Below are 461373 nucleotides of genomic sequence, written 5' to 3'. Positions count from 1 at the left end.
GGGGACTGTAAATTCTTGAATCTCACCAGTTTTATTCAGACAACTAATTTTGTTTGCTTTATGTTGCGTAAACCATATCTTTCCATCTTGTGCTACACCTATCCCATACGGTCCGGAATCAGGTGTTGTTAAGTTAAATTCTTTTAAATCAATGTCCATTTAGACCCCTCCATCAATAACTTTTGAAACGCAAAACTCCAATGCTCAATTCCTGAGATAGAAGGTAGTGTAGTTCATAATATAGTCTTAAAACAGATTTGTCTCCAAAGCTGTTAAGACTTAGTAAAAGTACATTACAATAATCCGATCCCAGAAGGCAATCATCAATTTGGAATAGTCAACTATTTTTATTTAATATACGAACTATTTATAAGCTTCTTTCTTATTAATTTCTTCAATCAATTTAGAGATTAATAATTTTAATGAGGCGTTGACCTCACTTTTTACAAATCCCCCATCTGCGTTCAATTTACTATCTGCTCCTGAAATCAATAATAATCCACCTTTGAATACATTCGCATTTAGCATACTTAAATGAAGTTGCAATGCTTGGTGAGCATTCTCCCCATTACCTGAAGCTGTAATGACTGCTACTGGTTTTGTATAGAGCTCAGCAGATGATACCAACCACTCAAGTGCATTTTTCAAAACACCGGGAACCCCCTTTATATATTCAGGTGTACAAATAATGACCCCATCTGCTCTCGAAAGTAACTCTCTATACACCTGTACCTCTTCCGGCGGTTGGTCACCATCTAATTCAGGATTAAAATGCGGAAGGTTTTCAATAACATTGTATATTCCATAGTCAACATTTTCAGGTATAAAGTTTTTTAGGCTATAAAGCGCTTTTTGGGTTGATGATTGTTTCCGAATACTTCCCGATAATGCTACAAGATTAATCTTTTTTTCGATATGATCCTCTCCCATAATTAGTAATATTTTTGGTGTTAGTGTTATTAGTTGATTGTTCCTTTTATACGTTCAAGAAGTGTTATGATTCCACATAAAAAAACCATAGAATTCCTTCATTTCAGCAATGTAGGTAACAACCTTTGAAAATCCTTCTTGTTTCTATTGAGGGCATAACAACCCAATGAGATTAATTAGTGAATCCGAAACAGCTTTAGGTTCTACCAGCATATGAAAATGCCCTGCATCAAATTCATCGTATCTCCAACCATAACTTTGAGCTTTTTCAGCAGGCTCTGTGTAGGCTTGGCTAAATTTAATATATCCACAAGGCACATCAGGCCAATTAGGATAGTAAGGCATAGGTTCTTCGAAAAAAGGAAGTCCCATTGGTCGAGTCTCAGCGAGTACACCTTGACGAAATCCATCTGGGATGATTTCAGACAATTCCTTATCGGTCCATTCAGGATAAAATTTCCCTGCTTCCAAGTGATTTTTCAATGACGATGCTAGCGCAGATGAACTTGTTTTCATCTCTTCAAGCTGGCTCTTTCCCCCGTGCGGTAGACTTGCATCTACAAAGATATTAGCTGCTATCGGATGAGGACTGTATGCATTAATTGCAGGCAGTAAGGGACCGGCTCCGCTATGCCCAACTAATACGATTGGTTGATTATTTGAAATGGCCTCTAATCTCTTTGCTACTCCCTGAACGTGCTGAGTCCAAATAGGAGTTGACTTTTCAATTATGCTGGGGAGAGTTGGCACAATGGTTCTGATATCTCTCCGTCGTAGTTCTCGTGAGACCGGAGCCCAGGTGTTAGGTCCAACTATGGGGCTGTGTACAAGTACAACATTCAATTCCATTTAATATTACCTCCAATTATTGTTGTTTTAATAGAAACACATTGTTAATGGCTGGTTCTCAAAGATAGATTAAATTAATATTGAAATAAAAATAACTGCAATTAGCCTTTTGCCCCGCCTTCTTATTATTTTATATACTTTATTTCAGATTCTTATTTTCCAACATTCTCATCAATCTCTTCAATCGGAAGTGATTTCATTGTAACTGGAGAAGACTGAATAATCGTTGTGGTAGTAGAGCCATATAAGAGAAACTGATCTAAAATTCTATCGAGTTGATCTATTGCCGGTATATATACCTTGAGAATAAAACAATCTTCACCAGTTATTCGGTGACATTCTACTACTTCAGGAATAGATAACGCTAGTTCAGCAATTATTGAAAGTTTTCCTGAGTTAGGACGTATACGAATATAAACCCCTATTGGTAATCCAAGGGCAGCAGGATTCAGATCTAATGAATATCCTTTTATCACCTCACTTTCCTCCAATCTCCGAACACGTTCCGTGACAGAAGGAGAAGATAATCCTACTCTTCTTCCTAATTCGGTCATCGTTAATCGAGGCTCCAGTTGAAGTTCTTGAAGAATTTTGAAATTAATTTCGTCAATTTCACTTTTATTAAAATCATAGGAAAAGAGCTTTTTATTCATTAAATGTTTAGGCATTTTATATTTTCCTCCTTAATTAGGCCATGTAAAATAATTGATTATTATTTTACTATATAAATTGAGAAGTTAAGGAGGAGATAATGTGCCAAAAGAAAATGCGGTTTCAAAAAATGGAGTTCCCCCTCATATTTATTTTTTAATAAGTGCTATTTTTCATTACTTAGGTCCCTCTTTTGCTGTTCTTCTTTTTTCCAGTATCAGCGTACTTGGTGTCGCCTGGTTCCGAATAGCCACAGCCGCTGGTTTTTTTATGATCTGGCGGCGTCCATGGCACCGTTTCTTTCAGTTGACCTGGGACCAACAGCGTATTGTTATTGGACTCGGTATCGTTCTTGGACTTATGAATGCCAGTTTTTATATAGCTATTGCTCGAATTCCTCTAGGGACGGTTGCTGCAATTGAGTTTTTAGGCCCCATTATACTAGCTGCCCTGGGGGTGCGTAATCTACGGAATGTCGTTGCACTACTATTTGCTGCAATAGGAGTATGGCTCTTAACAGATGTCAGATTGGAAGGAGACCCACTCGGTTTTATTTTTGCTTTCGCTAACTGTATATTTTTCATAATCTATATTATGCTTGGACACCGAGTTGCCAGTGATGGTGGCTCTTCCGGCATTGATCGGCTGAGTATAGCAATGGTCGTGGCTCTTTTTACTGTTACACCTATTGGGATAAATGGAGCTTTGCCAGCGATAACATCTCCTATTTTACTTTTGGCTGCTTTAGGTGTTGGCGTTTGCTCTTCTGTCATTCCTTACGTATGTGATCAACTGGCTATGGCTAAATTATCTAGATCGACTTTCTCCATTTTACTTTCTATATTACCGGTTACAGCAACATTGATAGGGATATTAGTACTTCATCAGTTTCCAACCATTTTAGAAATTATTGGAATTTTTTTAGTTGCAAGCGGTGTGCTCTTGCACCAGACCAAGGAAACATAATCAAAATAAAATCAACGTTGAAAAATAATCTTATAACAAAAAAGGAAAACGTACTGATTGATATTACCATTGAACTTCGTAGAGAGAAAATACGTACCTACTTGATTGAATATTTTTTAGATTCATATAAAAGCCTAATTTCTTCAAAATTAGGCTTTTCTGTTGGTTCCATTATCAAAAACGTGCGTTTATTAATCCTTCACTCCATCTTTAGAAAAATCACTGTTGTTCGATACGAGTGAATCATTACTTTCCATTTATTGATCTAAAACCCGCTAATAAAGTAACAACCTTAATTCGAATTCCATTCTAGATCTATATTCAATTAGACATGGAGAATCTATATATTCGATGGAGCTTTTATTCCTTGGGCAATAACGAAACGATTCCAACTGTTAATTGCCACAATAGCCATGATAATTTCTCCAATTTGTTTATGATTGAAGTAATTTGTGAGTTCCTTATAGGCGTCATCAGATACTTTTTGATGAGGTAATGTTGTCAACTCTTCAGTTATTTGTAATGCAGCTCTTTCTTCATCCGTATAAAAAGTACTGTGTTTCCAGCCACTTAAGCCAAGCATTCTTTGATCTGTTTCTCCATTTTTACGAGCTTCTTTAGTATGCATATCTATACAGAATCCGCACCCATTCAACTGTGATGCCCTAATTAAAATCAGGTCAATAGTTATTCGAGGTACGCTCACTTTCTCTAAATACTTGTCAAACCCCATCATTGTTTCCATCGCTTGCGGGTCTTCCATCATTACATTTACTCTTTCCATAAATAATTCCCCTCTCAGAATGATTTTTCGCATACTATATACCAGAGGACCTAATTTGCGGTACTTTTCAATTACGTTTGATACATCACATGATGCATATTATATTAGTTGATGATCCTTCACTTCATCAACATCACCTCCAGAAATGATTTTTATGACCATACACTAAATAAAGAACTTTCTAAATGGTCCTATTTTGCTTCTCGTTAAAACCTGCAGGCTTATCTCCAACTAAACCCAACAAAAACATTTGAGAATAAGCAAAACCTTGATACGTTTTTGAAACAATTGATGGAACTGTCAGTTCAAGATCCAGATAAGTACTTAGTACTAATTGTGAGAATTGTTTTTGATCGGTCAAGGAATATTCCTGGAGTTGATTTGCAAACTCCTTACTAACATATTCTCTGCCTCCTAACACTTGTTGTAATTCGTATCCTGCCATATATAGCTCAGCAGCAACCTCTTCGTCAGGTTTTTGATGTTTAGCTACATAACTTGAAATCCAGTCACGTATTAATGTGGAGGTATCTTTGTTATTTTCCTTAGCAACTTGTTGAAAACGTTCTTTTAAATCTTTTGATATACGTACTTGCAAGCTTGTATTCATTTGGCTGTTAACTCCTTTAATATAGTTAAAATCATTATAAGTTATTAGCAATTACAATGTCAATACAATGTATTGACAAACAATCCACATTGGAATTTATCCATTCACCAATAAACGAACTTATTTTTTAGAGCTCTGGAATCTTTAAGCATAAAAGAACATGATTCTAACAATTAAAGAAGAAAGCTGTTTCCTTTTATAACTTCTTATCTATATAGAATATTCATTCACTACTTCTTTTAAGAAAAGCAACTATACCTTGCTCTTAGCGTTACTGATATCAATTTTATATTTTATAACCAAGATTTCCAGCTAATCTAGCCAACCCTCCAAGAAATATTTTCTGGATAAACCTAGGCGGACCCTTAAGGTAACCATCAATACATTCCCAAGCAACTCCAAGCCAGAGTGGATTACGCGGTATCCCATTTTTTGTTAGTTTTCCTTCACACTCTAATTTGTGCATTAGAACGAACATTTTCCAATGTTGCCCCGGTGGACGAATTTCGTGAATGACTTCTAGATTACCATCACTTACATTCCAAAACTGATGAACTTGATTGGGAAGAATGATTATTTCTTCTCCAGCCTCAAGCGTTATTTCTTGTCCATCCACTAAAAAGCGCATTCTTCCTTTTATAATTATAAATTTTTCTTTCAACAAAGGATGAGAGTGCGCCCCATTAACTGCTCCTTGTTGTGTCATTCGGTGTCCTAATGTTATATATTCCCCGTCTTCATCCTGGCCTGCCTGCAGAAAAGTAACAGTTCTTCCATCTGGATAGACAAGTTCCTTCCCAATTTCAACAGTGTCTCTAACTTTAAACTTTTCGGGCATTATTTTTTCCTCCCGCCTTTGATTATCAAAATCCAAAATGAGAAAAATATTACGAACATATACAGACGTTTGAATAGGAGCTTAATAATAAAGCTAATCATTAAAAACTACATCAACTTACTACAATTCATATTGTAATCGCATTCATTTTCTTCCACTATCATTTACTAAGGTATACCAGGTAAAACATATTCACTTTACTATTTAAATAGAAGCAGAACGATTTGGTAATCCATTACTAGAGTCGATTTGTAAATATACAAATAACTCCTAAACTAATCATCCTTCTAAAGGTTACATCCAAAAATATTTCTATAAATATGGAAACACAAAAGAATTTTGAGCATTCAAAGCATCAATAATCATTTTTCGATAAAAAATTTTTAATAACCTTGGTAAATTCATCTGGTCTTTCTTTTTGAGGCCAATGTTTGCACCCTTTCATTAGATAAATCTCCGAGCCTTGTATACTTTCATGTGCATGTTCTGCATATTCAACTGGTACACTAGTATCATCAGTCCCATGTACAATTAATGTTGGATTTTTTATTTCAGAAAATCTGCCCGCCAAATTCGTACGAAGTCCGTTTTTTGTTATTTCACTTCTTTGAAATGAAATAAAGGCCTTTCCCGCATCGGGAGCCTTTAAAACCTCCTGTACCTCATCCACGAGCTCTTCAGATAACTGATCAGGATCTCCAATCAAACTATTTAACAGTGTCCATTTCACAAATGCCCTGCTTTTACTGGACAATTTATAAGATAGTTCGTTGAAGAAAGTTTTGGTATACCAATAGGAAAGACGATGAGATGGCAACTTGTTGAAAATTCCCCACGCATCTACTAATATTAATTTTTCTACTAACATTGGATAATCCAACGCAAACTTGAGAGATATTCCTCCGCCAAGTGATAAACCAGTCAAACTAACTTGTTCTAGATTCAAGGCATCCATAAATTGTTTCAAAAATTCTGTATAAAATGATAGAGAATATTCTAAATCAGGTTTATCACTCATTCCATACCCAGGTAAATCGGGGGCAAATACACGATTTGTTTCAGACAAAGGTCCTATTATTTCACCCCAAGATATAGAGGCGGAATCCACTCCAGCACCATGCAAAAGAATAACAGGTGGACCTGTATCGCCAGCTGTAAAGCATTGAACTTTGATATCATTTATGATTAATTCCATCGTATTTATTGATGAATTACTTTGCATCTTCTTTGACTCCTTCCTATCCATGATTTATCCCGATAACCCGATCAATACAAAGTTCAATAAGTTCCTTTAACGATTTATCTTGTTTGTGTAGCCATAGCATGACTGCTCCTAAAATAGAAGCTTGCAACAAATAGGATGTTTCTTTTACATTTATTTCTGCAATCTCTCCTTTGTCTATACTAGCTTGAAGAATCCTTTGTACCTCATTATCAATTAGTAAATTCCTTTCTTGCGAAATAGCATGCAACTCTTGGTCCTGTACTCCTTCTAAATAGATAGCTATCATACTCATTAAGGAAGTAGCATCATCATTTTCAGCAGACCAGTAAGTCAAAAAATTCCGTAACGTATCAATATTGGTTTCCTTTAATTGATTCTCTTCAACAACTAATCTTGTTCGTTCCAATGCATATTGAAAATAGCTGAGTATCAACCCTTTTTTTGAACCAAATCGCTTTGACAAGATCGCTGTAGAAACATTCGCTTCTTTTGCGATTTTTTCTAATGACAATTTTGAATAACCATGCGTAGCAATTGCAGTATAAAATCCTAAAAAGATTTGTTCGTCACTATATTTAATTGGGCGCATATCATATCCTCCATTAGTAAGTGATTATTCATTTACTAATATATATATATCATCTTTAAAAGTCAATCATTTCATGATAATGTCAAATTTCACGGGTAGATGTATATCTTTTGAAATAAAATTAATTGTAATACTAATTTATCCACAGAGTAAAAAGGTTACTGCTGCACAAGAATAGATTATATTAATGGATTTTATTGAGATAATCATTCAAATGTTTATTAAATTCATCGGGCTGGCATAAATTACTTGGATCAAAAGAATCTTCTATATAAATCAGTTTTGAATCAGGTAAAAGCTCATGAATTTGTTCCATCCATGACGAAGGCATTTGTTTGCCGCTTAGAAGCAGGACCGGACAATGAATATTCGGTAAAAACGTTGTATAGTTAATACGATTAATATAAAGTCTTTGTTTAGTTACCTCATTTCTACGGATAGATCGCATTATTTGTTGCATTTTATTTGCCGCTTGTGGCCATTTTTTATAACTCCCCGCTGTCATAGCGGCTAACCACTTTCTGGGAAGATAATACATCGGAATAGCTGAATAAGCTGCTATAACCCGCATTACACCCATTGACTTCATTCTAGTGTCACAAAAACTATCTACAATCACAAGACCCTTAACCTTATTTGGAAATAACAAGGCAAACTTTTGACAAAACACTCCCCCATAAGATACACCAATGAATACTGCACTCTCGATATTAAGTTGGTTCATTAGTTCATAAATATCATGACATTGTACGTCCATCACCTGATTTGAAGAAACACCATTTAAACTTCCTGACCTTCCATTTCCTCTCAATTCCGGAATAATGACTTGATACGCCGTTTCGAAATATTGCTGCTGAGGTTCGTACATATTAATTCCTGCTCCAAGACCCGGAATAAAAAAGAGCGACGTTCCTTTTCCTGTGTATTGATAGTAAACCGTCGTTTCATTTACTTGAGTTTTTGGCATCAGTTGTTTTCTCTCCTCTCTTCATTAGCCTAAAAATAGTTGAGGTTATTATTCATCCATTTTCACTAGTTTTGGGATTGCCTTCAGTATCCATTAACTTAATTTGAATTTATCCAGTTTTAAGATTGTTATCTTCTTCTGAATTCACTCCTTTTTCTAAACTCGCATTTTTCTGAGGTACACAGTCCAATATTTCATAGTTGTTGAATCTTTAAGGGAGTCAAGTGTAACATTTTTCTATTTTCTTTCCAATTAACATCAAATGATACTTTAATTGTTAGCTAATATTTCGTTTTAGAAATCAAACTTTATTACTGTCCTACTCTGAAAAATAGATTCAGCATCATTGTGTGGAATTCATTAAGTTAAGAAAGGTTAAAACACAAAAGGTGTAAAAAACATTTGACAATCATTTTATCTTATTATACAATCCAAGTGTAAAAGATGTTTTACAATGATTGGGGTGGTATTTATATGCAAAACCGAATAAAAGCGTATCGAGAAAAGAAAAATATCTCACAAGGAAAATTAGCAGATTTATGTAATGTAAGCAGACAAACAATTAATGCGATTGAGAATAATAAATATGATCCCAGTTTAAAATTAGCCTTTGATATTGCGAAAATCCTAGCAGTTAAGGTTGATAATCTATTTTTGAGTGAGGGAGAGATAAAAAATGAGTAAGAGGGTTGAAATAAGTGTATTTAGTATTGTTACTCTAGTTGTATTAGCAAACATCATTTTTAAAATTACTACGGGGAAAAATATTGAATTTTTCGAAATAATGGCAATGAGTGTATTCTCTATGTTTTTATTGTATGCCCTGACATGGGGGAATAAGGAAGAGAAGAATGGTATTTTCCAAGATGAAGAACTGGGAAAAAGAATTACAGTGATTGCGTCGAAAATAAGTTACACCATTTTATATTTCGTTATAATGATAGCTGTGCTTGCTGACAAAATAGTAAACGGTACAAGTAATGTATTTTTATTAGCTGTATTCGTTTCAGCTATGATAATCTTTCCTTTGGTTCAATATTTAGTTTCCAAAAAGTATAAGTAATTAATTGATATTCAGGGTTTTTAATAATTAACATCAAGAATTGTAAGAAATTAAAAATGTAGTTTATATTTCTGGTTAGATATACTTTCCTACAATACAAAGAGGCTTTCATTAAATGAATGACATGCGTTTGGTGAAAGCTTCTTTTATCAATCTTCAAGGATGACCGTGAATTTATTATCTTCTTTATCCTATGAAGCGTGAATTCCTCATATTGAATTGTATATTTATCAACACTAAATAAGTTTCATAAATTACTCCAACTTTTTTTGTTATAATAGCTTCTGCGTCGTTTGTTATTCTAACCTACGCTTTAATGGTAATCATCGAAATAGTAGGCACCATTGATTATTTAAGTATTTTAACACCTTTCCAATATTTTAAAGGGCCTATACTTCGTAAGCGGGAAATAATAGACCGCATTCTATTATAACGGAACTACCTCTATACTTGGATTTAACAAGTAATAGGAGGTAGTGTTTTCATGAAGGAAAACCCGATTGTTCCCGTAACGATCCCAGCATCAACTTCCTCTACGCCTGTAAATCCAGTAGCGGAAGTTTCTTGTCATTCTCTACAGCTAACAATTTTTGAAGGTTGTCAGGAATCTTTGGCAGTTGCCTTGATAAAGGAGGTGTGCCACCATGCTGGTTGACTTCTCCCAGATGAAAAATTGTTATTTAGTCTGTGGCTATACAGATCTTCGCAAAGGCATTGATGGTCTGGCTTCCGTAATCACCAGTCAATTTCAATTAGATATTTTAGATGAATCTGTTTTCCTATTCTGCGGGAGAAGGACGGATCGATTTAAAGCTCTCTGGTTTGATGGAGAAGGTTTTTATTTACTTTATAAGCGATACGATCAGGGAAAGTTAACTTGGCCGCGTTCGCAAACCGACGTTGAAAAACTGACACCAAAACAAATCGAGTGGCTGTTTGACGGTTTTTCCATCTATCAAAAACAAAAAATTCAACCTGCCAAATTAGGTGTCCTCACTTAATCATGGGGGAGAGAAATTTTTTTAAAAATTTTTTCTTCCCTTTTTGATAAAGTGTGGTACGATAAAAGAAATTATTTGGACACAGGGGGTGAATACGTTGACAGAATTGGAAAAGAAGCTGATGAAACAAATCGAACATTTGACAATTCAAAATGAAAAACAAGCAAAACAAATTGAACAGCTGATTAACCAGCTGACCAATATGAATCGTCGACTATTTGGAACATCATCCGAAAAGAATCCTTAAGGTCAACTCTCCTTCTTCGAAGAAGACAATAATTCCCCTTTTAGCGAGGCAGAGCAACCTGCAGACAAAGCCGTTGAAATAGAGACCATCTCTTATCAGCGAAAAAAATATCAAGGGCAGCGGGCCGATATCACAAGAGACTTGCCTATCGTGGTGGAAGAACACACTCTTCCGTCCGATAGCCAGGTCTGTTCGTGCTGTGCCAGCCCATTAAAACATCTTGGGAAGCGAGAAGCTCGAACGGAGTTAGAGTTTATCCCAGCTCATTTAGTAAAACATGTACATTATGAACATGCTTATGAATGCTTAGCCTGTAAGAAAACCGGTCAAAATCACATTCTCCGACAAAAAGCACCGGAACAAGCCTTAGCTAAAAGTTTAGCTGGACCGAGCGTGTTAGCCTGTAATCTCTATCAAAAGCTGGAGATGAGTATTCCTTATCATCGTCAGGAAAAAGAATGGGCAAGATATGGATTGAAGGTTTCCCGGCGAACGTTGGCAAACTGGGCGATTCGAAGTTCCGAAGAATGGCTGGAGCCATTGTACCAACAAATGAGAGAAAAATTACTTCTAGAACCTGTGCTCTCCGCTGATGAAACGACCTATCAAATTTTACGCCGGGCAGACGAAAAGTCAGCTACAGCCGATGCGAGGATATGGTTATTTCGAACAGCGGAAGCCGCCGAACATCCCATTATTCTCTACCATTCTTCCGAGACGCGCCGGTTTGAAGTAGCAGAAACCTTTCTCAAAGGATTTCAAGGACTTCTTCATTGTGATGGATATTCCGTCTATCAAAAATTAGAAGATGTGCAGCTTCAAACGTGCTGGGCGCATGTTCGGAGAAAGTTTTTAGAGACCAATGATTCAAATGGACAAGGCGCTGTCGGCGTCCATTACTGTGACCAGCTTTTCAAGCTGGAAAGGCAATGGAAAGATTTATCTCCAGAGGAACGCCTGCAGCAACGCCAGCTGGAAAGCAAGCCGTTACTGAAGGAGTTTTGGGGATGGCTGGACGCTCTCGTTACAATGAAAGGTCCTTTACAAAAAGCTGTGGATTATACACAAAAGTTAAGGGATTCCCTTCAACGCTTTTTAACAGACGGACGCCTTTTCATTAGTAATAATCTCGCAGAACGTTCCATTCGGCCTGTCACCGTCGGACGTAAAAACTGGTATTTTTCAACCAGCGTAGCTGGAGCTCATGCGAATACCATTGGATACAGTGTTATCCAAACAGCTAAAGAAAATGGAATTGATCCGTTTGAATACTTAACCGTTTTATTTACGGAACTTCCCCAGCTTAATATTTTTCAAGACTCGGAACAATGGGAAAACTATTTTCCATGGAGTCCTTATATCCAAGCCAAGGTGAAGCCACTTTCAAAACATATAAAACGAGCATAATAGCCCTAATGGAGCTTCTTTACAAAAAGTTTACTCCTTTTAGGGCTATTTGTCATGGCGTCATATTATTTCCCGCTTACGACTCAATAAATACACGTTTTATTCGGGCCGTCAGTTTTTGTTTACGGTTGGCCCGATCGCTGACAGGACGATTTCTCCACTCATAATAGCCGCTCTTGGAAACACCTAATACTTGGCACATCTTCTCGACACGAAATTCGTGGCGGTGTTTATGGATAAATGCATAGATTACCTCTACTTTTTGGCGAAGATGCCCATTGCCTTTTTTAAGATAGCTACCTCCTCTTCCAAATCACGGATTCGCTTATCTTTTTCATATTCCACTTGATCTTTGGGGCTGCGGTTTCCGCTACCTACAAAACTATCCTCTTGTTCTTCCTTGTACCTGGCTACCCATTTGTGCAGCGTCTGGGGTACTAAGTCTAATTCTCTTGCTACTTCGGTTGCTTTTCTTCCATCTTCCACTACCAATTTTACTGCATATACTTTAAATTCTTTATCATATCGTTTTACCATCTTGGACACTCCTAAAGATTATTATATTTAGTATAAAAATCCCCATTTGGTATGTCCAATTATTAGACTAACATCAATATTAAGGATATTGTTACTTATTGCTTCAATGGCAAAGTTGAACAAACTATCGAAGAAATAAGAAATGACATATATAATGTTAAATATGATGGAGAAGATAGTAAAATAGCCTCCAGACGATTTAGTAATAGTGTTATTAAAGAATTAAATGATGAACAAATAGATAGACTTCAATTACTGTATCCTGAGGATAGAATTGAAGTGAAATATAAGGCTAATAATTCAAGCAGCTTTAAGTCAATTTCAAACGCATCTGCAGGACAAAAAACATCTGCTGTATTAACGTTTTTATTATCTTATGGAAATTCTCCCCTAATTTTGGATCAACCTGAAGATGATCTAGATAACCAATTAATATATGATTTAATTGTAAATAGATTAAAAAGTTCCAAGCAAAACCGTCAGATCATTACAATTACACATAATGCAAACATTCCAGTAAATGGTGATGCTGAGTGGGTAATTGCTTTAAATTCTCAAACGAAAGATATTGAAGTAATGTATGAAGGTTCTATTGAAAATGAAAGTGTTAAAAATGCTATATGCGACATTATGGAAGGTGGAGAAGATGCTTTCAGTTTAAGAGCGAAAAGGTACAACATAACTCACTAAATTAATTCAATCTCTATTCAGATTATCTCTTTGTTTTATCTAAAATTATTGATCTTATAATCTTTCAATATTGTCGAATTAAAATAATGCCACCGAATGACTTTTTATAGTGATATTTATCATAATAAAACCAAGTTATCCACAGAGAAATGTTCCCTACCAAAATCCAATAAAAAAACAAAATTCCCTACCAAAATTTTTTATTGGTAGGGATTTTGGTAGGGAACCATATTATTTTTAATGCATTTTCTACATATTTGAGTAAGATAAATGCCTTTAAATCGGTGTTCCCTCTTCAAATTAAGTTGTATTCTTATTCCCACTCAATCGTAGCCGGCGGCTTAGAAGTAACATCATACACCACTCGATTAATATTATCCACATCATTCACCAAACGCGTCGAAATCTTCTCAAGCACATCCCAAGGAATTCTTGCCCAATCCGAAGTCATACCATCAATAGAAGTTACCGCACGAATCCCAATTGTATGTGCATACGTACGAGCATCTCCCATGACACCAACACTCTTGATGTTCGGCAGGACAGTGAAGTATTGCCAGATATCGCGGTCAAGACCTGCTTTTGCAATTTCTTCACGAAGGATTGCATCGGATTCACGAACGATTTCTAAGTGTTCTTCCGTTACTTCACCCAGGATACGGATAGCAAGTCCCGGCCCTGGGAATGGCTGACGCCAAACGATACGGTCAGGAATTCCTAATTGCGAACCTAATTCACGCACTTCATCCTTGAATAATGTATTTAATGGCTCAATTAATTCAAATTGCATATCTTCCGGCAGACCGCCTACGTTATGATGTGATTTGATGGTTTGAGCTGTTTCTGTTCCACTTTCAATCACGTCAGTGTAGAGCGTTCCTTGCGCTAAGAAATCAATATCCTTTAATTTTGCTGCTTCATCGTCAAATACATAGATGAATTCATTTCCGATGATTTTACGTTTTTGCTCTGGATCGGAAACGCCTGCTAATTTAGATAAGAAGCGGTCCTTTGCATCTACTTTGATAATATTCATCTGGAAGTCTTCTGCAAATACTTCCATCACGTCGTCTGCTTCATTTTTACGAAGGAGACCGTGATCAACAAAGATACAAGTCAGCTGGTCGCCGATAGCTTTATGAATTAAAGCAGCAACAACAGAGGAGTCTACGCCGCCGCTTAATGCGCAAAGTACGTTGCGGTCGCCGACAGTTTCTTTGATCTTTTCTGTTTCCATTTCGATAAAGTTTGCAATCGTCCAGTCTCCTGTACATTTACAAACATCGAAGACAAAGCTGTTTAATAAATCATTTCCATACTCGGAATGACGTACTTCCGGATGGAATTGCACCCCATACATTTGCTTATCAATATCGCTGATAGCAGCAACTGGTGTAGATGGACTTGTTGCATCAACGATGAAAGAAGGTGGTGCAGCTGTAACTTTATCACCATGACTCATCCATACCGTCTGTTTTGTCGGTGTATCTTTAAATAGAGCCGGGCTTTCATTTAATTCGATTAATGCTTTTCCGTATTCGCGGTTTTTGGATGCTTCTACTTTACCGCCAAAATGCAGGGACATTAATTGCATGCCATAGCAAATACCGAGGACAGGAATTCCTAATTCAAAGATTTCCTCATCACAACGGAAGCTGTCTTCGCCATAAACACTGTGCGGTCCGCCGGAAAGAATGATTCCTTTTGGATTCATTTCTTTGATTTCTGCAGCGGTCAGTTTATGTGAATGAAGCTCACTATATACGCCAAATTCACGAATACGGCGTGTGATTAATTGGTTATATTGACTGCCAAAATCTAAAACCAGTACTAATTCATTGTTCTCCATAACTAGACTCCAATCTGTATCTTTTATAGAAAATAGCTTGTAAACTATACGTTCCTTTACCCTGTATTCGAAATACTTTGTCTCACCTATTAAAAAGCCCGGCTTCCACCTTTCTACTTCCTGCAGCTCACGCACACAAAAAATCATAGAAAGGCAGAATCCGGGCAGCATAAGCAAACCTTCTTCTGCCTTCATAGTCGAGTCATTTACGGTGACCCGGTAGAAACTTTCGAACCTTATTTTCGAGGATATACGAAAGGCATATGTCAAACGATAATTTTTCATTATGGGAAGAAATATTCTTACAACGTCTCCCACAGTATTTCCTTTTTCATTCTACTAATTGATACGCCCCGGGTCAAGCCATTATTTGATTGATTAAATTTTTCCATAATTGAATTATTTCCTCTTTTTCACCTGTGAGCCGTTTACTGTAAATCATCCGCTCGTAGATTCTTGTCAGCTTGCTCATTTCCACGGCAAAAAGATGTTCATCCACTCTTCGGGCAAACTCCCTTAAGGTTTCGTCACTTCCTCGTTTGAAGCCTTTTTTACCTGTAAGCTTTAACAGGTAGAGATAGGCTTCCTGGAATGCCGTCTCGTCAAAATGGTTTTCCAGCTTTCTTTGCAGGAAATAAATCCGTATCTCTCTTCGCTTTATATAAAGGGCAAGTAGAATCAGCAACAGAACAATCCCTATTCCAATAAGGATATAACCTGTTAATGCAGAAATCCCTGTCTCTTCATCGGAAGCAGCTGTATCTTCTTCCTGATCTTCCGCTTCATCTGTCTCTTCTTCGTCTTCTGCGCCTTCTTCCTGGTCTAATTCTGGTGCTTCGAGCGGTTCTTCTTCCTCTGGCAAAGGATAGTCATTTTCATCGACATCCGCTTCGAAGTCAGCCATATTGGTGAAGCCTTGTGTCGGTTCAAATGGCACCCAGCCTACCTCTGGAAAATAGACCTCTACCCAAGAGTGAGCATTGCTGTTGGCAACTTCATTCACATGCGTTTGTTCTTCTGCATTGGAATCGATTCGTTCTCCACTAGTGAACCCTTTCGCCCATCTAGCAGGAATCCCTTCTGACCGGAGCATCACAACCATGGCGGTAGAGAAGTTATCACAATAGCCAATCTGCGTCTCAAATAAAAATTGGTCGACATAGTCCTCTTCTTCTCTTGGCCTTGGAATATCTGTTGTCTGGTATTCAAAGCCATTTGCACTGAAATAACGCTCGATTGCGCGTGCTTTATCGTATCTTGTTTCATGATTTTCTGTTATTTCTGCGGCTAAATCTCCCACTCTTTCCGGAAGATCATCCGGCAGCTGTGTGTAACGGTCCCGGACTTCTTCAGGATCCTGTTCAGAGTTATTCTGCAGTGCTTCGATATCAAAGGATGGACTCTCATAGTTTATTTCATAAGCTTCCAGCGTACTGTCCTCTCCATCCCGTATCGTTTCGATCCCCTCCATACTTTCATCAAGGTGAAAATCAACCGGTTCCTCTGTTCTAATAGAGGAGACACCATAAGGATAGACGACCTTTGGCAGCCGGTTACTTCCCGTAAAAGCAATCTGTGTCTCTAACGTTTCTGTCTCGACACTGTCCTCGAAGGTAGATAGGGTAATCTGCCCGCCTGTCTGATGCAGAAGGTTTCGATCTTGCGAAGTCTCCCATCCCTTGCCTGTATAGACATCCTTTGTTTCAATCCGCCAATAATGATCCTCTTCTACGGTCGCTTCAAAAAGAACTGTATCATCCTGGACAAAGGAGCCGCCAAGCTGGGAATCATCTTCTCCATATCCAACCCGTCCAGTTCCGACGCCGCTATCTCCTATGTTATCGGCTGCCCCCTGCAAAAATGGCAGCGGGTCCGGCCATTGCGGTTCTGCTTTCGGTGCTTGATATCCAATAATACTTACGATTGCTACGACAAACACAAGCGGCAGCAGCCAATATTTTAATCGTTCGCCGACAGAAATAGGAATTCGTTTATTTTCAATCTCCTTACTCAAGCTGGACATTCCGAGTGCAATAAAGGAAATAATGAAAATACGGACGATTGCCGCAGCGCCTTCGTATACCGTAAATGTATCCAAAATGCCGATATAGACAAAGGTCAACAGAATAAATAAGATAATATTTTTCATTCTGACAAACCAGTAATAAAGCAGATAGCTCATCAGCCAAATGAGCACCAGGAATAATAGACTTCTGAAAAAGTTGGTAAGCATATACCAGTCGCCTGAAAACATCAACTCCATATTATACATGACTTCCTGGAGGACTTCTCCTGCCCAGTTCAGGTCTAAAAAGCTTGTCTCAAAGTAAAGCATATGGACGATAAAAAGCAATCCCAGTCCTTTTACAGGGATACTAATCAGCCAATGCAGCTGAAAATAAGAAATAAAAAAGCAGTACAGCGCGAATAATACAAAAACACCAATATTGGTTTCCGAAATATCCCCAAGCGGATAGAGCCATTCTAAGAAAAGGCAAAATCCTGCAATATATAATAGTAGTGTATGCAGCGTTTTTACTTGTTTTTGGGTCTTTATCATTTAAAAATCACCTCAACCGGATCCGCTGCAAGCTGTTCCATACTTAATTGCTGTACCGCTATCCCGGAAAATCGCAAAGGCTCAAGCAGATGCTTCTCCGTGTCCGGCAGGACTTTCTCTGGATAGATATAAATAATCGATAAATGCTTCATACGCTGTCTGGCTTCCTGGATAGCCTGCACAAATTGGGGATCTATGGATGTTACAATCAAAAAGATAATATCCGCTTGATGGAAATGAGCCATTTCTTCACGAAAACGGATGGAAAAAGAACCTTCCTGTTCCCCTCTCGCTGTCAGAAGATAATGCTTCATCCGCTCCATTTGTTGCTCACTTTGTCCCAGCTCAAATACATGCGGCCTCTCGCCAATAGAAAGAAAGCTTGTCTGATAATCTTTCTTTGCTATTTTTTCTATAAAAGATAAGCTCATTTCAATTGATGCTTCATAGATAAGTTCATTTTTATTCCCGTTCATAAAATTATCATGAACCAGCAAGATATCCATGCTTTTCTCCCGGTCAAATTCCTTGGTCATCATCGTTTGTTTTCTTGCTGTCTGTTTCCAGTCAATCCATGCAAATCGGTCCCCTGGAGCATATTCCCTGGCTCCGGAAGCAACGGTCGTATTCATATGCTGTAATTGGTTGGATAGCACTCCGCCCTGCTCGTAGCTTTCCATATCACTCACTAAACGAAGCTCATGCTCATAAGGATAGACAGCGAATGTATTTTCCACCTGAAAATCGCGGCTTTTCTTAATAAAACCAAATATATCACCTGTTTGGATCGTTACTTTATCCAGTACATGCTCTCCGCGCGGCAGGGATTGTATCGAATAACTGAATGTAAAATTTCTGCGGAATAGAGGAAATAACATACGTATCAGTCTGCGAGAAACTGTCATTTGTCCTGAAGCCTGAGAAGAAAGGTATTTCGCCTTCTTTGTATCTTCCTTCATTAAAGACTGGGGAAATTTTTCTTCAAATGTACAATATAATAAAGGAAAAGGCAGCTTCCGTTTTAAATGCACCTTCACAACGATTTCATCTCCCGCCTGACATACCGGATTCTCGATTTCCCGGTAAATCTGCCACGCACGCAGTGGATAGCTGGCAAAGAGGAGCTGGTAGATGCCGATTGGCAAGTAGCCATAAAATAAAAACCAGCTGACAAATCCTCCCTGGAACATGGCATAGCAGAAGAGAATAACAATGAGTGTCAAAACGCCAAGACTGCGAAGGATAATCCGGAGATTCTCCTTCATTCTCCAAAGCCTTTCTTAATCGGGATATGAGCAGACTGTATAATAGAATCAAGAATTTCCTCACTTGATTTGCCTTGATATCGCGCTTCTGCTTTCAGCATCACCCGATGAGATAACACAAATCCTGCCAGATACTTCACATCATCCGGGATAACATAATCTCTTCCTTCGATATACGCATACGCTTTGGAGGCTTCCATTAAAGCAAGTGACCCTCTCGGACTCACGCCTAAATAAATCGAAGGGTGTGATCTCGTGCGCGTAACGATATTTAAGATATATTGCTGGATCGTTTCGTCTATATAGACACTTTTGGCTTCTTCCTGCGCCAGCAATAATTCCTCCTGCGACATCACTGCCTGGATTTCTTCAATCGGATGATGGCTTTTATTTCTCGCAAGCATTTCTAACTCGTCCTCATAGGTTGGATAGCCCATGCGCAATTTTAATAGAAAGCGATCGAGCTGCGCTTCTGGCAACGGATAGGTTCCTTCATATTCAATCGGGTTTTGAGTCGCCATCACAAAGAAAGGACTATTCAACCGTCGTGTCTCTCCGTCTACAGTGACGCTCTTTTCTTCCATCGCTTCCAGCAAGGCGGATTGTGTCTTGGGAGACGTCCGGTTAATTTCATCTGCTAGAAGAATATTTCCAAAAATCGGTCCTTCCCGAAACTCAAATTCTAGTTCTTTGGGATTGTAAATAGACACCCCTGTCACATCCGACGGCAGCAGGTCTGGTGTGAATTGAATCCGGCTAAAATTACAATTGACTGATTTTGCTAATGTGCGGACCAGCATTGTTTTCCCTACTCCGGGCACGTCCTCCAATAAGACGTGACCTTCTGTTAATAAGGCTACTAAACTCAATTTGACAATTTCTTCTTTACCAAAAATAACGTCATTGATATTATTTAACACATCTTGAATCTGTATATTTTCTGCTAACTTTTCCTGTTCCATCATCACCCTCCTTATCTTCCTGAACCTTTCTGCCTTTCATGTTACTATATTAGGAAGCATATTGAAACGAAATGCATTCCAAAGATTTAGTTATCTCTTATTATGGTCAAATGATAGAATGAATATTCAACTTAGATGGTTTAATCCCATTCTATTTTTTATAAGAATCTTTCAGTTAAGAATGAGAGGTTCCCACTGAATGAAATTTCACTTAATACGTTCACCTTACATTTTGAACTATCCCCGCTTATCAACCTTATAGGTTGCTTGAAGCGAGAGATTCCTAAGAACACCAACCCATCGGTCAGTTATAGATTAGGCTATCCCCACAGTCCCTGCGGTTAATCGCAATGCTTCCTTACGAAGATTCCTGCTTGCGTTAACATCTCTTTGATGATGACATTGGCAGATGTCACACGTCCATGCACGCAAAGCGAGATTTTTAACGTCTTGGTTTTGATGTCCACAATGAGAACACAGCTGACTGGATGGATAGTTTTTAGCAACCTTAACAATCTGTTTTCCATACCAAGTCGCTTTATATTCCAACATGGCTTGGAACACTGACCAGGATACGTCGCTAATTAATTTCGCAAGATTACGATTTTTCAGCATCTTTTTCACGGACAAATCTTCTATTCCGATGATATCGTGGTTTTTGATTATCTCGGCGGAGATCTTATTTAACATGTCTTTTCTTTTATTAGCAATTTTTTCATGAATCCGGGCTACTTTTCGTTTTTGTTTCTGCCAATTTGCTGATCCTATTTGTCTTCTGGACAGAATCACCTGCGCTTTTGCTAGTTTCTCTTCTAATGTCCGGAAGAATCTTGGGTTTTCATACACTGTTCCATCGGAAAGGGTTGCAAAGTCTGTTAATCCGACATCAATGCCAACGGATGTACCAGTCTTTTCATGAGGATCAACTTCGGCTTCAACTAATATCGAAACAAAGTATTTACCGGCAGGGTTGCGTCGGACTGTTACATTCATAATGCGGCCTTCCACTTCACGACTTTTAGCCATACGAACAAGCCCTAGCTTGGGCAGTTTGATATGTTTATCGAATACGGCAATATTTCCATTGACATATTTCGTGGTATACGATTGAACAGGGTTCTTCTTAGATTTAAAACGAGGTGCCCTCTTCTGTTTCTTGTAATAACGGGTATAGGAATCGTTCACATTTTCCACGGCTTTTTGAAGAGCAATGCTATCTGCTTCTTTGAGGAAGGGATAGTTTTTCTTCAATTCTCGAACCGCTTTGATCGCCTTATTTTTATTGAAAAATTCGCCTTTCCAATTATTTTGAAGAAGCTGCCCATTTTGCACCATTTCATTCACTTTATACCAGTAAATATCTTTTTCTTTTTGTTTTCCTGTAAAATAGTTGTAGACAAAACGGGCACAGCCGATTGTCTTATGGATGAAAGTGATTTGGTTTTTGTTTGGATAGATACGAAAACGAAACGTTTTTTTTACTTTCATAGTCCTTTACCTCCTCCTGTCTATTATATCAGAAAAAAGATAGATTCGGAACGTTTGTTCGTTTTATTATTGGTCAATCAGGATGCCAAAAACTTCTTATCGGCAGGCGATCCATCTCCCCCTTATCGCTTTGATTATACCTTTCACGCGCTTGAAGAGAGAGTTTTCTCGCCTGTTTTGATAAATGTGAACTTTATGTCAACGAATTACGCTGTCATTTTCAACATGCAAAAAGAGCAGCCGGGGTTTCTTCCTCAGCTGCCCTTCCTTTTAATAAAATCAGATTTCCCGAAACCTTCCTACCATAAAGCAAGGCGCTGCTTCGAGGCTGGTTCAGGATACACTGTATCGATTTGCTTCAAATCCTGCTCTGTTAGTTCCATTTCCGCTGCTTTTATGTTATTCACAACATGATCCGGATTACTGGATTGCGGGATAGCAATCGTTCTTCCATTCCGTATCGACCAGGCTAATAGAATTTGGAATACGTCTGCCTCGTGTTTTTCTGCTAGATCCTTTAACACCTGCTGTTTCGTTAAATTCGCTCTGAAGCTGTCGCCGCGGTCAATTGGAGAATAAGCTATCACGGGCATGTTATGCTGAGCCATCATCGGCACTAAATCAAATTCGATACCTCTGTTTGCGACATTATAGCGTACTTGATTCGCTTTGCAGTTATCCCCGCCCGGTAAATGAATCACATGCTCCAAATCGTCCACGTCTAAATTAGAAACGCCCCATGCTTTGATTTTGCCTTGATTTCTTGCCTCCTCTAAAGCTTCTACTGTTTCTTTAAGTGGAACCTCTTCTTTCCAATGCAGTAAATATAAGTCGATATAATCGGTTTCTAATCTTTTTAAACTATTATCCAAGCTGACTGGCAAATCTTTTTTTGATGCATTCGACGGAAGAACTTTTGAAATAAGAAATAAATCTTCCCGGGCGTAAGGTTTTATAGCGCTTCCAACTAACTTCTCCGCATTCCCGCTGCCGTACATTTCAGCCGTATCAATCAATTGCACACCCTGATCAATCCCGGTACGGATGGCCTGTACTTCTTGATTAAATGTATCCGCCTTGTCTCCCATGTTCATGGTGCCTAAACCAATCGGCAACACTTCTCTGCCGGCAATTCTTACCTTTTTCATTGCGCTTCACTCCTTTTTTAGAATCTGCTTTCTATGTCTGTTCCACTCTGAGAGCAAAATGAAACGCAAAAGAGGCGGTATCGAGAAAATAACGAGTTTTACACCTTTCTTTTAAAACATTAAAGCGCCCCAACGACTGGATGAGGAATATACAAATCTTCCAGATAGTCCATAGGCAGAATGGTTGCATTCGAACCAATCCAGGTTTTCTCCTTCAATTCAATGGGTTTAAGGTACATCGTTCCCCGGTTTAACGGATCATAGTCATTATTGATAGTTGCGAACACAACATTATGCCCGATTAAGCTTCCATCACCGATAATGATTTGTCCCTGATCTTGAAAACGGCATCCCGAATTTATGAATACATTTTTCCCGATGCTTATGTTCTTTCCAAAATCGGAGGTAAACGGTAGAAACAAGGAAAAACTTTCATCTAATTCTTGGCCGGTAATCTAGGACATCTGCTGTCTGATTTCTTCATTGGTATACACGCCATTATTTAATATGGCACATAATCGCTTCGTTTCATCTGATACGGCCACCATTGCCTTATTGACTTCTGAACCGCCATGAATCACACCTTCTTCTGCCATTTGTGATAACAATTCCTCTAATTCCATGTGGATCGTTCCCTTCCAGCTGTATTTCTATTTCATTCACTATTTTAAGAAGGCACTGTCATAACCTTCATGCTCATCCAATCTTACTTCCATTTAAACATAGCGGCTAATGCTTTTCCATGATTTTATAGTGACTTCGTTCTACCATTTCCAGGGTGGATAAGTAAAATGGAACAGTTATTAAAATAATAAACAAATTAAAAAACCATGAAAAGCTGTCACACTCTTCATGGTTTTCAATTTATCCGTAATGAATCGGTCCGTTTGGTCCAAGCGGAATACCAAGCCACATCCAAACAACCAGCATGATTGTCCAGCCTATCAAGAAGAAGATAGAGTATGGAAGCATGGTTGATACGAGGGTTCCAATTCCCATTTTCTTATCATATTTCTGGGCAAAGGCAATAATTACTGCAAAGTATGTCATCAATGGCGAGATAATATTTGTTGCTGAATCAGCAATACGGTATGCCATCTGTGTAAATTCCGGTGCATAGCCAAGCTGCATCATAATCGGAACAAATACGGGAGCCATCATGGCCCATTTTGCAGATGCACTTCCAATAAAGATATTGATAAATGCAGCAATCAGAATAAACAACAGAATTAAGCCAATTCCGCTGAAGTTTACACTGTCTAAGAATTCTGCTCCATAAACACCAATTACCAGTCCCATATTGGTTTCATTAAAGTAAGCGACAAATTGACCTGCTGTAAAGGCAAGGACGATAAACATCCCCATTGATGCCATCGTATCGCTCATTTGTGCTGCAACATCTTTATCACTTTTAATTTCTTTGGTTATCAAACCGTAAACAAGTCCTGGGATTAAGAATAAAATAGCGATAATCGGTACAAGGGAATCCATAAATGGTGACATGATAATCCCGTCTAATCCAGGGTCTTCTCCACGCAGCGGCGCATTAGAAGGGATAACCAGCAATGCCGCGAGTACAAAAGAAACAACAAACGAAACTGCTGTCCAAATAAGTCCTTTTTTCTCTATTGCTGTAATTCCTTTTATGTCTTCCGTTGCTTCTCCTTTATACGTACCCAGCCGAGGCTCCACAATTTTTTCTGTTACCCAGCTGCCGATAAGGGTGAGTATTACCACTGATGCGGCAATAAAACCGTAGTTCATGGCAATATTCATTTGCTCTGCATAGGCAGGGTCAATAATAGCAGCTCCGGCAATGGTCATTTCTCCAAGCATCACATCTGTTCCGGATAAGAATAAGTTCGCACTGAAACCGCCAGATACGCCGGCAAATGCTGCCGCAAGACCTGCTAATGGATGGCGTCCAAGCGCCGCAAAAATTAATGCACCCAATGGAGGTAAAACAACATAGCCTGCATCAGAAGCCACACTGGACATTACCCCCGCAAAAACGATACCTAATGTAATAAAGCGGTTCGGGATTGCCAATACAAACCCGCGCAGCAACGCACTAATAAGGCCTGTCCGCTCTGCTACCCCGATTCCAAGCATCGTAACAAGTACTACACCAAGCGGCGCAAATCCGATAAAGTTATCGGTCATACTGCCAAAAATATATTCAATCCCCTCTGCATTCAGAAGATTCTTAATTTCCACCGCTTCTCCTGGATCGCCAGGGTTTTCAACACTTATATTAAATGGCTGTAATGCCGCAGAAAGGACTAAAACCAGTAAGGCCAAAATGGCAAATAATGTAGCCGGGTGCGGCAATTTATTTCCGACCACTTCCACAAAATCTAAAAATCGTTGAAATGGATTCTTTTTCTCTTTAGACATATTGTCGCTCCTCTCTTTTTGTAAATCGATAATATTCTGACTAATAAAAGGCCTAGAGAACGGTTCTCATTATACATAGATTAATCGATAATGAAAACCCTTTCCGCAAAAGTAATAAAAGTAACATTAGGTATAATTTTATGAATACTGTATTTATTATCAAGGAGGCCTTCTGTAGAACGGTCTTAACATTTCGTTTAATATGCTATCCTGCAGCATGAAAAACCGAATGTAAGGTACCCATTCGGTTTTCATATTTACTCTTATTGTTATGATTAAGAAAGCAGCTTATCTGATTTCGCTGCTTGCAGCGCCTGCTCAAAATCATGGATTATATCATCGGTAGCTTCAATACCGCAGGAAACACGGATAAGCCCTTCCGGTATACCAAGGGCTGCACGCTCCTCTGGTGTGCATTCCACATGGCTGGTTGTTCTTGCCGGTCCTACTGTTGTTTCCACTGCCCCTAAGTTCGCAGCACGATGGGCAAACTGCAGCTTTGGAAGTACTTTTCGAACTGTATCGATGCCTCCCTTTACAGAAAAGCTCAGCATGCCGCCAAAATCATCCATCTGCTTTTTAGCAATATCATGATTGGGATGGTCTGGCAAGCCGGGATAAAATACATCCTCTACGATATCCTGTTTTTGAAGGTATAATGCCAGCGCCATCGCATTTTTACATTGCTCACGAACACGAAGATGTAATGTTTTCATACCACGGAGGACTAAATAAGCAGCCATGGGGTCCATTGTAGCACCATTGATTTCCCGATAATGGAAAATAGGCTCAATCAGCGCTTTCCTGCCACAGACGACACCCCCTAAAGCATCGGCATGCCCTCCCAGAAACTTGGTCGCACTGTGGATAACAAGATCTGCTCCAAGAGCCAGCGGACGTTGATTCATCGGTGTTGCAAACGTATTATCCACAATCACTAATGCGCCCGCTTCCTTCCCTGCCTTAGCCATCCGTTCAATATCGGTTATTTTTACAGTTGGATTCGTAGGCGTTTCTAAATATAAAATTTCACAGCCTTTGTTTATCTCTTTCTCCATTTCTGCCATATTTCCTGTATCGCATAAATGAACTTCAATTTGCTGACGCGGAAGAAATTCGGAAAATATTTTATTCGTTCCGCCATAAGTGTCTTTAATAGAAACAATTCGATCTCCCGGAACTAAAAACGTAGCTAATGTGTTGCTGATTGCTGCCATTCCCGTTGAAAAACTGGTTACCGCTTCTGCCCCCTCCATTTCTTTGATTTTATCTTCAAAGGATTGGACGGTTGGATTCGTATTCCGGCCATAAATATGCCCTGCTTTTTTTCCTGTAGCTACGTCAAACCATTCATCTATATCATCATAATTATAGGCTACGCTCAACACAACAGGCACCTGCGTCGCCCCATGAACCAAATAATCCGCTTCTCCCGCCCAGACCGTTTTGGTCGCCAAGTCAATTTCTTTCTTGTGTGTCATTTTCTCAGCCTCCTATTTTGCCGCCTTCCCTTACCCGGCAGAATTTTCATTTTTGTCTTCCTCTATCTCTTTCATTGGCATGGATTCCTTGACATAAAGATTTCTTGGTACGTTTCCAAATGTTCTGCAGCCTGTTTCTGTCACATAGAAAGACTCGCTGACTTCAAAGCTTTCCCCCTCCGACCAGATGGCAGGAATGAGATGGAATGTCATATTAGGACGGATGATTGTTTTATCCCCTTTTCGAATACTTGCTGTATGCTCCCCCCAGTCTGGAGGATAATTTAATCCCATCGAATAGCCGAGACGTGACTCTTTGAAGACGCCATGTCTCTCTACCGTTTTCCGCCAAACTGCTTCTATTTCCTCACAGGTGACTCCCGGCTTAATAAAATCAAGACATACATGCAAGCCTTCTAAAACAATAGATGATAGTTTTTTCATCGATACAGACGGCTTCCCAATTTGAACGGTCCGCGCAATCGGGGCATGATAGCGCTGATAGCAGCCTGACAGCTCTAAAATAACGGTCTCATTCATCTGATAGGGCTGATCCGTCCATGTTAAATGAGGCGTGGAAGTCCGTTCGCCGGCTGGTAGCAATGGTATAATCGCTGGATAATCGCCGCCAAATTGCGGCGTTCCACGGAATTGTGCATAGCTGATTTGGGCAGCGACATCACATCCTCTAACCCCTTCATTCACCAATTCGATTCCTGCCTGCATCGCCTGTTCAGAAATCACTGCAGCACGCTCCATCATAGCTAGTTCCGCTGGAGACTTTTCGATACGCAGCCAGTTCACAAGTAACGTCGCATCTTTAAATATTGCATCCGGAAGCCCTTGAGTTAACGCAGCGTAACATTTTGCCGTAAAATAATAACTATCCATTTCCACACCAATATGGCGGCTGCTTAAACCGATTTCTGTTAAAATTGCTGCGATGAAATCCATAGGATGGGTTATCTGCGAATGTACATACGTGTCTGGATAAGCAATTATATTTTCTTCCCGAAGCCATGTGGTCACTTTTGCAGCATTGGCATCTGCTGTTCTCCCTATCCAGATTGGCTGCTCCTCCTCATCAATTACAACCAGCATCTGATGGACATAAAAGGACCAGCCGTCAAAACCGGTTAAATAATACATATTTGCCGGGTTGGTGATAAGCAATACTTCTATTTTCTGCTTTGCCATACTCTCCTTTGTCTTCGCTAAACGTTCCCGGTACTCCTCTCGAGCCACTTTCACAGCAAACAAGCCCCCTCCCTATCTTCCTATTTTCCAAAAATGCTCTTCTGCGATGAAAAGATATTTATTTCTGTTTGAATTTATTATATATTTAAACTATTCTTTAAATCATTCGACATTTTGTATGAAAAGAAAATTATTTTATTATACAGTTAGGGGGTGTCGTCCTAAATAAAAAAAGCATGATCATACGGACCATACTTTCTCTTCGTTTGATTCTTTTATACTTCCACTCGTTACTCCGCTCATGCTTTGTTTATTTCCCATGCTCTCATACTCAACTCCAACAGGAATAAATGATGAGAATCATGGAGCGACAGTCCCGTCAACGCTTCTATTTTTCGCAAGCGGTATAACAATGACTGTCGGTGAAGATGGAGTGATTGAGCTGTTTTACTGACATTTCCCCGATGCTGCTGGAAAGTGAGAAATGTTTCTATCAGATTAATCTTCCTTTCTTCTTGATACATTAACAGCGGCTCTAATACGTTCTCCCTGATGGTATCCATTTCTGAAATAGGATGGAGCTGCAACAAAATCCGCTCAAGCACTGTATCTTCATACCATGTACGCGGATTTCCTTTCTTTTCTCCAATTTGCATTGCCTGTTTTGCTTCGATAAATGATCTTTGAAAATCGGTAAATGATTCTACTTTTCCACTAACTCCCCAACGTAAAGTTACCTCAGGAAAAAAAAGTTTCAGTCGTCTGTCAACCAAATCCAAAAAATCCGTCGCAAGCTGATAATCCGTCTGATGCTTGATATGCAAATATACCAAAAATGCTTCCTCTGTTTGCGTCATCATCACTTCTTGTTTTAACGTCTGCGCAGCATATACCAGTTCTTCCTCTAAGTAGCCAAGCATCGTTTTCTCCCATAAAGTATAAGTGCCTGATGCATTTTTCCTCTGTTTATAAATCTCACGCAGTTTTTCCGGCTGAGCAAGAATGCATACATACGTATGATAAACAGAGTACCCTAACGGATTTGCACGTAAAGCCGCCTCTTCCACATTACGAAATTTTCCTTTTGCCAGTTCTTCGACAAAATCACTGCGCAGTTTATTCTCTGTTGCTTCCACGGCATTTCTTTTAGAGAGCCATAAGGCAATCGTTGTAGCCGCATGCTCCAGTATTTGACCGTATTTATTTAAAAAAGGCTCGTAAGCTGCCTGATTGGGAAGTTCTACAAATAAATAGCCTTTCGCTTCGCCGGTTACTTGCAAAATAGGAATTTGAATCAGCTCTTTATCCAGAAAAGCAACTAAATCAAATTTTTGCCTATATGGGTCACGCATGAATCTATCTTGTCGAAGAATGATTTTCTCTTCCATTTGAAAAACAAGCTGCCATTTTTCCTGTGCTCCTTTGGAATACTCCTCCAAATCATACAAACGAAAGTGATGATCCGTCAGGTATACATTTGCAGCGACCTGCATTTGGATAAATTCCAGCAGCTCGTGCAGACGTTTTTCTTCCAGAAGAAATTGCAGCAGCTCCTGCTGTACCTTCACATTCTGAAGGATTTCCGAACTTTTCCTCTGTGCCAGCTCCTCCATGACGAATTCCACAATCGTTGCAAAACGGATTTCCCAGGGAATGCGAATCATTGTTAAACAATGCGATTCTGCCAACGCTTTGATTTCAGACGGTATCTCATTAATATGTCTCCCTGTTGCAATGACTAATGCACTCGCTTCTGCACGGATAATATCTTCTACAAATTGCATGAAAGCATCCAAATCATCTTTACAGCCAAGCGCTGTAGTTAAAACAAGCTCATTTTTCCGGACAAAATTCTCCACAGGCATTTCAATGACAGATACCCATTGGATTTTCTTCTCAGAAAAGTTCGATTTCCCTGTCTCGACAACAGCCTGTGCAAATAACTCTTCCTGCAACATATCTTGAACTGTAATTTCCATTTGGTCCCTCCTCGACACTTCTTTTATTCTATTTAAACTACTTTTTCATTATTCTAACAGATATTAAAAGGAGTAAGGTTTATTATGAAAAATAAGGGTTGCCCTGCATGCCCTTCCATAAATCACTGTTCTCTGTTTCATAGGCAAGCTGCAAAAGACGATGCTCTCCGCCTTTTCCTGCCATAACCTGCACACCAATTGGCAATCCATTATCTGTGACATAAAGCGGCAAAGAAATAGCCGGCTGCCCTGTTAAGTTCGCAAGCTGCGTAAATGGGGTGTACGTTAAACTGGGCAAAAACATATCGTAAATGATGCTCTGCTTTTCCTTTTCAACAGCCATTCTTTCCTTAAATTCCTGTTCCTTTTGCGCTGTCATCGTCAGCTCCCCGACCTTTGGAGCATGAAAAGCGGCAGCCGGAGAAATATAGAAATCATAGGACTGGTGGAAAATAGACATAGTTTCTGCTGCACGGTCCCAGGACGCCAGACTGTCCGAATAATCTGCAGCTGATACAGATTTTCCAGCTTGATGAAGCAGCCATGACTCGATTTCCATATCCTCTGCTGTCAATGACGTTCCCATTGTCTTTTCAAGTCCGCGGATAACGCTATTCATTTCCCCGCTGTTCATCACATAGTAATCCCGCATCAGCTGAACCCCGTCAACGGGAGAAGTTTTTTCTTCCACAATATGTCCATTCTGTTCCAAATGGCGGACAAACTGCAGCACTGCTTTTTTCGCATCATCGGATACAGGGGTATTTGCCGGTGAGTCTGTAGTGAAAGCAATCCGCAGTTGGGGAAGCTTGGCAGACAGCGTATGCTGATATCCCGCTTCATATAACGGCGTCTGAAAGGCAGCATGAGGCTCTACCACCTGTAATTGGTCCAGCATAGCAGCAGCGTCCCGTACAGTTTTGGTTAATACAAAATTAATCGATGCTCCCTGCCACTGTCTGCCGACTCCCGGTCCTACAGGAGTTCGTCCGCGTGTCGGTTTTAATCCGACCAGCCCGCTAAAGGATGCAGGTATGCGGATTGAACCGCCGCCGTCGCTTGCTCCTGCCATTGGGACAACACCAGAGGCAATAGCTGCTGCAGCCCCTCCGCTTGACCCGCCAGGAGAGTAAGCCGGATTCCAAGGATTTCTTGTCGGCCCATACAGCGTTGGCTCGGTTATGTTTTTCAAGCCAAATTCAGGGCTGTTGGTATGCCCCATAAATAAAAAGCCCGCTTCCCGAAATTTTTTAACAAAATAATTATCATGCTTCTCTACATGATTCTGAAGCAGCCGCGAGCCTGAGGTTAATTTTTCTCCTTCAATGGCTTGTGAGATATTTTTCATCAATATGGGAACACCTGAAAAAGCAGCTTCTTGAACAAGAAATTGATTTGCTTCTTTTTTCACTGCTTCCTCCCGTTGATGGGTAGTGATATTTAACTCGGGATTCACTTGATGCAGCTGACTAAAGGCGGTTTCTACTAATTCAGAGGGCTGTACTTCTTTTCGCCGGATAAGCTCTGCCAGACCCGTTGCATCATAGTTTTTATATTCATGAAACGTCATCGAATCACTTCCTTATATTTCTTTTTTAATAGGGAAACAGCAGGTCCATCTCTGATTCGGATTGCTGCAATATATTTGGTACAGCGCCTGCCTGAATCTGCTTTAGCGGGAATGTCATCGTGTTTTCTTCAAATTGTTGTATCTCCTTCCCAATTTCCTTTTATTCTACCTTATTTTTACCATAAACGATACGGTTTCAAACTGCCCGGAACAAAGCCTCCTCCATCTAAATGCCCTTGATAAAATCTGCAGAGAATATTATAATGATATCGTTTTACAAATGGCGACTTTTCTCTACAATATTCTGCCCCAGCATTCGCATCGTCCGCTATCAGGAATAATTCCGCTTCCTAATAGCTAACGAAAAAAATAATACCGTCCTTTTCCGTTCCGAATGTTAAATAATTTCTGCTTTTTACTATACCGTTTGCAAGAGCGTTTCAGCCAGGAAACATGAGTCCCTTGTACTTTTGTTTGTAAACGGATATATAGGGAAGCATACAAAACAAGGCAGGCCCTTTTTAAACCATTGATTCAGACAGTTATCCATGACATCCTAAAAACATTCAACACAGATGAGGAGATGAATAAATGAATAAACGTTTAATAGACTGGCCTACTTTCATATTAGCGCTTGTTATTTTGTTTAGTGTCGTTATTCCATTGATTTTATTCCCGGAAGCCGGCGCATCCGTGATTAATCAGGCAAATGAATTTGTCACAGGAAATTTTGGTATTCTATACTTATTATTGGGACTCGGCGTCCTAATCTTTCTGCTTTATGTGTCATTCAGCAGAAACGGTAACATAAAACTCGGCGACAGAAATACAAAAAAAGAATTTGGAACATTTTCATGGGCTGCCATGCTCTTTTCCGCAGGTATCGGCTCCAGTATATTATATTGGGGAATGATTGAATGGGCTTACTATTATGAAGGGCCGCCATTCGGTATTACACCGGAATCGGAGGAGGCTATCAACTGGGCAGCAAGCTACGGCATGTTCCACTGGGGACCTGTTGCATGGGCACTATATACATTGCCCGCCCTGCCAATCGCTTACTTTTACTATGTCCGCAAAAAACCTGTACTTAAAATCAGCGAAGCTTCCCGACCGGTTATTGGCAAACACGCAGATGGACCGCTGGGGACAATAATTGATGTCTTGTTTATTTTCGGTCTGCTTGGTGGAGCCGGAACAACGCTGGCACTTGGAACGCCAATGATTGCAGAAGGCGTGAATCACGTTACTGGTATTCCTGTATCGCTGGGAATGCAGGCAGTCATTATGCTCATATGTACTGCTATATTTGCATTCAGCTCGTATTCCGGTATTAATAAAGGGATTAAATTGCTGAGTGACTTAAATATCTGGCTCGTGTTATTTATTCTAGCCTTCGTCTTTATTTTCGGTCCAACCTTATTTATCAGCGAAATGACGTTTACAAGTATCGGACGGATTGTCAATAATATCTTTTCCATGGCAACCTGGCTTGAGCCATTAGCTTCTGTTCCAGGATATGAAGCAACGAATTTCCCGGAAACCTGGACCGTTTTCTACTGGGCATGGTGGGTGGTTTATGCACCGTTTGTCGGGCTCTTTGTAGCTAGAATTTCACGAGGAAGAACAATCAAAGAGATGGTTCTTGGAACATTAATTTACGGAACACTGGGCTGTGTCCTGTTCTTTGGGATTTTAGGAAATTATGGCCTTTATCTGCAGCTGTCCCAATCTTTCGATGTGATTGGATTTATGAATGAATATGGAGCCCCGGCTGCCATTATTGCTATTTTGGATCAGCTGCCGATTTCCTGGTTTATTATTCCTGTCTTCACGATACTCGCTATTATTTTCTTAGCGACCACCTTTGATTCAGCCTCCTATATTTTGGCAGCTGTAGCCCAAAGAAAACTAATCGGCGGCGAGCCAATGCGCTGGCACCGGATTTTCTGGGCATTTATGCTAATGATTTTGCCGATGGCGTTAATGTTTATCGGCGGGTTGGAGACCTTGCAAACAGCCAGTATTGTTGCCGGATTCCCGGTTATTTTCATCATGATTCTGCTGGCATGGTCGTTTATGCGGGCTTCTACAGACGATTTAAAACTGCAGAGAGATGCTAGAAAGCCAAAATCGATTACGATTGAAAATATAAGCAGAAAGGATTAGCTTTTGTTTCCTGAAGGTTGCTCCCTTTCTGTAAAAAAATGATTGCTAATACACAAAACGCACTTGTGCTTCAGAGCCTTCCGCTCGCACAAGTGCGTTTCTTCTATCCAGTTATTCTTCAGCAATTATTTTATTTTTTCTAATGCGTGTTCTGCCTGCGTTTTTGGTTCTTTCCAAACCATTGCCACAGCAATACCTGCTAACAATACCATTGCTGCAAAATAATAAGGATAATTTAAATTTATATCAAATAATATCCCGCCAATAATTGGTCCAAATACATTTCCAATACTTGTAAACATCGAGTTCATTCCACCAACAAAGCCTTGTTCATTATTTCCAGCCGCTTTTGACAGATAAGAGGTCACAGCCGGTCTTAGTAAATCAAAGCCTATAAAGATAACAATCGTTACGAATAAAATCATCGCATAGCTTTCCACAACGGTCATTGCCGTAACAAGAATGGCAGAGAAAATGAGACAATAACGAATCAAACGGATTTCTCCCCATTTATTTGCCAATTTACCGAACAAGGCAACCTGTGCAATCGTGCCGACAATCGCTCCTCCGGTAATAATGATCGCAATATCCTTCGGTGTGAATGCAAATTTATGATCCACGAATAGAGAAAATAGCGATTCAAAGGAAGATAAACCAAATGCGGTAATAAATATAATAATAAACGCGATAAAGTACATTGGAACAAAGATTCTTCCTAAGCCGGGTTTTGGAGCTGCTGTTTCTCCTTGTTCCATTTGTTTTCTTTCTGGTTCACGTAATGTTATTGTGGATAAAACCGCTGTGAATAAGGCTAAACCTGCCGCTGCGAAAAACGGGACTCTCGGTCCTACTTCCGCCAGCAATCCACCGACACCAGGACCAATAATAAATCCGGTGTTGATCGCTGCAGACATATAGCCTAACGCTTTCGGTCTGGATTCAAGCGTTGTAATATCGGCAATAAATGCGGTAACTGCAGGCATTATAAAAGCAGCACTCACTCCACCTAAAATTCTTGAGATAAATAAAATTTCTACGGTCTTCCCGATACCGAATAAAAACTCACTAAAACTAAAAATCAATAATCCGATAACGATCATGCGTTTACGTCCAAACACATCGACCCATCTTCCAGAAAGTGGTGAAACAATAAGCTGCGCAACTGCAAAAGCTGCTACCAAGTACCCTACAACAGATCCAGACAAATTCAATTCATTCATAATAGTAGGTAAAACTGGAATAACTAACCCAATACCTAAAAATGCAATAAACAAATTCATCAGCAAGATAGACAGTGTCATATTTTGTTTTTCCATACTTCATTTCTCCTTAACTAAAATTTCATTTAAAACCTCCCTTAGGAATCTGATACATCATATCACAACTTTTTTATTTCAGATATACTTTTGCTCAAAATTTTTTTGCCTTTTTTTCGACTGCCATCGACTTCTTTTAACAACATGCATGTTTATAATCGAACAGCTATAAATCCTTTTTGCTGCAGCAATATTCCAGTCATTTCATCATGCATAAAAAAAGATTGCACCGGTTAATCATGCAATCTTTTTTACAAAATTATTTTTTAAAATGTTACCCTTACCCAGCCTCGTACACTATTAATCAGCCAGACCTCTTCAAAAGAAGAGATGTCTTTCTTCCATAGAATTTTTTCTTTTATTACTCCCCGCTCCAGCAGTTCTTCCCGGTAAGTACCAGCAAGGAGTCCCGAAGAAATAGGCGGCGTATAATAGGCCCCCTGTTGTTTTATTACCAGATTCCCAATCGTAAACTCCGTCAGTTGTTCTTCTTCATTCCATAGAAGGACATCAAAGGAAGCAGGGGCTTGCTCTCGAAAAGACGTGTACATTTGCCGATTCGTCGTTTTATAATAGTAAAAAATATCATTTTTATTGATTGGCGAGGAAGCTATCCCTGCTTTTTTTATTGCTTCCGACTCTTTCATAAGCGGCGTACAGGTTATGTTTATTTCCCCATCCTGGCCCAATAAAAGGCGTACTCTTTGTTCTCCATCATAATTCTTTACCTTTTCCTTCAGCTGTTGCCGGATATTATCCATGGAATAAGGATACTGGAATTGAAGCGCCGTTCGTTTTAGCCGGGCGAGATGCCTGTTCAGCCGAAGTATCTGTGTCCCATCATATTTCATTGTTTCTACAATTTGAAAGGACGGAGAAGCCGCTTTTAAAATGGCTGTTTTTGCTAAAGCTTCTTCATATTCCCCTTCCGTATCCGACTCCCAGGTAATTCCTCCTCCTGCTCCATAAAAAGGCGGTTTCCCATTCTTCATCCAAGCAGTCCGTATCGCAACATTAAATAGTGCATCTTGATTTGGTGTGATAAAACCGATACTTCCACAATAAATATCCCTCGGTGAATCCTCCAGCTCGTGAATGATTTCCATTGTACTTTGCTTTGGTGCACCGGTGATGGAACCGCAAGGAAATAACGCTTTAAATAGATCAAAATTGCTGAGGTTTTCTTTTAATTCTGCCCTAATGGTTGAGGTCATTTGATAAACTGTAGGATACTTCTCTATTTCAAAAAGCTTCGGTACATGAACAGAGCCCCTCACAGCAATTTTCGATAAATCATTTCGAAGTAAATCCACAATCATTACATTCTCTGCCCGGTCCTTTTCGGAATGAGTGAGCTTCCTTTTATTAGAGGAATCTTCCTCTGGAGTCCGCCCTCGTTTGATGGTTCCTTTCATTGGTTTCGTATGGATGAACTGCTGCCTTCGTTCAAAAAACAGCTCCGGAGAGGCAGATACAATTTGGTAATCCCCTATTTGCAGATGGGCACCATACCTTGCCTGCTGCGCGCCAGATAATTGTTCATACAGTAAATCTGCATCCACTGCTCTATCTGCTTCCATCCGAACAGTATAATTTACTTGATATGTATCTCCTCTCGCAATCGCAGCTTTTATCGATTCGATATTTTGCTGATACTGCTGCTTGTGGGTTGTCATCTCCCAATTCACCGGAGGATAGGCACGGTCAGCAGCCGGCCTTGTGTGCTCCAGCTGTACACTTTTAAAAACCCCCATCACCATAAGCGGCAGGTCGCTTTTTTTATGGGTCACCAGATTTTTATCAAATGCCGAGGCAGCTTCATAGGAAATATACCCAGCCAGATAATAGCCCTGCTGCTGGTATCCTTCCATTTGTGCAAAAACATTTTCTACTTCATCATCTGAATGAGCAATTAGAATGTCCATCGGCTTGTCAAAAATACGGCGCACACCTTCTTCTTCTTCAAAGGAAAAATCAAATAACATTTTCGTATTCTCTATCATTTTTGAAGTTCACCTGCCTTTTTATATTGCATTAGAAAATTCTTCAGCAATGTATAGCCATGCTCCGTGCTGATGGATTCCGGATGGAATTGCATCCCTTCGATGGGGTAGGCTTTATGACGTATCCCCATGATTGTTCCATCCTCTGTAGTCGCGCTGACTTCAAAGCATTCCGGAATGCTGTCCGAATCGATACTTAAAGAATGGTATCTTGTCACCGTAAAGCTTTTAGGAAGCTGTGAAAAAACGCCCTGCTGGTCAGTAAAAATAAGCGACTGCTTTCCATGAACAGGATTATTTTTTATCACGGCAGCTCCAAAGGCTTGGCCGATAGCCTGATGCCCGAGACAAATACCAAGAATAGGAATACTTCCTTTAAAATGCTCAATGACCTTTAATGTCATTCCTGCTTCTTCAGGCGTATGGGGTCCTGGCGATAAGACAATATACTCCGGCTGCTGCTGCTCGATTGCTTCGATAGTCAGCTGGTCATTATATTTAACGACAACCTTTTCACCTAAATTCTCCAGATAGTGGACGATATTATAAGCAAATGAATCATAGTTATCTATCATTAAAATCATTTCTTCACCTCCAGATCGTCAAAATAGTAAATCTCTATAACTCCCCTTCCTTTAACAGCTCCCATTGATTATCCATTCCTTGAATAGCCTGGAATAATGCATTTTTTCCTTTAATATCATAATGTTCTTCATGCCCGTTCATATCTATGTTTCCTTCTTCATTTACGGTCAACGCATAATTTTCTTTAGAGCCTTGAAACAGAAGCAGATAACCAGAGCTTACAAAGTCATTTGTTTCATTGAGTTCCATTGCTTCACCAGCTTTTAAAATCTTGGCAATATCTTCTTTTTCCGTTAGCGAAATGGCTTTGGGCTTTCCTGTCGGCTTCACTTCGTATATGGTAATTTCTTTAATCTCATGTGCTTCATTCATATTAGAGGGTAATGTTTGTGCAAATAGTTTACTATCTCCTCCCCATTTTCCAACGAGGAAAAATACTCCTGCTACAATGACACATGTAATAATAAGTATCTTTTTCATCATGCTGTCCACCTTTTTTGCTTTAAATGAATTGTCTGTTCTTATTATTGATATTGTGAACTGTTTTGTCCATCTGGAAAGTGTATGATTTTTTGTTTTTATTATATAAGGTAAAAAAGCAGGAGCAAATAGCTGCCCCTGCTCTCCTTACTTTTCAGTGATATTTTTATTTTTTATTTCATATACATGATCTGCTGTATTTTCGATAAAGGCTGCATCATGGGAAACAAAAATAATGGTGCCCGGATAGCCTTTAAAGAATGCTTCTAAAGCTTTCGTTGTCTGGATATCCAAAAAATTCGTCGGCTCATCCAGTAATAAAATATGGTAAGAGCCAAGAAATAATCTGCACAGCTGCAGCCGGATCGCTTCACCGCCGCTTAAGTGACACAGTTTTTTATAAATCGAATTTCCTTTAAAATACATGGCATGCAGAATGCTGCGTAAAAAGCCTTCCTCATAATCGGTTGTTTTCTTTAAACTGTCTAAAACCGTTTCGTCTGACTTCTCCTGATAAGCAAGCTGGTCAAAGAAACCAAATGCTACTTTCGGTGAAATCTCCAGTCCTTCCTGCCGCTCGTAAACCGCCTTCAGCAGCGTACTTTTTCCAGAACCATTCGCTCCGGTAATCGCAATTTTTTTACCCAAAGGAAATTGAAAACGGACTTCTTCTAAAAGCAGTTTTTCCCCAGCCTTTAGCGTCAGCTGATTTCCCATTACCGGAAAGGAATGATGCAGTTCTAACGCTTTGGAACGATGAAACTGAATGGGCCGTTCATGCTGAATAGCATCGACCTTTTCCAATTGGTCCATCCGTTTTTCCATGGCTTTGGCACTTTTTTGCATCGCCTTTTGCGAAACATCTTTAGGTTTTGACGCAAGCCGCCGGTCCGTTCCTTCTTTCTTTCGGGCATTTGCTTTTGCGCCCTTCGTCATTTTCGCAGCCTTTTGCATTTTATCCTGTGCTGCTGCTTCTAAACGGGCTTTTTCCTTCAAATATTGCTCATGCGCTTCCTGCTGCAGATATTCCTCCAAAGCCTTCTGTTCTTCATACTCCGTATAATTACCGGAGTAAACATGGATTTCTCCGTCACGAATTTCCCAAATCGTTGTAACGAGCTGGTCTAAAAGCTTCCGGTCGTGGCTGATTAACATTAGCGTCCCATAATAATTCTCCAGTTCTCTCCGTAAATAACGGATTCCCTGCTGATCAAGATGCGTAGTTGGTTCATCAATCAACAGTGCTTCGTTATACGCTGCCAAAAGCTGTGCTATTTTTATTTTCGTCTGCTCACCGCCGCTGATACCTTCCTCTATATTGGGAACCTGAAGCTTGCCCAATACCTTTGGATCTGCTTGTTCCTCACCCGGGAATTCCATTTGTTTTAAATAAGTAAAGCTTGCATGGCGGTGAATTTTCCCTTTTGTCGGCTCTATCTCTCCTGCCAGCAAACGGAGCAGACTTGTTTTTCCCGCCCCATTCGGACCGACAATACCAATCCGATCCATAAAATGAACCGCTAACCGTTCGATGGAAAAAATATCTTTATCTAAATACGTTAATTCGACGTCTTTTATTTCAAATTGAATGTTTTGCATATTTGCTACCTCCGAGATTTTTTAATTTCTCGTATCGATAGCCTGTAACTGGATCGATACGAGCTTGTATTTTCTGATAACAAGCCCGTATCCATTAAAAGAACAATAGCATCTGCATCGTCATCTCTCCCTATTTTTTATTAGAACGAACACCCTGCTTCCCCGCGCAAAAAGAAATAGAAATCCTTTTGTTGTACCTGTATTTCATCATTAAAAAAGAACAGCAAATCGTCTGCTGTCCTTTTTACATACTTCCTTCAGGAAAAAGATATACCTCATGTATACCTTCCTTATAATAGCTAAAAAAGACAGACGACTCCTATTTCTCTGCGAGCGTCAAAGCACAGGCAGAGCTTGAACATGTTATCAAATTAATTGTTCAAGTCTAGGAATCGAAATCTCATCTTAGCACATTTTCCCTTCCGTTCTGAATTTAATTTTATTATATATCGCTGGATAAGTAACGTCAATCATACATTTAAATTTGGAGCTGAATTAAAATTTTTCCAAATGAATGAATGTCTTCTTCTTTAGATACATCTGCCCGAACTGTAATTATTTGGCCAAAAGACTCAAGTTCCTTAAATAAACTCTCATAAAGGAAAACGCTTTTCTAAATGATTAAAATATTAATTTCCAAAATAAACCTATAAATTGGTATAATGATTAAGTCATAAGGTTTAAATTTTGAGAATTCCTTATAACGTTAAACAATCTCATGTGTGTCTACAATAAAGGTAGTAATTTCTTCAATAAATGTTTTTGCATGTTCCATTGCCTTCTTGCCTGCTTCTGAAGCAAAAGCAGCCTTCAAACTGTTTGTATCCTCAAACCAAAGTTCAACAACACCATCGATTGGTACATCTTCATATCCAGCTGGGGATCTGTTAATGTTACGGTCGATCACTAAATTTTGTGTATAACCTTTTACATCAGGCATAGCTTTTAAAAGTTCTGCATGTACTTCTGCCCACTCACTTTTAAAAACCTCTATATCCACATCTGGACGGCGCTTAAGCAGTGACATCCGTTTTAAAAGAGATTCATCATTAGAAACTGGAATTACTACATTTTGTTCTACAATAATTAATTGCATTTTTCCAATAAATTGCTCTTCATCTTTTGAAAGCACCTTAGTAATATCTGAATTAAAACTGTGTTTCATTGAAGCTAAGTCATCAAACCAGAGCTGAGAAAAACCATCTACCGCTTGCGATCCTCGTGTATAATCTATACCTAATTGTTCAGAACTAGTCACATGATTTTGATGATATTTACGTAGCCTCGGAATTTGGGAAGCAATTGGACCGTGTTTCTCTACCCAATAATTGTGAAATTCTTCAATCGTTATATTTTTCTTTTTTTGTAATATCCCCATTCTAACAACCATTAGCTTTTCACCTTCCTGTTTTCATTAAAATTATTCATCTTATTTCTCTATTGCGCAGTATAGCCTCCGTCAATTACTAATTCACTTCCTGTCACAAATTTAGATTCATCCGACGCTAGATAAAGAGCACCGTAAGCAATATCTTCTGGTTTGCCTAGTTCTGGCCAAGGAAATTTACTTTCAAGAGGATGCCCCTCGTTTGTTGCTATAGAACTTGACATTGGAGTTTCTATAACACCTGGATGAATCGAATTAACTCTAATATAGTCTTTGCTCAATTGTACAGCAGCTGATTTACTCATTAATCTTATTGCCCCTTTTGAAGCATGATAAGAAATAGATCCTCCACTACCTACGAGACCGTAAATTGAAGAAATATTTATAATTGACCCTCCGCCTGATTTTTTAATTAAGGGTGCAGCATGCTTCATACCTAGAAAGGTCCCTTGCGTGTTTATACTTTGAATATGATTAAAATCTTCAAGTGAGGTCGACTCTAACCCTTCTCTTGATAATATACCAGCATTATTTATAAGCACATTTAATTTTCCTAATCTTTCTTTTGTAATAGATACAACATTCTCCCATTCTTCTTCTGAAGAAATATTATGTTTGATAGAAACTACTTCTCCACCTTGATTTATTATAGCTTTTTCTGTTTCGTACAAACCTTCTTCATTTATATCCGTTATAACAACTTTCGCTCCTTGTTTAGAAAATAATAGAGCTTCTGCTCTTCCTTGACCGCTAGCGGCGCCTGTAATAATAGCTGTTTTGTCTTCTAGTCTCTTCACTTTAAATCCTCCATTAATCTTTAATCTTTTATAATTAACGCTGAATTAATGATTCTTTTCCTGGGTACCATTTTTCAGAAACTCTGTTAAGTCCTTTAGGCAATACCTCACTCCACGCTTTTTCATAGCTTTTCGGTCCTTCGATAGATTCTCCTAATTCGATTGCAGCTCTTAGCGGCCAATAAGGATCGCGTAATAATTCTCTTGCCAGAAATACTAAATCTGCTCTCTGGTTTTTTAATATTTCTTCAGCTTGACTGGCATAGGTAATTAACCCAACAGCTCCAGTGTCTATTTTAGCTAGTTCTTTAATTTTCTCTGCAAGAGGAACTTGATAACCTGGAAACACCTCGATTTTGGCTGGGACCACTGCTCCAGAACTACAATCTATTAAATCAACACCTTGTTCCTTCATTTGTTTGGCAAAATAAATGAAATCATCCATCTTGTTTCCTTCCGGATGATATTCAGATGCAGATATTCTTACAAATAAAGGGCCACTCCATACGGTTATTATTTCATCTAAAATCTCTCTTAAAAAACGATAACGATTCTCTCTAGTTCCTCCATATTCATCGGTTCTTTTATTAGATAACGGTGATAAAAACGCATTGATTAAATACCCATGTGCACCATGGAGTTCAATAACATCGAAACCTGCCTCTTTAGCCCTCTTTGCTCCTTCTTTAAATTCTTCTATAGTAGTCTTGATATCTGCATTACTCATTTCTTTAGGTGTTTTCATTGTATCTTTATACGGAATCGAAGAAGGAGCAAATATAGGACCTTCCACGTCGGCTTTTCTGCCAGCATGTGCAAGTTGAATTCCTATTTTAGAATTAAATTTGTGAACAGCATCCACGATTGTTGTAAGACCTGCTATATGATCATCCTTCCAGATTCCCAAATCTAATTCAGAAATTCTCCCTTGTGGATTGATAGCTGTTGATTCCAGAATAATCAATCCTGCCTGCCCCATAGCTCGGCTTATATAATGAAATCTATGAAATTCGTTTACTTTACCGTCTTTTTCTTTTGATGAATACATACACATTGGAGACATGACAATTCTGTTTTTTAAAGTAATTCCTTTCAACTTGTACGTTGAAAATAATTTACTCATTTTCATTCACAACCTTTCATTAATTACTAAAAATACTTGGTAACCACAAAACTAATTGCGGGAATACTAACGTTAGAATAAGAACAAAAATGATAATAAGAATAAATGGAACAACCCCTCGATAAATTTCTGCTGTTGTTATTTGTCCTTTTACAACTCCTTGCGTATAAAAAAGCGCATGCCCAAATGGAGGTGTAAGAAATGAAGTTTGTAAAAGTACTGCAATACAGGTGACTACCCAAATCATATTGAAATCATGCATTTGAATCAAAGGCATAAATATCGGAAAAATAATCATTATAATTCCAACCCAATCAAGAAACATACCTAAAATAAAGACAAGAACCATCATAAATATAAAGATTCCCCATTGATTCAGTCCTAACGTATCAACAAACCCTTGTATTACCCCCGCCCCATTCAAACTTAAGAACATGGATGCAAAAGCTGTAGCACCAATCATAATAATTAAAACCATTGCCGTTGTCTTAGCTGTTTCATACATTGCTTCCGTAAGCATCTTCAAACTATACTTCCGGTAAAATATTGTCATTAAAAATGCCACAAATGCACCTACACCAGAAGCCTCTGTTGGTGTGGCAACTCCTGTGTATATCGTACCCAACACAGCCAAAATTAAAATTAAAGGAGGAACCAAATTAACTAAACTTCCTGTAATTCGTTTTCTAATCGGCATAGCCGCTGCTTCTTCCTCTGTTAAAGCTGGTCCATAATCTGGGTTTTTCCAACATATAAAAAGAACATATACAGCATAGAAAAACGCCAAAAGCAGTCCAGGAACAATGGTTGATTTGAATAAGTCCCCTACAGATACTTGAGCCTGAGCTCCCATTACAATTAACATGATGCTTGGAGGTATTAGTATACCTAATGTTCCACCTGCAGCAACAACACCTGCTGATAAGCTTTTGTTGTATCCATACTTTAATAAAACTGGGATACCTAAAACACCCATTGTTAGAACGGACGCACCAACAACACCTGTTGTTGCTGCAAATACAGTCGATACAATAACGATAGCTAATGCTACTCCTCCACGTAGTCCGCCTAATAAGTACCGCAACGACTCAAATAACCCTTCTGCGATTTTGGATCCAGCCAGCAAATTTGCCATAAAAGTAAATAAAGGGATTGCAACTAAAGTATAGTTATTCATTATGTCATAGATACCATTGACAAAAATGCTTACGGATTGCGGACCCCATCCAATTAAACCAAATATGAGAGCAAGCCCTCCCAACACAAAAGCGATGGGATGTCCTGTCATAAGCCCTAGAATTAAACCTACAAACAGTAATATAGCCAGGATTTCCGCCATTAGTGACTTCCCTCCTTCGCTAATATAACGATTCTTTTTAATACTTCAGATATTCCTTGCAGCATCAATAGCCCAAATGCAACCGGGACTATAGTATAGGTTAAGTACACTGGTGCTCCAAATAAGGATGAGGAGGTCTCTTTTATAATCCACGAATCAACAGCATTTCCGAAACTTATATAGAAAACAAAGATAATAAATGGAAAAAACAAAATAAAGTAAGTAATTAAATCCATGATTGCCTGCTTTTTTTCTGATAGACGGCTATATAGCAAATCAACGGAAACTAAACTTTTGTAAAGTAGAGCGAAGGCTGCGACAATCATAAAATGAAAACCAAATACCATAGTAATTACTTCATAAGTCCATATGGTAGGAGAGTTAAAGACCCTTCGACTGATTACTTCAAATACAATAAGCAAGGTCAACACGAGAATAGACCAGGATCCTATTCTTCCTACCCATAAATTTATCGTGTCAATACCTTTGATAACTTTATGAACAACACGCATATTAACTTACTCCTTCCATTTTCTCAGGATATAATAACTTCACTGGAGTTTTAGAGGGCCGATTTATCAGCCCCCTACTATCTAAATTAGAGGAATTTGTTCTAAAATAACCAGAAAATTTTAATCTAATAATGTCTCTGCATTTGTTCCAAATCCCCAAGGTCCCATGATATCCCGATACCCAGAAAACGTTTTCATAAATTCTTTTTGACTTTCTAAGACCATTGCAAAATCCGAGTTTTCTTCTGCCAATTCATCTTGAATTTTAATTGTTGTTTCGATAATCGTTTCCACATCTTCTTCTGGAAACTCAGTAACTGTAACAGAACCTGATTCTATCATTTCACCTGTAACGAGCGCATCTTGATAAAGCTCATCAAATGTTGTTTCCAACATTGTTGTTTTTGCTGCCGTTTCAACGACAAGTTGTAAATCTTCAGGTAAAGACTCCCAAACATCTTGATTAATCATTACTCCTGTTACAGAAGCAGTTTGATGCCAAGAAGGTGTTGCAACATAGTTTGTAACTTCATCAAGATTCAGTGCTTTATCTCCCGATGGTCCACTAAATTCAACTGCATCAATTACTCCTCTTTGTATCGATTCATATAATTCTCCAGCTGGCAAATTGACAGGATTACCTCCAAATTCTTGCATTAACCTAGATTGTACAGTTCCTACAAAACGAATATTCAAACCATTTAAATCTTCGAGACTTTCAATCGGTTCAGTTGATCGAATACCTGATTCAGTAGCTGGAATATTGTACGGAAAGTAGACAAGATTTTGCTGACCATAAATTTCATTGTAGATTTCCATTCCTTCATCTGATTGAATCCACATAGCATAATCAAAAACACTCATTCCAGCTGCACTTGTGCCTAACAAGCTAAATGCTGAATTAAGCCCAGACCATGAACCAGGCCAATCCCCCCCTGCTTCAATTGTCCCGTTGCTAACCGTATCTAACAACTGATCACTGGCTGTTAATTCGCCCTCTTGGTGTAAGGTAATATCTAACCGTCCATTACTAAGCTCATTCACAAGTTCTGCAAATCTTTTATCTCGTTCAAATTGAATTGAGCCAGAAGGATACGTACTTGACATTCTCCAACTAAATGTTTCTCCGCTTGAATTTTCTGTTGAAGCAGAAGAATCTTCATTTAAACAACCAGACAAAATGAAGCTAAACATCATTAATACAACAGATAGAGACACTATTCTTTTACTCATTCTTTATCCCGCCCTTAGTTTTATTAAAAAGAAGAAGCTTTTTTTTGCATCAGTAAAATAATTACTCCTTCTGAAACAAGTTCTCCTCGCTGGTTGTAAACATAGACACTACGAGTTAGCACACCACTGTCTTTTTTTGAAGTTTCCTTCATTTCTTTTACAACAAATTTTGCATGAATTGTATCCCCTGGAACAACTCCTTTTTTAAATCGCCAATTAATTTCCAGCAAGCCAAGAGTAGAATCATTCACATGTCCCATCATAGCTTGTAACCCAGTAACAACGGAAACAGATAATAGCCCATGCGCTACTCTCGTCTTATATGGTGTCGTTTTAGCAAATTCTTCATCGATGTGCAATGCATTAAAGTCGCCTGACAGGCCTGTAAATTGTACAACATCGGACTCAGTAATTGTACGTCGAGGAGATATCATTTCATCTCCAATTGCAAAGTCATCAAAGTACATTGTCATTGAACTCACCCTTCTTATTATTCGTTATCGCCCTGTCCAAATCGGATCTCTCTTCTCTTTAAATGCTGACATTCCTTCGTTGTAATCTTCTGTTCTACTCAACACAACTACCTGATCTCTTAAATATGTTAAAGAGCTTTCATAATCCATATTTTGAATCATATACATGCTTTCTCTGCCTAGAGAAAGTGCTACAGGATTTTTTGCACTTAATTTCTCTGCCATCTCATATACCTTTTCTTCAAATTCTTCCCCTAAAAAAAACTCATTTATTAATCCTATTTCCTTGGCCTTTTCTGCATTTATACGATCACCGGTGTACATCAGCTCAAAAGCCTTTTTCTGTCCAACACTATTTACTAAGGGAGAACTGATCATCATCCCCCATAAACCTACGTTAATTTCTGGAGCGCCAAACTGAGCAGACTCTTTTGCATAAACTAGGTCACAAGAAACCGCCAATCCCAAACCACCAGCTAAAGCATACCCGTTTATGGCACCGATTATAGGTTTTTTCATTTTGCGTAAAGCTAATAAACAATCTCTATATTTAGTAACATGTTTTTTGAAATTGATTATATTGTTATCTTCACTCATTCCTCCAAGATCTGCTCCTGAACAAAATGACTTTTCACCTGCTCCCTTCAACACGACAACTTTTACTTCAGAATCGTTTGACAACTCTTCACAGGCTTGTTTAAACTTCTCCATCATTTCACCTGAAAGTGCATTATGAACGTTAGGACGATTTAATAATAAAGTAGCTACTCCTTTATGTTTTTCTACCACAATTTCTTGTTTATTCATTTCAATACCATCCTTTACACTGAACTGTTTTCATTGTGGAAATAAAGTTATTTCCACAATGAACTTAATGTTGCCACCTAAACTTTCGTTTGAAATAAATATTCTTTAATGAAATTGGTGGTCGTATTTCCATTTTTAAATTCAGGGTGAGTAACAATTTTTAATAATACGGGAATATTTGATTTGATACCTTCTATTTCATACTTTTCTAGAACGTTTACTAAGTTCTTAATTGCTTCATCACGACTATTTCCTTTTACAATCAATTTTCCAATCATTGGGTCGTAAAATGGTGTGACAGTTGTTCCTTCTTCAATTGCTAACTCATGACGAATATTCTCTCCAGTTAAAATATTAAATTTTGTGATTTTTCCAGGAGAAGGGAAAAATGTTTTAGGATCTTCTGCATAAATTCGAACTTCAATTGCATGACCATTTAATTGAATATCTGATTGCTCTAAAGTAAGTAAATTTCCATTAGCAATTTTGATTTGCTGCTCTACTAAATCTACCCCAGTAATTTCTTCAGTAATTGGATGTTCCACTTGTAATCTTGTATTCATTTCCAAAAAGTAATAGTTTTTATTTTCGTCCATAATAAACTCAACGGTTCCCGCATTTCTATATCCAATAGCTTTAGCAGCTTGAACTGCGTCTTCCCCCATTTTTCTTCTCGTTTTTTCATCTAAAAAAGGTGAAGGTGCCTCTTCCACTACTTTTTGATGACGCCTTTGGATAGAGCATTCTCTTTCTCCGAGGAAAATTGTATTCCCCTCATTATCTGCTAGAATTTGAATCTCAATATGTCTCGGTTTTTCAACCAGTTTTTCTAAAAACATAGCACCATTGCTAAAAAAGTCAGTTGCTCGTTTTTGATTTCCACTAAATGCTTTTTTCAATTCATCCTGATTATGAACCATTTGCATTCCAATTCCTCCACCACCGGCAGATGCTTTCAGCATAATTGGATATCCAATTTGTTTTGCTGCAATTTCAGCTTCTTCTACATTTAATAAAGGTGTACTATCACCCGGAACAATTGGAACACCGGCTGCTTCCATCGCTTTTCTGGCCTCAATTTTACTTCCCATTTTCTCAATTACTTCAGGAGTTGGTCCTATAAAAACAATCCCGTTATTATGACATGCTTTTGCAAATCCAGCATTTTCAGATAATAATCCATAGCCCGGATGAATTGCATCTACATTTGCTTCTAGCGCTATTTCAATAATTTTATCTACATTTAAGTAGCTTTCATTCACACGTGGTCCACCAACTAAATAAGCATTGTCCGCCACTCTAACATGCCGAGAATTTTCATCTGCTTCTGAGTAAATTGCTACTGCTTCGATTCCCATTGAGTGACAAGAACGAATTACTCGTGCTGCAATCTCTCCTCGATTAGCAATTAAAATTTTCTTGAACAAAATAATCACCTTTCTATATTAAAGATTATGGTAACCTATTGTTTTAACTTTAAAATCACATCTCCATCACTTACAAAGTCACCTTCACTAACAATAATTTCTTCTACTTCCCCTTCTGAATCTGCTGAAATAGGGATTTCCATTTTCATCGATTCCAAAATAACAACATCTTGTCCAGCACTAACTTTATCTCCTTCTGCCACTGTTATTTTCCATACATTTCCTGCCATGTTAGAAGTTATATTCATCACTTTCACCTCGTCAGATATTTTAATTTATAGTAAACGAACTCTTCTTTCAACACTTATAAATATGATATTTTCTTATACTTGGAACACTAGAAATTTGTACTGCATCGGAATCATATTTTAAAAATATTAGAAACGGGATTCTACTTTTTGTTGTTCACCAATAAACCATTCTTTTAACTCTCGTTTTAACACTTTTCCTACTGGTGTCATTGGAAGCTCATTTTTTTCAACAATTTTTATATATTTCGGAATTTTATATTTAGCTAGAGATTCAGAGGCATATATAAATATTTCATTTTCACTTAAAGACGCATTTTGTTCAAGCACAACCCAAGCCAATCCTACTTCACCCATCACTGAATCAGGAACACCGACTACATATGCCTGGTTAATTAATTCATGGCCAGTTAATACATCTTCGATCTCCTTAGGTGACACATTTTCTGCACCCATTCGATATATTTCTTTAATTCTTCCCGTTAAAGAAATATAACCATTTTCATCTATCACCGCTAAATCACCTGTTTTTAACCAGCCTTCCCGGTCAATAGCTTCAGCAGTTTCTTTTTCTTTGTTGTAATACCCATTTGTAACTAAAGGTCCTTTGCAAATCAACTCCCCAGATTGTCCATGAGAGAGGATATCTCCAGTTTCTAAATCCCTGACTTTGAATGAGATATTTTTTCCTTCTAATTCATCAAGCCCCACATGTCCGCCGGGGATGATGCGCCCAACATATTTAGAAAGATAGGTGATATCATCATTCGGATCGGTTTGTAACACTCCCGCTGCGCACTCGGTCATGCCATAACCTGTGTTTAATTCTTTAATTTTCAATTGATTCTTAATATCCTTCCACATTTGTTGAGACACTTCAGCACCTGCACAGTACATGGATTGTAATTTTGATAAATCACGATGCAGCTGTTGCTGAGCTTCCACTAGTTTTAAACCAATCGTCGGCACACATAAGATGTCTGTCGCTTCGTGCTGCTCCATTAAATCCAGTGCTTTCGATCCATTGAAATTGATTTGAAGTATTAAACTTCCCCCTACCATACTTCCTGCAATAATTCCTTCAATAAAACCAAAACAATGATAAAACGGAATTGGAATGAAAATTCTTCTTCCTTCTTGATAACCACGGTTTAAGCAGCTGCCTAATGCACTGCGCCAAATCATATCATGTGTAACTAACACGCCTTTTGGCATGGAAGTGGTTCCAGACGTATACATAATATCTGTTACCTCTGTTACCTGTGACTTTGGTATATTGCTAATTACCCTTCCCGCCCGATCTCTTTCCGAAGAAAAAATCAGTTCATAAAAATCGGTTGTACCTGAATATTTTTTTCCTTCTGGAGAGAAAACAATAATTTCTTTCAACTTTGGAAATCGTTCTGATTGCTCTTCTTTAAAGACTTCTGGACATAATTGTTTTAAAATTGAAACATAATTGATGTCATTCCATTCATCTACGGTAACGATAAATGAAGAATCAGATTGATTGATTAAATATGCGAATTCTTCTTTTTTTAATCTATAATTTATAGGTACCGTAATTCCTCCAGCTGCGGATGCTCCAAATTTTGTAAAGATAAATTCTGCATAGTTTGGAAAAATTAAAGCTACATGATCATATTTTTTCAATCCTAAATCGATTAACCCAGCACCAAATCGCTTACTGAAATCTTCCACATCTGAATAAGACCAGGATTTTTCTTCACAAATGATGAATTCACTATTTTTATATTGGTTGGCCATTTGAAAGAAAAGTTCATGAACAGGTTCAGGACTCCATTCTTTACTTTTTATTTCAAATGTTTTTCTTCGACTTTTAAGAGAGACCACTTTTAGCCTAAACCTCCTTTGAGCTATTAAAAATAATACTTAACCTCTTCTGACTACTGTTTTCTTATCAGCAATTCCCTCCAGAGTATCCCTGTTTTCTGAATATAATTCGAAGCGATTTATCAAATCATTTCGGAGCCTATCCCCAGGTACCACATCGTCTATAAACAATTGTGATGCTGGGCTCCATACATTTATATCTTTGTTATATTTTTCTCTTTGCTCAATAATATATTTTTGTCGCTCTTCCGGGTCTTCTATAGATTGAATTTTATTAAAATACATTGCGTTAACTGCTGCCTCAGGACCCATAACAGCAGGTTGTGCCTGTGGAAGCGCAATACACGCATCGGGTTGCATGGAGGCGCCTGACATTACCACATATCCAGCGCCATAGGCTTTTCTCACAATAACTGAAATCCTAGGCACCGTAGCATTTGCTACTGTAGATAACATTCTTGCTCCCCTGCGGATAATCGCTTCTTTTTCAACTTTACTTCCAACCATAAAGCCTGGTAAATCTACTAAAAATAGTAAAGGGACATTATATGCATCACATAAAGATACGAAATGCGCAGCTTTTTCAGCAGATTCAGGAAATAGTACTCCTCCTTTTACTTTGGATTGGTTTGCCACAATTCCAACTGCTCTTCCACCGATTCTACAAAATCCTGTAATCAACTCTTTCGCATATAGTTGTTTAAATTCGAAGAAAGAATCAGCATCCACAATTCGATCAATTACAGCATACATATCCATTGGAACACGTTGGTTAGCTGGTACAATCTCTTCAATGTTTTTTCCAGGTAATGGATCTATAGACTCTGAAAGCGGAACAGTCTCTTTCCAATTTTGTGGCATAAATTCCAAATAACGTTTAGTGGCATCTAATGCTTCCTGTTCAGTTTTTACTAACATATCTCCAAGGCCACTAATTTGATTATGCATTCGTGCTCCACCCATTTCTTCCATGGATACTTTTTCTCCAGTTGCCATTTCTGCCATTCGAGGCGAACCAAGATAAACACTAGCGTTTTTATCTACCATGACAACAAAGTCGCATAGAGCTGGAAGATAAGCACTTCCTGCTGGAGAAGCTCCAAAGACGAGTGAGATTTGTGGAACATTTCCTGATATACGAGCTGTATTATAAAAAATTTTTCCCGCATGACGGCGATCTATAAAGGTATCAAATTGTTCATTTAAACGTGCTCCAGCAGAGTCAATCATGTAAATTAATGGAATCATTCGTTTTTCAGCTAATTCTTGCATTCGCATTATTTTTTCAATCGTTTTAACTCCCCAAGTCCCAGCTTTTACAGTCAAATCGTTAGCGATAATCGCAACTTTTCGCCCATTAATTTTAGCAATAAGAGTAACAACAGCATCTCCAGGTAAAAACTGTTCATCGTTTTCACGTGCAAAAACGCCATCTTCAATTTCAATACTATCTTCATCAACCAAGTATTTAATTTTATCTCTAACAAATAGCTTTCCTTGATCTTTCAACTTTTGATAGTAGGGCCGATTCGATTTTGTCTTTATCTCATCCAATTTTTCATATACTTTTTGATCATGGCCGCTCTTTTTATTTAATATATCCTGTTGCATAACCTATCACTTCCTTCATTTATAATTAAACCGCTTACATAACTGCTGTTATGAAATGCTTTTACAATTAATTTGAAGCAATTCGTCGATAAGAATTTAAACTTCTTCCTTTAGATACTTTACTCGGAAGCTCTCTTCCAAGTATTCCTTCAATTTTCTCAGTTACTTTTAATAGCTTTTCAAGATCAATTCCAGTTGAAATGCCAAGTTCGTGACACATGTGAACTAAATCTTCTGTTGCAATATTTCCAGCAGCTCCTTTAGCCCCACTAAACGGACATCCTCCAAGTCCTCCCACAGAGGAATCATAGTGAGTAACCCCCATCTTCAATCCAACATAAGCGTTCGCCATGCCCATTCCACGAGTATCATGCAAATGCAAGATGATGTCTTTTTCAGGCCATCTATCCTGTACTTTCCCAACAAGCATCTCTGTGGAAATTGGGTTTGCCCAGCCAACTGTATCTCCCAACAGAATATGTTTAGGATTTTCACCAAACGAGTTTGCTTTTGCTATCGAACGTTCAATCAATTGGATCACAAGTTCCGGATTGGTGTCCCCCTCATACGTACATCCAAAAGCAGTCATAACTGCGATAGTGTGAACTGGTATATTAAATTCGTTCAGTGTACAAATTCGTTCGTCCATTTTTGTAAATGTCTCATCAATTGTTAAATTTGTATTCTTTACAGAAAAAGTTTCACTCGCTGTAATCTGAAGTACGCCTTCTAAATCAAATTTCCCAGTGGCTTGAGCTCTCTCAATTCCTTTTGCGTTAAGATAGACACATTGATATTCTGTTTCAGGATATCGTTTAAAACCCGCAGCGACCTTTTCCGCATCTGCCATTTTAGGGACCCATTTCGGACTTACAAAAGAGGTAACTTCAATAACTGGAAAATTACACTCTGAAATCATATCCACTATTCGAATTTTATTTTCCGTTGATACAGGTGCTTCTTCTATCTGCATTCCTTCCCTTGGTCCAACTTCACGTATTATTACCTTTTTAGGAAATGCCAACTTAGTCCCTCCTATAAAACCTTGTTCTTTGCTTCTGAATTATTCAACGAAACATTCAGTATACTAATAATGTAAATAAAATACTGCTGATTGTTTCTTTAGTTTCTTTCACTTATTATTTAATTTTTAATCTATGTTTACCACAACATTCTTAGGATTACGGGCAGTTAAAAATTCAATTGGCTCTGTTTTACTTGGATTACGTTCAATATGCGGTAAATAAGCTGGAACTCTAAGGAAATCTCCTTGGTTATATTTTTCATAATCTTCATACTCTTCACCGTATAGAAGTTCAGTGGTACCACTAATAATAAAGCCAGCTGTTTCTGCTTCTCCATGATGATGTGTTCCTGAATCCATCGCAGTTTCACCAGTAACGCGACCAACCCAAAGGTTAGGAGCTTGAACTGCTGTTTTTCTTGGCATATTTTTCGTTTGACTTGTTGAATCCATTAAATCAGAAGACTTCACAATTGAAATTTCTTCTTGACTATTGTCATTTCCTGAATTTATAATACTTTCATCTTTATTCAGATATTCTAACTGATAAGACGGAGCCATAGTGGTAATAATTTGAAGCGGGGTTGCATCTTTATTATTTTGATACATATATGGTTGATAAGATGGTATATAAATGAAATCGCCTTCATTTAGTTCTATAACTTTTTTATATCCTTTTCCGTAGAAAAACGATGCTTGTCCATTTAATACATAATGGACTGTATTTGATTGTGCATGATGTTGTACATTTGATTCAGCACTGGGAGCAACTGTCAAACTTCCCATCCAAATTTTTTCTCCAACTGCTCCAGATCTCCAAGTAATATTCTCTTGGCTAGTATCCAAAACTTGCAATTCATCCTTTTTGGTGATACCAAGTTTACTATTATCTATCTTATTCTCTAACATATTTTCACCTCATTAAAGTCTATATTTTGTATTATAATCTAGACATAATCAGCAACAACCTTATTTTTTATTTTGCCAATTTCAGCTATTTCAATTTCAACTACGTCTCCTTGTTTTAATAAAATCGGTGGATTACGTTTAGCCCCAATTCCAGGGGGTGTTCCTGTCAAAATAATATCTCCAGGAATAAGAGTCATCGCTTTTGAAATTTCAGAGATAATCTTATTCACTGAAAACATCATTAAACTTGTATTACTAGATTGGACAGTTTCTCCGTTAACTTTACAAGTTATATCTAAATTTTGAACATTTGATATCTCATCTTTTGTGACAATCCAAGGGCCTGTCGGGCAGGACTTGTCCATGCTTTTCCCCATAAACCATTGGCCTCCATGAGCTTGTTGTACATCTCTTGCAGATAAATCATTGGCGCACATATACCCAAAAACATAATCTTCCGCTTCTTCTTCAGAAATTAATTTCCCTTCACGTCCAATAACAACTGCCAGCTCTGCTTCATAATCAAATTTATTTGTAAAATGTTCTGGAATAGGGATCCCTTCATAAGGACCAGCAATAGTTCCGGTTGCTTTTGTAAATATTGTCGGCTTCGATGGCAAATCGATATCCTGTAGTGCTCTTTCGTTAAAATGTTCAAAGTAGTTCCATCCAACGCACATAATATTTCGCTTCAATTTAGGTATTGGAGACAATAGATGCTCGCTTTGAATTTCTCTACTTTCAACATTAGAATGAATAATTTGGTTAATTCTATTAAGTCCTTCACTTCCTGCTTTGATAATTGATAAAACGTCTTGAAACTCATTACTAATATCAATTATTGCATTATTGTCTTTAATTACCCCTACACTTATTTGATTCTCATTACTATAAGAAATAATTTTCATTGAATTTTAACTACCCTCCCAGTATATACTGCTTAAATTTATTTATTTTACTAAAATTTTATATATTTGTAATTTTTTGTGTTTCTGATAAACTAACTGAATCTAAATCTTTATAAAATTCTTGTTCTGTAAGTCTTAAAATTTCTTTTCCTGCCCGTGCTTTATGTTTCAACATATTTCTTTCAGCAGATACACTGTCGCCTTCTAGTAAAGCTAAATAAATTTCCTCATGTTCTTTAACGGAAAGTTTATTATGTTCATCATTTTTTTTAAATAGCGAAGGGTAGCGATTGGTGTTTTTCCACAAATCCTGTATTGTTTTAACCAGTAATTTGTTTTGACATTTGCTATATATTTTCATATGAAAATCAATATTTAGTTTCTCAAACAAGTCATAATCCTGTTTTTCTATTGCACTGTATGATTCCTTTACTATATGTCGAATTTCTTCAAAATCTTTTTCCTCTAAATTATTTGTTGCTAACCTAGTTGCGAATCCCTCCAATTCTATTCTTAATTCAAAAATATCTTTAATATCTTCTGATGATAACGTGCTAACAACTGCTCCTACATGTGGTTTGAATTCAATTAAATCTTCAGAATTCAATTTATTCATTGCTTCTCTTACTGGGCTTTCGCTACTATCAAACCTTTTTGCTATCTTACTAATTACCAATTTTTCTTCGAATTCATACTCACCTTCATATATTTCTTTTTTTAATGTTTCGTAAATTATATCTTTCTTGGTTTGGTATCCCCTCACGTCAACTACTCCTTTCATCATCCTATATCATCTAACCTACATCATATATGATATATTGTCAATGTAATTTTCTAATTATTTTAAATGATTTATAAATTCATAATCAAATTAGAATACAGCGATACAATTTATTTTAATTTGATTGCCAACTAATAAATTTGACTAAAGAGGTTTTAATAGTTAAGCATATAAAAATATAATATATTTTTTCCTAAGAAAATATAATTTGATAAGTTCTATTAATTTTTCACTAAATAAAGTAACCTCTCCCAAAATTTATCTTGGAGAGGTTACTTTATTTAAAATACAACAACAAAATAGATGAAATAGGTATAAATTTTAAAATCTAAAGCTCAATCATCGGCTCCTCCTTCTTCTCAGAGCTCCCCTCATCCGAACAAACACTATAAGGAACATCAAAATCCCGGGCAACAGCCTCATTATAGGCCACAAGATCATCCTTCGATAATTCCGATAATGCTTTTTTTCCCATCATCCGAATCCCTTCTTCCATTTCTTTTACCGAAGCATTAAAATAATTGACTAATGCCTTCGTCCCTTCCTGTCTGTTGAAGTCATCCTTGTATTTGCCATCGTACCAGACAACCTGTGTCGGCGGTTCAAAGGGCACAGCATTTAACACCTGCTTGTGAGAGACAGTAAATAAAACAGCCGATCCTAAATAAACAGCATCCGCCCCTAATGCCATTGCTTTTAAAAATTGTCCCGGTGTAAACATTCCGCCCGAAATAATCAGACTGACCTTATCTCTTGCCTTCTTTTTTTGCAAATGCTGATGCGCCCGGTGCAGACCGTGAATGGTAGGAATCCCAAAGTCCTCTGATAAGATTGGCGGTGCTCCGTGGGTTGCTGCCTGTGCGCCATCTACAGCAATATAATCTACGCCGATTTCTAATAAAGCATCAATGTCCGCTTCTATTTTTCCGCCGGCAGCAATTTTTGCTCCAATCGGCACGCCGTTAGTCAATTCTTTTAACTCCTGGACAAGGTTTTTAAAATCTTCTAAGGTTTGATCCTTAAAAAAATGATTATGAATAATGGCCTCTTCTCCATCATCCAGGTTTAAGACCTTTCGAATATCTCCTTGAAGTTCCTCTGCCGGAATCACAACACCGGAGCTCATCAAAGCACCTTGGCCAAATTTTATTTCAATCATCGATGCTTTCTTGATAAGCTGTTCTTCCTTGGACCAGCTTGTCTTGGAAAACTGTAGGATATACTTATCTGTTCCATCGATTTCTTCCTCCATCACTCCGCCTTCACCGGAATTAAGTGCAGTACCCAGCTGATTTACCGCATCAGACAGCGCCAGTCTCACTTCTTTGCTTAATGCAATTCCATACGCCATCCCGCTGATCATTAAGGGAATATCTAATTCCATTGGCTGCTTAGCCTGGGGACCTATCTTCACCTTGAAATCTACCTGCTCCGTATATTCTGTCGGAAACGTTGCTACTTGAGCCGGTATAAATGTCAGCATTTCAAAATCCGGCCACGTTTTGGAAGAACCAAGCGGACGGTGCAAGACATCGCCAGATTCCGCCCGTAAATTATTCTCAAAGGTTCGCTGGATCCCCATATGTTTAAAACCGGTTACCATTTCAAATAAATTCTCTTGATAGCGGTCTTCCATCAGGGTTTTCCCATATTTAGCAACCATCCTTTTTATCAAATGGCGTCTCATGATAAACAACAAAAAAAACATGATAATAAACAGACTAAGCAGAATAAGAATAATGATATCGAGCACCATCTGTACACACACTCCTTTTTCTCCAATTTACATCACAGGTTGCTTTGTCTTGCAGTTCTCGGTGTTGAGTATTTGGACGTTTCCGAAATAACAATTGATTAACTGCCCCTGCTTCGCTACCGTTATCTTTCGCAAAAACGGAACATAATCGGTTTATCTGCCAGCATCTGCAGGGGTTATGTTTTTTTGTTTTTATTTTCTTCATATCTGCTATGCTTCCATGGCGGGTCACCGTATTCGTGCAGCTTTTGATTCACTTTATAAATAACATACGGAACCAGGAAGGATAATAAAGTACACAGCAGAATTAAATAATTGGGTAATATGCCCGTCAGCTCATCCCACATAAATACGTCACTCCCTTCTTAATCCCTTGTCTGATCCACGGTGCCTGTTGCACGGACAGTGGCATCTACCGTTACATTTATGGATGCATTCTGAAAGATATTTTCGCCTTCGTCCCAGTTATCCTTTACTTTCAACCATTCTTTATAATGCCTTTCCTCCATCATTTTTCTGAATCCAAAAAAGTCCATCCCTATGTCTTCTTGTGCCTTTTTTATGATATTGGATGTTATTTTCTCCATCCTTTCGCTTATCAGTTTATCTAATTCATTGAAATATTCTTTACTTAACAAGGAATTATCACTAAACACCTCAGCGATATAACCCTCTGTATCAATTTCTATATCAATATTTAGTTTGCCCGTCTCATCAATGTTCATTTCTATGTTACTTTTTGCGCGTTTAATTTCATAAACCATCTCTCCATCGTTACTCTCAAATTCAATATAGCCCCCTTTTAAATCTCCTGTTATTAAATTAACGGCAACAATTTCTAATCCACTAATAACATCAACTAATTGATTCGTCTTTCCATCAAAGACACCAGCTCCGTTAAACATCATTTTTCCATCTGATGGAACAACTCTTGGAATAAGGTAATTATTTTTTTCTAACATGTATTCATTTAGATTCCCTATTCTTAGCGGTTCAATCAATGCTCCTGATTTATCCATATTTTCATTTACCCTGTCAATATGCATCGCAGGAAGCGGCTCTATTTGGGATTCGATTTCCAGCAACTCTTTCGCCTTCTGGTCGGAAATGATCACTTTGGTTTCTCTTCGCATCTCGTGGTCACGAATAAGTAAATCCATGCTATTTGCAAACATTTCTGGTTCCCTTGCTAATTCTTCAGAAACAACAATTAATTTTAAATGCTCATAAAAAGGTGGGTTGCCTTGAATGAGTGCCATTTCCCGAGTTATTTTAAACAAACTTTGACCGCTAATGGATAGGTTGTTATAAGGCGTTTCAGCATTGTTTCCTCCTTCGCTGGGAGTACCTAATCCTGAAGGAACAACAAACTGATCTGTCATTGTTATGATTGGTTTATCTCCAGATTGTTCTTCTGCTAAATCGAGTGCAACACCAATCACAAACCCCCGTTCTTCAATGTTCACTTCATCCCAGCATCCGGCAAGCAGCAAACAAAAACAGCCTAAAAGGAATAGATATGCTTTATTCATTCCGCTTCACCCCTCTGATTTTAGCAACCACCGTTAATAAGATAAGAACCGTGATGTTTAAAATAAGCATCAACCAACTCATTATTGATCCTATTAAATCCACTTCCATCACATCTCGCGGAAACATCCCGACAAAATATATGATCGGAGTTAAAATAAAAATTATTTTTAGCTTCTCTGTATTTTTGAAGATGGCATTCAATGCAAAAATCCCGATGTCCATAGCCATCGTTGCCGTAATAAAAATAGCCATAATCCATATCACAAAGAAAACAGATTCAAACCGTTCAAAAAAACCGCCGGGTATCTCTACCACCTTTGCCAGCTCTATTGTCGGATAGAGTAAATTAGATGTAACAGCATTCCCGAACACGCCAATACACATGATAAAAATCATCATATATAATCCAACAGGTATACACATACCAAGCGCAGCTGCCTTTGGTGCTTTTTTTGGTTTATCAACCAACGAAAGGTAAAACCATAAAATTCCAAATCCAAGATAAGAGATGGCACCTGTATTCGCAATCACCTGTGTATAACCAGTTATGGGGGTCTGTAATACAGGCATTAAGTTTCCAGCGTTCAACCAACCAACACTAAATACCACGATGATAAGAGCTATCGAAAGAATAATCGGCATAAACATCATGTTGATTCGGAACAGCCCAGCGCGTGATCCCGAAACAGCATAAACAACTACCAGCAAAAAGGGCAGTGCAATCACTTCAATTGGGGTACGGTCGAATAAATATTGCTGCGATATATTACTGATTTTACGAATTTGATAGGCAGTGACAAAGATGGAGAGAATTGCAAACATCAGACTTAAAACTATCGCTACTGGTTTTGTTACGATTTTGGAAGCGTAGGTAAGGAAGGTTTGCCCTTGAAATCCTGACGCAAATTTAGCTATTGCCCAGGATATAAAAACAGCAAATAATCCGCCAAGGAGCAAGGGGATCCATCCATCAGCACCTTTCGTTACAGAGGCTAATTGTTTTGGCATCGAAAGAATCCCTACCCCCATTACAATGGATGGGATAGCAATCATGATATCTCTTTCACTAATTCTTTCATCTGCATATTTAAACCTTTTCACTGTTTACGCTCCCCTTTGTTCATGAGCTTTTTATCATTGGTCTGCATATAGACAGGCCGCCTTTTCATCATTGCAATCGGTGCACGTAACACAAGGTCCTTCCAATCATTCATAAAGCTTGGTGCAAATGGAGTGGAATATGGCACACCGAAGCTCATCAAATTCACAATATGGATATTAATCATGATGTAGCAAAGGATGATTCCATAAAGTCCGAATACAGCCGCTGCAGCCATCAACCCAAACTGCAGGATGCGAAATGTGATGGCAATACTATAGGAAGGCAAAGCAAACGATGCAATGGCGTTGAGTGCAACGACAATAACCATAATAGGACTGACTATCCCAGCGGAAACTGCTGCCTCTCCAATAACGAGCCCGCCAACAATGCCGATGGTCTGCCCTATCGCAGTCGGCAGCCGTAATCCAGCTTCGCGCAGCAACTCCATCGTTGCCGTCATAATCAATGCTTCCATAACAGGCGGGAAAGGAACTTCATCTCTGCTTGCCGCAATGGAAAATGCTAAATCAGATGGGATCAGACCTGGATGATAGGATACCAAAGCGATATAAAGAGCCGGTAAAAATACGGAAATAAAAGCTGCCAGATAACGCAGCATTCTAACCAGCGTTCCAAGAGACCAGCGCCAATAATTATCCTCAGGTGACTGCAGCAAGCCTCCAAAGGTCGCCGGTGCAATCAATACAAACGGCGTACGATCAAGGAGGATAACTACTTTTCCTTTAAGAAGTGCCTCAGAAGCCTTATCTGGTCTTTCCGTATTTAAAATCTGCGGGAAAGGAGATAAAAAGCTATCCTCAATCCATTGCTCAATATAGCCGCTTTCCGGTGCATCATCAATATCAATTGTTTCCAGTCTACGTTTTACTTCATCCACCATATCGGGATTCACAATACCATCCATATAGGACACAACAAGCTCTTTCTTGGAGCGTCTGCCGACTTTATAGGTGCTGAAACGCAGATTAGGGTCCGCAATATACCGGCGGATCATCATGGTATTGGTTCGTATATTTTCGACAAACCCCTCTTTGGATCCGCGAATCAGCGATTCCGACTGCGGCTCCTCGATAGCACGACTTTCTCCGCCTATCGTATCCATGATAAGTACTTGGTCCACTCCATCTAAATAGAACACCGTATTTCCGCTTAAAATAGCATTCGATACATCGTCTAATGAATGTCCCCGTTCGATACCTGTTACTGTAATAACTTCCTTATCAACCGCATCAAAAAGCTCCTGTTTATCAACAGGCAAGTCCGAAGCATTTTTTAAATCCTCCATAATATGGTCATGGATGTAGATATTATTCACAATGCCATCGATATAAACAATTGCGATTCGATGATTTGCCTTGCCAATAGTGAATTCACGTATTACTAAATCACTTGGATCCTCTAGCATTTTTCTTATATTACTTAGATTTTCAGTCAGATTTGTTCCAATTTCCAAAGAGAAATTTTCTTCTGTGTTTTTCTTTTTATTTTGCCAATAGAAAGATCGGCCCAACATTATCCCCTCAAGTCATATGAATAGTTGCTCCTCTTCTTTTTCCCAATAGGACCCCCATTTATGTATAAAATATATCCATTTGCAAAATCTAAATCTATATATCGCCTGTGAAAGGGGTACTAAACCAAATGGATGAAAAAAATATACACTTAACAGCTGCCGAAATTGCTTCTGTATGGACAGGATATATGAATGATACGCTGGCAAAAAGCATTTTGAGTTTTATGTTAAAGCATGTGGATGACCCTGAAATAAAGCCTGTTGTCCAGCATGCCTATGACAATTTCACAAATCAAATAGACCAGCTGCATCAGATTTTTGAAGAAGAAAATTTTGCAGTCCCAAATGGATTTACGGAGAAAGACGTCAATATGAAAGCTCCCTGGCTTTTCACCGATGTTTTTTGTTTAACCTATGTGACGCATATGGCAAGGATCGGGATGATTACTTACAGCGGGTTTGTCACGATGAGTATAAAAAAAGAAATACGGGATTACTCCATACAAGCGCTTCAGGACATGGCGGCGCTTTATGATCATGCTGTGGAAATTGCTCTGAAAAAAGGAATCAATGCGAGACACCCCTATATTGAGTCTCCAAAGCAAATCGATTATGTGGACAGCAAAAAATATTTTAGCGGACTCAATCCATTTAGTGATAAACGGCCATTAAATGCCATTGAGATATCTCATCTCTATATGAACATCCAAACAAATGAAATGGGGGTAAGATTGTGCCTTGCGTTTGCTCAGACCTCTCCTTCCAAAGTTGTACAGGATTTTATGATCAGATGTAAAAACATTTCACAAAAACATATAAAAATATTCGTGGATAGTTTGATGGCCAATGATATCGGCGCGCCCCAAGTACCTGATACAGCAGTTAGTGATTCTACAACACAAACTTTTTCAGATAAATTAATGATGTATCATATGTCCTTGCTCATATCTGCCGGGATTGGAAACTATGCCACTGCCGCTGCAGCTAGTCAGCGAATGGATCTGGCTGCGGATTATGAACGGCTGTCTATGGAAGTTGCTAAGCTTGCAAAAAGCGGCGCAGATATCATGATTGATAACAATTGGTTAGAGCAGCCGCCGGGGACGAGAAATCGAGAAAAACTGGCGAAGAATAAGGAGAAGAGCTGATACCTTTTCTCATCTTAATTCATATGGAAAAAACATCGGCTTTTGCTGACACGCAAGGCCGAATTTTTTCTTAAAAAATCAATGATGTATCTAATGGCAAGCATTATTAAACAAGGCAGCCTTTATCATTAAGGTAATTTGGTCAATAAAAAATACATCATCACAAATTATCTCCATTTAGTTGTTGAATCTTACCTTACTCTGAATATGGCTTTTATACCAAAATAAAATCAGCGAAACAGCCCTCCCTGAATGGATGAAGAGAAAATTAACAAAGTGGGTGAACCAATGGAGACGACGTTATCAAGGAAAAGCAAAAAACTTGAAGCAGTACTTTGGAGCATTGCTCTACCTGGATTTGCACAGTTACTAAGTCGTCATTATATAAAGGGGATTCTGTTTATTGGATTGGAATTCTTAGTTAACGTGATGGGAAATTTGAATACCATTATTGTATTGAGCTTCAACCTTAGAATCGAGGAAGCCATCGCACAGACTAACTATTTATGGTTAATGTTTTATCCGTGTTTATATTTCTATGCGATATGGGATGCTTATAGAGATGCGGGCGGCGGGGAAAAAGCCTTCTCATATCTGCCGCTTGTTTTTTCTGCCTATTTTGTTACTGTTGGCGTCGTTTTTTCGCCCAGCTTCACCATTGCAGGTCATTTGATTGGTCCACTATGGCTGCCGATTCTGTCTACACCGGTCGGTTTAGCAGTCGGCGGACTGATCAGATGGATTTTATTAAAAATATATATGGACAGAGAAACTGAAGAGGTTCTCTAACCATGCTTTCAGGCGATTGCTTCGCCTGATAAAAAGTTTATTTATTACGGATTGCAGTCCGCATTCGCACCCAGCTGGTGGATTCTTTTTGTGACAACAATTGGCGCCTTTATTATCTTTTTTTGGATAAATACATGTATATCGCTGCCTTTTCAGAAAGTTAACTGGATGGAAATTCATTTGACATGGATTGTATATATTCAGCAACATGAATCGCCTATAAAACCCCAATTAATAGGACATTCCGTATAAAACATTGGGTAAAAGGAAAAGATGTTAAAAAATAGGAAAACGAGGAGAGCCTTCATGGATAATCATCTAACCGATAATACCGCCAGACGTTATAAAGCTCATGTCAGTGTTCTTGGCACCACACAGCTTCATTTAAGAAGTCCCTCGATTATTGCATGGTGGAGTGCAGCTTATCCAGGATTTGGTCACCTGCTTTTATCGAAATATCTTCGCGGATTTGTTTTATTTATTTGGGAAGTTTTTATTAATTTGAATGCGAACATTAATTTAGCCATTCTTTATTCTTTTCAGGGCAAGTTTGAAATGGCTACAAATGTGCTTGACTCTCGATGGCTTTTAGCCTATTTACCCGTCTATTTTTTTGCTATCTGGGATAGTCACCGGACAACGGTAGATATGAACAAAGTTTATATGCTGGCAGAGCGTGAAGACCATCATTTCAATCTATTCAGTATTGGATTGATGGAAATCAACTACTTAGATAAGAGAAACCCTATGATGGCTGCCATTTGGTCAGCTTTTGTGCCAGGTTTGGGACAGCTTTATATCCATAGACTTGTTACGGCCCTCTTCGTTATCAGCTGGACGGTTATTTTTTTGTATTTATCACACCTGCTTGAAGCTGTCACACTTTTGATTTCAGGAGACCTCAGTCAGTCCACTGCTGTTCTAAGAGAGGAATTCTTACTCATGCTACCTTCTATATATGGATTTGCTATTTATGATGCGTATGTCAATACAGTGGAAAATAATAAACTCTTCGAAAAAGAACAGCGGAGATTTTTAAAGGATAATTACCAGGATTCTAATTTTCAAATTCTAAAGGGAGAGAAAGTGAATGAATAATGATGCAAATTTACGCGATACTCGAAAATAATATTTATATCGAAATGGCTATCGCCACGCTTGAAAAAAACGGCATTCCCAAAGCTAGTATTTATGCGGTCCCTCTTGATAATCGGGGGGAAGATCGCAAGCTGTTTGATGGTTTGCATCGATCTGATGGCACATCATTGATTGACATAGGGGTAGCACTTGCTACGGCTTTTTCTGTTATCGGAACCAGTATCGGTTTTGAATTGGCTTGGGGCCCGATTTATTGGGGATTGATTGCTTCGTTTATTGGATTTGTTTTAGGGGTCGCCATCAGACTGTTCACAGAAAAAGTACTTAAAAAGCGGAAAAGACTTCTGAAAGGGAAACACCCAGAGGTTATTCTTATTATTGAATGTGAAAAAACAATGACTGAATTAGTAGAAAATATTCTATGGAAACATTTTGCATTAGGCATAGCAAAAGTAAAATGATTATTCACCTGTATTTGCCATTAATTTACTTTTGCTTTAACTGAAGGAGAGAACATGTATGCAATCTACTTGGAGGAGTGTTATTGAAATATTCCAGCAGTATAGGGATACAAGAACGGCGTACTGGTTACATGAAAACTTATTTACCATCAGCTGGTGGATTCTTTTTGTTACTACTGTTGGTATTTTTATTGTATGGATAATTTTTTTAGATAAAAAAAGAATATTCGAGATCGTCACATACGGTTTTTTTGTTACTGCTGTGGGAGTAATCGGGGACGCAATAGGAGTTTCTTTATTTCTATGGCATTATACAAATACACTATTGCCGGTTTCTCAGATTGCTGAAATACATACCATACAGATGCCTTTTATTTATATGCTTGTCTACCAATATTTTCGTACATGGAAATCCTTTATAGTTGCCTCTACTATAAATGCTTTTGTGTTCGCATTTATCCTGGAACCGCTTCTGGTCTGGTTACAGATATATGAACTGCATAGCTGGAAACATATCTATTCCTTCTTTCCTTATATACTGATAGGGATTGTATTCAAATTCGTGGTGAATAAATTTAAGAAACTGGACCGTTATTATGAATCTTAAATTGCCCCCTTTATCGTGTAAAAGCAGCCTTCTTCTTTCTCTGCCAATGATAAAGGGAGCATAGATTTTGTTTCTTATTTCAACAAGAATTGGCTTTTTCCAGCCTATTTACGAAGCATAGAAGGTAAATCCTGATCTTCCGGCAACAAGGACACATAGTTTTCCGGACCTGCTTCACGGGCACGAAGCTCTTTTGCAGCATCCTCGAGAACCTCTGGATTTTGCAGGACGTCGATGATGGTGCTGGCAATTGCTTTCCCTGCATAAAGCATTCCTTTTTTAGCATAGGAAGTCTTCCCTTGCGATACAACCTGCCACGTATGGAATGGCGTACCAAAAGTCCAGGTTGCTGCCATCAGCTGTGCAGTAGGCGTCACCCAGCTGACAGCTCCCACATCAGTAGAGCCTGAGCCTTTGACATATTCCTGCGCCTCGCGATAGGCATCCACTTCATGAATAAGCGGGCGCGCTGCGAGTTCCTTCGCTTTTTCCTTGTCGACCAAGGATGCAGCAAAAGCAATATCATCTTCATTTAATGTTTGATAGTACTTCCTGCTTAATTCCAGCTCTTCTTCTGTAAAATGCGGACGCTCTAAGGCCTTCATATTTTTATGGAGCATTTTATCTAACGTTGCATTTTGAACAAGATTAGAGCATACGCCCTCAATGCGGTGTTCCATGGATGTTTCTGTCATTAACGCAGCGCCTTCCGCAATTTTTATCAGCCGTTTAAACAAAGCACGTGCCTGTTCAGCATGCGGTGCACGTACAAAATAGGACACCTCTGCTTCTTTTTGGACAACATTTGGAGACATTCCTCCAGAGTTCGTAATCGCATAATGAACACGCGCTTCATCAATCATATGCTCGCGCATGTAGTTAGCGCCGACATTCATTAATTCCACCGCGTCAAGCGCACTTCTTCCCAGTTCTGGTGAAGCTGCTGCGTGAGAGCTTATCCCTTTAAAGGTAAAGGTAGAGTGGATAACTGCCAGAGATGGCCCATGGAATAAACCGTTTGTGTAATGCGGATGCCAGGAAAAAGACGCAGCCACATCATCAAATAATCCTGCTTTAACCATATATGTTTTGGCATAGCCGCTCTCTTCTGCCGGGCAGCCATAATAACGGATGGTTCCTTCTAAATGATTTTTCTCTAAGTATTCTTTTACCGCAACAGCCGCAGACATTGACCCAACGCCAAGCAGATTATGTCCGCAGCCATGCCCCGGTCCATAGGGTACTTCTGGATCAAATTCTGTCACACCAGCTTTCTGGCTTAATCCGGGTAAAGCATCATATTCCCCTAAGATGGCAATAACTGGACCGCTGTTTCCAAAGCTGGCAGTAAATGCAGTGGGAATATTTGCTACCCCGCGTTCTACCTGAAAGCCTTGCTCTTCCATAAAATCCGATGAGTATTGGAAAGACTTTTCTTCTTCATAACGAATTTCAGGTGTTTCCCAAATTTGATCGCTTACTTTAAAGAAAGCTTCCCGCTTCTGTTCGATAATTTCTTCGATTTGTTTTACGACATCTTCCCTCATTGTTTCTATACATCCCTTTCTACAATGACTTCACTATATATTTTATAGCAAAGCAGACTGCGTTGTATAATGTTTGGTTCTTTTTCTATTTTTAAGAGGATGTTCAGCTATTAAACTATACCTTGAATTCTTAAAACAATTTCTGCAATGATCGCTGATCCCAAAAATGTACCTAAGAATACCATAGAACCAATTACAATACTCTTCCAACTCAATTTCGTGAAATCAGCCAATGAATTACCAATTCCGATAGCGGCATACGCTAACAGCGGAGTAGTAAATGCTTGAATATCTATAGCACTTGCCCATTCAATAACTTGCTCAGAACCAGGCGTTATAGGCAAGGAGACAATAATGGATATCCCTGCAACATAAAGAATGCCCGGTATCGTCTTCCACGGAATAATCATTTTTAAAGCAAAGCCGGCTCCAGCAATTAAAATAATAACCAACATTCCCATTAAGGCCTCTGTCGGGACAACTTCATAACCAATCCAATTTCCTATCAACACAATAATTGCTGATAAAATCAAAGCCAATACCGTGTGAAATAACTGTTTGCTCATGATCCTACCTCCCTCTTTTCTTCCGCTTCCTTATCAGACTTTCTTTTCGTTAACAGATGATACATCTTTTCTGCCAGCGGAAGTGCAATAAAAATAGATACAAAAAAGCCTGTCGCAACGGATAAAATCATACTGGCCGAGGCTAATGATTGAATCTCTGCTGCCATCTCCGGGTATACAGCTGATAGAGAACTGCTTGATGCAGCCATCATACTGGCGCTTCCGACCCCTGATGCCATCGCAAGTGCCAGCGGGTTTAATGGAGTAAAACTAGCCAATAAACTTGCCATTAATCCGAAGAATACAGCTCCAAAGATCGATCCGAATAAATATATCGAAAAAACACCTCTCGTTTCTGGAGAATTAAAACCAAATTTATCACTTATAATAGCCAAACTTCCTTCTCTTGCAATGGAAAATGTCATTCCAATCGCTTCTCGCTTTACTCCTAATAAAATCGCAAGGGGGAGACCCAGTAAAACAGTACCGAGGTTTCCAATTTCCTGCAGTAAAATAGCTGGGCCTACCTGAACAATCATGCTAATTGCCGGGCCAATATTCAGACTTACTTTTGCAACAAGCAACCCTATTAAAGCTGTTGTCATTATTTCTGAATGCTTAAATTGCTTCTCCTTGATAACCGGAGTAAATACCATTGCAATTCCCAATATAAAAGCATAAATCATTGGCAGGATAAGAATCATTCCAGCTCCAAGTTCGAATGAAATGGTGCCGATCGATTCTGCAAGCAATACAATTAAAAGAGCTGCAGCATGCAGCCGCCAATCTTTTAAGTATCCTGGAATTTGTTTCAACATGTTGTCTTCCCCCTCTAGTGACGATATCTTAATTTTTAATTAGTGACGGCAATTCTTGTTCTTCCGGCAAAAGTGATTGATAATTTTCTGAACCGGCCTCACGTTCATATAATTCTTTAACAGCATCTTCTAATACTTCCGGCTTGCGGAGTACATCAATAACCGTACTGGCAATTGCTTTACCCGCAAAGAGCATGCCTTTTTTTGCATAGGTTGTCTTTCCTTGAGATACGACCTGCCATGTATGAAATGGTGTTCCATAGGTCCAGGTTGCTGCAGTGAGCTGTGCAGTTGGTGTCACCCAGCTCACTGCACCTACATCGGTCGACCCTGCCCCTTTTCGATACTCCGGTGCTTCTATATACGGTGTGATTTCATGGATGAGCGGTCTTTCCGCCAATTCTTCCGATCTTTTCTTCCCAACTAGCTGTGCAGCAAAAGCTTTATCATCTTCATTCAATGTTGCGTAATATTTTTTGCTTAATTCTATTTCTTCCTCAGTAAATCCATCTTGCTGCAACTCCTGCATATTTTTATGAAGCAGTTTGTCCAATACCGAATTCTGAACAAGATTAGAACATGCTCCTTCAATTCGATAGGTCATTTTTGTTTCTGTCATCAACGCTGCCCCTTCTGCAATTTTATTCAGTCGTTTAAATAGCGCACGGGCTTGTTCTGCGTGCGGCGCACGAACAAAATAAGAAACCTCCGCCTCCTGCTGGACCACATTCGGAGACTTTCCGCCAGTATTCGTAATCGCATAATGTACACGGGCTTCATCAATCATATGTTCGCGCATGTAGTTCGCACCTACATTCATCAGTTCGACAGCATCCAATGCACTTCTTCCAAGTTCCGGTGAAGCAGAGGCGTGAGAGCTCTTCCCCTTAAAAGTGAACGTAGCATGAATCACCGCTAAGGATGGTCCATGGAATAAAGAATTGGAATAATGAGGGTGCCATGAGAAGGATGCTGCTACATCATCAAACAGTCCAGCTTTAACCATATATGTCTTTGCATAGCCGCTTTCCTCGGCAGGACATCCATAATAACGAATCGTCCCTTCCAGATTATTTTTCTCTAAGTATTCTTTTACAGCAACAGCTGCTGCCATTGCACCTACACCAAGTAAATTATGTCCGCATCCGTGTCCTGCTCCACTTGTTTCAACGGGGATATATTCTGTCACACCTGCTTTTTGGCTGAGTCCCGGTAAGGCATCATATTCTCCTAATATGGCAATTACCGGTCCCGAATTTCCAAAGTTTGCCACAAATGCTGTCGGAATTCCAGCCACACCGCGTTCCACCTGAAATCCCTGCTGTTCCATAAAATCAGAGGAATAAGCAGCAGACTTTTCTTCTTCAAACCGTATCTCCGGTTTCTGCCAAATCTGATCGCTTACGTTAAAAAATGCTTCTCGTTTTTCTTCGATAATTGCTTCAATTTGACTCGTAACTTTGTTTTCATCTGTCTTCATGCATTTTCGCCTCCATATATAATATTAATAATTATCTTATAGTAAAAATAATTGCAATAATAGTGTATAAACATCTATAATTAATTAAAATATATGTATATTCATCTATCTTCTTACTCTGAAAGGAGCTAATTATGTCAGATAACCTTACATCCATAATTGATGTTCCTTATCAGTTATGGCAAAAAAATAACTCGAACCGATTTAAACAAATAGATAATCACGAATTGCCTATTTTTGAACCGCCAACTCATTTTCCCTTACTTACAAATGATATCGCCTATACCGACGGAGGGTTAAAAACAAGTCAAAACATCCATTTTCAATACGCATATGATGTACGTTATGTCCTTCGTCTCCCTTCCTCTTATAAGCTTTCGGATGATATGGAAGCATTGCTTTCCAGTGAGCTTCCTTTTTATGCTCAAAGAATCATGGAACAGACTCAAAAAAGGCTGCTGCTGAAGATTTACGATTGTATCAATGCCATTACAGCTTTAACCAATCTGGATGAATTACTTTCTAAAATGATTGACACGACAATGGAAGTTATCCCTGAAGCCGATGTTGGCGTGTTATGGGTTTATGATGAACAGGAAAAATGCCTAAAAGTCAGAAAAGCATCCGCCTTGGTTGATAACGAGACAATGAAGCATATGAGAATGAAGCCCGGGGAAGGAATGATTGGTTCCGTATTTCAGGAGGGGGAGGCTAAAGTATATCAGACAAGCAGTGAGGTATTCCAAGCAAGTGCGAATATGTCTAATATGAACCTTCGTTATTTGGGGAGGGCCTATTCTTTTAAAGATGTAAAATCTGTTATATGTGCTCCAGTCAAAGTACAGAAAAAAACTAAATGTGTTTTGATTCTTTATCAGTTTAAACAAGCAACATTTGATAAATCTGAATTGGAATTGCTCAAAAATTTCGCTGATCAAATCAGTATTGCGTTACATAATTCGAATATTTTTGAAGCGATGCAGAAACAAAATCACCTGTTACAAAAACGGACAGAAATTCACGAACGACTCGTAAAGCTTTCCTTAGAAAATAAAGGAATTTACCACATCAAACATGCTTTAGAAAAAATTATTGGTTTTTCTTTTTCATTGATCGATGCTTTCCATTTTTCTATTGACGAGGATGAAAATGAGGCTTTCTATCTTATTGATAAACACCTCGAAAAATGGAATGACAGCAAGTCCTTAAGTACATCATTCTATGTCCGGTCTCCCAAGAATTATTTACATCAGGTGTATCCCATCGTGGGTTCGAGTACCTGTTTGGGATACGTTGTTTTTGAGGCAAAAATGACCCTGTCTTCCACACAGCGAATGGTGCTGGAACAAGGCATTCCTATTCTGGCACTTGAATTTACACATCGGCAAACAGAAACAAACAATCAGTTTAAAGTCTCCGAAGAAGCCTTTCAGCATTTACTTCTTGCCGAGACAAATGCAGAGTTGTTAGAAGCGGCCAAAAAACTTAAACTGGAGAAAACACAGCCTGTATTTGCACTTATATTCGAAGTGGCATTGGATATGAATCCTACATTTATAAACTTATATATGCAACGTTTTTTACATTTTCTTAAAAACCAGCTGGAAAAGCACCTACATGTTCTATATACGCAGGATTCATCCATCATTACCTTGCTGAAGGCTTCCACTGCACAAGAAGCAGAAATGCTTGTTTCTAAAGTACTTTCTAATACTTCCGTGAGAGCACGCGCGGGAATTGGAGGAAGAGCAGTTCAGTTTGTTCAAATTAGCAAAAGTTATAAAGAAGCTTATAAAGCGCTAAATCAGCTGCAGGAAAAAAGGATATGGAACAAGCACTTAAATTTCAAAGATATCGGAATCAATCAGCTCTTCCTATCTCATTCAGAAGAAGAAATACGTTCTTTTGTTGATGATTTTTTTGAACCAATCATGGCTCCTAACGGAAATGACTCACATCTCGTTGAAACACTGCAAATTTATATGCAGCATAACCAGAGTATGCAGGAAACGGCAAAAGCTCTTCATATTCACGTTAATACATTATATCAGCGCATTCATAAAATCGAATCCGCTCTTCAGATTTCTTTAAAAGATTCAGAGGATGTGTTAAATGCTCAGCTAGCCTGCTACTTAAAAGAACACTGGGTAATTGATGCTTGATTCAGAAGGAATAATAAAATAAATAAGCCGTATGAATGTTTGATTTCATACGGCTTATTATCCTTCTGGCCTTGCTTGAGTCTTCGGATGGCAAACTTAAGAATCCACCTACTTTTCCGGATACTTCTCCTGTAAAAACGTCACCGACTGTTTGATTAATTCCTTTAATATTTCTTCATCAATATCTGCTACTTTATTAATATACACACAGGCCTTGCCAGTTGTATGCTTGCCAAACCTCGCAAGCAAATGCTCCCGCTCTGTATCACCTGTCGCAAAATAAAGACTGATTTTTGCTTTACGCGGAGAGAAGCCGACTAAAGGGGCATCTCCTTCATGACCAGAATCATATTTATAATGATACCTGCCAAAACCGATAATGCTCGGCCCCCACATTTTCGCCTCAAACCCCGTCGTTTCTGTAAATAAATCCAGCAGACGGTATGCATCCTCCCGCTTCTTCAGCTGCTCTACCTGCTCAATAAATTCAATGACACTACTATCTGTTTCTTTCGTTTTTAATTGATACATCTTACTACCCTCTATATGCCTTTCGCAATGTCTCTATATCCAATTTTTTCATTGGCATCATTGCCTGATTCACTCTGGCAATTTGTTCCTTTGTGGCATTCTTCCCCATCATTTCATCCATCTCACTTGGGGAAATCTGCCAGGAAACACCGAACTTGTCCTTCAACCAACCGCACTGCTCTGCTTCAGGTACAGCTGACAACTGTTCAAAATAATGATCAATCTCTTCCTGTGTATCACAGTTAACCAGCAAAGAAACAGCTTCGTTAAATTGAAAACCATGCTCCAGTCCGCTATCCATTGCCGTTATCCAGACATTTTCAAGTGCAAAATCGGAAAACATAACCGTGCCTTCCTTATTTGGTTCCATTCCTGCCGGGTAATAAGCCATGTTCCCTTTTTTACTGTCGTTAAAAATAGATAAATAAAATTGAACGGCTTCCTCTGCTCTTCCTCCATTTTCCCCTGTAAACATCATAGATGGAAGAATCAGCGGGCGCTCCTCGCCTTCCGGGTTCGTCAAAATAAGCTGCCAGGACAATCCATATTTATCTTGTATCCAGCCATATTTTTTACTAAAAGGGTACGAGTCAAGCGGCATCAGCGGTACACCGCCATCAGACAGCTTTTCCCAAACTGCTTCAAGCTGTTCGGCAGCGTTTTTATCTCTTGCCGGATCAAAATTTACCATAAACGAAATGGATGGATTGAATGAGAAATAAGGCCCTGCACTGATTGCCATAAATCGCTGCCCCCATAAATCAAAAGAAACCAAGTCGCAATCTCCTGATGGGGTGTCTGGAATAACCGATTCACTGATTATCTGAGAATCTGGAAAAACGGACGTATAGAAAGCCGCTGCCTCTTTTGCTTCTTTATCAAACCAAAGATGGGGCACAATCTTATTTGTGTCTGCTGTCATTATTATATCCTCCTTCACGGAATCAAGATTCTTTTATTATACCATTTTTTAGCTTTTCTACTTCTTTTCATTTGCTCTTATTTACAGCTTCAAAAAACCTATTTTTTACACAGCAAGCATTTGCTCTGCGCTTCCATTAATCTGAAAATTATTTCTTTATTTTTTTCAAACAGATACCTAGACAATAGGTCTCTGTTCCACTATGATAGTGCTATTGTTTTTTTAGACGGACAGAAAGGAAGTGTTAAAATGACGATGAAATTCTCCCGTAATACGATTCTATTTGTATTTATGATTGGTACATTTGCGATTGGAATGACAGAGTATGCCGTTACTGGTTTATTAACACAGTTTGCGGCAGATTTAGATGTGCCTGTTTCAACCACTGGGTTACTGCTCAGCGTTTACGCGATCAGTGTTGCTGTCTGCGGCCCGCTGCTTCGGATATTAACGGTTAAATTTTCACCGAAGCCGCTGCTTATCGCACTTATCTCCATCTTTATTATAAGTAATATTATTGCGGCCACCGCTCCAACCTTTGAGGTACTGCTACTTTCCAGACTTTTCTCTGCAATTATGCATGCCCCATTCTTTGGACTATGTATGAGCATGGCAGTTGAAATTTCCCAGCCTCATAAACGTACCAGCTCCATTGCTGCTGTGCAGGGCGGACTGACGATTGCCATTATGCTTGGCGTTCCTTTTGGTTCCTATATCGGCGGCGTACTTGATTGGAGACTCGTTTTCTGGTTTATTGCAGCAATGGGCGTTATTAATTTAATTGGCCTTATGATTGTTACACCAAATATAAAACAAAATGAAACTCCTAAGTTGAAAAATGAAATGGCCGTATTAAAGAATAAAAATGTCTGGATGCTGATTGCCGTTATTGTCTTTGGCTTTTCCGGGGTATTTACCGCTTATACGTTTACAGAGCCTATGCTTCGAGATATTGCAGGCTTTGATGTAACCAGTATTACAATTGCTTTATTCTTATTTGGATTAGGCGCAGTTATTGGTAATTTTGTTTCTGGAAGTATTCAGCCTGAAGTACTGACGGAACGGTTAATTGTAGCGATGACTATTTTAGGCACTGTGCTGATTGCCATTACGTTCTTATTTATGAACCCAATCTTGACGTATGTTGCCTGCTTCTTATTCGGTGCCGGAACCTTTGGAACCACACCGATATTAAATGCAAAGATCATCTTGGCAGCAACAGAAGCTCCAGCCTTATCGGGAACGATAGCTGCATCTGTATTTAATTTAGCAAATTCGATTGGGGCAACATTAGGCAGTCTCTTATTAACGAATCAATTTTCCTATAGAGAAATCACCTTTGTCGCCGGTGGAATGATTTTCTTTGGCGTTGTTCTGATGTTTGTTACGCATAAAATTGAGGATAAGTCTTTGTTTAGAGTTTCTGAAGAGGCTTATGAATAGCATATGGGAATATAGGAAGAGGAGGGCCAAATATATTTAGCCCTCCTCTTCTCGCTCTTGTTAAAATTGTATTTCACCCCTCATTTTCATAAGCCTTATACCAATGATACGGCTGTAGCTCTTTTAACGCTTTAAATTCAATTTCATTATTCGAATTTGTTATTGCTGCTTTTACGCCTTCTCCCCAGTAAAAAAGACGCTCTTGACAAACACCGCATGGCGTTAAGATAACGAATGATGCATTTTCATCCTCTCTGGCAATACAAATTGAGTGCGTTATTTTGGTATTTAGTTTATGTGCTTCTAAAATCGCTCCTGTTTCCATACATAATTCTGTAGAAGCATTAATCACCTCCGGGGCAACGCTTGTCAATATATGGCCAGATTCGGTATACATCGCCGCTGCACCGCCCCAGCCAGAAGGATATCTCTTTTTTACTAAGTCTGCTGCTACTTTATAAAGTTCTTGTTCTATATTCATATTCATTTCTCCAATTTTTTGTTTTGTTATTGTTAGTATAACAGCAATTAACTTCTGTTTGTTTCTATACATTTAAAACAAATACGTATTTACAAATCCTTACTATACCCAGCATAGCTCTTCCAAACAGTGTATCCCAATTTATTATAAAAAGCTGTCAGCCCTGTCCAATCAATGACAATGCGGGAGACGCCCCGTTCTCTTAAAAAACCGATTCCTGCTTCCACAACAGCTAATCCATATCCTTTCCCGCGTTCGTTCGCATCCACTCCTAAAGGTCCAACCCCGCCTAATTCCTCCTGAAACAAAGGAGCCCAGTATACATTTTGAGCGATGAAAGGTGATTTTTCATCATTCATTCGGCAAAACCCAATGATTCGCTGCCCTTTTTTTAGAATCGCAAATTCTCTTCCTGTACCGCCCTTATGAAAATAATGAATTGCTTCATATTCCCATCTTCCCGGGAAACACCGATGTAAAAAATCAAGAAATAAGTCCTTATCTTTTAAATCTAACACCTGGCATTCTATCCCTGCTATTTTGGGAATTGCCGCTTCATCATGGGCATCATAAGTTCGAATCATGTCATGCTCTATCCCGCTGTTTTGATATCCTTTCTGTTCAAACCAGGATTTTGCTTCTGCCAATTCCATGGGGATACCGGGAAAATAATGCCATGGGTCACGTCCAAGCAGAATTTGTTTTACACCGGCAGCCTTTAAATGCGTTTCAGCATTTGCTAACAATAAAGAGCCAATTCCTTGATCTCTCCGGTTCTCCGCCACAAGAAGCACTTGAATCCATCCGATTTCCTGACTCATACCCGCTTCCTGTTTTTCCTGATATCTCTTTGCAACAACAAATCCTACCACATGATTTTCCTCATCGATAGCAATTGCGGAGGCTTTTTCGCATATATTCTCATCCTCAAAGCTATTTTGTTTAAACAGCTCCTTCCGCATTGGAAAATGTTTTCCTATTTCCTGATTCCATAATTGAACCAGTGCATCTATTCTTCTGTCATTCCAGGATTCCAGCTTCATGCTTCACATCTCCTTTCTTTTTTGAGGATGTGTATAGTAAGCTTTTATTCTTGTTCTGATGCCGCAATAAGAAGCCTTGCAACACTTTTTATCTTCTTTATTTTTTTATCTTTTCATTCCCTTTTTTAAAGAAATCCACCGCGTCTCTTGTCTCATCCAGATGCTTTACGGTAACAGGATATTGTAAGGCAGCTACACTCATAAACAAAATATCCATGACCTGCAGCTGTACGATTCGGGATGATGTGGCGCCGCTCCGGAAAATAGGCTCTCTCGTTGTAGATGTATACAGCTTTATATCTGCATGCTCGGTAACCGGCCATTTTCCGTATTTAGTCAGACTGATTGTTTTCACACCTCTTTTTTTGGCAAGATGAAGCATATTTGCAATTTCAACGGTTTCTCCTGAAAAAGAAATACCAAAAACAACATCGTTTTCGCTCATATTGGCAATGACTGTCGCCGCAATATGCATGTCTTCAAAGGCATAGGCGTTTTTATTAATCCGGATAAATTTTTGAACTGCATCCTGTGCAATCATCCCCGATGCACCGACTCCGATAAATAGGATTTTTGAGGCATCATTCATCCATTGGACTCCTGTCTGCAGTTGATCAATATCAATTAATTGTGCTGTTTCTCTTATCGTTTGGATACTGTTATTTGTCATTTTATCAATAATCGATAGAGACGTTTCATCCGGATCAATATCGCGGAATCCGTACTCTTCTTTTCTTTGCAAATCACCCGCAATACGGATTTTCAAATCGTGAAAACCCTTCAAATTCAAAGACTTGCATAATCGGATAACTGCTGCGCCGCTTGTTTCACTGCGTTTCCCGAGCTCCTTGGCAGTTAATGAAATGACTTTTTCCGGGTTTTTTAAAATATAATCAGCAATCTTCTTTTCAGATGGCGGGAGACTCAAAAGCATTTCATTGATTCTCGTTATTCCACCGTTTATAAAAGGCAATAGGATCAACTCATTTCTTTTTCTCTCTTCACAGAAGAACCTGTTTTTGATTAAATCCAATAACTCCTCGGTTCAGTAATTGTAGAGGGATGCATAACTGCCGTAATGATTCTAACGATATAAAAGATATTTTTTTCGCGTTTTTTTAAATTTCCCCAGCTCCTGTTGGCCTTCCTCTATATACTTTTCTGCTTCTCCAGCTAAGATGTATTTCCTTAAACGCTTGGTTCCTGCCAGTAAATCAAAAAAACACTTCCCATTTTCATTTTCGATAAATTGAAATTGATTCGGATAGAGTGCTGCGATGGTTTCCACTAAAGTGACCCCTGCTCGTAAGGCATGAAGTGTATGGCGGTTTTCGATATGAAGCTGTACACCGCCACAGATTTCACCTTCATGTTTTTGATAAGTCGGAACAAAAGATACAGGGCGGGCGAGCACGCCAGGAATTTTTTTATCATTATATACTTTCGCCAGCTTCTGCCCTTCTATAAAAGGAGCGCCAATCCACTCAAACGGTTTCGCTGTCCCTCTCCCCTCGGATACATTGGTTCCTTCCAAAAGACAGGTGCCAGGATATAAAATAGCCGTATCAACCACAGGCACATTCGGCGATGGCGGAATCCAGAATAAATTCGTATCATCAAAATACATACGGCGTTTCCAGCCCTCCATCGGCACAATAGAAAGGTCGCATGCGTAAGCAAATTCCTTTTTAAATAACCATGCCAATTCCCCTATAGTCATGCCGTGCCGATTCGGGATTGGCAGCAAACCGACAAAGGAACGCACATCCGGTTCGACCAGATTCCCCTCCATGTTCAGACCGGACACCGGGTTGGGCCGGTCAAGGACAATCAGCTTCTTTCCATATTCCATACACGCCTCCATCACATAAGCCATGGTATAAATGTACGTATAGTATCTTGAACCGATATCCTGTAAATCAAAGACCAGCACATCCACATCTGCAAGCATCTCTTGACTTGGCTTTCTTGTCTCTCCGTACAAACTGTATACCGACAGCCCTGTTTTAGCATCTATGGAAGAGGATACCTCCTGCCCTTCTTTCGCATCTCCGCGGATGCCGTGTTCCGGAGCATATAAGGCCGTCAGATGAATTGCCGGATGCTCCGTAAACAAATCGATGGATGGCTGCAGTTTTTCGTTTACTCCTGTCATATTCGTAACCAGGCCAATCCGCTGCCCTTCCACTCGTTTATATCCTTTCTCTAAAAATATATCCAAACCTAACCGTACCAATCGTTCCACCTCCGTACATCATTTATGCAAGGCTTTCCTCCATTTTGGCAAAGGTTAAATGCGTTCCCCACATCAAAATATATGCGATCACACTTCCGCCAAAGAAAAAGAGGACAGCGGGAATGGTAATAAACAAAAGGTAGATAAGCGCCATGACGATGCCCAGAAGAAAGATGGTTAATAAAGGATGACCGATTCCAATAAGCAGTGCCCATTTGATATAGTCCACTGCCCGTAATTGAAAATGGGCATAAATAGGGAAAAGATAGAGTACAATCACAGTGAATAACAAAAACAATCCGACAACAGCAAAGCTTGCCATCGTATAGGCGATATGCTCCTGTGTCCGTAAAATTCGAAATTCCATTATCATGAGATATCCTGTTCCAGCCAGTAGATATCCTAAAACATTGATTTTCAGAAATTCTTTTTTATAGTTTTTCCAAAAAACCTGGAAGACAGGAATATCCTTCTCTCCATGGACCCACTTCCGCACCACTGCAAACATCGCTGCCGTAGCCGGGAAAAATCCAACTACACCAAGTCCGACCAGCGAGAAAGCAATCCATAGTAAATTGAGATAAGCAAATCTCGTAATCCATACAGCAAAACGATAATATCCATCTATAAATCCGTTCATCGCCATCCCTCCCGTCTATTTCATTCTTTAATCGATCCGATTAATACACCCTGGACAAAAAATCGCTGGACAAATGGATAAACTAATAATAATGGTAGTGACGATACAATAATCACTGCATATTTGATCAGACCGGCTGTTTTTACCTGATCCACCAGCGATTCGGCTGACCCGCCTGGATCATTCAATTGCATCTGGTTCACCACGAGAATCTCTCTTAAAATCAATTGCAATGGGTACTTATCACGATCGGATAAATAAATCAAAGCGTTAAAATACTGGTTCCATAAATTCACTGCATGAAACAGTGCCATCACCGCAATAATCGGCAAAGACAACGGCAATACAACCCGTATAAATATATAGAAATCAGAAGCTCCGTCAATTTTAGATGCTTCTACTAATTGATCCGGAATACTTTGCTGGAAAAAGGCTCTTGCAACCAGAATGGACCAGGCTCCTACCACGTTCGGAATAATAATTGCCCACATTGTATCGAGCATTCCCAGGGATTGGACAACAAGGTACGTAGGTATTAAACCTCCGTTAAACAGCATGGTAAATAAAATAAACCAGAGGATAAATTTTTTAGCCATTAATTCTTTACGTGACAAGGCGTATGCACAAGGCAATAAAACAAATAAGTGAATGGCCGTTCCTACAAATGTGTAAATAATGGTGTTTTTATAGCCGAGCCAAATAGCATCATTGGCAAATACACGCTCATATCCTTTAAACGTAATATCGACCGGCCAGAGCCACATCCTGCCTGAGCTGACTGCTTGCGGATCACTGATAGAGGCACTTAGAACAAAGATCAATGGATAGACAATCAATACTAAAATAATGAGAAGAAATATGGTATTGATCCAGTCAAATCCTCTATCTGAGAGCGTAAACCTCTTCATCTTCTAAACCTCCTTACCATAGACTGTTGCCGCTTACCTTTCTGGCTGTATAATTAAACACGACCAACAATGCAATATTGATTGCTGAATCGAACAGCCCGATTGCCGCCGCAAAGCTGTATTGCCCTTCCAGCAGACCTGTTTGATACACAAATGTCTGGATTACATCCGATGTTTTGGCATTTAAATTATTTTGCATCAGCAGCACTTTTTCAAAGCCGACGGTCATAAAGCTGCCGATATTTAAAATAAATAACACAACGATTGTCGGCAAAATACTTGGGATATTAATATGGAAAATACGCTGCAGCCGGGATGCACCATCCACCTTTGCCGCTTCATGTAATTCCGGATTAACACCGGATAATGCCGCCAGATAAATAATCGATCCCCATCCGAGCGTTTGCCAGACACCAGACCATGTAAAAATGTGCCGGAACCAGCCTGGGCTTGTCAGAAAATCAATCGGACTTCCGCCAAAAACAACAATCAGACGATTGACTAAGCCTGTTGTCGGGTCTAAGAAGATAACAATCATCCCTACCACAACAACGACAGAAATAAAATGCGGCGCATAGGTTAATGTCTGAGCCCACTTTTTAAACATTCTATTTCTCACTTCATGCAGAGAGAGTGCGAGAATAATAGGCAATGGAAATAAGATTAATTGATACGCACTTAAAACCAGTGTATTTTTAAGCAGCCTCCAAAAATAATACGAATTAAAAAAACGCTCAAAGTGATCAAATCCTATCCAAGGGCTCCCCCAGATTCCAAGGTTGGCAAAAAAGTTCTTGAAGGCAATCTGGACACCGTACATCGGGATATAATGCAATATGATAAAATACGCAACCGCCGGAAGCAAAAAGACATATATTTGCCAATTACGGGCAAAATTCTTTTTCACTTGATAAAATTTACTTTGGGCTGGGACAGAAACGTCATTTTTAACTCCCTTCATTCTTTAACCCCCTATTTATCGGTGTCTGGATTCCCCTCCAGACACCGATAAATTCAACTTCTGTTCAGGATGACAAGCCGTTAATTTTCTTGATAGCGTTCATAGGCTGCCTGCTGGATTTCCATATATTCGTCATAGCCCATCTCTTGAATCGTTTCCACATAGGCATCCCATTCAGAGAAATCATTTTCTCCCGTAATAAAACCAGCCTGCATTTCTTCTACATATTTTTGTAAATCTGTTTCCAATACAGCGATACGGTCATTTTCTTCAGCTGTATACGTAAATGCCGGCCAAATTTCATCAATCAAATACGGCTCCAGCTGTTCCGCAGCTTCTACATCTGCCGGCGCATTCTCTGAACCGGTAAAGTATTCATCTGTAACGATAACCGGGTGATTGCCGCCGGGATTGATAATATACTTGGCAAGTGCCTGTGTCAGCGTTAAGCCGTCTGGATTATCCGTGATTTCTTCTGTCAGCTTCGGACCTTCCTCTGTTTCTTCATAGGTTTCTCCTTCGATGCCCATAAAGAACATTTTCTGTCCTTCTTCACTCCAGAAATAATCAATCCATCTTAATGCCGCTTCAGGGTTTTCATTTTCACTGGTAATCAGAAAGTTCCCTAACGAAAGAACCGGTGAAGTGATCCCCGTATACATTTTTGTTCCATCCGGACCTTCTAAAGCATTGCCCGGGATATACTGCTCGCCTACTTCTTTTCCGTATAATTCCATTGGGTTATAGAATTGCACAGCGCCATAAAGATCATCTGCCGCACTTGCTAAATGCTGATCGACTTCCAAGGAATAAATATTTTGCTCAATCAGCCCTTCCTCGTAAAGCTTATTTAAATATTCCAACATTTCCTTGTATTGATCCGCAATCGGATAAAAACGGATATCCTCTGAATCTGGGTCACTGTCGATCAAGGTATGAAGCTGCCCGCGGTTTTGAACCCCAAATGCTCCTGAAATCCAATGAATGATACGGGACATTTCCGCTACACTGCTTAATGGAATTTCATCATTTTTTCCGTTCCCATTTAAATCTGTTTCTTTCACCGCTTTCAAATATTCATAGAATTCTTCGGTTGTTTCTGGATTATCCATCTCTAATTGCTCCAGCCAATCTCCATTTATCCACCCTTTTGCTCCAATCAATAAGGACGAAAAATCAGGGGAATAGACGGTCGGGATGGAATAGATATTTCCGTCCGGGAACGTAATCCCTTTCCGAATATCCGGGTTTTCATCAAGGACCTTTTTGATATTTGGCGCATATTCCTCAATCAAATCATTTAAAGGGATAAATGTGCCCTGACTTCCATATTTTTGAACATCGGAAACAGGCAGGTTAGCAGAGTAAAATACATCCGGCAAATCGCCGCTGGCCAGAGCCAGATTTCTTCTTTCCTCCAATCCATCTGCCGGCACCATATTCCATGTGATATCCATATTTGTCATTTCTTCATATTCATTCAAAAGCAGCACATCATTCCAATCATCCGCCGTCGTTGCTGCTTTCCCGGCAAAAACCTCTAATTCAATCGTATCCTCTACAATTGGCATGCCTTCTGTATTTAAGTTATTTAACGCCTCTTCACTGCCGCCGACATCAGCCTTATCGTCGTTATTACACGCCGATAAAGCAATCAGCAGCACAGCTGCCAGCATCATGAATTTCTTTTTCATTTTCACAGGAAGTACCTCCAAGCTTTTTTTATTTTAATATAAGGCGGAAAAAAGGAAGGGGCTTCTCCCTTTTTTCCACTTGGCAAATATAAACTTCCCTATTTGCATAAGTGCAAAAGCTCTTCGATGGGACGAGTAATCGCAGTCCCAACTAAGGCATTCATCCGAATGCCAAGTTTTCTAATGAGGCTATTACTTACTGTCCTTCTTCATAGCGTTTCAGTGCTTCGTTTTGAATTTCCATATACTCATCCAGACCCATTTCTTCCAATGTCTTCACATAATTATCCCACTCATCAAAGGACGTTTCTCCCGTAACAAATTGTGCTTCCATCTCTCCAACATACTTCTGAATATCCGCCCCTAAAGAATCCAGCGCCGCCTGTTCCTCTTCTTCATAGAAGAAAAACGGCCAAGGCTCTTCAATCAGATAGGGGGCCATGTTTTCTGCGTTTTCGAGATCTTCCGGCTGAAATTCAGGTGCTGTCGAATATTCCGGATTTTCAATTACTGGATGTCCTCCGCCCGGGTTAATGATATACTGCGCCAATGCTTCTTGAACCGTTAACCCATTTGGGTTATTTGTAATTTCTTCCGTTAATTCCGGCCCATCCGACGTTTCTTCATAAGTTTCTCCCTCTAATCCCATAAAGAACATCTTCGCCCCTTCGTCACTCCAGAAATAGTCAATCCAGCGAATCGTTGCTTCCGGGTTTTCATTGACATTGGTAATGGAAAAATGCCCCAGACTATTTACTGGTGAAATGACAGAGGTAAACAGCTTATCTCCATTCGGACCTTCCAGTGCATTACCTGGAATATAACGTCCCCCGACTTCTTCTCCAAAATAATCCTTAGGATTAAAGAAGTTCATGGCTGCATATTTTCCTTCTGCTCCATTCGCCAGAAAATGATCGACTTCAATCGAGTAGATATTTTGTTCAATCAAGCCTTCTGTATATAGTTTGTTCATATATTCAAGCAATTGTTTATACTCATCCGCTGTACGGTAAAAACGCAGTTCTCCCGTTTCCGGATCTTCATCAATGGAAGGATGCAAAATTCCTTTATTCGATACTCCGAATGCACCGGTCAACCAATGGAATAAACGATCCATCGACACACTGCTAAATGGAATCACTTCATTTCCATCAACGGATAATTCTTTGGCTGCTTTTAAATATTCATAAAATTCGTCCGTCGTTTCCGGATTATCCATTCCGGTCTCATCCAGGATTTCTTGGTTTATCCATGGCTTATCATCCATCAAGGATGTCGGCGATTCTGGATCTCTTAACCGGGGAATGGCGTAGATATTTCCATCTGGAAATGTGATTCCTTGTTTGATTTCAGGATATTTCTCCAGGTATGCCTTGATATTGGGAGCATATTCATCAATCAAATCATTAAGCGGAATGAAAATGCCCTGCTCGCCGTATTTATATAAATCAGAATTAGGCATATAAGAACCATAGAAAAGATCCGGCAAATCGCCGCTTGCTAACGCTAAATTTCTTTTTTCTTCTAACCCGTCAACCGGAACCTGATTCCAGTTCATATCGATATTCGTCATTTTTTCATATTCGTTTAAAACAGGAACATCATTCCAATCATCTGCCGCTGAAGCAGCTTTACCTGCAAATACATCAATCGTGATTTCCTCCTCCACGATTGGCATCCCTTCTTGATTCAGATTTTCGAGTGCATCCTCACTTCCCCCGACAGCTTCTTTTTCATCCTTACTGCACGCAACCAGCACGGAAAAAAAGGAGATGCATAATAGAAATAAGATTTTCTTATTCTTTTTCACTCAAAAACCTCCCCCTATTTTATTTTTCTATATAAGTTGAAATAAAAATTTTACCTTCTAGCAACCGCTCCGGAAATACACTACGCTAGTTATAGTGCTTAATTTTATTAGGTGGAAAGATTAGTTTAAATATTTCAACTTATATAGATTTTAATTAAATAAAATGCAAGATATTGCATTTCTTCTATTCAGATACTGTGAGCAGCAGCTTTTGTCCCCCCTATTATTTAGCTCACCTTCCCCTCCCCCTTTCGTATTTTTCTCTCTCAGCTAATTAACAGCTTTAATGATCATGCTGCTATCAAATATTGACCGGGAGTATGCCTCTCGCTTTTTCCCTGCCAAAAATTACTCCAGCGGCTGCCTGTAATGCAGGATAACCAGGTTCATAGGTATTGATAAAGGCTCGCAGTTTGTTTAGATAATGAAAATCATATGGATTCCGCATGCCAACGCCAATAATATTGCTATTATCTTTTACTAATTGATTAACAAACGCAATAACAGGACTCTTTTCCGTCACAGTCATTGTTCCTAAAATGAGATAATCAACTTTTTTAGCAGCGTGAACAAGCTTTTCCAGCTCATGCTCCAGTTTATTTTCGTCATACACCTCCACAGCTGCGTGCGGAATATACTCCTTTACTGCTGAGCCAAGTGACTTCTGCTGCGATGTTTTATCTTCCACCTGCGTCATGAAGCTGTGGGATGGTTCTAATACAAGGATTTGCAGCTGTTTATCTACTTTTAACGGCAGCAGCTGATGATTATGCACCATTGTGACGCTTTCTCTATACACTTTCCGGGCGAGCTGATGATGCTCCTTTGAACCGACGATTTGTAAAGCTTTTTCTTTATCCGGTACTAAGGTATCCTTCCAGGAGGTATACTTTTCTTTTAACAGCTGGATGCGCTGAAATGATGCTTCGATACGGGATGCATGTAATTCCCCGTTTTCTACAGCATCGGTAATTGCCTGTATCGTTCCTTTTTGAACAGGATGCGTATGGGAAACCATGACAAAATCCGTACCCGCCTGCAGTGCTTTTACTGCACCTTTCTCTGTTCCAACGGAGTTTGATATCGCTTTCATCTCCATGCAATCCGTTGTAATCGCTCCTTGAAATCCAAGCTTCTTTCGTAACAGTTTCACATACACCTGCTTCGATAAGGTTGCAGGCGTATTTGCTTTCGGCTCAATTGCCGGAAAATACACATGAGCAGCCATGACAGTGTCTGCTCCAGCTTGAATACATGCTTGAAATGGAACTAATTCCACGTTTTCCAGCCGTTCCATCTCATGCGATATCACCGGTAAGTCTAAATGAGAATCTACACTGGTGTCCCCATGACCGGGAAAATGCTTTAACGATGTCATCACACCTGCAGCCTGCAGTCCTTTCATCATTGCTTTTCCAAATGCTGCAACCTTTTGGGGGTTTTCACTAAAAGAGCGCACACCGATAACTGGATTCTCAGGATTATTATTCACGTCTAAGACCGGCGCCAGATTCCAATTGATTCCCAGTGCTTTTAATTCTCTTCCCGTTGCTAAACCGATCTTATATGCATGCTGCGGTTCATCTGTTGCACCAAGCGCCATCGCTCCTGGAAAGGTTGTCATCCCTTGATGCATTCTGCTGACGACCCCGTTTTCCTGATCCAGACAAATAAATAGGGGCTTTTCATATCCGGCGGCTTTTGCTTCCTTTTGTAAACTGGAAGTCAATTGAAGAACCTCTTCCGGCTCACCGATATTCCGGCTAAACAAAATGATGGAGCCAACATGATAATCATGAATCAATTCTTTTATTTCGGGCGTGATTGCTTTTCCGTTAAACCCGACAACGAGCAGCTGCCCAATTTTTCTTGCTAACTTCTTATTACTCACAAAATATCCTCCTTTATTTAATCGCATAGAAATCAGGATAGATTTCCTGCTGTGACAATACGATGGTATAAATTTCTGCCTAATGAACCTTCCTGCATCGGATACGGACCTTCAAAATAAAGCCGATCTTCCTCCAGCTCCTCTATTTTATTGATTTCTCCTCCAATGTATTGATTGAGGCGGTACATTACCGTATCGGTTCGTGTAAGCACGCCGCCATACCGAATCTCAATAATTTCCCAGCCAAAGGGCTTATGGAGAGAAAACCATAGGGCGCGATGTGTTTTTCGCAATGTATCTACACGCTCTTTGATCTCTTCTAAGATAGGGAGCATATCTTGAAGCATTCCCCGATTTTGGTTATCATATATTACTTTTAAGTTTCTGCCTATTTCCGCTTTGATACTGAGCACATGGGATAATTGCCGGTAAAAATGGAACAACAGGCTCCAATCCTTATTTCTTTTTGCTGCACACTCTAATTTAACCGTTAAAAGCTTATAGTGTTTGTTTAAAGGCAGATTTTTGATATTCTCATCATACAAACCAATTAAAATATCCTGCCATAATAACAGCTTGGAGGGATTGGAGGTTTGTAAATTATGCTTACTGACCCCAGGCGTTTCATCCAATTGATTGAACAGCATAAAATCATCAAAATAAGCACCCGTACAAAAACGAAACCGTTTCTGCAAATGGACATCGGAAAAGGATTCCTGATAAGCATGTTCGGCAAATAACTGCAGGACCGGCAAAGCCGTCATCATTGGTGTCTCCGCTCCATTGTCCCCCCACATCGTGACGAATACTTCCTTGATATTCTCTTTTTTACAAGCACGTAAAGCCGCTTCCGTGGTGGCAAAAGCTTTTCCATAATTCGGGGAGATTCCATTCCACGTCCACACTCCGCCCGCGAATACGGGATTATACTTTAATGCTTTGTGCTTCTGAATAAATGTACGATAAAATGCTTCATCATCATGGTAATAATCCCAGTAAACAAGCTGCGTATCTGGAATCGATGCAATGACCGATTCAGGAATATCCGCTTCCAGATCATAATATCCTCCATGCTTGGACCCAAGGCGGAAATACATATCACTCCAAATCATCGGCTTCAGCTTTTTTCTCTCTGTAATAGCTGTTACCTCTTGCAAATGTTTATTCATAATATCGAATCTTTTTTCATAGCCATGTTTATCCAAATATTTCCCTAATCCCAGCTGATGTGCTTCATCCATTCCAATGTGAATCCGTTTGGATTGGAAGGGACGGCTTGCAGCTTCAATAAGATGTTCTAAAAATGTATACGTCTCCTTTGAACCGGCCAATAAAATGTCAGCTGTATCGCGGAGAGGGATGGCATAGTTCCATTTTAAAGCCTCGGTTAAATGAGCTAATGTTTGAATACAAGGAATCATTTCAATCCCTAAATCCGCTGCATACTGATCACATTCCCTGAGTTCCCCTTCTGTATATCTTCCACGCATATAGCCAAAATAGGGATATTCCTTCACTTCATATGTATCTTCTGTATAAATCATCAGCGTATTTAACCCCATCATGGCCATTTTTCGCAATAAATCCTTTATTCCGTCTACTGTCATAACTGCATTTCGTGAGGAATCCAGCATCGCACCCTTCATCGTAAATTGAGGGTACTCCACAAGGGTAAAATCTTTTTCCGTATAAAAATGCTCCAGCCATAATCCAATTCCTCTAAAAAAATGAATCTTTTCCTGAAATAAGATTTCACCTTCCTTATTTTCATTTTTTATAGAAAGGGGCCCTTCTCTTTGACTCACATGAATGGGATGCCCATCCTTGGATAATTCAATACCCAAATCCTTTAAAAGCTGCTTCAGTCCTTTTTTCACCTGTGATACATCACCTGTTAAATGAAGTTTCATATCCGCTCCGACCTCGCTTTTCTTTCATATAGTATTTATCCGTTTTGAACGTTATCGTACGTATCTGAATATTCCAAGCTGTACTTTTGGTTTGTATTAGAATATGCTTCTAAAAATTGAAATAGAATATCAGATTTTCATTCGAAATATTGTTATTCTGTTTTATCTGGGCCAAAATTCTAGAAAACGCTCCTTGTCATTTTTCCTCGTCTTTTAGATTTAGCTTGGGTTTCAACACTTTTTCGCAGTTTGATGATAGGAATCATTAGCAAGTGCTTATTGTACAATCTTTCCGGTATTTAGAAGACATACGAATAACTCCCTTCATAGCAGGAGAGAAATCTCCAGCTGCTATAAAGGGAGCGTATCAAATGATTTTTTTATATCAAAGAGAATATTGGCCTTGTTACCAGTCAAAGAAAAATTTTAACATTAAAACAATAACTGCATATCCTACAGCCCCTGTTAAAAACCATTTAAAGTGGGCCTCTCTTTCTTCCGGCATCTCATATTTGATAACGTTGAGAATCATCGCACCGGAAATAAAAGAGAAAATAACAGCGAGGACAAGCGTATTAAAGGTTATAAAAGAACCAACCAGCCAGCCGATAACGATTCCTGCTGCCAGCACGTACCTGCCATATTTATTATACATTTCTGAATTTTCTCTCCACATATCATGAGCTACTGCAAAAAAGTGCAGGCCGATAGCTGAAGAATAAAAAGCGACTTGTATCCCTTGTACCTGTGATTGAATAACAACAAATGAAATTAACATATTATAAATGCTAAAAAAGATAATTTGCACCCAAAAAACGCGGTTTTCAATGGCCTTTGCCTGAGCAGTGTCTGACTCCTTCTCTGATCTGTTCAAAGACCGATTTACTATATTTTGAATACCGAAAAAAAGCAGCATACCAATTAATCCAACAAAATATAATTCCGATTCCATTGCCAAATCATCTGTATCCTGCAAGCTTGCCTGTTCTTCATGAAAAGCAGGTAATACATAGACAAAGATATACGCAGCTGCAATCCCTCCGGAAAAAGACAGCCAACGATCTCTTTTAATACGATCAGAGGGCAGTATCTGATTAGTTAATAAATGAATGGTTATCAATATAACCCCAACCACGAACGCTCCAATTGTCAATATTTACACTCCTACGTTCAAAAAATCTTTCCTTCATTCAATAACCTATACCCCTAATCATCTCGTTAAAAACCAACTTTATCACTCAACCAACACCTTATTCTACTCTTTTTATCATCCCATTGAACGCAACCTTAGAACGGGAATAATGGATAACTGGATTTCCACCTAAAAGTTCTTTCGATAAAAAGGAAACCATCGTCTGCTTTTCTATAGTGACTTCTGCATTTTGGACTTGCCACTGCTTATGCTGAATATCCCCGCGATATAAAGAATCCTTTTTATATGACCAGAAGATGTACCGCTCCAACAGCCAATAATCAAGGCTTTCTTTTTCCGGATAAAAAGCTGCTTCCACCGGCGTATAGCTTGCTTGAAATTTAGCCGCCACCTCTCCTCTACGTGAGCTCTCCAGATAATAGGCATCAGCTGATGTCTCCATTTTCATATCTGCATGAAGAAAAGGAGCATGTACTATTTTTGCTCCTAAAACGACAACGAATTTATTCGTATCCATCGTAAAGAAATAAACGCCTCTTTCTCCATTTCTTTTTACATACGTTCTTACATTCAGCTGCAGCATTGGGCGCAGAAAAGGGGTTCCAGGCAGATAGCGAAAACGGTTCTTGCTTACTTTGAAAGCAACAATACTAATCCACGCCTGTCCATCATAAGTATCCAGTTCTACTCCTTTGGGTAACTGGGCTGCTAAAGCATCCCGTGATACTGGCAGATGGATAAATAACAGATGCTCCCATTTTTGGAGAAGAACCCATGAAGAAGGATGATGCATGCCTGCTTTTTGGATTGTTTTTTTAATAATCATATGGATTTTTTCCTGTTCATGTTTTTTGAGTATGTTTATACATCCATTAGTCTAAACAGCTTTATACTCCGTTATTCGCTCTGCTTCAAAAAAAGCACATCAATCAGGAAGCACATCTATCCACTTACTTAGCAACAAACTTTCCTCTTCGTTTTAATAATATATACTCCAATGTTCCTGTCCCGACAAATATCCCGCACAGGATGAAAACAAATCCAATGATATGAAATAATGTCAGGCTTTCATTTAAGAACAGTACAGAACCAACTATTGCAAAAAGAGTATTCAGATTCATAAACAGCGTTGTTTCCGCAGGACCTACCTGCTTAATCGCCAAATTATAAATAATATGACCAAAGGCCGTACACAACAGGGAACTAAAGAGAAAAACCAGCCCCAGCTTCCATGAGAACAGCTGGGTTAAATCGGAAACTTGATTATCAAAAAGCTGACTCGTCAGAAAGATAAAACCCGATCCGATGAAAAGCATAAAACCTGTACTCAATATCGAATCGAAATCATCATGGTATTTTCCTATTAAAATAAAGCTGAAGGCCTGCACTAAAACAGCAAAAAAGACAATCACATCACCTATTGCTATACTGTGAAAACCTCCACCTGAACTCGTCGTCAGAAAAATACCAGCAAACCCTAAAACAAATCCAAATAAACGCAATTTCGGAACACGCTGTTTTAATAATAAAATCGCTAATAAAACAGTCAATAATGGTCCCGTCCCTAAAATCAAGCTGCTGTTTACACCAGAGGTATATTTTAACCCGACACTCAGCAGCGTATGATGGAGGACAACATTAAATATCCCGACATAAAGGATAACCTTCCATTCTTTTTTATTCGGCCATCGAAAATGACCCATAAATAAACAAATTAAAAGCACCGCAGCCCCCGCAACAAAAATACGGAGCGCTGTTACTAAAATCGGATCAATATCAGTAACCAAAACCTTAATAGCGGAAAGGTTGAATCCCCAAAACAGCATTACAATAAATAAGAGGATATGTATTTTTTTCAATTCAACACCTGATTTCTATTTAATATACAGAAAATTTTAAAATAAATATGTCTTCTATTAAACTATCATATTGGGTGGGGAATTTCAAAAGGGGGTTTTTTTGGTTTTTCTGCTTTCAGTATAATTTTCCCTTTAACAGACTAATTTATAGTTTATTAACATCCAATCAAATTTCATCCTGACTGTTTTAATAAATTTACGTTTTTGATAGTTTAAAGGAGAAACATACAACGAAAAGACTGATATAATTCATAATACACTTTGACAACCATTTATAAATCCATACTTAAATTATATGATAAAATCAGATTGCAATCTATTTCTGAAAGTCATTATCGTATATAGCAAGGTGCTTGAGAAAATATGCCATTATTTAGATATAAAATTTCAATTTAAATAAAGGAACAATACTTGAACACAGGGCAAGAATTATTTAAGAAACAACAAAATGTAGAAACCACACCGTACAATATATCAGCATAAAAAACTAAGGCATTCCCAAAGTTTTTGGTGAACCCCTTAGTTTTGCTTTTATAAATTGGTTTACTTATTCGTCAATGGAAATAACTTCTGAAACCATTACCTGCAAATCATAAGTTCAAAATTTGCCAGTTCAAAATACTTTTGATCCAGACTTATTTCCTTCAAAGACACTTATACGTATTAACTACATTTTCTATAGTGTATCCATACCTTTCAATAACCTCGTTACCAGGAGCTGAGGCCCCAAATGAATCAATACTCATTACAATCCCGCTATCTCCAACATATTCTCTCCATCCAAGTTTAGAGCCCATCTCAATAGAAACACGTTTTCTTATACCTCTTGGAAGAACACTCTCTTTATAGGCTTCCGATTGTATTTCAAAGCGATCCCAGCTTGGCATACTTACCACATTAACAAATATATCTTGCTTTTCTAATTCTTTTTGGGCTTCAATAGCTAGGTTGACTTCTGAACCGGCAGCAATTAAAATTCCTTCTGGTTCTTGTACCGATTTAGAAACCACATAAGCACCTTTTCTCACGCCATCTTTAGCAAGTTCTGCGGAATTCTTCAGTGTAGGTAAACCTTGTCTGCCAAGAACAAGCATCGTTGGTTGAGAAGTATTTTCTACTGCAAGTTTCCAAGCTTCTTTCGTTTCATTTGCATCTGCCGGGCGGATAACGGACAATCCTGGCATTGCGCGGAAAGATGCTAAATGCTCGATTGGTTGATGTGTTGGACCATCCTGTCCTACCGCAACAGAATCATGTGTGAACACATAAGTCACTGGGAGCTCCATTAATGATGCTAAACGGATAGCCGGACGTAAATAATCAGAAAATACAAAGAAAGTACTAATAAATGGGCGCAAGTGATGAAGTGCTAAACCATTAGCAATCGCTCCCATTGCAAACTCACGAACTCCAAAACGCAAGTTCCTTCCTTGATATTGACCTCTTTTAAAATCTCCCTCATTTGTTAAACGTGTTTTCGTAGAGGAGTCTAAGTCTGCAGATCCACCTATTAATTCAGGTAGCTTTTCTGCTAATTTATTCAATGTACTACCTGATGCAACACGTGTTGCAAGTGTATCTTCTGAGGAATACGTAGGAAGATCTATATCCCAATCATCAGCTAACTCTCCTTTTACAATGCGGTTTAACTGTTCTCCAAGTTCAGGATAATCCGTTTTATAGATTTCAAACATTTTATGCCATTTCTCTTCAGCGGTCTTTCCATTTTCTTTAATTGTTGCAAAATCCTCATATACTTCTTTTGGTACATGGAACGGTTCATATTCCCATCCGTATACTTCTTTCGTACGTTCAATTTCCTCTTTACCTAATGGGTCACTATGTGCATGATGTGTTCCTTGTAAGTTCGGAGAGCCATATCCAATTGTCGTTTTTATTTCAATAACAGTTGGACGTTCCTTATCTTGTTTCGCCTCTTCAATTGCTTTTGTAATTGCTTCTACATCATTACCGTCTTCAACATTTAGATACTGCCAACAAGCTGCTTCAAAACGTTTTTGAATATGGTCGCTAAACGAAATATCTAAATCGCCATCTAAACTGATATCATTAGAATCGTAGAGAACAATAAGTTTATCTAATTGAAGGTGTCCTGCAAGGGAAATAGCTTCATAGGAAACACCTTCCATTAAATCGCCATCACCACAAATCGTATACGTATAATGGTCTATCATTTTATAGTCAGGCTTGTTATATATTTCAGCTAAATGCTTTTCTGCAATTGCCATTCCAACACTTACTGGAATACCTTGACCCAGTGGACCTGTGGTTGCCTCTACTCCAGGAGTAATTCCATATTCCGGGTGACCAGGTGTTTTACTTCCCCACTGCCTGGTCTGCTTTAAATCTTCGATAGTAATAGGATACCCAGATAGATGTAATAAATTATAGAGAAGATTAGACCCATGCCCAGCAGAAAGCACAAATCGATCGCGATTAAACCAGCTTGGGCTTTCCGGGTTAATACTTAAATGTTTTTTCCATAATGCATATGCCATTGGTGCCGCTCCCATTGGCATTCCTGCATGCCCATGCTGAGCTTTCTCTACACTGTCAATTGTTAATGTTCGAATGGTATTGATGGATAGTTCAGAAATGGTATAATCTTTCGTTGTCATTAAAAATCTACCTCCAATATAAGATTAACTCTCTTTTATGATGTGATAGAACAAGTGCATATATTTTCCAACTATATGTACTTGTTCTACAACGTACTTTTGGCTTAACCTACTTTCGTTTCTTCTGATCGATTACTATTTTTCTTTTTTCCTGGAATAATCATCAGAAGAATAATTACTGCCAAGCTAACCGTAATTGCAATCGGCCCTGCATAGTTTGCCAGACTTCCAAAGAAGATACCTGATACGCCAAAATCTGCATCAGAGAAAGTTGTATTTGCAAAACCTAAATCTCCAAGTACCGGCATTAAGAATACTGGCAAGAAGGAAATAATAATCCCGTTTACAAATGAACCTGCTACCGATCCTTTAAACCCGCCAGTAGCATTACCAAACACTCCAGCTGCTGCTCCAGTAAAAAAGTGAGGAACTACACCAGGAAGGATAATTACTCCTCCTAAGAAAATCATGATTACCATACTTGCAATACCGCCTATGAAACTTGCAAAAAAACCAATTAACACGGCATTAGGTGCATAAGTGAAAATAATCGGTACATCCAATGCAGGTTTTGCATTTGGAACAAGCTTTGTAGAGATACCTTTAAATGCTGGTACAATTTCTGCTAGAACTAGACGTACTCCTGAAAGAATAACGTAAACCCCTGCAGCAAATGTACCTGCTTGAATTAATGAAAATACAAGAAAGTTTGTGCCCCCGCTTAATTCTGCTTCAATAAATGTTGGTCCAGCAAAAAATGCAACAATCAAGTACATTACTACCATCGTTAAAGCAATACTTACTGTACTATCGCGTAAAAAACCTAAACCTTTCGGAAATTTAATATTTTCTGTAGAATTTTCTTTACTTCCTTTAAATAGTTTTCCAACTAATCCGCTCGCAGCATATCCAACAGCACTGAAATGACCTAACGCAACATTATCGTTTCCCGTTAATTGACGCATGAAAGGCTGTAAAATTGCTGGGGATAATGTCATTACTATCCCTAAAGCTACCGATCCTGCTGCAATTAACCCGAATGTGTCGAAACCGGCAACTGCCATAATAACTGCCAGCATACAAGCTAAATAAAGCGTGTGATGTCCGGTTAAGAAGATATATTTATACCTGGTGAAACGGGCAATTAATATATTAACGATCATCCCAAAAAACATAATCAGGGCTGTTGTTGTTCCATACTCGGTTAACGCCAAAGCTACAACAGCTTCATTATTTGGTACTACTCCAGACACATTAAAAGCTTCTTCAAACATGGCACCAAACGGCGTTAATGACCCGGATAGAATACCAGCACCAGCTGCAATGACGAGGAAACCAACAAAGGTTTTTGTCGTTCCTTTTACAGTATCCGCAAGACCTTTCTTCTGAGCAATTAATCCAATTAAAGCAATTAAAGCTACGAGTATTGCCGGTTCACTTAAAATATCAATCATTGTACTCATATGGAAAACCTCCTTTTTCAGTTAAGCAGTTTTTATAGATAACCTTTTTCACGCACCACTTTCTCTACTTTTTCACGCAGCTCATCCATATCAATAATACTTTCTAAAACCACAACCTCACCTAAATGACCTCCGCCATCAGCAATATCCTTAGCAAGGAAAAAGACATCCGCATCTCCAGGCGTTGCAGAACTCAAATCTGAATGAGCAACCTCTATACCTTCTACACCTAATTCTTGTAGAATCTGATTAATATTCATTTCTACCATAAAACTTGTACCTAATCCTGACCCACACACTGTTAAAAATTTCATAATACCTTCTCTCCTTCTTGGATAATAGATATAATTTCATCTATAGATTTTGTTTCTTTTAAACGGGTAATTAAAGTTTTATTCCCTAATATTTTGGTTAACTGGGCCAAAGCTTTTAAGTGCGCTTCATTGTCCACTGCAGCTAAGCAAATGAATACATCAATTTGATGATCCTCTTTACCTAATAATGCAATGGGCTGTTTTAACTTCAGCAGCGACATCCCCAATTTATTCACACCATTTTCAGGTCTTGCATGTGGAATACCTACACCCTTGCCAACATGGATGTAAGTTCCTAATTCTTTCACATTTTTTATCATCGCCTCTACATATGATTCTTGAATAATATGCTGATCAAGTAATGGAATAGAAGCTTTACGAATTGCTTCTTCCCAGTCAAGTTTCTCTTCAGTAAATTGAATCATATCTTCGGTTAGTAATTCGGATAACATCGGTTTATACACCTCTTTCTGATTACTTGTTGCGTAAAATAATTGAACGAGATTTCCGTACAGTTTTTCTTCATTGGTGACTGTTGCATTTTTTTTGATAACACTCATAATCTCATCAATCATCAAATGCTTTGATTGACTCGATAAATTAGGAAAATGTCTATAAACCGATTGTAGTAAATGTTTTTTCTCCACCAGGGTCATCAAAGGCTTCACTACAAATGTCGGCTTTGGAGATTCTACCGGTATGGTTGAAAATACTAAATCATAGTTTTGTACAGATATATCTGTAAATTGATCCCCATTAAACACCTCAGAGAAATAAATTTCAGGAAACAATTCTTTCAGCTGAGAAGCCAGCATCATGGATGAACTGATTCCATTTGCACAGACAATTAATCCGGTAATTCGCCCAATCTCCATTGTATTTTGGCGATCAATAATACTGCCAAAATGCATGGTGAAGAATCCAATTTCATCATCACTTATTTCTTTTTTTGTCCAACTTGCTAATGGCGACAAGGAGCGTTTTACAAATTGGAATAGCTCAGCATACTCTGATTGAATCGTCGTTGACAACGGATTATGAAAAGGAATTTCAAATAAAATTCGGAAATATGCAGGCACTAAATGATTAAACAAACTCTCTTTTAAAAGCTGTTTATTCTTCACAGGAAGGAGCGTATTTTTTTCAAATTCTTCAATAATCTTCTCAGATAATGTTAAAAGTCCTGGGTTGTCAACTCGTTGAATATGTTCGATTGCTGTTAATAATAAAATCGTTATCAGATATATTTCGTTTTCAGAGCTGTCTTCTCCATACAGCTGTTTGAAAAGAGAACTTACCAAACAAAATAATGATTGATTTTCTAACAGCTTCTTCTCATTCTCTGAAAAGAATAGGACTCCTTTTTCACCTGCTTGAAAAAATGTAAAATAATAAATCAATTCAATTTTTCTTGTTTTTACTAATTGCACCCCGTGTTCTGCAAGCCATTTTTGCATGACATCATTTGTCCGGTTTAAAAAATTTTCCTGATCCCATGCTCTAAGAATATAAATGATAAATTCTTCTCCCATAGATTGGCTTAATAATTGATGGATGCATGAAATGACGCTTCTCCGCTTCTCCATCTCATTTCCTTCAATACAATATCCTTCATTTCGGCTGTACCTGAAGGTCAGTCCTTTTTCCTGACAATGCTTTTTCAACCTGCGTACATCACTTAATGCGGTATTTTTACTTACTTTAAACAGAGATTGCAAGTGAAAATTAGATACAGGCTCTTTTCGGATATAAACATAGAGATAAATCATGTAAAATCGGTTATCCTCTGAAAAATTATATTGTCCTATGCTCCTATCAGAATGTAATTTTTCTCTTAAAATCTCTCTGGCTTCTTTCGAGATTTGAAAGCGTTGGTGGCTAATTTTTAACTTCGGAATGTTGAAATCTTCCAAAATTCCATTTACCTTCTCAAAATCATACATCAACTGTCGATCAGATAATTTTAACTGTTGCATCAACTCCAGCTTTGTAATCTGTTCATGGTTCATTAATTCTTCAACTAGTCGAATCGAGCGCTGATCTAACATGTTACTATCACCTCTCAATATAATTATAAAACGCTTACAACATTGTCACAACAACGTTTAGGCACAACTTATGATGAATATATTGACATAGATTGTGCTTTCCTTTTCTGGAATTGATTCTAATTCTAAGGTACTCTCAGCACTTTCAACGTCTAAATATAATGTTGATTCCGTTAGCCTTGAAATGGTCTGTTATCAATTTCAATAAAAATGAAATAAAGATAACCAAAACTTTATATAATGAAGATAATAGTATAAGAAAGTATGTTTTGATTTCCCCAAAAACAGACGGTTCTATTCGAACATTTGAAATCAGGAAAGAAATCATGAATTTATTGCGTAGTCATAAAAAAGACAACTAAAAACTCAATCCGTATTTAAAGATAGATTAGAGGAGTTTCATGATGCAAATTTTGTTTTTACTATGTTGACGGTTATCCATTTATACAAAAAATGTTAACACTCGAATGACGCGACTTTTAGCTTATACAAATATTAAAAGTACGCAACACAATATATATTCCGCCACTCTCATGTAAGTATGTTAACAGAGCAAGGGGGTGACTTAGCAACTATCATGGAAAAAGTAGGGTATGATGATATGCCAACTACAATAAGAATTTATACACATGTCACAAAGAAAATAAAAAAAGACGCTTCCGCAAAAGTGAAAACTTTATACGAAAACGTCCTTCAAGATATTATTTTAAAATAAAATGTTACCTTTTTGTGATATTTTTAGAGTTTCATCAACACTATAAAGCTCCAAAACCCTTCTATATCAATATTCAAGGCGGGATAATTACATCATCCCAGGCATACCGCCCATGCCGCCCATATCAGGCATTCCGCCGCCTTCATTTTCATCCGGCTTATCTGCTACGACAGCTTCTGTAGTTAAGAACATTGCTGCAACAGATGCTGCGTTTTGAAGCGCGTAACGAGTTACTTTCGTTGGGTCTACGATTCCAGCCTCAACCATGTTTACCCATTCGTCTGTTGCTGCATTGTAGCCGATGCCTACTTTTTCGCCTTTTAGACGCTCTACAATGATAGAACCTTCCAGTCCAGCATTATGAACGATTTGACGAACCGGCTCTTCTAGTGCACGAAGTACGATGCTCGCACCAGTTGCTTCGTCGCCTTCTAAGCTAAGTTCGCTTACTTTTCCGTGGATGTTCACAAGGGCGGTACCGCCACCAGGAACCATTCCTTCTTCTACACCTGCACGCGTAGAGTTCAGTGCATCCTCAATGCGAAGTTTACGTTCTTTCAATTCTGTTTCTGTAGCTGCACCAACTTTAACGACAGCAACACCGCCAGCTAATTTTGCCAGGCGCTCTTGTAATTTTTCTTTATCGAAATCAGAAGTTGTTTCTTCTGCTTGTGCACGGATTTGTGCCACACGGCTGGAGATTGTTTCTGGGTCTCCTGAGCCTTCTACGATTGTTGTATCATCTTTGGTTACGACAACTTTAGAAGCACGTCCTAATTGCTCAATGCTTGTTGATTTAAGATCCAGTCCAAGGTCTTCTGTAATTACTTCTGCACCAGTCAGTACAGCGATATCCTCAAGCATTGCTTTACGGCGGTCACCGAATCCTGGAGCTTTCACAGCTACCGCGTTGAATGTACCGCGTAATTTGTTTACTACTAAGGTAGCAAGTGCTTCGCCTTCAACATCTTCTGCAATCATAAGAAGCGGTTTGCCTTGTTGAACAACTTGTTCTAACACTGGCAGTACTTCCTGGATATTTCCAATTTTCTTATCTGTAATCAAGATATATGGATCTTCTAGTACAGCTTCCATTTTATCTTGGTCAGTAACCATATAAGGAGAAGAGTATCCGCGATCGAATTGCATCCCTTCTACTACTTCAAGCTCTGTGTTGAAGCCTTTTGATTCTTCAATGGTGATAACACCGTCATTGCCTACACGTTCCATTGCTTCTGCAATCAATTGACCTACTTCGCCGTCGCCTGAAGAAACAGCTGCAATTTGGGAAATTGCTTCTTTGCTTTCGATTGGCTGAGAAATGCCTTTTAATTCTTGCACTGCCAGCTCAACTGCTTTTTCGATACCGCGGCGGATTCCAACTGGATTTGCACCGGAAGTTACGTTTTTAAGTCCTTCACGAATCATTGCTTGAGCAAGTACAGTTGCTGTAGTTGTACCGTCACCTGCAACGTCATTTGTTTTAGATGCTACTTCGGATACAAGCTGCGCACCCATGTTTTCAAATGCATCTTCTAATTCGATTTCTTTTGCAATGGTTACGCCATCATTTGTAATTAATGGAGAACCGAATTTTTTATCTAAAACCACGTTGCGGCCTTTTGGTCCTAAGGTTACTTTTACTGCATCTGCTAAGGTGTCCACACCACGCAGCATTGCGCGTCGTGCGTCTTCACTAAATTTAATGTCTTTAGCCATGTTAATCTTCCTCCTTCAAATTGATTCACGGTTTCATTAAAGATTCATCGTATATTTTTGATTAGCCTACAATCGCTAAAATATCATTCTCACGAAGAATTAAGTATTCTGTACCTTCATATTTCACTTCGGTACCAGCAAATTTAGAGAAAATAATGCGGTCTCCTTCAGAAACTTCCAGTGCCACTTTTTTCCCATCTTCCACACGTCCAGATCCTACTGCAACTACTTCACCTTCTTGCGGTTTTTCCTTTGCAGAGTCTGGAAGTACGATTCCGCTTGCTGTTGTTTCTTCTTGTTCAACAAGTTTGATAACAACACGATCTCCTAATGGTTTAATCATGTAGAATTGCCTCCTTAATCCCAAATCATTTTATTTTTTATTAGCACTCTATACACTTGAGTGCTAACTCCAATTATTATAATAATTAATTCTTGGAAAAAATGCAAGCACGATGATGATGAATTTTTAGAAAAACTTGTATTCGCTTGTTCTTCAGCGAATCCTTCGTTTTTCTTATACTGCTCCATCGTGTTAGAAAAACTTAGATTCGCTTGCTTTTCAGTGAATCCTCAGTTTTTTTATACTGCTCCATCGTGTTAGAAAAACTTGTATTCGTTTACTTTTGAAGATAACTTCTACTTTTCACTTTCTGCTTTCTTATTTTAACCCTTGTTTATTTTCTTTTTCAATGTTTCATGCATGATTTGATGTACTTTTGATTATAATTTTCAGTAACAGTTGTGTTAGAATATATCCTATGGCGATAATAGTTGAAGGAGCGTTTTTATGACTCGAAGATATACATATGTCATTCTCACATATATCATTATGCAATTTTCTGTTTTACTTATGGCCCCGCTGATTACATCCATATTTGGTGTAAACCTTGCGCTTGCCAGTATTTATTGGTCTGTCTTTAGTTTCACTCTTGGCCTTGTTATTGTTCTCTGGCTCTTAAAGCCTGATATGCAGGTCCGGGCTCATCCAGATGCTGTCGGGATCGGCGGTATTATTGTCTGGTCTGTTCTGGGAATTATTATGGCCCTTCTTTCACAAGGGCTGGCTGCCACCATTGAAATGGAGCTATTTGGAATCGATCCCGGTTCAGAGAATACCCAAGGCATTATGAACATGGCACGGGCTGTGCCAATTTTTATTGTTCTTCCGGCAATTTTGGCGCCTATTTTAGAAGAAATCATTTTCCGGAAAATTATATTTGGTTCGCTGTATAAAAAAATGAACTTTTTCTTTGCGGCTTTAATTTCTTCTCTTATTTTTGCCGTGATTCATACAGATTTTCTGCATATACTAGTATATGCTGCGATGGGCTTTGTTTTTGCATTCCTTTATGTACAAACAAAACGAATTCTTGTACCTATCATCGTACATGCCGGGATGAACACCCTTGTCGTGCTGGCTCAGCTTTCCTTAGATCCAGAAGAAATTCAAAAACGACTTGACCAATTACAACTCATATTCTTTGGAGGTTAACATGCATCAGCCTTATTTAATAAAAGCCATTCTTTATGTTTTATTCGGTGTTTTATTTATTTATGTCGGGGTTCTCAGCAAGGGAGAATCCGTCTGGGATACAGTTCCCCTTATATTCGCCGGATTTGCAGCTTTAACCTTCTATGCCGGCTTCCGGATGCTGCGATTCTATTTTAAAGTAAAGAATAAAAAATAAAAAACTAGCTCTTAGGCAGGAAGCTTCTTAAATTTAGAAGTTCTGTAAAGAGCTAGTTTTTTGCAATTAGAAAGCAGAAGATTGGTTAAGAAAACATTATGGAGCTTCTGTGCATATCCTACTCCTCTTCTAAGGAATAATGCTTCAAAAAGTATACAAGTGATTGCAATTCTACTGTTAAATCAATGTGATGGACACGAATATAGTTTGGAACGGTAATACGTGCCGGCGTGAAATTAAGAATACCTTTAATACCGAGCTCCACAAGGCGGTTCGCAGCGGCATCTGCTTCTTCTGCAGGTATTGTTAAAATAGCAACTTCAATTCCGCTTATTTTATCCTCTAATTCATTCACATGATACACGGGAACACCGCCAACTTCCGTGCCTACCTTGGAATCATCCGTATCAAACGCCATCGTGATACGAATATTATTGTTCTTTAAAAAGTTATAATGCAAAAATGCAGTTCCCAGGTTTCCAACACCAATTAAAGCAACATTCGTTATCTCATGCTGGTCCAGTGTACTTTTAAAGAACCCTAATAGATACTCCACATTATATCCGTATCCTTTTTTCCCAAGTGCACCAAAATAGGAAAAGTCTCTGCGGATCGTTGCAGAATCTACTTTAACAGCCTCACTTAACTCTTTGGAAGATACACGCATCTTCCCTTGCTGATATAAATTATTTAAAAATCGGTAATATAAAGGCAAACGCTTTGCTGTTGCCTGCGGGATTTTATTTTGTTCCATTTGAAACGGCCTCTCTTCAATTACTAATGTATAGGAAAACTTACATGTTAAATTATTTCATTTTTTGTACATGGATACTGCCATAATTTTACACGTTCGCTTTCATTATGTTGTAAATAACGCATTTATTCAATAGTACACACTCTATTATATAATTTTAACAGAAATACAGCCAACATAGCGAACTTTATTATAATTTTATTGTAGCTTCTATTTGGATACGTTACACTGATAGAAGGTATTACTTTCCTTTTACAGGATGGTTCAAGAAGACAGGATAAGCAATAACATGCTCGTCACCTTATTTTCATGTGCTTTTTGAACAGCTTTTTTTACGAGTCAGAAAGGATGGCAACGATGATTTTAATGCAACTAAATGGAATCTCTAAATCCTTTGGAGCAGAAGAGATTCTAGCTAATATAAAAATGGAAATAAAAGATAATGAACGGATTGCAATAGTCGGCCGCAATGGAGCCGGAAAGTCAACACTTCTCAAAATCATGGCAGGAGAAATGCCTTATGACGGCGGTGAGATCTTCCAGCCGAAAGACCTGACATTCGGCTATCTCTCACAGCATATGACGTTAGAGTCCGGAAAAACCATCTGGCAAGAGATGCTGGATGTATTTTCGCCTCTGCTTGCCATGGAGAAAAAATTACGTGAACTGGAAGCACAGATGGCAGACGCCTCCAATATGGAAGCATCTGATTATCAACAGCTGCTCGAAAGATATGATACGCTTCAAAATGAATATCAATCAAATGGCGGATATACGTATCAAGCGGAAATAAAATCTGTGCTCACCGGGTTGTCCTTTGGTGATTATGATTACGATACATTAATTACCGATTTAAGCGGCGGACAGAAAACAAGACTTGCCCTCGGTAAGCTTCTACTGCAAAAACCGCAGCTGCTTATTCTCGATGAACCGACGAACCACTTAGATATTGACACACTTACATGGCTCGAAGGCTATTTAGTAAGCTATCCAGGTGCTATCATTATTGTTTCCCATGACCGCTACTTTTTAGACAAAACTGTATCAATTGTTTATGAAATTTCCAGACATCATTCTAAAAAGTTCCACGGAACATACAGTAACTACTTAGCTCAAAAAGCGCTTGATTATGAGCAGGAGAAAAAAGAATTTGAAAAACAGCAGACAGAAATTAAACGGATGGAAGATTTTATTCAGCGTAACTTAGCACGCGCTTCTACGACGAAACGTGCCCAGAGCAGACGGAAAAAGCTTGAAAAAATAGATCGTCTTGATCACCCAGCCGGTGATGAATCCTCCGCATCAATTTCCTTCCAAGTGAACCGGCAGAGCGGAAATGATGTATTAAAAATAAAAGATTTAACCTTTCAATATCCTGATACGGATCAGCCGATTTTCAAAAACATCACGCTGCATGCTAACCGGGGCGACCGTATCGCATTGGTAGGCCCAAACGGTGTCGGCAAAACCACCTTATTAAAAAATATTGTCGGCAAGTATCTGGCAAATCAAGGTGAGATCCAGCTCGGGACGAATGTTCAAATCGGCTACTACGATCAGGAGCAGGCAAACCTTCACTCAAATAAAACTGTTCTGCAGGAGCTGTGGGATGATTATCCATTGATTAATGAGAAAGACATTCGTACAATCCTCGGGAATTTTCTATTCTCTGGCGAGGATGTCTTAAAACCTGTGTCCGCCTTAAGCGGCGGTGAGAAATCAAGGCTTGCTCTGGCAAAATTAAAAATGCAAAAAGCAAATTTGCTTATCCTTGATGAGCCGACCAACCATTTGGATATCGACAGCAAAGAAGTATTAGAAAGTGCTTTAATTGATTTTCCAGGAACTATTCTTTTTGTTTCTCATGACCGTTATTTTATTAACCGGATTGCCGATCAAGTTGCAGAAATGCAGGCAAGCAGTGTAAAAATATATCTTGGTGACTATGATTATTATTTAGAGAAAAAAGCAGAGGAAGAGGAACGAAGGCTGTTACAGCTGCAAAATCAGCAGAAGGTAACAGAAGAACCGGCAGCTTCAGCAAAAAAACGCAGCTTTCAGGAAGAAAAACAGCGTCAGCGGGAGGAACGCAAACGCAAGCGCCGTATTGAAGAGCTGGAAACAAGCATTGAACAGCAGGAAGAAACCATTGCAGCCATTGAACTGGAGATGACCAAGCCAGACGTCTTTGATGACCATAAAAAGACAATGGAACTAACCAATAAATTATCGGCTTTAAAAGAAGAGTTGGATCAGTTCATGGAGGAATGGGCAGAATTAGAAGAGAATTAAGCAATTGATATAATTTTCAGATTGTTGTATACTGAAAACAGGTAGAACCAATGCCTGTTTTTTTACTTAAATCAACATAGTAAACTATTCAATTCGATAAACGGAGGTTGTTATCCCGTGGCGATACCCATCGTTACTTTTTTAGTTTTCATTCTTGCCAGTTTGATGTACTATGCTATCAAAGAAACAATGCTATCTCAATCAACCGCAGCAGAAGTACGTTCCCATTCCTTTCTTCGTTTCCTTCGCTTTGCCGTGATATTTATCGGCCTTTTCAGCAGTGTATGGCTTACTGCGGCTGTCACTCTTCCGCTTGGTCAGGCTTTCTTTCACTCGGTTTTACCTTTTTCACAAAATCTAAATGAGTTTATGATTCTTTTTGGCTCCAGTCTGCTTTTATTTGGCTTGTGGGTCAGCTTAGGACAACTTTTGCCTAAATGGCTGGCAAATCATCATTCTCAGTTTATTGCACAAGGATTATCTCGGCTGATTCCCCATACCTTTACGAATAAAATGAGTGAGGAAGCAACATGGTCAGATAATCATCAGGAAGCTCAAAATATTATCGAATTCAGCGGCAAGGATGTAGGTGAAATTGCAACGCATCGTACGGATTTAACCGTTCTGCAAATAGATGCAACCATGGAAGAAGTATTTGCTGCTGTGCAAGAAACCGAATTTACAAGAATACCAGTTTATAATGAAGATATTGACGAAATCGCTGGGATATTACATGTAAAAGATTTCTTTCGAAGTATGAAATCAGGTGGATCTCCTGCTTTCTTTACTCTTCATCATATTATTCGCCCTGCTGTATACATCAGAATGAATCAAGAAATGGATGAAGTTTTTAAGGATATGAGGGAAAGAGATTACAGCATCGCCATTGTTCTCGATGAATTTGGAGGAACATTTGGGTTAATTACTTTGGAAGATATTATCAGAGACATAGCGAAAGACTTGTTAGGAGAACAGAAGTCAATGGCAACAGAGTCAAAGGACATCCTGCCGCTTTCCGGTAATCGTTATCTGATTAACGGGTCGGTCAGCCTGTTTATATTAGAGGGAACACTTGGAATCACTTTTCCAATCGATACACCGCATCAGACGTTGGACAGCTTTTTATCGGAATTAATGAAACAGCAGCCTGACAATCCAAACACGATACACTATAAGCATTTATTATTTACTGTACATTCTGCAAAGGACAATCCTATTGAATCTGTGGTTGTTACAGTATATGATGAGGATTTGATGGGACAGCAATTTACCGGCTGATTTTATATAAAATAGAAAGAAGTGCTTGGATATGGTATTCCAAGCACTTCTTTCTATTTTAATTACATGTTCAAATTTTGTTCCTGATGCCATCCTTTTATTTAAATAAATAGTCATTCTGTATCGTTTCTTCCACAGCAACGCGATAAACGACCGCCATACCCAGCATGGTCGACATCACCGAACTTCCTCCGTAGCTTATCAGAAGCAAAGGAATCCCGGTAACTGGCATGATTCCTACTGTCATGCCAATGTTTTGAAAGACGTGAACAAGCATCATGCTCAAAAAACCAAAACAGAAATAAGCGCCAAATGGCGAGTGCTTATAAATATTTAAGCCGAGCGTTACCAGTTTATATAAAAGCATAAAATAAAGCAGAACAACAAAAGCGCTGCCGACAAAACCAAAGCTTTCTCCAATAACAGAGAAGATAAAATCAGTTTGGGCTTCCGGATAATTTACTTCCACGCTTCCTATTCCCTTACCAAATAATTGCCCTGACCCGAGCGCCATATGTGAGCGTTCAAAGTGATAATTAGCATCTGGTGACTGCTGTGACGGGTCAAACCATGTCATTACACGATCAATTTGATAGGGCGCTACTCCAATTGTCTCTTCCGCAAATTCCGGAAATTCAATGATAACGAATAAAGCACTGGCTATAACAGCAACTCCTACAATAATTAGAGAAAAGATGATTCTCCAATTAATCCCGGATAAAATAATCAGCATGCCGGCAATAAATAAATATACCATGGCCGTACCGAAATCCGGCTGCAGCATAATTAAAAATACCGGGATAGCTGTATACAGTAATAGCTTACCAAGAAGCTGTATATCAGTCTTTAACGTACTTACTTCAAATTTTTCTTTATGTCTGCTGATGACTGCCGATAAAAATAATATAGTTGATATCTTAACGAACTCTGCCGGCTGCAGCGTCAATCCTGGTATAAAGGTATACCAGCTTTTCGCACCGTTTATTTCTCTCGCAATAAAGTCTGGACTGATAGGGATAAGCGCCAGCAGCACAACCCCGCCTATATAAATGTAGAGGCTTGTTTTATATAACTGCTCTAAGTCTAAAAACTGAATAGCAGCAATCATACCGACTCCAATTGCGTAAAAGAGCATTTGCCGTATCAGAAAGTTTGTACTATATTGTTCCAGCTGCTGTGCATTGTACACGGCCAGAAAGCTTATTATTGCGAAAGCAATCAATAATAAGATTAAATCGGTTTGAAAATAATAATTTTGTTTTTTATTCATCGGATTCCCACCAAATTTCTCCTGTCGCTACCCTTGATTTTCATGAGCCAACCTCATAAGATAAGCTGTTATCATTAATGATAAATTCAACATAATCCATTATGTTACATAAAAATCAATCTGCATTCTTGCAAATCACAAGCTTTCATTATTTACTATTTCTATTCTAACATTAAAGAAGGATTTGCGTTTAAATCAAGTGCTTTAAATTTTTCTTTTTCATACAAAATCGTTCCGGCCGCCGCAATCATAGCGGCGTTATCTGTACATAAATGAATCGGTGGAATGTACAATTCCGTATCTGTATGATTAAAACGATTTTTCAAGCTTTGCCGCAAGCCTTTATTCGCTGCAACACCGCCCGCAACAATGACCTGTTTCACCTTATACTCCTGTGCTGCCCGGTATGTTTTTTCAGTCAATACGTCAATTACACTTTGTTGAAAGCTCGCAGCAACATCTGCGGGATTCAGGGTTTCCCTGCGCTGTTCAGCGTTATGGAGCGTATTGATAACTGCTGACTTTAAGCCGCTGAAGCTAAAGTCATAGCTTCCTTCTTCCAGCCACGCACGCGGGAAATCAATCGTATCCTTCCCTTCTGCACTTAAACGGTCAATTTGCGGCCCTCCCGGGTAAGGAAGCTTCAGCATTCTTGCTACTTTATCATAGGCTTCTCCAGCCGCATCATCTCTTGTTTCACCAATTAATTCATAATCATAATGATCTTTCATAATAACCAGCTCTGTATGCCCTCCAGAAACAATCAGGGCCAATAACGGAAAAGCAAATTCATTTTCTAAACGGTTTGCATAAATATGCCCGGCAATATGATGAACACCAATAAGCGGTTTATTTTTTGCAAAGGCAAGAGCTTTCGCAGCATTGACCCCGACAAGAAGGGCGCCTACTAAGCCCGGGCCTTCTGTGACTGCAATTGCATCGATATCCTCCCAGGTTACGTCCGCCTGATTCACTGCTTCCTCTAAAACCATCGTCATTTGTTCGACATGATGTCTGGAAGCTATTTCAGGAACCACACCGCCGAATCGCTTATGGCTTTCAATTTGTGAGGCAACCACATTTGAAAGTATTTCACGTCCGTTCTTTACAATAGATGCAGCCGTCTCATCACAGCTTGTTTCTATACCCAATATCATTGTATCTTTTTTCATTTTAAATTCACCCACATTACAATAGCATCTTCAAAATTATCCGTGTAATAATGCTTTCTAATCCCGCCAGGTACAAGCCCGAATTTTTTGTATAGAGATTGTGCAACGGTATTTGAAACACGAACCTCTAAGGAGAGACGCTCCACCCCGTTACCGGTCATAAATGTCGTAACATATCCAAACAGCTTTTCCCCGATTTTGCGCCCGCGCATATCGGGATGAACAGCAAAATTTGTAATCTGCCCATCTTCAAATACAACCCATGAACCAATATAGCCGACAATTCTGTCCCTTAGGCAGGCTACAAAATAATAAGCATGATCATTTTCACATAGCTCTTTATGAAAAATCTCTGCATCCCACGGTCCTGTAAAAGCAGCTTCTTCCACTTCCATTACTCCCGGAACATCCTCCAGATTCATCTGACGAATAACAAGCTCACTCATGAATCTGCTTGTTCCTTCTGCTGTTTTTGCCAATTTGCTTCTGCCTCTGCCAAACGAAGATAGTTCGGAACGAGCGCATGCACAGAATCAGCTTCTCTTTCTCTTCCCAGCAAAGCCAAGTGGGCTGCTCTCGGGAGCTGGAATGATGAATCAGCAATCACAGCCTTATCCTGTAAATGCTCTTTAATAACTTCTTTAAATGCCTCGATATCCTGGCTTAAGAACAAAACGTTTTCTCCCGTTTCTTTCAGTTTTGCCAGCCATTCTGTCATTAAAATATTTTCTTCTTCCATTACCGTTTCAAGCTCTCCATTTTTCCATCGATACGCCCCTGTATAAACTAAACCGCGTCTGGCATCAAAAAACGGACAAATGATTCCATCAAATAAAATCCCCTGGTAAGCGAATGCTTCCAAGCTCGATACACCGATAACCGGTATGTTTAACGCCCAGGCCATTGTTTTGGCTGTAGCCAGACCAATTCGAACACCTGTAAAAGAACCGGGGCCTTTCGCAACGACAATACGGTCTAATTCAGATGGAGTGATATGTACATCCTGCATCAGCTTTTCCACCGCCGGCATTAAACGTACGGAATGGTTCTTAGCAATATTCGTAGTGATTTCACCGATTAATTGTTTATCTTCTAATAATGCCACACTTAAAACCTGATTGGAAGTATCCATCGCAAGTATTTTCATAAAAAAACTCCTAACTTAATGCTTTGACAACTTGTTCAAAATGCTCCCCGAAAGGAGTAAGTGTTATTTCACGCTGATCCGCATCTTCTGTATAATGCAGTTTGATATCCAGCCGTTCCCTTGGAAGAAAATCTTCAATAAAGCTTGCCCATTCAATCACAGTGACACCATCTCCAAAGAAATAGTCATCAAAGCCGATATCCTCCATCGAATTTTCCAAACGATACACATCCATATGATAAAGCGGCAAACGCCCACGGTATTCCTTTACAATTGTAAAAGTCGGACTGCTGATATTCCGCTTGATATCTAATCCCTGTGCCAGACCTTTTGTAAACGTCGTTTTCCCGACACCTAATTGACCTTCAAGCGTCAAAACATCGTTCGGCTGTAATTTTTCAGCCAGCCGGCAGGCAAAATCCTGTGTATCTTTTTCTGTTTTTAATAGCCTCTGCATCAACGCATTCACCTACTTTAAATGTGTATATCCACTTTTCATTAATTTTTTCGTCTCTCCATGCGTCTGAATGAGAACACATGGCTCTTCTGCTTCACGGACATAGCCAATCTGCTGGATAGGCGTATCTGTCTGGACAGCAATTTCCTGTACTCGCGGCCAATGCACCTCTGACACAGTCCCCAGGAGCTCAAAGTCTTCTCCTCCTGACAGCTTCCAGTCATACTGCTGCTCTTTGGAAAACTGTTGAAAACTGTTAGAAACAGGAATTTTTTCTTCTATAATTGTAAGCTCCACATTGGAAGCCTCTGCTATTTCATTTGCTTCACTTGAGATACCATCACTGATGTCATTTAAAGCCACACGGTCTATCTCACATAATCCTGATGCCAATGCCACTCTCGGATTCGGCAGGCGATGACGTTCTATATAGTAGTCTTTATCTTTACATTCCTGTCCTTGCAGCAATATCTCTAATCCTGCTCTGGAATCTCCTAAGGTTCCAGTCGCAAAAACAATATCATTTGGCTCTGCATGGCTTCTGTATCTTGCTTTATTCTCTGGCACGTAACCCATTGCTGTAATCGAGATCATCAACCGTTCACTCGATACCGTATCTCCGCCAATCAAGTCCATTTGATACATCGATGCCAATTCATGCATTCCTTGATAAATCTCCTCTAACGCTGATTGTTTCCATTTTTTTGGGATACACATCGACACCAAATAAAAGGCGGGCTCTGCTCCCATAGCTGCTAAATCACTAATATTGGCAGCCAGTATACGATACCCAATATGAAAGGGAGCCATTGTTTCTAAGGAAAAATGGATATCTTCCACAAACGTATCTACTGTGGTGACAATATCAGATGTGCTGCGGAAAACAGCAGCATCGTCCCCGATTCCTTTAATCAATGCAGGTTGATTATATGTATTGGGTTTAATGGCGTTAATAAATGAAAATTCATCCATGCTATCACCAATTCCTTTATTTTCTACTATTTATCATAGCAAATCAACGGCAAAAAATAAAAATTTATGTCATGCAAATCAATATAAATTATTCCGACGGCCTGTTTTTCTTATTTTCACACACCTAAGCATGCTTGCTTCATTTATTGCATTAAAAAAACACATGTTTCTCATCGGAAACCATGTGTCGCTGATTACTATTATTTTTAAAAATCATGGCGGTCCGGACGGGACTCGAACCCGCGACCTCCTGCGTGACAGGCAGGCATTCTAACCAACTGAACTACCGGACCTAAGTATGTATTCTCTCTTATCCAGTACTTCGATGGTGAATCTGGATCTTATTTGGTTGCGGGGACAGGATTTGAACCTGCGACCTTTGGGTTATGAGCCCAACGAGCTGCCAGACTGCTCCACCCCGCGATGTGAATAATCAATTTTTTTCAATGCCTTATTTAAGGACAAGATTTATTATATCTCTTTTTAGAGAATAATGCAATACCTTTTTAAAACTTTTTCATTTTTATTTGCTTATCTATAAGTTTATCCAGTAGAAGCGTTATTTATAACTGTTTTGGAGAATGATGAAAGATTGTTTACAAGCAGTTATATGTTTTCTTTAAAACAGTTATTATCATTTAAAACAGCATCTGATACAATTTGTTAATAAGTGACATTTATCTTATATACATTTCTAGCTTCAAAAATTATTAAATAAGAAATAAGGAGAATATTGAATTGACTTTTTTAACCCTTTTTATCCTGATTTTGCTAATCATACTTCCACTTATTGCATATGTTTTTTTCTCAGTCTATAAAGAAAAAAAGCTTAGATTACTTTCTTATTACTTAATGGAAGCTATTACTATTTTATTGCTCACAACGATTGGTCATATGTATTATTATTACGTTTATAATTTGAATGTTTTACCAAATACTAAAAATTTAAATACGATGATTTTTATCCTATTAGGCGTAACGATCATCCTCTATATTTTTAACAGTATCTCCAGCAGATTAAAAAAAACAAAAAAAGTATCTATTCAAGCGGTCGCTGTTTTCTTTCTCATCATATTACTCTTTCTCACTTGGATAATTCCTTTAGGACATAAATATTTATATGTGAACAGGCTGGATACAAAAGAGGAATTATTTGCAAACCCAAATGAAAAAAGTGTAGTGACAGATGAAGATAAGAATATGATGGTAGCACTCATTGACTCATCATACGATCCATTAACGCGGCCGCGTACCGGCAGAACATATGATAATTATTTTCACATAAGAAATAACGGAAGCACTCCATATAACGGAAATATTTACTTAACACTGTTTAATGAAGATAATGAGACTACCGATGTAAAATTGTTTAAAGATGTAACCGTTGGTCCAAATTCTGAACAGCTCCTTATCGAAACAAGAAAAAATTCGTTTCAGGCCAGTGAGTGGAACGAGCAGTCTTTTACTACAAAGCAAAAGGTTGAAACCTTTGAGGCGTTGATATCAGGCAAATAAATCGTTTATCTGATAATGCCTGAAAGATGAATAGACATTAATAAAACGCTTATTTCATCTATTAGATTAGACAAAATAAGCGTTTTTCAGAGCATGTTATCAACTTGACTTCAGTATGGAAAAGAAATTGATATTTTTTATATTCCTTTATCAGTCTCTTTTACTAATGCACATATTTTTTTATAATCAGTGTCTGTACAATCATAAACATTCCGCCGACAGCCCAGTACAAAGGCAAAGCCGCAGGTGCATTTAAAGAGACCACTCCAATCATAATCGGGGATATAAAGCTCATAACAGCCATTTGCTTTCGCTGCGTTTCATCCATACCAATCAGACTCACTCTTGCTTGAAGATAGTATATGAGTACAGCAAAAACAACAAATAAAATATCTGTTTCTCCTAAACTAAACCATAGAAATGAGTGCTCAGCTATTTCCGGAGTCCGCATAATAGCATAATAAAACCCCAGAAGAATAGGCATCTGAATGATTAGCGGCAAACACCCCACAGCCATCTTTACCGGATTAAAATCATGCTTTTTATAAACTTCACTAAGCTCTCTCTGCATGCTTAGCTGATCTTCTGTACTGCTCTTTCCTTTATATTTCTTTTGAATCTCATCCATCTCAGGCTTCATAACTGCCATTTTCTTTTGCGAGTCTTTACTATTCTTTGACTGGCGAATAAAGAACGGCATTAACACAAATCGGATAATAATTGTAATCAATACAATAGCAATTCCATAGTTACCCTGAAATAAAGAAGCAATCTTTTTTATTAGCAGAGAAAAGGTATATACAAAATAATGATCAAAGAACCCTGTTGATGAACTGTCAATAGGTGTGTTATTACCTCCACACCCTGCAAGTACAAAGACTAACAATATTACTAAAAAGAAAAACCTGTATTTTTTAAAGGCTGTGAGTAAGCCATGTTTTCCCATAATTCTCCTCCTCTTATTTTAAACTCATTTTTAAAATAAGAGGATACATTGTCCATTTTATCATCTTTTTGGTCGACTCTTTTAAATGTGATGATGAGCCAAATCAGAAAGGGTTCATTAATAATTAAGGTCTTTCTCATTTGATTCATATTAATTTTAATATTTTGGTGTTTACTGCCAAAAGAGTATTCATAGATAACCGGAGTATTATGATGCAGATTAACAAAATACATAATTCCCATCGTCATCAAAATAACACCAAAATACATATAAAAGATGGAAGAATCTATGAAAGCATTATTAAACAATTCCAATAACATACTTACTCACCTCCTTCACATATTAATGTTTAAGCTGATTATAATTATATCAAAAAAACAAACGATTTCCTATCTGCATCTGCTTTCAGAACTAGAGAGTTTATTATTGGTTTCTTTTTTGTATTGCTTCAGTCAATAGAGTAAAATAATAAAAAGAATACTGGACTACACTGATACAAAAGGAGTTGACGGGCTATGACAGGATATATTGCATTGTTACGAGGTATTAATGTAGGCGGAAAAAATAAGATTAAGATGGCGGAATTGCGAGAATCCCTTACAGCAATAGGTTTAAAAAACGTTCGAACATATATACAGAGTGGAAATATCTTATTTCAATCCAATAAGCAGGAAAAAATTATTAAAGAGGAAATAGAATATAAAATAATGCAAGATTATCAACTTTCCATTCCTGTGATTTTGAGAACCTCCGAAGAATGGGAACAAATAATGAAAGCTTGCCCCTTCTCTGCAGAAGAGATTACAAAAGCTGAAGCAGATTCTACAGGAGAGAGTCTCTATGTAGCATTTTTTCCAAGCAATCCGTCTAAAGCTAATTTAGTAAGTTTACGGAAATTCCAAAATGAAAAAGAAAAATATCATATTCAAAACAAAGAAATCTATCTTCTATTTTATGATAGTATCCATAACTCTAAACTGGCAAATCAACTTCAGAAACTAGATACCCAATCTACAACTCGTAATTGGAAAACAGTTAATAAATTAGCAACAATGTCCAAAATAACGAAATAAAAAAGGCTAAGGTAAAAGCATTTAAACTTGATAAACTTCGAAATATTGATTATACGAGTAATTGCAACACTTTTAGCCAGTCAGACAAGCTCATATATATACTGAGCTTGTCTTTAGCGTATTAATTAATGTTTACTTATGCAAAAAAGAGCTAAGCATGATGCTTAACTCTTTTTCAATATGCCTGGCAACGTCCTACTCTCGCAGGGGGAAGCCCCCAACTACCATTGGCGCTGAAGAACTTAACTTCTGTGTTCGGCATGGGAACAGGTGTGACCTCTTCGCTCTCGCCACCAGCGTTCGTCCTGAGCCAAGATCAAACTCTCCATAAAAGTGTTTGAAACATTAGCTTTCAGAAGTCAACTTCTGACTTATTTTTTAAGAAAAACGAGGTTGTCTTTCTTCTTTCGTACTGGTTGTTTTGTTCAGTTTTCAAAGAGCAATTTGTTTCTGTCGTTTTTAGCGACAAGATATAACTTATCATGTTTGTAAGACATTGTCAACAACTTTTTTTAATAAATTGTTGAGTGGAGCCTAGCGGGATCGAACCGCTGACCTCCTGCGTGCAAGGCAGGCGCTCTCCCAGCTGAGCTAAGGCCCCGTAGATAAATCAGTTATATTTATTTAATGGTCGGGAAGACAGGATTCGAACCTGCGACCCCTTGGTCCCAAACCAAGTGCTCTACCAAGCTGAGCTACTTCCCGATGGCGCGCCTGAGAGGAGTCGAACCCCTAACCTCTTGATCCGTAGTCAAACGCTCTATCCAATTGAGCTACAGGCGCTTTATAAGCGAACTTTTATATAGTAACACATCTTTTAAATCGATGCAATTACTTTTTTAAATATATTTTTCAATCAATCTCTCAATCGCTCGTGCAATCAATCGACTTTTAATACTATAGCATGTCCTTTTCATTGTTGCAAGAAAAAATCATCCAAAAATTATAATCAAACTATTCTTTATAAATATAAGCACTTGTTCTTTCATTAATACAGATAACTTCTGTTCCCCATCGCAGCGAAGTCGCTTACCCTCCATTCATTGATTCAGCTTTCTTCTATATATAGATATTAATTTCTCCCCCCTGGTTCTCCTACAAACTTTTAACGAGAACTTGCCATTCGTTAAAGGAAGTTTTGAAGGTCTATTATTCTTTAATACTAGTTTTTTAGAAAATGCCTTATTTGAGACCAAAAGCGCAGTAACTCGTCCCATCTAGAACGTTGAGGCTGCGATTACTCCCCATCAAATCATTTCTATTTGAAACAGAGAGGACCGGTCACCGACTTTAAAATTTTCTATCTAGAAATGGGGCATTCTTTTTCCTTAAACGAAATACCCTAAAGCCAGTTACACTGCGATAAAAAATCTATCACATCAAATTCCTTTCTATAATAAGATAATTAAATCACTACTTGTTATTGAATAGTACTGAACAACATGCTATAGTTGGTTTTATCACGGAGCATTGTCCGTAAAACACTCGCTGAATGAAGGTTCGTTTTTATCAGCTTACCTATAAAGAAGGTGACTTTATTGAATGCACAATTTAAAAAAGGGGTTCTTGAACTTTGTGTACTAGTGCTCCTTGATAAGCAAGATTTCTATGGCTATGAATTGATTAAACGAATTACGAATAAAATTGAAATATCAGAAGGATCGGTTTATACCGTATTACGCCGGATATTGAAACAGGGGTACTGTACAACCTATCTTAAAGAGTCTACAGAAGGACCAAGCAGAAAATATTATCATTTAACGGATGAAGGCAAAGGTTATCTCCTGGAGCTTAAAGAAGCATACGAGAATTTTACACGAGGCGTTGATTCGTTAATGAAGGAGGAAAGTAATGAATAAGTTAGACTTTTTAAAGGAACTCACGGTTTATTTACAAGACTTATCGTCACAAGAACAAGAAGAAATCATTCAAGACTTTGAAGAACATTTTGAAATGGGAAGAGCAGAAGGAAAAACGGATGAGGAAATAGTTCGCTCTCTGGGTTCTCCACAGCAGATTGCGAATGAACTACAATCCACGCAGCAATTTGAAAAAGTGCAAGTAAATCATAGTGAACAGAGTCACCTCCGGAGAACAGGCATCATCATAGGACTCTTTTTCTTCAATCTGATTATTGTCCTTGGTCCTTCTGTGGGTATTGCCGGAATTATTCTGGCTGCATGGGTAACTGCTTTTTCTTTTGTTGCCCAATTGCTGATAGCGGGCGTGCAATGGATTATCCACCCTGAATCATTTTATTTATTTGAATTATTTACTTCCATTACATTTGCCGGTTCTGGATTATTCATTTTTATAGCTGCAAATTATATTACAAATGCTTTTATCCGTCTATTTTCTAAATATATCGGGTTCAATGTCCGCCTGGCGAAAGGAGAAAGCCATTCATGATAAATGTAAAACGAATTATTATTTTAGCTGTTATCCTGCTTCTTATTGGAATTATCGGGATGGCTGTTACTTTTTCCTCTTACAAGGAATCTGCTTTCAATGAAGAATCAGAATCTATCCCTTTCGATGCTGATGAAATTACTGAGATTGAAGTCGATGCAGAAAATACACAAATCCGTCTCCAGCCGGCTCATGTCGAAGAGCCAATCGCTGAATATACGACAACGGGGAGAAAGAGTGAAACGCAAGAACTCAGCACCTCAGTTAATGGAGAAAAGCTAACGATTCAAATCAAAGAAACCTCCTTTCCCTTCTTTGATTTCGATTTTATGTTTCATTCAAATGCTGCATTAGATATTTTTGTTCCTGATGACATGATGGAGAAAATGGAAGTAAAAACAACGAATAGCAAAATAAATGCTGCTGATTTACAAATCGATGCGTTACAGCTTCATACAAGTAATGGAAAAATCGAAGGAGAGAACATAGAAACTTCCTTCCTCGATATACAATCATCTAATGGAAAGATAGAACTTCAAAATGTGCAGGGCGATACTAATTTAAACACCTCCAACGGGAAGATTACTTTAGAAAATATCGTTGGTGAGGTAACAGCAAATACGAATAACGGAAAAATCGAGCTTGCTTCTATACAAGGAAATACGAATGTGGAAACTACAAATGGAAAAGTAGAAGCGCAAGATATTTCCGGGGAAATGAAAGCCAAAACGAATAACGCAGCTATCCATATCGATACTGAAAGCTTCGATACTCCAATGGACCTGCAAACCAGTAATGGAAAAATCACGATTATTTCTGAACAGAAGCCTGAAAATGCCACCTTCGATTTACGGACGAATAACGGAAGAATTCGTGTATTCGATTCAAAGGATTGGGATGTCACGTACGGTGATGGAGAAACACTGATTAAAGCACGTACAAGTAATGGCGGAATCAACATTGAATAGAACTGCTCAGTTTAAATAAAAGCCCTCCTCTGCTAGGAAAGTCACATTTTCTAGAGCAGAGGAGGGCTTTTATTATACTTTTTATAAAACGAAATTTCACTCAGTGAGAGTTTTACGAACGGTTCTCCGCATAAACATTCTTCTCAAAGGCAGCTTATATAGCAAAAACGATAACATAATGCCTGTCATAAAATACTTCTGCTTTACACATTACCAAGCATCGTTCTTAAACAAACACGAGCAAACAGCAGCATCAATTCCTCATTTTAGGATCCAGGACATCGCGCAAGCCATCCCCAACCAAGTTAAAACCAAGAACAACAAGCATAATAGAAACTCCTGGCATAATAAGCGTCCATGGGGCCAGCTGAATAAACTCTCTGGAACTGGCAAGCATTTGCCCCCATTCCGGTGTCGGAGGTTGGGCGCCGAGTCCGAGGAAACCAAGTGCTGCCGCTTCCAATATGGCAGTTCCAAATCCAAGCGTTGCCTGCACAATAATCGGCGTGATGCTATTCGGTAAAATATGATGAAAAATAATTCTGCCATTCTTCATTCCCTGTGCCTTAGCAGCCATAATGTACTCCTCTGCCCGTAAACTAATTACTCGGGAGCGCACAATCCTTCCGAATATAGGTATATTAATAATGGCAATCGCAATCAATGCATTTTGCAAAGAAGCACCAAGAATAGCAACAATGGCAATTGCAAGTAAAATACTTGGGAAGGCCAGCAGAATATCAAATATTCTGGAGATAATCATATCCACCCAGCGGCCGAAATAGCCGGCAATAATTCCAAGAAATGTCCCAAAAACCAGAGCACCTATTACTGCAAAAAAGCCAACCTGCAACGAAACCCTTGCTCCATATGCTATTCTGGTAAGTATATCTCTCCCCAAATCATCGGTCCCCATCCAATGCTCGCCAGAAGGAGGCAGCAGCCGGTTGGCCAGGTTTTGTTCATAATAAGAGTAGGAAGTAAGAAGCGGCGCAATAAGCGCAAGTATAAGAAAAAAGAGAATAATAATCATACCAGCCATGGCAAAACGATTTTTTCTCAAGCGCCTCCATGCATCTCTCCAAGGCGAGACAGTTTCTATCTGCTCCACATCCGGTCGGTCGTCTCTATTAACGGGGCTTGTTATTTGCTGTTCGATTTCTTCCGGCTTTCGTTCATCTAATTTCATCACAGCTTCCCCCCTAATAATTAATCCTTGGATCAATGATTTTATATAGAATATCTACAACAAGGTTAATGATGACGAAAATAAATGCAACAACTAAAATGCCAGATTGAATTACCGGGTAGTCTCGATAGCTTATTGCTTCAAATACATATCTCCCTATACCGGGCCAGCTGAAAATCGTTTCGGTTAAAATAGCTCCGCCTAATAAAACTCCTGTCTGTAAGCCAATAACCGTTAACACCGGTATCAATGCATTCTTTAATGCATGCTTGTATATGACAAGAAATTGTCCGGAGCCTTTTGCACGCACTGTACGAATATAATCCGACTTCATCACCTCCAGCATGCTCGACCTCGTCATTCTGGCAATAATCGCCATCGGAATGGTACCAAGCGCGATACTCGGCAGAATTAAATGCTTCAATATCGTCCCTGCTCTGGAAAAATCCAAATGAATGAAAGAATCAAGCACATATAAATAAGTTATAGGAGCAATCGGATCCCTGTTGTCCTGTCTGCCATAGGCCGGAAACCATCCAAGCTCCTGCGCAAAAATCCATTGTTCCATCAGCGCAAGCCAAAAAACAGGTATGGAAACGCCAATTAAAGCAAAAAGCATCGCAAGAAAATCAAACCAGGAATTCTGCTTCCAAGCGCTGATAATGCCTGCATTGACTCCTATAAAAATCGCAAAAAGCATGGCGAAAATAGTTAATTCAAACGTAGCAGCGATATACGGCCAGATTTCTGTAGATATTTCCGCATTGGAGCGCAGAGAAGTTCCCAAATCCCCCTGCAGCAGGTCTTTGACATATATTCCATATTGCGTCAGATAAGGTTCATTCAGTCCCATGCTTTCTTCCAAATTTGCGATGGCTGTTTGGTTAGCGGTTTCTCCGAGTATCACCTGAGCCGGGTTTCCTGGAATCAAATGAACAATGGAGAAGGTGATTAATGTCATTCCAATCAACACGGGAACCATCATTAATAATCGTCGGATAATATAGGAAACCATTATTTCACCTCTATTCTTCTTTATGTATGTGAAATGTAAACAGGAGACTCTCTCCAGAAAAATCTGGCCTCTTTTCCAATGAATCAGAAATACCATTATGATTGCTACCTGCTGATTGTAGGAAGAGGACAGAACGTTGACTGGCGAAAGAGTCTCCTTCATTTACTGCTAATTAATTTGCTAGCTCTACTTCTGCTAACGATTCACTTGTCGATGGATGCGGTACATAATTTTCTACAGCATTTGTTGTGGCAAGCACCGGTCTGGAATGCACTAAAGGAACCATTGGTGCGTCATCAGCAATAAGTTCCTGTGCCTGCTGGTAAAAGGACGCCCGTTCATCCTGGTCAATGGATAATTTCGCTTGATTTAAAAATTCATCCACTTCATCATTATCATAGAATTCCCGGTTGCTGCTTCCGACATTATCTCCATGCAATAAGCTGCTAAGGAAGTAATCCGGATCTCCATTTGTTCCTGACCAGCCCAGCATATACATTTGATGTTCGCCATTCATTGTTTTTTCCAAATATGGAGCCCACTCTTCTCTGACAATCGTAACGGTAATACCTACTTCCTCCAGGTTGTTCTGAATAATTTCCGAAACGGTCTCTGGATCAGGCATGTACGGTCTAGCTACAGGCATCGTCCATAATTCGATTTCCAATCCATCTGCATAACCGGCATCCTCCAACAGTTCCCTAGCCGTGTCCGGATCGTACTCAAAGCTCTCTACTTCATCGTTATATCCCATATAGCTAGGCGGTAGCGGAACGGACGCAGGAGTCGCATAGCCAGCATATAAAGCCTCCGCAATAGCCTCTTTATCGATGGCATGACTGACTGCATGTCTTAAATTTTTATTATCGAATGGCTCTTTTTGAACATTAAACCCTACATAGCCAATATTATTCTCAGCCCGCTCATAAAGCTCCAGCCCTTCATCTGCTTCCACGCCTGCTGCATCATCTGGATTCAATCCATCCATAATGTCGATTTCACCAGAACGCAGCGCAATCAAACGGGCAGCATTATCTGGAATGACTTCAAATACAACGCGATCGAGCTTCGGAAGTCCCTCTATACGATAATCATCAAATTTATCAAGTACAATGGAATCATCTTTTGCCCAGCTGACAAATTCAAATGGTCCTGTCCCAACAGGATTTTCGTTAATGGCTGGACCATATTCCTCCAGTGCCGCCGGGGAAGTAATCGGAAAATAAGTCATCGCCATATTCTGCAGGAAGAATCCCAGAGGCTGGCTTAACACAAATTCGATTTCATGATCATTTACTACATTGATCTCTTCAACAACATGATTCTCATCACCTAGAAACCCGCCAAACATCGTACCGTACATGGAATAGACATAGCCGTCATCAGCAAAAGCATACTCATGATCAGGATCTGCCCAGCGTTCAAAATTGACCTTGACTGCCTCGGCGTTAAACTCTGTTCCATCATGGAAGGTTACGCCCTCCTCTAAATAGAAAGTATAGCTTAACCCATCCTCAGAAACCTCCCAGTCATGGGCTAGTCCAGGCAGAACTTCAAAGGACTCCTTATCAAATTCCAAAAGGCTTTCGTAAATTTGCTTGGTAATACGTGAGGATTCTCCATCCGTGGTGCTTGCCGGGTCAAGACTTTCTGAATCTCCGCCCCGGGCGAATATCAACACCTGATCTCCTTCCGCATCTCCAGTATCCGCTTCTGCTTCTTCTGCAGCATCTGGATCACTGCCTTCTTCCGATTCTCCCCCATTTTGTCCGCCATCACCTGAACATGCTGCCAGTACCAAGAAAATGGCAAGCAGCCAGACAATAAAAATTGAGAACTTCAACTTCATTGCTTTCCCCCCTCATATTTTGTTAATTTATCATGAAGAATCGTCCGTAAAACTCCCGCTTCAAAATAAAAAGTAAAAATAAATTTGTTCAGGCGGTAATTCACGGCCGCTAACTCCCTGGATCAATCCACTCACAGCGATTTTCGATGGAACGAGTAATTGCTGTCCCATGCAGAAGAAAAACCTCCCGCTGCATGAAGTTTCGTTTTATAAGATTCATATTTTGTCATCCCGTTTATTTATATAAATGACAGGCAACAAAATGATTATCTTCCACAGGCTGAAAAGCCGGCCTTACTTCTTTGCAGATATCCATCGCTTGCGGACACTTTGTATGAAAAGCACACCCAGAAGGCGGGTTGGCAGGACTTGGTACATCCCCCTTCAAAATAACCCTGTTCCTCGGCATATCTGGATCAGGAAGCGGCACGGCAGAAAGCAGCGCCTGCGTATAAGGGTGTTTCGGATTATCATAGAGCTTGTTTTTCTCTGTAAGCTCAACCATTCTCCCTAAATACATCACACCGATGCGATCACTGATATGCTTGACCACACTTAAATCATGCGCAATAAAAATATAAGTCAAGTTAAATTCATCCCGCAGTTTTTCCATTAAATTAAGTATTTGTGATTGAATCGATACATCCAATGCGGAAACCGGCTCATCGCATATAACCAGTTTAGGATTGTTGGCAAGCGCCCTCGCGATGCCGACCCGCTGCCTTTGCCCTCCGCTGAATTGATGCGGATATCTTTTCGCATGATAAGGACTCAAGCCTACTACTTCTAAAAGTTCGCCTACTCTGTCCAGCCGCTGCTTTGCAGATGTCATTCCATGCACCAGCAATGGCTCACTAATTATTTTTTCTACCGTATGCCTCGGATTCAGAGAAGCGTAAGGGTCCTGAAATATAATTTGCATATCTTTTCGCAAACGGCGCATTTCGCTGTTCGTTAAGCTGGTTATATCCTGATCCTGAAATTTCACTTTGCCTTCTGTCGGTTCAATCAGGCGCAAAATGGACTTTCCTGTGGTGGATTTTCCACAGCCTGATTCTCCTACGATACCCAGGATTTCCCCTTCCATCACCGTAAAAGATACATCATCGACCGCCTTTACCTCGCCGACTTTTCTCCCTATAGGTCCACCTTTAATATCAAAATATTTCTTCAGACCATCAACTTCCAATATCGGCTTTTGCATGCTTTTTTACCTTCCCTTCTGTATCCTCATGTAAAAAGCATCTGCTCTGACGTTGATTACCCAAAGCATAAAGACCTGGATTCTCCTGAAAACAACGTTCAAAAGCAAATTCGCATCTTGGCGCAAAATGACATCCGACGCTGTTCATTTTTGGCTTCGGCACCACACCTGGAATGGAATATAATTGCTGTTCTCTTTCATGCATGTTAGGAAGTGACTTAATCAGTCCTTGCGTGTAGGGATGCTCGGGGTCTTTTAATATTTCTCTGGTTGTCCCTTCTTCAACTATTTGTCCGGCGTACATCACCACTACTCTGTCGCAGATTTCTGCAACAACGCCTAAATCGTGCGTAATCAGCAAAATAGCTGTATCTTCTTCCTTATTTAAATTTCGCATTAAATCTAAGATTTGCGCTTGAATCGTTACATCAAGCGCCGTGGTGGGCTCGTCTGCAATCAATAATTCCGGATCACAGGACATCGCCATCGCAATCATCACCCGCTGCCTCATCCCGCCGGATAACTGATGCGGGTACTCCCCTGCAACCTCGTCCGCTCTGGGTATGCCAACAAGCTGCAGCATATCGACCGCTTTTTTTCGTGCTTCTTTTTTTGTTATTTTTTGATGCAGCCGAATCGCTTCAATAAGCTGATTCCCTATTGTAAATAATGGGTTGAGAGATGTCATTGGTTCTTGGAAGATCATGGATATTTCATTTCCCCGCAGCTTTTTCATTCGTTTCTCGGAAGCATTTACAAGATTTTCTCCTTTAAAATTCATTTCCCCGCTTACAATTTTTCCTGGCGGGCTGGGAATCAGCTTCATTACTGAAAGTGAAGTGACACTTTTTCCGCTGCCTGATTCTCCAACAATCCCGACGACCTCCCCCTTATGGACTTTAATACTTACGCCGTTGACAGCAGGTATTTCTCCGCTCTCCGTAAAAAAATGGGTATGCAGCTCTTTTAGTTCGAGGACGATTTCTGCCATTCGTGTTCCTCCCGTTCTCATTTATAAAGTAAAACGACATTTATTTAGCTCTCTATAAGGAATGAAAATTTGATAAATGAATTAATAAAAATTTGAAGTTGTTCAAACTCGTGGAATTATTTATACTTTTTGGAATATTGCTATCACTAATTATACTGAAAAAAGATGTTTTTGCAAGCGTTTTCAAAAAATAAAATTAATATCTTTATTTACACATTAGAAAACTTGGCTGTCACCACGCCTTTAGATGACAACCTTAGTTACACTTATGCAGTAAGAAAGTTTATACTTTTTTAACTGTCAAAAAAAGCTGTCAGCATTTTACACTAAACAGCTCGATGATCGCTTCTTCCATAGAAGAAAATAACCTCTATTCTTTTTCACTCAATCGATTGAAATTTTCGCTTACCTGTCTGCTTCCTGCATTCTTTGGACAACTGCTGCCCTGGCAGGCATCCCTTCCTGCGCACCGCGTTTTTCTACTGCCAATGATGCGGCTGCACTCGCAAACAGAATGGCTTTTTCAATATTCTTTTCTTTTGCATATTCCGTAACAAAAGCACCATTAAACGTATCTCCTGCTCCGGTCGTATCTTTCACCTCTGCTTTAAAGGAAGGAACTTTTTTCTCTTCTCCATCTGACAGGGTAAATACAACACCATGCTCTCCTCTTGTTTCAATGATTTTCCCTTTTATCAAGGAAGTATCTATCGACTGCTTCATTTCCGAGAGTTCCAAATTATTAGGTGTTAAAAATGCTGCCTTCTCTGCCACTGTCTCTGAAATATCAGCAAATGGCGCCGGATTAATAACTACAGGAATTTGATGCTCATACGCAAGGTTTACCGTAAATTCAATGGTTTCCATCGGTATTTCAAATTGCATTAAAATAATATCGCTGGACAGAATTATATCTTGTTTCTCTTGTATCAGATCAGGTGTGACATATTTATTGGCACCCGGGGCAACAATAATTCGATTATCCCCGTCCGAAACAATAATGGAGGCAACGCCGGTAGATTCATGAGGAACGGCAATAATTGCTTCGTTATCTGCACCTTCGTTTCGGAAACGTTCTTTTAAGCTTTTTCCAAAAGCATCCTCACCAACGGCTCCTACCATAACAACATCTGCTCCCAGTCTGGCTGCTGCAATCGCTTGGTTTGCTCCTTTGCCGCCGGGATAGGTTGTAAACGATTCACCAAGAACCGTTTCCCCCTGTTCAGGTACTTTATCTGTTGTTGTCACCATGTCCATATTGATGCTTCCAACAACACAGACTCTTGGACTTCTTTTCATCTCATTCACTCCTCGTATCAAAACTTCCTCGTTAGGGCGGATAAACGAAATGAAAGACTATCCGCTCACTCATTTTACCGTAGATTAACTGGTTATAAAAGCCGCGGGAAGGAAATGACACCTTATCTATCATGGTGAACCGATCGTAACCTCCGCCGAGCGAAGTTTGACTTTACAGGCTTTCCGGTTCTTTTGGTACTGCTTGTTTCGAACCGCCCTGCAATCGCAGGAAGTAAAATATTCCGGCAATAATTAGTACGCCGCCTATCATTTCCACCGAAGTAAGCACCTCATTCAAAAGAATAACAGCCAGTATGGAAGCACCGATTGGCTCTCCTAATGTACTCATTGAAACTGTTGTTGTATTAACATAGTTTAATAGCAGATTAAAAATAATATGTGCCCCGGTCGGAAAAATAGCAAGCATCAGGAAAACCATCCAATCATTCCCACTATAGCCAGTGAAAGCTATTCCGCCTATCAGATTAAACACGGCTACAGTAATCCCTGCCACCAAAAATACTAAAAAGCTGTACACCCAGTGATTGATAGATTTTACATTTCGTTGACCGATCATTAAATACAGCACTACAGAAACGACAGCAAGAAAAGATAAAATATTTCCTAACAAGGCTCCGCTGCCGCCGCCAAAACTTCCGCCTCCGACAACAACCACGCCGGCAAATGCAATCCCCATTGCTGCCACGGTACGGATATCTATTTTTTCTTTAAAGAAAACCAGACCTCCAACCAAAGCAATTGCAGGCTGCAGTGCCAATATCAAGGTAGAGCTTGCCACCGTCGTATGATTTAATGATTCGAACCATAATCCAAAGTGACCCGCTAGAAAGATTCCGGCAAAGGAAATAGCTGCCCATTCTTTTCTTTTAATCTTTAAAAAGGATTTTCGGTATTTGTACACGATAGGAAGAATTAACAAACAAGCTAAAAACATCCGATACATTACCATAATGGTAGAAGGTGCATCCGATAATTTTACAAAGATTGCTGATAAGGATATGCAAATAATTGATACTACTAAAAGGATATTAATGGTTCCTTGTTTCAATGATTATCCCTCCTCTGAGAGTGATTTTTATTTTGTTAAGAAGAGATTCGAGTATTTCTATTTCGAAGCCGGCTCTTATATTTACAACAAAAATGAAACAATTACCGGATAATGCTAGCATGATGACATAGATATTTACTAACTACTCAACCACATAAAGTAATACATGTTTTTTTATTGACATACCTAATAAAATCAGGCGACGATTAAGTACATATCACCTGATTTTTTATAGTATTTCATATTAATAAAATTATTTAAAAACTTCGTGTTAGTATTTTCCTATACTTTATCTTATAAATAAATATTTTAAAACCTTTTTATAAAAAATTCAATAAAATTCAAAATAACGGTTAGGATTCTGCTAATATAAAGGATTCGTCTATCTGATTATTAGCCCCATCTCTCTCGGCTAAGTAGATGCATTTTTACTAATAGACAAACTGTGATAAATTCAAATAGAAAGCAATCAACATTAAAGGAGAAATTATGCCAAATTTAAAAGATCAAGTTGTATTAATAACCGGAGCAAATCGTGGACAAGGGAATGGAATCGCCCAACACTTCGCTTCACTTGGCGCAAAAGTTGCCCTTGGAGCCAGAAATTTGGAGGATGCAGAAGCCCTCTCCTTCAAAATGGGGCAAAGCCAGAGTCTTCCTGTCCAATTAGATGTAACAAAAGAAACAGATTGGGCAGCTGCCATTGAATCTGTTATTCAAGCCTATAATAAAATAGATGTACTGGTTAACAATGCAGGTATTTTCATTAAAAAACCTTTATTAGAGACGACTGCAGAGGATTTTCATCAGTTAATCCAAGTGAATCAGCTCGGTGTCTTTATGGGGATAAAGGCGGTCGCACCCTACATGGAGAAACAGCAAAAAGGATCCATTATTAATAATGTATCTATCTCTGCTTTTTCTCCAATCAATGATGCAGCGGCTTATGCAGCTTCCAAAGCAGCAGTGTCCAATCTTTCAAAATCTGCTGCCATCGAATTAGGACCAAAAGGAATCAGAGTCAATTCGATTCATCCAGGTGTTATTCAAACAAACATGGTGAGTAACAGCAATCTAGAGGTAGATGAGGCCGAGGCTATTCCCTTAAAAAGACTCGGACAGTCTAACGATATCGCAAAGGTAGCTGCTTTTCTCGCTTCGGATGAGAGTGCTTATTGTAATGGTGCTGAAATTGTGGTAGATGGAGGGCTTACACTGGGAACCAATATTTAACCGTTGGCTTGCAAGGAGTAATTTAAAGGGTAATGATGTCGCTTCATTCCATATAAAAACAGAGAGACTTTTCAGCTCTCTCTGTTTTCTTCAAATTACTCTAAAATATTCTGTTTTCTATGTAAAACCTCCAACGTAATCCTGCTGCTGTTGGAGGTTCTTCTTAAAAAATATTATATTGTTTTTTCAACCTGGTTGAAGCAGCGGCCATAAATCCATTTATAACCTTCTTCATTCAAGTCTCTCGGATTCCCAATTGTTTGCGGATCTTTCATTGCTTCTTTCGCAAGACGGTCGGTCATATCTGGTGATACGCCTTGTTCTTCTAGGCTGGGAACCTCTAAATCTTCTACCAATTGATAAACTTCATTCACAGCTGCTTTAGCTGCCTCTTCCTCCGTCAAATTAAATGTATTGATACCTAGCCCTTTAGCAATACGTGCAAATTTCGCTGGGTGACCTTTCCAATTATATTCCATAACAGGGCCCATCATCGCTGCGACAGCCTGACCATGCGCTACTGGAATGATTCCTCCAAGTGTTTGCGACATCGCATGTGCTGCCCCTGCTGATTCACTGCCATAGGATAACCCTGCTAACATCGCAGCTTGTGCCATCCCGTAGCGTGCTTCCAGATCATTTCCATCTGAATACGCTCGTCGAATATATTTACCGACGTATTCTATCGCAAGTAATGCTGCAGCATCTGTCACCGGCTGGGCATAATGCATGGTATAACACTCGATGGCATGTGCTAACGCGTCAATCCCAGTCATTGCTGTTACATGCGGTGGCATCGAAACATGCAGCTCTGGATCAATAATTGTTAAATAAGCAGCAATCAATGGTCCGCCTGTATTAAATTTAAATTCTCTTTCTTCATCTGTAATAACAGCCCATTGCGTTACTTCCGAGCCTGTTCCAGCTGTTGTTGGAATTGTTGTTAGCGGAGGTATGCGATTTTCTAACGGTTTTTTCCCATCCGCTGCTTCGTAATCCAGTACGCTTCCATCATGGGTCGCTTCTACACCGATTCCTTTAGCAGTATCCATTGAGCTGCCTCCGCCCACTGCTACAAGTCCATTACAGTCTTCCGATTTATATAAACTGGACCCTTCTGCAATCAAACGCACTGGAGGATTCGGCTCTACTTTGTTGAATAGAACAACTTCTATGCCGGCATTCTTCAAAGATGCTTCAATCGGCGCAGTCACACCTGCCTGATAAATCCCCGGGTCTGTTACTAATAAAGCTTTTGTAACTCCCAAGTTTTTTACCTCTTCCCCAACATGTTTTATCGCGCCGATTCCATGTTTTATCGCTGTTGGTAATTCAAATTGATGAAATTTATGCATATGCTCTACTTTCATATGAAGACTCATTGTACATTCCTCCAAAAACGTATTTAATATCTATTTCATTATCAAAATCATATTCTACTATCCTCAAAACCAATTTATCGGTTCTGGATTTATATTATGGTAAACATGCTTTGTTTCCTGATATTCTTCTAGGCCAAGTTTGCCTAATTCCCTGCCGATGCCTGACTGCTTGAAGCCTCCCCATGGAGCATGCGGAAAGTATACATTAAAATCATTAATCCATACTGTACCCATCCGCATGTTAGCAACACATCGCTCTGCTTTCGCAATATCTTTTGTCCAGACCCCGCCAGCTAATCCATAAATAGAATCATTTGCGAGACGGATAGCTTCTTCCTCATTACGAAATGTTTCTATTGTAATAACCGGACCGAACCCTTCATGCTGTACAACATTCATTTCCGTTGTACATCCAGTCAAGACGGTTGGTAAATAGAAAAAGCCATTTTGCAGTGCTGGTTCATCAGGACGAGTTCCTCCAACCGCAACCTTTGCGCCTTCTTTCACGCCATTATTTACATAGGCCATCACTTTTTCTAAATGTATTTTTGAAATTAACGGTCCCATTTGCGTATTCTTATCAAAACCACTGCCTAACCGAATCTTTCTCACACGTTCCACCAATTCCTCAACAAACGCATCGTGAATACTTTCCTCCACAATAATGCGTGTTCCTGCTGAGCATATTTGTCCTGCATGGAAGAATACCGCATTCAATGCCTGATCAACTGCGGTTTCAAAATTTGCATCAGCAAAAATAACATTGGGATTTTTTCCGCCAAGCTCTAAAGCTAACTTTTTCACATTGGAGCTGGCTGACCGCATAATACGTTTCCCTGTTTCAATCCCGCCAGTAAAAGAAATCAAGTCCACATCTTCATTGATGGCTAACTCCTCTCCAACCGTTGCTCCAGCTCCCAATACAAGATTAACCACTCCTTTTGGCACGCCTGCTTCTTCCATGAGTTCAAATACTTTAATGGTTGTTAAAGGAGTAATTTCACTCGGCTTCATAATTAATGTATTTCCTGCAACAAGCGCAGGAGCTAATTTCCAGGAAGCCTGTAATAAAGGATAGTTCCACGGAGTAATTTGTCCACATACACCGACAGGTTCTTTGACTACCTTGCTGATGGTATGCGGGACGGGTGAATCAATTATTTCACCGCCATCTTTATCTGCTGATTCTGCATAATACCGAAATACGCCGGCAATATCATCCATATCGCCTCTGCTCTCTTCCACTGTTTTTCCAGTATCGAGCGATTCTAATTCTGCTAATTCTTCCTTATCTCTTTCTATCAGTGCTGCAATATCACGAACGATATTTCCCCGTTCAGTTGCTGAAGTCGCTGACCAATCACCTTGGTCAAAAACATTTCTAGCTGCAGCAACGGCCATTTTAGCATCTTCTTCATTACCTTCTGCAACAAGCGCAATGACTTCCTGATTAAAAGGGTTAATTATTTCTCTTGTCTCTCCAGAGAGGGCAAGCACCCATTCCCCATTGATATATTGTTTGCTGGTATCCAAATGAGTTCCTCCTAACTTACGTTAACTTTGTTAAGAAAAAATTTAACGTTTTGAACAAAATTAATAATAACGAATAAAATTAATCCTGTCAAACGAACCCATTTTCTTCTTATATGTAAAAATTATATTGCTTCTGAATCCACGAATCATTTGACAAATTTATTTATTTTACTATCATTAAGTTTGTTAAGAAAAAATTTAACTTTATGGACATTGATCTGTAGGAGGTCATTATTTTGAACAATCCCCATGACGAGAGGGCAAGAGAACAAATAGAAGAGGCAAAAGATCAGGTTATTCAATCGATATCGGAAACGATGGACTTATACGGTGTAACACCAGCTGCCGGTAAAATATATGCAACGATGTATTTTGAAAATCAAATGAATTTGGATGAAATGCGGGAAGAGCTTGGTATGAGCAAGCCTAGTATGAGCACCAATGTACGCCATCTCCAGCAAATTGGAATGGTAAAAAAGAAATTCCAGCGTGGTTCCAGAAAACATACCTATACTGCGGAGAAAAATTTCTTTCATTCCTTTATGGCCTACTTCTGCCAAATGTGGGAACGGGAAGCAAATACAAATATGGAAGCTATCCATCAGGCTGAAAAACCACTTCTTGAAATTATTCATGATGAGCATGTTTCTGACAGCTTCAAAGAAGAAGCTAGACATCATTATGAATTATTAAACCAGTCCAAGGTTTATTACAACTGGCTGGATCAGTTGGTACACAGTATTCGATCCGAAGAAATTTTTGAGTTTTTACCAAAGGACACATCCCAAAAAGACTAAGAGGAGAGATACCATCTTTAACTTTCAAAAACAACCTATAAATATTCTCATTATCACAGCAATTTCGATTCTATTATTAAGTGCATGCGGCGGAAATACATCGAACGAATCCGCGGCAGAAGATGATAACCCCAACAGCCTCGATATGGGCCAAATCAGCTGGGAAGAAAATATCGCAATTACAAATATGTGGAAATTCATTCTAGAAGAAGAAGGTTATGAAGTAAACTTGCATTTATTAGATATCGGGACGCAAATGGCGGCACTTGAAAATGATGAGCTGGATATCAGTCCTGAAATATGGCTGCCTGTTCAAGATGCAGAATATGTAGCACAATATGAAGATGCTATTAATTTCTCAGAAGAAACTTGGTATGATAATGCAAAAGTTGGTTTAGTCGTACCGGCTTATATGGATTATTTGGATAGTATAGAAGATTTAAATGCGAATAAGGAAAGTTTAAATGGAGAAATAACTGGATTCGATGCCGGAGCAGGCACGATGTTAGTAGTGGAAGAAGCAATGGAAGCATACGAGCTGGATTATGAGCTCACGGCCAGCTCCGAACCCGCTATGCTGACCGCGTTACAACAGGCCATCACTAATGAAGAGGATATTGTTGTGCCGTTATGGAACCCACATCGTGTATTTTCAGAAATGGACTTAAAATATTTAGACGACCCTCAAAATATCTTTGGAGAGGCTGAAAAAATTCATCACGTAACCCGCCAAAATTTTCATGAGGATTATCCAGAAGTCGATCAATGGTTGAAAAATTGGAAAATGGATGATGAACAAATTGGTGAATTGATGAGCTACGTCAGTGAGGCTGAAAATGAAGGAAAAGAAGCGCTGGAAGGTGCTGAAAAATGGGTGAATGATAATCGAAATCTTGTGAATCAATGGCTGGAAAAATAACTCGATATGAAGCAGTCTGATGGGAATTCCAATCAGACTGCTTCATTTTATCAATGCAACTATTGATTTTAAAAGCTTAATTGATAATAAACAAAAGTAAGAGGCTTTCCTTCATAAGCCGTGTCTTCCCTGTTTATTTCCTCAAACCCTTTCTTTTCCAACACCTTCTGAGAAGCTATATTCTCTGCGGTGGTTTGCGCCTTGATCCCCTTTAATCTTAATGTTTTCTCTGCCTCCACTTTGAGAAGCTCAACTGCCTTTCCTGCTATCCCTTTTCCTGTATGAGCTTCACCAACTCGATATCCTAAAAAGCCGATTTTCTGTGAAGGACAAATATCTGTTAAGTTAACTCTCCCCAAAATTTCTCCGTCCGCATCCTTGATCAGAAAAAAATAAGATTTACTATCTGCCTGTTCCTTCAGCAATTCACGTAGTCTGTCATGAAAGTAATCCTTTTGGTAAAACGCTTCTCCACGGGAAGGAACAAATTTTTCAAAGTACTTTCTATTATGTAATTCAAATGTATAAAGCTTATCCTCATCTTCTATTTGCAGCGGAGCAATATGTATCATCTAACAGACACCCTCTTCTGTATCCGACGGTATATATGACCTAGATACTTTTTTCATATATTATTTCACAACAAAAGCTTTCTGTCGACAGGATTGGAAATCTGGTTATTCCTGAATGTAAAGAATATATTTAGAAAAACGGTTTAGCGTTTCTATATGCAAAAAAAGTCGAAGCAGCGGCTGTATCTGGAACCAGCGCTGCTCCGACAGTTCATTATTAATCAATGACCCTGTGGTTCTCATCGACTTGAAGCTTTTCCGTCTTCTCCACAGCGGCAACAAATCCATCACCATGACAAACGGTGCAAGTATACTGCCACTGCTCATCATCTCTTAATAAACCTGTTCCTTCACAAGCTTTACAAGCATGTTCCTGAGATCCCATTGCTGACTTCCTTTCTATTGTTTTTCTTTAATCCAATTAATAATTCCGCCGGCCAGCAGAATTTCAAGATGACGTTTAGTAAGGTCATGCTGCACAGCAATCGTACGTTCTGTCCCTTTCAGCTTAATATCAAAGGTGTGCTGATTTTGAATCGTTTGATGGATTTGGCGAAATTCGAGCACATCCTCCTGCCGAACCAAATCATAGTCTTCCTCATTGACAAACGTTAATGGTAAAATACCGAAATTAATCAAGTTCTGCAGATGAATACGGGCAAAATCCTTCACTAGCACGACTTTTAATCCCAGATACCGCGGTGCGAGCGCCGCATGCTCCCGGCTCGAACCTTGTCCGTAATTAAAGCCCGCCACAACCACATGACCGCCGTCATCACGTTGTTTCATTGCCATTTCGTAATAATCATCATCAATGATTTCAAATGCAAAGGTACTGATTTTTTGAATATTACTGCGGTATGGCAAGACACGTGAACCGCCGGCAAGAATTTCATCTGTTGAGATGTTATCATTCATTTTCAGTAATATAGGAACATCAAAGTTATCCTCAATCGGATCAAAATCTGGGATAGTCGTGATATTTGGCCCTTTTTCTAAATCAATTTGACTATTATCCTTCGGCGGCACTTCCAGCATACCCTTTGTAGAAAAAGTAGTCGGTTCTTTTATTTTCGGATAAGACATATCCAATGTTCTTGGGTCTGTAATAACTCCCGTTAATACAGAAGCAGCAGCTGTTTCCGGACTGCATAGGAACACACTGTCTTCTCTTGTCCCGGACCGTCCCGGGAAATTTCGGGGTGTCGTCCGTAAACTATTCTTACCCGTAGCCGGAGCCTGCCCCATACCAATACAGCCGTTGCATCCTGCCTGATGCATACGGGCACCGGCTGCCAGCAGATTCGCAATATGCCCATTTTCAACAAGCTGCTCCAGCAGTTGACGGGAAGTTGGATTAATATCCAGAGAAGTACCGTTTGCGATTTGCTTTCCCTTCACAATTTCACTGGCAATCGCAAAATCGCGGTATCCCGGGTTAGCAGAAGAACCGATGTAAGACTGATAGATGTCTTCTCCGGAAACTTCCGTAACAGGCACTACATTCCCCGGACTGGACGGTTTTGCAATTAAAGGTTCCAACGCAGATAAATCAATTTCTTCATGTTCATCGTAATCCGCTCCATCATCTGCTTTTAATTCAATCCATTCGTCTTCGCGCCCTTGTGTTTTTAGAAAATGTTTAATTTCTTTATCTGACGGAAATACTGTGGCGGTCGCTCCAAGCTCTGCTCCCATATTGGCAATCACATGCCGATCCATAGCAGATAATTCCTTCACACCTGGTCCATAATATTCAAGGATTTTTCCGACACCGCCTTTTACGCCATGGCGGCGCAGCATTTCTAAAATAACGTCCTTGGCGCTGACCCAATCAGGCAATTTTCCTGTTAATTCAATTCCCATAACCCGCGGCATTTTCACATAATAAGGTTCACCGGCCATTGCCATCGTGACGTCAATTCCGCCCGCTCCCATAGCCAGCATGCCCATACATCCATTGGCACATGTATGACTGTCTGAACCTAATAAGGTTTTCCCGGGGCGTGCCAGCTGCTGCATATGGACAGGATGACTGACACCGTTTCCAGGCCTGCTGTAATAAATGCCGAATTTCTGTGCCGCACTCCGTAAAAATAGATGGTCATCTGCATTCCGAAAATCTTCCTGAATCAGGTTATGGTCCACGTACTGTGCCGATGCCTCTGTCTTCACTTTATCAATGCCCATCGCTTCCAATTCCAGCATCACCATGGTACCTGTCGCGTCCTGTGTCAACGTCTGGTCAATTTTTAAACCAATCTCTTCTCCGGGCTTCATCTCTCCTGACAGCAAATGATCTTGAATTAATTTTTGCGCTGCATTAAGCTGCATGTTGCTTCCTCCTTATAATATACTGTCCTGATTAGAATATGCTTATATAGTAATTATTACACGTAGCAAATGAAGTTAAACTTGATGTTCCTTCCTCAAAACCTCCGATTCATACCATCTGTGAGGCGTTAACAGGCAAACACATCCTCCTTCCCTCTCTGCATATACGATTTTTGAAGCATACCCATCCTTTATTTTGATTTCATTTTCTTTTCCATCACTGGACGAAAAAATGCCCCATAAGTAAACCCTCCCATCAGAAAACCAATTATTCCATTCCAATAAGGCTCTCCTCCAAGAAGGATACTGACCATAAACATGATGACGGAGCCCGTTAAAGCATATAAAAGTCCACTGACCCAACGGTTTTTCACGGTTTGCCGCTCCTTCCAAAGTGCTTTATACGTGTTTACCCTTGAATAAAAGCCGGAAAACGATGAATTAAGGTATATAAGAAGGCTTTTATTAGCGCTGTATCACACCTATTCCTGCATAGCAAACGTATTAAAAAAAGAGAAACATGCGTGGATAATTTAAGTACGTTAAAATTTGCGCTTACGAAACAAGCCCTCTATAATAAATGTACATTCAAATTAATCCCAAAGGGGAGTAGCATAATAGCAGCTGTCGTCATTACAGGAGAAATCCTCGGCACTGCTGGCAACCGTTTCATTTCGTTGCTTGCGAGACCTTTGTCCAAAAAATATGTGGGCAAAGGTCTCTTTTTTATTAGCTTTTGCCGCACATAAGCCAAGGAGGAAAAGAAATGTCTAAACTTACGAAGCTTCTCAAGTCTAAAATGGTAAAAGAAGGAATAAAACAAGCGCAAAAACATGCCTTGCCTGTGATCAAAAAGGAATTAGCCAAAAGAAAAGGCAGTTTTAAAAAATAATGAAACAATCCATGTACAATCACTATGTAACCACCGTTTTATTTACGAAGAAACACAGACGTATAAAAATACTCGGGCATCATAGTGACTTAGAGCTCTATGGGGCGGGGAGGAGTGCCGCTGTATTCAGAATAAAAAATGAGCATAAAGTGATTAAAATTTTCTACCCGTCTTTTGAAAAAACAGCAATGGAAGAAAAGCTAAATTACGAAAAGCTACATGGCAGTCCTTACTACCCAACGATATATGAAGCAGGAAGTAACTATTTAGTAATGGATTTTATTGAGGGCAAAACATTTTTTGAATGTCTGGCAGAAGGTATTCCGCTGACATCTCAACATATCAAGGATGTGGATAATGGATTAAATGCTGCGAGAGAGGCGGGATTAAATCCTTCAGATATTCATCTGCATAACCTTATCCTGACCAAAGAAGGCGCTGTGCGTCTGATTGATACAGCCCGTTTTTCTCAGGAGAAAAAATGTACGCAATGGGAAGATTTAAAATGGGCTTATGCACGATATTATCAGCGTACGAATTTCCCAAAAAAGATTCCAAGATGGGTCATGTATGCCGTATCAAAGCTTTACCGATTCTATCAGTATTTTCCTGTCAGAAAGGAAAAAAATTAGATGCGAGTTCTTTCCCTTTTTAATCACTAAATTTTAATAAAAAATACACAAACCAATTCAAATTGGTCTGTGTATTTTTTATAATTGCTTCCAAACTGACTGATATACTTGTTTCAATGGAATTCCATGTTCTTCAGCTATCGCTTTACAGTCTGCATACTCTGGTGAGCTTTGAAAGACCTCTCCATTCGAGATCCCCTGTTTCACTGTTACTGGCCCCCATGCTGTATCCACTTGAATAAACTTTCTTTCCATGCGGTGGACAGTTAGCGGATAATAACGGATGCCTAGCGTCGTAGTTTCCTGCAGCAGGATTTCCTTCATTTCAGGAAGTGCTTGATTGGAACAGAGCAATTGCAGTAATACCCCCGGCCGATTTTTTTTCATATAAATGGGGGTGTAAAATACATCATTTGCCCCAGCTTCAAATAAGCGGTCCATTACAAATCCAAGCCATTCCCCTGAAATATCATCCAAATTGACTTCCACTTTTATCATATTATCATCAATATGTTCCTGATTCGGAGGATGTTTTGGTGCCATCTAGACAACTCCCTTCTTATTGCGAAATGCTACTCCTCTTTTCCTTGAGCCAGCCGGTCAATCAATACGGCATTATATGCACCGCCGAAGCCATTATCAATATTGACCACGCTGATTCCGCTCGCACAGGAGTTCAGCATTGTCAGTAATGCCGACAGGCCTTGGAAGTTCGCACCATAGCCTACACTTGTCGGCACCGCAATGACCGGATGCGAAACAAGACCGCCGACCACACTTGGGAGCGCCCCTTCCATTCCTGCGATGACGACCGAAACCGTTGCGTCCTGAATCGCTGGAGCCTGATCTAATAACCGGTGAATTCCAGCAACTCCGACATCATAAAATCGGCGTACATTACTGCCCAATGCTTCAGCAGTAACGGCTGCTTCTTCAGCGATCCGCAAGTCAGAGGTTCCGGCACAGAGAATAGCGATATATCCTTCTTTTTTTTCTCTTTTCTCTTCTACCTTTAAGGATAGGATTTGTGCCATATCATGGTACGTCAATTCAGGATGAACCCCTAAAATTTTATCTGCCTTATCCGGTGAAATCCTAGTAATTAAAATATCATTCTGCTTCGCTTTGATTGCTTGCAGGATAGCTATGATTTGCTCCACGGTTTTTCCTTCTCCGTAAATCACTTCCGGAAAACCCTGCCGTTGTTTCCTGTGATGATCTACTTTGGCAAAACCTAAATCTTCATAAGTCGCTAGCTTCTTTTTCGCGTCCTCTATGCTTAATGTTCCATTTTGGACTTCCTTTAAAATTTCTTCCATTTACTTGTCCTACTCTCCAAACTTTTTCAATGTTTATGCCTCTTCGCCAATGATAACCCGGAGTACATTGGGGTGATTCGGAAATGTTTTCGTACCGGCACCATATCCCACTTTCACCACTTTCATAGACGGCATATCACAAAACTCCTCCGCTAACACCGCAGCAAAAGCAGCCCCAGTCGGCGTTGTCAATTCTGCTTTCAAGTCACTTTGCGCAATCGGTACTCCACGCAAAATCTCCAGCGTAGCCGGTGCCGGGACAGGATACACGCCATGATCAATATGAATTTTTCCAGATCCTGTTGGAACAGCTGCTGACTTGATTTCATCAATCTCAAGCTCTTCCAATAAAATCGCTGTCCCTACAATATCAATAATCGAATCAACAGCGCCTACTTCATGAAAATGGACATCCTCCAGCGGCACACCGTGAATATGCCCTTCTGCTTCACCAATTTTTTTAAAGATCTTCAACGCCATATCTTTCACGTCTTCTGATAAATCTGCTTCTTGAATCATATTTACAATATCACGATAGGAACGATGATGATGGCTATGATTGTGATGGTGATGATGTCCCTCATCGTGACTGTGACCATGATGGTGCTCATGATGATGGTCGTGGCTATGCCCGTGATGATGCTCATGAACATGCTTATGGCTATGCCCGTGCTCATGGTCGTCCTGTTCAGAATGATCATGGCGGGAATGTCCATGGTCGTCCTGTTCAGAATGATCATGGCGGGAATGTCCATGGTCGTCCTGTTCAGAATGATCATGGCGGGAATGTCCATGCTCCTCATTCTTCAGCACAACATCAAATTTTGTGCTTGTAATACCATTCTTCACTACTTTATAAACATTTAATTCGTATTCATCGACTAAAGGAAGCTTCTGCAACTCGTTTTGCAAATGAGAAAAACTCCCTCCCGCGTCAAGCAGCGCTCCTATTGTCATATCACCGCTTATTCCTGAAAAACAATCCAAATATAACATCTTCATGAAAATTACTCCTTTGTTTATCTTCTTTATACTCTTTTCACGCGAAAAAGCAGTTTTTTCAACTGCTTTCCCGTAAAAGATCATGTTTAAATTTATCCGGAGAATCATCCGTAAAACTCCATCTCTAAATAGAGAGTAAAAATAAATTTATTCAGAGAGGAGATAGCGGGTGCTAACTCCCCCCCTGAGGCACTCAGGCTAATTCCGGGGGAGAAAGGAAACAACTCCCACGGAATGAAGTTGTGTTTTAAGCATTGGCAGCGATTTGCTGTTTTGACGAAGCTGCTGGCAATACTTCATTCATGCTGCCTGTACGGTAACCGCGTAAGTCTATCGATACATAGTCAAAACCAAGAGATACCAGTTTATGTTGAACCTCTGTACGTTTTTCCAGTAATTCCACCATTTTATCAGCTGCTACTTCGATACGCGCCACATTATCATGATAACGTACACGCACTTCTTCAAAACCGGCACGTTTTAAATAAAGCTCCGCCTGATTAACCTGATTTACTTTTTGTTTGTCCAGTTTTGTACCATACGGAAATCTGGATGCTAAGCTGCAGGAAGCTAATTTATTCCATACTGGAAGCTCCAATTCCTTCGCAAGCTCGCGGACTTCCGGTTTATATAGATTTGCTTCCTGAAGGACACTGCGGATGCCTTCTTCCGTTCTTGCCTTTAGCCCCGGGCGGAAATCTGCTTCATCATCCATAATCATTCCGTCTAACACATACGGATAATCCCATTCCTCCGCCAGCTGATTCAGGCGGGTGTAAAGCAATTTTTTACTGTAATACCAGCTGTCTGGGTTATTCGCTGTAATTTGAGGCTGGTTCAATTCTTTTATTTCTGTTTGGTGCACCTTCACACCCAGATCCTCTGCTAATTGAACCGCAGCCTGAAATTCGGATTCACGGAATAATTCTGATGCAACAACAACTGCCAGCACGTTATCTCCTAACTCCTGCTGCGCTCTTTTCAAAACAACTGTACTGTCTACACCGCCTGAAAATGCCACCATGACACGTCCCATTTCCTTCAGTGTTTTCCCTAAATAACGATTTTTCTCATTGATTTCCATCATTTTATTCACCTCATTTCCCCTGACTGAAGGGGGGGATTTTACTAACAAAAGGATATAAAAAACTTTCCCATTTATTGACTAAATACATTTCATTCTATTACCAGTATACTACGCTCAGCTCAGGATTTCACTTTTTCTTCAACATAAGGTATCGTCAATGGCCCTAAAGGCATCACAGCAACGGTCATCGATTCCCCATACTTTTCATTTAACTCTTCTAACGTCTGTTCTATATCATGAGTCGGCTTTAACATGGCATTGGTTACTTGTTCGTCCGTCAGCTTGGAATAAACATAAACATCCGCCCAGACCTGAATGACAGCCTGTTTCTGAACCTGCCACTGATCAAACATTTTAAATTCCGGATTATTAATCATATCCAGCAGATCCTGCGGGCTCTTTGCCATATCAAAAATTTTCGCATAGTTTCCATGGTCAGGTAAGCCATCTGAACACTCGGATGCTACAATAATCGAACCGCCCTCTTTGACAATTTTATGGGCAGCGCTCATCCCTTTTACGGCCTGATATAAATTTTGGTCCAGCGGATAGCCGGAATTAGATGTAATCACGACATCAAACCGCTCTTCACAATGGAACATCGCGTGCTCTTTTGCATACGCACATCCTTCATCATGTGCCTGATAAAGCTCGCCAGCAAACACATTCGTAATTTCTTTCTCCCGATTTAATGTAACATTTAACATAAATTCGGGCTTACACATCCCGTTAATTTCACGGGTCATATCCTGAACCGGATTATTCTCCATATTCCCCCACGTGGAGAGCGGATCTCCAATCATCCGCGCATTATGGAAGGTCATAATCGTTTCAATCCCCGCTATTCCGGGCATGATTCCTTTTGGACCTCCAGAAAAGCCTGCGAAAAAATGCGGCTCTATAAAACCGGTTACAATTCTAAAATCAGATTCTACATAATCTTTATTCAGGTAGACATCGCAGCCAAATTTACTTTTCCCGAGATTAACAAGTGTATCCTTTTCATGACAGTGATTGTTTACAATTCGAATATTGTCTACAACCCAGCTTCCTAACATTTGAACAAATTCTTCCCTTGTCTGGTCGCGGTGTGTTCCAGTTCCATTAATAATAACAAAATTCTCTAAAGGAACATGGCTTAACTCCTCAATTAATACCGGAACCAGGATATGATTTGGTGTCGGTCTGGTAATATCACTAATGACAATCGATACCGTATCGGTAGCCTTGACAGATTCTTTCAAGGGCGCGCTGCCAATCGGATTTCGCAAAGCCTGACGGACTGCTTCCTTTTCATCTTCCATCTTTGGCAGATTGGTCGGTTCAATAAGTAAAGCGTTTTCTGGCAAATCTAAAGAAATTCCATTCTTTCCATATAGTAAATCCGTCCTCATATTCAAAAACCTCATTTCATTTAATAGCTTATATCCTGTACTTTTTTAGGTTTAAACGACATTTGCAGCAAACCGTTACTGCTAAAAAGCATTTATTTGTAAAATAACATATCATTCTATCATCAGAATAACATGATTTGTCGAATAAAACCTGCTTCTTATAACCTATCAGTCATTAACCGCATATTTCGTTTCCTGTTTATCCTCTTTTAACTCCAAATCTTCTTTTGTACCATCGATTCCTTTTTTCCGCTGATACTTGTCTATTAAAATAACACCTAAAGGACAAAGCAGCGAAGTCGTGATGGTGGATATGGAAATCTGAGCGGTCGCCATCGGAACAATACTCTGAATCGCTTCAAATTCTGCTTGTGTCATGGCTCCTGCACCAACGGCTACTGACGCTGCTGCGGCTACTGCGGCAGGTGTTGCGGCGGCGTTTCCTGCTGTGGAAGCCTCTGAGATAGGAGCAATAAAGCTTTTTTCTCTAAATAATTTAAATACAAGAATACCTGCCCCAGCTGAACAGAAAAAGGTAAGAAAAGCAAGTGTTAATCCGCCTGTAAGTACAGAGGGATTGAAGAAGTTCGCCAAATCCATGCCAGCTCCCAGAGCAAAGGCGAAAAATGGAATCGTAACCGCTTCTCCCGGCTTTAAAAACTCTCGTATTTTTGGATCCAGGTTTCCTAAAATCATTCCAATCCCGATTGGCAAAAGAACTGCAATAAATGAAATCATCGGAAATGCTGTACCTAATACCCCAAGTGCAGCTAATGTCAAAAATGGCCCGTCATTGATAGCCAGAATAGAGAGGCCGCCCACATCGGATCTATTTCCAAATTTTCCTGTCAATGCAGCATACATCCCGCTATTGCTGTTTGTCATACCAGCAATTAATGCAAGTGTGGACAATCCAAATAGTCCGCTCATCGGGTCAAAGAAGAATCCAAAAGCCATCCCGACGGCTAAGCCGGCTCCATACTTCGAACCTGTAATTAAAATCCCTTTCTTTAATGCTTTTCCGCCGACTTTCAAATTCATCTGGCTTCCCACACAGAATAAGAATAAAGCAATCAATACAAGAGCACTATCCTTAAATAATTCTTGTGAAAATCCGCCAATTCTTAAAAATTCATAGTAGCCTTCCTCTGTTTGCGGTGCTCCGAGAAATTCAAGAACTCTCATCACTGCCGGTATATGCATTTGGTCAATCGTGTTTAAAGAAGCTCCTAATAGAAGTGGAACTACCATTAACCCTCCAGGTACTTTTTCAATTGTATCCTTAATTCTCATAAATCGCTCCCCCTTTGATGTGATTAAAAGCGTAAAAATAAGAACGAACCACCTGTTCAGCACTTAATTCCAATAGGATAGATGCATTTCGCATAGACTCTTCTAACGTCATTGGTTTATTGACAATACTGTGGATACTGACAACGCCAAAATCATGGAGCACTGCCGTATCATCACCTGCCGATCCTGCTAAAATAATCGTTGGAACTCCTTGCCTTTGCGCTGTTTGCGCTACTCCCAGCGGCGTTTTACCAGAAGCAGTCTGCCCGTCTACTTTTCCCTCGCCGGTAATGACTAAATCTGTTCCTGTTAAAAATTGGTTGATGTTACTATACTCCAGGACAACATCGATCCCTCTTTCCAGTTCACATGGAAAGAAGGCCTGAAAAGCTCCTCCGATGCCGCCTGCAGCTCCTGCACCCGGCATATCATGCAGCTTGATACCTGTAACCTTTGCAACCTGATCCGCAAAATGTGCGAGATTTTGATCCAGCTGCTCTATCATTTCCGGTGTTGCACCTTTTTGGGGTCCAAAAATATGAGATGCCCCATTTAATCCAATCAACGGATTCTCTACATCAGAGGCGATTAAAAATTGACAATCTTTAATTCTGGGATCAAATGAATCGATTTCTATGGAAGCAATTTTACCTAATGCGTCTCCTCCATAACCGATTTCTTTTCCTTCTGCATCTAAAATCCTTAGCCCCAGCGCCTGCAGCATGCCGGCACCTCCGTCATTCGTAGCGGAGCCTCCTAATCCCACAACAAAAGAAGTAAAACCATCATCCAGAGCCTGTTTAATCAGCTGCCCTGTCCCATAGGTTGTTGCTGCCAATGGGGAAAGTTCTTCTTCAGATAGTAAAGTGAGTCCTGAGGCTGCTGCCATTTCAATGACACATGTTTTCTTATCTCCTAAAATTCCATATCCAGCTTCGACCTTATTCCCCAATGGATCTGTGACAATGACATGCTTCATCTCTCCTTCTGTAGCAGTAACAAGTGTTTCTAATGTTCCTTCGCCTCCATCAGCAACAGGGATCAAGACGGTTTCTGCGTCTGGAAAAGCTTTTTTGATTCCTTTATCTATGGCATTAGCTGCTTCGACTGCACTTAAACTTCCTTTAAATGAGTCTGGAGCAACGATAATCTTCATTCCATCACATCCTTTAGTAAGCGTTTTCTTTTTTTATCTGTAGTTTAAATTATACGAATATTGACTTATATTGTATATGGCTATATCATACAAAAATAAGAGGAATATATAGTTTAATATTGTAGGGTATAAACAAAGGAGCTTGAATTATGGATATGTTGACAAAAGAAATTGCGAATGCCATCGTCAGAGAAACCTCCCTCCGTTTAAATCGAAACGTAAATATTATGGATATGAACGGAGAGATTATTGCCGCTCTGGATGAAACTAGACTGCATACTGTTCATGAAGGGGCTGTAGAAGTGCTGAGCAGCGGAGAAACACTCTCTATTTATCCTGAACAAGGGGATTCCTGGCAAGGCTCGGAGCCTGGAATCAATTTACCTATCGTCTTTCAGGACACTATCATCGGGGTGATTGGGGTTACCGGCAATCCGGATGAGATGGAGGATATCGGGGAGCTGGTGAAAATGACTACAGAGCTGATGATTGACCAAGAATTTATTACTTCACAGCTGGAATGGAAACAGCGTACAAAAGAGATGGTTATTGACCAGCTGTTAAAAAGCAATGCCTCTTATAAAACGATCCAGCAAGGGCTTGATATGCTGAAAATAGAATTAACGCCTCCATTCATGGCATTCGTCATTCAAATAGATACGCTCACTATCCAAAAACAAGAATTGATTCAAAAAATAGAGCGGTTATTTGGTAAGCGTCCTGCTATTGCCGGATTTATAAACCTTAATCAGCTGTTTATTGCCGTGTCTGAAATGGAAGAGACCGAAGCCGTGCGAAAAGTAGAAGCGCTGCAAGCACTATTTCATAAGCTGGGTATTACCTTCAGAATAGCCAATAGTCTGGCTTTTCATGAACTGAAACATTTTTATCAGGCTTATTCCGATTGCGAGCTCGCTTTAAAAATCAGTGCACCGGAAATCGAAGTAATTTCATTCAGCCAGATTGAAGTACGGGCATTGCTTTATCAGCTTGACCAGACGCTGAGAGAAAGGTTCTCCAGGCGAATTCTGAACGGTTTAGATGAAACGCAGGCAATGACATTAAAAGCATTTTTTGCACATGATTTAAATATCCAAAAAACAGCTGATGCCCTATTTTTACATCGGAATACATTGCTTTACCGGTTAAATAATATCACAAGGGAAACAGGATATAATCCGAAAATTTTCAATGATTCTCTTATTTTGCAGGTGGCCTTATGGATTCAGGAACAAAATAAATAAGGCAAGGGAAGTTTGATACACTGCTTATCAAACTCCCTTGCCTTTCAATCCATTCTCTACTCTTCGCTTTCCACATCCGTGTGCCGGTATCCGCTGATCTCATTTTCACGATTCACATATACAATGATGGATGCCGGCTGTTCCGAAAACTCCACATCATATACAAACGAATAATTTCCAGCAGAAGGACCATAATAGTCTTTTTCATGATTCAACTCAAAACGAACCCATTCTCCATACTCCCGCTCAACATTATTACGCCACCTTTCCAAATCTTCAGGAGAGGCCTCTGCTTCAGCATCATCTAAGAGATCTGCCGCCTCTTCATAATCTTCAGCAGCAATAAATGTTAAAAAATCCTCGGCTGTCTGATGCGCTTCTTCCGGATAGATGTAATTCTCTTCTTCATCATAGCTGCGGGAATAATAACCTGTAATTGCATTGTCCTCATTTACATAGATATTAAAAAGAACCAGCTGTTCCCCAAACGTTGCAGCATAAATAAGAGAAGAATCTCTGGAAAACGTCTGTTCATCATAAAGATGAATATCTGCGAATTCCCCATTCGTTTCCTCCAGCCGGCTCCAATCAGACGCAATATCTGCCGGTGCTATATCTGATTCCATATCATCTTCCACTAAGTCAGCCGCTTCTTCAAAGGCACCCTCCCTCGCAAATTCTAAAAATCCTTCCGCAACGTCATGGGTCTTTTCTGAAAACTGTAATTCTGGATCAATGTTTGTCCGAAAATTAAATACTTCATTATTTCTGTTAATACCGATATAAAAGAGCGCCTTACGCGCACCAAATTTGCCTTCATAAACAAAATTAAAGATGGACGAATATGTATCTTCCTCTTCCTCCATTAAATCAATACTACTTAATCCACCATAAATTTCAGCTGTTGGAACAAATAAATCTTCAAAATCTTTTGATGTCCATTCACTGATAGAATTATCACTCAGAGAGGATGCCGCTTCTTCAAATTCTTCCTCGCTTAAAAAGGATAAAAATTCTTCTGCTGTTTGCATCGCTTCATCTCTGGCTTCCTCTCTAGTCTCTCCTTCTGATTCAGAATCAGTTTCCCCGCATGCAGAGAGTATCAAACCAAGTAAACTGACTGTTAATAGAATGGTTAACTGTTTGAACTTCAAATTTTATGCTCCTTTACCCTGATTATTTCCTTGCCGGTTAGCAGCGGATTCCTCCCTGCACAACGATGTTTTTCAAAATCGACTTATTATGTATCTATTAAACTCCATTTGCGAAAATACGCTTAATCTTTTCATATCGTACCATATGCCAGGGAAGCTTGCTAGTACTCTAATAGATGAGAAAGTTTCTATCAGAATTTCACTTTCATATCCCTTCAAACAAGGTTCATCGTGTCATCTTTTCAACTGCATTGGAAATGCTGCTTCGTATTAATCTTTTTTAACAACAATGAGGAAGAAACTACAGCCTTAAAGAAAGGTTATTATCGAAAATTTTCACCTGCTATGAAGTGAGAAAACAACAAAAAATAGCAATACCAAAGACGTTTTACCCAATGGCAGTGCCATTTTTGGTGTATATTTTTTACAGCGTGCATATCATCGGATATTTCCAATTGTTCTTTCTGTCATTACTTTATGACTCCCCCGCTTAATTCCTGTCATAATCTCTAAAAACACATGAATGCATAGCCTGTAAAATGACTCAGCCTGATAGCTCCCATTCTCCAGTTAGATCACTAATTCATCACCATTTTACAATTCATTCACTATCCTTTCGTTCAACCTCTTTACATCTGCCCCGTATCAGATATAATGTCCTTTGTATCAAAATGCACCAACATAGAAGGAGTTTCGAAAAATGCATGATTCAAACACCAAAATATGGTCATTATCCTTTATCTTTATCGTGGTTTCCAACGGTTTAGTTTTTATGATTTTCGAGATGCTGCTTCCCACGCTTCCTCTCTTTATTACTGCAATTGGAGGCGGCGCCAGCCAAGTCGGCATCGTCACAGGAATATTTATGTTATCTGCTATTCTGACTCGTCCTTTTGCTGGTCTTCTAGCAAGTAAAATGGACAAAAAATTCCTCTTAATCCTAGGTATTTTAATTAATGCCTTGGCGACTGGAGCCTATTATCTTTCAAGTGATATCACTACGCTATTGATTATTCGGCTTTTTCATGGAGCAGGGTTTGGGTTGATTACGACATATTTCGCTACATTAGCAGCCGAAATCATTCCTAAAAAGCGGCTCGGAGAAGGAATTGGATATTTTGGTCTGGGTGAAACGATTGCTATTTCTGTCGGTCCCATGATAGGTATCTTAACGCTGGAATTATATGACTTTCAGCGCTTATTCTTAGGCGGAATGGCAGTATTGATACTGGCTGTAATCATGGCCATATTGATTAAACGCGCACCAAATGGAAGAGAATTAGATAGAACAGCCAGTGTAAAGACAAAAATTCTTGAAAAGAAAGTTCTCTTCCCTGCCCTTCTGATTTTATTAGTCGGAACGGCAGCAGGAGGAATCATGTCATTCTTTTCTTTATATGCCTTGGAAAAGGATTTTTCTCATGTAGGATTGTTTTTCTTCGTTATAGCGGCAGCCAGCTTTGCAGTACGATTGGTTTCTGGCAGGCTGTTTGACTTGCACGGACCAGCCGTCATCTTGATTCCAGGTTCTATCTTTGCAATCATTGGATTAGGTCTTTTATATATTGCCAATACAGACACGGTCTTTTTTACAGCAGCAATATTTTACGGTCTAGGTTTCGGAGCATTGCTTCCTGCTATACAAACCTGGTGTATCAACCTAGTCGATAAACAGGAGCATGAAGATGCCATGGCCTCTTTCTTCAATTTTTTCGATATTGGGATAGGCGGCGGCTCATTGGTACTGGGATTAATAGCAGAAGCAGCGTCTTATCAGACTATCTATATTGTATCTGCCTTCGTATACGTCTTATTTTTCATTATGTATGTAGTTTATTTACTTATAAAAAAACGTTCAAAAGAATTAGTTTAAGTGGAATATCAAGGGTTTAATACCCTTGATATGATTAATTGAAAAAGCAGCCATGCACTTACTTTTTTCTGCTGCTGCACATGCCAGGAAGTATTTTTAGATTCCCGCTTTGATTCTCAGAAAACCGCTTATACCCCGGTTTCTCGATTTCATAGATGGCAATTTTGCCTTCTTTATTAAAATGAAAACTTCTTCAGTAAAGCAGAAGCTCATAAAGTTAATTACTTTCTATAAAGGGAGATTCCTCTAAACCCGTCCACTGAAGACTTTTAATATATAAATCTTTTTGGCGTTCTTCATTATACGAAACAGGGGAAGTCTGTTCTATTTTATTATCTTTAAAAAACTTCCCTGTAACATCTTTCACTTCATTGGATGAAGCCAAATAAGCAGGCAAAGTGGCACCTTGCTCTGGATTTTTTGAAAATAACTTCATAACTGGTCTTAAAAACTTCGGTGCCATTCGGGTTGCCTGAGGGGTATAAATAAATCCTGGGTGCAGTGCATTGACGGTCACACCGCTGTTTGACAAGCGCTCACTCAGATAATACGTCATCATCAGAACAGCGGTTTTTGCAGTTTTATATGCCTGCATTCCCGAATAATCAGAAGCAGTTTGATTTACTGCATTATCCGGCTCAAACTCTTTGTCTTCCATGACAGATGCGATATTAACCACTCTTCCTGAACCGGAAGCCTTCAATTGATCAAGCAGCAGATGAGTTAATAAAAACGGTGCTAAATAATTAACCGCAAAAGTCATTTCAAAGCCGTCGTTATTGACTTGATACTGACCGAATACACCGCCGGCATTGTTTATGAGAACATCTAATTTGGAATAGCGCTTCTGAACCTGCTCTGCCAGCTTTCTAATCTCCTGCTGTGAGGACAAATCAGCGATCAGTAAATCTATATCCTTATTATCAGCAGCAGCTAATAATTCTTGACGTGCTTCTTCCCCTTTTTGCTTATTTCTGCATACTAAGACGATACGACAGCCTTGCCTGGCTAAAATAGCAGCTGTTGCGAATCCAATTCCTGAATTAGCTCCAGTTATCAAAACCGTTCTCCCTTCCATTCATCTCGTCCTCCTAATATTTAAGTCAAAGCATCCTTCATATACTTGAATCAGTTTGGTAATTTCAATAATATAATTTATAAAAATACAGGGGGGTTACAAGCAGAGGCAGATATGAGACGGTAGCATTGCAGGCAATTGTCCGTGATATACTCTCTACTAATGTAACCCTTCTTTGATCAAGACATTTTATAACCTTGTTATACATCCATAAATGATTTATACTTTTAAAGCACAAAAGTATCCAAGCTTAATCAGCATACTATTACTGGACAACAAAGTGAGTAATTCATAGAAAACACCATTCCGCTTCGTATTACAACTTATCGGGAATTATATTTGTTCCTTCTGCTCTTCATTATCTTTTCCATATAATTTCTCCAAATGTTCCAGATGCTCCGTCCCCCAGCTTCTCATTGATACTAATAACGGTTTTAAACCATGACCGTACGGTGACATAGAATACTCCACTTTTGGAGGCACCTGCTGATAAACCTTGCGATGAACAATATCGTTATATTCTAATTCTCTTAATTGGGAAGTTAACATTTTTTTAGTGATTTCCGGAATAGCCCGCTGCAGTTCACTAAAACGCAATTTTTCGTTTTCCATAAGGTGAAATAAAATAATCGGTTTCCATTTTCCTACAATAATATCTAACGCAACTTGAAGCTCTCCACAATTTTCACCTGTCGTTATATTCTTCACTTTTCAACCGCTCCTTTATAAATATATGCATGAACCCCTTATATATCAAATGGTTTCCTAAAAGTAACTAGGTATAAATAAAGTGCCTTCTTCTCAAAAAGGCACTTTAGGTTTATTATAACTCTTGTAATCAAATTAATACAAACTTATTATTTGATTCATTACATCTAAATTTATACGGAGGTTACAGCATGACAAGAATTGGTATTATTACAGGAAGCACACGTGATGTACGTGTTAATTTACAAGTTGCAGAATGGGTTAAAGATTTTGCAGATAATAAAGATATAGACGCAGAATTTGAAATTGTTGATATAAAAGAAAGTGGTCTTGGACGTTTCAATGAAGCAATCCCCCCGCTTATGACAAATAAAGAATACGCAACAGAAGAACAGCGTGCATGGTCAAGAAAAATTGATTCGTTTGACGGGTTTATTTTTGTTACACCGGAATATAATAAAAATTTCCCTTCGTCCCTTAAGGATCATTTAGATTATTTAGGTTCAGAGTGGCATCATAAAGCAGCAGGCATCGTAAGCTATGGCTCTACGCTTGGTATTGCAGCTTCCCTTGCATTACGTACAACGTTATCCAATTTAAAAGTAGCTACAGTTGAACCACAAGGTGCATTCAGCTTATTTAATGACTTTGAGAACATGGCAACTTTTGCACCAATGGAAGTGCATAAACCAAGATTTGGCGAAATGATTGATGATGTTGTCGCTTGGTCCAATGCCCTTAAATCTGTGAGAAAAGAAAAGAGCCTTGTGTAAGTTATATTATCCAACAGTTTATAAAATAGAATAATTCCACTAAAAAAAACAGACACCCTTTCCATTATTGGAATAAGTGCCTGTTTTTTTACAACGGACCAAAACATTATATAGATTTAAAAATTAATATTTCTCCTCTTTAGATTTAGTTACAAGGTACACTAGCGGTCCGCCAAAAATCAATCCTGCTGCTCCTATGCCTAAAAAAACAGCCGTGTATGAGATGAATTCCATTTCCCTGCCTAAAATAAAATCAATTATCATACGGCCAATGGTGATTATTGCAGGGAAAGCAAGCGACCAAAGCAAGATAATTTTTAATCCTTTTGACACGTTATCCCTCCACAAATCCTTCTAGCTATTCTGATACAACCTTTTGTCATATTCATTTCAGGACAATTCTCCCCAATCTCTATACTCAATTCTACTATAATTATAATTTTCATTTTATTTCAAGCGAAGATTATCTAAACGGATTCCCATATTTTTCACAGTATTTATAAAATCCATGCTTATACATATACATCATTTTTTTAATATTTTCGGAGGTATCAAATTCGATCAACTCTAAAATCAAATGTGTAAATTCAATCGGAGCTGTTCCGTTTGCAGTGACTAAATTTTTATCTGTTACTGCTTGCTGCTGAAAAAAACTGCTCTTAGCATGATAATTTTCATAGCCCTTCCAAGCATCAACAGAGTTACCCGTATGATTATAATGATTTAGAAAACCGTTTTTCGCTAAATAATCCACAGCTCCGCATATAGCTCCAACAGGTATATTATTTTGAAATGCCGTTTTGATTAGATGCAAAAGCTTTTTATAATCATTATTCCATGTATTCCCGCCTACCGTTACCAATAGATGAGCATCCTCAGGTTCAGAACCAATGATTTAATCGACAGCAGTTCTAAAACCGCCAATGGAACTTACCGTATCCTCCAAAGAAATCGTATGAACCGACCAATCCTCCCTCTGATTTAATGTTGTTGATAAGTAAGCACCTTCCCAATCTGGCAATAAACCAGCTCAATAAAAGATTTATAATATTCATAATATAAAAATTTCCCCGTTGCTTTACTAGTTCCTCAAAGCGAAGAACACGTAACCTTTAAAGAACGCCTGGGGCGCTCATCCATTACTACGATAATTAATGTTTAGTTGTTCTCTAGTAAGCAAAGAGAAACTGCTGACAAATTGGATGATTTATTCTAAATCCGAACGTTTCATTTTTACCATTTATTCACATGGTCAAAAACTGGTCAAAACTATATAAAAAAACACCCATTTCATATAGAAAAATGAGTGCATAAAAAAATATCAAAGGTCTGCAACCCTTGATATGACTGGTTTGTACATATGATGCGGTCGGTGGGATTTGAACCCACACGGGTTATTCACCCACCAGGCCCTCAACCTGGCGCGTCTGCCATTCCGCCACGACCGCATAATATAAAAAAATGGTGCGGATGAAGGGAGTCGAACCCCCACGTCCTTAACGGACACTGGAGCCTGATTCCAGCGCGTCTGCCAATTCCGCCACATCCGCAAGATAAAAATGGTGAGCCATGAAGGATTCGAACCTTCGACCCTCTGATTAAAAGTCAGATGCTCTACCGACTGAGCTAATGGCTCCTATATATGACAGGTCATTATTTATAGTCCCTATCAATAAAAAAATACTATTATCTGTAATAGTATTATCATGTATTCCTTCTAAAAAGAAAATGGCTGGGCCACCAGGATTCGAACCTGGGGTACACGGGATCAAAACCCGATGCCTTACCGCTTGGCTATGGCCCAACTATAATGGCGGTCCGGACGGGACTCGAACCCGCGACCTCCTGCGTGACAGGCAGGCATTCTAACCAACTGAACTACCGGACCAATTATTTATTTTGATTTCTTAGAAAGATGACCCGTACGGGATTCGAACCCGTGTTACCGCCGTGAAAGGGCGGTGTCTTAACCGCTTGACCAACGGGCCATTATGAAAATTAAAATGGCGGAGAAGGAGGGATTTGAACCCTCGCGCCGCTTACACGACCTACACCCTTAGCAGGGGCGCCTCTTCAGCCACTTGAGTACTTCTCCAAATAATGGCTCCACAGGTAGGATTCGAACCTACGACCGATCGGTTAACAGCCGATTGCTCTACCACTGAGCTACTGTGGAATATAAAAGTAATCAGTCACTATCTATGTAATATCCTAATTACGCAACAACAAGAAATATCATACAATATATCCTGTTTTTTGTCAACAAAAACTGTTAAATTTCTTGAAAAGTTTTTTTCGCTTAGAAAGTTATTCAAAAATCCAAGCCATTCGACAAAGCTGCTGAACAGGTCATTCGCAATGAATGAAAACTGTCATTTCATATCAGCTACATTAATTTATCATGGATCATATTATTCGTCAATACTTAATTGAAAAAAATTAAATCAGATGTAATCTCCCCCTGCATTTTCCACATCGATACCTGGATACATCTACTTTCCTTACTCTTTTATAAACCATTTTACATTTTTGGCATTCATATATATGCTGGTAGCGCTGCTGATTCGAAGGAAGCTGTTTACAATGACGGGGAGAGCCCGTTTTTGCAAGCAATTCTCTAAAATCTTTATCTCGATGCTGGTACCCTTTTCCTTCAATATGCAAATGGTAATGACAAAGCTCGTGCTTAATAATCCCGTGAAACTCTTCCTTATCAGATTCCAGTACATATTTGGGATTCAATTCAATTAATCGTTTACTTGGGATATATCTCCCTCCAGTTGTCCGCAGACGGGAGTTAAATCGTACTTTGTCCATAAACGTTTTATTAAAGAAAGCTTCTGACAGCTGATTAACTAACTGGTACAATTCTTCCTCCGGCATTGGGTCCATCTGTTTCAACCTCCAATATATAAAGAAAGCTTCATTATTTTAATGTTCTTCTTACCTTCCTGACAATTCAAAACATACTTCTTTATTATACGCCATCAGACATTCCCAAAAATTGTTTAACTGATGACAACTCATTTTAACATAAAAAAGAAGCTGTCGGAACTTCTATTCTCTATCTTATATTTCAGTTATACTAAGAGTTTTATTCTCATTTAAAAAACTTAATTGAGAATTAGTAGAATCACTTATCTAATATATTATTTTATTCTAAAAGAAAACAACACTTTACTAACATTTGCTTAAAAATACGATACCCACCGTCAAGAAGGACTTCTATATCAAAATAAAAAAATGTCATTCAAATTAAACAAGAATATTAATAGCAATCTACTATTTATTATGTTATTATAATAATTGTATTTAATATATAGGAGGGAAACTATCTATGAGTGAAAAAAGAAAAATGACCACTGCATTTGGAGCTCCTGTTCCAAATGATGATGATTCTAAAACGGCCGGTAAACGTGGTCCATTATTAATGGAAGATTTTTGGTTTCTTGAAAAGCTTGCACACTTTGATCGCGAAGTAATTCCTGAGCGCCGTATGCACGCAAAAGGATCCGGAGCTTATGGAACATTAACGATTACTAACGACATTACTAAATATACAAAAGCAAAAGTCTTCTCTGAAGTCGGGAAGAAAACAGACATGTTTATCCGTTTCTCTACCGTAGCTGGTGAACGCGGAGCTGCTGATGCAGAACGCGACATCCGCGGTACTGCGATGAAATTCTACACAGAAGAAGGAAACTGGGACTTAGTCGGTAATAATACGCCTGTATTCTTTATGAGAGACCCTAAACGTTTCCCAGATTTGAACCATGTTGTAAAACGTGATCCAAAAACAAATATGAAGAATGCTGATGCAAACTGGGATTTCTGGTCTAATTTACCAGAAGCACTTCATCAGGTAACTGTTGTTATGTCTGATCGCGGGATTCCAAAATCTTACCGCAACATGCACTTATTCGGAAGCCATGCATACAGCTTATATAATGAAAATAACGAGCGCGTATGGGTGAAATTCCACTTCAGAACACAGCAAGGTATCGAAAACCTTACAAACGAAGAAGCTGCAAAAGTTGTCGGTGAAGACCGCGAAAGTCACCAACGTGATTTGTACACTGCTATTGAAGAAGGAAACTTCCCTAAATGGAAAATGTACATTCAGGTTATGACTGAAGAAGAAGCTAAAAATATGCCTTACAATCCATTCGATTTAACAAAAGTATGGTACAAAGATGAATTCCCGCTTATCGAAGTTGGCGAATTAGAACTGAATAAAAACCCGGAAAACTATCATGAAGAAGTAGAACAGGCTGCATTTGCTCCTACAAACATTGTTCCTGGCATTGGTTTCTCTCCAGATAAAATGTTGCAAGGCCGTCTATTCTCTTATGGAGATGCACAGCGCTACCGTTTAGGCGTGAACCACTGGCAAATCCCTGTTAACTATCCGAAAAACGCGAAAAACTTCCACCCATATCATCGTGACGGCGCAATGCGTGTTGTCCCTTACACTGGCGGACAAGTCAGCTACAGCCCGAACCAATATGGAGAATGGGAAGACAGCAAAGAGCATCAGGAGCCTGCATTACAGCTGGGCACAGATGTAGATGCTGATTACTTTGATTTTGATGAGGACGATGCGCTTTACTACGAACAGCCAGGTAAGCTATTCCGCTTAATGTCTGATGAGCAAAAACAAGCTCTTTTCCAAAATACAGCGGATGATATTGCTCCAGCAACAAAATCAGTAAAACTTCGTCACATCAACAATTGCTATAAAGCTGATCCAGAATACGGAAAAGGCGTTGCAGAAGCAATTGGCATCTCTCTTGATGAAGTGGAAGCTGCAAACGAAGAATCTGTAAAATAATAGAAAAATAAAAAAAGACCTCTCCTTATCTAATGGTGAGCGTCTTTTTTTATGGTTGAAAAAGAGGGAACTTCCCAGCATGGAAGCTCCCTTATCTTATTTATACATTATTGAATCATTGAAAGCGCAATTCTTCCTTTTTGGACATTCACATCATCGACCCAGACGGTGACTACATCACCAACAGAAGCGACATCCATGGGATGCTTGACGAACTGCTTGGACATCTTAGAGATATGCACAAGACCGTCCTGTTTAACACCAATATCAACAAAGACTCCAAAATCAACCACATTTCGCACCGTTCCCTGAAGCTCCATGCCAGGTTTTAAATCTTCCATATTCATGACATTTTTCTTTAATAACGGCTGTGGAAAATCATCACGCAAGTCACGTTCCGGCTTGCTTAATGCCTCCAGAATATCTTCTAATGTCGGCAGTCCAATCTCTAATTCTTCCGCGACAGCCTGCTTGTCTATTCCTTCTATCTTTTGCTGCAAAGGCGCTGTCCCCAGAGCTTGTTCATCAAACTTGAGCTTGTTTAATAATGCTTTCACATGTGGATAGCTTTCCGGATGAATAGGAGTACGGTCAAGCGGTGTATCCCCATCTACAATTCTCAAGAAACCGATCGCCTGCTCATATGTTTTCGCCCCAAGTCTCGGGATTTTCTTTAATTGCTTCCGGCTGGTAAATTTCCCCTCCTCTTCCCGTTTTTTGATCACATTATTTGCAACGGTTTTACTTAAACCAGATACGTACTGCAAAAGAGAGGAAGAAGCTGTATTCACATTAACACCGACTTGGTTAACCGCTGTTTCCACAACGAATGTCAACGAATTGGACAGCTCTTTTTGACTGACATCATGCTGATATTGCCCAACGCCGATGGACTTCGGATCAATTTTCACCAGTTCCGCTAATGGATCCTGTACCCGTCTTGCAATAGATACAGCACTTCTTTCCTCTACTTGTAGATCAGGGAATTCCTCTCTTGCTAAAGCGGAGGCAGAGTACACACTTGCTCCTGCTTCATTTACAATAATATACGGAATATCCAGCTTGTTATTTGTTAATACATCTGAAATAAATTGCTCTGTTTCCCGTGATGCTGTACCATTTCCAATCGCAACCAGCTCTACATCAAATTGATTTATTAAGCTGATAACCACCTTCTCTGCGCCCTTCACATCTTTCTTTGGAGCAGTCGGATAAATCACATGGATTTGATGGACCTTCCCGGTTTCATCCACAATCGCAAGCTTACAGCCAGTACGGAAAGCCGGATCCACTCCTAAAATGACTTTCCCTTTTAATGGCGGCTGAAGTAATAGATTCCTTAAATTTACGGAGAAAACTTCAATCGCCTGTGCTTCCGCTTTTTCTGTAAGTGCACTGCGGATTTCTCGTTCCACGGAGGGTTCAATCAACCTTTTATAGCTATCCTCTACAGCTGCTGTTAATAATTCCTTCATATGCTGCGGGCACGTTTTTTTAATTACCTTTTTCTCTAAATAGGCAATTATTTTATCAACAGGCGGTTCTACCTGTACTTTTAAAATCCCCTCTTTTTCTCCGCGGTTAAGTGCAAGAATACGATGGGAAACTAATGAGCGAACCGTTTCACTATATTCATAATACATCTCAAAAATCTGTTTTTCATCTGCTGCTTTATTTTTCTCTTCAGATTGGATGGTTCCTTGCTTCATCGTGGCATCGCGAATAAATTCACGGTAAGCCGGTTCATCAGAAATCCATTCTGCAATGATATCATTTACTCCCTGAAGTACCTCTTCTACGGTGCTTAGCTCATGCTCTTCAGAGAAATATTGTGTGGCTTCCTGTTCTAACTCAAGTGATTCGCTCTGCTCCCAAATAGCTTGGGCAAATGGCTCTAATCCTTTTTCCTTTGCGATAGTAGCTCTTGTACGGCGTTTTTGTTTATAAGGGCGATACAGATCTTCTACTTTTTGAAGCTGCGTCGCTTTTTCAATGTCGTTTCTTAATTCATCTGTCAGCTTACCTTGTTCTTCAATGATACGAAGTACTTCTTGTTTTCGTTCAGACAGGTTAAGGACATATGTCCACCTATCCTGTATCTCTTTTATTTTTACTTCATCCAATCCGCCTGTGGCTTCTTTTCGATATCTTGCAATAAACGGAACGGTATTCCCTTCATTTAAAAGAGAAATCACTTTCGAAACAGTGTTTCCTTGAATATTGGTATCTTTTGATACGATTGCAATTAATTTTTCATCTGCACTCACTGTTGCTTCTCCTCCTTACTCTACGTTCTATTGTATCAAATTAAACGTGTCAATGCTTTCTGACACAACAAAAAAGATTGATTTATAATCAATAATAAATGAATCCATGTTCATGTTATTGTGATTATAAATCAACCTTTTTCTCCTTTGTATCTAATTGCCAGTAACGTTGTATCATCCTGCCTGGTACCGTCACTATGCTGCGCATAAGTATCCGTAATCTGCTCTACATTGTAGTCTTTAAAATAATACGCAGATAACTCTTTATCTTTTACGCCGTCTGAAAATACAATGAAATTTGTTCCATCGGTTAATTTTTCCGTCATAGCCTTTACGCCTCGGTAACGAGATCCCAAATATCCAGAGCTTGGAATATTTCGCTTTTTCTTACAGCCTCGCTCCAAAATAATAATCCCTATATTTCCAATGGAGGAAAAAGTAAAGGTCTGATCGATGAAGTCTAATTTTAAAATCCCCATCACTGCACCACGCATGCCAAGCAATTTTTTATTGCATAAATCAACAATTTCTTTTACTGTTTTAAATTTATGCTCCTTCACAATATCGATTACTGCCTGTGAGGATTCTTTTGCAATTGCCCCGCTTCCAAGACCATCCGCGAGCACTCCTAGAAACATATGGTCTTCTTCTATAAAAAAGTAACTGTCTCCACATAAATGATTACCCTTTTTAGATTGTTGATAGACGGAAACATCGACATATTTACCGGAAATCAATCGAATACCTCCGTACTTTCTGTTTGCATTGTTTCTCGCAATTTACGGAGTGCTCGTCTTTGAAGCCGTGACACATGCATTTGAGAAATACCCAGCATTTCACCTGTTTCTTTCTGGCTCATGTTTTTAAAATAGGTGCATTCTAAAATAAGCTGCTCCCGTTCTGATAAAACAGGAAGAACTTTTTCAAGAATCATTTTTTGCTCCAAGTTTTTAAGACTATTGTCTTCGTTACCAATTAAGTCCAATATAGCAACAGTGCTGCCGTCTGAATCAGCTTCAATTTTATGGTCAACTGATAAAGCTTTATAGCTTTTACTCATTTCCATTGTTTCTAAAACTTCTTCTTCCGGTACACCAATGTGTTCTGCAATTTCTTGTATGGTAGGAGATTTTTGATTTTTAGTCGTTAGTTCATCAGCACTTTTGCGGATTTTTGGTCCCAATTCTTTAATACGACGAGGCACATGGACACTCCATGTCTTATCTCGTATAAATCGCTTTATTTCACCAATAATGGTTGGAATAGCGAAAGACTCAAACGACTTACCATATGACGGATCGTACCTCTTAATTGCCCCAAGCAATCCAATCATGCCGACTTGTACAAGGTCTTCATGAATAGCGCTATTTTTGGAGTACTTCCTGGCAATAGATCCAACGAGATTCTGATAAGTTAAAACAATCTTTTCCTGTAATTCTTCATTTGTTGGATCTTCCTGAAGTGTACTTATCCATTGGTAAACCTCATCTCCCCCTCTATTGAATGGTTGAGATTTGGTCGTCATCCATGTCCACCTCTTCTTCTCTATTGTATTTAGTCATAATAACCATTACGCCATATTTATTGTTGATTTTTACTTCGTCCATGAGTGCTTCAATCAGGAATAGGCCAAACCCTCCTTCCCGGATTTTTTCAACAGGTTCATCGGATTGATATGGCCCTGTACCGTTCTTTACTTCTTCTAAATCAAAGCTTCCTCCGCGATCAGCTACCATAATTTCCATCCGGTCTTCATACAGGCCGAAGCCAACTGTAATTTCACCAGATTCTTTTTCTTCATAAGCATGCTCTACAGCATTTGTAACTGCTTCAGAGATAGCTACTTTTAAATCTTCAATCGCATCATAGGAAAAGCCCATCCGGTTGGCAACCCCCGATAGAGTCAGACGCATTACTCCAATATACTCCGCTTTCGCCGGTACTTTCATCTCTATATAATCAAATGCTTCCATCACTCATTGCCACCTCGAATCGCTGCTTTGATCTCTATAATCTCACTAAGTCCGGTAATCTCAAAAATACGAAAAACCCGATCCTGCACATTTTTCAACGTATAATGGCTTCCGCTTTCCTTAGAGGCTTTCAAAGCGCTGACAAACACTCCTAAACCGGTACTGTCCATATACTGCACATTTTCTAAATCTACTTCGATTTCATTGCCGCTCTCTCTCATCAGCGGCATTAATGTTTCTTTCAGCTCCGGAGCTGTGTATGCATCAATCTCTCCGCTCACTTCTAAAACTTTTACATTGCTGTCTTCTTGTACGTTTACTGATAAATTCATAATAACCCCCTCTGCCATCCAGATATAAGATTAGATGACTATACATTATAAATTCATTTTCTCTATAACATTTGAAACGAAATTTATTTAACTAGAATAAACTATTATATTGTATTCCCTGCATTTATTTCTTTAAACCTCTTTACGAAGAACAATTAATGTAAAATCATCCCTCAATTGAAAATCCTGCAGTTTTTCAAAATACTGATACACATTTTCTACCAGCTCCTGTGCCGGTAAATCAATATATTTTCGGATGACTTCCAACAATTCTTCTGTTTCAATAAACCGGTCGCCGTCTCTGCACTCGGAAACACCATCTGTCAGAAAGATAATCAGGTCATCCTTCTGAATTGCTAATTCATATTCCCGATAAGTAGCATCCGGCATCACGCCGAGTACAATCCCTTTCGCACGAACCTCTTCAAATTCTTCCGTTTCTGCACGGAAAATATATCCCGGCTCATGCCCTGCGGAAGATAATCTTAATTTACTTTCCGCCGGCAAATAATGTGCATAACACATCGTAATAAACATACTGGGATCAATATTTCTTTCTACTACACGATTCAGGTTTTCTAATACTTTATTTGGTGACATTGTCGCTTCTGGATAACTGTCCATTGCATATTTGATCATCGACATACACAGTGCTGCCGGTATTCCTTTTCCAACGACATCCGCAATGGCAATCCCGATTGTCCCATTGCTTCCTTTGGTGAAATGATGATAATCTCCGTTCATCTGATGAGCAGGAACACTAATCGCGCCGATATCTAATCCGCTTACTTCCGGCCTTTGCGTTCCAAGCAAGGTCTTTTGCATATTCGCCGCAACAGAAATTTCAGAAGTCAGCACATCTTTTTCCTGTCTTAAATAATCAACTTCCTGCAATGCCAATCCATAGAAAACCGTAGCTTCTAATAAAAATTCCATCGACAGCTTATATTCCTCCAATAATTGAGGATAAATCCGCTCCATTGCCTGAATATGCAAATTGATTAATTCTTCCGGCAAGATATTCTTTTTAATAAAAGCTTTGCTGATTAATTCAAGGTCATACAATGATTTCTCATCTTGTGTTTCAATATATTTTTGTAATAATTTCTGGTATTTTACAGTATTTTTTCTGATCGTTTCTTCCACTGTGGTTACTCCCCCCTTATTTCAAAGAACCTTTTATTCTTTTTTAAGGCTTTCCCCGAGCTGGTAAACCGGTGTTTCGTGATTTTTAAACACAACTGTTTTCTCTTTCTTTTTTTCTCACCTGGATTACCAATGGCATGTACTGGATAAAATAAGGAAGGGTGCTAAAATAAAAGGATTATATTATCTGATCCATTTAATCGCTTTGATTTTAGTTCCTTCCCCCGCTGCGGATTCTATATCAAATTCATCCATCAAGCGTTTTACCCCGGGCAGTCCAGCACCAAGCCCTCCAGAGGTCGTATAGCCATCTTGCATGACACGGCTTATATCTTTTATTCCTGGACCAGTGTCCACAGCTGTCATTAAGATTCCTTTTTGACTGTTCGTATAAATGTACTCAAAACAAACCTGTCCATTTTTAGCATATAAATAAATATTGCGAGCTAATTCAGATACTGCGGTAGCAATCCTTGCCTGATCAACGGTTCCAAAGCCAATTTCTTTTGCCATTTCCCGTCCGAGCTGTCTTGCTCCAACAATATCCCACTCTTTATGAATGTTGACACAGGATCTTGGGTTCATATATTAACCTCCCAATTCCTGATGTAACTTCACTAAACCTTGTTCTAAATCTAATGCTGTCGGGACATTTTGCAAGTGTATTCCCAAGTCAATTAATGTCATTGCAACAGCTGGCTGAATTCCAGTTAATACAACACGCGCCCCCATTAAATCCGACATGGACACAACATCACCAAGTACTTTTGCAATAAAAGAATCAATGATATCAACAGATGTCAAATCAATCACAACACCTGTTGCACCTGTTTTATGAATTTTTGCTAATAAATCTTCCTGAAATTTAATAGCCGTTTGATCATCAATCTCCGTCTGAATAGAAATCAGCAAATAATTGTGCAACTTTAAAATAGGTATCCGCATTTTCTCTATTCCCCCTTAAGAGCATTCATTATTTCATCAATGCCTTGGTTTTTAGAAGGCAAATCCACAACAGTTCTTCCAGTTATTTCAAGCGCTCTGGTAAAACCTTTTTTCAAAGAGCTTCTGGTAGGGAATTTACTTAAATCAATCCCTATATTTATAATCGTTTGAGCAATTTCCGGACGGATGCCTACAAGAATACATGTAGATCCAATCAGTCTGACCGCTTCCGCTGCCTGAATAATATGATGTGCTACCATGGTGTCCACAACAGGAACACCCGTAATATCTATTAAGACAACTTCGGAGTTATGCTTGATTGCCCCCTCCAGTAAATTCTCCATAATCAATTTCGCTCTGTCCGTATCAATGGTTCCAATCAACGGCATGACGGTTATCCCTTCCATAACAGGGATCAACGGTGCGGATAGTTCCTGTAAAGCTACCCGCTGTAAAGATAAAATATTTTCCCAGCTTCCTGAATACTCATTGACGAGCTGTCGAATCAATGGTTCTATCCATTCATCTACGCTTGTTAAGACATTTGAAAAATGACTGGAATCTACTTGGTCTGCTTGCTTCAGTAAAAATTCAATGGTAACACGACGAAAAACCTGCAGCCCATCGGTTATATAACTGAGCGGCCAGCCAAGGTTGATCATTTTCTCCGAAAATTCTTCTACTACTTTCGAAGACCCCTGATTTTGGATACTTGTAAAAATAACATTCACAAATTCGCGGTTGGTATTCTCATAGAGTTCATCAGATATACTCGCTGTATAATTCCCTGATTTTATTCTCCCTACTTCATCCATCCAACTATCAACAATAGAATCACTATTACTGATCATTAATTCTTTCAGATTTGCATCCATCCCCTGATACCTCCAAATTCTAAACATTTTTCCATATTAATACAAACTTCTACAAAACTCCAGTCAAAATACTTTTGTATCAGCCTCTTCTAAGTATACAGAAACTACTATTCCCATTTTACCTCAATTGTACCATATATCAAATAAACACAGCATTTTTTCAAGTTACACTATCCACTCCCCCGCATACACGCTTCTATTAATTTCTCATTTTATTGACAAAAGCTCCCTCATTAAAAAAAGGCCTGCTTAGCTGCAGACCCTTTTATGTATTGAAAAAAGAACCAGTTAAACAAATTCTTTTCGTTTTAAATTCCCCAGGAAATAATCCAATTGTTTATGTGTCCGAGTAATCATGGCTTCATCCAGGATTGGATTATCCTTGGTTTTATCAACTTCACTATCCTGAAAATATAACCCTTTTAAGGGTTGGCTTTTTAACGTAGCAAGCAGCGGCTTTAAGGCATAATCCAATGCTAATAAATGCGAGAGGCTTCCCCCTGTCATAACAGGCAGTGAAACCGTCCCCCGTAAAACATCCTGGGGCATTAAATCAAATAATGACTTTAGGATGCCTGAATAGGAGGCTTTATAGACAGGACTCCCGACGATGACCCCGTCTGCCGCTTCCAAATCCCCGGCAATCTCTTTGATTTTCGGACTTTGGAAGTTCGCATACAGCAAATCTTCTGCTTCTACATCTCTGACGGATATATGCTTTACACGAAACCCTTGCTGCTCCGCCAATTCACCTAAATAATAAAGAACGCGTTCTGATCTGGATAATGTTGAAGGACTTCCTGATATAACAACAATTGTACTCACAAATATTCTCCTTCCTTTATACAGCATAACCCTACAAAACCAATATACTTCTAATCAGCCTTCCCGATTTGCCGTTTCTTTTTTATTACGATTGGAAGAAATATTAACGCCAAATTTCTACTGAGCACATCATATGCATATTCACGACGAAAAAATCCTTCCCTCGTAATTTTTAAGCTTTCTTAGATCTCTCTTTCCTTCTATCCATCACCTAACAGATATTTTGAGATTTTTAAATTTTCATTTTAGAAAAACCTATTTTTTTGCTGAATAGTGTACTATTTTCCATAGTTGCAGCGTTCTTTTCTCACTTATATTTGAGTATCCCGAGTATTTTACAAAGATTTATAAATTGAATATTAGTATATCACCCTATTCCTCTCACTACAATAGGTATTATTATAAATAATTTATGTAAGGACTTATTCTTCGTGTCCAAAAAGACCGATAATCAAAATCAAGAAGTTTGGCATATCATTATATAGAAAATTTCAATATTCACTTTGAAGCAGTATCCTTTACCGGAATACTTCCCTTGAGTTTACACAAAAAGAGCCTTGAGGAATCCCTCAAGGCTCTATATGATGAAATTACTTTCATTAACCTAATCCATTATGTGCTTAGCGTCTCTTCCCGAAAAAATGTATATAGCTCTGCTGCACTGGTTACTGTTTTATCTGCTTTTATTCTTCCTTCCGGTTCTTCCCTCTGTCGATGGTTCATCCAGACGGCATGCCAGCCTGCCTGTTTGGCACCGACAATATCATTAGCAAAGGAGTCGCCGACATACACTGTATTTTCTTTCTTTAAACCCAGCTTGTCCTCCATGAATTGAAACGCTGCTGTGGATGGTTTCGCATGCCCTATTGTTTCAGAAATAAATAAACGCTCTTCCGGAATCCACTTGTTCAGCTTTAACTGTTTGATTTTCATTGCCTGATGTCCTTCCGCACCATTTGTCATTACAGCTAATTGCTTCTGACTCGCTGAAAGATAATCCAGGAGCTCCACCACTTCATCAAATAACTCTATTTTTCCTTGTTCTTGGACGTAACTGTCCTGAAATTCTAAAGCCTGCTCTGCTGTTATCTGTATTCCTATTTCTGCGCAAGCATCTTTGATTCGCCGGATATGCATTTCTTCCATTGTAATTTTACCTGCTACCTGATCATCAAATAGCGCATCGCTATGTTTGCGACTTAATAGATAAAGATGATTTAACTCCGCTTCCGACAAAGCCACGTTCAACATTTTTTTACATGTTTTTCGAAATGTCGCAGCCTGGTCATATAATGTATCATCCATATCAAAAATGATTGTATCCATCGTTATCAACCTCCACCTTCATTCCTTTTCATTTTACTATATCTTTTAACGAAGGAGAATAATTTCTTAAAACATCGGTATTCTTGCCAAGGAGAGGTCTGTTACAACGGTCTTATTACTATCTGCTTTTATCAAATAAATCCCTGCAGAAAAAACGAACTTCTATTTTATCCTCTGGGCATAAGTGCGACTTTAGCTCTGTCTGCGCCTGTCGGCTTGCCAATCGCTAAGTCTTCTTTTCACCCTCTGGGCATAAGTGCGACTTTAGCTCTGTCTGCGCCTGTCGGCTTGCCAATCGCTAAGTCTTCTTTAAAGGAGAGGAGCTCGGGATCTATGGAAAACGGAGTATTTTTTTGAGACTTGAGATTATTCACCCTATGGAACCCGTTAGAGCTTCCTCCTCCACTTTTTATATGCTTTCCTTTCTTTCTCCAATGAAACTTCATTAAAAAAGACCGCCCTAATATAAGGACAGTCTTTTTACGCATCAGAAAAGTATTAATTATTACTGTAGACATCTCGTAAGCCAAGGCTTATTTCTAATGATTGATTGATTTTTTCCATCATTTCTTTATCTAATTTTGTAATTTTATCCGTTAACCGCTGCTTATCTAACGTGCGAATTTGTTCCAGCAGAATAACTGAATTCCGGTCAAACCCATAACGTTTTGCATCAATCTCTACATGCGTTGGCAACTTAGCCTTCTGAATTTGCGCGGTAATGGCCGCCACAATCACAGTCGGACTAAATCGGTTACCTATATCATTCTGGAGAATAAGAACCGGTCTCACACCGCCCTGCTCTGAGCCAACCACAGGGGATAAGTCAGCAAAATAAACCTCGCCTCTTTGAACGATCACAAGTGTTACACCCCGATCACAGAGCGCTCTAGAGTAATTTCAGCCTCTTCTTCAGCTTGAAAAGCCTCTGAAGCAATCGTTAGATTAATTCTTGCCATTTCCTCATATCCGCGCTGCATCGTTTCATGAAAACGCTGGAGGTGTTCTTCTTTTTTATGGTTTAAATAAATTTGAGTTGCTTCACAAATGAAATCACTTAAGTCAGAGCTATTCTCATATTTCATTAATCCATCCACCTCACTCAGCAAATTTTTCGGTATTTTCACTAAAATTTCTTCTTTATTTTCAGCCAAAACCAAGCACCCCCGCCAACAATTAACGTTCGTTATTCAATTTAATATTATGATAGCATTGTGAACATACTTTTGCAAAGGGGTTATGGCGAATTTGTAAAAAAATCATGTAAATTTGTCGTTTTAAACCTTAAATTTTGTGGTATCTATATTATTTGAAGTGTTAAAAATGAGCGTTTTTCCCTTACGCTGCTTTCCTCCCGGCTTCCTGACTGCCGCTGAGGAAAATACTCCGTTAAACAATATTTTTCTTCATTAAATTTTCATTTTATGTTCAAAAATGAAAGAACGTTCACCAAGCCTTGAATTTTTCATTCGATTTTTATCCTTTAGCTGATTTATGCAACGAAATAAATACCTGTCTATTAATTATATGCCAATATGTTAAAATCATACCTCTAAACTGGAAATGGGACATACAAAAGCAGACTCCGTTTTCAGAGAGCCTGCTTTTGTATTAACCGTATCATTTTGTTAACTGTCCTTGGACAGATTGTGCTACTTCAATCATTTCTTCCTTCGTCAGCTCTGTACTTGCCAATTGATAATCAACACCCTGATAACTCCATTTTAAAACATTATCTTCCAACCCAGCAACAGTAGCTCCCAGATTCACAATATCTCCATTGACTACTTCTGGAGCTGAGCTCACTGGAGCTGTTTCTCTGATTTCCTGAACAAGTGTAAAGTTTTTCTCTCCCTCAAAGGTTGTAATAATTCGCTCTCCATCCTCCAGGGGAACCTCTTGCTTATCCGCCATTTCTGCTCCAGCTGTAAACGTAGGATACAACTCCCGTACTTCCTGCGCAGCTGTTTCTACAGCTGCTCCCTCTTCTGCACCAGCACTTTCCTCATCTGTTTCCTGCTCCATGTTCTTCTCCATCGTAAAATCATCTTCTGCAAATGTTGCATCTAAATCAAAACCATGAAAAGTGACATTAACCAGCGGTTCCCCATCTTGATTTAACACATTGACCATTGCTGGTGTATAACTGGATTTGTCAAAGTAAATTTCTTGAGCCGGTAAATTATTGTTGCTTTGATAATTTGTTTTCGTCCGGAAAATATAATGGTCTTCCGTTGTTTCAAATTGCGCTTCTGGATCGTTTAATACATCATTGACCAGTGATTGAAGCAAATATGGCTGACTGCTATTCTCTGGCCAATCCGATTGGAATTTGAAACTTTTTTCCAAAGCTGGCGTTAATACAAAAACACCATCCATATTTTTCAAAATGACTTGACTTTCATTCTGCTCAGCTTCATTTTCCAGCTTCACACGATATTGATCATCAGCCTGATACCATATATCAATCAAAAATGTTTGTTCCTGCTCTCCTGTATTCATCGTCATATCCGCAGTGGCTTTATACCCCTCTAGATCGGCAACTGTCTCCTGCAATTCCTCCACAACATCTTCCTGCGTTTTTTCTCCACATGCTGCCAGCACCAGACTCAATGCACCTAATAGTAAAACGACACTGAAAAAACGTCTATTTATCATCAGCATATCTCCCTTGTCTCATTTAACAAAGGGAACGATTTGTTAACAGTACGTCACACCGTTTTATGAAGAAAATGTACGGATTGCCTTTGGAATGCCTTGAATCACATCCCCCGCCAGCAAATCCTGTTCCGAGTGTTCTTCTTGGACTAATAAGTCTGCAGATTTTCCGTGCAAGAAGCAAGCGTTATTTATTCCTGCAAAAATCGATTTGCTCTGCATCACCGTTGCTAAAATCATACCGGTCAGCACATCCCCGCTGCCTCCTTTAGCAAGTCCAGGGTTCCCGCTTGATTCTACGGTCTGGTTACCATCCGGATCGGTAATGATGGTATGCTTTCCTTTTAACACAAGGTAGCAGTTCAACCGCTTGGCAAAATCAGAACTATGCCGGAAAGGCTCCATAAGTAAGTCCGAGACAGATATATCCATTAAAGCAGCAAGTTCACCTGGGTGAGGTGTTAAAATCAGCGGAGCCTGTCTTAACTTAAAATCTGCTGCATAGGCTCTCAGATGAAAAAGACCATCTGCATCGATAACGATTGGTCCTTTATACTTGAGCAATGCCGGAAAAATGCCTTTGGCCGTTTCTTCTTTTCTGCCCAGACCAACGCCAACAGCAATCGCATCAAAACCAGACAAGTCAATGTTATCGATTCCCGTGATACAGCCATCTGTTTCGGATGCGCCAATATACATAGCCTCCGGATTATTTCCAGCAATCATGGAAATTACATTTTTCACAGAAGCCGTTGTTAATAACCCTGCTCCAGTCCGCAAGGCTGCTTTTGTTGTCATCAGAACGGATCCCGGCATCGGCTCACTTCCACCAATAATCAGCCCTTTTCCATGATCTCCTTTATGAGAATTGACGCCCCGCTTTGGAAAAGCTTCCTGAAAATCTGCTGTTGTCCACAAGCGTTTTTTTGTGTGCGCTTGGAATAATTTTTCAGGAAAACCAATATCCGCTACAATCCATTCACCATAATAGGAAGACGTTTGCTGACAGACAGCCGATTGTTTTACTGCTCCTATCATAATCGTTGCATCTGCTTCAATAGCCTGAAAATCCGCGAAGCCTTCTTCTGCCGGCAGCCCAGTTGGTATATCGATGGAAATCACATACGCATCTTGTTTATTCACCTGTCTCGTTACAGTTAAGATATCGCCTCTTAATCCGCCGCGCACACCGATTCCAAGCATCGCATCAATAATCACATCAGCCTCTGAAAGAACTGTATCTGCCGTCCCTTCATTATAATCCGCCACCTGGCCGCCAAATTGACGATAAATCTTCTTATGGCGAGCTGCATCACCTGTAATTTTCTCGTCCGGCGCAACCTGGATCACCTTGATAGCGTAACCTGCTTCTTCAAGCACACGGGCAATGACAAAACCGTCTCCGCCATTATTTCCGCCGCCAATTAAAATAACTGTCTTATCTTCTTTAGTTATCCGCTTTTTTATTTCTCTGCTCGCTTCTCTCCCTGCATTCTCCATGAGTATCTTTCCATCAAGGCCCATCGTTTGAATAGTTTCTCGGTCAATCTTGTACATTTCTTCCGCGGTAACAATATACAAATTCGTTCCCTCCTACCGCAATAAAATATATGAGACAAACTATGCGATTATGCATTTTTAGGATGCTGTCATTTTACTTTATCCTATCTCTCTTCTAATAAAACCTGTGCTACTGCATACTCTCTGCTGTGAGATATAGACACGTGGATAGATATATCCTCCATCCCCTCTGCCTGCATTTCCGGCGCTCCATTGGCATGATTTCTAATTTCGATTTGTTGAAAGCTCAGTTTTCCAATCCCAGTTCCATTTGCTTTAGCCAGAGCTTCCTTTGCAGCAAAACGCCCTGCTGCATACTCCACGCGCCGCTGAAGAGCTAACTGCCCTGCTTGTTCCATCTCTGTGCTGGTTAATACACGTTCTAAAAAACGATTATTTTTTTCAAGTAATCGTTTGATTCTTGCTAATTCAACGATATCCACACCGATTCCAAGTATCATGGTCACTGCTCCTAAAATTTTTCTATTTATAGTAACACCTTTATAATGGTCATAATCTGTATTATTTCTTATTATTATAGTATATAGGACAACTTATTTCATTTAAAAGCATTGGCTATGGGAGGCACAATATGTTTATTAGGACAGAACGGAGCATCAGAGAATTCTTTGAATTATATCCCGTGGTAACCATCATTGTCGGGATCAATATATTTCTGTGGTTTATTATTGATTTTTTAAATTTACAAATTGGCACTTACATAAGAGATTATGGGGTGGGAATCAACTATTGGATTGGAGAAGGAGAATGGTGGAGATTATTCACCCCTATTTTTCTTCATGCCGGGGCCATGCACATGCTGTTTAATTCCTTTTCCCTCGTGCTGTTCGGTCCTGCACTTGAACAAATGCTCGGTAAATTCAAGTTTATTTTAGCCTATATCGGCACTGCTGTGACAGCAAATATTGTTATTTACTTTATTGAATCTCCTGCCTATGCTCATTTAGGCGCATCCGGAGCAATCTTCGGTTTGTTCGGAATCTATGTTTATATGGTCTTTTTCCGAAAAGATTTAATCGATCAATCCAGCAGTCAAATCATTGGTGTCATTGTAGCCATTGCGTTAGCCATGACATTTTTACGAAGCGGCATTAGCATATTGGGACATTTATTTGGTTTTTTCAGCGGTTTTACCTACGCTCCGCTTCTCTTAGCCGGCGTAAAGAGTTATTCCCCCTGGTCGCGCAACCGACCGCGAAAAAGAAAGTATGCAGATGATGACGACGGCCCGCAATTTGATCCGGATCGATGGAATAAAAAACGGAAAATGCCAGAGGCTATCCGGAAAAATATGCTATGGATTATTGTCGGTATCATTGCTGTTCTATGGCTATTAGGACAGGCAAATATTTTATAAGAATAATGAGCTGGTTGTGAATTTTTCATAACCAGCTTTTTATTTCGTGAAAAATGAATACAATATAAAACGGCTCTATACTGAATGTGGTGGTGTCCTCCGTTCCATCGCCAGATGGAACGGAGGCAAAAAAATACACTCCTTTTCCTCTCTCTGATAACCTTGAGTTGTCGAGACAAAAGGAATGGGAGAGGAAAAGAGTGCAACATCATTTTATCACAGAGTTATTAGGAATTAAAGATACACATGTAGATGTGTGGGATATCAGAGAAGAAGAAAGTTATTTGATTGCGGAATTATTCACGAAACAGCGTATGCAGAAATGTCCTTGTTGCGGGAAAAGAACGAAACGGATACACAGTTACCGCTGGCAAAGCATCCAAGGACCAGTGTTAACGACAAAAGAAGTTCATATATCTCTGCGAAAGAGACGTTATATTTGTATGTCGTGTCACCACACATTTTATGAGCGTCTCCAAATGATCCATCGGTATCAACGGTGTACGGCGAGTGTGCAAACGGCAGCGATGATGCATGCCGCTGTAAGTTCCTTTCGTACAGCGGCGCTGGTAACGGGAGTAACAGTGAATCGTGTGTTACGGTGGTTTGATCAGAAGGAACTGCCCACCAGCAAAGTGTTACCGCGAGTCATTGCGATCGATGAGTTTAAAGGCGACGCAGATGGAGAGAGGTTTCAATTGAATGTGGTCGATGTGGAGAACCGAAGAATTATCGATATCTTGCCAGATCGAAAAGTGGAGACCATTGAAGCGTACTTAAATTCCTGCGATACAGGTAAAGTGGAAATGGTAGTAATGGATTTATCTCAAGCGTTTAAACAAGCGATTCGAAAAGCGCTGGGAAACCCATTGATTATCGCTGACCGTTTTCACTTTATGCGTCAGGCCTACTGGGCTTTGGATGAGGTCCGCCGTGAAGTTCAAAAGCAATTGCCCAAGAAAGATCGAATTCGAATGAAACGCTCCAAAAAACTTCTGTGGAAATCATGGACAACCTGTTCGGATGATCAGAAGAAGAAAGTCCAGGAATTATTAAAGATAGATCTCCGTTTAAAGGAAGCCTATGATTTAAAGCATGAACTGGATACGTGGTTTAAGGAAAGTGATGCGCACAATGCCACAGCGGGATTAGAAGCATGTCTGGAAAAGTTGAATGCATCCAGATTAGAAGGATTTCATCGTGTCGCACGTACATTTAAAAGATGGCAACAAGAAATTCTGCATTCTTTTATGTATCCTTTTAATAATGGCTACATAGAAGGCGTTAATAATACGATTAAAGTATTAAAAAGATTATCTTATGGAATTAAACAGTTTGATCGAATGAGAAAGAAAATTCTATGGCAACAAGAGGTAAAGCTTGTGTTAAAGCAAGCTTATAAATAAAGAGGTGGAGGAATGATATTCCACCACCACATTTGACATAGAACCTATAAAACGGGCCCGGCTTTATGCTATAATAAGAACACTTCGCAATTATCCTCAAAATTAAATAAGGAGGTTTCTTATGGAAATCTATACTTCATTCATCTTTTTCCTGTTTGGCACCATTTTTGGTTCATTTTTTATGGTTGTCGGCATTCGTCTCCCGCAAAAAATTTCTTTTTCCAATGAACGTTCCAAATGTCCCGCCTGCCATTATCAGCTCGCATGGTACGATAATATCCCCATCCTGTCCTATCTTCTTCTGAAAGGCCACTGCAGAAAATGCCGCTATTCCATTTCTTATTTATACCCGCTGACAGAAGCTACCACAGGCTTTCTCTTTACCCTTTGTTACTGGCATGCAGCCACTCCTACAGAAGTGCTTCTCTCTCTTTTATTTATATCCCTATTAATTCTTATCATCATCACTGACCTCTATTATATGGTCATTCCAAATAAGCTATTAGCTCTTTTCCTTTTTGCTTTTATTCTCGTACGGCTGATAGAACCGCTAAACCCTTGGTGGGACTCTGTAGCAGGAGCTCTTACTGGTTTTTTGATTATTTTTATCGTCATCTTATGGAATAAAGAAGCAATGGGAGCAGGAGATATGAAATTAATGGCCGTACTCGGTGTTGTATTGGGTTTCTCTCATATTATTATAACCTTTCTGCTGGCTTGTATTTCTGGAGCAGTAATTGGAATTGTTTTACTTCGTTTCAGTATCATTCAGCGGAATAAGCCATTTCCTTTTGGCCCTTTTATCGCTTTGGGCGCGCTGCTCTCTTATTTTTCAGGCGATATTCTGATTCACTGGTATTTGAATTTATTTACCTGATGTAAAAAAACTGCTGGTTTTGAATAAATATAAAACGAATCATTATTTCATACAAATACACAATCGTATTCCCGCTCAACCTGGACAAATCTAAATACTTTCATAACAAATAAAACAAATTCAATCATTGATATTCAAATTCAGTTATTAATTTTATATCGCCCTTTAAATAACTGATAATACACACAATTCTTCATAATATTTGTAATTACAAATATTAAAAATTATACTTTCAAGGTGTTTTATTATAAGTATTTCATTTTTCTATCTCAAAAATGTATGTACAATTTGTATTCTTTTCGTCTATAATTGTATTAAATATTATTATAGGAGGATACAAATTATGATGAAATATTTACAGAACCTTGGTAAATCACTGATGTTACCAGTTGCTGTATTACCTGCAGCGGCGGTTCTTATGGGAATTGGTCATTGGATAGACAGTTTCTTTGAAGCTGACAGCCGTTTTGCTGCTTTTCTAATCAGCGGCGGGGATGCTATCCTTTCCTCCCTGGCTATTCTTTTCGCAGTCGGGGTCGCAATAGGAATGACAAAAGCAAAGGACGGAGCCGCAGCGCTCAGCGGGCTGGTTGGCTATCTCGTTATTACGAAGGTATTGGAATCAGAAAGCGTCGCTAGTTTACTGCAGATTGATTTAAGTCAGGTAGACATGGCTTTTGATAATATCGAAAATGTTTTTATTGGAATTTTAGCCGGGCTTATTTCTGCAGCGCTTTACAATCGCTTCAGTCATGTTTCATTGCCAGACGCATTTGCTTTCTTCAGCGGGAAACGTCTTGTACCTATTTTAACAGCGGCAACTATGCTGCTCGTTTCCATCGCTGTTCTTTTTGTTTGGCCGGTTGTTTATGGCTGGCTGGTGAGCTTCGGAACAATGATTAGTAATTTAGGCGCTGCCGGCGCAGGTCTATACGGATTCTTTAACCGTTTATTAATACCGACGGGATTGCACCACGCATTGAACAATGTATTTTGGTTTGATGTAGCAGGTATTAATGATATCGGTAATTTTTGGGATGGCAATGGCGAACCTGGTGTTACAGGCAGATACATGGCTGGATTTTTCCCGATTATGATGTTTGGTCTTCCAGCAGCTGCGCTTGCAATGTATCATACAGCAAGAACAAAACAGCGTAAGCAAGCAGCATCACTATTGATGGCAGTTGGCTTTGCCTCATTCTTTACAGGAGTAACAGAGCCGCTAGAATTTTCCTTTATGTTCTTAGCCCCTGTATTGTACTTTGTTCACGCTGTACTTACCGGACTGTCCTTATTCATTGCAGCAGCCTTCCAATGGACTGCAGGGTTTACGTTTAGCGCAGGATTTGTAGACTACTTCCTGAGCTTCCGGCTGCCATTGGCAAATCAGCCTTATATGCTCATCCTGCAAGGACTTGCATTTGCTGTTGTTTACTATTTCTTGTTCCGTTTTTTAATCGTAAAATTAGACTTGAAAACGCCTGGTCGTCAGGATGATAATGAATTAGCTGAAGAACCCACTACAAATCCTGAATCAGCCAATGAAGCTAAAGACAAACATACATTAATGGCTGAAACAATCTATACACATCTCGGTAAAAAAGAAAATATTGATTCTATCGATAATTGCGCAACCAGACTGCGCCTGGAAATCCAGGACATGGATAAAGTAAACCAGGATGGCATTAAGAAAACAGGAGTTCCCGGTGTTCAGCAAGTAAGTAAAAATAATTTGCAAATTATTGTCGGAACTCAGGTACAAGCAGTGGCAGATGCATTGCAAAAACTATATAATGAGGATAAATCATAATTTATATTTATCTTATAGGGGGAGCATAATGAATATTATCAGAGCAGAAAATTATAGTGAGATGAGCCAGCTGGCAGCAAAAAAACTGATAGAGCAAGTAAACGAGAAATCAAACAGTGTGCTGGGTTTAGCAACTGGATCTACACCAGAAGGATTGTACGAAGAAATTATCAAAGAACACAAAGCAGGCAATGTTTCTTTCAAAGATGTGACGTCCTTCAATTTAGATGAGTATGTCGGACTTAACAAAGAAAATGATCAAAGTTATTACTATTATATGCATCATCTTCTGTTCAATCATATTGATATTGATAGCGGACAGGTTAACCTGCCAAATGGAGATGCAAATGATTTACAGGAAGAATGCAACAGCTATGAAAAGGCCATTAAACAAGCTGACGGCATTGATATTCAAATTTTAGGGATTGGTTTAAACGGACATATCGGTTTTAATGAACCAGGAACACCATTTTCTATGCAAACCCATGTAATTGACTTGGATGAATCCACCCGTCAAGCAAATGCTCGCTTCTTTGATTCCATCGATGATGTACCAACACAAGCTATTACCATGGGTATCGATACGATTATGCAGTCCAAACAAATTATTCTCTTAGTTTCTGGTTCACAAAAAGCAGAAGCGTTAGATAAATTAGTGAATGGACCTGTTACAGAAGATTTCCCTGCTTCTATTTTACAAAAGCATGCAAATGTAACGATTATCGCTGATCAGGATGCATTATCCGAGCTATCTGAATAAAAAACATCTTATTTAAAAAGAAGCATTCACTAAAAGACAAGTGAATGCTTCTTTTTACGCTTGTTTACTGACGTTGCGATACTCTTTCAAGACTGGAATCACGCGTTCCTTTATAACACATTAAGGCTGCGGTTATTCCGTCTTAAAAGCTAAAGTTTATCACCAAAGTTAAAAACATGAGGCATTGTTCTTGTAAGAACGTTGCCTCATGTTTTTTTATACAGATATTAAATTAACGGTCGTCTCTTCTTTTACGCTGGAAATTCCCTTTATTATTTTTGCGGTTTCTGCCGCCCTGGTTTCTTCCGCCTTGATTGCGTCCACCTTGGCCACGTCCGCCATAATAACGTTTTTTATTATTTCCACGACGGTTATCCTCTTTCGCTTTTTTCACACTGATTGGTGCAGCAGAGGAAATGCGTACAGGTGTATCTCTTCTTTCTTTTGTCATCATGCTGATTGCAGCAGCAATAACCGTAACGGAATCATGATCATCAAGTAATTCTTTCGCCGCTTCATAATAAGGGTTCAAATCTTTTTGATCGATCGCCTTTTTCATTTTATCAATGGTTACTTGCTGTTGTCCGCGTCGCGCATCCTGGTTAGTAGGAGGCGTCAGACGCTTCATTTTACTTTTTGTTGTTTTTTCAATCAGGCTGAGATGAGCCATTTCTCTTGGTGTGATGAAGGAGATAGCTTCCCCTGTTTTACCAGCTCGCCCAGTTCTTCCAATACGGTGAACATAGCTTTCCGGATCTTGTGGGATATCAAAATTGTACACATGTGTTACACCGGAAATATCCAGTCCGCGGGCTGCTACGTCTGTTGCCACAAGAACGTCTACCCGTCCCTGTTTAAATTTATTCAATACAGACATACGCTTACCCTGTGTTAAGTCTCCATGGATTCCTTCCGCGCGATAACCTCTTGCTTGAAGCCCTTCAGTGATTTCATCTACACGTTTTTTCGTTCTTGCAAAAACGATAGCCAATTCAGGAGAATTGATATCCAAATGGTTATTTAGTGTTTCAAACTTAAACTTCTCTGGAATCTCAATAAAATATTGATCAATGTTCTCTACTGTCATTTCTTTCGCTTTTACTTTAACTTCCTTTGGCTCTTTCATAAGCGTTGTCGCAATATCACGAATTTCCTTCGGCATAGTTGCAGAGAAAAGCAATGTTTGTCTATCTTCTGGAATACCTTTTAAAATTTCGCGAATATCATCAATAAAGCCCATATTCAGCATTTCATCTGCTTCATCGAGAACTGCTGTATGCACTTCATCAATACGAATCGTTTTGCGGCGCATATGATCCATTAATCGTCCTGGTGTTGCTACAACGATTTGAGGGCCGTCTTTTAATGCTCGAATTTGGCGGTCCATTGGAGAACCACCGAAAATAGCAAGTGCCCGTATCCGCTTGAATTTAGATAGACGGTTAATTTCTTCCGCTACCTGAATTGCCAGCTCACGTGTCGGTGCAACGATCAAACCCTGAACCTTTTTCAGTTTTGGATCGATTTTATTAATCAATGGGATACCGAATGCTGCGGTTTTCCCTGTACCTGTTTGCGCTTGTCCAATCACATCGTGTCCTTCCAGCGCGTATGGAATCGTTTCTGCTTGAATCGGGGTAGCTTCTTCAAACCCCATTTCTTCTAAAGCTTTCATTATTGGCGCAGAAACGCCTAGTTCGTTAAATTTAGTCACGTAATCGTCGACTCCTTTTTGTTTTTTATTGCAAAAGAGGCCTTATAAAGAGTTTCTCATACTTTTCATTTTATTATACAAATCAGTAAAAATCATCAATACTCCGGTGAAAGAAGCAAAGTCTTTTGAAATCAAGTCCGCTTCAAATATTTTATACAATTACTGATTTACTACCTAAAAATTGCTGATTGAATGAACATTTCACTCCACATCAGCAATTAAACGAATAACGTATTTTAGCGCTTATTCATTATCAACGTTTAAAGTACAAAAAAGGCATAACCAATTCAATAAGGTAAGAGGCCCCTAAAAAATGCTTTCTTAATCATACCATACTTATATACCATATATCCAGTACACAGATTAAAATGATTTTTTTTTCGTATCATGATAAAATGTAATTAGTTATGTATGCGTATGCACTAAGAATTCCCAGTTTCTTTTCATTAAAGATTCCTCACTTCTCCAACGAAGGTTCTAAAAAATTATCATGCGCTTGCATTCAGTTTTCACATTGCACTTATATAACACCAAAGAAGAAAAAATACATCGTATTGAACATGTAAAAAGGGAGTTATCACCATGCGTCAGTCCGCCTTCAACCCTAAAGCAGCAGTTGTCATTGGGGTTTTTTCTATATCTACATCAGCAATTCTTGTCCGGCTTGCAATAGAAGCGCCTGCTTCTATTATCGCCAACTATCGTCTTTTATTTGCCGTTTTACTCTTATTGCCTTTTATTTTATTTCATTACAAGCATGAGTTTAAACGAATTTCTACAAAAAATTGGTGGCTTTCCATTCTTGCCGGCATTTTTCTAGCGCTATATTTTATTTTGTGGTTTGAATCACTCAATTACACTTCTGTCGCCAGCAGCGTTGTACTTATATCACTTCAGCCGATTTTTGCTTTTATCGGGACCTACTTTATCTTCGGCGAGCGTTTCTCATCTGGTGCAATCATCAGCATCTTCATTGTTTTACTCGGCGGATTGATTATCGGTTCAGGGGATTTTCAATTATCTGGAGAAGTCATTTACGGGGACATGCTTGCATTACTCGGAGCAATCGCTGTCACCATTTATTTTCTATCCGGTCAGCATGTACGAAAAAATGTTTCTTTAATTACCTATACATTTATTGTCTATGGTATCAGTACGGTTATACTAACACTGTTTAATCTCATCCGGCAGGAGAGTTTCTTCTCTTATCCTGCCAATCATTGGTGGATTTTTATTGCCCTGGCAATCATACCGACCTTTTTGGGGCATTCTCTTTTTAATTGGTCACTGAAATGGTTGAGTACTTCCACCATTTCCATGGCAATTGTGTTTGAACCCATTGGCGCCAGCATCCTTGCTTTTCTTATCTTGAATGAGACGCCGACCTGGGCCCAATTTCTCGGAGGAACCATTATTGTATTTGGATTATTTTTATTTATCCTTAGTACATCACGAAAAAATAAAGTTACTATTTCAACAAAGAATCACAAATAATACGCATTAAAGCAGGTGAATCAATGACAATTCAATTCATGACAGACAGCTCTGCTGATCTGCCTCTATTCTTACAAAACAAACTCCATGTAGAAATCGTTCCGTTATATCTTCATTTTAGTGACGGCCAGTACAAAAGCGGGCAAACGATGGATATTGAATTATTTCATCAGAAAGTAAAGGAATTAGGAGAGGTTCCGCGTTCAGCAGCTCCGAGTCCTTCCGATTTTTATGAAGCATATAAAAAAATCCCGCCGGAAAAGCAGATTCTGATGTTAAGTATATCTAATGAAATAAGCAGCACCTACGCAAATGCTGTGGCAGGAAAAAATATGCTCTTAGAAGAAGAGCCTGAGCGTGTTATTGAGGTGCTTAATACAAAGACGGCTTCCTGCGGTATCTACCTGCTGATGCATGAAGCAAATAAGAAAATCGAGGAAGGGTACGCATTTGAAGATCTCGTCCATCATTTAACAGAACGCATTGAACAAACTGCGACTTTATTTGTATTAAAAAGTTTAGATAATCTTGTTCTGGGCGGCCGTTTAGAAAAAATAAAGGGGAAAATCGCAAAAACGTTAAATATAAAAGTATTGATGAAGGCAACAGAGGAAGGCACTATTGATGTTGCAGAAAAAGTACGCGGTGAGAAGAAATCTTTAAAACGATTCGTTGATCAAATTGGTGAATACACACAAAATACCGAGAATAAAATCATCACGATGACCTATTGCCGAGATAAAGAAAGAGCGATAAATGTACTTGAGAAAATCCGCAGCAAATACGCTTTTTACGATGCTATTATAGAAGAATCAGGACCGCTTATTTCCACATACGGCGGTGAAGGTGCGCTAGTTATTTCTTTCTTCAAAAATTAATTATTAAAAACACTAAAAAAATGCTGGGAGTTTGTCCCAGCATTTTTTATGCAGATGATTCCATCAGAAAATCATAGACCATATTGTTTAATGTGTCTTTATCAGTCCCCAGGCAAATTAAATGTTTGGATCTTTCAAAAAAGACTACTTCCTTTTTTTCAGAGTGAATTTCTTTATCAAGATAATATGCTGTTTTATAAGGAACCATGCCATCAAGCTGTCCTTGGGCAATTAGCACTGGAGAATTCACCTTATCCAGATATTTTCTGGTAAACCGGATCAGCTTCATAAATTCAAAGTGCGCTTTTAGCGGCACAACGCCCATTTTCCTTTTATAGTGATTGAATAATTGATTTTCTTTTAATGTTCCGCGTATTCCATCGCCAACTACTGCAGCAACATCTAAGCTTATTTGTTTTAAGGATAGATATTTACCGGATGTAGCGAGCAGGACAAGCTTAGCAATATCATATTTAGCTGCTAAATAGGAAGCAATCATCCCGCCCATAGAAAATCCGATAACATAAATGGTATCAAACTGGTCAATCAGTTTCTGAAGTTCTTCTTCCGCTGCTTGAATCCATCTTTTATACGAAGCATCTTTCAAATTTAATTCTGTACCGTGACCAGGCAAAGTCGGCACTTCAATATGCCAATCTGTGCTGTCTCTTAAATAATTTGCCAATGGTTCCACTTCATAGGGCCCTCCAGTATACCCATGAATAATTAAACATCCTATCATGATTTTCTACTCCCTTTATAAAATTAAACTTAATGGAATCTCCTCCTGTGATACACAGAGCAGGAGGTTAACCTTATCATTTCTAAATCGGGCTGATATATACCTACATGAACCCTTTTACAAACGTACCAAATTGCTTCACAATCGGGGAAACTTGATGATAAGTACTTGCTAACTGACTTACTTTGCTAATCATTGTATCAAAATTAAACGGGTTATTTTCATTTGTTCCGCCGGCGCCTGCACCTGGCTGTGACTGGATTTGCTGCTGCGACATTAAATACTGTGTCGGTAATTCTGGTTTTGAAAATAATTCATATGGAGTAAGCTCTTGTCTTTCATTGTGCTGGTTAATAGTTGAAGAAACTGGTGCATAAGGATTATTTCTACTAAATCCATTAGGGGGGAAATTTCGATATTGCACATTTCTCACCTTCTTTTGCCTTTTTATAATGACGTTTCGGGAAAAGGAATTTCTATTATAAAATATACTGTATGGTAGTTGTTTTTTTCGAGGCATTCCCTGAACGTCTAAGACCATGGTAGATTCGGCTCTTTTCATCACCATTGAACCTTTACATTTACGTTTTAGATTACTACCATTTTATGCAAATGAAAGCTGATACGTGCATAGCCCTTAACCATCTTTGGACACATTTTCAAAAAAATAAGCATCCTCACTCAAATTATTAGCTAATCCTAATTCATAAAGAATTTTATTCTCTTGATTTCCCTCTATTTTCTTACCATCAATAAACAGAGTCGGTGTCCCAAAAATCTTCATTTCCTGTAATTCCTTTAAATACATTTTATTTTCTGTCACGTTTTTTAGTTCATAAGTAACATCATTCTTATCTAGAAATGCTTTTACCTTTTCCGATGCTTGACTACCTTCGCTGATAAATAATGTAACCTTCTTCATACAAATCCTCCTAATCAATCCCTTCTTAATTATTTATCAATTTTTTATTACCCTTTTTCCTCATATATGAAACTCTTTTACGTTAGAAAACTTGGTTGTTACCAAGCCCTTAGGCGACGACCTTAGTTACACTTATGTAGTAAGAAAGTTTATACTTTTTTAACTGCCAAAAAAGAGGACTAAAATCGCCCTCCTTTTTATCACCTGTATTTTAAATTTATTTTTTATCAATCATCTTCATAATCGATTTCTAAAGATAGAATATCTCCTGTTTCAGCATGAATGTCAAAATCTGCTTCTTGCTGTCCATTAACAAGTTCCAGTTCATAAACATATCTGCCATCATCATAATCTAATTCCATTTCTGTAACGTCTCCATCAAATTCCTGCTTTGCAATCTGAATTGCTTCTTCTTGTGCTATGATATTCTCTTTATTATCATTGTTTTCATTTGCTGCCGCTGTGTCCTGCTGGTTCTCTTCCAGATTTACATCATCATCATGTCTATCCTTATCGTCTATTTCTTCATAAACAACTTCACCTGACTCAGCATCCATCTTCACATCGTATTCTTGGTTTTCGACAATAATTTCTGCTTCATAAAAGGACTTATCTCCTTCTCGATCCAGTTCCATTTCTTTAACCTTACCTTGATATTCCTCTTCCAATTTCTTCGTTGCGTCCTCCATGTTTAAGCTGCCTGCTTCAACAATTTGGGGTTCTCCTTCGTTTGAACTTGCTGCTTCTGCATGGTAAATTCCTGTTCCGACAACTCCTGCTAATACAACCGCTCCTGCAAACATTCCAATTTTTTTATTCATTTATTTTTTCCTCCTTATTTCTTATTAACTACATCTTACCCGTTAATAATGACAACACCCTTTGAGTAAGATTAGAATTTCATGAGAAATAAGTTATTTGGAAAATACCCTCAAATAGAAATTGCAGTTATTTGGATATGAGCTTTGTTGTTATCAAATCAACTGCTTATTTACTGATTACTTCATCAAACTGCTCCGCATAGCTTGCTGCTGATTCTCCTGCTAGTTTCCCAAAAACAGCCCCAGACATTAAACCTGAACCACCAGGGTAATTCCCATAAAATAGACCGCCTATCATTTCCCCTGCAGCAAATAATCCCGGAATTGGATTTTGATTTTCGTCTAATACCTTGCTATGCTTATTGGCTTGAATGCCTCCAAAAGTAAAGGTAATTCCACAAGTAACTGGATAAGCATAGAATGGTGCTTGTTGAAAAGACAAAGCCCAGTTGCTTTTCGGAGGTGTAATTCCTTTTGTCCCCTTACCATCTTTGATTGCCGGGTTATAATCTCCATCCTGTACAGCGTCATTATAATCTCTTATAGTCTCTAAAAATTTATTTTTGTCTACACCTATTTTTTCAGCCAATTCTTCTATCGAGTCAGCTTTTAAACAGGTTGCTTCTTCTAGATTATATTCCGTTCTTAACAATGGACGTACCTGATTATCAAATACTTGAAACGCCTTTTGTTTTGGTTGACGAAGTGTTTCTTTTCCATATTTTGCATAAGTGTAATTTCTAAAATCTGCTCCTTCGTCAACAAAACGTTCTCCATTTGCGTTTACAATTAAGCCAAGAGGATACGAGGATTTCTTATAAATATCACCAGGTTTTTTATAATCACCAACTTTTGGAGCTTGAAAATCTGTGGTATGTGCATGACAGCTTGACCAATCACCATAAGGTTGTGCGCCCGCTTCTATTGCCATGTCCAGCCCATCACCTGTATTGAATTCACTTCCACGGACAATCGCTGCCCCCCATTCTTCGCCCAGATACTTCATACGTTTTTCCTTGTTTGCTTCAAAGCCGCCGCATGCCAAGACCACAGCCTTTGCAGGAATTTTCTTTCTTAACCCATTTTCTTCAATAATGATACCGCTTACTTTATTATTTTCAATTTCTAGTTGAAGAGCTCTTGAATCATATTGAATCTCTACTTCAAGCATTTCCAGCTTTTGAAATAAAGCCTCAACTAATCCGATACCTTTACGATATGTTTTTACTGGCAATCCTCCCCAAAACTGACGGACGCCATTGTTATCAAATGACTGGTTTTCATTCAGTTCGAATCCTACACCTTGCTGCTTCATCCATTCAATTGTCTCATAAGATTTTTCAACTAACTGTTTAGATAGCTCGGGATCACTTTTTCCTTCTGTTACTGCTATAATGTCTTGAAGAAAATCAGTTTCTTGATATTCTGGTATACTTATTTTTTCGAATTCTCCTGGTGTTAGTTGTGTTAAAATTGATTTCAACGCATGTTTGTCTTGATAAGCAAAACGTATTGCTCCATCTGTAAAAAAAGAATTCCCACCACGTTTCTCCTTGGGTCCGCGCTCCAAAACAAGAACATTAACTCCATTTTCCTTCGCAGCAATAGCTGAGCAAAGTGCCGCATTTCCAGTGCCTACAACAACTACATCGAATTTCTGGTTATCTTTTCTATTCATATTGTCCTCCCATAAATTATTTATAATTTACACTGAGTATAATACTTCTTAAAAGATAAATAAAATACTTTTTTTTTAGTATAGTTGATAAAATTTTTTTATGACTTGAGTCTTGTCAATACTTCATTTGTGAAAGCTCCGGTTCCTTTATTTCCTCCTAGATCTTTTGTTTTTACACCATCAGCTAATGTTTGATATAAACTTTTTTCTATTATTACTCCTGCCTTTTTTAATCTGGAATCAGCAAATCTTTTGCTCATCCATTCTAATAAAAGAGCAGTAGAAAGCATCATCCCGATTGGATTAGCAAGATCTTTCCCTGCTATATCCGGCGCAGATCCATGAGCTGCTTGCGCCATGGCAACATCCTTATTAGCATTAATAGAAGGTGCAAGCCCTAAACTTCCAATTAATTCACCAGTTAAGTCAGATAGAATATCTCCAAACATATTTTCCGTCACAATGATATCAAAGTCTGACATTCGCCGAACAATATGGGCACACATTGCATCTATATGATAATCATCTACTTGCACCTCTGGATAATTCTTCGCAACCTCTTTACATACTTCCAAAAACATGCCTGACCCCATACGAATTACATTTGCTTTGTGAACAATGCTCACCTTTTTTTTTCGTTGCATCGCTTTTTGAAAAGCAGCATGAGCAATTCTTTCAATAGCTTGCCTGGTGAAGACCCCTGTAGTAAGTACAACATCCCGGGTAACCTGAAACTCTCCTACTCCTTGAAACATATTCCGATCCACGTAAAAACCTTCTGTATTTTCTCTGTAAATAATCAGGTCCGCTTCCTTCACTACTCCATGAATGCCAGGGAACGTTTTTGTCGGACGAATATTCGCAAATAAATCAAATCGATGCCGTAATTCACCGCTAGGATTACGCATTGCTTTAAACCTCTCAGGATAAGATGCAGAATCGTGTGGCCCTAAAATCCATCCATGACATTGCTTTAAAGCTGCAATCGTCTCATCGGGGAGCGGGTGTCCTGCTTCCCGGATTCCTTTCCAACCAACTAGAAGCTGGACCCATTTGATCTCAACTTTCTGCTTTTTAATAGCTGCATTTACTACACGAGCAGTTGCATGGACAATTTCTGGACCAATTCCATCTCCTTCTAATAAACCAAGTTTATATAATGTCATTCTTTTCCTCCTTTTCACGCTTTGGCTTTTAACATAATTTATCTTTTAATAAACGTCTAATACTTTTTTCTTTAATAAGACGATAAATAAATTTAATCTTCTTCATTCCATTGTTTTAAATAGTTTACAAAATGCTTAACTACTGACAAATTTTCAAATAATTGGTTATAAACAAGCCAAGTTTCTCTTGTAACCAATGTTCCATCTTTAAAATAAATTGCCTGCTGGTATAAATCATCATCTTGTTTCAAACATATCCCGGGAACAATAGCAAAACCCAAATTATTTTTTACCATTTCTTTACATGTTTCAAGCCGATCTACTTCCATTTCAATATTCGCAGGTTCTGAAAACTGATCTGCCCACCAGGTTGTAATGCTCTCTTTCAATGAGCTGTCAGTATTATAATTAATCAAGCGATATTCTGGTAAAAAATCCATATTTATTTTTTCTTTAGAAATAAGATATAGCGCTTCTCTCTTTAAAAGTATTTTTTCTCCATGCCATCCTCGTATATTTCTTAAGATGCCTACATGAACACTGGAATTATTAAGAAATTCAATAACCTGTGTACTCCAGCCAGTTTTAACATTAAACCGAACATTCGGAAAATTATTAGAAAAATCCTTCAATACTCTTGGCAGCAAGTACTGGGCAAAATTACTGGATACGCCTATTCGCAGGGTTCCAGACACCTCATCTTTCATATTACTCATTGTATCTTTCACAAACTGAAACTGTTTAAGCATTTCTCGAGAATAATTCACTAAATACTCTCCTTCAGAAGTAAATTCTATTCCATTTTTTGTTTTAAAAAAAATTCTTACCCCTAAATTCCCTTCTAAATTTCTGAGTCTATAACTTAAAGATGGTTGAGATACATATAATTTTTCTGCTGTACGAGTCATATTTTTTTCCTCATGAAGCGTTTTCAATAAAATCCAATCTTTTTGTTCCATCTTATTCCTCCTCTGGATTTATTTAAATCCCATTATGTAGAAAACATCATAGGTTATCAAGTTTTTTTATGAAGATAAATAAAATATCATTATTTTACTTATTCTCTGAAAGCGTTTACTATAAAAACAATTATTATTTGGAAAGGGATGAATCTTTTGAAAATAAATCTTTTTTATATCTTATTACTCTTGATGAGTGCCATGCTAATAGGCTGTAACACCATGGAAGCAACAGGAACAGAGAATGATAAAAATGCAAGTACTTCTTATGATGGAGAAACGATTTCGTTTGTTGTTCCTTTTCAGGCTGGAGGAGGAACAGATGTTTTTGCTAGATTTATGACACCTTACTTTGCCAAACATATTGAAGGGGAGCCCCGAGTCCAGGTAGAAAATATTCCTGGAGGTGCAAGTATTACCGGAACGAATGAATACGCTAATTCTCGTTCACCAAATGGATTCAATATTCTTACCTCCAGTGCCTCGTCACACGTTCCGTTTATATTGGAGCAGTCTTCTGTAGATTATGATTTAGATGATTTCACCCCATTAATAGGCGCTCCATCAGGGGGGATTGTTTATACAAAACCGGAACTTGCAAAGGACGGAATGGAAAACTTGCTTTCTTTAGAGAATGAACTATATTATGCAGGCATTTCGCCAACTGGGCTGGATTTGGTAACCCTGCTGTCTTTTGAAGTTTTAGAGATGGATGTCAAAGCTGTATTAGGTTATGAAGGCCGTGGTCCATCACGCGTTGCTTTTGAACAAGGAGAAAGCAATATTGATTACCAAACCACTTCTGCCTATAAAAGTAATGTAGAAAATTTAGTAGAAGAAGGAAATGCTGTTCCTTTATATAGTTTAGGTCAAGTGGATCAAGATGGGAATCTTATTAGAGATCCGCAATTTCCCGAGCTTCCTACTATTGAAGAAATTTATATCGATATCTATGGAACAGAACCCAGCGGAGAAGCATGGGAAGCTTATAAGCAAACCGTGGCTGCTTCCTATAGCTTAAACAAAGTTATTTGGGTACACAAAAACGCACCAAACCATTCCAAAAAAATACTGCAGCAAGGAATGGAAAATTTAATTGAAGATACGAGCTTTGAAGAAGAATCACAGGATATTCTTGAAGGGTATGATGCCTTTGTGGGAGAGGAATTAAATAATCAAATTGAACAGTCCTTCTCCATTTCACCAGATACCAAAAAATGGATCATTGAATATTTACAACTTCATTATGATATTGACATTAATAAGCTATAGAAAGGAGTAATTTCATGATTGAAAGTGCAATCGAAGCTTTAATGATCGTATTAGATCCTTCAAGACTAATCTATATGTTTTTAGGTATTGGAATTGGAGTCATTGTTGGATTACTGCCAGGTTTAAGCGGAACAGTTGGTATGTCTTTACTGCTTCCATTCGTTTTCGGACTGGAACCATATGTTGGAATGGCTCTTTTAATTGGAATGATTGCTGTAATTCATACAGGAGATACCTTCCCTTCCATACTATTTGGTATACCAGGGACTTCGGGTTCTCAAGCAACCATTATGGATGGATACCCATTAACAAAAAAAGGAGGAGCTTCTAGAGCAATGGGCGCATCCTTTTTCTCCTCCATGATTGGAGGTGTTATTGGCGGAATTGCGCTTTATTTAACAATTCCTTTTGCCAGACCATTAATTACCTCATTCAGCTCACCCGAATTATTCATGCTGACAATGTTAGGCCTTAGTATGGCAGGATTATTAGCAGGAAAATCACCAATAAAAGGAATCATCTCCGGGATTCTTGGTTTGCTTATTGGCGCTGTAGGAAGCGCACCGGCAGTTCCTGAGTACAGATATACATTGGATACACTTTATTTAACACAAGGGATTTCTTTACCCGTTGTTGCAATGGCTATCTTTGCATTCCCGATTCTTATTACAATGCTAACAGACAAAGGAAGTGTATCAAGTCACGCTAAATTGCAAAGCGGCATTCTAAAGGGAGTTATGGATGCGCTGAAAAATAAATTTTTAGTATTTCGCAGTGCAGTTATTGGTGCTCTAATCGGATTTATCCCAGGACTCGGCGGTAGCGTTGTCGACTGGATTGCTTATGGTGCGGGGCAAAAAACCGTTAAAAATAATTATTTTGGCAGCGGTGATATCCGAGGCGTAATTGCTCCAGAAAGTGCCAATAATGCTAAAGAAGGAGGCTCTCTTGTCCCAACATTACTTTTCGGTATACCAGGCAGTGGAACTACCGCAATCCTGCTGGGAGGGCTTACACTCATGGGTCTGGAAGCAGGACCGAAAATGTTGTCTGACGATCTTCCTGTAACCTTATCTATTGTATGGACGCTCGTATTTGCAAATATTTTCGGTGCATTATTATGTATGTTGTTAGTTCGCCCTATCTCCAAAATCAGTTTAGTTCCAGGAGAAAAAATTGTTCCCTTTCTTTTAGTTTTATTAGTGGTAGGTGCCTACCAAAGTACGATGTCATGGGGAGATTTGATTGTATTTGTTGTTATCGGCTTACTTGGTTACGTTATGACAATCTTAGATTGGCCGCGTCCTCCATTACTTATTGGTTTTGTGCTCGCCCTCCCTGCTGAAAGATATTACTGGATATCCATTGAAAGGTACGGATGGGAATGGCTTACAAATCCACTAGTCATTGCACTTGCCATTATTATCGTGCTTCTTCTTGCAGGAGGAACAATCATGAAACGTTTTAGTAAAAAATTTGAAAGTAAAGGGGGAATATAAAATGAACAAAGATTATCTTAATCTTATTTTTAGCGGATTTCTTTTTTCCTTATTTACATTTACTTTAATTGAAGCATTGACCTTTAGTAAATTAGCACAATTTTTCCCTCTCTATATTTCTGTTGCTGGTGTAATATTAACGTTTGTTTATTTCATAGCTCAGGTATTTACAATCTATAAACAACAGAAAAAAGAGGAAAATCAAACAATTCTTCCTTTATTACAACCGCTTAAATATATCGGATGGGTGATTGGTTACTTATTACTTATTTTTATCGGAGGATTATTGTTAGCAACAGTTATATTCTTATTTACATTCCTAATTTTCGAATCAAAAATGAAACTGCTATCAGCCGGGATTTCTGTAGTTTTTGTTCTTATTTGCGTCTCCCTGTTGAGTTCAGCTCTTGATATTTATTGGCCGACAAATTTAATTGGATTTTAAGCAAAGGAGAATGATTTATGAGAGATTATGAAAAAATACGTTCAGTAATTATACGTGGTGGAACAAGCAAAGGTGTTTTTATCTTAAAAAACGATTTGCCTGATGATCCAGAAGTTAGAGACAGAGTAATTCTTTCCATCTATGGCGGGACAGATGAAAGACAAATTGATGGATTAGGAGGAGCAGATTCACTAACTAGTAAGCTGGCTATTATAAGTGTCTCTACTAGACCTGATGCAGATATCGAATTTACATTTGGACAGGTTGGCATTGGAACAGGGAAAATTGACTATAATTCAAACTGTGGAAATATTTTAAGCGGTGTTGGGCCTTTCGCCGTCGATGAAGGTTTGGTTGCTGTACAAAAACCATACACAAAGGTAAGGATTTTTAATACAAATACAAATACGATAATTGAAGCTTGTGTTCCAGTCAGCTCTGGAAAATCAGTATCTGAAGGAGACTATACTATCGATGGTGTACCAGGAAAAGGAGCAAAAATAGATTTAAATTTTCTTCATGCTGATGGTGCAAAAACTGGGAAGCTTTTTCCTACAGGTAATCGAAAAGAAATCCTTCATACAAAAGCGGGAGATTTTAATGTCAGTATAGTTGATATAGCTGCACCAGCAGTATTTATTCAAGCGGAGCAATTAGGCCTTACTGGAACAGAGATGCATACTGATTTAACAGCAAAGCAGCTGAATACTTTGGAAATAATCCGTTCATCCGCTGCTAAAAAAATAGGTTTTGTAGAAAGTGTGGAAGATGCGACAAAGGTAACCCCATCAAGTCCTAAAATTATTATGGTTTCTCCGTCACAGACATACACAAATATACATGGAGATATCATAGAGCATCAAACAATTCATTTAACAGCTCGCGCAATGTCTATGCAAAAAATGCATAAAACATTTCCCGTTACTGGCGGAATCTGTACAGCAGCTGCTGCAAAATTGACGGGAACCATAGTTTATGAATGCAGTACTAATCCTTATTATAATGAAGTTATTATTGGCCATCCATCAGGGTCTATGGAATTTTCTATCGACTGTAAAGACAATGGTCAACTGGTTCAATTTAACAAAACAGCTGTAGCTAGAACCTCCCGTCGTTTGATGGAAGGCTACGCTTATGTGCCAAAAGAATTATTTTGGAATGAGACAGAATCTATTTATTAGTCATATTACCAACTAAAATTCTTCATTCATTAAAAATCCAAACGTTTACCTCTCACATTTCTTTCAAGGAGAATACGTTTGGATTTCTTTATAATACTTTTAATCATCTAAATCAATTTCCAATGAAACAATATTCCCCGTATAAGCATTAATTTCAATCGTAGCTTCATCTTCTCCATTGATAATTTCGATTTCATAAACTAAAATGTCGTCATCCGAATCCATTTCCAAATCTGTGACTTCTCCCGGGAATTCTTTTTTGGCAATTTCCATTGCTTCTTCATGTGATATCACAGCATCATTTTCTGCCGCTTGATTATCAGCATTACTGTCTGTTTTTTCTTCGGCAGTTTCTGTGTCCTCATTTGATTCTGGATTTTCATTTTCACCTTCTTTTGCAGGCTCTGTATCGTTTTCTGTTTCTTTCTCTTGATGATGTTCAGCTGTTTTTTCCGTAGCTGTCAAATCAATTACCTGCCCTGTATCTCCATTTAATTTTAAGGAATAGACACCTTGATTCTGCGTGATTTCCATCTGATAAACCGGTTCCCCATTCTCCACACTCAATTCAGGTTCTGTGTGTTGACCGGGATATTGGGCAGTGACAAGGTTACTGATTTCCTCTCTGCTTAGATCCGGATTAGAAGATGTAGCATTAGTCTGATATACGGTTAAACCAATAATACCAAGCACCATCAGACCGCCAATCACCCAGATTATATTTTTACGCATGCTCTATCCCCCCTTTCTCTCTAGTATAAACAGCAGTTTTTATGAAAGCATGATAACTAGATTAGAAATTGATGAGAAAAATGTTATTTGGAAAGAATCCAAGTAAATGTTGATCCCTGACCAATTTCACTCTCCACGGTGATTTCTCCATCATGTCTTTCAATGATTTCTTTAGCAATAGCTAATCCAAGGCCCGTTCCGCCAGTTTCTCGATTTCTGGCACGATCCACGCGGTAGAAACGGTCGAAAATCTTCTCCTGTTCTTCAAGAGCAATACCTTCCCCATCATCTTTAAATTGAATCACAGTTTTCTCCGTATCTGTATGCATTGTTACCAGAACTGCTTCTTCACTATATTTTAATGCATTTTCAATTAATATATATGGGATTTGTTTTAGCTGATCGATATTACCAAAGCTTTCATAATTTCCAGCTTCGGCTTCCAGCTGAATGCTCCGTTCAGGGTATGCCTTTTGGAACGTCTGAATAACCTGCTTTACTATCGTTTGTATATTTACTGCCTGCTTCTGTTCCTCATTTTTATGCTTTGCTAATAATAGCAGCTGCTCTACAAGCTTCTGCATCCGGTCAGCCTCTGAATCAATGGCTCCTACAGATTCATCCAGTAATTCCGGACGCTTCTTTCCTTGACGTTCAATAAGCTGGGCGTAGCTTTTGATAATCTGAATAGGTGTTTTCAGTTCATGAGATGCATTGGATACAAAGGCTTCCTGTTTCTCAAAGTTTTCTTTTAAGGAGTCAATCATTTCATTAAATGTGGTTTCCATTTCGTAAAGCTCATCCTTAGAACGCTCATCCACATCAATCTTCTGCCAATTTTTATTAAGGATATTCCGTCGCATCGTATCCTTTAGCTTTTGAATTGGTGTTAATAAAAAGCGGCTTAAAACGATACTCGCTATAACAGTTGGAATCAGTATCACTGCACTGGAGAATAAAAGCACGTATGTTAATGTCCCCATTGTTTCATCTAAATAAACCAGTTCATTCGCTACCTGAACTGTAACAATTTCGCCACTTTCCCAAATGATTGGTTTTTCGATAACCGCAAAATTGCTTCCTGTGTTGTCGTCTTGGACAATACGGCTTGTTTCTGATGTTGTATAACTTACACTCAAGTCTGTATAACGATTTGATTTTGTCTGCACAGGAAGAACATCATTCTCTGTTTCATTTATAATTCGAATAATTCCGTTCGCTGGCAAATAAGCCTTTAACAGTTCTCCCATTGCTTCTTCCGATAAGGAATTATTTTCGGCAATGGTAGACACTAACGCGTCTGCCTGGATATGAAGCTGATCGATTTCTCCATTGGAAGCCGTTCGGTAAAATAGAAAATAAATTGCCGTATGTGAAATAGCAATCACCAAAAACATAAAAACAGATGAAAATAAAATGATTTTTTTACGTAATGTCATTGGCTTCCTTCCTTAATCGAATAGCCTACGCCACGTATCGTTTGAATATATGCTTTATCATATCCTTTATCTATCTTTTGACGCAGGTAGCGGATATAGACATCTACCACATTTGTTTCACCAATATAGTCAAAGCCCCAGACCTTTTCAATTAATTGTTCGCGTGTCAATACTCTATTTTTATTTTCCAATAGACAGACTAATAAATTATATTCTCTAGGTGTTAATTCAATCATATTACCTGACCGGATAACTTCGTGCGCCGCCGTGTCAATTTGTAAATCGCCTACTTGCAATGTTTCATTACTGCTCCCGCTCTGAACGGTTTTCCGTAAATTCGCACGGATACGGGCTAGCAATTCTTCAATTTGAAAAGGTTTAGTTATATAATCATTTGCACCAAGGTCAAGGCCGTTCACTTTATCATACACTTCATCACGGGCAGTCAGTAAAATAACCGGGGTGTCGTTCTCCTGTCTGCGGACTCTCCTTAATACTTCCAGACCGCTTAATTCAGGTATCATAATATCTAATAAAATAAGACTCCATTCTTCCGCTTCTATATATTCCAGCGCTTGTTTGCCATCTGCTGCAACGATTGTTTCGTAGCCTTCATATTCTAATTCTAATTGCAAAACACGGCTGATTTTTTGTTCGTCCTCAACAATAAGTATTCGTTCCTGCATGGCCTGTGCTCCTTTCTAAAGAAAACATGACACTTCCTCTAACCGGGGTGTCCAACGTACGTTATTTTTTCACTTTTTTATATTTAAAGCATACGAATTAATTATACAAAAAAACTGTCCCCAAAACAGCTGAATGAATAATTACCTACGTAAATCACTCTGCTTTATCAAGCAGAATTGTCTATTCGTTCAATCCTTTTGGGAAACAGTTTAATTCAAGCATGGTCTAAGCCTGCTGTCAAAGCCTTTTAGCCTAGATGTTGTTTCAAGAAATCTGTAACAGAATCCGGCGTTTTGGTATACGCGCTATGCTGATGAGCGATCTTCTCACCGTTTTGGAATAAAAGAATGCTTGGAATGCCCATTACTTCATACTTCTCGGCTAATCCAGACACTTCATCACTATTCACCTCATACCAGTCATAGCCGTTGAATTCTTCCATTACCTCGCCGATGAACATGTCCATACGTTTACAGTCGGGACACCAGTCTGCAAAGAATTTTATAATTACCGGTTTTTCACTTTGAATAATTTCTTGAAATGCTGCTTCTGTTTTAATTGCTTCCATCATCATCTCTCCCATTCCATTTTATTTATATTCTAATCTGCCCAATGCCAATGCTGCAATTAATCCGCCTATAAATAAAAGGATACACACAATAATACTTCCAGCGCCTGCCGGGATACCCGGAAAAACAATGGTAACGGCACCGATAACAAGCCCGATGATAATCGCGTAGGTACTTGTAAAATAATTTCTTAAAAAATAAGCAATAATTTTACTCATAATAATAAAACCAAGTGCAATCCCCGCACCTGCCACAATGATAACAGAAAACTGAAAATTACTGATGGCAGCCATTATCGTTGGATATACACCAAGCAGCATCATTATCATAGATCCGCTAATTCCCGGCACCATCATCACACTGCTGCCGATAAATCCCGCAATAAATAATAAGATATACGTATCTGTATTAATATCTTGAATAACCTGTCCCTCATTCGGATTTAAAATTCCCAATCCGCTAACAACAATGAACCCAATAATCAGCAATATATACTGTTTTGCCTGGAACTTTGTTTTCCCTTCTGCCTTTTGATATAAGAACGGAATTACTCCAATAACCAGTCCTAAAAAGAAAAATTGTGTTTGCGTTGGGTAATGTGTAAACAGCCAATCAATCACTCTGGCAAATAAGAAGATGGCTGTAACCATGCCAACCCCTAACGGAATTAAAAAGCTAAGATGCTTCTTCCAATCCTTACTGAAAAAACCGCTTATTGATGCAATTAACTGTTCATAAATGCCTAATAATACAGCGATTGTTCCCCCGCTTATTCCTGGAACAACCTCTACGGAACCCATAATTAAACCACGATATACATTTTTCCATTCCATGTATGCTTGTTCTCCTTCATATTTCATTACTACCAGGTTATTTTATCAAAAGTGGTCAGAAAAATATACTTTAGAAAAGGTTTTATTCATTAATTTACAAATTGTTCAAATATCATTTACAGAAATAAAGCAGCATACATATATTAAAAAGGCTTTTATCATGACGATGATTGACATATCCTTTATACTGTTGGTATAGATTAAAATAGAAAAGAAAAACTAGATAATAACCATCATTATATATATCGTTGTGTTCAGATTTTTAGGGGGAAGGAAGATGAAACGGTATTTAACATTAATTCTTTTTTTAGTAAGTATTCTTATCATCTATATTGGAGCTAAATTGCAGCTGTATTGGAGCGGCGTTGTTGCATGGGGGCTTGCATTAGTATGCCTTATTTTTGCCGTACACTTTTCAAAATACATTCCGAATGAAAAAGTCTCTAAAAAGAAAAAGAAGGAAATCTAAAAAAATCTCCCCGTTATCCACTGTACTGTAGTGACGAGGAGATTTTCATATTTTATATTACTCCATTTCCTTTAATATCTGTACCCTTCTATCTATTTCTTCATCATCGATTTCACTGTCATTCAGTTGGGTATAATCGATTGTGTAAATATCTTCGCCGTCAAGATATACCTTGCTGACCTGAAATTGCTCTGCAAATTCCGGGGTAGCCTCTGTCATACCAGAAGGAAAGATAGCATAATCTTCCTCTTGTTCTAAAATATTTATTTCAACGGAGCCTAATTCCTCTGCCGTGCTCATCCATTGATCTATATATTCTTCAATCGTCAAATAATCCTTCATATCTGCTAATACTTCGACAGTTAATTGCTGGAGCGGATTATTTCCAATCATGATATCAGCAATGGCATAACCCACTTCTTCCGTATAGTACGCTACGGTTAATGTATCATCAACCGAGCTGAAATCTAATTTTTTTATAGCATCGGCATACTCTCCGTCCAGCTGTTCGATATCCTGACCGCTGTATTCCATCCCAGTATAAGCATCGCTAATCTCATTGCCTTCCCATCAACAAAGGTTGTATCGATTGTTTCTGTGCCGTATATCTTCCAACCATTATCCTCTTTCCGATACAAATTTATCATTTTCATCATAACATACGATAGATGGATTTTTTTAGCAATCTGCGCCATAATAAGATAAAGCGATATTTTATTCAGTCTAACGTTTTTCTGCCTCATCAGCTTAAAAGTTAGTACCCTAAGGATATCTGCTTAAAGGTATGATTTCTTAAAGATTCTTGAAACATATCAATGAAGTTTTTACTGCTAGTTAAGCCGCGGATAATGTATGAATGACCAATTTTGTTTTTAAGCATTGGTGTTGGTATGGGACTGCGATTACCAATGTTGTCAGGTTAATGAGTTTATTGAATATTATATTTGTTACAAATGGGTAGTAAAAAACTATCTAGCGAAGGAAAAATACAGAGGCTCGAATGGGAAAGCGTAGGGTGAAGACCCGTAGAAAAAAAGCGAACTTCTTTTTTTGAGGAGGCTGAGCACAAGCCCATGGAAAGCGTAGTGTTTCTTCGCAGCGGCGTATTACTCTGACATCATTGCTGCGATTACTCGCCCCACCAAGTTCGTTGCATCCTCATCATTTAATACATATAATAAATTTACGGAAACAAGTTACCTTAAGGAAAAATTGGGGGCACAGTCTATATGGATAATAAGGAAAATGAAAAATATATCATTCACTGTCAAAATGAATTTGACCCATTACAGCAAGTCATCGTTGTCCCGCCAGATTATATGAAAATTACAACGGTTATTAATGAAACACAGGCTTATTATGCAACCGAGAATATTGATATAAAAAAAGCAACCGAACAACATGATTTCTTTGTAAAAACGCTGGAGGATAACGATGTCGAAGTCATTTCCCTCCCGGCAAAGCCAAATTTAAATGAGCAAGTTTTTACCCGGGACATTGGTTTTACACTTCATGATACATTATTCGCGGCTAATATGGACCGGGATATTCGCAAGGAAGAAACCATTCTTTTAAAAAAGTGGCTTCGGGACAAACAACTGGACTATATTTCTTTTTCCAACACAAGTATAGAGGGCGGAGATGTGATTCTTGACAACAATCGTATTTGGATTGGCTTAAGCCAGCGCACAAATCAGGCAGCAATCGATTATCTCTGTGAGCAATTCCCTCATCTGGAGGTTACCGCTGTTCCATTGCAGGAGGATATTCTTCATTTGGATTGTGTATTTAATATCCTGGAGGGCGCACAGGCGTTAATTTACCGGGATGGAATGAGTGAAGCTGCCTATCAAATGATGAAGGAGCATTATACATTAATCGAAGTAACCAAAGAGGAACAATTTAGTATGGCGCCAAACATCCTGTCTATCGGAGATAAAAAAGTAATCAGCCTTCCTGAAAATAAACGGGTGAATCATCTATTGAAAGAGCTTGGCTATCATATTATAGAAGTTCCTTTTTCTGAAATTATTAAATCCGGAGGATCCTTCCGATGCTGTACGCTTCCCCTTTATCGGAAGAAGTCATCTTAAACTGCGGGCGCTGATGCAAATAGATCAGCTTTCGCAGTTTTTTTGCAGTCATCTTCCCCCTTTAGCAGGACCTTTTCACCCTTTATTTGTACTTATAATCATTCGATTACGTGAAACATCTTTTTTCTTTTATCAAAAAGGAGTATAATAGATTAATATGGGTAACTGTTTATTTAAATAACAGCTGGACCGTTATTTTTAGAGAATTCTATTTTGTAAGAGTATACATGCAAGAATTTTAGTTTAGGAAGGTTTGTGACGATGATGAGGAAAGATACGAATCAAACAGATGTCATTTTAATCGGTGGTGGAATCATGAGTGCCACGATTGGCTCCTTATTAAAAACACTGCAACCGGAATGGCAGATTAATGTTTTTGAAAAACTTGACCAGACTGCGCGGGAAAGTTCGGATGCATGGAATAATGCCGGCACAGGACACTCGGCTCTATGCGAAATGAACTATACACCAGAACAGGCAGATGGCACGCTTGATATTACGAAAGCAATAAAAATAAATGAACAATTTCAACTTTCGAAACAATATTGGTCTTACCTGGTGAAACAGGGTATATTAGAAAACCCTGGTGATTTTATTCAAAACGTACCGCATTTAAGCTTTGTAGAAGGCGAAAAAAATGTGGAATTTCTAAAGAAACGTGTAGAAGCTCTAAAGGATAATCCATTATTTGAAGGCATGGAGATTACGGATGATGAAGAAAAGTTAAAAGAATGGATTCCGCTTATGATGGATGGACGTAATGATAATGAGGCTATTGCCGCTTCCAAAATTGAGTCAGGTACCGATATCAATTTTGGAAGCTTAACGCGAAAACTGTTTGATCAACTGGAGGAACAAGGCGGGACACGGCTCTACTTTAAGCATGAGGTAGAATCGATTACTCGTACGAAAGATCAATTATGGAAAGTGAAAGTTAAGAATCTATTCAACGGCAAAGTTTCTTATCATAAAGCACGATTTGTATTTATTGGTGCTGGAGGCGGCAGTTTGCCTTTATTACAAAAAACAAATATCCCGGAATCAAAGCATATTGGCGGATTCCCGGTGAGCGGATTATTTATGGTTTGTAATAATCCGGAAGTTGTTGAACAGCATCACGCGAAGGTTTATGGAAAAGCAAAAGTCGGTGCTCCGCCAATGTCTGTCCCGCATTTAGATACTCGGTTTATTAACGGAAAACGCTCCTTATTATTTGGTCCTTTCGCTGGATTTTCACCGAAGTTTTTAAAAACCGGTTCAAACTTGGATTTATTTGGATCTATCAAGCCAAATAATTTAACCACTATGCTGGCAGCCGGGGCGAAGGAAATGGACCTGACAAAATATCTTATTCAGCAGGTGCTCCTGTCAGATGAAAAAAGAATGGAAGACTTACGCGAATTCATTCCTAATGCCAAGAGCGGAGAATGGGATATTGTAGTTGCTGGTCAGCGGGTACAGGTTATTAAGGATACCGATACAGGCGGAAAAGGGACCCTTCAATTCGGGACCGAGGTAATCACTGCAGAAGATGGTTCGATTGCGGCTTTACTCGGCGCTTCCCCTGGAGCATCTGTCTCTGTTGATGTCATGCTTGATGTACTTCAGCGCTGCTTCCCGCATCATTTCACAAAATGGGAGCCGAAAATCAAGGAAATGATTCCATCATACGGTGTTTCGTTATCCGATCACCCTGATTTATTTGCTGATTTAAACAAGGAAATGAATGACACATTGCAATTAGAAGCAGAAAAGGAAGTATTATTAAGCTAAGAAGGTTCATACGAATGAATAATAAAAGGACTTCGCTTCTATAAAAATACTAGAATCGAAGTCTTTTTAATTTAAATTACTTTTATCGGAGTCCAAGACACAGCATTCAATATAAAGGATGACAGCTCTTCTTTATATTTTTCCACTTCCTCCGGAGAATGCTGAAATAAAATCAAGCCTCTTGCCGTAGATTCAATTAAAGATATTACAAATTCACTATAATAATCCGGATGGATATCTTCCCGGATTTCTCCATTTGCTTTTGCAGCCTTCAGATAGTCAGCAATCAGATCATATAATGGACGATAAATGACCTTCCACTTATCGATATCCCCGCTTCTGGTAATCCCTGCGTAAACAATCGAAGGGATTGTTCTATCTTCCTGGTTCACTTCAAAAATACGATCTATTGCCAGGCGTAAATTAGCATCCAGCCCAGCTTCTATATCTCCATGCTCTGTAAGGTATTGCGTATAATTGGAGATGATTTGCTGTGCTAAATCCGGGAGAACATCCATTTTGCTGTTATAGTATAAATAAAATGTTCCTTGAGCAATCCCGGCTTTTTTCACAATCTGGGAGACACGCGTATCTTCCAGCCCTTTTTCTTTAAAAATCTGATAGGCACTCTCTAAAATAAGCTCTTTTTTATTTGATATTCTAGCCACTACTATGCCCCCTTTTGAAAATTTTAAAACTGACTGATTGTCATTCATTTATTTTTATGATACCATACTTCTAGTAAAAGATGAACATTAAAAAATTAAAAGTACTGATTCTGGCAGCCATTGGATACTTCAATCTGTATGTATAAAGCATAAAATAAGACACATAACCAAAATCTATAGGTGAGAAACTACATTGAATTTATTATGTGCAACCGCCAGAGGAAGACAACATATTTATTCTTTTATATCAACTATAGATGTTAGCATTGATTCTGAAATAATAACACATTTTATAATTTTTTATTTACCCGATCGAGAAAAGAGGAGAATTTTTTTGAAAAAAGCTTTTAAAATTACTAAACAAGATATGAAAAACATCATTCGGGTTCCTTCTGTTCTTATTTTAATTATTGGGTTAGCCATCCTCCCTTCTTTTTATGCCTGGTTTAATATAAAAGCATCCTGGGACCCTTACTCCAATACAGAGGGAATCAAAATTGGCGTAGTCAGTGATGATACCGGGACGGAAGTGGAAGACCAATCCATTAATATGGGAGACGAACTGATAGAAAACTTAAAGGAAAATGATTCGTTAGGCTGGCAGTTCGATGATTCCATTGAAGAAGCAGATGAAAAGGTATATACAGGAGAATACTTTGCCACAATTCATATTCCTGAAAGCTTTTCGGAGGATGTAGCCAGTATACTTAATGAAGAACCAAGGAGCGCCATCGTCCAATATAAAGTGAATGAAAAGGTCAATGCCATTGCTCCTAAAATGACCAGCACCGGAGCTACACAAATCACAGAAACCATTAATGATGAATTTGTGCAGACAACGGCAAAAACATTGCTGGAAGAATTTAATAACGCAGGGATAGAGCTTGAAGAAAATCTGCCTACCATGCAAAAAATAAGAGATGCTGTTTATAATCTGCATGATCACATTGATGATATTGATGAAGCAGGCGACCTTATTGTTCAGTTAGACGAAGATCAAGATACGATTCAGAACTATGCAGATACATTAGACAGCTTACAGGAGTACGAGTCGAACATTCGGGAAGGCGGAGATCAGATTCTGACTGCCCAGTCTCATCTGGATGATATCAATCGGCTTGGAAATGCAGTGGTTGAATTAAATCAATCCATGCCTGACATCGAAAATGCTTTAACTCGAATCAGCTCTATCCAGCAATATTTCCCTGCGATTAATCAGGGACTGGAGGATGCTTATGCAGCAAGTATTACTGCCGGCGATACGCTAGCAGATGTACAAGAACGTATTCCAGAGATCAATAATCAAATTCAGGACTATCAAAATCAGGTTGATAATGCACAGGACACGTTAGAAGAGGCCGAACAAGCAACCGATGAAGTATCAGAGCTTGTCAACAGCCGAATCAATGAAGCGGAGGAAATTATCAATGGACTGCCTTCCTTTGATTTTAATACAGAAGAATCCGTAACACCTGATTTTGTGAATAACGTAAAGGATTCAGTTGGTGATTCTCAAGGTAAGCTGGAAGAAATGCTAGAAGAGCTTCGTAATTCAGACAGTCTGGAATCAAATGAGTCCTTAGATAAATTAAGCAGTACTGCTGACGGAACAAAAGAGCAAGGAAATGAACTTTCTGCTGAATTAGAGGATATGCTTACTAAAATAGAAGCGGATAATTTTACGGAAGAAGATATAACTACGTTAAATGAGGCAATAGCTGATTACCAATCCTCTTTCGATGAGGTCAAAGAAGATTTAGCAAATGCTGAATTTGTTCCAGATACCTCACAAAATGAAGAGAACGAAGAAACCGATGAGAATAGTGACAATGCCGAAGAAGGTACCGAAGAGAATAACGAAGAAAGCAGCAATGACGCGGAAGAAAACACAGAACAAGAAAGCGAAGAAAATAATGATAATGCTGCAGAAGAAACAGAGCAATCCGAAGATACACCGGAAACGCAGCAGCGTGATGAAGAAATCGACCAAGTCATTAATGAACTTCATGACGATACGATGCAGGCTTTTGATGAAATTTCCAATGTATTGGATCAAAATATAGACCTTGCTAAAAGCAATATACAGCAACTGCCTGAATTGATTGCCATGAAGGAAAATCCTGACCGGGCAGAGTATGCAGAAGAGCAACTTCAAGCGATTCAGGACAGTATTGAAGGGCTTCAATCCTCTATTACAAGCACGGAGAACTCACTTGCTTTATTAGAAACTCCGGAGAATAAAGAGGAGTTGGATAACATTCAAGAGGCTCTTGAAAGCGGCGATTTTAATTTAAATAATGTCATTGATTTTCTGGAAAACGGAAATTTAGACCTTAGCCAGTTAGAAGACGTGAAGGATAACGCCATAAATGATTTGAATACGTTACAAACCTTTAACGAGGACACATTAGAACCATTTGTGAATAATGCTTTCACTACGTTAGAAAATAGGTTAAATGATGCAGATTCCAAGTTAAGTGCCGCATTGGAATATACTGATTTAGCTTCTAATTATTTATCGGAAGCAGCAACAGTTGTTAATGATTCCCAATATTATTTAAACCTTTTAAATGAGAACTTACCATATTATGAAGAACAATTCAGTGATGTCTCTGATACTGTAAATCAACACTTCCCTGAATTTAAAAATGGTGTGGATATGGCAAGCGGCTTTTTCCAGAATGATATGCCGCATTTAGAAGATGAAATAAATAATTTAGCCGGCTTTGTTACAAACGATATGGATGATTTAATTGCCCAATATGAGAATTTGAATTCCCTTGTGCAGGATAATTTACCGGAAGCGCAGGAAGCTATTGGAGAAATGGCCGACTTTATCCGTGATGATTGGCCAGGATACAAAGAGGATATTCAAAATGCCTATGACCGGATAAAACAGATGGAAGACGATCAAATTATCGAGGAATTAATTGCTGCATTGCAGAATGACTTGAGTGATGAAACAGAGTATTTCTCCCGTCCGGTACAACTGGATGAAGAAAAATTATTCCCTATCCCGAACTACGGTTCAGCCAACACACCATTCTACACTGTGCTGGCAATATGGGTTGGTGCATTACTGCTTTGTAATTTGATTACAACGGATCTAAAAGATAAAAATAGAGAAGAATTCAGCTTAAGAGATATTTATCTTGGCCGAATGACCTTGTTCTTGATTGTAGCTATTTTACAAGCGGTCATTGTTTCGCTCGGCAATATCTTTATACTCGATGCTTATATGGCACACCCTGTTTACTTTACACTCTTTAGCGTCTTGATTGCGTTAGCGTTTATGATTATCGTATACACGTTAGTTTCCTTATTTGGAAACGTCGGAAAGGCGATTGCGATTATCTTTATGATTCTGCAATTATCAGGCGGCGGCGGAATGTTTCCAATCCAAGTAGCGCCGGAATTTTTCCAGGCTATTCACCCATTCCTGCCGTTCACGTATGCTATTGATATTCTAAGAGAAGCGACCGGCGGTATTGTATGGTCTGTTGTTTACAACCGATTCCTTATACTGGCGATTTTCCCGGCTATCTTTATTCTGTTAGGATATACTTTCCGGCCATGGATTGCACCGCGTGTTCATAAAGCCTATCTTAAGAGCAAGAAAAGTAATATGATTGATTAACAAAATGATGATCATGTAATAATATTAAGATTACAAACAGCCTGGCCAGCGCTTTGCCGGGCTGTTTTTTTATGCAATCCTACTTTTTCTATTTAGAAGGGACAGACAACAAAAATCTTTTTTCATCAACGGGTCGCGTTCCAGATTATCAAGATTTTCAAGAAAGGAAATATGCTTTCAAAACGCCCTTTAACGAATGACACGTTTTCTGATAAAATGATTAGTATCTTTTCTTTTTTAAAGGCTGTTCAAAATGGAGAATAACAACGGAGGTTTATAGTGAAGTATTTCATAATGATTTTACAAATTGGTATTTTATTTCTTTTTAATTTTATTGGCCAGCTTATTCAAGGCTTCTTCTCCCTGAGTATTCCCGGCAGTCTTATTGGGATGCTGCTGCTTTTCAGCCTGTTATTTTTCAAAATAATTCCTTTAACGTGGATGCAGGCTGGTGTTGATTTTCTTTTAAAAGATATCCCATTTTTCTTTATCCCGGTTACCATTGGAATTATCCAGTACTTAACCTTTTTTTATGGCAAAGGCAGCTTGACCATTCTATTGGTTATTGTTAGTACCTTTATTGTTATCGGTGTCAGTGGGATTGTAACAAATTTCATCTTAAAAAAAGAGGTGAAATCCTATGACTAATTTCTTTATTGGGATAACGGCAATTGCAGGAACGTTTATCCTGTACCGGTTATCCAAGAGGATATATCGAAGGAAACCAAGCCCATTTACCATGCCTATTTTCCTTTGTACGGCAAGTATGGTCATTTTCTTATCCTTAACAGGAATCTCTTATGAAACCTATATGATTGGCGGGCAGTGGATTGATCTTTTTCTCGGTCCTATCGTTGTCTCTCTGGCTGTTCCTTTATACAGAGAAATTCACTTAATCAAAAAATATGCAGGTGCGATAGGTATCGGTATATTTGCCGGTTCTCTGACCGGTGTTTTTACTGGAATAGCAGGAGCAAAGCTATTAGGTTTTGATGACTGGCTGATTCAGACTGTTGCTGCTAAATCTGTAACTGCTCCTATTGCGATCAGTATTACGGACACAGCAGGCGGGAATATTTCCCTAATTGCTGTATTCGTTATGTTAGCTGGTGTCAGCGGAGCAATGTTTGGGCCTGTTATTTTAAAAATTTGCCGGATTGAGCATCCCATTGCTAAAGGACTCAGTATTGGAACGGCTTCTCATGCAATAGGGACGGCAAAAGTATTAGAGGACAGTGAAATGGAAGGCGCCATCAGTGCTTTATCTATGACACTCAGTGCTGTGGTTGTTTCTTTTCTTGTTCCGATATTCTTATTATTATTTATTACATCATGAAAACATTCGTTATTTTTGTACATAAAAGGTACGCTGTATCTTGTTTCTGTATTGCGCTGTTATTACTTAGCAATGCAAGGAGGTGGCTTTGTTGAAAAGGGTTTGGCTATTCTTTGGATTGGCTGGCATACTGCTTCTTTCCGGCTGTTTTAATAAAAGTCAAAAAGGCGATGAACTGATTGCCTTTTATAATCATTGGATGGAGAACTGGGAGATAGATAGTTCTACATACTCCTCTCTTAATTGGGCAGAGGATGCCGAAGAAATGTTACTTATTATCGAAAACGATATATTGCCTGTTTTAACAAAAAGTGTTGACTATCTGGAGCAGACAGATTTGGAATATCGTGCTGTTAATGATTTAAACGAATTACTATTAGACAGAGAGTCTTATTTATTAGCATTATTCCAAGAGCTTGCTGATGAGTTAAACCCTGACAGTACGGAATCAGAAACAGAAATTGCTTTGGAGAAATTCAATGAAAACAGCATGCCAATTGCTGATAAAAATAAAGAATTTGCAGAGAGCTTAGATACGTTAATGGATAAATATCATGTCTATTGGATTACCGAGTATGACTCAAATGGAGAAGAATTAGAAAGATTAGGAAAGGACAGATAAGGAAGGCAGAAAGGAAGGAACGCTTTGCGAAATATTTTTGGGTCTGTGCTATATTTATGTATCTTTATTATATTATCTGGCTGCGTTGATTCTCATGACAAGGCAGAAGTGGGAAGCCTGGACGTACTGGAAGACTTTATTCATGAATTAAATCACGGCGACCTTATTATTGATTCAGATGATCCGGAAGAGGTCATCGAAACAGTTGACGATCAGCTGGGCGAATATTTTTCAGGTGATTTTTCCAGAAAAGTTGCCTATCAAATCCGAAACAGCATGGAAGGAAATCCGGATTATGAAGAAACTCCTGAAAATATCACTTTTTTTCTAACAAATACGGGTGACGGATTCCGCTATTCTCAAATTGAAGCTTCCAGAAGAAAAGGCGTATCATCCTGGCTGACACAGGACGATAAAATCGTAGGCACAGAGATTCGTATCACCTTGCCATCCGATATTCCTGATCAGGGTTCCAAATACGAGCTGTACGACAATATTACGATGATGAAAATAGATAATAAATGGTACATCGATGATATTGAATATTTTGATGAGAGATATGTTCAATGAATCCAGCAAAATGATTCAAAGCGCCGTAATCTTTAAAGTGATTAGGCGCTTTTGGCAGCTTCAATCGTTCTACAAACTCATCTTCCTATTTCAGAATCCAGCAAATCTGTAATAAACATATGTCCTGGAGCATGTGTGATCATTATTTCAATTTTTGCTTGAAGTGCTACAAGCTGCGGTGTTACACCACACGCCCAAAACACTGGAATTTCATCTTCCTTTATTTCTACAGGATCACCATATTCAGGGGCCTGCAGGTTTTTGATTCCCAGCTTCTCTGGATAACCAACCTGTACCGGTGCGCCATGCATCGTTGGGAAGGCCGATGTGATTTGAACAGCTGCGGGCACATGATCTGCGCGAATCGGACGCATGGAAACCACCAGATTCCCTTGAAAGTCCCCTGCCCCATGACAGGGCACATTGGTTTCATACATCGTAACATTTTGTTTGTTTTCTATATGCCTCAAAGGAATTCCAGCCGCCCTTAAAGCATTTTCAAAGGTAAAGCTGCATCCAATCAAAAAGCTGATAAAATCCTCACGCCATTCTTCTGTAATATCCATCACTTCATCTGCCAGCTTCCCGTGTCTAAAAATTCGATATCTCGGAATATCCGTTCTGATATCTGCATCCGGCGCAGAGCTTACAGGTGTATAGGAGCCAGCATCCGTCACTTCAATCAATGGGCAAGACTTCGGATTTCGCATACAAAATAAGAGAAAGTCATACGCATGCTTCTTTGGAACAATGACCAGGTTTGCCTGTACATGAGTTGGAGCCAGCCCTGCTGTGGGTTTAGTCCACTCTCCTTTTCGAATAGCCATTCTTTCCTTTAACACTGCTATCACCTCTGCAAAAATATTTTATTTGAAGTAAAAACTGTTCTCTTTCCCTATAAAGTTTTTGTGCCTCTTCGACATCTACCTCCCGGAAACAAATTTTGCCGCCCGGGACAAGCTGAGCTACTTTGGAAAGGTCAACAGAAATAACTGTAGCAATTCTCGTATATCCCCCAGTCGTTTGCCGGTCAGCCATCAATATGATTGGCTGGCCATTCACCGGCACTTGCACACCTCCAAACGGAATGGCATCCGACCAAATATCTGCTCCATTTTTATGAGCAATAGCCTTGGATTTAAGCCGATACCCCATCCGGTCTGCCTGCGGACTAACAAGATGTACGTTATTGAAAAAGTTATCTATTCCTTCCTTTGTAAATCGCTCCATATGTGGACCTTTCACGACACGAAGCTCTACCTCCTTGCGGTACCTGGGGATTTCTGTATGCATTAATCCAACTCCTGCTTTTCCATTCACCGCATAACCGAAAATCGTATCTTTCTTTTCAACGTGCTTCCCAATTCCAGCTTTTTGGTAAGTTGATTTACTACCCATAACTACTGGTGAGTCAAACCCGCCCGAAACAGATAAATAAGTCCGCACCCCCGATTGAGGAGCGCCAAACGTCACATAATCATCCTTTTTAAGCTGGATTGATTTCCACATCGGTGCGGCTTTGCCATTTATCATAGGACTTAAATCTGCGCCACAAATAGCTATCGTTGCTTCCGATAATACAACCAGCTCCGGACCCATCATGGTTATTTCCAGACAGGCCTCATCTCTTCTATTTCCCACTAAGAGATTGGCTGTCTGCAAAGCGAATGGATCCATTGCTCCGGAGACAACAACCCCGTATTTTTGAAAGCCGGTTCTTCCCAAGTCTTGGATGGTTGTTAACAGTCCCGGTTTAATTACTTTAAAAAGCGGCTGCTGCTCCGCTTTATTCTCCAACACGTTTCATCCGAATCCCTTCTTGTTCCAAACGCTGCCGCAATTCCTTTGCAAACAGAAGGGCATGCTGTCCATCTCCATGGACGCAGATGGTGTCGGCTTCCACCTGGACTTCCTCTCCATCAACGGAGGTGACTTTTCCTTCAAAAACCATACTGCGTACTTGTTCAATTGCTTTTTCTACCTCTGTAATCATTGCATTTTTTTCTGTTCGAGCTGTCAACGAGCCATCCGATTGATACGTTCTGTCAGCAAATACTTCTGAGGCTGTTTTTAATCCGTATTTTTTTCCCGCACGAATCAATTCACTTCCTGATGACCCAAAGAGAATTAATTGTTCATCTACTTGAGCTGTCGCCTTCGCAATTGCTTCAGCAATCTCCCGGTCTTTCGCTGCCATATTGAACAAAGCTCCATGCGGTTTCACATGCTGCATAGGCACCTCATGAATATTACAAAAGGCCTTTAAAGCACCAATTTGGTAAGCTGTTAAATGAAAAACTTCATCTGGATCCACTTGAATGGCTCTTCTGCCAAAACCAATCAAATCTGGAAAGCCTGGATGGGCTCCAACCCCTACCTGCTTTTCTTTAGCCATTTTAACGGTTTTTCCCATAACATTATAATCTCCGGCATGAAAGCCGCAAGCAATGTTTGCAGAGGTGACTACCTCCAAAATTTCGTTATCAAGACCTATCGTATAAGCTCCAAAACTCTCCCCCAAGTCACTGTTTAAATCAATGCTTCTTTGTTTCATCATGGAACACTTCCTTTCTCACTTTATAGCTGCCGTTCTTTACCGCTTGTTCTATTGCTTCATACTCCTCTTCCGTAATCGAAACAAAGCGGATTTTATCTCCTGCCTGAAATAAAAATGGATTCTCTTGGGAAGAATCAAACAAGGTGACAGGTGTACGTCCTATAATATTTGCACCGCCCGGGGACTGTAATGAGTATATCACCGTTTGCTCCCCGGCGATTCCTACCGATCCTGCCGGCACATGTAATCTCGGGCTTTCCAGCCGCGGTGTGCAAATGGATTTAGACAGTCCGCCCATATAAGGAAAGCCCGGCAGAAATCCCATCATATAAATAAGATAATCTGTACCTGAATGATTCTCAATCACTTCTTCTTTTGTTAATTGATTAGAAACGGCGACATGGTCTAAATCAGAACCAGCTTCCCCGCCGTACAAAGTTGGAATAAATATCCGATTCCTCTGCTCCACTTTATCCCGTGATGCATAACTGGATAAAGTGGATAATTCTTCACAGATTGCATGATACGTAAGCTGGTCCGGCAAATAATAGACAGAAACGGAATCATAGGCAGGAACCCATTCTACAATACCTTTAATACGCTCTTTTTTTAGCAGAAGGCAAAAGCTCCTGATCTTTTTATTTAGCCGGGAGGAAACCTGTTCGCAAAACTGTACCCGTATCCCTGTATCTCCTAACGGCTGAAAGATGATATTTTGCATAGCAATTCCTCCAGCTAACCTATTATATTAAATGATAATAAAGCCAAAAGTACCGTAATGGCAAATACAACCCAGCCTGCAATATTTATCCATAGCTTGTTGACGTTCTCGGCCAGCATTCGGCGGTTGTTCATGACAAACAACAAAAATAGAACGATAACAGGCAAAATTAAGCCATTTGCATATTGAGAAAACACAATAATTTCAATCGGACTGTATCCCAAACCTGAAAAAATGATTCCAATTAAAATAATAACCATCCAAATGGCTCTGAATTTCATGGATTTTAAATTCCTGTCCCAGCCAAAAACGCCTGAAATAGCATAGGCTGCTCCTAGTGGCGCCGTCATCGTTGATGTAACACCTGCAGCAAAAATACCAATCGAGAATACATATTTTGCCCAAGAACCAAGCAGCGGCTCTAATTGAATAGCCATTTCAGCTGGATTATCAATTGTTGTGCCAAGAGGAAAAGCCATTGCGGCAGTGATTACAATCGAGGCCGTAACAATACCGACCACAATCAGCGATGTAACAATGTCGAACCGGCTTTCCCCTATCCCGCTTTTATCCTTCCACCGCTCCTGAACCGTTGCTGACTGCAAAAAAAGCGTATACGGAACAATCGTTGTACCGATTAAGGAAATCACTAGGATAATAGCGCCATCCGGAATTGTCGGTATAAATGCACCTTCAAAAATAGCCGATAAATCAGGTTTAACTACAATTGCCGTAATAAAAAAACTGAGTACCATTAAACCAATTAATACAATGAAAACTTTTTCAAGTATTTTGTATGTGCCAAACCAGAGCAGCAACCCGGCTGAAATACCGATAATTACGCCCCATGTCTGGATAGGGAAACCTGTTAAGGTGGTCAGACCGATGGCACCGCCGACGATATTGCCTGTCTCATAAGCTGCGTTGCCGACTCCAATAGCAGCGACAACTAATATGATTGTCAACACCCTTAATAAAGGATTTTCAAACTGTTCTCTAAAAGCTGTGCCCAAATCTTTTCTTGTAACAATTCCTAAGCGGGTGGTCATTTCCTGCAAGACCATGGTAGCAATAACGGAGAACAGCAAGGACCAAATCAAGATAAAACCGAATTGGGCACCAACCTGACTGGCTGTTGTTATCGTTCCCGGCCCGATAATAGCAGCTGCTACAATAGCGCCTGGACCGACATTCTTTAACCTTAATAAAATCTTTTTCATGGTAACTCCCCCATTGTTTATGATGTTTAAACAAACTTTCAGATTTTAAAAAAGGCTGATTTTGGCAGTATTTCATCGTTAGCTTTGCTACAATCCGAAGAAGCGTACGATGGATGACTGAAATAAGTGTAAGCAAGTCTAGTTTTGTTTTTCAACCTTTTCTGCTTCGATGTCATCCACCCGTCATCATTTCATTTAACCTCGTTAATTAAAGCGTTTTCATTTTTGACTTTAAATGTAACTCGATAAAGGAGATTTCATCAAGTTACATTCATTTTTTAGCTTGCTCTAATTAACAATTCCAGTATATTCTTTATAAGCTCACTCCAGCAACCAATTGAATTTCAACAGGTGCATTTCCCGGTAACGAGGATACACCAATTGCTGCCCTGCTGCCTATCCCCGCCTCCCCCAATTGTTCAGATAAATATTCGGAAGCAGCATTTGCCAGACTTGAATGGGATTGAAATGTTTCCTCTGCATTCACATAAAACGAAACTTCATTCAGTGGGAGTTTTTGTTCTTCTCCCACTGAATGTTAGTTGAGTGATTCAGGGAGCTAGCGTCCGTTATCTCCCGCCTAAATAAATTTATTTTTACGCTTTATTTTGAGGCGGGAGTTTTACGGACGGTTCTCCGTGATAAACGGTGAGTGATAATATCTGCATGAGTTGTTCTCCCTCCATAAGTGTGTTTACAGCAGCAGTTAAGGCATTTGCAGCTGCTTGTCTGACTGCTGGATAATAGGTTGATACAGGCTCTGCTGCAATAACTTTTCCGCTCTGAAGCAGCACACCATTCTTTCTTGGTGTCATCCCGGCTGTATAAATAATATTTCCAAACCGGGATGCAGGAAGGTATTTCCCCTGTGGAATCAGATTATTCCCTTCATTTGATGGATGCATTTCGATACGCCTCCACTACTTGGATAACACGTTCCATTGCTTCTACCGCCGCTTGATGATCCTGTGAAAAATTTATCCGAAAGCTGTCACCGAATTGTGGACCGAATTCCTTTCCTGGTGTTACGGTCACACCAGCCTGAAGACGAAGTGCTTTCACAAACTCATTGATTGAAATACCCAGTTCCGGAATTCTCGGGAATAAATAACTGCCCGCTTCTGTCGCTCTTACCTGAAACCCCTCAGCTGCACGTATTTGGGCGACCAGGTCATCACGGATTGCCTGATGCGCTTTAATTCGCTCCTCCATCCAGCCTGCCGGTTCAGAAAACCATGTTTTCAAGACGGCCTGATTATATCCGCCAGCGCGCAATGATACAATAGCCTGCAGTTTTTCCATTCGGTTAATCATTTTTTCCGATCCAAAAGCGACCCCTAACCTGTATCCGCTAAGTGATTCTGTTTTAGAAGGTCCCATAATCGTAATGACATTTTCTCGATCAATCCGGTTCTCCGCACATAAATGAGTATACGTCCTTCCTTCAAAAATTTGCCGCGAGTAGAGTTGATCAACAATCACGGTTGCCCCGTATTGCTCTGCTAAACCGGCAATCTCCTGAATTTCATCCCGGGAATAAATAACACCCGTCGGATTATTTGGATTAGAGAACAAAAAGAGTTTTACTCCTGATTGAAAAGCATCCTCCAGCTGCGTTAGCTCTAAACCGGCTGATGTGTCTGTTTTGTAATAATCCAGCTGGACAGGAACGACTTCCCCATCAAAAAATTCAACAAGCTTCCGATTGGCAAAATAGTCCGGTTCTACAATAGCAACCTTATCTCCTCTGGCCACCGTTGATCCCATTGCTAGAAATAATGCTCCTTGGGTTCCAGGTGTTAGGATAACATGTTGATCCGGGTCAATGCTTGTGTTCGTAAAATCAGCAAGCTTTTCAGCTAGCTTCTCCCGGATATCCATCCCCCCGCGATATTCTGTGTAGGCCTGCTTCCCTCCAAGATGAACTCCTTCCACAAAGGCATCTAAAGAGCCCGGAATTGGTTGAAAAGCATCCACATCCCCATGTGAAAAGTCCACCGGCCTACCGGGAATTTTCTCAAAAGGAACATCGATTTCATTCGTTTTCTGGCGTCCTTCTTGACCAGGAGCATATTCCGCACCAAGCTTTAAAAACTTTTCTTCTATCAAATCCATGATTAACCCTCTTTTCTATAATTGAAAAATAGTATACCTTTACAAAATATCTGCAAATTCATTATAGTTATAATAGTATCCCATCTTAAATACGAACTCCAATACGAAATAATTTATAACACTATAGGTATTTCTCTATACATAATTTGAGGAGGAATGAAATGCTGAAAAATATGGAATATGTATATGCAGTATATTTAAATAAGAGCTTTTCGAAAGCTGCCGGCGAATTATATATTTCTCAGCCGGCACTCAGTGCAACGATTAAAAAAGTGGAAGAAGAGATAGGTCTTCCTATTTTCGATAGAAGCAGCAATCCCATCCAATTAACAAAGGCTGGAGAATATTATATTGAATCCATCGAGACTATTATGAACATTGAAAAAGAAATGAGGAGTTATTTTAATCACTTAGCAGAGGATAATCAAGGTACCATCAGTGTTGGAGGCGCATCCTTCTTTTGCACACATATCCTGCCGAAAATCGCTCAAGAGTTTAAGGAAGAATATCCCGATTATAAGGTAAATCTTCTGGAAGCCAATGCGGATGATCTGATAAAATGTCTGCGCACAGGGATTGTTGATATGATAATCGATGTCGAGAAAAAGGACATTTCTAAAATGTTTGATTCCTTTGTCTGGGCGGAAGAACATATTTTACTGGCAGTGCCTTCAAGCTATGAAATAAATAATAAGCTTCGTAACTATCAAATCACCTTTCAAAATATAGCTAATGGAAACTATTTAAGTGAACGATATCCTAAGATAAACCTGAAAGAATTTCAGAAGGAAGATTTCCTGCTATTAAAAAAAGGGAATGACCTAAACCAGCGAAGTTTAAAAATGTGTAGAAATGCCGGTTTCACACCAACCATATCCATGTACCTTGACCAGATGCTGACTTCCTATTACATTGCCAGTAATGAAAAGGGAATCGCTTTCGTTCGGGCCAGCGTCACGCATTACTTAGAAGCAACCAATAAATTATGCTTTTACAAAATTGATGATGACAACGCCCGTCAAAATATTATGCTGTATTATAAAAAAACACAGCCGCTTCCGAAAGTCGGCACAGATTTTATTTCATTTATCAAGGAGAAAAAAATCGATCATCTGTGAGTTTTAATACGCTGTAAAAAATGATTTTGCAGAGCGCTGGGAAGCAAGTATTTCAGATTTACATGAAGCAGGAAAAGGAGTGACCGTTTTTCCCTTCTGCTCAGCAGGGGAAATGGCGGACACTCATACTGCCATAAATAAAGAATCACTTACTTGAATGAGGAGCACCAAGCAAAAATTTAATTGTTAACTTACTGTTTTAACTCTTTCCGCTATTTTTTGTGTAACACGCAGAAATGCTTCTATTTCCTCCACACTATTGCAGTGTAGGGGAGATACCCTTACAACACCGTCGAGATCAAAAGACTCTAACATTCTTTTAGAATAAATACTGGAAGCAGCACGCTCATAAACCACAATATGCTCCGCTTCATATTGTCGAACAGCCTCTTGATAATCTAAGTGATCAATTGTTATTCCGATAATCAGATCCCTCTTAGATAAATCTTCATCATCTAAATGGACGGTAACGCCAGGGATATTTCTTAATCCTTTTACTTTATCTGTGCCATGAAGTATCGCTTCCAGCAATGCTCTTTCATGTAAAGCGATCCGTGTCATTCCTTCCTCATACAGCCTTCTTCTATCCTGTTTCTCCGAAAATTTACTCCCTATCCAGCAGACATAATCGACAATTTCGCTAAGAGAAGCAAAATGACCCGGTGTGGAGCTTCCCAGCTGCAGATCACTGTCATCCTTTCCAGCTAAACGTTGATGCGGAAGCGCTGCTGCCCTTTGGGAAATATATGCAAAACCGCTTCCTCTTACCCCGAAAAATTTATATGGTGCAAAGTTAATCGCATCTACAGGGGTTTTTTCGATATCAATGATACCGTGCGGAGCATGCTGCACAGCGTCGACGATAATGTATAAATCCGGCTTGATTTTCCTGGCTTCCTTTACAATCATTTCAATATCTAAAATCGTACCTGAAATATTAGATGCATAAATCACACTTAAAAAGCTTGTATTCTCATCAATCAGTCTGGTGATTTCCGCAACATCCACACCTCCAGTTACCCGGTTTGTTTTAGCTACACGAAATTCTTTTCCCAGCTTATTTGCATAAAACTTGGCAGCATCATAAGCGGACGGATGCTCTAATTCCGTTGTCACAATATTGCTTCCCTCTATATTTTCCGCAATGACACCGGTTGCTGCAAACATTGCTTGAGACGCAGTAAAGTAAGTGGCAATACTCCCCTGCTTTGCATTAAATATCGTTCTTGCATCTTCTATGCCTCTTTGCTCCACTTCGAATAAAAATTTCGCTGTGTCATGATTGCGCAAAGGGTGGTCAGGCATCAAGTCGTACTGAGCAAATTTCTGATTGGCAGTTTTTAACCGAAAAGAACCGCCGGCATTGTCTAAAAACACCCGCTTTTTCTGTGTCAACGGATCCATATCAATATAGGCGAACCTGTCTCTAATTTCTTCTAATAATTCATTGCTAAATAATCTGCCCTTCGTTAATCCCGCCATTTTATCCCTCCAATAATTTTTAGTGGTGATACAAGCCTGCTTCAAATGAAATTTTTCGATACAAATCAGGAAGACTTTAACTTATATAATATGCTATCAGCTGTTTCTCTTTAATTTACATATTTTTTCTATAATTATAATAGTAGTACTTCTTATACGTTTACTCCAATACAAAATAAATTATAATCATATATATTTTCTTCTATGCTGACTGACTATTTAGATGGCATAAAACGAAACTTCACTCCTTGGGAGTTTATATGGACGGTTCTTCATCAAAATCCATGGGGATAAACTACATTCAATTTGGTGTTAGCTTCGGAATTCTTCTGCGTTAAAAATTATATACTTCTCTAATATAAAAAAGCCGGTTCAATTCTTACTATTTCTAGTAAAAATCGAACCGGCTTTTCTGTCAGCTTGTACTTCCACTTCATTACTTACTTTTTTTCGCTGCTTTTTCACGTTCGTTTTTATTTAAGATTTTCTTACGAAGACGGATTGTTTCTGGTGTTACTTCACAATACTCATCCTCACTTAAATATTGCAGGGCTTCCTCCAGAGACATATCTCTTGTCTTACGGATAGTGGATGTCTGGTCTTTTGTAGCTGAACGCACGTTAGTTAAGTGCTTTTCTTTTGTGATATTAACCGTTAAGTCATTCTCACGATTATGCTCTCCGACAATCATCCCTTCATAAACTTCCGTTCCGGGAGTAATAAAGATAACTCCGCGATCCTCCAAGTTCATGATTCCATAGGTAGATGCTTTCCCTTTTTCCAATGCAACTAGCACACCTTCACGGCGGCCGCCGACCTGTCCTTTAATAACAGGCTCGTATGCCTCAAAGGTATGGTTAATAATACCATAACCGCGTGTCTGCGACATAAATTCTGTAGTATATCCTAAAAGACCGCGGGATGGCACTTTAAACTCAATACGAACTTGTCCGTTTCCTTGATTAGCCATATCAAGCATTTCGCCTTTACGTTCTCCTAAGGATTCCATAATTGCTCCTGTGTGTTCTTCCGGAACATCTACTTGGACCCGCTCCATCGGTTCACATTTTACACCGTCAATATCTTTGATGATTACTTCCGGCTTAGACAATTGAAGCTCATAGCCTTCACGGCGCATGTTCTCAATAAGAATAGACAAATGCAGCTCTCCGCGTCCGGAAACAGTCCAGGCGTCTGGTGAACTGGTCGGTTCCACACGTAAGCTTACATCGGTTTCTAATTCTTTTAATAAACGCTCTTCAATACGGCGGGACGTAATATACTTCCCTTCTTTTCCGGCAAATGGACTGTTGTTTACAACAAAGGTCATCTGCAGGGTCGGCTCATCAATACGCAGCCATGGAAGCGGATCAGGATGCTCAGCCGGACATACCGTTTCACCGACATTTAAGTCTTCCATTCCAGCCAGAGCTACGATGTCACCAGAAACAGCTTCTTGGATTTCAACCCGTTTTAAACCAATGAAACCAAATAATTTGGAAACACGGAAGGATTTTTGTGATCCATCTTCTTTTAATACAACAACCTGCTGTCCTACCTTGATAGAACCGCGGACCACACGTCCAACTCCGATTCGGCCGACATAGTCATTATAATCCAGTAAAGTTACTTGAAACTGTAACGGCTCTTCTCTTGTATCAACTGGAGCCGGAATATGCTCCATAATGGTATTAAAGACTGGATCCATTGTTTCCTGCTGATCTTCCGGCTCTAATCCGGAGGTTCCATTTAACGCAGATGCATAAACAACAGGGAATTCTAATTGGTTATCGTCCGCTCCTAATTCAATAAATAAATCTAATACTTCGTCAACGACCTCTGCCGGTCTGGCATTTGGACGGTCAACTTTATTTAATACCACAATTGGTGTCAGTTTTTGTTCTAAAGCTTTTTTTAATACGAAACGTGTTTGCGGCATGGTTCCTTCGTAGGCGTCCACGACTAAGGCAACACCATCAACCATTTTCATAATACGTTCCACTTCACCGCCAAAGTCGGCGTGACCTGGTGTATCAAGGATATTAATTGTTGAATCTTTATATTTTACAGCTGTATTTTTCGCTAAGATTGTAATCCCGCGTTCACGTTCTATATCTCCAGAGTCCATCGCACGTTCGTCTACGTGCTCGTTTTCCCGAAAAGTCCCAGAATATCTTAATAGCTGATCCACTAACGTTGTTTTCCCGTGGTCAACGTGTGCAATAATTGCGATATTACGAATATCATTTCTTAATTGCATAAATAGTACGCTCCTCTAACATATCGAATGTAAAACCAATTTATTATATCATATAATGAGGAAATTTGTAAAATTGTTTTTCTTTTCTTTAGGATGTGTTGATTGCTCATGTATTATTATAACAATGTATTTTATATTATCATTTCATGAAGGATTTTCACCAAAATGGCTGGATGACTTAGCAGATATAATTTTACTGTAAGCAGCCGCTATAGAAATATACTGCGTTTCCAGAGACTTGTCTTTAGCTCCCTTTAAAGAAGCCTTGCTAATTGCGGGACCACAGGCGCAGACCAAAGTATAGTCATATTTATGCCTGCGGCGGAAAAAGAAAATCGCTTTTTCTGCGGAGATTTACACTGGGGCTGCGATAAAAAAGACCTCTTCCACGCTCAATCAGGCAAAGAAAGAAGTCTTTTTATCATTCATTAAGATTTTATTTTTTTATTTCCTTTCGGCTTACTAGAAACAGGCAGGCACATGGTAAACTTCGCTCCACCTAATTTTTTCGACTGCCCGGCATATATCTTCCCGTTTGACTGTTCAATAATTGCACGTGCAATCGCCAGTCCCAGTCCCGTTTCTCCGCCTTTTCCTTTGATAAACCGGTGGAATATTTTATCCAAATCTTCTTCGGTAATCCCTTTTCCGTCATCCTCTATATCAAAGAAAATCATATTTTTTTTCTTATATACATGGATAGAAATCTCTTTATTGGCATACCTGATTGCATTAAATACCACATTGGAAACAGCTCGCAGGAGCTTTTCTTCATCTGCATGTATCGTTATGGAGCCGTCCACCTTCTGATGAAGGTCCAATTTATTTTCATTGACGATTGGCAATGCTTTGCTCACAATCCCGTCCACAAAAGCCTGCACATCGATTTCTGTCTCCTCGTACACATCCGGCTGAGAGTCCAATTTGGCAAGTAAAATCATTTCATTGATGATTTTCTTAAGCCTGTTTACCTCTGTGACCATGACATCCAGCCCTTTCTCGGTATCTTTTTCATCAAAAATACCATCACGGATTCCTTCTGCGTAGCCTTGGATTGTCATCAATGGTGTTTTCAGCTCATGGCTCGCATTTTGAAAAAAGGTCTGCTGCGATTTCATATATTGCTCTAATGTCTGTGACATCTCGTAGACACTCTGTTCCACTTCTTTTATTTCTCCGCTGGCTCGGATCCGCTTCATCTGGTCAAATTGGCGGTTTTCCACCTTCTTCAATTCTTTCTTCAGCAAGGATAATGGTGTTACCAATTTATTCGTCATATAATAGCTTAAAATGACTGCCGCCAGAGCTCCAATTAAAAATACCCACGCTAATCGGAAGAAAAAGTTTTGCTGCACGGCTCGTAAATCGTTGATGGGTGTTAATAAAATCAATTCCATCCCGGACTGCTCCGGAGAAAATATAATTCGTTGCGTTACGAAACGGTCATTTCCATGCTGCCACAGTGTTTCTTCGTTGTCCTCAAAATTATTTTCCTGAAAAAACTCATTCACAACCGAAATAGACATGGTCGAAAATAAAACTGTATCTAAGTTCCGGTCATATAAGAAAAGCTGCAATTCTTGATCCTTCAAGAAGTCATCAATATTTCGATATTCACTTGCATCATCATACTGTTCCGATAGAAAACTGATAAGTAATTCTCCTGTTTCTGCAAGCTGACGCTGTTCATCCTGGATGAGCACATCTAATACCAGCGAGTAAATAACCAGGCCCGCAGTGGTCATAATAACAAGCAGCAGCGCTGTAAAAGCAGCATTTAGTTGCGATTGTAATTTCATTATTATGCTTCCTCATCTTTTCTCAAACGATAGCCGAATCCCCATACTGTCTCAAGGGGAATATGCTCCATCTTTTTCCGAATCCGTTTCATTAAATCATCTACCGCACGGTCACTCCCAAAATAATCATCGCCCCATACCTTTACCAGCAATTCTTCACGAGAAAAAGCACGATTAGGGTTCTCTGCTAAAAGGAGCAGCATATCATATTCTTTTGCAGTTGTTTCATATTCGATTCCTTCAAAAAATACTCTCCGTTCATTTTTATACACAAGGAGCTGATCTACTTTTACCCGATCGTCCGGTTCTTTATATTCCGAAGACTTTGGCTGCACCCGTTTGAACAGCCTTTTCATTCGGGCAATCAGTTCTCTCGGGCTGAATGGCTTGGTTAAATAATCATCACTGCCCAGCTCCAGACCTAAAATTTTATCGATTTCCTCATCTTTCGCTGAAATAATAATAATGGGAACATCGCTTTCATTACGAATTTTCCTGCAAAATTCATAACCATCCATCCCCGGGAGCATAATATCTAATACCCACATATCCGGTGGATTATTTTCCCATAATGTCCAGCCGTCTTCTGCATTGTCCAGAACAGTTATCTGATACCCTTCTTTTTTTAAATAAGCAACAACAATATCTTGTATGTTTTTATCATCTTCTACTAAACCAATATGGTATGACATGTATTTCCCACCTCTTTCATCCTGTACTAAATTGTAGTTTATCAACTGCGGATTTGGCAAGATGCCGCTTCGGCAGACTCCAGCAATAAAACGAAACTTTATTCAGAGGGAGTTTTACGGACGATTCTCCGTGATAAAGCAATATACTTGATTTTTTTCAGGCGTTTTCACGTTTATTAAAAAAAACAAATCGGGTAATTCTAATATAGGAAGAAAGAATATCCCCATTTTCAACAATCTTTCATTCTATACTATTTATTTTTACATGAACACCCTGCTTCTGACAAACGGGATTTAAGATTACACAGTTTTTACACAATTATACCAAAGGATTTCCCATGGTCGGTACTATAATAAAATTAAATCAAATAACTTGGAGGTGCTTTACAATGAGCAACAACGATTATGAAAATGAAAGAAATGAAAATGTATCGGGTGACCTTGAAAAGAATGATGAGCCTTTGACTGATGAAGCATCGACAATTGATAATAATAGATCAGAGCAAAATAGAACAACCGATGAAAAGCAGCAAACATATGTCGCTTCATCAGAAACCAATCCGCCAAAGCAAAAAAAATCGAAAGGCTGGTTCCGCGGTTTTTTTAGCGGAGCAATTGGAGGAATTATTTCTTCCGTACTTGTTGTCCTGCTCTTAGGAAATCAATTGCTGCCGGCTTCGGAGGGCATAATGGATTCCTCTGGAGGAGAAACTGCGTCATCCAGTGCCTCTTCAGAATCTATTATCCCTACGATAGCTTCTGATGATGCAGACGTTTCTGCTGATATTTCAGAAGTTTCCCAAGCTGTTGTCGGCGTTATTAATATGCAGCAGCAAAATTTATGGGAGGACAGCCAAGAAGCTGGTACTGGTTCAGGAATCATCTATAAAAAAGAAGATGGAAAAGCGTATGTTATCACAAATAACCATGTTGTAGAAGGCGCAGAACAGCTTCAAGTAGCTTTGAATGAAGAACATCAGGTAGATGCCACTGTACTTGGAACAGATGCATTAACAGACTTAGCTGTGCTTGAAATTGATGGAGAGCATGTTGATACAGTTGCAAATTTAGGATCCAGTGAAGATATTGAAGTAGGAGAAACGGTTATGGCAATCGGTAACCCGCTTGGTATGGACTTTAATAACAGTGTAACAAGAGGTATCATCAGCGGTTTAAATCGTAATGTTGAAGTAGATACAAACGGAGACGGCGCTCCGGATTGGGTAACAGAAGTACTGCAAACAGATGCAGCAATCAACCCTGGTAACAGTGGCGGCGCATTAGTTAATGCAGACGGTGATGTGATTGGCATCAACTCCATGAAAATTGCTCAAAGCCAAGTAGAAGGCATCGGTTTTGCCATTCCTATTGACGAAGCCTTGCCAGTTGTTGAAAAACTGGAAACAGACGGTGAAGTTTCCCGTCCATTAATCGGTATTTCTACAGCGCCATTAAGCCAGGTTCCGCCTCAATACCAGCAAGAAATCGAGCTTCCTGAAGATGTAGAAGGCGGCATGGTCATTGCAAATGTTCAATCTGGTTCACCAGCAGACAATGCGAACCTGCAACAATTTGACGTCATTACAAAAATAAATGGGAATCCAGTCACTTCCATTATCGAGCTTCGCAAAGAGCTTTTTGATCAAGGGCAGGCTGGAGAACATGTAGAAATCGAATTTGCACGTGATGGAGAACTGCATTCCATTACATTAAAAATGGATGAATTAAAAGCCAACCAACCAGAAGCAAATCAATAAACAGCATAAAGGAACACTTTCTTCAACGAGGAGTGATCTCACTGAATGCGGGTATAAGAATTACTAAGCTATCTATAGCAACGGAAAAAGCAGACTGTTGAATATCAGCAGCCTGCTTTTTCTATACACAGAAGGAAATATTAGGAGAATAAACCTATTTTCCCCTACCGATTCCCTGAAAAATCGTATATAATTAACTTTCAAAGCAAGATTTATCTTGCTGAATTATTGGAAAAGGAAGTGATTTTTTGATTTGCCCAGCATGTAATCAGGAAACGGAGGAAGGAAAGTTTTGTACAAAATGTGGTTCACCGCTGCATCCACAAGAAAAAACAGCAACAGAGGATCCATCTAAAGAAAATACTCCTGAGGTACATACAGAGACATCACAACAGGAAAATGCATCCACTGCAGAAACATCACAGCAATTCAATGCAACACTTGAAAAAGTAAAAACAGGTTCAAATCAATATTGGAGTTATTTTATTACCCGGATTAAAAATCCGAATGTCGCTTTTAAGGATAATGAACAGCACTTGATTAATTCGATTGTTACAGCAATTATCCTTACGCTGGCTGCCACTTTATTCTGTTATGGATTAATTAACTCTTTATTTAATGACGCGATGGCTGCAGCATCTTTTAGTGACGATTCCTTAAGTAATTATCTGCCTATTTTTTCTACTATTTTGAAAGGGATGCTTATTTTTATTATTCTTTTCTTTACTGGACTAATTGCAAATTTTATTACGTTTAAATTGGCAAAGCATCCCATGTCTTTTACAAAACAATTCACCCGTTTTACTGGAACACTTGTACCATTCACTGGATTTTTTGTTGTAATAGCTCTATTATCCCTGCTTGGAATCGCTAAAATCAATGTTATGGAACTTGGTTTGTGGATGCTTCAACTAGAAGGGGGATCATCCGGGAATTTTCCATGGGGGCTGGCTTTTGGAATGTTCATTGTTACTGTTCTGTTTACTTTTGTAATTTACATTAATCCAGTTATTCATATGTTATATGCGCTTATCCAAGAAAAAAACAAGCAAAGCTTTTATTTCACCGTCATATCATTAGCAATTACCATCGCTATCATTACAATACTGCAGCACTTTTTTATTTTAGATATCTTAGTAAGCATATTGGAATCCATTGAGTATATGGGTGTATTTTAATAAATATCCAGATGTAAACATGCAGTCTCAAAAATCCGGACAAATTGACTTTCAGAAGCAGGGTCACGTCCGGATTTTTTTGTGAATTACTCTTCTTCGCTATCCAATTCATCCTCATACGCCTCATGATTAGGCATCACGCCTGTATACTTGCCTTCTATATCAGCAGCCAAAAAATCTTCCACCTCTATATCATCAGAGCTCTCTTCCCCATCTTCCGGCACCCCTGCACCGTCATGATAATCCGGAGTATAGCTGGATGTTCCATATTGCTGGACATCCTCCCAACTATTTTCTCCGCCATCTTCTCTTACTTTAAATACTTCTTTTGGCGGTGTCTCTCCATGAAATGTCCGCTGTTTTTCATGTTCGGCGCAGCAATCTGCAGTCGGTAATGCCTCCAAACGCTCTGGTTCAATATTTTCACCGCACACCTTGCAAATTCCATAGGTTCCTTCTTCCATCGCATGAATGGAATTATTTATTTCTTCTAATTCTGATTCCGCATGTCGCTGCAGAGCACTGTCTTTTTCTCTTTCAAAAAGCTCCGTTCCTGTATCAGCAGGATGATTATCATAATTGGATAATTCACCTAACACCTCTTGGCTAAATTCATATTTCATTTCTGTTTTTTGATTTATTCGTTCAATTAACTCCTCTTGTCTCGCAAGCAGCCGCTGCTTTAGCCTTACCGTATCTACTCTCATCGTTATCCTCCCCTTCTATCTATATTTATTTAGGATTGAAGTTTCGTTTTATACTATATGTAAATGGAAAAATTCGATGCAAGGCAATCGTTGCCAAGTATATTTTAACGAGTGAAAAGAATTTATTGGAAATTCAGCTGTTTTTTCTTAATAATTATTTGCGTTTTTTGAATTTTCATGACAAGATTTAGATACAACATTTATACAAAGGAGAGAGACAATGATAACGGCATCAACGGCTACTATCGGTTTTATTGGTTTAGGTGTAATGGGGAAAAGCATGGTAAAAAATCTAATGGAAGCAGGCTACAAGCTTAATGTTTACACAAGAACAAAATCAAAGGCAGAAGAGTTACTGGAGCTTGGAGCTGCCTGGCATGATACACAAGCCAGCTTGGCAAAAGCAAGTGATGTCATTATTACAATGGTTGGTTATCCAGAAGACGTGGAAAAAGTGTATTTTGGAGATGAAGGTATTTTAAACCATGCAAATAAAGGGGCTTATGTCATTGACATGACGACATCTAAGCCAAGCTTAGCAATCGAAATTTATGAAGAAGCAAAAAAAGCAGGTTTGACCGCTTTAGATGCTCCTGTCTCTGGAGGGGATATCGGCGCAAAAAATGGCACATTGGCTATTATGACCGGCGGAGATAAAGAAGCTTATGATGAAATTGCACCTATCTTTCGTGTCCTGGGAGAAAGAATTACCTTACTTGGACCTGCAGGAGCTGGGCAGCATACTAAAATGGCAAATCAAATTGCGATTGCGACCAATATGATTGGGGTCAGTGAATCCATTATCTATGCAAAAAAAGCAGGTTTAGATGCGGAGGAAGTACTCGCCACTATTTCTACCGGAGCTGCGGCCAGCTTCTCCTTATCCAACTTAGGTAAGAGAATGCTTGAACGGGATTATGAGCCCGGTTTCTATGTAAAGCATTTTATCAAGGACATGGAAATAGCTTTAGAATCAGCTCATAATATGGGAATGCCAGCACCTGGACTGGAATTGGCATTAAAGCTTTATAAAGAATTAGCTGACATGGGCGAAGCTGACAGCGGCACCCAAGCATTGATTAAATTGCTTGCATATGAAGCGGAAATGACACTGTAACAAAACTTTTTCCTCAGAAAAAACCTCGAATGTTTCTAGAAAACATTCGAGGTTTTTTAGCTGGCTTATCCAGCGTTTTATATCATTCGAATTAAAGACGAACAACGTTTGCAGCTTGCGGGCCACGGTTGCCTTCTACGATTTCGAATTCAACATCTTGACCTTCTTCAAGAGTTTTGAATCCTTCAGCTTGAATTGCAGAGAAGTGTACAAATACGTCATCTCCGTCTTCACGCTCGATGAAACCAAAACCTTTTTCTGCATTAAACCATTTTACTTTACCAGTCATTATCATGACCTCCTTATACAAGATATGCAAAGTCATTGAAACTTAAATACTTTTACACCGTCTTGAAAAAGAGATCGTAAAGTATTCTTGTAACTCCAATTACCTTTTGCAAGTATTATTTTAACCCCTTTCATAAAAAAATGCAAGTGAATATCGATGAAGATTATTAGACAAAATTCGATGTTTTTCAACGGAAGAAGCGTTTTCATATGACGATAGCGTTCTACACTATAAAATTCATTAATTTTTAAAATTGCTAAAAACAGGAATTATGCATAGTTTTCACCTATGAAAAGTATAAAATACCGCAGCTCTGTATATCTATTCTTAAATGAATAGAGCTCCCTTTAACAGTTTTATAAAGGGAGCTCAGGTAAAAAACGTACCGTTATTTTTCGCAATTAATGTTCTTATAAAATATCCAGACTTACTACAATTGCCAGCAGCAGCTGAATCAATAACTGAATATTAATAGCAATATCAATATCGGTAGTAGTGATATTTACATTTTTCGATTTTTCAACAATAGTTTTTTGACGGTTGCTTTGTTTCGTTTTCATCACTTGTTCTAAATCCTGGAAAACAGCCTTTGCCTTGTCTGAATCAGCCAATGTAATGCTGAGCACCACAGCAATAGCTACTTCAATCCCTACCTGTAAACTGATTGCTGCTTGCGTATCTGTCGTTGTTACTGTAACTCCCTCAGAGTCTTTAATGATAATCCATTCCTCAGAGGATTGCTTCGTTATATTCTTTTGTTTGGCTGCTTCCTCTACTTCTGCCTGGTTGTTTCGTTCGTCATCACAATAATCTAGGGCTCTCCACTCTTTTTTGTGCATCATGTTCGTCTACACTCCTTTCTATACCAAATTTGGATTACAGAATATCAATCATGATTACCAAAGCGATGAGGATTTGTAAAAGCAGCTGAATATTAACAGAAATATCTGTGTCGGTTGTTGTCACAGTTGCATCTTTTGTATTATAGATAAATATTTTTTGTTTATTTACCTGGCTGGCACTGATTGTTTGCATTAATTCTTGTTCTACCGCTTCCTCATCTCCAGAATCAGCAATGGATAAACGGATAACAATGGAAATAGCTAATTGCAGTGCTGCTTGTAAGGATGCGCCGATTTGCGTATCTGTTGAATTCACATTAATATTACAGGATTCTTTAACCCAGATAACCTCTGCAGATTCTTGTTCCATATACGAAAATTCATCTGCAGTTTGAACAACACTCGCCTCGCCAAAATTCGGGCTGAAGGAATTATCATAATAAGCCGGTGCGTATTGATTATCTTTTGTGTCACAGGCATTTTCTTCAGGTTGACATGCATAATCGTTTCCATATAAGTCATCGTGGAAACGGTTGGTCCCTTCTGTTTTACTTCTGTAGACAGACATCGATTAACACTCCTTTCTTAAAGTTCTAAATTAATTTATGGTATTGATAACTATACTTCCTGTACACCAGCACAAAGAACACGGAAAATAACAAAATCACCTAGTCCAATTTTTAGGGAATATGCAATGCTGCCGTTTTGGGAAAGCAGCACAAAAAATGTGAAGAAATCATATATTTCCTTCACATTTTAGATAGAAATTATTCTGCTTTAGACTCATTCTTCTTTTCCTGAAACTCCTCTACCTGCGCTTTTAAATCCGTCACCATTTCTTTTAACATTTCACGCTGTTTTTCAGAAAGGTTATTTTTCACTTCTTCTGGTTTAATCCCGTTCTTACGGAAAATACTGTCTACCATTACCTCAACCACTTTATTGGACATCATTGGGTCTTTAGATGATTCGCTCATTATTTCATCTCCTTCCTTCATAGATACTCCATCTTATGGAGAAAAAGTTCAGATTGACTATGCTCACGTCTACAGCGAGATAAATAATGAGAGGCGCGTTTGTCTTATGGACTGGAATCAAGCAATAAAACATGCTAAAATAAAGAATTGCAAGACGAAAAATGAATAAACGAAACCAGACTCATTTGTATCTTGCAAATATAAATGAACAGGTGGTAAACCAAATGGAAACAAATCAAGAATATCGCGTTTTACTTTATTACAATTATGTGCATATTGAGGATCCGGAAGCATTTGCGGCTGAGCATCTTAAATATTGCAACGAGCTTGGGCTAAAAGGACGTATTTTAGTAGCTGAAGAAGGCATTAACGGAACTGTTTCAGGGACAGTGGAACAGACAAATGCCTATATGGAGCATATGCATGCAGATTCTCGCTTTGAAGATATGACATTCAAAGTAGATGCTCATGATAAGCATGCTTTCAAAAAAATGCATGTCCGTCCCAGAAACGAATTAGTTACACTGCGTTTAGAAGATGATATTAACCCGTTAGAAACAACCGGAAAATATTTGGAACCGAAAGAATTCTATGAAGCATTACAGGACGAAGATACCATCGTATTGGATGCCCGCAATGATTATGAATATGATTTGGGACATTTCCGCGGCGCAATCCGCCCAGATATCAAGACATTCCGTGAACTGCCCGAGTGGGTCCAAGAAAACAAAGAAATGCTTGAAGATAAAAAAATCGTAACATATTGCACAGGCGGCATTCGCTGTGAGAAATTCAGCGGCTGGCTGAAGGATGAAGGCTTTGATGATGTAGGTCAATTACATGGCGGCATTGTTACTTACGGAAAGGATCCGGAAGTTCAAGGCGAGTTATGGGATGGACAGCTGTATGTATTTGACGAGCGTATCAGCGTTCCTGTTAACCAAAAAGAACATGTCATCATTGGCAAGGATTACTTTGACGGAGAGCCTTGTGAGCGTTATGTAAACTGTGCAAATCCAGAGTGTAATCGACAAATGCTTGCTTCTGAGGAAAATGAACATAAATACTTACGCGGATGCACGCATGAATGCCGGGTGACACCACGTAACCTTTATGTGAAAGAACATGATTTATCCACAGAAGAAGTGAAAGCCCGCTTAGCAGCGATTGGGGAAACACTTCCAGAAACAACAACGGTTTAATCATATAGATATGAAAACAGGCTGGAGAATTTAGATTCCCCAGCCTGTTTCTTATTTCTGATAAGTAATTGTCCATTCCCTATCTGACTTCTTCATCTCTACACCAATATAACCTTCTTCAATCAGCTTCTCTTGCCCGTCAATATCGTTCATATTTATCTCCGTTTGATTTTCCGCCCTGATTTCTTTTAATTTTAAATCATTACAATAAACATAGCGCAGCTTTCCGCCATACTTCTCTTTTACTTTATAAATGCGCATCCCCAGTGCAAATTTATCTTTCATGCTTGGAATATTTCCGGGAGCTACTGTAGCTAAGACATAACGGAAAAGTGAAGTATCTAATTGATTCATAATGAATCGGCCCATTTGGGTTTGTAAATGGTTGCCCCGGTAATTTGGATGTACATTGGAAATCTCTGAATAAATGATTTCTGCAAATTCTTCTTCTGTCAAGCCGATATCGCTTCCTAGCCCTTCTTCATCAGCAGCTGGATTCAGAAAAGCCCGGAAAGCAATCAGCCTGTCTTGATGAAAGATACCGACCATCAGCGGCTCTCCCTCTAATATCGTCCGAAATTCACTTTCATCCAGCGTCTCCAGCCTTTTTTTATCCTCTAAAGCTTCATAAACAATCGTTTGCAATTCTAAAATATCGGGTAAATCCGTAGTAGTGAGATAACGTAAATAAGCATTTTTTTCATCCGTCTTTAATGGAATATCTTTTATTATTTTAGTCACAAATAAACGCCCTTTCTTGCTATAATACAATTGGAATTATTTTTAATGCATGTACATCTTATCATTTTTTTCGAGGTGAAGTAATATGACAACTATCTATGATTTTTCAGCAAAAACAATGGAAGGCGAAGAGAAATCGCTGTCAGATTATGAAGGGAAAGTACTGCTCATCGTAAACACTGCAAGCAAATGCGGCTTCACCCCTCAGTTTGAAGGCTTACAAAGACTATATGAAAAGTATAAAGATCAGAATTTTGAAGTACTCGGTTTTCCTTGTAATCAATTTGGTCATCAAGATCCAGGAGCAGACGAAGAAATTAATCAATTTTGCCAGTTGAACTACGGGGTTACATTTCAAATGTTTTCCAAAGTCGACGTAAAAGGAAAAAATGTGCATCCGCTTTTTGATTTTTTAACGACCGAGCAAAAAGGGATATTAGGCGAACAGATCAAATGGAATTTTACGAAATTCCTCGTTGATACGGATGGAAAAGTTGCAAAACGATTTGGTCCGCAAAAAAATCCGGATACGATGGAAAAGGATATCGAAGCACTTCTTAAATCGGAAAACAGCGGAGAAGGATAACATCCTTCTCCGCTGTTTTCTAACTAGTTAGACCAAAGCCTGCGCTTTATTTTTATTAAATTCTTCTTTCATTGCTTTCAAAGCTTCTTCATTTGTTAATAAATCATAGCCTGTTTTTGCTAGAGAGAGCGCTCCTTCGTACAAAGCCAAGTGCCCGTCTTCTGTAATCGTCTGGTCAGCAAATTCTTTCGTATGCCCAATCAACCCTTCTTTGTTTAAGCCGATATAAGGGTGGATTGCCGGAACGACCTGGCTGACATTTCCCATATCAATGGAGCCATAGCTTTCCTTTGAACCGTGCACAGGTAGTCTGCTTGTTTCTTTTAAATTTGCTGTAAATAGATCGGATAACACTTTATTTGTTGTCATATCATCGTAGCTTAATTCATAATTGGATATCTCTAATGTTGCTCCTGTCATGGAAGCGGCGCCTTCAGCAATATTTTTCACCTTTTCCACAACCTCATTCAGGTAAGAGCGATCCGCTGCGCGGACATAGAATTGAGCAACTGCTTTATCAGGCACCACATTGGCAGCCTCTCCTCCTTCAGGAATGACGCCATGAATACGGACATCTGATTTCACATGCTGTCTTAATGCGTTAATGCCATTAAATAATTGCAGTACGCTATCTAATGCATTAATTCCTTCTTCCGGAGCAGCTGCAGCATGTGCTGTTTTTCCATGATATTCAAACTGGATCGCATCCATTGCCAAGGAATCACCGCTCTCCTGCGAAACATCACTGGGATGTAAAATCATCGCAGCATCTACCCCTTCAAATACACCCTGCTCACTCATCGGCACTTTTGCTCCGTTTGTCTCTTCAGCAGGCGTACCGAATACATGAACGGTTCCGCCAATTTCATCGATCAGCTTGCTTAATACCACGCCTGCTCCGACACTCATGGTTCCAATTAAATTATGTCCACAGCCATGTCCGATTCCTGGAAGCGCATCATACTCAGCTAAGTATGCAATCTGAGGACCAGGCTTTCCGCTTGAATAGGTCGCTTTAAATGCAGTATCACGGCCAACAATTCCTTTTTCTACGTCAAATTGATGTACTGTTAAATAATCTGTTAACCGCTTCATTGATTCAAATTCTTGATCTCCCAACTCTGGATGATTAAAAATTGTATCGCTTAAATCTGTTAAATCATGTATCACTTTATCTAATTCATTTTTTAAATTTGCTTTCATTATTATTCCCTCACTCAATGTATATATATAAATCAACATGTATATTTATAACACATATTGCATGACGATTCAACAAATGAGCACTATTCCTGCACAGTCTCTCCGAAGAAGCTAGAGCGTATTCTTAACTATCAGAGAGTATTTGGTATCATATAGCTGTTAATAACTGCTATATATCCTAGATGCAGCGTTATCCCGTCTTACGAAGGATAATCGCCTTATAGCCCATTTGAATATATTGAAACATTTCTGTAACATAAAACGAAACTTCATTCAGTGGGAGTTTTTGTTCTTCTCCCACTGAATGTTAGTTGAGTGATTCAGGGAGTTAGCGTCCGTTATCTCCCGCCTAAATAAATTTATTTTTACGCTTTATTTTGAGGCGGGAGTTTTACGGACGGTTCTCCGTGATAAAACAAAACTTCATTCAGCGGGAGGTTTACAGAAGATTCTTCGTGATAAAAAATAATTGACTTATTAAGTTGATAAGTCTTTATTAGAGACAATTTAAAAAGATACATACAAAATGGATTTCTTAAATACAAAAGATGTTTTTTATGATCCGTTAGAACACGATGTATATAGGAGGAAAAGCATATTGAAAATTTTGCAATGGGTTGATAAAGCCTTTATGAAGCTGGAAGAATTTATTCTGAGCTTCGCTATTATACTGATTTCTTTTATGATTATCGGCAATGTTATTGCCAGAGAAGTTTTTAATTCAGGTGCATTTTATTTCGCTTATGAAGTCAGTCAATTTGCAATTGTTATCGCTACATTTATGGGGATTGCTTATGCAGCAAGAAAAGGAAGACATATCAGTATGTCAGCGTTTTATGATTTCGCCCCTTTTAAAGTACGAAAAGTAATGATGATTATCATTAACTTCGTTGCAAGTATCTTTATGTTTATACTTGCATACTTCTCTTACAGCTTTGTAATGTTTGAATATAACACAGGTGCTGTTACTACCTCTCTGGAGCTTCCGAGATATCTAATGGGTGTGTTCATTCCAATTGGCTTCTTAACAGCAGGTATCCAATATTTACGAAACACGTATATCAATTTTACTGCGAAGGCAAAGGATACCGTGTATATAGGGATTGATGCTCCAGATTACAATGATCAGAAAAAAAAGCAGGATATTAAATTAGAAGATATTAATTTGTAAACTGAAAACGTGCAGAAAGGAAAAACTTATGTTAGCGACATTATTATCGATAATGATTGTATTACTATTTTTGAATTTTCCGATGATGATTCCATTAATGTTAGCCCCTGTTGTTGTGATGCTTATCTTTAATCCAAATTTAAATATGGATTTACTGATGGGACAGTTACTAACAGGAATTTCATCTTCTGTTTTACTATGTGTGCCTTTATTTATATTCGCAGCAGATATTATGACTTCGGGGAAAACATCGAATAGATTGTTAGATTTTATCGGTTCCTTTATTGGTCATATTCGCGGTGGTTATGCTGTAACGACTGCAGCTGCGTGCTCCGTATTCGGGGCAATTTCAGGCTCCACCCAAGCAGCCGTGGTAGCAATCGGGCGTCCGATGCGGGACAGAATGCTGAAGGCGGGATATAAAGATTCCAGTGCAATTGCATTAATTATTAACGCAAGCGATGTTGCCCTGCTCATTCCGCCAAGTATCGGCATGATTATTTATGCTCTAGCAGCAGGTTCAGGTGTATCTGTCGGTGATTTATTTATCGCCGGAATTATTCCAGGGATAATGGTTTTTCTCGCTTTTGCCATCTATAGTGTGATTTATGCAAAGGCAAAGGATATTCCGCTTGCTGAGCGCCAGGGCTGGGGAGAACGCTGGAAATTTTTTCGTAAAGCTTTACTTCCTTTAGCCTTTCCAGTAATCATAGTCGGCGGTATTTATACAGGGATATTCAGTCCGGTAGAAGCATCCGGTATTGCGGTACTCTATGCATTTATTCTAGAAGTCTTTATTTTCCGGACCATTCCATTAAAAAAGATTCCGAGTATTGCCCTTTCCACCGGGCTAGTTACATCAGCCGTATTTGTATTGGTAGCCGGCGGTCAATTATTCTCATGGGTGCTTGGGTACGCCAGAATTCCGCAGCAAATATCCGAAGCAGTGTTAGGAACGGATCCAAGTGCTATTTATGTACTTATTGTTGTCAGTATCTTTTTCTTTATAGGCTGTATGTTTGTTGATCCGATTGTTGTGATTCTCGTATTAACACCAATATTTATACCGGCAGCAGAAACTGCAGGAGTAGACCTCATCCACCTTGGAATTATTATTACCTTCCAGGCAGCATTAGGCTCTGCAACACCGCCATTTGGCGTAGATATATTTACCGCTAGTGCGGTATTTAACAAACCATACTTGGAAGTAATTCGAAGTACACCGCCATATATTTTGATTTTATTACTCATTGGTGTGCTATTAATTTTCTTCCCGCAATTATCATTAGTACTTATTAATTAATAAAACAGGTTTATCTCTGTTTTATATATAAAAATTAGGGGGTATTTATTATTTTAAACAAGAGATTTCTATGGATGCTTTCCTCTATTATAGCGCTCAGCTTATTATTAGCAGCGTGCGGAGGAAGCGATGATGGAGAAAGTAATGGAGATACCGGCAATGGAGAATTTGAAGAGCAGTCTTGGCAGTTTGTAACGGAAGAGCTTCAAGGCGAGGTTCAATATGAATACGCCGCGGAATTCGCAAACCGTATCAGCGAAAAAACAGATGGAGCGATTACCGTTGAACCGCTGGAGTTCGGTGCTTTGGGCAGTGAAGTGGATCAAGCCCAATTACTTCAGCAGGGCGGAGTTGAGCTGGCTGTAATGTCTCCAGGCTTCACCGGGAACCAGGTACAAGATGGACAAATCTTCTCTCTGCACTATTTCTTCCCTTCTGATCAAGAGCAGGTACAGGAAGTATTGACAAATAGTGAAGCATTGAATCAGGATTTACGTGCCAAGTATGAAGAACATGGTATTTCTCCGCTATCTTACTGGACAGAAGGAGCAATGGCTTGGTCCAGTAACGCCGGGATTGAATCTCCTGACGACTGGAGCGGTTTAAACATTCGTGTTCAGGAATCACCGCTTATGCGTGAAACATATGCTGCTTATGGAGCAACTGTTCAATCACTAAGCTGGGATGAATTATATACAGCACTGGACCGCGGAACGGTAGATGCACAAGAAAACCCCATTTTCTTTATTCAATCAGCGAGCTTCCATGAAGTACAGAATACCGTTACCGTCTCTAACCATAATAACTATGTTGCCATGACAACAGTGAATACAGATTGGTATAACGGCTTGGATGATAATGTGAAAGAAGTAGTCGACGAAACGGTAGCAGAAATGCAGGATTGGGTATTTGAGGAGCAAACGGCGCAAAACCAAGAGGGTATCAATGCGATTGAAGCAGATACGGATAATCCGACAGAAATCATTGAATTAACAGATGAACAGATTGAAGAATTTAGAGAGGTTGCAGAGCCTGTACATCAATATTATCGTGATGAAGTATCCGATATCGATCAGGATATTTTCGATAAGCTGCAAGAAGAAATTGCGGATGTAATGGGTGAGTAATAGAGAACACCCGCTTTTAACTTTATGTAAAAGCGGGTGCTTATTATTTCTTACACAAACAGGCTGAGATTTGTCTCACCTGTTTATTTATGATTAATATGCTCTGGCCCAGTAAACTAATTCTTTTGCTTTTTTACCACAGCATACACATGTTTCCGATACGCTTTCCGGTTCAAATGGGATACAGCGGGAGGTTGCGGATGTTTCTTCTTTAATCTGTTCTTCACAAGCAACATCTCCACACCACATTGCTTTGACAAATCCGCCTTTTTCGATTTCTGTTTTAAATTCATCCATATCCTTCGCAGTATGTGTCATCTCTACACGATGTTCCAGCGCACGTTTATAAAGGTTTGCCTGTACTTCATCCAATAAGGCAGCCAGACGCTCTTCTACATCGGTTAAGGCGACAAATTCTTTTTCTCCCGTATCACGGCGGACAAGAACAACCTGTTCCTTCTCAATATCCTTTGGCCCCATTTCGATACGGACCGGAATACCCTTCATTTCATATTCATTAAATTTCCAGCCCGGCATTTTATCACTGCCGTCAATGTCCACGCGGGCAATACCAGCCAATTGGTCGCGTAACGCATAAGCTTTATCGAGAACCCCTTCTTTATGCTGCGCGATTGGTACAATCATTGCCTGTGTCGGCGCAATCTTTGGAGGCACTACTAATCCGCGGTTGTCTCCGTGTACCATAATTAATGCACCCATAATCCGGGTAGATAATCCCCAGGAAGTTTGATGCACAAATTGGCTTTCACCGTTTTCATCCAGGTACGTAATGTCAAATGCTTCTGCAAATCCGGAACCAAAATGATGAGAAGTACCGGATTGCAAGGCTTTTCCATCATGCATCAACGCTTCAATCGTTAACGTGAATTCAGCTCCAGCAAATTTTTCTTTATCTGTTTTCTTTCCTTTTAGAACAGGAATTGCTAGATAGTCTTCCACCAGCTTGGCATAAATTTCAAGCATCCGATTTGTTTCTTCTGTCGCATCGGCATCTGTCGCATGCGCTGTGTGGCCCTCCTGCCAATGAAATTCAGAAGAACGCAGGAACGGGCGTGTTGTTTTTTCCCAGCGAACCACGTTAGACCATTGATTATACAGCTTTGGCAAATCACGATAAGAATGGATATTTTTTGAGTAATAATCACAGAAAAGCACCTCAGAGGTTGGACGCACGGCGATACGTTCTGTTAATTCCTCATCTCCGCCATGGGTTACCCAGGCAACCTCGGGAGCAAATCCTTCTACATGATCCTTCTCTTTTTGCAGTAAGCTTTCAGGAATAAAAAGCGGGAAGGCCACATTGGTGTGCCCTGTTACTTTAAACATACGATCTAATTCATCTTTGATATTTTCCCAAATTGCATAGCCATATGGCTTGATAATCATCGTTCCGCGAACCTGACCGTAGTCCACAAGCTCCGCCTGCTTGACGACGTCTGTATACCATTGTGCGAAATCATTCTCCATCGCTGTAATTTTTTCTACAAATTGCTTATTCTTCTTACCCAAAAGTAAGCACCTCTTTCTTATTTTGCTCTTCTATTATTTGAAATTTCCATGTAAACGCAAAAAATCCTCCATCCAAAAAAAGGGACCGAGGTTTAGTGGTGGTACCACCCTTGTTTATATATAAGCTGCCATCTATTATTTTATAGACGCGTCCAGCATATATATACACTTTATTGGATAACGGTCCAAAACCGCGCCAATTTCAGAGCAGAACTCCTTATATGGCGAACTCAGAAGGCAGGTTCCCTTGTCTGTCTAAGAAAAAGTCTCAGCATTCTTTTTCTCTCTGTGTTAGACATTTACAACGTACTATTCTCCGTCAACATTTCAACTATGCTTTTAATATATAGTTCTCACTGATGAAAGTCAAGAAGCTGACGATTTTTTTCATATATGCTGTCCAGTTAAAACCAAATTGCAATGAAGAACCAGGCAATCATTATTAGCTGCAATACTACTTTCGCAACCGATCCGCCTAAAAACCCTAAAAAAGAACCAATCGACGCGCGGATTGCTTCTTTTGCTGTCCTGCGCTGTATCATTTCAATAGCAAGAACCGTAAAAAATGGCACATAAATAATTCCAAATGGCGGTGTAATAAATGATCCGACAATAACAGCAACTGCAGCTCCTCTTTCGCCTGCCTTACTCCCGCCAAATTTTTTCACAAAATAACTGTTGGCGATAATATCCGCTACAAAAAGAATAACTGTGATAACTATCATTCCTGTCCAAAACCACCAGGTCAGGGAGTCACTGTTTATAAAGAAATAATAGACTAAAAATCCGCCCCAAATCGCGATAACTGATGGAATCATTGGGAAAATAATTCCTAGAAAGCTTGCGATAAATAATAGGATAATGATAATCCATAATAAAATATCCAATTCGTCCACGCTCCTTCTTAAAAAACTTCCTTTTTAAATCCTTCTCTTTAAGCACTCTTTTTAAACATACTGGATAGCCTGGTCTCTTCTTTTAATAGAATACGGCGATAATTTTCCATATGTTTGTATATACATAGCAATGTTAAAAAGATCACTACCAGCGCAGGTCCATTCCCAAAGAAATAATAGGTTGTAATTAAAAAGGAAAGATACATAAACAGCACACCAATAACAAGGTAGTCCGTTGCAAAGGTAAAGAATAATAAGATAGCAATTCCAATTAATGCAACCCGCCAATCAATGGCAATTAGTGCGCCTACTAACGATGCCGTGCCCTTCCCGCCACTGAATTTCATCGTAATTGGATAATTATGACCAATGATAACACATAAAGCCGTCAAATAAATAGATAGCGAAATTCTCTCAGCCGACATTCCCGCTTCATTTAAAATAAAGAGAACAAGCAAAATGGCAAGTGTCGCTTTAAAAATATCGATAAGCGCAACAACAATCCCATATTTCCAGCCTAGCAGAATCGTTGTATTCGATGCTCCGGCATTCTTTACGCCTTCCCCCTTAATATCCCGCTTTTTTATCTTGCCAACGATTTGCGATCCATGAATACAGCCAAAAATATAGCCAATCAAACAGCTGATGAGGTAATAATACATTGTTTTCCCTCCATTTCTGTCAAGTTTATCTCATTATATGTCTAGATCAGCGAAGAAATCAATTTGCAAAACTGCCAGATTTCGCTAACTGTTCAATCCTTCACCAAAAGCCCGTACATGTTATGATAGAACTAGAGATTCTTTTTAAAGGAGCCCAAAATATCGAATGAAAGCTTTAAAGCATTTTACGCTTTCTTGGATTGCCATTATTCTTTTTATAGGTTTGCTGTTCTGGCTTTACGAGCAGACAACCCCTTCTTATGAAAGAGTGGATGGAGAAGAAACAGTATCAGAACTTCATCCCGATGTCCAAGAAGCGGTGGATACGTTAATTGATCGTGCGGATGATATAGATATAGAGGTCGTTATTACAGATGGTCTGCGTACAGAGGAAGAGCAGGAAACACTGTACGCCAGAGGCAGAGAAAATGAAGAAGATATTGTTACCCATGCCAGAGCCGGGGAAAGCTATCATAATTATGGGCTGGCTGTCGATTATGCGATTCGTAATCATGATGGAGAGGTTATTTGGGATATCCATTATGATGGGAATAACAATGGAGAGTCTGATTGGTTTGAAGTTGCAGACATTGCAAAGGAATTAGGTTTTGAATGGGGCGGAGATTTTAATAGCTTTACAGATTACCCGCATCTGCAAATGACATTTGGTTTGAGCATTTCTGAGTTGCAGCAGGGATACCGTCCTCCTGTTGGAGAAGAATAAGATGGTCTGATTTATTATATTCGAATATATTTCACAAAAAGAAATGCAGGCAGAAAAAAAGTTTCTGCCTGCATTTCTTTTTATCATCCTATTTTAAAACAGACGAAGTTCCTTGATTTCGCTCTTGGTTTTATCAGTTCCTAAATCATATAATTTGCGGTAGAGGGCAATCAAATCTCCCTCGTAATTATCTCGTTTGGCATCGACAGGCTGTTCATCAAATGGTTTTCCTACGAATTTAACGGCATCCTTTGCATTTTTTTCTTTTCTGGCAAATAAAACTTCCACTTCTTTTACCTCTTCCGGTGTCGCATATATTTCATACTCAATTCCGTTTTCAGGTAGCGAAAGCTCTCGGATTTCCTCCGTATCCACTGTTACATAGTATTTCTTTCGTGCCATCTTTGGAAACCTCCTTTATAAAAATATTACCTATTTTGGGAGGTCTAAAACTTCTCTATTAGATTAGGAAAAAATATGGCTTGGATTACCGTCTGTTCTTCACAGCAGGAGATGCCCCTTTAAAACAGACAATACAGCCCGTTTTATTCCGCAATATATTGCGAGGCTTCCTCCCCGGAAGCCTCTGTAAATGCAGAAAAAGAACGATATTCTTCACCCTTCCAAATCCAGATGCCTTCTTCTTCTGATTCTCTATAATAAATATTTTCAATCAAACGATTATCTTTGTTTTCCTGAAAGAAATTCGCAATAAAAATACGCGATGGACCGGCAGTGAATTCATTTTCCTTTATTTCATTATCATGCACATTATACTGCACCAGAAGCTGGCCGCCGTCTAAGTCTTTCGTATCGTTTTGATACAGGATATTCTTCGTAATCAGCGTATCACGAGTGCCGCCTCTCTCTTCATCATAGCCGCCAATAGCAATTCCGGTATAATGATTATTTGAAATCAGATTATCTATAATTTGTATACCTTCCGCATATTTCCCGGCATGTTCCGAAGTAGCTTCAATACCTATATCATTCTCATATAATTCATTTTTCTTAATCAGAATATCTTTTCCGCCATCTACATAAATAGCCGCCGCACTATACTCGCCATCGTACGCCGGATTTGTAGAAGAGGAAATATGGTGGACTGTATTATTTTGGACCGTCCCATTACGGACATAATCCGCAGCGGGATTATTGGCAACACCTTCATATCCTATCAGATCGATTCCAATATTATCACTGAACTGAACTATATTCCCATCTACCGTAAACCCGTCAATATCTCCATTTAATACAATCGATTCACTGGTACCCAGCTTCAAATCCTCAACGATATTATCTATGATATTTATATCTTTCATTGAATCCGTACCATATACCGCAATCCCGTGTCCGTTCCCTTCCTCATGCCACGTTTTTATTCCTTTGACAAAGTTGTCTCTCACTGTAATATGGCTGCTGGAACCGCTGATGAAAAGCCCCATTACCGTTTCATCCATTGCATCTGTCGTTACATTTTGGATAGTCAATCCTTCTATATTTATGTAATTTTTATCCTCCAGAACAACAAGTGCACGGTTTCCATCCACAGTATTCAAACTCTCGCCGTCCATAATAACTTCTTCCCCTTCAAACGCTTGAAAGGAGATTGGCTTGTGCCTCGTGCCGCTGTGCTGGACGATCAGCGGCTCCTTATACGTCCCTTCCCGAATATATACAGTAGCGCCCGCCTCCGCTTCCGAGCTGGCTTTAGCAATTGTCTGAAAGGGAGACTCCAATGTACCTTCATTTTGATCGTTTCCATCCATTGCTACATAAATTACTTGGTTTGTAGAATACAGCGAACAGACAGTAAATAAAACACCGGCAGCTGCACATGCTGCAATCATAAATAATCCCATACTCTTCATGGCTTTCTCCTAGATAACCTTATTTCTTTTCTTCTTTCTGATTCTCCTCATTGCCGTTACCGTCACTATTCTTCTTCTCCTCTTCACCAGGAAGCGGATCTATTTTATGCTTATAGCCATACCCTTTTGATAATGTAACCAAGGATAAAATAATAACCATTGCAACCACAATGACCGAAACAGCAATTACTGCGATATAGGACCCCATAATATACCTCCATCATCTTTTCTTATATTCTATCCTATTAAACTATGCATGCCTTTTCAATTAATTTCTATTTTGCTGTAAGTTACTGCGCCTCCAATATAAGAAACCACTTACTCCCCTTTGCTTGTACCATATTGGGACTTAGTATAAACTCTAGTATGTATGTTATTAAAGTTTATCACGGAGAATCACTCGGAAATCTCTTTATGATAGAAGTTTCTTTTTTAGTAAGTTGAAATAAAAAATGCGTGCAAAGGAGCAATACAATAATGCCAGAACCTATCGTTACCTATCAAAATGTTCATAAATCCTTTGGGAATGTGGAGATATTGAAGGGGATTGATTTAGATATATATCCAGGTGAAAAAGTCGCTGTCATTGGTCCAAGCGGATCAGGGAAAACAACAATTATCCGGATGCTGATGACATTAGAGCAGCCAACATCTGGAGACATTATCGTAGACGGCCGCAATTTGTGGAAAATGGAGAAGAACGGAAAATGGATGCATGCGAATGAAAATCATCTGCGCTCTATTCGCGGTGAGATTGGAATGGTATTTCAGCATTTCAATCTATTTCCGCATATGACGATTTTAGAAAATTGTATGACAGCGCCTATGCATGTGAAAAACGAAGTAAAAAACGAAGTAAAAAAGCGCTCGATAGAAATGCTGGAGCGTGTAGGACTCGGGAGTAAACTGGATAATTATCCAAGTCAGCTTTCAGGCGGACAAAAACAGCGGGTAGCCATGGCCCGTGCCCTTGTGATGCGTCCTAAAATCATGTTATTTGATGAGGTTACCTCTGCACTTGACCCGGAGCTGGTCGGAGAGGTGCTAAATGTTATTCGTGATATTGCAGAAAATGATGATATGGCGATGGTTCTTGTCACGCATGAAATGAACTTCGCCCTGGATATAGCGGATAAGGTACTCTTTTTAGATGAAGGGGTTATCGCAGAGCAAGGTGCAGCAAGTGAGGTCATCGAGCATTCAGAGAACCCTCGTGTTCAATCCTTTTTGCAGCGTTTTAGAGGGTGAGCGAAAAATATTTAATCCTCCCCAGCCATGTTTAGCTTCGGCTGAGGTTTTTATAGATATTTTATGTTTCTGGTTAAACGGGTTCAAATGGGTTACCTATCAATATTTTAATTTTGAAGTTTCACTTATAATTTAAAGGAAAAATATTCCGTAAAGGCAATAATATAAGAGGAAAAGGCTCTTAGGGGAGCAAAGGATTTCGTATATTACGAATGTATTAAAAAAACCAGCCGGATTGACTGGTTTTTTCCTGTTATGCAAAATAAGAATTTATGAAACTTCCTCTCCTTCATCAGGAAGCTTTCAATAACTCCGACTGATGTTTTTCTTCATATTTTCGCGCCCAGCGGACAAGCAGATACGCAAATGGTGTATCAACCGCTGCAACGGTAAACTTCCAAATATATTGCGAGACAATCATTCCCAGTAAAACAGATGTCGGGACAACGCCCCAAAAAGCAATCGTAATAAATAGGACGGTATCAAAGAGCTGGCTCGTCATCGTTGATAAATTATTACGCAGCCACAGCTTTTTCCTTCCATGCCGCTGTTTTAACGTATGAAAAATGGAAACATCCAGGTGCTGGCTGACAAAATAAGAAACCAGGCTTGCTAAAATTATCCGGAAGCTCCCATTAAAAATCTCTTCAAAGGCAGCCTGTGATTGGAAATCGGCAGCCGGCGGAAGCTGAATGGAAATATAAATAAATACCATGGCAAGCACCTGTGTGAGAAAACCAGCCTGGACCGTTCTCCGAGCTGCCTTTTTTCCATAAACTTCCCCAATGACATCCGTCATCAAATAAGTAATCACATATACAATCGCTGCAGCGGGCAATACAATACTTCCCATTTCAAATAATTTAACCGACAAAATATTCGATAATAATAATAGGCCGACAAAAACGGCAGTGAAATAAATATACATTCTCCTGTTCCCTTCTCTTCAAAGGTGCAAGGATCTTAGTTTCCCTCTATCGATTATCAATCTTTTCCGGATACATATCATGCTGCATTAACCGGTTTTCTGCCATCTTTTCAAATTTTGTCCCCGCTTTTCCATAATTGCAATACGGGTCGATGGAAATACCTCCGCGGGGCGTAAACTTTCCTCTTACTTCAATATAACGCGGATCCATCAGCTCAATTAAATCGTTCATAATAATATTGACACAGTCCTCATGGAAGTCACCATGATTCCGGAAACTGAATAAATATAATTTTAAAGACTTACTCTCTACCATTTTGATATCTGGAATATAGCTGATATAAATCGTCCCAAAATCCGGCTGATTCGTTATCGGACAAAGCGTTGTAAATTCCGGACAGTTTAATTTCACAAAATAATCACGTTTTGGATGCTGATTATCAAATGTTTCTAAAATCTCAGGTGTATAATCAAACGCATATTTCGTTTCTTTATTTCCCAGCAATTCAATTCCTTGAAGATCCTTCTCACTTCTTCCTGCCATACTCATCACCTCCTTTAGATATATTACGATAACAGAAATCAGTTATTTTCTATTACCTTGCAGTTCAAAACTTCCTCACATAGAAAAAGCCGTGCTCCCAAGGAACACGGCTTGATAATCGCAAGTTGTCCTTAGTTTTTTATAGAGGGTTTAAGCTAAGAACCTCTGCCTGAAGTTTAAAATAACACTTCATATTATAAGAATAGATAAAAGGCATGTCAAATTTTCTTTTTATCCCAGCCATCCTCTATCACAGCCAGAACCTGTGCCATGAGGCTATCCTTCCACATCCTCGCCAATAATCCGCACTTCCCGCTCTAACTGCACATCAAATTTCTCTTTTACCGTCGCTTGAACAAATTGAATTAAGGAAATATATTCGGAAGCCGTTGCATTTTGTTTATTTACAATAAAACCGGCATGCTTTGTGGAGACTTCTGCTCCGCCAATTTGCTTCCCTTGAAGATTACAGTCTTGGATCAGCTTGCCGGCAAAAAAACCGGGTGGGCGTTTGAACACACTGCCGCAAGACGGGTACTCGAGCGGCTGTTTGGATTCTCTTTTATATGTAAGATCATCCATCATTTCTTTAATTTCTTCTTTGTTCCCGGGCTTTAACGCGAATGTTGCTTCCAACACAATATAACCGTTGTCCGGGATGTTACTTGTGCGATAGCTGAGATCTAATTGCTCTGCTGTTAATGTCAGCAGTTCGCCGTCCTTTGTCGCAACTACCGTACTTTCCAGCGCATCTTTAATTTCTCCGCCATATGCACCTGCATTCATATATAGCGCTCCGCCGACGGAACCTGGAATACCGCAGGCAAACTCTAAACCGGCAAGCTCTTCATTTAAAGCAAAACGGGAAGCATCAATAATTCTTGCTCCGCTCTGAGAGATAACTTTACCTCCTTCTCTCCAAATAGCCGACAGCTGCTGCAGGTTCATAACGATTCCGCGGATGCCGCCATCCTTCACAATCAGATTAGAACCATTTCCAAGCATTGTAAATGGGACATTTTCCTGATTAGCAAAGCGAATAATCGCCTGTACTTCCTCGTAAGTGGACGGAGTAATGTAAAAATCCGCTTTCCCGCCTAATTTCGTATACGTATGTTCTCTAATCGGCTCATTCATTAATACATTCTCTTTTTTCGTATGTTGAATTAATTGATCATAAAGATGATGGTATTTATTCATGCTATCATTCCTTTAATTTGTCAAAAGCTTTTCTCTATTTGACCTTTATATTCTCATTCTTTTCCTACTTTGTTAAAAACAGGCATTCATCTTACTCCAGTTGAGCATTTCCGCATAACTGAAGTAAGATTATTTGATAAATCAATCCTATACCATTGTAGTTGATTCACTTTAATCTTGCCACAAAAAGCTATGAATCAATTTATCAATTTGCATACTTTCGTGCAAGGCACTGTGTGTCAGCTGCGGGTCATCAATAATCGTCTCTTTGAAATTTTGTTCGGGTATCATACTCCTCAGTGCCTTCACACTTTCCGGAACAGCAACGGAATCACCTGTACTGGCAATGCTGTAAACATCCACATCCGCAGGAAACATATTCTGCTGCAGCATATTTATCGCATGCGAATCGGGTTTCAAATCTTCTGCAGCTGCATCTTGATGAATTTCAAAATATCTTTCATTATAAATACCATCAAATGGACTGCCGATGGCTACAAGTTTATTAACAGATGGATAGTCATTCCTTGCATATTCCATCGTATATTTCACAGCAAGAATACCGCCCATAGAATGTCCGACCAGGTTAACTTCCTCCACTCGATAATTTTCCTTTAGATGAAGAAGCACTGCCGCAATCCATTCTGTACTTTCCTCAAAGCTTGCACGATTATCCTCTAAAACAATCTGTACAAACATGGGCGCATATCTCCCGTTATTTAAGTTATAATCGACAATATCTCCGTTCTCTGTCACATAGTAGATAAATCCTTTATTTCCCCATTGGTACGTATTTTCAAAACGGTCAAGCATATGACCAAATGAATTCTCCGTTCCTTTATAACCATGTATAAAAATCGTCGGTGCACCGGTATACTCCTCTGCTTGCGTTTCATCGTTCTGGTAAAAATAAATACCTGTTGCAATGGCGCAGATAACCAGGAGACCCAGGACAATACCTGCAATCTTCTTTCTCATTTATTTCCCTCAATTTCTGTTGTAAATCTAAGTACATCTCATGCTCTGAAGTACATAGCTATTATAACATCCTTCCTTTGCTGGAACACCATTTCTTCTACTTTATGTGTTTATTTTTTTACTTCATTGGCATATTTTTTATCAGGAATTAAAATACAAATTTTAAGAAAATAATGATTGAAAAATAAGTACCTGCAGGAAGCCCTCTGTTCATTCCTCCGCCATGGGTATCTATAAAAAGAAAGCAAATAGAATCTGCTTTTTAAACAGCATTCTATTTGCTTTCAATCATTATTGGGCAATCCGTTCATAATAATATCCCGGCCGATAATCCATTTCTGCTTATAAGTCTTTATTGCCCTCTATTCATAATATGATTAATGATGATGGTCGTCATCTTCATGCTCATGATCGTGGTCATGATCGTGGTCATGATCGCCTTCCTCACCATCTTCATGCTCATGGTCATGATCCTCGCCTTCATGGTCGTCAATCGTAATTTCTGTAACAGGAGACTTGGCAACTGGATTATGATCATCATCGTATAGAACCGCAAGAACTTCCTGTCCATCTACTTCTGCATCACCCATATAAGAATCCCCGTATTGATCTTCTGCTACGGTCCATTCCTCTTCAGCAGAATCACGTATGTACCAGTGCCAATGATCCAAACCTTCCTCTTCTGTTACTGCCTCTAATTTAAAAACATCGCCTGTATGGTAATGGTCGGATAACCCTTCAATTTCGATATTTTCCGGCACATCCTCGAAGGAAACCGCTTCGTCATCATGATCATGGTTATGCTCTTCTTCTTCATGATTTCCTTCTGTCTCTTCCTGGTTGTCTGTCCCTTCATCTTGATTATCTGCTTCTTCATTTCCGGACTGACAGCCAGCTATAAACAGGAAACTAATTAAGCCTAATATAATTCCTAATTGCCAAAACTTCTTCATAGAAACACTCCTTCCATTATGCGTAATGATTACGTTTCGTAATGATTACGATTAAAATTATACATAGATGCCTATTAATGGTCAAGAGATTTTTAAAGTACTATTCTTCATAGACTGGAAAATATGCTGCCATACTATGCTGATTGAAATAATATGATTGCTGCTGTCACTAATCGTTTGGGCAAAAAGTGCTCAGAGACTTGGTTCACCCCTTATAAATAAAAGTCTCAAGTTCTCATAACCAAATATCATGAGAGCTTGAGACTTTTATTTATCCTTTATTTCACAACAAGTACTTTACACGCCGATTGATGAACAATCTGCGTACTGACGCTTCCAAGCAGAAATCTTCCTACTCCTCCAAGTCCGCGGCTTCCTAAAACAATTAAATCTATTTCCTTCTCTTTGGCATATTCAATCACTTTAGAACCTGGATTACGGAAAGAATAATCTATCAAAACTTCTGTTTCACATGCTATTCCATCCGCTTCCAAATCTTTATATATTTCATGAATGGCAGGACGTGCTTCCTCTGCCAAATCGTCCATAAATGCACGGGCAAGGGCTGCATTTACAGTCGGTCCGCCATTGGAAATAACGGTAACCACATGGACAATGGCGTCTTCTGCAAGCTTCACCTGCTCTTTCGCTTCTTCTACTGCTTTTTTACTAAGGTCGGATCCGTCATAAGCTACTAATATATTCATACTCATCCCTATTCCTCCCTAACTCGTATTGTCTTCCTATTATTATCGTAACACATTTCCTTTAAAACGTTTACAAATTCATAAAAGTGTTGAAAAAGCGTCATTAATTTACACAGTGTAACTGACTGTAAGAATCCCGCCTCATAAATGAAGAATTATGGTGTCTCTTTACGGAAGTTCTAACAGTCAGCAACGACCAATTGATTCTATTAGCAGCAACCCCCGCTGAATTGCATTTTTATTTTATAGAGTGATATTGTACCTTATCTCCATTCATACTGCATATATAAGAAAAACCGCAATCTGTTAATATCTCTTTAGCCTCTTCAAAATGAGCAGCAATCTCTTCCGGACGGTGCGCATCAGAACCTAATGTGATAATTTCTCCGCCAAGCTTACGGTATAATCGCAATAAATTTTTACTTGGCAGCGGTGCATTCATACCATATTTATAGCCGGATGTGTTTAATTCGATTCCCTTGCCTTCTGAAATAACCAGTTTTAATATTTCTTCCATAATATCCTGCGGCACATGTTCCCAGCCCCCAGATGCATATCTGCTGACTAAATCAAGATGACCTAAAATATGATAGTTTTTAAAATTTTTCAGGCATTCATAGTACTCTTCAAAATAAATACGATATGCTTCATCTACGGTTCTATCTTCAAAAAATTCACCGGAATGCAAATCCTGTTTATTTGCCGAATGCATGGAACAAATAATAAATTCCGGCTCTAACTGATTAATAAAATCGGATGTCTCCTGAAGCACATGCGGCTGCACCCCTACCTCAATCCCTTTACGGATTTGGATTCGATCCTGATATTTCTCCCGCAACCCTTCTAATTTTTTTTGATAAGCTTCTTTATCGAAGCTAAACTCCCATTCCTTATCCGGATAATCCACATCTAAATGCTCTGTAAACGCAATTTCCTTCATCCCTTTGTTTATCGCTTCCTGAATCATCTCCTCCATCTCTGCATCGCAATCTGCCGAAAAGCTTGAGTGCATATGAAAATCATACATAAAAGTTATGCTCCTTTCATTGACTTTTTTTCTGAACATTACTATAATACTAAATAACTTTAATTAGATAAAGCATTAAATTGATAAAGCGTTGAATGCGGAGGAGAATTTTTATGAGAAATAAACAACTGCTTCATACCATGTTCTACCCGAAACAATTTTCAAAAAAACGTCATGTTATCCATACATTAACCGGCCGCTTTTCTAAATTTGGATATCAGCAGGTGGAGACACCCGTTTTTGAAAATTATGATTTATATAACGATGTTCAAGGGACCGTCAATACAGCCGATATGCTGAAGCTGATCGACCCATCTGGAAAAGTGCTCGTACTGCGGCCGGATGCAACCATCCCGATTGCCAGACATTATACCAATTTGCAGGAGGAAGTAGCAACCGGACGCCTCTCCTATGTGCTGGATATTTTCCGTTCCACGACAGAAGAACGCTCCCGCACACAAGCAGGTGTAGAGCTATTTGGAGAACGTACGCCGGAAGCTGATGCAGAGCTGATTGCATTAGCTGTAACCAGCTTAAAAGAATTAGAGATTCCTTCTTTTAAAATAGAAATTGGTCATGCTGCTTTTTATAAAGAATTATTACGCGAGGCTGACCTGGACGCCATGCAGCAGAAAGAACTGGATCAATATATTCAGTCGAAAAACATCTCGGAGATTGTTCCCTTTTTAAAAGACTTGGGACTGGAGGCTGCCTTAATTGAAAAGCTTCGTAAAATTCCAATGTTATACGGAGATGCAAGCTTTGTTATCGATGAAGCGGAGAATATTATCTCATCAGACAAGATGCGTGAAGAACTGGACTATGTATCAAGAGTGTACCAGCTTCTCCAGGATTATCAGGTGGATTCCTATATTTCGATCAACCTTGGCCTGATCAACCATATGAATTATTATTCCGGCATTATCTTTCAGGGCTTTGCGGAGGGGCTTGGCCAGCCCATTATGATGGGAGGACGCTATGATTATTTAACCCGCTCCTTTCATCAGGAAACGCCGGCAATCGGCTTTGCTTTTGAGGTTGATTTGCTTGTTGACCTGCTCCCTGGCATCTTTACAGAAGCTGAGATAATCCAGCTTCGTTATGAAGCTTCTGAACGCCAGCATGCTTTTCAACTCGCCGAATTGTTCCGGGAAGCAAATCAGACAGTCATTGTAAAGGCGTTCGATAAAAAGGAAAATCGCTCTGATTCACCGGAGATACTCGTAAAATCCGAAGAGATAGTATATAGTAAACAAAAAGAAGCAGCAGTGTTTAAGACAAATCAGGAATTACTAGATTGGTATTTTAGAAAGGACGTTAAATGATGCAGCCAGTAACTATCGCTTTAGCCAAAGGCCGCCCTGCAAAGCAATCGATTGATTTACTAGAAGCAGCAGGAATCCATTTTGAAGGGTTTCATGAAAAAACCCGTAAGCTCGTTTTTTTTAATAAAGATAAGACATTACGGTTAATCTTTTTAAAAGGGATGGATGTTCCGATTTATGTTGAAAAAGGCGCTGCGGATATCGGGATTGTCGGCAGAGATAATATTATTGAAACAGAAGCAGATGTTTATGAAATTCTTGATTTAGGGATTGGAAAATGTAAATTCTCTGTCGCCGGAAAAAAAGGAGTCTCTCTTCCTGATAATCAGTCGTTAACGATTGGCACCAAATATCCGAATATTGCCAAGAAATTTTTTGACAAACGTAATCAGACAATTGAGACCGTACATCTCAATGGATCCGTTGAGCTGGCGCCATTAATTGGACTTGCGGATTACATCGTTGATATTGTCGAGACAGGAAACACCCTGCATGAAAATGGATTAGAGGTATTAGCAGATATCGAAACCATCAGTACAAAATTTATTGTGAATAAAGCAAGCTTCGTAACACGTTCAAAAGAAATTCAAGATGTACTAAAAAAATTGGAACAGGTTGTGAGTGAGAAAAATGCAAATTCTCCGTTATGAAACATATAAACAAAATGCAGTAAATACTGAAAAAGCAACACAGCTGATGCAGCGAAATTTAGATGAGCAGGTTTTGGAAATTATCCGTGCTGTACAGGAGCACGGTGATGAAGCAGCACTTGCATATAGTAAAAAATTTGATAAAGCTGATTTATCCTCCTTGCTCGTTTCTGATGAGGAATGGAATATTGCCTTTGATAAAGTAAAATCTGAACAGCCAGCTCTCTTTCAAGCATTAACAGAAGCTGCGGAAAACATTCGCCAGTACCAGCGACGAACCAAAGAAGAAGGTTTTCAGTTCAGCCCGCAGCCCGGCATTCGTCTTGGTCAAAAAATAACCCCACTGGAGCGTGTCGGAGTCTACGTTCCCGGAGGAAAAGCAAGCTATCCTTCCACGGTATTAATGGATGTGATTCCAGCTGTCGTTGCCGGTGTCGAGCAGGTTGTGATTACAACCCCTCCCCGCCCCGACGGAACGATTGATCCTGTTGTACTGACAGCAGCAAAAATCGCCGGTGCGGATCAGGTATTCAAAATTGGCGGCGCTCAGGCTGTTGCTGCTCTGGCCTATGGAACAGAGAGTCTCCCTAAAGCTGACAAAATCGTTGGACCCGGGAATGCATTTGTCGCCCGTGCGAAAAAATGGGTGTTTGGCGATGTTGCCATTGATATGATTGCAGGTCCAAGTGAGATTTGTGCCTTTGCTGATAATACCGTCCCTCCTTCCTACGTTGCCGCTGATTTATTATCCCAGGCGGAACATGCAGAGGATGCTGCCTCAATTTGTGTGACAACAGATGCTGCTTATGCAGAGAAAGTACAAAAAGAGGTTGAGCGGCAAATTCCTTTACTGGAGCGGGCAGCTATTATCCGTGAATCGATTCAGACAAACGGAAAAATTATTATCTGCGAGGATGAAGCACAAGCAATCGAATTAATTAACACGATTGCTCCGGAGCATCTGCAATTAATGGGAAATAATGCGGAAGAACAAGTGGAGAAAATTAAGCATGCTGGAGCTATTTTTATCGGTCCGTATTCCAGCGAACCTTTAGGTGACTATTTTGCTGGCCCTAACCATACGCTGCCGACAAATGGGACCGCTCGCTTTTCCTCCCCGCTCGGTGTGTATGACTTCATGAAAAAATCGAGCACCATTCATTATTCAAAGGAACGGCTGCTGGATTATGCTGATACCATTATCACAATTGCTGAAGCGGAAGGCCTGACCGGGCATGCCAATGCAATTCGAATTCGAAAGGAGAACAACGATGCGTCAAGCTGAAAAAGAACGGCAAACCAAAGAAACGAATATATCCCTTGCTCTTAACGTAGATGGAGAAGGAAAATCAGAATTAAAAACAGGGGTCGGCTTTTTAGATCATATGCTGACTCTCTTTACCAAACACGGCGGATTAGATTTGCAGGTCGCATGTGACGGAGATTTAGAGGTAGACCAGCATCATACGGTAGAAGACATCGGCATTGTGCTTGGTCAGGCATTTAATGAAGCATTAGGAACAAAGGAAAGCATTAAACGCTATGCAACAGCAACAACACCAATGGATGAATCTCTTTCCTCCATTTCCATCGATATCAGCGGCCGCTCCTTTTTAGTTTATCGTGTAGACGGGTTAAAGGACAAAGTCGGGAATTTCGATACCGAATTAGTGGAAGAGTTTCTGATTGGCTTCACCAGCCATGCCAAGGTGACCCTTCATGTGGAAGTTTTATACGGAACCAATACACATCATATGATTGAATCCATCTTCAAAGGATTGGGCAGAGCAATTCGTGAAGCGGTATCCATTGACCCGACCATAAAGGGTGTTCCTTCTACGAAAGGAAGCCTATAAGATTAAAAGGAGGCTGGGATATGATTGCCATTATTGACTACGGTGCAGGAAATATTAAAAGCCTGCAATTTGCATTAGATAAATTAGGGAAAAACTCTAAATTGACCATGGATCCGGAAGAAATCCATCAGGCGGATTCCATTATTCTTCCAGGCGTCGGCGCCTTCAAGGATGCGATGGAAGCATTACAGCGCTACAAATTAGATACGATTTTGAAAAAAGAAGCGGCAAGCGGCAAGCCAATTTTAGGCATCTGTCTTGGGATGCAGCTTTTCTATGAATTCAGCGAAGAAAATGGCGGATGTACAGGACTTGGTCTTCTATCCGGTTCGGTAAAACGTATTTCAGACAGGGTCAAAGTGCCGCATATGGGCTGGAATATCCTGCAATCCAATCAGCCTCAGCGCTTATTACATCAGCTCGGAGAAAATCCATATGTTTATTTCGTCCATTCCTATGCAATTGATGAACTGGAAGAAAAAACATTGGTCGCCAGTGCCGATTATGGCGGACGCGTACCAGCAATCGTGCAGGATAAAAATATAACAGGAATGCAATTTCACCCGGAAAAAAGCGGGGATATCGGTATTGCATTATTGAAAAATTATGAGGAGATGATTTCATGATCATTTTTCCAGCAATTGATGTGAAAGATGGCAACTGTGTCCGCTTAAAGCAGGGCGATTATAATCAGCAGACAACCTATAATGACTCCCCGGTGGACACAGCCAAAAGATGGCAGGAAGCAGGCGGCACCTTCCTCCACATGGTCGATTTAGACGGAGCTAAAACAGGAGACCCCCAAAATAAAGAAATTATCCTTAAAACCATTCAGGCATTATCCATTCCTGTTGAAGTCGGCGGCGGTATCCGCTCCCTGGACACGATTAGAGAGTACGTGGAAGGCGGTGCTGCCCGGGTTATCCTCGGCACCTCTGCAATCACTGATTGGGACATGCTCACTAAAGCAATTCAATTATATGGAGATAAAATCGCAGTTTCTCTCGATGCTCGGAATGGTTATATTGCAACAGATGGCTGGACAAAAAATAGCGATAAAAAAGCTGCTGACCTTGCGAAGGAATTAGAAGCAGCCGGCTTAACAACGATTGTATATACGGATATTTTAAAGGATGGCATGCTGCGCGGACCGAATCTGGAGGAGCTGAAAGCGATGCAGGAAGCAACCAATATGAATATCATTGCTTCCGGCGGGGTTTCCCGAAAAGAGGATGTTGCCAGCCTTCAGGCACTTGACCTTTACGGGGCAATTATTGGAAAAGCGCTATATGATGGTACTATTCAACTGGAAGACGTTGTAGAGGAGGACAATCATGCTCGCTAAACGCATTATCCCCTGTCTGGATGTAGATAAAGGCCGGGTCGTTAAAGGTAAGAAATTTCAGGACATCAAGGACGTTGCTAATCCGGTGGAATTGGCTGCCCGCTATAACCGTGAAGGAGCAGATGAACTTGTTTTTTACGATATTACTGCCTCCAACGAAGAGCGAAACATTTTTCTGGATGTCGTTGAACAAGTTGCACGCGAAATTGCTATCCCTTTTATGGTCGGCGGCGGTATCCGTACCACCCAGGATATTCACAGTGTGCTTCATGCCGGCGCGGATAAAGTTTCGGTAAACAGTGCAGCTGTGCAGCGTCCAGAATTAATTAAGGAGTCCTCTGATAAGTTTGGCAGTCAATGTATCGTGCTCTCGATTGATGCAAAAAGAACAGCAGATGGTGCGTTCCATGTATTTATTAACGGCGGAAGAAAAGATACCGGGATAGATGCAGTGGAATGGGCGAAACGCGGAGAAGTACTCGGGGCAGGCGAGCTGGTTGTCAATGCCATGGATGCAGACGGTGAAAAAAATGGCTATCAAATCGAATTAACCAAGAAAATTGCAGATGCCGTCAATATCCCTGTGATTGCCAGCGGCGGCGCAGGTAAAATAGAGCATTTCTCAGAAGTTTTTGCAGAAGGTATCGATGCTGCACTTGCTGCATCTGTCTTTCATTACGAGGAGATTCCTATTCCGGAATTAAAAGAATATTTATCCTCACAAGGAATACCAATGAGGAGGAAAGCATAATGGAGATTTCAATCAAATACGATGAAAATGGACTCGTTCCGGCTATTGTTCAGGATTACGCAACGGGAAAAGTATTGACTTTAGCTTATATGAACGAGGTTGCTTTAGTAAAAACATTAGAAACCGGGGAAACCTGGTTCTATTCCCGCAGCCGTAAGGAGCTCTGGAATAAAGGGGAAACTTCCGGAAATAAGCAGATAGTCAAAAACATTTCAGTGGATTGTGATCAGGACGCTTTAGTTGTCCAGGTACAGCCGCTTGGCCCTGCCTGCCATAAAGGCACAACGACCTGCTTTGAAACAACCTTATCTGAAACAGAAAAACCGTTATTCTCTATCGTTAATGAGCTGACCGACAAAATCAAAGACCGTAAAGAAAACCCGCAGGAAGGCGCTTATACAACGTACCTGTTTAATAAAGGATTAGATAAGATTCTAAAAAAAATCGGTGAAGAGTCGACGGAGGTCGTTATCGGCGCAAAAAATAATGATAAAGAGGAATTAACCAATGAGCTAGCTGATTTATTGTATCACTCCCTTGTTTTAATGGAGGAGCAAGGCGTAAGTTCCAAAGATATTAAAAAAATATTGAACGAACGCCATATTGAAAAAGAGGGACAGCACCGTGAGTAGATTTTGGAATCCTTTAATCGAACAGCTGGAACCTTATATTCCCGGGGAACAATTAGATGATTCATCCATTATTAAATTAAATACGAATGAAAACCCTTTTCCCCCCTCTCCAAACGTTATTGCAGCGATTGAGGAGGAGGCAAGGACGAAATTGCAGCTTTACCCTTCCCCTGCTGTCGATAATCTCAGAGAGGAAATTGGAGGCTGCTATGGATTAAAAAAAGAACAGGTTTTTATCGGCAATGGTTCCGATGAAGTGCTTGCGCTTAGTTTTATGACTTTTTTTGAACCTGGGAAGGCCATTAAATACCCAGATATCACCTACAGCTTCTACCCTGTATATGCAAAGCTTTATCAGCTGGATGTAGAGGAAGTGGCGTTGGAGGATGATTTCACCATCTCTCCCCCATCACTCTTTAACGCAGAAGGCGGCGTTATTTTTCCCAATCCGAACGCACCGACCAGCTTATACATGGAGCTGGAAGCGATAGAAGAAATCTTAAAAAATAATCCTGATCAGATTGTGATTGTGGATGAAGCATACGTTGACTTTGCTAAAGCATCAGCTGCTTCCCTGATAGACAGCTATCCGAATTTACTTGTTATACAAACCCTGTCTAAATCCCGTTCGCTTGCCGGCCTCCGTGTAGGTATGGCGATGGGTCATAAAGATCTGATTGACGGATTAACGCGGGTAAAAGATTCGTTTAATTCCTATACGATTGACCGGTTAGCCATTGCCGGCGCTATGGAAGCATTCCGGGATACTGCTTATTTTGAAAAAACGAGAAACGAAATTATTAAAACGAGAGAGTACTTTCGGCAGGAATTAGAGAAAAGAGACTTCCATGTCCTTCCTTCTCAAGCCAATTTTGTGCTTGCTTCACCGGCAGGGATAGAGGCTGAGAAACTGTTTATGGAGCTGAAGCAGGCCGGCTTCCTAATCCGCTATTTTAATAAACCAAAGCTGGAAAACTATTTACGGATTTCCATTGGGACAAAGGAACAGATGACGAAGCTATTACACGCTATAGATTACATTATTGAAAAATAAGGTATTTATTTTAACCAAGCAGAATAGGTTCATGGAAAGCCGTTAGAGGAAATCCTCTAATGGCTTTTTATATAGCGAAAATTAAGGTTTATATATTTTTCAGAAGTGTATATATAAAATAAGGAATATTTTTAAATCTGTCCTTATTCCGGTGGCTTGATAAACAATCTATTTTCTATGATTGTTTAAGAATTAACAGATAAAACGAATTCTATTCAAAAAAGGAGAATGATAATGAGCACAAATATTTATGGCAATACACCGCCGCTGTTAGGAGCGAGAAATCTGACAAACCAAAAGAATCCTGATACCGATGTACTAATCTATGGCGTACCTTGGGAAGGCGCCTGTACATGGGGAGATTATACGGGCTGTGAGCTTGGTCCAAAGCAAATTCGTTTATCCTCTGCCAGATACAGTACATATCTGCCGGAATTAGACCATATCAATGTAGAAGACCATCTAAGTTTAGGCGATGTCGGCGATGTCAGCATCGTTCCTCATGATGTACCGGAAACCATGAATCGAATTGAGGACTTTGCAGAAAATCTGTGGAAAAGCGGGAAGTTTCTAGTCGGACTTGGCGGAGACCACGGTATTACTTATCCGATTGTAAAAGGCCTGACCAACACAGGCAAAAAAGTAGGTATTATTCACCTTGATTCCCATTATGATAATATGCCGCATCATGAAGGAGATAAGTTCGCCAGAAGCACCCCTTTTATGCGCTTATATGAAACGGAAGGTGTACGTAACGAAAGCTTGATTCATACAGGAATCAAAGGCCCGCGTAATAAACCGGAAACAGGCAAGCATGCAAATGAAGCCGGCGCTGTAACGATAACCATCAATGACATCCGCGAGCAAAGTGATTTAAAGAAATATGCAAATGAAATCTATAAGATGGCTTCCAAGGACGTTGATGTTGTTTATTTGACGATTTGCAGTGATGTGCTTGATTTTGCTTTCAATCCGGGCGGACCAGTGGACGGAAATGGATTGACTTCCTATGAGCTTCTGACAATGATTTATGAATTTGCTAAACGCGGCCTTTGCGGGATGGATTTTGTAGAGGTCTATCCGCAGCAGGATTTCAATCAAAATTCAGCACATTTTGTATCGACAGCCGTGCTGTATGTATTGGCCGGTCATGTTCATGGCGGGCAAGCCAAGTAAGCAGGAAAAGGGAGCTTCCCCTTCCTGCTTATCATACAAAGGAGGCGTTTTACTTGGCGCAATCAAAATTAGTTGAGAAGCTCAAAATCATTGGACCGGGTGCTATCATTACGGCATCTTTTATCGGCCCCGGTACAGTAACGACTGCGACAAGAGCAGGGGCAGGATTTGGTTTTGCTTTATTATGGGCAGTTATTTTCTCCATTATAGCGACGATTTTTTTGCAGGAAATGGTAGCCAGAATTGGAATTGTAACAAAACAGGGCTTAGGAGAAAACATTCGTGAATTATTCCAGAATCAAATTCTAAAATTCGCATCCGTATGGATTGTCCTTATTGCGGTTTGTGTAGGCTGTGCCGCATACATAAGCGGAGATTTATTAGGAACCTCTCTAGGTGTTTCTTACTTAACCGGCATCTCTGAAAATTATGTTGCGCCAATTATCGGAATTATTATTTTAATGCTCAATTTACTTGGCGGTTATAAATTTATTGAAAAAGTCATGATTTTTTTAATCGTTATTATGAGTATCACCTTTATTACCACGATGTTTGTCGCCGGACCTGACGTTCTCCACGTTCTTGACGGAGCATTTATTCCATCGATTCCAGACGGATCTATTCTGATGATTATTGCTTTAATTGGTACTACCGTTGTTCCCTATAACTTCTTTATTCATGCTTCTACAGTGAGTGAGAAATGGAACAATGTAAAGGATTTAAAAGCAGTAAGAACAGATACCATCCTTTCCATTACAGTGGGCGGTATTATTACCGCAGCAATATTAATTACAGCTGGTGCATTAATCCAAGGTACAGAGGTGACAAGCGTGGTACAGCTTGCTTCCCCATTAGAGCCCCTGATGGGAGATTTAGCTCCAATATTTGTTAGTATCGGTCTCTTTGCAGCCGGTTTTTCATCTGCTATTGCTTCTCCTATGGGCGCTGCGGTGACTGTAAGCAGCTTTATGAGATGGGAAGGCGGATTTGCTAATAAGAAATATAAAACGGTCTTTAGTGTCGTCATTATTTTAGGAATTATCACTTCTGCAATTGGTTTTGAACCTCTAGAAGTATTGCTTGTCGCACAAGCATTAAATGGAATCATCCTGCCGCTTATTGCAGTTTTCATCATGGTAGTTGTGAACAGGAAAAATGCAATGGGGAAATACGTAAATCCATTATGGTTAAATATCATTGGCGGTCTGGTTACTGCGGTTGTTTTCTTTCTCGGTACGTACAGTTTAGTAGATGCTATCAGCAGCTTTTTATAAGAAAAAAAGGAAGTGCTCTCCCTTTGGAGAATCACTTCCTTTTTTATTCATGAGATTTTTTTCTTCTGTAAAGGTTCATCCTGTCTGGTATCAGGCAATCATTCGCCGACCCTGACGATCCTTCCCAGAAAAAATTCTCTCTGCTGCTTTCTAAAAATAAATTGCTTCATCTTTAGAAAGTTTTAAATTTGTTCCTCTATCTCAGCAGATTCTTTTAATTCATCTACTTTATTGGTATAAGCTTCCTGCTGTTTGTTCTGGATAACCATTTGTTCCACATCATCTCTAATTTCATCCAGGTCTTGCATTTCCTGGTCACCCATTTGTGCAGATAACTGATCATACATTTCCTGCACTTCTTCATCTGTTACTTCTGTATCTACTTCTTCTTCCATATATTGCTGTGTTGCTAAATCAAATCTGAGCTGCTGTGCAAATTGTTCTTCTGTTAAATTTAACTGCTCCAGTGATTGTTGAAAGCCTTCTTCTCCGCCGCTTTCTTTCGCCGCATCTACTTCTTCTTGCACTTCTTCATCGCTTACCTCGATACCGGCATCTTCTGCTTCTTGCATAATAAGCTCTTGTTCTACAAGATAATCAATCGTTTGATCCTGTACTGCTTCTAAATCTGAAACATCCTGACCGTATTGAGCAGACATTGATTTTACTAGAGAATAAGCTGCGTTATACGCTGCTCCATTCACTTCTTCTCCATTTACAACAACAACTGGTTCCTCTTTATCTAAAAATTCATCATCAGAGAATTCTACCGGATCCGGCTCTTGCGGTGCGGCTTGCTCTTCTCCCTGTTCTTGCTGCTCTTGTCCTTGTTCAGCGCCTTCTTGCTCGCCTTCGTTATCATCATTTCCGCATGCTGCTAGAAGCATGGTGATTATCATCAATATTGTTAGTGACAGTTTCTTCATTGAAACATCCCTCGCTTTTTTGATTTGTCATGTTCCATTCAATCATACATGCTTTCCCTGTTTCAAGTTTTCAAGCATTAATTTTTGTTACAGTTCTATAACAGTATGAGTCTGTCTGACTTTTTTTATTCTTTAAAATAAGCAAGAGCAGGATTTTACGCTGCTCTTGCTTAGGTTGACCCGGAAATATAATATGAAGCAGAACCGGTTTTTAATTATTTTTCTTTCCTTTTCTAACTTTTGAAATCAATGGAATGAATAAAGATAATGCCGCTACTGCTAAAATACTGAGAGCAATCGGGTCTTGAAAGAAAATAGACAAACTTCCATTCGATATCGTCATCGATTGACGGAAGGATTGCTCCAGCATTCCTCCCAGGATAAATGCCAATATAAATGGCGGCGCAGGAAATGAAAATAACCGCATTAAAAATCCGATGACGCCAAATAGCAGCAGCATGTATAAATCGAACGTATTGAAGCTGATTGCATAAACGCCAATCATACTAAACATAACAACCAATGAAATCAGCAGCGGTCGGGGCACCATTAATATCTTTGCTATGTAAGGAATTAACGGTAAATTCAGTATAAGCAAAAAGATATTGCCAATATACATACTGACGATGACCCCCCAAAATATATCAGGCTGATCGGTCATCAATAGTGGTCCAGGCTGTACGCCCAGTACTAAGAAAGCGCCTAATAATACAGCTGTTGTTCCAGATCCAGGAATCCCCAAGCTTAACAGCGGTACAAATGCGCCGCTGGTTGCAGCATTATTGGATGTTTCCGGAGCGGCTAATCCTTTGACAGAACCCTTTCCAAATTCTTCTGGATTTTTAGAGATTCTTTTTTCCGTAATATAGGAAATAAATGATGCAATCGTTGCTCCTGCACCAGGAAGCACTCCCAGGATAAACCCGATAATAGAATGCCTGGACATGGGCCCGGTCATATCCTTCCAATCCTGTTTGCTTAATTTCAAACTGCCGATTTTATGTGCATTTTGAATCGATTTATCTTTTCTATTTAATATCAACGTACACACTTCTGCCAAAGCAAATAACCCAAGCGCAATTACTAAGAAGTCAAGACCGTCTAATAAATTTGTATTTCCAAATGTAAACCGCTGCGTTCCAGATTGAGCATCTATTCCTACCGTGACGACCATAAAACCAGCTACAGCAGAAATTAATGCTTTTATTGTCGAGCCTTCAGATAAGCTCGAAATCGCAGTCAATCCCAACAGCATCAAAGCGAAATAAGCTGCCGGAGAGAAGGAAATAGCCACGCTTGCAAGCATCGGAGCCAGCAGCATAAGCAGCACAACACTCACCGTTCCGCCGACAAACGATGCTATCGCCGCTATCGCTAAAGCTTTCCCTGCTTCTCCGCGCTGCGCCATTGGATATCCGTCAAAGGAAGTAGCTACCGTTCCGGATACACCTGGAGCATTTAATAAAATAGATGATGTAGACCCTCCAAAAATGGCTCCGTAATAAACACCTGCCATCATAATCAATGCAACCGTCGGGTCCATTCCAAATGTAATTGGTATCATCACAGCTATTGCACTAATTGGACCTAAACCAGGCAGCATCCCGATAAACGTTCCAATAAATACCCCTATCATAACGAAAAAAATACTTTGCAAACTAAATGCTGTTTGTAACCCTGTTAACATTCCTTCCATAGCTCCCATAAAATTTCCCCTCCCTCTTTATAAAGGTAAGATTCCTGATGGTAAAGATATCTGTAATAGCGAAGTAAAAACAAAATAAATAAAAGCCGAAAATGCAATAGAGACAATACCATTAACGATATGGCTTCTATACCCTAAAAACAGCGAACAGAAAAAAATAAAAAGTGCTGATACCAAAATAAACCCGAGTATTTCTAAAAGGAAAATATATATAAATATGAGTGCGCCAACGCCGAGAAGCATCCCGATTTCTTTTTTAGGTATATTTCTTTTTTGTCGCTGCGCTTCTGTCTCATTATCCTTTGAAAAAAATAATAATATTGCTAAAAAGACTAACAGCCACCCCAAGACTTTTGGAATAACATCCGCATCTACCTCCGTATAAGCGTAGGACGGCAGCTGATACGAGAAAATCAAATAGACAATAGCAATAACGAGCAACACCAGACTTACCCGGCTGTTTATTGACTTTAACAATGCAATCACCTCAAATCCAATTAATTGGCGGCAAAGCCAATGAAACAGATGGATACCGAATCATTGGCTTTGCGCATCTTATTCGTTATTTAAACCTAAATCATCTAACAATACTTGCACCTGTTCTTTTTGTTCATCCAAGAATGCCTTGTATTCCTCATGCCCCATGTATTCTTCATCCCAGCCAAACTGGTCGCGAATCTCTGCGAATGCTTCTGAATCACTCAACTCCTTAAATTTATCCTCATAATAAGCAATCGAAGCTTCATCCATTCCTGGAGGTCCAAAGAAGCCTCTCCAGTTAACAAACGTTTCATCAATTCCTTGTTCTATTGCCGTTGGGAAATCCTCGATAACCTCTCCTTCTAATCTTTCAGGAGCAGTAATACCCAGTACTTTAATATTGTCTGCCTTTACTTGCTCTACCGTCTCAGCCATCCCTGTAGAATATACATCGACACTGCCATTCAGCAATTGCGTAAGTGATTCTCCATCTTGCGCAGAAACATATCTGATTTTTGTTATATCTACCCCTGCAGCTTTTGCAATCTGTACAAATTGGATATGATCCATACTTCCCGGAGCTGATTCACCAACAACGGTTACACTTTCCGGATCCTCTTTCATATCCTCGAACAGATCATTTAAATCATCCCATTCCGCATCTTCCCGAACTGCAAATGCGCCATAATCAGCAATTAGATTCGATAGCGGTGTAAAGTCTTCATGACCGTATTCCGATTGCCCATTCAATGGAATCAATATAATCGGCGGGGAGGCAACAAATAACTTATGCGGATCTCCTTCATAATTAGCGATATAGGACCATCCTACAGCTCCGCCGCCGCCAGTTTTATTCACAACACCGATATTCTCTTCAATCATTCCTTCTTCACCCAATACTTTAGCAACCATTCTCGCAGTCGTATCCCAGCCGCCCCCTGCTCCGGCCGGTGCCACAATTTCTATGCTTTCTTCCGGCTCCCAGCTTCCGCCTTCTCCTGAATCACCTGATTCGCCAGCATCTGCATCATCACTGTTTCCACAAGCAGCTAGTACGATAATAAAAAAGAATAAGGCAATAAGTAACAACTTTTTCATTCTTCTTTCTCCCCTTTTATGAATTTATTTTCTGTCTTAAAAACACTATAGAGGATGCATCACATTTATGTAAACGTTTTCAAAATTAATCACAATGATTTCTTTCTGTTTATTTTGTTCATTTCGTTCACGCTATCCATTTGTTTTAAAAAGAAAAAAATTGCAGAGGAAGCTGCCCTGCAATTTTTTTCATATAAACTGCCGTAAAACTTCAGCTTAAGTGAAGTTTTGTTTTATAACCGATAATATCTGCGCTCCGGTCTGCCAACAGCCCCATATGCCAAGTCTGCCTTTATTTCTCCCAAAGAAGTAAGATATTCCAGATAACGCCGGGCTGTTGTGCGGGAAACACCTATGTGCTCTCCCATTTTCTCTGCTGCTACTCCTTCTTTAGTTTGATCAATCTTTTTTTTAATTTTATTTAAGGTTAAAGGATCAATTCCTTTTGGTGTCCGCTGCGCTTCTATTTCTATACTTCCTTTTAACCCAAAATGATTATCTAAAAAATGCTGATTAACCGTCTCCTCATTACTAAAACGCTCATTAAATAACTGGTAGCGTTTAATGGACTCAATGAGCCTCTCCTGTTTAATCGGCTTAATCATATAATCAAAAACACCCTTACGAACTGTCCGCTGAATCATATTTTTTTCGGATGCAGCTGAAATAATAATGGCATCAATTTCTCCTTGGATTTTTCGTAATTCCTCTAAAATCTCCAAGCCTGAAATATCTGGAATATAGAGATCCAGAATTACCAGATCAATTGGATATTTTTCTGCAAATCCAATTGCTTCTTTTCCATTTAATGCTTTGCCAACCAATTTTACATTGTCGAGATGTTCGATGAATTCACTGTGAATCTCAGCGATACGATAATCATCTTCTACTATCAGCGTTTGTATCATACATTCATCACCCCGTCTTTTTCGCCTGTTGCTTGGGAATAAATATGGTGAAAATGGTTCCCTCAGCCAGATTACTTTTGACTTCAATTCTGCCGTTTAGATTTTCAATTGTTTCCTTAACCATAGCTAATCCATACCCGCGCGTTGTTTTATCCTTTGTGGAGAATCTGCGGTGAAAAATACGATGGATATCTTTTTTACCAATTCCAACTCCATTATCAGCTACTTCAAAAATATAGTCATGACCGATATCCGTTGAGAAAAACTGGACCGTTCCGTTTTCTGTCTCTCTCACAGCATCCAGAGCGTTATCAATCACATTGCCTAAAATAGTAATCAAATTTGTCGGTTCAATATAATCTGCCATTTCGGACAGGGAACTATAATCATCAATCAGGAAATTAATTTTTAACTCGGAGGCTTTCCCTATCTTTCCTAATAAAATAGCCTGTATCGTTTTATCGCTGATTTGGTCGTATACGATTTTATTTTGCGTTTCTACCGTCTGTGTCTCTTTTTGAATCAATTCAATTGCTTCTTCAAAATTTCCAAGCTGGAGCATCCCTGAAAGTACATAAAGCCGGTTCGTATATTCATGCGTCTGTGCTCTGAGTTCTTCGGAATAACTTCTTACTTCTCCTAAGGTATCAATGATTTCTTTCAATTCTGTTTTATCACGAAAACTTAATACAGCCCCCCTTACTTGGTTCTGATTATAAATGGGAACCATATTAAATATGATATGCCGATCATTTACTTCCACTTGCTTATTACGGCATACTTGTCCGTTTTTAATCAGTGAGGATAATGGAAGCTCGGGCAGAACTTTTGAAATTGGCTGATTAAAAAATGCCTTTTGCTTGCCGCTGAGCAATTTCTCAGCAGATTGGTTCATTAATTGAATGACTCCATCTTCATTAACTGCAATCATTCCCTCGTGAATCGCTGAAAGAATAGCATTCCTCTCACGATACAAAGAAGTTATTTTATGAGGTTCAAATCCCATTAATTGACCGCGAATATTTCGAGTCAGCAGCAGTCCGCCGATTGTTCCCACAAATAGTACAATGACAGAAGGCAGAATTAATTTTTTAATATTTGATAAAATCGTTGCATTAATATCTTTTATCATATATCCGACAGAAACAACACCAACAATGTCACCTTCATAATTCCAGACAGGTGTCTTTCCCCTTAAAGATGGTCCCAGACTTCCTTCTGCGCGCGAAACATAGGATTCACCATCTATAAGCGCCGCATCATTATCGCCTCCTACCATGTTTTTGCCCAGCTTATCCTGATCCGGATGAGAATAACGAATCCCTTCCGTATTTCCGATAACAATAAATTCAGCCCCTGTTAATTTCCTCATTTCTTCAGCGATCGGCTGTATCGTTTCCTCAGGTGATGCTTGTGAAAAACCTTCACGAATGGAAGGTATATTTGCTACCATTTGCGCTGTTTGTAAAGCTTGTTCACCAATTTCCTCCTCCGTCATTTCTACTTCCATATAGCTGTAAAAAGCCGTTAGTAATATGGTTACAAATAAGATTAGTCCAATAATAAGTACAAGAATCTTGGTGAGTAGATTTACTTGGTTTAACCGGTTTATGATTATAATCACCTCCTATGGTAAGCGTTTACTATATTATTTATTATACTACCTTTATTTGTACTATCTACATTTTCTAAAAATTAAAATAAGAAAAGAAAGCATTTTTTACCAAAAAGTTCTATTTATAGAATGTCCCCATAGACAGACCGCACAAAAAATCCTCAAACCTGATGAATGCAATCACATACTGCTTTTAACAAGTTTGAGGATATAAAATATGAATAAACTTAAATTTATTTATCATAACGTCTTTCTCTTTAAGATAATAATTAAAAATGTTAGCCCGCCAGCAATTTCAATAATAATGGAAACGACGCCCTGCGCATTAAATACATGGTTCATAATAAAATATGCACCAGTTAATACCAAGAAACCAATAGCAAGAGCCATAGGAAAAATATATCTGTGGTCATACGTCTGTGCTAACTGATAACTCAACGTTGCAACCAAAAAACCAAAGAAAGTAAGCGGTCCAACTAAAGCCGTTGAGATGGACATTAAAATAGAAACTAGTACAAGAACATAAATGATACTAAATTTATGATTCAATCCTAATGAACTAGAAATCTCTTTTCCGAGCGATAATACATTCAATCGCTTAGAATACGCAAGAAGAAGAACTGCTACGATGATGACAATCGGAATCGCAATCGGAAAATATGCTGCATCCGCATTATTAACAGATCCAAACAGCTTTGCCTGTAAAATATCAAACTCGGAAGGCGCAAGCAGTTTTCTCATAAACGTTGATAAAGACCTTAGTCCTGTTCCAATAATGATACCGACCAAAAGCATAAGTTGTAAATTTCCATACTTTCCGGAAAGTAACCACCCATACAGTATCAAACACATCGCGACCATAATAGCTACTTGAAATAAAAACGATCCAGTACCCATATAACCTATAAATGCCGTGGTACCAAAGAAAAACATGGTACTCGTATGTATTGTGGAGTAAAGTGCTTCAAATCCTAAAAGCGAAGGAGTGATCACCCGATTATTCGTAATCGATTGGAATGCAACGGTCGCCAGACTCTGACAAACTGCAGCAATAATCATGGAAACAATAGCTACCATTCTTCTTTTAGCAACTGGGATAAAGGAAGGGGAGTCTACTGGAACCGGGTTATTATAAACTAAAAGTCCATACGAAGAAAGAATACCTAATCCAATAAGCGTTATCAACAGTATCCAATAACGTCTTTCCTCCTTTTTAGAACGAAAAGCTTTAGATGGTTTATCATTTTTAAGAAGGCTAGAATTCATTTTGACATTTTTTTCATTAGTATATTCCAATTCGTTATCCCAGCCTCCTTCTTCTTAATAAAATAACAATAAATACAACTGCGCCCACCGTTCCAAGTATCAAGGATACAGGTACTTCAAATGGCATGATAACGGTGCGGGATATAATATCAGCGGCGGTTAGAGCCGCCATTCCGGACACACATACCCATGGCAGGTTACTTCTTAAATCATCGCCTCTAAACATGGAAACAATATTTGGTACAATCAAACCTAAAAATGGTAAGTTTCCAATAACAGCGGCAACAATTCCAACTGCAACAGCAATAAGAGCCGTACCAACAAGAACAATTGTATTATAACTTACTCCAAGGCTTTTTGTAACATCCTCCCCTAATCCAGCTAGTGTCAGTCTATTAGCATAGATAAAAATAAGAAAAGTAACTACAACAATCAGCCATAAATATTCATATCTTCCAACCTGAATCGATGCAAAAGAACCTACAAACCAGGTTTCAACACTTTGTGACATTTGAAAAACGAGCCCGACAAACGTGGAAACTGCTGAAATAACTGCGCCAAGCATAATCCCAATAATCGGAACAATTAAAGACGAACGAAGTTTAACTCTTCTCAAAAACAAAAAGAAAACCATCGTTCCTATAAAGGAAAAAATGATTGCTCCAGTCATTCTTTCAACTAAAGATGGTGCGGGAATTAATAAATAAACGAAAACCAACCCCAAGCCTGCCCATTCAATCGTTCCTGTTGTGGTAGGTTCAACTAAACGATTCTGTGTAATAAGCTGCATGACGAGTCCAGACATTGCCATTGCAGCCCCAGTAAGCATGAGTGCAGCTGTCCTTGGGATACGGGTAATGAAAAACATATCCATTCCATCTTCGCGTCCCCGTATGTCATAAACACCGACAGACATGGAAATAACGCCTAAAATAATAACAATGAGGATTGCTAATATAAAAGGCTTTGTCCATATTTTTTGATGATTAGAATGCAGGGGCTGAGAATTCCCAGCCCCAAACATTTTTTGTTTTGTATTTTTAAGCACTATAGTTATACCCCTCTAAATTACTCTGCTAAAGTTTCTGCAAGATCTTCAAATAATTTAGTAAATGTTTGTATAGATTCATTTGTATACGTGTCTGCCGGTGCATAAACGATTTGTCCTTCAGAAACAGCTTTTGTGTTTTGAAGAGCAGGTGCATTATCGATTACATCTTGAGCAGGACTTGCTTCTTCTTCAGATGATACAGCAGCATCACGGTCCATGACGAAAAGCCAATCAGGATCGGTTTCTGCAATAGCCTCAACAGAAACATCATCACCTTGGTGATCTGCAGAAGCTTGATCAATTTCTAACGCCGGTGTCCAATCGAAAATATCATATAATGGGCCCCAAACCCGGCCGGAATGAGGAGCTGCAAAATTAATATCTCCTCCAGATACTATAACACTCATGATTGTATCTGTCCCGTTATAAGCTGATTTAGCATCTTCAATGGATTGTTCAAAATCAGCTATTAATTGTTCAGCTTCTTCGTTTTTATCAAAAATTTGTCCAAGAGAGATTGTAATATCTTTAAATCCGTTCTCTAAATTTTCTCCGGGGGTGTCAGCTTCCTCAGAAACATCAAAATTAAGATCAATAACTGCTGCATCTGGCACTAATTCTTTTATATCTTCATAAAATCCTCCAAACCTTTGGCCCACAATAACAAGATCAGGATCTGCAGCTGCGATAAGTTCAAGGTTTGGTTCACGATGGTTTCCTATATTTTCAATTGATTCATCACTTGCATAAGGTATATCCTCAGGTATTAAATCTCTTGGAGCAGCAGCTAATTCAACTCCCCAATCAGATAATGTTTCAAACGTTCTATTATCTAAAGCTACCACGTTCTCTGGATTTACTGGAACTTCAACGGTTCCGTGAGCATCCGTAATTTCAACCGTTGCATCTTCAGAAGAACCCTCCGTTTCAGCAGACTCATTTCCTTGGTCATCGGCTTCTTCGTTTTCACTGCCTGAATCGGAGCAAGCAGCCAACACCAAAGCAAAAATTGCGAATATTGCTATAATAAACGTTGACTTAAAAAAGTTTGATTTTCTCATTTCTCCTACCTCTTCCCCTATGTATATTTTTTTGATGAGCAGACTATTGGATTGATTAAATCAATACCCGCATTATATTTTGCGCTTGATTTAAAAAAATAATTCCTGTTTTACTATAGTGCATTGATATAACCTAACACATTGATAATGATAATCAATCTCAATTAGCTTGTTTAAAGTATATCAAATAAAAAAACATTGTCAACTGTATTTTTTAATCTTATCTCTTGTACGATTATCACCAATTAAAAATTCCATTATTCTCGTTTTATTCTCAACTGCAATTGCGACAATCCAGATGAGAATAATTACTTAAACAATGGAAAGAAACCGCTTAAACACGATTTTCATGAGAATGTGAAACTATTTGGTTGAAAAACGATGTTTCAACATCATCGACATGCGTACTCCTGACAAAAGGAGTACGCATGGATCAAATCAATCGTTTTCAAGCAGCTGCACCTGCTCAAGTTAAGTTATACTAGCAAAGATATATTCATTGAGAAAGCATAAGGTTTGGACATTTTTAAGAAAGCAATTATTGGATTTACCCATCATATATAGGGTTTAAACAATTAGCCGCTTTTACTTATATGTGAGTCAAAGTATACACAAAAACGACAGCCGTTTTGCATATGGACCGGAATATGCATATCATAGATTTCGTTTAATGCTTCTGAATTAATGATTTCATGTGTCGGACCGTTTTTTACCAGGCGCCCCTCTTTTAAAGCTACAATCTGATCTGAATAAACCGAAGCAAAGTTAATATCATGCAATACAATCACAACTGTTTTCCCCAGCTCATCGACAAGCTTGCGTAATATTTTCATAATCTGTACAGAATGCTTCATATCCAAATTATTCAACGGCTCATCCAATAAAATATATTCCGTGTCTTGGGCAATAACCATGGAAATAAACGCACGTTGCTTTTGACCGCCAGACAGCTCATCTAAGAATTTATGCTGGATATCTGTTAAATTCAAATATTCAATGGCTTGATCGACAATCCGATTATCTTCTTCATTTAAACGGCCTTTCGAATAAGGATAACGGCCAAAGGATACTAATTGGCGAATCGTCAGTTTCACAGTGAAAAAATTCGCTTGTCTTAAAATGGCAATGCGCTTCGCAAATTCATTTGATTTCATATTCTTTACATTGTTTTGGTCCAGTAATACATCTCCTGTGTCTGCATCAAGCAAACGGCTTACCATGGAAAGCAGCGTTGATTTCCCTGCACCGTTTGGTCCGATAAACGATGTAATTTTATTAGGCTGAATTTGAACCGATATATCATTTACGATAGATTTATTCCCATATTTCTTTGTCAATCCTTTAATATCAATCATGTCATCGCCCTACTTTCTTTAAGTATTAAATAATAAAATAGAAGTATGTGAAAAAAGGATAGCTAATGTAGTTAAGTGTAAAGCTTCATTAAATATAAGGCATTTCCACCAAAAATACATCAACCTTTCTTATCCTGAAATTTTACTTAAATTAATCTAGATAATAATTATTATCAAGTTCTAATTGCTCTAAATAAGAATGATATTCATTATCAATTAGATAACAATACCTAGTATATCAAATTTTCAGCCATCGTCAATGGCTGATTTATGTAAATATGACGATAATCAAAAAAACTGCCGTTTCCGGCAGTTTTTTTGATTATTCTGTTCAATTTTTCGTCAAATTTATTGATAATAGTTCGTTCAATCAGGGTACTCCCATTCATTTACAGGTATATATGGAATAGATTACTACGTTTATTTTTTCTCACAACCATCACCTGTACAATAGGAGGTTTTATTCTCATTTGGGTTCAATGATTGCAAAACAGGCGTTTCCTGTTCTTCCTGCCACACCTTTTCAAGTACCTGTGTAAAAGCTTCTTCTGGCTGTGCACCGGACACGGCATATTTTTCATTAAAAACAAAGAAAGGAACGCCCTGGACACCAAGCTGCTTTGCCAAATCTATATCTTCATTGACTTTATTACGGAATTTACAGCTGTCCAATACATTTTCAACACTCTCTCTCTCCAAACCCACTTCTTCCGCTAACTGAATCAGTGTCTTTTTATCACTCAACTGTTCGGAATCAGTAAAATAGGCTTGAAAAAAACGTTCTGTCAGTTCCGCTTCCTTTCCATTCTCGGCAGCTAATTTAGCAACTCGATGCGCGTCAAATGTATTCCCGTATTTCATCGTATCAAAGCGGTAGGTCAAGCCTACTTCTGCTGCCTGCTCCGCTACCTGTTTATTCATTTCATATACTTGTTCTAAAGACATTCCCTTCAGCTCAGAAAAAGTTTCTGCGAAGTTCTTTCCCGGAAGATGCTGTGCATCCGGATCAAGCTGGTAGCTTCTAAACTGAACTGCTACTTGTTCACGATGTGTGAATTTCTCCAAGGCATGTTCAAACCGGCGTTTTCCGATATAACAAAAAGGACATACAAAATCAGACCAAATTTCAACTTTCATTTATGTTCACCTCAATTTCCTCACTTATTTTAGCATAAGGAAACCTGGGAACAAAGTAATCTGCATTCCTTCTTTAGTCATATTTGCGAGTCTCTTCAACCGTCCCATCTGCACGATAAACCGTCAGGGAGGTTCCTTTATTTTTAGCAATGTCTTTCGCTCTTTTCACCGCTTCCTCTTTTGTATCAAATCGTTCACTTGCCTGACTGGAACCGGAAGAGCCGACAGCCCATCCTTCTTCCTGCTTATAGACTTCCTCTCCCTCCTCCAGCCGCTCCGGATTATTTGTTTTTTCTTTTCCTTCCTTTGAGCGCTGGGTCGGTTTTCCGCCTTTTTCATAGCTTTGAATTTCTTCTTTATCCGCGTTCTTATACCATTCTTTAGCCTGCTCCGTAGCTATTGGAATTGCCCTGTTCTCCTTATAGCCATCATCCAGCATTGAATTTGCGATATCAATGGCCTTTTTACGGACAGGTTTTTCTAGGTTTTTCATTGAACTTGGATAATCATTCATTGTCCAAACCATTAAAATGCCTCCTTTTTCCGTAGTGTAAGTAGCTGTAAGGGTCATTTTATAAGGACTTTTCCCTTTTCAAAACACATTAAACATTTTTATAGCCAATTATTTCTTCTAAAACGTCACTTGGCCTTTAAGCATCGGTGTTCTTGCTGTATGGTAAAATGTTCCGTCAAGATTACTTTCTGTGCATGGAAGCGACTCCCTGTATTTCATATCCATACTGTTATGATTGGATTGTTCAGACGAAAGCTGCTATTTCATTCAGCTCATTAAAATCTTATTTCTTTCATTCGCTGTAGAATCCTATCAGAGCGCAGGCCAACCACGCAGACTTCTAAGTGGTTTGCAGGCTAAACCCGTGACTCCTGGGGTTGCGATTACTCGTCCCATCGAAAACATTTGTACGTCGGAAAGCGGCGTGGTTGGCCGGAGCAGAGCTATGCACCATCATCAATTTCAAAATGGTAATGAAGAACATGTTCATCTTGGAATAGCAAGATATATTTGCTTATTCTTAGGTGCGAAAGTTGAGTATTTAAGAAAATTCACTAACCTGACAACATTGGTAATCGCAGTCCCAGGGTGAAGATCCAACAGGAGAAAAGTGAATTTCTTTTTTTACCCTTGGCGCATAAGTGCGACTTTAGCTCTGTCTACGCCTCTCGGCTTGCCAATCGCTAAGTCTTCTTTAAAGGAGATGAACTCAGGGGTCACGGGAAGCAGGGTATATTTCCGGGACCTAAAATAAAAAGGCGTGGAATTCTCCACACCTTCTAGCTTGCAAATTATGCATCTAACAGCGATTTTCCATTAATGGATACACGCTTTGTATTTTTTAGTTCATTTAAATCGGCTGCGCCAACGCCAAACATCGTCATCTTCAGCTCTAATTCCAATTGGTCCATTGTCTGAACAACGGCTTCTGCTGATTCTGTGGCTGCCTGGAGCAGATGTCTGGCATACCCGATAATATCTGCCCCAATCGTAATTGCCTTCGCAGCATCCACGCCTGTTTTCATGCCTCCGCTGGCAACTAAAGGCGCTTCAGGAAGCTCACTGCGTACAGTGACCAGACAATCCTTGGTCGGATTTCCCCAGTTATTAAATGCTTCCGCAGCTGCCCGCTTTAATGGGTCCTTCGAGCGCAGCTTTTCCACCTGGCTCCAGGAGGTTCCGCCCGCTCCAGCAACATCAATATAAGAGATGCCCGCATCATACAATCTTTTGGCAGCTTCCCCGTCAATGCCGAATCCTACTTCCTTGACCCCTACTGGCGCTTCCACCTGTTTACAAACCTGTTCAATTTTTGGCAGTAAATCTTTGAAATTCAAATCGCCGCCGTCCTGCACAGCTTCCTGCAATGAATTTAAATGAAGAACGATGGAATCAGCCTCTGTCTTATCAATAATACGCTGGCATTCCTCTGCTCCATAGCCATAATTTAATTGGACAGCGCCAATGTTTACGATTAATGGCACAGTTGGCGCCTGTCTGCGAATAAGGAAAGAATCCTTATGCTGCTCACTTTCTAAAAATGCTCTTGTCGAACCAATTGCCAGTGCCCAGCCTTTTTGTTCTGCCGCTCTAGCCAAATTTTGATTGATTGTGGTCGCCAGTTCAGATCCGCCAGTCATGGAACTGACTAGAAATGGCGCCTGCAGCGCTTTGCCTAAAAATGATGTTCTCAATGAAATATCAGCAAAATCAATTTCCGGCAAAGCATTATGAAGAAAGTGAATACCTTCCAATCCTGTAGATTTATTTACACCCTCTACGTCTCCTTCCAGACAAAGGCGGATATGTTCTGTTTTACGTTGGTTAATTCCTTTTTCCATGAATGTCCCTCGCTTATCTCAAATTATCAAACTATTTTTTGCAGAGAGTAAAGGCATTTTCAATTATTCGTCCCCCTGCTTTTTAAATAAATATAGGTGTGATTTTTTAATTTCCTTCGTTATCTTTACATCTAGTGTACTTGTTTCCTGCAATAATTGAAAGGCAAATGATGCTGTTTCAAAAGTTCACGTTCATTTGTCCTTCATTAAGAAAAAATTCAGTTGATATCTGTATTTTCTGTTATAATAGGACTACTTATTTAAGTTTTTAGGAGGATATAATGAAAAGAGATAATGCAAAAGCTTTTGCCTCAAAAGCACATCAAGGTCAAGCACGTAAAAATTCAAATGAACCGTACATAACCCATCCTGTTCGTGTTGCAGAACGTCTAGAAAAAGAAGGCTGTTCCGATGATTTAATCAGCGCCGGATACTTGCATGATGTTGTTGAGGATACCAATGTCAGCATCGAGGACATTGAACGTCAGTTCGGAAAAGAAATTGCTGACCTTGTTGCTTCTCATACGGAGGATAAATCAAAGTCTTGGTGGGACAGAAAAAAAGCGACAGTGGAACATTTAAAAGATGCTCCAAAGGAAGTGAAATATCTGATTATTGCGGATAAATTAGATAATCTTTTAGAATTGGAAAAAGAGCATCAACAGCTCGGCGAGGATATCTGGAAGAACTTTAACGCCGGGTACAAGCAGCAAAAATGGTACAACGAGGCTATCGCAGAAGAAATGTATGCTCATTTATCTCCGGATGAGATTCCTTCTTATTTTAAAGAGTTTGAACAGGCTGTTAAACGTTTTTTCAAATAATAAAGGAAACACCTTCTCTCTTTAAATAAATGAAAGAAGGTGTTTTTTAATTGTAGTTTGTTAACGTGAATTCATTTCATTCGGATGCCATCCGCTGCGAATATTACGATCCAGCGCATCGATTGTTTTTCTTTCTTCTTCGTTTAATTCAAAATCAAACACATCCAGGTTAGCTTCGATACGAGAAGGTGTTACTGATTTTGGAATGACAATCAAATCAGACTGTAAGTGCCAGCGCAGAATAACTTGCGCAATGGTTTTCTCTTTGTTCTCAGCAATTTGTTTTAGCGCTTCATCTTTTAAGACATCTTTTCCATTCATGAGAGGGCTGTATGCTTCTACATAAATACCTTTCTCTTTACAAAAGGCACGCAATTCTTTCTGTTGCAAGTATGGGTGGCACTCTACCTGATTTACAGCCGGTACAACCTCACATTCGTCTAGTAAACGTTCTAAATGCTCTATTTCAAAATTACAGACGCCAATCGCTTTTGCTTTGCCGTCTTTATAGATTTTTTCCAACGCTTTATACGTATCGATATATTGATCATGCTCCGGGGTCGGCCAGTGAATCAAATAAAGGTCCACATAGTCTGTACCCAGTCTTTCTAAGCTTGCATCAAAAGCTTTTAAGGTTTCATCATAACCATGATCTGCATTCCACACCTTTGTTGTAAGAAAGATTTCTTCACGAGGGACACCGCTGTTTGCAATTGCTTGTCCAACGCCTTCTTCATTCCCATAAACTTTTGCTGTATCAATGGAACGATAATTTGATTTTAATGCATGCTCCACAGCAGGGATAGCTTTTTCATTTTCTACCTTCCAGACGCCGAAACCAAGCTGCGGCATTTCTAAGCCATTATTAAGTGTAATGTAATTCATATTCCTGGATGACCTCCTGTAAATGATTTTATCTCTGTTTGTTTCACAATAGTCCCTAATGCATTTTTTAGTTTACAATAACAGGCAGATAAAACAAAGGTATGTGCTTGGTTCTATGATAAGGATACGATTCGCTTATAAAAATACCCGGTCAGCTGGCTCTTCACCCACTCAAAAAACAACTTTTAGTATGGTCATTTACCATACCTGTCGCTTGCATAAAAGAGTAACAAATCACCGGTCCTACAAAGGAAAATCCTCTCTTTTTCAAATCCTTGCTTAGCTGTTTTGACAAATCTGTTTGAGCAGGCACATCCTCATGCCGTTCCCAATGGTTCACAATTGGTTCTCTGTCAACAAAGCTCCAGATATAATCATCGAATGAACCAAATTCTTTTTGAATCTGCTGGAAAGCCTTTGCATTTTTAATGACAGATTCAATTTTACGCCTGTTCCGGATAATTCCTTCATCCTGCATCAATGCTTCTACTTTTTCATTTGAATAAGCAGCAATAATATCGGCTTCAAAGTTGTCAAAAGCCCGGCGGTAATTTTCCCGGCGTTTTAAAATTGTAATCCAGCTTAGTCCTGCCTGTGCCCCTTCTAATGTCAGCATTTCAAATAAATAGCGATCATCCTGAAAAACAGGCCGTCCCCATTCTTCATCGTGATATGCGATATAGACAGGCTCTTCACTGACCCAGGCACAACGTTCCTTATTCATCTTCCTCACCAATAGCGACTTCATTCTTTTCATACGAAATCCAATCGCTGAAGCTGCCTGGATAAAGCTTCACATTTTTAAAACCGGCATTATCCAGAGCCAGAATATTTGGGCATGCCGAAACACCGGAACCACAAGAAACGATAATCTCCGCATCTTTATCTAATTTGGAAAAATGCTCTCTTAACTGTTCCTCGTTTTTCCAAGTACCGTTCTCTTTTAAAACACCCTTCCAAAAATAATTGACCGCTCCCGGAATATGCCCTGCACGAGCATACATCGGTTCCTCGTCACCTAAATATCTTGCAGGTGCTCTGGAATCGATAATCGTTGTTTCTTCAGATTCAAGTTTTTCCTTGACCTCCTCCATATCAACATAGCGATTTTCCTTCTCGTTTCTGCGAAAAATGGTCGGCTGAAGGTTAGGAACCGTTGATGTCAGTTCGCCTCCCTCTGCGACCCACCTGTCCAATCCGCCATCAAGAAGGTATACCTTCTCATGACCTAAATAATCAAGCAGCCACCAAAAACGCGGCGCAAACATGTCATTCCCCTGATCATACACAACAACCGTTGTCTCATTGGAGATGCCTAGTTTTCCAAGTTTATTTGCAAATAAATCCCAATCGGGTAAAGGGTGATTTCCGCCATGCTTACCTGCTTTGCCGGATAAATCTCTATTTAAATCCATATAGACAGCCCCAGGTAAATGCCCGTGTAAATAAGCTTTTCGCCCAGCATCAGCATCCATTAAATCAAATCGTACATCTACAATAACGACATTATTTTGCGGTAAACGTTTCTTTAATCTCTCTACGCTAATGATGTTTCTCAAAATCTAACCCTCCCATATGCTATTTTTCTAATCATATCATTCCTTATTTATTTTAACAGAAAAAATTTTCTGCAGAAATTAATAATTGAGCTTCATAAAGGGTATTCTTAAACTCTGTTAAACTTGTCCACGTCCAGATACTTTTACTGTTTTAAAGCTTTATACGTTACTTTTTGGACACGCATGAATACGGTTTTTGTGTTGAGTATGGTAAAATATACAAAGCGTTGTAAAATTAGAATAGCAGAAATTTTCGCTTCAAAGGAACAATCAAAAATTTATTTAGAAGGAGTCTTTTTGATGAAAGAACAATTAATTAAGCGTTTAGAAACCTATGCAAAAATAGACACCCAATCGAATATGCATTCTCAAGCCACCCCTTCCACTCCAGGTCAGTGGGATTTGATTAAGCTATTGGAGAATGAGCTGAAGGAAGTTGGACTGGAAGAAGTATCTTATGATGAAAATGGTTATTTAATGGCTACATTGCCGGCAAATACGGATAAGGATATCCCGGCGATTGGCTTCTTGGCACATGTCGATACAGCAACAGACTTTACCGGCAAAGGGGTGGCTCCTAAGGTAATCGATTATAAAGGCGGGGATATTGTATTGAATGAAGATTTACAAGTCACCCTTTCTCCAAAAGACTTCCCTGAGCTTTCTAATTATGAGGGGCACCAGCTAATGGTGACTGACGGTACAACTTTACTTGGAGCGGATGATAAGGCAGGCATTGCTGAAATCATGACTGCCATGGAATACCTCATTCATCATCCGGAAATCGAGCATGGAAAAATCCGTATTGCTTTTACTCCTGATGAAGAAATTGGACGCGGGCCGCATAAATTTGATGTAGAACGCTTCGGCTGTGACTATGCGTACACCGTGGATGGCGGCCCTTTAGGTGAATTACAGTATGAAAGCTTTAATGCCGCAGCTGCCAGAGTGACGTTTTACGGAAACAGTGTTCATCCGGGAACAGCGAAAAACAAAATGGTGAATGCAGGAAAGATGGCTGCGCAATTTATTAATAAATTTCCTTATAAAGAATCTCCCGAGCATACAGAAGGATACGAAGGCTTCTATCATCTTATTTCTGTAGAAGGCGATGTAGAAAAATCAACAGTCTATTACATTGTCCGCGACCATGACCGGGAAAAATTTGAAACACGCAAAGACACCCTTAAAAAGTACGTAGAAGAAATCAGGAACGCATATGGAGAGAATGCTGTAGAGTTAGAAATGAATGATCAATATTATAATATGCGTGAAAAAATTGAACCGGTAAAACATATTGTAGATATTGCTGATCAGGCAATGAACAATCTTGATATTAAACCGGTTATTCATCCAGTCCGCGGCGGTACAGACGGTTCACAAATTTCATTTATGGGATTACCGACACCGAACCTGTTCACTGGCGGCGAAAATTTCCATGGCAAGTTTGAGTATATTTCTATCGATAATATGGAAAAAGCAGCAAAAACGATTGTTGAAATCAGCCGTTTGTTTGCAGAAAAAAAAGCAGAATAAGATGAAAAACAAGAGCCAATTTCACTGGTTCTTGTTTTTTTATTGTTCTTTTTCCTGAAATTATTTCTTCACTTTCCTTTCTTTTTCACTTCCATACATCATATAATATATATTGAAATGCAGCCTACGTTCACTGTTTAATAAGCAGAATTTATACTGCATCATTTCAAGGATTATGGGAATCAGCCTGCTGATTGTTTTCATCTTTTTTCGAGTTTTCATATATCTCAAAACAGATTGGAAAACCATTCTCGTTACTGATTACCTGCAATTAATTTTTATAAAATAACTCTGCACTCCAAACTTATTTAGCAGATCATAGTGTTTGAGTTTCATTCATTCTATTAAAAGCAAGGAGTTAACATGACATGCGAGGAGTTAGTTGGATTATCCTTTCGGCAATTTGCTTTGTACTGATTGGCTGCGGACCACATGAGCCATCCCCATCACAGGAAGATGCTCCGGCATCGGAACAATCAGCACCTGAAGAGCAAAAAGATACAGATGATAAGCAAGCGGAAGGACAACAGACGGAAGAGCCAGAACAAGAAGAAACAGAGCCGCCTGATGCGGTGCTGCAGAAATTTGATACAGATGATGCTGTATTACAATTAAAGCAAGCACTAAATGCCATCGGTTATGATTTAGAAGCAACAGATGAATTTGATGAAGAGCTTACTTGGGCTATAACAGATTTTCAATTGCAAACAGATGACACAGCTATTTCAGGTGTCTATGATAAAGCAACAAGAGAAGAGTTACTGCTTTATTATGAAAACGAAAAAAGTATTGAACCGGGAGAGGGCTTAGCTCCTCCCCCTGAAGAACCTGAAGTGACAGAAGCTGGAACAGAAGTTGTCGGTAATCCATACGATGAATTATCACTGGTGAATAAAAGCTTTGCACTTCCGGATGATTATATCCCTGAAGACTTGATTGTACCAGATGTGCCCTTTCCTTTCACAGAGGACTTACCTAAAAAATATCTGCGCGAGAACGCGGCACATGCCTTAGAAGAATTATTTGAAGGTGCTGAAGAAGCAGGATTAGAAATGTTTGCCCAATCCGGCTACCGTTCTTATGACCGGCAGGACGATATCTTTGCAGCGAATGCGGCACAGAATGGTGAGGATTATGCAAACACCTACAGTGCACGTCCCGGAGAAAGTGAGCATCAAACTGGACTGGCGATGGATGTTACCAGTGCAGAAGTCAATTTAGAGTTAGTAGAAGCATTTGGTGAGACAGAGGAAGGACAGTGGCTTGCTGAAAATGCTCCGGAATATGGCTTTATTATCCGTTTCCCTAAGGGTAAAGAAGATATTACCGGATACCAATACGAGCCTTGGCATCTTCGCTATGTCGGTGAAAAAACAGCGAAGTATATAACTGAACAAGGGATTACACTGGAAGAGTACTATGAAGAACAAGCTGAATAAAGTAATGAAGAAAACACCTTGAGAAGCAGATTTTCAAGGTGTTTTCTTTATCGAATAAAATGAATCGATATGTCATAATCACATTATTTATTTTTAAAATAGGAAGATAATCAATACAAAAAGAGAAGGAATAAGCAGCATTTCAATAATCAAAGGAATCCGCATTTTTCCGGCAGTTTTATATATCGTAATTAAATGCGCCAAAGACAAAATAGAAAAAACGGCCGCAAACAGATAGACAGAACCAATTGCAATATTCGTAGACAGAATAAGTATAGCTAATAAAAACAATACTAGTACTTTAAGCACACTGAATAAGATATCTGCCTTAAACCATGCAGGTATCTTTTTATTTTCCATTACATCGTCCCCCATTCCATATACATGTTATCGTATCATATTGGCGCACAGGATGGTAAGAATGAAAGTAACTGTTCACTTCTAAATTCCACCAAACATTCCTTTTCCTACTGATATGTTAAAATAGATATGGAAAATTAAATATAGAAGGGTTGATTATATGAATAATAATGAGTCTATAAAACTAACCGCTTTATCTTCTAAGGGCGGATGCGGATGTAAAATCGGACCGGCTGATTTACGGCAGGTTTTACAAACCCTCTCCCCTGCGACGGATAATCCTAATCTATTAGTCGGCTTGGATACCAGCGATGATGCAGGAGTTTACAAATTAAATGACGACACAGCCATTGTTCAGACACTCGACTTCTTCACTCCCATTGTAGACGACCCCTATTCTTTCGGGCAAATTGCCGCTGCAAATGCGATCAGCGATGTCTACGCAATGGGCGGAAAGCCGATTACAGCATTGAATATTGTTGCTTTCCCAATTGCTGATCTAGATAAACAGATTCTTTCCCGTATCTTAGAAGGCGCAGACAGCAAGCTGAAAGAAGCTGGCGTGGCCTTAGCCGGCGGACATTCCATCGACGATAAAGAACCAAAATTCGGATTGGCTGTTACTGGAACAATTCATCCTGATAAAATCCGCACAAATAGTGGCGCAAAACCCGATGATGTGCTTATTTTAACCAAACCAATTGGTGTAGGGATTTTGACGACTTCTATCAAAAGAGGCTTGTTACAGGAAGCAGAAATAGACCGGGTAACTAACGTCATGGCAGCATTGAATAAAACGGCTGCGGAAACAATGGATAACTATGAAATACATGCTTGTACCGACGTTACCGGATTTGGCTTGCTTGGACATGCTTCGGAAATGGCAAAAGGAAGCAACGTCGAAATCCAGATTTCAAATCAGCACGTACCTGTTTTGCCAAGAGTAAAAGAACTTGCGGAGAACGGCGCAGTGCCAGGCGGTACGAAGAATAACTTTAACTATTTAAAAGAGGATGTTACCTTTACGGAATCACTGGATCAGATTGACCAGTGGATACTATGTGATGCGGTTACCTCCGGAGGCTTACTTGCTGCTGTAAAAGAAGCAGACGCAGAAAAATTACTTTCGGATCTGCAGGATAAAAATATCGAGGCAGCAATAATTGGCCGCGTCACTGATAAGAAAAATGGACATATCACGGTTGAAGAATAATTCGTTTATTAGGAAGTGAAAAAATGTTTCAGGATATAGAGTTACTTGATTTATTAAAAAAACAAAAAGAAGAGACTATTTGCTTAGTTGATGTGCGCTCTCCACAGGAATTTGCTGCATTTCGTATTCCAGGAAGCATCAATATTCCTGTTTTTGATAATGAAGAGCGCGTTGAAGTAGGCACGGTTTATAAACAAGTCGGCCCTGAAGCAGCAAAGGAAAAAGGGCTAGAAATCTTCTCTATCAAGCTGCCGGAATTTATTGCCCAGTTTCAATCTCTTGGGAAAGAAAAGATTGTTTATTGCTGGCGCGGCGGCATGCGCAGTAAAACCGCTGCCACGTTGTCGATTTAATGGGTCAACAGGTTTCCAGATTGAATGGCGGCATTCGCTCTTACAGACAATGGGTGGTAAACAAGTTAGAGCAGCAGCCGTTTTCTCCCAATATGTACGTGCTGAATGGTTATACCGGATCCGGAAAAACTATTTTGCTGCACAGGTTAAAGCAGCATGGCTATCCTGTGCTTGATTTAGAAGAAATGGCAAACCACCGAGGGTCTATCTTTGGCCAAATTGGACTGGAACCGAATAATCAAAAAACATTCGAGTCTTTATTAGTCCAAGAAATGGAACGCTATGACCAAGCGCCTTTTGTTCTATTGGAAGGAGAAAGCAAACGTATCGGCAAGGCGACACTGCCTTTGTCTTTACATGAAACAAAAGAAGCCAGTATGCAGCTGTTTATCCATTTGCCTTTAGAGAAACGAATTGAAAATATATTACGTGAATACAATCCTGAAGAGCATCAAGCGCAAATAATCGAAGCCTTCGGGCGAATACGGAAGCATATTCACACCCCTGTAGCGAAACAAATAGCGGAGGACTTGGAGCAGGGTAATTTCCCATCCGCTGTAGCGCTCCTGCTGGAATATTATTACGATCCCAGATATGAGCATACGCTCCACCACTATCCAGAAGACAAACAAATGCATATCTATGCCGATGATTTAGACGAGGCTTTCAATGCAGTTGTTAACTTAATCAAACAGAAAGAAAAGATAAATATCAAGCTGTAAGCAGTATTTGGATAAACTCTCCTCTGATTAATCGAGGGGAGTTTATTTATGCATTGAGCAAAATTTGAAACTTCAGTTCGTGAACGACGAAGCAGAAGCAGCTCCTTTTTCGTCAGCCTTCACACAATCAATGGCGACAACCAGTGCAATCATGCTGGTTTCCATCTCTTCCTTAACAACTTGCACCTTATAGCTGTCTCCCCAACTAAACCACTCTTTGCTCACTTCCCCGATGATTTCACCGTGCTGATATACCTGAAAGTTCATGTCCCACCAATTCCCGCGCACTTCAATCCCTGCCGCATCAATGGTATAACGCGCTTTGAAAAAGGAAAGCCCCTTCTTGATTGCTAACACTTCCTTTCCATTTACCTCCACAAAAAACTTCGGTAAAAAGCTGAGCGTTTTTTTCGTTATAAGCGCTACTTCCTCTCCAGTATCATTCTTAACGGAGAAAGTTTTGGGAATTTTCATAAAACTTCCTTCTACGTAATAAACATCTTTTTCATCCTGATTCTTTACGCTAAACTTTTCATTTAAACTAAATACTTTTTGCTTTATATAGAGTTGTTTCATCCTCATGTCTCCTTTATTATTCCGATTATATCTGAATTTTGCTATGGAACTTCAATTTCTTTTTTCACGCAGTTTAGAAATACATTTATTATGTATTACTTAAATTAAGCTGATAAAGTTTCATTCTATCTTCTTTTTATCAACTATCACCGAAGTATAATTTATAAAATGAAACTTCACTCAGTGGGAGTTGTCGGACGGTTCTCCGTGATAAAGCTTTTAGACAAGACTTTAAAGAACATTGCTTCCTCATTTCCAAACAACATCTCTCACTTAAATATCAGAGTCTATTTCATGCATAAAAAGTAATTATCTGAACAAATTAGGGATAATCCCAACAACGAGGTGTTCTGTGCTATGTCCTATCGTAAATTACGAAAAAAGATGCATTATAAAGAGCAAATTCCAGATTCAGCAAGCGATACCCAAAAAAGCATAGACACTTCGATTACTGAAAACCTGAACTTCATCAAACAAAAAACAGGCAACAGCCCTGATATCATTATCCGCACGCTTGCTATTAGTCACGATCCTAAGGTATCTGCTGCAATCATTCACGTGGACGGGCTGGTGGACAATCCTACGATAAATGAGTTTTTGGTGCAGACAATGGAAGATAGCGTGCAGGAAAAATTACAGGACGAAGATCTTTTTACCGTTTTCACCGAAAAAGTAGTTGCGGTTGGCAGTTTAGAAACGGTTAGCGATTGGGATACCTTATTTCAATCGCTGCTATCTGGTGACACAGTAATTCTCCTGGATGGAAAAAACGAAGCGCTGATTGCCAGTACCAGAGGCGGAGAAAGGCGTCCCGTTGAACAGTCTGATTCCGAAATAACGTTACGCGGATCCAAAGAGGGATTTACGGAATCCATTAACACGAATACTGCGCTCGTGCGCCGAATTATCAAAAACCCGAATTTATGGGTAGAATCCATGAATCTCGGGAAGCAGACGAATACAGACCTATCGATTATGTATATCAACGGGATAGTTGATGAAAACATAGTGAAAGAGGTCCGCCAACGCTTGGGACGGGTCGATCTCGATGCCATCCTTGATTCAGGCTATATTGAACAGGTGATTGAAGATGAAAGTTCAGGGCTGTTCCCAACAGTTACTCATACGGAAAGGCCGGATGCGGTTGCCGGAAACCTTTTGGAGGGCAGGGTGGCTATTTTTGTCAACGGAACCCCCCATGTGTTGATTGTTCCTGCTATTATGATTCAATTTTTTCAAACACCGGAAGACTATTACGTGCGCTTCCCAATTAGTACTTTGATTCGGATGCTGCGCGTTTTCATGTTTTTGATTTCATTAATAGGCCCTGCTTTTTATGTAGCAGTTACCACCTTTCATCAGGAAATGATTCCAACAGACCTGCTTGTTATTATTGCCTCACAGACGGAATCCGTACCTTTTCCTGCGATTGTTGAAGCGCTGATAATGGAAGTCACTTTTGAGATTCTTCGGGAAGCCGGCTTAAGGATGCCGAACAAAATCAGTGCGACCATCTCGATTGTCGGAGCACTTGTTATCGGGCAAGGGGTCATTCAGGCCGGAATCGTCTCTCCCGCAATGGTCATTGTCGTGGCAACTACAGCCATTGCCAGTTTAGCTACTCCAAATTATGACATCGCTATTTCAGCCCGTTTACTCCGCTTTGCATTTATGCTGGGTGCAGCGATTGCCGGGTTTTATGGAATCATCCTTGGATTGATTATGCTGATTGTTCATCTCGTCAGCTTGCGTTCATTCGGGATCCCCTATATGGCACCATTTGCACCATTGATACCGAAAAGCTTGAAGGATTCCATTATGCGCGGTCCGATATGGTCATTCAACGAAAGACCGAAGTCCTTAAATCCTCAAAATCGAGTTCGCCAGGGTACGGATCAAAAACCTCTGCCTCCGATAAAACGGGGAATGATGAGAGCGGAGACGAAAGAAGGAGATAAAAATGAGTCGTAAATGGATAATTCCTTTTTTCATGGCAGCCTGCCTCCCTTTCCTTTCTGGATGTTGGAGCAGTATCGAATTAAAAGAATTAGCGATTGTCTCGGCTTATGCGCTTGATAAAAAGGAAGATGGCACATATGTTGGCACATTTCAACTAATCAATCCAATGAACGTGCCCGGGGCGCTTCAAGGAGGAGCATCCGGGCAAAATCCAAGTATTGCCACCTATACAGCAACAGGAGACAATCCGCTGGAGGTAGCTGATCGGGCATCCACCATTGTTTCAAGAGACCTCTATTTTGCACATACCAGTCTGCTGGTCATCAGCGAAGAGCTTGCCAGAGAAGAAGGGCTTTCCTCTATTTTAGATGCGATGGAGCGGGGTATTGAGTTTCGGACAACGACGAAGATAGTGATTAGCCGGGATGTGAAGGCGGGTGAGTTCGTTCAAGTTTTAACGGCGATTGATCAGGTCCCTGCTGAAAAAGCAATTAAGTCCTTAGAATTCACTGAAGAACTGTATGGAGAAAATATAGCCACCAATCTCCAGAAATTCATCAATGCAGCTGTTTCGACAGGAAAAGAGCCTTTGGTCAGCGGTTTCTCTGTGGAGGGTGATATTGAAAAAGCGAAAACGATGGAACAACTGCAATCATCAGATGGATCAGCAACCATTAAAGTAAATGGCATGGGCGTTTTCAAAGAAGGCAAACTGGTTAATTGGATTGATGGCGAAAAGAGTGAAGGAACACTTTGGGTATTAGATCAAATTCGGCAGGCACCTGTAAACATTGATTGGGAGAATCATGAAGATGCCATCTCCTACAAGGTAGTACGCCAAAAAACAAATGTAGCGACAAAAATAAAGGATGGGAAACCGGCGATTTCCGTCCATATCCGTGCTGAAGGAGACCTCCGAGTGATAGAGGTGCCAGTCGATATAACTAACCCGCATGTATTATTCCGGATTGAGGGAGCATTGCAGCAGAAAATTCAGGCAGAGGCCAAAGCTGCAATTGAGGTAGCACAGAAAACCAAAACGGATATCTTCGGCTTTGGTGAAAAGCTGCATCATTCCGAACCCAAGGTGTGGCAACAGTTTGAAAAAGAGTGGCAAGATGTGTATTTTCCTGCATTGGACGTCGATGTGACAGTGGAAGCCTTTATTCGCCGTACTGGGATGCGAAACAATCCGTATCTTTTTGATTTGAATAAGAAAAGCGAATAAAAAGGAGGGAATTCGTTTATGGAAAAGGCAAAAATCAGCACAAGCCAATTGTTTATCGTTATGATTTTATTTCAGCTAAGCAATTCGCTGCTGATTCCACTTGCGATGAGAGCAGGCCGAGACAGCTGGTTAGCGATTCTTATCGCGACGGCGATAAGTATCTTCTTATTTTTTATCTATCGGGCGCTTTATCTGTATTATCCTTCACTCTTGCTGACGGACTATACAGAAAAGCTGATTGGCAAGGTTTTAGGACGAACATTGGCATTCCTGTATATCCTCTTCTTTTTATATTCGGCTGCGAGAGTATTACGGGAATTTGGTGTCATGCTGCTTTCTTTTGCCTTTCCAGAAACTCCTCTATTCGTTGCGAGTGCTCTGATGATTCTGGTGGTTATTTACACGATATATAAAGGAATCGAGGTCGTTGCCAGAACAGGAGAACTGCTTTTTGTCGTCATGCTTATGCTGGCATTCTTTCTATTTCTTCTTATTGCTATATCCGGCTTAATCGATATCTCCAATTTAAGACCGACTTTGGAGGATTCGCCAAAAATTTTAAAAACGGTCTTTACAGAAACGCTATATGTTCCCTTTGGTGAAATCATCGTATTTACAATGATTTTCCCATACTTAAATCAAGCAAAGAAGTTAAAAAAAACGGCTGTGGCGGCAATCAGCATAACTGGTGTCGCTCTCGCGTTCACCACCATTTTAAATATCAGCGTTCTTGGCGTCCCGCTTATTGAGCGTTCTCTTTTCCCTTTATTAACAACTATTCAGTCGATTGAAGTTGGAGAATTTTTAGAACGTCTGGACGTTATCTTTATTCTAGCTCTGATTATTGGAGGTTTTTTCAAAGTAGCGGTATATACATACTGTGCCCTTATAGGAACAGCAAGTTTATTTAATATCAAAGAACCCTCGAAGCTGGCTTATCCGCTTGGAATAACTGTTTTATTTACATCCATGGTTATTGCGAGCAATTATTCGCAGCATATTGAAGAAGGGCTAAATGCATTTCCAATCTATGTTCAGCTTCCTTTTCAAATTATTCTTCCTGTTTTCTTGCTTTTTATTGCCTTTATCAAGAACAGGAAAAAGTAAGCAAATTAGCAAATATGAATAGCTATCCAAATACGGATAGAAAAATGTTTAAAGGCTGATTGGAGAGTGATAGAAGTGAAAATCCTAGGTATTTCTCTGACTATGTTCATCCTATTAGCGGGTATTTCTTTTGGTATTGACTTTATAAAAGGATATAAAATACCCGCTATCAAATCGCTGAATCCTTTGTATGTGATGGAAATTCCTGAATTGGCAATCATGTATCTCCTTCTTCTTTTCTTATTTGTCGATCCTGTATTATCTTTTTTGCAAAAAAAACGCAACCGGAAGTAATGAAAAAGGAGCTTACCAATAGCCATCATGATAAGCTCCTCCATATACTATAGAGAATGTCAAATCCACTTCGTCGTAATCACTTTTTTCCTCGTATAAAATTGCAGCCCATCTTTTCCATTCGCATGCAAATCTCCGTAGAAAGAGTCTTTCCAGCCAGAGAATGGGAAAAATGCCATTGGGGCAGGCACACCGATATTGACGCCAAGCATTCCAGCATCAATTGTTTCACGGAACTGCCGAACCTTTCCGCCGTCTCTTGTAAAAATACAAGCGCCATTCGCAAAGCGTGATTGATTCGTTAAAGCTATCGCATCATCCAGATCTTTTACACGAGCAATTGATAATACGGGTGCAAAGATCTCTTCTTTCCAAATATTCATTTCCGATGTGACATAATCAAAAATGGTTGGGCCTACAAAATAGCCTTTTTGTTTTACAGCTTCGTCTTTTCTGCCGTCACGAATCAGCTTTGCTCCTTCCTTTTCTCCCGTTTCAATATAATTTAATGTCCGCTCTTTATGCTGTTCGCGAATGACTGGACCCAGGAAAACCCCTTCGTCCAGGCCATTGCCAATTCTAATTTCATTGGCTTTTTGAGTGAGACGTGCGATAAACGCATCTGCAACAGATTCCTCAACAGCTACCACAGATGCGGCCATACACCGTTCCCCTGCAGAACCAAATGCTGCATTCATGATTTGGGTCGATGCATTTTCTAAATTCGCATCACGTAATACAATGGAATGATTTTTTGCACCAGCAAGTGCTTGCACACGCTTCAGATTATCCGTTCCGCGCTTGTAGACATATTCTGCTACAGGCTGGGATCCAACAAAAGAAATCGCTGCTACCTGTTTGTGATCTAATAAACCGTTTACTACATCATGAGCACCATGAACGATGTTAAATACGCCAGCAGGCAACCCCGCTTCTTCCAGTAATTCTGCTAACCGATTCGCTAAAAGTGGTGTACGCTCTGACGGCTTCATGACAAACGTATTTCCAGTTGCAATGGCCATTGGGAACATCCAGCACGGCACCATCATTGGAAAATTAAAAGGAGTGATTCCAGCAATAACACCAATTGGATAACGATACACACCAGATTCCAAGTCGGTGGCAATCGATGGAAGCTGCTCTCCCATCATGAGGGAAGGAGCTCCGGCAGCGAATTCTACGTTTTCAATCCCTCGCTGCACTTCCCCATACGCTTCCGTATAGCTTTTTCCATTTTCAATGGTAATTAATTTTGCCAGCTCCTCCCAATTGGCAACGAGTAATTGCTGATATTTAAATAGGATTCTTGACCGTTTAGGTACAGCCACGTCCTTCCATGTTTCAAAAGCTTTGTGAGCAGCCTGGATTGCATGTTCCACATCCTCTTGCGTCGAGATAGGTACATTTGCTATTGTCTCTCCAGTTGCCGGATTATAGACAGGTGCATTTTTATCTGTCTTTGCTTCCATCCACCTTCCTCCAACATAGTTTTTTAATTCGTTTACTTTTGTTTGAGTCACCTGAAACCCTCCCGATATTTTAATCAATATTCTCCATTAGAAGATGTTCATCCCGGAATAGCAGGATATATATGCTTATTCTTAGGTAATAAGCTTTCGTTCCTTATTTAAAAAACATTAATTTACTTTTTCATGAAATACTTTTTTCAAGACGTTAATCATAAAATCAAAATCATCATCCGTACTGGACAATGGCGGGCTGAGTGTCAAAATATTATTATGCCCGGCGACGGTATCACCGTTTTTCCCAATGATTAATCCATTTGCCTTGCAAGCAGCAATCAATCCTCCTACACATTCTGGGGAGGCAGGCTTTTTGGTAAGCTTATCTTCAACGATTTCTATGCCGATAATCAAGCCTAAACCGCGGATATCACCTACAAAGTCAAGATTTCGAAGATCATCCAGACCGTTTAAAAGACGATTCCCTGCTTCCGCTGAACGGTTAAATAAATTTTCTTTTTCCATAATTTCAATGTTTTTTAATGCCAAAGCACATGCAGCGGGATTACCGCCAAATGTATTTACATGACGAAAATGACTATTTTCTTTACCATCCTTAAATTTTTCATAGATGTCTTTTCGAACAGCTGTAATCGATAATGGAAGATAAGCACTCGTAAGCCCTTTTGCCATGGTAACCATATCCGGTTTTATATTAAAATGCTGATGTCCAAAAGCTTTTCCTGTACGGCCAAAGCCGCAGATAACCTCATCGATAATAAGCAGGACGCCGTGACGGTTACAAACCTCTTGTACCTTTTCTACATAAACAGGATCTGGAACCAGTACACCGCCTCCTGTAATCAGCGGTTCCATAATAACTGCTGCAATTGTCTCCTTCTGCTCCCAAATAATCGTTTCTTCTAATTCTCTCGCTCGCGCTATATTATAATCCTCTATAGACATGCCTTCTGGTTTACGATAATTATCAGGTGGAGCAACATGTAAAAATCCGGAAGTAAGCGGCTCGTATTTATATTTTCTCAATGCTTGACCTGTTGCTGACAACGCTCCAGCCGAGCTGCCATGATAGGCACGATAGCGTGAAATCACTTTATAGCGGGTGCCCTCTCCCTTTTGCTGGTGATATTGACGAGCCATTTTGAAAGCTACTTCATTCGCATCGGAACCACTATTGGAATAAAAAATCACATAGTCCCCGCCAAGCATTTCGTTTACTTTTTCCGCCAGCTCAATGGCAGGACCATGGCTTTGTGTCATTGGCACATAAGCCATTTTCTTGATTTGTTCATACGCAGCTTGTGCTAACTCTTCCCGGCCATATCCTACATTGACACAAAAAAGCCCGGACATTCCGTCTAAATACTGTTTTCCTTGATGATCTGTAATCCAGGAGCCCTTCCCCTCTTCCACGACCATAGGCGGATTTTTTTCACTATACGGCGAAATATGATGCCAAACATTCTGACGATCTCTTTCCACTAAAGATTGTTTCTTCTGCACAGATTCCATCCCATCTTCTCCTTTCTGTACTTCAAATAATTAAAACAATCTGGTCAAACAGCATAGATTCATATCTGAAATTTTTGAACTTGACATAATATTAGGTATATTACATAGTTTATTCTATAACCAATTCATTTATTTTTCATTTTACAAAATGTCAATCATTTTACGTTCTGCTTTAACGAAATGAGGGGGCTCATATAAATGGAGAAATGGAGTATTCAAGTAAAGGACGTTCTTTCCAGGGATTTATTCCAACATGCCGTCGTAGTTGCCGGCAAAAACGGATTACACCGTGAAATTAAATGGACACATATACTGGAAAGCGGAGATATGGAATCTTTCATTAACGGAGGTGAATTAATCCTGACGACAGGCTCCGGGGTGAAATTTGACTCTCCAGAAGGCCTTTCCCACTTGGACAAATTGCTAAATAAGAATGTCGCAGGAATATGCATTGAACTAGGCACCCATGTTAAAGAAATCGCACCTGAAATTATTCAATACGGCAATGATCATGACTTACCTTTCATTATCTTCAACGAAATTGTTAAATTCGTAGACATCACCCAAGATCTTCACACCGTCATCATTAATCATCATCACCATATGCTGAGCCAACTCTATCATTTTTCAGAAAAATTTAATGAACTTTCCTTATTGCCAAATGGAACCTTAACTATTTTAAAAGAACTATATGCATATTTTAATGTACCGGTCTTATTTGTATCATTCGACTCAAAAGCTGATTACTATCCTCCAAAGATGAAAGAGCAAACACAGTTGATGAAAACGCGAATCAAACATGCCAAGATGCCAAGCCCCTATACAGGCTGTAAACTGGACAAGGATGATTACACCATTTTTCCTGTTAAAGGTCTCGGACATACCTGGGGATATTTATGTTTACAGATAGCCCCTGACACATTAGATAAATTCTCATTCTCTATCATTGATCGGGCAGCCCTGGCAATCGCACAAATTATGCTTCGGAATAAAACGATAGAAGAACGGAAACAAAATCAAGAAGAAGAGATTGTCAGAAGGATGTTAAAGGGAAAAGACATTGATGGCAGTGAAATCCAAAAAATATTGCCTTCTCCGGCAAAGAACTTATCTTATCGATTATTTTTGATTGACACGAACTCCTATAATATAACCAATAAAGAAGGCAATTGGGAGGAAGCCAAGCTGCAGCAAGCGATGATTATCCGCTCCCTGTTTCGAAAAAACGGGTTTATTCCTGCTGTAGCTGTCGGCCGGAATGAAACGGCTGTTATCGCTGCCTTCTATAAGCAGAAGAATGCCCCAAAAGATACGAATCGTTTGACAGAAATTATTAATGAACTAAAGCATATGCAACAAAAAGAAAATTTTAATGGTAATCCATATACTTTTGGAATCAGTAATATTCATCTTGATTACGATACTTCTCCTACCAGTTATAAAGAAGCAAAAGATGTGATACTCATTCAAAACGCTAAATTAATCGAGACACATTTTTATGAAGAAATCGGTGTTTATCGCTTATTGATTGAAATGTATAACAGCAACAAGCTGGAAGTATACGTACAGGATTATTTAGGAGCAATTTTGCAATATGATAAAAAAATGAAAACAGATCTGCTTTCCACACTTTCTGTATACCTGAAATGTATGGGCTCCAAAAAAGAAACCGCTAACAAATTATATATTGTACGGCAAACCTTGTATCACCGTTTAGAAAAAATTGAAGAGTTACTGAGAACTAACCTTGCAGAGCCAATCAACCGGCAAGCAATCGAACTGGCATTAAGCGCTTATTATCTATTGAATTGGACATCGCTGGAGGAAGCATATCCCAATATAAAAGAACTTTGATAAAAGGAAACTTCATTAAATATGAGACGAAAAGAAATCCCAGCGGAATAATATTAAACTATCGAAGCGTTACCGGCTGCCCCGCTCCCGCTTAAAACTGACTTTTTCCTTCTCTTCATGCGGAAAGCTCACAGTCAGTTATATTGCATTAAATTGCTTTTAAGGGATTCCTATCTAATTCATAGACACTTTGTAAAATAAGGCTAGTACCCGTTTGACATTTTGCTGATTGTGGTAATTTAGCAGTTACTTTATAGTCAAATTAAATTACGTTAATTTTGAAAACAACAAACAATTTAAAAAGGGCGGTAACAAACTGATTATCTGTTCGAAATTAGAGGGTTATTCAATGATACACCTTAATTCGCAAATCATCTTTTTTTTACGTCTTGTTTTATGCTTACAAATCAGGAAAAGGGCGGTGAGTCTATGTTTAATTTGCCTCTAGAAACCGTATTATTAATGCTGCCATGGCCTTTCATATGGGTTACGCTGGCTCTGGTTATGTATTTTAAATTGCGGCGCGATGAAAAGCGCGAAAATCATAATGAATAAAGTATAAGACGTTAACAGAAGGGACTGGTTATGAAATGAATTTGGATATTATCATTTTTTTCACCTATCTGTTGGGAATGCTTGGGATTGGTTTATATTTTACCAGGAGTGCTTCTGCATCTGCTGATCATTATTTATTAGGCAACCGAAAAATCGGAGCTCCTGTCACTGCAATAAGTATGCAGAGCACATCTATGAGCGGTTTTATGTTTATGGGCGGACCTGCGCAAGCCTTTCAAGAGGGCTGGCATGCATTATGGTATGCCATTGGAGATGCTGGCGGATCTATTGTCAATTTATCTGTACTGGGGAAACGGATGAGACGATTATCTCAGCTTCTCGGAGCACTCTCACCAATCGAATACTTGGAGAAACGTTTTGAAAGCTTTGGAATACGCGTTTACGGCGCAATTATCGCAATCATATTTCTTTTCGCTTATGCATTCGCCCAGTTTATTGCTGCCGGTAAAGCATTATCGGCAATGTCAGGATTTCCGTATGAGTGGGCACTTATTCTTGGTGTAGGGGTTATTGTGATTTATACTGTGGCTGGCGGCTATCTTGCTGTGGCCGTTAGTGGTTTCATTCAGGGAATTATTATGCTGATTGGAGTCACGGCTATTGGTATTATGGTCTTGCCAAAGGTTGGCGGCCTGTCAGGCCTGAATGAACAATTGGCGGCGATTGACCCTACTTATTTAAGTATTTGGGGGAAAGACTTGATTTATTATGGCCAGTGGGGAGTGATTATAGGAGCTGTACTTATCTATGCCATTGGCTACATGGGGCTTCCACATGTCACGGTAAGACATATGTCGATGCAAAATGCAAATACAACAAAAAATGCAATTATTTGGTCTGCTGCCTTTAATCAGTTGTTCACATTTACACCGTATATTTTAGGTTTATCAGCTATTGTAATTATGCCTGTTGTATCGGATCCCGAAATGGTTATTCCAGAACTCGTATATATATTCTTCCCAGGGATATTGGCTGCTGTTTTACTTTCAGCCATCATGGCGGCAATTATGTCCACCTGTGATTCCCTGCTGATGCAAGCAGGTACGACACTTTCGCGTGATGTTTATCATCGTTTTATCAATAAAAAAGCCAGCCATAAACAGTTGCTTTTGGTATCCAGACTATGCATTTTATTTGGGGGCATTATCGGCATTATTGTTGCAACTTATGAACCTCCAACCGTATTTGCTCTTGTTGTGTTTGCCTTTGGTGTACTGGGAAATACATTCCTTGTTCCTTTTATCGCTTCCGTCTATGCAAGAAAAGCTAACAAAATAGGAATCCTTTGTGCCATGATCAGCGGCTCCATAATAAACATTGTTTGGGAGCTGTTCGCCTTACAAAATGCAAGCGGATTACATCCATTTTTAGCCGGCTTAATTGCTTCTCTCATTGCAATGTTTATTGGGAATCAATTTGGCACTCCTCCTTCCGATCCTATTCTGGAGGCATATGATTTAGCCAAGCAAAGTAAAGAGATTCCAAAAAATCTGGAAAAAGGGATTTTTGAAGACCTTGCACCGGAAGCACGTAATATTTCTAAATTTATCCAAAATCAGGATAATACAAATGCCGTTGAGAGAAAAAGGGATAAAGATATCGAAATAGAACCTGAAATCAGTTTAAGGTTAGAGGGGTAGATAGCTTGGGTGCTAACGTGTTAACACAATCTGTCGAATTTAATAAAGAACAAATTGAATCAAGTTTTAAGAGGTTACACCCTCATGCTAATTTTATTGCAGAACGTATCGTCTACTATCCTTATTATTATTTTTGTTATAACGTAAAAGCTAAACGCCTTTTCCTCCCCTTAAATGAAAAAGTAGGATGTGCCATTGATTCGATTAGCGGCAAGGGATCGCTCATTGATTATAAGCCGAAATGGAAAGCGATTGAAATTTCAAAAGAGCAGCAGATGCCCGAAATGTACTCCTTGGAGGATTGCACTTCCATTTCTGAATCATTCATCTATCGGTCTTTATCTTTAAAAATGAGAATGATATCATTTCCAGAACTAAAGAGAGAACAGCAACAAAGATTTTATCGTCCTTACTGGGTGGTTTGGAATGAAAGAGCTGAATCGTCGGATTTCATTGTTGATGGGGTGTCCGGACAATTTCATCCCTTGTAAAAATAAATGGTAATAAAGAAAAAACAAGGATACCGCTTGGTCTTTAAATCACCGGTATCCTCGCCGAGCAGATGTCCACTCCGGGGAGTCGCTTTCTGCGTGCAACGCTTCAGCCTCCTCGGAAGAATACCGCTTCCTGCTCAGGTCTACCTGTTGCTTTTCCCGCAGGAGTCGACTTCCCGGAGCTCCCATCTAAGTGGAATTATGTTTTATTTGCTTTTTCACAAAGAAATAATGCAAATTCTAGCGATGGTTTTGATGGGACGAGTAATCGCAGTCCCAGCCCCAGTGGGAAGACCCCGCAGGAAAAAGTGTTCTTCTTTTTTCTACCCACGGGGCATAAGTGCGGCTATGCTTCTGTCTGCGCCTGCCGGCTTGCCAATCAGCAAGTCTTCTTTAAAGGAGATGAGCTCGGAGCCCACGGAAAGCGGAGTGTATTTCTGGGGCCTAAGATTACTCACCCCGCGAAACCCTTTGGAGCGGCTATATTCAGCATTTTTTTATGCTTTCTTATTCTTTAACAAAAACAGGTAAAGGTTTTTTTCCTTTACCTGTTTTTGTTACTATCTAATTCATTGTTAAATCCAAAACAGTCTGCAAAACCACGTTTACCCCTCGCTCACAATCTTCCCATGCAGTCAATTCATCTTCGGCATGGCTTTTTCCGTTAACGCTTGGTACAAAAATCATGGCAGCCGGCAGATAGGTCGCAATAAATTGTGCATCATGCCCTGCACCGCTTGCCATCCGTTTATAGGAGCAGTTCAGAGATTTACAGGACTTCTCTAAAGCGTCCACTAATTTGTTATTAAACCATACGGTATCACGGTCCCAAAGCTTCTTTACTGTGACATCACATTTTTCTTTGGCCTCCGTTTCCGCTAACCCTTGAATGATTTCTTCCACTTGGCTGATTACAGCCGCTTCTTTATGCCGTGCCTCCAGCGTGAAAATTACTTTATTCGGGATAACTGTATGGATATTCGGGCTCACATTCATTCGGCCAATCGTGTAAACGAGATTATTATCCAGTTTACTCATTTTCTCCCGTATTTCATTAATCAGATTATTGGAAGCAAATAAGCTGTCTTTTCTCATGGACATGGGCGTAGTTCCTGCGTGATCAGAATCACCAATTACCTCAATTTCATAGCAGCACATCCCCACCACACACTCCACAACACCGATATCAATGGATTCATTTTCTAATACTGGACCTTGTTCAATATGCAGCTCTAAAAAAGCTTCTGCCTCTGTTAAGCGGTTTTCTTTCCTTCCTTCATATCCGCTTTCTTTTAAAGCTTCTGCAAAGGTTATCCCGTTTTTATCGACCGACCGGAGCATGTTACCCTTATCAAACTTCCCAGACATGACTCCTGAAGACATTAATGAAGGTTCAAATCTTGCACCTTCTTCATTTGTAATATTCGCCACAACCACTGGAATCCGTGGTCTGATATTACTTTCGACCAAGGTTCTTACTACCTCAAGCCCAGTTAAAACACCTAATACACCGTCAAACCTGCCGCCTTTTTCCACGGAATCTAAATGAGATCCGATTACGACCGGTGGCTTATCATTTTCTCTCCCCTCCAGCGTTGCATACATGTTTCCCATATCGTCCCATTTCACAGTCAGGCCCAGCTCTTCACAAACCATTTTAAAATGGTTTCTCACTTTTATATCCGTTTCGGATAATGCCAATCGGGTTACACCATTATTTTCAGTTCTCCCGAAATCTGCAAAATCTTCAATGGTTTGTTTTAGCCTCTCCCCATGAATGGCTATTTTTTGTTTTTCCACTATATCTCCTCCCGCATTTATTGTTCTTGCAGCTGATGTTTGATTAGTAATGTCGTGATATATTTTCTGCTGTCAGCATTCTCAAGCAGGATGGACTGCTTCTCTGCCACACCCTCTTTTTCCAATTCGACCATATCTCCGTCCAATGTTCCGACCACGGAAGTAATTTTATAATTATTTTTCATCCACGCATCAACAAGCTGTTTTTCCTGTAAAAATTCTTGATAACTTGACAATGAATAACCTCCTCGCCCTCTAAATCATTCTGTTATTTGGCGGCTGTTTCATCCTTTTCTGCATCCTCATCTAACGACCAATCCCTGCCGACGGTAATTCCCAAATATTTGTCATCATCCGGATCCGTAATCTCTGCTTGCGGGAATTTGTGGAAGTACCAATATTTCGTCAGCACATAGTAAACTGCTGCAGCAACTATAAAGCCGACAATAAACGAATAATTCATAAAGATTAAAGCAACAGCGCCGCCAATGGCCCAGGAAATAAAGCCAACAATGTTTACGCCGCCATGAAAGCGATATTGGCCCCTATTCTTATATAAGTCAGGAACATTCACTCTTCGTTTTCGGAGCAAATAGTAATCTGCAAACAGGATACCGCTGACTGAGGATAAGACGGCGCCAATAATCAAAAGAACCTGCGTGAGTATTTCATAGACACTCCAAGGCTGGATGACCGTGCCGACAATACCAGCAACAAAAACAGCAACTGCATGGGAAACTTTTGGACCTAAGACATTAGAGAAAACAGCAGCGGCAGGTAATACATTTGCAGCTGTGTTCGTGGACCACTGTGTCAAAACTATCATAAAAAGTAACATTGCAAGCATCCAACCAGATGCGGTATCTTGCAGTGCTGTAACTGGATTCGAGGTCCCCGCAACAATAAATGCTGCGGCACCAATCATAATCATAAAGGCTTCTGTTAGAGGAAGAGCGACGAGACTGCCGATTAAGGTTGTTTTATTCCGTTTAAACCAATTTCTTTCATACTTAGGAGCTTTGAAATGGCGGGAGATGGTCGGGATATCGCAGCCCAATGTTGCCCAGAATCCCATATTAGCAAAAAGAACCACCATAAACGCCGTGAATGCAGCTCCCCCGGTTACTGGACTTGCTACCCAGGCCCAGACATCTGCCCCTTGTGCCTGAATATCCGCATTTAGCGTTTGGTAAATAATTAAAGACATGACAATAATGATTGGTGCAGCTACATCTGCAAAGCGTTCTACCCATTTGATGCCGGAAGCAGTATTGATAAGCTGAACAAGCGCAAAAACAAGGTAACATAACAGCCAATTATCAAACCCGGCAAACATCGTATGCAGTATCGCATTAATCGCTGTTGCACCGAAATAGGTGTTAATCCCGAACCAAAATGATGCCGTGACTGCTCTCGTTAAAGAAGGAATATGCGTCCCTACCGTTCCAAACGGCGCCCTCATATAAACCGGGAAGGAAATACCATGCTCTACACCGATATCACCAATAATGGTAATAAACGCTCCAATTGCTATACATCCAATCAACGTAGCTAAAACCACCCATGGCAGCGATATACCCTGGATGCCTGAAGCACCAATATCAAAAGTTGCCAGCAGGATGGCCATTCCTATCCACATCGCAAAAAATCCCATTACCCCAATCTTTCGCTCACCATGCTTCACCGGAAGTAAATCTGGAGACTTTAAGTAGGAATTACTTTTATCCTTTCCCTGCAATGCAATCGCCTCTCTCCTCTTTGATGAATCCAAAAAGCCGCTTATCCCTCACATTCCGCAAGCAGCTATGGATTGTTTGTATTAACTTCTATTAGATGCTGTTTCCTGCTTGTTCGTATGTGCAGAATCAAATTTAGCTCGTTTTAAGAATTTGCCTGCTCCTGGTTTAGCAACCAACTCTTTATCCTTAATGACATACTCCCCGCGCGATAAAACGGTAACAGGCTGCCCAGTTACCTTCATTCCCTCTAAAGCGCTATAATCAACGGCGGAATGATGTGTACTTGCGGATATCGTACGCTCCACATTTGGATCGAATAACACGATATCTGCATCTGTGCCGGGAGCAATCGTTCCCTTTTGCGGAAATAAACCAAACAGTTTCGCTGCCTGCGTTGACACCATGTCTACAAATTGATTCATGGAAATACGTCCTTTTTTCACACCTTCCGAAAATAGAATACTAAAGCGGTCCTCAACGAATGGTCCGCCATTTGGAATCTTGGTAAAGTCACCTTTTCCTAAATCCTTTTGTCCATCAAAGTCAAATGCACAATGGTCGGAGCCTATCGTTTGCAGCTCCCCGCTTTTCAGAGCATTCCACAGCACTTCCTGATTGGATTTATCACGTAATGGCGGAGACCACACATATTTTGCTCCTTCAAAATCAGGCTTTTCCAAATAGGTTTGGTCCAGCACCAAATATTGCGGACAGGTTTCCCCATAAACAGAGAATCCCTTACTTCTAGCTTCCGCAATTTGCTCTACTGCTTCTTTACAGGTGACATGCACAACATATAATTGGGAATCAGCCAGCGCAGTCAGTTTTGCTGCCCGGCCCGTGGCTTCCCCCTCCAGTTCTGGCGGGCGGGTCAACGCATGATAGATTGGATCGGTATTCCCTGCTTTTAATGTTTCTTGCGTTAAATGTTCAATTACGTCCCCATTCTCAGCATGCACCATTACTAATCCACCGTGGTCTCTAGCAGTTACTAAGGTTTGAAAAAGTGTTTCATCATCTGCTTGCAAAACATTTTTATAAGCCATAAATACTTTAAAGGAAGTAACTCCCTCCTCTTCAATAACCGCAGGAATCTCCTGTAAAATCTGTTCGTTTGCTTCCACGATTTGTAAATGAAATCCATAGTCGATTACTGCCCTGCCTTCTGATTTGGCATGCCAAATTTCCAGAGCATTTTTTAATGTTTTTCCCTTCTCTGTTAAGCAAAAGTCAATGATTGTTGTTGTCCCGCCATGCGCAGCAGCAATGGTTCCACTTTCATAATCATCTTTTGTTACCGTACCGCCAAATGGCATTTCCATGTGCGTATGCGGATCAATGCCTCCAGGAAAAACGTAAAGTCCTGTTGCATCAATAACTTCTGCATACACATCACTTAAATCCTGTCCAATCGCTTTCACTTTTTCATCTTCAATCAACACATCCGCTTGATATATGTCTGCTGCTGTAACAATCGTTCCATTTTTAATAATTTTTTTCATTTTCGATTCCTCCAGTAAAAATCTAAAGTCTCGCAATTAGCGTTTCTCAAGCATATGAATTGCTGCCTGGCGGTCATTCCAGGACATCGGCGGTTCCGTTGGTGTCAAATCAATCATGTCGATTGCTCCCTCTACCGGACAAACAATCGAACATAGATTACACCCGACACAGTCCTCCTCTCTTACACGTAAAATAGCATTTCCATCTTTATCTGTAAGCATGTCGATACACTGATGAGACGTATCTTCACAGGCAATATGGCATTTATTACAATTAATGCAGACATCATTGTTAATACGGGCCACCACTTTATGATTTAAATCCAGATTGCTCCAGTCTGTGTACTTTTCCACAGATTTTCCGATGATGTCGCTTAAAGCATCTATCCCTTTTTCATCTAAATAATTTTCCAGCCCCTCTGTTAAATCCTCAATAATCCGAAATCCATGATGCATTGCTGCGGTACATACTTGCACACCGCCGGCTCCCATCAGCATAAATTCCACGGTATCCTGCCACGTAGAAATCCCGCCAATTCCGGATATCGGAATATTAACTTCCGGATTTCTTGCGCATTCTCCGACCATATTTAAGGCAATCGGCTTCACTGCCGGTCCGCAATACCCGCCATGCGCTCCTTTTCCATTCACATTTGGAACCGTGTTCCAAGTATCTAAATCTACCCCTATCAAACTATTGATTGTATTAATTAAGCTGATGGCATCTGCCCCGCCCCGAGCAGCAGCTTTTGCGGTTGCTGTTATGTCCGTAATATTTGGCGTGAGCTTCGTGATAACCGGAACCTCTGCCGCTTCTTTGGCATACATCGTAGTTCTTTCTACCAGATCCGGATGCTGACCAACAGCTGCACCCATCCCTCTTTCAGACATCCCATGAGGACAGCCAAGATTTAATTCAAACCCATCCACTCCAACATCCTGCACTCTCTTTACAATTTCATGCCATTTTTCCCGCTCGGGTTCTACCATTAAAGAAGCAATAATTACCCGGTCTGGATATAACTTTTTCGTTTCATAGATTTCCTTTAAGTTTTCCTCCAATGGACGATCGGAAATCAGCTCTATATTGTTAAAACCGGCAACCCGCTGCCCGTTAAAGTGACTTGCACCAAAGCGGGAGGTGACATTTAATATAGGCTCACCCAATGTTTTCCATACTGCTCCTCCCCACCCAGCTTCAAAGGCACGCTGTACTTGATACCCGGTATTGGTCGGGGGCGCAGATGCCAGCCAGTACGGATTAGGTGATTTGATTCCAGCGAAATCAATACTTATATCAGCCATTTTCATCCTCCTAATCTTGAAATATCTTTTAAGATCTTTCTGTTACAGATTGCTTGAAACGCTCATGGACCGCCAGCGCTGTATCCTTTCCCTGCTGGGCAGCCGTCACCACCATTGCTTCTCCAATTCCTTTTCCAAAAATCACATCTCCTGCAGCATATACTTTGGGATGAGACGTTATAAACGTTTCCGGATCAACCTTCACAACGCCTCCACTATGCTCCAGACCAAAGGCCTCAATGATTCCCTGATGCCTCGTTTGTCCGATAGCCTTCACTACGATATCAATATCCATTAAGAATTCAGATCCTTCAATTTCCACTGGCCGAGGCCTTCCATCCTTCTCAGTCTCTTGTAATTCCATTTGTACGCACTCCATTTGTGTTACATGACCATTTTCATCACCGATAAGACGTTTCGGATTGGTAAGCCATCTAAATTCCACGCCCTCCTGTTTGGCAAACTCATATTCAAAATCATAAGCAGTCATTTCCGCTTCCGTTCTGCGGTAAAGTATCTTTACGTTATCCGCGCCAAGTCTGACTGATGTCGTAGCTCCATCAATCGCTGTATTTCCTGCCCCGATGACCGCAACACGCTTTCCGATAAAATCCTCTGGATAATTCCCATTTTTTGATTTTTCCACTAAATCAATGGCATCGAAGTTCCCCTCTAATTCTTCCCCTTCTATTCCAAGCATTGGAACTTTGGACATTCCAACAGCAAGCACCACCGCATCATATTGATCAATAAGATCCGCCGGAAAAATATCCTTGCCAATTTCCGTATTCGTTCGTATTTCTACACCTAAATTTCTCACTTGCTCTACTTCCCAGAAGGAGATATCCTTAGGCAAACGAAAGGGAACAATTCCAAATGTATCTAACCCTCCCGCTTCCCTTTTTGCTTCAAAAATAGTTACTGTATAGCCTAGCCGGGCTAATTCGCGGGCTGTTGATAAGCCAGCAGGACCGCTTCCAACGACAGCGACTGTTTTTCCATTCTTTTTGCCAGCTTGAAAGAGAACCGCTTCATTTTTAATTGCCCAATCTGTCGCAAATCGCTGCAAATCCCCAATAGGAATGGGCTTCGTAGCGTCATTCAGGACACAAGCTCCTTCACATAATTCTTCTGTCGGGCAGACTCGGGCGCAGCTAGCTCCAACCGGATTGGAATCCATAATTGTTGTTGCAGAGCCCTTCAAGTTCCCAGAAGCAATTTTTTTAATAAATCCCGGAATATCAATCCCTGTCGGACATGCAGTAATACAAGGCGCATCATAACAATATAAGCAGCGATTTGCTTCATCCAATGCCTCTTGGGAATTAAAGCTTGGTTTCGTTTCCTCAAAATTCGCTGTAAGCACCTCACCAGATATAAAATTCTTTAATAAATCACTCAAGAAACAAACCTCCTTTAAAATACATTTCAAAAAAGATTAATTAAAATAGAAAGTTATTATATACTTATGTGGCAAGCTCTCAGTAAATTACCATTTCAACAAAAGCTGGGGTTTTTCTAAAAACTAATTATTAACTCAACTTTCGCACCTAAAAAGTAACGTCATTTCTATAGAAACAGGAGTTGACTGTTCCTTCGATAACCCCCTTGACAAAGATATAGAAGGCGAAGTGTAAAGCACCGGTCCGCCTCCGCTAGTAGGGTATTCTATACGTGAAAAAACAACTCACCAAACAGAAGTTTAATCAGATAGAACATATTTTTCATGCTGTATGGTAAAATGTTCGACCAAGATTACTTTCTGTGCTTCGAAGCGATTCCCTGTATTTCATATCCATCCTGTCATGATTGGATTGTTCAGACGAAAGCTGCTATTTCATTCAGCTCATTAAAATCTTATTTCTTTCATTCGCTGTAGAACCCTATCAGAGCGCAGGCCAACCACGCAGACTCCTATAGGAACAGGGCGAGCTGAAGATCCACTTGAAAAGCGGGTTTCTTTTCATGTTAGCTGAAGCCGTCCCCATGGAAAGCGGAGTGGTTGGCCGGAGCGGAGCTATGCACCATCACCAATTTCAAAAAGGCCGGATATTTCACCAAAATGCAAGCATGATAATGGAGAACACGTTCCCCCTGGAATAGCAAGATATATATGCTTATTTTTAGGTATGAAAGTCGAGTTATTAGAATTCGCGCCGATTTTATAGAGGGCAAAGATAGTGTGAGGTAAAATAAAAATGAGTAAAACATATATCTGCTGAATTTTAAACACCTATTTAATATTATAAAATTTACAATATTCCAATTCATTGGACAAATGGTAAAATAGTCGTTATTATTTTTAGGCGAACTGTAATTATTTTTAGAAATACTGGCGGTTCTTTAAACACACGGTTAAAAATTTATTTGCAAAAATTTTATAAATTCGGTACAATTTAATTGATAATAATTATCAATTAAATTGTATAGGAGTTTATTTCATGAGTAGAACAGAACTTGCAAGATTAATTCGGGAACGCCGTGCTGTCAAAACAGGATATAATAATAAAAAAGTGACCAAAGAAACAGTTATGCAATTATTAGAGGAATCTATCTGGGCTCCTACCCATGGAATGAGACAGCCTTGGCGCTTTCTGTTCGTTGACAAGGATCACCTTCCCAGCTTTGCCAAAAAAATTGCATCTACATATCCTGAAGAAAGACAGGAAAATCGCGAAAATTATCTGAACGAGCCAAATGCTATTTTAGTCGTCATCATGGAAACCTCCGATATCCCCAAACAATGGGATGAGAATTTTGGTGCTGTTTCCGCAATGATCCAGAATTTTTGGCTGCTGGCATGGGAAGAAAAACTAGGTATTGTCTGGAAAACAAACCCACATATCTATGATGAAAAAGTAAAAGAAATTCTCGGTGTGAAGGAAAATGAAAAAATTGCCGGTTTTATTCATATGGGTTACTTTGACGAAGCGCCCGAAGAGAAAGAGCGTATCCCGTTGGCCGATAAATTTGAAGTATTTGAAGGGGAGTAAAATCAGATAATTTCATTTTTTTCTATAAATCTATTGACAACCTCCTGTCCTTTCGTTTAGTATAGATTTCAATCAATTAAATGAAGTGGCGTTGATGAAGAAGAGTAATTACAGGTGAACTCTAAAGAGAGCTGATGGCTGCTGTGAATCAGCGAGTATCCTTGTGATGAATGGGCTTCGGAGCTCCAAACCGAAACAGTATCGGAGTAGGCTTTGGCGGAATGGTTTCTCGTTATGGAAACTTAGAAGATAATAATCTTCTTTTAGAGTGAGCTGCACGTCAGCTAATAAAGGTGGTACCACGGTCCCTCGTCCTTTTATATATGGATGAGGGACCTTTTTGATTTTCATGAGACAATATATTACAAACGATGATGAAGAGTAGTAAATAATTTTTCATGCATAACAGAGAACTGATTACTTGGTGGAATATCAGTATGCAGGAATTATTGAATGGACTTCAGAGTGTTTTTCCGAAAAATGTCCGCTGGCAAATGGAGTAGGAAAAAACGTATTTCCGACGTTATACGGATAGGGTATCGGAGGTTTCCTGTACCTGATAAAGATGGAAAGATGAATCTTTCTAACAGAGGTGGCACCGCGGCCCTATCGTCCTCTATAAGCACATAACTGTGTTTATAGAGGACTTTTTTATTTCTATAGAAGTTAAATTAATAAATTATTTATTTCACGATTAAACTCTGTCACTAGCGGAGGAAAAACACGGAGACTCCTATGGGAAAGCGCAGTGGTTTTCCGGAGCGAATGCTAGATGGTAAAATCTTCATTTCAACTTATATAAAATATGATTTACAGAATTTTCAACTATAAAGGAGAGAGAAATCATGACGGCACAGGTAACGCATCAAACGTATTCCATCGATGGATTAATCCCTATTCAGGTTTTTCAAAGCTTGCCAAAAGCAAAAAAATATCTGTTGGAAAGCAGCTTTCCACACGAAGAAAAAGGACGCTATTCCTTTATCGGCCTTCATCCTTATCAAGAAATCATTGGGCGTGGAAAAGAAACAACGCTAATCAGTGCTTCCCATGTAGAACCGCTGGTTGTTCATCAGCACGCATTGCATTTCTTACAAGAAACGATGCCGACGCTTGATTTATCTCTTTCCCTTCCCTTCTATGGCGGAGCGATTGGTTATATTGGCTATGATACGATTCAGGCTTTTGAAGATATCGGTCCAGCACCATTTGATGACCGGAATATGCCGGATATTCATTTCATGCTTTTTGAAGATACAATTATTTTTGACCACGAGGAAAACAAACTGCACTTTGTTGCGATAGACCGGAACAGCGGAACAGAAGAAAATCGCGAACAGCGTATTCAAAGGCTGAAACAGTATGTTGATCAGGCAAGAAGAACCGAACTTCCTGTTCCGCAGACATATGCTTTTATACCGGAAATGGATCAGCAGAAATTTGAAGAGAACGTGCAGATTGCAAAGGATTATTTGCAAAAAGGGGAAATTTTTCAGGTTGTTTTATCCCAGCGTTTTTCAAGAGAGGTGGAAAATGAGAGAGAGTTTGGTCTTTCTTTTTACGAACAATTAAGGAGACATAATGCCTCCCCCTACATGTTTTACATTGATTTTCAAGATTATACCGTGCTCGGGGCTTCTCCAGAAAGCTTGATAGAAACCAAGGGTAGCCACGTTGTCACCAATCCGATTGCCGGAACAAGAAAACGCGGACAGAACGAGTTGGAGGATCAGGCACTCGCAGAGGAACTGCTTGCCGATGAAAAAGAACGGGCAGAACACCGGATGTTAGTCGACTTAAGCAGAAATGATCTAGGCCGTGTCTGTGAAGTCGGCAGTATTGAGATTCCCGTTTATATGACGATTGAGCGTTACCAGCATGTAATGCATATTGTTTCCGAAGTAACCGGAACCTTGCGCCAGGATTATTCAGGAATTGACGCACTTATCTCCTGTCTGCCAGCCGGAACCGTATCGGGCGCACCGAAAATCAGGGCAATGCAAATCATTAATGAACTGGAAACCGTAAAGCGCGGTCCTTATGCCGGCGGAATCGGTTTTATCAACTTTGAACATGATGTGCATATTGCACTCGCTATCCGCTCGATTGTTATCAAGAACTACAAAGCTTATTTTCAATCTGGAGCCGGTCTTGTATATGATTCCGTTCCATTCAATGAATATATGGAAACCATTAACAAAGGAAGATCATTTATGGAGGTGCCTGAACTTGATTCTATTAATTGATAATTATGATTCTTTCACATATAACCTGTACCAATATGTTTCCGAATGCGGTGTACATGTTGAAGTGATTCGCAATGATGAAGTGACTGTCAAAACCATTGAAAAATTAGAACCAAAAGCCATTATTATCTCGCCTGGACCGGGTTCTCCAAAGGACGCCGGAAATTGCATCCAGATTGTGCAGGCTTTTTATAAAAAACTGCCGATACTGGGAATCTGCTTAGGGCATCAAGTAATCATGGAAGCGCTCGGCGGCAGAGTTATTCAGGCATCTACCATTAAGCACGGAAAAACATCGCTGATTCACCATGATGACTCCGGGCTGTTCCAAGGGCTCAGCAACCCGGTTGAAGTCATGCGATACCACTCTCTTGCAGCGGAGCATATCGCGGTACCATCCGAACTGCGTATCACTGCAACAGCTTTAGATGATGATGAAATTATGGGCGTGACCCATCAGACATATCCTGTTTACGGACTGCAATTCCATCCGGAATCGATTGGAACACTGGATGGAAAACAGATTATTTCTCACTTTGTTGAGAAATTGACGAATCAAAAGGAGGAGGTACCCCAATGAAACCGCATTTTAATCAATTACTTGAAGGAACAGACTTATCATTTGAAGAAACAAAGGCATTATTTAATGCTTGTTTCCAGGAGGAAGTTTCCGATACAGAGCTTTCCGCTATTTTAGTAGCTTTAAAAATGAAGCAGCCGACAGCAGAAGAACTGGCCGGCTTAGCAGAAGTAATCCATACCAATTCTCCTTTTCAATTTGAGTTGGAGCTTCCCGCAATGGACAACTGCGGAACAGGAGGAGACAGATCAAACAGCTTCAATATCAGCACCTGTGCAGCATTTGTCTTAGCCGGCGCCGGCGTTACAGTTGCAAAGCACGGAAACCGTCGAATCTCCAGCCAGACTGGAAGTGCTGATGTATTAGAAGAGCTTGGTGTTTCGCTTGATTTAACCAAGTCGCAAATGAAATATATGCTGCAGGAAAATCAAATCGCCTTTTTATTCGCCCAGCATGTTCATCCTACATTGAAGCAGATTGCCGGTGTACGTCAGAAGCTTCGGACGCCAACCATTTTTAATTTGGTCGGCCCGTTAACCAATCCGGTTGCTTTGCATTCTCAGCTGGTTGGCGTGTATTCAAATGATGCCTTGCCGATTGTAGCAAAATCTCTGCAAACGCTCGGCCGGAAGCGTGCGTTAGTTATTCATGGAGCGGGTGGAATGGATGAAGCCTCTCTGCAGGGGGAAAACAACTATATTTTACTGGAGAATAATGAATTAAAAGCAGGCAGCATCCATCCGGAAGAGGTCGGTCTTTCCGTCTATACCAACCAAGAGATTGAAGGCGACGATGCAAAACGGAATGCAGAAATTTTGCTCTCTGTATTAAATGGAGAACCTGGAGCTTATCTGGATACCGTTCTATTTAATACAGCGATTGCTTTATTCGCCATCGGGCGTGTCGATTCCGTGAAGGATGGGATGGAAATTGCCAGACACAGCGTATTCTCTGGAAATGCCAAAGCAAAATTAGATACATTGGTCGACTATAGCCAGGAAGCAAAACAAGAGGTGGTATAAATGACGTTTTTAGAAAAAATTATTGATAAGAAAAAGCAGGAGGTTGCGGAACGTAAATTACAAGCAGCCGGAAAGCATACGCGAAAAAATCCAATTTACTCTCTCCATCAAAATGTTCAAGCAGCTGATCATATATCAATTATTGCTGAAATCAAACGGGCTTCCCCTTCCAAAGGGGCGATTCAAATGGACGTCGATATACTGAAACAGGCAAAGCAATATGAACAGTCTGGGGCGGCTGCTATTTCTGTTTTAACCGATGAAAGTTTTTTTCACGGTTCATTAGATGATCTCAAAGCAGTAAGTGAAGCGGTCTCCGTCCCTGTTCTCTGTAAGGATTTTATGATTGATGAAATACAAATTGACGATGCGAAAAATGCAGGAGCTTCCATTATCTTATTAATTCTTGCTGCTCTGCCGCTCGAACGATTCCAGCGTCTTTACAACTATGCAACAGAGCAAGGGCTGGAAGTGCTCTGCGAGGTGCATAATGCGGATGAATTAAAGGACGCCCTGACAGTGAATCCGAAAATTATCGGAATCAACAACCGTAATTTAAAAACCTTTGAAGTCGATTTACAAACAACGGCGGAGCTTGTTCAGCAAATCGATAAAGGAGAGCTTACCATTATCTCTGAAAGCGGGATGCGTACGAAAGAGGATGCCGAACTGGCAAGAGATGCCGGGGCTAATACGATTTTGGTCGGGGAAACATTAATGCGCTCCAATCAAGTGGAAGCAGACATGCAGGCCTTGCAGGTGCCCCTCTCTTCCACGAAAGGAGCTTCCTGATATGCTTGTCAAAATCTGTGGAATCACATCTCCGGAGACAGCAGAAGCAGCTGTCGAGGCCGGAGCAGATTTTTTAGGCTTTGTTTTTGCCAAAAGCAAACGGGAAGTATCCGTGGAACAAGCAGCCAACATTATCGCAGCATTGCCGGAACACGTAAAAAGTGTCGGTGTTTTCGTCAACAAAGATAAGCAGGAAATAGAAAAAATTGCTCGGGAGACGGGACTCGATTTTATACAGCTGCATGGAGAAGAATCTCCTGAAGCTGTCAGCAGCTTTACCTTTCCTGTTATTAAATCACTTCCTGGCACAGAAGAAGGTGTTAAACAAGCAGCGCAATATGATGCTGCTTACCTGCTGATGGATAGTCCTCCCCTGCCCCATGCACATGGAGGAAACGGGGTTACATTTAACTGGTCGACATTAAAAGGAAATACGTTTTCTGAACGGCTCATTTTAGCTGGCGGACTGACACCGGAAAATGTCGCGGAAGCCATTCAGCAGGTAAAACCGATTGCCGTGGATGTTTCCAGCGGCGTGGAAACGGATGGAAGGAAAGACCCAGATAAAATAAAAGCTTTTATTCAGGAAGCAAAACGAACAACTGTAGAAAGGAATCGATAACATGCAATCATATACGTTCCCAGACAAATCAGGAAAATACGGTAAATTCGGCGGCAGATATGTGCCGGAATTACTTATGCCAGCTGTCTTAGAGCTTGAAGAAGCTTATGAAGCAGCAAAAAATGACCCTTCTTTTCAGGAGGAATTAAATAATTATCTGACAGAATACATTGGCAGAACAACTCCGCTATATGAAGCAGAACAATTAAGCAAGCATCTAGGCGGCCCAAAAATCTATCTGAAGCGGGAAGATCTTAACCATACTGGAGCACATAAAATTAATAACACGATTGGCCAGGCGCTTCTGACTTTACGAATGGGCAAAAAGAAAGTCGTCGCTGAAACCGGAGCCGGACAGCATGGCGTAGCTACAGCAACTGTCTGTTCTCTGCTTGGTTTAGAGTGCATCGTTTTTATGGGCGCAGAAGATATCAAGCGACAGAAGCTTAACGTTTTTCGTATGGAGCTGTTAGGTGCAAAAGTGGTCGGAGTCTCTCAAGGCAGTGCAACCTTAAAGGATGCAGTGAATGAAGCATTGCGCTATTGGGTGAATAATGTCCACGACACTCATTATATTATCGGCTCTGTAGTAGGCCCGCACCCTTTCCCTCGTATTGTACGAGACTTTCAATCAGTGATCGGCGCAGAAACAAAACAGCAAAGCCTTGAGAAACAAGGAAAGCTTCCAGACGCAGTCGTAGCTTGCGTTGGCGGCGGCAGCAACGCCATGGGGATGTTCTATCCTTTTGTCGATGATAAGGAAGTTGCTTTGTATGGTGTCGAAGCTGCAGGAAAAGGCGTTACTACCAATGAGCACGCAGCTACCCTGACAGGCGGTTCTCCAGGCATGCTGCATGGCACGTTTACTTATTTATTGCAGGATGAAGCAGGCCAAATTCAAGAAGCTGCCTCTATCTCTGCCGGATTAGACTATCCAGGTATTGGACCGGAGCACAGCCACTTGCATGATACTGGCCGGGTAAACTACCCTTCCATTACAGATGAGGAAGCATTGGAAGCCTTTCAGCTGCTTGCAAAATTAGAAGGAATTATTCCTGCTCTGGAGAGCGCACATGCTGTTGCCTATGCATGTAAGCTTGCAAAAGAAATGTCTTCGGAGCAATCGTTAGTTATCTGTCTGTCCGGACGCGGAGACAAAGATGTAGAACAAGTCAAAGCAAAGCTGGAGGAGAATTCCGATGGGGAAGCATAAACTAGAAAATACATTAAATGAATTAAAAGCAACAGGAAAGCCTCTGTTCATTCCTTATATGATGGCTGGTGACGGAGGAATCAACCAAATCAATGAACGCATTCAATTCCTGGAAGAATGCGGTGCGTCTGCAATTGAATTAGGTATTCCTTTTTCTGACCCAGTAGCTGATGGTCCTGTAATTCAGGATGCCGGACTGCGTGCATTACAGGAAGGAACCACGCTAAAGCTGGTTCTTGATGAGGTCAGAAAACAAAAAGAATCACGAAACATTCCAATTATTTTGATGACCTATATTAATCCTATTTGGAACTACGGCTACGAGCAATTCGCCAAACACTGTGATACTGCGGGGGTAGATGGAATTATTATTCCAGATATTCCAATGGAAGAGGAAGAAGATATTGCAGCTGCGCTATCTAATCAATCCATTGCCTTTATCCGTTTAGCTGCGATGACCAGCCCGGATGAGCGTCTGGAGAAAATTGCACAGGACTCAGAAGGTTTTCTATATGCTGTTTCCGTGAACGGAACAACCGGAGAGCGTCAGCAGCATGATAAAAATACATTGGACTACTTGAAGAAACTAACCGCTTTAAGCAGCGTTCCCGTCTTAGCCGGATTTGGCATTTCTAATCCAGAACAGGCAAAATCGTTAGCCGCTTATTGTGACGGTGTCATTGTCGGTAGTAAAATCGTCCACTTATTTGCGGAAGGAAAGCAAACGGAAATCAAAGAATTGATCGGCGAAACCGTACGATAAAATGAAACTTTATTTATCAGGTGTTTTGGGGCTTCTACGTGATCAAGTGAATCTGGATCTTTATCGACGTTTTCTCTCTCCATGATGGAGCAAACAATCAAATCGGGCGGTTTTTGACTGCTCCATTGCAATAAATGTATGTTTGCATTGATATAAGTGTCGAGACAACCATTTCTTTATAGCATAAACTATATTAGAATCTAGACAACGTTGTCATTGATTCAAACCATCACAACAACCCATGCCTTGAGGGAGCTGTACGCCACATACAGCTCCTGTTTTTTTAGATAAATGAAGTACAAGCTGATCTAATTCAATAATGACTGGAACCAAGATGGCGGCAGTTGCAGTCTTTTTGCTAAAAAATATGACTCTCCTACTTAATAAAAATACAGAATAGAAGATACCCTCTATTCTGTATTTTTATCTTTACTTATCCTCAAATTCCATCTGATACAAATCAAAATACTGATATTGTTTCATAGATTCCGCTGCTTGAATGATGCCCTGATACACATTTTCCCCTGTTTCCAAATCAAATACATTGATGGAAATATCCGCCACTGTCAGTGTAGAATAAGCAGGAAATACAACATAGAAATAACCATTATGAACATCTGTTAATGGATATACCTCTTCTTGCCCTATTTCCATTTCCGCATCAAACACATTTTCTTCAAAAACGGTTTCTTGTTCTTCTAAATTCTCATCGAACTTTGTTAACGAGTAATTTTCCCCTTGGAGCATCCCTGCATAAACAGTACCATCATAAATTCTAAAAAAATCTCCCCCATAAAAGTTTGCTTCCTGAAGATCAATGGATTGGAAACTGTCTTGCTCTACATTGTATAAACGCAGTTCATATTTAAGCGGAGAATCCCCTACGTAAACACCATTCTGATCGACTTTATATTCATCATACGTATAGAGATAATGCATTTCTCCATTGATCAGACCGCTGTCCTGATAGGTTAAAGAGGGTTCTATTCCTTCTTTAGACTCCATGTCCCTTTGTGGAAACCTTATATCCTCTATGGTTTGATTATTTAAATCTATCACAAGAATCCCATTTTCATCCGTATACACATCTGTTATTTCATCATACTGTCCTTCCATATATAATTGGACGTATAACTTATTATGATTATCAGCAGTTATCGAGCTTACACCATAGATTTGCTGATCCTCGACAGCCAGTTCGAATGAGCTGACGTTTTCTGTTTCTTTATCAAGTATTTCTACGCCAATATGATTCTGTTCATTCATATCCCAGTTGTTTTCATTTCCATCTACATAAATAAGCTGATTATCTGTTTCCGCGAAATTCTCACTCCATTGGTTTTTCCCGCGCATAAAGCTTTTATACTCTTTCACATATTTTTCTATTTGTAAGTCAGAATAATACCAGCCATAATATGATTCCCTTGATTGATCTATCCGCTTAGATTCATCCACAGATAACTGAAAAGGTTCTGACACCACACTGTAATACGAAGCCATGCCGGGACTACTTTGCCCATCTCCAAGTATCGTAACATCCTTCATAACCGCTTCATCTCCAGATACGGTTTTCCATTTAAAATCAAGCGTTTCTTCATCCATTACATAAAAACTGATAAGGATAACCGAAATGAAAAGGAATGCAATATATATAATCGAATAGCGTTTTAAATGATCCATCTCTATCACACCCTTATCTTTCTATTTAACAAATGATTACTAAAGAAAACCGATACTGCGGAGAGGATAATTGCTATAGCAAATTGCATCCATAAAAGCTCCGTCTCATAAAAATATCCTTTTACGATTATCTGCAAAATATATGGAGAAAAGACCAGAATCAGAGCCCCTATCCCATAAAAAACCGCCATAAATACACCTTTAAAACGGTAGCTGCGTTCAATCAAAATCATGGTAAATAATATAATGACAAAAGCTGTTCCAAAACCGTAATTAATCACAAAATCAATAAATTTCTCCGGAAGCAGGAATTTTAAATAATAAAAGCTTCTAATCATCCCTTGAATCGTTAAATCCAACCGGTAATCAACCGGAATAATCAGCTTTAATATCACCTGTAACGCCGGGAGGACAGCTACTTGATAAGCAATCAGACCAAAAACGAAAATCAGAATCGCCGCCAATTTGGAAAAGAACAACTGAATACGTTTCACCGGAAGCATCAGCAGGCGGTAAATAAACGTGTTCTTGCCCAGCCAATCCCGATACCAGATAAATAAAACATAAATAAATATCGTCACTGCAGCGATGACAATAGGCAGTGTAAACAGAAAACTCGACAATATATTCCCTATCGATACATAGCCATTATCTTGAAGAAATTGCTCTTTAGGTATTCCAAGCTTCATGACACTCTCGGTAATTTCCGATTTCACCATAAATGCATAATACAGCACCCCGGCAGCCTGCAGCAAAAACACAGCTGCAAGCAGCATAATATAAATCGGTAAAAACCGTCTAAATTCAAAGTTTACCAGTTTTCCAAAAAGCTTCATCCCTGATATACCTCCCTCATCACATCGATAACAGATTTACCCTCTTCTTCTCTTACCTGCTCCGTCATAAATTCTTTTTTCACCGCTCCATCAGCCAGTAAGACTGCCTTATCAATTAAATGCTCGATATCACTGATTTCATGTGTTGTGATGATAACACCGCGGTCTTCTACCAGATGACTGGAAAACACATCGGCAATCTGTTCTCTGCTGAAGATATCGATACCAGAGAAAGGTTCATCCATTAGAATATAATCTGCCTCCATCGCCAATCCCATCAATAGATTCACTTTCGCTGTATTCCCTTTTGATAATTGGGAAATACGTTCATCCTCTTTCAGCTTAAAAAATTCTAAAATCTCTTTTGCCCGCTCCCCATTCCAATTTTGATAGAAATCATCCATAAATTGAAAAGCATCCTTAATCCGCATTTTAGGCAAAAGCGTCATTGTATCTGGGATATATGTTATTTTCTCCAGCATCTTTGGAGACAGCTTCTCCCCATCAATGGTAATCTCGCCTTTTTGGTAAGGAGTCAGTCCCATAATCGATTGAAGAATAGTCGTTTTCCCCGCACCGTTGATTCCAATTAAACAGGTAATCTGGCCTTTATCTGCCTCAAAAGTAACTCCATTTAGTATCTTTTTTCTTCCATACCTTTTCTCTATATTGGTCAATTTAATCATGCTTCTCTTCATCCTCCCTGCCAAGCTCATTTAATTTTGACTGGACAAGGTCAAAAACCTGTTCTTTTGGAATTTGCAAAGAGGTGATACGATCTACAAATTGATCAATTGCTTCGTCAATTAAACTTTCACGAATTTCTTTTATGCGGCCCGTTTCCTTTGTAATCATACTTGGTTTATTTCCATCCGTATATATCAAGCCTTCCTCCTCCATTTCCTTATAAGCTCGCTGCACAGTATTCGGGTTTATTTTTAATCGCTGTGCTAATTCTCTGCGTGAAGGAATTTCCTGACCAGACTTTAATTCTCCAATTGCAATCTGTTCTTTGAAATACCTGATCACTTGAATATACACAGCTTCACGTTTATCAAATCGGATATCCATCCAATTTCTCACCTCATTCTTGTCATGCTTTCGTGTATACTGTATTAATACACTAGTACATCTTGTAAGTGTATTATATGCATAATACAGAAGAAAGACAACTCTTTTCTTTGTTAAATTTAAATTTTTTATGTATGGTGGATTGTATTTCTTTATTTCAAACTGGACTCTTTCTTAAAAAGAGATATTTTTCATATTTACCTGACATCAGCAAAGGAAATATATAAAAGTATACTCGGTGTTATTTTGTTCGACGCTTCAACACCCATCGTGAAACAGCCGGTTCTCTCCATACAAAAGCAATCCCTTTTTCAGACAAATATGGTAGAATGGCTATCAGAATGATGTTAACAGGAAGGAAGATTTTCAAAATGAAGTTAGTTACATGGAACGTCAATGGAATCCGGGCCTGCGTTCGTAAAGGGTTCTTGGATTTCTTTCATGATATAGATGCAGATTTTTTCTGTTTACAGGAAACAAAGCTGCAGGCAGGGCAAATTGAGTTGGATTTAGAAGGATATTATCAATATTGGAATTACGCGGAAAGAAAAGGTTATTCAGGAACAGCAATTTTTACCAAGCATGAGCCGCTTCATGTTTCTTACGGGTTTCAAGAAGGCGAGATAGAGCCTGAAGGAAGAATAATCACATTAGAATACCCTGACTTTTACCTCGTCAATGTCTATACGCCGAACTCAAAGCGAGATTTAACCCGGCTGGAAGAGCGTTTGGAATGGGAAGATAAGATGTTTGATTATTTGCAGGAGCTTGATTCGAAAAAAGCCGTTATTTATTGCGGAGATTTAAACGTAGCCCATCAGGAAATCGATTTAAAAAATGATAAAACAAACCATGGCAATTCAGGATTTACGCAAGAGGAACGGGATAAAATGACACGGATTCTGGCCAATGGTTTTACAGATACCTTACGCTTCTTCTATCCTGAACGCGATGATATTTTCACGTGGTGGTCTTATATGAAAACAATTCGTGAAAGAAACATCGGCTGGCGTATTGATTATGTGATTGTTTCCAGTCCATTAGAAAAATATCTGGAAAACATGGAGATTCACCGTTATACACTTGGCAGCGACCATTGCCCAGTGAGTCTGGAAATAAATCTTAACAGCAGATAAACCCAATCCATGTTTAATCAAAAAAGGAGAAAAAGGAAATGTCGAACGTCTGAAATATTTCTGGTATTAAAAATAGTCCAATGATTAGACCAAACAAAAAAACAGTAATGATACGCAGTTTTTTTCGCATTCTCACCCTACCTCTCTTTCCTGAAAAACGAAAAGGAACCAGCTTGTGCTTCCTTTTCGTTTTTATCATTCAAGGAATATTATATAAATATGGAAGCATCCGCTTCCCGTTTATTGTTTCTGAAAATAATCTACCATCCCAAGGGCACTTAATTGTAAATCAACATTAATCATCTGATAAACCTCATGGTCATCAGCAATCCCCTGCTCACGAAGCTCGGTTTGTACATATTTCAACAATCGGTCGGCAATTTCATCATAGCTTTGTCCTTCTGCAACTGCAGCTTCCCCTTCTCTCACAAAGATATCCAGCCATGCTTCTGCCTGCTCGAGAGCTTCTTCTACTAAATCTGTTCCTCCAAAATGTCCAAAAAAGATATAATCTAATTGTTTCTCACGGAACCTTTGTAAAGAATGCCTCATTGCCTCCGGATCAAAGTGATTGGGAGATGTAGATGGTAAAAAGAAGTTCAACCCATGCGGAAATAGTTGTTCATATTGAATTCCGGCCGTATCCCCAGTAAACATCCCATTACTTATAGGATCATAGATTCCCAGATGATGTCTGGCGTGGCCTGGTGTATCCCAGAATTCTAAGATGCGGCCTTCCTCAAGCTGCAGCGTATCTCCTTCTGTTTTCTCCACCACCCTTTCCTCATCAGCAGGAATAATGGGATCATATAATTCGGAAAAACGCTCGCCGTAAATTGCGCGTGCTCCAGCAGCCAGCTTTTTAGGATCAACAAGATGTCTCTTCCCCTTTGGATGAACGTATAAAAGCGCATTCGGACAAAGCGATAATAAACGTCCTGCGCCGCCAGCGTGATCTAAATGAACATGTGTAACAATAATATGTTTTACATCCGCAAAAGTATATCCTAATTCTTCTAGTCCTTTTTTAATATACGGTACAGAAGGACTCGGTCCCGTCTCAATAATCGTAAGTTCATCTGCTTCCATGACATAAGCTCCTGTTCTGCCGCTTACACCAAAATCAAAACCATCGATAAGTGAAATCCCATGATGAAGCTTCATCGTTTTTCTAGAGTGCAACTGCATAATAATCCCTCACTTCCACAAAATAATTGAAACACACTATACTCTTATTTTAACATTTAAATATACGTCTCCGTATGATTTTATCAGATATTTCATTTTTACTTTCCAATCCACCCTCTTAAGAAAATAGGAAATAGGAATGATTTTCTTTGCTTGATATCCAACAATAGGGTACATTAGATGGAGAATAATGATTATGTAATAATTGCTGATGCAAACCGCACAGCAAATTGAAAATAGATTAAAAGGATGAAATCGAATGAGCAAAAAGAATGTAGATGATTACCTTCAAGAAGGAATGTATGGAACGCGTCTGCCCAATGAAAGTGAACGGAAAATGTATCTTGGCACCTTTCGTGAACGCGTTGCCTTTGTTTTAACCATTGGAGAGGTGATGTCTAATAAAGGGCTCGCTGAATTAGAGCGCCAATTAAAACAGCATCCGAAGGCAAAAATCTTATTGAACGGAAATATTTCATATTCATTTTTAAAAGAAGAAAAAGCACTCGCTGACCGCTTTTCTATTCCACATACTACGGTAAGCAACCAGGAGAATGATACAGAGATCGGTTTAGTGCTCACCTATCCTTATGCTGTAGATATAGACCAAATTTCCCTTAAAGATATTGAGGAAAAACCAGCTCCCAAAGAAAAAGAAGATGAAGAAGAAAAAAACAGCAATCCGTCAAAAGGAATCGTATCGAAGCTTAAAAATTTTTTCCACTAATCTGCAGTTGTTTCTCCCATTTAATATTGTGTAAATGTTAGTTACACTTATGCAGTAAGAAAGTTTATATTTTCTTAACTTCTAAGAAAAACCAAGGAGAATACTTGGTCCTTAAAACACAGCTGTTCTTGCTAAAGAGATGTCCGCTGCGGGAAGTCGCTTTCCGCGGGCAACGGCTTAGCCTCCTTTAAAGAAGACTTGCTGATTGGCAAGCCGTCAGGCGCAGACAGAAGCATAGTCGCACTTATGCCCTGCGGGTAGGAAGAAAACCGCTTCCTGCGGGGCCTTCACCTGTTGCTTTTCCCGCAGGAGTCGACAACATCCGCTCCCATCTAAGAAGAAATATGTTTATTTGTTTTCTTCTTACAAAGAAATGACGCTAATTCTAGCGACGGTTTTGATGGGGCGAGTAATCGCAGTCCCAGAAGAAATACACGGAGACTCCTGTGGGAATGCGCAGGGCGAAGACCCCGCAGAAAAAAGCGAACTTCTTTTTTCGAGGAGGCTGAGCTCAAGCCCACGGAAAGCGGAGTGTATTTCTGGGGTTGCGATTACTCACCCCATGAAACCCGTTGGAGCGGCTATCTTCAGCTTTTTTATATACTTTCCTATTCTTTAAAAAATGCCAGTCAGCGGAGATGGGGTGATTTACACCCAATTCCTATGACTGGCACTACATTTCACCTTACATTTCCTATTATTTCACACTGTATGATGTATCATTTATCATCAAAATCAATATTCTTCATTCTAAATGGTGTAATAATCAGTACCACAATCAGTACCAGTCCCATATAGCCAATCAGCGAATAGAATTTAGAGACTAAATCGGTAAAACCGACAAAGCTAAGTATAAAGCCTGCTACCAGGGTGGCAGCTAATAGTATATTAAATTTTTTCGTTTCTACTTTTGCAAACCTGGTAACAAACGCAAAGAACATACTAATTGCTGTGTTAAAAATCATTCCAAAAAGTACAAGTGCCATGATAATACCTAACACTGGTGAAATATTATTTACAATCCCCAACATTGGCATCTCAAAATTACCAACCTCTTCAATTTTAGCAAAAATCGCGAAATAACTAAGAAGAATTAATACACCCAGTCCCAGTCCGCCTACTAATCCGCCAATGGCTGCTGTTTTTCTATCTTTCACTGCTCCCCCCATAACAATGGACATCGCCGCGCCAACAGAAGTGTTAAAGGTAGCATAGTTTAAGCCTGCAACAAACCAATTTGGAAAATTCGGTCCATGGCTCTTTGCCGTACTATTTAATTCAGCTAAAGATCCATCCATTGTAAAAAAGCTGTAGATAGAGATAACGATAACAAATAAAATCAAAAACGGTGTAATACTGCTGATTACAGCAACCACTTTATCCACTTTCAGCATTCCTGTCAGCAGTACCAATACTGTCATTAAAATCGCTCCTGCAACATGAGGCAGCCCAAACTGCTGATTCAGGTTCGCTCCAGCTCCAGCAATCATTACTACCCCTACGCCGAATAGCGTAAATACTAATACAGCATCTACTATTAACCCAATCAGGTTAATACGAGTGATTTTTTCAATGATTTTAAAATGGCTGATTTTATAGATAACATCATTATAAGAAGTTGTCTGTGCCTTGCTCCCTAACCAGACCAGCATCATTCCAACATATGCAAAAAACACTGTAGAAACAAATGCAGCCAGAATTCCCACTGTACCAAAGCTTGTAAAGTACTGCAGCACTTCCTGTCCGGATGCAAACCCGGCGCCTACGATCACCCCTATGAATGCGCTTGCAATCACAAAGATTTTCATTAGTTTTTTCATGTGCTTCCCCCTCTGTTCTTTTTATCTTATAAGTATCAGATGAAATCTTTTTGTGTATATACTAAAATGAAAGTATGTATATACTTATAACCAGTATATAAAAAAAGATTACTTATGGAAAATGATAGTCTATCCTACTAATAAAAAGCAAGTATACCAATTATTAAATTTATTCAAAATAATGCATTTTCTATTCAGAGCATATCTTTATAAAGGGGTGTACTTTATGAACTCATCTCATATCACAAAAAATAAAATAGCAACATTAAAGCAGCCTTTTTCATCTTTAGACGAGCTTGCCGATACAATCAGTGAGGTATTGTCATGTCCTATTACCATTGAGGATGCGAATCATTATGTTCTTGCATATAGTAAACATACCGAAAATATTGATGAAGCACGAATCGGCACCATCATGAATCGAAAAGTCCCTGATAAAGTTATTAACGGTTTATGGAAAAACGGAGCAATGCCCAAGCTGATTGATAGTAATCAGCCAGTCATTATTCCCGAAATCAAAGAAATTGGACTTGGAAACCGGATTGCTATATCCATCTGGAAGAAAAACGAAATTTTAGGTTTTATCTGGGCACATACAGGTGAAAATGAATATAGTAAGGATGATTTGGAAATTCTAAGTGAAGCTACCCGGCAGGTGAAAAAGTTTATCCTGCAGAAGCTGCCTGGCCGAAGAAATACAGAACAAGCTTATAAAGACTTTTTCTGGCAGCTGTTAACAGCAGATTTTGTCAGCGCCAGCACAATTCAATCCTACGAAAAACAATTTAATATAAAGCTGCAGGATGGCCTTGCTATCATTGTTTTTCATTTTGAAGATGCAATCACACCGCAGATTGAAAAGCACGCTTCCTACCTTTCAGAAACTGTCATGCAGGTGAATACGATTTTCCGTTTATTTGATGATCAAGATTTTATCTTATTGGTACGATTATGGAAGACGGATGATACATCCGATAAAATTTATCAGTTTATTGAGCAGTTTCAGGAAAAAATAAGCACACAGCTGCAATTGACCTCCATGCGCGCTGCAGGAAGCCAAATTTACGGGTCTGCAAAAGATATGACGAGGGCTTACGAGGAAGCGCTTCAGACAAATTCCCTGCAAAAGCAGTTTCCCGATGAACTGTCTTCTTGTTTTCTTTATGAAGACCTAGGCGTTTTTCAGTGGATAGACGTATTAAAAGAACATCGTCATAAGCGGCGTCATACAAATAAATACATTCAACGTCTGCAGCAATATGATCAGCGCCAGCAAAGTAATTTATTGTACACCTTAGAAAAATTTTTGGAGCATGACTCCAACGTACATCGTACAGCAAAAGCGTTGTTTATCCATCCAAATACCATGAATTATCGTTTAAAACGTATTCATGAAATTAGCAATCTTGATTTAAAAAATCCGCATCAGAAAGTAGCGGTTTATTTAGAGTTATTAGCTGACAAGCTGGAAAAATCATAGGATTTGTGTAAATACACAAACGTTTTGGACTCAATTCATTTATTTTCATAATGAACTCTCACAAAGAAAGCGTTACCATTATAAGTATAAAATGATAAACAAAGGGGCGAATAACATGATTATTGGGGTACCTAGAGAGATAAAAAACAATGAAAACCGTGTTGCTATGACACCAGCCGGCGTAGTGAACCTTGTTCAATCCGGGCAAACGATTCTAATTGAAAAAGAAGCCGGTTTGGGAAGCGGCTTTACGGACGAAGAATACAAGCAGGCCGGAGCAGAGATTATCGCAGAGGCCTCGGACGTATGGGAACGATCTGATATGATAATGAAGGTAAAAGAACCGCTGGAATCAGAGTACCGTTATTTCCGGAAGGGGTTAGTATTATTCACCTATCTTCATTTAGCTGCTGATGCAAGATTAACGGAAGAGCTTGTCGCGAAAGAAGTTACAGCAATCGCCTATGAAACCATTGTTGTAGGTAACGCTCTCCCGCTTCTGACACCGATGAGTGAAGTCGCCGGACGTATGGCTACGCAGATTGGCGCCCAATATTTAGAGAAATCAGAAGGTGGCAAAGGCATTTTACTTGGCGGTATTCCCGGGGTCAAACGAGGAAAAGTAACGGTTATCGGCGGCGGTGTTGTTGGCACGAACGCAGCGCGCGTAGCAATCGGTCTTGGAGCGGACGTTACGATTATTGATTTAAACCCGCAGCGTCTTCGCGAATTAGAAGAAATTTTTGGTTCGAGCATCCAAACATTAATGTCAAACCCGCTAAATATTGAAGAAGCTGTCACAGATTCGGATCTCGTTATCGGATCGGTATTGATTCCAGGCAGAAAAGCGCCAAAGCTTGTATCAGAAGAAATGATTCAAGCGATGCAGCCGGGCAGTGTCATTGTTGATGTAGCAATTGACCAGGGCGGTAACTTTGAAACCGTTGACCATCCTACTACACATCAAGATCCAATCTATGTCAAACATGACGTCCTTCATTATGCTGTTGCCAATATCCCAGGAGCTGTTCCACGCACAGCAACGGTCGGACTGACAAATGTAACCGTGCCATATGCAGTCAATATTGCGAAACTAGGCGTCGAGCATGCGATTCAAAATAGCGCTCCAATCGCCAGCGGTGTGAATGTAATGAATGGGCATGTAACAAATAAAGCAGTTGCCAATGATTTAAATTATGATTATGTTTCTGTACAGGACGCTTTAAAATAATACGTATTCCAAAGCCATTACCTTGTTAAACCGAGGTGATGGCTTTTTCTTGGCTTCAGCTCCGTTAAAAGTCGTTGGAATCGTTATTTTTACGCCAGTCTGTTAAACTATTTCTATAAAGAATGGAGGGATTATTTTGCGTTTACAAAACCAAAAAGTTATCGCACTTGTTGATCATGACTTTGAAGATCTGGAACTATGGTATCCCGTTCACCGTCTGCGTGAAGAAGGCGCTCAGGTAGATTTAGTCGGACAAGCTGCCAATCAAAAATACATTGGAAAATACGGTGTTCCTGCTGAATCAGATTATGCCCTTTCTGAAGTGAATCCAGAAGACTATGATGCTATCCTGGTACCCGGCGGGTGGGCTCCAGATAAATTGCGTCGTTTCCCGGAGGTTATCAGGTTCGTTCAGCATATGAATGAGCAGAAAAAGCCTATTGGCCAAATTTGTCATGCCGGCTGGGTATTAATTTCTGCCAATATTTTAGAGGGTAAAACCGTAACCAGTACACCTGGAATCAAGGATGATATGACCAATGCCGGAGCGACATGGGTTGATGAACCGGCTGTTTCGGACGGTCATCTTGTTTCAAGCAGAAGACCGCCTGATTTACCGGATTATCTCCGTGAACTGATTAAAGTGATGGAAGAATATCAGCGTTAAGGGAGTATACAAATGAAAATTGTTTCTATAGAACCGACACCGAGTCCGCATTCTATGAAAATCAATGTGAACGAGACGCTTCCTCCCGACGAAACGTATAATTACAGTAACAAGGACGATTTAGCTCAAGCTCCGGAGTATGTGCAGAAGCTTTTTGCTTTGGATGGGGTCAAAAACATCTATCGTGTCGTCGATTTTATTGCTTTGGCCCGAAATCCGAAGACACCCTGGGAGGAGCTTTTGCCAAAGGTCCGGAATGTATTGGGAACAAACGAAGCTTTTAACCAGACCGATGAATTATCTGCTGATGCAGAAGCACCTTCGGAAACATTTGGCGAAGTTCATGTTTTCATTCATACATTTTTAGGGATTCCAATGCAGGTAAAGCTGGAAGAAGGAGATAAGGAGGAACGCTACGGACTGCCAGAGCGTTTTTCCAAAGCTGTAATGGAAGCCTCTCCCGCTTCTGAAAATGTCATCATGGACCGAAAATGGGAAGAACAGCACCCTCGCTACGGCAATATGGATGAAATCGGTCAGGATGTTATAGAAGAGTTAAAGGCAAGTTATAACCAGGAAAGACTGGATACCCTTGTGAAATTAGCTTTACAAACTGATGGAAATACAAGCAAAGCCACAAACTACTATCAGCATGTTCCGATTGAAAAACTGGATAACCCGGATTGGCGGGAACGTTATGCAGCACTGGATCGTCTGGATCCGACCTTGGACGATCTTGCCCTTTTAGAAAAAGCGATTCACGATGAAAAAGCATCAATCCGTCGTTTGGCCACTGCTTATTTAGGCATGCTGGAGGATAAAGCTGCTTTGCCATTGCTATATGAAGCTTTGGCTGATAAAGCCGTGAATGTCCGTCGAACAGCCGGTGACTGTATTTCAGACCTGGGCTTTACAGAGGCGATTCCAAACATGATTGAAACATTAAAGGACAAAAGCCGGATTGTCCGTTGGCGCGGAGCAATGTATTTATATGAGGCGGGCGATGAATCTGCTATTCCTGCTCTTGAAGAAGCATCTGCTGAGGAACCAGAGTTTGAAGTACGCATGCAAATACAACTAGCTTTAGAGCGTATTCAAGGCGGCGAAAAAGCAAAAGGCTCTGTCTGGCACCAAATGACGCAGGCAGCAAAATCAAAATAGGATGCTTTCACAGATGAATCTAAACTAATTCAGAGCTATGCTCTGGATTAGTTTTTTCATATCTAAATGGAACAGACGATACATATCATTAATATATATTCTTTTCTCCTGTAAGCTACACGCTTCACTGCTGATCGTTTTATATTTTTCTCTTTGCTGTAAAACATATATTTTCCATTTCAATTCCTTTACGTATAGAAAGCGTTTTCCTATAATAGTAGTATCGGAGTACTTGAAGGGGGAAATAACGAATGGATACACAAGAAGGTACGCTGCTTTTTGAACCAAGTAAAACACAAGTGGAACAGGCAAATATTACTTCTTATCGTACTTGGTTACAAGAATATAAACATATCCAGACTAAAGATTACTATCATTTATGGAAATGGTCTGTGGAGGATCTCGATACATTCTGGGAATCTATTTGGGAATATTTCAATATCCAGTCGCACCAGCCTTATCAAACGGTGCGTTCCGGCAATCAAATCATCGGAACAAAATGGTTTCCCGAAGCAAGCCTCAATTACACAGAGCATGTATTCCGGAATAAAACATTAACAAGCCCTGCTATTATTCATACATCGGAAAATCGGGAGCTGCAGGAAATTTCTTGGGAGAAACTATATCAAGACACAGCTGCGCTTCAAAAAACATTGGAAAAGCAAGGAATTGAAAAGGGAGACAGGGTAGCCTGCTATGCGCCAAATATCTATGAAACGGTGGTTGCTTTCCTTGCAACGGCAAGCTTAGGAGCTATCTGGTCCAGCGCTTCTCCTGACTTTGGAACCCAGAGCGTGATGGAGCGTTTCCAGCAAATCGAGCCAAAGGCGATGATTACGGTCGATGGCTATACGTATAACGGCAAGAAATTTAATAGATTAGATGTAGTCAAGGAGCTGCAATCTGCGCTTCCTTCTTTAAAAACAACGATTACTATTCCTTACTTAAACAAGCAGGCAGATTTCGGTGACTGTATACAGCCGATTTCCTGGGATATTGCAACAGCGCATCAAGAAAAACTGGAAATGTCGTATACACCTGTTGCCTTTAACGATCCGCTCTGGATACTCTATTCCTCTGGAACAACCGGCAAACCGAAGCCTATTGTGCACAGTCAAGGCGGTATTCTATTGGAGCATTTGAAGGCTCTCCACCTGCACTTGGATTTAAGCCCCGGCTCCCGCTTCTTCTGGTTTACTACAACCGGCTGGATGATGTGGAATTTCCTTGTCGGCGGATTATTAACAGGCTCTACCATTATCTTGTATGACGGCAGCCCTGTTTATCCGGATAAACAGGTTTTATGGCGGCTTGCCGAGCGGACAAAAATGAATGTATTTGGCACAAGCGCCAGCTTTATCACAGCTTGTATGAACGATAATGTATCGCCGAAAAGCGAATTTGATCTATCTTCTTTAAGAAATATCAGTTCAACAGGCTCGCCGCTTTCTCCAGAAGGATTTCGATGGTGCTATACACATGTCAAAAATGATATCTGGGTTGCTTCGGCAAGCGGCGGGACGGATGTTTGCACCGCATTTTTACTCGGCTGCCCTATTCAGCCTGTTTATGCCGGAGAGATTCAGTGTGCAGGACTGGGAGCGAAAATTGAAAGCTTTGATGAAGACGGAAATTCGATTACAAATGAGATTGGCGAGCTTGTCTTGACCGCTCCATTTCCAAGCATGCCGATTTATTTCTGGAACGATGACTCCGGGCTGCGGATGTACCACAGCTATTTCGATACCTTCCCCGGCGTCTGGTGCCATGGAGACTATATCAAACTGACAAATCGAAATACAGCTATCATTTACGGCAGATCAGACGCAACAATCAATCGGGGCGGCATCCGAATTGGAACGAGTGAAATATATCGAGTCACGGATTATGTTACCGCTGTTGAAGACAGTTTAATGGTTGATTTACCAAAAGGAAACGGCGATTCGATTACCCCCTTATTTATTGTAATGAAAGACGGCGAAGCATTAAGCGAGAACATTAAACAGGAAATTAATCAGCAGCTGCGGACACATTGCTCCCCAAGGCATGTTCCGACCCATATTTATGAAGTAAAAGAACTTCCAAAAACTTTAAATGGAAAGAAAGTCGAAATTCCCGTTAAGAAAATCTTGATGGGTCAGGATGCAGAAGCCGTTATTAATCGAGGCTCTCTGATTAATCCGGATAGTCTCGACTATTTTATCGAATTAGCTAAGAACATCTAAAAAAAGCTGATGGAAGATAGCCGTTATTCTTCCATCAGCTTTTTCAACAAATACCTTATTTTTAAATCAAAGAGAGATTAATACAATAATCAATGGAATAAGCACGACTAACGAGATAATCGTTAAAATCCCCATAATCAGCAATAATTTTCCATACTTATTTAATAACTCATTCACATTGCCTGCTGTAAAATCGTCTGAAGCTATAATATTAGAAGCCTCTATGCCTGTTTGATAAAAGAGATAGCCAGTTATAATAGAAATAATACCAGAAAGAATCATGCTCGGATCAACCGTTAAAGTTAAAACAATCGAAATTGCCCCCATGATAATGGATGCCGCTCCAACAATTCCCCCCCATGTTGCAATTCTTTTTAAATGGTCTATATTTAAATAATCCATCAAATCGCCTCTCCTTAATAGTGACTTTATTACTATATTCACCTTTAATCGATTTATTAAACATTCTTCCAGTTCCGTTTATTTATGGATTTGTTTTACGATTACTTTATGTTTTAGATGAAAACGTGTGATTCCTGCCCTATGTTATACAAATCAAACTCTCTAAATAGAAAAATGCTGATGGCAGGATAAGCTCCCTTCCATCAGCATTCCTTCTCTTATTTAAAAACCGCTGTAGGAATCACGATGAAACTTTCCATACACCTGATGCAGGTATTTACCTGGAACAGCTTCTTCAATAACTGGAAAGATTTCTCTCTCCTCAAACCTGACATTTTTCTCTAACAGCTCCCCAAGCTGATTCATTTTTTCATATGGGGCCTCTCTGTTTTCACGTATCGCATAAACGAAACTGCGGATTTGCATGTGCTGATAAAGCATTTCTTTCATCAATTCGATTTCCGTTTTTTCAGCATAGACTTCATAAAGCGGCAGCAGAACCTCTTCCTCATCCCGGAAATGAAGGACGGCATCCTTTTCCCAATAGTCAATAAGACCTCTAATGGATTCGCCTAAGGATTTATCGGTCTTTTCTGTACCGGCCTGCTTTAATTCCATTGCTTGTACTAATGCATGATGATGGTGATGTGATAATGGCTTCAGTGCATCATGCCGCTGTTTTTTCACAATAACCCACCTCCGACACTGTCTGATAAACTTCTCCAGCTAAAAACAGGGAGAAGCGTCTTCTCCTCTAGTATAAACCAAACCCTGTCTGCAGATATACGATTTCAGCTTGATATAGCTTCTTTTTCATATAATAAGCTTCCTGAAACAAATGCAGTCAAAGCCAGCAGCATAGAAGTCACCACAGAATGCATGCCAAACGGCTGCGGATAAAATGTTTCAAAAATAATATAACTGAGTACACCGGTGAGCATCGAAGCAATTGCTCCATGCTTGGTTCCCCTTCTCCAATAAAGCCCGAGGATAATCGGCCAGATAAAAGCAGCCTCCAACCCGCCCATGGAGAATAAATTCAGCCAGATAATCAAATCAGGCGGCTGAAGTGACATCAATACAACAATGATTCCTATTAACGCGGTAGCACCCATACTCCATTTGCGAATCGTCTTATCATTCGCATCAGGACGGATATAGTTTAGATAAACATCCTTTACAATCGTCGAGCTTACCATTAACAGCAGCGAGTTAACCGTCGTCATAATCGCCGCCATCGGAGCTGCTAGAACAATTCCGGCAACCCAGCCCGGTAAAACGGCTTGTGCTAATTCCGGCATCACGGTATCACCGATTTCGATACCGGGAAGTACAGTCCTTCCAAACACTCCAATTAAATGCATATTCAGCATAATAAAACCGACTACGAAGGTACTAATAATAATGCCTCGATGCAGCGCCTTTGTATTTTTATAAGACATCGCACGAACCGCAATCTGCGGTAAGGCAACAACCCCGACACCGACCAATATCCAGAAGGAGGAAACATAAGCAGGGGTTAAACTTCCATCTGCACCGAATGGTGTAATCAAATTGGGATTCTCCACAGACAGATCATGCATAATCTGAGATACACCGCCTCCTGCTATAATTACGGCTATAAGTAAAATAAGTGTACCTATAAACATAATAATACCTTGGATACCATCTGTAATCGCTACTGCGCGAAAGCCGCCAACGACAACATATACTAAAACAGCTATTGAAAAAATACATAACGCCGTAAAATATGGAATCCCTGTCAAGGATTGAACCAGACGTGCCCCGCCAATCCATTGTGCCGACATCGCCGAAAACAGGAAAATCAAAATACTGGCCGCAGAAAGAATCACAACCCATTTGGATTGGTATCTTTCCTTCAAAAAATCAACGATTGTAACGGCTTTATATTTTCTGGTGACAATCGCAAAACGCTTGCCGAGCACCATCAAGACAAAGTAACCCGTTGCCAGCTGTGTCATCGATAGCAGCACCCAGCCAAGCCCTTCATTATAGGCTGTTCCCGGCCCGCTCAGGAAGCTGCTCGCGCTTCCATAGGTTGTTACCAGTGTCATCGCCAAAATAAAGCCGCCAAGACTTCTGCCGCCAAGAAAATATTCCTGTAAAAACGAATCAGAGCGGCTGACAAATTTGCCAGCCCAAATTCCTATCATAAAAATAATCGCAATAAATATAAATAGTGGTAAAACAGCTTCCCAATTCATGGTTAAACTCCCTTGATCTCAAAATAAGACATACTTTGTTTATTCCTCTTCGGCTTCTAAAGACATATCTTTAAAAAAGAATTTAACAACAAATACCGTTAACAGCATCATCACGACAAATCCAAGAATGCAGCTGAAGAAAAACCAAGCCGGGAAACCAAATATGTACTGATAGGATTCTGGAGATTTGCTTCCAAGTCCATAAGCAAATCCAAACCACCAGATAAAATTAAAAATCACAAGCGCTACACCGGTCCAAGCTTCCCGGTTGGCAGTTTTGTAACGTTTATCCGTCCATTCTTTTCTCTTCATACTAAAAGCTCCTAACCATTCTGAAAAGATTATTTTCTTTCTTACTATAATCAAATTCCTATCAACTGTAAACTGGCAGCATTTTCAATTAGATCACAGACATAACAAATCCTTGTTCCACTTCCTATTATTTCATTACTAGTTTAAAGCATTGCTTCTGCCAACAGACGATAAGATTTTTTCTTTGCTTCAAAATCAAATGTATTATTAATGACCATAAACTCGTCCGTCTGGTATTTCTTCTGCAGCTCCAATAGCTGTTGTTTCACTGTTTCCGGTGTACCGATAATACATCTTTCCCTGTTCTTTTGGATTATCTCTCTATCTTCTGCACTCAGTTTATCCATATCACGGTGAACAGCCTTGCTAGACGTTACTTTCGTTCCTAATCCTTTACTGACATTTAATAACCATTTATCCTGTGTCAGCGCATGCTCCTCCGCCTCTTCTTCTGTTTCTGCACAGACTATAAAAATACATACGATAGATTGCGGATTTTCCATACTGACAGATGGTGTAAAATTTTCCCGATACGTTTGGAGCGCCTTCACACCTTTTTCCGGATTGATAAAATGGCCAAAAATAAATCCTGTTCCCAGTTCTGCTGCATAGTTTGCACTTCGCGCGGATAACCCGAGTATCCAAAGCGGCGGTACCTGATTCACACGCGGAGTGGCCTTTACTAAACGAAAATCATGGTCCCGCGGGAGGGAATTATGCAAAAACCCCTGTAAATCAGCAGCCTGTCTCGGAAATTCAGCTAAACTCCGATTTTGATTATCTGTCAGCGCAGCCCTGGTCTGTGGAGAACCTCCCGGCGAATTTCCAATGCCAAGATCAATTCGATCAGGAAAAAACGCCGCTAATGTTTTGCCAATCTCAGCGACTTTATACGCACTGTACTGCGGCAGCAAAATACCGCCTGAGCCGACACGAATACGGCTTGTAACAGAAGCGATTCTCGTCATCACAATTTCTGGAGCAGAAATCGACAGCCCATTCGTATTATGATGCTCTGCCACCCAATAGCGGTGATACCCAAGCTCCTCCGTCCATTTTGCCAGCTCCAGCGTATGCTGTAATGCCGCTTCTGGCGTTTCCCCCATGGAAATTGGAGATTGATCTAGTACACTTAATTTCATGTTAAACACGTTCCTTTTTCCAGTTTAAAAACTTCTACAAATAATTAAAAAGCAGAAATGTCTTCCATTCAACATTTCTGCTTTTTACCGCTGCTCCGCTATTCTATTTTCTCCTTTATCCGCATGGACAGCAACACACCAAGCAATGCCGTCACAGCCATCATCATAAATGCATACGTCGTCCCCCAATAGGTTCCTGTCCGCTCCGGTGCATCCATGACAGCAGTCGTTACACTAATAACGGTTGTCAGAATCACCACGCCAAAAGCCATTCCCAATTGACGCACGGTATTAACAATCGCTGAATTATGAGCCATTTCCTTTTCATCCAATACATTGACACTGACAGAAACTAGCGGCATCAGCGACAAACCAAATCCGGTCATAAAAAAGCAGAAATAAATCATAATCAAAAATGGAGAGCTGTCGATGCTTAGCGTTGTCATCAGTACTAACGACACAAGCGTAAAAGCAAAACCGATAACAGCTAAAATCCTTCCGCCATACCGATCATATAAATTTCCCGAAATAACAGAGACAATACAAAGCAAAATCGTGCCTGGCACTAATAAAAATCCAGATAGAAAGGCGCTCGTTTCTAAGACGTTCTGCGCAAACATCGGCAAAATCGTCTCTGCCGATAATAAGAGCATCATATCCATAAATATAAGCACCACAGCCAACAGAAATGTGCGGTTCTGAAACAAACGCACATTCAGCACAGGCACGTCATCTGCTAATTGCCGCCGGATAAAAAGATATAAAAAAACAGCACTGATACAAAATGGCAAAATAACGAGATACAGGTCCATGCCGGCAACACTAATATTACTGATACTAAAAATAAACAAAGAAAAAGCCCCTGCCGAAAGAATCACAGAGAGAATATCCAGCCTTGCTGCCTGTTTTTTCAATACATCCTTCATATAGAAAACCGCTAACAGCAAAAGTATCAGCACCAATGGCAGCATAAACCAATGAAGGATGCGCCAATGGAAAACATCAATAATCATCCCGGTCAAAGACGGCGCACTTGCCGGAGCGACATTAATGACGCCGCCCAGCAGTCCAAGTGCGAACCCTCTTCTTTCTTTTGGAAATACGGTAATTAAAATCGTTTGAATCACGGGCAATATGACGCCAGTTCCAACCGCCTGAATCGCTCTGGCAAGAATCAATTGGATAAAGCTTTGCGAAAAAGCGCCAACAATAAGACCGGCAGCCATGCAAAGCAATGCAAATACTAAAAGCGCTTTGGTTGAAAATCGGTTAGATAAATAGCCCGTCAACGGGATAAATACTATGGTTGTTAATAAATAAATCGTCGTCAGCCACTGTACTTCCGTGGCATTAATCTGAAATTCCCGCATAATCGCCGGGTAAGACGTAATCAATAGGAACTGGCAGAATGTTAATAAAAATCCTGTTGCCAGCGTAACAATAATAACCCCTTTGTTTTCTAATTTAGGCTGCATGGCTCCTCCTTATCCGTTGTGACGTTATATGTAATGCTTTAATTAAACTGCTTCACCATCAAATAATGCGGAATACCATCTTCTAAAAATTCATCTGACACCGTTTCATATCCCAATTTGTGATAAAATCCTTCCACATGCGTCTGACCATGCAGTTTTGCGCGGGTTAATCCTTTTTGTAAAACAATCTCTTCTAAAGACTGCACAATTACCTTGCCAAGCCCATACTTACGATAAGGCTTTAAAATACAAATTCGTTCCAGCTTCCCGACTTCTTCTACCGCTCTCACTCTTCCTGTTCCTACAGGCTTGTTATCGTAATATACTAAAATATGATTGCAGTCCGCATCCAGCGAATCAAATGCATCAAACTCCTCTTCTTCGGACACTTCCTGCTCCTTTACGAAGATTTCTTTTCTAATCTCAAAAACCTTCTGTAAATCCTGTTCTTCTGTTACGATTTTATAAGTCACCTGAGTTTCCCCTCTCTGCCTCTGTTTGCATCCTGTTAAAAAATATGATTAGCTACTATTGTAAAATAACTGACTATTGTTGTAAATGCAACAAATATAATAAGCTTGCTAAGTCTCTTAAAAAGCCTCCCAGCCTTATTTCGACTAAGAGACTTTACTATATTATTCCTCGTCTTCCACTCTATTAAAGATAGCTTCCGGAATCATTTCAAACCCTTCAATCACTGTGTTTTCTTCCACTTCAATCATTAAACAAAGCTTACCGTCAAGCGTTGTCTGGCGAAGATAGCGCAGATCCTGCGGACATACTTTAAGGTCAGCCACTTTTGTTTTGATTTTAATGGATTTAGACGTATACTTCGGAACTACACTGGTTGCTTTCAGCTCATACTTTTCATCATCAATAACCTTTTTAAAAGCAGACTCTACTTTATCCGGATCAATATCCTGTACACCGCTGCTTGTCAGCACCTTCTCTACATCCTTATAATCTAACATTGGCGCATCCGGCTCTTCATTTTCTTCCACCACACGCTGAATCTCATCATATACATTCGCCAATGTCGTCGTATTGATCTGCTCTCCTGCTACATCCTTAACAATTTCCTCAAACACGATTTTATCGTCCTCTGCGGTCATTGCTTCCTCCGCGTTCAGCACTTCCTCAATAAAATGATAATCGAGCTCATACGGTTTCGAAGCGGAATAAAGAACATGGTTCACATCCGCAGCCCCGCCGGTAAAAGCAGGGAATAAGAACCCGCCGATAGGCTGTTTTAAATTAATCACTGGATCCACCACAAAATGATATTTAAATTCCTTCTCCACATAATCAAAAAGCAGTTCTTTTTTCGGGTCCATTGTTTTGTTGATGCTGCATAAGATAAATGGACTGGAATACACTCTGTCCCTGCTGCTTTCCTCCGATTCTTCATTACTCCGCTTCGTAGGCTTTGCATACTCTCCATGGATAAACGTAATAACAATATCCATTTCATACTGTTTATCCTTCAGCATTTTTGCTACCAGCTCGAGCATCTGCTCCTTCCATTCCCCAGTATCATTTGAGAGCATTCCCTTGTGAAGAATAAGCTGGCTGCTGTCTTCCACATCACGCTGGAATTTCAATTCAAACAATTTTTGATCCAGCTGCCCCGTCAGCACCTTCTTAAAATTCGCCATAAACAAATCTTTCTGTTCATCCTCCAGCATTTCAAACGGCGTACTTTCATAATGATAGATTTCACTCGATTCTTTCATGATATATACATTGAAAATATCCTGTATCTTTAATAAATCATTATTTACTTTGAATTGTTTTTTTATATCGGCAATATCTTTTTTATTCAAATTGGATTCTCCTCTGTTTCTTAATCGGCTTATCACTTTTTGCTGCCAGCTTTCAACAGCGTCTATCTATTTTATCACAAATCAATAGGAGGTTGTTCTTCTATTCATTTAAGATTTTAAGGAGTAAAGATTACAAATAAATAAGCCTTCTGATAACAGAAAGCTTATTCTTCTCGACCACTTTATTTACTTGTATTTTTAATAGTTACTTTTATGTAGATAGTTTAGAATTTCTTTTTTATAAGCAGTAAATTCATCTAAGTGATTCTCTATAACTGATTTCATCCTATCAAGATTCAACGATGATGGATAATGACGAACTGCACTATTTTTAAATTCTATTATTTCTCTTAACCGGATTACAGTCCTTTGACTAATTATATCTTCTTCCAGTAATCTATCAAAAGCATCCTCACTCGATTGCGGCAATCCTAATCTCTCATCAGAAACAATATGCATTGCCAGCTGGAGAGCTGCTTCACATGCCCTTTGGATATTCAGAATAATAGCGTCCTGCTTTGTGAAATCTTTTAAATTCTCTGTATTATCATTATAAACCTCTTTCACGCGGATAAGGCATCTTTCCATAATAGCTATCTTATTAAAAATAACGTCATTCGCCATACATAGAACCTCCTCTTTAAATTCTCCAATACGGATTGGTGTGCTTTATGTTATTTTTTCAGAAACAATGGACAAATTTGTCCCGTTAAAAAACAGGATGCAAATAGAACAAAAAAACTTGATGCAAGTCTGCGAAAAGTATATAATACTATTTGTTGATATATTTTCCACCTATTTTATATTTAACAATGGCAGTATAATTCAGATGTAAATACTTCAATCGTATTTAACCTCTCATACTTCATTAAAATATTTCGGGGCCTTGGTATAATGGGATTACGTTTGACTGGCAGTCAAATAATACGGGTTCGATTCCCGTAGGCTCCATCATTGGTTATACCAAAACACGCTTACTTATTCTAATTCAGAATGAGAAACGTGTTTTTTACTGCACTACTTTATTCATACGCTTAATTTTATCAGCAATTTGTATGGGAAAATATTAAAAGTTTTATTCTCTAACTTTAAAAGTCAAAAACAAGATAGTACTTCTTTATTCTTACATGGTATCCCATTTGTTTTACAAATCAAATCCGATTCAGTACTATTAATTATCCACTTTAAAATAAACTCTCCAAATAAAGCACAATCTGTGGTAAAAAGTAGATTAAAAAAACAATTAAACCTATTATCGTTATTAAAAAAAGCCATATTTTTCTTACCCTCAACTGCACAAAAGCAGATACTATGACAAGTACATTAAAAATGGCGATAGCTGAAAACCAAATTCCATAGGATTTATCTGGTTCTGGGCTAGCAGGATTATATTTACCGCCTAAACCAATAATATATAAATTGAAATTAATAGCTACTATGTCACCCATAGATTTTGGTGAAGCGCCTTAAAAATTAATAATTTGATTTCATCCATTGCATAGAAATGAATCGTACTTAGATTTATACTATATATAAATACATAAATAAGGTTATAGAAAAATATCAACAGAAGTATAGTCCCGCTGTTGAGAAATGATAACTTTATGTGCAGTAGATACAATTTTAACTTTTAGGAAGCTCTTTTTTGTAGATTCCTTTTTGTGAAAAGGTTAGACATTTACTACTTATCATTGTTAAACAATCATGCCCTTTTATGAAATAAACTTCATAATCTATTGCTTAAAATAAAATTACGATACAACCAACTTATAGTGTCTTTAAAATCATTAGCTATGTAATCAATGTTTACATCATTTAATTTATCGAAATGCTCATTTAGGGAAGACTTTCCAGCCCCAGTTTTAACAAGAATTTTAATACTTCCCACCTTTGCTGCGGCAACTATATCACTCCATCGGTCTCCTACAACAGCACAGTTTTCAAGCCTCAATTCATGTTTTTGCTGTGCTTCGATTAACATACCTGTATTCGGCTTTCTGCAGGAACACCCTTCGTCATGTCTGTGCGGGCATATATATACATCATTGAAACCGAAACCTTTTAATTCCTGTACGAAATCCTGTCTTTTGGCTAAACCATTTGAAATTCCGGGTTGATTTGTAAACGAAAAAATTTTTATATTGTCTTGTTTTAATCTCTTGATTTCCTTCTCTACGTATAGAAAGAGTTCAAATTCACCTGGATAATGAACCGTGTCATCCCCGCCAATTGTTCCATCACGATCTAAAAAGATTGCTTCTAATTGTCTCATGCTCATTCCCCCTAAATTTAATATTTTATAACCTGTTATACTCCCCCGTTTAAGAATCCTTTTCAATTAATTCTATAACATTCAGTTTACACTGAACTACTTAATTTATGTAAGCTCAGCATCTGATGATTAGCGGGGGTTATTTGCTAGTGGATAAGAGAATCAAATAATTTGAAATATAAAGCAATTGGAGAGCAGTTAAGTAATCCTCATTAGTTTGACATCCTAGGAATAAAAGGGTTTTTATGTTCCATATCAAATGTGTTATAGGCTAGTATTGTATGCACAAACATGGAGTTTTTCGATGTTTCTTGATAATCTATAAGTATAAATAATGCTGAATTCTGAAAGGCAGGGATATAATGTTTGATTTAACTCGTAGAATCGCTATGGTCACCGGTGGAGCAAATGGGATTGGTAAAGGAATTGTGAAGACGTTAGCAAAAGCTGGAGCAACCGTTATGATCTGTGACATCGATGAAGAAGCAGGGAAGAAAGTGGCTGCAGAAGTGAGTGGTGAATTTCATAAATTAGACGTGACGGACAAAAATAATGCGGAAAGGGTTGTTCAGGATATTTTAAAAAAACATGAAAGAATCGATATTCTGGCTGCGAATACAGGTATCTACCCGGATGTATCCATTGCAGACATGACAGAAGAAGATTGGGATAAAATTCAAAGCATTAATTTGAAAGGAATGTTCTTCACTGCCAAACCGGTATTAGAAGCGATGAAGAAGCAAAACTACGGCCGGGTCATCCTGACATCGTCAATTACGGGAGATATCACCGGATATCCAGGCGGTTCGATTTATGGGGCAACCAAAGCTGGAATTCTTGGATTTATGCGTAATGTGGCTCTGGAGTATGCACCATATGGCGTTACGGTTAATGCAGTTCAACCTGGAATGATTGCTACTGAAACCTTGAAAAAGGAACTGGGCGTGTTAAGTGAAAAAGGTGCGGAAGCTGTTCCAATGAAACGATTAGGAGATCCAGAAGACATCGGAACAACAGTTTCCTTCTTTGCATCAGAAGAAGCAAAATATATTACCGGTCAATCACTTGTTATAGATGGCGGACAAATTTTGCCTGAAACCCCTGATGTTATTTTATGATAGAAAGACGTTGCGGGATTCGGAAATGATACAATCTTCCTGCAAAAGATGCTTTCTTCCATACGTCATTTACAGAACATGGCGTTGACAGGATTTTTATGAAGGTTCGAAAACAATCAACGATTCAAAAAAACTAAATAGCTTGTTATCTCATACCTCCCAAGTAATTGTGACAGTTATAAGCTGCATCAAATAAATGAAAAAGAACCCGTTTCTATTAAGGTTAAAAGAGCCAGCAAATAACCAATAGAAAGGGTTCTAATAATGGCTGCTTTACCGCAAATCACACTTGATTTTAATCATAAAATAAAACTATCTCTTGATGGAGGCGAATTATCCTCTGATACTGGTGAAATGATTTTCCGTGAATTGGATGAAAAAATCGGATTCTCTGCGGCCTTGGCAGAATAATATTTACAGCTTACCAATGAACGGCGCTGCTACATGTATGCGAATAAAGATTTACTTCGTCAAAAAATCTATCAAATCATCGCTGGATATGCAGAAGAGGATGCAGCAGATGTCCTGATGCACCATCCGGTATTTACGCAAATCATGGGAAAAGATGCACTTGCTTCTCAGCCAAGCTTGTCTCGTTTTTGAATTGCTTTGACTTGCATTCAAATACCTCTTTACTATAGCTTCAGTTGGAGTGATTGTAAAAAGAAACTTTTTATTCCTTGGAAGACCAAGGGATAGATCTGTCCAAAAACGGTTGTTTTTTCTTGTGAATACTATTTACCTCCAGCTTCCTACGATATTTTAGCTTTTTTCGCTTAAAATAGAAATCATAAACTACAAATTTTCGTTTGTATCTCTAATCTACAGGTATGAATAATTCGGGGTTATAATGTAAGTGACCTTTTTTTCTCTTTTTTAATCTTCTTTATCACAGAGAATCGTCCGTAAAAGAAACTTTATTTAGGCGGAAGTTCAGGTGAGCTAACTCCCTGAATCACTTAGGGCTAATGCAGTGGGAGTATGAAGGAAACAGATTAAGTTAGCGACGTTCTAGGGATGTGGGACTGTGGTTATTCGTCCGATCGTAAAGAGTTGTACATCGAAAAACTCCCACTGAGTAAAGTTTCGTTTTATCATTTTTGGTATTTTTTCGTTGATTTTATTTCTTTCTCAGTCGGGGAAGAGCCTTTTATAACATCATAATATCTATCAGCTCCTAAACCGCCTTCGTCAATCATTTCGGAGATTTCTTGAGTCCGCATTTCTTTTCTTTTGTCTATCTTTTTCTTTGCTTTGTCATAATTGGTCATCTTTCATCCCTCCCTTTACTTAAAATCTACATGCTATCTTTAGGGCTGTCAAGATAATAGTATCGAAAAATCAAAAAAATCAGTTATTTAATTCATTTACCTGTATTATACTCATAACAAGTTGAAAAAAAGTTCAAAAAACCTGTCTCCTTCGTATTTCAAATAAAGAATTAGGCTTAAGTTCTTCAACAATAACCTCCGATAATTGAAAGACCATTAAATTAACCTTACTGGATGAGATACAATTTTTGTTCACCAAGGAGTTTTGGGAAGCATAAATAAATAGACACAGGAAGTATTATAAGCTAAAAAATTCAAGCGTGCGCATCAAGTATACAATCCATTCTCTCAACAAAAAGGCCGAAGCTAACATGCTTCAGCCTTTTTGTTGAGAGGAGATAATGAAGCAACAGTCACTCCATTTCATTATCTTCTCCAGTGGGAAGTAACCTGTATTCCCAATGGGTTCTACATTCATGTAATTTATACTTTCCTTCTATTTCATCTTTTGACATATATCCGCATTGCTGATTCGTATTAAAAACATCCTGCACTTCATCATCTGAGGCTCTGTAGTGGCTCAAATCTGAATAAACCATAATCCATGCCTGATCAACACTTTCTTCATATCCGGATTTCAAATCATATATAAGTACACCTTGAGTCCCTTCGTCCTTCACCACTCTGATTTCACTTTCATTATCCTGTCCATTTTCTCCCGCAGTCTCCATAAACGCTTCAAGGATATCTTTATTTTTCAACTCATTATTTTTGTATACAACATCATCTTCATTGGGAACATATTCTTCCAAAGGCTCTTCCTGGCTCTGTTCCTCCGCTGATTCATCTTGGCTTTTTCCTTTCCAATCTGAAAAAGAATCGGTTTCTGTTTCTGGGTCGATAGGAGATGAATCTTGTGTACTTTCTTGTCCAGGTAAATTGTCATTTTCGTTTTGCATCACATCATTATCTGATGACAGGCGATTGGACTCCGCATCCGAATCCTCTGTTACATTTCCACAAGCAGTCAATATAACAAATACAAATGCTAACATGCCCATTAAAAATTTAGTATTATTTTTCATTTAAAAACTTCCTTTCTCCGATAATACAGCTTTACAAAAGAGTGAATTGGCGCATGTTAATTGATAGTTTAATAACGTGTCAGCAAGGATGAACATTGCTCTCTAATACTAAATATTAACACAGGCATTCCAATTATGAAAAATCGGGAGGGATGAGTGCAGAAGGATTCCTTGCCCCTTTATCAGGCATGAATTGCTGATTTGCATAGAGTACAAGTGGTTAGTTTGTTATTTTCTACGTATTCATCATCCTTTCTCTTGCGCTATCGAACACGGACAAAAATACAAAAGCACAAATAGCCGGTGAAGTTTGAACTGGTCAGACAACACAATGCCTTATGGTAACACCATTCAATTTGTGATTTAATAGAATCTAAGAAATAATCCAAATGAATATAAGTAAAGAGAGATGATTGTTAGTGGGATTTTCATTTTTAATGTTTTCATTAATCGGTATTTTAATTGGTGTGCTATCAAGCATGTTTGGTTTTGGAGGCGGAATCGTCGTAGTACCAATCTTATTTGCATTTTTACCCGATTCCATTCCAAGCGAGTATTTAATGCATACTGCGATTGGTACATCATTAGCGGTTATGATTATAAATTCATTTAATTCAACATATAACCATGCCAAAAAAGGCAATGTGACATGGTCTGTCTTTAAACAATTAGCAGGATATATTGCAATAGGTTCTTTAATAGGCGGCGTGCTTGCAGTCTACATTGAGAGCGATTTTCTCAGGCATGCATTTATCGGCCTATTAATTTATGTCTTGATTTCGAACATGCTAAAAAAATCGTTCACAAGAGAAATCGAAGAACAAGCATTTCGTCTGCCTAAGCAGCGTTCCGCATCTTTTATCTGGATAGGCATTGGATTTCTTTCCACTCTATTAGGTATTGGCGGAAGCACAATGACCATTCCTTATCTCAGAAATAGAGGGATGCGCATGATACATGCTGTAGCTTTGGCTACTCCATTAGGTCTGCCGATTGCTATCGTAGGAGCTTTCGCTTATTTAGTTACAGGATTGAAGATAGATGCGATGCCTTCATCAACGATAGGATTCATATACATACCTGCGCTTATTGGATTTACCCTCGGCGGATTTATTGGAGTGCCTATCGGCAGATCCTGGGCTCAAAAATTATCTGATAAACTCTTTTCCAAAATCTATTTAGTTCTTCTGTTTATTGTAGTTATCATGATGATTATAAGTTGATTGTTTGCCAATCGTGATAAATGGAATAACCAAAAAGCGAATAGTATTCAAACACCTCTTAGATTATTTTTTGTTTGGCAGCTCAGAGAGAAACCATTTCCAGTTTTGCCAAATCTATTTAAAAAGCACGCTTGCTTATTCTAATTACGAATGGAGAAGCGTGCCTTTTGTTCCTCAGAAAATAGTAAGGAAAAAATTCAGAGTTTAACCCTTATATTTATTTCATATTTCTTTTGGAATATGACAATAGTTATTTGGGCGCCTGCTTAATCTCTCTTGAAGTTCCTCAGCGCTTCTTACGTAATTTGTATGCGGCAAGACTTCAACCACCATACGATTATAATCATTTCTATTCTAATTAAAATCCTTGTCCACTAAGGGGTTACCTTCCTGATCCACCATAACAGTCAGCCCTGCTCCATAGCCTTCTTGATGCAGCATATACAAAACACCATTCTCATTATCACGAATAATCTTCGTATTCTTCATTTTCCCTTGAGAATAAACTTCTTCAAAACGATTGTTTGTCATTTTCAGCACTCCTCCTTCTAAAAATAAATAACCACATTGTTAAATAGAAACTAATTAACAATCATTCCTTTCTTCATTTTTTTAACCATTCCAGAAATTCATTCACGTTGTTTAGCAGCAGGTCTGGTTGAACACGAAATTCTAACGTTTGATAATTTGGCAGCCATTGTACTCCGATTGTATTTACGTCTGCTTGTTTACCGGCCTGAATATCCGCATCGCTATCCCCTAAAAATACAGCCTCCGTGTTTTTTATGTGCAGCTTTACCAATGCCTTGTTTAATCCCTCTGGATGAGGCTTGGGCATCGTAACATCATCACCTGTTATGATTACATCAAACAAATCATTCATTTGAAGACAATCTAAAGATATAATCAGACTTCTTCTTGCTTTCCCTGTTACAATCCCTAATTGATATCCTTCTTTTTTTAAAAACCGGAGCAAATCATTTATTTCCTCATTTTCAACAACAAGCTCTCGATGCTTTTCATTATATTTTTCATAATATAATTCAATTGCTTTATCCTGATTAGAGTCCAGCAGATTTTCTTTGATGATTCCTGTTTCAGAAGGACCGAACATCGCCTTTACTTCATCGGAGGTGACCTCCTTATTGTCAAATTCCTTAAACACAGCTTGAAACGCATAGAAACAAACCGGTAATGTATCAGCAAGCGTCCCGTCAAAATCAAAAATAATTGCTTTCATCATTCCACACCCTTTATCATCCTATTTGTATTCTAAGTTCTCTAAAAAACGCCTCGTCCCTATTTAGCGTACCAACCAACGGAGACCGAAAACCATATTTAAGTCCTTTCCCTTATTTATATTTACTTAACATTTCTTCTGGAATATGGCAATAATCATTCGGACATCTATCCAGCCTGTCTTGATGCTCCGCTGCACTTCTCACATAGTTGGTAAGAGGCGAGACTTCAACCACGATTCGGTCATAATCATTTCTATTCTCAAGAAACGTTTTCGCCTCTTTTAAATGCTCCGGATTTTCACTATATACTCCTGTTCTATATTTCTCGCCAATATCCTGCCCCTGTTTATTTAAACTGTATGGATCAATGATTTCAAAAAAATATCCCATTAATTCTCTAATTGTTACAACCTCCGGATCAAAACCTGTTTTTACACACTCGGCATACCCATCATAGTCCCCCTCAAGTGTGTAACTTGTTCCATTCGCTCTTCCCGCTTCTGTAAACGTAACTCCAGGTAATGTTTTTATAAAAGCTTGTACTCCCCATAGGCATCCGCCTGCAATATATACTACTTCCATTTTGATTCTCCTTTTGTTTAAACACCAAGAATTTCACACCTATCGAATCAGGCAATTTTTCCTGACAAGATATCGTGTTATCCCTCTCTGCATAATGCCGAAACATCTTCCCAGCCATAAGCTACATCCTCTACCAGCATTCCTCCGACTTCATTTTTCCTGCGAAGATACGCCTTGCCTCCCATACGTTCGTAGAAACCAAGCCCGGATCTATTTTGTTCCATCACCCATACCATCATCGAATTCATGCCTTGTTCTGTGAAATGCTTAGCAATGGCTGAAACCAGCTGCTTTCCTGTCCCTAATCCTCTACTCTCTTGCAATAAATAAAGCGCGTATAGCTCTCCGTCAAATTTGTCGCTATCCAAACCTTTTCCTGCTGCAAAGCCTATTGTTTTTCCATCTTCATTAACTGCTATATAAATAAAAGGATTATTTTCACTACTTAAAAATGACATCCATTTTTGCTCTGCTTTCCTGTAGTTAAACTTTCCAAATAATTACCCGGTACGAAACCTTTATATGTAGTTTTCCAGCCATCAACGTAAACTTTAGCTATGGACTTTATATCTTCTTTACTTGCTTTTCTAATCTGCAACAAATTCACTCCTTGTATTACATCGCCTTTATGTAGAACTAATTTAATCGTTAAATTAAGAACAATCATTCACACACACAAATATATATCATTTATTTCTATAAAAAGTATGCTTGCAAACTATTGAACTAATTTTAGCAATCAGAACCTCTTTTCACAAGTTGATAAATATTGATAATTATAATGCTTTTATTATAAAGTGAAGCTTTATTCATGTTCCCTCCCCTTGTATCCTGCTCCTGTTGATTTTAATTTTATGAAATGCCCCCCATAGTGTTTCAAAATAAAAAGGAAGGGTATATCAAAACTATAATGTTTTCTATCTACATATAAACGTAAAAGTGACCGGATTAAAGAAAGCGTTCTCAATAAATTATAATACGAGCCATTACAACCATTCTAAATATTATTTTATACATTATCTTAGCACTATCTATTACACTTTTAAAATAAATCTTATAATTTAAAACATTTCCTCACATCCCCTTGTATTTCTTGCTCAAACATATTATAATTAAATTGTGATATACTTCACATTCTTTTTTCTAAATAAGAAAGGAGCAATAAAATGAAAAAATTTCTAAGTATTCTAGGAACAAATTCGGATTATTCTACGAATCGTATTTTACTGCAATTTATTCAAAAACATTTTGCAGATCAAGCTGACATTGAAATTTTCGAAATTAAACATTTACCTGCTTTTAATAAGCCGGAAGACAAGACAGCACCTCAGGAAGTACAAAAACTTGCGGATAAAATCAGAGAAGCAGATGGCGTGATTATCAGTTCACCGGAATATAACCATTCCGTACCAGCCATTTTAAAAAGCACGTTAGAATGGTTATCTTATACAAATCAAGCATTAATTGATAAGCCTGTTATGCTGACTGGAGCTTCCTATGGAAGATTAGGATCTTCCCGTGCACAAAGTCATTTGCGGCAAATGCTGGATGCGCCTGAATTGAAAGCACGCATTATGCCAAGTTCTGAATTTTTAATCGGTTATTCGTTACAGGCTTTTGATGATAATGGCACGTTAAAAGACCAACAAAAAATAGAAGAACTTGAACAAATTTTTAATGATTTTATACATTTTGTGGATATCACCAATCAATTAGTCAACGCAAATGAAACGCACCAGAAACAAGCAGCAAACTTTTCGTGGGAGACCAATTAATTACTAGGGGGTATATTGATGAAACTTGTTGGAATCGTAGGATCAAATGCTGAATTTTCTTATAATCGCATATTATTAAACTTTATCGCAAAAAATTTCAAGAAATTAGTTGATGTGGAAGTACTGGATATTAAGGATGTCCCAATGTTTAACCAATCAGATGATCAAACCAATAGTGAAGTGATTCAAAATTTAAATAATAAAATTATGCAGGCAGATGGCGTGATTATTGCTACACCGGAATATAACCACTCTATTACATCCGCATTACAGAGTGTCTTAGAATGGTTATCGTTTAAAATACATCCGCTTGATGAAAAACCGGTGATGATTGTGGGAGCTTCTTATGATGTCCAGGGATCTTCACGGTCTCAGTTACATTTGCGGCAAATATTAGATGCACCTGGAGTAAATGCTATCGTTATGCCAGGAAATGAATTTCTATTAGGGGAAGTCTATGATGCATTTGATGAAGACGAAAACCTGAAAGATGCGCAGACAGCTCAATTCTTAGAAACGTGTATCAAGAAATTTATCCGTTTTATCAATGTGGTCAAGGTTATCCATGCACCTGAAGGAATGCAGGATGTATCCGATACAGAGGATTTATATGCTACCGGAGCAATTGATACGACAGTGGAAGGCATCGATATGTCCGCCGATGACTGGCTTGAACAGGCTGCTGAAGCAACACAGGCCGTGGAAGGCAATACGTATGTTAAATTAAATCGCGGGCTTTTAACAGTCAATCAGCTCAATCATTTCTTGAATTCCATGCCTGCCGAATTGACTTATGCAGATAGCAATAACCAATTCTTATACTATAACCACAACATGGAAAAAGAAGATATGCTGGCAGGACGCAGACCGGAACAAGTGGGAAGTCCATTAGCAGAATGTCACCCGGAAAGAGTATTTAGCGGCGTTTCCTGGGTCATTCAGCAATTACGTACCGGAAAACAGGATGTCGTAAGGACGCAGGTTCCTACTCATGGACCAGATAAATTTGTTGTCCACAGCTATCAGGCGGTACGTGATGATGAGGATAATTATATTGGCATCAACGAATATGTCCAAGATATACAGCCAATCATTGATTGGTATTTAGAGCAAACTGGCCAGCAATTAACCGGAGGCGGTGTCGATGCGGTATCCGGAGCGACTTCAAAAGTAGATACCGTAGCTGGAGCAACGGTTAAAAGCTAAAGATTGTTCATGGAAAAGAGGTCAACACGGCCTCTTTTTCAAGTGCTGTCTCAAACCTTTATTTGATTTATAGACGATGCTGCAGAATGATTCTTCATGAAAACCGAAGCTATTTTCTGACAAGTATCCTTTCGTCTATTCAACGTATCTTAACGCAAAAGGGTGACAAGTATGACAATGCAAACACGTGAAATACATAGGATGGGGACAATTATCCAATTATCTGTTCAGCATGACTATGCAGATTTTATTTTGGATGAATTGATTCTTCGATTAACAGAATACGAGAAACGTTTTAGTGCGCACGATGCAAGCTCAGAGCTGATGGAAGTGAACCAAAATGCAGGGATAAGACCGGTAAAGGTTAATCCGAGCTTGTACCAATTGATCAAAATCGGAAAGAAACACAGCACTCCGGCAGACAGTGCGTTAAACATTACCATCGGCCCCCTTGTTCAAGCTTGGCGCATTGGATTTGAAGATGCGAATGTTCCCTCGCCGAAAACCATTGCATCCTTGCTCAGCAAAACAAACGCTGAAAACATTATTCTTAATGAGGAAGAACAAACCGTATTTTTAAAACACACGGGGATGTTTATTGATTTAGGCGCCCTGGCAAAAGGATTTATTGCCGACCTTCTGATTCAGGATTTGGAAACGATGGACGTATCGGAAGCCCTGATTAATTTAGGTGGAAATGTCATCACTCATGGAAATTCCCCAAATCAAGCGGATGGATACTGGCGCATCGGCATTCAACACCCGCTCCTGCCGCGCGGGAAGTATATCGCTGTGTTAAACGCTCTAAATCAATCTGTGGTTACCTCTGGCATTTACGAAAGAAATTTCACGAAGGATAACCGGACATACCACCATATTTTGGACCCTCGCACCGGCTATCCGATTGAATCAGAAATTGCCGGATTAACCATTGTATCCAAAAAATCAGTCGATGGCGAAATATGGACAAGCCGTTTATTCGGAAAGTCTCCCCGCCAAATTATTGATGCGCTGGATGCGTTAGAGGATATAGAAGGCATTGTTGTTACAATGGATGGGGAGATGTGTTATACCGAATCTCTTAAGCCGTATATTAGTGAAGCTGTTTCCTAATATTTTTGATCGAGTAAGGAACCTGTTAAGTTCTCTCGACCAGATACATCAGCTCAACCTTCATGCAAATACGAAACCACGCTAGCTTATTCCAATTTAAAAATAAGCTAGCGTAGCTTTTATCTGCCAAAAGATTGCAACCCATCTATTTTACAAAACGCTTATAAATAAATATAAACAATAAGATAATAATAGAACAGCCGAAGATTCCTGCGGCCAGCATCCCAAGCCCCATGCCATACCAAGCATTAGCTGCTGCGGCTACCACAAAACTCGCAGCAAATGTCAGGATGCCAAGCGAAAAACTAATGATAGAAGGCAGATAGGCTTTACCAGCATAATGCAGAAGGTAAACACTCAGCAGACTCATCAGTAATATATACAGAATGGCAACCGTTAAGCTGTTTACCGCACGATCCAGCATTTGTATTAATCGATTATCTTCTTCTGATTGAGGTGCATCCAGTTCAACTGCTTCGATATCATGTGTTGCTGTATCTATTGTCATCAATCGATATTCAGCTGGTTCCGCTGACCAGTTTGTATTCTCCAGAAAAGCGATTTTATTGTCGTCATGAAAAAATACTGGTGAGGTTACCGCTGTTTTCAAATATGTTAATCTCTCTACTTCCTGTGTTTCTAAATCCATTAAAAATAATTCATACTTGAAAAGAGAAATTTCTTGCGATTCCTCAGATACCTCCGTAAATGCCAGCTGTTCTCCGTCTGGCGACAACTGTGGTTCATTAAATGATCGTGCGTTCGCTGTATCTTTAGGAACAACAGACGGAGTCTCATTTACTGCGCTGTCTTCCAAGGAGTAGGAATAGACTTGTTCCTTCTCTCCGTCAAACTCACCAAAATAAATCTCTTCTCCATCAGATGAAAGAGAAAGATGATTCATGGAAAAATAATCGGCATCGGTCAGTTTTTCTAGTTCACTTCCATCTGTATTGATGGAGAACAAGTCAAACCCTTCTCTTGATTCCTCACCCTTTTTAAATTCTTCCGCTTCTACTGCAACGAAAAAGATACTCTCTCCGTCCTGCGAAAAAATACTTTCCCCAATATGAAGTTCATTGTCTGTCAATTGCTTTTCTTCGCTTCCATCCGGATTGATTACTTGAAGTGTTTGAATTCCTTCTGAATCTCCATTCAAATAAGCAAGCTTTTCACCATCAGGCGCATACTCCGGACTGCTATCCCGCTGCTCCGTTGAGCCGGTTAATTTATTTACATCCGTACCATCCGGATTTGAAGTGTAAATAGCCTCCTCCTCGTCTACATAATAAGAAAAAGCAATTTCCGAATCGTCTGGAGCTACACTTATTTCTTCCCCCAGCCCGGTAAAATAACGATACGGATCATCATCCTTTAAAATGGCATAAGTTAATGTCCCTGCCAGTAACACAAAAATAATGCCCATTGTGATTAAAAGTATCCGTTTTTGTTTCATGACATTGCTCCTATTCATTTAAAACTTTGGCAATCAATTATTTTTATGATACTTCCTTGATTCAACATGTATGAAATACCCATTCTTAAATGTTTCATAGTCTATCTACTATTCTGTACGCTGCTCCCCTAAAAATTTCTCCAGTTTAAACGCTATAAATACAAGGGCTCCTGCTCCCACACCTATCATTAAACCATCGGTAAAAAAACCAATTATTCCTCCGACCAAAACAAACGTCGTTACCTGTAATTTCATCATCGCATGCTTGCCTCTTTTCTCCCAGATTGTCTTCCCAAACCAAGCTTCAACATATCACTGTTACCGTGTACAAATGATACGTTTCCAAAATTATCCCCCTATTTTAACATACAAAAATTAATTTTTATTCCATCAATTAGCAATAAAATCTTCTCGTAACACACGATATATAATTTTTACTTATTCCAAAGGATAACTTTTTGATATTTTCCTTATCTTTCCTTTCATGATAAGATAAAGCCATATTTAGTAATGGTGAAATTCAACTATGAAACATTTAGGATGAGGTTTGAAATGTTTATTTTTATTTTATTAGACGTGATATTTCCCATATTGATATTGACCCTGGTTGGTGCCCTTTTACAGAGAAAGTTTCAATTTAATCTGAAACAGATATCTACACTGATTACATATTGTTTAATGCCAGCTGCTGTATTTGTGAATATATATCATATCAATATAGAATTGGATATATTTTTCCAAATAATCTATTACATTATCCTTTATAGTTTGATTCTGATTATTGTAAGTCACATCATTGCCAAACTATTAAAATTAGATAGAGAAGAAAGCGCAGCTCTAAAAAATAGTATTTCGTTAATGAACTCTGGCAACTACGGTTTGCCAGTAAGCCAATTAGTTTTCAGCAGCAATCCTTTAGGGTTTTCGATTCAGGTTTTTATTCTTATTTTCCAGAATCTTTTAACATACTCTTATGGAATTTATAATTTATTATCAGCAACCAAATCAATCGGAGGGATTATTCAATCCTTTCTAAGATTGCCAGTATTCCACGCACTGCTATTAGGGATGCTGTTCCAAGGATTTTCCATTCCCATTCCTAATTCGATTATGATACCGCTTGATCAGCTTGCCGATGGTTTTGTGGCTATTGCCCTTTTATTACTGGGAGCACAATTATCTAATATTAAGCTGCATTTTTTCCATCGGGTCATTACATGGTCTTTGATTGGAAGACTGGTGATGGGGCCATCGTTAGCACTGGCTGTTATATACCTGCTGAATATTGATGGAGTCGTTGCACAATCCTTATTTATCGCAAGCTCTTTTCCGACTTCCAGGAATACATCAACGATTGCGATGGAGTATCAAATCAAGCCGGAATTGCACGCACAAATTGTTTTATTTTCAACACTTTTTAGTATTATTACGGTAACTGTCGTGATTTATTTGTCTTATGTTTTGTTTTAAATTATATGTAAACAGCATTGATATTGGATAATTTGAGAAGCCGTAATGGAAGCAGTTACGGCTTTTTAGTTTCTATATAAGGTTTTATTATTATCTAAACAATAATAAAGAAAGAGCATAGCAACATTGAATCGCCATACTCCATCTTAATACTTCTCCACACCCTGAAACGTATAAGGAACAGCCTTTTCCAACAGGCTTCGAATCCCCGTTTTATGATAAGGCATCCATTTATCTGCTTCATCTATACTCATCCATGCGGTATCCGCAATTGTTTCTGTATCTTGTATTAGAATTTCTCCACCAACAACCCTAGCCATAAACGTAAAAAAGATGGTATGGTGATTGAACCTTTCCATAAATGCTTCATTTACAGCAAGAATGTCTCCCGCTTCAATCGTTAAACCTGTTTCTTCTCTCGCTTCACGGATAACTGCTTCAGTTAATGTTTCTCCAGCTTCCACTGCCCCGCCAGGCATCGACCAATTATCATGCTTTATATTCTGCACCATTAAAATCTTCTCTTCTGTCTCGTCTAAAATCAACGCATAGACCACATCTACTCTTTCCATCTTCATTATCCTCCTCTATTCCATCGCTTTTTCTAACAGTGAAACTGCGTATTCATCCATTCTCTCTATCATTACTTCCTCCGTAATATCCGTTTTCCCAAAGACTTCCCAGCCAGGATAAACTTCCGGCTGTCCTTCTAACACATCCATTAAGGAAACAATATCCCAATAAACATCATAGGAGAAATGACTCCCCATCTTCTCTTGATAAACTGCCAAAAAAGTATCTGCAGCTGCTACACCATAAAGCATGGCGAGGTTCCAGCGGCAATGTCCCACATCCACTCCAGTATGACCTAAGCAGCCATTGGCCCAATCCACCACACCGTTCACCTCAGCATCCTTCCAAAGTACATTGGCCGGGTGAAAATCGCGATGAATAAACACCGGTGTATAGCTCGGTTCTGGACGCAACACAACCTTTTTTAAAGCCTCCCATACTTCAAGCTTCCTTGACCAGATCGGAATTTCAATTTCATCTGCTTTTTGATAACGCTTATGCTTACAGGGAAAATGATTTATTGTATTGTGGTGTATCTGAGCTAATGCTTCTGCAAGCTGATTCAACCATGCAGCTTGATTCGCCGGCAATATATCTACCTTGCCTTCCATTTTGCTCATTAAGAGAAGCGGTTTGCCGATTATTTCTCCTTCTGGATCAGCTGCAATATATTGCGGTGTTTCAATAGATAAAGATGCTGCTGCTTTTAGGCTGTCTGCTTCTTGTTTGATTTCTTTTGCTGTAAACTGGCTCTTTTCGTATTGCCGTAATACCAGTTCTTTCATTTCACCAGTCGGCAATTTAAGGTTTATTGCATACATCGCAGCTGTGGTGCTTCCTTTCAATGAATAAATATGCTGAATAGCTGTTTCCTTTGGAAAGTGAGAAACAATCCAGTTCTTTAATCTTTCAGGAAGTTGAACCATGGAATCTCTCCTTTTCTATTAAAAAATCCCCGCTACTTCCAAAAGCAAACGAGGATTTTTATTAATCATGATACATTATTTTCTCTGTCCATCTTCGCCTGTTCAACAGGAGATGGATCGAATTTGATAAAGAAATAAGCAATTAACGTACATAAAGACAGCACAGCAATCACGCCAAAGGCTACATTCACCCCGAAAATATCCGGACGGACAATGTTTTCACTGCCTTCTGTCATCGTAGCTGCAGATGTCATAATCGTTACAAGGATCGCAGTACCCACAGAAGCTGCCACCATACGCATCGTACCGTCTAATGCAGCACCGTGCGGAATAAGCTCTCTTGGCAGCTGGTTTAATGCCGCTGTCTGAATCGGCATCATAATCAGTGCAAATCCAAACATACGTACAGCGTACATTACAATTACAAAGGTAAAGGTCGTTTCAACATGAAGGAACATAAATGGAACGGTCGCTAACGTCACAATAATAAGTCCCGGCAGCACGATCCATTTCCCGCCAACCCGGTCAAAAATCCTGCCGATAATCGGTCCCATAATACCTGTAATCAAAGCACCCGGGAGCATCGACAGCCCAGCTTCAAATGCAGTGAAGTCCCGCATATTTTGCATATACAGCGGAATCAAGGTCTCTGATCCAATCAGTCCCATAAACGTAATTGAACCAATAAAGACACTGAATGGGAAGATAGCATACTTAAACACTCTAAATTCAAGCATTGGATATTTCAGTTTTAACTGGCGCAAAATAAATAGAATCAGAGAAAGAATACCGATAGCTAAAGTTACCAGTGTAATCGGTGCTGCCCAGCCAAAGTTTCCGGCATTGGTTACCCCATAAAGAATTCCGCCAAATCCAAAGGACGATAGAATTACAGAAAAGACATCAAACTTGGTCTTCTTCACTTCCGTTACATTACGTAAGGCAAAGAAAGCAATAATAATATCAATAATAGCGATTGGTAAAATAATATAAAACAGTACACGCCAGGAATAATGCTCTGTCACCCACCCTGAAATAACAGGTCCAATTGCCGGTGCAAAGGAAATCACCAAACCAATCAATCCCATCACGGATCCCCTTTTATTAATCGGGAAAATCAATAAAAACACAGTTGTCATTAATGGCAGCATCACACCGGCGCCAATGGATTGAATGACTCTGGACATAATTAAAAATTCAAAATTCGGCGCTAGTCCTCCAATTAATGTTCCCACAGCAAACACACTCATTGCCGTCAAAAAGAGCTGCCTCGTTGTAAAACGTTCAATTAAAAAAGCACTGACGGGGATCATGATCCCATTTACCAGCATAAATACCGTAGTCAGCCACTGTGCACTGTTCGGTGTCACACCCATTTCATTGATAATTGGCGGTATCGCTGTAATCATCAATGTCTGATTTAAAATAGAAATAAAAGACCCTGCCAGCAAAAGCGCCACAACGGTCGGTCGATGTATTTGATTCATCTATCTGTATCCCTTCTTGCAGTTAAATTTGTATTTTGATTCTCGAAATAATAAACAGCTTACTATAGATTAAAGGAAAAGCGAAAAAGATGCTAGCTTTTTTCTTATCCTTTTTGTTAAGAAATGAAAAGTCATTTTTCCATATGTTACAATTTATATATATTACCTGCTGAGAGGAGTAATGTTAATGCCAACGTGCCAGCACTGTCACCGAAAATGGACGTGGAAACAAACCATGAAAGTAACCACTACCTTAGATACCGCATATAGTTGCCCTTATTGTGAGGAAAAGCAATATGCCACTAACAAATCAAGAATACAGTTTTCCTTTTTAATGATTATTCCTTTAGCTGCCCTTCTTCTAAACTTTTTTAATGTACCTTTTTGGTTTATTTTCAGCTGGCTGATTTTAGGAAGCATTATTGTTCTTAGCCTTTTCCCTGCTGTATTAAAACTGACAAGTACAGAGGAATTTTTCTTTTGACTTTATACACATTACGACATTTCAAGCTGAAGAAAATGAAATCACTATTAGAATCGACCAGACGTCTGCCCATCCATGCTTCCATATCAATATTTCAATTCCACCATAGTATCCTTCACAGGAAGAAATGATGAAATTTCTCCGTATAGCATGTTTTACTTACTCCAACTGAGGGTAAACCTCCCATAAGATCGTAATAAAGGAGTTGGGCAAGATGAAAACATTTAGTGTCGTACCGGATGCAAATGAAACAAGCTGGTATGTAAAACTGGAAGATGTCGCACCTGAAGAAGTATATGGTTCAAAAGATGATGCGCTTTCTGCTGCAGAGCAAATGGCGAAAGAGAATACACCAAGCAAGGTGGAAATCAGAGACAAGGACGACAACATCCAAGAAGAAAAACGATTCTAGGATTTTTTATGTTTTGACCGTAAAGCAACAAGTTTATTAAATCGATAAAGAAAGGAGAGGTAGACAATGGAAAAAAACAACAAGTTTGGATTACTAGTAGGGGCTGGAGCAATAGCTGGTATTTCCTTCATCCTGCTGAACCCGAAAACAAAAAGTAAAGTAAAAGATACTTCCATGAATGCGAAAGATTCTGTTGTGTCATATACTCAAAAAATCAAAGATGATCCAAATGGTACAAAACAATATCTAATAGAAAATGCGAAACAAACACTATCAAGTGCACAGCAAGCACTGGAGAAAGTACAAAACGTTTGGGCTAATGAAGGCCAGGAAATAAAAGAAACGGCTAAAAATATTGTTGAAGATACAAAAGAGCTTGGCGACCACGCAAAAGATGTACAAGAAGGGATAAAAGATGCCAAATCCGACATTGATGAAGCAAAAAACACTACAGTGAAAACAGGAAAAAAGATGAAGAAAGATAGTAAATCGAATAGTTCCTCAAACAATACTGATCATCATGTATTAGACGAACCCATTAACAAAATGTAGAAAAGGAAGCGCTCGGAGCAGCACTTCCTTTTCTACATTTACGTTAGATGGATGCTTTTATTAAAAATTGGTTAATCAGAAAAAATGTGTAGTTGAGGATACATCACTTTGTTTGGAGATAGGCTGGATTCCCTCAGCCTGCCTCCAAACATATTTATTTCCCCCAAACTTCCTCAGCAACTTCCCTTACTAAACGTAATTTAGCCCATTGCTGCTCTTCCGTCAGAATATTTCCTTCTTCTGTTGAAGCAAAACCGCATTGTGGACTGACACATAAACGCTCAATCGGCACATATTTCGAAGCTTCTTCAATACGCTCCTTGATTTGTGCTTTATCCTCCAGCTCTGGAAGCTTGGAAGAGAATAATCCCAATACGACAAGCTTATCGTCACTAACATTAACGAGAGATTCAAATCCGCCGGCACGTTCGGTATCAAACTCTAAATAATATGCTTTTACTTTTTCTTGCGCAAATAGAATTTTAGCAATGGTGTCATAAGCACCTGATGAAGCCCATGTAGAATGATAGTTTCCGCGACACACATGTGTTGTAATGATTAGATCCTCCGGATGGTTTTCAATCGCTTTATTATTTAAATTCACATAAAGTGTTCCGATATCTTCTACATTTGCTCCATCATGACGGCTTGCCCAATAATTTTCATCAACAAGCATTCCCCATGTGCAGTCATCTACTTGTAAGTTTCTGCACCCTGCTTCATATAAATCTTGGATAATGGTACGGTATGCCGCTGCAATATCTTCTGCCAATTCATTCTGATTCGGATAAAGCTGATTGGTTATTTCTACATTTTCCGGGCGTTGCAGCTCTGCTAAAAATTGTGCCGGAGCAGGAATGGTCTGTCTTGCCACGACTTCCTCATCGGCAAATTGCTGTATAAATTGGAAATGCTCAACAAACGGATGATTTTCTCCGCTGATTTTCCCAGTTAAACGGGCTGTTTCCGCACGTGTTTCTTCGCCTTGAAATTGGTAGCCCTTTTTAATATCCTGCTTCTCTACCCCCTGCAGTCCCCACATAAAGTCAAGATGCCACCAGGAACGGCGAAATTCTCCGTCTGTAATTGCTTTTAAGCCGACTTCTTTCTGCTTCTGAATTAAATCCTTGATTGCTTCATCTTCTACAGCTTTTAGATCCTGTGCCGAGATGCTTCCCTTTGCAAAAGCTTCACGGGCTTCCTTTAGTTTTTCCGGTCTTAGGAAGCTCCCCACATTATCAAATCGGAATGGTGTTTTTGCACGTACGCCATGTTTACTCGCTACTGTCATTACGAATCTCTCCTTCGTTTCATTGGTTGAAATTAGTCTATCACAGAAAGCTTACTATCAGATAACACCTAAAATCTATCGTTTGTTATAGTTTTTTCCTATATCAAAGTGCTAATAGAAAGTATTCCACAGTAGTTTGATAGCAGCAGCAAATACGAACCTACATTCTATAAATAACACCTATTAAATTAATTCTATGTTATAATAATAAAACAATAGTATACGGTTTCTTCGAGGGTGGTCAGCTCATTCCCTATCGAAAGGGGGTGGTGCTGTATGACAGTTTTTGAAAGTTTAATGCTAGCAATAGCTTTTGCTTCCTTAATTATTGCGGTGCTGTCATTTAATCACAAAAAATAATCCACCCTTGAGTTTAGCGACCAAGGTGGATTATTTCCCTTAACATGCTGACCCTTAAAAGGGAGCCTTGCTATTGACTTACCGTTCGTGTGACACCACGGACAGTACTTCTATTATATTTACTTCTATACTTATTATACCCTATTTTTTTGATTTTTAAAAGTTTTTTCAAATAACTCGTGAACACTGCATCTCCGAACAGAGACAGACTGGAAACTCCAGCCTGTGCACTAGTTCTTCTTTTATTTCCCCCAAACTTCCTCAGCAACTTCCCTTATTAAACGTAATTTGTCCCATTGCTGCTCTTCCGTCAGAATATTTCCTTCTTCTGTTGAAGCAAAACCGCATTGCGGACTGACACATAAACGCTCAAGCGGCACATATTTCGAAGCTTCTTCAATGCGTTTCTTGATTTGGGCTTTATCCTCCAGCTCCGGAAACTTAGAAGAGAATAATCCCAATACGATAAGCTTATCGTCACTAACGTTAACGAGAGACTCAAATCCGCCGGCACGTTCGGTATCAAATTCTAAGTAATATGCTTTTACTTTTTCTCTGCCAAATAAATGTTTGGCAATGGCATCATAGGCCCCGGATGAAAACCATTTAGAATGGTAATTTCCTCGGCATACGTGGGTGGTAATGATTAAATCTTCTGGTTGATTTTCAATGACTTTATTATTTAAGACTACGTATAATGAACCGATTTCTTCTATATTCGAATCATCTTCACAGCTGGTCCAGTGGTTTTTACCGACAAGCCTTCCCCACGTACAATCATCCAGCTGCAGATTCCGGCAGCCCGCTGCATATAAATCCTCAATAACCTTTCGATAAGCTGCAGCTATATCCTCCACGAATTCATTCAGGTCTGGATAGATACTTTTCGTCGTTTCTGCATTATCCGGACGCTGGGATTCAGATAAAAATTGCGCTGGAGCGGGAATCGTTTGTCTTGCCACGACTTCCTCATCAGCAAATTGCTGTATAAATTGGAAATGCTCAACAAACGGATGGTTTTCTCCGCTAATTTTACCAGTTAAACGAGCTGTTTCCGCACGCGTTTCTTCACCTTTAAATTGATATCCTTGATTAAGCTCTTGCTTCTTCACCCCTTGAAGTCCCCACATAAAATCAAGATGCCACCAGGAACGGCGGAATTCTCCATCTGTAATTGCTTTTAAGCCGACTTCTTTCTGCTTCTGAATTAAATCCTTGATTGCTTCATCTTCCACAGCTTTTAGATCCTGTGCCGAGATGCTTCCCTTTGCAAAAGCTTCACGGGCTTCCTTTAATTTTCCCGGTCTCAGGAAGCTTCCCACATTATCAAATCGGAATGGTGTTTCTGCACGTACGCCCTCTTTGCTCGCTACTGTCATTACGAATCTCTCCTTCGTTTCATTGGTTGAGATTAGTCTATCACAGAGATCCCGATATCAGATAACACCTAAAATCTATCGTTCAATATAGCTTTTAACTATATCAAGGGCTACGGCAAACTTTGTCTTTCTTCTTCAATACTGGACTGTAAATAGGCAATATAGGTTTGCGCCATTGGGCTGAGCTCAATATCTTTATGAACGATATAGCCAACATGAATGACTTCATCAACCTTCAACGGAACCGCAATAATATTATCTCCATTCAGCCTCTGACTGATAACTCCCGTCGATATCGTATAACCATTCAGGCCAATCAGCAGATTAAACATCGTTGCCCGGTCGCGGACATGAATATTTTTCGGTCGGGTCAGCGTGCTTAAAATCTCCTCTGAAAAATAAAATGAATTATAATCCCCTTGCTCATACAGCAAATAAGGATACGGCTCCAAATCCTCCAGCGTCACATACGCTTTCTTCGCCAATGGATTATCCCCGCTGATAAACACATGGGGTGTTGCCTCAAATAAACGGTGAAAGGCTAAATTTCCTTCTCTTAAAAATTTACGGATAATCTGCTCATTAAAATCGTTGATATACATAATCCCGATTTCACTGTTTAAATTTTTAACATCCTCGATAATTTCATACGTCCTTGTTTCCCGAAATGTAAAATCATATTCGTCCCGGTCATAATCTTTTAACAGGCGTACAAAGGCACTAACCGCAAAAGCATAGTGCTGCGCAGATACAGCAAAATGATGCTGCGGCGCTGCATTGTTAGAATAACGGTTTTCCAGCAATTCCGCCTGTTCTAAAACCTGTCTGGCATAGCCTAAAAACTCAGACCCTTCTTTGGTCACGTGGATTCCTTTGTTTGTACGCGAGAATATTTTGACGCCGATTTCCTTTTCCAATTCCTTTAACGCATTGGATAAGCTCGGCTGACTGATAAATAAAGCTTGGGCTGCTTTGGAAATCGAACGGCTTCTGGCTACTTCAATCACATATTTTAATTGCTGTAAGGTCATTTCTTTCTCCTTCCTCTGGTTTAATTTTTCCGTTTACTAAACCACAACATCCTAGCAGCAACGCGGACATTCTATGCACACTTTGCTGCTAGAATCACATCATTGGGTAAACGTTGCCTTGACTCGTTTAGATCTGATAAAATAGCCAATCCAAATAAGGTTAATTAAGATAGCGCCCCCGGGCATTTCTCCTTCTACAAATATAGCAGGTATGTTCGATAAAATATTGATACTATAAGCTGTTATCATTAGCTTTGGTAATATTTGTTTCCTTTTGATCCATGTATAAATGATAAATAGATAAAAGAAAAACAGAATGATGCTTGTTATGTATACAACTAAACTGTAAGTCCCTAAAGAAGCAGGATTGATAGCGATGACAAGTAATACTACCGAAATGATACTGAACAAAATCATAATTGCCGGAATAATAAGCCATCCTGCAACGATTGCATAACGAGAATCAGTTTGAAATGCTGACTGATGTTCTTCCTTTTTTTCTTCCACTGCTACGTCCCCTTCTTTGCTCAATTAAAATAAATATAGCAAATTCAGGATATTCCTTCAACTGTGTATTAGACTGCTCAACTCTTTTTAGATTTTCTTATCCATCCTTCCTTTGGTATGTGTTTTCTATAAAACGAAACTTCACTCAGGGAGAGTTTTACGGATGGTTCTTCTCTATAAAAATATCGATTTATATCACGTTAAAAATAATTGGTACGCATACCTCTCTCCATTCTCAAAAGGAAGCTGGATGATTCCCTTGAACTTAAACCCCGCAGACAGAATAACATGCTGCATTGCCCGATTTTTTGGATGTGTATCGATCCGGATTTCCTTGATACCCTTTTCTTCACACATAAACAGCAGCAGCTTCATAAACATTTTTCCGTAGCCCTTCCCGTTAATGTCAGGGTTAATAGCGAATTTATGAATGGTCGCATAGTTATCCTCCTGTGATGTATCCCAATCCCCATATCTTATGGAGGAATAAGCCGGCTCTTCTTCATTCGTTATGATTGCTGTACCGATAATCTGCTCATTTATCGTAAATAGATAATTATTTCCTTTTTCTACCTCCCTTCTTATGTCTTCCTCTTTCGGCGTATCTTCATCAGACCACTGTGGTGATCCAGATGCAGCCAGTTTATTTCTGGCACGGTTAATTATTTGCATCATACCTTCAACATCCTCGAGCGTTCCATTTCTCATTTCCATGTTCATGACAGCACCTGCTTTTATTATTTTTACATTTTCTTCGATGGCTTTCTAAGCGTGGAGAAGACAAAATGTATCTTTTATTTTAAATTATACATCTGTTTTATTTATTTCTAACAATAATTGCTCCCTTGTAAATATACAATCCCAAAAACGTACTGCTGCGCCCTAAATATACCTGCACAATTCCCCAATTCAAACAGTTGACTTCTTTTTCCTTCTTTGATATATTGTCAATGTTATAAAAATTAAAACCGCATACATGATTTAAAGGAATGTAACCTTTAGAGGGCATAACCTGACAAGATAAAGCACGATTCGTGTACTTTATTTTGTCAGGTTTTTTTATTGGATATAACTTACCTTTCACATAGAAGCAGGGGAAGACGTCCAAACTATATAAGATTTACGCAGCTTTTTAACGAACTTTACATTCTAAAATATACAAGGAGGAATACAAATGGGTTACGAAAAACTGGCAAAAGACATCGTGGAAAACGTCGGCGGCGATAAGAATATTAAAAATGTCGTCCACTGTGCCACACGATTAAGATTTCAACTCAGAGATAACAAGAAAGCAAACAAGCAGGTACTTGAGGAAATGGACGGAATACTCAGCGTTGTCCAGAGCGGCGGACAATACCAAGTCGTTATCGGTCCGCATGTATCCGAGGTATATAAAGAAGTTGCAAAAAATACCAATGTGGAAAACAAGCAGGATGATAATAATGACAGCGGCGAAAAAGCGAATTGGGTAGCACAGGTTTTTGATGTGATATCAGGAACATTTTCTCCTTTATTAGGAGCACTTGCCGGCGCAGGTATGTTGAAGGCGCTGTTAATCGTACTAACGATGACTGGAGTGCTCAGTGAAGAAAGCAGCACCTATTTGATTTTATCAGCTGCCGGTAACGCTATATTTTATTTCCTGCCAGTATTTATAGGTTATACATTATCTAATCGATTGGGAGCAAATCCGTTTGTAGGTGCGTCAATCGGAGCGGCCTTATTAGAACCAAACCTAACCGGTCTAATTGATACGAACGCATCCTTTTTAGGAATACCCGCTATTGTAGTAGACTATTCTTCTACGGTATTCCCTATCTTTATTGCCATTTTAATTTATGCTTTACTCGATAAAGGCCTAAGAAAGATTATTCATAAAGATTTACAAATGTTTTTGGTCCCTATGCTATCGCTGCTGATTGCTTTCCCGTTAGCTGTGCTGATTTTCGGACCATTTGGAACATATGTAGGAGATGGTATTGGAGCAGGCATCGAATTTCTTATTGAAAGAAGCGGATTATTAACGGGTGCTGTGTTAGGCGGAGGCTGGTCCTTCTTGACATTGTTTGGTTTACACTGGGGAATTGTTCCAATCTCCATTCAAAACCTTGCAACTGGCGGCGATCCGCTGACACCGATGTTTGCAACTGCAGTGTTCGCGCAAATTGGTGTAGCACTCGGAATCCTAATCCGGGCAAAGGATAGAAAATTAAAAGCATTAGCTGGTTCTACGATGTTACCAGGTGCCCTTGGCGGCGTCACAGAGCCAATTCTTTACGGACTTATCCTGCGTTATCGCAAGACGATTATCTATCTGCTTGCCGGCGGTATCATTGGCGGTGCAGTTAATGGTATGCTAGGATCTGAAGCACTTGCATTTGCTTTCCCTAGTTTCTTATCTATACCTGCATTCTCTCCTATCGGAACCTACCTAATAGGAGTATTAATAGCATTTGCAATTGGCTTGATATTAACATTAGTTTTCGGTTTTGAAGTAACGGACAAAAAAGCCGCTGGCAACGAAAAAGAACAGAATACACCTGCAAAGGCAGCAGAATCAGAGCCAGCACAGAAAAAAGAACAATTAATCGAACAAGAAGCCATCAGAAGTCCATTAACAGGTATCGTCAAGCCTTTAAGCGACGTAAACGATCCAGCCTTCTCCTCTGAAGCAATGGGAAAAGGAGCTGCTATCGAGCCGACAGTCGGTGAAGTTGTGGCACCAGTGAGTGGCGAGATTTCCGCTATTTTCCCAACCCATCATGCTGTTGGAATCACATCGGAACATCAGGCTGAAATCTTGATTCATGTTGGTTTAGACACGGTACAGCTAGAAGGAAAACACTTTGAAGCGCTGGTAAAGCAAGGAGACACTGTGAAACAAGGGGATCCACTGATCCGGTTTGATATTGAAAAAATCAAAGAAGCAGGATTTGATGTAACAACCCCAGTTATTGTCACGAATACAGATAAGTTCACAGACCTTATTGTAACGGATGATGTAGAAGTAAAAGCGAATGATGATTTTATTCGGGCAATTGTATAAGTAAGTAGCTGCTATGCCTCCAAACTCCTGCCTTCCTTTAAGGTCCGGAGTTTGGAGGCTTTTTTCAATCATAAAAAGAAAAAGCCATTAATGAAGCTCCTCTCGCTCTTCAAATGACTTTATTCTTAATAAAACGTATTTACTTCATCTTTCATAACCCGGTTAATCCATCATTCGCTTCTTAAATGTAACGGCAGCCAACACTACCATCGCCGCAGCCCATGCTCCAATAATGGCAAATGGCTTCCACAACTCTCCAAACCCAGCTCCTGCATCTTCCAACTCTACAATTTCCTGCAGCTGGAGTCCTGGTGTATATTCTAATATTTGTAAGAAAGCATATTGCTCCGCAAACATAATAAACATATTTCCCATCCCAAATATAAACATTACAGGCAGGATATATACAGATGCTTCTAACACACTTCTAGTAATTAAGCCCATCCATGTACCTAATGCAATAAAGAAAATCAAGGACAGAACAATTCCAGCCATTAAACCGATTCTGCCGGAGAAAGAAAAATCCATAATAAACATACTGATACCCGTTACAATCACGGTAATCAAAATCGTTACTGCACTTTTTCCCGACAATATTTCGGTCAATGTTGCCGGGGAAAGCATCAGACCGCGTAACGTGTTTTTCTCTTTTTCTTCTGCTATCATCGCACACTGCAGGAAAGTACCAACTAAAGCAAGCGACATGCTGATGACAAACAAATGCATCTCTATCGTTACATTATCCATTCGACCATATATGACGGCAAAGATAAGCGGCATCAATGCAGTAGACGAAACATACATATTTCGATATAAATCTTTTAAATCCTTTTGAAAAATGGCCATAAATCGTTTTACAGAAAATGTCATACCAGTTCCCTCCCTGTTACTTCAACAAAGATATCTCCTAATGTTGGTTCTTTTGTATAAATCCGCTCCACCATTTCCCGGGAAATATATTGTTGAATTTCCTCAGCACTAGATGATTGAAGTGGAAGCTCCAATTCTCGCCCATCTTTCAGTTCGAGTCCAATTACCTCTTCCCGATACTGTTTTTTTAGCTGTTTTGGTTCGTCTAAAAGCTGGACAACCCCTTTATTTAAAAAGGCTACCTGGCTGCATAGATGATCTGCTTCCTCCATATCATGCGTGGTCAGAAAAATAGTCGTTCCCTGTCGATTCAGTTCTTTTAAACCGTTATGAATATGTTTTGAATTCGCAGGATCCAATGCCGATGTCGGCTCATCTAAAAATAACAACTCAGGCTTATGCAAAAGTGTTCTTGCCAATAATACGCGCTGTGTCATTCCTTTAGACAGCTTAGCAACCTGTGTTTTTTTCTCCGAACCTAAATTAACTGCTTCCAGCGCCTCATCGATCCGCTGTAAAGATGTACCATATAAATCTGCATAAAGCTTTAAGTTATCATAAATAGTCAGCCGTGCGTATAAACCGCTATTATCCGTCACAACCCCAAAGCGTTTTCGATATTCCGGTGTATTTAATTTGGAAACAGGTTCTCCAAAGACCTTCGCTGTCCCTGCTGTCGGCCTCATTTGTCCAGTTAAAATTTTTATAGTTGTTGTTTTCCCAGAGCCGCTCGGACCTAAAAACCCAAATGTTTCACCCTTTTTCACTTGAAAAGAAACATTGTTTAATGCTTGCTTTTTACCAAAAATCTTCTCTAAAGATATCACTTCAATCATATTCTCCATCCCTGAAACCTCCTGTATCAGTTAAGTTGCCTGTGACTACAGAATAGCTTCTTTTCAACAATGGTGCAGTATATTTTCGACGAATGGAGTATATATCACATTGAATTATGCTTATTCTACCCCCAATAATTCTTTCAGCTCGTTCAACTTTGATTTCGATAATGGAACCTCAGAGCTTTTTTTATCTACAAGAGATAAGCTGTAGCTGTTTCTCGTCCATGTAATTACTTCTCTTATTTTTTGAAGATTCACAATATAAGAACGGTGACAGCGAAAGAATCCTTGATGAGACAAGCGCTGTTCCAATTCTTTTAAGGTAAAACCTGTAGGAAACCCCTCTCCGCGAGTATACAGATAGGATTGTCCTTCCTGACTTTCGATGTAATCAATCTCCTGCGGATCAAATAAAATAATCTTATCCTCTACTTTTGCGGAGATTTTATTTAACTGGAAAGTTTGCTTTATTTGAACCGCTTCTTCTGCTGTTTCTTTAACATTTGTTTCTGTGGAGGTTAAACGTTCTTTCTCCTCTGTTTCCACGTCCATTTGCTGTATCCCTTGCTCATTTAGACGATAGACCGTATCCGAAATGGTCACAGCACTCTCCGTACTTGTCGTTAAAATCAATACCGCTTTTTGCTGTTTCTGCAGCAATTCGACAAATTGATGGAGGACCCGTTTCGTTTCTAAATCTACATTGACCTCAGGCTCTTCGAAGATAACCACTTCCGCCTCCTGCATTAATATTCTGCCAAACTGAACACGACGCTTTTCAGAACGATTGAGCTGATGCATCTTCCATTTCGCTTTTTCCTCCAGTTGGATTTGCAATAGTACTTCCTTTATGGAAGTCTTGCTTTGATATAAAGAGCCGATAAATTTCAAATATTCCTGTACCTTCAATCTTTCATAAATGCCCTCTTCATACCAGCAAATCCCTAAAGAAGAAACGTATTTCTGCTTATCCTCCTGTAATGTCTGTTGCTTGATTTGAATCGATCCATTCCGCACATTTTCTTTTCCGATAATCATCTGCAGCAACACCGCACGTATATTAACAGTGGATTGAATTGCCTTTATTTCTCCAGGTTTTACTTCTATATCTATTTTCGGAAATAAGGTCTGGTCTCCCTGACGATATTCCATTCCGTTTATGCTTAACATGTTTCATTCCTCTTTCTATTGATAACATCCTTTATATGAGCTTGCAGTCTAATGATTATTTCATGACAAACCGTTGAATCTTTGATACAGTAGACTCAAAGATAATAATGAAAAGCAACTACTAGGGGAGCCCAACATCGCGGGCTGAGAGGGAAGCATGCTTACTTTCCGACTCTTACAAACCTGATCTGGCTAATACCAGCGTAGGGAAGTAGTCAATCAACATATGATTACTCTCAGTATACCAAATCAGGCTTCTCGATAAAGCCTGATTTTTTATTTTTACAAAGTAGTTACCTTTTCATTTCCCTTAAATTAGAAGGAGATGATTGGATTGAAAAATCGCACACGCCTGTTAACAATGATGGCTGTACTTGTTGCTATCGGAACGATTGGATCACAATTGCTCTGGTTTCCTGCCGGAGTTGCCAGAGCCTATCCTGTTCAACACGCTATCAATGTTATTGCCGGGATTATGCTCGGGCCGGGTCCGGCAGTTATTGTCGCATTGATGATTAGCCTGCTCCGAAACCTTTTAGGACTGGGAACCTTGGTTGCTTTTCCTGGAGCAATGATTGGAGCTTTTGCTGCTGGGGTATTGTATAAGAAAACGCAGAAATATCCAATGGCAGCTCTTGGAGAAATTATTGGCACCGGAATTATCGGCTCTTTCTTTGCAGTTCCGATAGCCAATCTGCTTATGGGAAGCTCTGCGGGAGCATTTGCCTTTATCCCGGCATTTGTTGTAAGCAGTGTCTCTGGTGCATTGATTGGCTGGCTGTTAGTCAGCCGTCTCCCGGCACAGCAGTTTTCTTTAACAAAATAATTTACTTTATTCTATCCAAGGAGGATTTTTATTATGAGTCAGGTTCGTTGTGCATTAACCATTGCCGGTACAGACCCTAGCGGTGGCGCCGGTATTCAAGCAGATTTAAAAACATTTCAGGAGTTAAAAACCTATGGCATGTCCGTGATCACTTCCGTTGTAGCTCAAAATACGACAGGGGTCCGCTCTGTAGAGCATATGCCGCTTTCCATGATTGAGGACCAGCTGGATGCAGTGTTAGAAGATATGCCCCTCCATGCTGTGAAAACAGGAATGATTGCAAGTAAGCAGATGATGGAATTAATCGTAAAAAAATTGGAGAAGGTTGATGCACCTTATGTCATGGACCCAGTGATGGTGGCTACCAGCGGGGACTCATTGATTGATGAAGAGGGCCGCAGCTTTTTACGGCAATACCTTCTTCCATTAACAACGGTTGCAACACCGAATATTCCGGAGGCAGAATTCCTGACTGGACGATCCATTACAACTGAAGATGATATGAAAGGCGCAGCCGAATACCTTGTTCATGAATATGGTGTAGATGCAGCCTTAATAAAAGGCGGCCATTTAAAAGGACAAGCAATCGATTTTCTTTATGACGGGAAAAAAATGCATAGCTATGCTGCAGAACGCATTGATACGAAGAATACGCACGGAACAGGCTGTACCTATGCCGCTGCGATTGCTGCTTATTTGGGGAAAGGCTGTCCGCTTCCGGAAGCAGTAAAAAAAGCAAAAGCATTTGTGACTGCTTCCATTTCGAAATCCTTTGACCTTGGAAAAGGGAACGGCCCGACAAATCATTGGGCTATCCGGGAAACCACAGAAAGGAAGATTACGCATGAATCCTGATATTATTCAGCAAGCCAGAAACAACACACCGCTTATTCATCATTTAACCAACCAGGTCGTCATGAACTTTAATGCAAATGGACTGCTGGCTTTTGGGGGCAGTCCTGTCATGGCAAAGGAAATACGGGAAGCTACAGATATGGCCAAGGCCTCCGATGCACTTGTCTTGAACATCGGCACCATTTTAGAAAGCGAAGCCGATGCAATGATTACTGCAGGCAAAGCCGCTAATGAAAAAGGAATTCCTGTTGTTCTGGATCCCGTTGGCGTGGCTGCGAGCTCTTTTCGAAAAGACATGGTCGAAAAGATTCTACAAGAGGTACGTCCAACAGTTATCAAAGGAAATGCAGGTGAGATTGCTTCCCTGGTCGATGCAAACATCCAATCACGCGGAGTAGATTCTGTCGGCGAAGGAAATGTAGATGAAATTGCAGAGCAAGCAGGCAGAAAATATGATACTGCAATTGTGATAACTGGAAAAACAGACGTTATCCATGCTGATCAAAAACTAATTTATAATCAAACAGGGCATCCGCTTCTTTCTAATATTACTGGTTCCGGGTGCTTATTAGGGTCTATTGCTGCCGCGTGCCTGACGACTTCTTACACCGTCTCAGAGCAGCTCAGCTCCGCACTAAGCTTTTACGGACTGGCGGCTGAACATGCAGCAAAACTGCCGCATGTACATGGTCCGGGAACTTTTTTACCAAGCTTTATTGATGCCTTATCCTTTACACCGAAGCAGTTAAATGGAGGATTGGAAGATGATTTTTAATCGAGAGCTATTAAGAAAATATTTTATTATGGGAAGTCAAAACTGTCATAGAGACCCTAACGCTGTTTTAGAAGAAGCGCTTGCTGCCGGTATTACCACATTTCAATTTCGTGAAAAAGGGACTGGATCATTGAGCGGAGAGAAAAAGCTTCAGCTTGGCAGGGAGCTTAGAGAACGTTGCCGCGCACATGATGTTCCATTCTTTATTAATGACGATATTGAGCTTGCGGAGGAATTGGAGGTGGATGGGATACATGTCGGACAGGATGATATGCCTGTCAAAGAAGTTCGCACCAGGTTTTCAGATAAAATCATTGGCTTATCCATCTCCACACAGGAGGAACTGGATCGGAGTCCGCTTGAGCTGGTGGATTATATTGGTGTCGGTCCTATTTTTACAACGTCTACAAAAGAGGATTCAAAACAAACGGTCGGACTGGAGTGGATTCATACCATCCGCGCTCAATTTCCAGATATACCAATCGTGGCAATTGGAGGCATTCAGACAGAAAATGCCCATTCTGCCATAGAAGCAGGTGCTGACGGTGTTTCCTTTATTACTGCTGTTACAGAGGCCGATGATATTAAGGAAGCTGCAGATAAGTTATAACGGGCACCCTCCATTTTTATTATCTGCTAATGGCGCCCATTCTGCCTATAATGAAGCGCAAATAACGCAGATACCTCATATGCTATTAGGGAACATCAGCCTAATAGAGGAGGAAAATTATGAATCATTTTCAACCACAGCATCCAAACGGGCAGGAAAACAGACAAAATAACCTGCCCGGACAGATGTTAAATAATTATTTTCAGCCAGCGCCGCAGCATGACTATTCCAATGGAGCTTTTACCGGCAGACCGGACGGAAAATCTGGCGGAGAGGGCGGCTATCAGGCAGAACCGTATTCTGCTAATTCTATGCCGCCTCAATACGATCATCAGCAGTCTGCTAATCCTATGGCGGCTCCATATGAACAGCAGCAGCCTGCGAACCATATGGTGCCTCCATATGAGCAGGAGCATCATTCATCGCCGGAGCGAATCGGCGGCTTTTTTCCTGGTGCACCAAATGGAAATGGAGCAAATTTCCCTGAGGGGATGATGGAACAAATGATAGATATGTTCCCTGAACCTCCAAATAACAATGGGAATGGAGGGGCCTTTCCTAATTGGCCGCCAGCTCCATCCTTCCCAAATTTCCCTGAGAACGGAGGAAATGAAGGACCTCAAGGGCAGCAGCCTGCACCGGCAGGAATGGGCGGGATGAACAGCCAGCCTCCGATGGGTCCGCCGCCTAATTTTGTGCCGCAAAAACAACAGGTGCAGACATTCGCAGTCGACCCTGGCGGTATCAGACATTGCATGTTCCGCTTCACCTATATTTGGCCAAATCATGGCAGAGGATTTTGGGCCTTCCCGACGTTCTTAGGAAGAAACTCGATTGCCGGATTTCGCTGGAACGGGTTCCGCTGGGTTTACTTTGGGATGGACTTAAATAGCATTGAATCCTTCCAATGTATGTAAGGATGATAACATCCGTATATAATGAAAAAAATGGACAGCAGAAGAGCATTGCCTTCGCTGTCCATTTTTTTCATTTCTTTATTTATATTTTTTATCTTCTTTTTTACGCATTTCACGCTGCCAGATCAGCCCTTGCTCCAGCGCCATTTTCTTTGCAATTTTCGGCGCGTTCCAAAGAGGCGGCAGTATCAGTAACGATACCGGTACAGCAGATATAACAATCGAGTTTTGAATCGATGTAATACTGTCTTCCCCAATGGAAAGAATAGCTGCTGTAAATGCTCCAAAAAGCACAGCCCAGCATACCCGTAACCAGCGCTTCGGATTATCATGGCCCGATAGTGTAGCTGCAACGGTATAAGACATGGTATCGGCTGTTGTAGCAACAAATACAATCGATACCAGCAAGAATGCAACGCCCATTACGGTGCCAAGCGGAAGCTGATCGGTAATTGCCATCACAGCTGCCGGCATACCGCCCTCTGCTAATGCAGTAGAAACAGAACCTTCATCCTGCATTTCAAAGAAAATACCTGTTCCGCCAACAATGGAGAACCAGAAATTCGTTACAAGCGGGGCTGCCACTGATACTGCAATAACCAGCTCCCGAATCGTTCTTCCTCTGGAAATCCGGCTGATAAAGACAATAAGCATTGGCGCATAGCCAATAAACCATGCCCAGAAAAAGAGTGTCCAGCCTGACAGCCATTCGCCGTCTCCTCGGTAGAACATCATCTCGAACATATTTTGAATATGCACACCCGTTCCGCCGACAAATCCATCAATTATAAATGCAGTAGGTCCAATAATAAGAACAATAACGCCAAGAAGAATGGTAAATTGGACATTCCAGTTACTTAAATGATAAATTCCTCTATCTACTCCAGTCGCTGCCGAAATTGCTGCTACCGCAACCAGAGCGACCACTACTACAATGCTCATTGTCAATGTGTTCGGAACATCAAATAAATGATTTAAACCATAAGAAATCTGCAGCCCCAAGAACCCGAGCGGGCCCAATGTTCCTGCTGCTGTTGCAATAATAGATACGACATCTGCAGCCGTACCGATAACACTTTTTTCAAAAATCTTCTCTCCAAAAATAGGATATAATAATCCACGCGGCTTTAATGGATAGCCTTTTTGATAATGGACATACATCATAACGATAACAGCTAAGGTACCAAGAATTGCCCATGCAAGGAATCCCCAATGCATAAATGCTTGAGCAAATGCCCCTTCAATAAAGTTAAATTGTCCTCCGCCAAAAAGCGGCGGGGTATCCATATAATGATACATTGGCTCGGCAGCTGCCCAGAAGACACCGCCTGCAGCCAGCAAGGTAACTAATATCATACTAACCCAGCCAAAATAGCTGTATTTAGGTTTATCCTGTTTTCCTAATCTTACTTTTCCATACTTTGATATCGCCAATCCTAAACCGATAGCGAAATTAAGGAATAAGAGTATTTGCCAATAAGCTCCAAACCAATCAGCAGACAAATTAAATAGGGTATTTACTGCATTATCCACCATATCACTGTTGATCAGCGACAGGATAATAAATACTACTAAAAATCCTCCACTGATATAAAAAACTGGCCAATCTAAACCTTTTCCTTTTCCTGACTTCACATTTTACCTCCTGTTTTGTGTAAGCGCCTATCCTTACATTTATATATCATGGATAGACCTGGGGATAAAAGCAGCTTTTCCGTAAAATCCTTGACACGCTTTTATCCTCTCACGTGTTTTATTAGCACATATCTTTCTATTATAGTTACGTGCTTCCTACAACACAACCCGCATTTTAAAGACCTATTCAGCGAATTACTTTGAATATAGAAGTATTTCCCTTATTAAACATTATTAAACCCTTCTCAGTCCCCAAAATAAAAAAATCTCGCGGAATATAGCGAGATTTTCTTCTGATAATTTTTATTTATTTTTTCAAGTCTTACGAATTAATAATTTTATCAACGGTTTCTTCCACTTCATCTCTGGACATTTTTTCTTTCCCGGTTTTCAGAGCATTTAATGTTTTATGCGCAAGTGCCAGTGGAATACGGCAGAAAAGCAGGATATTTTTCGTAGTAATTTGCGTCATATATTGATCTGCTTTTTGCAAATTCGCTTCAGCGTAAGCAAACATTTCTTTTTTGGACCAGTCATCCGGAAAGAATCCGACTCCTCGTTCTGCGTCCTCGTCCACATTCCGTAATATATTCACAGCCTGTAATCCACGACCGTAGCCAATAGCCAAGTCACGATCTGTTTCGGTCCCATCATACCAATTCCATATATCAGACAGCATTACGCCGACAAGACCGGCTACATAATATGTATATTCATCTAAATCTTCTTTTGTCTGTACATTCCATTCTTTCCTTGTCCACTTGGCCATCCCCTCTGCCATTTCACTGGTTGAATCTTTTACTTTCTGCTCGATATCATCGGGGCAAAAATCAATCCAGTCCGGCAGGCGCAATGTCACCTCTGGAAGTTCCTTTTCATGAGGAGCTACCAACTGCTCATAAGCTCCACGCGGAAACACAGGTTCCTTCAACAAACGGCTTGTCTCCATTAATAAGTGCTGCTTTACTTCTGCATCCATTTCCTCGTGATCTTCTATCTCATCCACAGCGCGCATGCAGAGGTAAGCTGAACCAACTGTTTTCCGCAACGTTTTGTTCAACAGTTTAATGGGGATATAAAATGTTCTGCTCGTCTGTTTTAAAACCTTCATTGCATCTTTTTCTAATGTTGCTTTGCTGCTCACCCAAAACTCCTCCTTATTTCATGCGGTTAATACCAGTATAACAAACAAGTTTCTTTTTTTCCTTAAAAGTGTTGAATTCTCATTAATTTTCACATAAAATTCTTGTGCTATCTGTTCCTTTTAAGCTAAGATAATAAATAGTGTTTTGTAAAACGAAAATTCATTCCGTGGGAGTTTTTGCTTTTCTTCGCAATAAGTATAGATGCTGAAAGCGTTTGTTTAGACAATCATAACTAATCCAAGATAATTATAGATAAGGCGTGTTGTTTTATGAATAAAGGTGTGTATTTGTTAATGACCATTTCATTCGTTGTCGGAATGGTTGAATTAATTATTGGCGGCATTCTCAATTTAGTCGCAACAGACTTAGACGTATCCTTAGGAAAGGCAGGACTTTTGATTACGATTTTCTCTCTGGTTTTTGCTGTTTCCTCTCCTATTTTACTTTATTTAACAGCTTCTGTGGAACGGAAAAAGCTGACGATTATTTCTTTATTCATCTTTTTGCTGGGAAATATACTAGCTGTTTTTAGTTTGAACTATACGATGATTTTTATTAGCAGAATTATTTCCGCAGCAAGTGCTTCCTTATTAATTGTACTTTGTACAATGATGGCGTCCTCGATTGTGAAGCCTGCTTACCGCGGTCGGGCTATCGGCACCGTAAGTATGGGAGTAAGCGGATCTCTGGTTTTCGGAATTCCATTTGGTTTAATACTCGGTGAATCATTTGGCTGGCGGGCGCCGTTTGTACTTATTGCTCTCTTAACAGTTGCTTCTATTATATGTGTTTATTTGTTTATGCAGCGTGTTCCTTCTTCGGAAAAGCCCTTGCCGATAACAACACAGCTAAAAATGATTCGCAACCCAAAAATTCTTTTTATCCTGCTGACTACGTTCTTTGTGTTAGCTGGGCATACTGCGTTATACGGCTACTTGAATCCATTTGTAAAGGATTTTATGGAATTGGACGGCATCTGGTTAAGCGCCATTTATCTGATTTTTGGTATTTCTGCTGTCAGCGGCGGTGGTACAGGCGGCACATTATCCGATTTATTTGGACCAAAACGAACCATTCTTGCTGCCATTGGTTTATTTGTAGCTACGATTATAATTATCCCTGCTTCATCATTCCATGTGGTATTATTCCTTGTCGTGCTTATTCTATGGGGAATGCTCAGCTGGGCAGTCTCTCCACCGGTTCAAAGCTATTTGATTGAGACCTCTCCACAAAATTCGAGCATCCTGGTCAGCCTAAATAACTCTGCTTTGCATCTGGGTATTGCAGTCGGATCCTTTGTTGGAAGCATCGTCATTGAACAGGCCAGTGTAGATAAGAATGCCTATGTCGGCGGAGCAATCGTTTTATTAGGTCTGTTTACTGCTTTGATTGCCCTAAAGGGATATAAACGTCCGCAGGTTACAGCTGAACCTGAATAATATATGAACCCCTCTGAAAGCTTCTTTTTTTCAGTTTTCAGAGGGGTTCCTTTCTGCCCACACGCTATATTTTTAACGGAAAACAACAGCTGCCTCAGGAATACGTTTGTTTATCTTTCTCACCACATGAGCTCTTTTCCTTCTTTATAATAGTTCGTCTGTATATGACAATAGGAAACACTCCTAAAATAAACCCAGCCAGCGCAAAAATCTCTGTTTTCCCGATACTATAGCCAATACTTACACCCAGGCTTAAGAAAATAATAAATAATGCTCCGAGATGATAAATTCGCACAGTTCTCATCCCCTTTTTATCTATTTATATGAAAAAATAGCAAAAATGGCACAGCCGCTGGATTCATTCCGTTAAAACCATTCTAAAATGTGACGATTTTTTAAATCACTGATTATTTCGCTTTAAGAAAACGGTTACATATATAAACGCTTATCTTTTCTAAAAATTCGCTATTGCCTTACTCTCTTTTTCATGTTTAAATAAATTCAATATACAATAGGAAGCGTAGAGGTGGTAAGATGGAAGAGAAGGTTTCAGTAGGTTTATTAGGTCTTGGTGTCGTTGGATCAGGAGTTATTCACTTGATTGAAGATCATCAGGAAAAATTAGCCCATCAATTAGGCTGTAAAGTCGAAGTGGATAAAGTACTTGTGCGTAATATCGAAAAGGCTCGGAATATTGATGTGGATCAAAGCCTTTTAACAACCAACCCCGATGATGTTCTGGAAAACCCGAATATCGATCTTGTTATTGAAGTAATGGGCGGTATTGATCATACAAAGGAATATATTTTAAAGGCCTTTTCCAATAAAAAACATGTTGTTTCAGCTAACAAAGACTTAGTGGCTGTTCATGGTCCTGAGTTACAGGCGGCTGCAGTAAAAAATAATTGTGATTTTTATTATGAAGCCAGTGTTGCCGGTGGCATTCCTATCCTTCGCGGAATTAACGAGGGTTTATCCTCTGATCATATTCAAAAAATTATGGGGATTGTCAATGGAACAACAAACTATATCCTGACAAAAATGGACGAAGAAGGCGTAAGCTATGAGGATGCACTTGCAGATGCACAGCAGCTCGGTTTTGCTGAAGCAGATCCGACATCTGATGTAGAAGGCTTAGATGCAGCCCGAAAAATGGCTATCCTTGGCCGTCTGGCATTCTCTACACCTGTTGATTTGCAGGACGTGGAGGTAGAAGGTATCCATGGCATTGAATTAAAAGATCTTCGTTATGCTGCACAGTTGGGATATACTATGAAGCTTATCGGATTTGCAAACTTTTTCGACCATGAATTAGAAGTAAGTGTCGAACCTACCCTGCTGGCGAAAAATCATCCGCTGGCAAGCGTAAAAAATGAATATAATGCAGTATACGTGTATGGTGAAGCAGTTGGGGAGACCATGTTCTATGGCCCGGGCGCCGGCAGCCTCCCGACAGCGACTGCTATTCTATCCGATGTTATCGCAGCTATCAAAGCGATGCGTTTAGGCGTGTCAGGAAAGCAGTTAAATGACATGCAGTTTCCAAAAACATTACGTCCAAAAGAGAAACAGCATGGTCAATATTATGTGCGCCTATGCGTGGAGGACAAAACGGGGGTATTCTCAGAAATCTCATCGATTTTCCATGAACAGGATATCAGCTTCCAGCGTATTTTACAGACACCTGTGGATGAAAAAGATTCTGCAGAGATTGTGCTGGTTACACATGATACACCATACTCTCATTTTGAAGAAGTACTGAATCAATTAAAATCATTTGATGCAGTAAACGAGATAAAAAGCTATTACAAAGTAGAAGGAGATGCGTAAGATGGCTTGGAAAGGGTTAATTGAAGAATATCGTGACTTACTTCCTGTCACAGATAAAACACCCGCTTTATCATTATCAGAAGGAAATACACCACTTTATCATTTTCCAAATCTGTCAAAGGAATTGGGAATTGAATTATACGGGAAGTTTGAAGGCTTAAACCCAACCGGCTCATTCAAAGACCGCGGCATGGTCATGGCTGTTGCCAAAGCCATAGAAGAAGGCAGTAACTCTGTTATTTGTGCTTCTACCGGAAATACCTCTGCATCGGCAGCAGCTTATGCCGCTCGTGCAGGTCTGCGGGCGATTATCGTTATCCCTAAAGGAAAGATTGCGCTTGGAAAGCTGGCTCAGGCTGTCATGTATGGAGCAGAAATCGTAGAAATTGAAGGCAATTTTGACCAAGCGCTGCAGCTGGTTCGTAAAATCAGCGAAAAATCGCCTATTACTCTAGTAAACTCTGTGAATCCATATCGTTTGGAAGGACAAAAAACAGCAGCCTTTGAAGTTTGTGAGCAGCTTGGAGAAGCTCCTGACATCTTAGCAATCCCGGTCGGCAACGCTGGAAATATCAGTGCCTACTGGAAAGGTTTTAAAGAATTTAATGCATCCAAAGGTACAGCCCTTCCAAAAATGTTTGGTTTTGAAGCTGAAGGTGCAGCAGCTATTGTCAGAGATGAAGTAGTTGAAGATCCGGAAACGGTAGCAACAGCCATTCGAATTGGTAACCCGGCGAGCTGGGATTTAGCAGTTCAGGCAAGAGAAGAATCAGGCGGAATGATTGGTTCTGTCACAGATGATGAAATTGTATCTGCATTTAAGCTTCTTCCGCGCAAAGAAGGTGTATTTGCAGAACCGGGCTCAGCGGCTTCCATTGCTGGCGTTATCCAACAGGTAAAAGCAGGTAAAATTCCACAGGGAAGCAAGGTTGTAGCTGTATTGACAGGTAATGGCTTAAAAGATCCGCAAACAGCTATTGACCAGCTGACCATCGACCCTGTATCCCTGCCAAATGACGAAACGGCTATCCTTGAATATTTAGAGAAGATGATTACGTCATGATGCCGTTTCGCATCTCTGTACCGGCAAGCAGTGCTAATCTTGGCCCTGGTTTTGATTCCATGGGCCTTGCATTAGGTCTGTATATTCATTTGGACGTAGAAGCTTCTGATCATCATGCATTTTTCGCACACGGCTCTGAAAAACCCCAAGAAAATCATTTTATTTGGAACATTACAGAGCAGGTAGCTGCACGATACGGGACTGCCTTGCCTCCCTGCAAGGTGCAGGAGGTCAGTGAAATACCGCTGGCCAGAGGTTTGGGCAGCAGTGCTTCTGCGATTGTTGCAGGAATTGAACTGGCTAATCAGCTGGGAAACCTGCAGTTAACAAATGAACAGAAATTAGCATTTGGGACAGAAATCGAAGGGCATCCTGATAATATTGCCCCGGCTTTATTTGGAGGATTAACGATTTCTACTATGCTCGATGATGATATTCCTTCTGTCCGGCTTCATGATATTGAATTAGATTTAATTGCGTATATACCAGAAGTAGAGCTGAAAACAGAAGTTGCCAGAGATTGTCTGCCAGATACATATGAACGTAACTATGCAGCAAGAGCTAGTGCAATGAGCAACCTGGTTGTTGCTGCACTCTATTCCAAGGATTATCCATTGTTTGGGAAAATGCTCGAGAACGATTTATTTCACGAGCCTTTTCGTAAAACACTCATACCTAATTTTGATGCTATTCGTGAAAAAGCGAAAGAGCTTGGAGCATTTGGTACAGCTTTAAGCGGCGCCGGACCAACCATGCTTTCTTTTGTAGCAAAAGGAAATGGGGAAACAGTGAAAGAAACGATGGCAAAACAACTTGAAGGGTATCAAGTAAAGGTTTTAGAGATTGATACAAAAGGGGTTTCGATTTCTTAAAATAGTAAAAATGTGCAAGCGCGGATGGGAGACGCTTGCACATTTTTTATATGGTTTCATTATAGATCAGACCATTATCATTTTGAATATCAATGATTTTTAAGCGGTTATCGTCTTTGACAAAGATGGTTTTATAGTATTTCTCTCCATCGATTTCATAAAACATTACACGCGTTCCTTTATTATCTGTTTCGACAACCACATCATAGTCTCCCTCATCAATCTGTCCGCCAATGACTTCCTGCTCTTCATATTCATAGGAGGTGTCTGTATTATTATCAGCGGAAGTGCCGGTATCTGATTCATTCTCTTCTGTCGTCTCTTGATTCTCATCAGCATTATTATTTACTTCCTGCTCTGTATCAGCTTGACAAGCACTGACAATAAATAGTATACACAGCAGACCAATGATTTGTAATGTTCTTGTCATTTTATCTCCTCCTCCTCTTTTTTATTTCCTTTATCCAGTCATCTAAAACCCCTAGCCTTCTTTCTTTTTCGTTTGCTTTTTCCAGTAACCTTGTTCCTGGTGGGCCGATTTAAAAAATGAAACACCCATGAGGATAACTACGATGGAGAACGGAAGCGCCGCAATAATCAGCATATTTTGCAGACCTTGCGTACCGCCGAAGTAAACAATAATTGCTGCAACAGCTGATTGCATCATTCCCCACATAATTTTAACAGAATTGCGCGGATTAATAGTTCCTCCCGTACTTAACATTCCCAGTACAAACGTAGCCGAGTCAGCAGATGTAATAAAGAAGACGGCTACTACAATTATGGTAATGATAGACATCATCGTTCCAAATGGATATTCATTTAAAACTCCAAACGTGGAAGTTTCCAATGCAAATTCCGATATTTTAGCAATTCCATTCTGTTCCAAGTTTAAAGCGGAAGCACCAAAAACAGTAAAGAACTCAACTTTCGCACACTGAAATAGACATGTAACCCTTGATATAGTTAGGTAAACCTGCCACCCATTGCTGTACTTGATTTTTGATTAATTTTTGTATTGCTTTATTGGTATGCTGGATGACATCATCAAGAATCTCGATTAATTGCTGTAAAGCAACAGCCCAATCCAGTTCATCAATTTCATCACATAATTCATAAAATAAGCCGCCTAGTGTTCGATCATCCGAGTTACAACGGTTTTGCCAAGAAAGCACGATATACCTTGTAAATACAATCGTGGTATGGCTGATAAGGGCATCATAAGACCGGCTTTGGAACTCTTTTTGTAGATTCAAAAGCGATTTGGTTGTCTTGAAAAAGACTTCAATATCCCAGCGCATCCCATAGATACGAATAATTTCTTGATCGCTAAGGGTACAATCTGTACTCAAAATAGCGAGCCAGTCGCTCTTTTTATTACGATTACGCACAAATACGACTTTGACCGGCACACCGTTGGCTTGTGTGGTGTGAATGGAACGAAGAATGCTTTTCTTGCCGAATGCCGGTTTTGCCAGACGATAAAGTTCTTTTAAACTGACATGTTTGCCATCTACCAGATAACGTTGTTTTAAATTTTTAACCATGCCAACCACATCAAGTCCTTGTTCTTTGATGTCTTTGATCAGAGGCGGTTGGGTAAACCAGGAATCCATTAACACATAAGAAGCATCTATCCCGGCATTCATGGCACGCTGAAGCATACCCGGAATTTGTTCCGGTGCGGTTTGTAAGGCTTCCTGGCGACGTTTATATCCAGAACTGCGCTTATCGATGTCTTTAGAAATACCATTGATCTGATGCTTTTTCGAACTTAATAAAGAGAAGTCTACAGGCATAAAAGTTGCGCCATCGGACCATCCCAAAGTTAACATGCGGAACCCTTTATAAAACCTCATCTTTTGAGAAGCATGATCAAAACACCGGGCTAATAACTCTACTTTTTTGCTTCTATTCCGGTCATAAGAGGAATCATCGATGATAAATACTTTAGGACGACGATGACTCGTAAAGGCAGATACTTTTGAAATGACAGAAGAAGCCAAGGCAAGCAGAAAACGCCGCCAATTAAAAGTAGACTTGTTTAAAAAGCGATAAACCGTATCTTTCGCCGGAAGATCTGCGGACTTCTTACTATCCAGCATACGAAACCAATTTTTATGTTCAAAGATGAGACGAAAGATTAATTGAAAAATAATAGCACTAGAAATGCCAAAAGACTTGGTAATTCCAGCGTTACGCAAATGTTTTAGAACACCTAATTCTTTAAATACAGATTTTATTTCAGTTGGCAGTTGCTTATTCGGGTCATTATTCGCTATCATGGTAGGAGACACCTCTTCTGTTTTGGTAGTGATTCTAGACAAATCAACTATACCAAACGGAAAGGTGTTTTTTCATGTTTAAAATCTGTGTCAAGCAACCTACTACAGTAGCTACAAGTACTTGAGCTTATTGATTTTATTAAGTTTTTCTAGGTGCGAAAGTTGAGTAAAGAAAATAAAACAGACAATAGCTGGAACAAATAACACGCCCAGCATAAATTCCTTAATCGTTCTCCCTTTAGAAATGCGGGCAATAAAGATGCCCACAAATGGCGACCAAGAAATCCACCATGCCCAATAAAAGATCGTCCAATCATCAATCCAGCCTCTCTGTTCTGCATTCTGAGGAGCCATTCGCAGACTCATCTCAAAAAAGTCTGATACATAGCTTCCTAATGTATGTGTGAACATATTAAGAATGTATAAAGTAGGTCCGATGATAAATAGCAGGAGTAATAATATAAATGCCAGACCCATATTAAAATTACTTAAGTATTTTATTCCTCTGCCAATCCCGGACCAGGCTGAAACAATAAACAGGACAGTTGCTATGACTAAAATGAGCAGCTGCACTGGAAAAGTTCCAGGTGTACCAAATAAATAGGATAGCCCGCCATTAATTTGCGCAGATCCAAACCCTAAGGTCGCAGCAACACCAACGACAGTAGCAAATACAGCCAGGGTATCTATGATTTTTCCTGGAAGACCTTGCATTGCTTTCTTGCCGAACAGCGGGACTAATGTAGCGCTAATGAGTCCCGGGGTGTCTTTATGGAATTTAAAGTATGCTAATACCAGTGCCACCATGCCATATACTGCCCAGGCATGCATCCCCCAATGAAAGAAAGCATATTTTAAGCTGTCGTTAAGCGCTTGCTCTGAGCCCAGTTCTGCTCCAGGAGAACTGATAAAAGCATGGGAAATTGGTTCGGAAGTTGTCCAAAATACTAATCCCATCCCCATTCCTGCACTAAACAGCATAGTAAACCATGATAATAAACTAAACTCAGGTTTATCATGTTCTTTCCCTAATTTAATATTTCCATATCGTGAAAAAATAAGATACACACATAATACCAGCGTTAACATGACTAATAATAAGTAATACCAACCAAATTTTTCAGAGATAAACGTAGTAATCTCTAATGTAACCCCTTCTAAATTAACAGGAGCAAAGGAGCCCCAAAGAACTACAATAATACATAAAGCTAAAGCGTACCAAAACACGCTTGTTACACTTTTCATGCCTACACCTCTTCTATTTATTTGTTTTTATGTACAAGTATTCTAACTATTACCCGGGTCGCTATACTATCAAACCTTTGTATATCTCCTTCTTATTAAATCTTTTATTATAAGAAGCCCTCCCGGGAGACGGTTTGAAAACAGCAATTAATAGAGAATTACCGTGTTCCAAGCTATGCTGAAATTCCAATGTAATTAGTGAATAATACCTGTTTTAAAAACAACTTCCCTTAGTGTAGATAAGGTAGATTTTTCTTCGAATCCATACCCAAAGACTGTGCAGATGCAAGTAGTTTAAAAAGCGGTTTTACAGCGAAGATAAGCGGCCATTAATCGTATCATCCTTGTAATCGAAGGGAGGAAAAATTTCTAAAAGAGGATATTCAAAAAGTATTTAGAAATAAAAAAACAGGAAAGTCTGTCTTACTGACTTTCCCGCTTCATTATTTCTTCTATATTTATCCCATTAACGCTGTCATCAAAGCTTTTTGTGCATGCAGGCGGTTTTCGGACTGCAGGAAGACAACAGAATGCTTCCCATCAATCACTCCTGCAGATACCTCTTCTCCCCGATGAGCTGGCAGGCAATGCATAAAGGTGACATCTGCTTTTGCATTGGCAAGAAGTGCTTCATTTACCTGAAACTGCTGAAAGTCCTGCTCACGCTTTGTTTGCTCCGCTTCCTGCCCCATGCTTGCCCATACATCTGTATAAACGACATCTGCATTTTTCACAGCCTCGGCTGGATCATTACTCCATTCAATCGTTGCACTGTGTTCAGAAGCAAATTGTTTCGCTTTTTCCGTAACCTGCTCCTCCGGCTTATAATCATCTGGTGTTACTGTAACAATATGCATGCCCATTTTTGCAGCACCAATCATTAAAGAATGCGCCATATTATTACCATCACCGATATAAACCAGTTTCTGTCCCTGCAGCACACCTTTCACCTCTTTGATGGTCTGTAAATCTGCTAATACCTGACATGGGTGATAAAGGTCTGTCAATCCATTGATGACAGGGATACTTGCATACTTCGCCAGCTCCACCACATCATCCTGATTATAGGTACGGATCATAATTCCATCCAAATAGCCTGAAAGCACCTGTGCTGTATCTGCAATCGTTTCTCCCCTGCCAATCTGTATATCCTTGGAGCTTAAGAAAATACCTAAACCGCCCAGCTGATAGATACCTGTTTCAAAGGATACACGCGTTCTTGTCGAAGCCTTTTCAAAAATCATTCCTAACGTTTTCCCCTTCAAGGGTTCAAAAATAATCCCTTCTTTACTTTGCTTCTTTTGATAATCTGCTAATTCGATCAAATAGTCGATTTCATCTTTTGTATAATCAGCAAGTGTCAGAAAGTCTCTTCCTTTTAACTCCTGCTGCTGAAATTGGATTTGATTTGTTGTCATTCACGTACACCTCTTCAATAAGTTGTTATGAATTATTATGCAATAAAAAGAATATTTATTCAATAGTTTTTGAGATTTTTTTTATTCCATCATATCTTGCTTAATTACTTTTAATATCTTGTATACTCTTTACTAACTTTTTTTAAAAATTTTTAAAATTAAGGCTGAACAGTGAAATTACCTTATATCTTAAGGGAGCTCTCTTACTTGTATATAGATTTATTAAATAGGTATTTTTACTTGATTATTTCTTAATCCGACCGAAATAAAGGATAGATATACTTATTTTCATATATAATAAAGGGAGGATTATCAATGACCAATAAGAAAATTAGATCTTTAATGATGTTAAGATGTTAAGCATCGCGATTTTATTATTTTTTAGCACAATAAGTACGGAGAATATTGTATATGCAGATGAATTTGATGAAACATCAAGTACTGATTCTGAAAACCTTGAAGAAATTAAAGAAATTCAAAAAAATTTGCAAGAAGCAGATAGTGACAATAACTTAGATTCAAGTGAAATTAAAAATGCACCTGTTAATTTAGAGAAAACAGGAGACACAAAAGAAATTCAGCAGGATAATGATGACCTGAGTAATAAAACAAAGGACACTATCCAGCCAGTTCAAGATTCAGATACAGTTCAGCCACAAGCACTCTATGAAATAGATGGTTTAATTATGAACGCAACAAGTAATCTATCTCAAGCCGACCCTACAGATATTTTTTTCTTTAGTCCTACTTCAGACAGAGGGGTACTGACAAGACTCTCGTCTGATAATGCAAATTATGAAGTAGAATTGTATATTGTTGATTGGGACAGCATGATTATGTATAACACTGGAATTATAAAAGGTACTGATCAATGGCTACTTGTTCCTAATCTTCCAGCAGGAAATTATGCATTAGAAGTAAGGTCTACAGGAGAAGTAGGCGATAATTATAATCTGAGAATGAATGCTTCTATTCCACCTAACTATACGAATATCATAGAATTTACAAGTTCACTTAGTCATGTAGTAGCTGAGTATGCAGATAGTTCGGTTTATGCAAACGGTACTCACGTATTGAATTGGAGCAGTAGTAATTCAAATTTAAGTTGGAAAAGAGAATTCTATTTTTCAGACAACGGTGGTTATAATCGGCGTACTCATGAGGTTTATAATGTTCAAGTAAAAGATATATTACCAAATGTTTATTCGTATCATTCTAACTATACAAGTTCACAGCAAGTACTTTTTCTTGCTTTAGACATAGACACTGGGTTTATGTACAATGAATCACAGTATCAATCTGGTACAAATCCAATTTACCATAATTCATTTGTTGACACCTTAGGTAAAAAAAACACCACGAAGATTAGATGTACACGATTTCAATTATGGAGAGCATATTTTAGTCTTTGATATCAGCACAGGTAAAACAATAGATTTTTTTAGCGGTTTAAATTTTTATTATGCAGCAGGTATAGAACCGCTTCCTACCTATTCACCTCGTTAATTTATATATACCGAAGAATTATCATCCGTTATCCTTCCATTCTAAGATTATTGGAGGAAGAAAGTTTGGTGGATGTTTCTCAATCATAATTTTTATACTAAGAAGAGGTGAAAATATGCAAATTGATGGTTATTATACGGGAGTCGGCACCCCATATGTATCAAAAGAAACTTCTTTAGCAAATGTCAAGAAAACCAATGCACATTTAAAAATGTCAGATTCCTTACTACTCTCTGATGAAGTAAAAACCTTAAGAGAGCAAATGGATAAAGGTCACGAAATCATGGTAAACTCCATTGTAAATCCAAATGCTGATCCTTCTGACCTTTTTTCTTATCGTCCGTATCATCAATATTTGGTGTTTAGTCAATATTTAAATGAAACAGGTTTCTATGAGGATCACGACAAAGATACTATTCAGAATATGGAAAATATATTGATGCAAGTAACGGAAGCCCTTGATAGTTTAGGACACTATCATGTTAATGGAAGAATGGGCAGTGGAGGTCGCGGCGGTGGAGAATTAATGTTAAGTTCAGCTGAAGCACAGCTGGAATTTGCTTCTTCCGTATCTGCACTTCACGTATTCAGCGATAAATTTCTAACAGATAATTCTAAGGTGAAAGAAGGTTTTGACCAGCTTATCGACCAATATACTACACATAATAAAGATGCTGTTACGAATCATCGCTCTGTTCATGAAAAATTTTTTGAAGCTCGTGCAAAAATGACTAATTTGCCACCTGTTTCATTAGATGCAGAACAAAGAAAAAATCTAACTATCACGAATAAGCTTGGCGTCACAGAATATACATCTGAAGAAATTATGGATATGGTAGACAAATATACTAAACAGTTTAATGAACTGAAAGATGCTTCTGAAGTTGATTTGCTTATGTTTCAATTACAAGAACAATTGGTGAATTATGTGACAAAAGGATTCTCATCAAAAGATTCAAATTTACAAACAGCAAAAGATTCTATTAAAGAGCAAACAAATAAAACAATTAGTCATATTTCTGATTATTGGAAGATATTATTATCGTCCTAAAGATATCTATTGTAAAAGCAGCAAGTAATGAATTCATTGCTTGCTGCTTTTATTTACATTTGATGAGATACATTGTTCTCATCACAATTAAAACTACTCACCCTTTACCTGAATCATAACCACTACCAAATAATTCCTCTGCTTAAAATGCTTATTTATTCAATAGTTTTTGAGATTTTTATTAGCATTTTTCTGAAATAATTATAAAGGGAAACTTCATCCATAAAATCAGATTGTATTCTTTTTCTTACCTACGCTTTAATATTGAATAATATTGTCTCTAAAGCATGCAAAGCCATATGACGGTACTTTGCTTATATTTATACTTTGTGTTAGGTTGTATAGAAGCGAGTAAAATAATTTTACTTAACAGAATATTTCAGAAACGGTACGATATTTTTCAAAGTCCTTAAAGATGTTCTATGCCATGGGCAATCTTAAAACTTACATTACTCGCGGGACGGTGGTGATGAAATGAAAGAATCAGATTCATCAGGGTCTAAGCGAATGTGAATGATACGATTATCGGATTTTGAATATATACTTAAAAATGACTTAAGATATTTCAGCAGCCATTTTTCAACATTTTGCTGCTCATATCATTAAGTGCTTACTTACCGATATCAACGACTCTGAGAATTTTGAAGATACCTGATAGTGGATGATTATATGGACTTTGATTCGATTAAAAACGTAGTACCAAACGAACAATTTCAGAAAGGTGTTGTCATTTGTGAACGCATTAAAAACATTGTCAGCAGTAGGTATAGCTTCTATTTTTCTGCTTGCTGCATGTGGTAATGATTCAACAGAGGAAGATTCAGCAGAGGCTGGAGGAGACATTAATTATAGTGAAGAAGTGGACTACACAATTACAGGTATTGAACCTGGTGCAGGTGTTACAGAAACCGCAAATAATACGCTTGATACTTACGATAATCTTGATGGCTGGGAGCTTGAAGAAAGTTCAACAGTAGGAATGCTTGCACAATTGGCTGATGCAATAAGTAATGAAGATCCAATTATTGTTACTGGCTGGATACCACACCATAAATTTCTCCAATACGATTTAAAAATGCTCGAAGACCCGGAAGGTACGATGGGAGAGAGCGAATCTGCCCATACAATCACACGCTTAGGCTTAGAAGAAGACATGCCGGACGCTTATAAACTGCTCGATGCATTTAACTGGGAGTTAGATGACGTAGAACAAGTAATGTATGAAGCAGAAGATTCAGATGTTGAAACTGCTGCTTCTAACTGGGTGGAAGATAATCCGGATAAAGTGGATGAGTGGACTGAAAATATCGAAGAAGCAGATGGAGAAAAAATCGAGATTGGTTCTATGCCTTGGGAAGCAGAGCAAGCATCTGCAGCAGTTATGGAACAAGTACTCACCGAGTATGGCTATGATGTTACCGTAACAGAAGTCGACCCTGCCATTTTATTTGAAAGCATTGCCGGCGACAGTGTTGATGCAACCGTTGCTCCGGCATTACCAATAACACAAGGGCATTTGTATGATCGCTACGAAGGTGAATTTGTTGACTTAGGTCCAAACTTGGATGGTCTTCAAAATGGTTTTGTTGTTCCTGAATATATGGATATTGATTCGATTGAAGATTTAGAACCAAAGGAGTAGCCTTCTATCAAATACTTTAAAAGGACTGTTGTATCATCGATTACTTGACGATACAACAGCCTCTTTTTTTGTTTTTGCATAACTACAGTGTTATGCATCAATCTTTTACTTGAATCACGATCACTTTCAGATAATCTCCCTGCTTAAAGTGCTTATTCACCGCAAAATCACCCGGCAATGAGAATTCTTCCAGAATCGTATATTTCTTTTGTTTAGCCTGAAACCCGCGCTGGATCATCTCTTTGAATTTCTTCATTCCAAAAGAAGCAGTATTGGTGGATGCAATAATCACACCGTCCTTTTCCAGCAAGTCAATGGAATTCTCTATCAGCTCCGGATAGTCCTTTGCTGTCCGGAAGGTTCTTTTCTTAGAACGCGCAAAGCTTGGCGGATCCAAAACAACGACATCGAATTGCAGCTTCTTCCGCTTCGCATATTTGAAATAATCAAATACATCCATCACGATAATATCCTGCTGTTCAAAATCAACCTCATTTACACTGAACTGTTCAATGGTTTTACTTTTACTCCGTTTTGCTAAGTCTACGCTGGTGGTTTTTGCTGCTCCTCCAAGTGCAGCGGCTACGGAGAAAGCGCCGGTATAGGAAAAGGTGTTTAATACATGCTTTCCTTTTGCGTATTTATCGCGTAATGCTTTACGGACATCGCGCTGGTCTAAGAAAATGCCCACCATCGCTCCATCATTCAGGTAAACCGCATAGTTCATGCCATTTTCCTTTACGATAAGCGGGAATTCGCCTCTTGTCCCTTTTACAAAATCGTCACCCTCTACATACTGTCCTTTCGTGTCAAAGCGTTTCTTTTCGTAGATTCCCTGATAGTCACCCAGTTCATCAAAGACTTGTATAACCCAATCTTTGAACGCATAAATCCCTTCACTGTACCATTGGATAACATAGTAGCCTTCAAAATAGTCAATAATCAAGCCGCCGATTCCGTCTCCTTCTCCGTTAAACACACGAAAGGCAGTTGTTTCTTCTGCCTGATAATAGGAGCGGCGCTTATTTATCGCTGTGAGCAGCTTTTGTTTAAAGAAGCCTTGGTCAATGGTGTCTTCTTGTTTAAACGTTAACACCCAGCCCATTCCTTTATTTTGGCGACCTGTATAAGCCTGTGCCAAAAATTCTCCCTGCTGTGCATGAAGGGCAATGATTTCTCCTTCATGAAGCTTATCCGCTCCATGAATAGCTTCTTCTAAAATCAATGGATTTTGCTGTTTGATATGTTTTACATGCGTTTGTTTTACCGTTACCCGCTTCATTGCTTCACCCTTATTTCTTAACTATATTCGGGTCTTCAATCACTGCAAAAATGCAGGTATCTCTCAGTTCCCCGTTTTCTTCTATAACATCATTTCTCAAAATTCCTTCCAGTTCAAAGCCGGATCGTTCAGCAACTGTTTTACTTCTGCTATTTTTAGGATCACATCGGATTTCTACCCGATTTGCAGCGAGCTCCCGAAAAGCAAAGGAAGTCAGTCCTTTTACCAGCTCTGTGACATAGCCTTTTCCACTATGCTTTGTATCAACCCAATATCCAATCTCAAATTTTCTTACATCCCAATTAATGCGATGCAGACCGCTGGAAATCATAAATTCTCCAGTTTCTTTATCAAAAGCATGGAAACGTAAATCTTCTCGCGAAAGAAAGTTCAAATAAGCTTCCTTTGTTGTTTTTTGCACATCCTGCTCCGTCTGCTCCTGACGTGCAAATGGAAGCCAGGGCTTCAATTCATTGATAGAAGCCTGCATTGCAGTATAAATAGGCTTCCAATCTTCAGGCTTTGGCGCCCGGATAATTAAACGCTCTGTTTCAAATTGGTCTGGAAAGGATAATAAGATTGGTTCCATTGTATTGTTCTCCCCCACATCATAAAAATTATTTTTCACGCAGCTTCAAATAAAATTCACTTGTATTACCTTTTTCATATAAATTTGTCATAGAAGTAGAATATTCGTTGATAGTCGCGGAAAAAGCTATGGATTTCTCCGGGATTTCCACCTCAAAATCATTTTTATAAAGCAAGGATGTCACGTCATGATAGGTTTCACTAATTACATCAAATGAAAATGCAACCTGCTTTTTGTCAGCTGTTTCATCCAATTCAACCTGTTTCCCCTCAAACGATTGCCCATTAATTTTGATTTCCATGTAATCTCCTCCCTATTTACATCCTACGCGTTGGCTTCGACGTTCCACAAGTACAACATCGCGCCATCTGCCGTCTTCCATTTGTCCGATTTTTTCACGAAACCCGACCTTGCGAAAGCCCATCTTTTCATGCAGCTTCAGGCTTCCTGTATTTTCCGGAAAGATTTCGGATTGCAGTGTCCACATTCCTGCTTCTTCACTTGCTTCAATCAATGCTTGCAGCAGCTTTGTTCCAATGCCTTTTCCCATAGCATCTTTATGCAGGTAAATACTTACCTCGGCAACGCCCTGGTATGCTTCTCTTGCAGAAATAGGCAGCAGCGATGCCCAGCCAAGAATTTTCTCTCCCTCGCGGAAAACCAGCCGGCACTGCGGTAAATGATCTCGGTCCCAATCATCCCAGGATTTCCAGTCAGGTTCATTCATTTCAAACGTTGCATTCTGTGTTTCCATTCCATGATAGTATATTTCCAATACCTGTTCCCAGTCTTCCGGCTTCATTTGTTCAATGAAAAAACTCATACATCCAAGCTCCTTTTTCACGATAGATAGTGATTCATATATTACAGGCTTTTGATATGAATTTCTAGTGGATAAGACAAGTTACATAATTATTTGCTACAATAATTAGAAACGTTGAAAAAAGGAAGTGAATCAAATGAAAGTCTATGTCGATGCAGATGCCTGCCCTGTCAAAAACATTATTATAGAGGAAGCTGGTCACAAGAAGGTTCCTGTTGTGCTGGTAACGAGTATCTCACATTTTTCTTTACAGGAGTATCCAGAAGGGGTGGAAACCATTTATGTAGACACAGGTGCAGATGCTGCGGATTACCGGATTATGCAGCTGGCGAAAAAGAATGATATTGTCGTTACACAGGATTATGGACTGGCTTCGCTTGCACTTGCGAAGGGCTGTTATGTACTGCATCATAAAGGGTTCGCCTATACCAATGATAATATCGATCAGCTGCTGCAGTCCCGTTACTTGAGTGCGAAAGAGAGACGGAGCGGGAAGCACACTAAGGGCCCTAAAGCATTGACCGGAGAAGACCGGCAAAAGTTTCTTGAGCTTTTTCAAAAATATCTGCCGGAAAAGGGCTGAAAAAAACACTCTTTCTGTTTTCTTAACCTTCATTACCTGTTAGAAAACGTTAGAGTGCTTTTTTGTTACATTATTCCTCTTCCGTAAAAGCTGCATAATTTGTGGAGAATAAATGCTTTATCGGATCTTCCGGGTCAGCGATTTTTTTCGCATGATTGACTGCAATCGGTCCTTCATTAAACGCTCCGGCAATCAATCCAAGCTTATCCGGGTAATGCGCGATATCACCGATTGCAAATACTCCTTCAACCGATGTCTGCATGCTGGAATCCACCGCAATCATGCCATCAATCATTTCCAATCCCCACGTCGTGATTGGTTCCAGATTGATTTGAAAACCGTGATTAACCACCAGCCGGTCAACCTGAAGCTCTTTTTCCTCCGCTTCATCCTCTAAATGACCAAGGACCGCCTTTTCAAGCTGGCCATCTGTTCCATGCAGTGCTTTGATTTCATACGGTGTCATGATGCTCACACGCGAATTTTTCAGCTTGGTCACACTGCTCTCCAGTCCTTTAAACTGATTGCGGCGATGAATGAGCGTCACACTCTTTGCTATATTTTCAAGCTCCAGTGCCCAATCTACCGCACTGTTGCCGCCACCGGAAATCAGGACATGCTTATCATAATAATCTGCCAGCTTTCTTACCGTGTAATGCAGGCTTTTCTCTTCGTAATAGACTGCTTCCGGATGGTCCAATTTTACAGAATGTAAGGTTCCAAACCCGGTTGCCAGCATAACTGTTTTCGAATAATGAACATTTCCGTTGCTGCTTACAAGCTGAAAAATTCCATCTTCCATTCGCTGCATATCCACGACCTGTTCTCCTAAAACAATTGCCGGGTCAAATGTCATCGCTTGTTCTACCAGCTGTTCTGTTACTTCTTCGCCGGTAGCCTGCGCAATACCGCCAATATCGCGAATTACCTTTTCCGGATAAAAGTAAGGCACTTTTCCGCCAAGGTATGGCAGATATTCAATAATTTTGGTCTTCATTTCCCGCATTCCGCTATAGAAGGCGGCAAACAATCCGGCAGGCCCGCCGCCAACAATCGTTACGTCATAAATTTCTTCCTTCATGATTACCTACGTCCTTTCCCCATTTTTATTTTGTCTTCATCAGTAGATAAACAAAATAAGGTGTACTGACGATTGATACCACAATTCCCACTGGTATCGTAGTCGGTGCTAAAATATTACTTCCAATCATATCAGCTGTCATTAATATAAATGCACCCAGCAAGGCGGAAATCGGAATCACATAATGGTGCAGCGGTCCAACCAGCTTGCGGACAATATGTGGAACAACTAATCCTAAAAAGGCAATCGCTCCGCCTGCCGCAACGGATGCTCCTGCTAATGCGACAGCAATTAATAATAAGACGCCCCGCTCTCTCTCTACATGCGTTCCAAGACCAGAAGCAACATCATCTCCTAAATGAAAAACATTTAAGTTTCTTGCTTTTTTTATAGCAACTGGAATCAGAATCAGCATCCAAGGTAATAATGCTAAAACAAAGCTCCAGTTCTCACTCCAAATCTCGCCAGATAGCCAGATGGTTACCTGACGATAATTTTGTGGATCCATTCTTAGCTGTAGAATAGTCATAAGTGCGCCAAATGCTGCGTTTACCCCGATTCCGACCAGCACAAGCCGAATCGGTGATACTCCTTTTTTCCAGGCAATGGCATAAATCAAAACGGCCGCCGTAAAAGCTCCAATTAACGCAACAAAAGGAAGCATGTAAGTGCTGAGCGCACTGGTTGCCGGAATAACTCCCTGAAAGAAATAAAGGAATAAGACAATGGCAAAGCCCGCGCCTGAATTAATTCCCAATATCCCCGGATCAGCAAGTCCATTTTGGGTAATGCCCTGCATAATGGTTCCGGAAACAGCCAAGCCGGCTCCAATTAATAATGCTAAAATAATACCCGGCAGCCGAAATTGAAACAAGACAAGCTCCTGCCTGTCTGATCCCTGTCCCATTAACGTTTGAATGACTTCTCCGGGAGAAATCGAAATGGCACCCAGATTTAAACTGATAAAGGAAAAAACAATCGTTCCGATAATCAATATGCTTATTATCATCCAAAACCGAAATCTCTTTTGCTTTTCTACTGTATTCATTTTCTGTCACCCCCGCTGCCTCTGGCTAAATAGAGGAAGAATGGAACACCGATAATCGATGTAATCGCTCCTACCGGTGTTTCAAAAGGGGCATTGATAATTCGTGCAATCAAATCTGCATTTACCAGCAATAAAGCTCCAAACACTGCGGAGGTCGGAATAATCCAGCGGTAATCTGTGCCAATAATAAACCGTGTGATATGCGGGATAATCAGCCCCACAAACCCGACGGAACCCGCAACCGAAACCGCCGCACCAGTTAATATTAAAACAACCGCAATCCCGGCAATTTTAATAAAGGTGTTATTCTGCCCCAAGCCAGTAGATAAATCATCACCAAGACTTAAGACCGTAATTGATTTTGCAATGGATAATGCCAGTACAATCCCTATCACTCCTGCAACAAGGAGGAGGCTTATCGCATTCCAGCCCGCTCCATCTAAACCGCCTGCAAGCCAAAAGCCGATATCTCTCTCCAGCTGAAAATGCAGAGAAAGTATCGAGGAAACAGATCGTAATAATGTACCAATTGCTACTCCAGCCAGTGCCAATTTAACCGGTGTTAACCCGCTGCTGGAAAAAGAGCCGATTAAAAATACCAGTGTTACTGCGATACCTGCCCCAATAAATGAAGCAAACATTAAGCCCACATTCGAAACTGCCGGATAAAAAGCAAGAATGATTACAAGCATAAATGCAGCACCGTCTGTTACCCCCATAATCGATGGAGAGGCAAGCGGATTCCGTGTCATCCCCTGCATCACAGAGCCCGATACAGCTAAAAACGCCCCTACCAGCACTGCAGCCAGAGCCCGAGGAATCCGGAGCTCCCAAATAACCTGATGCGCCTGCTCTCCTTCACTAAACTGGAAAACAGCCTGCCAAACCGTATGTAAATCTACTGTGGTTGCACCATAAGAGATAGACATGCCAACCGAAAAAACAACGAGACAAATGCCTATCATATTTATCAATACTTTTCTTAATTGAGAAGAATGTGAAAACAATCTCATTTCTTGTATACTCCTATTATTTCTTCATAGAATATGATTGTGCTATGATATCACTTTTTAAAGTGCAAAACAAAAGTCCTTTCCTATTTCTACGTACTAAAAACAATGTATCTCTATTGTGCTGTAACGTATTGACTTTCTAATTGAAAGTGATTATCATTATCGTTAGACGTTCATTATAACATAAAAGGAGAAAAAGAGATGAACAAATTAATGCAAAAAAGATATTTATTTATATTGATACTTACTGCCCTCTTACTTCTTGCTGCTTGCGGCAACAGTAATGATGGCGAATCTGATGATGCAGATACATCCGGCGATACCGACGAAGCAGCTGAAATTACTGTTGATTCGGAGATGGGGGAAGTTACTATTCCTGCAAATCCCGAAAAAATCCTTGCTTCCTATAATGAGGACACGTTGATCGCGCTTGACGAAACGCCTGTCGCAAAATGGGCAATCGGCGAAAGTGTCCAGGATTATTTGGAAGAAGATCTTGCAGATGTAGAAACCATTGAATGGACACTGCCTTTAGAGCAAGTGCTAAGCATAGAGCCTGACCTTATTATATTGGACCATACCTTAGATAACTATGAAGGCTCTTATGAAGACTATGCAGCAATCGCTCCAACCTATGTACTGTCCGAAGAAGAAGTAAATGATTGGAAAGTACGTTTACAAAAATTTGGAGAAATCCTTGGAAAAGAAGATGAAGCGGAACAAGCATTGGCAGATTACGATGAAAAGGTAAACCAGGCAAAGGAAGAGCTTAATGACACATTAGGCGATGAATCTGTTGCAATGATGTGGGTTGTCGGCGGCAAATATTTCTTGTTTGAAGAAAACCGTCACACGGCAGATATGATTTACAATGAATTAGATGTAGAAGCTCCTGAGATTGTAGAAGAACTTGGAAAAGGCGAAGAGGCTTGGAACCCAATTTCTTTAGAAAAGCTTTCTGAAATGGATGCCGATCATCTGATTATTTTAGGCTACGAAGACGATGAAGGCATCGAAGCATTGAAAAACAGCAACGTCTGGAATAATACCGACGTTGTTCAAAATGATCAGGTCTACTACATTGAAGACGAAAGTAACTGGACAAACAGCGGTCTCGTTGCTTCAGAACAAACCATTGACATGCTTGTTGATTTATTTAAATAAGACATCAAGTTAAATAAAACAACATGCTTTATCATTTAGAACCCTTATGAAATCAAATGTATTCTCATTGATTTCATAAGGGTTTCTTTTTTTAATCAGGTTAATATAAGGTTCTCTTCGCCTCCTCTTTCTCATATATTTTATTAAATTGTCACCTAATTGAAAACTATTATCATTGACTATTTACCCTTCTAGCAATAAAATGAAGTTAGTAGCTATACGCACCTTTTTAGGTCAGGAGGCGTTTTCATTGAACTCATTAACAGCAAGCAACTTAACACTTGGGTTCGGAGATCGGATTATTATAGATGAATTAGACATTGCTATCCCTAAAGGGGAAATCACTGTTTTTATTGGCCCAAACGGCTGTGGAAAATCAACTTTATTACGTTCTTTGGCACGTTTATTAAAGCCAAAGCAGGGATCTGTTATATTAAATGGACAAAATATCGCTAAAATGCGTACACGAGATGTTGCGCAGAATATGGCTATTCTGCCTCAAGCGCCGACCAGCCCCGAAGGATTGACGGTTTATGAACTTGTCAAACAAGGCAGGCACCCTTATCGCAAGGTGATGAAGCAATGGTCCAAAGAGGATGAAGACGCGGTACAAAAGGCATTAGAAGATACAAATATGTCCGATTTAAAAGATCAGTCTGTCGATTCGCTGTCGGGCGGACAGCGTCAGCGTGCATGGATTGCCTTAACGTTAGCACAGGATACAGACATTATTTTATTGGATGAACCGACTACTTATCTTGATTTAACCCACCAAATCGATGTGCTTGACCTTCTGTTTGAATTAAACGAAAAAGACGGCCGTACAATTATTATGGTACTGCATGATTTGAATCTGGCAAGCCGCTATGCGCATCATATTATTGCGATTAAAGATAAAAAAGTATATGCACAGGGAAAGCCGGAGGATACCATTTCCGCTGAGCTTGTCTCCGCCGTTTTCCGGATGCGGTGCAATATTGCATGTGACCCGATTTTTGGTACGCCAATGTGTATACCGCATGGACGCGGAAACTGTTTGATTAAAGATGCTGTACAGGAGAATTCCATCCATAAGACACCAAGAGCTTTATAATAAGACTGGAAAAACCAGACAATGATTTTATCAAAATCGAAGTTTGTCTGGTTTTTTCTTTGTTCCTGCAGGGATGATGATTATACAAGGAATCATGGTTCAAGGAGGAAAGAACAATGAACGGATCAGCGGAAGGATATATAGAATTTTTTGTATATGTTATCGGAATGGGAATCGTTATATTCCTGCTGAGTATGCTCCTAAAGGAAAAAAGAATTATTCTTCCTTTGATTACTTGTCTTTTAAGCTTTTTACTCATCCTGACAAGCTTTTTTGTTACAGACGGCTGGCAAGGATTAGGACTGCTATTTATAGGAGCTTGCGCTTTGTTAGCCTCCATCTTAAATATCTTACTAATGGCTGGAACCACATGGTATAAATCGAAAAATGAGAAAGAGTAATTACTGGCTGTATATATTGAAGTAAGAAGTTACATTTTTGTATTACTCATTAAAGTGAATGATGATTGAAGCAGTAACCAGCGGAAGAAAAACACGGAGACTCCTATGGGAAAGCGCAATGGTTTTCGGTGGGACGAGTAATCGCAGTCCCAGTCCCAGTGTGAAGACCCCGCAGAAAAAAAGCGTACTTCTTTTTTTCTACCCGCGGGGCATAAGTGCGACTATGCTTCTGTCTACGCCTGCCGGCTTGCCATTCAGCAAGTCTTCTTTTCACCCGCAGGGCATAAGTGCGACTATGCTTCTGTCTACGCCTGCCGGCTTGCCATTCAGCAAGTCTTCTTTAAAGGAGATGAGCTCGGGCCCATGGAAAGCGTAGTGTTTTTCTGTAGCGAAGCTTTTAATATTAAGTTAATATTAATTTCAATTTATGTATCCATTTTCTTTTAATGACAAAACTTCTTATTTCCGCTATACTGTAATCAACAATAATCGAAAGGGTGAACAAAGGGAACATGAAGTACTAATCCTGTTTTTTTAAAAGAATGAATTTCATAAGAGGATGATAACAGCAGATCGGAAACTCAGAATCCGTGTGCCCTCTTGCTGTATTATTTTTCATGCTCTCATGGAACGATTTCAGAACAGGATTAGCCTTTTATCCTTTGTGATAAATACCCGTATGAAATGAGCGATACGTATGCCCATTTCATTTTTTGGCGACTCCTGTTCTGAATGCAGAATAGGGGTTTTTTTATGCAATTAACTCCCCTATTCCCATCCTTCATAGATACGGAGATGATTTTATGAGAATTTTAGAAGCACATCATATCAAACACAGTATCAAAGATCGGGAATTATTTTCGATAGAGCATTTGGTTGTTCATGCCAAAGACCGGATTGGTTTAGTCGGAAAAAATGGCTCGGGCAAAACAACGCTGCTCAACCTGCTTGCCGGTAACATTCCACCGGAGCAAGGTACGATTCATATGCATACTTCGGTGGAATTATTGCCACAATTAAAAGAGAAGCGTGATCAAAAAAGCGGCGGCGAAGTGACGCAGGCGTATATTGTAGAAGCTTTACAGAAACAAACCGGTCTCCTCCTTGCTGATGAACCGACAACCAACCTGGATACTGCTCATATTGAATGGGTTGAAAAGCAGCTGTCCCATTGGCAGGGGGCATTAATTATCGTCTCTCATGATCGTAATTTTTTAGATAAACTATGTCAGCAAATTTGGGAAATTGACGAAGAGCACATCCAAATTTATTCCGGCAATTATACAGCATACCGGGAGCAAAAGGATAAAGAACTCGAAAAACAACGGCTGGATTATGAGCATTATCAGCAGAAAAAAAGACAGCTTGAGCGTGCGATAGAGAAAAAAGAACAAAAAGCACAGCGGGCAACCAAAACACCGAAAAGCAAAATTGGCTCTACGGAAGAATCCTTAAAAGGGGCGAAACCCTACTTTGCGAAAAAGCAGAAAAAGCTGCAAAAAACATCCAAAGCTTTAGAAAGCCGGTTAGATAATATGGAAAAAGTGGATAAGGTAAAAGAAGCTGCTCCCTTGAAAATGACACTTCCCCATCAAGAGAAATTACAGCAGAAAATTATTTTACGGATAGAGGATGTAGAAGGTGCTGTTCCCGGAAAGCAACTATGGGAAAAAGCCAGTTTAAATATCAAAAATGGAGATAAGGTTGGCATCATCGGTCCAAATGGAGCAGGCAAAACCACGTTTATTAAAAAAATAATGCGTAAAGATGCCGGTATCACTTTAAATCCGTCTATAAAAATTGGTTATTTTCAACAGGATTTATCTACTTTAAACCAGGAAAAGTCGATTCTGGAAAATGTCAAAGAAACATCTAAGCAGGATGAAACTCTGATTCGGACGGTTTTAGCGCGGCTGCATTTCTATGGTGATGATGTTTTTAAGCCTGTCCATGTACTCAGTGGCGGAGAGCAGGTTAAGGTGGCATTTGCAAAGCTTTTTGTCAGTGATATCAATATGCTGATTCTTGACGAGCCGACAAACTACCTCGATATCGAGGCGGTCGAAGCATTAGAAGATCTGCTTCAAGCCTATGAGGGCACTGTTTTATTTGTATCCCATGATCGGCAGTTTATCAATAATATCGCAACCAAAGTCATTAAAATAAGCCAGCAGCAGCTTACCTTTTTTGATGGAAGCATCCAGCAGCTCCATAAAGAATCAACAGAAAAAGAAACACAGGAAGATCCAATCGAACAGCAGTTAATGATTATTGAAACAAAGATAACAGAAACATTAAGCAAGCTCAGCCTGGAGCCGTCGGATGAACTGGATCAGGAATTTCAAAAGCTTCTCCAGCAAAAACGCACGCTTTTAAATCAACAAGAGGAATGATAGAATAAGATTTGTTCAGCAGGAGATTCTCTCTCCTGCTTCTCTTCTATACCCATTTCAGAAAGGAACTTCACCATGGAGCAAACAATGAAATCAACCGATAAAGCAGCCATAGAACTAAACCATGTCAGCTATTCTGATGAAGATTTAGATATTATTAAAGATATATCCGGCTTCCTGTCTGAAGGAAAAATCACCACCTTTGTCGGCCCTTCCGGAGCTGGAAAGACAACGATATTCCGCTTATTAAACGGATTGATTTCTCCAACCAAAGGGGACATCTATCTATTTGGAAAAAACATTCAAACCATGGAACCGACTGCGTTACGGCGTACCGTTGGCATTGCACTTCAAGATGCGACGATGCTGCGGGGGAGCGTTTATAAAAATCTGGCTATGCCAAAAACACTTCAAAACCAAGAATTAGAAAAAGAAGAGGCAGCGCATTTGCTTACGCAGGTTGGACTGGATGCTTCTTTTCTCCACCGGGATGTTACAGATTTATCCGGAGGCCAGCGGCAAAAGGTGTCCATTGCACGTACGCTTGTCAATCGTCCAAAGGTCTTGCTGCTGGATGAGATTACCTCCTCCCTCGACCGGGTATCCACATCAGATATCGAGCAGTTAATCCAGCATATTAATCAGAAATTCTCTGTGACCATTGCCTGGATTACTCATAATTTAGAACAAGCTTTACATATTGGCGATGATACATGGGTCATGATGAACGGCGAACTCGTTGAGGCAGGCAGGAAAGACTTATTGAAAAATCCGGCTGACTCCCGGGTACAGGAATTTGTGAAGGGGGAATGGCAATGAGCGTCCTAAACTTGAGCTTATCGCTTATTTTCGTCCTGATTCCTTTAATCCTTTCTAAAACGTTACGTCTCGGCTTGGAAAAAGATACGTTTATCGCAACCATTCGATCGATTATTCAGCTTATAGCTGTCGGCTTTATTTTAACCTTTGTCTTTGAATCAGACAGTTATCTTTTTATTATCTTAATGGTTGCTCTCATGATTGGCGCAGCCACACATAATGCACAGAAAAAAGGCGCATCAATCAAGGGAATCATATGGAAACTGATTCTGACATTTGTTTTTATTGAGCTGCTGACACAGGGTATTCTATTGGGATTTCAAATTACACCGCCGACTGCACAATACATTATCCCTATCAGCGGAATGGTTGTCGGTAATTCCATGGTGCTTTCCATTCTTTTTCTGAACCGTTTCACATCAGAAATCCAAACACAGAAAAAAGAAACAGAGCTCCTGCTTTCTTTAGGCGGAACACCAAAGCAGGCTATCCATTTGCCCTTGATTCATTCTATTAAAGCGAGCTTGATTCCCACGATTGAAAGTCAAAAAACAATCGGTCTCGTTCAACTGCCGGGAATGATGAGCGGGCAGATTATTGCTGGCGCTGATCCAATCCAAGCAGTCCAATTCCAGCTGTTAATTCTCTTTCTATTATTGACAACAGCTGCCGTAACCAGTATTATGCTTGGCTTTCTCTCCTACCCGACATTGTTTAATGAACGGATGCAGATGCATAAGATTAAAACGGATGAAGAAAATTAAAGCTCTAAACTGTTATGTCATCATATCTCTATAATATCGATGATAAAAATAACTGGAATATACAAGGAGTTTTCAGCAAATACATCCTTGCTGAAAATTCCTGCTAAGTTAGATACAAATATAGGCAGGAAAAGAAGCAAATCAAACGCAATTCCTGCTGCATCTAGATGTTCTTCAAATTTATTCTTGCTCACATTAACTCTCCTTCATTTCTCAATCACCAATCTTTCTTATCGTTTTCCCTACCATGTGTTCCGCGACACTTTTTCTTAGGTTAAACAGCCGCCCTGTAAAGAACGCTGTAATGACTGTAACACCAGAGGATTTTTGATGCCGCAAAGCACATACCTCTCCCTCGCTCACTTGACAAATTAGTTATCATTCATTATTATTTAATTACATATATCTTAATTAAATATATTTTTATATCACAAAAGAGAGGTGATTATTTTGGCTGAAAATTTATCATTGAAAGCTTTCGTCATTACCATGAAGGCTTCTAAAGCGTTAGAAGAATTAACAAAAAAAGATATCAAAAATCACGGCATGCGCGCATCTGACTTTGCTATTTTAGAAGCATTGTATCATAAAGGCAGACAAACTATCCGGGAAATTTCGGAATCCGTATTGATCAGCACAGGGTCGATAACCTACGTCATTGATAAGCTTGAAAAAAAAGAGCTCTTAATCCGGACAAATTGTCCTGATGACAGAAGAGCAGTTTATTTAGAAATTACAGCAAAAGGAAAACAAATGATGGATGAGATTTTCCCGAAGCATCAGCAGGTGATTGAAGAGATGTTCCAAGGAATTTCAGAGAGCGATAAAGCGACTGTTATCGAGGTATTGAAAAAGGTTGGCCATCAAGCCGCTGAAAAAGAATAACGCAAGTGGGAAGGATGAACATCAATGAAGTATATCTATGAAGAAAAAGCGGGTCCGACTGGTCCTACCCTGCTTCTCCTGCATGGAACAGGCGGTACAGAAAATGATTTATTACCTTTAGCGAATATCATTGATTCAGAGGCAAATGTTTTGAGCGTTCGCGGAAACGTGTTGGAAAACGGCATGCCCCGTTTTTTCCGCCGTTTGGAGGAAGGTGTTTTTGATGAAGAAGATTTAATCAAACGCACAGAAGAATTACATGATTTTTTAAATGAGGCTAGCCAAAAAGAAGGTTTTGACCGAAAACAAGTTACAGCAATCGGCTATTCGAACGGAGCTAATATTGCCGGAAGCCTTTTATTCCATTATAAAGACTCCCTGCAAAAGGCAATTCTTCATCATCCGATGGTACCGAGAAAGGGCATTGACCTTCCGGATTTAACTGGTACAGACGTGTTTATTGCTGCGGGTAATAATGATCCGATGTGCCCTCCGGAAGAAGCGGAGGAATTGCAGCGTTTGCTGGCAAATGCCGGGGCTAAAGCTGATATCCATTGGGAGAGTAATGGGCACCAGCTGACGATGAGCGAAGTTAAAGCAGCTGCCAGCTGGTATGCAAAGTAAAAGAAGGAGACCGGGTCTCCTTCTCAGGCTGTCGAGAAACCCTCGGCAGTCTATTTTTATGTGGGAAACAGCCCCAATTGACCGTAATTATTTGGTATAATAGAAGTACCAAACAAAGGCGGTGATGAGCTTGTTTCACACGAGAAAACACATGCAAAATGAAATGGAATTTGTTTGTTTAGAAGATTTAGTCCCCCAAGACCATTTACTACGGAAAATAGATAAATACATTGATTTCTCTTTTATTATTGAAAAAGTAAAACCTTATTATTGTGAAGATAATGGTCGTCCCTCTCTAGACCCCCTTATTTTATTCAAAATGATGTTTGTTGGGTATTTTTTTGGCATTCGTTCGGAACGCCAACTTGAAAAGGAAATTCAAACAAATAATGCTTACCGCTGGTTTCTAGGTTTAAAACTGACAGAACCAGTTCCTCACCATTCTACCATCAGTTGGAACCGTCGAACCCGTTTTAAAGATACGGAGATTTTCCAAGAAATTTTTGATGAAATTGTTCTCCAAGCTATGAATCACCGTATGGTTGGAGGAAGAGTTCTTTTTACGGATTCCACTCATTTGAAAGCGAATGCCAATAAACATAAATTTAATCGGGAAGAAGTCGAAGTGGAAACACGAGACTACGTAGAAGAACTAAACCAAGCCATTCAAGAGGATCGTAAACAGAATGGAAAAAAGGTGCTAAGAGATAGAGAGGAAGTGAAACAAGTCAAAACCATTCGGAAAAGTAAAACAGATCTGGAAAGTGGTTTTATGTCTCGGGACCACAAACAAGAAATGTTCTGTTACTTAGATCATCGAACCACAGATATGAAATATAATATTATTACAGACGCGTACGTCACTCCGGGAAATGTACATGATTCGGTCCCTTATCTGAAACGGTTAGACCGGCAAATCAAACGGTTTGATTTTATCGTGGAAGCAGTGGCTTTAGACTCCGGTTATTTAACGAATCCAATCTGTAAGGGATTAGCTGATCGGAATATATTCGGCGTCATCGCTCACCGTCGCTATCATCCAACGAAAGGGTTATTTCCGAAGTGGAAATTCCGTTATGATGAAGACCGAGATAGTTATACTTGTCCGAATGGAGAAGAATTGCCATATAAAACAACGACACGAGAAGGTTACAGAGAATTTAAATCAGACCCAAAAAAGTGTATATCCTGTCCGCTTTTGAAACAGTGTACCCGCTCGAATAATCATCAGAAAGTAGTCACCCGTCATGTTTGGGAAGAACATAAAGAACACGTGCGATTAAACCGGTTATCCGTTTCCGGAAAAAAGCTATACAAATTTAGAAAAGAAAAAGTAGAGCGAAGTTTTGCAGACTCTAAAGAGCTGCATGGACTTCGCTACTGCAGGTTGAGGGGATTGCAGAATGCGGGAGAGCAAGTATTACTCACCGCAGCCTGCCAGAACATGAAGAAGATTGCCATCTACCTATCCAAGCAAGGATAGGTAGATGGGAGTTTATTTTCATGATATATCTTATTTTTCTCTTGATTATTTTAACCATATAAAAAAGCTTGCAGAGAAAATACCATACTTTCTCTACAAGCTGAGAAGGAGACCGGGTCTCCTTCTTTTTTAATTTCTTATAATAATGTAGACGGTATATGCTACATATATAAGAGCAAGTATAATCCCTTCTCTTCTTCCAATTCGAAAGCTTGTTCTGGAAAAAATCAATAGAAGGATGGTCAGCACAATCATTATCCAAATATCTGTGAAGATAACAGGGTTGATGGATAAAGGAGTAATCAGCGATGCTGCACCAAGAACAAATAAGATATTAAAAATACAGCTGCCGACCACGTTTCCTAAGGCAATTTCACTTTCATTTTTAAGCGCTGCAGATATCGAGGTAACTAATTCGGGCAGGGAGGTTCCTACTGCGACGATGGTCAGACCGACCAGCGCCTCACTCATCCCCCATGACAGAGCAATTTCTGTTGCATTGGTTACAACGAATTGCCCTCCCAAAATAATGGCAGCCAATCCGAGAAGTGTAATGAAGGTGCTCTTTCCCCATTTTACATTGGAATCTCTGACTGCTTTGGTTTCTTTTCTGCTTTTCAAACCGACCTCAATGATGTAATACATAAAAATCGCTAAAAACAGAAAGAAAACGATTCCATCGCCTCTGCTGAGGATATCTGCTCCCGAACCTTGCAGCAGCACATCGCTACCTAAGGCAAACAAGGCTACTGCCGCTAGTAATGCAAAAGGAATCTGTTTGACTATCATTTCATTTTGAACCCGAAGCGGATAAATTGCAGCTGCCAAACCGATAACAAGCGTAATATTAAAGATATTACTTCCCACGACGTTTCCAACTGCTACATCGGCTGTTCCTTGCGCTGCTGCAATAATACTTACCGTTGCTTCCGGTGCACTTGTCCCTAAGGCAACAATTGTTAATCCGATTAAAATCGGGGGAACGCGCAGCAGCTGAGCAACATTAGAGGAGCCGTCAACAAACCAGTCTGCCCCTTTTACTAACAATCCAAATCCAATAATTAATAAAATATATTCCATGGAAGTGCTCCCATCTCTCGCTGTATATTGTGTTTTTATTCTACCTCAATTGGATTTACCTATCCACTTTTTTCAAGCAGATGTTTTTTATTTTGCTGCAGCAGTTAGAAAAATATGATTTCCTGCAGGGTCCTTTACCATTCCTTCATCAGCCGGATAACCTAATGCTGCCAATCTTTGAACCACTTTGTCTATCTCCTCTTTATTCGGGTACGTTATTGTAAAAAACTGCATCCCAACCACTTGTAAATCTGGAATCGGCGCTCCTTCCCCATTCCATGTATTAATCGCAATATGGTGATGATAACCGTTGTCAGATAAAAAAGATGCTCCAGGAAATCCAGTTACCTCTTGGAACCCTATTCCCTTAATGTAAAATTCCTTTGCTGCCGGCAAATCATTCACATGGAGATGCACATGTCCAATACGTGTTTCCACAGGCATCCCCTGCCAATCACCAGCAGCCTCTGCCAGTAGTCCATCTGCATCAAGCGGATCCGTACTCATTTGCACGGATTCATCTATCCACTTCCAGCTTTTAGATAATCGGTCTCTGGCAACTTCGATTCCATTTCCATCCGGATCAGAAAAATAGAGTGCTTCACTGACAATATGATCGGCAGCCCCTAATTGCAGGCTGTATGCTTTCCCTGCCTGCAGAAGATGTTTTAAAAATGCCGCCAAATCCGCTCTTTGAGGCAATAAAATGGCAAAATGATAAAGCCCTGTGGTTTTGCCTTGTTTCGGCAGCACTCCTTCCGGCTGTTCCAGTATGATTAAAGCCTTCTTTCCATCAGCAGAAAGGATGGCCTGGTTTTCTGTCTCCTCCATCACTTGAAAGCCTAGAAAAGTATGATAAAAATCGAGGGAACGCTGTAAATTCGCTACTTGAATGGTTATATCTGATACATGCATTGTCGGAGATTCAAAAAAATTATTTTCCATATAGTATTAGTCACCTTTCTTAATTGATTTATAATTAACTAAAAATAATAAACTTACTTTATGTAACTTATTATAAATAAAGTAAGTACGATGGTCAAAATATTTGCAGGTTTTTCTTTTTGGCTCTTCACCAAAATCTATGGGTGACATAGTAGATATATATTTGCTGTAAGCGACCGCTACGGAAATACACTACGCTTTCCATGGGCCCCGAGCTCATCTCCTTTAAAGAAGACTTGCTGATTGGCAAGCCGGCAGGCGCAGACAGAAGCATAGTCGCACTTATGTCCCGCGCCTTCCCATAGGAGTCTCCGTGTTTTTCCTCCGCTAGCTTGTTGCTTTTATCACATTTAATTCTATTTTCCAACCATAGATTTTGGTGTTGATTCTTCTTTTTTAATATTTTTTCAAACGGAAACATTTTTTAAAACTGCCGTTGAGAGAAAACGCATGAACCCTTCCCTTTATGCCTGTCATTTGGGCAAGATTTTATAATTCATTTAATAAAATACCAAACGTATCACAATACAAGTTCCCTTGACGCTTTTTTTTGCATAATATATAATCCTTATAAGTTTACTTATATTTATTTATTATTTTGAAGGAGAGGTTCTTTATGAAGGTAAAACTGGAGCAGGTAAATAAAAGCTTCCCCAAAGGCAAAACGGATTCGCTCCATGTCCTGCATGATATCGATCTCCAAATTGAAGCTGGCGAATTTGTTTCTTTGCTTGGACCTTCCGGCTGCGGCAAGTCTACGATTTTGAATTTAATCGCCGGTCTGGACAGCCCGACTTCTGGAGAAGTATATGTGAATGATAAAAAAGTTAAAGGACCGGGGACTGACCGGGTCGTTGTTTTTCAACAAGGCGGTTTATTTCCATGGATGAATGTCATGGATAATGTTACATATGGACTGCTGTTGAAAAAAATGAGCAAAAAAGAAGCGGAAAAAAAAGCAATGGAAGGGCTTCGAATGGTGCATCTCGGAAATTTTGCGCTTGCTTTTCCCCATGAATTATCGGGCGGCATGCAGCAGCGTGTAGCAATTGCGCGTGCTCTCGTGATGGATCCTGACGTTCTTTTGATGGATGAACCATTTGCAGCCCTTGATGAACAGACACGGCTTATTTTGCATCAGGAGCTGCAAGAAATTTGGCAAAAAACCGGAAAAACCATTCTCTTTATCACGCATAATATTCGTGAAGCACTCACGCTTTCAGAACGGGTATTGCTTATGAGCACGAGACCTGGAGCAATCAAAAAATCTTTCAGAGTACAGGCGGCGCGCCCGCGTAACCCATCAGATAGTGTAATTGTAGATTTAGAAACACGTGTGATGAAGGAATTGGAAGAAGAAATGGAAAAAGTGTTGAAGGAGGAGTTCGGGGATGATTACCGCCTTAAGACGAGTGCTGTTCGTGATCGTGATCGTGACTATATGGGAGATCATATCTAAAACCAACCTGTTTCCGACCTTTATGTTTCCCCCTTTGCTTATCCCGAATGATCCCGGCGGAGTCACGGTGTTAAGCACCTTAGTGAACGGTCTGATTTCCGGGCAAATACTCGGAGCTACAGGAATGACACTCGGGAGACTGCTGCTCGGTTTTTCCATAGCAGTAATTTTAGGTCTGATTTTTGGGTACTTAATTGCCCGTTATAAATGGGTGGATGATACGCTTGGATTTTTTGTGACTGCGTTACAGTCCATTCCGAGTATTGTCTGGTTCCCTCTGGCTATTGTCTGGTTTGGACTTGGGAATGTAGCCATTTTATTTATTGTGACTATTGGAGCAACCTGGACAATGACAGTAAATGCAAGCACCGGATTTAAAAATGTGCCCAATCTTTATTTAAATGCTGCACGTACATTAGGTTCGTCGGGTACACATCTTGTGCGAACCGTGATTCTTCCGGCATCCGTACCGCATATTATCTCTGGTCTTCGTGTTGCTTGGGCTTTCGCCTGGCGCGCAATCATGGCTGGGGAGCTTCTCGGTGGAAACGGCGGCCTCGGGTATCTGTTAGATATGGGACGCTCCTTGCAATCAATGGATTTAGTACTTTCTATTATGATTGTGATCGGTATCATCGGTACGATTATGGATAATCAGGTATTTCTTAGAATGGAACGCTCTGTTGCAAGAAAATGGGGCGTTGGAACTTAATAGAAAGGATGAGGGATATGAAAAAAATATTATTCGGCCTGGGTGCGCTTCTTTTATTAGGAGCGGCAGGCTGTGGTTCAGAAGAAGCTGCCGATGAAATACACATTGGATATTTCCCTAATTTCACACATATTACTACGGTAGTTGCGCTGGAAAATGGTTACTTTGAAGAAGAAATGGGAGAAGAGGTAAATATCGAAACCTCCACATTCCCGGATGGCAGTGCCTTTATGGAGGCTATGTCCACACAGGATATCGACATTGGTACTGTTGGCCCGTCTCCGGCAACAACAACTTATTTAAGAAATCCGGAGCATGAAATCATTGCCGGAGCGGTGAATGGCGGGGCAGTCCTTGCCACTCGTGAAGATTCAGGTATCGAAATCGTTGAAGATCTTGATGGCATGCGCGTAGCCATCCCGACTATTGGTTCCACACAGGACATCATGTTGCGAGAAGCATTAGATGATGTCGGTCTGAAAGTAGATGACGAGGGCGGAACCGTAAGCTTGGTACCGCAGGCTCCTGCTGACACATCCACGCTGTTCCTGCAGGGAGACGTCGATGCTGCGGCCACGCAGGAGCCTTGGGGCGTATATTTGGAAAATCAGGCAAACGCCGACATTCTCCTTGATGAAGAAGAATTTGCTTGGGGAACAGAATCAACAACAACTGTTGTTACTGCGCGGAAATCATTTACGGAAAGCAATGAGGAATTAACACAGGCCTATTTGCGTGCCCATGCCCGTGCTGTAGAATTTATTGAAGAGAATCAGGAAGAAGCAGTTGAATTATTTGTCAATCACATTGAAGAAACGACAGGCAACGAGTTGGATTACGAGGAAACGCTGGAAGCAAGCGAACGTCTCAATCCAACGTATGAAATCAACGAAGAAGTGCTGCAGCAAATGGCAACAATCAGCTACGAAGCAGGGTATATGCAGTCAGATGAAATTGAAGGATTGGTTAATCGGACATTTTTGGAAGCTGCTCTGGAAGAATAAACTGATAACGACGAACTCCCGGTTTGACAGCCGGGGGTTTGTTTTTAGTTTCGTTTCTTTTCCATGATGTCACTTCATTTATTTTGTCCGCTCCCTGTTAAACTTGTTTTTATGTTTAAAAGCTTCGCGTTTTCCAAATCATTACATATACAAAACGATTGTTTTCCTTCTTCGATACTGGTATGATAGGCTAGGTTCAACGTGGTTCGTAACCATCCCACGCTAAAAAACTAGGAGGAAAACAGGATATGAATATAAGGACACTTGTGATTAACGGGATTATTGCAGCATTGTATGTCGCCGTATCCCTGCTGGTCTCCCCAGTTGCATTTGGGGCGATTCAATTTCGAATATCAGAGATGTTTAACCATTTGATTATCTTTGATAAGCGTTACTTTTTCGGCATTACGATTGGTGTATTTGCATCTAATTTATTTTCAATGGCAGGCGGATTGGATCTTTTATTCGGGACAGCACATACCGCCATATCTTTAGGAATTATTATTTTCTTAAAAAAATATATTAAAAACAAGCTGACACTGCTATTTCTAAATACATTGATTTTCAGCTTTAATATGTTTATTATTGCCTTTATGCTAAATATAGCTTTACAATTACCGTTCCTGCTGACATGGCTTACAACCGGAATCAGTGAATTGATTGTTTTACTGATCGGCATTCCGATCTTCTATACTTTATATAAACGGATACATTTTGATAAAATGATATAATACAGAGATAAAGACGGTGGAGAATGTAATCCATCGTCTTTTTTAAGAATGGAGAAGTAATTTTTTTAATGATATGAAAAGCTTCCTGGGGCTCTTTCGTTCTCCATGCAATCAATCACAAGGAAGGGAATGAGTAAAATGATTATCCGAAATCAGAACGGCCATTTTATTTTTATAACACAGGTAGACCATGCTTCTGTATCTGGAGAAATAGTTAAAAATCTGGCCTCGGGTTATTTCGAGCATACGCCTTATAAAGATTCTGTTATCTATGCAGCTTATCAGCATGACTGCGGCTGGGAGGCCTTTGACAAGCAGCCTTTTTGGAATGATCAGGCAAATCGTCCCTATTCCTTTATCGATTTTCCAGACATGCCAAAAACCGTCTTGTACACGCAGGGTATTGAGCAGGTCCAGGAAAAGGACAGGTATGCCGCATTATTATGCAGTGAACATTATAAGCGTTTTCTCGTAACATCCACGCTCCCTGAAGCAAAAGCGTTTGTTCAGGAGGAAGCAGAGCGGCAGGAATGGCTGATCAGCAGGATGGATCATTTTAATCAAGCGACGTTTGAAATGGATTATACGCTTTTACAGTTTTCCGATAATCTATCTCTGTTCGCATGTATGAATGAGCCGGGAGCCGCGGATAAAGACCTTCATCCTTTTTTTAAAAACGGGATATCCGTTTCAAACACCGCATCCTCCTTTCCATCTGCTTTTTCTGTCAGCTGGGAAGATAAGGAGACAATAACCATGGAACCTTTTCCATTCTCAGCAAACTTTCCAATTACTTTGCTGTATAAAAGTATTCCTAAAACAACCATTCAGCAGCAGGGATTGATGAATGCTTATGAGCATGCCTCTGTTTTATCAAAAACGATTAGGATAAACACCAAAAAATAAGGCTGGCAGCTGCTTCAGCCTTATTTTTTGGTGTTTTAAAAAAGGACCAGACGCATCCAGTCCCTTCTCTGCTTCATTCAATCTATTTTTACTCTTCTCCCCATACATAAGGGGTTTCTTGATACACATAATAATTCAGCCAGTTGGAAAACAGCAGGCTGGAGTGACTCTTCCAACGATGCTTCGGCTGTTTTTCCGGATCATTATTGGGATAATAATTTTCCGGCATAGCTGTATCGATTCCTCGTGCATGGTCTCTTTCATATTCTTCCTTCAATGTGTTTGCCATGTATTCTAAATGCCCGGTTGCCATAATATGCTTTCCATCCTTAGAAGCAAGTAAAAAGACTCCTGCGTCATCGGATACAGCAATCAGCTGCAGTTCAGGATGATTTTCGATTTCTTCCAAAGAAACCGTTGTATAGCGGGAATGCGGGGCTAAGAATACTTCATCAAACCCTCTTACCAGGCGTTCTTTTGGTGTTAACACATCATGTTCAAAAATCCCAAAGCATTTTTTCGGAAGCGGATGCTTATCAATGCCATAATGATGATATAAAGCAGCCTGTGCTCCCCAGCAAATATGCAGGGTGGATGTCACATGATCATTCGTCCAGTCCATAATTTCCTGCAGTTCCTCCCAATAATCCACATCGGTAAAAGACAGATGCTCTACCGGGGAGCCCGTAATAATCATACCGTCAAATGTTTTATCCCGTACCTCCTCAAAGGTCTTATAAAAAGTATCCAGATGATTCTGGTTTGTTGTTTTTGATTCATGTGAAGCCATTCGTAAAAAAGAAATGCGCACCTGTAACGGTGTATTTCCTAAATATCTTAACAATTGCGTTTCTGTTTTTTGCTTTTCCGGCATTAAATTAAGAATAAGAATACTAAGCGGACGAATTTCCTGTGCATCCGCGCGCTGTTCATCCATCACAAATATATTTTCCTCTTCCAGAATTTCTTTTGCAGGCAACTCTCTCGGAATTTTAATCGGCATTGTCTGACCTCCACTTTTTAAGCTTAACTTATTTCAAACGTTCTATTATCAATATGGAATATAACCGTACTGAATGTACAGCTTTTCCAAATTATTTGTCTATTTCTATTGTAATAGCTGGCAAGAAAAGTTCAAGTCCTCTCCCTTATTTTCCTTTAGAAAATCAAAAATGAATTGGATTTGAAAACATCAGGAGGAGCATTTTGTTCTTTTTGAAAATAGTCCAAACTCCCTTACGCTGCATTTTTTCCATCTCAGATAATAATCCTCCAAAGATACGATTAATTTTATTTGGATTGGCAATGCTAATGAGAAGAAATTTATAATGGAAATGAGGATAAATCTATGGCTGATAAAGAAAAATCCACGCACCAAACCAACATGGAAAATGATAAAACCTTAACTACCCGTCAAGGGCATCCGGTAACCAACAACCAAAATATCCGGACCGTCGGCAATCGTGGTCCTGGAACGCTGGAAAACTATGATTTCATTGAAAAAATTAGTCATTTTGACCGTGAAAAAGTTCCAGAACGTATTGTTCACGCACGAGGCGCAGGAGCGCACGGCTATTTTGAAACCTATGGAACGGTCGGTGATGATCCGGTTTCCAAGTACACCAGAGCAAAAGTTTTTCAGGATAAAGGGAAGCAGACCCCTGTATTCGTCCGCTTTTCAACAGTGGTACACGGCAACCATTCGCCGGAAACCGTTCGTGATCCGCGTGGTTTTGCAGTCAAATTTTACACAGAGGATGGCAACTGGGATCTGGTCGGCAACAATATAAAAATATTCTTTATTCGTGATGCAATGAAGTTCCCGGATATGATTCACGCTTTCCGTCCAGATCCCGTAACAAATATTCAGGATTCCGAGCGTTTCTTTGATTTTTGTTCCAATTCTCCAGAGTCCTTTCATATGGTGACCTTTATTTACTCCCCATGGGGCATTCCTGCCAACTACCGCATGATGCAGGGATCTGGTGTAAACACCTATAAATGGGTCAATGAAGCAGGTGAAGCAGTGCTGGTCAAATATCATTGGGAGCCGAAGCAAGGGATTAAAAATTTAACCGCCAAAGAAGCAGCGGAAATTCAAGGTGAAAATTTCAACCATGCGACACAGGATTTATATGACAGCATTGAAAATGGAGATTATCCAGAATGGGAGCTGCTGGTGCAAATCATGTCAGACGATGATCACCCGGAGCTTGATTTTGACCCGTTGGATGATACCAAACTATGGCCAGAGGATAAATTCCCATGGCTGCCAGTCGGGAAAATGGTATTAAATAAAAATCCGGAGAATTATTTCACCGAGGTAGAGCAGGCGTCATTCGGCACCGGTGTATTAGTTGACGGACTGGACTTTTCGGACGATAAAATGCTTCAGGGACGGACCTTCTCTTATTCAGACACACAGCGCTATCGTGTCGGAGCGAACTATTTGCAAGTGCCAATCAACGCAGCGAAAAAACGAGTGGCAACCAATCAGGAAGGCGGACAATTACGTCAGGAAAATGATAAAGCCCCGGGACAAAACCCGCATATCAATTACGAGCCGTCTGTACTCGGCGGTCTGGAGGAAGCAGAGCAGACCGGAAAAGAATATAAACCTTTTGTAGAGGGTCATCTTGTACGCGAATCCATTGACCGCAATGATAATACAAAACAGGCAGGCGAAACCTTCCGTCAGTTTGAAGACTGGGAAAAAGATGAATTATTGTCCAATCTGATTGGCGATTTATCGACCTGTGACAAGCGTATTCAAGATAAAATGATTGCACTCGCAGAAGATGCAGATGAAGAATATGGACGCCGCCTGCGAAAAGGATTAGAACAGGCGAAAAAGCATGGCACCAGTCAAAATCCATTAGGAGCAACGGATGCCGAGCAGGCTCCGAAGCACGCAGAAGAGTTAGGACATGACGCCGACCCTTATTAAAATAAAACAACAGTACCTCGACAATTTCAGTTTGAGGCACTGTTGTTTTATTTCTCTTCATTCAAAAATGGATTAATCTTTTTTTGATATGCTTTATAATGTGCTTCCCATGATTCCTTTGGAAAATCCATTGGTTTCCCTTCCAGCGCTGCCTGGAACATCTCTAAACATACCTGCCATCCGGCTAAATCCTTCGGGATATGATCGTTCAGATCCGGAACATATTCCTTTAATAAAAGAACACATTCATTTTCTACTGGCTCCAGTTCAAACCGGACAGAACCGTCTCCCCATTCAAATTGCCAATAGGACTGCGCCTGAAAATCTAGAATAGCAATCTCAAAGGAGTTACCTGTTCCATCATTCATATTGAATTTCATTGTTCCGTTTTTACGCAGGTCTACCACTTCTAAGTTCGGCATCCACTGCTGCAGTTTATCATTTTGTGTTAATGTGCTCCACACTGCTTCAACAGAGCTTTTAAATCTTCGTTCAAAGGTTGCTAAATAGCCTTTTTCTGTTTTTTCTACAATGGCTAACATCTATTTTCCTCCAGTAACTAAGTATTAATTCAACTTGTATATATTATAACCGTTTTCCAGCTGTCTAACGATATGCTTCACTCATTTCATCAGGAATCCCCAGTAATAAATGATTCCGCCGGATAGTAATTGATTATTTTACAAAGCTGATTTGCCATATAATCCGGCGATTGTTCAAAATCGTTTTTAATCCAATCTAAAATAATGCCTAAAATCCCATAAGCGTAAAACGAGGTATACATATTATTATCCAGCCCATCATGACACGGGGTAATCAGATTAATATCCTGTTTGAAAAATTGCGTGATAGATTCCAAAAAAGTTTCATAGAATCCTGGAATATCCTCAAATTCCTTCCAAAGCCCATAAAAATGCTTGTTTTCGAGAATATGGTTAAAAATAACAATCTCTGAAGGAGCTAAGGAACTTAAGTGAATATAGTTATTTTTCTTATAAGGAATGCTGAAGGCTTGAATAAGCCCATTTGTCTGGTCCGTGATTATTTCCTTCACTAAATCTGCCTTTTGATTATAATGCCGATAAAAAGTAGCCCGGTTATAATCCGCATAATCAACGATATCTGTCACTGTTATTTGCTCATAATGCTTTTGCTGCATCAATTCAAGCAGCGCATGCTTCAGTAATTTTTTCGTTCTTCTTACCCGCCTGTCCATTATCATATCCTTCGTAACCACACAAACCACCCCAAATCCTTTTTGTTTTTAAACATATTGCAGCAATCTGTTGTTTATGTGTACAGACCATAATATATTACTGATTGAAAGCGCTTTATTAAAAATTTATACTTAGGTTAACTCGTACTTATAGCTTATCATAATTTTAAGATTGATTGGGAGGTCATAACATTGGAAAATCAGTGGAATGAGCAATATGATGTCGTTGTTGTGGGTTCAGGCGCTGGCGGATTAACAGCTGCTTTAACAGCTTGCTTGCGCGGATTATCAGTAATTGTCATTGAAAAAACTGCACTATTTGGCGGCTCCACTTCCAAATCCGGCGGAACCATCTGGATTCCCAACAACCTTTATCTGGAGGAGGCCGGGGTGAAGGACACGTATGAACAGGCAAAATCGTATCTAGATGCTACTGTCGGAGACCGCGTTCCAGATGTATTAAAATCGGCTTATCTGCAAAAAGGACCCGAAATGGTAAAGTATCTGCATGAGAATACAGCACATTTCCGGTGGGAATACACTCCTAAATACTCCGATTATTATCCTGAATCACCTGGAGGTTTAGCATCTGGGAGAGCCGTAGAAGCTCAGCTTTTTGACCTTCGCAATTTAGGAGATGATTTGAAATATTTACGTACTTCCGGCTTGCCAACAAAAGGGATGGTACTAAAATCAAGTGAATTCCACAAAGTAAATATGATCATGAGAACGTGGATTGGAAAAGTAAAGGCAATGAAAGTAGGAATGCGCCTAATTCGCACACTCCTTTCCGGGTATAAACCTACTACCTTAGGAGAAGCTGTTGTTGCCCGCCTGTATACCTCGCTCAAAGAGGCTGGCGGGGAAGTTTGGCTTAACACCCCATTTAAAGATTTGATTTATGAAAATAATCGCGTTACAGGGGTTATCGCCGAAAGAGATGGAAAGGAACTCAACATTCAGGCCCGGGAAGGTGTGGTTTTTGCTTCTGGCGGGTTTTCCCATAGTCCGGATTTACGGGAGAAATATTTACCGCAGCCTTCCAATACGGAATGGACACTGTCAGCTGAAGAGCAGACAGGTGATATTATTGCAGCAGGAGTCGAACTGGGCGGACAATTGGATTTAATGGATAAAATGTGGGGAACTCCTACATCAGCACCACCTGGAGCACCTGCATTTATGCCGGTCGCTGAACGCGCCACGCCCGGCTTGATTATCGTCAACAGCAATGGCGACCGCTATATCAACGAATCAGTTCCGTACCATGAATTTGTTGATCAAATGTATGAAAATAATCATGAAAAGAGCTCCACGATACCATCATGGATGATTTTTGATCAACGGGTGAAGAATCGTTATCTGGTATTCGGAATCATGCCGTTACAGCCGCTTCCTAAAGAATGGTTTGAGACAGGATATGCCAAAAAAGCAAAAACTCCGGAGGTATTAGCCGAGCAGATCAATGTGTCTCCAGAGAAGCTGGCTAATACCATTTCCAGATTTAATACATTTGCAGCCAATGGGCAGGACGAGGATTTTGGACGCGGGAATAGTGCTTATGACAGATATTATGGTGACCCGACACTGGATAACCCTAACCTTGCTCCGCTGAACAAAGCACCATACTATGCAATCCCAATCTACCCGGGCGATATTGGCACCAAAGGCGGTTTGGTCATTGATGCAGCAGCCAGAGTCGTCAGAAAAGATGGCAGACCAATTACAGGATTATATGCTACTGGAAATTGCACCGCTTCTGTCATGGGAGAAACCTATCCCGGACCTGGCGCAACGATTGGGGCATCGATGGTATTTGGTTATGCGGCTGCAGTGGATATAGCTGAAAATATGGGAAAGCAAGACAGCCAAATCCCTAAAGTAACCATGACAGTTTAAGTGTATTTCTGATTTCAAGATGCAGATACAAGATTTTTTGAAAGGTATCCTAACTGAATTACAGTCTAATGTAAAAAGAGGATTCCGATTTACAGATTGCTAAATCGACATCCTCTTTTTTCCTGTATTTCATTCTACTTCATCTCTCCCTTCAAACGAGCAGCGGAAGTTTTCCAGATCTTTTCTTTCTTCTTTTTTGGTTTATTTTTACAAAGCTTCCCTGACTTCCTTACATCCTCCATCCGATAATCAATATGACTTTTCATAGACTCATACGTAAAAAACATGGGATAAATCAGCTCCTGAGAATAAGTTATTTGATACATTTATTGTATCGGCTTACCCTCTCCCGCACATCGGGTCGGTGACTGATTTATCCCTTGAAATTTCCGCTGCTTCAGATGGAAGAAAAACTCCGACTTCCGGCTGAGGGCAGATCCATCCTTCTCAAATTCACGTAGATCTACCTTTCATTAAACCAGTTAGCTTACATCCATCGATTTCTCAATTACCTCCAACACCTGTCGCAGTTCCTGAACTGGAACCTGCCCGGGTGCTGAAGTTCTTTCCCCTGCCCCAAAGGTTAAAACAGATCCGAAAACCTGGCCGGACAGCCGGCTGATTACACCAAGCGGCCCCATCGCCATTGTAATCATGGGCTTCGTGGTATATTCTTTCATCTCATTAGTTGCTGTGAGCAGCTCTAAAACATCCGCAGTCTGATTCGGCATCACGGCAATTTTTAAGATATCACCGCCAAGCTCCTCTGCCCATTTTAAACGGCGGACAATTTCCGATTTAGGCGGTGTTTTTTGAAAATCATGATTGGAAACAATCACATATGTATGCTGCTGATGCGCTGCAGAAATCAGATTTTTAACTGCATCCTCTCCCTGATACAATTCCACATCTACCAAATCTGCAAGCCCTGTCTGGATCACAAATTGATTCAGAGCGATATAATCCGCCTTGGAAATCTTCTTCTCTCCTCCCTCTTGATGGCTTCGGAAGGTAAAAATAAGCGGAATTCCCTTTAAAACTGCCGTTAAATCTTTTAACATCTGTTCCACTGCTGTATGATTTTCCACTTCTTCAAATATATCGGCACGCCATTCAACAACATCTGCTCCTTCTTGCTGATAACGCTCCACCTCTTCCATAAGTGCTGCTTTGTTAGAAGATGTTAAAGGAATACAAATACTTGGTTTCCCCTCTCCTAAGGTTACGTTTCTAATTGTTAATGCTTCTGTCATCATACAACCTCCATTCTTTATTAATTAAAAACCCGATTCTATCACGCAAGATAGTTATCTTTTTTCTTCCCAAAAAAGTGAAAAACTCCCCATGCTCCTCCTACAAATAACATAACCATACTTGAAAGATAAAATACGGCAGAAATTCCATTTAAATCAATAATAATAAATGACAGTAAAGGACCAATTGCTGCGCCTAAATCAACAGCTACTGTATGCAGCGTCATCATCTTAACAGGATTTGTTTTAGCTGCAGCATCTCCTGCCAAAGTATCTGTTATCGTTATAAAATCGTTGTTATCACTTGAAAAAACATGATGATGATTAACAAAGAAATAAAAGATTCCACACTGCCTAACATTAAAAAAGCAGCGCTGCCAAGGAATAATGGAATAAGAATCCAATGATACTTTTGCTTTTGTTTATCGACAAAGCTTCCTATAACAGGGGCAAAAAAGGATCCCAAGCCCAGCGAACTGCTTGAATGATTCCAGCCAGTGTTGCTGCCCCGATAACCATGCCAAATACGGACCAATGCAGATGATACGACTGTTCAATCAAGGGGCTCAAGGTAGAGTTAAAAATACCCATGGTAATATAACCCATCGTTCCTCCGGTAATAATGATGAGAATAATATATGGCTAGACGTATCGATTGCTTCTCCTTTTCCGGCACATGACGATTTACAGCAACCGTATCTTTCTCTGCAGTCGTATTGTTTTTAGGCACCAGTTTGAAGATAAAAGGAAAAACCGCCACAGCTGCCAGCGCAAACAATGTCGTCACAAAAGATATCGGCAACTGATCTGCTAAAAACCCTCCTGCCAGCATACCGGCTAAACCTCCTAATCCCCACAAACCATTATACAATCCCATATACTTTCCTCTCGTTTGTTCCGTAGAAAACGATACAACGGTAAGCATCCCACCCAGCTTCACAAATGACCAGGCGATTCCCCATAAAATTCTGGCAAGCAGAAGGAGCCAAAATCCTTGAAATTGGCCATAGAAGAACGTGCTTAATGCTGCAAAAACCACAGAAATCAATACACCCGAACGGATATCGAACTTGTTGTAAAATATTCCTACAAATGGGGTAATCGGCAAACGGACAAAACGATTAATAGATAACAGGACACCGATTTGCCAAATAGCTGTTAATCCAAAATCCTGTCAGTGTAAGGGCAAGACGATAAAAAGCATGGCATCCCCCAGCAGCGTGATTGCTGTAATCAGGGCAATCCCGATAACTTTTCCTTTATCACTCATGCAAATTGCCCGCTAAGATTAAATGACAGCGACCTTTTTTCATCATCCGTCCCTCCTGCCTTTCTTTTAACATTTCTGCTTCTTATATGTTTAACTTATATTCCAATATATCATAAGTTCCAAAAAAATTTCTTTGTAAATTTATTATTTTTAGAAAAGCCTCGTTTCGTTTTATCGAAGCCTATTTTTCAGAAAGATTTCTATATTTTATTGACAACTAACTGTAACACTGTTATGGTTATACACATAAGTATATAACCATAACACAGTATGACTTAACTATTAATTTATAAAGGAGAATGTATATGGCTTATCCCATTGAAGTACGCCATTTAACGGTACATTATAAGAAATACAAAGCGTTAGAAGATGTAAGCTTCACGCTGTCTCCAGGGAAAGTTCACGGAATACTGGGAAGAAACGGAGCCGGAAAAACAACCCTGTTAACATATCTTGCTTCTTTCCACAAGGTAAAGCGGGGCACGATTGTCATTGACGGCGAAGACCCTTTTGAAAATGAACGAATTTTGCAGGGAACATCTTTTATTTATGATAAAGATAATACCTATGACTACGATAAAATCGCTAAAATACTCAAGGGTATGCTTTATTTCCGTCCGAATTTTGACGAAGCTTATGCCAAAGATTTAGCAGCTAAGTTTAACATTCCGATGGATAAAAGTGCCGACCAATTATCCAAAGGGCAGTATTCCGCTCTACAGGTTACCATTGGCCTGGCAAGCAGAACGCCGCTCACCATTTTTGATGAAGCCTATCTCGGAATGGATGCGCCGGCAAGAGAGTTATTTTATAAAGAAATCTTATTAGAACAGGAGAGACATCCGCGTACAATTTTATTTTCCACCCACCTTGTTTCCGAAATGGAGTACCTTTTTGATGAAGTGCTTATTATCGATAACGGGAAGGTTTTATTGCAGGAAACAAGTGAGCAGCTTCTGGAAAAAGGCTTCTCTATTACAGGGCCTGAAGAAGATGTCGATTCATTTACAGAAACATTGGAAGTGATTCATGAGAAGTCGCTCGGCGGCACTAAATCTGTAATGGTGTATGGAACGTTGACAGAACAAGAACAGCGGGAAGCGGCTGAGCTTGGCTTAGAGGTTGGTACATTATCTTTAAATAATCTATTTATTCATTTGACAAAGGAAGGTGAGGAAACATGAAACAATCTCAATTAGGCTGGTCTTTATTCGTAGAACAGCTAAAATGGGCAGCTTGGTTTTTTGGTATTATGATTATTTTGACGATTGGAATTACGGCATCAACTCAATGGGGTTTCTTGGATAATCTCGATGTCAGCAATACAACTTCGAATGTATTTTTGTTGATTATCGGATTGCTTTATTCTTATGGTTTTTTAGACTACTACTTTAAATTGGGAATCTCCCGGAAAAAGTTCTTTAAAGCTTCCTTATTCGCGTCCGTGTTGCTTTCCGTTATTTTAGCTTTTGCCATGAGTCTCATGATTGGTTTATTTGAGACACTTGTTCCAGCTTTAGGCTTTACTGTCCCATGGTCAGATTTATTGAGCAGCGGCGGCGTATTATCTTTTATAAAAAGTATAGCCGATTATTCTGTCAGTCATTTTTTCTATCTTTTAATTGGCTGGTTTATGGGGCTTGGTTTTTATCGTTTTCGCTGGAAGATTGGATTATTGTTTATCCTTCTTTCCTTTCCATTTTTCGGCGTATCCGCATTGTTGCAGGATCAGGATGACATTGCACATACGATTAACTTTTTCACCTCTAACTCGCTCATTATCAGTATGGGACCCTATGTTATTTTCTTTATCATGATAGTCATTTTAATTATCTGTAACTACCGTCTGACCAAGGACGCACCAATTCGATTATAAAACCCTGCCAGAAAGGAGGCTATACACACGATGTCTACACAATTTCGAAGTGATAAACCTATCTTTGTTCAAGTTCGTGAACAGATTGAAGACCAGATAGTTAATAATCAGCTAAAGGAAGGTGAACAGGCTCCTTCCACCAATCAGCTGGTTCAATTTTACAAAATTAATCACGCCACCATCTCCAAAGGCGTCACACAGCTTGTAGATGAAGGCATTCTATACAAAAAGCGAGGTGTCGGCATGTTTGTCGCAGAAGGAGCAAAACAAAAACTCGTTCAAAAACGGAAGCAGGCGTTTATGAATGATTACGTTATCGGTTTAGTCCAGGAGGCAGAAAAGCTTCTTATCACTGAGGACGAAATTATTGATTTAATCAAAAAAGCAAGAAAGGGGGATAAAGCATGAGTTATGCCATCGAAGCAAAGGATGTCAGTGTACGTTATAAAAATTTCACCGCCATCGATCAAGTCAGTTTTCAGCTGGAATCGGGAAAAATCCATGGTTTGCTAGGTAGAAACGGAGCGGGAAAAACCTCCTTATTATCGGTTCTATCCGCTTTTCGAAAAACAGATACAGGCAATCTTATCATCGACGGCGAAGACCCTTTTGAAAACCCAAGAATCATGCAGGACACGATTTTCATATTTGATCAGCACAAGGATTTGGAATACAGCTATGATAAGGTTGGGGAAACATTAAAGGAAATGGCTTACTTTCGTCCAAATTTTGATGAAACCCTTGCCCTTCAGTTAGCTGAAAAGTTCAAGCTTCCTTTAAATAAAAAAGTGAATCAGCTGTCAAAAGGAAAAAAATCAGCATTTCAGGCTATTATCGGTTTAGCGTCTAGAGCTCCTCTAACTATTTTTGATGAAGCTTATCTCGGTATGGATGCGCCGACAAGAGAAACTTTTTATAATGAAATTTTAAATGATCAGGAAAAGCATCCAAGAACGATTATCTTTTCAACCCATCTCGTTTCGGAAACCGATTATCTTTTTGATGAGGTGCTGATGATTCATAACGGAAAGGTTTTATTGCAGGATACCAATGAGCAGGTTATTTCCAAAGGATTCTCCATTACTGGTTCATTGGAGCAGGTGGATGATTTCACAAAAGAATTAGAAGTCTTAAACAGTCAGCTCCTTGGCGGAACAAAATCTGTCATGGTATACGGCGAACTCTCTGAACAGCAGAAAAATGCAGCAAATCAAGCCGGGCTGGACATCGGTCCCCTCTCTCTTCATGATTTGTTTGTGCATTTGACAAAGGAGGAAAAGGAATGAGTGCGATTATCTTATCACCTGCAACAATGGCTAGATTCTTATTTATGGAACAATTGAAATGGACCATGTGGTTTCTTTCCTTTATGTTTGTAATTTATATTGTTGTCGTCAGCTTTGCTTCTGGCCCCCATTCCAGTTTTATTGATTTGGTAAACTTTTCTAATGGGTCATCATCTATTTATATGTTCGTCCTTGGCATTCTGACAACATCCTCCTTCTTTTATTATTACATGCAGCAGGGAATAACCAGGAAAAATTTCTTTCTCGGTACGATGTTATCATCTGTTCTGCTCTCTATTGCCATAACGATCACCCTGGTTGTGTCAGGCTTTATCCTTCAATTCATTTCTGGGTGGGCAGGCTGGAATATCCATACACAGGAATTTGATTATACAAGCAGCTTTTCCGCATTCCTTTATGTCTTTGGCAGCCTGGTTATGTTGCACCTTATTTACTTTTTAATCGGCTGGATGATAGGTCTGACTTTCTATCGTTCAGGCTGGCGATATGGACTGCTCTCTATTGCATGCAGCATTCTTATTATCGCAATAGCAGGCATTTTTATAGAGGCCACTCATTTTTCCTTTTTCACAAATATCATCACGGTGCCGACGTTTATAGCGATGCCAGTGAGTATTGTATTAATTGTTCTGCTTCTTGGCGTTAATTATCGTTTGATTAAAGATATCACGATAAAAATATGATTTGGTACCTGTTTAAATACAGCACTAAAAAGAACAGCGCATTTCTTCGATGAAGAACTATGCGCTGCTCTTTTTTCTATTTCAACTGCTGTTCCGCAAAAGAACGATACAGTTCATGTGACTCCAGTAATTCCTGATGTGTTCCTTTCCCGGTAATCTCTCCATTTTCAATAAAGATAATTTGATCCGCATCAATTATCGTTGCTAAACGATGGGCAATCACAAATGTCGTTCTTCCCTCCATTAATCGCTGCAGGGCTTTTTGAACCACCTGCTCCGATTGACTGTCGAGACTTGCCGTTGCTTCATCAAGCAATAAAATCTTCGGATCACGTAAGAAGGCTCTGGCAATATTAATACGCTGGCGTTGTCCGCCGGATAATTTCGTACCGCGCTCGCCGACTTGCGTGTCCATTCCATTTGGCAGCTCTTGAATAAATTGTGCGGCATAAGCCATTTCCGCAACGGCCCAAAGCTTTTCATCAGCAATTTCTTCTGCATCTTCCAGGCCATAGGTTAAATTATCTCGAATCGTACCAGACATCATCGAGCTTTCCTGGGACACATATCCGAGCTGGGAACGCCAGGACGCCAATGAAATATCCTGAATTGATTCGCCGCCAAGCAGGATAGCTCCCTCATTGGGCTTATAATAGCGTTCAATCAGACCAAATACAGTAGTTTTTCCTCCGCCGCTCGGCCCGGCAAATGCCACCATTTCTCCTGGTGCCGCAGAAAATGATAAGTTGTTTAAAACCTGCTCGCCCGCTTCATACGAAAAGCTCACTTCTTCAAATGCCAGCGGAAGCTCGCTAATTTGTTTTGCAGAACCAGGCAATACTTCTTCCTCTTCTTCCCGTAAAATTTCTGAAATTCGTTCCGTAGCACCTTTTGCCTTTTGTAATTCTGTAAAGAACATCGCAAAGGTTGTAATAGGAAAGACAATCTGGAATAAATACAAGAGAAATGCGACAAGCGATCCCGTTGTCATCGTTCCCTGCTCCACGCGAATACCGCCGTAGCCGATAATCATCACGATGACAAGCATCACAACCATATACATAAACGGTGCAATGACTGAGAATATCTTCGCTTCTTTCAAGCCTGTCTGCAATAGCTTAAAAATCCCCTGTAACCCCCGCGTTTCTTCCTTCTGTTCCGCCGTGGAAGATTTCATCAGTTTGATTTCACTGACGGTCTGCTGGATCTCTCCTTGAAAATTAGCTGTTTGATCCTGCAGACTCCGGGATACTTTTGCCATCTTATTCCCAAGCGGCAGCATTACAATCAGCGTAATCGGGACAGCGATAAACATGATCAATGTCATTTTCCAGTCCATAAACAGCAGGATAATGACCGCTCCAATAATGGAAATCAGACCGGAAATAAATTGCGGAAAATGCTGAGAAACCAAATCCTTTACAATTCCCGTGTCATTGATTACACGACTGACGGACTCCCCGCTCGGCTGCTTTTGAAAATAAGAAACCGGCAGGCGAATCAGCTTTTTCCATAATATTTCTCTGAGTCTTGCCACTACTTTTTGCCCGACATAAGCTAGTGCATAAGCTGACAGCCCATCCACCAGCGCATGTACGATAAATACGCCGATGATCAGAACAATAAAGCGCCAGTCTAAATCGGCAATGGAAAATCCGTCCACGAGCTCTCTGGTCAACAGCGGAATGGTCAGCCCTACCAGTGTCGTCAGCACACTTCCAATTAACCCTAAAATTAATACAAGCTTCGGTATCCTAGTAGATAGTAACAGCTTGATAAAATTACTTGATGATTGTTTCGATGCTTTCATTTAATTCTCTCCTTCTTCCTCATCCCATAATGGACCCATATAATCTATTATCATTTGCTGCAGCCAAGCTTCTTCCTCTTCTGTGATTGGTGTCGGGACAAGACGCTCTATCTCTTGAATATACGTATTTATGCGTTCTTCATTCTCTTTGTCCCCCATATCCAAGGAAAAGATATCCGCAAGTTCTTTCAACGAATTCACATCCGTTACCTCCATGATAAAGCGGTAAAAATCATCCAGCATTTGTTGGACTTCAGGATGATTTGCCGGTTTTCCACAATGTTTCCTGACTCGTTTGTAAAATGTCAGTAATCTTTGTTCAAAGAGCATTTTCACCTTCGCTGTCTGCGGAAACATTTTCTTTATAATATCATCCTTAATAATTCCTTTAGCCAGCTCTTCCTGCTTTCTCTCATTTTGCATACTTGCCAGTAAGCTGATGAGAACAGCCTGATCCACTTCTTTTTCATTTTCCAGAAGATGCACCGTGCGCTGGATGGCCTCCAAAGCAATATCAATCTGTTCCCTATCCTTGATCAGCTTCGATTCCTGCAGCCTTAACGTGTCGATAAAGCTTAAATCGAACGTATCTGGCTGCATATGATGCTTGATGTCATCCAAGCTCATCCCTAAAAATTTCATCGTCATGATTTTATGCAGCTGGATCATATCCTCTTTTTCATAAATACGATGACCTCTATATTCATCCCGTTTTGGCTTTAATATATCCTTCTCATCATAATAATGCAGTGTCCGCACAGATACGCCTGTTGATTTAGCAAATTCGCTGATGGAGAATGTTTCGTTTTTCATTTCCGCTCTAATCTCCTCTCACTTGATAGCTCTATCATACCACCTCACGTAACGTCAGGCGCAAGCATAAAATAAAACTTCATTCAGTGGGAATTTTTGCTTTTCTCCCGCTGAATGAACCTGAATGATTCAGGGAGCTAGCTTACCTGATCTCCCGCCTATATAAATTTATTTTTACGCTTTATTTTGAGGCGGGAGTTTTACGGACGATTCTCCGTGATAAATTTTTTATTATAAAGAATTGGCGGGAAAACTGCTCGAGAAGGAAGTTCGTTTTATTTATAATACGCAACTAACGTTAACATAAATCGTTACCCTGCGTTGGTTGTTTCCTTTTCGTTAACGGGTAAAATAGAAGTATACCCAAACGAAAGGGATGCATGAAATGAATAAAATCACTTTATCACGAAATCTTTCTTTTTTAAGAAGAGAAAATAATTACTCTCAAGAAGAATTAGCAGAAAGAATTGGCGTTACCAGACAATCCATTGCGAAATGGGAAAATGGAGAATCTTTACCCGATATTATCAATTGCGATGCGCTTGCCTCTTTATTCGATGTTTCTTTGGACAATTTCATTCATTACGATCAAAAAGACAACGGCTTTCCCATCCCTCCGAAGGGGAAGCATATGTTTAATACAACCCCTTTAGAGAAGGATGGTTATGTCAAATTACCGAAAAAGGCTTTGGATATGGTTCGCATGCAGGAAGGCGACCAGTTTATGGTGTTAGGCGATGAAAATCCAGAAAGTATTGGCATCGCCTTAGTCCCGGCAGACTTTTTTACCACCATGGCAGCTGGCATTTTGAATCGTACAGAGGATACTAAAAAATGACGAAATATATTCTGGAAGCAAAAAATATCTCCAAAGCCTATAACAGCTTTCAAGCATTGGAAAATGTATCAATATCCTTGGAGAAAGGGAAAATCTATGGATTGATTGGTCAAAACGGAGCCGGTAAAACAACATTTATGCGGATTATTACCGGCCTTTCCTTCCCTACTTCAGGAGAGCTATATCTCTTTGGTCAATCCAGCCCAAAAGCATTGCTGAGCGGCCGGAAACAAATGGGGAGTATGATTGAGAACCCGAGTATTCTCGGGCATATGAGCGCAAAAGATAATCTCCGTGTCCACAAAACGATGAAAGGAATAAAAGATGAAAATGCGGAACAGCGTGTGCTCGATATTGTTGGATTAGCGTCCACTGGCAAAAAGAAAGCAAAAGATTTTTCCTTAGGGATGCGCCAGCGCTTAGGCATCGCTATCACATTGCTAGGCAATCCAGAGATATTGATGCTTGATGAGCCGATTAATGGTCTCGATCCAAGCGGCATTGCTGAGGTTAGACAGTTAATAAAGGAACTAGCAATGAAATACCAAATGACGATTCTGCTATCAAGCCATCATTTAGCCGAGCTTCATCAAACTGCGGATGAATTTATTATTGTAAACGAAGGGAAAATCCTGAAAACACTCAGCCATGACAAATTAGACCAACAAATCGATAAGCATCTTCTAATTGCTTGCAACGAACCGGAAAAGTTGCAAAAGGTGCTGAGAGAATCGCTTCATACAGAGAATTTTATCTTGCAGCCTGATCAAAGCATTAAATTATATGACTTCACGGATAAAAAAGAGGAGCTGTCCAAATCCCTGATAGAACATGATATTATCATTACCACTTTTACAACACAGGAAGAAACGTTAGAAAGCTATTACCTCCAATTAATAGGAGGTGTAAGCTGATGCAGCTGTTAAAAGCCGATTTCTTTAAATTAAGCCGGTCGATTTCACCATGGGCACTATTTCTTTTAGCTCTTATCAGTGCCATTATTTTTGCTGCCTGCTCCCATTATGTTGCGACAGACAGCTTAAGCATAGAAACTGCGTCCGGCAGCTTGTCTTTATTTTCCGAAACGCAGATGATGGCATTATTAGGAAGTATTGCAGCAGGAATTTGCCTGACGACTGATTTTGAAAATAAAATCATCGAAAATGCCGTTTCTGGCGGACATAGCAGGAACGCGATTATTATCAATAAAATGATTTCCTTTTTTATTTTAATTGCATTATTATATCTGCCTTACGCTGCCATTACACTTCTCTTTGCTTTTACAGATGCAGCATTCAGCGGCTTTCTCCCCACACCGGCCTTAAACATATTATCTGGAGCAGCAGAACAGATATCAACAGCCGGTTTATTCGGGAAAATCTTATTGATAAACGGCTTATCCCTCTTTATTTTTATCAGCCAGCTGATGGTCAGCATCTTCTTTATGTTCCTGTTTAAAAAGGCTGTTCTTGTTATCACTGCTACGTATATGACAAGCTTGATTCTTGGACCAGTCTCCAGTTTGAATGAAACCATTCATTCCGTAATGGCTTATACTCCTTATGGAATTGATTTATCTCAGCTGACATTTCACATGAGTAGTAAATTTATCGGGGAAAGCTTTCTTATCAGTTTCGTATTTATCCTTGTTTTCTATCTGGCGAGTTTTCTTATCTTTCGGAAAGCAGAAGTAAAATGACGTTACTATTTTATCTGCAATCTTTTCATATTTGTTTTCTAGAAATCCGGACATCTGCTTTGTCCGGATTTTTTAAATGGAGCTTTTTCTATTTTCTGAGTGCTTTTGCAATACTGGAATCTATTAAACACGATGCTTTATCTGCCGGAAACCGAAGTTGATTTCTTCATTCTTTTCTGCACCATTGTTACAATGACTAAATAAGCCACAGGCAATATCCCCGCCAGCCAAACAATGGCATGCCAGCCCGCTTGATTCCAAACAGGGCCTACTGCCGTACTTCCGAATGCTACGCCGATATAATAGGAGACAAGGTATAAGCTGGATGCACTTCCTTTATGGTGTGCTGCCTGCTCAGTTACGAAGGTTGCCGTTAAAGAATGCGCTGTAAAAAAGCCGAGACAGATCACACATAAACCGGCAATGATCCAAGGCAATGAGACAATGCCTGTCATCAAAATACCTGCGGACAGGACAATAATTCCCGCAATACGAACTCTGTTCAATCCTAAAGAGCTGGCAAGCCAGCCGGCAATCGGCGCGCCGACGACTCCAAATCCATATGCCAGAAATGTATACGAAATAGCCTGCGACGAAAGAGAAAATGGCTCTCCTTCCAAATAAAACGGCAAATAAGTCCATACGGAAGTAAACGAAACCTGAAAAATAATTCCCATACCAAAAAACAAGAGCATTACCGGACTTTTGATATGAAAAAGCATCCCTTCAATATCTTTTTGGAACGGAAGATAACTGCGTTCAAAAAATTGCGATTTAGGCAGAAAGAGGATTACTGCTATTGCAATTATCAGCCCTATCCCTGCAAAGATATAAAATATCGTCTGCCAGGCTTGCTCTTCAGCTAAAAAACTCGCCAAAAATCTGCCGACCATTCCTCCAAAGGCATTACTTGCTATGTATAAAGCTGTTGCAATTCCAATACTCGAACGGTCAATTTCTTCATTGATATAAGCAAGTGATGCTGCAGGCAGACCCGCCATAGCAAATCCTTGGATAAATCGCATCAGAATGAAAAAAGTAAAGGAATCAGTCATCGGAATCAATAGAAATGGAATAATCGAAATAATTAAGGAACATTTGATAAGCGGGACCCTGCCGATTCGGTCAGAATAAAACCCAAGAATAATTAACCCGAGAATCAATCCAAATACATTCACAGACAAAGGTAACGTGGCTTCTGACACAGACACATCAAAATCTCTGACAAACAATGGGGCTAACGGCTGCACCACATAAAGACTAGCAAATATAAAAAAAGAAGCCGCAGCTAAGCATAAGGTGATTTTCCAAAAGTAGAAATCTTTTTTATTGTACTTTCGCTTTTCCATTCCATAACACTCCCTATATTTTATTATACTAGGAAAATGGAAATATTCACCCTATTTCAAATGAAATATTTATTGAATATTTTTGTATAAGAAGTGTATTTACAGTCTACTATTATGATGAAGTGGTTTACCCTTGTTTTGAAAAACTTTTCCGTAAAAAATCGCATCTTAAAAGCTGAATTTTTGTCCAACTCTTAACATGCGACCAAATATAATCCTTCTTTTAAACAAAGCTCCCCAGCCATATCGCGGTTACAAAAGCAAGAATAAGCAGTTTCTTCTCATCATTTGTTACTTTTTCTACATCGTCAATATCCATTTTTATCACGAGATAAATTGCATAAGTCAGTAGAATGCCAGCTCCTATTGCTCCAGCCGGCCGTGTAAAAGCTGTCCAAATAAGCAGCAAACCAATCAAGATAAAATAAAGCATGGCAGGCAGTTTAGCACCGCTTGCTCCAAACTTATTCTCTGCCCACACCACAGAGGTTTGCTTCAGGGGCACTGCTTTTCTATCCGCATGCCGGTCTGGAATATGATGAACCATTACCCACGCCATACACCAGATTGCATTGATTATTGCATTTTGCCATGTCCAGGCAGCAACTTGTCCGAGTAAAATCCAAGGAGCAGCGATTCCCAGCATCAGCATAGTTGGGAATAAACTGAGCCATTCTCCTGCAAATGGATAGTAGGCTAACTGAAATGGTTTTAGTGAGTAAGATACTGCTCCCCAGATACCGACCAAGGTTAATACAGCAAATTCCGTAAGACCGAGAAAAGCAAACAGGATAGCCATCAGCAATAAGAATATCGTCATCCAAATACCTAATTGCTTGAGCATTCCTACAGACATTGTGCCTGTCTGCAGCACTCTGCTGCCTCCGGAAAGTACACCGGGGCTGTATTGATCTGTGCCTGATTGATAATCTGCAATATCATTCAAGGTGTGAGTCAGCATGCCATGAATAAATACAGCGCCGATTAGTAATACGGAAGCAACGGTCATCACAGCGCCGGCCGACAAATCCGTATAAAATAAAAGCGGCAATACCGTTGATAAAATAGCTGCTATACTGGAAAAAACAACAGCAACAAGACGTAATAACATAACAATACTTTTTCGGGTGATAGCTGGTTGTGCTGGAATCATTATCATCATCCTTTTATAAGAAATCCGTTGATATTCATTTCCTTTTCTCTTAGCATACTAAACTTTTCTATCTTTTATACTAGTTCACTGCTAATAAAACAGCAACGTATCTTCTCAGGTTTCCCTCCCTAACGGAAATTCAAATTTACTGCGCTGGATGTGCATACCCGAAAATGACTTTTCATAATCAATATATGATGTTTTGCTTTGTACCAGAGCTTGGATAAAGGCGCCAATGGTTTGTATCCAGCTGCCAACAAAATCAATATGTTCTCCCCGCTCCCCTTTTAGTTCAATCATGCCTGACAAACCCTGTAACGCATTTCCGATCGATTGAAGCAGTGCTCCATAGATTTCATATAGCGTATCCATAGTTATCTCAGTGGTATCCAATAAATCAGGAAGAGCCATGCTGCTTCCGACAGCTTGAAATAAATTACCTTTGATGGTTACTTTTCTCTTTGTTTCTTCAGTAAATGAAATGACTATCCCGCTAATCACAACGGAGTTTCCAATCGCTTGAACTTGGTTTCCGAATTTGTTTAAAGTGAGCTTTTTTTCACTGTCGGCTGCTAAAGCACTGCCTGTAGCCTGCATGACATTTCCTGCTAAATCCAAATTCGTTTGCAGCGTTTCATTCAGTTTAGAGGAAGGCGTACTGGCTATAGCAGAAAGAAGGGTGCCTATGGCAGCCTCCCACGAACCGAATAACGCTTTCAGATTATTATCCATATTAAACGTCCTGCCTTGGGATTATTTAATAATCTATTCTAATGAACATAATTGGCAACGACAAATAGCAGCTATTTAAGCGGCGCTCCTATCCCCCTTATTTAGGTCCCCGGCTAAATAATTGTCAGCTGTTTAAATCGTAGTCACAAAGCTTCCGAATCATTCACTTGTGCAGTCATCAATAATAAAAAAGAGATGCTGCCGCTTTCTATACATTGTTCCCTGATTAAACATGGCTCGCCTGAAAATTTATTACTCATCCAACTTCTTTAACCGTTCATTTTTCATTCCGTTTTGTTCTGAAATGCATCTAATTTCCTTTCTATTGCAGCCAGTCTTTCCTCCAGCTGCTGGTCCTTCTCATTTTGCTCTTCCGATTCCTGTAAAAATTCATCGATTGCCAAGCTGGCAGCATAGGTGCTGGTAGCATCCCCCAATGTAGCTAACAGACCGCCAATCAAAGCTAATTTTAAGCTATAAGAAACTTGTATATCTTGATCTGAATGGTTAGAATGATTATCCTTTTTTTCATCCATTTCCCCTCAACCTCTCGCTTCAAATCATCTTCCGTTATTTATCGCAGTGTAACTGGCTGGGACTAGGACTGCGGTTACTCGCCCCACCGAAAACCATTGCGATTACTTGCCTCATCGAAGGACTTTTGTAAGGCTTCCACTTTAAGAATAGAAGGAACTGGAAAATTCTAAGTGGGAGACCCAACAGCCAGTAACGGCCCGATTCATTCAGCTAACAACTCTTTATGATGGGGCGGGTAATCGCAACCCCAATCAGTGGGGATGAAAAGAAAACCCCCACTGATTGAAGTTTCACTTTATATTATTCAAACTAGACGTTTATCGTTAACATCCTATCAAGAAAAAACGTCACAGCGATTAAACTGTGACGCAGATTTTCAATTATATTTCCATCACTCCGCCAGTGTTCGCAGAAGTGACAAGTTTAGAATAGCGGCCAAGCCACCCTTTTTTCACTTTTGGCTCAAAGCCTTTCCAATTTGCTTTGCGTTTTTCAAATTCTTCATCCGAAACAAGTAAATTCATTTCACGGTTTTCAAGATCTAATTCAATTATATCTCCATCCTCTACAAAGGCAATTGGACCGCCTTCTGCAGCTTCTGGTGAGATATGGCCGATAGAAATCCCTCTGGATGCGCCGGAGAAACGTCCGTCAGTAATTAAACCAACCTTCGCACCAAGCCCCCGTCCTACAATCTGTGAGGTCGGCGCAAGCATTTCCGGCATTCCCGGTCCGCCTTTAGGGCCTTCATAACGTATTACTACAACATGCCCTTCTTCTACTTTGCCGGATTCAATTCCTTCTAATGCTTCTTCCTGTGAATCAAAGCAGACAGCCGGCCCTTTGAAATACCCGCCTACCTCTGGGTCAATAGCGCCTACTTTGACGATAGAGCCATTTGGAGCCAGATTCCCAAACAATACGGCCAGTCCACCTCGTTCGGAATGCGGGTTATCTAATGTATGAATAACATCTGTGTCCAGAATTTCCGAATCTTGAACGTTTTCCCGGATTGTTTTCGCAGATACACTTAAATTTTCTCCATGAAATGCCCCTGGCTTTTTCAATAATTCATTAATAATTGCACTGATTCCACCCGCTCTGTCAACATCTTCAATATGATAATTTGATGCCGGAGCAACCTTAGCCAAATGCGGCACACGATTTGCGATTTCATTAATACGTTCCAGCGGATAATCTACTTCTGCCTCATGGGCCAAAGCCAATGTGTGCAATACTGTATTCGTCGATCCGCCCATTGCCATATCTAATGCAAAGGCATTATCGATTGCTTCCTTCGTTACGATATCGCGCGGTTTGATATCTTTCTTGATTAATTCCATTAATTGTTTTGCAGAACGTTTTACAAACTCTTTACGTTCTTCTGCAACAGCAAGAATTGTCCCGTTTCCTGGAAGCGCAAGTCCAATTCCTTCTGCCAGACAGTTCATTGAATTCGCTGTAAACATTCCCGAACAAGAGCCGCATGTCGGACATGCATTTTGCTCTAACTCTAGTAATCTTGCTTCATCAATTTTTCCAGCTTGATAGGCTCCTACTCCTTCAAAAACAGAAGTCAGGGAAAGCGGATTACCAGCACTGTCTGTACCAGCCTTCATCGGACCGCCGCTGACAAAAATAGATGGGATATTTACACGAAGAGACCCCATCAGCATCCCCGGTGTAATTTTGTCACAGTTGGGAATACACACCATTCCGTCAAACCAGTGCGCATTTGCCACCGTTTCCACAGAATCGGCAATCAGCTCCCGGCTCGGCAGGGAATATCTCATTCCAATATGCCCCATCGCAATGCCATCATCTACCCCAATCGTATTCATTTCAAATGGTATTCCGCCAGCTTCCCGAATTGCTTCTTTTACAATTTTTCCGAATTCTTGTAAGTGAATATGTCCTGGAACAATGTCTATATAAGAGTTGACCACCAGAATAAATGGTTTTCCTAAGTCTCTTGTTTTTACTCCTGCAGCATGTAGCAGGCTTCGATGCGGTGCACGATCCACACCTTTTTTTATCATATCGCTGCGCAATTCCGCCAATTTCCTTACCTTCTTTCTAAGATTTTTACTAAAAGATTAGAGAATAGCTCTCTTCCCTTGCTTATTCTGGAATGCCTCAGACACATCACTTATCTGAAATAATTTTCAACAAATTAAGTTTACTAACTATTTCAAGCTACTGCTTCTAAAAATGATTGTATCGAAAATAAACATTCTAATTTTTCTTATTTTACTACTTCTGGATAGAAATTTATATACTAAATGACAAATTAAATGAAAATATTAAAAGATTTTGGCAGATTATGTAACAAAATAGCGAAATCTTTACTTTTTATCGCAGTGTAACTGACTGGGACTGCGGTAAAGTAAATATATTCTTTAAAACCTGAATATTCTATCCGGATCAAAATTCAAACAAAATTCTTTATCGTATATTCTATTTCATCTATCCATTTCCGTCTGCCGAAAACAACAAATTGATACCTCTCCCCATTCCTTAAGGTGACTGTTAAGCCATTTGGGATAGGAATAAATAAAAGCTTATTTGCGGTTGCTTCTACCTGCTCAATCTCGTCTAAACCGATTGAGATGACACCGGATTGAATATTTACAGCATGCGGACGATGCGTTAATTCTGTTTCCGATAGAAATAACGTTCCTCCAGCTGCTTCGTACCCTTTCCAAAGGTTCGCCTTTCCTTTTTTGATTATATGTTCTGACATGCTAAACCTCCCATTTTGATTCCTCCATTTATAAAATGCAGGAATTGTATATAACTAAACAATTCCTGCATTCTGAGTAAACTAAACCCTTTCGATTCCCTTTCTTTATCGCTTAAAAAATTTATTAATCAGATAAAATTTTTCGTCTTCTGTTTCGTAATCAACGTCATTCGGTTTCACCTAATAATAAGAGGCACAAACTTCCCCATATAAAAGAGACAATCTTTGGTAAGCGATTGTCTCTTTTATATATAGTGTCAAATAGTGCCTTCCTAAATAACACCCATGAATACTGCAATAATTACTAAAACAATACTTAACCCCCACAACCAAGGAAGAGAATATTTGATATGGCGTCCCATTTCCAAACCTGACAAACCAAGCGCCAGCCAAACTGCAGGAGCAAGCGGACTAACAAAGGTCCCTACGATGTTTCCAATAATCATCGCGTATGCAGTAGATACGGATTCTACGCCAAAGCCTGATGCAATCTGTTCCACAACTGGAAGTATTCCGAAATAATATGCATCTGTACTTGTGAGCAAGTCAAGAGGTACTCCTAGGAAGCCGATAATCAGATGTAAATATGGCCCGACGGCTTCCGGCATGATGGACACACCATCTTCCGCTATAGCATCCATCATTCCTGTCCCTGTTAAAATCCCCAAAAATGTTCCAGCAGCTAAAATAATCGTTGCCATCGTTAAAGCACTTGAGGCATGTGCTTTAATTCTCTCCGTTTGATCATTCATTTTTGGATAATTGATTGGTAATGCAAAACCAAGTCCAATCATAAACGCAAGTCCAGCCGGGATAATCCCAGTTACTAACAGTGCAATAACACCTAATGTAATAATCGTATTTATCCAAAGCAATTTGGGACGCGCGTTCGGATTTTTATTGGGGGAACTTTTCTCCCCGTCAGCGCTATCAATATCTATATTTTCTGCAATATTCTCCAGTGCTGCAGCAGCCTCCATTTTCCCAAAGCGCCGTTCAATTCTCTTTTTTTCCCTAAATCCAAGAAATATAGCTATACCAATCATTAATACCATTCCAATGATTTGTACTGGTATAAGAGGATACCATAATTCCGTAATATTCATACCTAAAACAGAAGCAGAACGCCCTAAAGGCCCTCCCCACGGAACCATGTTCATGATGGCTGCACTTCCTGCAATCAAAAGAAGCAGCAAATATGGATTCATGTTCAAACGTTTATATAGCGGAAGCAGTGCGGGAATCGTAATGAGAAATGTCGACGCTCCAGAACCATCCAACTGTGCAACAGCTGCAATAAATACAGTAGCTACACTAACGGCAATAACATTCCCGCGGGAAATCGCAACCATTTTATTAATTAATGGATCAAATAATCCAGCATCCGACATCACCCCGAAGAAAAGAATTGCAAAAATGAACATAACAGCAACGTCGATTACAGTAGCAATTCCTTCATTAAAAAATTCTCCAATTTCTCCTAAACCAAAACCTGCAATAAATGCACCTAAAATAGGTATTAATACCATCGCAATAATCGGCTGAACCTTACCTCGAATCAATAAAATAACAATTGCCAGTATTGTTAAAAATCCTATTAAGCTTAACATCCCTATCTCCCCTTATTTCATACTATTGATTATCTCTCGTAATTACTAGCTAGTTACGCCCTTTTTTGAAAGCGTTAACAAATTTTTCGATTAATAAATAAAATAGCATGAAAAAAAAGAAGGCGGAACCTTCTTCTCATAAGTTGTTTATTTGTTATATTATTCATTTTGTTCATAAGTTTCACGAAGTATATATTCTCGTTCTGGTCTGCCGACAGTACCGTATTTTAATGTTGTTTGGACCTCTTTCGCAGATACCAGGTATTCCAAATAACGGCGTGCCGTAGACCTGCTCGTTCCAATTTTACTGCTCAGTTCCACGGCAGTAATCCCTTTCCCTTGATCTGCTTCCAAAAGTTGTTTGATATCATTCAACGTAATCGGATCAATTCCTTTAGGCAAAGTCGTATTAATGCTGTTCAAATTAGATGGATAGCTGGCGTCTGCAGCACCTGTAAAAGCGTCAATTTCCATTTGTCCTAACGTCTCTTTAGCAGAAAAAAATTTCCGATATTGCTTATACCGCTCCAAGGACTGCGCAAAACGCTCCGCATCGACAGGTTTTACAATATAATCAAAAGCACCTCCCCTTAGCGCTTCTTCAATGGTTACTGTCTCATTAGCAGCAGTAACAGGAATCAAATCAATTTCATGATAGAGATGACGTATTTGCCAAAGCAGATTCAATCCTTTTACATCAGGAATGTATATATCAAGCAGAATCAGCTGTGGAAGAGACGTACACTTTTTAAGAAAAGCAAGCGCCTCTTCTCCTGTTTTCACTACTTCCTGGACCATATATCCTTCTACCCTCTCTACATATCTCCGGTTGATTTCAGCAATTCGAAAATCGTCTTCAATAATAAGAACCTGTATGCTGTCCTTCATCCGAGTCGCCCCCATTTTTAGGTATAATCATTACAAAACAGGCACCGCCCATTTCTCCTTCTTCCAGCATGATTTGACCGCCTTGCTTTTGGACGGCATGCTGTGTCAACGCTAATCCTATTCCACGATTTTTCTCTCCTTTTGTGGAATACCCCTGTTCAAAGATATGGGCAGCTGCCTCCTCTGATATACCCTGACCAGAATCATCCACCTCTACCACAATATCGTCCCCAATATCTGTGAAAAAAAGATTAATCTGCCGCTCCTTCTCCTGATTACCTTTTACGGCTTCCAGCGCATTTTCAAGCATATTTCCAATTCCAGTAATTAATGTCTCCTGTTTATCCCCGCCGTAAACATGATTGAGTTGACTGTCCGGGTGGATGGAAATAGTCACCCCAAGCTCATTCGCCTGATTGATTTTCCCTTGTAAAAGTCCCTGAACTACCGGATCGGCTGCATGCTTCGTTAAGATTTGCGATTGCTTCTCTTGAATATTTCTTTTCTTTTTAATAAAATCGATGGCTTCTTCTCGCTCCCCTAATTGAAGCAAGCCGAGAATGGTATATAAACTATTGGAAAATTCATGTGTTTGAGCACGCTGGGCATTTGCATACTGTTTAATTTGCTGAAGCTCCTGCGTCACATGCTCTATTTCCGTTTTTTTCCGGAAAGTAGAAACCGCCCCAGCTATTTTCCCTTCCATATAGACAGGTACTTGATTTACTAAAACAATGGATTCACCAAATATCATTTCTTTGTCGTACTGGCTCTTCCCGCTTTTCAATACTTCAAATAAACCCGTATTGGGAATGAATTGATCAATTGATTTCCCAGAAACATGCTCAAACTGCTGATCCTCACGAAACAGGATTTGTTTTGCTGCTTTGTTTATCATCGTTATCATTCCATTATGATCAACCGCTATCATTCCTTCATGTGTGGATTGCAATATTGCTTCCTTTTGCAAAAGTAAATAAGAAATATCTTTTGGCTCCATATTGAATAATAGCTTTTTGATATGATGGGCAATAAAAATGGCACCTGCAATACCTAATACAACAATTCCTATCATGGTAAGCCACAGGGACTTGCTCTGATTCGCTATAATGCTTTGGACATCCTCATTTAGAAAGCCTACGGATACTACGCCGATGATATTCCCTGTCTCATCTCTTACTGGCACTTTTCCGCGAATAGACAATCCAAGTGATCCCTCGCTCTGAGATACATAAGCTTCTCCTTCTTGTAAAGCACGAGCATTATCTCCGCCAATCATTTTTTCCCCGATTCTTCCTGGGTCTGGATGGGAATAGCGGATTCCTTCCTTATTTCCCACAACAATAAATTCAGCAGCCGTTTCTTCCTGAATCGGAGCAACAATTTCCTGAATGACTGAAGCAGGATGATTTAACTCGAAGGCCGAACTGATTTCTGGTATATTAGCGACACTTTGAGCTACGCTTAGCGCACGTTTCCCAACCTGGTCTTCAATGGTGTTAGAAATAAACGAGTGGAGAAACCAAGTAAGAAGAATAAAAATACCCAAAATCAACAGGCTAATCAGAATAATCATTTTGCTTTTTAAACTCAATGTTGCTTTAGGTTCCAAATTTCTCTTATTATTTGGCTTATGAAAATGAAACATATTGTTGATCTCCTCGTTATGTAAAGCTTGCAGGAAAGATTGTGTATAGGCAGCTTTAACCAAATCTCCCTGTCTCAAGCTTTTCTAATTATCTCTGCCATTCTATTATAAGGGGAAAGAGATAAGTATGTCACTTTTTCGATAAACATACTAGCCTTGTATAATCCCCATTGCATTTATCTGATCATTGATTGTAAGTCCTTATCTCTAACTTCTTCCACAGAGTGTCCTTGACTATTTTTTCAAGGCGGCAGATGTCCTTTTCCTATGGTTTTCTCTTTCTTGACAGTACACATCATTTCGAATGCATATTGATTTCCTTTTTCACATTCTATTATTTTGCAAATAAAAAAAGTAACCCCTTACGGCAATCGAGTTAAAGAGGTTACTTTCCATTAAATTATCATTATATACCGGATTTAAACGTTGTATGAATTTTCTGCAGACATGATTTTTCTATCTATTATCCTTCTATATCACGTCGCTTATACCCCCATGCACCAATAAATATCAATAATACACCTATTCCAGAGAGAATCAATAGAGAGGCATAAGACAGTTCCTCACTGGGGTAAACTGGAACATGTTCATAGACCGATAGATTTATTACCCAATCCGGAAGCTCTAAAATATCTCCTAAATAGATGACGATAAACCCGTAAACGAGGAAGAGCCACACAAGTGAAGTTGCTCTGGGAAGCCAGCCGATTAATAAAACAGCCAAGCCTAACACAAGCAGAACCGCTGGAATATACACAACGGAAGCTCCCATGACATCTCCAAGAGGCATCATGTCCTCACTGATAACCGTTCCCACACTCCATAATGCAAACGCCTGTAATATCGGCAGCAGAATCGCAATTAGAATAGCCGGAACAAGATAAGCCCTCAGCAGCTGCATCCGTGACACTGCCCTGCTGAATACAAGTTCTGTCCGATTGGATTTTTCTTCTCCGCGCAGCCTCAAAAAACTGATAATTACCGGCGCCGTAATAAATAATGTCATGATAGCCATCAATAAAACAATAAATTGCTCCATGACATTTCCTTCGCCTGTTAAAAAGGCTTGCATCGCTTCATTCTCTAAAAAGAAGGCTTCTAAATCTCCTAATATAAGCGCAAAAACAATATGAAGCAGCAAGATGCCAATCGTCCATATGAAAATCATTGTTTTCTGTAAGCGGATGACCAGCCCGACCTTTGTTTTTAAAAAGGCAGAAGCACGCACTGAACCTGCCCGTTCAGGTAATAACCCATCCCCTATATCACGTTTTGCCTGCAGTATAAATGCTATAATACCTAGTCCCAGACTGCTTACCAGCAATAAACCGATTGGAAAGATGTTATTGTCCACAAAAACATACGCTCTTGATAACCAGCCAAGCGGACTGATCCAAGATAAAAACGCCGCTTCCACATCCCCGACAGCTCGTAAAATATAGAAGAAAAACAACGCACCAAACCCCAAAATACTAGTTCCTCTTGAAGTGACCGAAAAATGAGCAAAGAATGCTGTCATAGTACCAAACAGCAGTCCAAAGCTCCCCAAAAGACTGCTATAAAGGACAACTCCAGAAAATCCAAAGCCGTCTATCTGCATAAAGCCCATTGCTGTCGCAAGCAGGATAACGAATAAAACATTCGCAGACAGCATGACCATAAAGGAAGCCGTTAGATAGCTTAAACGTCCGACAGATCGAGATTGAACAAGCTCTAAGATGCCATTCTCCTCATCATCCCTTGTCAGCTTCGACATGAGTAAAATATTCATAATAGCCACCGCAATGGCAGAAAATAATAGCATCTCCAGCGCAAATAAGCTGCCAATCTTCTGGTAATGATCATACCCTATTCCAAGCATGGCAATCATGGCCGGATTTTCCATCGTCATGGAATAAGCTTCTCTGGATGCCTGATCAGGATACAGGTCTGGGTACGCATAAGCTACAGAGCAGCTTACCAGAACAAGTCCAGACAGCCACAGCAGCAGCCGCAGTCGATGCTGTCTCATTAAAATAGGGAACAATATCCCCGTTCCTTTGATATGTTTTCTCATCACGCATTCTCCTCGCTGCTTCGTCCCTCGTAATGACGCATAAATAAATCTTCCAGCGTCGGCGGAGTGCTTTCTAGTTTCCGTACGCCATATTTATTTAAATAGTTGATAATCTCCTCCATATGATCTGTATCTGCCTGAAAAGTAATTTGTCCTTCTGCTTCTTCTAACTGGTGTACACCGGACAGATTTGCGAATCCTTCTGGAATTTCTCTGGTTTCTACCTGCATCTGCATTCTTGTTAAATGACGCAAATCATCCAGTGTACCTCTTTCAATGATTTTTCCTTTGCGAATAATTGCAACACGATCACAAAGCTTCTCGACCTCCGATAAAATATGACTGGATAAAAGTACTGTCTTCCCTGCTTCTTTCATTTCTCTTACACCCTGCTGAAAAATATGCTCCATCAGAGGGTCAAGTCCCGAGGTCGGCTCATCCAGGATAAATAAATCAGCTTCTGAAGCAAAGGCAGCTATCAGAGCAATTTTTTGCCGGTTTCCCTTCGAATAAGACCTTGCTTTCTTCGTCGGGTCAAACTGAAATCGTTCTACCCATTCATCACGTTTTTTCTCAGAATAGCTCCCGTTCATTTTCAGTAAAACATCAATCACTTCTCCGCCCGTTAAATTGGGCCATACATACACATCTCCCGGTACATAGGCACAGCGTTTATGAATATCTGCAGCGTCCTTCCATGCATCCTTCCCAAATAAGGTTGCGCGCCCCTCTGTTGCCTTTAACATTCCTAATAAAATACGTATCGTTGTTGACTTCCCCGCTCCATTCGGTCCGATAAATCCATAAATTTCTCCTTCTCTTAATTCCATTGACACGTGATCCAGTGCTTGAAAATCACCAAATCGTTTTGATACCCGGTCCAGCTGCAGTACAGTCATAAGAAATCCTCCCCTGAAAGTTTTGAAATATTTAACCTGATATATTTCATAATATAGATAAAATAATTTTACGTCAATAAGTTTTGAAATATTATTATATTTATATTTCATTTCTAAATGTGATATGATAAAGTAAAACCTTATTCAGTGAGGGCTTTTCGACACACAGCTCTATACGATGGGACGAGTAATCGCAATGGTTTTCGGTGGGGCGAGTAACCGCAGTCCCAGTCCCATCCAGTTACACTGTGATAATTACGGGGGTGACAGGCTATGGATGGATTTGAACGCAGAACATCAATCAAAAAAGAAAAGATTTTAAATACAAGCGCAGCATTATTTAAAAAAAATGGCATCAAAAAGGTTTCCATCTCAAAGATTGCAAAGGAAGCAAATGTGTCGCAGGTAACCATTTATAATTATTTTGATAGCAAGGAAAAATTATTGCATGAAGTGCTTGTCTACTATACGAATCAAATGTGGGAAATATATCATAAACTCATTGAAAAGCCGATATCGTATGAAGAGAAGATGAAGCAGCTTATCTTCTCTGAAGCACAAATCGTAAATGATGTACACGAAGAATTTTCCAATTATATGATGGAGCAATATAAAATACCAGGTAATTTTATCGAGCGTCTCTACCAGGAAAAGGCACTTCCAGCAATGATGCAGCTCGTTCAACAGGGCAGGGATGAAGGTTTTATTGATCCTGCTATCAGCGATACAGCTATCTTCGTCTACCTTCAGATGTTTAGCGATTATTTACAAAAAGGAGATGCCATCGAACAGCTCGTTCCGCTGACAGAAGAATTAATGAAGTTGTTTTTCTACGGAATTGCAGGAAAAAATGATAATTAAAAAACCTGGCTGTTAGATAAAAAAATCCAACAGCCAGGTTTTATTTTATTTTTTTACTTTCGAGACAATAATCATAATAACTGCGACAATAACTGCCGGCAAAAGCCAGCCCAAACCTTCTGCATAAAGCGGAAGAGTATCGCCTAGTGTCTCAATAAGCGTATCTAACCATCCAGGCAGCTCTAATTCTAATGACTGATAAAGCGCTACAAGACCGTCTATGATACTAAATATGAACGTAACTGCAATAGTCGGGATGTAGACAAGACGTGAATGGTTGAAAAACGGTGATACGAACGTCAGCAAAACTAATACCATTGCCAGCGGATATAAGAACATAAGTACCGGCGTAGAAAAAGCAATAATATTTTCTAAACCAAAGTTAGCTATGACAAAAGTTAAAATGGAAAAGAAGAATACCCATGGCTTATAAGCAATCGCCGGAAACAAGGTATGGAAATACTCTGCATTTGCTGTAATCAGACCAATAGCAGTGGTCAAACAAGCTAATATAATAATAGCAGCCAGCAAAATCGTTCCAAATGTACCGAAGTAATACGCTGCAGCACCGCTTAACACAGGCCCTCCATTTTCCAATACACCTAATTCTGTCACACTTGTTGCACCCAGGTAAGAGATTCCTACATAGATGATAACCAGCAGTGCTGTCGAAGTTAAGCCTATCTTCGTCACCGCAGAGAGAATTTGATTATTATCTGTAATTCCAAACCCTTTGATAACATTAATAATAATAATCCCAAATACCAGTGCTGCCAAAGCATCCATCGTATTATAACCTTCTAAAAATCCGATAAAAAAGGCGGAAGTCTGGTATGCTTCCTCTGGAGCCTGAATCGTCCCCATCGGATTAAAGAGGGCAACTGCCAATAAAACAAGCAGTAAAACAACCAACACTGGCGCTAAAAATTTCCCAATATTATCAACAATTTTAGATGGAAATAACGAGACAAGCAGGGCAATTAAGAAAAAGACTCCGGTAAAAATCAAGAGAACCGTTGATTGAGATCCTTCGCTTACATATGGACCAATACCAACCTCATAAGCCACTGTTCCTGTTCTTGGAGCTGCAAAGAATGGTCCGATTGTTAAGTAAAGTAACGCCGTAAACCCAAGACCATAAACAGGATGGACACGGCTGGCAAGCTCCTGCAGATTATTTTTTCCAGAGAAGCCCATTGCCATAATACCCAGAAAAGGCAACCCTACTCCAGTGATTAAAAAGCCAATCGTAGCCGGGGTAATATTATCTCCTGATAATTGTCCGAGCTGTGCCGGGAAAATCAGGTTCCCCGCTCCAAAAAATAAAGCAAATAACATAAATGCAATTGCTAAATAATTTCCTATACGCAGTTTGGTATTCATTTTTATTCCTCCTACCTCCAAACCAAATAATTCTTGGAATTATCTAATTATTTAACATAATTTGACACGATTTCTATCTTACTACTTTCACATATGAAATGCAACGGAAAAAGGGATGAATAAGAGACACGGAAAAAATTCCCATCCTGCCTTGTTTTGCTGTTTTCTCATATTTTTTATAGACAATCGCACTGCAAACTTATACTATTAGATGTAATTATAAAATTCACAAACTAGTATAAAGAGGTCGATAGATGATGAAGTTATCCCGTCGTGTAGAAAAGCTTCCTGCTCAATTTTTTGCATCCCTTGCCGGCAAAGTCGCTGCAGCCCTGGAAGAAGGAAGAGATATTATCAATCTCGGACAAGGCAACCCGGATCAGCCGACACCGCCGCATATTATCCGTACACTTCAGGAAAGCGCCGAAAATCCGGCTGCCCATAAATATTCCCCTTTCCGCGGTACCGATGAATTAAAAGGGGCTGCAGCACAGTTTTATAAAAGAGAATATAATGTCGATTTAGATCCTGCTTCAGAAATTGCTATTTTGTTCGGAAGTAAAATTGGCTTGGCAGAACTCCCTTTAGCTGTTATGGATGAAGGCGAATTAATGCTCTTGCCAGACCCTGGATATCCAGATTATTTGTCCAGTGTTTCATTAGCAGACGTTACTTATGACACGTTTCCATTATTAGAGGAAAACAATTTTTTACCAGATTATGCTGCCCTGACGCCGGAACAAAAGAAACTTGCCAAGCTATTATATCTCAACTATCCAAACAACCCGACCGGAGGTGTCGCAACGAAAGAATTTTTTGAAGATACCGTTGCGTTAGCGAAGGAAAATGATATCGGTGTTGTTCATGATTTCGCTTATGGAGCCATCGGTTTCGACGGCTATCAGCCAATAAGCTTCCTACAGACAAAAGGAGCGAAAGATGTCGGCGTTGAGCTGTACACCCTTTCCAAAACCTATAATATGGCCGGCTGGCGAGTCGGTTTTGCTGCTGGCAACAAAGATATGATCGAAGCGATTAATATTCTGCAGGACCATTTATTTGTCAGTCTTTTCCCAGCTATTCAAAAGGCAGCTGCGGAAGCATTATTAGGGGACCAAAGCTGTGTCACCTCGCTTGTGGAACGCTATGAACAGCGCAGAGATGTTCTCATAGAAGAATGCAGACGTATCGGCTGGGAAGTCACTGCACCGAAAGGCTCTTTCTTTGCCTGGCTCCCTGTACCAGCGGCATTTACAAGTGAAACATTTGCTGATTATTTATTACAAGAGGCGGATGTAGCCGTTGCAGCCGGGAATGGTTTCGGAAAGAATGGAGAAGGTTATATACGCGTCGGATTACTCGTAGAAGAGAATCGTATTCGCGAAGCTATTCGACGTATTGAGAAACTGCAGCTGTTTCAAAAATAAATATTGACGAAACTTGTAAAATAAGATACTTTTAAAGAATACAATTCAATTACTACCACACCTCTTATCCAGAGCAGCTGAGGGACTGGCCCGTTGAAGCTCGGCAACCTTAAAAAAAGGTGCTAATTCCAGCAAGACACCCGTCTTGAAAGATGAGAGCAGAAAATAAGATTACATTTTCGAGCCTCTCTTACCCTAGAGAGGCTCTTTTTTAGAAATTGTATCGATTCTGACAAGACAGCTGCAAACAATATTACCTATCAACTGCAGCATAATGATAGAAAGGCAGGAAAAACAGCAGATGATCAAATTAGAGAATGTCACAAAAGTTTTCCCCTCCAAAAAAGGAAAGGATGTTACTGCACTGGACGATGTGTCGATTTCTGTCAATAAAGGAGAAATCCATGGCGTAATCGGCTACAGCGGTGCAGGAAAAAGTACATTAATTCGCTGTGTCAATTTACTGGAGTCTCCTTCGAAAGGAAAGGTTTGGATTGATGGAACCGACTTAACGAAGCTGTCAAAAGAAAAGCTCCGGCAAACAAGACAAAAGGTCGGCATGATTTTTCAGCATTTTAATTTATTAAGGACTGCCAGTGTCTATGATAACATTGCGATTCCATTAAAATTACTCGGCGTACCGAAGGCAGAGGTTAAGGAAAGAGTCATGAAATACTTAGATATTGTCGATTTATCTGAGAAAAAAGATGCTTATCCTTCCCAGCTTTCCGGCGGTCAAAAGCAGCGTGTCGCTATTGCCAGGGCGCTGTCACAGGAGCCACAGGTCCTCCTGAGCGATGAGGCAACCAGCGCACTCGATCCAGAAACGACAAATTCCATTCTCGAACTATTATTAAAAATTAATGCAGAGCTTGGGATCACAATACTATTAATCACGCACGAAATGAACGTTATCCAAAAAATATGCGATTATGTCTATGTTATTGAAAATGGAAACCTCATTGAACAAGGTTCGACGATAGAACTATTTACAAAACCTAAACAGCCGACGACTAAAAAGTTCTTAAATACCATTTCACAACGAAAATTATCGGATCGTTTAATTGATGAATTGAATTTAGAAGGCAAAGTAATTCGTTTAACCTTCCTTGGTGAAAATACAGGTCAGCCGCTGTTGTCTAAGGTAACACAGCAATTTTATGTAGAGCCGAATATTCTGACTGCCAATATTATCGAATTAAAAAATGGCATTGTCGGCAACCTTGTCGTTCATTTGATTGGCAGTGAGCATCAAGTAGAACATTCTCTCTCCTTCTTAAAAGAACAAGGCGTAGAAGTAGAAGAATTGGGGGTGAATTAACATGCAGGCATTTATTGATCAATGGGGTTCAGAGTTTTATGATGCCATAATAGAAACTCTTCAAATGGTTTTAATCTCTTTGTTTTTCGCTGTTATTATCGGCGTTATTTTAGCTATTCTATTAGTTTTGACACGTCCGGGACAACCCTTGCAAAATAAGTTTGTTTATCAGTCTTTAAACCTGCTGATTAACGTCATCCGGTCCATTCCATTTATTATTCTTTTATTCTTTATGCTTCCTTTCACCAAATTGATTGTAGGTGTAACCATTGGTGTAAAAGGAGTTATTGTGCCGCTCGTTGTCAATGCAGCTCCTTATATCGCCAGACTGATTGAATCCTCCCTGTTAGAGGTCAACCAAGGTGTTATCGAAGCATATCGAGCGATGGGAGTAAAGACACATCAAATTATTTGGAATGTGATGCTGCGTGAAGCGAGACCAGCCATTGTTCTTGCATTAACCATCGCAACAATCAGCCTTATCGGGGCAACTGCTATGGCCGGATTAGTCGGCGCTGGAGGCCTGGGTGACTTAGCTTACCGATTTGGACACTTGCGTTATGAAACAGACGTCATGTACGTTACGGTTATTATGCTCGTTATTATCGTTCAAGGTCTTCAGTCTCTTGGAAACCGACTCGCCGAACGATTGAAAAAAGATTAATTGGAGGAAAAAATATGACAACCTCATCCAAGAAAGGCTCTTTCTTAGAGCATATAACCATACAAGATTCCTTTCCAATTGGCACTGCACAGCTTGAAGCTGCAGCAAAGCATGCCCTGCCGGCAGAAGTATTTGGCCACATCCGCTCTGGTGCCGGCGGGGAAGAAACGTTAAGAAAAAACAGAGAAGCCTTTGAGAAATATTCGATTATTCCCAGGTTTTTACGTAATGTCTCCGAAGTAGACACATCTATACGTATTTTAGGAAAAGAATATGCTTCCCCATTAATGGTCGCTCCGATAGGACATTTAAAAATGGTTCATGAAGAACCTGACTTTGCCATTGCAAATGTTGCGGCTTCGATGAATATTCCATACATTCAAAGCACTGTTACAGCAAGATCTATCGAAGAAGTCTCGGAAGCTGTTCCTCATGGACCAAAATGGTTTCAATTATACTGGTCCAATAATGATGCTATTTCCTACAGTATGGCAGAACGCGCAGAAAAAGCCGGATATGAAGCGATAGTGGTCACCGTGGATACTATGATTCTCGGGTGGCGTGAAGATGATATGAGGCATCAGTACTCCCCATTGAAAAAAGGGTATGGAAAAGCAAACTATGTCCAGGATCCTGCATTTCAAGAAGGCTTAAAGGATGGACAGGATGAAGTTGAATCAATTATTGAAAACCTTCATCACCCATCCCTTCATTGGGACAATATAACGGCATTACGTCAACGTACGAAGCTGCCAATTTTTCTAAAAGGCATCCTTCATCCTGAAGATGCAAAACAAGCAATAAAAGCCGGAATAGACGGGATTATTGTCTCCAATCATGGCGGCAGACAAATGGACGGAATCATACCAAGTCTGGAAGCATTACCAGCTATACGCGAAGCTGTTGGTCCAGATTTCCCCTTGCTGCTTGATAGCGGCATCCGCCGGGGAGCAGATGTCATCAAAGCCCTGGCGCTTGGCGCAGATGCGATTTTATTTGGGCGTCCGTATACCTACGCGCTTGCACTTCAGGGAGAAGCAGGCGTTCAGAAGATATTCGCTAACCTTGCGCAAGAAGTTGCTGTATCGATGGCATTATCTGGAGCTAAGACAATAGAAGAAGTAAAGCAGCTCACATTGAAAATTGCTGCTGATAACTAAGTATATATACAGAGCGGCCTCTTGACGGAGACGCTCTTTTCTTTCATCATAATCATATAATATTATGAAAAAGCTATAAGGAGATTTTAAGCATGAGCGTTATTCCCGAAATTTTAGCACATATCGAAACAGCTTACGAGGCGCATAAGCCCGTTTCATTTATTCGTGAAAACTATACAATCAGCGAAGATGAAGCATATCAAGTGCAACATGCGTTTATTAACAAACGTGTTCAGGAGGGTGATTCGGTCGCGGGCTATAAAATCAGTATGACCAGCAAAGAAACACAGGCAATTGCTGATACACACGAGCCTGCCTACGGAACCATTCTGACATCACAAGTGTTACAGGGAGATGCTGAGTATGCCCTATCCCATTTATTCTCTCCCTTGATTGAACCTGAATTGATGTTTTTCATCAATGAAGATATCTCAAACAACGCAGATGTTCAGGAAATCATCGAAAAAACTTCTGTTGCTCCGGGAATTGAAATTCCAGATGCAAGATATATCAACTGGTTCCCGAATTTTTCATTAATGGATTTGCTATCTGACAATACAGCAACAGGCAGAATAGTTACAGGCAGCCCTGTTCCTTCTCCCAGCATAGAAAAGCTCGGTGCAATTGATCTCGATTTAAAATATAATGGAAAAACAACACATACCGGATGCTCTGATGCGGTATTAGATAATCCTGTCAATGCGGTTAAATGGCTTGTGGAGAAATTAGCCAGTCATAACTTGTCTTTGCAAAAAGGCATGGTGGTTTCTTCTGGAACATTTATTTCGCCATTTGAAGCAGAAGCAGGTGAATATCTTGCCAGCTACCGTGATATTGGCAGTGTGAAAATAACCTTGATTTAAGCGTGATATAGAGAATATGGGGTGACTTATGATAAATAGGAAAGAGAATATTATATCAGGGGTTTTATTTATTATTGCAGGGATTTTAATTACTTTTTTCTTAAATACAGCAACTATGATTATTGCACTTTTTTTAATTACTGTACCTGCAATTTACGATTGTTACAAGAAGCCGACACTTGCTAAAATACTTTTTTATATTATTGTATTTGGAGCCTTTTCTGTTTACCTTGTTTTCTATATTTAGAATAAGAAGTAACATCAGGCAGTGGATGGTGTTACTTCTTATTCAAGTCTTAAGTTAAAGATGGGATTGCTATTCATAATCAATCAGAATAGCAATCCATTATTTTTTCTATTATTCAATTTAGCTGCAGAATTCAATGAAAACAGGAAAACTAATTTATTTTGTTAAATAGGAGCTCTCCCATAACGGAAGCGCTGTTCCAATATTGTTCTTTAATGCATTTTGATATACTTTATATGCCCAGGCAACGTCTTCTGTAGGAAGACCTCCAGTCATACAAATAATAACTTCATCTTCTGTATTTCTTCCCGTCTTTTGACCTGAAATAATATCCCCGATATCATCAACCGTGCTGTCATCAAATTCACCGTTATGGATGAGCTCTAATAGTTGACCTGACATCGTCCAATCACGAATGCTGGCTATACCATCAGGATGTGATAATCCATCTTCCAGCCATTTTTTATGCATAGACCATAAATCTGAAACGATTCTTGATTGATTGTAAACTTCTTGAGATAAATCTGCTGCTCCTGTAAGAATGATAAGCGCCCCAGGCTTTATACTTTCCTTCTTTATTTCTGGCTTAATTTTCCCAGATGTAGCAACAGTTACAATATCGGATTGCTGAATACAGTGATCCAAATCATCGACTACTTCAACGAAAAGATTCAATTGCCTTTCCAATTTATCAGCAATTTGTTTTCCTTTTTCTAAATTAATATCAAAAAGGACAATCTTTTCAAGCGTACTAACGGAACTTGCTATTGCTTCGATACAAGACTGATTGATTGCACCGCCTCCAACAGCACCTAAAACTTTTGCGTCTTTCTTAGCAAGATGTTTTGAAATAACTCCAGGCACTGCACCCGTTCGCATAGAACTGATTAAGTTCCCCGCCATGATTGCCAGCGGTGCTCCTGTTTCTTTATCATTAAGTGTAAAAGTATGAATGGAACGCGGCAGTTCTTTATCCATATTTTCAACATTAGAGCCATACCATTTATTACCTATTACATCGAATGCTCCTCCGAGATAGGAAATAAGTGACATAAACCTTCGATCTGGACCTGCTTTTGGTATATTTTCAAATGGCTCCTCTTTATTAAACCAAAGCATTAAACCATGATCATTTCTGTTTGGTCCTCCCAGCATATAATCGCCTTTCCCTATAAGATGAAACATTTCCTCAATGGTGCTGACACATTCTTTCATATCAAGAACACCAGCCTCAATTAATTCTTCTTCCTGTAAGTATAAAAATTCTACCTTCTCACTCACTTTGATCTCTCCTTTGAATTTAATATAATCCATTTTTTATAGTAGGATACTGTTAATATCACGAAACTAATAACTATCGTAATCACGACAAAGAGCCAATGATGCCCATTTAATATAAGCAGCGGTGAAAATGTAATAATTGCGATTTCCACTGGCGCTATTGGTATATACGCCAACCCAAATTCATCTAACGTATTGCTTTTTAATTTTGGGTCAACGATTCTTAATAATGCAATTGCTGTTGCAACAGCCCCCGTAATCCACCCGAATGTAAAAATTCCTTTTTCAAACCAATTTTCCTGGAAATAATACCTTGATAAAACTTTATAAAAAATATAGCTGAGAATGATGCCAAATATAATAAGAATGCTAAATGGCACAATATTATCAGCAACTACCGTCAAGTTGATAGATGCAATGCCAAATGCAACTAGAAAATCAGTTGCATTCCCCCCTATACTGCTCATGATTTTATGATCAACATAATCGTCTGCTTTAATCCATTCTAAAAAATATCTCAGTAATAGACCGACTAAAAAAGCAAGAGAAAATGCTGGAATGGATAAACTTGCATAGAGTGATTCGCCCAGTTGGCTTAGATAATACCCAATTGAAGTAGCAATCAAAACAAGAATCAGATGAAATGCAAAAGGATCAATTAAAATACTTGATACTGTATTTTCTCCTAGTGGATCTCGCTTATCTTTCGGTAATAAACCAGATTTCAATTCATTGGGAAGCTTATCAAAACTGCTAATATAATTTGTATTTCCTTTATTTGCATTAGATTTTATTAATAGCAACCCTATTCCAATCGCTAAGATAGCTCCTATGGTTGCTGAAGTCATTGCTAATGTAGTAGCTTCTTCCCATCCCTGACTCTGGAAGGCTTCTCCTATTGCGGCTGCGGTGCCATGCCCTCCGACAAAACCTGCTGCAAGCAGCAAACCAAATCCATTATGCACATCAAATATCGGTACTAATAACGCTAATGCAAATAATAATCCCCCTCCCCACATAAGAAGCATAATAACCTGAGAATAAGACCATAATCTTCCTACTTTATCAAACATATCTGACCATTTAAATTTTGGTGTTGATAAAGGAAGCGCAGCAAATACTACTGCAATCAATAAAGAAGGATACGTGCTGATTAGTTCTGAAAATGGCAATATATTCAATCCATGGCTTCCTAAAAGCAAACCAAGGATTCCGGCAATAATACTTGCAGGCATAAACGACCGTTGAAATATTCCCACTTTTGCTCTCAGAAAAGTTCCAACCAGCAATAGTGCAGAAATGATACCAAAGTCGATTAAAATATCCCAAACATTAAACTCCATATTGTAACCCCTTTCATGTTGTTTTATAACACTATATCATTAATTTAGGAAAAAATAAACCAAAATATTTAAAAAGGAATTATTTTTCCTTAATTATAATATATTCTCCAAACTGGTATAATTATAATTACAAAGGAGGAATGAACTTTGGACTTAAAAGATAGATTAATAGCTATTCAGAATAATTTACCCCGTCAACAGCAAAGTCTGTGTAAATATGTTATTCAGAATATAGATGATGTATCAACAATGACGATTAATGAATTATCAAAAAACAGCCAGGTAGGGACAACAACCATCCTAAGGTTTATTGATAAAATTGGTTATAAAAAATATCCAGATTTTAAAAAGGACATCATCAAATATGCTTTCAATAATAAAAAAAATACATGGTGGCATTTACAAAAATCATTAGAGGAAATAGACGAATCAGAGAACTCCATGATGAAGGTTGGATATAGCAGCATACAAGATATTGAATCCATGTTAAGAGAGCTTGATTTAAAGCAATATACTCAATTTCTAAACATGCTCCTCCAATCAAAAAAGCTGTACTTTCTAGGCATGAGAACCTCGGTATCCATTGCGCTTTATTTTGAATTGATGCTTCGGGGAATCAGGGACAATATAACACAATTAAGCGGCAACAATGATTTCTTATATGATGAATCTTTAAAATTTCACCAAAATGATTTATTAATTGTAATTGCTTTGTCTCCTTACACAAAACAAAGCGTTGATTTTGTTAAATACTGCCGTAACCATAAAGACATCTCTATCGCTCTGATTACCGATATCGAAACATGTCCTATTATTCCTGATAGTGATGCACACTTAGTAGTCGGACAGAGTAAAAATCGCTACAGTATTATTCCTGCTATTGCTTTAATCGAATCACTCATCATTGACTTAGGAAAAAAAGATCCGGATTCTGTTGCTAAAATTTCAGAATTAAATAAGGTGCATCAAGATAATCATATTACTACAATGTAAATGAGCGGGTTGTGAAAACATCTATATAATATTTTTTGTGTTTAAAACTTAACTCCATTTTTTTATATCGATATTTTTCATAGTATAAAAAAAGAGCGTCATCTGTTAAAGTAAAAAATAAAGCTTATAAACACACTTCAAACAGTAGGTATTTTTGTTTTTCTCCCACTGATTGATTAGTTGAGCGGTTCAGGGAGTTAGCGCCTTTATCTCCTGACTAAATAATTTTATTCACTCTCTTTATTTTAAGGCAGAAGTTTTTGGACGCTCTCTGTAATAAAAGAATTGGTTTTTACTCAAATTAACAATATACAAGCAAAGCAGTACGTAACAGGGGTGTGCGTAAGATGAATGAATGGTACAAACTTGATAATGCGGGGAAAATGTTTCACGCTGTGTCTGAACAGACGAATTCTTCCGTCTTTCGGATGGCTGCGGTAATGAAGGAGCCCGTACAACCTGATGAGCTTCAGCACGCACTCGACGATGTTCTTAAGCGTCTGCCTATGTTTGCTGTAAAGCTCAGCAAAGGCGTGTTCTGGGATTTTCTTGTGGAGAATAAAGAAAAGCTTTTTGTGCATTATGAAAATCAATATCCATGCGCTCCCATTGACCCATTGGAAACAAATGGATTTTTAATGCGCGTTACTTATTATAAAAAAAGAATTGCTGTGGAATTTTTTCATTCTGTAACAGATGGCACTGGCGCTTTAGAATTTATTAAAGCACTTGTTTATCAGTATCTCGTTCATTTAGGGAAAGATGTAAGCTATGCAAGTACATTAATTGATATTCACGATGAACCCAGCTATTACGAAAGCGATGACAGCTATCAGAATTATGTTACGGATGAAAAACCCGAAAAATTTAAAGAAGCACCTTCCTATCAAATTCGCGGCGGAGCAATTGATCAGACAGTTGCCGTCCACGGAAAAATGAGTGCGGAAAAGGTACACCAGCTTGCTAAAGCGCATGGAACGACTATTACTGCGTTTATTTCAGCACTTCTTATTGCAGCTATTTATAAAGAGAGATTGAAATTCCGTGCTTATCAGGAGGAAATAAAAATCGCCATTCCTGTCAATTTAAGAAATCTTTTTCCTTCAAATACACTTCGTAATTTTTTTGGTGTGGTTAATATCGGGATGGCAGTAACGGAGAAAACAACTTTAGAAGAAATCATTACAGAAATATCAAAGCAATTACGGGAAAAAGTACGGAGAGAAAGCTTACAGCAAAGTATTAATGACCGGGTCAAATGGCAGACTAGACTGACAGCAAGGTTCATTCCGCTTCCGTTAAAATACCATGCCATACGTTATGGATATAGAAGCTTTAGTGAGCGTACCAAAGCAATGACGATGACAAACGTCGGAAAAGTACACCTTCCAGAATCAATGAAATCACATATTTCACATATGGAACTCATTTTATATCCAACCAAGAAAAGTCCCATTAATGGTGCGATGATTGCAGTTGGCGATGAACTTGTAATCACATTTTCCAGAATGATTAAAGAAGCGGATATTATTCGTACCTTTTTCAGAGAACTTTCTAAGACATATAACCTGGAGATAGAGGTCTATTCCAATGACAGCAGGTGAAAATAATGCAACATTATTGCAATAATTGCAATACCTATACAAAACAGCAATATTGTCCACTCTGCAAGAATAAGCTTTCTCAGAAATCAGGAGACAATGAATATTACCCTATTTATGAAACCAAAGTCAAACGACGCCGTTTTGCGCAGCGGCTTGTCTTATTTGTTGCTATTTTTATTGTCAGTACCAGTATATTAATTAATTTACTGACTAACCCGGATAAATTATGGTTTTTATATGTGTTAAGCCCAGTACTATACAGTCTGTTAACCATAAATCATACCATTCTTTCCAGAGCGCACATTGGGTCCAAGGTGGTTCTTCAAGTTATTGCACTCTCTGTTATGCTATTTATTTTAGATGCAGCTTCCGGAAGCTCTAAATGGTCCATTCACTATGTTATTCCGTTTCTTGTTACGCTGGCAACGTTACTTGTAACAATCATTGTGCTGCGTAAACCTATGAAGTGGCGTGAATACATCGGTTATATGACTACGATGGTTATTCTCGGCTTCCTTCCTGTTATTCTGTTCTTAAGTTCGTGGTCCACTGTATTATGGCCAAGTGCTGCAACAGCTCTCTATGCTTTGATGACACTGATTGGTATGGTACTGTTTTCGGAAAAAACGATGAAAAATGAAATTGTTCGGCGATTTCATTTTTAGCATAAAGGCACATGCTGTCTCTTCATTTATCAGCATGTGCCTTGTTGTTTTATACTAGTACGTTACAATCTATTTATTCTTATTTCCCAATTCCTGCTGAATAACCTCAAATTGCTGTAGAGTTAAACCCGTCACCTGTAAAATAGCCGTTCGGCTTATCCCCTGCTCTAACATTTTGAGTGCCGTCTGTTTTGCAGATTCCTTTAGTGCGGACTCTGCTTCAAGCCTTTTTCGTTCTGCTTCTTCTTTCTCCGCTTTCATTGTTTTCCTCTGTTCTTTTATTTCTTCTTTCTCCGCCTTTATTTCTTCATTCTCTGCTTTCAGCTCTTCTTTCTCCATTTTCATTTCTTCTCTTTGCTCTTTCATTTCTTCCATTTCCTGCTCTAACAACTCTCTATCCCACTTCTTAGATTGCTCATCTAAAATTTGCTTCAAACGGATTTCATATTCCCGCCGTTCTTCTTCTGTACGGCTTAAATCTTCCCAGACCCGCATCGCAACATTTAACGTTTTATCGACCATCGCAATCTCCTCCAGTTCTTGATAGATATCATTATATAAAGTGAAACTTTGTTCAGTGGGGTTCTTTAGACCCCACTGAACATTTAGTTGAACCAATCGGGCCGTTACTGGCTGTTAGATCTTCCACTTAAAATTTTCATGACTTTTCTATTTTTAATGCCGATTTCGATATTTTGAAAGTAAAGCTGCTGAATCGGGCTTCTTCCTGATTTGGCTAAAATGGCATTGAGAAAGACGACAGTGATATCCTTATTCTTTTCGTTTCCAAATAGTTGTTTAAAAGCATAGTCTACTTTTAAATCCATTAATTGAATATCCGGTATTCGATGCAGTGCTTTGTTAGTCCGCTCTTTTCTTCTTTGATATTTGTTGTATGACCTGGATTCTTCCTGTACATGCAGAGAGGGTGTTTCTGATGAGGAGTATACTTTTCGGAGACATATTCGGGGCATAAAAAACACATCCTTTTATTTTGATAAGGTGAGTTTCTGAGATGGCTATCTAAACAAATCATACAGAACAAATATTCCTCGATCAAGTCCTTATTTATTTAATTTCCACAGATGGAATAGTCTCTTATTAACGTATGTTTCGCTTTCCCAAAGGCAAAACTAGTCATAACAGAATGGAAAAGGAGAAACTAAAAATGATCGCATTGCATACGAATTTGCCGGGTAAGCAAGGAGTTTTCCTAAAATTAAAGCTGTATTTAAAAGAGCTTGGATTTACGATAGCAGAAAATAGTAACTACCACGGATATTTTAATGGGCTGCTTTCCAGTCAGGCAGAGAGAAAACTATATTTGTATCTTCCCTACCGGGTGCTGCAAGAAGAACATAACCAGCCATCTGTTCAAATTGAATTTGGAAATCCTCAAATTATCCATCACGCTGACATTCGGTATTTCGATTCATTTCAAGCTTATCTTCATAAACCAGATTTATATGATTGGAAACTTAAGGGGGAACAGGCTGTGCAGCAGATTATCAACCATATCGATAACAATCTTTAGTTGAACTTTTCTTTTTCATCCAGCATACTTAAAGATAGATTGCATAAGGAGGAGCTTTATGTATCACTTTGTAGAAGAGCAAATTAAAAAGGCAGTGGATGATGGAGAATTCAATAATTTGCCGGGCAAAGGAGAGCGTCTAGATTTGCGGGATGAATTTGCAGGATTGCCCGAAGAAGTGAAACAATCTTTCCGTATTTTAAAACGGGCAGGCTATCTTTCTGACGAGCAGGAAAACCAGAAGCAGTATATATCGCATCACGACTTAATGAAAATAGCAACAGAAGATAAAATGCAGGCGGATTATACAGAGAAGCAGGCTGCATTTCAAACTTTAACCAAAGAACGAAAACTTGATAAAAGCCGTATTTTTCATAGATATGCAAAAAAGATCAGAAATAAACTGTTTCGCTAGAAGAGGGGTCAACCTGCTGTGGTTAATCCCTCTTTCTTTGTTTATATGATGCGCTCCATCTCTTTTAAAAGCTCATAAGCTCCCTCGGATTCGTTTGAACAAACAATCATCGTCTTCTTCTCATACGGATAATGAACCGCCCGGAAATTGACTCCCGGATCATAGCCCATTTGAATATGCTTTATAATGTTTTTATTGTCGTCTAATTCCATATAACCAGCGTAGCCGTAGAAGATGTTTTCTTCTGCATACACACATTCATGCGGCTGACACACCTGCTTCGTCATTTCTTCAGATAACAGCTGAAAGCTCTTCAAAGCCTTCCAGAACTTAGCCATATCAGCTACAGTAACATATGCGCCCCCATCCGGGCCGCCCTTAGCCGGAAGGGAATACATATTTGTTTTCCATTTGCCCTCTGAGTCTTCCATATAACCTAATGCTGTCCGTTCCGGCAAATCATCCATTTCAAAATATCCTGAATCGCTCATGTCTGCCGCTTTAAAAATATGTTCCTCTACAAAAGAAGAAAAACTGCAGCCGGCAACCTGTTCTACAATCAAGCCTAATAAAATATAGCCTGAATTATTATATTGAAAGGAATCACCTGGATGTTTCTGCATCCTTTTATGTTGAAAAAGCGGGAGAAAATCTTTTGGCGACCTGACTTTATACATTGGCAGATACTCCCACAGCTGCTCATAATCATCCATCTCTTCCTCATCAAAATAATCCGGCACACCAGAAGTATGCGTCAGTAAATGGTGAATGGTAATATTCTTATCAAAATAAGGAAACTCCTCCATTACACAATCATGCAGCTTTGTCGCAAAAGTTATTTTTCCCATTTCCACCAGCTTAGCTACAGCAACTGCAGTAAACAATTTGCACCCCGAGGCAATACCAAATCGTGTATCTGTCTGATTCTTTAGTTTCTCAGCTCGATTTCTATAGCCGCTGCTTCCTGTGATGACTTCAGCCTGTTTTTTAGCATAGAACGCTCCTGAAAAATGATATTTCTTTTGCGCTTCCATCAGTTTGTTCCGCTTATTTTCTATATTCATTTTTTGTCCCTCCTGAAATCTTTGTTTAATTATGATTTTAAAAGGGAGTCCGCTAAGATGTTCATACCATATAACGAATCATATGAGTTTCCTCCGTTCGTCTTAAGGTTAAGGTTATTATATACTTATTTTCTGAAGATTTAAAGAGGCGGCTGTTTCTGTTAACTTAACCAGAAGCATTTCTTTCTTGTTAATTCTTGTTTCGTAATAAAGTACAATATGTTGCAGCTCAAAAAATAACCAAATCTATGGTGGTTGAAACCTCATAAATTTGGTTATCTCTTTCATACATGTAATTAAAACAGCCCCAGCTGCTGTGAAGCCAGTCCATCAAATTCAATTCCTAACATCTGCTGCAGCTGCTTCGCGTTTCCAGCTGCATGTCTTCCAGAATTGTTGTTAAACAATACTATAACCTCTTCACATTGCTTTTCTAACCTTTTTACCTCTTCGGCTATCGTTGTTAATTCCTGCTCGTTATATTCATATAAATAACGGACCTTCCGCCAATTCACATTTCCCGAGTAATTCCAGCCGTGGACGTTTCTTCCGTGCAGCCGGATAATGACTTTATCTTTTACTGTCACAACAGGCACAAAAGGAACCGACTTTTCACCAGCCTGCGGTTCATCTGCAACAGTATGAATCCAGCCTTCTTGTTTCATAAATTGCAAGGTTTGCTGCTGAAATCTTTCCTCATACCAGGATTGCTGTCTGAACTCCAAAGCAACAGGAATATCCTTCATTTCCTTTTTACAATAGCGTAAATATTGCACATGCTCGTGTGTACAGTCAAACCACGGCGGGAATTGAAACAGCACAGCTCCCAATTTTCCTGCTTTTTGCAGCGGTACAATCGACTCCCTGAATGCTTGGAACATTTCTGCCTTCGTTTCAAAAGGGTTATCCTTTTCCTCCCGATCATGCCCGGTCATTCCCTGATAGGCTTTCACGATAAATTGAAAATTCTCCGGCGTCTCCCTCGCCCATTTTTCCATATTATGAATCGGCTGTACCGCATAGAAGGAGGAGTCTAATTCTACCGCCGGAAAATGACTGCTGTATTCCTGTAATTTTTCATGCGCTTTTGTATCATCTGCATAAATAGAATCGTGGTCTCCCCATCCCGTTAAGCCAATTTGAATCACTTTAAACACCTCTCTTACATTACTCTCTTACCTTCTTCATTTGATCCCGCCGCACCATATATTTAACAAATGGAATGATGATAATGGATAAAAATAAAATCCGAAACAGCTGAAACGAGGTCACCACCGTTACTTCCGCCTGAATCGAAGCAGCGATAATCCCCATTTGATCTACACCGCCTGGAACTACGCTCAGAAAGCTGGTCGCAAAATCCATAAAATAATGGGCCATCCATTCACTAATTAAAAAAGCCACGCTAATTAATATGACACACGAACCAACCGCATACACAATATGTGATTTCATTTTCCTCAGCTTATCCCGTTCTAATAATAAGCCTACATAAATCCCAATAAACAGCTGGGCAACATGCAGTAAATTTTCAGGCATCCTTGGGACCTGAATAGACAACAGATTGCATATCATGATAAAGAAAACAGGTCCTAATAAGTAGGCGGTAGGTACTTTGATCAGCTTGCAGGCCATTCCCACTATGTAGCATAGAATCAATAAACCAAATAAAATCAATGAATAGCTTTCTGTTGTGTTATCGGGGGCCGCACCACCATTATTACTGGAAACAATAAACGGAACCAATGTAATAATCGCCAGCAGCCGAATGACTTGATAAAACGTCACTACGGTTATATTCAAGGTTTTCTGCTCTTCCGCAAAGACGATTACCTGCTGCAATCCCCCCGGAGCACAACAAGCCATTGCTGTTCCAATATCCAGCCTCGCCCACTTTGAAACTGCAAAACTGACACCAATAAATAAAAGTAAAAAGATAATGTTAATAATAATCATCATTGGAAAATAGTTTACCATATCCTGCAGCGCTTCTAATGTAAAAGCATAACCAATCGTATATCCGGCAATAACCAGTCCGATATTACGAAAAGTTGAATCCCAAACAATTTTCCAGGATGATTTTAATTGGAATAATAGTGTCACGATCATAGATCCAAGCAGCCAAGGCAGGGGCAGGCCAATTACGGTAAAGATAACAGCTCCAAAGAGACCAATTGCAATCGTTCTCAGGAATAAAAATATCATATAATTCCCTTCCTTCTTTCTCTATTATAACGTTTCCACACAAATACGAAAATCGATTATTTCGAATTTGGAAGTAAAATTGAAAAGAAATATAAAAAAGCAGCAGCTTTCCACTTCAAAGCGAAAAGCCGCTACTTTTTCCGGTTATATGCTCTTGTCTTTTTTTGTACTAACAAAATCAACTTATTAGTATATCCGTTTATTTAATAGTAATAACTACATCCTCACTAGCTCGAACTTGCTTCACATCTTGTTTATCTAAAGTTTCGATATCATTCATATTTGTAATTAGCATTGGTGTAACAGTACTTGAAGCTTTTTCGCTTACAACTGCTAAATCTATATCAACAAGGGGATCTCCTTTTTTCACTTTATCTCCTTCCTTCACGCGAACGGTAAATCCTTCTCCATCCAATGCCACTGTTTCTAAGCCAATATGGATTAAAATTTCTGCTCCATTTCCAGCCTTAACTCCTACCGCATGCTTCGTCGGGAATACTTGTACAATGTCTCCGTCAACTGGCGATACCACCTTGCCATTAGATGGTTTAATAGCAATTCCATCGCCCATCATTTGTTCAGAAAACACCGGATCAGGTACTTCCTCTAAAGGAACTATTTCTCCATCAACAGGCGCAAATAATTCTATTTCGTTACTTCCTTTCTTTTTAAAAAGCTTTCCAAGCATAATCTCACCCACCTAAGTTTATATTGATTTTATTTCTTTAAAACAATTTATTATCATGTAAAATATATTTATTCAACGCAAATGCTACACCGTCATTGTTATGATCTTTTGTTACAAAGTCTGCTATTTCTCTAACACTTGGTTGAGCATTCCCCATCGCAATACCCAGCTTAGCCTTTTTAATAAGTTTGACATCATTGAGTGCATCTCCTATTGCCATGACTTCATTCATCTCAATTCCAATTTGTTTACCAACAAATTCAATACCAGTTGCTTTATTTATACCTAAAGGATTTAACTCAATATTCGTTGGCAGTGTATTTGAGACCTCATATAGATTCGTTTCTGTTAAATATTTGCGAAGACGATCGGCTTCTTTCTCTGTGTCCAGCCGAATCCCAAATTTCAACCAGTTTTTATCCATATAATTGACTGGAAACTGATTTTTAAAGAGTTCTTTCGTAGTTAATGCCCAATACCTTAATTTTTTTGTTTCACAAAAGTGAGTAAGTCTTAATAAATGATTGGCAGAAAGAAAGTGCTGGGAAATCACTTCTTTTTCCATATTTAATATTTGTCCCCCATTTGCTGTAACAAAAAAATTATTCAGTTTTAATTCATCCGCGTATGGTTCTACATGGCTAAAAGGCCTGCCTGTGCTCAGAACGATTCTAATTCCCTGGTCTATACAAGCTTTAATAGCGCCTTTATTTGCACTGGATATTTGTTTATTCGTATCTAAAAGTGTTCCATCCATATCAACAGCAACAAGTTTAATCATACTGCATACACTCCTAAAAAGGGACAGTCTTATCTTTCTTCATCAAGCATCCTGTTCTGGTAAATCTTTTTTAATTTTTTCAGAGATACGGAATGCTCTTTTAGCTTGTTCTTCAGCAATAATGTTTCCTGCACCTACATACCTTTCCGGAAGCAGCATACCTTTGATTTCATCCTTAGAAAACATTTGGTTTACATCCTTATCTTCTAATAAAGCATCTACAAATGAACTTCCCTCTGTCTGCACTTGTATCGCTTTGTTGTAAACAACCGTATGTGCTTTATCCTTTCCAAGCTTCTTTGCTAATTCCATCATAATAAATTCACTATTATCTAACCCTTTATTCAGAGAAGCATTTTCCTTCATTTTATTTACATGAACAGAAATCCCTTTCGTCAATTCTTCTGTCCGTAAAACCACTTCTGTAATTAATTCTATTGCTTCTTCCAGTGCAGCATCAAACACCATATACTGGCTGCTATCAGCTTCATAGGGCCTTGCAGCAGCATTTAAACAAAGCTGTGGAAGCGTATAGAGTTTTTGGGCGTTAGCGATAATCCCTTTTGACAGCTTGGGATTAATTTTATGCGGCATCGTGCTGGAACCAATCGTACCACTTTCAAAGCTTTCGGAAACTTCTCCGATTTCTTCAATAGATGTAGAATATACTTCTTCAGCAATTTTATGAAAACCATTTGCTAATAAAGCAAGCGCATGAATATACTCCGTTTTATGACTCGTTATATTTC

At 39.5% G+C, this 461373-nt stretch carries 447 protein-coding genes, 14 tRNA genes, 1 rRNA gene, 7 pseudogenes, 5 riboswitches and 3 other annotated features (2 of these 477 only partly in view); of the genes and pseudogenes, 167 read left to right on the top strand and 302 right to left on the bottom strand.

Going from position 1 to position 461373, the window contains the following annotated elements; genetic code table 11:
- The 4 genes from BN997_RS12365 to BN997_RS12350 all read right to left on the bottom strand — a co-directional run.
- Positions 1-159, bottom strand: partial view of a Vgb family protein gene (locus BN997_RS12365; protein ID WP_042532668.1) — the beginning only. The gene continues 732 nt to the left of window position 1, outside the view; the window shows 159 of its 891 coding nt (coding positions 1-159); it begins with the start codon at positions 157-159; its stop codon lies off the left edge, out of view.
- Positions 160-363: 204 nt separating this feature from the next.
- On the bottom strand, positions 364-930 hold the full coding sequence (locus BN997_RS12360) for an NADPH-dependent FMN reductase (RefSeq protein ID WP_042532666.1): 567 nt from the start codon (positions 928-930) through the stop codon (positions 364-366).
- A 144-nt stretch (positions 931-1074) separates the two neighbouring features.
- A complete protein-coding gene (locus BN997_RS12355) occupies positions 1075-1779 on the bottom strand; it encodes an alpha/beta hydrolase (protein ID WP_042532665.1) in 705 nt (234 codons plus the stop codon).
- Between the two features lie 152 nt (positions 1780-1931).
- Entirely contained in the window at positions 1932-2447 is a 516-nt protein-coding gene (locus BN997_RS12350) for an Lrp/AsnC family transcriptional regulator (RefSeq protein WP_084612932.1), read from the bottom strand.
- An 85-nt stretch (positions 2448-2532) separates the two neighbouring features.
- Here BN997_RS12350 and BN997_RS12345 point away from each other — a divergent pair, with 85 nt between their 5' ends.
- A complete protein-coding gene (locus BN997_RS12345) occupies positions 2533-3396 on the top strand; it encodes an EamA family transporter (RefSeq protein ID WP_042532663.1) in 864 nt (287 codons plus the stop codon).
- Positions 3397-3736: 340 nt separating this feature from the next.
- On the opposite strand, the gene BN997_RS12340 is transcribed toward BN997_RS12345, so the two are convergent.
- The 6 genes from BN997_RS12340 to BN997_RS12315 form a co-directional block, all read right to left on the bottom strand.
- Entirely contained in the window at positions 3737-4180 is a 444-nt protein-coding gene (locus BN997_RS12340; RefSeq protein ID WP_040980361.1) for a carboxymuconolactone decarboxylase family protein, read from the bottom strand.
- A 181-nt stretch (positions 4181-4361) separates the two neighbouring features.
- Complete coding sequence (locus tag BN997_RS12335; protein ID WP_042532661.1) at positions 4362-4790, bottom strand: ribbon-helix-helix protein, CopG family; 429 nt, start codon at positions 4788-4790, stop codon at positions 4362-4364.
- A gap of 286 nt (positions 4791-5076) precedes the next feature.
- Positions 5077-5628 (bottom strand): cupin domain-containing protein, encoded by a 552-nt coding sequence (locus BN997_RS12330; RefSeq protein WP_042532660.1) that lies wholly within the window; start codon positions 5626-5628, stop codon positions 5077-5079.
- Between the two features lie 355 nt (positions 5629-5983).
- On the bottom strand, positions 5984-6850 hold the full coding sequence (locus BN997_RS12325) for an alpha/beta fold hydrolase (RefSeq protein WP_042532658.1): 867 nt from the start codon (positions 6848-6850) through the stop codon (positions 5984-5986).
- 16 nt (positions 6851-6866) lie between these two features.
- Positions 6867-7442 (bottom strand): TetR/AcrR family transcriptional regulator, encoded by a 576-nt coding sequence (locus BN997_RS12320; protein ID WP_040980355.1) that lies wholly within the window; start codon positions 7440-7442, stop codon positions 6867-6869.
- Positions 7443-7626: 184 nt separating this feature from the next.
- Positions 7627-8409 carry an alpha/beta fold hydrolase gene (locus BN997_RS12315; protein WP_042532655.1) on the bottom strand — a complete coding sequence of 261 codons (783 nt, stop codon included), beginning with the start codon at positions 8407-8409 and terminating at the stop codon, positions 7627-7629.
- A gap of 474 nt (positions 8410-8883) precedes the next feature.
- Between BN997_RS12315 and BN997_RS12310 the strand changes: the two genes are divergently transcribed.
- The 6 genes from BN997_RS12310 (at position 8884) to tnpC (ending at position 12127) form a co-directional block, all read left to right on the top strand.
- Positions 8884-9093 (top strand): helix-turn-helix transcriptional regulator, encoded by a 210-nt coding sequence (locus tag BN997_RS12310; RefSeq protein WP_042532653.1) that lies wholly within the window; start codon positions 8884-8886, stop codon positions 9091-9093.
- Positions 9086-9472 carry a hypothetical protein gene (locus BN997_RS12305; RefSeq protein ID WP_042532651.1) on the top strand — a complete coding sequence of 129 codons (387 nt, stop codon included), beginning with the start codon at positions 9086-9088 and terminating at the stop codon, positions 9470-9472. The genes BN997_RS12310 and BN997_RS12305 overlap by 8 nt, the downstream gene beginning before the upstream one ends.
- A gap of 484 nt (positions 9473-9956) precedes the next feature.
- Entirely contained in the window at positions 9957-10127 is a 171-nt protein-coding gene (locus tag BN997_RS23225) for a hypothetical protein (protein WP_175296996.1), read from the top strand.
- On the top strand, positions 10117-10473 hold the full coding sequence (tnpB, locus tag BN997_RS12300) for an IS66 family insertion sequence element accessory protein TnpB (protein WP_042528993.1): 357 nt from the start codon (positions 10117-10119) through the stop codon (positions 10471-10473). Before BN997_RS23225 ends, tnpB (BN997_RS12300) begins: the two co-directional genes overlap by 11 nt.
- 97 nt (positions 10474-10570) lie before the next feature.
- Positions 10571-10720 carry a hypothetical protein gene (locus BN997_RS23220; protein WP_175297040.1) on the top strand — a complete coding sequence of 50 codons (150 nt, stop codon included), beginning with the start codon at positions 10571-10573 and terminating at the stop codon, positions 10718-10720.
- 78 nt (positions 10721-10798) lie between these two features.
- On the top strand, positions 10799-12127 hold the full coding sequence (gene tnpC, locus BN997_RS12295) for an IS66 family transposase (RefSeq protein ID WP_139089082.1): 1329 nt from the start codon (positions 10799-10801) through the stop codon (positions 12125-12127).
- A gap of 79 nt (positions 12128-12206) precedes the next feature.
- Here the strand turns inward: tnpC and BN997_RS23840 are convergent.
- A pseudogene (locus BN997_RS23840) lies at positions 12207-12664 on the bottom strand (transposase); the annotation flags it as partial.
- 189 nt (positions 12665-12853) lie between these two features.
- Between BN997_RS23840 and BN997_RS12285 the strand changes: the two are divergent.
- Positions 12854-13354 (top strand): annotated as a pseudogene (locus tag BN997_RS12285) (TrlF family ATPase); the annotation flags it as partial.
- 313 nt (positions 13355-13667) lie between these two features.
- Here BN997_RS12285 and guaA read toward each other — a convergent pair.
- The 13 genes from guaA to BN997_RS12225 form a co-directional block, all read right to left on the bottom strand.
- Positions 13668-15203, bottom strand: a complete 1536-nt coding sequence (gene guaA / locus BN997_RS12280; protein ID WP_042536056.1) for a glutamine-hydrolyzing GMP synthase — start codon at positions 15201-15203, stop codon at positions 13668-13670.
- Between the two features lie 174 nt (positions 15204-15377).
- Positions 15378-15479, bottom strand: a riboswitch (purine riboswitch).
- 82 nt (positions 15480-15561) lie between these two features.
- A complete protein-coding gene (locus tag BN997_RS12275; RefSeq protein WP_042532649.1) occupies positions 15562-17763 on the bottom strand; it encodes a transglutaminase TgpA family protein in 2202 nt (733 codons plus the stop codon).
- Positions 17760-19028, bottom strand: a complete 1269-nt coding sequence (locus tag BN997_RS12270; protein ID WP_042532647.1) for a DUF58 domain-containing protein — start codon at positions 19026-19028, stop codon at positions 17760-17762. Before BN997_RS12270 ends, BN997_RS12275 begins: the two co-directional genes overlap by 4 nt.
- Positions 19025-19990, bottom strand: coding sequence for an AAA family ATPase (locus BN997_RS12265; RefSeq protein WP_374705739.1), 966 nt, complete (start codon positions 19988-19990; stop codon positions 19025-19027). Before BN997_RS12265 ends, BN997_RS12270 begins: the two co-directional genes overlap by 4 nt.
- A gap of 315 nt (positions 19991-20305) precedes the next feature.
- Positions 20306-21478, bottom strand: a complete 1173-nt coding sequence (gene tnpB, locus BN997_RS12260; RefSeq protein ID WP_042532643.1) for an IS200/IS605 family element RNA-guided endonuclease TnpB — start codon at positions 21476-21478, stop codon at positions 20306-20308.
- Between the two features lie 299 nt (positions 21479-21777).
- Positions 21778-22626, bottom strand: coding sequence for an aldo/keto reductase (locus BN997_RS12255; protein WP_042532641.1), 849 nt, complete (start codon positions 22624-22626; stop codon positions 21778-21780).
- Positions 22627-22745: 119 nt separating this feature from the next.
- The gene (locus BN997_RS23510) at positions 22746-23048 is read right to left on the bottom strand and encodes an acyltransferase (RefSeq protein WP_244882376.1); all 303 of its coding nucleotides are present in this window, start codon (positions 23046-23048) and stop codon (positions 22746-22748) included.
- Positions 23049-23081: 33 nt separating this feature from the next.
- A complete protein-coding gene (locus BN997_RS23505; protein WP_244882375.1) occupies positions 23082-23249 on the bottom strand; it encodes a hypothetical protein in 168 nt (55 codons plus the stop codon).
- Between the two features lie 241 nt (positions 23250-23490).
- On the bottom strand, positions 23491-25023 hold the full coding sequence (locus BN997_RS12245; protein WP_042532639.1) for an AbgT family transporter: 1533 nt from the start codon (positions 25021-25023) through the stop codon (positions 23491-23493).
- Positions 25024-25298: 275 nt separating this feature from the next.
- Positions 25299-26504, bottom strand: a complete 1206-nt coding sequence (locus BN997_RS12240) for a cystathionine gamma-synthase family protein (RefSeq protein WP_042532638.1) — start codon at positions 26502-26504, stop codon at positions 25299-25301.
- Between the two features lie 30 nt (positions 26505-26534).
- Positions 26535-27755 carry a M24 family metallopeptidase gene (locus BN997_RS12235; protein WP_276325302.1) on the bottom strand — a complete coding sequence of 407 codons (1221 nt, stop codon included), beginning with the start codon at positions 27753-27755 and terminating at the stop codon, positions 26535-26537.
- A 245-nt stretch (positions 27756-28000) separates the two neighbouring features.
- Entirely contained in the window at positions 28001-29680 is a 1680-nt protein-coding gene (locus tag BN997_RS12230; RefSeq protein ID WP_042532636.1) for a PucR family transcriptional regulator, read from the bottom strand.
- Positions 29681-29762: 82 nt separating this feature from the next.
- On the bottom strand, positions 29763-31250 hold the full coding sequence (locus BN997_RS12225; protein ID WP_042532634.1) for an amidase family protein: 1488 nt from the start codon (positions 31248-31250) through the stop codon (positions 29763-29765).
- A gap of 591 nt (positions 31251-31841) precedes the next feature.
- Between BN997_RS12225 and BN997_RS12220 the strand changes: the two genes are divergently transcribed.
- Positions 31842-33419 (top strand): BCCT family transporter, encoded by a 1578-nt coding sequence (locus BN997_RS12220; RefSeq protein ID WP_042532632.1) that lies wholly within the window; start codon positions 31842-31844, stop codon positions 33417-33419.
- A gap of 125 nt (positions 33420-33544) precedes the next feature.
- On the opposite strand, the gene BN997_RS12215 is transcribed toward BN997_RS12220, so the two are convergent.
- From BN997_RS12215 to BN997_RS12095, 26 genes and pseudogenes are all read right to left on the bottom strand, one after another.
- Positions 33545-34735, bottom strand: a complete 1191-nt coding sequence (locus BN997_RS12215; RefSeq protein ID WP_042532630.1) for an MFS transporter — start codon at positions 34733-34735, stop codon at positions 33545-33547.
- 266 nt (positions 34736-35001) lie between these two features.
- Positions 35002-36738, bottom strand: a complete 1737-nt coding sequence (gene pabB / locus BN997_RS12210) for an aminodeoxychorismate synthase component I (RefSeq protein WP_042532628.1) — start codon at positions 36736-36738, stop codon at positions 35002-35004.
- The gene (locus tag BN997_RS12205) at positions 36735-37322 is read right to left on the bottom strand and encodes an anthranilate synthase component II (RefSeq protein ID WP_042532626.1); all 588 of its coding nucleotides are present in this window, start codon (positions 37320-37322) and stop codon (positions 36735-36737) included. The genes pabB and BN997_RS12205 overlap by 4 nt, the downstream gene beginning before the upstream one ends.
- A 34-nt stretch (positions 37323-37356) precedes the next feature.
- On the bottom strand, positions 37357-37806 hold the full coding sequence (locus BN997_RS12200) for a hypothetical protein (protein ID WP_042532624.1): 450 nt from the start codon (positions 37804-37806) through the stop codon (positions 37357-37359).
- 144 nt (positions 37807-37950) lie between these two features.
- On the bottom strand, positions 37951-39402 hold the full coding sequence (abc-f, locus tag BN997_RS12195) for a ribosomal protection-like ABC-F family protein (protein WP_042532622.1): 1452 nt from the start codon (positions 39400-39402) through the stop codon (positions 37951-37953).
- 706 nt (positions 39403-40108) lie between these two features.
- Positions 40109-40792, bottom strand: a complete 684-nt coding sequence (locus tag BN997_RS12190) for an EthD family reductase (protein WP_042532621.1) — start codon at positions 40790-40792, stop codon at positions 40109-40111.
- 47 nt (positions 40793-40839) lie between these two features.
- Entirely contained in the window at positions 40840-41586 is a 747-nt protein-coding gene (locus tag BN997_RS12185) for an SDR family NAD(P)-dependent oxidoreductase (protein WP_042532619.1), read from the bottom strand.
- 112 nt (positions 41587-41698) lie between these two features.
- Positions 41699-42715, bottom strand: a pseudogene (namA, locus tag BN997_RS12180) (NADPH dehydrogenase NamA); the annotation flags it as partial.
- A gap of 13 nt (positions 42716-42728) precedes the next feature.
- Positions 42729-44048 carry a TRAP transporter large permease gene (locus BN997_RS12175; protein WP_042532617.1) on the bottom strand — a complete coding sequence of 440 codons (1320 nt, stop codon included), beginning with the start codon at positions 44046-44048 and terminating at the stop codon, positions 42729-42731.
- The gene (locus BN997_RS12170) at positions 44048-44560 is read right to left on the bottom strand and encodes a TRAP transporter small permease subunit (RefSeq protein WP_042532616.1); all 513 of its coding nucleotides are present in this window, start codon (positions 44558-44560) and stop codon (positions 44048-44050) included. Before BN997_RS12170 ends, BN997_RS12175 begins: the two co-directional genes overlap by 1 nt.
- A gap of 120 nt (positions 44561-44680) precedes the next feature.
- A complete protein-coding gene (locus tag BN997_RS12165) occupies positions 44681-45793 on the bottom strand; it encodes a TRAP transporter substrate-binding protein (RefSeq protein WP_052484993.1) in 1113 nt (370 codons plus the stop codon).
- 23 nt (positions 45794-45816) lie between these two features.
- Positions 45817-46266: a MaoC/PaaZ C-terminal domain-containing protein gene (locus BN997_RS12160; protein ID WP_042532614.1), complete on the bottom strand. Its 450-nt coding sequence runs from the start codon at positions 46264-46266 to the stop codon at positions 45817-45819.
- A 24-nt stretch (positions 46267-46290) separates the two neighbouring features.
- Complete coding sequence (locus tag BN997_RS12155) at positions 46291-47073, bottom strand: enoyl-CoA hydratase/isomerase family protein (RefSeq protein WP_042532612.1); 783 nt, start codon at positions 47071-47073, stop codon at positions 46291-46293.
- Positions 47074-47150: 77 nt separating this feature from the next.
- Positions 47151-48500 (bottom strand): acetyl-CoA carboxylase biotin carboxylase subunit, encoded by a 1350-nt coding sequence (locus BN997_RS12150; RefSeq protein WP_042532610.1) that lies wholly within the window; start codon positions 48498-48500, stop codon positions 47151-47153.
- Between the two features lie 35 nt (positions 48501-48535).
- Complete coding sequence (locus BN997_RS12145) at positions 48536-48748, bottom strand: acetyl-CoA carboxylase biotin carboxyl carrier protein subunit (protein ID WP_042532608.1); 213 nt, start codon at positions 48746-48748, stop codon at positions 48536-48538.
- Positions 48749-48877: 129 nt separating this feature from the next.
- On the bottom strand, positions 48878-50602 hold the full coding sequence (locus tag BN997_RS12140; RefSeq protein WP_042532606.1) for a class I adenylate-forming enzyme family protein: 1725 nt from the start codon (positions 50600-50602) through the stop codon (positions 48878-48880).
- 39 nt (positions 50603-50641) lie between these two features.
- Complete coding sequence (locus BN997_RS12135; RefSeq protein ID WP_042532603.1) at positions 50642-52213, bottom strand: acyl-CoA carboxylase subunit beta; 1572 nt, start codon at positions 52211-52213, stop codon at positions 50642-50644.
- 67 nt (positions 52214-52280) lie between these two features.
- Positions 52281-53237 carry a hydroxymethylglutaryl-CoA lyase gene (locus BN997_RS12130; RefSeq protein WP_052484992.1) on the bottom strand — a complete coding sequence of 319 codons (957 nt, stop codon included), beginning with the start codon at positions 53235-53237 and terminating at the stop codon, positions 52281-52283.
- A gap of 126 nt (positions 53238-53363) precedes the next feature.
- Positions 53364-54146, bottom strand: coding sequence for a cupin domain-containing protein (locus BN997_RS22235; RefSeq protein ID WP_052484991.1), 783 nt, complete (start codon positions 54144-54146; stop codon positions 53364-53366).
- Between the two features lie 38 nt (positions 54147-54184).
- Positions 54185-55054: a fumarylacetoacetate hydrolase family protein gene (locus BN997_RS12120; protein ID WP_042532601.1), complete on the bottom strand. Its 870-nt coding sequence runs from the start codon at positions 55052-55054 to the stop codon at positions 54185-54187.
- Positions 55055-55112: 58 nt separating this feature from the next.
- Positions 55113-55838 carry a GntR family transcriptional regulator gene (locus BN997_RS12115; RefSeq protein WP_084612928.1) on the bottom strand — a complete coding sequence of 242 codons (726 nt, stop codon included), beginning with the start codon at positions 55836-55838 and terminating at the stop codon, positions 55113-55115.
- Between the two features lie 325 nt (positions 55839-56163).
- Entirely contained in the window at positions 56164-57591 is a 1428-nt protein-coding gene (locus tag BN997_RS12110) for an FMN-binding glutamate synthase family protein (RefSeq protein WP_244882374.1), read from the bottom strand.
- A gap of 176 nt (positions 57592-57767) precedes the next feature.
- Positions 57768-57938 carry a hypothetical protein gene (locus BN997_RS23215; RefSeq protein ID WP_175297039.1) on the bottom strand — a complete coding sequence of 57 codons (171 nt, stop codon included), beginning with the start codon at positions 57936-57938 and terminating at the stop codon, positions 57768-57770.
- 18 nt (positions 57939-57956) lie between these two features.
- The gene (locus BN997_RS12105) at positions 57957-59123 is read right to left on the bottom strand and encodes a Ger(x)C family spore germination protein (protein ID WP_042532597.1); all 1167 of its coding nucleotides are present in this window, start codon (positions 59121-59123) and stop codon (positions 57957-57959) included.
- Entirely contained in the window at positions 59116-60225 is a 1110-nt protein-coding gene (locus tag BN997_RS12100) for a GerAB/ArcD/ProY family transporter (RefSeq protein WP_042532595.1), read from the bottom strand. The genes BN997_RS12105 and BN997_RS12100 overlap by 8 nt, the downstream gene beginning before the upstream one ends.
- Positions 60222-61760, bottom strand: coding sequence for a spore germination protein (locus BN997_RS12095; protein ID WP_042532594.1), 1539 nt, complete (start codon positions 61758-61760; stop codon positions 60222-60224). The genes BN997_RS12100 and BN997_RS12095 overlap by 4 nt, the downstream gene beginning before the upstream one ends.
- 128 nt (positions 61761-61888) lie before the next feature.
- On the opposite strand from BN997_RS12095, the gene BN997_RS12090 reads away from it, so the two are divergent.
- The 5 genes from BN997_RS12090 to BN997_RS12070 all read left to right on the top strand — a co-directional run bounded on the left by BN997_RS12090 (position 61889) and on the right by BN997_RS12070 (position 65863).
- Complete coding sequence (locus tag BN997_RS12090; RefSeq protein WP_042532592.1) at positions 61889-62908, top strand: DUF3231 family protein; 1020 nt, start codon at positions 61889-61891, stop codon at positions 62906-62908.
- 288 nt (positions 62909-63196) lie between these two features.
- Positions 63197-63697 carry a hypothetical protein gene (locus tag BN997_RS12085; RefSeq protein ID WP_042532590.1) on the top strand — a complete coding sequence of 167 codons (501 nt, stop codon included), beginning with the start codon at positions 63197-63199 and terminating at the stop codon, positions 63695-63697.
- 306 nt (positions 63698-64003) lie between these two features.
- Complete coding sequence (locus BN997_RS12080) at positions 64004-64795, top strand: hypothetical protein (RefSeq protein WP_042532588.1); 792 nt, start codon at positions 64004-64006, stop codon at positions 64793-64795.
- 2 nt (positions 64796-64797) lie between these two features.
- Entirely contained in the window at positions 64798-65256 is a 459-nt protein-coding gene (locus tag BN997_RS12075) for a membrane protein (protein ID WP_042536045.1), read from the top strand.
- 58 nt (positions 65257-65314) lie between these two features.
- Positions 65315-65863 (top strand): CBO0543 family protein, encoded by a 549-nt coding sequence (locus tag BN997_RS12070; protein ID WP_042532586.1) that lies wholly within the window; start codon positions 65315-65317, stop codon positions 65861-65863.
- A 104-nt stretch (positions 65864-65967) separates the two neighbouring features.
- Here BN997_RS12070 and BN997_RS12065 read toward each other — a convergent pair whose 3' ends face one another.
- The 4 genes from BN997_RS12065 to BN997_RS12050 all read right to left on the bottom strand — a co-directional run bounded on the left by BN997_RS12065 (position 65968) and on the right by BN997_RS12050 (position 70274).
- Entirely contained in the window at positions 65968-67410 is a 1443-nt protein-coding gene (locus BN997_RS12065) for a M20 family metallopeptidase (protein WP_042532584.1), read from the bottom strand.
- Between the two features lie 110 nt (positions 67411-67520).
- Positions 67521-67976, bottom strand: a complete 456-nt coding sequence (locus BN997_RS12060; protein WP_042532582.1) for a hypothetical protein — start codon at positions 67974-67976, stop codon at positions 67521-67523.
- Positions 67973-68794, bottom strand: coding sequence for a DUF3100 domain-containing protein (locus tag BN997_RS12055; protein WP_042532579.1), 822 nt, complete (start codon positions 68792-68794; stop codon positions 67973-67975). Before BN997_RS12055 ends, BN997_RS12060 begins: the two co-directional genes overlap by 4 nt.
- 28 nt (positions 68795-68822) lie before the next feature.
- Entirely contained in the window at positions 68823-70274 is a 1452-nt protein-coding gene (locus tag BN997_RS12050; protein WP_042532577.1) for a M20 family metallopeptidase, read from the bottom strand.
- Positions 70275-70408: 134 nt separating this feature from the next.
- Here BN997_RS12050 and BN997_RS12045 point away from each other — a divergent pair, with 134 nt between their 5' ends.
- Positions 70409-72436, top strand: coding sequence for a helix-turn-helix domain-containing protein (locus BN997_RS12045; protein ID WP_042532575.1), 2028 nt, complete (start codon positions 70409-70411; stop codon positions 72434-72436).
- A 108-nt stretch (positions 72437-72544) separates the two neighbouring features.
- Here the strand turns inward: BN997_RS12045 and BN997_RS12040 are convergent, their stop codons facing one another.
- Together BN997_RS12040 and BN997_RS12035 are read right to left on the bottom strand one after the other, a co-directional pair.
- Positions 72545-72967, bottom strand: a complete 423-nt coding sequence (locus tag BN997_RS12040) for a DUF1801 domain-containing protein (protein ID WP_042532574.1) — start codon at positions 72965-72967, stop codon at positions 72545-72547.
- Positions 72968-72971: 4 nt separating this feature from the next.
- The gene (locus tag BN997_RS12035) at positions 72972-73889 is read right to left on the bottom strand and encodes a VOC family protein (RefSeq protein WP_042532572.1); all 918 of its coding nucleotides are present in this window, start codon (positions 73887-73889) and stop codon (positions 72972-72974) included.
- Positions 73890-74138: 249 nt separating this feature from the next.
- On the opposite strand from BN997_RS12035, the gene BN997_RS12030 reads away from it, so the two are divergent.
- Complete coding sequence (locus tag BN997_RS12030) at positions 74139-75332, top strand: MFS transporter (RefSeq protein WP_042532570.1); 1194 nt, start codon at positions 74139-74141, stop codon at positions 75330-75332.
- 73 nt (positions 75333-75405) lie between these two features.
- On the opposite strand, the gene BN997_RS12025 is transcribed toward BN997_RS12030, so the two are convergent.
- The 20 genes from BN997_RS12025 to groES all read right to left on the bottom strand — a co-directional run bounded on the left by BN997_RS12025 (position 75406) and on the right by groES (position 101159).
- Positions 75406-75813 carry a cytidine deaminase gene (locus BN997_RS12025; RefSeq protein WP_042532568.1) on the bottom strand — a complete coding sequence of 136 codons (408 nt, stop codon included), beginning with the start codon at positions 75811-75813 and terminating at the stop codon, positions 75406-75408.
- A gap of 89 nt (positions 75814-75902) precedes the next feature.
- Positions 75903-76856 (bottom strand): GNAT family N-acetyltransferase, encoded by a 954-nt coding sequence (locus BN997_RS12020; RefSeq protein ID WP_042532566.1) that lies wholly within the window; start codon positions 76854-76856, stop codon positions 75903-75905.
- Between the two features lie 97 nt (positions 76857-76953).
- Positions 76954-77829 (bottom strand): MurR/RpiR family transcriptional regulator, encoded by an 876-nt coding sequence (locus BN997_RS12015; protein ID WP_084613031.1) that lies wholly within the window; start codon positions 77827-77829, stop codon positions 76954-76956.
- Between the two features lie 111 nt (positions 77830-77940).
- On the bottom strand, positions 77941-79092 hold the full coding sequence (locus BN997_RS22930) for an exo-beta-N-acetylmuramidase NamZ family protein (protein ID WP_042532564.1): 1152 nt from the start codon (positions 79090-79092) through the stop codon (positions 77941-77943).
- A gap of 22 nt (positions 79093-79114) precedes the next feature.
- Positions 79115-79732 carry a YesL family protein gene (locus BN997_RS22925; protein ID WP_042532561.1) on the bottom strand — a complete coding sequence of 206 codons (618 nt, stop codon included), beginning with the start codon at positions 79730-79732 and terminating at the stop codon, positions 79115-79117.
- Positions 79733-79752: 20 nt separating this feature from the next.
- Entirely contained in the window at positions 79753-80640 is an 888-nt protein-coding gene (locus BN997_RS12000; protein WP_042532559.1) for a carbohydrate ABC transporter permease, read from the bottom strand.
- A 13-nt stretch (positions 80641-80653) separates the two neighbouring features.
- Positions 80654-81601 (bottom strand): ABC transporter permease, encoded by a 948-nt coding sequence (locus BN997_RS11995; protein WP_042532558.1) that lies wholly within the window; start codon positions 81599-81601, stop codon positions 80654-80656.
- 80 nt (positions 81602-81681) lie between these two features.
- Positions 81682-83295, bottom strand: a complete 1614-nt coding sequence (locus tag BN997_RS11990; protein WP_052485114.1) for an extracellular solute-binding protein — start codon at positions 83293-83295, stop codon at positions 81682-81684.
- 196 nt (positions 83296-83491) lie between these two features.
- Positions 83492-85105: an extracellular solute-binding protein gene (locus tag BN997_RS11985; protein WP_042532554.1), complete on the bottom strand. Its 1614-nt coding sequence runs from the start codon at positions 85103-85105 to the stop codon at positions 83492-83494.
- 301 nt (positions 85106-85406) lie between these two features.
- Positions 85407-86996: a beta-N-acetylhexosaminidase gene (nagZ, locus tag BN997_RS11980; protein ID WP_244882373.1), complete on the bottom strand. Its 1590-nt coding sequence runs from the start codon at positions 86994-86996 to the stop codon at positions 85407-85409.
- Positions 86997-87028: 32 nt separating this feature from the next.
- A complete protein-coding gene (locus BN997_RS11975; protein ID WP_042532550.1) occupies positions 87029-88906 on the bottom strand; it encodes a beta-N-acetylhexosaminidase in 1878 nt (625 codons plus the stop codon).
- A 406-nt stretch (positions 88907-89312) separates the two neighbouring features.
- Positions 89313-90059, bottom strand: coding sequence for a hypothetical protein (locus BN997_RS11970; RefSeq protein ID WP_042532548.1), 747 nt, complete (start codon positions 90057-90059; stop codon positions 89313-89315).
- Between the two features lie 97 nt (positions 90060-90156).
- Complete coding sequence (locus BN997_RS11965; protein WP_052484990.1) at positions 90157-90885, bottom strand: YqjF family protein; 729 nt, start codon at positions 90883-90885, stop codon at positions 90157-90159.
- Positions 90886-91009: 124 nt separating this feature from the next.
- Positions 91010-91918: a DMT family transporter gene (locus BN997_RS11960; RefSeq protein WP_042532546.1), complete on the bottom strand. Its 909-nt coding sequence runs from the start codon at positions 91916-91918 to the stop codon at positions 91010-91012.
- Between the two features lie 644 nt (positions 91919-92562).
- Complete coding sequence (gene tkt, locus BN997_RS11955) at positions 92563-94557, bottom strand: transketolase (RefSeq protein WP_042532544.1); 1995 nt, start codon at positions 94555-94557, stop codon at positions 92563-92565.
- Between the two features lie 104 nt (positions 94558-94661).
- On the bottom strand, positions 94662-96020 hold the full coding sequence (locus tag BN997_RS11950) for a PTS ascorbate transporter subunit IIC (RefSeq protein WP_042532542.1): 1359 nt from the start codon (positions 96018-96020) through the stop codon (positions 94662-94664).
- 32 nt (positions 96021-96052) lie between these two features.
- The gene (locus BN997_RS11945) at positions 96053-96334 is read right to left on the bottom strand and encodes a PTS sugar transporter subunit IIB (RefSeq protein ID WP_042532541.1); all 282 of its coding nucleotides are present in this window, start codon (positions 96332-96334) and stop codon (positions 96053-96055) included.
- A complete protein-coding gene (locus BN997_RS11940; protein ID WP_042532539.1) occupies positions 96331-98382 on the bottom strand; it encodes a BglG family transcription antiterminator in 2052 nt (683 codons plus the stop codon). Before BN997_RS11940 ends, BN997_RS11945 begins: the two co-directional genes overlap by 4 nt.
- Before the next feature lie 802 nt (positions 98383-99184).
- Complete coding sequence (gene groL / locus BN997_RS11930) at positions 99185-100816, bottom strand: chaperonin GroEL (protein WP_042532537.1); 1632 nt, start codon at positions 100814-100816, stop codon at positions 99185-99187.
- A gap of 61 nt (positions 100817-100877) precedes the next feature.
- Complete coding sequence (groES, locus tag BN997_RS11925) at positions 100878-101159, bottom strand: co-chaperone GroES (protein WP_042532535.1); 282 nt, start codon at positions 101157-101159, stop codon at positions 100878-100880.
- A gap of 447 nt (positions 101160-101606) precedes the next feature.
- On the opposite strand from groES, the gene BN997_RS11920 reads away from it, so the two are divergent.
- Both BN997_RS11920 and BN997_RS11915 read left to right on the top strand, forming a co-directional pair.
- On the top strand, positions 101607-102311 hold the full coding sequence (locus BN997_RS11920; RefSeq protein WP_042532533.1) for a CPBP family intramembrane glutamic endopeptidase: 705 nt from the start codon (positions 101607-101609) through the stop codon (positions 102309-102311).
- A 1-nt stretch (position 102312) separates the two neighbouring features.
- Complete coding sequence (locus BN997_RS11915) at positions 102313-102507, top strand: DUF4305 domain-containing protein (RefSeq protein ID WP_042532532.1); 195 nt, start codon at positions 102313-102315, stop codon at positions 102505-102507.
- Positions 102508-102625: 118 nt separating this feature from the next.
- On the opposite strand, the gene BN997_RS11910 is transcribed toward BN997_RS11915, so the two are convergent.
- Positions 102626-103261, bottom strand: a complete 636-nt coding sequence (locus BN997_RS11910; RefSeq protein WP_042532530.1) for a redox-sensing transcriptional repressor Rex — start codon at positions 103259-103261, stop codon at positions 102626-102628.
- 357 nt (positions 103262-103618) lie between these two features.
- On the opposite strand from BN997_RS11910, the gene BN997_RS11905 reads away from it, so the two are divergent.
- Positions 103619-105553: an ABC-F family ATP-binding cassette domain-containing protein gene (locus tag BN997_RS11905; protein WP_042532528.1), complete on the top strand. Its 1935-nt coding sequence runs from the start codon at positions 103619-103621 to the stop codon at positions 105551-105553.
- Between the two features lie 117 nt (positions 105554-105670).
- Positions 105671-106831 carry a CBS domain-containing protein gene (locus tag BN997_RS11900; RefSeq protein WP_042532527.1) on the top strand — a complete coding sequence of 387 codons (1161 nt, stop codon included), beginning with the start codon at positions 105671-105673 and terminating at the stop codon, positions 106829-106831.
- Between the two features lie 97 nt (positions 106832-106928).
- Here BN997_RS11900 and BN997_RS11895 read toward each other — a convergent pair whose 3' ends face one another.
- The 8 genes from BN997_RS11895 to BN997_RS11860 all read right to left on the bottom strand — a co-directional run bounded on the left by BN997_RS11895 (position 106929) and on the right by BN997_RS11860 (position 112272).
- The gene (locus tag BN997_RS11895) at positions 106929-108101 is read right to left on the bottom strand and encodes an FtsW/RodA/SpoVE family cell cycle protein (protein ID WP_042532526.1); all 1173 of its coding nucleotides are present in this window, start codon (positions 108099-108101) and stop codon (positions 106929-106931) included.
- Positions 108102-108262: 161 nt separating this feature from the next.
- Positions 108263-109273 carry a tRNA (adenosine(37)-N6)-threonylcarbamoyltransferase complex transferase subunit TsaD gene (gene tsaD, locus BN997_RS11890; RefSeq protein ID WP_042532524.1) on the bottom strand — a complete coding sequence of 337 codons (1011 nt, stop codon included), beginning with the start codon at positions 109271-109273 and terminating at the stop codon, positions 108263-108265.
- On the bottom strand, positions 109270-109719 hold the full coding sequence (gene rimI, locus BN997_RS11885) for a ribosomal protein S18-alanine N-acetyltransferase (RefSeq protein WP_042532522.1): 450 nt from the start codon (positions 109717-109719) through the stop codon (positions 109270-109272). The genes tsaD and rimI overlap by 4 nt, the downstream gene beginning before the upstream one ends.
- Positions 109716-110420, bottom strand: a complete 705-nt coding sequence (gene tsaB, locus BN997_RS11880) for a tRNA (adenosine(37)-N6)-threonylcarbamoyltransferase complex dimerization subunit type 1 TsaB (RefSeq protein WP_042532520.1) — start codon at positions 110418-110420, stop codon at positions 109716-109718. The genes rimI and tsaB overlap by 4 nt, the downstream gene beginning before the upstream one ends.
- Positions 110421-110430: 10 nt before the next feature.
- Positions 110431-110877 (bottom strand): tRNA (adenosine(37)-N6)-threonylcarbamoyltransferase complex ATPase subunit type 1 TsaE, encoded by a 447-nt coding sequence (gene tsaE / locus BN997_RS11875; protein WP_042532518.1) that lies wholly within the window; start codon positions 110875-110877, stop codon positions 110431-110433.
- A 12-nt stretch (positions 110878-110889) separates the two neighbouring features.
- Positions 110890-111849: a thiamine-phosphate kinase gene (thiL, locus tag BN997_RS11870; RefSeq protein WP_042532517.1), complete on the bottom strand. Its 960-nt coding sequence runs from the start codon at positions 111847-111849 to the stop codon at positions 110890-110892.
- Positions 111850-112065: 216 nt separating this feature from the next.
- A tRNA-Asp gene (locus tag BN997_RS11865) sits at positions 112066-112142 on the bottom strand.
- A gap of 53 nt (positions 112143-112195) precedes the next feature.
- A tRNA-Met gene (locus BN997_RS11860) sits at positions 112196-112272 on the bottom strand.
- Between the two features lie 315 nt (positions 112273-112587).
- On the opposite strand from BN997_RS11860, the gene BN997_RS11855 reads away from it, so the two are divergent.
- Complete coding sequence (locus tag BN997_RS11855; RefSeq protein WP_042532514.1) at positions 112588-113364, top strand: hypothetical protein; 777 nt, start codon at positions 112588-112590, stop codon at positions 113362-113364.
- Positions 113365-113527: 163 nt separating this feature from the next.
- Here the strand turns inward: BN997_RS11855 and yidC are convergent, their stop codons facing one another.
- Positions 113528-114310, bottom strand: coding sequence for a membrane protein insertase YidC (gene yidC / locus BN997_RS11850; protein WP_042532513.1), 783 nt, complete (start codon positions 114308-114310; stop codon positions 113528-113530).
- Positions 114256-114630: a hypothetical protein gene (locus BN997_RS11845; RefSeq protein WP_042532511.1), complete on the bottom strand. Its 375-nt coding sequence runs from the start codon at positions 114628-114630 to the stop codon at positions 114256-114258. The genes yidC and BN997_RS11845 overlap by 55 nt, the downstream gene beginning before the upstream one ends.
- A gap of 195 nt (positions 114631-114825) precedes the next feature.
- Between BN997_RS11845 and BN997_RS11840 the strand changes: the two genes are divergently transcribed.
- Complete coding sequence (locus BN997_RS11840) at positions 114826-115383, top strand: DUF1697 domain-containing protein (RefSeq protein ID WP_042532509.1); 558 nt, start codon at positions 114826-114828, stop codon at positions 115381-115383.
- 182 nt (positions 115384-115565) lie between these two features.
- On the opposite strand, the gene rrf is transcribed toward BN997_RS11840, so the two are convergent.
- The 4 genes from rrf to BN997_RS11820 form a co-directional block, all read right to left on the bottom strand.
- A 5S ribosomal RNA gene (gene rrf, locus BN997_RS11835) occupies positions 115566-115681 on the bottom strand.
- Positions 115682-115911: 230 nt separating this feature from the next.
- Positions 115912-115984 (bottom strand) — tRNA-Ala (locus BN997_RS11830).
- A gap of 27 nt (positions 115985-116011) precedes the next feature.
- Positions 116012-116088, bottom strand: a tRNA-Pro gene (locus BN997_RS11825).
- A 1-nt stretch (position 116089) separates the two neighbouring features.
- Positions 116090-116166 (bottom strand) — tRNA-Arg (locus BN997_RS11820).
- Positions 116167-116921: 755 nt separating this feature from the next.
- Here BN997_RS11820 and BN997_RS11815 point away from each other — a divergent pair.
- The 3 genes from BN997_RS11815 to BN997_RS11805 are packed head-to-tail and all read left to right on the top strand — an operon-like array spanning position 116922 to position 118760.
- Positions 116922-117242: a PadR family transcriptional regulator gene (locus tag BN997_RS11815; RefSeq protein ID WP_042532507.1), complete on the top strand. Its 321-nt coding sequence runs from the start codon at positions 116922-116924 to the stop codon at positions 117240-117242.
- On the top strand, positions 117235-117792 hold the full coding sequence (locus BN997_RS11810; protein WP_042532505.1) for a DUF1700 domain-containing protein: 558 nt from the start codon (positions 117235-117237) through the stop codon (positions 117790-117792). Before BN997_RS11815 ends, BN997_RS11810 begins: the two co-directional genes overlap by 8 nt.
- On the top strand, positions 117789-118760 hold the full coding sequence (locus tag BN997_RS11805; protein WP_042532503.1) for a DUF4097 family beta strand repeat-containing protein: 972 nt from the start codon (positions 117789-117791) through the stop codon (positions 118758-118760). Before BN997_RS11810 ends, BN997_RS11805 begins: the two co-directional genes overlap by 4 nt.
- Before the next feature lie 253 nt (positions 118761-119013).
- Here the strand turns inward: BN997_RS11805 and nikC are convergent, their stop codons facing one another.
- From nikC to BN997_RS11770, 7 genes are all read right to left on the bottom strand, one after another.
- Positions 119014-119949: a nickel transporter permease gene (nikC, locus tag BN997_RS11800; RefSeq protein ID WP_042532501.1), complete on the bottom strand. Its 936-nt coding sequence runs from the start codon at positions 119947-119949 to the stop codon at positions 119014-119016.
- Positions 119950-119962: 13 nt separating this feature from the next.
- Entirely contained in the window at positions 119963-120964 is a 1002-nt protein-coding gene (locus tag BN997_RS11795; protein WP_042532499.1) for an ABC transporter permease, read from the bottom strand.
- Between the two features lie 172 nt (positions 120965-121136).
- Positions 121137-122813 (bottom strand): ABC transporter substrate-binding protein, encoded by a 1677-nt coding sequence (locus tag BN997_RS11790; RefSeq protein WP_042532497.1) that lies wholly within the window; start codon positions 122811-122813, stop codon positions 121137-121139.
- Positions 122814-123048: 235 nt separating this feature from the next.
- Entirely contained in the window at positions 123049-124017 is a 969-nt protein-coding gene (locus BN997_RS11785) for an ABC transporter ATP-binding protein (protein ID WP_042532495.1), read from the bottom strand.
- Entirely contained in the window at positions 123992-125008 is a 1017-nt protein-coding gene (locus tag BN997_RS11780) for an ABC transporter ATP-binding protein (protein WP_042532493.1), read from the bottom strand. The genes BN997_RS11785 and BN997_RS11780 overlap by 26 nt, the downstream gene beginning before the upstream one ends.
- Before the next feature lie 405 nt (positions 125009-125413).
- On the bottom strand, positions 125414-126307 hold the full coding sequence (locus tag BN997_RS11775) for a ribokinase (protein ID WP_042532491.1): 894 nt from the start codon (positions 126305-126307) through the stop codon (positions 125414-125416).
- A gap of 172 nt (positions 126308-126479) precedes the next feature.
- Positions 126480-127376, bottom strand: coding sequence for a DMT family transporter (locus tag BN997_RS11770; protein WP_042532489.1), 897 nt, complete (start codon positions 127374-127376; stop codon positions 126480-126482).
- Between the two features lie 489 nt (positions 127377-127865).
- Here BN997_RS11770 and BN997_RS11765 point away from each other — a divergent pair, with 489 nt between their 5' ends.
- Positions 127866-128609: an SDR family NAD(P)-dependent oxidoreductase gene (locus BN997_RS11765; RefSeq protein ID WP_042532487.1), complete on the top strand. Its 744-nt coding sequence runs from the start codon at positions 127866-127868 to the stop codon at positions 128607-128609.
- Between the two features lie 173 nt (positions 128610-128782).
- On the opposite strand, the gene BN997_RS11760 is transcribed toward BN997_RS11765, so the two are convergent.
- A complete protein-coding gene (locus tag BN997_RS11760) occupies positions 128783-129991 on the bottom strand; it encodes an iron-containing alcohol dehydrogenase (protein WP_042532486.1) in 1209 nt (402 codons plus the stop codon).
- Positions 129992-130054: 63 nt separating this feature from the next.
- Entirely contained in the window at positions 130055-131524 is a 1470-nt protein-coding gene (gene betB / locus BN997_RS11755; protein WP_042532484.1) for a betaine-aldehyde dehydrogenase, read from the bottom strand.
- A gap of 236 nt (positions 131525-131760) precedes the next feature.
- Between betB and cudC the strand changes: the two genes are divergently transcribed.
- Positions 131761-132321, top strand: coding sequence for a choline uptake/conversion transcriptional regulator CudC (gene cudC, locus BN997_RS11750; protein WP_042532482.1), 561 nt, complete (start codon positions 131761-131763; stop codon positions 132319-132321).
- Positions 132284-133240, top strand: coding sequence for a glycine betaine ABC transporter substrate-binding protein (locus BN997_RS11745; protein ID WP_244882372.1), 957 nt, complete (start codon positions 132284-132286; stop codon positions 133238-133240). The genes cudC and BN997_RS11745 overlap by 38 nt, the downstream gene beginning before the upstream one ends.
- 68 nt (positions 133241-133308) lie before the next feature.
- Here BN997_RS11745 and BN997_RS11740 read toward each other — a convergent pair whose 3' ends face one another.
- From BN997_RS11740 to BN997_RS11730, 4 genes are all read right to left on the bottom strand, one after another.
- A complete protein-coding gene (locus tag BN997_RS11740) occupies positions 133309-133812 on the bottom strand; it encodes a GNAT family N-acetyltransferase (RefSeq protein ID WP_042532480.1) in 504 nt (167 codons plus the stop codon).
- Positions 133813-134029: 217 nt separating this feature from the next.
- A complete protein-coding gene (locus tag BN997_RS23210; RefSeq protein ID WP_175297038.1) occupies positions 134030-134197 on the bottom strand; it encodes a hypothetical protein in 168 nt (55 codons plus the stop codon).
- Positions 134198-134211: 14 nt separating this feature from the next.
- Complete coding sequence (locus tag BN997_RS11735) at positions 134212-136146, bottom strand: aconitate hydratase (RefSeq protein WP_042532478.1); 1935 nt, start codon at positions 136144-136146, stop codon at positions 134212-134214.
- A gap of 191 nt (positions 136147-136337) precedes the next feature.
- A complete protein-coding gene (locus BN997_RS11730) occupies positions 136338-136520 on the bottom strand; it encodes a hypothetical protein (RefSeq protein ID WP_042532476.1) in 183 nt (60 codons plus the stop codon).
- A gap of 392 nt (positions 136521-136912) precedes the next feature.
- Between BN997_RS11730 and BN997_RS23695 the strand changes: the two genes are divergently transcribed.
- Both BN997_RS23695 and BN997_RS11720 read left to right on the top strand, forming a co-directional pair.
- Positions 136913-137038 (top strand): hypothetical protein, encoded by a 126-nt coding sequence (locus BN997_RS23695; RefSeq protein WP_255473807.1) that lies wholly within the window; start codon positions 136913-136915, stop codon positions 137036-137038.
- Positions 137038-137670, top strand: coding sequence for a serine/threonine protein kinase (locus BN997_RS11720; RefSeq protein ID WP_042532471.1), 633 nt, complete (start codon positions 137038-137040; stop codon positions 137668-137670). Before BN997_RS23695 ends, BN997_RS11720 begins: the two co-directional genes overlap by 1 nt.
- A gap of 78 nt (positions 137671-137748) precedes the next feature.
- Here BN997_RS11720 and larC read toward each other — a convergent pair whose 3' ends face one another.
- The 7 genes from larC to BN997_RS11685 form a co-directional block, all read right to left on the bottom strand.
- Positions 137749-138213: a nickel pincer cofactor biosynthesis protein LarC2 gene (larC, locus tag BN997_RS11715; RefSeq protein ID WP_042532469.1), complete on the bottom strand. Its 465-nt coding sequence runs from the start codon at positions 138211-138213 to the stop codon at positions 137749-137751.
- A gap of 29 nt (positions 138214-138242) precedes the next feature.
- Positions 138243-138989, bottom strand: coding sequence for a nickel pincer cofactor biosynthesis protein LarB (gene larB, locus BN997_RS11710; RefSeq protein ID WP_042532467.1), 747 nt, complete (start codon positions 138987-138989; stop codon positions 138243-138245).
- Positions 138990-139022: 33 nt separating this feature from the next.
- On the bottom strand, positions 139023-139991 hold the full coding sequence (locus tag BN997_RS11705) for a nickel pincer cofactor biosynthesis protein LarC (RefSeq protein ID WP_042536037.1): 969 nt from the start codon (positions 139989-139991) through the stop codon (positions 139023-139025).
- Positions 139992-140238: 247 nt separating this feature from the next.
- A complete protein-coding gene (gene larE / locus BN997_RS11700; RefSeq protein WP_042532465.1) occupies positions 140239-141078 on the bottom strand; it encodes an ATP-dependent sacrificial sulfur transferase LarE in 840 nt (279 codons plus the stop codon).
- Positions 141079-141197: 119 nt separating this feature from the next.
- Positions 141198-142472, bottom strand: a complete 1275-nt coding sequence (gene larA, locus BN997_RS11695; RefSeq protein WP_042532463.1) for a nickel-dependent lactate racemase — start codon at positions 142470-142472, stop codon at positions 141198-141200.
- 168 nt (positions 142473-142640) lie between these two features.
- Positions 142641-143765 carry a 2-keto-3-deoxygluconate permease gene (locus BN997_RS11690; protein ID WP_042532461.1) on the bottom strand — a complete coding sequence of 375 codons (1125 nt, stop codon included), beginning with the start codon at positions 143763-143765 and terminating at the stop codon, positions 142641-142643.
- The gene (locus BN997_RS11685; protein ID WP_042532459.1) at positions 143755-144921 is read right to left on the bottom strand and encodes a glycerate kinase; all 1167 of its coding nucleotides are present in this window, start codon (positions 144919-144921) and stop codon (positions 143755-143757) included. The genes BN997_RS11690 and BN997_RS11685 overlap by 11 nt, the downstream gene beginning before the upstream one ends.
- A 149-nt stretch (positions 144922-145070) precedes the next feature.
- Between BN997_RS11685 and BN997_RS11680 the strand changes: the two genes are divergently transcribed.
- Positions 145071-146165, top strand: coding sequence for a CdaR family transcriptional regulator (locus tag BN997_RS11680; protein WP_042532457.1), 1095 nt, complete (start codon positions 145071-145073; stop codon positions 146163-146165).
- Positions 146166-146221: 56 nt separating this feature from the next.
- Here the strand turns inward: BN997_RS11680 and BN997_RS11675 are convergent, their stop codons facing one another.
- Complete coding sequence (locus BN997_RS11675; protein ID WP_042532455.1) at positions 146222-147319, bottom strand: DUF3887 domain-containing protein; 1098 nt, start codon at positions 147317-147319, stop codon at positions 146222-146224.
- 700 nt (positions 147320-148019) lie between these two features.
- Between BN997_RS11675 and BN997_RS11670 the strand changes: the two genes are divergently transcribed.
- Complete coding sequence (locus tag BN997_RS11670; protein ID WP_042532453.1) at positions 148020-149192, top strand: MFS transporter; 1173 nt, start codon at positions 148020-148022, stop codon at positions 149190-149192.
- A 217-nt stretch (positions 149193-149409) separates the two neighbouring features.
- Here BN997_RS11670 and BN997_RS11665 read toward each other — a convergent pair whose 3' ends face one another.
- Both BN997_RS11665 and BN997_RS11660 read right to left on the bottom strand, forming a co-directional pair.
- Positions 149410-150270 (bottom strand): SDR family oxidoreductase, encoded by an 861-nt coding sequence (locus BN997_RS11665; protein WP_042532451.1) that lies wholly within the window; start codon positions 150268-150270, stop codon positions 149410-149412.
- 333 nt (positions 150271-150603) lie between these two features.
- Positions 150604-150969 (bottom strand): winged helix-turn-helix transcriptional regulator, encoded by a 366-nt coding sequence (locus BN997_RS11660; protein WP_042536035.1) that lies wholly within the window; start codon positions 150967-150969, stop codon positions 150604-150606.
- Between the two features lie 200 nt (positions 150970-151169).
- Here BN997_RS11660 and BN997_RS11655 point away from each other — a divergent pair, with 200 nt between their 5' ends.
- Positions 151170-151751 carry an NADPH-dependent FMN reductase gene (locus BN997_RS11655; protein WP_042532449.1) on the top strand — a complete coding sequence of 194 codons (582 nt, stop codon included), beginning with the start codon at positions 151170-151172 and terminating at the stop codon, positions 151749-151751.
- Positions 151752-151874: 123 nt separating this feature from the next.
- Here BN997_RS11655 and BN997_RS11650 read toward each other — a convergent pair whose 3' ends face one another.
- The 11 genes and pseudogenes from BN997_RS11650 to BN997_RS11600 all read right to left on the bottom strand — a co-directional run bounded on the left by BN997_RS11650 (position 151875) and on the right by BN997_RS11600 (position 154643).
- Positions 151875-152084, bottom strand: a complete 210-nt coding sequence (locus BN997_RS11650) for a hypothetical protein (protein WP_042532447.1) — start codon at positions 152082-152084, stop codon at positions 151875-151877.
- 130 nt (positions 152085-152214) lie between these two features.
- Positions 152215-152772 (bottom strand): annotated as a pseudogene (locus tag BN997_RS11645) (type 1 glutamine amidotransferase family protein).
- 343 nt (positions 152773-153115) lie between these two features.
- Positions 153116-153199: transfer RNA gene (locus BN997_RS11640), tRNA-Leu, on the bottom strand.
- A 14-nt stretch (positions 153200-153213) separates the two neighbouring features.
- A tRNA-Leu gene (locus BN997_RS11635) sits at positions 153214-153301 on the bottom strand.
- A gap of 10 nt (positions 153302-153311) precedes the next feature.
- Positions 153312-153387, bottom strand: a tRNA-Lys gene (locus BN997_RS11630).
- A gap of 93 nt (positions 153388-153480) precedes the next feature.
- Positions 153481-153555, bottom strand: a tRNA-Gln gene (locus BN997_RS11625).
- Between the two features lie 7 nt (positions 153556-153562).
- A tRNA-Asp gene (locus BN997_RS11620) sits at positions 153563-153639 on the bottom strand.
- 28 nt (positions 153640-153667) lie between these two features.
- Positions 153668-153739 (bottom strand) — tRNA-Glu (locus BN997_RS11615).
- 16 nt (positions 153740-153755) lie between these two features.
- Positions 153756-153846 (bottom strand) — tRNA-Ser (locus tag BN997_RS11610).
- Between the two features lie 6 nt (positions 153847-153852).
- Positions 153853-153927: transfer RNA gene (locus BN997_RS11605), tRNA-Asn, on the bottom strand.
- Between the two features lie 263 nt (positions 153928-154190).
- Entirely contained in the window at positions 154191-154643 is a 453-nt protein-coding gene (locus BN997_RS11600; protein WP_042532445.1) for a SprT family protein, read from the bottom strand.
- Between the two features lie 445 nt (positions 154644-155088).
- On the opposite strand from BN997_RS11600, the gene BN997_RS11595 reads away from it, so the two are divergent.
- Complete coding sequence (locus tag BN997_RS11595) at positions 155089-156582, top strand: catalase (protein WP_042532443.1); 1494 nt, start codon at positions 155089-155091, stop codon at positions 156580-156582.
- Between the two features lie 107 nt (positions 156583-156689).
- Here the strand turns inward: BN997_RS11595 and BN997_RS11590 are convergent, their stop codons facing one another.
- From BN997_RS11590 to acpS, 16 genes are all read right to left on the bottom strand, one after another.
- The gene (locus BN997_RS11590; protein ID WP_042532441.1) at positions 156690-158849 is read right to left on the bottom strand and encodes a Tex family protein; all 2160 of its coding nucleotides are present in this window, start codon (positions 158847-158849) and stop codon (positions 156690-156692) included.
- 131 nt (positions 158850-158980) lie between these two features.
- Positions 158981-159586 (bottom strand): PP2C family serine/threonine-protein phosphatase, encoded by a 606-nt coding sequence (locus BN997_RS11585; protein ID WP_042532440.1) that lies wholly within the window; start codon positions 159584-159586, stop codon positions 158981-158983.
- Entirely contained in the window at positions 159583-160374 is a 792-nt protein-coding gene (sigB, locus tag BN997_RS11580; protein ID WP_042532438.1) for an RNA polymerase sigma factor SigB, read from the bottom strand. The genes BN997_RS11585 and sigB overlap by 4 nt, the downstream gene beginning before the upstream one ends.
- A complete protein-coding gene (gene rsbW / locus BN997_RS11575; RefSeq protein WP_042532436.1) occupies positions 160346-160822 on the bottom strand; it encodes an anti-sigma B factor RsbW in 477 nt (158 codons plus the stop codon). The genes sigB and rsbW overlap by 29 nt, the downstream gene beginning before the upstream one ends.
- A complete protein-coding gene (locus tag BN997_RS11570) occupies positions 160822-161154 on the bottom strand; it encodes an STAS domain-containing protein (protein WP_042532434.1) in 333 nt (110 codons plus the stop codon). The genes rsbW and BN997_RS11570 overlap by 1 nt, the downstream gene beginning before the upstream one ends.
- A gap of 132 nt (positions 161155-161286) precedes the next feature.
- A complete protein-coding gene (locus BN997_RS11565) occupies positions 161287-162300 on the bottom strand; it encodes a PP2C family protein-serine/threonine phosphatase (protein WP_042532432.1) in 1014 nt (337 codons plus the stop codon).
- Positions 162301-162483: 183 nt separating this feature from the next.
- Positions 162484-162885 (bottom strand): anti-sigma regulatory factor, encoded by a 402-nt coding sequence (locus BN997_RS11560; protein WP_042532430.1) that lies wholly within the window; start codon positions 162883-162885, stop codon positions 162484-162486.
- Between the two features lie 3 nt (positions 162886-162888).
- On the bottom strand, positions 162889-163245 hold the full coding sequence (locus BN997_RS11555) for an STAS domain-containing protein (protein WP_042532428.1): 357 nt from the start codon (positions 163243-163245) through the stop codon (positions 162889-162891).
- Positions 163246-163250: 5 nt separating this feature from the next.
- Complete coding sequence (locus tag BN997_RS11550) at positions 163251-164120, bottom strand: RsbT co-antagonist protein RsbRA (RefSeq protein WP_042532426.1); 870 nt, start codon at positions 164118-164120, stop codon at positions 163251-163253.
- Between the two features lie 288 nt (positions 164121-164408).
- Positions 164409-164945, bottom strand: a complete 537-nt coding sequence (gene ssuE, locus BN997_RS11545; RefSeq protein ID WP_042532425.1) for an NADPH-dependent FMN reductase — start codon at positions 164943-164945, stop codon at positions 164409-164411.
- A 612-nt stretch (positions 164946-165557) separates the two neighbouring features.
- On the bottom strand, positions 165558-166271 hold the full coding sequence (locus BN997_RS11540; RefSeq protein WP_042532423.1) for an HAD family hydrolase: 714 nt from the start codon (positions 166269-166271) through the stop codon (positions 165558-165560).
- A 498-nt stretch (positions 166272-166769) separates the two neighbouring features.
- On the bottom strand, positions 166770-167132 hold the full coding sequence (locus BN997_RS11530; RefSeq protein ID WP_042532419.1) for a type II toxin-antitoxin system PemK/MazF family toxin: 363 nt from the start codon (positions 167130-167132) through the stop codon (positions 166770-166772).
- Positions 167133-167137: 5 nt separating this feature from the next.
- On the bottom strand, positions 167138-167356 hold the full coding sequence (locus BN997_RS11525) for an antitoxin (protein ID WP_374705761.1): 219 nt from the start codon (positions 167354-167356) through the stop codon (positions 167138-167140).
- 535 nt (positions 167357-167891) lie between these two features.
- Positions 167892-168929 (bottom strand): LolA family protein, encoded by a 1038-nt coding sequence (locus BN997_RS11520; protein ID WP_042532414.1) that lies wholly within the window; start codon positions 168927-168929, stop codon positions 167892-167894.
- Between the two features lie 63 nt (positions 168930-168992).
- Positions 168993-170510 (bottom strand): bifunctional ADP-dependent NAD(P)H-hydrate dehydratase/NAD(P)H-hydrate epimerase, encoded by a 1518-nt coding sequence (locus tag BN997_RS11515; protein WP_042532412.1) that lies wholly within the window; start codon positions 170508-170510, stop codon positions 168993-168995.
- 83 nt (positions 170511-170593) lie between these two features.
- On the bottom strand, positions 170594-170950 hold the full coding sequence (gene acpS, locus BN997_RS11510) for a holo-ACP synthase (RefSeq protein WP_042532410.1): 357 nt from the start codon (positions 170948-170950) through the stop codon (positions 170594-170596).
- Positions 170951-171081: 131 nt separating this feature from the next.
- Here acpS and BN997_RS11505 point away from each other — a divergent pair, with 131 nt between their 5' ends.
- From BN997_RS11505 to nagB, 5 genes are all read left to right on the top strand, one after another.
- A complete protein-coding gene (locus tag BN997_RS11505) occupies positions 171082-171867 on the top strand; it encodes a rhomboid family intramembrane serine protease (RefSeq protein WP_042532408.1) in 786 nt (261 codons plus the stop codon).
- Positions 171868-172067: 200 nt separating this feature from the next.
- Positions 172068-173273, top strand: coding sequence for an ISL3 family transposase (locus BN997_RS11500; RefSeq protein ID WP_042529866.1), 1206 nt, complete (start codon positions 172068-172070; stop codon positions 173271-173273).
- A gap of 121 nt (positions 173274-173394) precedes the next feature.
- Positions 173395-174150 carry a prepilin peptidase gene (locus BN997_RS11495; RefSeq protein ID WP_042532406.1) on the top strand — a complete coding sequence of 252 codons (756 nt, stop codon included), beginning with the start codon at positions 173395-173397 and terminating at the stop codon, positions 174148-174150.
- Between the two features lie 343 nt (positions 174151-174493).
- Entirely contained in the window at positions 174494-175960 is a 1467-nt protein-coding gene (gene nagE, locus BN997_RS11490; protein WP_042532404.1) for an N-acetylglucosamine-specific PTS transporter subunit IIBC, read from the top strand.
- 28 nt (positions 175961-175988) lie between these two features.
- A complete protein-coding gene (nagB, locus tag BN997_RS11485) occupies positions 175989-176720 on the top strand; it encodes a glucosamine-6-phosphate deaminase (protein WP_042532402.1) in 732 nt (243 codons plus the stop codon).
- Positions 176721-176952: 232 nt separating this feature from the next.
- On the opposite strand, the gene BN997_RS11480 is transcribed toward nagB, so the two are convergent.
- Complete coding sequence (locus tag BN997_RS11480; protein ID WP_042532400.1) at positions 176953-178434, bottom strand: degradosome RNA helicase CshA; 1482 nt, start codon at positions 178432-178434, stop codon at positions 176953-176955.
- A gap of 582 nt (positions 178435-179016) precedes the next feature.
- Between BN997_RS11480 and BN997_RS11475 the strand changes: the two genes are divergently transcribed.
- The gene (locus BN997_RS11475; RefSeq protein ID WP_042532398.1) at positions 179017-179928 is read left to right on the top strand and encodes a DMT family transporter; all 912 of its coding nucleotides are present in this window, start codon (positions 179017-179019) and stop codon (positions 179926-179928) included.
- Between the two features lie 23 nt (positions 179929-179951).
- Entirely contained in the window at positions 179952-180806 is an 855-nt protein-coding gene (locus BN997_RS11470) for a DegV family protein (RefSeq protein WP_042532395.1), read from the top strand.
- A 46-nt stretch (positions 180807-180852) separates the two neighbouring features.
- Here BN997_RS11470 and BN997_RS11465 read toward each other — a convergent pair whose 3' ends face one another.
- From BN997_RS11465 to BN997_RS11435, 7 genes are all read right to left on the bottom strand, one after another.
- Complete coding sequence (locus BN997_RS11465; RefSeq protein ID WP_042532394.1) at positions 180853-181548, bottom strand: alpha/beta hydrolase; 696 nt, start codon at positions 181546-181548, stop codon at positions 180853-180855.
- A gap of 103 nt (positions 181549-181651) precedes the next feature.
- On the bottom strand, positions 181652-181972 hold the full coding sequence (locus tag BN997_RS11460) for a hypothetical protein (RefSeq protein WP_042532392.1): 321 nt from the start codon (positions 181970-181972) through the stop codon (positions 181652-181654).
- 213 nt (positions 181973-182185) lie between these two features.
- Complete coding sequence (locus tag BN997_RS11455) at positions 182186-182470, bottom strand: glutaredoxin family protein (RefSeq protein ID WP_042532390.1); 285 nt, start codon at positions 182468-182470, stop codon at positions 182186-182188.
- Between the two features lie 227 nt (positions 182471-182697).
- On the bottom strand, positions 182698-183291 hold the full coding sequence (locus BN997_RS11450; RefSeq protein ID WP_042532388.1) for a PepSY domain-containing protein: 594 nt from the start codon (positions 183289-183291) through the stop codon (positions 182698-182700).
- 166 nt (positions 183292-183457) lie between these two features.
- On the bottom strand, positions 183458-184969 hold the full coding sequence (tcuA, locus tag BN997_RS11445; protein WP_042532386.1) for an FAD-dependent tricarballylate dehydrogenase TcuA: 1512 nt from the start codon (positions 184967-184969) through the stop codon (positions 183458-183460).
- A gap of 98 nt (positions 184970-185067) precedes the next feature.
- Positions 185068-186135 carry an isocitrate/isopropylmalate dehydrogenase family protein gene (locus BN997_RS11440; RefSeq protein WP_042532384.1) on the bottom strand — a complete coding sequence of 356 codons (1068 nt, stop codon included), beginning with the start codon at positions 186133-186135 and terminating at the stop codon, positions 185068-185070.
- Positions 186136-186227: 92 nt separating this feature from the next.
- A complete protein-coding gene (locus tag BN997_RS11435; protein ID WP_042532382.1) occupies positions 186228-187094 on the bottom strand; it encodes a LysR family transcriptional regulator in 867 nt (288 codons plus the stop codon).
- Between the two features lie 156 nt (positions 187095-187250).
- Between BN997_RS11435 and BN997_RS11430 the strand changes: the two genes are divergently transcribed.
- Genes BN997_RS11430 through BN997_RS11415 form a run of 4 tightly spaced genes read left to right on the top strand, consistent with a single transcriptional unit; the run spans position 187251 to position 191491 of the window.
- On the top strand, positions 187251-188366 hold the full coding sequence (locus BN997_RS11430) for a type 2 periplasmic-binding domain-containing protein (protein ID WP_139089078.1): 1116 nt from the start codon (positions 187251-187253) through the stop codon (positions 188364-188366).
- Between the two features lie 14 nt (positions 188367-188380).
- On the top strand, positions 188381-189865 hold the full coding sequence (locus BN997_RS11425; protein ID WP_042532378.1) for a tripartite tricarboxylate transporter permease: 1485 nt from the start codon (positions 188381-188383) through the stop codon (positions 189863-189865).
- A gap of 1 nt (position 189866) precedes the next feature.
- The gene (locus BN997_RS11420; RefSeq protein ID WP_042532376.1) at positions 189867-190310 is read left to right on the top strand and encodes a tripartite tricarboxylate transporter TctB family protein; all 444 of its coding nucleotides are present in this window, start codon (positions 189867-189869) and stop codon (positions 190308-190310) included.
- Positions 190311-190327: 17 nt separating this feature from the next.
- Positions 190328-191491, top strand: coding sequence for a 2-methylaconitate cis-trans isomerase PrpF family protein (locus BN997_RS11415; RefSeq protein ID WP_042532374.1), 1164 nt, complete (start codon positions 190328-190330; stop codon positions 191489-191491).
- A 99-nt stretch (positions 191492-191590) separates the two neighbouring features.
- Here the strand turns inward: BN997_RS11415 and BN997_RS11410 are convergent, their stop codons facing one another.
- From BN997_RS11410 to BN997_RS11390, 5 genes are all read right to left on the bottom strand, one after another.
- Complete coding sequence (locus tag BN997_RS11410) at positions 191591-192223, bottom strand: PepSY domain-containing protein (RefSeq protein ID WP_042532372.1); 633 nt, start codon at positions 192221-192223, stop codon at positions 191591-191593.
- An 83-nt stretch (positions 192224-192306) separates the two neighbouring features.
- Positions 192307-193662, bottom strand: a complete 1356-nt coding sequence (locus BN997_RS11405; RefSeq protein WP_042532370.1) for a sensor histidine kinase — start codon at positions 193660-193662, stop codon at positions 192307-192309.
- Positions 193659-194348, bottom strand: coding sequence for a response regulator transcription factor (locus tag BN997_RS11400; RefSeq protein WP_042532368.1), 690 nt, complete (start codon positions 194346-194348; stop codon positions 193659-193661). Before BN997_RS11400 ends, BN997_RS11405 begins: the two co-directional genes overlap by 4 nt.
- A 248-nt stretch (positions 194349-194596) precedes the next feature.
- On the bottom strand, positions 194597-194917 hold the full coding sequence (locus tag BN997_RS11395) for a thioredoxin family protein (RefSeq protein ID WP_042532366.1): 321 nt from the start codon (positions 194915-194917) through the stop codon (positions 194597-194599).
- 21 nt (positions 194918-194938) lie between these two features.
- Positions 194939-195751: a DUF368 domain-containing protein gene (locus tag BN997_RS11390; protein WP_042532364.1), complete on the bottom strand. Its 813-nt coding sequence runs from the start codon at positions 195749-195751 to the stop codon at positions 194939-194941.
- Between the two features lie 277 nt (positions 195752-196028).
- Between BN997_RS11390 and BN997_RS11385 the strand changes: the two genes are divergently transcribed.
- Positions 196029-196220 (top strand): hypothetical protein, encoded by a 192-nt coding sequence (locus tag BN997_RS11385; protein WP_042532362.1) that lies wholly within the window; start codon positions 196029-196031, stop codon positions 196218-196220.
- A gap of 57 nt (positions 196221-196277) precedes the next feature.
- Here the strand turns inward: BN997_RS11385 and BN997_RS11380 are convergent, their stop codons facing one another.
- On the bottom strand, positions 196278-196754 hold the full coding sequence (locus BN997_RS11380; protein WP_042532360.1) for a hypothetical protein: 477 nt from the start codon (positions 196752-196754) through the stop codon (positions 196278-196280).
- 695 nt (positions 196755-197449) lie between these two features.
- Here BN997_RS11380 and BN997_RS11375 point away from each other — a divergent pair.
- Positions 197450-198313 (top strand): dimethylarginine dimethylaminohydrolase family protein, encoded by an 864-nt coding sequence (locus BN997_RS11375; RefSeq protein ID WP_042532358.1) that lies wholly within the window; start codon positions 197450-197452, stop codon positions 198311-198313.
- A 264-nt stretch (positions 198314-198577) separates the two neighbouring features.
- The gene (gene mqo / locus BN997_RS11370; RefSeq protein WP_042536033.1) at positions 198578-200086 is read left to right on the top strand and encodes a malate dehydrogenase (quinone); all 1509 of its coding nucleotides are present in this window, start codon (positions 198578-198580) and stop codon (positions 200084-200086) included.
- Positions 200087-200157: 71 nt separating this feature from the next.
- Here the strand turns inward: mqo and BN997_RS11365 are convergent, their stop codons facing one another.
- Positions 200158-200754 carry a TetR/AcrR family transcriptional regulator gene (locus BN997_RS11365; protein WP_052484989.1) on the bottom strand — a complete coding sequence of 199 codons (597 nt, stop codon included), beginning with the start codon at positions 200752-200754 and terminating at the stop codon, positions 200158-200160.
- 334 nt (positions 200755-201088) lie between these two features.
- Here BN997_RS11365 and BN997_RS11360 point away from each other — a divergent pair, with 334 nt between their 5' ends.
- From BN997_RS11360 to BN997_RS11340, 5 genes are all read left to right on the top strand, one after another.
- The gene (locus tag BN997_RS11360) at positions 201089-204391 is read left to right on the top strand and encodes a YhgE/Pip domain-containing protein (RefSeq protein WP_042532355.1); all 3303 of its coding nucleotides are present in this window, start codon (positions 201089-201091) and stop codon (positions 204389-204391) included.
- Between the two features lie 279 nt (positions 204392-204670).
- The gene (locus tag BN997_RS11355) at positions 204671-205039 is read left to right on the top strand and encodes a CidA/LrgA family protein (protein WP_042532353.1); all 369 of its coding nucleotides are present in this window, start codon (positions 204671-204673) and stop codon (positions 205037-205039) included.
- Positions 205032-205727: an LrgB family protein gene (locus tag BN997_RS11350; RefSeq protein WP_042532351.1), complete on the top strand. Its 696-nt coding sequence runs from the start codon at positions 205032-205034 to the stop codon at positions 205725-205727. Before BN997_RS11355 ends, BN997_RS11350 begins: the two co-directional genes overlap by 8 nt.
- A gap of 91 nt (positions 205728-205818) precedes the next feature.
- Positions 205819-206349 carry a hypothetical protein gene (locus BN997_RS11345; RefSeq protein WP_042532349.1) on the top strand — a complete coding sequence of 177 codons (531 nt, stop codon included), beginning with the start codon at positions 205819-205821 and terminating at the stop codon, positions 206347-206349.
- A 24-nt stretch (positions 206350-206373) separates the two neighbouring features.
- Complete coding sequence (locus BN997_RS11340; protein WP_042532347.1) at positions 206374-206919, top strand: hypothetical protein; 546 nt, start codon at positions 206374-206376, stop codon at positions 206917-206919.
- A 77-nt stretch (positions 206920-206996) separates the two neighbouring features.
- On the opposite strand, the gene BN997_RS11335 is transcribed toward BN997_RS11340, so the two are convergent.
- The 8 genes from BN997_RS11335 to BN997_RS11300 all read right to left on the bottom strand — a co-directional run bounded on the left by BN997_RS11335 (position 206997) and on the right by BN997_RS11300 (position 213532).
- Positions 206997-207746: a putative hydro-lyase gene (locus tag BN997_RS11335; RefSeq protein WP_042536030.1), complete on the bottom strand. Its 750-nt coding sequence runs from the start codon at positions 207744-207746 to the stop codon at positions 206997-206999.
- Positions 207718-208716, bottom strand: a complete 999-nt coding sequence (locus BN997_RS11330) for a 5-oxoprolinase subunit C family protein (RefSeq protein WP_042532345.1) — start codon at positions 208714-208716, stop codon at positions 207718-207720. The genes BN997_RS11335 and BN997_RS11330 overlap by 29 nt, the downstream gene beginning before the upstream one ends.
- The gene (locus BN997_RS11325) at positions 208706-209473 is read right to left on the bottom strand and encodes a 5-oxoprolinase subunit PxpA (RefSeq protein WP_374705744.1); all 768 of its coding nucleotides are present in this window, start codon (positions 209471-209473) and stop codon (positions 208706-208708) included. Before BN997_RS11325 ends, BN997_RS11330 begins: the two co-directional genes overlap by 11 nt.
- Positions 209454-210197 (bottom strand): 5-oxoprolinase subunit PxpB, encoded by a 744-nt coding sequence (gene pxpB / locus BN997_RS11320; protein WP_042532341.1) that lies wholly within the window; start codon positions 210195-210197, stop codon positions 209454-209456. The genes BN997_RS11325 and pxpB overlap by 20 nt, the downstream gene beginning before the upstream one ends.
- 14 nt (positions 210198-210211) lie before the next feature.
- Positions 210212-211417 carry an Nramp family divalent metal transporter gene (locus tag BN997_RS11315; protein ID WP_042532339.1) on the bottom strand — a complete coding sequence of 402 codons (1206 nt, stop codon included), beginning with the start codon at positions 211415-211417 and terminating at the stop codon, positions 210212-210214.
- Between the two features lie 313 nt (positions 211418-211730).
- A complete protein-coding gene (locus tag BN997_RS23205) occupies positions 211731-211904 on the bottom strand; it encodes a RidA family protein (protein WP_175297037.1) in 174 nt (57 codons plus the stop codon).
- Positions 211905-212013: 109 nt separating this feature from the next.
- Entirely contained in the window at positions 212014-212322 is a 309-nt protein-coding gene (locus BN997_RS11305; RefSeq protein WP_052484987.1) for a RidA family protein, read from the bottom strand.
- A complete protein-coding gene (locus BN997_RS11300; protein ID WP_042532337.1) occupies positions 212306-213532 on the bottom strand; it encodes a pyridoxal phosphate-dependent aminotransferase in 1227 nt (408 codons plus the stop codon). The genes BN997_RS11305 and BN997_RS11300 overlap by 17 nt, the downstream gene beginning before the upstream one ends.
- 161 nt (positions 213533-213693) lie before the next feature.
- Here BN997_RS11300 and BN997_RS11295 point away from each other — a divergent pair, with 161 nt between their 5' ends.
- Entirely contained in the window at positions 213694-214650 is a 957-nt protein-coding gene (locus tag BN997_RS11295) for a LysR family transcriptional regulator (RefSeq protein ID WP_052484986.1), read from the top strand.
- A 186-nt stretch (positions 214651-214836) separates the two neighbouring features.
- On the opposite strand, the gene BN997_RS11290 is transcribed toward BN997_RS11295, so the two are convergent.
- The 4 genes from BN997_RS11290 to BN997_RS11275 all read right to left on the bottom strand — a co-directional run bounded on the left by BN997_RS11290 (position 214837) and on the right by BN997_RS11275 (position 220883).
- Positions 214837-216132 (bottom strand): aminotransferase class V-fold PLP-dependent enzyme, encoded by a 1296-nt coding sequence (locus tag BN997_RS11290; RefSeq protein WP_042532335.1) that lies wholly within the window; start codon positions 216130-216132, stop codon positions 214837-214839.
- A gap of 436 nt (positions 216133-216568) precedes the next feature.
- Positions 216569-218392: a translational GTPase TypA gene (typA, locus tag BN997_RS11285; protein ID WP_042532333.1), complete on the bottom strand. Its 1824-nt coding sequence runs from the start codon at positions 218390-218392 to the stop codon at positions 216569-216571.
- 428 nt (positions 218393-218820) lie between these two features.
- The gene (locus tag BN997_RS11280; protein WP_042532331.1) at positions 218821-220191 is read right to left on the bottom strand and encodes a sensor histidine kinase; all 1371 of its coding nucleotides are present in this window, start codon (positions 220189-220191) and stop codon (positions 218821-218823) included.
- A gap of 2 nt (positions 220192-220193) precedes the next feature.
- Positions 220194-220883 (bottom strand): response regulator transcription factor, encoded by a 690-nt coding sequence (locus BN997_RS11275; RefSeq protein ID WP_042532329.1) that lies wholly within the window; start codon positions 220881-220883, stop codon positions 220194-220196.
- Positions 220884-221272: 389 nt separating this feature from the next.
- Between BN997_RS11275 and BN997_RS11270 the strand changes: the two genes are divergently transcribed.
- Together BN997_RS11270 and BN997_RS11265 are read left to right on the top strand one after the other, a co-directional pair.
- Positions 221273-222640, top strand: coding sequence for a S1C family serine protease (locus tag BN997_RS11270; protein ID WP_042532327.1), 1368 nt, complete (start codon positions 221273-221275; stop codon positions 222638-222640).
- A gap of 248 nt (positions 222641-222888) precedes the next feature.
- A complete protein-coding gene (locus BN997_RS11265) occupies positions 222889-223818 on the top strand; it encodes a zinc ribbon domain-containing protein (protein ID WP_042532325.1) in 930 nt (309 codons plus the stop codon).
- Between the two features lie 86 nt (positions 223819-223904).
- Here the strand turns inward: BN997_RS11265 and BN997_RS11260 are convergent, their stop codons facing one another.
- Positions 223905-224525 carry a TraR/DksA C4-type zinc finger protein gene (locus tag BN997_RS11260; protein ID WP_042532323.1) on the bottom strand — a complete coding sequence of 207 codons (621 nt, stop codon included), beginning with the start codon at positions 224523-224525 and terminating at the stop codon, positions 223905-223907.
- Positions 224526-224745: 220 nt separating this feature from the next.
- Here BN997_RS11260 and BN997_RS11255 point away from each other — a divergent pair, with 220 nt between their 5' ends.
- Positions 224746-225642, top strand: coding sequence for an NAD(P)-dependent oxidoreductase (locus BN997_RS11255; RefSeq protein WP_042532321.1), 897 nt, complete (start codon positions 224746-224748; stop codon positions 225640-225642).
- A 91-nt stretch (positions 225643-225733) separates the two neighbouring features.
- Here BN997_RS11255 and BN997_RS11250 read toward each other — a convergent pair whose 3' ends face one another.
- The 4 genes from BN997_RS11250 to BN997_RS11235 all read right to left on the bottom strand — a co-directional run bounded on the left by BN997_RS11250 (position 225734) and on the right by BN997_RS11235 (position 227750).
- Positions 225734-225934 carry a cold shock domain-containing protein gene (locus BN997_RS11250; protein ID WP_198048619.1) on the bottom strand — a complete coding sequence of 67 codons (201 nt, stop codon included), beginning with the start codon at positions 225932-225934 and terminating at the stop codon, positions 225734-225736.
- A 407-nt stretch (positions 225935-226341) separates the two neighbouring features.
- Positions 226342-226773 carry a spore coat protein gene (locus tag BN997_RS11245; RefSeq protein ID WP_084612924.1) on the bottom strand — a complete coding sequence of 144 codons (432 nt, stop codon included), beginning with the start codon at positions 226771-226773 and terminating at the stop codon, positions 226342-226344.
- A 34-nt stretch (positions 226774-226807) separates the two neighbouring features.
- Entirely contained in the window at positions 226808-227341 is a 534-nt protein-coding gene (locus BN997_RS11240) for a spore coat protein (protein ID WP_042532318.1), read from the bottom strand.
- Positions 227342-227540: 199 nt separating this feature from the next.
- Positions 227541-227750 carry a hypothetical protein gene (locus BN997_RS11235; protein WP_042532316.1) on the bottom strand — a complete coding sequence of 70 codons (210 nt, stop codon included), beginning with the start codon at positions 227748-227750 and terminating at the stop codon, positions 227541-227543.
- A gap of 224 nt (positions 227751-227974) precedes the next feature.
- On the opposite strand from BN997_RS11235, the gene BN997_RS11230 reads away from it, so the two are divergent.
- Positions 227975-228952: an oxygen-dependent tRNA uridine(34) hydroxylase TrhO gene (locus tag BN997_RS11230; RefSeq protein WP_042532314.1), complete on the top strand. Its 978-nt coding sequence runs from the start codon at positions 227975-227977 to the stop codon at positions 228950-228952.
- A 51-nt stretch (positions 228953-229003) separates the two neighbouring features.
- Here BN997_RS11230 and BN997_RS11225 read toward each other — a convergent pair whose 3' ends face one another.
- On the bottom strand, positions 229004-229693 hold the full coding sequence (locus tag BN997_RS11225; RefSeq protein ID WP_226895019.1) for a hypothetical protein: 690 nt from the start codon (positions 229691-229693) through the stop codon (positions 229004-229006).
- A gap of 85 nt (positions 229694-229778) precedes the next feature.
- Here BN997_RS11225 and BN997_RS11220 point away from each other — a divergent pair, with 85 nt between their 5' ends.
- Positions 229779-230279 (top strand): glutathione peroxidase, encoded by a 501-nt coding sequence (locus tag BN997_RS11220; protein WP_042532312.1) that lies wholly within the window; start codon positions 229779-229781, stop codon positions 230277-230279.
- Positions 230280-230306: 27 nt separating this feature from the next.
- Here BN997_RS11220 and BN997_RS11215 read toward each other — a convergent pair whose 3' ends face one another.
- Complete coding sequence (locus tag BN997_RS11215; protein WP_042532310.1) at positions 230307-231482, bottom strand: M20 family metallopeptidase; 1176 nt, start codon at positions 231480-231482, stop codon at positions 230307-230309.
- 598 nt (positions 231483-232080) lie between these two features.
- Between BN997_RS11215 and BN997_RS11210 the strand changes: the two genes are divergently transcribed.
- From BN997_RS11210 to dctP, 3 genes are all read left to right on the top strand, one after another.
- A complete protein-coding gene (locus tag BN997_RS11210) occupies positions 232081-232653 on the top strand; it encodes a TRAP transporter small permease (RefSeq protein ID WP_042532308.1) in 573 nt (190 codons plus the stop codon).
- A 28-nt stretch (positions 232654-232681) separates the two neighbouring features.
- Positions 232682-233956 (top strand): TRAP transporter large permease, encoded by a 1275-nt coding sequence (locus BN997_RS11205; protein ID WP_042532306.1) that lies wholly within the window; start codon positions 232682-232684, stop codon positions 233954-233956.
- Between the two features lie 74 nt (positions 233957-234030).
- Positions 234031-235083, top strand: a complete 1053-nt coding sequence (gene dctP / locus BN997_RS11200) for a TRAP transporter substrate-binding protein DctP (RefSeq protein ID WP_042532305.1) — start codon at positions 234031-234033, stop codon at positions 235081-235083.
- A gap of 93 nt (positions 235084-235176) precedes the next feature.
- On the opposite strand, the gene proS is transcribed toward dctP, so the two are convergent.
- The 3 genes from proS to BN997_RS11185 all read right to left on the bottom strand — a co-directional run bounded on the left by proS (position 235177) and on the right by BN997_RS11185 (position 238171).
- A complete protein-coding gene (proS, locus tag BN997_RS11195; RefSeq protein ID WP_042532303.1) occupies positions 235177-236613 on the bottom strand; it encodes a proline--tRNA ligase in 1437 nt (478 codons plus the stop codon).
- A 77-nt stretch (positions 236614-236690) separates the two neighbouring features.
- Positions 236691-236945, bottom strand: a binding site (T-box leader).
- Between the two features lie 72 nt (positions 236946-237017).
- On the bottom strand, positions 237018-237500 hold the full coding sequence (locus BN997_RS11190) for a DUF456 domain-containing protein (protein WP_042532301.1): 483 nt from the start codon (positions 237498-237500) through the stop codon (positions 237018-237020).
- Between the two features lie 47 nt (positions 237501-237547).
- A complete protein-coding gene (locus BN997_RS11185; protein ID WP_042532299.1) occupies positions 237548-238171 on the bottom strand; it encodes a glycerol-3-phosphate acyltransferase in 624 nt (207 codons plus the stop codon).
- A 166-nt stretch (positions 238172-238337) separates the two neighbouring features.
- Here BN997_RS11185 and BN997_RS11180 point away from each other — a divergent pair, with 166 nt between their 5' ends.
- Positions 238338-238895 (top strand): M15 family metallopeptidase, encoded by a 558-nt coding sequence (locus tag BN997_RS11180; protein ID WP_042532297.1) that lies wholly within the window; start codon positions 238338-238340, stop codon positions 238893-238895.
- A gap of 93 nt (positions 238896-238988) precedes the next feature.
- On the opposite strand, the gene BN997_RS11175 is transcribed toward BN997_RS11180, so the two are convergent.
- The 3 genes from BN997_RS11175 to ytzI form a co-directional block, all read right to left on the bottom strand.
- The gene (locus tag BN997_RS11175) at positions 238989-239297 is read right to left on the bottom strand and encodes a hypothetical protein (RefSeq protein ID WP_042532295.1); all 309 of its coding nucleotides are present in this window, start codon (positions 239295-239297) and stop codon (positions 238989-238991) included.
- A 143-nt stretch (positions 239298-239440) separates the two neighbouring features.
- Positions 239441-240766, bottom strand: a complete 1326-nt coding sequence (locus BN997_RS11170) for a DUF1565 domain-containing protein (RefSeq protein ID WP_052484985.1) — start codon at positions 240764-240766, stop codon at positions 239441-239443.
- 19 nt (positions 240767-240785) lie between these two features.
- Positions 240786-240974 carry a YtzI protein gene (gene ytzI, locus BN997_RS11165; protein WP_042532293.1) on the bottom strand — a complete coding sequence of 63 codons (189 nt, stop codon included), beginning with the start codon at positions 240972-240974 and terminating at the stop codon, positions 240786-240788.
- Positions 240975-241243: 269 nt separating this feature from the next.
- Between ytzI and ehuA the strand changes: the two genes are divergently transcribed.
- Positions 241244-242014: an ectoine/hydroxyectoine ABC transporter ATP-binding protein EhuA gene (gene ehuA / locus BN997_RS11160; protein ID WP_042532291.1), complete on the top strand. Its 771-nt coding sequence runs from the start codon at positions 241244-241246 to the stop codon at positions 242012-242014.
- Positions 242015-242306: 292 nt separating this feature from the next.
- Here ehuA and BN997_RS11155 read toward each other — a convergent pair whose 3' ends face one another.
- The 7 genes from BN997_RS11155 to BN997_RS11125 form a co-directional block, all read right to left on the bottom strand.
- Positions 242307-242942: a queuosine precursor transporter gene (locus BN997_RS11155; protein WP_042532289.1), complete on the bottom strand. Its 636-nt coding sequence runs from the start codon at positions 242940-242942 to the stop codon at positions 242307-242309.
- Between the two features lie 46 nt (positions 242943-242988).
- Positions 242989-243486, bottom strand: a complete 498-nt coding sequence (gene queF / locus BN997_RS11150) for a preQ(1) synthase (protein WP_042532287.1) — start codon at positions 243484-243486, stop codon at positions 242989-242991.
- A 125-nt stretch (positions 243487-243611) separates the two neighbouring features.
- A riboswitch (PreQ1 riboswitch) is annotated at positions 243612-243658 on the bottom strand.
- 104 nt (positions 243659-243762) lie between these two features.
- On the bottom strand, positions 243763-244686 hold the full coding sequence (gene murB, locus BN997_RS11145; protein WP_042532285.1) for a UDP-N-acetylmuramate dehydrogenase: 924 nt from the start codon (positions 244684-244686) through the stop codon (positions 243763-243765).
- Between the two features lie 171 nt (positions 244687-244857).
- Positions 244858-245664 (bottom strand): alpha/beta fold hydrolase, encoded by an 807-nt coding sequence (locus BN997_RS11140; RefSeq protein ID WP_042532283.1) that lies wholly within the window; start codon positions 245662-245664, stop codon positions 244858-244860.
- Between the two features lie 377 nt (positions 245665-246041).
- Positions 246042-246617 carry a hypothetical protein gene (locus tag BN997_RS11135; RefSeq protein ID WP_052484984.1) on the bottom strand — a complete coding sequence of 192 codons (576 nt, stop codon included), beginning with the start codon at positions 246615-246617 and terminating at the stop codon, positions 246042-246044.
- 278 nt (positions 246618-246895) lie between these two features.
- Positions 246896-247330, bottom strand: a complete 435-nt coding sequence (locus BN997_RS11130; RefSeq protein WP_042532281.1) for a universal stress protein — start codon at positions 247328-247330, stop codon at positions 246896-246898.
- A 232-nt stretch (positions 247331-247562) separates the two neighbouring features.
- Positions 247563-248351: a histidinol-phosphatase HisJ family protein gene (locus tag BN997_RS11125; protein ID WP_042532279.1), complete on the bottom strand. Its 789-nt coding sequence runs from the start codon at positions 248349-248351 to the stop codon at positions 247563-247565.
- 113 nt (positions 248352-248464) lie between these two features.
- Here BN997_RS11125 and hisZ point away from each other — a divergent pair, with 113 nt between their 5' ends.
- From hisZ to BN997_RS11070, 11 genes are all read left to right on the top strand, one after another.
- On the top strand, positions 248465-249676 hold the full coding sequence (gene hisZ / locus BN997_RS11120; RefSeq protein ID WP_052484983.1) for an ATP phosphoribosyltransferase regulatory subunit: 1212 nt from the start codon (positions 248465-248467) through the stop codon (positions 249674-249676).
- Entirely contained in the window at positions 249673-250326 is a 654-nt protein-coding gene (hisG, locus tag BN997_RS11115) for an ATP phosphoribosyltransferase (RefSeq protein ID WP_226895022.1), read from the top strand. Before hisZ ends, hisG begins: the two co-directional genes overlap by 4 nt.
- Positions 250307-251611, top strand: a complete 1305-nt coding sequence (gene hisD, locus BN997_RS11110; RefSeq protein WP_042532275.1) for a histidinol dehydrogenase — start codon at positions 250307-250309, stop codon at positions 251609-251611. The genes hisG and hisD overlap by 20 nt, the downstream gene beginning before the upstream one ends.
- The gene (gene hisB, locus BN997_RS11105; protein ID WP_042532273.1) at positions 251598-252182 is read left to right on the top strand and encodes an imidazoleglycerol-phosphate dehydratase HisB; all 585 of its coding nucleotides are present in this window, start codon (positions 251598-251600) and stop codon (positions 252180-252182) included. The genes hisD and hisB overlap by 14 nt, the downstream gene beginning before the upstream one ends.
- Positions 252183-252202: 20 nt before the next feature.
- A complete protein-coding gene (hisH, locus tag BN997_RS11100; protein WP_042532271.1) occupies positions 252203-252808 on the top strand; it encodes an imidazole glycerol phosphate synthase subunit HisH in 606 nt (201 codons plus the stop codon).
- Complete coding sequence (gene hisA, locus BN997_RS11095) at positions 252805-253527, top strand: 1-(5-phosphoribosyl)-5-[(5-phosphoribosylamino)methylideneamino]imidazole-4-carboxamide isomerase (RefSeq protein WP_042532269.1); 723 nt, start codon at positions 252805-252807, stop codon at positions 253525-253527. Before hisH ends, hisA begins: the two co-directional genes overlap by 4 nt.
- Entirely contained in the window at positions 253517-254278 is a 762-nt protein-coding gene (gene hisF / locus BN997_RS11090; protein ID WP_042532267.1) for an imidazole glycerol phosphate synthase subunit HisF, read from the top strand. The genes hisA and hisF overlap by 11 nt, the downstream gene beginning before the upstream one ends.
- On the top strand, positions 254278-254910 hold the full coding sequence (gene hisIE / locus BN997_RS11085; RefSeq protein WP_042532266.1) for a bifunctional phosphoribosyl-AMP cyclohydrolase/phosphoribosyl-ATP diphosphatase HisIE: 633 nt from the start codon (positions 254278-254280) through the stop codon (positions 254908-254910). Before hisF ends, hisIE begins: the two co-directional genes overlap by 1 nt.
- Positions 254903-255964 (top strand): histidinol-phosphate transaminase, encoded by a 1062-nt coding sequence (hisC, locus tag BN997_RS11080; protein WP_042532264.1) that lies wholly within the window; start codon positions 254903-254905, stop codon positions 255962-255964. The genes hisIE and hisC overlap by 8 nt, the downstream gene beginning before the upstream one ends.
- Positions 255965-256198: 234 nt before the next feature.
- A complete protein-coding gene (locus tag BN997_RS11075) occupies positions 256199-257140 on the top strand; it encodes an agmatinase family protein (protein WP_042532262.1) in 942 nt (313 codons plus the stop codon).
- A gap of 53 nt (positions 257141-257193) precedes the next feature.
- Positions 257194-258414, top strand: a complete 1221-nt coding sequence (locus BN997_RS11070) for an Nramp family divalent metal transporter (RefSeq protein WP_042532261.1) — start codon at positions 257194-257196, stop codon at positions 258412-258414.
- 182 nt (positions 258415-258596) lie between these two features.
- Here the strand turns inward: BN997_RS11070 and BN997_RS11065 are convergent, their stop codons facing one another.
- The 12 genes from BN997_RS11065 to BN997_RS11010 form a co-directional block, all read right to left on the bottom strand.
- A complete protein-coding gene (locus BN997_RS11065; protein WP_042532259.1) occupies positions 258597-259340 on the bottom strand; it encodes a SurA N-terminal domain-containing protein in 744 nt (247 codons plus the stop codon).
- A gap of 211 nt (positions 259341-259551) precedes the next feature.
- Positions 259552-261045, bottom strand: a complete 1494-nt coding sequence (locus tag BN997_RS11060) for a tripartite tricarboxylate transporter permease (protein WP_042532257.1) — start codon at positions 261043-261045, stop codon at positions 259552-259554.
- 18 nt (positions 261046-261063) lie between these two features.
- On the bottom strand, positions 261064-261531 hold the full coding sequence (locus tag BN997_RS11055; protein WP_338112889.1) for a tripartite tricarboxylate transporter TctB family protein: 468 nt from the start codon (positions 261529-261531) through the stop codon (positions 261064-261066).
- 69 nt (positions 261532-261600) lie between these two features.
- Positions 261601-262623: a tripartite tricarboxylate transporter substrate binding protein gene (locus BN997_RS11050; protein ID WP_042532252.1), complete on the bottom strand. Its 1023-nt coding sequence runs from the start codon at positions 262621-262623 to the stop codon at positions 261601-261603.
- A gap of 233 nt (positions 262624-262856) precedes the next feature.
- On the bottom strand, positions 262857-263531 hold the full coding sequence (locus tag BN997_RS11045; protein ID WP_042532250.1) for a response regulator: 675 nt from the start codon (positions 263529-263531) through the stop codon (positions 262857-262859).
- A 7-nt stretch (positions 263532-263538) separates the two neighbouring features.
- Entirely contained in the window at positions 263539-265029 is a 1491-nt protein-coding gene (locus tag BN997_RS11040) for an ATP-binding protein (RefSeq protein ID WP_244882370.1), read from the bottom strand.
- Positions 265030-265386: 357 nt separating this feature from the next.
- Positions 265387-266412 carry an iron chelate uptake ABC transporter family permease subunit gene (locus BN997_RS11035; protein ID WP_042536012.1) on the bottom strand — a complete coding sequence of 342 codons (1026 nt, stop codon included), beginning with the start codon at positions 266410-266412 and terminating at the stop codon, positions 265387-265389.
- 34 nt (positions 266413-266446) lie between these two features.
- Complete coding sequence (locus BN997_RS11030) at positions 266447-267436, bottom strand: ABC transporter permease (protein WP_042536011.1); 990 nt, start codon at positions 267434-267436, stop codon at positions 266447-266449.
- Between the two features lie 44 nt (positions 267437-267480).
- Positions 267481-268524: a siderophore ABC transporter substrate-binding protein gene (locus BN997_RS11025; RefSeq protein WP_042532248.1), complete on the bottom strand. Its 1044-nt coding sequence runs from the start codon at positions 268522-268524 to the stop codon at positions 267481-267483.
- Positions 268525-269099: 575 nt separating this feature from the next.
- On the bottom strand, positions 269100-269879 hold the full coding sequence (locus BN997_RS11020) for an iron ABC transporter ATP-binding protein (RefSeq protein ID WP_042532246.1): 780 nt from the start codon (positions 269877-269879) through the stop codon (positions 269100-269102).
- A 420-nt stretch (positions 269880-270299) separates the two neighbouring features.
- Complete coding sequence (locus BN997_RS11015; RefSeq protein ID WP_042532245.1) at positions 270300-271016, bottom strand: DsbA family oxidoreductase; 717 nt, start codon at positions 271014-271016, stop codon at positions 270300-270302.
- A 73-nt stretch (positions 271017-271089) separates the two neighbouring features.
- Positions 271090-271542, bottom strand: a complete 453-nt coding sequence (locus tag BN997_RS11010; RefSeq protein ID WP_042532242.1) for a DUF2188 domain-containing protein — start codon at positions 271540-271542, stop codon at positions 271090-271092.
- A 352-nt stretch (positions 271543-271894) separates the two neighbouring features.
- Between BN997_RS11010 and BN997_RS22920 the strand changes: the two genes are divergently transcribed.
- Positions 271895-272122, top strand: coding sequence for a hypothetical protein (locus BN997_RS22920; protein WP_139089076.1), 228 nt, complete (start codon positions 271895-271897; stop codon positions 272120-272122).
- Positions 272123-272321: 199 nt separating this feature from the next.
- Here BN997_RS22920 and fni read toward each other — a convergent pair whose 3' ends face one another.
- Entirely contained in the window at positions 272322-273371 is a 1050-nt protein-coding gene (fni, locus tag BN997_RS11000) for a type 2 isopentenyl-diphosphate Delta-isomerase (protein WP_042532238.1), read from the bottom strand.
- A gap of 281 nt (positions 273372-273652) precedes the next feature.
- On the opposite strand from fni, the gene BN997_RS10995 reads away from it, so the two are divergent.
- On the top strand, positions 273653-274195 hold the full coding sequence (locus BN997_RS10995; RefSeq protein ID WP_042532237.1) for an HD domain-containing protein: 543 nt from the start codon (positions 273653-273655) through the stop codon (positions 274193-274195).
- A 60-nt stretch (positions 274196-274255) separates the two neighbouring features.
- On the opposite strand, the gene BN997_RS10990 is transcribed toward BN997_RS10995, so the two are convergent.
- The 3 genes from BN997_RS10990 to BN997_RS10980 all read right to left on the bottom strand — a co-directional run bounded on the left by BN997_RS10990 (position 274256) and on the right by BN997_RS10980 (position 276639).
- Entirely contained in the window at positions 274256-275080 is an 825-nt protein-coding gene (locus BN997_RS10990; RefSeq protein WP_042532234.1) for an aldo/keto reductase, read from the bottom strand.
- Between the two features lie 163 nt (positions 275081-275243).
- A complete protein-coding gene (locus BN997_RS10985) occupies positions 275244-275804 on the bottom strand; it encodes a DNA-3-methyladenine glycosylase I (RefSeq protein WP_042532232.1) in 561 nt (186 codons plus the stop codon).
- Entirely contained in the window at positions 275797-276639 is an 843-nt protein-coding gene (locus BN997_RS10980; protein ID WP_042532230.1) for a sulfurtransferase, read from the bottom strand. The genes BN997_RS10985 and BN997_RS10980 overlap by 8 nt, the downstream gene beginning before the upstream one ends.
- Positions 276640-276939: 300 nt before the next feature.
- On the opposite strand from BN997_RS10980, the gene pepT reads away from it, so the two are divergent.
- Positions 276940-278175, top strand: coding sequence for a peptidase T (gene pepT, locus BN997_RS10975; protein ID WP_042532228.1), 1236 nt, complete (start codon positions 276940-276942; stop codon positions 278173-278175).
- A 368-nt stretch (positions 278176-278543) separates the two neighbouring features.
- The gene (locus tag BN997_RS10970; RefSeq protein ID WP_042532226.1) at positions 278544-279614 is read left to right on the top strand and encodes a D-alanyl-D-alanine carboxypeptidase family protein; all 1071 of its coding nucleotides are present in this window, start codon (positions 278544-278546) and stop codon (positions 279612-279614) included.
- 93 nt (positions 279615-279707) lie between these two features.
- Here BN997_RS10970 and BN997_RS10965 read toward each other — a convergent pair whose 3' ends face one another.
- A complete protein-coding gene (locus BN997_RS10965) occupies positions 279708-279974 on the bottom strand; it encodes a hypothetical protein (protein WP_042532224.1) in 267 nt (88 codons plus the stop codon).
- Between the two features lie 160 nt (positions 279975-280134).
- On the opposite strand from BN997_RS10965, the gene selD reads away from it, so the two are divergent.
- Genes selD through BN997_RS10955 form a run of 3 tightly spaced genes read left to right on the top strand, consistent with a single transcriptional unit; the run spans position 280135 to position 282262 of the window.
- Positions 280135-281187 (top strand): selenide, water dikinase SelD, encoded by a 1053-nt coding sequence (gene selD, locus BN997_RS10960; RefSeq protein WP_042532222.1) that lies wholly within the window; start codon positions 280135-280137, stop codon positions 281185-281187.
- Between the two features lie 23 nt (positions 281188-281210).
- The gene (locus BN997_RS23760; protein ID WP_338112888.1) at positions 281211-281540 is read left to right on the top strand and encodes a rhodanese-like domain-containing protein; all 330 of its coding nucleotides are present in this window, start codon (positions 281211-281213) and stop codon (positions 281538-281540) included.
- Positions 281540-282262, top strand: a complete 723-nt coding sequence (locus BN997_RS10955) for a tRNA 2-selenouridine(34) synthase MnmH (RefSeq protein WP_338112887.1) — start codon at positions 281540-281542, stop codon at positions 282260-282262. Before BN997_RS23760 ends, BN997_RS10955 begins: the two co-directional genes overlap by 1 nt.
- 72 nt (positions 282263-282334) lie before the next feature.
- On the opposite strand, the gene BN997_RS10950 is transcribed toward BN997_RS10955, so the two are convergent.
- Positions 282335-282838: an LURP-one-related/scramblase family protein gene (locus BN997_RS10950; RefSeq protein ID WP_042532220.1), complete on the bottom strand. Its 504-nt coding sequence runs from the start codon at positions 282836-282838 to the stop codon at positions 282335-282337.
- A 357-nt stretch (positions 282839-283195) separates the two neighbouring features.
- Here BN997_RS10950 and BN997_RS10945 point away from each other — a divergent pair, with 357 nt between their 5' ends.
- From BN997_RS10945 to BN997_RS10935, 3 genes are read left to right on the top strand one after another with little or no spacing between them, the layout of a single operon-like run.
- The gene (locus BN997_RS10945) at positions 283196-284809 is read left to right on the top strand and encodes a spore germination protein (RefSeq protein ID WP_042532219.1); all 1614 of its coding nucleotides are present in this window, start codon (positions 283196-283198) and stop codon (positions 284807-284809) included.
- On the top strand, positions 284799-286025 hold the full coding sequence (locus BN997_RS10940; protein WP_042532217.1) for a Ger(x)C family spore germination protein: 1227 nt from the start codon (positions 284799-284801) through the stop codon (positions 286023-286025). Before BN997_RS10945 ends, BN997_RS10940 begins: the two co-directional genes overlap by 11 nt.
- A gap of 18 nt (positions 286026-286043) precedes the next feature.
- On the top strand, positions 286044-287132 hold the full coding sequence (locus BN997_RS10935; protein WP_042532215.1) for a GerAB/ArcD/ProY family transporter: 1089 nt from the start codon (positions 286044-286046) through the stop codon (positions 287130-287132).
- A gap of 5 nt (positions 287133-287137) precedes the next feature.
- Here BN997_RS10935 and BN997_RS10930 read toward each other — a convergent pair whose 3' ends face one another.
- The 3 genes from BN997_RS10930 to BN997_RS10920 all read right to left on the bottom strand — a co-directional run bounded on the left by BN997_RS10930 (position 287138) and on the right by BN997_RS10920 (position 290422).
- Positions 287138-287455 (bottom strand): hypothetical protein, encoded by a 318-nt coding sequence (locus tag BN997_RS10930; protein WP_042532213.1) that lies wholly within the window; start codon positions 287453-287455, stop codon positions 287138-287140.
- Positions 287456-287485: 30 nt separating this feature from the next.
- Positions 287486-288946, bottom strand: coding sequence for a CoA-acylating methylmalonate-semialdehyde dehydrogenase (locus BN997_RS10925; protein ID WP_042532212.1), 1461 nt, complete (start codon positions 288944-288946; stop codon positions 287486-287488).
- A 117-nt stretch (positions 288947-289063) separates the two neighbouring features.
- The gene (locus BN997_RS10920; RefSeq protein ID WP_042532210.1) at positions 289064-290422 is read right to left on the bottom strand and encodes an aspartate aminotransferase family protein; all 1359 of its coding nucleotides are present in this window, start codon (positions 290420-290422) and stop codon (positions 289064-289066) included.
- A gap of 198 nt (positions 290423-290620) precedes the next feature.
- Here BN997_RS10920 and BN997_RS10915 point away from each other — a divergent pair, with 198 nt between their 5' ends.
- The 4 genes from BN997_RS10915 to BN997_RS10905 all read left to right on the top strand — a co-directional run bounded on the left by BN997_RS10915 (position 290621) and on the right by BN997_RS10905 (position 294983).
- Positions 290621-292276: a PucR family transcriptional regulator gene (locus tag BN997_RS10915; protein WP_042532209.1), complete on the top strand. Its 1656-nt coding sequence runs from the start codon at positions 290621-290623 to the stop codon at positions 292274-292276.
- Between the two features lie 429 nt (positions 292277-292705).
- The gene (locus BN997_RS23690; RefSeq protein WP_276325300.1) at positions 292706-292831 is read left to right on the top strand and encodes a hypothetical protein; all 126 of its coding nucleotides are present in this window, start codon (positions 292706-292708) and stop codon (positions 292829-292831) included.
- Positions 292832-292866: 35 nt separating this feature from the next.
- Positions 292867-294492: a sodium/proline symporter gene (locus BN997_RS10910; RefSeq protein ID WP_042532207.1), complete on the top strand. Its 1626-nt coding sequence runs from the start codon at positions 292867-292869 to the stop codon at positions 294490-294492.
- A 17-nt stretch (positions 294493-294509) separates the two neighbouring features.
- Positions 294510-294983, top strand: coding sequence for a hypothetical protein (locus BN997_RS10905; protein WP_244882369.1), 474 nt, complete (start codon positions 294510-294512; stop codon positions 294981-294983).
- A gap of 567 nt (positions 294984-295550) precedes the next feature.
- On the opposite strand, the gene BN997_RS10900 is transcribed toward BN997_RS10905, so the two are convergent.
- Genes BN997_RS10900 through BN997_RS10875 form a run of 6 tightly spaced genes read right to left on the bottom strand, consistent with a single transcriptional unit; the run spans position 295551 to position 302734 of the window.
- Complete coding sequence (locus BN997_RS10900) at positions 295551-296786, bottom strand: Zn-dependent hydrolase (RefSeq protein ID WP_042532202.1); 1236 nt, start codon at positions 296784-296786, stop codon at positions 295551-295553.
- Between the two features lie 17 nt (positions 296787-296803).
- Positions 296804-297022 (bottom strand): hypothetical protein, encoded by a 219-nt coding sequence (locus tag BN997_RS10895; RefSeq protein ID WP_042532200.1) that lies wholly within the window; start codon positions 297020-297022, stop codon positions 296804-296806.
- 32 nt (positions 297023-297054) lie between these two features.
- Complete coding sequence (locus tag BN997_RS10890) at positions 297055-298557, bottom strand: NCS1 family transporter (protein ID WP_244882368.1); 1503 nt, start codon at positions 298555-298557, stop codon at positions 297055-297057.
- A 48-nt stretch (positions 298558-298605) separates the two neighbouring features.
- Positions 298606-300027: a dihydropyrimidinase gene (gene hydA / locus BN997_RS10885; RefSeq protein ID WP_042532196.1), complete on the bottom strand. Its 1422-nt coding sequence runs from the start codon at positions 300025-300027 to the stop codon at positions 298606-298608.
- Positions 300028-300063: 36 nt separating this feature from the next.
- Positions 300064-301332, bottom strand: a complete 1269-nt coding sequence (gene preA, locus BN997_RS10880; RefSeq protein ID WP_042532194.1) for an NAD-dependent dihydropyrimidine dehydrogenase subunit PreA — start codon at positions 301330-301332, stop codon at positions 300064-300066.
- Between the two features lie 28 nt (positions 301333-301360).
- The gene (locus BN997_RS10875) at positions 301361-302734 is read right to left on the bottom strand and encodes an NAD(P)-dependent oxidoreductase (RefSeq protein WP_042532192.1); all 1374 of its coding nucleotides are present in this window, start codon (positions 302732-302734) and stop codon (positions 301361-301363) included.
- 1039 nt (positions 302735-303773) lie between these two features.
- On the opposite strand from BN997_RS10875, the gene BN997_RS10870 reads away from it, so the two are divergent.
- The 8 genes from BN997_RS10870 to trpA all read left to right on the top strand — a co-directional run bounded on the left by BN997_RS10870 (position 303774) and on the right by trpA (position 311563).
- Positions 303774-304325: a nitroreductase family protein gene (locus BN997_RS10870; RefSeq protein WP_042532190.1), complete on the top strand. Its 552-nt coding sequence runs from the start codon at positions 303774-303776 to the stop codon at positions 304323-304325.
- Positions 304326-304407: 82 nt separating this feature from the next.
- Positions 304408-304645 (top strand) — a binding site (T-box leader).
- 42 nt (positions 304646-304687) lie between these two features.
- Positions 304688-304945: a binding site (T-box leader), on the top strand.
- A gap of 225 nt (positions 304946-305170) precedes the next feature.
- Positions 305171-306571 (top strand): anthranilate synthase component I, encoded by a 1401-nt coding sequence (gene trpE / locus BN997_RS10865; protein WP_042532188.1) that lies wholly within the window; start codon positions 305171-305173, stop codon positions 306569-306571.
- Positions 306555-307151: an anthranilate synthase component II gene (locus tag BN997_RS10860; protein ID WP_042532187.1), complete on the top strand. Its 597-nt coding sequence runs from the start codon at positions 306555-306557 to the stop codon at positions 307149-307151. Before trpE ends, BN997_RS10860 begins: the two co-directional genes overlap by 17 nt.
- A complete protein-coding gene (gene trpD / locus BN997_RS10855; RefSeq protein WP_042532185.1) occupies positions 307148-308173 on the top strand; it encodes an anthranilate phosphoribosyltransferase in 1026 nt (341 codons plus the stop codon). Before BN997_RS10860 ends, trpD begins: the two co-directional genes overlap by 4 nt.
- Positions 308174-308965: an indole-3-glycerol phosphate synthase TrpC gene (gene trpC, locus BN997_RS10850; protein WP_042532183.1), complete on the top strand. Its 792-nt coding sequence runs from the start codon at positions 308174-308176 to the stop codon at positions 308963-308965. It abuts the gene before it with no gap.
- Position 308966: 1 nt separating this feature from the next.
- The gene (locus tag BN997_RS10845; protein ID WP_042532181.1) at positions 308967-309587 is read left to right on the top strand and encodes a phosphoribosylanthranilate isomerase; all 621 of its coding nucleotides are present in this window, start codon (positions 308967-308969) and stop codon (positions 309585-309587) included.
- 1 nt (position 309588) lies between these two features.
- Entirely contained in the window at positions 309589-310800 is a 1212-nt protein-coding gene (gene trpB, locus BN997_RS10840) for a tryptophan synthase subunit beta (protein WP_042532180.1), read from the top strand.
- Positions 310787-311563 (top strand): tryptophan synthase subunit alpha, encoded by a 777-nt coding sequence (trpA, locus tag BN997_RS10835; protein WP_042532178.1) that lies wholly within the window; start codon positions 310787-310789, stop codon positions 311561-311563. Before trpB ends, trpA begins: the two co-directional genes overlap by 14 nt.
- Before the next feature lie 429 nt (positions 311564-311992).
- Here trpA and BN997_RS10830 read toward each other — a convergent pair whose 3' ends face one another.
- The 4 genes from BN997_RS10830 to BN997_RS10815 are packed head-to-tail and all read right to left on the bottom strand — an operon-like array spanning position 311993 to position 315150.
- Positions 311993-313243, bottom strand: a complete 1251-nt coding sequence (locus tag BN997_RS10830) for a hypothetical protein (RefSeq protein ID WP_042532176.1) — start codon at positions 313241-313243, stop codon at positions 311993-311995.
- A gap of 5 nt (positions 313244-313248) precedes the next feature.
- On the bottom strand, positions 313249-314079 hold the full coding sequence (locus tag BN997_RS10825; protein ID WP_042532174.1) for a hypothetical protein: 831 nt from the start codon (positions 314077-314079) through the stop codon (positions 313249-313251).
- Positions 314076-314765, bottom strand: coding sequence for an ATP-binding cassette domain-containing protein (locus BN997_RS10820; RefSeq protein WP_042532172.1), 690 nt, complete (start codon positions 314763-314765; stop codon positions 314076-314078). The genes BN997_RS10825 and BN997_RS10820 overlap by 4 nt, the downstream gene beginning before the upstream one ends.
- On the bottom strand, positions 314758-315150 hold the full coding sequence (locus BN997_RS10815) for a GntR family transcriptional regulator (protein ID WP_042532170.1): 393 nt from the start codon (positions 315148-315150) through the stop codon (positions 314758-314760). Before BN997_RS10815 ends, BN997_RS10820 begins: the two co-directional genes overlap by 8 nt.
- 371 nt (positions 315151-315521) lie before the next feature.
- Here BN997_RS10815 and BN997_RS10810 point away from each other — a divergent pair, with 371 nt between their 5' ends.
- Positions 315522-316286 (top strand): exodeoxyribonuclease III, encoded by a 765-nt coding sequence (locus BN997_RS10810; RefSeq protein WP_042532168.1) that lies wholly within the window; start codon positions 315522-315524, stop codon positions 316284-316286.
- Between the two features lie 240 nt (positions 316287-316526).
- Here BN997_RS10810 and BN997_RS10805 read toward each other — a convergent pair whose 3' ends face one another.
- Positions 316527-317468, bottom strand: a complete 942-nt coding sequence (locus BN997_RS10805) for an MBL fold metallo-hydrolase (protein WP_042536010.1) — start codon at positions 317466-317468, stop codon at positions 316527-316529.
- A 265-nt stretch (positions 317469-317733) separates the two neighbouring features.
- On the opposite strand from BN997_RS10805, the gene BN997_RS10800 reads away from it, so the two are divergent.
- Positions 317734-318201 (top strand): YueI family protein, encoded by a 468-nt coding sequence (locus tag BN997_RS10800; RefSeq protein WP_042532165.1) that lies wholly within the window; start codon positions 317734-317736, stop codon positions 318199-318201.
- Between the two features lie 719 nt (positions 318202-318920).
- On the opposite strand, the gene BN997_RS10790 is transcribed toward BN997_RS10800, so the two are convergent.
- Positions 318921-320021: a YkvI family membrane protein gene (locus BN997_RS10790; RefSeq protein ID WP_042532162.1), complete on the bottom strand. Its 1101-nt coding sequence runs from the start codon at positions 320019-320021 to the stop codon at positions 318921-318923.
- A gap of 226 nt (positions 320022-320247) precedes the next feature.
- Between BN997_RS10790 and BN997_RS10785 the strand changes: the two genes are divergently transcribed.
- The 5 genes from BN997_RS10785 to BN997_RS10765 all read left to right on the top strand — a co-directional run bounded on the left by BN997_RS10785 (position 320248) and on the right by BN997_RS10765 (position 326785).
- A complete protein-coding gene (locus tag BN997_RS10785) occupies positions 320248-321501 on the top strand; it encodes a PucR family transcriptional regulator (RefSeq protein ID WP_042532160.1) in 1254 nt (417 codons plus the stop codon).
- A 115-nt stretch (positions 321502-321616) separates the two neighbouring features.
- The gene (gene ald / locus BN997_RS10780; protein ID WP_042532158.1) at positions 321617-322732 is read left to right on the top strand and encodes an alanine dehydrogenase; all 1116 of its coding nucleotides are present in this window, start codon (positions 321617-321619) and stop codon (positions 322730-322732) included.
- Between the two features lie 136 nt (positions 322733-322868).
- Complete coding sequence (locus BN997_RS10775; RefSeq protein WP_042532156.1) at positions 322869-323399, top strand: type 1 glutamine amidotransferase domain-containing protein; 531 nt, start codon at positions 322869-322871, stop codon at positions 323397-323399.
- 12 nt (positions 323400-323411) lie between these two features.
- On the top strand, positions 323412-324560 hold the full coding sequence (locus BN997_RS10770; RefSeq protein ID WP_042532154.1) for a conserved virulence factor C family protein: 1149 nt from the start codon (positions 323412-323414) through the stop codon (positions 324558-324560).
- A gap of 251 nt (positions 324561-324811) precedes the next feature.
- Positions 324812-326785 (top strand): acetoacetate--CoA ligase, encoded by a 1974-nt coding sequence (locus tag BN997_RS10765; protein WP_042532152.1) that lies wholly within the window; start codon positions 324812-324814, stop codon positions 326783-326785.
- A 66-nt stretch (positions 326786-326851) separates the two neighbouring features.
- On the opposite strand, the gene BN997_RS10760 is transcribed toward BN997_RS10765, so the two are convergent.
- From BN997_RS10760 to hepT, 9 genes are all read right to left on the bottom strand, one after another.
- Entirely contained in the window at positions 326852-327187 is a 336-nt protein-coding gene (locus BN997_RS10760; protein ID WP_042532150.1) for a DUF5362 family protein, read from the bottom strand.
- A 222-nt stretch (positions 327188-327409) separates the two neighbouring features.
- Positions 327410-327874, bottom strand: coding sequence for a hemerythrin domain-containing protein (locus BN997_RS10755; RefSeq protein ID WP_042532148.1), 465 nt, complete (start codon positions 327872-327874; stop codon positions 327410-327412).
- 104 nt (positions 327875-327978) lie between these two features.
- Positions 327979-329412, bottom strand: a complete 1434-nt coding sequence (panF, locus tag BN997_RS10750; protein WP_042532146.1) for a sodium/pantothenate symporter — start codon at positions 329410-329412, stop codon at positions 327979-327981.
- A gap of 39 nt (positions 329413-329451) precedes the next feature.
- Positions 329452-329724 carry a YhdT family protein gene (locus tag BN997_RS10745; protein WP_042532144.1) on the bottom strand — a complete coding sequence of 91 codons (273 nt, stop codon included), beginning with the start codon at positions 329722-329724 and terminating at the stop codon, positions 329452-329454.
- Positions 329725-329867: 143 nt separating this feature from the next.
- Positions 329868-330866 (bottom strand): LLM class flavin-dependent oxidoreductase, encoded by a 999-nt coding sequence (locus tag BN997_RS10740; RefSeq protein ID WP_042532142.1) that lies wholly within the window; start codon positions 330864-330866, stop codon positions 329868-329870.
- A gap of 98 nt (positions 330867-330964) precedes the next feature.
- Positions 330965-332341, bottom strand: a complete 1377-nt coding sequence (locus tag BN997_RS10735) for a DHA2 family efflux MFS transporter permease subunit (protein WP_042532140.1) — start codon at positions 332339-332341, stop codon at positions 330965-330967.
- Positions 332342-332379: 38 nt separating this feature from the next.
- Positions 332380-332814 (bottom strand): GNAT family N-acetyltransferase, encoded by a 435-nt coding sequence (locus BN997_RS10730; protein ID WP_042532138.1) that lies wholly within the window; start codon positions 332812-332814, stop codon positions 332380-332382.
- A gap of 162 nt (positions 332815-332976) precedes the next feature.
- The gene (locus tag BN997_RS10725; RefSeq protein WP_042532137.1) at positions 332977-334164 is read right to left on the bottom strand and encodes a DUF4317 domain-containing protein; all 1188 of its coding nucleotides are present in this window, start codon (positions 334162-334164) and stop codon (positions 332977-332979) included.
- Positions 334165-334362: 198 nt separating this feature from the next.
- Positions 334363-334788: a type VII toxin-antitoxin system HepT family RNase toxin gene (gene hepT / locus BN997_RS10720; RefSeq protein WP_042532135.1), complete on the bottom strand. Its 426-nt coding sequence runs from the start codon at positions 334786-334788 to the stop codon at positions 334363-334365.
- A 256-nt stretch (positions 334789-335044) separates the two neighbouring features.
- Between hepT and BN997_RS10715 the strand changes: the two genes are divergently transcribed.
- A tRNA-Ala gene (locus BN997_RS10715) sits at positions 335045-335115 on the top strand.
- 233 nt (positions 335116-335348) lie between these two features.
- On the opposite strand, the gene BN997_RS10710 is transcribed toward BN997_RS10715, so the two are convergent.
- Positions 335349-335612: a hypothetical protein gene (locus BN997_RS10710; protein ID WP_042532133.1), complete on the bottom strand. Its 264-nt coding sequence runs from the start codon at positions 335610-335612 to the stop codon at positions 335349-335351.
- A gap of 278 nt (positions 335613-335890) precedes the next feature.
- Positions 335891-336436 carry an HAD-IIIA family hydrolase gene (locus BN997_RS10705; RefSeq protein WP_042532131.1) on the bottom strand — a complete coding sequence of 182 codons (546 nt, stop codon included), beginning with the start codon at positions 336434-336436 and terminating at the stop codon, positions 335891-335893.
- Between the two features lie 362 nt (positions 336437-336798).
- Between BN997_RS10705 and BN997_RS10700 the strand changes: the two genes are divergently transcribed.
- Together BN997_RS10700 and BN997_RS22915 are read left to right on the top strand one after the other, a co-directional pair.
- Positions 336799-337554 (top strand): SDR family NAD(P)-dependent oxidoreductase, encoded by a 756-nt coding sequence (locus BN997_RS10700; RefSeq protein ID WP_042532129.1) that lies wholly within the window; start codon positions 336799-336801, stop codon positions 337552-337554.
- Positions 337555-337818: 264 nt separating this feature from the next.
- Positions 337819-338154 (top strand): annotated as a pseudogene (locus BN997_RS22915) (transposase); the annotation flags it as partial.
- A gap of 494 nt (positions 338155-338648) precedes the next feature.
- Here the strand turns inward: BN997_RS22915 and BN997_RS23200 are convergent.
- On the bottom strand, positions 338649-338825 hold the full coding sequence (locus BN997_RS23200; protein ID WP_175297036.1) for a hypothetical protein: 177 nt from the start codon (positions 338823-338825) through the stop codon (positions 338649-338651).
- A gap of 413 nt (positions 338826-339238) precedes the next feature.
- Positions 339239-339910 (bottom strand): hypothetical protein, encoded by a 672-nt coding sequence (locus BN997_RS10690; protein WP_042532127.1) that lies wholly within the window; start codon positions 339908-339910, stop codon positions 339239-339241.
- A 437-nt stretch (positions 339911-340347) separates the two neighbouring features.
- On the opposite strand from BN997_RS10690, the gene BN997_RS10685 reads away from it, so the two are divergent.
- Entirely contained in the window at positions 340348-341133 is a 786-nt protein-coding gene (locus tag BN997_RS10685) for a sulfite exporter TauE/SafE family protein (protein ID WP_139089071.1), read from the top strand.
- 222 nt (positions 341134-341355) lie between these two features.
- On the opposite strand, the pseudogene BN997_RS23500 reads toward BN997_RS10685, so the two are convergent.
- The 6 genes and pseudogenes from BN997_RS23500 to BN997_RS23495 all read right to left on the bottom strand — a co-directional run.
- Positions 341356-341484 (bottom strand): annotated as a pseudogene (locus BN997_RS23500) (peptide-methionine (S)-S-oxide reductase); the annotation flags it as partial.
- Positions 341485-341487: 3 nt separating this feature from the next.
- Positions 341488-341664 (bottom strand): DUF6440 family protein, encoded by a 177-nt coding sequence (locus BN997_RS23195; RefSeq protein ID WP_175297035.1) that lies wholly within the window; start codon positions 341662-341664, stop codon positions 341488-341490.
- A gap of 73 nt (positions 341665-341737) precedes the next feature.
- On the bottom strand, positions 341738-342376 hold the full coding sequence (locus BN997_RS10680; protein WP_042532123.1) for an HAD family hydrolase: 639 nt from the start codon (positions 342374-342376) through the stop codon (positions 341738-341740).
- Positions 342377-342485: 109 nt separating this feature from the next.
- On the bottom strand, positions 342486-342956 hold the full coding sequence (locus BN997_RS10675; RefSeq protein ID WP_042532121.1) for a peptide-methionine (S)-S-oxide reductase: 471 nt from the start codon (positions 342954-342956) through the stop codon (positions 342486-342488).
- Positions 342957-343033: 77 nt separating this feature from the next.
- Positions 343034-343414, bottom strand: a complete 381-nt coding sequence (locus BN997_RS10670; protein WP_244882367.1) for a GNAT family N-acetyltransferase — start codon at positions 343412-343414, stop codon at positions 343034-343036.
- A complete protein-coding gene (locus tag BN997_RS23495; RefSeq protein ID WP_244882366.1) occupies positions 343402-343554 on the bottom strand; it encodes a hypothetical protein in 153 nt (50 codons plus the stop codon). Before BN997_RS23495 ends, BN997_RS10670 begins: the two co-directional genes overlap by 13 nt.
- Positions 343555-344122: 568 nt before the next feature.
- Between BN997_RS23495 and BN997_RS10665 the strand changes: the two genes are divergently transcribed.
- The 3 genes from BN997_RS10665 to BN997_RS10655 all read left to right on the top strand — a co-directional run bounded on the left by BN997_RS10665 (position 344123) and on the right by BN997_RS10655 (position 347050).
- On the top strand, positions 344123-344731 hold the full coding sequence (locus BN997_RS10665) for an NADPH-dependent FMN reductase (protein ID WP_042532119.1): 609 nt from the start codon (positions 344123-344125) through the stop codon (positions 344729-344731).
- An 18-nt stretch (positions 344732-344749) separates the two neighbouring features.
- Positions 344750-345937: an NAD(P)H-dependent oxidoreductase gene (locus BN997_RS10660; RefSeq protein WP_042532117.1), complete on the top strand. Its 1188-nt coding sequence runs from the start codon at positions 344750-344752 to the stop codon at positions 345935-345937.
- A gap of 171 nt (positions 345938-346108) precedes the next feature.
- Positions 346109-347050 (top strand): FAD:protein FMN transferase, encoded by a 942-nt coding sequence (locus BN997_RS10655; RefSeq protein WP_042532115.1) that lies wholly within the window; start codon positions 346109-346111, stop codon positions 347048-347050.
- Positions 347051-347195: 145 nt separating this feature from the next.
- Here BN997_RS10655 and BN997_RS10650 read toward each other — a convergent pair whose 3' ends face one another.
- The gene (locus BN997_RS10650; RefSeq protein ID WP_042532113.1) at positions 347196-348506 is read right to left on the bottom strand and encodes a TolB family protein; all 1311 of its coding nucleotides are present in this window, start codon (positions 348504-348506) and stop codon (positions 347196-347198) included.
- Between the two features lie 108 nt (positions 348507-348614).
- Positions 348615-348764 (bottom strand): hypothetical protein, encoded by a 150-nt coding sequence (locus BN997_RS23190; RefSeq protein WP_175297034.1) that lies wholly within the window; start codon positions 348762-348764, stop codon positions 348615-348617.
- A 294-nt stretch (positions 348765-349058) separates the two neighbouring features.
- On the opposite strand from BN997_RS23190, the gene BN997_RS10645 reads away from it, so the two are divergent.
- Positions 349059-349976 (top strand): AEC family transporter, encoded by a 918-nt coding sequence (locus BN997_RS10645; RefSeq protein ID WP_042532111.1) that lies wholly within the window; start codon positions 349059-349061, stop codon positions 349974-349976.
- Positions 349977-350122: 146 nt separating this feature from the next.
- Here BN997_RS10645 and BN997_RS10640 read toward each other — a convergent pair whose 3' ends face one another.
- From BN997_RS10640 to BN997_RS10630, 3 genes are all read right to left on the bottom strand, one after another.
- Positions 350123-350548 (bottom strand): NUDIX hydrolase, encoded by a 426-nt coding sequence (locus BN997_RS10640; protein ID WP_042532109.1) that lies wholly within the window; start codon positions 350546-350548, stop codon positions 350123-350125.
- A gap of 15 nt (positions 350549-350563) precedes the next feature.
- Positions 350564-351475 (bottom strand): phosphotransferase family protein, encoded by a 912-nt coding sequence (locus BN997_RS10635; protein WP_042532107.1) that lies wholly within the window; start codon positions 351473-351475, stop codon positions 350564-350566.
- A gap of 65 nt (positions 351476-351540) precedes the next feature.
- The gene (locus BN997_RS10630; RefSeq protein WP_042532105.1) at positions 351541-352962 is read right to left on the bottom strand and encodes an MDR family MFS transporter; all 1422 of its coding nucleotides are present in this window, start codon (positions 352960-352962) and stop codon (positions 351541-351543) included.
- 187 nt (positions 352963-353149) lie between these two features.
- Between BN997_RS10630 and BN997_RS10625 the strand changes: the two genes are divergently transcribed.
- The 3 genes from BN997_RS10625 (at position 353150) to BN997_RS10615 (ending at position 354410) form a co-directional block, all read left to right on the top strand.
- Positions 353150-353446: a TIGR04104 family putative zinc finger protein gene (locus BN997_RS10625; protein ID WP_042532103.1), complete on the top strand. Its 297-nt coding sequence runs from the start codon at positions 353150-353152 to the stop codon at positions 353444-353446.
- 214 nt (positions 353447-353660) lie between these two features.
- Complete coding sequence (locus BN997_RS10620) at positions 353661-353858, top strand: DUF2188 domain-containing protein (protein WP_042532101.1); 198 nt, start codon at positions 353661-353663, stop codon at positions 353856-353858.
- A 66-nt stretch (positions 353859-353924) separates the two neighbouring features.
- Positions 353925-354410 carry a YtxH domain-containing protein gene (locus BN997_RS10615; RefSeq protein ID WP_042532099.1) on the top strand — a complete coding sequence of 162 codons (486 nt, stop codon included), beginning with the start codon at positions 353925-353927 and terminating at the stop codon, positions 354408-354410.
- A 154-nt stretch (positions 354411-354564) separates the two neighbouring features.
- Here the strand turns inward: BN997_RS10615 and BN997_RS10610 are convergent, their stop codons facing one another.
- Positions 354565-355701, bottom strand: a complete 1137-nt coding sequence (locus tag BN997_RS10610; protein WP_042532097.1) for a 5-methyltetrahydropteroyltriglutamate--homocysteine S-methyltransferase — start codon at positions 355699-355701, stop codon at positions 354565-354567.
- A gap of 276 nt (positions 355702-355977) precedes the next feature.
- On the opposite strand from BN997_RS10610, the gene BN997_RS23835 reads away from it, so the two are divergent.
- Positions 355978-356061, top strand: a complete 84-nt coding sequence (locus BN997_RS23835; protein WP_226894940.1) for a putative holin-like toxin — start codon at positions 355978-355980, stop codon at positions 356059-356061.
- Between the two features lie 242 nt (positions 356062-356303).
- On the opposite strand, the gene BN997_RS10605 is transcribed toward BN997_RS23835, so the two are convergent.
- The 4 genes from BN997_RS10605 to BN997_RS10590 form a co-directional block, all read right to left on the bottom strand.
- On the bottom strand, positions 356304-357440 hold the full coding sequence (locus BN997_RS10605; RefSeq protein WP_042532095.1) for a 5-methyltetrahydropteroyltriglutamate--homocysteine S-methyltransferase: 1137 nt from the start codon (positions 357438-357440) through the stop codon (positions 356304-356306).
- 110 nt (positions 357441-357550) lie between these two features.
- Entirely contained in the window at positions 357551-358471 is a 921-nt protein-coding gene (locus BN997_RS10600) for a LysR family transcriptional regulator (protein ID WP_042532093.1), read from the bottom strand.
- A 99-nt stretch (positions 358472-358570) separates the two neighbouring features.
- On the bottom strand, positions 358571-358978 hold the full coding sequence (locus tag BN997_RS10595; RefSeq protein ID WP_042532091.1) for a DUF2569 family protein: 408 nt from the start codon (positions 358976-358978) through the stop codon (positions 358571-358573).
- Between the two features lie 195 nt (positions 358979-359173).
- Positions 359174-359698 carry a GNAT family N-acetyltransferase gene (locus BN997_RS10590; protein ID WP_042532089.1) on the bottom strand — a complete coding sequence of 175 codons (525 nt, stop codon included), beginning with the start codon at positions 359696-359698 and terminating at the stop codon, positions 359174-359176.
- A gap of 454 nt (positions 359699-360152) precedes the next feature.
- On the opposite strand from BN997_RS10590, the gene BN997_RS10585 reads away from it, so the two are divergent.
- A complete protein-coding gene (locus tag BN997_RS10585; protein ID WP_042532087.1) occupies positions 360153-362024 on the top strand; it encodes a beta-glucoside-specific PTS transporter subunit IIABC in 1872 nt (623 codons plus the stop codon).
- A 162-nt stretch (positions 362025-362186) separates the two neighbouring features.
- On the opposite strand, the gene BN997_RS10580 is transcribed toward BN997_RS10585, so the two are convergent.
- The 3 genes from BN997_RS10580 to BN997_RS10570 form a co-directional block, all read right to left on the bottom strand.
- Positions 362187-362894, bottom strand: coding sequence for an ABC transporter permease (locus BN997_RS10580; RefSeq protein ID WP_042532085.1), 708 nt, complete (start codon positions 362892-362894; stop codon positions 362187-362189).
- Positions 362891-363739 (bottom strand): ABC transporter ATP-binding protein, encoded by an 849-nt coding sequence (locus BN997_RS10575; RefSeq protein ID WP_042532083.1) that lies wholly within the window; start codon positions 363737-363739, stop codon positions 362891-362893. The genes BN997_RS10580 and BN997_RS10575 overlap by 4 nt, the downstream gene beginning before the upstream one ends.
- 111 nt (positions 363740-363850) lie before the next feature.
- Positions 363851-364903, bottom strand: a complete 1053-nt coding sequence (locus BN997_RS10570) for a LytTR family transcriptional regulator DNA-binding domain-containing protein (protein WP_042532081.1) — start codon at positions 364901-364903, stop codon at positions 363851-363853.
- Positions 364904-365016: 113 nt separating this feature from the next.
- A riboswitch (TPP riboswitch) is annotated at positions 365017-365130 on the top strand.
- Between the two features lie 134 nt (positions 365131-365264).
- Here BN997_RS10570 and thiW point away from each other — a divergent pair.
- The 5 genes from thiW (at position 365265) to BN997_RS22550 (ending at position 368886) form a co-directional block, all read left to right on the top strand.
- Positions 365265-365729, top strand: coding sequence for an energy coupling factor transporter S component ThiW (thiW, locus tag BN997_RS10565; RefSeq protein WP_276325313.1), 465 nt, complete (start codon positions 365265-365267; stop codon positions 365727-365729).
- A gap of 33 nt (positions 365730-365762) precedes the next feature.
- Complete coding sequence (gene thiD / locus BN997_RS10560) at positions 365763-366584, top strand: bifunctional hydroxymethylpyrimidine kinase/phosphomethylpyrimidine kinase (RefSeq protein ID WP_042532078.1); 822 nt, start codon at positions 365763-365765, stop codon at positions 366582-366584.
- Positions 366574-367359, top strand: coding sequence for a hydroxyethylthiazole kinase (gene thiM / locus BN997_RS10555; protein WP_042532076.1), 786 nt, complete (start codon positions 366574-366576; stop codon positions 367357-367359). Before thiD ends, thiM begins: the two co-directional genes overlap by 11 nt.
- Complete coding sequence (gene thiE / locus BN997_RS10550) at positions 367349-367969, top strand: thiamine phosphate synthase (RefSeq protein WP_042532074.1); 621 nt, start codon at positions 367349-367351, stop codon at positions 367967-367969. Before thiM ends, thiE begins: the two co-directional genes overlap by 11 nt.
- A gap of 119 nt (positions 367970-368088) precedes the next feature.
- Complete coding sequence (locus tag BN997_RS22550) at positions 368089-368886, top strand: hypothetical protein (RefSeq protein ID WP_084612918.1); 798 nt, start codon at positions 368089-368091, stop codon at positions 368884-368886.
- A gap of 78 nt (positions 368887-368964) precedes the next feature.
- On the opposite strand, the gene BN997_RS10540 is transcribed toward BN997_RS22550, so the two are convergent.
- The gene (locus BN997_RS10540; RefSeq protein ID WP_042532072.1) at positions 368965-370521 is read right to left on the bottom strand and encodes a BCCT family transporter; all 1557 of its coding nucleotides are present in this window, start codon (positions 370519-370521) and stop codon (positions 368965-368967) included.
- 322 nt (positions 370522-370843) lie between these two features.
- Positions 370844-371665, bottom strand: coding sequence for a squalene/phytoene synthase family protein (locus tag BN997_RS10535; protein WP_042532071.1), 822 nt, complete (start codon positions 371663-371665; stop codon positions 370844-370846).
- Between the two features lie 270 nt (positions 371666-371935).
- Between BN997_RS10535 and BN997_RS10530 the strand changes: the two genes are divergently transcribed.
- Entirely contained in the window at positions 371936-373105 is a 1170-nt protein-coding gene (locus BN997_RS10530; RefSeq protein WP_042532069.1) for an MFS transporter, read from the top strand.
- 94 nt (positions 373106-373199) lie between these two features.
- Here the strand turns inward: BN997_RS10530 and BN997_RS10525 are convergent, their stop codons facing one another.
- Entirely contained in the window at positions 373200-373400 is a 201-nt protein-coding gene (locus BN997_RS10525) for a hypothetical protein (protein ID WP_042532067.1), read from the bottom strand.
- Between the two features lie 239 nt (positions 373401-373639).
- Here BN997_RS10525 and BN997_RS10520 point away from each other — a divergent pair, with 239 nt between their 5' ends.
- From BN997_RS10520 to thrB, 3 genes are read left to right on the top strand one after another with little or no spacing between them, the layout of a single operon-like run.
- Positions 373640-374935, top strand: a complete 1296-nt coding sequence (locus tag BN997_RS10520) for a homoserine dehydrogenase (RefSeq protein WP_042532066.1) — start codon at positions 373640-373642, stop codon at positions 374933-374935.
- A 1-nt stretch (position 374936) separates the two neighbouring features.
- Positions 374937-375998: a threonine synthase gene (gene thrC / locus BN997_RS10515; RefSeq protein WP_042532064.1), complete on the top strand. Its 1062-nt coding sequence runs from the start codon at positions 374937-374939 to the stop codon at positions 375996-375998.
- Complete coding sequence (gene thrB, locus BN997_RS10510; RefSeq protein ID WP_042532062.1) at positions 375995-376870, top strand: homoserine kinase; 876 nt, start codon at positions 375995-375997, stop codon at positions 376868-376870. Before thrC ends, thrB begins: the two co-directional genes overlap by 4 nt.
- Positions 376871-376916: 46 nt before the next feature.
- Here thrB and BN997_RS22230 read toward each other — a convergent pair whose 3' ends face one another.
- From BN997_RS22230 to argF, 5 genes and pseudogenes are all read right to left on the bottom strand, one after another.
- Positions 376917-377300 (bottom strand): hypothetical protein, encoded by a 384-nt coding sequence (locus BN997_RS22230; protein WP_052484982.1) that lies wholly within the window; start codon positions 377298-377300, stop codon positions 376917-376919.
- Between the two features lie 51 nt (positions 377301-377351).
- The gene (locus BN997_RS10500; protein WP_084612917.1) at positions 377352-377870 is read right to left on the bottom strand and encodes a BCCT family transporter; all 519 of its coding nucleotides are present in this window, start codon (positions 377868-377870) and stop codon (positions 377352-377354) included.
- A complete protein-coding gene (locus BN997_RS10495; RefSeq protein WP_042531668.1) occupies positions 377794-379155 on the bottom strand; it encodes an IS4 family transposase in 1362 nt (453 codons plus the stop codon). Before BN997_RS10495 ends, BN997_RS10500 begins: the two co-directional genes overlap by 77 nt.
- A gap of 168 nt (positions 379156-379323) precedes the next feature.
- Positions 379324-380400: pseudogene (locus BN997_RS10490) on the bottom strand (BCCT family transporter); the annotation flags it as partial.
- 458 nt (positions 380401-380858) lie between these two features.
- Positions 380859-381818 (bottom strand): ornithine carbamoyltransferase, encoded by a 960-nt coding sequence (argF, locus tag BN997_RS10485; protein WP_042532058.1) that lies wholly within the window; start codon positions 381816-381818, stop codon positions 380859-380861.
- A 353-nt stretch (positions 381819-382171) separates the two neighbouring features.
- On the opposite strand from argF, the gene BN997_RS10480 reads away from it, so the two are divergent.
- The 3 genes from BN997_RS10480 (at position 382172) to BN997_RS10470 (ending at position 386017) form a co-directional block, all read left to right on the top strand.
- Positions 382172-383230, top strand: a complete 1059-nt coding sequence (locus tag BN997_RS10480) for a hypothetical protein (RefSeq protein WP_052484981.1) — start codon at positions 382172-382174, stop codon at positions 383228-383230.
- 209 nt (positions 383231-383439) lie between these two features.
- Positions 383440-384375: a hypothetical protein gene (locus tag BN997_RS10475; RefSeq protein ID WP_052484980.1), complete on the top strand. Its 936-nt coding sequence runs from the start codon at positions 383440-383442 to the stop codon at positions 384373-384375.
- Positions 384376-385108: 733 nt separating this feature from the next.
- Entirely contained in the window at positions 385109-386017 is a 909-nt protein-coding gene (locus tag BN997_RS10470; protein ID WP_042532056.1) for a glycine betaine ABC transporter substrate-binding protein, read from the top strand.
- A 97-nt stretch (positions 386018-386114) separates the two neighbouring features.
- On the opposite strand, the gene BN997_RS10465 is transcribed toward BN997_RS10470, so the two are convergent.
- From BN997_RS10465 to BN997_RS10450, 4 genes are read right to left on the bottom strand one after another with little or no spacing between them, the layout of a single operon-like run.
- On the bottom strand, positions 386115-387299 hold the full coding sequence (locus BN997_RS10465) for a class I SAM-dependent rRNA methyltransferase (RefSeq protein ID WP_042532054.1): 1185 nt from the start codon (positions 387297-387299) through the stop codon (positions 386115-386117).
- Positions 387300-387309: 10 nt separating this feature from the next.
- Complete coding sequence (locus BN997_RS10460) at positions 387310-387888, bottom strand: GNAT family N-acetyltransferase (RefSeq protein WP_042532052.1); 579 nt, start codon at positions 387886-387888, stop codon at positions 387310-387312.
- 28 nt (positions 387889-387916) lie between these two features.
- Positions 387917-388189, bottom strand: coding sequence for a DUF3219 family protein (locus tag BN997_RS10455; protein WP_042532050.1), 273 nt, complete (start codon positions 388187-388189; stop codon positions 387917-387919).
- 12 nt (positions 388190-388201) lie between these two features.
- A complete protein-coding gene (locus BN997_RS10450; protein WP_042532047.1) occupies positions 388202-388711 on the bottom strand; it encodes a GNAT family N-acetyltransferase in 510 nt (169 codons plus the stop codon).
- Positions 388712-388847: 136 nt separating this feature from the next.
- Between BN997_RS10450 and BN997_RS10445 the strand changes: the two genes are divergently transcribed.
- Positions 388848-389294: a YaiI/YqxD family protein gene (locus tag BN997_RS10445; RefSeq protein ID WP_042532045.1), complete on the top strand. Its 447-nt coding sequence runs from the start codon at positions 388848-388850 to the stop codon at positions 389292-389294.
- Between the two features lie 70 nt (positions 389295-389364).
- On the opposite strand, the gene BN997_RS10440 is transcribed toward BN997_RS10445, so the two are convergent.
- Genes BN997_RS10440 through BN997_RS10430 form a run of 3 tightly spaced genes read right to left on the bottom strand, consistent with a single transcriptional unit; the run spans position 389365 to position 392436 of the window.
- Positions 389365-390375 (bottom strand): NAD(P)/FAD-dependent oxidoreductase, encoded by a 1011-nt coding sequence (locus BN997_RS10440; RefSeq protein ID WP_042532043.1) that lies wholly within the window; start codon positions 390373-390375, stop codon positions 389365-389367.
- A gap of 25 nt (positions 390376-390400) precedes the next feature.
- Positions 390401-391423, bottom strand: coding sequence for a FecCD family ABC transporter permease (locus tag BN997_RS10435; RefSeq protein ID WP_042532041.1), 1023 nt, complete (start codon positions 391421-391423; stop codon positions 390401-390403).
- Positions 391420-392436 carry a FecCD family ABC transporter permease gene (locus BN997_RS10430; protein ID WP_042532039.1) on the bottom strand — a complete coding sequence of 339 codons (1017 nt, stop codon included), beginning with the start codon at positions 392434-392436 and terminating at the stop codon, positions 391420-391422. The genes BN997_RS10435 and BN997_RS10430 overlap by 4 nt, the downstream gene beginning before the upstream one ends.
- A 201-nt stretch (positions 392437-392637) precedes the next feature.
- Between BN997_RS10430 and BN997_RS10425 the strand changes: the two genes are divergently transcribed.
- From BN997_RS10425 to BN997_RS10395, 7 genes are all read left to right on the top strand, one after another.
- Positions 392638-393600 (top strand): iron-hydroxamate ABC transporter substrate-binding protein, encoded by a 963-nt coding sequence (locus BN997_RS10425; protein ID WP_042532037.1) that lies wholly within the window; start codon positions 392638-392640, stop codon positions 393598-393600.
- A gap of 202 nt (positions 393601-393802) precedes the next feature.
- Positions 393803-394693 (top strand): ABC transporter ATP-binding protein, encoded by an 891-nt coding sequence (locus BN997_RS10420; protein ID WP_084612916.1) that lies wholly within the window; start codon positions 393803-393805, stop codon positions 394691-394693.
- Positions 394694-394809: 116 nt separating this feature from the next.
- Positions 394810-395094: a YesK family protein gene (locus BN997_RS10415; protein ID WP_042532030.1), complete on the top strand. Its 285-nt coding sequence runs from the start codon at positions 394810-394812 to the stop codon at positions 395092-395094.
- Between the two features lie 118 nt (positions 395095-395212).
- Entirely contained in the window at positions 395213-395470 is a 258-nt protein-coding gene (locus BN997_RS10410) for an iron-containing alcohol dehydrogenase (RefSeq protein WP_139089069.1), read from the top strand.
- A gap of 427 nt (positions 395471-395897) precedes the next feature.
- On the top strand, positions 395898-397487 hold the full coding sequence (locus tag BN997_RS10405) for a Vga family ABC-F type ribosomal protection protein (RefSeq protein WP_042532028.1): 1590 nt from the start codon (positions 395898-395900) through the stop codon (positions 397485-397487).
- A 75-nt stretch (positions 397488-397562) separates the two neighbouring features.
- Entirely contained in the window at positions 397563-398306 is a 744-nt protein-coding gene (locus BN997_RS10400; protein ID WP_244882365.1) for an ABC transporter ATP-binding protein, read from the top strand.
- Positions 398303-399070 carry an ABC transporter permease gene (locus BN997_RS10395; RefSeq protein WP_042532027.1) on the top strand — a complete coding sequence of 256 codons (768 nt, stop codon included), beginning with the start codon at positions 398303-398305 and terminating at the stop codon, positions 399068-399070. Before BN997_RS10400 ends, BN997_RS10395 begins: the two co-directional genes overlap by 4 nt.
- Before the next feature lie 20 nt (positions 399071-399090).
- Here BN997_RS10395 and BN997_RS23185 read toward each other — a convergent pair whose 3' ends face one another.
- On the bottom strand, positions 399091-399264 hold the full coding sequence (locus BN997_RS23185; RefSeq protein WP_175297033.1) for a hypothetical protein: 174 nt from the start codon (positions 399262-399264) through the stop codon (positions 399091-399093).
- Between the two features lie 256 nt (positions 399265-399520).
- Here BN997_RS23185 and BN997_RS10390 point away from each other — a divergent pair, with 256 nt between their 5' ends.
- The 3 genes from BN997_RS10390 (at position 399521) to BN997_RS10380 (ending at position 402062) form a co-directional block, all read left to right on the top strand.
- Entirely contained in the window at positions 399521-399955 is a 435-nt protein-coding gene (locus BN997_RS10390) for a MarR family winged helix-turn-helix transcriptional regulator (RefSeq protein WP_052484979.1), read from the top strand.
- Positions 399956-399979: 24 nt separating this feature from the next.
- On the top strand, positions 399980-400579 hold the full coding sequence (locus BN997_RS10385; RefSeq protein ID WP_042532024.1) for an alpha/beta hydrolase: 600 nt from the start codon (positions 399980-399982) through the stop codon (positions 400577-400579).
- A gap of 124 nt (positions 400580-400703) precedes the next feature.
- Positions 400704-402062, top strand: a complete 1359-nt coding sequence (locus BN997_RS10380; RefSeq protein WP_084612915.1) for an IS1182-like element ISOih1 family transposase — start codon at positions 400704-400706, stop codon at positions 402060-402062.
- A 129-nt stretch (positions 402063-402191) separates the two neighbouring features.
- On the opposite strand, the gene BN997_RS10375 is transcribed toward BN997_RS10380, so the two are convergent.
- Both BN997_RS10375 and BN997_RS10370 read right to left on the bottom strand, forming a co-directional pair.
- Positions 402192-403142 carry a calcium/sodium antiporter gene (locus tag BN997_RS10375; RefSeq protein ID WP_042532020.1) on the bottom strand — a complete coding sequence of 317 codons (951 nt, stop codon included), beginning with the start codon at positions 403140-403142 and terminating at the stop codon, positions 402192-402194.
- A gap of 87 nt (positions 403143-403229) precedes the next feature.
- Positions 403230-404087, bottom strand: a complete 858-nt coding sequence (locus BN997_RS10370) for a VOC family protein (protein ID WP_042532019.1) — start codon at positions 404085-404087, stop codon at positions 403230-403232.
- 616 nt (positions 404088-404703) lie between these two features.
- On the opposite strand from BN997_RS10370, the gene BN997_RS10360 reads away from it, so the two are divergent.
- From BN997_RS10360 to BN997_RS10340, 5 genes are all read left to right on the top strand, one after another.
- Complete coding sequence (locus tag BN997_RS10360) at positions 404704-405546, top strand: ABC transporter ATP-binding protein (RefSeq protein ID WP_042532015.1); 843 nt, start codon at positions 404704-404706, stop codon at positions 405544-405546.
- A complete protein-coding gene (locus BN997_RS10355) occupies positions 405479-406258 on the top strand; it encodes an ABC transporter permease (protein WP_042532014.1) in 780 nt (259 codons plus the stop codon). Before BN997_RS10360 ends, BN997_RS10355 begins: the two co-directional genes overlap by 68 nt.
- A 17-nt stretch (positions 406259-406275) precedes the next feature.
- Positions 406276-407262, top strand: coding sequence for an ABC transporter substrate-binding protein (locus BN997_RS10350; protein ID WP_042532009.1), 987 nt, complete (start codon positions 406276-406278; stop codon positions 407260-407262).
- Between the two features lie 195 nt (positions 407263-407457).
- A riboswitch (PreQ1 riboswitch) is annotated at positions 407458-407502 on the top strand.
- Between the two features lie 8 nt (positions 407503-407510).
- Positions 407511-407993 (top strand): QueT transporter family protein, encoded by a 483-nt coding sequence (locus BN997_RS10345; protein WP_042532008.1) that lies wholly within the window; start codon positions 407511-407513, stop codon positions 407991-407993.
- 129 nt (positions 407994-408122) lie between these two features.
- Positions 408123-408899 (top strand): DUF3891 family protein, encoded by a 777-nt coding sequence (locus BN997_RS10340; protein ID WP_244882364.1) that lies wholly within the window; start codon positions 408123-408125, stop codon positions 408897-408899.
- 88 nt (positions 408900-408987) lie between these two features.
- Here the strand turns inward: BN997_RS10340 and metA are convergent, their stop codons facing one another.
- A complete protein-coding gene (metA, locus tag BN997_RS10335; protein WP_042532005.1) occupies positions 408988-409902 on the bottom strand; it encodes a homoserine O-acetyltransferase MetA in 915 nt (304 codons plus the stop codon).
- 345 nt (positions 409903-410247) lie between these two features.
- Here metA and BN997_RS10330 point away from each other — a divergent pair, with 345 nt between their 5' ends.
- Positions 410248-411846: a catalase gene (locus BN997_RS10330; RefSeq protein WP_042532002.1), complete on the top strand. Its 1599-nt coding sequence runs from the start codon at positions 410248-410250 to the stop codon at positions 411844-411846.
- 47 nt (positions 411847-411893) lie between these two features.
- On the opposite strand, the gene BN997_RS10325 is transcribed toward BN997_RS10330, so the two are convergent.
- Both BN997_RS10325 and BN997_RS10320 read right to left on the bottom strand, forming a co-directional pair.
- The gene (locus BN997_RS10325) at positions 411894-412388 is read right to left on the bottom strand and encodes an SRPBCC family protein (RefSeq protein ID WP_042532000.1); all 495 of its coding nucleotides are present in this window, start codon (positions 412386-412388) and stop codon (positions 411894-411896) included.
- A gap of 89 nt (positions 412389-412477) precedes the next feature.
- Positions 412478-413083, bottom strand: coding sequence for a TetR/AcrR family transcriptional regulator (locus BN997_RS10320; protein ID WP_042531999.1), 606 nt, complete (start codon positions 413081-413083; stop codon positions 412478-412480).
- Positions 413084-413254: 171 nt separating this feature from the next.
- Here BN997_RS10320 and BN997_RS10315 point away from each other — a divergent pair, with 171 nt between their 5' ends.
- Positions 413255-414961 carry an FAD-dependent oxidoreductase gene (locus BN997_RS10315; protein WP_042531997.1) on the top strand — a complete coding sequence of 569 codons (1707 nt, stop codon included), beginning with the start codon at positions 413255-413257 and terminating at the stop codon, positions 414959-414961.
- Between the two features lie 482 nt (positions 414962-415443).
- On the opposite strand, the gene aroD is transcribed toward BN997_RS10315, so the two are convergent.
- From aroD to BN997_RS22905, 4 genes are read right to left on the bottom strand one after another with little or no spacing between them, the layout of a single operon-like run.
- The gene (aroD, locus tag BN997_RS10310; protein WP_042531995.1) at positions 415444-416214 is read right to left on the bottom strand and encodes a type I 3-dehydroquinate dehydratase; all 771 of its coding nucleotides are present in this window, start codon (positions 416212-416214) and stop codon (positions 415444-415446) included.
- 41 nt (positions 416215-416255) lie between these two features.
- A complete protein-coding gene (locus BN997_RS22910; RefSeq protein ID WP_042531992.1) occupies positions 416256-416618 on the bottom strand; it encodes a hypothetical protein in 363 nt (120 codons plus the stop codon).
- A 34-nt stretch (positions 416619-416652) separates the two neighbouring features.
- Positions 416653-416820: a hypothetical protein gene (locus BN997_RS23180; protein ID WP_175297032.1), complete on the bottom strand. Its 168-nt coding sequence runs from the start codon at positions 416818-416820 to the stop codon at positions 416653-416655.
- Positions 416792-417322, bottom strand: a complete 531-nt coding sequence (locus BN997_RS22905) for an MFS transporter (protein ID WP_175297031.1) — start codon at positions 417320-417322, stop codon at positions 416792-416794. Before BN997_RS22905 ends, BN997_RS23180 begins: the two co-directional genes overlap by 29 nt.
- 467 nt (positions 417323-417789) lie before the next feature.
- Between BN997_RS22905 and BN997_RS10295 the strand changes: the two genes are divergently transcribed.
- From BN997_RS10295 to BN997_RS10275, 5 genes are read left to right on the top strand one after another with little or no spacing between them, the layout of a single operon-like run.
- Positions 417790-418668, top strand: coding sequence for an ATP-binding cassette domain-containing protein (locus BN997_RS10295; protein ID WP_042531990.1), 879 nt, complete (start codon positions 417790-417792; stop codon positions 418666-418668).
- Positions 418665-419360, top strand: a complete 696-nt coding sequence (locus BN997_RS10290; RefSeq protein WP_042531988.1) for a hypothetical protein — start codon at positions 418665-418667, stop codon at positions 419358-419360. Before BN997_RS10295 ends, BN997_RS10290 begins: the two co-directional genes overlap by 4 nt.
- 30 nt (positions 419361-419390) lie before the next feature.
- Positions 419391-419768, top strand: a complete 378-nt coding sequence (locus BN997_RS10285; RefSeq protein WP_042531986.1) for a GntR family transcriptional regulator — start codon at positions 419391-419393, stop codon at positions 419766-419768.
- Positions 419765-420646 carry an ATP-binding cassette domain-containing protein gene (locus tag BN997_RS10280; protein ID WP_042531984.1) on the top strand — a complete coding sequence of 294 codons (882 nt, stop codon included), beginning with the start codon at positions 419765-419767 and terminating at the stop codon, positions 420644-420646. Before BN997_RS10285 ends, BN997_RS10280 begins: the two co-directional genes overlap by 4 nt.
- On the top strand, positions 420643-421350 hold the full coding sequence (locus BN997_RS10275) for a hypothetical protein (protein WP_052484977.1): 708 nt from the start codon (positions 420643-420645) through the stop codon (positions 421348-421350). Before BN997_RS10280 ends, BN997_RS10275 begins: the two co-directional genes overlap by 4 nt.
- Before the next feature lie 76 nt (positions 421351-421426).
- Here the strand turns inward: BN997_RS10275 and BN997_RS10270 are convergent, their stop codons facing one another.
- Positions 421427-423160, bottom strand: coding sequence for an ABC transporter ATP-binding protein (locus BN997_RS10270; protein ID WP_042531982.1), 1734 nt, complete (start codon positions 423158-423160; stop codon positions 421427-421429).
- On the bottom strand, positions 423161-423973 hold the full coding sequence (locus BN997_RS10265) for a MerR family transcriptional regulator (RefSeq protein ID WP_042531980.1): 813 nt from the start codon (positions 423971-423973) through the stop codon (positions 423161-423163). It lies immediately after the preceding gene.
- A gap of 385 nt (positions 423974-424358) precedes the next feature.
- Between BN997_RS10265 and BN997_RS10260 the strand changes: the two genes are divergently transcribed.
- From BN997_RS10260 to BN997_RS10250, 3 genes are read left to right on the top strand one after another with little or no spacing between them, the layout of a single operon-like run.
- On the top strand, positions 424359-424811 hold the full coding sequence (locus BN997_RS10260; RefSeq protein ID WP_139089064.1) for a helix-turn-helix transcriptional regulator: 453 nt from the start codon (positions 424359-424361) through the stop codon (positions 424809-424811).
- Positions 424808-425725, top strand: coding sequence for an ABC transporter ATP-binding protein (locus BN997_RS10255; RefSeq protein WP_042531976.1), 918 nt, complete (start codon positions 424808-424810; stop codon positions 425723-425725). Before BN997_RS10260 ends, BN997_RS10255 begins: the two co-directional genes overlap by 4 nt.
- Complete coding sequence (locus BN997_RS10250) at positions 425725-426510, top strand: ABC transporter permease (RefSeq protein ID WP_042531974.1); 786 nt, start codon at positions 425725-425727, stop codon at positions 426508-426510. Before BN997_RS10255 ends, BN997_RS10250 begins: the two co-directional genes overlap by 1 nt.
- A gap of 137 nt (positions 426511-426647) precedes the next feature.
- On the opposite strand, the gene BN997_RS10245 is transcribed toward BN997_RS10250, so the two are convergent.
- From BN997_RS10245 to BN997_RS10195, 11 genes are all read right to left on the bottom strand, one after another.
- The gene (locus tag BN997_RS10245; protein WP_042531972.1) at positions 426648-427859 is read right to left on the bottom strand and encodes an MFS transporter; all 1212 of its coding nucleotides are present in this window, start codon (positions 427857-427859) and stop codon (positions 426648-426650) included.
- 223 nt (positions 427860-428082) lie between these two features.
- A complete protein-coding gene (locus BN997_RS10240; RefSeq protein ID WP_052484976.1) occupies positions 428083-429012 on the bottom strand; it encodes a prenyltransferase in 930 nt (309 codons plus the stop codon).
- Positions 429013-429126: 114 nt separating this feature from the next.
- A complete protein-coding gene (locus tag BN997_RS10235) occupies positions 429127-429744 on the bottom strand; it encodes a DUF6944 family repetitive protein (RefSeq protein WP_052484975.1) in 618 nt (205 codons plus the stop codon).
- A gap of 284 nt (positions 429745-430028) precedes the next feature.
- Positions 430029-430280: a hypothetical protein gene (locus BN997_RS10230; protein ID WP_042531969.1), complete on the bottom strand. Its 252-nt coding sequence runs from the start codon at positions 430278-430280 to the stop codon at positions 430029-430031.
- A gap of 381 nt (positions 430281-430661) precedes the next feature.
- Positions 430662-432332, bottom strand: a complete 1671-nt coding sequence (gene ilvD / locus BN997_RS10225; protein ID WP_042535996.1) for a dihydroxy-acid dehydratase — start codon at positions 432330-432332, stop codon at positions 430662-430664.
- Between the two features lie 380 nt (positions 432333-432712).
- Positions 432713-433024, bottom strand: coding sequence for a hypothetical protein (locus BN997_RS10220; protein WP_042531967.1), 312 nt, complete (start codon positions 433022-433024; stop codon positions 432713-432715).
- A gap of 272 nt (positions 433025-433296) precedes the next feature.
- Positions 433297-434634: a CitMHS family transporter gene (locus tag BN997_RS10215; RefSeq protein WP_042531965.1), complete on the bottom strand. Its 1338-nt coding sequence runs from the start codon at positions 434632-434634 to the stop codon at positions 433297-433299.
- Positions 434635-434793: 159 nt separating this feature from the next.
- The gene (locus tag BN997_RS10210) at positions 434794-435522 is read right to left on the bottom strand and encodes a response regulator (protein ID WP_042531963.1); all 729 of its coding nucleotides are present in this window, start codon (positions 435520-435522) and stop codon (positions 434794-434796) included.
- On the bottom strand, positions 435491-437170 hold the full coding sequence (locus BN997_RS10205) for an ATP-binding protein (RefSeq protein ID WP_042531961.1): 1680 nt from the start codon (positions 437168-437170) through the stop codon (positions 435491-435493). Before BN997_RS10205 ends, BN997_RS10210 begins: the two co-directional genes overlap by 32 nt.
- A gap of 463 nt (positions 437171-437633) precedes the next feature.
- Positions 437634-439226 carry an ABC transporter permease gene (locus BN997_RS10200; RefSeq protein WP_042531959.1) on the bottom strand — a complete coding sequence of 531 codons (1593 nt, stop codon included), beginning with the start codon at positions 439224-439226 and terminating at the stop codon, positions 437634-437636.
- On the bottom strand, positions 439226-440125 hold the full coding sequence (locus BN997_RS10195) for an ABC transporter ATP-binding protein (protein ID WP_042531953.1): 900 nt from the start codon (positions 440123-440125) through the stop codon (positions 439226-439228). Before BN997_RS10195 ends, BN997_RS10200 begins: the two co-directional genes overlap by 1 nt.
- A gap of 273 nt (positions 440126-440398) precedes the next feature.
- Here BN997_RS10195 and BN997_RS10190 point away from each other — a divergent pair, with 273 nt between their 5' ends.
- A complete protein-coding gene (locus tag BN997_RS10190; RefSeq protein ID WP_042531951.1) occupies positions 440399-440986 on the top strand; it encodes a TetR/AcrR family transcriptional regulator in 588 nt (195 codons plus the stop codon).
- A 45-nt stretch (positions 440987-441031) separates the two neighbouring features.
- On the opposite strand, the gene brnQ is transcribed toward BN997_RS10190, so the two are convergent.
- A complete protein-coding gene (gene brnQ, locus BN997_RS10185; protein WP_042531949.1) occupies positions 441032-442369 on the bottom strand; it encodes a branched-chain amino acid transport system II carrier protein in 1338 nt (445 codons plus the stop codon).
- Positions 442370-442626: 257 nt separating this feature from the next.
- Between brnQ and BN997_RS10180 the strand changes: the two genes are divergently transcribed.
- From BN997_RS10180 to BN997_RS10155, 6 genes are all read left to right on the top strand, one after another.
- The gene (locus tag BN997_RS10180) at positions 442627-443796 is read left to right on the top strand and encodes a pyridoxal phosphate-dependent aminotransferase (protein WP_175297086.1); all 1170 of its coding nucleotides are present in this window, start codon (positions 442627-442629) and stop codon (positions 443794-443796) included.
- Positions 443797-443857: 61 nt separating this feature from the next.
- A riboswitch (SAM riboswitch) is annotated at positions 443858-443955 on the top strand.
- Between the two features lie 142 nt (positions 443956-444097).
- The gene (locus BN997_RS10175) at positions 444098-445117 is read left to right on the top strand and encodes a methionine ABC transporter ATP-binding protein (RefSeq protein ID WP_042531945.1); all 1020 of its coding nucleotides are present in this window, start codon (positions 444098-444100) and stop codon (positions 445115-445117) included.
- Positions 445113-445781, top strand: a complete 669-nt coding sequence (locus tag BN997_RS10170) for a methionine ABC transporter permease (protein WP_139089063.1) — start codon at positions 445113-445115, stop codon at positions 445779-445781. Before BN997_RS10175 ends, BN997_RS10170 begins: the two co-directional genes overlap by 5 nt.
- Positions 445782-445795: 14 nt before the next feature.
- Entirely contained in the window at positions 445796-446941 is a 1146-nt protein-coding gene (locus BN997_RS10165; protein ID WP_042531940.1) for an alpha-hydroxy-acid oxidizing protein, read from the top strand.
- A 92-nt stretch (positions 446942-447033) separates the two neighbouring features.
- Positions 447034-447804, top strand: a complete 771-nt coding sequence (locus BN997_RS10160) for a 2-keto-4-pentenoate hydratase (RefSeq protein WP_042531939.1) — start codon at positions 447034-447036, stop codon at positions 447802-447804.
- 28 nt (positions 447805-447832) lie between these two features.
- Positions 447833-448051 carry a hypothetical protein gene (locus tag BN997_RS10155; RefSeq protein WP_042531937.1) on the top strand — a complete coding sequence of 73 codons (219 nt, stop codon included), beginning with the start codon at positions 447833-447835 and terminating at the stop codon, positions 448049-448051.
- Positions 448052-448207: 156 nt separating this feature from the next.
- Here the strand turns inward: BN997_RS10155 and BN997_RS10150 are convergent, their stop codons facing one another.
- Both BN997_RS10150 and BN997_RS10145 read right to left on the bottom strand, forming a co-directional pair.
- Positions 448208-449332, bottom strand: coding sequence for a tyramine oxidase subunit B (locus tag BN997_RS10150; protein ID WP_042531935.1), 1125 nt, complete (start codon positions 449330-449332; stop codon positions 448208-448210).
- Complete coding sequence (locus BN997_RS10145) at positions 449329-450675, bottom strand: sodium/glutamate symporter (RefSeq protein ID WP_042531933.1); 1347 nt, start codon at positions 450673-450675, stop codon at positions 449329-449331. Before BN997_RS10145 ends, BN997_RS10150 begins: the two co-directional genes overlap by 4 nt.
- A gap of 147 nt (positions 450676-450822) precedes the next feature.
- On the opposite strand from BN997_RS10145, the gene BN997_RS10140 reads away from it, so the two are divergent.
- The 3 genes from BN997_RS10140 (at position 450823) to BN997_RS10130 (ending at position 453937) form a co-directional block, all read left to right on the top strand.
- Positions 450823-451668: a MurR/RpiR family transcriptional regulator gene (locus BN997_RS10140; RefSeq protein WP_042531931.1), complete on the top strand. Its 846-nt coding sequence runs from the start codon at positions 450823-450825 to the stop codon at positions 451666-451668.
- 347 nt (positions 451669-452015) lie between these two features.
- Complete coding sequence (locus BN997_RS10135; RefSeq protein WP_042531929.1) at positions 452016-453272, top strand: phthiocerol/phthiodiolone dimycocerosyl transferase family protein; 1257 nt, start codon at positions 452016-452018, stop codon at positions 453270-453272.
- A 5-nt stretch (positions 453273-453277) separates the two neighbouring features.
- A complete protein-coding gene (locus tag BN997_RS10130; protein WP_042531926.1) occupies positions 453278-453937 on the top strand; it encodes a DUF6320 domain-containing protein in 660 nt (219 codons plus the stop codon).
- A gap of 69 nt (positions 453938-454006) precedes the next feature.
- On the opposite strand, the gene BN997_RS10125 is transcribed toward BN997_RS10130, so the two are convergent.
- Both BN997_RS10125 and BN997_RS22220 read right to left on the bottom strand, forming a co-directional pair.
- Entirely contained in the window at positions 454007-454459 is a 453-nt protein-coding gene (locus BN997_RS10125; protein ID WP_042531924.1) for a hypothetical protein, read from the bottom strand.
- A gap of 104 nt (positions 454460-454563) precedes the next feature.
- Positions 454564-454911: a PD-(D/E)XK nuclease family transposase gene (locus BN997_RS22220; RefSeq protein ID WP_052484974.1), complete on the bottom strand. Its 348-nt coding sequence runs from the start codon at positions 454909-454911 to the stop codon at positions 454564-454566.
- A gap of 194 nt (positions 454912-455105) precedes the next feature.
- On the opposite strand from BN997_RS22220, the gene BN997_RS10115 reads away from it, so the two are divergent.
- On the top strand, positions 455106-455471 hold the full coding sequence (locus BN997_RS10115; RefSeq protein ID WP_042531923.1) for a YugN family protein: 366 nt from the start codon (positions 455106-455108) through the stop codon (positions 455469-455471).
- 58 nt (positions 455472-455529) lie between these two features.
- Positions 455530-455886 (top strand): DnaJ family domain-containing protein, encoded by a 357-nt coding sequence (locus BN997_RS10110; protein ID WP_042531921.1) that lies wholly within the window; start codon positions 455530-455532, stop codon positions 455884-455886.
- A 41-nt stretch (positions 455887-455927) separates the two neighbouring features.
- On the opposite strand, the gene BN997_RS10105 is transcribed toward BN997_RS10110, so the two are convergent.
- The 6 genes from BN997_RS10105 to BN997_RS10080 all read right to left on the bottom strand — a co-directional run.
- Positions 455928-456950 (bottom strand): serine hydrolase domain-containing protein, encoded by a 1023-nt coding sequence (locus BN997_RS10105; RefSeq protein ID WP_042531920.1) that lies wholly within the window; start codon positions 456948-456950, stop codon positions 455928-455930.
- A gap of 296 nt (positions 456951-457246) precedes the next feature.
- On the bottom strand, positions 457247-458098 hold the full coding sequence (locus BN997_RS10100) for a DUF72 domain-containing protein (protein WP_042531918.1): 852 nt from the start codon (positions 458096-458098) through the stop codon (positions 457247-457249).
- A 19-nt stretch (positions 458099-458117) separates the two neighbouring features.
- Entirely contained in the window at positions 458118-459155 is a 1038-nt protein-coding gene (locus tag BN997_RS10095) for an AbrB family transcriptional regulator (RefSeq protein WP_042531916.1), read from the bottom strand.
- A 199-nt stretch (positions 459156-459354) separates the two neighbouring features.
- Complete coding sequence (locus tag BN997_RS10090; protein WP_042531914.1) at positions 459355-459843, bottom strand: PTS sugar transporter subunit IIA; 489 nt, start codon at positions 459841-459843, stop codon at positions 459355-459357.
- Positions 459844-459880: 37 nt separating this feature from the next.
- The gene (locus tag BN997_RS10085) at positions 459881-460624 is read right to left on the bottom strand and encodes a Cof-type HAD-IIB family hydrolase (RefSeq protein WP_042531912.1); all 744 of its coding nucleotides are present in this window, start codon (positions 460622-460624) and stop codon (positions 459881-459883) included.
- Between the two features lie 42 nt (positions 460625-460666).
- Positions 460667-461373, bottom strand: partial view of a class-II fumarase/aspartase family protein gene (locus tag BN997_RS10080; RefSeq protein WP_042531910.1) — the 3' portion only. 676 nt of this gene lie beyond the right edge of the window; the window shows 707 of its 1383 coding nt (coding positions 677-1383); its start codon lies beyond the right edge, outside the window — the gene reads right to left on this strand; it ends in the stop codon at positions 460667-460669.

Source organism: Oceanobacillus oncorhynchi (assembly GCF_000821065.1).
Lineage (GTDB): Bacteria > Bacillota > Bacilli > Bacillales > Amphibacillaceae > Oceanobacillus > Oceanobacillus oncorhynchi.
This window is presented reverse-complemented; position numbering and strand designations above follow the sequence as displayed.

Excerpts from the sequence above, each read along its gene's own strand:
- BN997_RS12360 (WP_042532666.1), bottom strand. The coding sequence starts at position 930 with ATGGGAGAGGATCATATCGAAAAAAAGATTAATCTTGTAGCATTATCG.
- BN997_RS12355 (WP_042532665.1), bottom strand. The coding sequence starts at position 1,779 with ATGGAATTGAATGTTGTACTTGTACACAGCCCCATAGTTGGACCTAAC.
- BN997_RS12350 (WP_084612932.1), bottom strand. The coding sequence starts at position 2,447 with ATGCCTAAACATTTAATGAATAAAAAGCTCTTTTCCTATGATTTTAAT.
- BN997_RS12340 (WP_040980361.1), bottom strand. The coding sequence starts at position 4,180 with ATGGAAAGAGTAAATGTAATGATGGAAGACCCGCAAGCGATGGAAACA.
- BN997_RS12335 (WP_042532661.1), bottom strand. The coding sequence starts at position 4,790 with ATGAATACAAGCTTGCAAGTACGTATATCAAAAGATTTAAAAGAACGT.
- BN997_RS12330 (WP_042532660.1), bottom strand. The coding sequence starts at position 5,628 with ATGCCCGAAAAGTTTAAAGTTAGAGACACTGTTGAAATTGGGAAGGAA.
- BN997_RS12325 (WP_042532658.1), bottom strand. The coding sequence starts at position 6,850 with ATGCAAAGTAATTCATCAATAAATACGATGGAATTAATCATAAATGAT.
- BN997_RS12320 (WP_040980355.1), bottom strand. The coding sequence starts at position 7,442 with ATGCGCCCAATTAAATATAGTGACGAACAAATCTTTTTAGGATTTTAT.
- BN997_RS12315 (WP_042532655.1), bottom strand. The coding sequence starts at position 8,409 with ATGCCAAAAACTCAAGTAAATGAAACGACGGTTTACTATCAATACACA.
- BN997_RS12310 (WP_042532653.1), top strand. The coding sequence starts at position 8,884 with ATGCAAAACCGAATAAAAGCGTATCGAGAAAAGAAAAATATCTCACAA.
- BN997_RS12305 (WP_042532651.1), top strand. The coding sequence starts at position 9,086 with ATGAGTAAGAGGGTTGAAATAAGTGTATTTAGTATTGTTACTCTAGTT.
- BN997_RS23225 (WP_175296996.1), top strand. The coding sequence starts at position 9,957 with ATGAAGGAAAACCCGATTGTTCCCGTAACGATCCCAGCATCAACTTCC.
- tnpB (WP_042528993.1), top strand. The coding sequence starts at position 10,117 with ATGCTGGTTGACTTCTCCCAGATGAAAAATTGTTATTTAGTCTGTGGC.
- guaA (WP_042536056.1), bottom strand. The coding sequence starts at position 15,203 with ATGGAGAACAATGAATTAGTACTGGTTTTAGATTTTGGCAGTCAATAT.
- BN997_RS12275 (WP_042532649.1), bottom strand. The coding sequence starts at position 17,763 with ATGATAAAGACCCAAAAACAAGTAAAAACGCTGCATACACTACTATTA.
- BN997_RS12270 (WP_042532647.1), bottom strand. The coding sequence starts at position 19,028 with ATGAAGGAGAATCTCCGGATTATCCTTCGCAGTCTTGGCGTTTTGACA.
- BN997_RS12265 (WP_374705739.1), bottom strand. The coding sequence starts at position 19,990 with ATGGAACAGGAAAAGTTAGCAGAAAATATACAGATTCAAGATGTGTTA.
- tnpB (WP_042532643.1), bottom strand. The coding sequence starts at position 21,478 with ATGAAAGTAAAAAAAACGTTTCGTTTTCGTATCTATCCAAACAAAAAC.
- BN997_RS12255 (WP_042532641.1), bottom strand. The coding sequence starts at position 22,626 with ATGAAAAAGGTAAGAATTGCCGGCAGAGAAGTGTTGCCGATTGGTTTA.
- BN997_RS23505 (WP_244882375.1), bottom strand. The coding sequence starts at position 23,249 with ATGGAATTAGAGGAATTGTTATCACAAATGGCAGAAGAAGGTGTGATT.
- BN997_RS12245 (WP_042532639.1), bottom strand. The coding sequence starts at position 25,023 with ATGTCTAAAGAGAAAAAGAATCCATTTCAACGATTTTTAGATTTTGTG.
- BN997_RS12240 (WP_042532638.1), bottom strand. The coding sequence starts at position 26,504 with ATGACACACAAGAAAGAAATTGACTTGGCGACCAAAACGGTCTGGGCG.
- BN997_RS12230 (WP_042532636.1), bottom strand. The coding sequence starts at position 29,680 with ATGGAAATTACAGTTCAAGATATGTTGCAGGAAGAGTTATTTGCACAG.
- BN997_RS12225 (WP_042532634.1), bottom strand. The coding sequence starts at position 31,250 with ATGACGTTTCATGAATATAAAAACTATGATGCAACGGGTCTGGCAGAG.
- BN997_RS12220 (WP_042532632.1), top strand. The coding sequence starts at position 31,842 with ATGAATAAACGTTTAATAGACTGGCCTACTTTCATATTAGCGCTTGTT.
- BN997_RS12215 (WP_042532630.1), bottom strand. The coding sequence starts at position 34,735 with ATGGAAAAACAAAATATGACACTGTCTATCTTGCTGATGAATTTGTTT.
- pabB (WP_042532628.1), bottom strand. The coding sequence starts at position 36,738 with ATGATAGAGAATACGAAAATGTTATTTGATTTTTCCTTTGAAGAAGAA.
- BN997_RS12205 (WP_042532626.1), bottom strand. The coding sequence starts at position 37,322 with ATGATTTTAATGATAGATAACTATGATTCATTTGCTTATAATATCGTC.
- BN997_RS12200 (WP_042532624.1), bottom strand. The coding sequence starts at position 37,806 with ATGATGAAAAAGATACTTATTATTACATGTGTCATTGTAGCAGGAGTA.
- abc-f (WP_042532622.1), bottom strand. The coding sequence starts at position 39,402 with ATGCAAAACATTCAATTTGAAATAAAAGACGTCGAATTAACGTATTTA.
- BN997_RS12190 (WP_042532621.1), bottom strand. The coding sequence starts at position 40,792 with ATGGTTGTTAGAATGGGGATATTACAAAAAAAGAAAAATATAACGATT.
- BN997_RS12175 (WP_042532617.1), bottom strand. The coding sequence starts at position 44,048 with ATGGCGGAAATCCTGGCTATATTACTGTTTGTAGGTTTAATTCTAGGG.
- BN997_RS12170 (WP_042532616.1), bottom strand. The coding sequence starts at position 44,560 with ATGCGTGTTGTTCATAAAGTTATCAAAGGTATTGACACGATAAATTTA.
- BN997_RS12165 (WP_052484993.1), bottom strand. The coding sequence starts at position 45,793 with ATGAGTAAAAGAATAGTGTCTCTATCTGTTGTATTAATGATGTTTAGC.
- BN997_RS12160 (WP_042532614.1), bottom strand. The coding sequence starts at position 46,266 with ATGACAATGTACTTTGATGACTTTGCAATTGGAGATGAAATGATATCT.
- BN997_RS12155 (WP_042532612.1), bottom strand. The coding sequence starts at position 47,073 with ATGAATAAACAAGAAATTGTGGTAGAAAAACATAAAGGAGTAGCTACT.
- BN997_RS12145 (WP_042532608.1), bottom strand. The coding sequence starts at position 48,748 with ATGAATATAACTTCTAACATGGCAGGAAATGTATGGAAAATAACAGTG.
- BN997_RS12135 (WP_042532603.1), bottom strand. The coding sequence starts at position 52,213 with ATGCAACAGGATATATTAAATAAAAAGAGCGGCCATGATCAAAAAGTA.
- BN997_RS22235 (WP_052484991.1), bottom strand. The coding sequence starts at position 54,146 with ATGTTAGAGAATAAGATAGATAATAGTAAACTTGGTATCACCAAAAAG.
- BN997_RS12120 (WP_042532601.1), bottom strand. The coding sequence starts at position 55,054 with ATGAAAATTATTTCTTATAGTAATGAGAATCAAATAAGTGTAGGGGTA.
- BN997_RS12115 (WP_084612928.1), bottom strand. The coding sequence starts at position 55,838 with ATGATGAAAGGAGTAGTTGACGTGAGGGGATACCAAACCAAGAAAGAT.
- BN997_RS12110 (WP_244882374.1), bottom strand. The coding sequence starts at position 57,591 with ATGGTGCTCGATATCATTATTCTTATTCTGCTTAGTCTGTTTATTATC.
- BN997_RS23215 (WP_175297039.1), bottom strand. The coding sequence starts at position 57,938 with ATGTGGGATGAGCTGACGGGCATATTACCCAATTATTTAATTCTGCTG.
- BN997_RS12105 (WP_042532597.1), bottom strand. The coding sequence starts at position 59,123 with ATGAATAAAGCATATCTATTCCTTTTAGGCTGTTTTTGTTTGCTGCTT.
- BN997_RS12095 (WP_042532594.1), bottom strand. The coding sequence starts at position 61,760 with ATGTTGGGCCGATCTTTCTATTGGCAAAATAAAAAGAAAAACACAGAA.
- BN997_RS12090 (WP_042532592.1), top strand. The coding sequence starts at position 61,889 with ATGGATGAAAAAAATATACACTTAACAGCTGCCGAAATTGCTTCTGTA.
- BN997_RS12085 (WP_042532590.1), top strand. The coding sequence starts at position 63,197 with ATGGAGACGACGTTATCAAGGAAAAGCAAAAAACTTGAAGCAGTACTT.
- BN997_RS12080 (WP_042532588.1), top strand. The coding sequence starts at position 64,004 with ATGGATAATCATCTAACCGATAATACCGCCAGACGTTATAAAGCTCAT.
- BN997_RS12075 (WP_042536045.1), top strand. The coding sequence starts at position 64,798 with ATGCAAATTTACGCGATACTCGAAAATAATATTTATATCGAAATGGCT.
- BN997_RS12070 (WP_042532586.1), top strand. The coding sequence starts at position 65,315 with ATGCAATCTACTTGGAGGAGTGTTATTGAAATATTCCAGCAGTATAGG.
- BN997_RS12065 (WP_042532584.1), bottom strand. The coding sequence starts at position 67,410 with ATGAGGGAAGATGTCGTAAAACAAATCGAAGAAATTATCGAACAGAAG.
- BN997_RS12060 (WP_042532582.1), bottom strand. The coding sequence starts at position 67,976 with ATGAGCAAACAGTTATTTCACACGGTATTGGCTTTGATTTTATCAGCA.
- BN997_RS12055 (WP_042532579.1), bottom strand. The coding sequence starts at position 68,794 with ATGTTGAAACAAATTCCAGGATACTTAAAAGATTGGCGGCTGCATGCT.
- BN997_RS12050 (WP_042532577.1), bottom strand. The coding sequence starts at position 70,274 with ATGAAGACAGATGAAAACAAAGTTACGAGTCAAATTGAAGCAATTATC.
- BN997_RS12045 (WP_042532575.1), top strand. The coding sequence starts at position 70,409 with ATGTCAGATAACCTTACATCCATAATTGATGTTCCTTATCAGTTATGG.
- BN997_RS12040 (WP_042532574.1), bottom strand. The coding sequence starts at position 72,967 with ATGTATCAATTAAAAACGAAAGAAACAGATAGTAGTGTCATTGAATTT.
- BN997_RS12035 (WP_042532572.1), bottom strand. The coding sequence starts at position 73,889 with ATGACAGCAGACACAAATAAGATTGTGCCCCATCTTTGGTTTGATAAA.
- BN997_RS12030 (WP_042532570.1), top strand. The coding sequence starts at position 74,139 with ATGACGATGAAATTCTCCCGTAATACGATTCTATTTGTATTTATGATT.
- BN997_RS12025 (WP_042532568.1), bottom strand. The coding sequence starts at position 75,813 with ATGAATATAGAACAAGAACTTTATAAAGTAGCAGCAGACTTAGTAAAA.
- BN997_RS12020 (WP_042532566.1), bottom strand. The coding sequence starts at position 76,856 with ATGAAGCTGGAATCCTGGAATGACAGAAGAATAGATGCACTGGTTCAA.
- BN997_RS22925 (WP_042532561.1), bottom strand. The coding sequence starts at position 79,732 with ATGAACGGATTTATAGATGGATATTATCGTTTTGCTGTATGGATTACG.
- BN997_RS12000 (WP_042532559.1), bottom strand. The coding sequence starts at position 80,640 with ATGAAGAGGTTTACGCTCTCAGATAGAGGATTTGACTGGATCAATACC.
- BN997_RS11995 (WP_042532558.1), bottom strand. The coding sequence starts at position 81,601 with ATGAAGGGAGTTAAAAATGACGTTTCTGTCCCAGCCCAAAGTAAATTT.
- BN997_RS11990 (WP_052485114.1), bottom strand. The coding sequence starts at position 83,295 with ATGAAAAAGAAATTCATGATGCTGGCAGCTGTGCTGCTGATTGCTTTA.
- BN997_RS11975 (WP_042532550.1), bottom strand. The coding sequence starts at position 88,906 with ATGAAACTTCATTTAACAGGTGATGTATCACAGGTGAAAAAAGGACTG.
- BN997_RS11965 (WP_052484990.1), bottom strand. The coding sequence starts at position 90,885 with ATGATTATTAAAAAAACAATCCAAAAAGCAGGCATGCATCATCCTTCT.
- tkt (WP_042532544.1), bottom strand. The coding sequence starts at position 94,557 with ATGACAACGAAAGATTATACCATTTCTGAACTATCCATCAATACCATT.
- BN997_RS11950 (WP_042532542.1), bottom strand. The coding sequence starts at position 96,020 with ATGAGTACAATGATTGATATTTTAAGTGAACCGGCAATACTCGTAGCT.
- BN997_RS11945 (WP_042532541.1), bottom strand. The coding sequence starts at position 96,334 with ATGAAATTTTTAACAGTGTGTGGGTCAGGATTAGGTACAAGTTTTATG.
- BN997_RS11940 (WP_042532539.1), bottom strand. The coding sequence starts at position 98,382 with ATGTTAGATCAGCGCTCGATTCGACTAGTTGAAGAATTAATGAACCAT.
- groL (WP_042532537.1), bottom strand. The coding sequence starts at position 100,816 with ATGGCTAAAGACATTAAATTTAGTGAAGACGCACGACGCGCAATGCTG.
- groES (WP_042532535.1), bottom strand. The coding sequence starts at position 101,159 with ATGATTAAACCATTAGGAGATCGTGTTGTTATCAAACTTGTTGAACAA.
- BN997_RS11920 (WP_042532533.1), top strand. The coding sequence starts at position 101,607 with ATGACTCGAAGATATACATATGTCATTCTCACATATATCATTATGCAA.
- BN997_RS11915 (WP_042532532.1), top strand. The coding sequence starts at position 102,313 with ATGCATCAGCCTTATTTAATAAAAGCCATTCTTTATGTTTTATTCGGT.
- BN997_RS11910 (WP_042532530.1), bottom strand. The coding sequence starts at position 103,261 with ATGGAACAAAATAAAATCCCGCAGGCAACAGCAAAGCGTTTGCCTTTA.
- BN997_RS11905 (WP_042532528.1), top strand. The coding sequence starts at position 103,619 with ATGATTTTAATGCAACTAAATGGAATCTCTAAATCCTTTGGAGCAGAA.
- BN997_RS11895 (WP_042532526.1), bottom strand. The coding sequence starts at position 108,101 with ATGAATAAAAAACAAAATTATTATTTTCAAACCGATTTAATCTTATTA.
- tsaD (WP_042532524.1), bottom strand. The coding sequence starts at position 109,273 with ATGAAAAAAGATACAATGATATTGGGTATAGAAACAAGCTGTGATGAG.
- rimI (WP_042532522.1), bottom strand. The coding sequence starts at position 109,719 with ATGAGTGAGCTTGTTATTCGTCAGATGAATCTGGAGGATGTTCCGGGA.
- tsaB (WP_042532520.1), bottom strand. The coding sequence starts at position 110,420 with ATGAAAATACTTGCGATGGATACTTCCAATCAGGTTTTAAGTGTGGCA.
- tsaE (WP_042532518.1), bottom strand. The coding sequence starts at position 110,877 with ATGCAGAGGCTATTAAAAACAGAAAAAGATACACAGGATTTTGCCTGC.
- thiL (WP_042532517.1), bottom strand. The coding sequence starts at position 111,849 with ATGGATGAATTTTCATTTATTAACGCCATTAAACCCAATACATATAAT.
- yidC (WP_042532513.1), bottom strand. The coding sequence starts at position 114,310 with ATGGGAAAACATGGCTTACTCACAGCCTTTAAAAAATACAGGTTTTTC.
- BN997_RS11845 (WP_042532511.1), bottom strand. The coding sequence starts at position 114,630 with ATGTTATTGGAATTGTTTAATAATGCTTTCATAGATTCTTCCATCTTT.
- BN997_RS11840 (WP_042532509.1), top strand. The coding sequence starts at position 114,826 with ATGACAGGATATATTGCATTGTTACGAGGTATTAATGTAGGCGGAAAA.
- BN997_RS11810 (WP_042532505.1), top strand. The coding sequence starts at position 117,235 with ATGAATAAGTTAGACTTTTTAAAGGAACTCACGGTTTATTTACAAGAC.
- BN997_RS11805 (WP_042532503.1), top strand. The coding sequence starts at position 117,789 with ATGATAAATGTAAAACGAATTATTATTTTAGCTGTTATCCTGCTTCTT.
- nikC (WP_042532501.1), bottom strand. The coding sequence starts at position 119,949 with ATGAAATTAGATGAACGAAAGCCGGAAGAAATCGAACAGCAAATAACA.
- BN997_RS11795 (WP_042532499.1), bottom strand. The coding sequence starts at position 120,964 with ATGGTTTCCTATATTATCCGACGATTATTAATGATGGTTCCCGTGTTG.
- BN997_RS11790 (WP_042532497.1), bottom strand. The coding sequence starts at position 122,813 with ATGAAGTTGAAGTTCTCAATTTTTATTGTCTGGCTGCTTGCCATTTTC.
- BN997_RS11785 (WP_042532495.1), bottom strand. The coding sequence starts at position 124,017 with ATGCAAAAGCCGATATTGGAAGTTGATGGTCTGAAGAAATATTTTGAT.
- BN997_RS11780 (WP_042532493.1), bottom strand. The coding sequence starts at position 125,008 with ATGGCAGAAATCGTCCTCGAACTAAAAGAGCTGCATACCCATTTTTTT.
- BN997_RS11775 (WP_042532491.1), bottom strand. The coding sequence starts at position 126,307 with ATGAAAAGAAGTCCAAGAGTCTGTGTTGTTGGAAGCATCAATATGGAC.
- BN997_RS11765 (WP_042532487.1), top strand. The coding sequence starts at position 127,866 with ATGCCAAATTTAAAAGATCAAGTTGTATTAATAACCGGAGCAAATCGT.
- BN997_RS11760 (WP_042532486.1), bottom strand. The coding sequence starts at position 129,991 with ATGAGTCTTCATATGAAAGTAGAGCATATGCATAAATTTCATCAATTT.
- BN997_RS11740 (WP_042532480.1), bottom strand. The coding sequence starts at position 133,812 with ATGATACATATTGCTCCGCTGCAAATAGAAGATGAGGATAAGCTTTAT.
- BN997_RS23210 (WP_175297038.1), bottom strand. The coding sequence starts at position 134,197 with ATGGGATCTCAGGAACATGCTTGTAAAGCTTGTGAAGGAACAGGTTTA.
- BN997_RS11735 (WP_042532478.1), bottom strand. The coding sequence starts at position 136,146 with ATGCAGCTTAATGCAGCGCAAAAATTAATTCAAGATCATTTGCTGTCA.
- BN997_RS23695 (WP_255473807.1), top strand. The coding sequence starts at position 136,913 with ATGTCTAAACTTACGAAGCTTCTCAAGTCTAAAATGGTAAAAGAAGGA.
- BN997_RS11720 (WP_042532471.1), top strand. The coding sequence starts at position 137,038 with ATGAAACAATCCATGTACAATCACTATGTAACCACCGTTTTATTTACG.
- larC (WP_042532469.1), bottom strand. The coding sequence starts at position 138,213 with ATGGCACCAAAACATCCTCCGAATCAGGAACATATTGATGATAATATG.
- larB (WP_042532467.1), bottom strand. The coding sequence starts at position 138,989 with ATGGAAGAAATTTTAAAGGAAGTCCAAAATGGAACATTAAGCATAGAG.
- BN997_RS11705 (WP_042536037.1), bottom strand. The coding sequence starts at position 139,991 with ATGAAGATGTTATATTTGGATTGTTTTTCAGGAATAAGCGGTGATATG.
- larE (WP_042532465.1), bottom strand. The coding sequence starts at position 141,078 with ATGATGGAAATCAATGAGAAAAATCGTTATTTAGGGAAAACACTGAAG.
- larA (WP_042532463.1), bottom strand. The coding sequence starts at position 142,472 with ATGAGGACGGATTTACTATATGGAAAGAATGGAATTTCTTTAGATTTG.
- BN997_RS11690 (WP_042532461.1), bottom strand. The coding sequence starts at position 143,765 with ATGAGAATTAAGGATACAATTGAAAAAGTACCTGGAGGGTTAATGGTA.
- BN997_RS11685 (WP_042532459.1), bottom strand. The coding sequence starts at position 144,921 with ATGAAGATTATCGTTGCTCCAGACTCATTTAAAGGAAGTTTAAGTGCA.
- BN997_RS11680 (WP_042532457.1), top strand. The coding sequence starts at position 145,071 with ATGGATATGTTGACAAAAGAAATTGCGAATGCCATCGTCAGAGAAACC.
- BN997_RS11670 (WP_042532453.1), top strand. The coding sequence starts at position 148,020 with ATGCATGATTCAAACACCAAAATATGGTCATTATCCTTTATCTTTATC.
- BN997_RS11665 (WP_042532451.1), bottom strand. The coding sequence starts at position 150,270 with ATGGAAGGGAGAACGGTTTTGATAACTGGAGCTAATTCAGGAATTGGA.
- BN997_RS11655 (WP_042532449.1), top strand. The coding sequence starts at position 151,170 with ATGACAAGAATTGGTATTATTACAGGAAGCACACGTGATGTACGTGTT.
- BN997_RS11600 (WP_042532445.1), bottom strand. The coding sequence starts at position 154,643 with ATGGACCCAATGCCGGAGGAAGAATTGTACCAGTTAGTTAATCAGCTG.
- BN997_RS11595 (WP_042532443.1), top strand. The coding sequence starts at position 155,089 with ATGAGTGAAAAAAGAAAAATGACCACTGCATTTGGAGCTCCTGTTCCA.
- sigB (WP_042532438.1), bottom strand. The coding sequence starts at position 160,374 with ATGACGACCAAATCTCAACCATTCAATAGAGGGGGAGATGAGGTTTAC.
- rsbW (WP_042532436.1), bottom strand. The coding sequence starts at position 160,822 with ATGGAAGCATTTGATTATATAGAGATGAAAGTACCGGCGAAAGCGGAG.
- BN997_RS11570 (WP_042532434.1), bottom strand. The coding sequence starts at position 161,154 with ATGAATTTATCAGTAAACGTACAAGAAGACAGCAATGTAAAAGTTTTA.
- BN997_RS11560 (WP_042532430.1), bottom strand. The coding sequence starts at position 162,885 with ATGAACCCAAGATCCTGTGTCAACATTCATAAAGAGTGGGATATTGTT.
- BN997_RS11555 (WP_042532428.1), bottom strand. The coding sequence starts at position 163,245 with ATGCGGATACCTATTTTAAAGTTGCACAATTATTTGCTGATTTCTATT.
- BN997_RS11550 (WP_042532426.1), bottom strand. The coding sequence starts at position 164,120 with ATGGATGCAAATCTGAAAGAATTAATGATCAGTAATAGTGATTCTATT.
- BN997_RS11540 (WP_042532423.1), bottom strand. The coding sequence starts at position 166,271 with ATGGATACAATCATTTTTGATATGGATGATACATTATATGACCAGGCT.
- BN997_RS11525 (WP_374705761.1), bottom strand. The coding sequence starts at position 167,356 with ATGAAATATGAGAATAGCTCTGACTTAAGTGATTTCATTTGTGAAGCA.
- BN997_RS11520 (WP_042532414.1), bottom strand. The coding sequence starts at position 168,929 with ATGATAAATAGACGTTTTTTCAGTGTCGTTTTACTATTAGGTGCATTG.
- acpS (WP_042532410.1), bottom strand. The coding sequence starts at position 170,950 with ATGATACTTGGAATCGGTGTGGATATCGTTGAATTAGCAAGAATCAAA.
- BN997_RS11505 (WP_042532408.1), top strand. The coding sequence starts at position 171,082 with ATGTTTATTAGGACAGAACGGAGCATCAGAGAATTCTTTGAATTATAT.
- BN997_RS11495 (WP_042532406.1), top strand. The coding sequence starts at position 173,395 with ATGGAAATCTATACTTCATTCATCTTTTTCCTGTTTGGCACCATTTTT.
- nagE (WP_042532404.1), top strand. The coding sequence starts at position 174,494 with ATGATGAAATATTTACAGAACCTTGGTAAATCACTGATGTTACCAGTT.
- nagB (WP_042532402.1), top strand. The coding sequence starts at position 175,989 with ATGAATATTATCAGAGCAGAAAATTATAGTGAGATGAGCCAGCTGGCA.
- BN997_RS11475 (WP_042532398.1), top strand. The coding sequence starts at position 179,017 with ATGCGTCAGTCCGCCTTCAACCCTAAAGCAGCAGTTGTCATTGGGGTT.
- BN997_RS11470 (WP_042532395.1), top strand. The coding sequence starts at position 179,952 with ATGACAATTCAATTCATGACAGACAGCTCTGCTGATCTGCCTCTATTC.
- BN997_RS11465 (WP_042532394.1), bottom strand. The coding sequence starts at position 181,548 with ATGATAGGATGTTTAATTATTCATGGGTATACTGGAGGGCCCTATGAA.
- BN997_RS11455 (WP_042532390.1), bottom strand. The coding sequence starts at position 182,470 with ATGAAGAAGGTTACATTATTTATCAGCGAAGGTAGTCAAGCATCGGAA.
- BN997_RS11450 (WP_042532388.1), bottom strand. The coding sequence starts at position 183,291 with ATGAATAAAAAAATTGGAATGTTTGCAGGAGCGGTTGTATTAGCAGGA.
- tcuA (WP_042532386.1), bottom strand. The coding sequence starts at position 184,969 with ATGAATAGAAAAGATAACCAGAAATTCGATGTAGTTGTTGTAGGCACT.
- BN997_RS11440 (WP_042532384.1), bottom strand. The coding sequence starts at position 186,135 with ATGACATTATATAAACTTGGTTTATTAGAAGGAGATGGAATTGGTCCA.
- BN997_RS11435 (WP_042532382.1), bottom strand. The coding sequence starts at position 187,094 with ATGGAACAAAAAGATTGGATTTTATTGAAAACGCTTCATGAGGAAAAA.
- BN997_RS11425 (WP_042532378.1), top strand. The coding sequence starts at position 188,381 with ATGATTGAAAGTGCAATCGAAGCTTTAATGATCGTATTAGATCCTTCA.
- BN997_RS11420 (WP_042532376.1), top strand. The coding sequence starts at position 189,867 with ATGAACAAAGATTATCTTAATCTTATTTTTAGCGGATTTCTTTTTTCC.
- BN997_RS11415 (WP_042532374.1), top strand. The coding sequence starts at position 190,328 with ATGAGAGATTATGAAAAAATACGTTCAGTAATTATACGTGGTGGAACA.
- BN997_RS11410 (WP_042532372.1), bottom strand. The coding sequence starts at position 192,223 with ATGCGTAAAAATATAATCTGGGTGATTGGCGGTCTGATGGTGCTTGGT.
- BN997_RS11405 (WP_042532370.1), bottom strand. The coding sequence starts at position 193,662 with ATGACATTACGTAAAAAAATCATTTTATTTTCATCTGTTTTTATGTTT.
- BN997_RS11400 (WP_042532368.1), bottom strand. The coding sequence starts at position 194,348 with ATGCAGGAACGAATACTTATTGTTGAGGACGAACAAAAAATCAGCCGT.
- BN997_RS11395 (WP_042532366.1), bottom strand. The coding sequence starts at position 194,917 with ATGGAAGCAATTAAAACAGAAGCAGCATTTCAAGAAATTATTCAAAGT.
- BN997_RS11390 (WP_042532364.1), bottom strand. The coding sequence starts at position 195,751 with ATGGAATGGAAAAATGTATATCGTGGTTTAATTATGGGTTCCGTAGAG.
- BN997_RS11385 (WP_042532362.1), top strand. The coding sequence starts at position 196,029 with ATGAAACGGTATTTAACATTAATTCTTTTTTTAGTAAGTATTCTTATC.
- BN997_RS11380 (WP_042532360.1), bottom strand. The coding sequence starts at position 196,754 with ATGGAATACAGCGGTCAGGATATCGAACAGCTGGACGGAGAGTATGCC.
- BN997_RS11375 (WP_042532358.1), top strand. The coding sequence starts at position 197,450 with ATGGATAATAAGGAAAATGAAAAATATATCATTCACTGTCAAAATGAA.
- mqo (WP_042536033.1), top strand. The coding sequence starts at position 198,578 with ATGAGGAAAGATACGAATCAAACAGATGTCATTTTAATCGGTGGTGGA.
- BN997_RS11350 (WP_042532351.1), top strand. The coding sequence starts at position 205,032 with ATGACTAATTTCTTTATTGGGATAACGGCAATTGCAGGAACGTTTATC.
- BN997_RS11335 (WP_042536030.1), bottom strand. The coding sequence starts at position 207,746 with ATGGCTATTCGAAAAGGAGAGTGGACTAAACCCACAGCAGGGCTGGCT.
- BN997_RS11325 (WP_374705744.1), bottom strand. The coding sequence starts at position 209,473 with ATGAAACAAAGAAGCATTGATTTAAACAGTGACTTGGGGGAGAGTTTT.
- pxpB (WP_042532341.1), bottom strand. The coding sequence starts at position 210,197 with ATGCAAAATATCATCTTTCAGCCGTTAGGAGATACAGGGATACGGGTA.
- BN997_RS11315 (WP_042532339.1), bottom strand. The coding sequence starts at position 211,417 with ATGAAAAAGATTTTATTAAGGTTAAAGAATGTCGGTCCAGGCGCTATT.
- BN997_RS11305 (WP_052484987.1), bottom strand. The coding sequence starts at position 212,322 with ATGCATCCATCAAATGAAGGGAATAATCTGATTCCACAGGGGAAATAC.
- BN997_RS11300 (WP_042532337.1), bottom strand. The coding sequence starts at position 213,532 with ATGGATTTGATAGAAGAAAAGTTTTTAAAGCTTGGTGCGGAATATGCT.
- BN997_RS11295 (WP_052484986.1), top strand. The coding sequence starts at position 213,694 with ATGCTGAAAAATATGGAATATGTATATGCAGTATATTTAAATAAGAGC.
- BN997_RS11290 (WP_042532335.1), bottom strand. The coding sequence starts at position 216,132 with ATGGCGGGATTAACGAAGGGCAGATTATTTAGCAATGAATTATTAGAA.
- typA (WP_042532333.1), bottom strand. The coding sequence starts at position 218,392 with ATGCAATTAAGAAATGATATTCGTAATATCGCAATTATTGCACACGTT.
- BN997_RS11280 (WP_042532331.1), bottom strand. The coding sequence starts at position 220,191 with ATGAAATTACAATCGCAACTAAATGCTGCTTTTACAGCGCTGCTGCTT.
- BN997_RS11275 (WP_042532329.1), bottom strand. The coding sequence starts at position 220,883 with ATGTCATACCATATTGGTTTAGTAGAAGATGATAAAAACATACAAGAT.
- BN997_RS11270 (WP_042532327.1), top strand. The coding sequence starts at position 221,273 with ATGAGCAACAACGATTATGAAAATGAAAGAAATGAAAATGTATCGGGT.
- BN997_RS11260 (WP_042532323.1), bottom strand. The coding sequence starts at position 224,525 with ATGAGAGTAGATACGGTAAGGCTAAAGCAGCGGCTGCTTGCGAGACAA.
- BN997_RS11255 (WP_042532321.1), top strand. The coding sequence starts at position 224,746 with ATGATAACGGCATCAACGGCTACTATCGGTTTTATTGGTTTAGGTGTA.
- BN997_RS11245 (WP_084612924.1), bottom strand. The coding sequence starts at position 226,773 with ATGATGCACAAAAAAGAGTGGAGAGCCCTAGATTATTGTGATGACGAA.
- BN997_RS11240 (WP_042532318.1), bottom strand. The coding sequence starts at position 227,341 with ATGTCTGTCTACAGAAGTAAAACAGAAGGGACCAACCGTTTCCACGAT.
- BN997_RS11235 (WP_042532316.1), bottom strand. The coding sequence starts at position 227,750 with ATGAGCGAATCATCTAAAGACCCAATGATGTCCAATAAAGTGGTTGAG.
- BN997_RS11230 (WP_042532314.1), top strand. The coding sequence starts at position 227,975 with ATGGAAACAAATCAAGAATATCGCGTTTTACTTTATTACAATTATGTG.
- BN997_RS11220 (WP_042532312.1), top strand. The coding sequence starts at position 229,779 with ATGACAACTATCTATGATTTTTCAGCAAAAACAATGGAAGGCGAAGAG.
- BN997_RS11215 (WP_042532310.1), bottom strand. The coding sequence starts at position 231,482 with ATGAAAGCAAATTTAAAAAATGAATTAGATAAAGTGATACATGATTTA.
- BN997_RS11205 (WP_042532306.1), top strand. The coding sequence starts at position 232,682 with ATGTTAGCGACATTATTATCGATAATGATTGTATTACTATTTTTGAAT.
- dctP (WP_042532305.1), top strand. The coding sequence starts at position 234,031 with ATGCTTTCCTCTATTATAGCGCTCAGCTTATTATTAGCAGCGTGCGGA.
- BN997_RS11185 (WP_042532299.1), bottom strand. The coding sequence starts at position 238,171 with ATGTATTATTACCTCATCAGCTGTTTGATTGGCTATATTTTTGGCTGT.
- BN997_RS11180 (WP_042532297.1), top strand. The coding sequence starts at position 238,338 with ATGAAAGCTTTAAAGCATTTTACGCTTTCTTGGATTGCCATTATTCTT.
- BN997_RS11175 (WP_042532295.1), bottom strand. The coding sequence starts at position 239,297 with ATGGCACGAAAGAAATACTATGTAACAGTGGATACGGAGGAAATCCGA.
- BN997_RS11170 (WP_052484985.1), bottom strand. The coding sequence starts at position 240,766 with ATGAAGAGTATGGGATTATTTATGATTGCAGCATGTGCAGCTGCCGGT.
- ytzI (WP_042532293.1), bottom strand. The coding sequence starts at position 240,974 with ATGGGGTCCTATATCGCAGTAATTGCTGTTTCGGTCATTGTGGTTGCA.
- ehuA (WP_042532291.1), top strand. The coding sequence starts at position 241,244 with ATGCCAGAACCTATCGTTACCTATCAAAATGTTCATAAATCCTTTGGG.
- BN997_RS11155 (WP_042532289.1), bottom strand. The coding sequence starts at position 242,942 with ATGTATATTTATTTCACTGCCGTTTTTGTCGGCCTATTATTATTATCG.
- queF (WP_042532287.1), bottom strand. The coding sequence starts at position 243,486 with ATGGCAGGAAGAAGTGAGAAGGATCTTCAAGGAATTGAATTGCTGGGA.
- murB (WP_042532285.1), bottom strand. The coding sequence starts at position 244,686 with ATGAATAAATACCATCATCTTTATGATCAATTAATTCAACATACGAAA.
- BN997_RS11140 (WP_042532283.1), bottom strand. The coding sequence starts at position 245,664 with ATGAGAAAGAAGATTGCAGGTATTGTCCTGGGTCTCCTGGTTATCTGC.
- BN997_RS11135 (WP_052484984.1), bottom strand. The coding sequence starts at position 246,617 with ATGAAGAAGTTTTGGCAATTAGGAATTATATTAGGCTTAATTAGTTTC.
- BN997_RS11130 (WP_042532281.1), bottom strand. The coding sequence starts at position 247,330 with ATGAGTATGAATATATTAGTAGCTTATGACGGATCCGACCTTAGTAAA.
- BN997_RS11125 (WP_042532279.1), bottom strand. The coding sequence starts at position 248,351 with ATGTATGATTTTCATATGCACTCAAGCTTTTCGGCAGATTGCGATGCA.
- hisZ (WP_052484983.1), top strand. The coding sequence starts at position 248,465 with ATGAGAAATAAACAACTGCTTCATACCATGTTCTACCCGAAACAATTT.
- hisG (WP_226895022.1), top strand. The coding sequence starts at position 249,673 with ATGATGCAGCCAGTAACTATCGCTTTAGCCAAAGGCCGCCCTGCAAAG.
- hisD (WP_042532275.1), top strand. The coding sequence starts at position 250,307 with ATGCAAATTCTCCGTTATGAAACATATAAACAAAATGCAGTAAATACT.
- hisB (WP_042532273.1), top strand. The coding sequence starts at position 251,598 with ATGCGTCAAGCTGAAAAAGAACGGCAAACCAAAGAAACGAATATATCC.
- hisH (WP_042532271.1), top strand. The coding sequence starts at position 252,203 with ATGATTGCCATTATTGACTACGGTGCAGGAAATATTAAAAGCCTGCAA.
- hisA (WP_042532269.1), top strand. The coding sequence starts at position 252,805 with ATGATCATTTTTCCAGCAATTGATGTGAAAGATGGCAACTGTGTCCGC.
- hisF (WP_042532267.1), top strand. The coding sequence starts at position 253,517 with ATGCTCGCTAAACGCATTATCCCCTGTCTGGATGTAGATAAAGGCCGG.
- hisIE (WP_042532266.1), top strand. The coding sequence starts at position 254,278 with ATGGAGATTTCAATCAAATACGATGAAAATGGACTCGTTCCGGCTATT.
- BN997_RS11075 (WP_042532262.1), top strand. The coding sequence starts at position 256,199 with ATGAGCACAAATATTTATGGCAATACACCGCCGCTGTTAGGAGCGAGA.
- BN997_RS11065 (WP_042532259.1), bottom strand. The coding sequence starts at position 259,340 with ATGAAGAAACTGTCACTAACAATATTGATGATAATCACCATGCTTCTA.
- BN997_RS11060 (WP_042532257.1), bottom strand. The coding sequence starts at position 261,045 with ATGGGAGCTATGGAAGGAATGTTAACAGGGTTACAAACAGCATTTAGT.
- BN997_RS11050 (WP_042532252.1), bottom strand. The coding sequence starts at position 262,623 with ATGAAAAAGTTGTTACTTATTGCCTTATTCTTTTTTATTATCGTACTA.
- BN997_RS11045 (WP_042532250.1), bottom strand. The coding sequence starts at position 263,531 with ATGATACAAACGCTGATAGTAGAAGATGATTATCGTATCGCTGAGATT.
- BN997_RS11040 (WP_244882370.1), bottom strand. The coding sequence starts at position 265,029 with ATGACGGAGGAGGAAATTGGTGAACAAGCTTTACAAACAGCGCAAATG.
- BN997_RS11035 (WP_042536012.1), bottom strand. The coding sequence starts at position 266,412 with ATGAATTCTAGCCTTCTTAAAAATGATAAACCATCTAAAGCTTTTCGT.
- BN997_RS11030 (WP_042536011.1), bottom strand. The coding sequence starts at position 267,436 with ATGTTTGGGGCTGGGAATTCTCAGCCCCTGCATTCTAATCATCAAAAA.
- BN997_RS11025 (WP_042532248.1), bottom strand. The coding sequence starts at position 268,524 with ATGAGAAAATCAAACTTTTTTAAGTCAACGTTTATTATAGCAATATTC.
- BN997_RS11020 (WP_042532246.1), bottom strand. The coding sequence starts at position 269,879 with ATGATTGATATTAAAGGATTGACAAAGAAATATGGGAATAAATCTATC.
- BN997_RS11015 (WP_042532245.1), bottom strand. The coding sequence starts at position 271,016 with ATGAAAGTTGAAATTTGGTCTGATTTTGTATGTCCTTTTTGTTATATC.
- BN997_RS11010 (WP_042532242.1), bottom strand. The coding sequence starts at position 271,542 with ATGGTTTGGACAATGAATGATTATCCAAGTTCAATGAAAAACCTAGAA.
- fni (WP_042532238.1), bottom strand. The coding sequence starts at position 273,371 with ATGGAAAAAGGAATTAACCAACGTAAAACAGAACATATCCGCCTTTGT.
- BN997_RS10995 (WP_042532237.1), top strand. The coding sequence starts at position 273,653 with ATGAAAAGAGATAATGCAAAAGCTTTTGCCTCAAAAGCACATCAAGGT.
- BN997_RS10990 (WP_042532234.1), bottom strand. The coding sequence starts at position 275,080 with ATGAATTACATTACACTTAATAATGGCTTAGAAATGCCGCAGCTTGGT.
- BN997_RS10985 (WP_042532232.1), bottom strand. The coding sequence starts at position 275,804 with ATGAATAAGGAACGTTGTGCCTGGGTCAGTGAAGAGCCTGTCTATATC.
- pepT (WP_042532228.1), top strand. The coding sequence starts at position 276,940 with ATGAAAGAACAATTAATTAAGCGTTTAGAAACCTATGCAAAAATAGAC.
- BN997_RS10970 (WP_042532226.1), top strand. The coding sequence starts at position 278,544 with ATGCGAGGAGTTAGTTGGATTATCCTTTCGGCAATTTGCTTTGTACTG.
- BN997_RS10965 (WP_042532224.1), bottom strand. The coding sequence starts at position 279,974 with ATGGAAAATAAAAAGATACCTGCATGGTTTAAGGCAGATATCTTATTC.
- selD (WP_042532222.1), top strand. The coding sequence starts at position 280,135 with ATGAATAATAATGAGTCTATAAAACTAACCGCTTTATCTTCTAAGGGC.
- BN997_RS23760 (WP_338112888.1), top strand. The coding sequence starts at position 281,211 with ATGTTTCAGGATATAGAGTTACTTGATTTATTAAAAAAACAAAAAGAA.
- BN997_RS10955 (WP_338112887.1), top strand. The coding sequence starts at position 281,540 with ATGGGTCAACAGGTTTCCAGATTGAATGGCGGCATTCGCTCTTACAGA.
- BN997_RS10950 (WP_042532220.1), bottom strand. The coding sequence starts at position 282,838 with ATGAAACAACTCTATATAAAGCAAAAAGTATTTAGTTTAAATGAAAAG.
- BN997_RS10945 (WP_042532219.1), top strand. The coding sequence starts at position 283,196 with ATGTCCTATCGTAAATTACGAAAAAAGATGCATTATAAAGAGCAAATT.
- BN997_RS10940 (WP_042532217.1), top strand. The coding sequence starts at position 284,799 with ATGAGTCGTAAATGGATAATTCCTTTTTTCATGGCAGCCTGCCTCCCT.
- BN997_RS10935 (WP_042532215.1), top strand. The coding sequence starts at position 286,044 with ATGGAAAAGGCAAAAATCAGCACAAGCCAATTGTTTATCGTTATGATT.
- BN997_RS10930 (WP_042532213.1), bottom strand. The coding sequence starts at position 287,455 with ATGATGGCTATTGGTAAGCTCCTTTTTCATTACTTCCGGTTGCGTTTT.
- BN997_RS10920 (WP_042532210.1), bottom strand. The coding sequence starts at position 290,422 with ATGGAATCTGTGCAGAAGAAACAATCTTTAGTGGAAAGAGATCGTCAG.
- BN997_RS10915 (WP_042532209.1), top strand. The coding sequence starts at position 290,621 with ATGGAGAAATGGAGTATTCAAGTAAAGGACGTTCTTTCCAGGGATTTA.
- BN997_RS23690 (WP_276325300.1), top strand. The coding sequence starts at position 292,706 with ATGTTTAATTTGCCTCTAGAAACCGTATTATTAATGCTGCCATGGCCT.
- BN997_RS10910 (WP_042532207.1), top strand. The coding sequence starts at position 292,867 with ATGAATTTGGATATTATCATTTTTTTCACCTATCTGTTGGGAATGCTT.
- hydA (WP_042532196.1), bottom strand. The coding sequence starts at position 300,027 with ATGAAAAAAATTATTAAAAATGGAACGATTGTTACAGCAGCAGACATA.
- preA (WP_042532194.1), bottom strand. The coding sequence starts at position 301,332 with ATGGCTGATATAAGTATTGATTTCGCTGGAATCAAATCACCTAATCCG.
- BN997_RS10870 (WP_042532190.1), top strand. The coding sequence starts at position 303,774 with ATGAGTAGAACAGAACTTGCAAGATTAATTCGGGAACGCCGTGCTGTC.
- trpE (WP_042532188.1), top strand. The coding sequence starts at position 305,171 with ATGACGGCACAGGTAACGCATCAAACGTATTCCATCGATGGATTAATC.
- trpD (WP_042532185.1), top strand. The coding sequence starts at position 307,148 with ATGAAACCGCATTTTAATCAATTACTTGAAGGAACAGACTTATCATTT.
- trpC (WP_042532183.1), top strand. The coding sequence starts at position 308,174 with ATGACGTTTTTAGAAAAAATTATTGATAAGAAAAAGCAGGAGGTTGCG.
- BN997_RS10845 (WP_042532181.1), top strand. The coding sequence starts at position 308,967 with ATGCTTGTCAAAATCTGTGGAATCACATCTCCGGAGACAGCAGAAGCA.
- trpB (WP_042532180.1), top strand. The coding sequence starts at position 309,589 with ATGCAATCATATACGTTCCCAGACAAATCAGGAAAATACGGTAAATTC.
- trpA (WP_042532178.1), top strand. The coding sequence starts at position 310,787 with ATGGGGAAGCATAAACTAGAAAATACATTAAATGAATTAAAAGCAACA.
- BN997_RS10830 (WP_042532176.1), bottom strand. The coding sequence starts at position 313,243 with ATGGATCATTTAAAACGCTATTCGATTATATATATTGCATTCCTTTTC.
- BN997_RS10825 (WP_042532174.1), bottom strand. The coding sequence starts at position 314,079 with ATGAAGCTTTTTGGAAAACTGGTAAACTTTGAATTTAGACGGTTTTTA.
- BN997_RS10820 (WP_042532172.1), bottom strand. The coding sequence starts at position 314,765 with ATGATTAAATTGACCAATATAGAGAAAAGGTATGGAAGAAAAAAGATA.
- BN997_RS10815 (WP_042532170.1), bottom strand. The coding sequence starts at position 315,150 with ATGGATATCCGATTTGATAAACGTGAAGCTGTGTATATTCAAGTGATC.
- BN997_RS10810 (WP_042532168.1), top strand. The coding sequence starts at position 315,522 with ATGAAGTTAGTTACATGGAACGTCAATGGAATCCGGGCCTGCGTTCGT.
- BN997_RS10800 (WP_042532165.1), top strand. The coding sequence starts at position 317,734 with ATGAGCAAAAAGAATGTAGATGATTACCTTCAAGAAGGAATGTATGGA.
- BN997_RS10790 (WP_042532162.1), bottom strand. The coding sequence starts at position 320,021 with ATGAAAAAACTAATGAAAATCTTTGTGATTGCAAGCGCATTCATAGGG.
- BN997_RS10785 (WP_042532160.1), top strand. The coding sequence starts at position 320,248 with ATGAACTCATCTCATATCACAAAAAATAAAATAGCAACATTAAAGCAG.
- ald (WP_042532158.1), top strand. The coding sequence starts at position 321,617 with ATGATTATTGGGGTACCTAGAGAGATAAAAAACAATGAAAACCGTGTT.
- BN997_RS10770 (WP_042532154.1), top strand. The coding sequence starts at position 323,412 with ATGAAAATTGTTTCTATAGAACCGACACCGAGTCCGCATTCTATGAAA.
- BN997_RS10765 (WP_042532152.1), top strand. The coding sequence starts at position 324,812 with ATGGATACACAAGAAGGTACGCTGCTTTTTGAACCAAGTAAAACACAA.
- BN997_RS10760 (WP_042532150.1), bottom strand. The coding sequence starts at position 327,187 with ATGGATTATTTAAATATAGACCATTTAAAAAGAATTGCAACATGGGGG.
- panF (WP_042532146.1), bottom strand. The coding sequence starts at position 329,412 with ATGAATTGGGAAGCTGTTTTACCACTATTTATATTTATTGCGATTATT.
- BN997_RS10745 (WP_042532144.1), bottom strand. The coding sequence starts at position 329,724 with ATGAAGAGAAAAGAATGGACGGATAAACGTTACAAAACTGCCAACCGG.
- BN997_RS10740 (WP_042532142.1), bottom strand. The coding sequence starts at position 330,866 with ATGAAATTAAGTGTACTAGATCAATCTCCAATTTCCATGGGGGAAACG.
- BN997_RS10735 (WP_042532140.1), bottom strand. The coding sequence starts at position 332,341 with ATGCAGCCTAAATTAGAAAACAAAGGGGTTATTATTGTTACGCTGGCA.
- hepT (WP_042532135.1), bottom strand. The coding sequence starts at position 334,788 with ATGGCGAATGACGTTATTTTTAATAAGATAGCTATTATGGAAAGATGC.
- BN997_RS10710 (WP_042532133.1), bottom strand. The coding sequence starts at position 335,612 with ATGGGTGACATAGTAGCTATTAATTTCAATTTATATATTATTGGTTTA.
- BN997_RS10705 (WP_042532131.1), bottom strand. The coding sequence starts at position 336,436 with ATGAGACAATTAGAAGCAATCTTTTTAGATCGTGATGGAACAATTGGC.
- BN997_RS10700 (WP_042532129.1), top strand. The coding sequence starts at position 336,799 with ATGTTTGATTTAACTCGTAGAATCGCTATGGTCACCGGTGGAGCAAAT.
- BN997_RS23200 (WP_175297036.1), bottom strand. The coding sequence starts at position 338,825 with ATGACCAATTATGACAAAGCAAAGAAAAAGATAGACAAAAGAAAAGAA.
- BN997_RS10690 (WP_042532127.1), bottom strand. The coding sequence starts at position 339,910 with ATGAAAAATAATACTAAATTTTTAATGGGCATGTTAGCATTTGTATTT.
- BN997_RS10685 (WP_139089071.1), top strand. The coding sequence starts at position 340,348 with ATGTTTTCATTAATCGGTATTTTAATTGGTGTGCTATCAAGCATGTTT.
- BN997_RS23195 (WP_175297035.1), bottom strand. The coding sequence starts at position 341,664 with ATGACAAACAATCGTTTTGAAGAAGTTTATTCTCAAGGGAAAATGAAG.
- BN997_RS10680 (WP_042532123.1), bottom strand. The coding sequence starts at position 342,376 with ATGATGAAAGCAATTATTTTTGATTTTGACGGGACGCTTGCTGATACA.
- BN997_RS10675 (WP_042532121.1), bottom strand. The coding sequence starts at position 342,956 with ATGGAAGTAGTATATATTGCAGGCGGATGCCTATGGGGAGTACAAGCT.
- BN997_RS10670 (WP_244882367.1), bottom strand. The coding sequence starts at position 343,414 with ATGTCATTTTTAAGTAGTGAAAATAATCCTTTTATTTATATAGCAGTT.
- BN997_RS10665 (WP_042532119.1), top strand. The coding sequence starts at position 344,123 with ATGAAAAAATTTCTAAGTATTCTAGGAACAAATTCGGATTATTCTACG.
- BN997_RS10660 (WP_042532117.1), top strand. The coding sequence starts at position 344,750 with ATGAAACTTGTTGGAATCGTAGGATCAAATGCTGAATTTTCTTATAAT.
- BN997_RS10655 (WP_042532115.1), top strand. The coding sequence starts at position 346,109 with ATGACAATGCAAACACGTGAAATACATAGGATGGGGACAATTATCCAA.
- BN997_RS10650 (WP_042532113.1), bottom strand. The coding sequence starts at position 348,506 with ATGAAACAAAAACGGATACTTTTAATCACAATGGGCATTATTTTTGTG.
- BN997_RS23190 (WP_175297034.1), bottom strand. The coding sequence starts at position 348,764 with ATGATGAAATTACAGGTAACGACGTTTGTTTTGGTCGGAGGAATAATT.
- BN997_RS10645 (WP_042532111.1), top strand. The coding sequence starts at position 349,059 with ATGTTTATTTTTATTTTATTAGACGTGATATTTCCCATATTGATATTG.
- BN997_RS10640 (WP_042532109.1), bottom strand. The coding sequence starts at position 350,548 with ATGGAAAGAGTAGATGTGGTCTATGCGTTGATTTTAGACGAGACAGAA.
- BN997_RS10635 (WP_042532107.1), bottom strand. The coding sequence starts at position 351,475 with ATGGTTCAACTTCCTGAAAGATTAAAGAACTGGATTGTTTCTCACTTT.
- BN997_RS10630 (WP_042532105.1), bottom strand. The coding sequence starts at position 352,962 with ATGAATCAAATACATCGACCGACCGTTGTGGCGCTTTTGCTGGCAGGG.
- BN997_RS10625 (WP_042532103.1), top strand. The coding sequence starts at position 353,150 with ATGCCAACGTGCCAGCACTGTCACCGAAAATGGACGTGGAAACAAACC.
- BN997_RS10620 (WP_042532101.1), top strand. The coding sequence starts at position 353,661 with ATGAAAACATTTAGTGTCGTACCGGATGCAAATGAAACAAGCTGGTAT.
- BN997_RS10615 (WP_042532099.1), top strand. The coding sequence starts at position 353,925 with ATGGAAAAAAACAACAAGTTTGGATTACTAGTAGGGGCTGGAGCAATA.
- BN997_RS10610 (WP_042532097.1), bottom strand. The coding sequence starts at position 355,701 with ATGACAGTAGCGAGTAAACATGGCGTACGTGCAAAAACACCATTCCGA.
- BN997_RS23835 (WP_226894940.1), top strand. The coding sequence starts at position 355,978 with ATGACAGTTTTTGAAAGTTTAATGCTAGCAATAGCTTTTGCTTCCTTA.
- BN997_RS10605 (WP_042532095.1), bottom strand. The coding sequence starts at position 357,440 with ATGACAGTAGCGAGCAAAGAGGGCGTACGTGCAGAAACACCATTCCGA.
- BN997_RS10600 (WP_042532093.1), bottom strand. The coding sequence starts at position 358,471 with ATGACCTTACAGCAATTAAAATATGTGATTGAAGTAGCCAGAAGCCGT.
- BN997_RS10590 (WP_042532089.1), bottom strand. The coding sequence starts at position 359,698 with ATGAACATGGAAATGAGAAATGGAACGCTCGAGGATGTTGAAGGTATG.
- BN997_RS10585 (WP_042532087.1), top strand. The coding sequence starts at position 360,153 with ATGGGTTACGAAAAACTGGCAAAAGACATCGTGGAAAACGTCGGCGGC.
- BN997_RS10580 (WP_042532085.1), bottom strand. The coding sequence starts at position 362,894 with ATGACATTTTCTGTAAAACGATTTATGGCCATTTTTCAAAAGGATTTA.
- BN997_RS10575 (WP_042532083.1), bottom strand. The coding sequence starts at position 363,739 with ATGGAGAATATGATTGAAGTGATATCTTTAGAGAAGATTTTTGGTAAA.
- BN997_RS10570 (WP_042532081.1), bottom strand. The coding sequence starts at position 364,903 with ATGTTAAGCATAAACGGAATGGAATATCGTCAGGGAGACCAGACCTTA.
- thiW (WP_276325313.1), top strand. The coding sequence starts at position 365,265 with ATGATGGCTGTACTTGTTGCTATCGGAACGATTGGATCACAATTGCTC.
- thiD (WP_042532078.1), top strand. The coding sequence starts at position 365,763 with ATGAGTCAGGTTCGTTGTGCATTAACCATTGCCGGTACAGACCCTAGC.
- thiM (WP_042532076.1), top strand. The coding sequence starts at position 366,574 with ATGAATCCTGATATTATTCAGCAAGCCAGAAACAACACACCGCTTATT.
- thiE (WP_042532074.1), top strand. The coding sequence starts at position 367,349 with ATGATTTTTAATCGAGAGCTATTAAGAAAATATTTTATTATGGGAAGT.
- BN997_RS22550 (WP_084612918.1), top strand. The coding sequence starts at position 368,089 with ATGAATCATTTTCAACCACAGCATCCAAACGGGCAGGAAAACAGACAA.
- BN997_RS10530 (WP_042532069.1), top strand. The coding sequence starts at position 371,936 with ATGAATAAAGGTGTGTATTTGTTAATGACCATTTCATTCGTTGTCGGA.
- BN997_RS10520 (WP_042532066.1), top strand. The coding sequence starts at position 373,640 with ATGGAAGAGAAGGTTTCAGTAGGTTTATTAGGTCTTGGTGTCGTTGGA.
- thrC (WP_042532064.1), top strand. The coding sequence starts at position 374,937 with ATGGCTTGGAAAGGGTTAATTGAAGAATATCGTGACTTACTTCCTGTC.
- thrB (WP_042532062.1), top strand. The coding sequence starts at position 375,995 with ATGATGCCGTTTCGCATCTCTGTACCGGCAAGCAGTGCTAATCTTGGC.
- BN997_RS22230 (WP_052484982.1), bottom strand. The coding sequence starts at position 377,300 with ATGACAAGAACATTACAAATCATTGGTCTGCTGTGTATACTATTTATT.
- BN997_RS10495 (WP_042531668.1), bottom strand. The coding sequence starts at position 379,155 with ATGATAGCGAATAATGACCCGAATAAGCAACTGCCAACTGAAATAAAA.
- argF (WP_042532058.1), bottom strand. The coding sequence starts at position 381,818 with ATGACAACAAATCAAATCCAATTTCAGCAGCAGGAGTTAAAAGGAAGA.
- BN997_RS10480 (WP_052484981.1), top strand. The coding sequence starts at position 382,172 with ATGTTAAGCATCGCGATTTTATTATTTTTTAGCACAATAAGTACGGAG.
- BN997_RS10475 (WP_052484980.1), top strand. The coding sequence starts at position 383,440 with ATGCAAATTGATGGTTATTATACGGGAGTCGGCACCCCATATGTATCA.
- BN997_RS10465 (WP_042532054.1), bottom strand. The coding sequence starts at position 387,299 with ATGAAGCGGGTAACGGTAAAACAAACGCATGTAAAACATATCAAACAG.
- BN997_RS10460 (WP_042532052.1), bottom strand. The coding sequence starts at position 387,888 with ATGGAACCAATCTTATTATCCTTTCCAGACCAATTTGAAACAGAGCGT.
- BN997_RS10455 (WP_042532050.1), bottom strand. The coding sequence starts at position 388,189 with ATGGAAATCAAAATTAATGGGCAATCGTTTGAGGGGAAACAGGTTGAA.
- BN997_RS10450 (WP_042532047.1), bottom strand. The coding sequence starts at position 388,711 with ATGAGTTTTTTCATTGAACAAATGAAGCCGGAAGACTGGGAACAGGTA.
- BN997_RS10445 (WP_042532045.1), top strand. The coding sequence starts at position 388,848 with ATGAAAGTCTATGTCGATGCAGATGCCTGCCCTGTCAAAAACATTATT.
- BN997_RS10440 (WP_042532043.1), bottom strand. The coding sequence starts at position 390,375 with ATGAAGGAAGAAATTTATGACGTAACGATTGTTGGCGGCGGGCCTGCC.
- BN997_RS10435 (WP_042532041.1), bottom strand. The coding sequence starts at position 391,423 with ATGAATACAGTAGAAAAGCAAAAGAGATTTCGGTTTTGGATGATAATA.
- BN997_RS10430 (WP_042532039.1), bottom strand. The coding sequence starts at position 392,436 with ATGAGATTGTTTTCACATTCTTCTCAATTAAGAAAAGTATTGATAAAT.
- BN997_RS10425 (WP_042532037.1), top strand. The coding sequence starts at position 392,638 with ATGAACAAATTAATGCAAAAAAGATATTTATTTATATTGATACTTACT.
- BN997_RS10420 (WP_084612916.1), top strand. The coding sequence starts at position 393,803 with ATGAAGTTAGTAGCTATACGCACCTTTTTAGGTCAGGAGGCGTTTTCA.
- BN997_RS10415 (WP_042532030.1), top strand. The coding sequence starts at position 394,810 with ATGAACGGATCAGCGGAAGGATATATAGAATTTTTTGTATATGTTATC.
- BN997_RS10410 (WP_139089069.1), top strand. The coding sequence starts at position 395,213 with ATGGTTTTCGGTGGGACGAGTAATCGCAGTCCCAGTCCCAGTGTGAAG.
- BN997_RS10405 (WP_042532028.1), top strand. The coding sequence starts at position 395,898 with ATGAGAATTTTAGAAGCACATCATATCAAACACAGTATCAAAGATCGG.
- BN997_RS10400 (WP_244882365.1), top strand. The coding sequence starts at position 397,563 with ATGGAGCAAACAATGAAATCAACCGATAAAGCAGCCATAGAACTAAAC.
- BN997_RS10395 (WP_042532027.1), top strand. The coding sequence starts at position 398,303 with ATGAGCGTCCTAAACTTGAGCTTATCGCTTATTTTCGTCCTGATTCCT.
- BN997_RS10385 (WP_042532024.1), top strand. The coding sequence starts at position 399,980 with ATGAAGTATATCTATGAAGAAAAAGCGGGTCCGACTGGTCCTACCCTG.
- BN997_RS10380 (WP_084612915.1), top strand. The coding sequence starts at position 400,704 with ATGAGCTTGTTTCACACGAGAAAACACATGCAAAATGAAATGGAATTT.
- BN997_RS10375 (WP_042532020.1), bottom strand. The coding sequence starts at position 403,142 with ATGGAATATATTTTATTAATTATTGGATTTGGATTGTTAGTAAAAGGG.
- BN997_RS10370 (WP_042532019.1), bottom strand. The coding sequence starts at position 404,087 with ATGGAAAATAATTTTTTTGAATCTCCGACAATGCATGTATCAGATATA.
- BN997_RS10360 (WP_042532015.1), top strand. The coding sequence starts at position 404,704 with ATGAAGGTAAAACTGGAGCAGGTAAATAAAAGCTTCCCCAAAGGCAAA.
- BN997_RS10355 (WP_042532014.1), top strand. The coding sequence starts at position 405,479 with ATGATTACCGCCTTAAGACGAGTGCTGTTCGTGATCGTGATCGTGACT.
- BN997_RS10350 (WP_042532009.1), top strand. The coding sequence starts at position 406,276 with ATGAAAAAAATATTATTCGGCCTGGGTGCGCTTCTTTTATTAGGAGCG.
- BN997_RS10345 (WP_042532008.1), top strand. The coding sequence starts at position 407,511 with ATGAATATAAGGACACTTGTGATTAACGGGATTATTGCAGCATTGTAT.
- BN997_RS10340 (WP_244882364.1), top strand. The coding sequence starts at position 408,123 with ATGAGTAAAATGATTATCCGAAATCAGAACGGCCATTTTATTTTTATA.
- metA (WP_042532005.1), bottom strand. The coding sequence starts at position 409,902 with ATGCCGATTAAAATTCCGAGAGAGTTGCCTGCAAAAGAAATTCTGGAA.
- BN997_RS10330 (WP_042532002.1), top strand. The coding sequence starts at position 410,248 with ATGGCTGATAAAGAAAAATCCACGCACCAAACCAACATGGAAAATGAT.
- BN997_RS10325 (WP_042532000.1), bottom strand. The coding sequence starts at position 412,388 with ATGTTAGCCATTGTAGAAAAAACAGAAAAAGGCTATTTAGCAACCTTT.
- aroD (WP_042531995.1), bottom strand. The coding sequence starts at position 416,214 with ATGACAGAAGCATTAACAATTAGAAACGTAACCTTAGGAGAGGGGAAA.
- BN997_RS23180 (WP_175297032.1), bottom strand. The coding sequence starts at position 416,820 with ATGGGTTATATTACCATGGGTATTTTTAACTCTACCTTGAGCCCCTTG.
- BN997_RS10295 (WP_042531990.1), top strand. The coding sequence starts at position 417,790 with ATGGCTTATCCCATTGAAGTACGCCATTTAACGGTACATTATAAGAAA.
- BN997_RS10290 (WP_042531988.1), top strand. The coding sequence starts at position 418,665 with ATGAAACAATCTCAATTAGGCTGGTCTTTATTCGTAGAACAGCTAAAA.
- BN997_RS10285 (WP_042531986.1), top strand. The coding sequence starts at position 419,391 with ATGTCTACACAATTTCGAAGTGATAAACCTATCTTTGTTCAAGTTCGT.
- BN997_RS10280 (WP_042531984.1), top strand. The coding sequence starts at position 419,765 with ATGAGTTATGCCATCGAAGCAAAGGATGTCAGTGTACGTTATAAAAAT.
- BN997_RS10275 (WP_052484977.1), top strand. The coding sequence starts at position 420,643 with ATGAGTGCGATTATCTTATCACCTGCAACAATGGCTAGATTCTTATTT.
- BN997_RS10270 (WP_042531982.1), bottom strand. The coding sequence starts at position 423,160 with ATGAAAGCATCGAAACAATCATCAAGTAATTTTATCAAGCTGTTACTA.
- BN997_RS10265 (WP_042531980.1), bottom strand. The coding sequence starts at position 423,973 with ATGAAAAACGAAACATTCTCCATCAGCGAATTTGCTAAATCAACAGGC.
- BN997_RS10260 (WP_139089064.1), top strand. The coding sequence starts at position 424,359 with ATGAATAAAATCACTTTATCACGAAATCTTTCTTTTTTAAGAAGAGAA.
- BN997_RS10255 (WP_042531976.1), top strand. The coding sequence starts at position 424,808 with ATGACGAAATATATTCTGGAAGCAAAAAATATCTCCAAAGCCTATAAC.
- BN997_RS10250 (WP_042531974.1), top strand. The coding sequence starts at position 425,725 with ATGCAGCTGTTAAAAGCCGATTTCTTTAAATTAAGCCGGTCGATTTCA.
- BN997_RS10245 (WP_042531972.1), bottom strand. The coding sequence starts at position 427,859 with ATGGAAAAGCGAAAGTACAATAAAAAAGATTTCTACTTTTGGAAAATC.
- BN997_RS10240 (WP_052484976.1), bottom strand. The coding sequence starts at position 429,012 with ATGATTCCAGCACAACCAGCTATCACCCGAAAAAGTATTGTTATGTTA.
- BN997_RS10235 (WP_052484975.1), bottom strand. The coding sequence starts at position 429,744 with ATGGATAATAATCTGAAAGCGTTATTCGGTTCGTGGGAGGCTGCCATA.
- BN997_RS10230 (WP_042531969.1), bottom strand. The coding sequence starts at position 430,280 with ATGGATGAAAAAAAGGATAATCATTCTAACCATTCAGATCAAGATATA.
- BN997_RS10220 (WP_042531967.1), bottom strand. The coding sequence starts at position 433,024 with ATGTCAGAACATATAATCAAAAAAGGAAAGGCGAACCTTTGGAAAGGG.
- BN997_RS10215 (WP_042531965.1), bottom strand. The coding sequence starts at position 434,634 with ATGTTAAGCTTAATAGGATTTTTAACAATACTGGCAATTGTTATTTTA.
- BN997_RS10210 (WP_042531963.1), bottom strand. The coding sequence starts at position 435,522 with ATGAAGGACAGCATACAGGTTCTTATTATTGAAGACGATTTTCGAATT.
- BN997_RS10205 (WP_042531961.1), bottom strand. The coding sequence starts at position 437,170 with ATGTTTCATTTTCATAAGCCAAATAATAAGAGAAATTTGGAACCTAAA.
- BN997_RS10200 (WP_042531959.1), bottom strand. The coding sequence starts at position 439,226 with ATGAGAAAACATATCAAAGGAACGGGGATATTGTTCCCTATTTTAATG.
- BN997_RS10195 (WP_042531953.1), bottom strand. The coding sequence starts at position 440,125 with ATGACTGTACTGCAGCTGGACCGGGTATCAAAACGATTTGGTGATTTT.
- BN997_RS10190 (WP_042531951.1), top strand. The coding sequence starts at position 440,399 with ATGGATGGATTTGAACGCAGAACATCAATCAAAAAAGAAAAGATTTTA.
- brnQ (WP_042531949.1), bottom strand. The coding sequence starts at position 442,369 with ATGAATACCAAACTGCGTATAGGAAATTATTTAGCAATTGCATTTATG.
- BN997_RS10180 (WP_175297086.1), top strand. The coding sequence starts at position 442,627 with ATGAAGTTATCCCGTCGTGTAGAAAAGCTTCCTGCTCAATTTTTTGCA.
- BN997_RS10175 (WP_042531945.1), top strand. The coding sequence starts at position 444,098 with ATGATCAAATTAGAGAATGTCACAAAAGTTTTCCCCTCCAAAAAAGGA.
- BN997_RS10165 (WP_042531940.1), top strand. The coding sequence starts at position 445,796 with ATGACAACCTCATCCAAGAAAGGCTCTTTCTTAGAGCATATAACCATA.
- BN997_RS10160 (WP_042531939.1), top strand. The coding sequence starts at position 447,034 with ATGAGCGTTATTCCCGAAATTTTAGCACATATCGAAACAGCTTACGAG.
- BN997_RS10155 (WP_042531937.1), top strand. The coding sequence starts at position 447,833 with ATGATAAATAGGAAAGAGAATATTATATCAGGGGTTTTATTTATTATT.
- BN997_RS10145 (WP_042531933.1), bottom strand. The coding sequence starts at position 450,675 with ATGGAGTTTAATGTTTGGGATATTTTAATCGACTTTGGTATCATTTCT.
- BN997_RS10135 (WP_042531929.1), top strand. The coding sequence starts at position 452,016 with ATGAATGAATGGTACAAACTTGATAATGCGGGGAAAATGTTTCACGCT.
- BN997_RS10130 (WP_042531926.1), top strand. The coding sequence starts at position 453,278 with ATGCAACATTATTGCAATAATTGCAATACCTATACAAAACAGCAATAT.
- BN997_RS10125 (WP_042531924.1), bottom strand. The coding sequence starts at position 454,459 with ATGGTCGATAAAACGTTAAATGTTGCGATGCGGGTCTGGGAAGATTTA.
- BN997_RS22220 (WP_052484974.1), bottom strand. The coding sequence starts at position 454,911 with ATGCCCCGAATATGTCTCCGAAAAGTATACTCCTCATCAGAAACACCC.
- BN997_RS10115 (WP_042531923.1), top strand. The coding sequence starts at position 455,106 with ATGATCGCATTGCATACGAATTTGCCGGGTAAGCAAGGAGTTTTCCTA.
- BN997_RS10110 (WP_042531921.1), top strand. The coding sequence starts at position 455,530 with ATGTATCACTTTGTAGAAGAGCAAATTAAAAAGGCAGTGGATGATGGA.
- BN997_RS10105 (WP_042531920.1), bottom strand. The coding sequence starts at position 456,950 with ATGAATATAGAAAATAAGCGGAACAAACTGATGGAAGCGCAAAAGAAA.
- BN997_RS10095 (WP_042531916.1), bottom strand. The coding sequence starts at position 459,155 with ATGATATTTTTATTCCTGAGAACGATTGCAATTGGTCTCTTTGGAGCT.
- BN997_RS10090 (WP_042531914.1), bottom strand. The coding sequence starts at position 459,843 with ATGCTTGGAAAGCTTTTTAAAAAGAAAGGAAGTAACGAAATAGAATTA.
- BN997_RS10085 (WP_042531912.1), bottom strand. The coding sequence starts at position 460,624 with ATGATTAAACTTGTTGCTGTTGATATGGATGGAACACTTTTAGATACG.